The organism is Variovorax sp. Varisp41 (genome assembly GCF_047325085.1).
Taxonomy (GTDB): Bacteria; Pseudomonadota; Gammaproteobacteria; order Burkholderiales; family Burkholderiaceae_C; genus Variovorax.
In genome coordinates this window covers 1,392,584-1,829,313 of sequence record NZ_CP168540.1, presented here as the reverse complement: position 1 = coordinate 1,829,313, position 436,730 = coordinate 1,392,584, and the positions used below count along the sequence as shown (strand labels likewise).

The 436,730-nt window shown below is 69.5% G+C and carries 425 protein-coding genes, 5 tRNA genes, 1 other RNA gene, 2 pseudogenes and 1 riboswitch (2 of these 434 running past the window's edge); of the genes and pseudogenes, 243 read left to right on the top strand and 190 right to left on the bottom strand.

What is annotated here, in order from left to right; translation table 11 throughout:
• The 8 genes from hscA to ACEN9J_RS08550 all read left to right on the top strand — a co-directional run.
• A protein-coding gene (hscA, locus tag ACEN9J_RS08585) for a Fe-S protein assembly chaperone HscA (protein ID WP_413763817.1) crosses the window boundary here: on the top strand, window positions 1-190 show its 3' end. The gene continues 1,670 nt to the left of window position 1, outside the view; only the last 190 of its 1,860 coding nucleotides appear in the window; its start codon lies off the left edge, out of view; it ends in the stop codon at window positions 188-190.
• 38 nt (window positions 191-228) lie between these two features.
• Window positions 229-567: an ISC system 2Fe-2S type ferredoxin gene (fdx, locus tag ACEN9J_RS08580; protein ID WP_057593657.1), complete on the top strand. Its 339-nt coding sequence runs from the start codon at window positions 229-231 to the stop codon at window positions 565-567.
• Window positions 567-1,274: a DNA polymerase III subunit epsilon gene (gene dnaQ / locus ACEN9J_RS08575; RefSeq protein WP_057593658.1), complete on the top strand. Its 708-nt coding sequence runs from the start codon at window positions 567-569 to the stop codon at window positions 1,272-1,274. Before fdx ends, dnaQ begins: the two co-directional genes overlap by 1 nt.
• 85 nt (window positions 1,275-1,359) lie before the next feature.
• Window positions 1,360-1,434: transfer RNA gene (locus ACEN9J_RS08570), tRNA-Val, on the top strand.
• Window positions 1,435-1,595: 161 nt separating this feature from the next.
• Window positions 1,596-1,724: a hypothetical protein gene (locus ACEN9J_RS08565; protein WP_057593659.1), complete on the top strand. Its 129-nt coding sequence runs from the start codon at window positions 1,596-1,598 to the stop codon at window positions 1,722-1,724.
• A gap of 34 nt (window positions 1,725-1,758) precedes the next feature.
• Window positions 1,759-2,865, top strand: a complete 1,107-nt coding sequence (locus tag ACEN9J_RS08560) for an NAD(P)/FAD-dependent oxidoreductase (protein WP_413763816.1) — start codon at window positions 1,759-1,761, stop codon at window positions 2,863-2,865.
• A 148-nt stretch (window positions 2,866-3,013) separates the two neighbouring features.
• Window positions 3,014-3,310, top strand: coding sequence for a glycine zipper domain-containing protein (locus ACEN9J_RS08555; RefSeq protein WP_057593661.1), 297 nt, complete (start codon window positions 3,014-3,016; stop codon window positions 3,308-3,310).
• A gap of 27 nt (window positions 3,311-3,337) precedes the next feature.
• Window positions 3,338-4,051 (top strand): phage holin family protein, encoded by a 714-nt coding sequence (locus ACEN9J_RS08550; RefSeq protein ID WP_413763815.1) that lies wholly within the window; start codon window positions 3,338-3,340, stop codon window positions 4,049-4,051.
• Window positions 4,052-4,096: 45 nt separating this feature from the next.
• On the opposite strand, the gene ACEN9J_RS08545 is transcribed toward ACEN9J_RS08550, so the two are convergent.
• Window positions 4,097-5,185 (bottom strand): quinone-dependent dihydroorotate dehydrogenase, encoded by a 1,089-nt coding sequence (locus tag ACEN9J_RS08545; protein ID WP_413763814.1) that lies wholly within the window; start codon window positions 5,183-5,185, stop codon window positions 4,097-4,099.
• Window positions 5,186-5,228: 43 nt separating this feature from the next.
• Here ACEN9J_RS08545 and rpiA point away from each other — a divergent pair, with 43 nt between their 5' ends.
• Window positions 5,229-5,945 carry a ribose-5-phosphate isomerase RpiA gene (gene rpiA, locus ACEN9J_RS08540; RefSeq protein ID WP_413763813.1) on the top strand — a complete coding sequence of 239 codons (717 nt, stop codon included), beginning with the start codon at window positions 5,229-5,231 and terminating at the stop codon, window positions 5,943-5,945.
• On the opposite strand, the gene ACEN9J_RS08535 is transcribed toward rpiA, so the two are convergent.
• The 5 genes from ACEN9J_RS08535 to ACEN9J_RS08515 form a co-directional block, all read right to left on the bottom strand.
• Window positions 5,946-6,596, bottom strand: coding sequence for a glutaredoxin family protein (locus ACEN9J_RS08535; protein ID WP_413763812.1), 651 nt, complete (start codon window positions 6,594-6,596; stop codon window positions 5,946-5,948). It lies immediately after the preceding gene.
• 30 nt (window positions 6,597-6,626) lie between these two features.
• Window positions 6,627-8,684, bottom strand: a complete 2,058-nt coding sequence (locus ACEN9J_RS08530; RefSeq protein WP_413763811.1) for a M3 family metallopeptidase — start codon at window positions 8,682-8,684, stop codon at window positions 6,627-6,629.
• Between the two features lie 5 nt (window positions 8,685-8,689).
• Complete coding sequence (gene folD, locus ACEN9J_RS08525) at window positions 8,690-9,541, bottom strand: bifunctional methylenetetrahydrofolate dehydrogenase/methenyltetrahydrofolate cyclohydrolase FolD (protein WP_261210933.1); 852 nt, start codon at window positions 9,539-9,541, stop codon at window positions 8,690-8,692.
• Between the two features lie 80 nt (window positions 9,542-9,621).
• Window positions 9,622-10,254: a response regulator transcription factor gene (locus ACEN9J_RS08520; protein ID WP_057593667.1), complete on the bottom strand. Its 633-nt coding sequence runs from the start codon at window positions 10,252-10,254 to the stop codon at window positions 9,622-9,624.
• The gene (locus tag ACEN9J_RS08515) at window positions 10,251-12,791 is read right to left on the bottom strand and encodes a PAS domain S-box protein (RefSeq protein ID WP_413763810.1); all 2,541 of its coding nucleotides are present in this window, start codon (window positions 12,789-12,791) and stop codon (window positions 10,251-10,253) included. Before ACEN9J_RS08515 ends, ACEN9J_RS08520 begins: the two co-directional genes overlap by 4 nt.
• A 215-nt stretch (window positions 12,792-13,006) precedes the next feature.
• Here ACEN9J_RS08515 and aceE point away from each other — a divergent pair, with 215 nt between their 5' ends.
• Genes aceE through lpdA (ACEN9J_RS08495) form a run of 4 tightly spaced genes read left to right on the top strand, consistent with a single transcriptional unit; the run spans window position 13,007 to window position 19,946 of the window.
• Entirely contained in the window at window positions 13,007-15,733 is a 2,727-nt protein-coding gene (gene aceE / locus ACEN9J_RS08510; RefSeq protein ID WP_057593669.1) for a pyruvate dehydrogenase (acetyl-transferring), homodimeric type, read from the top strand.
• A 49-nt stretch (window positions 15,734-15,782) separates the two neighbouring features.
• Window positions 15,783-17,474 (top strand): dihydrolipoyllysine-residue acetyltransferase, encoded by a 1,692-nt coding sequence (aceF, locus tag ACEN9J_RS08505; protein WP_413763809.1) that lies wholly within the window; start codon window positions 15,783-15,785, stop codon window positions 17,472-17,474.
• A 55-nt stretch (window positions 17,475-17,529) separates the two neighbouring features.
• The gene (locus tag ACEN9J_RS08500; protein WP_296738649.1) at window positions 17,530-18,123 is read left to right on the top strand and encodes an MFS transporter; all 594 of its coding nucleotides are present in this window, start codon (window positions 17,530-17,532) and stop codon (window positions 18,121-18,123) included.
• Window positions 18,120-19,946: a dihydrolipoyl dehydrogenase gene (lpdA, locus tag ACEN9J_RS08495; RefSeq protein ID WP_413763808.1), complete on the top strand. Its 1,827-nt coding sequence runs from the start codon at window positions 18,120-18,122 to the stop codon at window positions 19,944-19,946. The genes ACEN9J_RS08500 and lpdA (ACEN9J_RS08495) overlap by 4 nt, the downstream gene beginning before the upstream one ends.
• A gap of 106 nt (window positions 19,947-20,052) precedes the next feature.
• Here the strand turns inward: lpdA (ACEN9J_RS08495) and ACEN9J_RS08490 are convergent, their stop codons facing one another.
• On the bottom strand, window positions 20,053-20,634 hold the full coding sequence (locus tag ACEN9J_RS08490) for a C40 family peptidase (RefSeq protein ID WP_057597282.1): 582 nt from the start codon (window positions 20,632-20,634) through the stop codon (window positions 20,053-20,055).
• Between the two features lie 282 nt (window positions 20,635-20,916).
• Between ACEN9J_RS08490 and ACEN9J_RS08485 the strand changes: the two genes are divergently transcribed.
• Entirely contained in the window at window positions 20,917-21,996 is a 1,080-nt protein-coding gene (locus ACEN9J_RS08485) for a PQQ-dependent sugar dehydrogenase (protein ID WP_413763807.1), read from the top strand.
• 3 nt (window positions 21,997-21,999) lie between these two features.
• Here ACEN9J_RS08485 and ACEN9J_RS08480 read toward each other — a convergent pair whose 3' ends face one another.
• On the bottom strand, window positions 22,000-22,791 hold the full coding sequence (locus ACEN9J_RS08480) for an alpha/beta fold hydrolase (protein WP_413763806.1): 792 nt from the start codon (window positions 22,789-22,791) through the stop codon (window positions 22,000-22,002).
• 10 nt (window positions 22,792-22,801) lie between these two features.
• Window positions 22,802-24,439: a 4-hydroxyphenylacetate 3-hydroxylase family protein gene (locus ACEN9J_RS08475; protein WP_413763805.1), complete on the bottom strand. Its 1,638-nt coding sequence runs from the start codon at window positions 24,437-24,439 to the stop codon at window positions 22,802-22,804.
• 132 nt (window positions 24,440-24,571) lie between these two features.
• Here ACEN9J_RS08475 and ACEN9J_RS08470 point away from each other — a divergent pair, with 132 nt between their 5' ends.
• Window positions 24,572-25,195, top strand: coding sequence for a TetR/AcrR family transcriptional regulator (locus tag ACEN9J_RS08470; RefSeq protein WP_261210927.1), 624 nt, complete (start codon window positions 24,572-24,574; stop codon window positions 25,193-25,195).
• 78 nt (window positions 25,196-25,273) lie between these two features.
• Window positions 25,274-25,876: an isochorismatase family protein gene (locus tag ACEN9J_RS08465; protein WP_093342637.1), complete on the top strand. Its 603-nt coding sequence runs from the start codon at window positions 25,274-25,276 to the stop codon at window positions 25,874-25,876.
• A 12-nt stretch (window positions 25,877-25,888) separates the two neighbouring features.
• Here ACEN9J_RS08465 and ACEN9J_RS08460 read toward each other — a convergent pair whose 3' ends face one another.
• Both ACEN9J_RS08460 and ACEN9J_RS08455 read right to left on the bottom strand, forming a co-directional pair.
• On the bottom strand, window positions 25,889-27,274 hold the full coding sequence (locus tag ACEN9J_RS08460; RefSeq protein ID WP_216087358.1) for an FAD-dependent oxidoreductase: 1,386 nt from the start codon (window positions 27,272-27,274) through the stop codon (window positions 25,889-25,891).
• A 43-nt stretch (window positions 27,275-27,317) separates the two neighbouring features.
• Window positions 27,318-28,295, bottom strand: a complete 978-nt coding sequence (locus ACEN9J_RS08455) for a Bug family tripartite tricarboxylate transporter substrate binding protein (protein ID WP_261210926.1) — start codon at window positions 28,293-28,295, stop codon at window positions 27,318-27,320.
• Window positions 28,296-28,426: 131 nt separating this feature from the next.
• Between ACEN9J_RS08455 and ACEN9J_RS08450 the strand changes: the two genes are divergently transcribed.
• From ACEN9J_RS08450 to ACEN9J_RS08420, 7 genes are all read left to right on the top strand, one after another.
• Complete coding sequence (locus tag ACEN9J_RS08450; RefSeq protein ID WP_057597274.1) at window positions 28,427-29,200, top strand: GntR family transcriptional regulator; 774 nt, start codon at window positions 28,427-28,429, stop codon at window positions 29,198-29,200.
• A 44-nt stretch (window positions 29,201-29,244) separates the two neighbouring features.
• On the top strand, window positions 29,245-31,224 hold the full coding sequence (locus tag ACEN9J_RS08445; RefSeq protein ID WP_413763804.1) for a propionate--CoA ligase: 1,980 nt from the start codon (window positions 29,245-29,247) through the stop codon (window positions 31,222-31,224).
• Window positions 31,225-31,404: 180 nt separating this feature from the next.
• Window positions 31,405-34,281, top strand: coding sequence for a 2-oxoglutarate dehydrogenase E1 component (locus ACEN9J_RS08440; protein WP_057597272.1), 2,877 nt, complete (start codon window positions 31,405-31,407; stop codon window positions 34,279-34,281).
• A gap of 138 nt (window positions 34,282-34,419) precedes the next feature.
• Window positions 34,420-35,688 carry a 2-oxoglutarate dehydrogenase complex dihydrolipoyllysine-residue succinyltransferase gene (odhB, locus tag ACEN9J_RS08435; protein WP_413763803.1) on the top strand — a complete coding sequence of 423 codons (1,269 nt, stop codon included), beginning with the start codon at window positions 34,420-34,422 and terminating at the stop codon, window positions 35,686-35,688.
• Between the two features lie 16 nt (window positions 35,689-35,704).
• Complete coding sequence (gene lpdA / locus ACEN9J_RS08430) at window positions 35,705-37,135, top strand: dihydrolipoyl dehydrogenase (RefSeq protein ID WP_057597456.1); 1,431 nt, start codon at window positions 35,705-35,707, stop codon at window positions 37,133-37,135.
• A 73-nt stretch (window positions 37,136-37,208) separates the two neighbouring features.
• Window positions 37,209-38,306 (top strand): cell division protein ZapE, encoded by a 1,098-nt coding sequence (zapE, locus tag ACEN9J_RS08425; protein WP_057597455.1) that lies wholly within the window; start codon window positions 37,209-37,211, stop codon window positions 38,304-38,306.
• Entirely contained in the window at window positions 38,303-38,968 is a 666-nt protein-coding gene (locus ACEN9J_RS08420) for a hypothetical protein (protein WP_413763802.1), read from the top strand. The genes zapE and ACEN9J_RS08420 overlap by 4 nt, the downstream gene beginning before the upstream one ends.
• Before the next feature lie 31 nt (window positions 38,969-38,999).
• Here ACEN9J_RS08420 and ACEN9J_RS08415 read toward each other — a convergent pair whose 3' ends face one another.
• Entirely contained in the window at window positions 39,000-39,767 is a 768-nt protein-coding gene (locus ACEN9J_RS08415) for a PP2C family protein-serine/threonine phosphatase (RefSeq protein WP_413763801.1), read from the bottom strand.
• A 114-nt stretch (window positions 39,768-39,881) separates the two neighbouring features.
• Here ACEN9J_RS08415 and ACEN9J_RS08410 point away from each other — a divergent pair, with 114 nt between their 5' ends.
• Window positions 39,882-40,085: a YdcH family protein gene (locus ACEN9J_RS08410; protein WP_057597458.1), complete on the top strand. Its 204-nt coding sequence runs from the start codon at window positions 39,882-39,884 to the stop codon at window positions 40,083-40,085.
• The gene (locus ACEN9J_RS08405; protein ID WP_261210919.1) at window positions 40,082-42,244 is read left to right on the top strand and encodes an ATP-dependent DNA helicase; all 2,163 of its coding nucleotides are present in this window, start codon (window positions 40,082-40,084) and stop codon (window positions 42,242-42,244) included. The genes ACEN9J_RS08410 and ACEN9J_RS08405 overlap by 4 nt, the downstream gene beginning before the upstream one ends.
• A gap of 80 nt (window positions 42,245-42,324) precedes the next feature.
• Here the strand turns inward: ACEN9J_RS08405 and ACEN9J_RS08400 are convergent, their stop codons facing one another.
• Window positions 42,325-43,128, bottom strand: coding sequence for an outer membrane protein assembly factor BamD (locus ACEN9J_RS08400; protein ID WP_057597452.1), 804 nt, complete (start codon window positions 43,126-43,128; stop codon window positions 42,325-42,327).
• Window positions 43,129-43,142: 14 nt separating this feature from the next.
• On the opposite strand from ACEN9J_RS08400, the gene ACEN9J_RS08395 reads away from it, so the two are divergent.
• From ACEN9J_RS08395 to ACEN9J_RS08300, 20 genes are all read left to right on the top strand, one after another.
• Window positions 43,143-44,168, top strand: coding sequence for an RluA family pseudouridine synthase (locus ACEN9J_RS08395; protein ID WP_413763800.1), 1,026 nt, complete (start codon window positions 43,143-43,145; stop codon window positions 44,166-44,168).
• A 136-nt stretch (window positions 44,169-44,304) separates the two neighbouring features.
• Window positions 44,305-45,198, top strand: coding sequence for an SMC-Scp complex subunit ScpB (scpB, locus tag ACEN9J_RS08390; protein ID WP_413763799.1), 894 nt, complete (start codon window positions 44,305-44,307; stop codon window positions 45,196-45,198).
• Window positions 45,195-47,036 (top strand): pseudouridine synthase, encoded by a 1,842-nt coding sequence (locus ACEN9J_RS08385; RefSeq protein WP_413763798.1) that lies wholly within the window; start codon window positions 45,195-45,197, stop codon window positions 47,034-47,036. The genes scpB and ACEN9J_RS08385 overlap by 4 nt, the downstream gene beginning before the upstream one ends.
• A 158-nt stretch (window positions 47,037-47,194) precedes the next feature.
• Window positions 47,195-47,620: a nucleoside-diphosphate kinase gene (ndk, locus tag ACEN9J_RS08380; RefSeq protein WP_019653122.1), complete on the top strand. Its 426-nt coding sequence runs from the start codon at window positions 47,195-47,197 to the stop codon at window positions 47,618-47,620.
• A 21-nt stretch (window positions 47,621-47,641) separates the two neighbouring features.
• The gene (rlmN, locus tag ACEN9J_RS08375; protein WP_057594713.1) at window positions 47,642-48,817 is read left to right on the top strand and encodes a 23S rRNA (adenine(2503)-C(2))-methyltransferase RlmN; all 1,176 of its coding nucleotides are present in this window, start codon (window positions 47,642-47,644) and stop codon (window positions 48,815-48,817) included.
• A 4-nt stretch (window positions 48,818-48,821) separates the two neighbouring features.
• On the top strand, window positions 48,822-49,673 hold the full coding sequence (pilW, locus tag ACEN9J_RS08370) for a type IV pilus biogenesis/stability protein PilW (protein WP_261210916.1): 852 nt from the start codon (window positions 48,822-48,824) through the stop codon (window positions 49,671-49,673).
• A complete protein-coding gene (locus ACEN9J_RS08365; protein WP_413763797.1) occupies window positions 49,666-50,616 on the top strand; it encodes a helix-turn-helix domain-containing protein in 951 nt (316 codons plus the stop codon). The genes pilW and ACEN9J_RS08365 overlap by 8 nt, the downstream gene beginning before the upstream one ends.
• Window positions 50,617-50,630: 14 nt before the next feature.
• Window positions 50,631-51,887 carry a flavodoxin-dependent (E)-4-hydroxy-3-methylbut-2-enyl-diphosphate synthase gene (ispG, locus tag ACEN9J_RS08360; protein ID WP_413764554.1) on the top strand — a complete coding sequence of 419 codons (1,257 nt, stop codon included), beginning with the start codon at window positions 50,631-50,633 and terminating at the stop codon, window positions 51,885-51,887.
• A 13-nt stretch (window positions 51,888-51,900) separates the two neighbouring features.
• Window positions 51,901-53,238: a histidine--tRNA ligase gene (hisS, locus tag ACEN9J_RS08355; protein WP_413763796.1), complete on the top strand. Its 1,338-nt coding sequence runs from the start codon at window positions 51,901-51,903 to the stop codon at window positions 53,236-53,238.
• A gap of 89 nt (window positions 53,239-53,327) precedes the next feature.
• Window positions 53,328-54,020: a YfgM family protein gene (locus ACEN9J_RS08350; RefSeq protein ID WP_413763795.1), complete on the top strand. Its 693-nt coding sequence runs from the start codon at window positions 53,328-53,330 to the stop codon at window positions 54,018-54,020.
• A gap of 12 nt (window positions 54,021-54,032) precedes the next feature.
• On the top strand, window positions 54,033-55,175 hold the full coding sequence (gene bamB / locus ACEN9J_RS08345) for an outer membrane protein assembly factor BamB (RefSeq protein ID WP_057594718.1): 1,143 nt from the start codon (window positions 54,033-54,035) through the stop codon (window positions 55,173-55,175).
• Window positions 55,176-55,225: 50 nt separating this feature from the next.
• A complete protein-coding gene (gene der, locus ACEN9J_RS08340; protein ID WP_413763794.1) occupies window positions 55,226-56,572 on the top strand; it encodes a ribosome biogenesis GTPase Der in 1,347 nt (448 codons plus the stop codon).
• A 161-nt stretch (window positions 56,573-56,733) separates the two neighbouring features.
• The gene (gene hfq, locus ACEN9J_RS08335) at window positions 56,734-56,979 is read left to right on the top strand and encodes an RNA chaperone Hfq (RefSeq protein ID WP_056582504.1); all 246 of its coding nucleotides are present in this window, start codon (window positions 56,734-56,736) and stop codon (window positions 56,977-56,979) included.
• A 58-nt stretch (window positions 56,980-57,037) separates the two neighbouring features.
• Window positions 57,038-58,207, top strand: coding sequence for a GTPase HflX (gene hflX / locus ACEN9J_RS08330; protein ID WP_057594720.1), 1,170 nt, complete (start codon window positions 57,038-57,040; stop codon window positions 58,205-58,207).
• Window positions 58,208-58,281: 74 nt separating this feature from the next.
• Entirely contained in the window at window positions 58,282-59,646 is a 1,365-nt protein-coding gene (gene hflK / locus ACEN9J_RS08325; protein WP_057594721.1) for an FtsH protease activity modulator HflK, read from the top strand.
• A 20-nt stretch (window positions 59,647-59,666) separates the two neighbouring features.
• The gene (gene hflC, locus ACEN9J_RS08320) at window positions 59,667-60,560 is read left to right on the top strand and encodes a protease modulator HflC (RefSeq protein ID WP_057594754.1); all 894 of its coding nucleotides are present in this window, start codon (window positions 59,667-59,669) and stop codon (window positions 60,558-60,560) included.
• 28 nt (window positions 60,561-60,588) lie between these two features.
• A complete protein-coding gene (locus ACEN9J_RS08315) occupies window positions 60,589-60,777 on the top strand; it encodes a DUF2065 domain-containing protein (protein WP_057594722.1) in 189 nt (62 codons plus the stop codon).
• Between the two features lie 118 nt (window positions 60,778-60,895).
• Window positions 60,896-62,056 (top strand): ATP phosphoribosyltransferase regulatory subunit, encoded by a 1,161-nt coding sequence (locus ACEN9J_RS08310; protein WP_261210910.1) that lies wholly within the window; start codon window positions 60,896-60,898, stop codon window positions 62,054-62,056.
• Between the two features lie 21 nt (window positions 62,057-62,077).
• Window positions 62,078-63,409: an adenylosuccinate synthase gene (locus tag ACEN9J_RS08305; protein ID WP_057594724.1), complete on the top strand. Its 1,332-nt coding sequence runs from the start codon at window positions 62,078-62,080 to the stop codon at window positions 63,407-63,409.
• 90 nt (window positions 63,410-63,499) lie between these two features.
• Entirely contained in the window at window positions 63,500-64,024 is a 525-nt protein-coding gene (locus ACEN9J_RS08300) for a phosphoribosyltransferase (protein WP_057594725.1), read from the top strand.
• A 70-nt stretch (window positions 64,025-64,094) separates the two neighbouring features.
• Here the strand turns inward: ACEN9J_RS08300 and ACEN9J_RS08295 are convergent, their stop codons facing one another.
• The 4 genes from ACEN9J_RS08295 to ACEN9J_RS08280 form a co-directional block, all read right to left on the bottom strand.
• On the bottom strand, window positions 64,095-64,553 hold the full coding sequence (locus ACEN9J_RS08295; RefSeq protein WP_093342601.1) for a VOC family protein: 459 nt from the start codon (window positions 64,551-64,553) through the stop codon (window positions 64,095-64,097).
• Between the two features lie 61 nt (window positions 64,554-64,614).
• Complete coding sequence (locus ACEN9J_RS08290; RefSeq protein ID WP_413763793.1) at window positions 64,615-65,502, bottom strand: helix-turn-helix domain-containing protein; 888 nt, start codon at window positions 65,500-65,502, stop codon at window positions 64,615-64,617.
• 1 nt (window position 65,503) lies between these two features.
• Entirely contained in the window at window positions 65,504-67,825 is a 2,322-nt protein-coding gene (locus tag ACEN9J_RS08285) for a VIT domain-containing protein (RefSeq protein WP_413763792.1), read from the bottom strand.
• A gap of 22 nt (window positions 67,826-67,847) precedes the next feature.
• Window positions 67,848-68,309 carry a MerR family transcriptional regulator gene (locus ACEN9J_RS08280; RefSeq protein WP_413763791.1) on the bottom strand — a complete coding sequence of 154 codons (462 nt, stop codon included), beginning with the start codon at window positions 68,307-68,309 and terminating at the stop codon, window positions 67,848-67,850.
• 80 nt (window positions 68,310-68,389) lie between these two features.
• Here ACEN9J_RS08280 and ACEN9J_RS08275 point away from each other — a divergent pair, with 80 nt between their 5' ends.
• Both ACEN9J_RS08275 and ACEN9J_RS08270 read left to right on the top strand, forming a co-directional pair.
• The gene (locus ACEN9J_RS08275; RefSeq protein ID WP_413763790.1) at window positions 68,390-69,586 is read left to right on the top strand and encodes a PLP-dependent transferase; all 1,197 of its coding nucleotides are present in this window, start codon (window positions 68,390-68,392) and stop codon (window positions 69,584-69,586) included.
• Between the two features lie 85 nt (window positions 69,587-69,671).
• Window positions 69,672-69,875 carry a hypothetical protein gene (locus tag ACEN9J_RS08270; RefSeq protein ID WP_057594731.1) on the top strand — a complete coding sequence of 68 codons (204 nt, stop codon included), beginning with the start codon at window positions 69,672-69,674 and terminating at the stop codon, window positions 69,873-69,875.
• Window positions 69,876-69,981: 106 nt separating this feature from the next.
• Here ACEN9J_RS08270 and ACEN9J_RS08265 read toward each other — a convergent pair whose 3' ends face one another.
• Window positions 69,982-70,569, bottom strand: a complete 588-nt coding sequence (locus tag ACEN9J_RS08265) for an arylesterase (protein ID WP_172705552.1) — start codon at window positions 70,567-70,569, stop codon at window positions 69,982-69,984.
• An 81-nt stretch (window positions 70,570-70,650) separates the two neighbouring features.
• On the opposite strand from ACEN9J_RS08265, the gene ACEN9J_RS08260 reads away from it, so the two are divergent.
• From ACEN9J_RS08260 to rlmB, 4 genes are read left to right on the top strand one after another with little or no spacing between them, the layout of a single operon-like run.
• A complete protein-coding gene (locus ACEN9J_RS08260; RefSeq protein ID WP_057594733.1) occupies window positions 70,651-71,361 on the top strand; it encodes an ABC transporter ATP-binding protein in 711 nt (236 codons plus the stop codon).
• A gap of 40 nt (window positions 71,362-71,401) precedes the next feature.
• The gene (locus tag ACEN9J_RS08255) at window positions 71,402-71,875 is read left to right on the top strand and encodes a ribosomal protein L7/L12 (protein WP_261210903.1); all 474 of its coding nucleotides are present in this window, start codon (window positions 71,402-71,404) and stop codon (window positions 71,873-71,875) included.
• Between the two features lie 5 nt (window positions 71,876-71,880).
• Window positions 71,881-72,864 carry a hypothetical protein gene (locus ACEN9J_RS08250; protein ID WP_413763789.1) on the top strand — a complete coding sequence of 328 codons (984 nt, stop codon included), beginning with the start codon at window positions 71,881-71,883 and terminating at the stop codon, window positions 72,862-72,864.
• A gap of 46 nt (window positions 72,865-72,910) precedes the next feature.
• Window positions 72,911-73,657, top strand: coding sequence for a 23S rRNA (guanosine(2251)-2'-O)-methyltransferase RlmB (gene rlmB / locus ACEN9J_RS08245; RefSeq protein ID WP_093342589.1), 747 nt, complete (start codon window positions 72,911-72,913; stop codon window positions 73,655-73,657).
• Window positions 73,658-73,673: 16 nt separating this feature from the next.
• On the opposite strand, the gene ACEN9J_RS08240 is transcribed toward rlmB, so the two are convergent.
• Together ACEN9J_RS08240 and ACEN9J_RS08235 are read right to left on the bottom strand one after the other, a co-directional pair.
• On the bottom strand, window positions 73,674-73,847 hold the full coding sequence (locus ACEN9J_RS08240) for a hypothetical protein (RefSeq protein ID WP_057594737.1): 174 nt from the start codon (window positions 73,845-73,847) through the stop codon (window positions 73,674-73,676).
• A gap of 92 nt (window positions 73,848-73,939) precedes the next feature.
• Window positions 73,940-74,548, bottom strand: a complete 609-nt coding sequence (locus ACEN9J_RS08235) for a helix-turn-helix domain-containing protein (RefSeq protein ID WP_413763788.1) — start codon at window positions 74,546-74,548, stop codon at window positions 73,940-73,942.
• 54 nt (window positions 74,549-74,602) lie between these two features.
• On the opposite strand from ACEN9J_RS08235, the gene ACEN9J_RS08230 reads away from it, so the two are divergent.
• Complete coding sequence (locus ACEN9J_RS08230) at window positions 74,603-75,124, top strand: GNAT family N-acetyltransferase (protein WP_057594739.1); 522 nt, start codon at window positions 74,603-74,605, stop codon at window positions 75,122-75,124.
• A gap of 3 nt (window positions 75,125-75,127) precedes the next feature.
• Here the strand turns inward: ACEN9J_RS08230 and ACEN9J_RS08225 are convergent, their stop codons facing one another.
• The 4 genes from ACEN9J_RS08225 to ACEN9J_RS08210 form a co-directional block, all read right to left on the bottom strand.
• On the bottom strand, window positions 75,128-75,604 hold the full coding sequence (locus tag ACEN9J_RS08225) for a DUF3237 domain-containing protein (protein ID WP_296725432.1): 477 nt from the start codon (window positions 75,602-75,604) through the stop codon (window positions 75,128-75,130).
• Window positions 75,605-75,607: 3 nt separating this feature from the next.
• Window positions 75,608-76,582: an aldo/keto reductase gene (locus tag ACEN9J_RS08220; protein ID WP_057594741.1), complete on the bottom strand. Its 975-nt coding sequence runs from the start codon at window positions 76,580-76,582 to the stop codon at window positions 75,608-75,610.
• A 42-nt stretch (window positions 76,583-76,624) separates the two neighbouring features.
• A complete protein-coding gene (locus tag ACEN9J_RS08215) occupies window positions 76,625-77,224 on the bottom strand; it encodes a chromate transporter (protein ID WP_057594742.1) in 600 nt (199 codons plus the stop codon).
• A gap of 61 nt (window positions 77,225-77,285) precedes the next feature.
• Entirely contained in the window at window positions 77,286-77,852 is a 567-nt protein-coding gene (locus ACEN9J_RS08210; RefSeq protein WP_057594743.1) for a chromate transporter, read from the bottom strand.
• 87 nt (window positions 77,853-77,939) lie between these two features.
• On the opposite strand from ACEN9J_RS08210, the gene ACEN9J_RS08205 reads away from it, so the two are divergent.
• Window positions 77,940-78,860, top strand: a complete 921-nt coding sequence (locus ACEN9J_RS08205; protein WP_057594744.1) for a YihY/virulence factor BrkB family protein — start codon at window positions 77,940-77,942, stop codon at window positions 78,858-78,860.
• A 6-nt stretch (window positions 78,861-78,866) separates the two neighbouring features.
• Here ACEN9J_RS08205 and ACEN9J_RS08200 read toward each other — a convergent pair whose 3' ends face one another.
• On the bottom strand, window positions 78,867-79,448 hold the full coding sequence (locus ACEN9J_RS08200; RefSeq protein WP_057594745.1) for a DUF924 family protein: 582 nt from the start codon (window positions 79,446-79,448) through the stop codon (window positions 78,867-78,869).
• A gap of 141 nt (window positions 79,449-79,589) precedes the next feature.
• Between ACEN9J_RS08200 and ACEN9J_RS08195 the strand changes: the two genes are divergently transcribed.
• The 4 genes from ACEN9J_RS08195 (at window position 79,590) to ACEN9J_RS08180 (ending at window position 83,048) form a co-directional block, all read left to right on the top strand.
• Window positions 79,590-80,039, top strand: a complete 450-nt coding sequence (locus ACEN9J_RS08195) for a CHRD domain-containing protein (RefSeq protein ID WP_057594746.1) — start codon at window positions 79,590-79,592, stop codon at window positions 80,037-80,039.
• A gap of 211 nt (window positions 80,040-80,250) precedes the next feature.
• Window positions 80,251-81,381, top strand: a complete 1,131-nt coding sequence (locus tag ACEN9J_RS08190; protein ID WP_057594747.1) for a patatin-like phospholipase family protein — start codon at window positions 80,251-80,253, stop codon at window positions 81,379-81,381.
• Window positions 81,382-81,471: 90 nt separating this feature from the next.
• Window positions 81,472-82,251, top strand: coding sequence for an acetoacetate decarboxylase (locus ACEN9J_RS08185; RefSeq protein WP_413763787.1), 780 nt, complete (start codon window positions 81,472-81,474; stop codon window positions 82,249-82,251).
• Window positions 82,252-82,265: 14 nt separating this feature from the next.
• A complete protein-coding gene (locus ACEN9J_RS08180) occupies window positions 82,266-83,048 on the top strand; it encodes a 3-hydroxybutyrate dehydrogenase (RefSeq protein ID WP_261210897.1) in 783 nt (260 codons plus the stop codon).
• 12 nt (window positions 83,049-83,060) lie between these two features.
• On the opposite strand, the gene ACEN9J_RS08175 is transcribed toward ACEN9J_RS08180, so the two are convergent.
• The gene (locus tag ACEN9J_RS08175; protein ID WP_413763786.1) at window positions 83,061-84,005 is read right to left on the bottom strand and encodes a GNAT family N-acetyltransferase; all 945 of its coding nucleotides are present in this window, start codon (window positions 84,003-84,005) and stop codon (window positions 83,061-83,063) included.
• Window positions 84,006-84,224: 219 nt separating this feature from the next.
• Between ACEN9J_RS08175 and ACEN9J_RS08170 the strand changes: the two genes are divergently transcribed.
• From ACEN9J_RS08170 to ACEN9J_RS08160, 3 genes are all read left to right on the top strand, one after another.
• Window positions 84,225-86,639, top strand: a complete 2,415-nt coding sequence (locus ACEN9J_RS08170) for a YgiQ family radical SAM protein (protein WP_413763785.1) — start codon at window positions 84,225-84,227, stop codon at window positions 86,637-86,639.
• Between the two features lie 40 nt (window positions 86,640-86,679).
• Window positions 86,680-87,459 (top strand): AraC family transcriptional regulator, encoded by a 780-nt coding sequence (locus tag ACEN9J_RS08165; RefSeq protein ID WP_314733640.1) that lies wholly within the window; start codon window positions 86,680-86,682, stop codon window positions 87,457-87,459.
• A 63-nt stretch (window positions 87,460-87,522) separates the two neighbouring features.
• The gene (locus ACEN9J_RS08160) at window positions 87,523-88,440 is read left to right on the top strand and encodes a DMT family transporter (protein ID WP_413763784.1); all 918 of its coding nucleotides are present in this window, start codon (window positions 87,523-87,525) and stop codon (window positions 88,438-88,440) included.
• On the opposite strand, the gene ACEN9J_RS08155 is transcribed toward ACEN9J_RS08160, so the two are convergent.
• Window positions 88,394-88,774 (bottom strand): tautomerase family protein, encoded by a 381-nt coding sequence (locus ACEN9J_RS08155; protein WP_261210894.1) that lies wholly within the window; start codon window positions 88,772-88,774, stop codon window positions 88,394-88,396. The genes ACEN9J_RS08160 and ACEN9J_RS08155 overlap by 47 nt on opposite strands.
• A 127-nt stretch (window positions 88,775-88,901) precedes the next feature.
• Here ACEN9J_RS08155 and ACEN9J_RS08150 point away from each other — a divergent pair, with 127 nt between their 5' ends.
• Window positions 88,902-89,852 (top strand): hypothetical protein, encoded by a 951-nt coding sequence (locus ACEN9J_RS08150; RefSeq protein ID WP_413763783.1) that lies wholly within the window; start codon window positions 88,902-88,904, stop codon window positions 89,850-89,852.
• Here ACEN9J_RS08150 and ACEN9J_RS08145 read toward each other — a convergent pair.
• Complete coding sequence (locus ACEN9J_RS08145) at window positions 89,812-90,816, bottom strand: LysR family transcriptional regulator (RefSeq protein WP_413763782.1); 1,005 nt, start codon at window positions 90,814-90,816, stop codon at window positions 89,812-89,814. The two genes, ACEN9J_RS08150 and ACEN9J_RS08145, sit on opposite strands and share 41 nt — an antisense overlap.
• A gap of 140 nt (window positions 90,817-90,956) precedes the next feature.
• Between ACEN9J_RS08145 and ACEN9J_RS08140 the strand changes: the two genes are divergently transcribed.
• Window positions 90,957-91,952: a Bug family tripartite tricarboxylate transporter substrate binding protein gene (locus tag ACEN9J_RS08140; protein WP_057594284.1), complete on the top strand. Its 996-nt coding sequence runs from the start codon at window positions 90,957-90,959 to the stop codon at window positions 91,950-91,952.
• Between the two features lie 21 nt (window positions 91,953-91,973).
• Here ACEN9J_RS08140 and ACEN9J_RS08135 read toward each other — a convergent pair whose 3' ends face one another.
• Window positions 91,974-92,852: a CoA transferase gene (locus ACEN9J_RS08135; protein ID WP_413763781.1), complete on the bottom strand. Its 879-nt coding sequence runs from the start codon at window positions 92,850-92,852 to the stop codon at window positions 91,974-91,976.
• 112 nt (window positions 92,853-92,964) lie between these two features.
• Between ACEN9J_RS08135 and ACEN9J_RS08130 the strand changes: the two genes are divergently transcribed.
• Complete coding sequence (locus ACEN9J_RS08130; RefSeq protein WP_093342557.1) at window positions 92,965-93,867, top strand: SDR family oxidoreductase; 903 nt, start codon at window positions 92,965-92,967, stop codon at window positions 93,865-93,867.
• Between the two features lie 9 nt (window positions 93,868-93,876).
• Here ACEN9J_RS08130 and ACEN9J_RS08125 read toward each other — a convergent pair whose 3' ends face one another.
• Window positions 93,877-94,335, bottom strand: coding sequence for an Lrp/AsnC family transcriptional regulator (locus ACEN9J_RS08125; RefSeq protein WP_261210888.1), 459 nt, complete (start codon window positions 94,333-94,335; stop codon window positions 93,877-93,879).
• 129 nt (window positions 94,336-94,464) lie between these two features.
• Between ACEN9J_RS08125 and ACEN9J_RS08120 the strand changes: the two genes are divergently transcribed.
• Entirely contained in the window at window positions 94,465-95,073 is a 609-nt protein-coding gene (locus tag ACEN9J_RS08120) for a glutathione S-transferase (RefSeq protein ID WP_261210887.1), read from the top strand.
• Here the strand turns inward: ACEN9J_RS08120 and ACEN9J_RS08115 are convergent, their stop codons facing one another.
• Both ACEN9J_RS08115 and ACEN9J_RS08110 read right to left on the bottom strand, forming a co-directional pair.
• Complete coding sequence (locus ACEN9J_RS08115) at window positions 95,074-95,463, bottom strand: DUF488 domain-containing protein (RefSeq protein WP_057594271.1); 390 nt, start codon at window positions 95,461-95,463, stop codon at window positions 95,074-95,076.
• 12 nt (window positions 95,464-95,475) lie between these two features.
• The gene (locus ACEN9J_RS08110; protein WP_413763780.1) at window positions 95,476-97,338 is read right to left on the bottom strand and encodes a PhoX family protein; all 1,863 of its coding nucleotides are present in this window, start codon (window positions 97,336-97,338) and stop codon (window positions 95,476-95,478) included.
• 96 nt (window positions 97,339-97,434) lie between these two features.
• Between ACEN9J_RS08110 and ACEN9J_RS08105 the strand changes: the two are divergent.
• Together ACEN9J_RS08105 and ACEN9J_RS08100 are read left to right on the top strand one after the other, a co-directional pair.
• Window positions 97,435-98,262: pseudogene (locus tag ACEN9J_RS08105) on the top strand (crotonase/enoyl-CoA hydratase family protein).
• Window positions 98,263-98,638: 376 nt separating this feature from the next.
• Entirely contained in the window at window positions 98,639-98,953 is a 315-nt protein-coding gene (locus ACEN9J_RS08100) for a hypothetical protein (RefSeq protein ID WP_057594268.1), read from the top strand.
• A gap of 22 nt (window positions 98,954-98,975) precedes the next feature.
• On the opposite strand, the gene ACEN9J_RS08095 is transcribed toward ACEN9J_RS08100, so the two are convergent.
• Window positions 98,976-100,127: a DSD1 family PLP-dependent enzyme gene (locus tag ACEN9J_RS08095; RefSeq protein ID WP_413763779.1), complete on the bottom strand. Its 1,152-nt coding sequence runs from the start codon at window positions 100,125-100,127 to the stop codon at window positions 98,976-98,978.
• Between the two features lie 135 nt (window positions 100,128-100,262).
• Here ACEN9J_RS08095 and ACEN9J_RS08090 point away from each other — a divergent pair, with 135 nt between their 5' ends.
• Window positions 100,263-101,126 (top strand): LysR family transcriptional regulator, encoded by an 864-nt coding sequence (locus ACEN9J_RS08090; protein WP_413763778.1) that lies wholly within the window; start codon window positions 100,263-100,265, stop codon window positions 101,124-101,126.
• Window positions 101,127-101,228: 102 nt separating this feature from the next.
• Here ACEN9J_RS08090 and ACEN9J_RS08085 read toward each other — a convergent pair whose 3' ends face one another.
• Together ACEN9J_RS08085 and ACEN9J_RS08080 are read right to left on the bottom strand one after the other, a co-directional pair.
• Window positions 101,229-101,795, bottom strand: a complete 567-nt coding sequence (locus ACEN9J_RS08085) for a DUF4865 family protein (protein ID WP_413763777.1) — start codon at window positions 101,793-101,795, stop codon at window positions 101,229-101,231.
• 124 nt (window positions 101,796-101,919) lie between these two features.
• Entirely contained in the window at window positions 101,920-102,624 is a 705-nt protein-coding gene (locus ACEN9J_RS08080) for a GntR family transcriptional regulator (RefSeq protein ID WP_413763776.1), read from the bottom strand.
• A 128-nt stretch (window positions 102,625-102,752) separates the two neighbouring features.
• Between ACEN9J_RS08080 and ACEN9J_RS08075 the strand changes: the two genes are divergently transcribed.
• Together ACEN9J_RS08075 and ACEN9J_RS08070 are read left to right on the top strand one after the other, a co-directional pair.
• Window positions 102,753-103,763 (top strand): VOC family protein, encoded by a 1,011-nt coding sequence (locus tag ACEN9J_RS08075; protein WP_413763775.1) that lies wholly within the window; start codon window positions 102,753-102,755, stop codon window positions 103,761-103,763.
• A gap of 47 nt (window positions 103,764-103,810) precedes the next feature.
• Window positions 103,811-104,665 (top strand): fumarylacetoacetate hydrolase family protein, encoded by an 855-nt coding sequence (locus tag ACEN9J_RS08070; protein WP_057594263.1) that lies wholly within the window; start codon window positions 103,811-103,813, stop codon window positions 104,663-104,665.
• 17 nt (window positions 104,666-104,682) lie between these two features.
• Here the strand turns inward: ACEN9J_RS08070 and ACEN9J_RS08065 are convergent, their stop codons facing one another.
• The 9 genes from ACEN9J_RS08065 to ACEN9J_RS08025 all read right to left on the bottom strand — a co-directional run bounded on the left by ACEN9J_RS08065 (window position 104,683) and on the right by ACEN9J_RS08025 (window position 113,851).
• Entirely contained in the window at window positions 104,683-105,408 is a 726-nt protein-coding gene (locus tag ACEN9J_RS08065) for an ABC transporter ATP-binding protein (protein ID WP_412179651.1), read from the bottom strand.
• Entirely contained in the window at window positions 105,405-106,163 is a 759-nt protein-coding gene (locus ACEN9J_RS08060) for an ABC transporter ATP-binding protein (protein WP_413763774.1), read from the bottom strand. Before ACEN9J_RS08060 ends, ACEN9J_RS08065 begins: the two co-directional genes overlap by 4 nt.
• Complete coding sequence (locus ACEN9J_RS08055) at window positions 106,160-107,176, bottom strand: branched-chain amino acid ABC transporter permease (protein WP_093342540.1); 1,017 nt, start codon at window positions 107,174-107,176, stop codon at window positions 106,160-106,162. The genes ACEN9J_RS08060 and ACEN9J_RS08055 overlap by 4 nt, the downstream gene beginning before the upstream one ends.
• Before the next feature lie 34 nt (window positions 107,177-107,210).
• Window positions 107,211-108,083, bottom strand: coding sequence for a branched-chain amino acid ABC transporter permease (locus ACEN9J_RS08050; protein WP_413763773.1), 873 nt, complete (start codon window positions 108,081-108,083; stop codon window positions 107,211-107,213).
• A 10-nt stretch (window positions 108,084-108,093) separates the two neighbouring features.
• On the bottom strand, window positions 108,094-109,338 hold the full coding sequence (locus tag ACEN9J_RS08045; protein WP_413763772.1) for an ABC transporter substrate-binding protein: 1,245 nt from the start codon (window positions 109,336-109,338) through the stop codon (window positions 108,094-108,096).
• A gap of 74 nt (window positions 109,339-109,412) precedes the next feature.
• On the bottom strand, window positions 109,413-111,800 hold the full coding sequence (locus tag ACEN9J_RS08040; RefSeq protein WP_413763771.1) for a xanthine dehydrogenase family protein molybdopterin-binding subunit: 2,388 nt from the start codon (window positions 111,798-111,800) through the stop codon (window positions 109,413-109,415).
• Window positions 111,797-112,333, bottom strand: coding sequence for a (2Fe-2S)-binding protein (locus ACEN9J_RS08035; RefSeq protein WP_413763770.1), 537 nt, complete (start codon window positions 112,331-112,333; stop codon window positions 111,797-111,799). The genes ACEN9J_RS08040 and ACEN9J_RS08035 overlap by 4 nt, the downstream gene beginning before the upstream one ends.
• Complete coding sequence (locus ACEN9J_RS08030; protein ID WP_261210873.1) at window positions 112,333-113,202, bottom strand: FAD binding domain-containing protein; 870 nt, start codon at window positions 113,200-113,202, stop codon at window positions 112,333-112,335. The genes ACEN9J_RS08035 and ACEN9J_RS08030 overlap by 1 nt, the downstream gene beginning before the upstream one ends.
• A gap of 16 nt (window positions 113,203-113,218) precedes the next feature.
• Window positions 113,219-113,851 (bottom strand): CoxG family protein, encoded by a 633-nt coding sequence (locus ACEN9J_RS08025; RefSeq protein WP_413763769.1) that lies wholly within the window; start codon window positions 113,849-113,851, stop codon window positions 113,219-113,221.
• Between the two features lie 147 nt (window positions 113,852-113,998).
• Between ACEN9J_RS08025 and ACEN9J_RS08020 the strand changes: the two genes are divergently transcribed.
• The 6 genes from ACEN9J_RS08020 to ACEN9J_RS07995 all read left to right on the top strand — a co-directional run bounded on the left by ACEN9J_RS08020 (window position 113,999) and on the right by ACEN9J_RS07995 (window position 120,099).
• Window positions 113,999-114,676 carry a TetR/AcrR family transcriptional regulator gene (locus ACEN9J_RS08020; RefSeq protein WP_413763768.1) on the top strand — a complete coding sequence of 226 codons (678 nt, stop codon included), beginning with the start codon at window positions 113,999-114,001 and terminating at the stop codon, window positions 114,674-114,676.
• A 120-nt stretch (window positions 114,677-114,796) separates the two neighbouring features.
• Window positions 114,797-115,747, top strand: a complete 951-nt coding sequence (locus tag ACEN9J_RS08015; protein WP_413763767.1) for a sulfurtransferase — start codon at window positions 114,797-114,799, stop codon at window positions 115,745-115,747.
• A 106-nt stretch (window positions 115,748-115,853) separates the two neighbouring features.
• On the top strand, window positions 115,854-117,035 hold the full coding sequence (locus tag ACEN9J_RS08010; RefSeq protein WP_413763766.1) for a YeeE/YedE family protein: 1,182 nt from the start codon (window positions 115,854-115,856) through the stop codon (window positions 117,033-117,035).
• A 111-nt stretch (window positions 117,036-117,146) separates the two neighbouring features.
• Complete coding sequence (locus tag ACEN9J_RS08005) at window positions 117,147-118,778, top strand: FAD-dependent oxidoreductase (protein ID WP_413763765.1); 1,632 nt, start codon at window positions 117,147-117,149, stop codon at window positions 118,776-118,778.
• Window positions 118,775-119,104 carry a 4Fe-4S binding protein gene (locus ACEN9J_RS08000; RefSeq protein WP_057594253.1) on the top strand — a complete coding sequence of 110 codons (330 nt, stop codon included), beginning with the start codon at window positions 118,775-118,777 and terminating at the stop codon, window positions 119,102-119,104. The genes ACEN9J_RS08005 and ACEN9J_RS08000 overlap by 4 nt, the downstream gene beginning before the upstream one ends.
• The gene (locus ACEN9J_RS07995; RefSeq protein WP_296734345.1) at window positions 119,104-120,099 is read left to right on the top strand and encodes an ABC transporter substrate-binding protein; all 996 of its coding nucleotides are present in this window, start codon (window positions 119,104-119,106) and stop codon (window positions 120,097-120,099) included. Before ACEN9J_RS08000 ends, ACEN9J_RS07995 begins: the two co-directional genes overlap by 1 nt.
• 101 nt (window positions 120,100-120,200) lie before the next feature.
• On the opposite strand, the gene ACEN9J_RS07990 is transcribed toward ACEN9J_RS07995, so the two are convergent.
• From ACEN9J_RS07990 to ACEN9J_RS07970, 5 genes are all read right to left on the bottom strand, one after another.
• Entirely contained in the window at window positions 120,201-121,019 is an 819-nt protein-coding gene (locus tag ACEN9J_RS07990) for a transporter substrate-binding domain-containing protein (protein WP_413763764.1), read from the bottom strand.
• Window positions 121,020-121,217: 198 nt separating this feature from the next.
• Window positions 121,218-122,051, bottom strand: coding sequence for an ABC transporter permease (locus ACEN9J_RS07985; RefSeq protein WP_395347766.1), 834 nt, complete (start codon window positions 122,049-122,051; stop codon window positions 121,218-121,220).
• A complete protein-coding gene (locus ACEN9J_RS07980) occupies window positions 122,048-122,860 on the bottom strand; it encodes an ABC transporter ATP-binding protein (protein WP_057594250.1) in 813 nt (270 codons plus the stop codon). The genes ACEN9J_RS07985 and ACEN9J_RS07980 overlap by 4 nt, the downstream gene beginning before the upstream one ends.
• Window positions 122,861-122,871: 11 nt before the next feature.
• Entirely contained in the window at window positions 122,872-123,987 is a 1,116-nt protein-coding gene (locus tag ACEN9J_RS07975) for an ABC transporter substrate-binding protein (RefSeq protein WP_413763763.1), read from the bottom strand.
• 135 nt (window positions 123,988-124,122) lie between these two features.
• A complete protein-coding gene (locus ACEN9J_RS07970) occupies window positions 124,123-124,566 on the bottom strand; it encodes a hypothetical protein (protein WP_261210864.1) in 444 nt (147 codons plus the stop codon).
• Window positions 124,567-124,694: 128 nt separating this feature from the next.
• Between ACEN9J_RS07970 and ACEN9J_RS07965 the strand changes: the two genes are divergently transcribed.
• Window positions 124,695-125,414, top strand: coding sequence for a nitroreductase family protein (locus ACEN9J_RS07965; protein WP_413763762.1), 720 nt, complete (start codon window positions 124,695-124,697; stop codon window positions 125,412-125,414).
• Between the two features lie 10 nt (window positions 125,415-125,424).
• Here the strand turns inward: ACEN9J_RS07965 and ACEN9J_RS07960 are convergent, their stop codons facing one another.
• Genes ACEN9J_RS07960 through ACEN9J_RS07950 form a run of 3 tightly spaced genes read right to left on the bottom strand, consistent with a single transcriptional unit; the run spans window position 125,425 to window position 128,569 of the window.
• Window positions 125,425-126,588 (bottom strand): acetyl-CoA C-acyltransferase, encoded by a 1,164-nt coding sequence (locus ACEN9J_RS07960; protein ID WP_413764553.1) that lies wholly within the window; start codon window positions 126,586-126,588, stop codon window positions 125,425-125,427.
• On the bottom strand, window positions 126,585-127,991 hold the full coding sequence (locus ACEN9J_RS07955; protein WP_413763761.1) for an AMP-binding protein: 1,407 nt from the start codon (window positions 127,989-127,991) through the stop codon (window positions 126,585-126,587). The genes ACEN9J_RS07960 and ACEN9J_RS07955 overlap by 4 nt, the downstream gene beginning before the upstream one ends.
• On the bottom strand, window positions 127,991-128,569 hold the full coding sequence (locus ACEN9J_RS07950) for a biotin transporter BioY (RefSeq protein WP_057594244.1): 579 nt from the start codon (window positions 128,567-128,569) through the stop codon (window positions 127,991-127,993). The genes ACEN9J_RS07955 and ACEN9J_RS07950 overlap by 1 nt, the downstream gene beginning before the upstream one ends.
• A gap of 203 nt (window positions 128,570-128,772) precedes the next feature.
• Between ACEN9J_RS07950 and ACEN9J_RS07945 the strand changes: the two genes are divergently transcribed.
• Window positions 128,773-129,060, top strand: coding sequence for a hypothetical protein (locus ACEN9J_RS07945; RefSeq protein ID WP_413763760.1), 288 nt, complete (start codon window positions 128,773-128,775; stop codon window positions 129,058-129,060).
• 34 nt (window positions 129,061-129,094) lie between these two features.
• Here ACEN9J_RS07945 and ACEN9J_RS07940 read toward each other — a convergent pair whose 3' ends face one another.
• Window positions 129,095-129,364 carry a hypothetical protein gene (locus ACEN9J_RS07940; RefSeq protein ID WP_057594242.1) on the bottom strand — a complete coding sequence of 90 codons (270 nt, stop codon included), beginning with the start codon at window positions 129,362-129,364 and terminating at the stop codon, window positions 129,095-129,097.
• Window positions 129,365-129,587: 223 nt separating this feature from the next.
• On the opposite strand from ACEN9J_RS07940, the gene glgX reads away from it, so the two are divergent.
• The 5 genes from glgX (at window position 129,588) to ACEN9J_RS07915 (ending at window position 136,090) form a co-directional block, all read left to right on the top strand.
• Window positions 129,588-131,717: a glycogen debranching protein GlgX gene (gene glgX / locus ACEN9J_RS07935; RefSeq protein WP_413763759.1), complete on the top strand. Its 2,130-nt coding sequence runs from the start codon at window positions 129,588-129,590 to the stop codon at window positions 131,715-131,717.
• 208 nt (window positions 131,718-131,925) lie between these two features.
• A complete protein-coding gene (locus ACEN9J_RS07930; RefSeq protein WP_413763758.1) occupies window positions 131,926-133,425 on the top strand; it encodes a DUF4331 domain-containing protein in 1,500 nt (499 codons plus the stop codon).
• A gap of 13 nt (window positions 133,426-133,438) precedes the next feature.
• Window positions 133,439-133,723: a hypothetical protein gene (locus ACEN9J_RS07925; protein ID WP_057598174.1), complete on the top strand. Its 285-nt coding sequence runs from the start codon at window positions 133,439-133,441 to the stop codon at window positions 133,721-133,723.
• Window positions 133,720-134,907, top strand: a complete 1,188-nt coding sequence (locus ACEN9J_RS07920) for a tetratricopeptide repeat protein (RefSeq protein ID WP_413763757.1) — start codon at window positions 133,720-133,722, stop codon at window positions 134,905-134,907. Before ACEN9J_RS07925 ends, ACEN9J_RS07920 begins: the two co-directional genes overlap by 4 nt.
• Window positions 134,894-136,090 carry a HupE/UreJ family protein gene (locus ACEN9J_RS07915; protein ID WP_413763756.1) on the top strand — a complete coding sequence of 399 codons (1,197 nt, stop codon included), beginning with the start codon at window positions 134,894-134,896 and terminating at the stop codon, window positions 136,088-136,090. The genes ACEN9J_RS07920 and ACEN9J_RS07915 overlap by 14 nt, the downstream gene beginning before the upstream one ends.
• A gap of 114 nt (window positions 136,091-136,204) precedes the next feature.
• On the opposite strand, the gene ACEN9J_RS07910 is transcribed toward ACEN9J_RS07915, so the two are convergent.
• The 3 genes from ACEN9J_RS07910 to ACEN9J_RS07900 all read right to left on the bottom strand — a co-directional run bounded on the left by ACEN9J_RS07910 (window position 136,205) and on the right by ACEN9J_RS07900 (window position 139,573).
• Window positions 136,205-136,762, bottom strand: coding sequence for a fasciclin domain-containing protein (locus tag ACEN9J_RS07910; RefSeq protein ID WP_413763755.1), 558 nt, complete (start codon window positions 136,760-136,762; stop codon window positions 136,205-136,207).
• Window positions 136,763-136,873: 111 nt separating this feature from the next.
• Entirely contained in the window at window positions 136,874-138,961 is a 2,088-nt protein-coding gene (locus ACEN9J_RS07905; RefSeq protein WP_413763754.1) for a TonB-dependent receptor, read from the bottom strand.
• A 99-nt stretch (window positions 138,962-139,060) separates the two neighbouring features.
• A complete protein-coding gene (locus ACEN9J_RS07900) occupies window positions 139,061-139,573 on the bottom strand; it encodes a hypothetical protein (protein WP_413763753.1) in 513 nt (170 codons plus the stop codon).
• A 355-nt stretch (window positions 139,574-139,928) separates the two neighbouring features.
• Between ACEN9J_RS07900 and ACEN9J_RS07895 the strand changes: the two genes are divergently transcribed.
• Window positions 139,929-140,360: an ankyrin repeat domain-containing protein gene (locus ACEN9J_RS07895; protein WP_413763752.1), complete on the top strand. Its 432-nt coding sequence runs from the start codon at window positions 139,929-139,931 to the stop codon at window positions 140,358-140,360.
• Between the two features lie 71 nt (window positions 140,361-140,431).
• Here the strand turns inward: ACEN9J_RS07895 and ACEN9J_RS07890 are convergent.
• The 5 genes from ACEN9J_RS07890 to ACEN9J_RS07870 form a co-directional block, all read right to left on the bottom strand.
• Window positions 140,432-140,508, bottom strand: a tRNA-Arg gene (locus ACEN9J_RS07890).
• A 49-nt stretch (window positions 140,509-140,557) separates the two neighbouring features.
• Window positions 140,558-140,634 (bottom strand) — tRNA-Pro (locus ACEN9J_RS07885).
• 36 nt (window positions 140,635-140,670) lie between these two features.
• Window positions 140,671-141,378 (bottom strand): glutathione binding-like protein, encoded by a 708-nt coding sequence (locus tag ACEN9J_RS07880; protein WP_057594237.1) that lies wholly within the window; start codon window positions 141,376-141,378, stop codon window positions 140,671-140,673.
• A 116-nt stretch (window positions 141,379-141,494) separates the two neighbouring features.
• Complete coding sequence (locus ACEN9J_RS07875; RefSeq protein WP_057594236.1) at window positions 141,495-141,758, bottom strand: UBP-type zinc finger domain-containing protein; 264 nt, start codon at window positions 141,756-141,758, stop codon at window positions 141,495-141,497.
• 39 nt (window positions 141,759-141,797) lie between these two features.
• Window positions 141,798-143,489, bottom strand: a complete 1,692-nt coding sequence (locus tag ACEN9J_RS07870) for an FAD-dependent oxidoreductase (RefSeq protein ID WP_057594235.1) — start codon at window positions 143,487-143,489, stop codon at window positions 141,798-141,800.
• Window positions 143,490-143,653: 164 nt separating this feature from the next.
• Here ACEN9J_RS07870 and ACEN9J_RS07865 point away from each other — a divergent pair, with 164 nt between their 5' ends.
• From ACEN9J_RS07865 to ACEN9J_RS07855, 3 genes are read left to right on the top strand one after another with little or no spacing between them, the layout of a single operon-like run.
• On the top strand, window positions 143,654-144,547 hold the full coding sequence (locus tag ACEN9J_RS07865; RefSeq protein ID WP_413763751.1) for a GNAT family N-acetyltransferase: 894 nt from the start codon (window positions 143,654-143,656) through the stop codon (window positions 144,545-144,547).
• Window positions 144,544-146,874: a polyphosphate kinase 1 gene (gene ppk1, locus ACEN9J_RS07860; RefSeq protein WP_413763750.1), complete on the top strand. Its 2,331-nt coding sequence runs from the start codon at window positions 144,544-144,546 to the stop codon at window positions 146,872-146,874. Before ACEN9J_RS07865 ends, ppk1 begins: the two co-directional genes overlap by 4 nt.
• A gap of 25 nt (window positions 146,875-146,899) precedes the next feature.
• Entirely contained in the window at window positions 146,900-147,361 is a 462-nt protein-coding gene (locus ACEN9J_RS07855; protein WP_057594239.1) for a SixA phosphatase family protein, read from the top strand.
• A 21-nt stretch (window positions 147,362-147,382) separates the two neighbouring features.
• On the opposite strand, the gene ACEN9J_RS07850 is transcribed toward ACEN9J_RS07855, so the two are convergent.
• Window positions 147,383-147,775, bottom strand: coding sequence for a nuclear transport factor 2 family protein (locus ACEN9J_RS07850; RefSeq protein ID WP_057594232.1), 393 nt, complete (start codon window positions 147,773-147,775; stop codon window positions 147,383-147,385).
• Between the two features lie 122 nt (window positions 147,776-147,897).
• Between ACEN9J_RS07850 and ACEN9J_RS07845 the strand changes: the two genes are divergently transcribed.
• A complete protein-coding gene (locus ACEN9J_RS07845; RefSeq protein ID WP_413763749.1) occupies window positions 147,898-148,833 on the top strand; it encodes a LysR family transcriptional regulator in 936 nt (311 codons plus the stop codon).
• Here ACEN9J_RS07845 and ACEN9J_RS07840 read toward each other — a convergent pair.
• Entirely contained in the window at window positions 148,799-150,319 is a 1,521-nt protein-coding gene (locus ACEN9J_RS07840) for a Ppx/GppA phosphatase family protein (RefSeq protein WP_261213901.1), read from the bottom strand. The genes ACEN9J_RS07845 and ACEN9J_RS07840 overlap by 35 nt on opposite strands.
• Before the next feature lie 251 nt (window positions 150,320-150,570).
• Between ACEN9J_RS07840 and pstS the strand changes: the two genes are divergently transcribed.
• Genes pstS through phoR form a run of 7 tightly spaced genes read left to right on the top strand, consistent with a single transcriptional unit; the run spans window position 150,571 to window position 157,297 of the window.
• On the top strand, window positions 150,571-151,605 hold the full coding sequence (pstS, locus tag ACEN9J_RS07835) for a phosphate ABC transporter substrate-binding protein PstS (protein WP_413763748.1): 1,035 nt from the start codon (window positions 150,571-150,573) through the stop codon (window positions 151,603-151,605).
• A gap of 41 nt (window positions 151,606-151,646) precedes the next feature.
• A complete protein-coding gene (pstC, locus tag ACEN9J_RS07830) occupies window positions 151,647-152,726 on the top strand; it encodes a phosphate ABC transporter permease subunit PstC (RefSeq protein WP_172705571.1) in 1,080 nt (359 codons plus the stop codon).
• Window positions 152,723-153,607 (top strand): phosphate ABC transporter permease PstA, encoded by an 885-nt coding sequence (pstA, locus tag ACEN9J_RS07825; RefSeq protein WP_082321777.1) that lies wholly within the window; start codon window positions 152,723-152,725, stop codon window positions 153,605-153,607. The genes pstC and pstA overlap by 4 nt, the downstream gene beginning before the upstream one ends.
• 53 nt (window positions 153,608-153,660) lie before the next feature.
• The gene (pstB, locus tag ACEN9J_RS07820; RefSeq protein WP_057594227.1) at window positions 153,661-154,446 is read left to right on the top strand and encodes a phosphate ABC transporter ATP-binding protein PstB; all 786 of its coding nucleotides are present in this window, start codon (window positions 153,661-153,663) and stop codon (window positions 154,444-154,446) included.
• 30 nt (window positions 154,447-154,476) lie between these two features.
• Entirely contained in the window at window positions 154,477-155,178 is a 702-nt protein-coding gene (phoU, locus tag ACEN9J_RS07815; protein ID WP_057594226.1) for a phosphate signaling complex protein PhoU, read from the top strand.
• A gap of 38 nt (window positions 155,179-155,216) precedes the next feature.
• Entirely contained in the window at window positions 155,217-155,909 is a 693-nt protein-coding gene (gene phoB, locus ACEN9J_RS07810) for a phosphate regulon transcriptional regulator PhoB (RefSeq protein WP_057594225.1), read from the top strand.
• A gap of 44 nt (window positions 155,910-155,953) precedes the next feature.
• Window positions 155,954-157,297: a phosphate regulon sensor histidine kinase PhoR gene (gene phoR, locus ACEN9J_RS07805; RefSeq protein WP_261213897.1), complete on the top strand. Its 1,344-nt coding sequence runs from the start codon at window positions 155,954-155,956 to the stop codon at window positions 157,295-157,297.
• A 30-nt stretch (window positions 157,298-157,327) separates the two neighbouring features.
• Here phoR and ACEN9J_RS07800 read toward each other — a convergent pair whose 3' ends face one another.
• From ACEN9J_RS07800 to ACEN9J_RS07790, 3 genes are all read right to left on the bottom strand, one after another.
• Window positions 157,328-158,674, bottom strand: a complete 1,347-nt coding sequence (locus ACEN9J_RS07800) for an MATE family efflux transporter (RefSeq protein WP_057594223.1) — start codon at window positions 158,672-158,674, stop codon at window positions 157,328-157,330.
• Window positions 158,671-160,434 carry a hypothetical protein gene (locus ACEN9J_RS07795; protein WP_057594222.1) on the bottom strand — a complete coding sequence of 588 codons (1,764 nt, stop codon included), beginning with the start codon at window positions 160,432-160,434 and terminating at the stop codon, window positions 158,671-158,673. Before ACEN9J_RS07795 ends, ACEN9J_RS07800 begins: the two co-directional genes overlap by 4 nt.
• 93 nt (window positions 160,435-160,527) lie before the next feature.
• Window positions 160,528-160,800, bottom strand: a complete 273-nt coding sequence (locus ACEN9J_RS07790) for a type B 50S ribosomal protein L31 (RefSeq protein WP_057594221.1) — start codon at window positions 160,798-160,800, stop codon at window positions 160,528-160,530.
• Between the two features lie 137 nt (window positions 160,801-160,937).
• On the opposite strand from ACEN9J_RS07790, the gene ACEN9J_RS07785 reads away from it, so the two are divergent.
• Window positions 160,938-162,005, top strand: coding sequence for an oxidoreductase (locus tag ACEN9J_RS07785; protein WP_413763747.1), 1,068 nt, complete (start codon window positions 160,938-160,940; stop codon window positions 162,003-162,005).
• A gap of 66 nt (window positions 162,006-162,071) precedes the next feature.
• Here ACEN9J_RS07785 and rho read toward each other — a convergent pair whose 3' ends face one another.
• Together rho and trxA are read right to left on the bottom strand one after the other, a co-directional pair.
• Entirely contained in the window at window positions 162,072-163,337 is a 1,266-nt protein-coding gene (gene rho, locus ACEN9J_RS07780) for a transcription termination factor Rho (RefSeq protein ID WP_057594219.1), read from the bottom strand.
• Between the two features lie 188 nt (window positions 163,338-163,525).
• Window positions 163,526-163,858, bottom strand: coding sequence for a thioredoxin TrxA (trxA, locus tag ACEN9J_RS07775; RefSeq protein ID WP_057594218.1), 333 nt, complete (start codon window positions 163,856-163,858; stop codon window positions 163,526-163,528).
• A gap of 157 nt (window positions 163,859-164,015) precedes the next feature.
• Here trxA and ACEN9J_RS07770 point away from each other — a divergent pair, with 157 nt between their 5' ends.
• From ACEN9J_RS07770 to ACEN9J_RS07750, 5 genes are all read left to right on the top strand, one after another.
• A complete protein-coding gene (locus ACEN9J_RS07770) occupies window positions 164,016-166,601 on the top strand; it encodes a PD-(D/E)XK nuclease family protein (RefSeq protein WP_413763746.1) in 2,586 nt (861 codons plus the stop codon).
• Window positions 166,598-169,861, top strand: coding sequence for a UvrD-helicase domain-containing protein (locus ACEN9J_RS07765; protein WP_413763745.1), 3,264 nt, complete (start codon window positions 166,598-166,600; stop codon window positions 169,859-169,861). Before ACEN9J_RS07770 ends, ACEN9J_RS07765 begins: the two co-directional genes overlap by 4 nt.
• Window positions 169,858-171,099 carry a TIGR03862 family flavoprotein gene (locus ACEN9J_RS07760; protein ID WP_413763744.1) on the top strand — a complete coding sequence of 414 codons (1,242 nt, stop codon included), beginning with the start codon at window positions 169,858-169,860 and terminating at the stop codon, window positions 171,097-171,099. The genes ACEN9J_RS07765 and ACEN9J_RS07760 overlap by 4 nt, the downstream gene beginning before the upstream one ends.
• 410 nt (window positions 171,100-171,509) lie before the next feature.
• The gene (locus ACEN9J_RS07755; protein ID WP_413763743.1) at window positions 171,510-171,764 is read left to right on the top strand and encodes a hypothetical protein; all 255 of its coding nucleotides are present in this window, start codon (window positions 171,510-171,512) and stop codon (window positions 171,762-171,764) included.
• Window positions 171,765-171,821: 57 nt separating this feature from the next.
• Complete coding sequence (locus ACEN9J_RS07750; RefSeq protein WP_413763742.1) at window positions 171,822-172,145, top strand: MarR family winged helix-turn-helix transcriptional regulator; 324 nt, start codon at window positions 171,822-171,824, stop codon at window positions 172,143-172,145.
• Window positions 172,146-172,237: 92 nt separating this feature from the next.
• On the opposite strand, the gene ACEN9J_RS07745 is transcribed toward ACEN9J_RS07750, so the two are convergent.
• The 3 genes from ACEN9J_RS07745 to ACEN9J_RS07735 form a co-directional block, all read right to left on the bottom strand.
• Window positions 172,238-173,281, bottom strand: coding sequence for a DUF4917 family protein (locus tag ACEN9J_RS07745; protein ID WP_413763741.1), 1,044 nt, complete (start codon window positions 173,279-173,281; stop codon window positions 172,238-172,240).
• 409 nt (window positions 173,282-173,690) lie between these two features.
• Window positions 173,691-173,927 carry a hypothetical protein gene (locus ACEN9J_RS07740; RefSeq protein WP_413763740.1) on the bottom strand — a complete coding sequence of 79 codons (237 nt, stop codon included), beginning with the start codon at window positions 173,925-173,927 and terminating at the stop codon, window positions 173,691-173,693.
• Window positions 173,924-174,805, bottom strand: a complete 882-nt coding sequence (locus ACEN9J_RS07735; RefSeq protein WP_413763739.1) for a competence protein CoiA family protein — start codon at window positions 174,803-174,805, stop codon at window positions 173,924-173,926. Before ACEN9J_RS07735 ends, ACEN9J_RS07740 begins: the two co-directional genes overlap by 4 nt.
• A 184-nt stretch (window positions 174,806-174,989) precedes the next feature.
• On the opposite strand from ACEN9J_RS07735, the gene ACEN9J_RS07730 reads away from it, so the two are divergent.
• Window positions 174,990-175,604 (top strand): recombinase family protein, encoded by a 615-nt coding sequence (locus ACEN9J_RS07730; RefSeq protein ID WP_413763738.1) that lies wholly within the window; start codon window positions 174,990-174,992, stop codon window positions 175,602-175,604.
• A gap of 36 nt (window positions 175,605-175,640) precedes the next feature.
• Window positions 175,641-175,928 carry a hypothetical protein gene (locus tag ACEN9J_RS07725; protein WP_413763737.1) on the top strand — a complete coding sequence of 96 codons (288 nt, stop codon included), beginning with the start codon at window positions 175,641-175,643 and terminating at the stop codon, window positions 175,926-175,928.
• On the opposite strand, the gene ACEN9J_RS07720 is transcribed toward ACEN9J_RS07725, so the two are convergent.
• Complete coding sequence (locus ACEN9J_RS07720; RefSeq protein ID WP_413763736.1) at window positions 175,925-176,872, bottom strand: helix-turn-helix domain-containing protein; 948 nt, start codon at window positions 176,870-176,872, stop codon at window positions 175,925-175,927. The genes ACEN9J_RS07725 and ACEN9J_RS07720 overlap by 4 nt on opposite strands.
• Window positions 176,873-178,030: 1,158 nt before the next feature.
• Window positions 178,031-178,612 carry a hypothetical protein gene (locus tag ACEN9J_RS07715; RefSeq protein ID WP_413763735.1) on the bottom strand — a complete coding sequence of 194 codons (582 nt, stop codon included), beginning with the start codon at window positions 178,610-178,612 and terminating at the stop codon, window positions 178,031-178,033.
• Between the two features lie 212 nt (window positions 178,613-178,824).
• On the opposite strand from ACEN9J_RS07715, the gene ACEN9J_RS07710 reads away from it, so the two are divergent.
• Together ACEN9J_RS07710 and ACEN9J_RS07705 are read left to right on the top strand one after the other, a co-directional pair.
• Window positions 178,825-179,352, top strand: coding sequence for a hypothetical protein (locus ACEN9J_RS07710; protein ID WP_413763734.1), 528 nt, complete (start codon window positions 178,825-178,827; stop codon window positions 179,350-179,352).
• A 9-nt stretch (window positions 179,353-179,361) separates the two neighbouring features.
• Entirely contained in the window at window positions 179,362-179,904 is a 543-nt protein-coding gene (locus ACEN9J_RS07705; protein ID WP_413763733.1) for a hypothetical protein, read from the top strand.
• Between the two features lie 166 nt (window positions 179,905-180,070).
• Here ACEN9J_RS07705 and ACEN9J_RS07700 read toward each other — a convergent pair whose 3' ends face one another.
• The 5 genes from ACEN9J_RS07700 to ffs all read right to left on the bottom strand — a co-directional run bounded on the left by ACEN9J_RS07700 (window position 180,071) and on the right by ffs (window position 184,093).
• Window positions 180,071-181,105, bottom strand: coding sequence for a reverse transcriptase family protein (locus ACEN9J_RS07700; RefSeq protein WP_413763732.1), 1,035 nt, complete (start codon window positions 181,103-181,105; stop codon window positions 180,071-180,073).
• Window positions 181,068-181,376, bottom strand: a complete 309-nt coding sequence (locus tag ACEN9J_RS07695) for a helix-turn-helix domain-containing protein (protein ID WP_413763731.1) — start codon at window positions 181,374-181,376, stop codon at window positions 181,068-181,070. Before ACEN9J_RS07695 ends, ACEN9J_RS07700 begins: the two co-directional genes overlap by 38 nt.
• Window positions 181,377-181,427: 51 nt before the next feature.
• A complete protein-coding gene (locus tag ACEN9J_RS07690; protein WP_413763730.1) occupies window positions 181,428-181,661 on the bottom strand; it encodes a hypothetical protein in 234 nt (77 codons plus the stop codon).
• 519 nt (window positions 181,662-182,180) lie between these two features.
• Complete coding sequence (locus ACEN9J_RS07685) at window positions 182,181-183,881, bottom strand: DUF6538 domain-containing protein (protein ID WP_413763729.1); 1,701 nt, start codon at window positions 183,879-183,881, stop codon at window positions 182,181-182,183.
• Between the two features lie 115 nt (window positions 183,882-183,996).
• Window positions 183,997-184,093, bottom strand: an RNA gene (gene ffs / locus ACEN9J_RS07680) — signal recognition particle sRNA small type.
• Window positions 184,094-184,211: 118 nt separating this feature from the next.
• On the opposite strand from ffs, the gene dnaX reads away from it, so the two are divergent.
• From dnaX to ACEN9J_RS07645, 7 genes are all read left to right on the top strand, one after another.
• Window positions 184,212-186,071, top strand: coding sequence for a DNA polymerase III subunit gamma/tau (gene dnaX / locus ACEN9J_RS07675; protein WP_413763728.1), 1,860 nt, complete (start codon window positions 184,212-184,214; stop codon window positions 186,069-186,071).
• A 124-nt stretch (window positions 186,072-186,195) separates the two neighbouring features.
• A complete protein-coding gene (locus ACEN9J_RS07670; RefSeq protein ID WP_007836669.1) occupies window positions 186,196-186,528 on the top strand; it encodes a YbaB/EbfC family nucleoid-associated protein in 333 nt (110 codons plus the stop codon).
• A gap of 24 nt (window positions 186,529-186,552) precedes the next feature.
• Complete coding sequence (recR, locus tag ACEN9J_RS07665) at window positions 186,553-187,143, top strand: recombination mediator RecR (protein WP_057594213.1); 591 nt, start codon at window positions 186,553-186,555, stop codon at window positions 187,141-187,143.
• 49 nt (window positions 187,144-187,192) lie between these two features.
• Entirely contained in the window at window positions 187,193-187,585 is a 393-nt protein-coding gene (locus tag ACEN9J_RS07660) for an MAPEG family protein (RefSeq protein WP_261213881.1), read from the top strand.
• Between the two features lie 160 nt (window positions 187,586-187,745).
• Window positions 187,746-188,780 (top strand): ABC transporter substrate-binding protein, encoded by a 1,035-nt coding sequence (locus ACEN9J_RS07655; protein ID WP_057594211.1) that lies wholly within the window; start codon window positions 187,746-187,748, stop codon window positions 188,778-188,780.
• Window positions 188,781-188,854: 74 nt separating this feature from the next.
• Window positions 188,855-189,670 (top strand): ABC transporter ATP-binding protein, encoded by an 816-nt coding sequence (locus ACEN9J_RS07650; protein WP_057594210.1) that lies wholly within the window; start codon window positions 188,855-188,857, stop codon window positions 189,668-189,670.
• Window positions 189,667-190,506 carry an ABC transporter permease gene (locus ACEN9J_RS07645; protein WP_413763727.1) on the top strand — a complete coding sequence of 280 codons (840 nt, stop codon included), beginning with the start codon at window positions 189,667-189,669 and terminating at the stop codon, window positions 190,504-190,506. Before ACEN9J_RS07650 ends, ACEN9J_RS07645 begins: the two co-directional genes overlap by 4 nt.
• A gap of 34 nt (window positions 190,507-190,540) precedes the next feature.
• Here ACEN9J_RS07645 and ACEN9J_RS07640 read toward each other — a convergent pair whose 3' ends face one another.
• The 3 genes and pseudogenes from ACEN9J_RS07640 to gloB form a co-directional block, all read right to left on the bottom strand.
• Complete coding sequence (locus tag ACEN9J_RS07640; RefSeq protein ID WP_057594208.1) at window positions 190,541-192,307, bottom strand: monovalent cation:proton antiporter-2 (CPA2) family protein; 1,767 nt, start codon at window positions 192,305-192,307, stop codon at window positions 190,541-190,543.
• An 82-nt stretch (window positions 192,308-192,389) separates the two neighbouring features.
• Window positions 192,390-193,975 (bottom strand): annotated as a pseudogene (locus ACEN9J_RS07635) (transglycosylase SLT domain-containing protein).
• Complete coding sequence (gene gloB, locus ACEN9J_RS07630; protein ID WP_093341338.1) at window positions 193,972-194,751, bottom strand: hydroxyacylglutathione hydrolase; 780 nt, start codon at window positions 194,749-194,751, stop codon at window positions 193,972-193,974. Before gloB ends, ACEN9J_RS07635 begins: the two are co-directional and overlap by 4 nt.
• Here gloB and ACEN9J_RS07625 point away from each other — a divergent pair.
• The 12 genes from ACEN9J_RS07625 (at window position 194,750) to ACEN9J_RS07570 (ending at window position 206,269) form a co-directional block, all read left to right on the top strand.
• Window positions 194,750-195,535, top strand: coding sequence for a class I SAM-dependent methyltransferase (locus tag ACEN9J_RS07625; protein WP_261213878.1), 786 nt, complete (start codon window positions 194,750-194,752; stop codon window positions 195,533-195,535). The genes gloB and ACEN9J_RS07625 overlap by 2 nt on opposite strands.
• Window positions 195,536-195,574: 39 nt before the next feature.
• The gene (rnhA, locus tag ACEN9J_RS07620) at window positions 195,575-196,024 is read left to right on the top strand and encodes a ribonuclease HI (protein ID WP_057594204.1); all 450 of its coding nucleotides are present in this window, start codon (window positions 195,575-195,577) and stop codon (window positions 196,022-196,024) included.
• 158 nt (window positions 196,025-196,182) lie between these two features.
• Window positions 196,183-197,118, top strand: coding sequence for a helix-turn-helix domain-containing protein (locus tag ACEN9J_RS07615; protein ID WP_413763726.1), 936 nt, complete (start codon window positions 196,183-196,185; stop codon window positions 197,116-197,118).
• 124 nt (window positions 197,119-197,242) lie between these two features.
• A complete protein-coding gene (locus tag ACEN9J_RS07610; protein WP_093341346.1) occupies window positions 197,243-197,482 on the top strand; it encodes a hypothetical protein in 240 nt (79 codons plus the stop codon).
• A gap of 61 nt (window positions 197,483-197,543) precedes the next feature.
• The gene (locus tag ACEN9J_RS07605) at window positions 197,544-198,956 is read left to right on the top strand and encodes an amidase (protein WP_413763725.1); all 1,413 of its coding nucleotides are present in this window, start codon (window positions 197,544-197,546) and stop codon (window positions 198,954-198,956) included.
• Between the two features lie 150 nt (window positions 198,957-199,106).
• Complete coding sequence (locus ACEN9J_RS07600) at window positions 199,107-200,507, top strand: amidase (RefSeq protein ID WP_413763724.1); 1,401 nt, start codon at window positions 199,107-199,109, stop codon at window positions 200,505-200,507.
• A gap of 65 nt (window positions 200,508-200,572) precedes the next feature.
• Complete coding sequence (locus ACEN9J_RS07595; RefSeq protein ID WP_057592525.1) at window positions 200,573-201,796, top strand: urea ABC transporter substrate-binding protein; 1,224 nt, start codon at window positions 200,573-200,575, stop codon at window positions 201,794-201,796.
• Window positions 201,797-201,834: 38 nt separating this feature from the next.
• The gene (locus ACEN9J_RS07590; RefSeq protein WP_057592524.1) at window positions 201,835-202,701 is read left to right on the top strand and encodes an ABC transporter permease subunit; all 867 of its coding nucleotides are present in this window, start codon (window positions 201,835-201,837) and stop codon (window positions 202,699-202,701) included.
• Window positions 202,702-202,734: 33 nt separating this feature from the next.
• Window positions 202,735-203,829 (top strand): branched-chain amino acid ABC transporter permease, encoded by a 1,095-nt coding sequence (locus ACEN9J_RS07585; protein WP_413763723.1) that lies wholly within the window; start codon window positions 202,735-202,737, stop codon window positions 203,827-203,829.
• On the top strand, window positions 203,826-204,554 hold the full coding sequence (locus ACEN9J_RS07580) for an ABC transporter ATP-binding protein (RefSeq protein WP_413763722.1): 729 nt from the start codon (window positions 203,826-203,828) through the stop codon (window positions 204,552-204,554). Before ACEN9J_RS07585 ends, ACEN9J_RS07580 begins: the two co-directional genes overlap by 4 nt.
• Entirely contained in the window at window positions 204,541-205,254 is a 714-nt protein-coding gene (locus tag ACEN9J_RS07575) for an ABC transporter ATP-binding protein (RefSeq protein WP_413763721.1), read from the top strand. The genes ACEN9J_RS07580 and ACEN9J_RS07575 overlap by 14 nt, the downstream gene beginning before the upstream one ends.
• 25 nt (window positions 205,255-205,279) lie before the next feature.
• Window positions 205,280-206,269 carry an acetamidase/formamidase family protein gene (locus ACEN9J_RS07570; RefSeq protein WP_057592521.1) on the top strand — a complete coding sequence of 330 codons (990 nt, stop codon included), beginning with the start codon at window positions 205,280-205,282 and terminating at the stop codon, window positions 206,267-206,269.
• Window positions 206,270-206,275: 6 nt separating this feature from the next.
• Here ACEN9J_RS07570 and ACEN9J_RS07565 read toward each other — a convergent pair whose 3' ends face one another.
• Window positions 206,276-207,259, bottom strand: a complete 984-nt coding sequence (locus tag ACEN9J_RS07565; protein WP_296726006.1) for a LysR family transcriptional regulator — start codon at window positions 207,257-207,259, stop codon at window positions 206,276-206,278.
• Window positions 207,260-207,355: 96 nt separating this feature from the next.
• Here ACEN9J_RS07565 and ACEN9J_RS07560 point away from each other — a divergent pair, with 96 nt between their 5' ends.
• From ACEN9J_RS07560 to ACEN9J_RS07550, 3 genes are read left to right on the top strand one after another with little or no spacing between them, the layout of a single operon-like run.
• Window positions 207,356-208,567 (top strand): CaiB/BaiF CoA transferase family protein, encoded by a 1,212-nt coding sequence (locus tag ACEN9J_RS07560; RefSeq protein WP_413763720.1) that lies wholly within the window; start codon window positions 207,356-207,358, stop codon window positions 208,565-208,567.
• Window positions 208,568-208,592: 25 nt separating this feature from the next.
• Window positions 208,593-209,846, top strand: a complete 1,254-nt coding sequence (locus ACEN9J_RS07555) for a DUF1254 domain-containing protein (RefSeq protein WP_413763719.1) — start codon at window positions 208,593-208,595, stop codon at window positions 209,844-209,846.
• Window positions 209,847-209,889: 43 nt separating this feature from the next.
• Window positions 209,890-210,867 carry a Bug family tripartite tricarboxylate transporter substrate binding protein gene (locus ACEN9J_RS07550; protein WP_413763718.1) on the top strand — a complete coding sequence of 326 codons (978 nt, stop codon included), beginning with the start codon at window positions 209,890-209,892 and terminating at the stop codon, window positions 210,865-210,867.
• Window position 210,868: 1 nt separating this feature from the next.
• Here the strand turns inward: ACEN9J_RS07550 and glp are convergent, their stop codons facing one another.
• The 3 genes from glp to ACEN9J_RS07535 all read right to left on the bottom strand — a co-directional run bounded on the left by glp (window position 210,869) and on the right by ACEN9J_RS07535 (window position 214,157).
• The gene (gene glp / locus ACEN9J_RS07545) at window positions 210,869-212,182 is read right to left on the bottom strand and encodes a gephyrin-like molybdotransferase Glp (protein WP_413764552.1); all 1,314 of its coding nucleotides are present in this window, start codon (window positions 212,180-212,182) and stop codon (window positions 210,869-210,871) included.
• Between the two features lie 8 nt (window positions 212,183-212,190).
• On the bottom strand, window positions 212,191-213,336 hold the full coding sequence (gene moaA / locus ACEN9J_RS07540; RefSeq protein WP_057592516.1) for a GTP 3',8-cyclase MoaA: 1,146 nt from the start codon (window positions 213,334-213,336) through the stop codon (window positions 212,191-212,193).
• A 113-nt stretch (window positions 213,337-213,449) separates the two neighbouring features.
• Window positions 213,450-214,157 carry a hypothetical protein gene (locus ACEN9J_RS07535; RefSeq protein ID WP_413763717.1) on the bottom strand — a complete coding sequence of 236 codons (708 nt, stop codon included), beginning with the start codon at window positions 214,155-214,157 and terminating at the stop codon, window positions 213,450-213,452.
• Window positions 214,158-214,343: 186 nt separating this feature from the next.
• Between ACEN9J_RS07535 and ACEN9J_RS07530 the strand changes: the two genes are divergently transcribed.
• Window positions 214,344-214,994: a superoxide dismutase gene (locus ACEN9J_RS07530; RefSeq protein ID WP_413763716.1), complete on the top strand. Its 651-nt coding sequence runs from the start codon at window positions 214,344-214,346 to the stop codon at window positions 214,992-214,994.
• A gap of 38 nt (window positions 214,995-215,032) precedes the next feature.
• On the top strand, window positions 215,033-215,923 hold the full coding sequence (locus tag ACEN9J_RS07525) for a ZIP family metal transporter (protein WP_413764551.1): 891 nt from the start codon (window positions 215,033-215,035) through the stop codon (window positions 215,921-215,923).
• Between the two features lie 74 nt (window positions 215,924-215,997).
• On the opposite strand, the gene ACEN9J_RS07520 is transcribed toward ACEN9J_RS07525, so the two are convergent.
• Together ACEN9J_RS07520 and ACEN9J_RS07515 are read right to left on the bottom strand one after the other, a co-directional pair.
• Window positions 215,998-217,431 (bottom strand): aldehyde dehydrogenase family protein, encoded by a 1,434-nt coding sequence (locus ACEN9J_RS07520; protein ID WP_413763715.1) that lies wholly within the window; start codon window positions 217,429-217,431, stop codon window positions 215,998-216,000.
• A 42-nt stretch (window positions 217,432-217,473) separates the two neighbouring features.
• A complete protein-coding gene (locus tag ACEN9J_RS07515; protein ID WP_261213847.1) occupies window positions 217,474-218,037 on the bottom strand; it encodes a peroxiredoxin in 564 nt (187 codons plus the stop codon).
• A gap of 165 nt (window positions 218,038-218,202) precedes the next feature.
• On the opposite strand from ACEN9J_RS07515, the gene ACEN9J_RS07510 reads away from it, so the two are divergent.
• The 8 genes from ACEN9J_RS07510 (at window position 218,203) to ACEN9J_RS07475 (ending at window position 225,820) form a co-directional block, all read left to right on the top strand.
• Window positions 218,203-219,786, top strand: coding sequence for a phospholipase D family protein (locus ACEN9J_RS07510; protein ID WP_413763714.1), 1,584 nt, complete (start codon window positions 218,203-218,205; stop codon window positions 219,784-219,786).
• A gap of 10 nt (window positions 219,787-219,796) precedes the next feature.
• The gene (locus ACEN9J_RS07505; protein ID WP_296789204.1) at window positions 219,797-220,591 is read left to right on the top strand and encodes a sterol desaturase family protein; all 795 of its coding nucleotides are present in this window, start codon (window positions 219,797-219,799) and stop codon (window positions 220,589-220,591) included.
• Window positions 220,575-221,498: a fatty acid desaturase gene (locus ACEN9J_RS07500; RefSeq protein ID WP_413763713.1), complete on the top strand. Its 924-nt coding sequence runs from the start codon at window positions 220,575-220,577 to the stop codon at window positions 221,496-221,498. The genes ACEN9J_RS07505 and ACEN9J_RS07500 overlap by 17 nt, the downstream gene beginning before the upstream one ends.
• 3 nt (window positions 221,499-221,501) lie before the next feature.
• On the top strand, window positions 221,502-223,418 hold the full coding sequence (locus tag ACEN9J_RS07495; RefSeq protein WP_413763712.1) for an iron-containing redox enzyme family protein: 1,917 nt from the start codon (window positions 221,502-221,504) through the stop codon (window positions 223,416-223,418).
• Window positions 223,405-224,340, top strand: a complete 936-nt coding sequence (locus tag ACEN9J_RS07490; protein ID WP_413763711.1) for a DUF6999 family protein — start codon at window positions 223,405-223,407, stop codon at window positions 224,338-224,340. The genes ACEN9J_RS07495 and ACEN9J_RS07490 overlap by 14 nt, the downstream gene beginning before the upstream one ends.
• Window positions 224,341-224,357: 17 nt before the next feature.
• On the top strand, window positions 224,358-224,729 hold the full coding sequence (locus ACEN9J_RS07485) for a hypothetical protein (RefSeq protein WP_057592506.1): 372 nt from the start codon (window positions 224,358-224,360) through the stop codon (window positions 224,727-224,729).
• Window positions 224,716-224,976: a hypothetical protein gene (locus ACEN9J_RS07480; protein ID WP_057592505.1), complete on the top strand. Its 261-nt coding sequence runs from the start codon at window positions 224,716-224,718 to the stop codon at window positions 224,974-224,976. The genes ACEN9J_RS07485 and ACEN9J_RS07480 overlap by 14 nt, the downstream gene beginning before the upstream one ends.
• 256 nt (window positions 224,977-225,232) lie before the next feature.
• The gene (locus ACEN9J_RS07475; protein WP_413763710.1) at window positions 225,233-225,820 is read left to right on the top strand and encodes a hypothetical protein; all 588 of its coding nucleotides are present in this window, start codon (window positions 225,233-225,235) and stop codon (window positions 225,818-225,820) included.
• Between the two features lie 10 nt (window positions 225,821-225,830).
• On the opposite strand, the gene ACEN9J_RS07470 is transcribed toward ACEN9J_RS07475, so the two are convergent.
• The gene (locus ACEN9J_RS07470; protein WP_057592503.1) at window positions 225,831-226,682 is read right to left on the bottom strand and encodes a metal-dependent hydrolase; all 852 of its coding nucleotides are present in this window, start codon (window positions 226,680-226,682) and stop codon (window positions 225,831-225,833) included.
• A gap of 129 nt (window positions 226,683-226,811) precedes the next feature.
• On the opposite strand from ACEN9J_RS07470, the gene ACEN9J_RS07465 reads away from it, so the two are divergent.
• Window positions 226,812-227,438 carry a TetR/AcrR family transcriptional regulator gene (locus ACEN9J_RS07465; RefSeq protein ID WP_209540631.1) on the top strand — a complete coding sequence of 209 codons (627 nt, stop codon included), beginning with the start codon at window positions 226,812-226,814 and terminating at the stop codon, window positions 227,436-227,438.
• On the opposite strand, the gene ACEN9J_RS07460 is transcribed toward ACEN9J_RS07465, so the two are convergent.
• The 5 genes from ACEN9J_RS07460 to ACEN9J_RS07440 form a co-directional block, all read right to left on the bottom strand.
• Window positions 227,435-228,583 carry an ABC transporter permease gene (locus ACEN9J_RS07460; RefSeq protein WP_413763709.1) on the bottom strand — a complete coding sequence of 383 codons (1,149 nt, stop codon included), beginning with the start codon at window positions 228,581-228,583 and terminating at the stop codon, window positions 227,435-227,437. The genes ACEN9J_RS07465 and ACEN9J_RS07460 overlap by 4 nt on opposite strands.
• Window positions 228,583-229,767, bottom strand: coding sequence for an ABC transporter permease (locus ACEN9J_RS07455; RefSeq protein WP_261213829.1), 1,185 nt, complete (start codon window positions 229,765-229,767; stop codon window positions 228,583-228,585). Before ACEN9J_RS07455 ends, ACEN9J_RS07460 begins: the two co-directional genes overlap by 1 nt.
• Window positions 229,768-229,770: 3 nt before the next feature.
• Window positions 229,771-230,757: an HlyD family secretion protein gene (locus tag ACEN9J_RS07450; RefSeq protein WP_413763708.1), complete on the bottom strand. Its 987-nt coding sequence runs from the start codon at window positions 230,755-230,757 to the stop codon at window positions 229,771-229,773.
• The gene (locus ACEN9J_RS07445; RefSeq protein WP_413763707.1) at window positions 230,758-232,197 is read right to left on the bottom strand and encodes a TolC family protein; all 1,440 of its coding nucleotides are present in this window, start codon (window positions 232,195-232,197) and stop codon (window positions 230,758-230,760) included.
• 173 nt (window positions 232,198-232,370) lie between these two features.
• Entirely contained in the window at window positions 232,371-234,875 is a 2,505-nt protein-coding gene (locus tag ACEN9J_RS07440; protein ID WP_057592531.1) for a sodium-translocating pyrophosphatase, read from the bottom strand.
• Window positions 234,876-235,138: 263 nt separating this feature from the next.
• Here ACEN9J_RS07440 and ppa point away from each other — a divergent pair, with 263 nt between their 5' ends.
• Window positions 235,139-235,666 (top strand): inorganic diphosphatase, encoded by a 528-nt coding sequence (ppa, locus tag ACEN9J_RS07435; protein ID WP_057592497.1) that lies wholly within the window; start codon window positions 235,139-235,141, stop codon window positions 235,664-235,666.
• A gap of 33 nt (window positions 235,667-235,699) precedes the next feature.
• On the opposite strand, the gene ACEN9J_RS07430 is transcribed toward ppa, so the two are convergent.
• From ACEN9J_RS07430 to ACEN9J_RS07420, 3 genes are all read right to left on the bottom strand, one after another.
• Entirely contained in the window at window positions 235,700-236,368 is a 669-nt protein-coding gene (locus tag ACEN9J_RS07430; protein ID WP_413763706.1) for a lysozyme inhibitor LprI family protein, read from the bottom strand.
• Window positions 236,369-236,489: 121 nt separating this feature from the next.
• A complete protein-coding gene (locus tag ACEN9J_RS07425) occupies window positions 236,490-237,242 on the bottom strand; it encodes a hypothetical protein (protein WP_057592495.1) in 753 nt (250 codons plus the stop codon).
• Window positions 237,243-237,327: 85 nt separating this feature from the next.
• Window positions 237,328-238,494, bottom strand: a complete 1,167-nt coding sequence (locus ACEN9J_RS07420) for a GNAT family N-acetyltransferase (protein ID WP_413763705.1) — start codon at window positions 238,492-238,494, stop codon at window positions 237,328-237,330.
• A 19-nt stretch (window positions 238,495-238,513) separates the two neighbouring features.
• On the opposite strand from ACEN9J_RS07420, the gene ACEN9J_RS07415 reads away from it, so the two are divergent.
• Together ACEN9J_RS07415 and ACEN9J_RS07410 are read left to right on the top strand one after the other, a co-directional pair.
• The gene (locus tag ACEN9J_RS07415) at window positions 238,514-240,205 is read left to right on the top strand and encodes an NAD+ synthase (RefSeq protein WP_413763704.1); all 1,692 of its coding nucleotides are present in this window, start codon (window positions 238,514-238,516) and stop codon (window positions 240,203-240,205) included.
• Window positions 240,202-240,540 (top strand): P-II family nitrogen regulator, encoded by a 339-nt coding sequence (locus ACEN9J_RS07410; RefSeq protein ID WP_013540975.1) that lies wholly within the window; start codon window positions 240,202-240,204, stop codon window positions 240,538-240,540. The genes ACEN9J_RS07415 and ACEN9J_RS07410 overlap by 4 nt, the downstream gene beginning before the upstream one ends.
• 44 nt (window positions 240,541-240,584) lie before the next feature.
• Here ACEN9J_RS07410 and ACEN9J_RS07405 read toward each other — a convergent pair whose 3' ends face one another.
• The 6 genes from ACEN9J_RS07405 to ACEN9J_RS07380 all read right to left on the bottom strand — a co-directional run bounded on the left by ACEN9J_RS07405 (window position 240,585) and on the right by ACEN9J_RS07380 (window position 244,201).
• Window positions 240,585-241,175: a TIGR00730 family Rossman fold protein gene (locus ACEN9J_RS07405; RefSeq protein WP_057592492.1), complete on the bottom strand. Its 591-nt coding sequence runs from the start codon at window positions 241,173-241,175 to the stop codon at window positions 240,585-240,587.
• A gap of 31 nt (window positions 241,176-241,206) precedes the next feature.
• Window positions 241,207-241,614 (bottom strand): diacylglycerol kinase, encoded by a 408-nt coding sequence (locus ACEN9J_RS07400; protein ID WP_057592491.1) that lies wholly within the window; start codon window positions 241,612-241,614, stop codon window positions 241,207-241,209.
• The gene (locus ACEN9J_RS07395) at window positions 241,611-242,174 is read right to left on the bottom strand and encodes an RDD family protein (RefSeq protein WP_057592490.1); all 564 of its coding nucleotides are present in this window, start codon (window positions 242,172-242,174) and stop codon (window positions 241,611-241,613) included. The genes ACEN9J_RS07400 and ACEN9J_RS07395 overlap by 4 nt, the downstream gene beginning before the upstream one ends.
• Window positions 242,175-242,186: 12 nt before the next feature.
• Window positions 242,187-243,134 (bottom strand): DUF3106 domain-containing protein, encoded by a 948-nt coding sequence (locus tag ACEN9J_RS07390; RefSeq protein ID WP_413763703.1) that lies wholly within the window; start codon window positions 243,132-243,134, stop codon window positions 242,187-242,189.
• A gap of 75 nt (window positions 243,135-243,209) precedes the next feature.
• Window positions 243,210-243,638, bottom strand: a complete 429-nt coding sequence (locus tag ACEN9J_RS07385; protein WP_413763702.1) for a DUF3619 family protein — start codon at window positions 243,636-243,638, stop codon at window positions 243,210-243,212.
• On the bottom strand, window positions 243,635-244,201 hold the full coding sequence (locus ACEN9J_RS07380; RefSeq protein ID WP_057592487.1) for an RNA polymerase sigma factor: 567 nt from the start codon (window positions 244,199-244,201) through the stop codon (window positions 243,635-243,637). The genes ACEN9J_RS07385 and ACEN9J_RS07380 overlap by 4 nt, the downstream gene beginning before the upstream one ends.
• 296 nt (window positions 244,202-244,497) lie before the next feature.
• Between ACEN9J_RS07380 and ACEN9J_RS07375 the strand changes: the two genes are divergently transcribed.
• From ACEN9J_RS07375 to ACEN9J_RS07345, 7 genes are all read left to right on the top strand, one after another.
• Window positions 244,498-246,282 carry an acetolactate synthase 3 catalytic subunit gene (locus ACEN9J_RS07375; RefSeq protein ID WP_413763701.1) on the top strand — a complete coding sequence of 595 codons (1,785 nt, stop codon included), beginning with the start codon at window positions 244,498-244,500 and terminating at the stop codon, window positions 246,280-246,282.
• 141 nt (window positions 246,283-246,423) lie between these two features.
• Window positions 246,424-246,915, top strand: a complete 492-nt coding sequence (gene ilvN / locus ACEN9J_RS07370) for an acetolactate synthase small subunit (protein WP_012747479.1) — start codon at window positions 246,424-246,426, stop codon at window positions 246,913-246,915.
• Between the two features lie 146 nt (window positions 246,916-247,061).
• Entirely contained in the window at window positions 247,062-248,078 is a 1,017-nt protein-coding gene (gene ilvC, locus ACEN9J_RS07365; protein ID WP_057592485.1) for a ketol-acid reductoisomerase, read from the top strand.
• 181 nt (window positions 248,079-248,259) lie between these two features.
• Complete coding sequence (gene pssA / locus ACEN9J_RS07360) at window positions 248,260-249,084, top strand: CDP-diacylglycerol--serine O-phosphatidyltransferase (protein ID WP_057592484.1); 825 nt, start codon at window positions 248,260-248,262, stop codon at window positions 249,082-249,084.
• Window positions 249,085-249,309: 225 nt separating this feature from the next.
• Entirely contained in the window at window positions 249,310-251,016 is a 1,707-nt protein-coding gene (leuA, locus tag ACEN9J_RS07355) for a 2-isopropylmalate synthase (RefSeq protein WP_413763700.1), read from the top strand.
• Between the two features lie 50 nt (window positions 251,017-251,066).
• The gene (locus ACEN9J_RS07350) at window positions 251,067-252,605 is read left to right on the top strand and encodes a 2-isopropylmalate synthase (protein ID WP_057592482.1); all 1,539 of its coding nucleotides are present in this window, start codon (window positions 251,067-251,069) and stop codon (window positions 252,603-252,605) included.
• A gap of 117 nt (window positions 252,606-252,722) precedes the next feature.
• Entirely contained in the window at window positions 252,723-253,898 is a 1,176-nt protein-coding gene (locus ACEN9J_RS07345; protein WP_413763699.1) for a serine hydrolase, read from the top strand.
• A 97-nt stretch (window positions 253,899-253,995) separates the two neighbouring features.
• On the opposite strand, the gene ACEN9J_RS07340 is transcribed toward ACEN9J_RS07345, so the two are convergent.
• The 3 genes from ACEN9J_RS07340 to aat are packed head-to-tail and all read right to left on the bottom strand — an operon-like array spanning window position 253,996 to window position 256,367.
• The gene (locus ACEN9J_RS07340) at window positions 253,996-254,835 is read right to left on the bottom strand and encodes an IclR family transcriptional regulator (protein WP_057592480.1); all 840 of its coding nucleotides are present in this window, start codon (window positions 254,833-254,835) and stop codon (window positions 253,996-253,998) included.
• 30 nt (window positions 254,836-254,865) lie between these two features.
• Window positions 254,866-255,615 (bottom strand): arginyltransferase, encoded by a 750-nt coding sequence (locus tag ACEN9J_RS07335; RefSeq protein WP_203205672.1) that lies wholly within the window; start codon window positions 255,613-255,615, stop codon window positions 254,866-254,868.
• Complete coding sequence (gene aat, locus ACEN9J_RS07330) at window positions 255,612-256,367, bottom strand: leucyl/phenylalanyl-tRNA--protein transferase (protein WP_057592478.1); 756 nt, start codon at window positions 256,365-256,367, stop codon at window positions 255,612-255,614. Before aat ends, ACEN9J_RS07335 begins: the two co-directional genes overlap by 4 nt.
• A gap of 257 nt (window positions 256,368-256,624) precedes the next feature.
• On the opposite strand from aat, the gene ACEN9J_RS07325 reads away from it, so the two are divergent.
• Genes ACEN9J_RS07325 through ACEN9J_RS07315 form a run of 3 tightly spaced genes read left to right on the top strand, consistent with a single transcriptional unit; the run spans window position 256,625 to window position 260,367 of the window.
• Window positions 256,625-258,934, top strand: coding sequence for a xanthine dehydrogenase family protein molybdopterin-binding subunit (locus ACEN9J_RS07325; protein WP_064262247.1), 2,310 nt, complete (start codon window positions 256,625-256,627; stop codon window positions 258,932-258,934).
• Between the two features lie 37 nt (window positions 258,935-258,971).
• Window positions 258,972-259,889 carry a helix-turn-helix transcriptional regulator gene (locus tag ACEN9J_RS07320; RefSeq protein WP_057592476.1) on the top strand — a complete coding sequence of 306 codons (918 nt, stop codon included), beginning with the start codon at window positions 258,972-258,974 and terminating at the stop codon, window positions 259,887-259,889.
• 49 nt (window positions 259,890-259,938) lie between these two features.
• Window positions 259,939-260,367, top strand: coding sequence for an SRPBCC family protein (locus ACEN9J_RS07315; RefSeq protein WP_057592475.1), 429 nt, complete (start codon window positions 259,939-259,941; stop codon window positions 260,365-260,367).
• Here ACEN9J_RS07315 and pobA read toward each other — a convergent pair.
• Window positions 260,337-261,518, bottom strand: coding sequence for a 4-hydroxybenzoate 3-monooxygenase (gene pobA / locus ACEN9J_RS07310; RefSeq protein ID WP_261213778.1), 1,182 nt, complete (start codon window positions 261,516-261,518; stop codon window positions 260,337-260,339). The genes ACEN9J_RS07315 and pobA overlap by 31 nt on opposite strands.
• 130 nt (window positions 261,519-261,648) lie before the next feature.
• Between pobA and ACEN9J_RS07305 the strand changes: the two genes are divergently transcribed.
• From ACEN9J_RS07305 to ACEN9J_RS07285, 5 genes are all read left to right on the top strand, one after another.
• Window positions 261,649-262,419, top strand: a complete 771-nt coding sequence (locus ACEN9J_RS07305) for an IclR family transcriptional regulator C-terminal domain-containing protein (protein ID WP_057592473.1) — start codon at window positions 261,649-261,651, stop codon at window positions 262,417-262,419.
• A gap of 55 nt (window positions 262,420-262,474) precedes the next feature.
• Window positions 262,475-263,134 (top strand): response regulator, encoded by a 660-nt coding sequence (locus tag ACEN9J_RS07300; protein WP_057592472.1) that lies wholly within the window; start codon window positions 262,475-262,477, stop codon window positions 263,132-263,134.
• 5 nt (window positions 263,135-263,139) lie between these two features.
• The gene (locus ACEN9J_RS07295; protein ID WP_413763698.1) at window positions 263,140-264,489 is read left to right on the top strand and encodes an ATP-binding protein; all 1,350 of its coding nucleotides are present in this window, start codon (window positions 263,140-263,142) and stop codon (window positions 264,487-264,489) included.
• Window positions 264,490-264,589: 100 nt separating this feature from the next.
• Window positions 264,590-266,065, top strand: a complete 1,476-nt coding sequence (locus ACEN9J_RS07290; RefSeq protein ID WP_413763697.1) for a DegQ family serine endoprotease — start codon at window positions 264,590-264,592, stop codon at window positions 266,063-266,065.
• 34 nt (window positions 266,066-266,099) lie between these two features.
• On the top strand, window positions 266,100-266,456 hold the full coding sequence (locus ACEN9J_RS07285) for a hypothetical protein (RefSeq protein ID WP_057592470.1): 357 nt from the start codon (window positions 266,100-266,102) through the stop codon (window positions 266,454-266,456).
• Between the two features lie 15 nt (window positions 266,457-266,471).
• Here the strand turns inward: ACEN9J_RS07285 and ACEN9J_RS07280 are convergent, their stop codons facing one another.
• From ACEN9J_RS07280 to ACEN9J_RS07270, 3 genes are all read right to left on the bottom strand, one after another.
• Entirely contained in the window at window positions 266,472-268,298 is a 1,827-nt protein-coding gene (locus ACEN9J_RS07280) for a sensor histidine kinase (protein ID WP_413763696.1), read from the bottom strand.
• A 64-nt stretch (window positions 268,299-268,362) separates the two neighbouring features.
• Window positions 268,363-269,115 carry a response regulator transcription factor gene (locus ACEN9J_RS07275; RefSeq protein ID WP_057592468.1) on the bottom strand — a complete coding sequence of 251 codons (753 nt, stop codon included), beginning with the start codon at window positions 269,113-269,115 and terminating at the stop codon, window positions 268,363-268,365.
• A gap of 99 nt (window positions 269,116-269,214) precedes the next feature.
• Complete coding sequence (locus tag ACEN9J_RS07270) at window positions 269,215-270,177, bottom strand: helix-turn-helix transcriptional regulator (RefSeq protein WP_413763695.1); 963 nt, start codon at window positions 270,175-270,177, stop codon at window positions 269,215-269,217.
• Between the two features lie 95 nt (window positions 270,178-270,272).
• Here ACEN9J_RS07270 and ACEN9J_RS07265 point away from each other — a divergent pair, with 95 nt between their 5' ends.
• Window positions 270,273-270,677, top strand: a complete 405-nt coding sequence (locus tag ACEN9J_RS07265; protein WP_057592466.1) for a GFA family protein — start codon at window positions 270,273-270,275, stop codon at window positions 270,675-270,677.
• A 62-nt stretch (window positions 270,678-270,739) separates the two neighbouring features.
• Here the strand turns inward: ACEN9J_RS07265 and ACEN9J_RS07260 are convergent, their stop codons facing one another.
• Window positions 270,740-271,630, bottom strand: a complete 891-nt coding sequence (locus tag ACEN9J_RS07260) for a peptidoglycan-binding protein (RefSeq protein ID WP_057592465.1) — start codon at window positions 271,628-271,630, stop codon at window positions 270,740-270,742.
• 565 nt (window positions 271,631-272,195) lie between these two features.
• Between ACEN9J_RS07260 and ACEN9J_RS07255 the strand changes: the two genes are divergently transcribed.
• On the top strand, window positions 272,196-272,429 hold the full coding sequence (locus ACEN9J_RS07255) for a hypothetical protein (protein ID WP_057598089.1): 234 nt from the start codon (window positions 272,196-272,198) through the stop codon (window positions 272,427-272,429).
• A gap of 134 nt (window positions 272,430-272,563) precedes the next feature.
• Here ACEN9J_RS07255 and ACEN9J_RS07250 read toward each other — a convergent pair whose 3' ends face one another.
• The 8 genes from ACEN9J_RS07250 to ACEN9J_RS07215 form a co-directional block, all read right to left on the bottom strand.
• Window positions 272,564-272,788, bottom strand: coding sequence for a hypothetical protein (locus ACEN9J_RS07250; RefSeq protein ID WP_057596660.1), 225 nt, complete (start codon window positions 272,786-272,788; stop codon window positions 272,564-272,566).
• A 58-nt stretch (window positions 272,789-272,846) separates the two neighbouring features.
• Window positions 272,847-273,116 carry a hypothetical protein gene (locus ACEN9J_RS07245; RefSeq protein ID WP_057596661.1) on the bottom strand — a complete coding sequence of 90 codons (270 nt, stop codon included), beginning with the start codon at window positions 273,114-273,116 and terminating at the stop codon, window positions 272,847-272,849.
• Window positions 273,117-273,482: 366 nt separating this feature from the next.
• Window positions 273,483-273,558 (bottom strand) — tRNA-Asn (locus tag ACEN9J_RS07240).
• Between the two features lie 68 nt (window positions 273,559-273,626).
• Entirely contained in the window at window positions 273,627-275,720 is a 2,094-nt protein-coding gene (locus tag ACEN9J_RS07235; RefSeq protein WP_413763694.1) for a TonB-dependent siderophore receptor, read from the bottom strand.
• 59 nt (window positions 275,721-275,779) lie between these two features.
• A complete protein-coding gene (gene thiE / locus ACEN9J_RS07230; RefSeq protein ID WP_413763693.1) occupies window positions 275,780-276,736 on the bottom strand; it encodes a thiamine phosphate synthase in 957 nt (318 codons plus the stop codon).
• 8 nt (window positions 276,737-276,744) lie between these two features.
• Window positions 276,745-277,560: a thiazole synthase gene (locus ACEN9J_RS07225; RefSeq protein WP_413763692.1), complete on the bottom strand. Its 816-nt coding sequence runs from the start codon at window positions 277,558-277,560 to the stop codon at window positions 276,745-276,747.
• A 23-nt stretch (window positions 277,561-277,583) separates the two neighbouring features.
• Window positions 277,584-277,781, bottom strand: coding sequence for a sulfur carrier protein ThiS (thiS, locus tag ACEN9J_RS07220; protein ID WP_057596681.1), 198 nt, complete (start codon window positions 277,779-277,781; stop codon window positions 277,584-277,586).
• 5 nt (window positions 277,782-277,786) lie between these two features.
• The gene (locus ACEN9J_RS07215; protein WP_413763691.1) at window positions 277,787-278,872 is read right to left on the bottom strand and encodes an FAD-dependent oxidoreductase; all 1,086 of its coding nucleotides are present in this window, start codon (window positions 278,870-278,872) and stop codon (window positions 277,787-277,789) included.
• 44 nt (window positions 278,873-278,916) lie between these two features.
• On the opposite strand from ACEN9J_RS07215, the gene thiD reads away from it, so the two are divergent.
• A complete protein-coding gene (gene thiD / locus ACEN9J_RS07210) occupies window positions 278,917-279,771 on the top strand; it encodes a bifunctional hydroxymethylpyrimidine kinase/phosphomethylpyrimidine kinase (protein WP_413763690.1) in 855 nt (284 codons plus the stop codon).
• On the opposite strand, the gene ACEN9J_RS07205 is transcribed toward thiD, so the two are convergent.
• Window positions 279,710-281,050, bottom strand: a complete 1,341-nt coding sequence (locus ACEN9J_RS07205; protein ID WP_413763689.1) for a purine-cytosine permease family protein — start codon at window positions 281,048-281,050, stop codon at window positions 279,710-279,712. The genes thiD and ACEN9J_RS07205 overlap by 62 nt on opposite strands.
• Window positions 281,051-281,126: 76 nt before the next feature.
• Window positions 281,127-281,229: riboswitch (TPP riboswitch) on the bottom strand.
• Window positions 281,230-281,394: 165 nt separating this feature from the next.
• Here ACEN9J_RS07205 and ACEN9J_RS07200 point away from each other — a divergent pair.
• A complete protein-coding gene (locus tag ACEN9J_RS07200) occupies window positions 281,395-283,263 on the top strand; it encodes an adenylate/guanylate cyclase domain-containing protein (RefSeq protein ID WP_413763688.1) in 1,869 nt (622 codons plus the stop codon).
• On the opposite strand, the gene ACEN9J_RS07195 is transcribed toward ACEN9J_RS07200, so the two are convergent.
• From ACEN9J_RS07195 to ACEN9J_RS07185, 3 genes are read right to left on the bottom strand one after another with little or no spacing between them, the layout of a single operon-like run.
• Window positions 283,260-284,234, bottom strand: a complete 975-nt coding sequence (locus ACEN9J_RS07195) for a PDR/VanB family oxidoreductase (protein WP_413763687.1) — start codon at window positions 284,232-284,234, stop codon at window positions 283,260-283,262. The two genes, ACEN9J_RS07200 and ACEN9J_RS07195, sit on opposite strands and share 4 nt — an antisense overlap.
• The gene (locus ACEN9J_RS07190; protein WP_057596668.1) at window positions 284,231-285,457 is read right to left on the bottom strand and encodes an aromatic ring-hydroxylating dioxygenase subunit alpha; all 1,227 of its coding nucleotides are present in this window, start codon (window positions 285,455-285,457) and stop codon (window positions 284,231-284,233) included. Before ACEN9J_RS07190 ends, ACEN9J_RS07195 begins: the two co-directional genes overlap by 4 nt.
• Window positions 285,454-286,455, bottom strand: a complete 1,002-nt coding sequence (locus ACEN9J_RS07185; protein ID WP_413763686.1) for a Bug family tripartite tricarboxylate transporter substrate binding protein — start codon at window positions 286,453-286,455, stop codon at window positions 285,454-285,456. Before ACEN9J_RS07185 ends, ACEN9J_RS07190 begins: the two co-directional genes overlap by 4 nt.
• A gap of 85 nt (window positions 286,456-286,540) precedes the next feature.
• Here ACEN9J_RS07185 and ACEN9J_RS07180 point away from each other — a divergent pair, with 85 nt between their 5' ends.
• On the top strand, window positions 286,541-287,485 hold the full coding sequence (locus ACEN9J_RS07180) for a LysR family transcriptional regulator (protein ID WP_208509285.1): 945 nt from the start codon (window positions 286,541-286,543) through the stop codon (window positions 287,483-287,485).
• Here ACEN9J_RS07180 and ACEN9J_RS07175 read toward each other — a convergent pair.
• Window positions 287,472-288,221 carry a TetR/AcrR family transcriptional regulator gene (locus tag ACEN9J_RS07175; RefSeq protein ID WP_413763685.1) on the bottom strand — a complete coding sequence of 250 codons (750 nt, stop codon included), beginning with the start codon at window positions 288,219-288,221 and terminating at the stop codon, window positions 287,472-287,474. The genes ACEN9J_RS07180 and ACEN9J_RS07175 overlap by 14 nt on opposite strands.
• A gap of 121 nt (window positions 288,222-288,342) precedes the next feature.
• Here ACEN9J_RS07175 and ACEN9J_RS07170 point away from each other — a divergent pair, with 121 nt between their 5' ends.
• Window positions 288,343-289,647, top strand: coding sequence for an aspartate aminotransferase family protein (locus ACEN9J_RS07170; RefSeq protein ID WP_413763684.1), 1,305 nt, complete (start codon window positions 288,343-288,345; stop codon window positions 289,645-289,647).
• Window positions 289,648-289,654: 7 nt separating this feature from the next.
• On the opposite strand, the gene ACEN9J_RS07165 is transcribed toward ACEN9J_RS07170, so the two are convergent.
• The 16 genes from ACEN9J_RS07165 to ACEN9J_RS07090 form a co-directional block, all read right to left on the bottom strand.
• A complete protein-coding gene (locus ACEN9J_RS07165; protein ID WP_413763683.1) occupies window positions 289,655-290,725 on the bottom strand; it encodes an NAD(P)/FAD-dependent oxidoreductase in 1,071 nt (356 codons plus the stop codon).
• The gene (gene fdxA / locus ACEN9J_RS07160; protein WP_203205793.1) at window positions 290,683-291,012 is read right to left on the bottom strand and encodes a ferredoxin FdxA; all 330 of its coding nucleotides are present in this window, start codon (window positions 291,010-291,012) and stop codon (window positions 290,683-290,685) included. Before fdxA ends, ACEN9J_RS07165 begins: the two co-directional genes overlap by 43 nt.
• 42 nt (window positions 291,013-291,054) lie before the next feature.
• Entirely contained in the window at window positions 291,055-292,395 is a 1,341-nt protein-coding gene (locus ACEN9J_RS07155; protein ID WP_413763682.1) for a sulfate adenylyltransferase subunit 1, read from the bottom strand.
• Window positions 292,395-293,336, bottom strand: a complete 942-nt coding sequence (gene cysD / locus ACEN9J_RS07150; protein ID WP_057596676.1) for a sulfate adenylyltransferase subunit CysD — start codon at window positions 293,334-293,336, stop codon at window positions 292,395-292,397. Before cysD ends, ACEN9J_RS07155 begins: the two co-directional genes overlap by 1 nt.
• A gap of 40 nt (window positions 293,337-293,376) precedes the next feature.
• Window positions 293,377-293,997, bottom strand: coding sequence for a phosphoadenosine phosphosulfate reductase family protein (locus ACEN9J_RS07145; protein ID WP_057596677.1), 621 nt, complete (start codon window positions 293,995-293,997; stop codon window positions 293,377-293,379).
• Window positions 293,998-294,024: 27 nt separating this feature from the next.
• A complete protein-coding gene (locus tag ACEN9J_RS07140) occupies window positions 294,025-294,420 on the bottom strand; it encodes a DUF934 domain-containing protein (protein ID WP_057596678.1) in 396 nt (131 codons plus the stop codon).
• The gene (locus ACEN9J_RS07135) at window positions 294,417-296,195 is read right to left on the bottom strand and encodes a nitrite/sulfite reductase (protein ID WP_413763681.1); all 1,779 of its coding nucleotides are present in this window, start codon (window positions 296,193-296,195) and stop codon (window positions 294,417-294,419) included. Before ACEN9J_RS07135 ends, ACEN9J_RS07140 begins: the two co-directional genes overlap by 4 nt.
• 861 nt (window positions 296,196-297,056) lie before the next feature.
• Window positions 297,057-297,878: a M55 family metallopeptidase gene (locus ACEN9J_RS07130; RefSeq protein ID WP_413763680.1), complete on the bottom strand. Its 822-nt coding sequence runs from the start codon at window positions 297,876-297,878 to the stop codon at window positions 297,057-297,059.
• A 21-nt stretch (window positions 297,879-297,899) separates the two neighbouring features.
• A complete protein-coding gene (locus ACEN9J_RS07125; protein WP_413763679.1) occupies window positions 297,900-298,949 on the bottom strand; it encodes a P1 family peptidase in 1,050 nt (349 codons plus the stop codon).
• The gene (gene gsiD / locus ACEN9J_RS07120; protein ID WP_057591103.1) at window positions 298,946-299,875 is read right to left on the bottom strand and encodes a glutathione ABC transporter permease GsiD; all 930 of its coding nucleotides are present in this window, start codon (window positions 299,873-299,875) and stop codon (window positions 298,946-298,948) included. The genes ACEN9J_RS07125 and gsiD overlap by 4 nt, the downstream gene beginning before the upstream one ends.
• Before the next feature lie 10 nt (window positions 299,876-299,885).
• The gene (gene gsiC / locus ACEN9J_RS07115; protein WP_057591102.1) at window positions 299,886-300,806 is read right to left on the bottom strand and encodes a glutathione ABC transporter permease GsiC; all 921 of its coding nucleotides are present in this window, start codon (window positions 300,804-300,806) and stop codon (window positions 299,886-299,888) included.
• A gap of 80 nt (window positions 300,807-300,886) precedes the next feature.
• On the bottom strand, window positions 300,887-302,440 hold the full coding sequence (gene gsiB, locus ACEN9J_RS07110; RefSeq protein ID WP_057591101.1) for a glutathione ABC transporter substrate-binding protein GsiB: 1,554 nt from the start codon (window positions 302,438-302,440) through the stop codon (window positions 300,887-300,889).
• A gap of 91 nt (window positions 302,441-302,531) precedes the next feature.
• A complete protein-coding gene (locus ACEN9J_RS07105) occupies window positions 302,532-304,424 on the bottom strand; it encodes a dipeptide ABC transporter ATP-binding protein (protein ID WP_261205957.1) in 1,893 nt (630 codons plus the stop codon).
• A gap of 26 nt (window positions 304,425-304,450) precedes the next feature.
• Window positions 304,451-305,440, bottom strand: coding sequence for an isoaspartyl peptidase/L-asparaginase family protein (locus ACEN9J_RS07100; protein ID WP_057591099.1), 990 nt, complete (start codon window positions 305,438-305,440; stop codon window positions 304,451-304,453).
• Window positions 305,437-306,390: a MurR/RpiR family transcriptional regulator gene (locus ACEN9J_RS07095; protein ID WP_413763678.1), complete on the bottom strand. Its 954-nt coding sequence runs from the start codon at window positions 306,388-306,390 to the stop codon at window positions 305,437-305,439. Before ACEN9J_RS07095 ends, ACEN9J_RS07100 begins: the two co-directional genes overlap by 4 nt.
• Before the next feature lie 229 nt (window positions 306,391-306,619).
• Window positions 306,620-307,558 carry a LysR family transcriptional regulator gene (locus ACEN9J_RS07090; RefSeq protein WP_413763677.1) on the bottom strand — a complete coding sequence of 313 codons (939 nt, stop codon included), beginning with the start codon at window positions 307,556-307,558 and terminating at the stop codon, window positions 306,620-306,622.
• A 116-nt stretch (window positions 307,559-307,674) separates the two neighbouring features.
• Here ACEN9J_RS07090 and ACEN9J_RS07085 point away from each other — a divergent pair, with 116 nt between their 5' ends.
• From ACEN9J_RS07085 to ACEN9J_RS07060, 6 genes are all read left to right on the top strand, one after another.
• Window positions 307,675-308,763, top strand: coding sequence for a tartrate dehydrogenase (locus tag ACEN9J_RS07085; protein WP_413763676.1), 1,089 nt, complete (start codon window positions 307,675-307,677; stop codon window positions 308,761-308,763).
• Between the two features lie 74 nt (window positions 308,764-308,837).
• Window positions 308,838-309,827: a tripartite tricarboxylate transporter substrate binding protein gene (locus tag ACEN9J_RS07080; RefSeq protein WP_413763675.1), complete on the top strand. Its 990-nt coding sequence runs from the start codon at window positions 308,838-308,840 to the stop codon at window positions 309,825-309,827.
• A 510-nt stretch (window positions 309,828-310,337) separates the two neighbouring features.
• Window positions 310,338-311,021, top strand: coding sequence for a DNA-binding response regulator (locus tag ACEN9J_RS07075; protein ID WP_057591094.1), 684 nt, complete (start codon window positions 310,338-310,340; stop codon window positions 311,019-311,021).
• Between the two features lie 48 nt (window positions 311,022-311,069).
• Window positions 311,070-312,842 (top strand): hybrid sensor histidine kinase/response regulator, encoded by a 1,773-nt coding sequence (locus tag ACEN9J_RS07070; RefSeq protein WP_057591187.1) that lies wholly within the window; start codon window positions 311,070-311,072, stop codon window positions 312,840-312,842.
• Between the two features lie 110 nt (window positions 312,843-312,952).
• Window positions 312,953-314,317, top strand: coding sequence for a hypothetical protein (locus ACEN9J_RS07065; RefSeq protein ID WP_413763674.1), 1,365 nt, complete (start codon window positions 312,953-312,955; stop codon window positions 314,315-314,317).
• Window positions 314,318-314,524: 207 nt separating this feature from the next.
• On the top strand, window positions 314,525-315,553 hold the full coding sequence (locus ACEN9J_RS07060; protein ID WP_057591092.1) for an OmpA family protein: 1,029 nt from the start codon (window positions 314,525-314,527) through the stop codon (window positions 315,551-315,553).
• Window positions 315,554-315,573: 20 nt separating this feature from the next.
• Here ACEN9J_RS07060 and ACEN9J_RS07055 read toward each other — a convergent pair whose 3' ends face one another.
• The 3 genes from ACEN9J_RS07055 to ACEN9J_RS07045 form a co-directional block, all read right to left on the bottom strand.
• Complete coding sequence (locus tag ACEN9J_RS07055) at window positions 315,574-315,720, bottom strand: hypothetical protein (protein WP_172705714.1); 147 nt, start codon at window positions 315,718-315,720, stop codon at window positions 315,574-315,576.
• Window positions 315,721-315,790: 70 nt separating this feature from the next.
• Window positions 315,791-317,020: a diaminopropionate ammonia-lyase gene (locus ACEN9J_RS07050; RefSeq protein ID WP_413763673.1), complete on the bottom strand. Its 1,230-nt coding sequence runs from the start codon at window positions 317,018-317,020 to the stop codon at window positions 315,791-315,793.
• A 28-nt stretch (window positions 317,021-317,048) separates the two neighbouring features.
• Window positions 317,049-318,242, bottom strand: coding sequence for a M20 aminoacylase family protein (locus tag ACEN9J_RS07045; protein ID WP_413763672.1), 1,194 nt, complete (start codon window positions 318,240-318,242; stop codon window positions 317,049-317,051).
• A gap of 98 nt (window positions 318,243-318,340) precedes the next feature.
• On the opposite strand from ACEN9J_RS07045, the gene ACEN9J_RS07040 reads away from it, so the two are divergent.
• The 3 genes from ACEN9J_RS07040 (at window position 318,341) to ACEN9J_RS07030 (ending at window position 320,974) form a co-directional block, all read left to right on the top strand.
• The gene (locus tag ACEN9J_RS07040; RefSeq protein ID WP_057591089.1) at window positions 318,341-318,832 is read left to right on the top strand and encodes an Lrp/AsnC family transcriptional regulator; all 492 of its coding nucleotides are present in this window, start codon (window positions 318,341-318,343) and stop codon (window positions 318,830-318,832) included.
• A gap of 101 nt (window positions 318,833-318,933) precedes the next feature.
• Entirely contained in the window at window positions 318,934-319,806 is an 873-nt protein-coding gene (locus ACEN9J_RS07035) for an alpha/beta hydrolase (RefSeq protein WP_413763671.1), read from the top strand.
• 139 nt (window positions 319,807-319,945) lie between these two features.
• Complete coding sequence (locus ACEN9J_RS07030) at window positions 319,946-320,974, top strand: aldo/keto reductase (protein ID WP_057596714.1); 1,029 nt, start codon at window positions 319,946-319,948, stop codon at window positions 320,972-320,974.
• A 6-nt stretch (window positions 320,975-320,980) separates the two neighbouring features.
• Here ACEN9J_RS07030 and ACEN9J_RS07025 read toward each other — a convergent pair whose 3' ends face one another.
• Window positions 320,981-321,880: a LysR substrate-binding domain-containing protein gene (locus ACEN9J_RS07025; protein ID WP_057596715.1), complete on the bottom strand. Its 900-nt coding sequence runs from the start codon at window positions 321,878-321,880 to the stop codon at window positions 320,981-320,983.
• Between the two features lie 206 nt (window positions 321,881-322,086).
• Between ACEN9J_RS07025 and ACEN9J_RS07020 the strand changes: the two genes are divergently transcribed.
• From ACEN9J_RS07020 to ACEN9J_RS07000, 5 genes are read left to right on the top strand one after another with little or no spacing between them, the layout of a single operon-like run.
• Entirely contained in the window at window positions 322,087-323,250 is a 1,164-nt protein-coding gene (locus ACEN9J_RS07020; protein WP_261205946.1) for a branched-chain amino acid ABC transporter substrate-binding protein, read from the top strand.
• A gap of 10 nt (window positions 323,251-323,260) precedes the next feature.
• A complete protein-coding gene (locus ACEN9J_RS07015; protein ID WP_261205945.1) occupies window positions 323,261-324,160 on the top strand; it encodes a delta(1)-pyrroline-2-carboxylate reductase family protein in 900 nt (299 codons plus the stop codon).
• 28 nt (window positions 324,161-324,188) lie between these two features.
• Window positions 324,189-325,361: an NAD(P)/FAD-dependent oxidoreductase gene (locus tag ACEN9J_RS07010; protein WP_413763670.1), complete on the top strand. Its 1,173-nt coding sequence runs from the start codon at window positions 324,189-324,191 to the stop codon at window positions 325,359-325,361.
• A 46-nt stretch (window positions 325,362-325,407) separates the two neighbouring features.
• Window positions 325,408-326,433, top strand: a complete 1,026-nt coding sequence (locus tag ACEN9J_RS07005) for a class I fructose-bisphosphate aldolase (RefSeq protein ID WP_413763669.1) — start codon at window positions 325,408-325,410, stop codon at window positions 326,431-326,433.
• Window positions 326,434-326,480: 47 nt separating this feature from the next.
• Window positions 326,481-327,776 carry an acetyl-CoA hydrolase/transferase family protein gene (locus ACEN9J_RS07000; RefSeq protein WP_413763668.1) on the top strand — a complete coding sequence of 432 codons (1,296 nt, stop codon included), beginning with the start codon at window positions 326,481-326,483 and terminating at the stop codon, window positions 327,774-327,776.
• 7 nt (window positions 327,777-327,783) lie between these two features.
• Here ACEN9J_RS07000 and ACEN9J_RS06995 read toward each other — a convergent pair whose 3' ends face one another.
• On the bottom strand, window positions 327,784-328,680 hold the full coding sequence (locus ACEN9J_RS06995; protein WP_413763667.1) for a ribokinase: 897 nt from the start codon (window positions 328,678-328,680) through the stop codon (window positions 327,784-327,786).
• 236 nt (window positions 328,681-328,916) lie between these two features.
• On the opposite strand from ACEN9J_RS06995, the gene ACEN9J_RS06990 reads away from it, so the two are divergent.
• Genes ACEN9J_RS06990 through ACEN9J_RS06960 form a run of 7 tightly spaced genes read left to right on the top strand, consistent with a single transcriptional unit; the run spans window position 328,917 to window position 336,403 of the window.
• The gene (locus ACEN9J_RS06990) at window positions 328,917-329,858 is read left to right on the top strand and encodes an ABC transporter substrate-binding protein (RefSeq protein ID WP_413763666.1); all 942 of its coding nucleotides are present in this window, start codon (window positions 328,917-328,919) and stop codon (window positions 329,856-329,858) included.
• A gap of 35 nt (window positions 329,859-329,893) precedes the next feature.
• Window positions 329,894-331,384, top strand: a complete 1,491-nt coding sequence (locus tag ACEN9J_RS06985) for a sugar ABC transporter ATP-binding protein (RefSeq protein ID WP_413764550.1) — start codon at window positions 329,894-329,896, stop codon at window positions 331,382-331,384.
• Window positions 331,381-332,118 (top strand): HAD family hydrolase, encoded by a 738-nt coding sequence (locus tag ACEN9J_RS06980; RefSeq protein ID WP_057596722.1) that lies wholly within the window; start codon window positions 331,381-331,383, stop codon window positions 332,116-332,118. Before ACEN9J_RS06985 ends, ACEN9J_RS06980 begins: the two co-directional genes overlap by 4 nt.
• A gap of 37 nt (window positions 332,119-332,155) precedes the next feature.
• Window positions 332,156-333,187 carry an ABC transporter permease subunit gene (locus ACEN9J_RS06975; RefSeq protein ID WP_057596723.1) on the top strand — a complete coding sequence of 344 codons (1,032 nt, stop codon included), beginning with the start codon at window positions 332,156-332,158 and terminating at the stop codon, window positions 333,185-333,187.
• Window positions 333,188-333,192: 5 nt separating this feature from the next.
• On the top strand, window positions 333,193-334,851 hold the full coding sequence (locus tag ACEN9J_RS06970) for a ribulokinase (protein ID WP_413763665.1): 1,659 nt from the start codon (window positions 333,193-333,195) through the stop codon (window positions 334,849-334,851).
• Complete coding sequence (araD, locus tag ACEN9J_RS06965; RefSeq protein ID WP_057596725.1) at window positions 334,838-335,536, top strand: L-ribulose-5-phosphate 4-epimerase AraD; 699 nt, start codon at window positions 334,838-334,840, stop codon at window positions 335,534-335,536. Before ACEN9J_RS06970 ends, araD begins: the two co-directional genes overlap by 14 nt.
• 15 nt (window positions 335,537-335,551) lie before the next feature.
• Entirely contained in the window at window positions 335,552-336,403 is an 852-nt protein-coding gene (locus ACEN9J_RS06960; RefSeq protein WP_412179600.1) for a DeoR/GlpR family DNA-binding transcription regulator, read from the top strand.
• A gap of 10 nt (window positions 336,404-336,413) precedes the next feature.
• Here the strand turns inward: ACEN9J_RS06960 and msrA are convergent, their stop codons facing one another.
• From msrA to ACEN9J_RS06940, 4 genes are all read right to left on the bottom strand, one after another.
• The gene (msrA, locus tag ACEN9J_RS06955; RefSeq protein ID WP_057596726.1) at window positions 336,414-337,118 is read right to left on the bottom strand and encodes a peptide-methionine (S)-S-oxide reductase MsrA; all 705 of its coding nucleotides are present in this window, start codon (window positions 337,116-337,118) and stop codon (window positions 336,414-336,416) included.
• Between the two features lie 121 nt (window positions 337,119-337,239).
• Window positions 337,240-337,494: a pentapeptide MXKDX repeat protein gene (locus ACEN9J_RS06950; RefSeq protein WP_261205940.1), complete on the bottom strand. Its 255-nt coding sequence runs from the start codon at window positions 337,492-337,494 to the stop codon at window positions 337,240-337,242.
• 108 nt (window positions 337,495-337,602) lie between these two features.
• Window positions 337,603-338,394 carry a molybdopterin-dependent oxidoreductase gene (locus ACEN9J_RS06945; protein ID WP_057596728.1) on the bottom strand — a complete coding sequence of 264 codons (792 nt, stop codon included), beginning with the start codon at window positions 338,392-338,394 and terminating at the stop codon, window positions 337,603-337,605.
• A 31-nt stretch (window positions 338,395-338,425) separates the two neighbouring features.
• Entirely contained in the window at window positions 338,426-339,058 is a 633-nt protein-coding gene (locus ACEN9J_RS06940) for a cytochrome b/b6 domain-containing protein (protein ID WP_057596729.1), read from the bottom strand.
• A gap of 97 nt (window positions 339,059-339,155) precedes the next feature.
• Here ACEN9J_RS06940 and ACEN9J_RS06935 point away from each other — a divergent pair, with 97 nt between their 5' ends.
• From ACEN9J_RS06935 to ACEN9J_RS06920, 4 genes are all read left to right on the top strand, one after another.
• Window positions 339,156-339,881: a response regulator transcription factor gene (locus ACEN9J_RS06935; RefSeq protein ID WP_057596730.1), complete on the top strand. Its 726-nt coding sequence runs from the start codon at window positions 339,156-339,158 to the stop codon at window positions 339,879-339,881.
• Entirely contained in the window at window positions 339,878-341,371 is a 1,494-nt protein-coding gene (locus tag ACEN9J_RS06930; protein ID WP_082321634.1) for a sensor histidine kinase, read from the top strand. Before ACEN9J_RS06935 ends, ACEN9J_RS06930 begins: the two co-directional genes overlap by 4 nt.
• 116 nt (window positions 341,372-341,487) lie before the next feature.
• Window positions 341,488-342,411: a crotonase/enoyl-CoA hydratase family protein gene (locus ACEN9J_RS06925; RefSeq protein WP_413763664.1), complete on the top strand. Its 924-nt coding sequence runs from the start codon at window positions 341,488-341,490 to the stop codon at window positions 342,409-342,411.
• Between the two features lie 138 nt (window positions 342,412-342,549).
• Window positions 342,550-343,758 (top strand): glycerophosphodiester phosphodiesterase, encoded by a 1,209-nt coding sequence (locus ACEN9J_RS06920; protein ID WP_413763663.1) that lies wholly within the window; start codon window positions 342,550-342,552, stop codon window positions 343,756-343,758.
• A 45-nt stretch (window positions 343,759-343,803) separates the two neighbouring features.
• Here the strand turns inward: ACEN9J_RS06920 and ACEN9J_RS06915 are convergent, their stop codons facing one another.
• Both ACEN9J_RS06915 and ACEN9J_RS06910 read right to left on the bottom strand, forming a co-directional pair.
• Entirely contained in the window at window positions 343,804-345,306 is a 1,503-nt protein-coding gene (locus ACEN9J_RS06915) for an alpha/beta hydrolase family protein (RefSeq protein ID WP_413763662.1), read from the bottom strand.
• Window positions 345,307-345,487: 181 nt separating this feature from the next.
• Entirely contained in the window at window positions 345,488-346,390 is a 903-nt protein-coding gene (locus ACEN9J_RS06910; protein ID WP_057593395.1) for a transglutaminase family protein, read from the bottom strand.
• A 101-nt stretch (window positions 346,391-346,491) separates the two neighbouring features.
• On the opposite strand from ACEN9J_RS06910, the gene ACEN9J_RS06905 reads away from it, so the two are divergent.
• Entirely contained in the window at window positions 346,492-346,821 is a 330-nt protein-coding gene (locus ACEN9J_RS06905) for an antibiotic biosynthesis monooxygenase family protein (protein ID WP_261205935.1), read from the top strand.
• Between the two features lie 6 nt (window positions 346,822-346,827).
• Here the strand turns inward: ACEN9J_RS06905 and mnmC are convergent, their stop codons facing one another.
• Window positions 346,828-348,690: an FAD-dependent 5-carboxymethylaminomethyl-2-thiouridine(34) oxidoreductase MnmC gene (gene mnmC, locus ACEN9J_RS06900; RefSeq protein ID WP_413763661.1), complete on the bottom strand. Its 1,863-nt coding sequence runs from the start codon at window positions 348,688-348,690 to the stop codon at window positions 346,828-346,830.
• 19 nt (window positions 348,691-348,709) lie between these two features.
• On the bottom strand, window positions 348,710-348,982 hold the full coding sequence (locus tag ACEN9J_RS06895) for an oxidative damage protection protein (RefSeq protein WP_093341520.1): 273 nt from the start codon (window positions 348,980-348,982) through the stop codon (window positions 348,710-348,712).
• A 144-nt stretch (window positions 348,983-349,126) separates the two neighbouring features.
• Here ACEN9J_RS06895 and ACEN9J_RS06890 point away from each other — a divergent pair, with 144 nt between their 5' ends.
• From ACEN9J_RS06890 to ACEN9J_RS06840, 11 genes are all read left to right on the top strand, one after another.
• Complete coding sequence (locus tag ACEN9J_RS06890) at window positions 349,127-350,170, top strand: sulfate ABC transporter substrate-binding protein (RefSeq protein WP_057593402.1); 1,044 nt, start codon at window positions 349,127-349,129, stop codon at window positions 350,168-350,170.
• A gap of 106 nt (window positions 350,171-350,276) precedes the next feature.
• Window positions 350,277-350,861, top strand: coding sequence for an NADPH-dependent FMN reductase (ssuE, locus tag ACEN9J_RS06885; RefSeq protein ID WP_057593391.1), 585 nt, complete (start codon window positions 350,277-350,279; stop codon window positions 350,859-350,861).
• Window positions 350,862-350,990: 129 nt separating this feature from the next.
• Entirely contained in the window at window positions 350,991-352,028 is a 1,038-nt protein-coding gene (locus ACEN9J_RS06880; RefSeq protein ID WP_261205931.1) for a sulfonate ABC transporter substrate-binding protein, read from the top strand.
• A gap of 38 nt (window positions 352,029-352,066) precedes the next feature.
• A complete protein-coding gene (locus ACEN9J_RS06875; RefSeq protein ID WP_413763660.1) occupies window positions 352,067-353,023 on the top strand; it encodes a sulfonate ABC transporter substrate-binding protein in 957 nt (318 codons plus the stop codon).
• A complete protein-coding gene (ssuD, locus tag ACEN9J_RS06870; protein ID WP_093341529.1) occupies window positions 353,023-354,192 on the top strand; it encodes an FMNH2-dependent alkanesulfonate monooxygenase in 1,170 nt (389 codons plus the stop codon). Before ACEN9J_RS06875 ends, ssuD begins: the two co-directional genes overlap by 1 nt.
• Window positions 354,193-354,202: 10 nt before the next feature.
• Window positions 354,203-355,051 carry an aliphatic sulfonate ABC transporter permease SsuC gene (gene ssuC, locus ACEN9J_RS06865; RefSeq protein ID WP_057593388.1) on the top strand — a complete coding sequence of 283 codons (849 nt, stop codon included), beginning with the start codon at window positions 354,203-354,205 and terminating at the stop codon, window positions 355,049-355,051.
• 10 nt (window positions 355,052-355,061) lie between these two features.
• Window positions 355,062-356,048, top strand: a complete 987-nt coding sequence (locus ACEN9J_RS06860) for an aliphatic sulfonate ABC transporter substrate-binding protein (protein ID WP_413763659.1) — start codon at window positions 355,062-355,064, stop codon at window positions 356,046-356,048.
• A gap of 1 nt (window position 356,049) precedes the next feature.
• The gene (locus ACEN9J_RS06855; RefSeq protein ID WP_057593386.1) at window positions 356,050-356,895 is read left to right on the top strand and encodes an ATP-binding cassette domain-containing protein; all 846 of its coding nucleotides are present in this window, start codon (window positions 356,050-356,052) and stop codon (window positions 356,893-356,895) included.
• A gap of 31 nt (window positions 356,896-356,926) precedes the next feature.
• Window positions 356,927-358,216: an O-acetylhomoserine aminocarboxypropyltransferase/cysteine synthase family protein gene (locus ACEN9J_RS06850; RefSeq protein WP_057593385.1), complete on the top strand. Its 1,290-nt coding sequence runs from the start codon at window positions 356,927-356,929 to the stop codon at window positions 358,214-358,216.
• Window positions 358,217-358,236: 20 nt separating this feature from the next.
• Window positions 358,237-358,833 carry a malonic semialdehyde reductase gene (locus ACEN9J_RS06845; RefSeq protein ID WP_413763658.1) on the top strand — a complete coding sequence of 199 codons (597 nt, stop codon included), beginning with the start codon at window positions 358,237-358,239 and terminating at the stop codon, window positions 358,831-358,833.
• A gap of 51 nt (window positions 358,834-358,884) precedes the next feature.
• The gene (locus tag ACEN9J_RS06840; RefSeq protein WP_042579699.1) at window positions 358,885-359,100 is read left to right on the top strand and encodes a TOBE domain-containing protein; all 216 of its coding nucleotides are present in this window, start codon (window positions 358,885-358,887) and stop codon (window positions 359,098-359,100) included.
• A gap of 66 nt (window positions 359,101-359,166) precedes the next feature.
• Here ACEN9J_RS06840 and ACEN9J_RS06835 read toward each other — a convergent pair whose 3' ends face one another.
• Both ACEN9J_RS06835 and ACEN9J_RS06830 read right to left on the bottom strand, forming a co-directional pair.
• On the bottom strand, window positions 359,167-359,514 hold the full coding sequence (locus tag ACEN9J_RS06835) for a hypothetical protein (RefSeq protein WP_057593383.1): 348 nt from the start codon (window positions 359,512-359,514) through the stop codon (window positions 359,167-359,169).
• Window positions 359,515-359,540: 26 nt separating this feature from the next.
• Window positions 359,541-360,128 carry a hypothetical protein gene (locus ACEN9J_RS06830; protein ID WP_413763657.1) on the bottom strand — a complete coding sequence of 196 codons (588 nt, stop codon included), beginning with the start codon at window positions 360,126-360,128 and terminating at the stop codon, window positions 359,541-359,543.
• Window positions 360,129-360,347: 219 nt separating this feature from the next.
• Between ACEN9J_RS06830 and ACEN9J_RS06825 the strand changes: the two genes are divergently transcribed.
• The 5 genes from ACEN9J_RS06825 to ACEN9J_RS06805 all read left to right on the top strand — a co-directional run bounded on the left by ACEN9J_RS06825 (window position 360,348) and on the right by ACEN9J_RS06805 (window position 365,034).
• Window positions 360,348-360,827 carry a rhodanese-like domain-containing protein gene (locus ACEN9J_RS06825; protein ID WP_413763656.1) on the top strand — a complete coding sequence of 160 codons (480 nt, stop codon included), beginning with the start codon at window positions 360,348-360,350 and terminating at the stop codon, window positions 360,825-360,827.
• 32 nt (window positions 360,828-360,859) lie between these two features.
• On the top strand, window positions 360,860-361,771 hold the full coding sequence (epsC, locus tag ACEN9J_RS06820; protein ID WP_261205920.1) for a serine O-acetyltransferase EpsC: 912 nt from the start codon (window positions 360,860-360,862) through the stop codon (window positions 361,769-361,771).
• A 7-nt stretch (window positions 361,772-361,778) separates the two neighbouring features.
• Entirely contained in the window at window positions 361,779-362,048 is a 270-nt protein-coding gene (locus ACEN9J_RS06815) for a helix-turn-helix domain-containing protein (RefSeq protein WP_057593379.1), read from the top strand.
• Between the two features lie 133 nt (window positions 362,049-362,181).
• Window positions 362,182-363,114, top strand: coding sequence for a family 2A encapsulin nanocompartment shell protein (locus ACEN9J_RS06810; RefSeq protein WP_057593378.1), 933 nt, complete (start codon window positions 362,182-362,184; stop codon window positions 363,112-363,114).
• A 63-nt stretch (window positions 363,115-363,177) separates the two neighbouring features.
• The gene (locus tag ACEN9J_RS06805; RefSeq protein WP_413764549.1) at window positions 363,178-365,034 is read left to right on the top strand and encodes a family 2A encapsulin nanocompartment cargo protein cysteine desulfurase; all 1,857 of its coding nucleotides are present in this window, start codon (window positions 363,178-363,180) and stop codon (window positions 365,032-365,034) included.
• Here ACEN9J_RS06805 and ACEN9J_RS06800 read toward each other — a convergent pair.
• Both ACEN9J_RS06800 and ACEN9J_RS06795 read right to left on the bottom strand, forming a co-directional pair.
• The gene (locus tag ACEN9J_RS06800; protein ID WP_413763655.1) at window positions 365,031-366,026 is read right to left on the bottom strand and encodes an alpha/beta hydrolase family protein; all 996 of its coding nucleotides are present in this window, start codon (window positions 366,024-366,026) and stop codon (window positions 365,031-365,033) included. The genes ACEN9J_RS06805 and ACEN9J_RS06800 overlap by 4 nt on opposite strands.
• Window positions 366,023-366,901 (bottom strand): AraC family transcriptional regulator, encoded by an 879-nt coding sequence (locus ACEN9J_RS06795; protein ID WP_413763654.1) that lies wholly within the window; start codon window positions 366,899-366,901, stop codon window positions 366,023-366,025. Before ACEN9J_RS06795 ends, ACEN9J_RS06800 begins: the two co-directional genes overlap by 4 nt.
• 107 nt (window positions 366,902-367,008) lie before the next feature.
• On the opposite strand from ACEN9J_RS06795, the gene ACEN9J_RS06790 reads away from it, so the two are divergent.
• The gene (locus ACEN9J_RS06790) at window positions 367,009-368,367 is read left to right on the top strand and encodes an NAD(P)/FAD-dependent oxidoreductase (RefSeq protein ID WP_057593375.1); all 1,359 of its coding nucleotides are present in this window, start codon (window positions 367,009-367,011) and stop codon (window positions 368,365-368,367) included.
• 157 nt (window positions 368,368-368,524) lie between these two features.
• Here ACEN9J_RS06790 and ACEN9J_RS06785 read toward each other — a convergent pair whose 3' ends face one another.
• The 3 genes from ACEN9J_RS06785 to ACEN9J_RS06775 form a co-directional block, all read right to left on the bottom strand.
• Window positions 368,525-369,463, bottom strand: a complete 939-nt coding sequence (locus ACEN9J_RS06785) for a ketopantoate reductase family protein (protein WP_413763653.1) — start codon at window positions 369,461-369,463, stop codon at window positions 368,525-368,527.
• Window positions 369,464-369,528: 65 nt separating this feature from the next.
• Window positions 369,529-370,743 (bottom strand): N-methyl-L-tryptophan oxidase, encoded by a 1,215-nt coding sequence (gene solA, locus ACEN9J_RS06780; protein ID WP_413763652.1) that lies wholly within the window; start codon window positions 370,741-370,743, stop codon window positions 369,529-369,531.
• Window positions 370,744-370,756: 13 nt separating this feature from the next.
• Window positions 370,757-371,722, bottom strand: a complete 966-nt coding sequence (locus tag ACEN9J_RS06775) for an aliphatic sulfonate ABC transporter substrate-binding protein (RefSeq protein WP_413763651.1) — start codon at window positions 371,720-371,722, stop codon at window positions 370,757-370,759.
• 205 nt (window positions 371,723-371,927) lie between these two features.
• Here ACEN9J_RS06775 and ACEN9J_RS06770 point away from each other — a divergent pair, with 205 nt between their 5' ends.
• Window positions 371,928-372,485, top strand: coding sequence for an NADPH-dependent FMN reductase (locus ACEN9J_RS06770; RefSeq protein WP_057593371.1), 558 nt, complete (start codon window positions 371,928-371,930; stop codon window positions 372,483-372,485).
• 22 nt (window positions 372,486-372,507) lie between these two features.
• On the opposite strand, the gene ACEN9J_RS06765 is transcribed toward ACEN9J_RS06770, so the two are convergent.
• The 4 genes from ACEN9J_RS06765 to ACEN9J_RS06750 all read right to left on the bottom strand — a co-directional run bounded on the left by ACEN9J_RS06765 (window position 372,508) and on the right by ACEN9J_RS06750 (window position 376,428).
• On the bottom strand, window positions 372,508-373,482 hold the full coding sequence (locus ACEN9J_RS06765) for a hypothetical protein (RefSeq protein ID WP_413763650.1): 975 nt from the start codon (window positions 373,480-373,482) through the stop codon (window positions 372,508-372,510).
• A gap of 22 nt (window positions 373,483-373,504) precedes the next feature.
• Complete coding sequence (locus ACEN9J_RS06760) at window positions 373,505-374,242, bottom strand: hypothetical protein (RefSeq protein WP_057593369.1); 738 nt, start codon at window positions 374,240-374,242, stop codon at window positions 373,505-373,507.
• Complete coding sequence (locus ACEN9J_RS06755; RefSeq protein WP_413763649.1) at window positions 374,239-375,648, bottom strand: hypothetical protein; 1,410 nt, start codon at window positions 375,646-375,648, stop codon at window positions 374,239-374,241. The genes ACEN9J_RS06760 and ACEN9J_RS06755 overlap by 4 nt, the downstream gene beginning before the upstream one ends.
• 132 nt (window positions 375,649-375,780) lie before the next feature.
• On the bottom strand, window positions 375,781-376,428 hold the full coding sequence (locus ACEN9J_RS06750; RefSeq protein WP_057593400.1) for an FMN-dependent NADH-azoreductase: 648 nt from the start codon (window positions 376,426-376,428) through the stop codon (window positions 375,781-375,783).
• A gap of 135 nt (window positions 376,429-376,563) precedes the next feature.
• Here ACEN9J_RS06750 and ACEN9J_RS06745 point away from each other — a divergent pair, with 135 nt between their 5' ends.
• The 11 genes from ACEN9J_RS06745 (at window position 376,564) to ACEN9J_RS06695 (ending at window position 388,029) form a co-directional block, all read left to right on the top strand.
• Window positions 376,564-377,478 (top strand): LysR family transcriptional regulator, encoded by a 915-nt coding sequence (locus tag ACEN9J_RS06745; protein WP_413763648.1) that lies wholly within the window; start codon window positions 376,564-376,566, stop codon window positions 377,476-377,478.
• Window positions 377,479-377,606: 128 nt separating this feature from the next.
• Window positions 377,607-378,248, top strand: coding sequence for a peroxiredoxin (locus tag ACEN9J_RS06740; RefSeq protein ID WP_296787691.1), 642 nt, complete (start codon window positions 377,607-377,609; stop codon window positions 378,246-378,248).
• Window positions 378,249-378,282: 34 nt separating this feature from the next.
• Complete coding sequence (locus ACEN9J_RS06735) at window positions 378,283-378,858, top strand: RBBP9/YdeN family alpha/beta hydrolase (RefSeq protein ID WP_057593365.1); 576 nt, start codon at window positions 378,283-378,285, stop codon at window positions 378,856-378,858.
• Window positions 378,855-379,871: a sulfate ABC transporter substrate-binding protein gene (locus tag ACEN9J_RS06730; protein WP_057593364.1), complete on the top strand. Its 1,017-nt coding sequence runs from the start codon at window positions 378,855-378,857 to the stop codon at window positions 379,869-379,871. Before ACEN9J_RS06735 ends, ACEN9J_RS06730 begins: the two co-directional genes overlap by 4 nt.
• Entirely contained in the window at window positions 379,872-380,759 is an 888-nt protein-coding gene (cysT, locus tag ACEN9J_RS06725) for a sulfate ABC transporter permease subunit CysT (RefSeq protein ID WP_413763647.1), read from the top strand. It abuts the gene before it with no gap.
• A gap of 1 nt (window position 380,760) precedes the next feature.
• Window positions 380,761-381,654 (top strand): sulfate ABC transporter permease subunit CysW, encoded by an 894-nt coding sequence (gene cysW, locus ACEN9J_RS06720; RefSeq protein ID WP_413763646.1) that lies wholly within the window; start codon window positions 380,761-380,763, stop codon window positions 381,652-381,654.
• Between the two features lie 14 nt (window positions 381,655-381,668).
• Window positions 381,669-382,769, top strand: coding sequence for a sulfate/molybdate ABC transporter ATP-binding protein (locus ACEN9J_RS06715; RefSeq protein WP_057593361.1), 1,101 nt, complete (start codon window positions 381,669-381,671; stop codon window positions 382,767-382,769).
• Window positions 382,766-383,269 carry a disulfide bond formation protein B gene (locus ACEN9J_RS06710; RefSeq protein ID WP_261205909.1) on the top strand — a complete coding sequence of 168 codons (504 nt, stop codon included), beginning with the start codon at window positions 382,766-382,768 and terminating at the stop codon, window positions 383,267-383,269. The genes ACEN9J_RS06715 and ACEN9J_RS06710 overlap by 4 nt, the downstream gene beginning before the upstream one ends.
• A gap of 233 nt (window positions 383,270-383,502) precedes the next feature.
• Window positions 383,503-384,669, top strand: coding sequence for a macrolide transporter subunit MacA (macA, locus tag ACEN9J_RS06705; protein ID WP_413763645.1), 1,167 nt, complete (start codon window positions 383,503-383,505; stop codon window positions 384,667-384,669).
• Window positions 384,666-386,651, top strand: a complete 1,986-nt coding sequence (gene macB / locus ACEN9J_RS06700; protein WP_413763644.1) for a macrolide ABC transporter ATP-binding protein/permease MacB — start codon at window positions 384,666-384,668, stop codon at window positions 386,649-386,651. Before macA ends, macB begins: the two co-directional genes overlap by 4 nt.
• Complete coding sequence (locus tag ACEN9J_RS06695; RefSeq protein WP_413763643.1) at window positions 386,644-388,029, top strand: efflux transporter outer membrane subunit; 1,386 nt, start codon at window positions 386,644-386,646, stop codon at window positions 388,027-388,029. The genes macB and ACEN9J_RS06695 overlap by 8 nt, the downstream gene beginning before the upstream one ends.
• Before the next feature lie 4 nt (window positions 388,030-388,033).
• On the opposite strand, the gene ACEN9J_RS06690 is transcribed toward ACEN9J_RS06695, so the two are convergent.
• From ACEN9J_RS06690 to ACEN9J_RS06680, 3 genes are read right to left on the bottom strand one after another with little or no spacing between them, the layout of a single operon-like run.
• On the bottom strand, window positions 388,034-388,810 hold the full coding sequence (locus tag ACEN9J_RS06690) for a glycosyltransferase family 2 protein (RefSeq protein WP_057593356.1): 777 nt from the start codon (window positions 388,808-388,810) through the stop codon (window positions 388,034-388,036).
• Window positions 388,777-389,580, bottom strand: coding sequence for a lysophospholipid acyltransferase family protein (locus ACEN9J_RS06685; RefSeq protein WP_261205903.1), 804 nt, complete (start codon window positions 389,578-389,580; stop codon window positions 388,777-388,779). Before ACEN9J_RS06685 ends, ACEN9J_RS06690 begins: the two co-directional genes overlap by 34 nt.
• A 30-nt stretch (window positions 389,581-389,610) precedes the next feature.
• Window positions 389,611-390,651, bottom strand: a complete 1,041-nt coding sequence (locus tag ACEN9J_RS06680; protein ID WP_413763642.1) for a Rid family hydrolase — start codon at window positions 390,649-390,651, stop codon at window positions 389,611-389,613.
• A 235-nt stretch (window positions 390,652-390,886) separates the two neighbouring features.
• On the opposite strand from ACEN9J_RS06680, the gene ACEN9J_RS06675 reads away from it, so the two are divergent.
• The 8 genes from ACEN9J_RS06675 (at window position 390,887) to rng (ending at window position 397,921) form a co-directional block, all read left to right on the top strand.
• Window positions 390,887-391,612, top strand: a complete 726-nt coding sequence (locus ACEN9J_RS06675; protein WP_057593353.1) for a YebC/PmpR family DNA-binding transcriptional regulator — start codon at window positions 390,887-390,889, stop codon at window positions 391,610-391,612.
• Between the two features lie 57 nt (window positions 391,613-391,669).
• Complete coding sequence (gene purD, locus ACEN9J_RS06670) at window positions 391,670-392,971, top strand: phosphoribosylamine--glycine ligase (protein ID WP_057593352.1); 1,302 nt, start codon at window positions 391,670-391,672, stop codon at window positions 392,969-392,971.
• Window positions 392,971-393,897, top strand: a complete 927-nt coding sequence (hemF, locus tag ACEN9J_RS06665) for an oxygen-dependent coproporphyrinogen oxidase (protein ID WP_413763641.1) — start codon at window positions 392,971-392,973, stop codon at window positions 393,895-393,897. The genes purD and hemF overlap by 1 nt, the downstream gene beginning before the upstream one ends.
• Complete coding sequence (gene nadD, locus ACEN9J_RS06660) at window positions 393,894-394,520, top strand: nicotinate (nicotinamide) nucleotide adenylyltransferase (RefSeq protein ID WP_057593350.1); 627 nt, start codon at window positions 393,894-393,896, stop codon at window positions 394,518-394,520. The genes hemF and nadD overlap by 4 nt, the downstream gene beginning before the upstream one ends.
• A complete protein-coding gene (rsfS, locus tag ACEN9J_RS06655) occupies window positions 394,520-395,221 on the top strand; it encodes a ribosome silencing factor (RefSeq protein WP_057593348.1) in 702 nt (233 codons plus the stop codon). The genes nadD and rsfS overlap by 1 nt, the downstream gene beginning before the upstream one ends.
• Window positions 395,218-395,685: a 23S rRNA (pseudouridine(1915)-N(3))-methyltransferase RlmH gene (gene rlmH / locus ACEN9J_RS06650; protein WP_057593347.1), complete on the top strand. Its 468-nt coding sequence runs from the start codon at window positions 395,218-395,220 to the stop codon at window positions 395,683-395,685. The genes rsfS and rlmH overlap by 4 nt, the downstream gene beginning before the upstream one ends.
• A gap of 72 nt (window positions 395,686-395,757) precedes the next feature.
• A complete protein-coding gene (locus ACEN9J_RS06645; RefSeq protein ID WP_057593345.1) occupies window positions 395,758-396,369 on the top strand; it encodes a Maf family protein in 612 nt (203 codons plus the stop codon).
• Window positions 396,370-396,394: 25 nt separating this feature from the next.
• Entirely contained in the window at window positions 396,395-397,921 is a 1,527-nt protein-coding gene (rng, locus tag ACEN9J_RS06640; RefSeq protein WP_261205894.1) for a ribonuclease G, read from the top strand.
• Window positions 397,922-397,940: 19 nt separating this feature from the next.
• On the opposite strand, the gene ACEN9J_RS06635 is transcribed toward rng, so the two are convergent.
• The 3 genes from ACEN9J_RS06635 to ACEN9J_RS06625 form a co-directional block, all read right to left on the bottom strand.
• A complete protein-coding gene (locus tag ACEN9J_RS06635) occupies window positions 397,941-399,275 on the bottom strand; it encodes an MFS transporter (RefSeq protein WP_413763640.1) in 1,335 nt (444 codons plus the stop codon).
• 91 nt (window positions 399,276-399,366) lie between these two features.
• On the bottom strand, window positions 399,367-400,299 hold the full coding sequence (locus ACEN9J_RS06630; protein ID WP_057593339.1) for a 3-keto-5-aminohexanoate cleavage protein: 933 nt from the start codon (window positions 400,297-400,299) through the stop codon (window positions 399,367-399,369).
• 43 nt (window positions 400,300-400,342) lie between these two features.
• Window positions 400,343-401,125 (bottom strand): SDR family oxidoreductase, encoded by a 783-nt coding sequence (locus ACEN9J_RS06625; protein ID WP_057593337.1) that lies wholly within the window; start codon window positions 401,123-401,125, stop codon window positions 400,343-400,345.
• Window positions 401,126-401,226: 101 nt separating this feature from the next.
• Between ACEN9J_RS06625 and ACEN9J_RS06620 the strand changes: the two genes are divergently transcribed.
• Window positions 401,227-401,970 carry a GntR family transcriptional regulator gene (locus ACEN9J_RS06620; protein WP_082322118.1) on the top strand — a complete coding sequence of 248 codons (744 nt, stop codon included), beginning with the start codon at window positions 401,227-401,229 and terminating at the stop codon, window positions 401,968-401,970.
• Here ACEN9J_RS06620 and msbA read toward each other — a convergent pair.
• A complete protein-coding gene (msbA, locus tag ACEN9J_RS06615; protein ID WP_413763639.1) occupies window positions 401,952-403,742 on the bottom strand; it encodes a lipid A export permease/ATP-binding protein MsbA in 1,791 nt (596 codons plus the stop codon). The genes ACEN9J_RS06620 and msbA overlap by 19 nt on opposite strands.
• Before the next feature lie 201 nt (window positions 403,743-403,943).
• On the opposite strand from msbA, the gene tolB reads away from it, so the two are divergent.
• The 5 genes from tolB (at window position 403,944) to ACEN9J_RS06590 (ending at window position 407,636) form a co-directional block, all read left to right on the top strand.
• Window positions 403,944-405,269: a Tol-Pal system beta propeller repeat protein TolB gene (tolB, locus tag ACEN9J_RS06610; protein ID WP_172705446.1), complete on the top strand. Its 1,326-nt coding sequence runs from the start codon at window positions 403,944-403,946 to the stop codon at window positions 405,267-405,269.
• A gap of 24 nt (window positions 405,270-405,293) precedes the next feature.
• On the top strand, window positions 405,294-405,818 hold the full coding sequence (gene pal, locus ACEN9J_RS06605; RefSeq protein ID WP_057597625.1) for a peptidoglycan-associated lipoprotein Pal: 525 nt from the start codon (window positions 405,294-405,296) through the stop codon (window positions 405,816-405,818).
• A complete protein-coding gene (gene ybgF / locus ACEN9J_RS06600) occupies window positions 405,818-406,576 on the top strand; it encodes a tol-pal system protein YbgF (protein WP_057597624.1) in 759 nt (252 codons plus the stop codon). The genes pal and ybgF overlap by 1 nt, the downstream gene beginning before the upstream one ends.
• A gap of 109 nt (window positions 406,577-406,685) precedes the next feature.
• On the top strand, window positions 406,686-407,474 hold the full coding sequence (locus tag ACEN9J_RS06595; RefSeq protein ID WP_413763638.1) for a ThiF family adenylyltransferase: 789 nt from the start codon (window positions 406,686-406,688) through the stop codon (window positions 407,472-407,474).
• 86 nt (window positions 407,475-407,560) lie between these two features.
• Window positions 407,561-407,636: transfer RNA gene (locus ACEN9J_RS06590), tRNA-Lys, on the top strand.
• 276 nt (window positions 407,637-407,912) lie between these two features.
• Here the strand turns inward: ACEN9J_RS06590 and ACEN9J_RS06585 are convergent.
• Both ACEN9J_RS06585 and ACEN9J_RS06580 read right to left on the bottom strand, forming a co-directional pair.
• A complete protein-coding gene (locus ACEN9J_RS06585) occupies window positions 407,913-408,407 on the bottom strand; it encodes a hypothetical protein (RefSeq protein ID WP_413763637.1) in 495 nt (164 codons plus the stop codon).
• A gap of 109 nt (window positions 408,408-408,516) precedes the next feature.
• A complete protein-coding gene (locus ACEN9J_RS06580) occupies window positions 408,517-408,735 on the bottom strand; it encodes a hypothetical protein (RefSeq protein ID WP_057595334.1) in 219 nt (72 codons plus the stop codon).
• A 223-nt stretch (window positions 408,736-408,958) separates the two neighbouring features.
• Here ACEN9J_RS06580 and ACEN9J_RS06575 point away from each other — a divergent pair, with 223 nt between their 5' ends.
• A complete protein-coding gene (locus ACEN9J_RS06575) occupies window positions 408,959-409,399 on the top strand; it encodes a hypothetical protein (protein WP_057595335.1) in 441 nt (146 codons plus the stop codon).
• 22 nt (window positions 409,400-409,421) lie between these two features.
• Here ACEN9J_RS06575 and ACEN9J_RS06570 read toward each other — a convergent pair whose 3' ends face one another.
• Window positions 409,422-409,643, bottom strand: a complete 222-nt coding sequence (locus tag ACEN9J_RS06570; protein WP_057595336.1) for a hypothetical protein — start codon at window positions 409,641-409,643, stop codon at window positions 409,422-409,424.
• 107 nt (window positions 409,644-409,750) lie between these two features.
• A complete protein-coding gene (locus tag ACEN9J_RS06565) occupies window positions 409,751-410,677 on the bottom strand; it encodes a hypothetical protein (protein WP_413763636.1) in 927 nt (308 codons plus the stop codon).
• 184 nt (window positions 410,678-410,861) lie between these two features.
• Here ACEN9J_RS06565 and ACEN9J_RS06560 point away from each other — a divergent pair, with 184 nt between their 5' ends.
• Window positions 410,862-411,860 carry an AraC family transcriptional regulator gene (locus ACEN9J_RS06560; RefSeq protein WP_413763635.1) on the top strand — a complete coding sequence of 333 codons (999 nt, stop codon included), beginning with the start codon at window positions 410,862-410,864 and terminating at the stop codon, window positions 411,858-411,860.
• 9 nt (window positions 411,861-411,869) lie between these two features.
• On the opposite strand, the gene ACEN9J_RS06555 is transcribed toward ACEN9J_RS06560, so the two are convergent.
• Window positions 411,870-413,078: an ABC transporter substrate-binding protein gene (locus tag ACEN9J_RS06555; protein ID WP_413763634.1), complete on the bottom strand. Its 1,209-nt coding sequence runs from the start codon at window positions 413,076-413,078 to the stop codon at window positions 411,870-411,872.
• A gap of 221 nt (window positions 413,079-413,299) precedes the next feature.
• Here ACEN9J_RS06555 and ACEN9J_RS06550 point away from each other — a divergent pair, with 221 nt between their 5' ends.
• Genes ACEN9J_RS06550 through ACEN9J_RS06525 form a run of 6 tightly spaced genes read left to right on the top strand, consistent with a single transcriptional unit; the run spans window position 413,300 to window position 418,739 of the window.
• Window positions 413,300-414,562, top strand: coding sequence for a dienelactone hydrolase family protein (locus tag ACEN9J_RS06550; protein WP_296734575.1), 1,263 nt, complete (start codon window positions 413,300-413,302; stop codon window positions 414,560-414,562).
• Window positions 414,559-415,524: a PDR/VanB family oxidoreductase gene (locus ACEN9J_RS06545; protein ID WP_413763633.1), complete on the top strand. Its 966-nt coding sequence runs from the start codon at window positions 414,559-414,561 to the stop codon at window positions 415,522-415,524. The genes ACEN9J_RS06550 and ACEN9J_RS06545 overlap by 4 nt, the downstream gene beginning before the upstream one ends.
• 25 nt (window positions 415,525-415,549) lie before the next feature.
• Window positions 415,550-416,854, top strand: coding sequence for an aromatic ring-hydroxylating dioxygenase subunit alpha (locus ACEN9J_RS06540; RefSeq protein WP_057595340.1), 1,305 nt, complete (start codon window positions 415,550-415,552; stop codon window positions 416,852-416,854).
• Window positions 416,851-417,345 carry an aromatic-ring-hydroxylating dioxygenase subunit beta gene (locus ACEN9J_RS06535; protein WP_057595341.1) on the top strand — a complete coding sequence of 165 codons (495 nt, stop codon included), beginning with the start codon at window positions 416,851-416,853 and terminating at the stop codon, window positions 417,343-417,345. The genes ACEN9J_RS06540 and ACEN9J_RS06535 overlap by 4 nt, the downstream gene beginning before the upstream one ends.
• Complete coding sequence (locus ACEN9J_RS06530; RefSeq protein ID WP_057595342.1) at window positions 417,342-417,929, top strand: cysteine hydrolase family protein; 588 nt, start codon at window positions 417,342-417,344, stop codon at window positions 417,927-417,929. The genes ACEN9J_RS06535 and ACEN9J_RS06530 overlap by 4 nt, the downstream gene beginning before the upstream one ends.
• A gap of 18 nt (window positions 417,930-417,947) precedes the next feature.
• Window positions 417,948-418,739, top strand: a complete 792-nt coding sequence (locus tag ACEN9J_RS06525) for an SDR family oxidoreductase (RefSeq protein WP_057595343.1) — start codon at window positions 417,948-417,950, stop codon at window positions 418,737-418,739.
• On the opposite strand, the gene ACEN9J_RS06520 is transcribed toward ACEN9J_RS06525, so the two are convergent.
• The 13 genes from ACEN9J_RS06520 to flgB form a co-directional block, all read right to left on the bottom strand.
• Window positions 418,736-419,602, bottom strand: coding sequence for an EAL domain-containing protein (locus ACEN9J_RS06520; protein ID WP_261205880.1), 867 nt, complete (start codon window positions 419,600-419,602; stop codon window positions 418,736-418,738). The two genes, ACEN9J_RS06525 and ACEN9J_RS06520, sit on opposite strands and share 4 nt — an antisense overlap.
• 193 nt (window positions 419,603-419,795) lie before the next feature.
• A complete protein-coding gene (locus ACEN9J_RS06515; RefSeq protein ID WP_413763632.1) occupies window positions 419,796-421,028 on the bottom strand; it encodes an HDOD domain-containing protein in 1,233 nt (410 codons plus the stop codon).
• A gap of 44 nt (window positions 421,029-421,072) precedes the next feature.
• Window positions 421,073-422,275 carry a flagellar hook-associated protein FlgL gene (flgL, locus tag ACEN9J_RS06510; RefSeq protein WP_057595345.1) on the bottom strand — a complete coding sequence of 401 codons (1,203 nt, stop codon included), beginning with the start codon at window positions 422,273-422,275 and terminating at the stop codon, window positions 421,073-421,075.
• A 20-nt stretch (window positions 422,276-422,295) separates the two neighbouring features.
• Window positions 422,296-424,179 carry a flagellar hook-associated protein FlgK gene (gene flgK, locus ACEN9J_RS06505; RefSeq protein WP_057595346.1) on the bottom strand — a complete coding sequence of 628 codons (1,884 nt, stop codon included), beginning with the start codon at window positions 424,177-424,179 and terminating at the stop codon, window positions 422,296-422,298.
• 34 nt (window positions 424,180-424,213) lie between these two features.
• A complete protein-coding gene (gene flgJ / locus ACEN9J_RS06500; RefSeq protein ID WP_413764548.1) occupies window positions 424,214-425,068 on the bottom strand; it encodes a flagellar assembly peptidoglycan hydrolase FlgJ in 855 nt (284 codons plus the stop codon).
• 5 nt (window positions 425,069-425,073) lie between these two features.
• The gene (locus ACEN9J_RS06495) at window positions 425,074-426,225 is read right to left on the bottom strand and encodes a flagellar basal body P-ring protein FlgI (RefSeq protein WP_413763631.1); all 1,152 of its coding nucleotides are present in this window, start codon (window positions 426,223-426,225) and stop codon (window positions 425,074-425,076) included.
• A 14-nt stretch (window positions 426,226-426,239) separates the two neighbouring features.
• The gene (locus ACEN9J_RS06490) at window positions 426,240-426,863 is read right to left on the bottom strand and encodes a flagellar basal body L-ring protein FlgH (protein WP_413763630.1); all 624 of its coding nucleotides are present in this window, start codon (window positions 426,861-426,863) and stop codon (window positions 426,240-426,242) included.
• Between the two features lie 143 nt (window positions 426,864-427,006).
• Complete coding sequence (flgG, locus tag ACEN9J_RS06485) at window positions 427,007-427,789, bottom strand: flagellar basal-body rod protein FlgG (RefSeq protein ID WP_057595348.1); 783 nt, start codon at window positions 427,787-427,789, stop codon at window positions 427,007-427,009.
• A 28-nt stretch (window positions 427,790-427,817) separates the two neighbouring features.
• A complete protein-coding gene (flgF, locus tag ACEN9J_RS06480; protein WP_413763629.1) occupies window positions 427,818-428,558 on the bottom strand; it encodes a flagellar basal-body rod protein FlgF in 741 nt (246 codons plus the stop codon).
• A gap of 25 nt (window positions 428,559-428,583) precedes the next feature.
• A complete protein-coding gene (gene flgE / locus ACEN9J_RS06475) occupies window positions 428,584-429,801 on the bottom strand; it encodes a flagellar hook protein FlgE (RefSeq protein WP_057595350.1) in 1,218 nt (405 codons plus the stop codon).
• A gap of 37 nt (window positions 429,802-429,838) precedes the next feature.
• Complete coding sequence (locus tag ACEN9J_RS06470) at window positions 429,839-430,516, bottom strand: flagellar hook assembly protein FlgD (RefSeq protein ID WP_057595351.1); 678 nt, start codon at window positions 430,514-430,516, stop codon at window positions 429,839-429,841.
• Between the two features lie 40 nt (window positions 430,517-430,556).
• On the bottom strand, window positions 430,557-430,961 hold the full coding sequence (gene flgC / locus ACEN9J_RS06465; RefSeq protein WP_057595352.1) for a flagellar basal body rod protein FlgC: 405 nt from the start codon (window positions 430,959-430,961) through the stop codon (window positions 430,557-430,559).
• A 3-nt stretch (window positions 430,962-430,964) separates the two neighbouring features.
• Entirely contained in the window at window positions 430,965-431,387 is a 423-nt protein-coding gene (gene flgB / locus ACEN9J_RS06460) for a flagellar basal body rod protein FlgB (RefSeq protein ID WP_413763628.1), read from the bottom strand.
• 213 nt (window positions 431,388-431,600) lie between these two features.
• Here flgB and flgA point away from each other — a divergent pair, with 213 nt between their 5' ends.
• The 3 genes from flgA to ACEN9J_RS06445 all read left to right on the top strand — a co-directional run bounded on the left by flgA (window position 431,601) and on the right by ACEN9J_RS06445 (window position 433,132).
• Window positions 431,601-432,341 carry a flagellar basal body P-ring formation chaperone FlgA gene (flgA, locus tag ACEN9J_RS06455; protein ID WP_413763627.1) on the top strand — a complete coding sequence of 247 codons (741 nt, stop codon included), beginning with the start codon at window positions 431,601-431,603 and terminating at the stop codon, window positions 432,339-432,341.
• Between the two features lie 97 nt (window positions 432,342-432,438).
• On the top strand, window positions 432,439-432,747 hold the full coding sequence (gene flgM / locus ACEN9J_RS06450; RefSeq protein ID WP_057595355.1) for a flagellar biosynthesis anti-sigma factor FlgM: 309 nt from the start codon (window positions 432,439-432,441) through the stop codon (window positions 432,745-432,747).
• A gap of 4 nt (window positions 432,748-432,751) precedes the next feature.
• Window positions 432,752-433,132 carry a hypothetical protein gene (locus tag ACEN9J_RS06445; RefSeq protein WP_413763626.1) on the top strand — a complete coding sequence of 127 codons (381 nt, stop codon included), beginning with the start codon at window positions 432,752-432,754 and terminating at the stop codon, window positions 433,130-433,132.
• Window positions 433,133-433,141: 9 nt separating this feature from the next.
• Here ACEN9J_RS06445 and ACEN9J_RS06440 read toward each other — a convergent pair whose 3' ends face one another.
• Entirely contained in the window at window positions 433,142-434,065 is a 924-nt protein-coding gene (locus ACEN9J_RS06440; protein WP_413763625.1) for an SdiA-regulated domain-containing protein, read from the bottom strand.
• A gap of 18 nt (window positions 434,066-434,083) precedes the next feature.
• Entirely contained in the window at window positions 434,084-435,004 is a 921-nt protein-coding gene (locus tag ACEN9J_RS06435; RefSeq protein WP_057595358.1) for a LysR family transcriptional regulator, read from the bottom strand.
• A gap of 65 nt (window positions 435,005-435,069) precedes the next feature.
• On the opposite strand from ACEN9J_RS06435, the gene pdxA reads away from it, so the two are divergent.
• Together pdxA and ACEN9J_RS06425 are read left to right on the top strand one after the other, a co-directional pair.
• Window positions 435,070-436,110, top strand: coding sequence for a 4-hydroxythreonine-4-phosphate dehydrogenase PdxA (pdxA, locus tag ACEN9J_RS06430; protein ID WP_413763624.1), 1,041 nt, complete (start codon window positions 435,070-435,072; stop codon window positions 436,108-436,110).
• Window positions 436,107-436,730, top strand: the 5' portion of a protein-coding gene (locus ACEN9J_RS06425; RefSeq protein WP_413763623.1) for a 4-hydroxythreonine-4-phosphate dehydrogenase. The gene runs 48 nt beyond the window's last position; only the first 624 of its 672 coding nucleotides appear in the window; its start codon is at window positions 436,107-436,109; its stop codon lies beyond the right edge, outside the window. Before pdxA ends, ACEN9J_RS06425 begins: the two co-directional genes overlap by 4 nt.

Here is a 436,730-nt window from a genome sequence, read left to right as displayed (position 1 = left end):
CGACGCACAGGAGCGCACGGCCATCGATGCATCGATGAGCGCGCTGCGCCTGAGTGCCCAGGGCAACGACGCGGCCGCGATAGAGGCCGCCACCAAGGCGCTGGCCGAGATCACCGAGCCCTTCGCCGCGCAGCGCATGAATGCCGGCATCGCCCGCGCGCTCTCGGGGCGCAAGGTCGAATCCCTCTAAGACAAGAACACCGCAAAGAACGACAACGCAGGCGCTGCATGCCCACGATCAAGATCTATCCGCATCCCGAATACTGCCCGCAAGGCGCCGAGATCACCGCGCCCGCGGGCACCTCGATCTGCGAGGCCCTGCTCGACAACGACATCAACATCGAGCACGCCTGCGAGATGAGTTGCGCCTGCACCACCTGCCACGTGATCGTGCGCGCGGGCGGCGGCTCGCTCAACGAGGCGGAGGAGGGCGAGGAAGACCTGCTCGACCGCGCCTGGGGCCTGGAGCCACAGTCGCGCCTGAGTTGCCAGGCGATCCTGGCGCAGGAGAATGTGACGATCGAGATTCCGAAATACTCGATCAACCACGCGAAGGAAAACCACTGATGAGTCGTCTGATCGTTCTCGATACGGAAACCACCGGGCTGTCGGCCGAGAACGGCGACCGCGTCATCGAGCTGGGCTGCGTGGAGCTGTTCAACCGCAAGCTCACCGGCAACGACCTGCACATCTACTTCAATCCCGAGCGCGAGAGCCACGAGGACGCGCTCAAGGTGCACGGCCTGACGACCGACTTCCTGCGCGACAAGCCGAAGTTCGCCACGCTGGCCAACGACATCGTCGAGTACCTGCGCGGCGCCGAGCTGATCATCCACAACGCGGCCTTCGACGTGGGCTTCCTCAACAAGGAGTTCGAGCGCGCCGGCCTGCCGCCGCTCAAGACCTTCGTGAGCGAGGTGACCGACACGCTGGCCATGGCCAAGCAGGTGTACCCGGGCAAGCGCAACTCGCTCGACGCGCTGTGCGACCGCTTCGGCGTCGACCGTTCGAACCGGACCTTCCACGGCGCCAAGCTCGACGCCCAGCTGCTGGCCGACGTCTACATCAACCTCACGCGCGGCCAGGACGCGCTGCTGATCGACGTGGCCACCACCGAGCCCGAAGTGGGCACCACGGTGATCGCCATCGACCTCAGCCGCATCGAGCTGCCGGTGCTGGTGGCGACCGAGCATGAACTCGCCGAGCACGACGCCGTGTTGTCCCAACTCGACAAATCGAGCAACGGTCGCACACTCTTTCGCCAAAACGCTTGAAAAGCTGTGGCATAATCTAAGGCTTCGCAGAACGCGATTCATCCAGGCGCTGAAGCCCATCGAAGAGATCGGGCAGAGGCGTCAGGGGCGGTTAGCTCAGGGGTAGAGCACAGCATTCACACTGCTGGGGTCGGAGGTTCGAAACCTCCACCGCCCACCAATTTCCCGGTTCCATTTTTTCTTCTCCGTCGGAGCTTTGGCCCGATGGCATCGCCGTTTGCGTGTCGGTGCGCGCCGACGTCAGGTGCCGTCGCGTGCTGCTGGCTGTGCGGGGCTTCGCGCCTAGAACCGAGGCACGACTTCAACCCAGGAGAAAAGATCATGGCGACCGCACCCGATCTTCCGACGCCGATCACGCCCACGCCGGGCCTGCCCGTGGAGCCCGACGAGGGGCCGGGCACGGCGCCCGACGAGCCCACCGATCCCGAGCCGCCGCCGACCGCGACCTGATCTCCCGACGCGCGGCGCGCGCTAAGCTCGCCGCATGGACGATCTCGATTGCGCCGTCATCGGCGGTGGTGTGGTGGGTGTGGCCGTGGCGCGCGCACTCGCGCTGGCGGGCCGCGAAGTGATGGTGCTCGAGGCCGAAGGCGCCATCGGTACCGGCACGAGTTCGCGCAACAGCGAAGTCATTCATGCGGGGATCTACTACCCGCAAGCTTCGTTGAAGGCGAGGCTCTGTGTCGAAGGCAAGCAATTGCTCTATGCGTATGCCGAGGCGCGCGGCGTGCCGCACCGGCGCTGCGGCAAGCTGATCGTCGCGACCTCGACCGAACAGGTGGCGCAGCTCGAGGCGATCCGGCTCAAGGCCGCGGCCAACGGCGTCGACGACCTCGAAACGATCTCGGCGGCGCAGGCCGTCGCGCTCGAACCGCAACTGCGCTGCATGGCCGCGCTGGTCTCGCCGAGCACCGGCATCGTCGACAGCCATGCGCTGATGCTGAGCCTGCTCGGCGATCTCGAGAACGCGGGCGGCATGCTGGCGTTGAAGTCGGCCGTGAAGCGCGCGGACCTGGAGGAGGGCGGCATCGTGCTGACCGCGCAAGACGGCACGCGGCTGCGCTGCCGCAGCGTGGTCAACGCGGCCGGTCTGGGTGCGCCCGATCTGGCGCGCCACTTCGGAGGACTCGCCACCGAGACCGTTCCCACCGCCTATTTCGCGAAGGGCAACTACTTCACCCTGTCGGGCCGCGCGCCCTTCGGCCGGCTGGTCTATCCGGTGCCCGAGCCCGGCGGTCTCGGCGTGCACCTGACGATCGACCTCGGCGGGCAGGCCAAGTTCGGACCCGATGTGCAATGGGTGAGCTCGCCCGACGACCTGGTGGTGGACCCGGCGCGCGGCGACGCCTTCTATGCCGAGGTGCGCAAGTACTGGCCCGCGCTGCCCGATGGCGCGCTGATCCCGGGCTACGCGGGCATGCGACCGAAGATCTCGGGACCCGGCGATCCCGCGGCCGACTTCCGCATCGACGGACCGCGCGCGCATGGCGTGCGAGGCCTCGTCAACCTGTTCGGCATCGAGTCGCCGGGGCTCACGAGCAGCCTCGCGATCGGCCGACACGTGGCGGACCTGCTCGCGGCCGAGGACTGAATTCCGCGCCGATCGCGAACGATCTCTTGCAGAACTCTTTGTGGATGCAGTCCTGTGCGGGCGATGTAGCCTGTAACATGACAGCACGCCATTTGTAGGCGTGAAGCCGCCGGCGCGGTGCCGGTGTCATCACGGAGGAAGGTTTCCAATGAGTGCATCCAAGAATCTCGAGGCGGCAGCCGAGGACATCGCGAGCGACGTGCGTGGCGTGCTCGCCAGCAAGGACCTGGATTCGGTTCCCCACATCAAGGCGCTGCGCCAGCGCATCGACACCAAGCTCGCGATCGCCCGCGAACTCGCCGCCGAGAAGAGCCGCCTCGCCGCCAAGAAGGCCCGCGAAGCCGCCTCGGCCACCAACGCCTATGCCCACGACGAACCCTGGCAGATCGCCGCTGGCGCGCTGGCCGTCGGTGTGCTGGTGGGCCTGCTGCTTGGTCGCCGCTGATCGAACCATGACAGCGGAGGGCCGCCGATGAGGTTGCTCTCTCTTCTCGGACTGGACCGGCGCCTGCGCCGGCTGCGCATTGCCGCGGCCGAGGGCGCGATGGCCGCCGAGGACCGTGTGCAGCTGCTGCGCATGGCCTGGGAGGAGGAGAAGCAGCGGCTCAAGCTGGTGCTGGTCCTCGCGATCGCGCTGCTGGGCCTGACGACGATCGCCGTCGCGCTGCTGTCCGTGGCCGTCGTGGTCCATTTCTGGGACACGCCGCAGCGCACCACCGCCGCCTGGTCGGTGGCCGCGCTCTGGATCGTGCTGTGGCTCGCGGCCGCCTGGGGCCTGTGGACCCAGCTGCGCGGTGCCTCGAACAGCTTCACGCCGACCCGCGAGGAACTGGCGCGCGACTGGACCTGGGTACAGGAGCGCTTCGGACTGGGCGACGAGCCCGGCGAAGAGGACGAGCCGGCGCCACGCCGTCCGTCCACGCGCGAGGAACTGATCGAGCGCATCGAGCGCCAGCGCCTGCGCATCGCGACCTTGCAGGGTGGCGGTACCGCCGCCGCGCAGGGCGAGGAGCGGTCGGCTCCCCCGCCGCCCGACGAAACCCCGACCGCCACGGCGCTGCGCATCGCGCGCGAGCATCCGGTGGCCACGGGTGTCGCCGTGGCTGCGGCGCTGGTGGTGGTGCGCCCGAAGCGCCTGCTGCGCTGGGCGACCTTCGTTGCGCCGATCCTCTGGCGCATGCGCTGACGAAACGGCCGGCGGGTCGCACCCACCCGCCTTCCGATTGAAAACTCAGGCGCTGCCGCGGTCCCGCTGCAGCGCCTGTGCCGTTTCATGGACCAGCGCCGGGCCGCGGTAGATCAGGCCGGTGTAGATCTGCACCACGTCCGCGCCCGCCGCGATCTTGGCCCTGGCATCGGCCGCGCCGAGGATGCCGCCCACGCCGACGATCGGGAAGTCCTTGCCCAGTGCGGCGCGCAACTGGGCGATCACGCGGTTGCTCGATTCGCGCACCGGCGCACCCGACAGGCCGCCGGCTTCCTTCGCATGCGGCAGCCCCTCGACCGCGTCGCGCGCCAGCGTGGTGTTGGTGGCGATCACGCCATCCATGCCGTGGCGGCGCAGCGTGGCGGCGATCACCGCCACCTGCGCCTCGTCGAGGTCGGGCGCGATCTTCACGAACAGCGGCACGCGGCGCGGTGCGCCGCCAATGGGCCGGCGCGCCAGCGTCTCGCGCCGCTCGGCCACGGCGCCGAGCAGCGCGTCGAGCGCCTCGTCGCTCTGCAGGCTGCGCAGGTTGGCGGTGTTGGGGCTCGAGATGTTGATCGTCACGTAGTCGGCATGCGGGTACACGCCGTCGAGGCAGGCGATGTAGTCGTCCATCGCGCGCTCGATCGGCGTGGCGGCGTTCTTGCCGATGTTCAGGCCCAGCAGCATCGGCGCCTTCGCGCGGGCCGCGTTGCGGCGAAAGCGTGCCTTCTGCACGTTGGCCAGGAAGGCGTCGAGTCCGTCGTTGTTGAAGCCGAGCCGGTTGATCAGCGCCTGGCGTTCGGGCAGGCGGAAGATGCGCGGGCGCGGATTGCCGGGCTGGCCCTTGGGCGTGACGGTGCCGACCTCGACGAAGCCGAAGCCCATGGCGGCGAAGGCGTCGATGCAGCGCGCGTTCTTGTCGAGGCCGGCGGCGAGGCCGACGCGGTTCGGGAACCGCAGGCCGGCCAGGGTGACGGGATCGTCGACGCGCGGCGCCGAGTAGGCGCAGGCCAGCGGCGTGTTCTGCGTGCGCGAGAGCCCGTCGAGCGTCAGTTCATGGGCGTGCTCCGGGTCGAAACCGAACAGGAAGGGGCGGGCCAGGCCGTAGAGCGAGGAGGGCAGCAGGGACATCGTCGGATAATTCGGGGCTTCAATGAGCCCAGGATTCTCCGCGATGACCGCACCCCTTCCTTCTTCTTCCGCCGCAGCCGCCCCCATCTCCCAGGACGAACTCAAGGCCCAGGTGGGCCGCGCCGCCCTGGCCTACGTGGTGAAGGGCGAGATCGTGGGCGTGGGCACCGGCTCGACGGTCAACAAGTTCATCGACGCGCTGGCCACGATCAAGGACCAGATCCGTGGCGCCGTCTCGAGCTCGATCGCCTCCACCGAGCGCCTGCGGGCACTGGGCATCCAGGTGTTCGACAGCAACGAGGTCGAGGAGCTGGGCGTCTACATCGACGGCGCCGACGAGATCGACGCGCGGGGTTTCATGGTGAAGGGCGGCGGTGCCGCGCTCACGCGCGAGAAAATCATCGCGGCCCAGTCGCGCCGCTTCGTCTGCATCGCCGATGCCTCGAAGCTGGTCGACACGCTCGGTGCCTTTCCGCTGCCGGTCGAGGTGATCCCGATGGCGGCGCGCCGCGTGATGCGGCAGTTCGCGGCGCTGGGCGGCCAGGCCCAGGTGCGCGAGAAGGACGGCCTGCCGCTGGTGACCGACAACGGCCAGCACATCGTCGACGTGACGGGGCTGAAGATCGCCGATCCGCTGGCCTTCGAATCCGAGGTGAGCCAGTGGCCCGGCGTGGTCACCGTCGGCGTGTTCGCGCACCAGAAGGCGCATGTGTGCCTGCTCGGCACGCCCGAGGGCGTGCGCACGCTGGACTTCGCCTGATCAGAACTTGATGCCGGCCGGGTTCTCCGGCGTCGGCCCGCTCGGCGGTGCCGCGGGCAGCGGTTGCTCCTCGGGCGCCGCGCGCGGGGCGGCGGGTGCGGGCGCCGGCGCGCGCGTGACCTGGGCGACCATCGGCTGCGCCGGCGGATTGCGATAGCCGCTGGGCAGGCCGTTGCTCCTGGGATAGCCGGCCGCGTCGAGGTATTGCGTCCACTGCGTGTCGGAAAAGCCGGGCAGTTGCTGCGTGCCGATGGTCAGCAGCGGCAGCGAGGTCTGGCCACTGAGCTTCTGCAGCGCTTCCACCTCCTGGTTGCTGTTCACCGTGCGTTCCTGGAACGGGATGCCGCGCGTCGTGAGCAGCGTGCGCGCCATCGCGCAGGGCGCGCATTCGTCGCCGCTGTAGAGCGTCACCGGATAGCGCTGCGCGATCTGGCGCAGCTCGTAGGGCAGGCCCGCGTTGGCGCCCGTGGCGGGCGCCGGCTGCGCATTGGCGGCGGGTTCGGTGCTGGCGGTGGGCGCGCGGTCCGAGAAGGTGACCCGGCCGTTCTTGTCGACCTGCCGGTAGACCGGTTGCGCCACCGCGCTCGCGGTGGCGAGCAGGAGGACGAAACCGGTCAGGCGACTTGGTGAGAATTTGTAAATCGGGCGCATGGCCCGAGTATCTCAAGCTTCAGCGCCGCATCAAGCCGGCTGCGGCTCGGCCATGCCCTGGTGTCGCAGCAGCGCATCAAGCTGGGGTTCGCGGCCGCGGAAGGCCTTGAACGACTCCATCGCGCTGCGGCTGCCGCCGGCCTCGAGGATGGCCTGGCGGTACTTGCGGCCGGTCTCGATGCTCGGTTCGCCGTTGGCGCCCACGGTTTCCTCGAAGGCCGCGTAGGCATCGGCGCTCAGCACCTCGGCCCACTTGTAGCTGTAGTAGCCGGCCGCATAGCCGCCCGAGAAGATGTGGCTGAAGGTGTTCGGCGTGCGGCTGAAGGGCGGCGAGGGCATCACGGCCACCTCGGCGCGCACCTGGGCCAGCAGCGCGAGCACGTCGCCGGGCTTCGCGGCCGCGGCGTGGTACTCGGTGTGCAGCAGCATGTCGAACAGCGAGAACTCGATCTGGCGCAGCGTCTGCAGGCCGCTCTGGAAGTTCTTGGCCGCGGTCATCTTGTCGAACAGCGCGCGCGGCAGCGGCGCGCCGGTGTCGACGTGGGCCGTCATGTGGCTCAGCACATCCCATTCCCAGCAGAAGTTCTCCATGAACTGGCTCGGCAGCTCGACCGCGTCCCATTCGACGCCGCTGATGCCCGAGACGTCGCGCTCGTTCACCTGCGTGAGCATGTGGTGCAGTCCGTGGCCGAACTCGTGGAACAGGGTGGTCACGTCGTCGTGCGTGAGCAGCGGCGGCTTGCCGCCCACGCCCTCGGCGAAATTGCAGACCAGTTGCGCGACCGGGGTCTGCAGCCGGCCGTCGTCGGGCCGCAGCCAGCGCGCGCGCACGTCGTCCATCCAGGCGCCGCCGCGCTTGGCGGCACGCGCGGAGGGGTCGAGGTAGAACTGGCCGACCTTCTGGCCGGCACGCTCGATGCGATAGAACTCGACGCTCGGATGCCAGGTCGGCGCGCTGTCGCGGCGGATCGAGACCTCGAACAGCGTCTCGACGATCTTGAACAGGCCCGCCATCACCTTGGGCGCCGGGAAGTACTGCTTGACCTCCTGTTCGCTGAAGGCGTAGCGCGCTTCCTTGAGCTTCTCGCCGACGTAGCTCCAGTCCCAGGGCTGCGGATCGGCCAGGCCCAGTTGCGTGGACGCGAAGGCGCGCAGGTCGGCGAGGTCGCGCTCGCCGTAGGGGCGGGCCTTGGCCGCGAGGTCGCGCAGGAACTTCACCACCTGCTCGGGCGACTCGGCCATCTTCGGCACCACCGAGAGCTCGCCGAAGTTGCGGTAGCCCAGCAGCTTCGCCTCTTCCTCGCGCAGCGCGAGGATCTCGCCGATCAGCGCCGTGTTGTCGAAGGCCGGGTCGCCGAGTTCGCTGGCGCGCGTGACGTAGGCGCGGTAGAGCGTCTCGCGCAGCGCGCTGCTCCTGGCGAACTGCATCACCGGCAGGTAGCAGGGCATCTTGAGCGTGAGCTTGTAGCCGTCCTTGGCCTCGGCTTCGGCCGCGGCGCGCGCGGCATTGATCACGTCTTCCGGCACGCCCTCGAGTTCGCCGAACTGTGCGTAGTAGGCGAAGGCATCGGTCGCGTCGAGCGCGTTCTCGCTGAACTTCTGGCTCAGTTCCGCCTGGCGTTCCTGGATCTCGGCGAAGCGCTGCTTGGCCTCGCCCTGCAGTTCGGCGCCGCCGAGCACGAAGTTGCGCACCGCGTTGCGATGCGCCTGGCGCTGCTCGGCATCGAGCGTGGCGACGTCGATCGCCTTGTACTTCGCGTACAGGCGCTCGTCGGAGCCCAGGCGGGTCCAGAACGCGGTCACGCGCGGCATCGCCTCGTTGTAGGCGGCGCGCAGCTCGGGCGTGTCGGCCACGGCGTTGAGATGGCCGACCGCGCTCCAGGCACGGCTGAAGCGTTCCGAGGCCACGTCGAGCACCTTGGAGATCGCGCTCCAGCTGGCGGGGAAGTCGGGGGCCGTCACCGTCTGCAGCGCGGTCTCGGCATCGGCGAGCAGCACGTCGACCGCGGGGGCGACGTGTTCGGGCCGGATACGGTCGAACAGCGGGAGGTCGGTGAAGTCGAGGAGGGGGTTGTTCGAGGTGGCCATGGTGTTCACTTGGCGGCGCGTTCGGCCGCTTCAAGGGTGTTGGCGAGCAGCATGGCGCGCGTCATCGGGCCGACGCCGCCGGGCACCGGGGTGATCCAGCCGGCGACTTCCTTCACGCCGTCGAAGTCGACGTCGCCCGCGAGCTTGCCGTCGGCCTTGCGGTTCATGCCGACGTCGATGACCACCGCGCCGGGCTTGACCATGTCGGCCGTGAGGAGGTTCAGCTTGCCCACGGCCGCGACGATCACGTCGGCCTGGCGCGTGATGGCGCCCAGGTCCTGCGTGGCGCTGTGGCAGATGGTCACGGTGGCGCTCTTGGCCAGCAGCATCATGGCCATCGGCTTGCCGACGATGTTGCTGCGGCCGATCACCACCGCATGCTTGCCGCGCAGGTCGTAGCCGATGGATTCGAGCATCTTCATGCAGCCGAAGGGCGTGCAGGGCCAGAAGCCCGGCGCGCCGGTCATCAGTGCGCCGGCGCTGGCGACGTGGAAGCCGTCGACGTCCTTCGCGGGCGAGATGGTCTCGATGACCTTCTGGCTGTTCATGTGCTTGGGCAGCGGCAGCTGCACCAGGATGCCGTGCACCGCCGGGTCGTCGTTGAGCACGCGGATGCGCGCGAGCAGGTCGGCCTCGCTCAGGTCGGCCGGGTAGGTCTCGAGCGTGGCCGAGAGACCGGTCTGCGTGCTGTCGTTGACCTTGTGCTTGGTATAGACCTGGCTGGCCGGGTCCTCGCCCACGAGGATGATGGAAAGGGCCGGGTTCACGCCGCGGGCCTTGAGCGCCGCGGTGCGGCCGGCGACTTCGGCGCGGATGGTTTTGGCGAGGGCGTTGCCGTCGATCAGTTGGGCGGTCATCGGTTTCGATTTTCCAAGTAAAAACGCCCGCTTGCGCAGGCGTGGGGGTCATGCATCGCTATCGAACAGATAGCCGGCGTCTAGGCCTTGGCAGCGGGCGCCGCCTGTCCGAGCGCGATCTTCAGCAGATCGGCCACGGTGTTGGCGTTGAGCTTCTCCATGATGTTGGCGCGATGCGCCTCGACGGTCTTGATGCTGATGCCGAGGTCGTCGGCGATCTGCTTGTTGAGGCGGCCGGCGACGATGCGCTCGAGCACCTGCGCCTCGCGGCCCGTGAGCTTGGACAGCAGCGCGTCGCGGCTGGCCGACTGCTGGTGCTGCGTGAAGGCGCCGCGCGCGTGTTCGAGCATGCGCTCGACCAGCGCGACGAGTTCCTCGTCGTTGAAGGGCTTCTGGATGAAATCCATCGCGCCCTTCTTCATGCTGTCGACGGCCATCGGCACGTCGCCGTGGCCGGTGATCACCACGATCGGCAGCGGCGAGCGGCGCTCGATCAACCGGTCCTGCAACTCCAGGCCCGTCATGCCACCCATGCGGATGTCGACGATCAGGCAGGCCACCTCGCGGGGGTCGTAGCGGGAGAGGAAGGACTCGGCGGAATCGAAGCAGCGGACCCGGTAGTCCTTGCCTTCGAGCAGCCACTGGAGCGAATCGCGTACGGCTTCGTCGTCATCGACGACATACACAGTGCCCTTTTTCGGAATCAAACTCATGCAGGTACCTTTACCTCGTCACTTGCTAGGGAACTGATAGCGTCCAACACCGGAATCCAGAAGGAAAAACGGCATCCGATCACATCCGGGCCATTGTAGATGTTCTCCGCCTGCATCCGGCCGCGGTGCGACTCGACGATGGTGCGGCACAGGTTCAGGCCGATGCCCATGCCCTCGGGCTTGGTCGAGAAGAAGGCCTCGTAGAGCCGGTCCATGACCTCCGGCGCGAGGCCCTTGCCGGTGTCCTGCACCGAGAACTCGATCGCGTTGTGGCCCTCGATCACCTTCGGCAGCACGCGCAGCTCGACGCTGCGCCGCGCCAGCGGGCGCTCGGCGAGGTCGATCGATTCGGCCGCGTTCTTCAGCAGGTTGACCATCACCTGCTCGATTAGGATCGGATCGACGCGCACCATCGGCAGCCGCGCCGCCACGTAGTGGTTGAGCCGCACGTTGCGCCGGCGCAGCTCGATGCCGGCCAGCTCGACCGCTTCGCTGACCATGGTCGCCACGTCGGCCGGCGTGCGGTTGGGTTCGCTGCGCTTCACGAAGGAGCGGATGCGCTGGATGATCTGGCCCGCGCGCTGGGCCTGCTTCGAGGTCTTCTCGAGCGCGGCCAGCAGCGCATCGTTGTCGATCGACTGGCTCTTGATGCGCGACATCATCCCGTTGCAGTAGTTGCTGATCGCGGTCAGAGGCTGGTTGAGCTCGTGCGCCACGCTCGAGGCCATCTCGCCCATGGTGATCAGCCGGCTCGCCGATTGCGCGCGGTCGGCCTGCGCGGCCGCCTGTTCCTCGGCATCGCGGCGCGGCGTGATGTCGGTGGCGATCACCAGCTGCGCCAGGCGGCCGTCGACCCAGGTCAGGTAGCGCGAGCGCACCTCGAGCCACTTGCCGAGCTCGGGCACGAAGATCTCGTTGTTGGCCGCCTGCGCGGCGGTCAGCGTGTCGATCGGCAGGCCGGCGTAGGGGTCGACGTCGTCCAGGCCCTCGTCGTGCGCGTTCGAGGCCGGCACGCCGGCCTGCGCCACCATGCCCAGGTGGCCGACGGTGTCGGAGCCGAACCACAGGCGGTAGAGCTTGTTGGCGAACAGCAGCTCCTCGCTGCCGATCGGCGCCACCGACACCGCGGCATCGAGCGCCTCGAGCACGGTGGTGAAGCGCTCGTACGAGGCCGACAGCTGCTCGCGGATGCGTGTGGGCTCGGTGATGTCGGTCATCGAGGTCATCCAGCCGGTCTGGTGGCCGCGCGCGTCGATCAGCGGCGAGACGTACAGCCGCGCGTCGAACACGCTGCCGTTCTTGCGCTTCACGCGCACCTGGAAGCCGCCGGGCAAGGCACGGCCGTGCAGCTCCTCCTCGAGCCGCTCGTTCATGATCTCGCGATCGGACTCGAGCCAGTAGGGGAAGGGCGGCGTCTGGCCGACCAGCTCTTCCTCGGCCCAGCCGGTCATCGCGCAGAAGGCGGCGTTGACGTAGGTGATGCGGCCCTGCAGGTCGAGCACCCGCATGCCGGTCAGCATCGAGTTCTCCATCGCGCGGCGGAAGTTGGTCTCGGCCACCAGCCGCTGCTGCGCCTGCAGCCTGCGGCGCGTGTGGCGCCAGGTGCCGATCAGCATCCAGCTGGTGAGCACGCTGAGCGCGCAGACCAGCCAGAACAGCCCGTTGCCGACCACGCCCTGCGAGGTGCGGTAGGCCTGGGCGCGCAGCACCAGCGCATTGCCCACGGGCGAGACCGGTACCTCGTATTCGTTGGTGCGCTCGCTCCAGGGCAGCAGGCGCGCGCCGGTCTCGCGCAGGTTGGCGGTGTTGCCCGCGATCACCTTGCCCTTGGCGTCGAGCAGCGACACCGCGTAGCGCGCCTGCACCTCGGAAGGCATGCCGTAGCGCAGCAGGCCATCGACCGAGAACTCGCCGAGCACCACGCCCGCGAAGAGGCCCTGGTCGAACAGCGGGATGTGCAGCTGCAGCATGGCGGGCGGATCGCCGCCGGCCGCGGGCTGGGAGAACACCGGCTGGCGCAGCTCGCGCGCCAGCGCGTAGTTGCTCTCGATGTCGCCGGGGCGCAGCACGTCGCCGATCAGGTGCTGCTGCGCCGGATGCACGCTGGGCGCGGCATAGCCGGCCTTGAAGCGGCGGCGGTCGTCGATCCAGGTGATGGTCTGCAGCTCGGGGAACTGGCTCACCAGCGATTCGGCGCGACTGGTGAACTCGATCGGGTCGATCTCGCGGTTGGAGGCATCGCGCGCGATGCGCATCAACTGCTCCTGGCGCTCCAGCAACCGCAGCCGCATGCGCTGCTGGGCGTACTCGACGTCGCGGCGCACCGACTCCTGCTCGCGCTCGATCTCCTCGGTGCGCAGGTACCAGAAGGCGGTGACGATCGCCGCGAGGAACAGCAGCACGGCGGCCATCGGGGCCAGCATCGCGACGGCGTCCTGCAGCACCGGGGTCTGGCGGCGCCACCCGGGGCGCCACCACGACAGCGGCGAGGCGTTGACGGCACTGCGGGCCACGGCCAGCGGGGAGGAAAAAGGCATCGCGAGAGTTTATTAGGTGACGGAGTTTCCTAGGCGCGGGTTATCGACGGTGGCACTGATCCCGGCGCGGTCTGCGGCCGCTCCGGATTCGTGAAAATGTCACATTAAGAAATCTATACGCACTATTTGAAATCGCAGTATTTCTGTGCGACACTCCGCGCGCTCACACGCAGAGCGCCTAAATTACGCCCACAGCCCCAAAAGGAGAGACAAGCATGTCGGCAAATCCCGAGAAGCAATTCGGCCCGGCCGCGAACGACGCGGATTCCCAGGAAACGCGCGAGTGGATGGACGCCTTGTCCGCCGTGATCCAGAGCGAGGGCCCCGAGCGTGCGCACTTCCTGCTCGAGCAACTCCTCGAACATGCCCGCCAGAACACGGTCGACATGCCGTTCTCGGCCAACACGGGCTACGTCAACACCATCGAGCCGTCGCAGGAAGCCCGCAGCCCCGGCAACCTCGAGATCGAACAGCGCCTGCGTGCCTACATGCGCTGGAACGCGATGGCGATGGTGGTCAAGGCCAACCGCCACCACCCGCCCGAAGGCGGCGACCTCGGCGGCCACATCGGCTCCTTCGCTTCGCTGGCCAGCATGTTCGGCGCCGGCTTCAACCACTTCTGGCACGCCGAGAGCGAGAACCACGGCGGCGACCTGCTCTACATCCAGGGCCACGTCTCGCCCGGCATCTACGCGCGCGCCTACCTCGAAGGCCGCCTGACCGAGGAGCAGCTGCTCAACTTCCGCCAGGAAGTCGACGGCAAGGGCCTGTCGAGCTACCCGCATCCCAAGCTGATGCCCGAGTTCTGGCAGTTCCCCACGGTGTCGATGGGCCTGGGCCCGCTGATGGCGATCTACCAGGCGCGCTTCCTCAAGTACCTGCATGCCCGCGGCATCGCCAACACCGAGAACCGCAAGGTCTGGGTGTTCTGCGGCGACGGCGAGATGGACGAGGTCGAGTCGCTGGGCGCCATCGGCCTGGCGGCGCGCGAGAACCTCGACAACCTGATCTTCGTCATCAACTGCAACCTGCAGCGCCTCGACGGCCCGGTGCGCGGCAACGGCAAGATCATCCAGGAGCTCGAGGGCGAGTTCCGCGGCGCCAACTGGAACGTGGTCAAGCTGATCTGGGGCAAGGGCTGGGACGCGCTGCTCGAGAAGGACCATGACGGCGCGCTGCGCAAGATCATGATGGAGTGCAACGACGGCGACTACCAGTCGTTCAAGGCCAACGACGGTGCCTACGTGCGCAAGAACTTCTTCGGCCGCGACCCGCGCACCTTGAAGATGGTCGAGCACATGAGCGACGACGAGGTCTGGAACCTGCAGCGCGGCGGCCACGATTCGCAGAAGGTCTACGCGGCCTTCCACGCGGCCCAGAACCACCAGGGCCAGCCCACCGTGCTGCTCGTCAAGACCGTCAAGGGCTTCGGCATGGGCAAGATCGGCGAGGGCAAGAACACGGTCCACCAGACCAAGAAGCTCAACGACGACGACATCCGCGCCTTCCGCGACCGCTTCAACATCCCGATCCCCGACAGCCAGATCGCCGAGCTGCCGTTCTACAAGCCGGCCGACGACACGCCGGAAATGAAGTACCTGCACGAGCGCCGCAAGGCCCTGGGCGGCTACCTGCCGCACCGCCGCGTCAAGGCCGAGGAGAGCTTCACCGTGCCCGCGCTCGAGACCTTCAAGGCGGTGCTCGAGCCCACGGCCGAGGGCCGCGAGATCTCTACCACGCAGGCCTACGTGCGCTTCCTCACGCAGTTGCTGCGCGACCAGGCCCTGGGCCCGCGCGTGGTGCCGATCCTGGTCGACGAGGCGCGCACCTTCGGCATGGAAGGCCTGTTCCGACAGGTCGGCATCTACAACCCGCACGGTCAGCAGTACACCCCGGTCGACAAGGACCAGGTCATGTACTACAAGGAAGACAAGGCCGGCCAGATCCTGCAAGAGGGCATCAACGAGGCCGGCGGCATGTCGAGCTGGATCGCGGCGGCCACGTCGTACAGCACGAACAACCGCATCATGGTGCCGTTCTACGTGTACTACTCGATGTTCGGCTTCCAGCGCATCGGCGACCTGGCCTGGGCGGCCGGCGACATGCAGGCGCGCGGCTTCCTGCTCGGCGGCACCTCGGGACGCACCACGCTGAACGGCGAAGGCCTGCAGCACGAGGACGGCCACAGCCACATCCTGGCCAACACCATCCCGAACTGCGTGAGCTACGACCCGACCTTCGCGCACGAAGTCGGCGTGATCCTGCACCATGGCCTCAAGCGCATGGTCGAGAAGCAGGACAACGTCTACTACTACCTCACGCTGCTCAACGAGAACTACCCGATGCCCGGCCTGCAGCCCGGCACCGAGGAACAGATCATCAAGGGCATGTACCTGTGCAAGCAGGCGCCGACGGTCAAGGCGGCCAAGGGCAAGGAAGCCCCCACCGTGCAGCTGCTGGGCTCCGGCACCATCCTGCGCGAGAGCTTCGCGGCGCAGGAACTGCTCGAGAAGGACTGGGGCGTGAGCGCCGGCGTCTGGAGCTGCCCGAGCTTCAACGAGCTGACCCGCGACGGCCAGGACGCCGACCGCTGGAACCTGCTGCACCCGACCGAGGAAGCGCGCGTGCCCTTCGTGGCGCAGCAGCTCGGCGGCAGCACCGGCCCGGTGGTCGCCTCGACCGACTACATGAAGGCCTACGCCGAGCAGATCCGTCCCTTCGTCCCCAAGGGCCGCAACTACAAGGTGCTGGGCACCGACGGCTTCGGCCGCAGCGACTTCCGCAACAAGCTGCGCGAGCACTTCGAGGTCAACCGCCACTACATCGTGGTGGCCGCGCTCAAGGCCCTGGCCGAGGACGGCGTGCTGCCGGCCGCCAAGGTGGCCGAGGCGATCAAGAAGTACGGCATCAATGCCGACAAGGTGAACCCGCTCTACGCGTAATCACGATTCCCCACAACCAAGACGCGCCTTCCGGCGGGAGACAAACGATATGGCAGCAGTGGAAGTCAAGGTACCCGACATCGGCGATTTCGATGAAGTCGCTGTGATCGAGGTGCTGGTGAAAGTGGGCGACACGGTCAAGCCCGAGCAGTCGCTCATCACCGTGGAGTCGGACAAGGCCTCGATGGAGATTCCGTCGTCGTCCGCCGGCGTGGTCAAGGAACTCAAGGTCGAGATCGGCAGCAAGGTGAAGGAAGGTTCGGTGGTGCTGGTGCTCGAGGCCGAAGGGGCCGGCCAGGCCGCCGCGCCAGCGCCCGCGGCCAGTGCTCCGGCACCCGCGGCCAGCGCGCCGGCACCGGCCGCTGCGGCACCCGCACCCGCTGCGGCGGCTGCACCGACCGCCGCCGCCGGCCCGGTCGACGTGAAGGTGCCCGACATCGGCGACTTCAAGGACGTCGCGGTCATCGAGGTGCTGGTCAAGCCTGGCGACACCATCAAGGTCGAGCAGTCGCTGATCACGGTCGAATCGGACAAGGCCTCGATGGAGATCCCGTCGTCGGCCGCCGGCACGCTCAAGGAACTCAAGGTCAAGGTCGGCGACGTCGTCAACATCGGCGACCTGATCGCGGTGATCGAAGGCGCCGCCCCCGCTGCGGGCGCCGCGCCCGCACCGGCGCCGGCTCCCGCGGCTGCGGCCGCTGCTGCGCCCGCCACGGCTTCGGCCTCCGCGCCCGCACCGGCTCCGGCTGCTCCCGCGCCGGCCGCCGCCGCGCCGCACGATCCCACCAGGAGCCCGTCGGCCGGCCTGCCGCACGCCTCGCCCTCGGTGCGCAAGTTCGCGCGCGAACTCGGCGTGCCGCTCGAGGAGGTCAAGGGTTCCGGTCCCAAGGGCCGCATCACGCAGGAAGACGTCCAGGGCTTCACCAAGGCCGTGATGAGCGGCCAGGCCACCACCAAGGCTTCGGCCGCGGCCAAGCCCGCGGCCGGTGGCGGTGCCGACGGCGCCGCGCTGGGCCTGCTGCCCTGGCCGAAGGTCGACTTCACGAAGTTCGGTACGGTCGAGCGCAAGGACCTGTCGCGCATCAAGAAGATCAGCGGCGCGAACCTGCACCGCAACTGGGTGATGATCCCGCACGTCACGAACAACGACGATGCCGACATCACCGAGCTCGAAGCCTTCCGCGTCGCCACCAACAAGGAGAACGAGAAGTCGGGCGTGAAGGTCACGATGCTGGCTTTCGTGATCAAGGCGGTGGTCTCGGCGCTCAAGAAGTTCCCCGAGTTCAACACCAGCCTCGACGGCGACACGCTGGTCTACAAGCAGTACTTCCACATCGGCTTCGCGGCCGACACGCCCAACGGCCTCGTGGTGCCGGTGCTGCGCGATGCCGACAAGAAGGGCATCCTGCAGATCAGCCAGGAGATGGGCGAGCTCGCCAAGAAGGCGCGCGACGGCAAGCTCGGCGCGGCCGACATGCAGGGCGGCTGCTTCTCGATCAGCTCGCTCGGCGGCATCGGCGGGACGCACTTCACGCCGATCATCAACGCGCCCGAAGTGGCCATCCTCGGCCTCTCGAAGAGCGCGATGAAGCCGGTGTGGGACGGCAAGCAGTTCGTGCCGCGCCTGACGCTGCCGCTGTCGCTGTCCTATGACCACCGCGTGATCGACGGTGCCTCGGCGGCGCGTTTCAACGCCTACCTGGGCCAGGTGCTCGCCGACTTCCGCCGCGTGCTGCTATGAGTGCCGAGGCTGCTTCGGCGGCCGCTGCGCCCCTGGCGAACCGGCGCGAGGCCCCATGACCACGGTCGTGGCCGTCCGCAAGAACGGCCAGGTCGCCATGGCGGCCGACGCGCTCGTGACCTTCGGGGACACGCGGCTCACGCACCGGCAGGAGGCGAACCAGAAGATCTTCTCGATCGAGGACGCCGCCGGCCACAGCCTGTTCGCGATGGCCGGCGCCGCGGCGCACTTCCTGGTGCTGCAGCATGCGCTGGCCGCGCAGCCGCGCGAGTCGCTGCTGTTCGGCAGCAAGCACGAGGTGTTCCGCACCTTCACGATGCTGCATCCGGTGCTCAAGAGCTCGTTCTTCATGGAGACCAAGGAAGACGACCACGAGCCCTACGAGTCGAGCCAGTTCACGATGCTGCTGGCCAACGCGAGCGGGATCTACGGCATCTACAGCTACCGCGAGGTGTTCGAGTTCAAGCAGTTCTGGAGCATCGGCTCGGGACGCAGCTTCGCGCTCGGCGCCATGCACGCGGCGTACGACCAGAAGTCGCGCTCGGCGCGCGACGTGGCGGAGGCGGGGATCGCCGCCGCCTGCGAATTCGATCGCAATTCGGCCGGACCGGTCGACTCTCTCACACTCAAACTGAAAGTGTCCAAATGAGCGAACAACAAATCAAGGTGCCCGACATCGGCGACTTCGACGAAGTGGCGGTGATCGAGGTGCTGGTGAAGGTGGGCGACACGGTGAAGGCCGAGCAATCGCTGATCACGGTCGAATCGGACAAGGCCTCGATGGAGATTCCGTCGTCCGCGGCCGGCGTGGTGAAGTCGCTGGCGGTGAAGGTGGGCGACAAGGTCAAGGAAGGCTCGGTGGTGTTGACGCTGGAGGCGGATGCCGCCGCCGCGCCCGCGCCCGCGCCGGCCGCAGCGGCCCCGGCGCCCGCCGCCGCGGCGCCCGCGCCCAAGGCTGCGGCGCCCGCACCGGCCCCGGTCGCGGCACCCGCGGCCTCGAACTACGGCGGCAAGGTCGACGTCGAGTGCGACGTCATCGTGCTCGGCGCCGGCCCCGGCGGCTACTCGGCCGCCTTCCGCGCCGCCGACCTTGGCCTGAAGGTCGTGCTGATCGAGCGCTACGCCACCCTCGGCGGCGTCTGCCTCAACGTCGGCTGCATCCCCTCGAAGGCGCTGCTGCACGTGGCCTCGGTGATGGACGAGGTCAAGCACTTCGCCGACCTCGGCGTGAGCTTCGCCGCGCCCACGGTCGACCGCGCCAAGCTGCTGGGCCACAAGAACAAGGTGGTGGGCAAGCTCACGAGCGGCCTCACCGCCATGGCCAAGATGCGCAAGGTCACGGTGCTGCGCGGCGTGGGCAACTTCGTCGACCCGCATCACATCGAGGTCGAGGAGACCTCGGGCACGGGCTGGGACACCACCGGCAGCAAGCAGACCGTGAAGTTCCGCAGCGCCATCATCGCCGCCGGCTCGCAGGCCGTGAGCCTGCCCTTCATGCCGAAGGACCCGCGCGTGGTCGACTCCACCGGCGCGCTCGAGCTCGGCACCGATCCCAAGCGCATGCTGATCCTGGGCGGCGGCATCATCGGCCTCGAGATGGGCACGGTGTATTCCACGCTCGGCGCGCGCCTCGACGTGGTCGAGATGCTCGACGGCCTGATGCAGGGCGCCGACCGCGACCTGGTGAAGGTCTGGCAGAAGATGAACGCGCCGCGCTTCGACAACCTCATGCTCAAGACCAAGACGGTCGGCGCCGAGGCCACGAAGGAGGGCATCAAGGTCACCTTCGAGGGCGAGAACGCGCCCAAGGAACCGCAGGTCTACGACCTGGTGCTGCAGGCCGTGGGCCGCAGCCCCAACGGCAAGAAGATCGGCGCCGAGAAGGCCGGCGTGGCCGTCGGCGAACGCGGCTTCATCCCCGTCGACATCCAGATGCGCACCAACGTGCCGCACATCTTCGCCATCGGCGACATCGTCGGCCAGCCGATGCTGGCCCACAAGGCGGTGCACGAGGCGCACGTGGCGGCCGAGGTGATCGCGGGCGAGCTCAAGGGCGACAAGGAACTGGCGAGCGCGGCCTTCAATGCCCGCGTGATCCCGAGCGTGGCCTACACCGACCCCGAGGTGGCGTGGGTGGGCCTGACCGAGGACCAGGCCAAGGCCGAAGGCATCAAGGTCAAGAAGGGCCACTTCCCGTGGACCGCCTCGGGCCGCGCGATCGCCAACGGCCGCGACGAGGGCTTCACCAAGCTGCTGTTCGACGCCGAGACGCACCGCATCCTCGGCGGCGGCATCGTCGGCACCCATGCCGGCGACATGATCGGCGAGATCGCGCTGGCCATCGAGATGGGCGCCGACGAGATCGACATCGGCAAGACCATCCATCCGCATCCCACGCTGGGCGAGAGCATCGGCATGGCGGCGGAAGTGGCGCACGGCACCTGCACCGACCTGCCGCCGCAAAAGCGCTGAGGGGTCGGGGGCCGCCTCGCGGCCTTCGCCCAAAACAAAAAAATCCCGCGGCTGCGGGATTTTTTTCGTCCCGGCCCCAGTGCGAAGTGGGCCGAAGGAGGGGGATTCAGTCGCCGGTGCGGGCCGACGCCGCGGCGGCGCGGATCTCGTCGTTCGATCCGCCGCCGAGCACGCGGCGGGCGCCGTCGAAGCGGCGGCTCCAGTAGCTGCCGTTCATGTCTTCCACGCGCACCTGGGCGCCCGAGCGCGGCGAGTGGATGAACTTGCCCTCGCCGACGTAGATGCCGACATGGCTGAAGGCGCGGCGCATGGTGTTGAAGAACACGAGGTCGCCGGGCTTGAGTTCGCTGCGGTCGATCTTCTCGGTGGCGGCGGCCTGTTCTTCCGCGCGGCGCGGCAGCATGTGGCCGACCGTCTGGTTGTACATGGCGCGCACGAAGCCGCTGCAATCGAAGCCGGTGTCTTCCGAATTACCGCCGCGGCGGTACGGAACACCGAGGAAACCGATGGCGGTCATCACGAGATCGGAGGTGCGCTCGGTGACGGTCTGGCGGACTTGCCTCAGTTGCCCCACCAGGCCTTTTTCGGCCAGGAGTTGGCCGACTTCGTCGGTCCGGTCCGATGGTTGGGGAGCTGCATGGGCAGCGACGGCAATCAGGAGGGACGCGGGTAGGACGAAAAAACGCATGGCGCGTAGGATATTGATGACGGCTGGCACTGTCAATTTGATCTGAATTAGAGATTGTGCCGCCAACCCGTTGATTTATTTGAAATTTTTGAATCATCGGACAACTAAAATGTAACGGTCGACCCGTGATGCCGGATAAACAGTTCGACCTCCAAGACCCTTCGAAGTCGACAACTGTCTTCATGTGGGTTTGAAAAACCGCCAAGATCATTCGTTTTGCGGGGAAAACACATGAAATCGCTCTCCAGGCCCTCTCGCCGCGTCCTCGGCCGTGTTTTCGTCATGTCGGGTTTGATCTTTGGCGCGGCCGCCATGGCACAGGGTCGATCTGAGACCGTGGCTTCGGGGCTCGAAAGTCCCTGGGGCGTGGGCTTCCTGCCGGGCGACCGTTTCGTGGTCACCGAGAAGCCCGGGCGCATCCGCATCGTGGCCAAGGACGGCAAGCTGGGCGCGCCGCTGGCCGGCCTGCCGGCCATCGCGGCCGGCGGGCAGGGCGGCCTGCTCGACGTGCTCGTCGACGCGGACTTCCGCAGCAACCGCACGCTGTACTTCTGCTTCTCGGAGCCCGATGCCGGCGGCAGCGCCAACAGCACCGCGCTCGCGCGGGCGCGGCTGTCATCCGACGACACCCGGCTCGAGAACCTGCAGATCATCTTCAGCCAGAAGCCCAAGGTCGCGAGCCGCGCGCACTTCGGCTGCCGCATCGTCGACCGCGGCGACGGCACGCTCTACCTCACGCTGGGCGACCGCTTCAGCCGCAAGGAAGATGCGCAGCGGCTCGACAACCACCTCGGCAAGATCGTGCGCATCCGCAAGGACGGCAGCGTGCCCGACGACAACCCCTACGCCGGCCGGCCGGGCCCGCTGCCCGAGATCTGGAGCTACGGCCACCGCAACGGGCAGGGCGCCACGCTCGGTCCCGACGGCCGCCTGTGGATGACCGAGCACGGCCCGCAGGGCGGCGACGAGATCAACATCGCGCAGGCCGGCCGCAACTACGGCTGGCCCGTGATCACCTACGGCGAGAACTACGGCGGCGGCAAGATCGGCGACGGCATCACGGCCAAGGAAGGCATGGAGCAGCCGCTGCACTATTGGGTGCCCTCGATCGCGACCTCGGGCATGGCCTTCCTGACCAGTGACCGCTATGGCGCCGCATGGAAGGGCAACCTCTTCGTCGGCTCGCTGAAGTTCGGCTACCTCGACCGCATCGAGCTCAAGGACGGCAAGGTGGTGGCCGAGCACAAGCTGCTCGAGGACGGGCGCGCGCGCATCCGCGACGTGAAGCAGGGGCCCGACGGGCTGCTCTACGTGCTGACCGACGAGTCGAACGGCAAGCTGCTGCGGCTGCGGCCGAACTGAGCGTCAGCCGGGGCAGCCGGGCAGCGACAGCGTCGGCAGCATCCGCTGCCACAGGCGCCGCCATTCGGGCCAGTCGTGGCCGCCCTCGGTGGTGAAGACGCGTTCGGCCGGCAGCGCACCGGCCAGCAGCCGGTGACTGAAGGCGAAGCGGTCGTCGAGGCCGTAGCCCAGGTAGAGCGGCGGCCGCGCGCCCGCCGTCTGCGTGTAGCCCGCGTAGCCGCGCAGCCATTGCCAGAGCTGGGTTTCGTTCGGCGTGCGCGGGGTGGCGGCGCCGCTGTCGAGCGGCCCGTTCCACTTCGCGAGTCCGCCCGCGTTGGCGATGTCGGTGCTCAGCGTGCGTTCGCCCAGGTAGGGCGCGATCGCCACCACGCCGGCCAGTTCGCCCGGATGCGTCTGCGCGTAGAGCAGGCCGCCGAAGCCGCCGAGCGAGATGCCGACGATCCAGATCTGGCGGTAGCCCTGGCGCCGCGCGGGGGCGATCACGTCGGCATCCAGCCGCTGCAGCACGGTCCTGTCGTTGTAGTAGCCGAGGTGCGCGTCGACCAGCATCGTGTCGACCGCGAGCCGGTTCTCGCGCACCGCCTCGACGAAGCCTTCGCGCTCGAACTCGTCGGGCGTCGAATAGGCGCCCGGCAGCATCACGAGCAGGGTGTCGGCCTGGCGCGTGCAGCGCTGGGTTTCGAGCACGGTCGCCAGCGGCACCGTGCTCTTGCGCACGCCGCCGCAGCCGGCCACCAGCAGCACGGCACCGATGCCGAGAGCCGCGAGGCAGAGCCGCTTCGTCAGGACTTTCATCCCGCCGAGTCTAGGCCTGGGCGCGGTGAGGCTTGGGCAGTTCGACCATCACCGGCTGCCCGGGCGTGGTACAGCCCGTGTCGCAGCACTTGCCGGGCTGGCGGTTGCGCGTGATCGCGCGCTGCGGATCGTGCGGCGCGGCCGCAGGCGAGCCGTCGGCGGCGATGCCGCGCTCGAGCAGCCGCTCGACCAGCTCCACCTTCGAGCCCACCGGGTAGTGGCGCCAGATCTCCTGCTTCATCGCGGCGGGCGAACCGCCGCCGTGCAGGCTGATCACGCTGTACCAGCCGCCCTGGTAGCCGGCCGTCAGGTCCTCGATGAAGCGGGCCGCCTCGATGCGCTGTTCGTAGGGCACGGCCGGATTGGCGCGCAGCACGTCCGACAGCCGCGCCGCGGTCTCGGGGTTGTGGTCCTCGTCGGGGCCGGGCAGGGTGACGATCAGGCCGCCGCTCACGGTGTGGGCGATGCGGTGCATGTCGTAGACCTTGGTCGCGAGCAGCAGCTTGCCGATGTTGCTGAACACCGGGTCGGGCATGAAGACCGGGCAGTGCTCGTCGGCCTTGCCGTAGACGCTGGCCGCCACGCCGCAGGCGAAGAAGCCCTCGGTGATGCTGATGAGCTCGACCATCTGCTCGCGCAGGTGGCTCTCCTTGCCCGGGTCGAAGCCGTTGGCCTCGCACATCAGCGCGCCGGCGCCGATCAGCAGGTCGCCGAAGCCCGCGCGCGCGCCGATGCAGCTGTGGCGGTGGTGGGTGGCGTAGCTGTAGGTGAGGTGGCCCGAGTGTTCCCAGCTGCCGTCGGAGCCGTCGTAGAACACGCGCTCCCACGGCACCAGCACGCGGTCGAAGATGCACACGCCGGTGCTCTGGCCGTACTTGCGGCTGAACAGGGCGTCGCCATGCTCGAGCTTCTCGCCGGGCCGGCCGGCCGGTCGCGCCACGATCGTCAGGCCCGGCGCGTCGAGCGGCACCGCGCAGCAGACGGCGAAGTCGGCGTCCTCGCGGCCCATGTTGCGGCAGGGCATGACCAGCAGCTCGTGCACGTAGGGCGCGCCGGTCACGATGGCCTTGGTGCCCGAGATCACGATGCCGCGCGCGTTGCGTTCCACCACGTGCACGTAGCTGTCGACGTTGGCCTGCTCGTGCGGCCGGCGGCTGCGGTCGCCCTTGGCGTCGGTCATGGCCACGCCCAGGGTCAGGTCCTGGTCCTGGACGCGGTGCAGGTACTCGAGGAAGCGTGCCGTGTGCTCGCCGCCGCCGCGCGCGTCGTCGATGCGCGCCGACACCTGGGCGATCGCGTTGAGCGCGTCGTGCGTGAGGTAGCGCTGCGCGCAGCCGGTTTCCTGGCACACCAGCCGCACCGCCTCGAGCTTGTTGAGCAGGTCGCCGGCGCTGGTGTTGAGGTGCGAAAGCCGGTTCGCGCGCTTGCCGCTGGTGTGCTGCACCGCGGTCATCAGCGGTTCGTACTGCGCCTTCAGCGCATGGTCGTAGGTCAGCGCGATGGCGTTGATGCCGGGGCGGAACGCGGGCTCGTCGGCCACGCTCTCGACGCGCCGGCCATCGACGTAGACGACGGGCTTGTAGCGGCGCAGCGATTCGCGGTAGTCGGCGCCGGACATCAGCGCGGCCGAGGGGAGCGGGGCGTTCATCGTGGGTGTCTCCGGTGGTTGTCGTGCGGGCCGGATCGGGCCGGCTCCCGCTAAATTTAAACATTGTTCAAAAAATTGATCAACCGTTAAGAAAAATGAGCAACGCTTAAAAGAAGGGCTACAGTCCAGCCCATGCAGGCCAAGCTCCAACGACGACAGACCCTGAGCGATGCGCGCCGCGCGCTGGTGCTCGACGCGGCGCGGGCCGTGTTCTCCGAGGCCGGCATCGAGGGCGCGAGCATCCGCGAGATCGCGCGCCGCGCCGGCTACACGCCCGGTGCCATCTATTCGTACTTCGAGAGCAAGGAGGCGATCTACGCCGCGCTGCTCGACGAATCGCTGCTGCGCCTGCGCACCGCGGTGGGGGAGGCCGAGGCCTTCGCGGAGCGGCCCGCGCTGACATTGGCGTCCAAGGCGCGGGCCTGGTTCGGCTTCTACGCGGCCCATCCGCGCGAGCTCGACCTCGGCTTCTACCTGGTGCACGGCATGCGGCCGCGCGGCCTGACCAGCGAGCTCGACCATGCGCTCAACGACCGGCTGAAGGAGGCGCTCGACCCCTGCGAGGAAGCGCTGCGCGCCATGGGCCTCGATGCCGCCGAGGCGCTGCGCGAGAACACCGCCCTGTTCGCGCACGGCGTGGGCCTGCTGCTGATGCGGCACACCGGGCGCATCCGCATGTTCGGGCAGTCGGCCGATGCGCTGTTCGAGGCCTACATCGGGCAGCTCGTGGCCCGCGTGCGGCCGGCGGTGGCCTGAGCCGACGTTTTCGGTGTTAGTTTCCAGGGTCCAGGACGCACGGCGTCCTCGCAACCCTCAGAAGAAAGAACCTCGCCCATGCTGCTCGACGCATCCCAATCCCAACTCGTGCTGGTCGACTATCAGGCGCGACTGATGCCGGCGATCTTCGAGTCGGAGGCGGTCGCGCAGAACGCGGTCCGCCTCGGCAAGATGGCCCGGCTGTTCGATGTGCCCGTCTTCGGCACCGAGCACAACCCGTCCAAGCTCGGCGAGAACCTGCCCGACATCCGCGCGCTGTGCCGCCGCACGCTGCCGAAGATGCACTTCAGCGGCGTCGAGGAGGGGCTGGGCGAATGGCTGCGCGTGCCGGCGAAGGCGCCGCAGGGCAATGCGCGCAGCCTGCCCAAGCACCTGCAGAAGCCGGCCGCGGCCGCCGAGGAGCGCAACACCATCGTCATCGCCGGCTGCGAAGCCCATGTCTGCCTGCTGCAGACCGCGCTCGACCTGCTGGAGGACGAGTTCGAGGTCTGGGTCGTCACCGATGCCTGCGGTTCGCGCACCGAGCGCAACCGCGACGCCGCCTTCGACCGCCTGGCCGGCGCGGGCGCCGAACTGGTGACGACGGAGATGGTCGGCTTCGAATGGCTGCGCACGGCCGAGCACCCGGCCTTTCCGGAGCTGCTCGCGCTGGTGCGCTGAGCGCGCCGGGCGTCAGTCCTGCCGCACCTCGCTCGCGAGCAGCGGCATGCCGAGTTCGCGCAGGGCCTGCTGGATCTGCGCCACCGGTGCCTGGCGCACCGTCATTCCTGTCTCCACCGCGATCGCGGCGGCCACGCCCGCGGCCTGGCCGGTCGCCATGCAGGCCGGCATGTTGCGCGAGCGCGCATGGGCCTCGTGGTTGGCCGAGATGCAGCGGCCCGCGACCAGCAGCTGCTCGATCCGCTTCGGCAGCAGGCAGCGGTAGGGGATCTCGTAGGGCGGCATGCTCTGGAAATCGACGTCGCCGCCCTTGGGGTCGTGGATGTCGAGCGCCGAAGTGTCGGCGGCGATGCTGTCCTCGAAACGGGTCTCGCCGCGCGAGTCGGGGCCGGTCAGCGTGTATTCGCCCTCGATGTGGCGCGTTTCGCGCACGCCCAGGATCGGCGAGACCTGCCCGAGCCGCGCCTGCTCGAAGCCCGGCACGCGCTCGCGCAGGAAACGGCACACGCCCTCGATCTGGCGATAGCACTCGAGGATCGCGCCCGTGAACTGCGCCGGCGAGAACACGTCGACGCCGAGCACGCGCGTGGCATTCACGTACATCTGGCCGTCGGCCGTCTTCAGCGTGATGTTGTCGCGCTGCAGCTTCACGCCGGTTTCGTCCTGGAAGCGCCGCAGCATGCCGTTGAAGCCGGTCAGCCACAGGCCGTAGGCCAGCCCTTCACGGTCGCGCGGGATGGCGCGCGCGGGCACGTCCTCGCAGTCGCGGGCCCAGTCGGCCAGGCGCTCGAGGTCGACGTTCTTCATGATGAAGTACATCGACACCGGCTGCATGCGGGCCTCGGCTTCGCCCGAACCCATCACGAATGGGGCGCCGGCCTTGGCCGCCATGTCGGCATCGGCCGAGCAATCGATCAGCACCTGGGCAGCGATGAACTGGCGCCCGGCCTTGCTCTCGATGAACACGCCCTTGACCGTGCCGTCCTCCACCCGCGGCGCGGAGACGAAGGTCTCGAACAGGATCTGCACGCCGGCCTCCACGCACAGGCGCGTGAGCAGCATCTTCATGACCTCGGGATCGGTCGGCGAGGCGATGCGCACGCCGCCGGTCTTGGTGGTGGCCATGTAGTCCTCGCCGGCGCCGCCGGCCGAGCGCGCGAGGTTCCAGATCTCGAGCGGGATGCCGCCGATCAGCGAGCCCGAGGGCTTGGTGTTCAGGCCCAGCGTGAGGATGCCGCCGAGCGAGCCGAAACGCTCGATCAGCACGACCTTGCGGCCGCGCCGCGCGGCGGCGATGGCCGCGACCGGGCCCGTGGTGCCGCCGCCGACGATGACGATGTCGGCCTCCATCAGCACGGGAGTCTGGCGGGCGGGTTCTTGGATGGTGCTCTGTGTCACTGCGTTGCTTTCCTGGGGTGGGTGGGAATGGAGGGGAGGGCGGTCAATCGAGCTTGGCGCCCGATTCCTTGATGGCCTTGGACCACTTCGCGATCTCGCTGCGGTTCCAGGCCGCGAACTGCTCGGGCGTGTTGCCGACCACGATCGCGCCGGTGGCCGCCAGCTGCTTCTGCAGCTCGGGCAGGCGCAGCACCGCGACCATGTCGTTGTAGATCTTGTCGGCCACCGGCTTGGGCGTGCCCGCCGGCACCAGGGCGCCGATCCAGGACACGGCCTCGAAGCCCGGCAGGCCGGATTCGGCGGCGGTCGGCACCTCGGGCAGTGCGTCGACCCGCTTCAGGCTGGTCACCGCCAGCGGCTTGAGCCGGTTCGACTTCACATGCGGCATGACGGCGACGATGTTGTCGAACATCAGCCCGATCTGCCCGCTGAACATGTCGTTGTAGGCCGCGGGCGTGCCCTTGTAGGCCACGTGCAGCAGGTCGGTGCGGGTTTCCGCCTTGAACATCTCGCCGGCCAGGTGGTTCGAGGTGCCCACGCCGCCCGAGCCGAAGTTGAGCTTGCCGGGATTGGCGCGCGCGTACTCGACCAGCTCCTTGACGTTGTTGGCCGGCACCGAGGGGTTGGCCACCAGCACCAGCGGCGTGATGGTGACCAGCGTCAGCGGCTGGAAGTCCTTGAGGTAGTCGTAGTTGAGCTTGGTGTAGAGGGTGGTGCTGATCGCGTTGGCGACGGTACCGAAGAAGATCGTGTAGCCGTCGGCCGGCGCGCGCGCGGCGAGTTCGCTGCCGAGGTTGCCGCCCGCGCCGGGCTTGTTGTCGATGACCACCGGCTGGCCCCATTTCTCCGACAGCTTCTGCCCCACGGCGCGCGCCACCACGTCGGTGGCGCTGGCGGCCGGGAAGCCGAACAGGATGCGGACCGGCTTGGTCGGCCACGGGGTGTCGGCGAAGGCCGGGCTGCCGGCCAGGCCGGCGAGGGCGGCGGCCACGGTGGCCGCGAGCAGGCTTCTCTTGCGCATGGTTTGTCTCCTGGGCTTTGGATCCACGGGGCGGTCTTGCTTGCGCCCCTGTTCATTCAGAGCTTCAATGCTATGGTGCTATATAGCACTTGTCAACTTCGGAGGCGGGTAGCATCGCGTCCCATCACCTCATGAACGAACTCGACAGCCCAGCTTCCGACGATCCCCTGGGTGCCTACACGCACCCGGGCGCCTCGGGCCTGGCCAAGTACGCGCAGTTGCGCGAAACCCTGGTGACCGCCATCCGCAGCGGCTACTGGCGTCCTGGCAGCCAGCTGCCGGCCGAACGCGAACTGGCGCGGCGCACCCGCTACAGCCTCGGTACGGTGCAGCGCGCGCTGCGCGAGCTGGCCGACGACGGCATCGTGGTGCGTACCCATGGCAGCGGCACCTATGTGGCCGAGGGGCGCGGTGCCATCGATGCGCCGCTGCACCTGCGCTTCCTCGGCGACGAGGGCGGCGCGGCCAGCTTCCTGCCGCTCTACCCCAAGGTGCTGTCCCGCGCACGGGTGCCCGAGCGCGGTCCCTGGTCCGACTGGCTGCGGCTCGGCGGCGAGGACGTGGTGCGCATCTCGCGGCGCATCAGCGTCAACCACGAGTTCAACGTGTTCAATCGGCTCTACTTCAGCGCGGCGGCGTTTCCCGGCATCGCCTCGGCGCCGCTGCCCAGCCTCGACGGCGCCAACCTCAAGCAACTGCTCGGCACCGAGGGCCACATGCCGGTGACGGAAATGCGCCAGCGCGTGTCGTTCGTGGTCTTCGGCGACGAGGCGAGCGGCGTGCTCGAGGTGCCGCCCGGCACGCGCGGCATGCTGCTCGAGAGCGCGGCCATGGCGGGGCGCCAGCCGCTGTACTTCTTCGAGTCGTTCATTCCGCCGAACGAGCGCCGGCTCGACGTTTCCTGAGCGCGCGGCAGGCCTGCGTCAGTTCCGCGCAAGCGCGCCTGCCGATGATCTTCGAGGACGGGCCGAGGCGCGCGCCCGCAGAAATACAAGCACGAGAGACAGGAGACAGCATGCCGAACTACGAAGAATTCCACCGCCGGTCGATCGACGCGCCCGAGGCCTTCTGGGCCGAGCAGGCCCGGCTCATCGACTGGCAGAGCCCGCCGCAGCAGATCCTCGACGCGAGCCAGCCGCCGTTCGCGCGCTGGTTCGTCGGCGGCAGCACCAACCTGTGCCACAACGCCGTCGACCGCCACCTGGCCGAGCGCGGCGACCAGCCGGCGCTGATCTTCGTCTCGACCGAGACCGGCACCGAGAAGAGCTACAGCTTCCGCGAGCTGCATGCCGAGGTGCAGCGCACCGCCGCCAGCCTGATCGACCTGGGCGTGGGCCGCGGCGACCGCGTGCTGATCTACATGCCGATGATTCCCGAGGCCGCGTTCGCGATGCTGGCCTGCGCGCGCATCGGCGCCATCCACTGCGTGGTGTTCGGCGGTTTCGCGAGCGGCTCGCTGGCCACGCGCATCGAGGACGCCGAACCCAAGGTGGTGGTGAGCGCCGATGCCGGTTCGCGCGGCGGCAAGGTGATCGCGTACAAGCCGCTGCTCGACGAGGCGATCCGCCTGTCGAGCCACAAGCCCGATGCGGTGCTGCTGACCGACCGCGGCCTGGCCCCCATGGCGCTGGTCGCGGGGCGCGACCACCTGGCGAGCGAGCTGCGGCAAAAGCACCTCGACGCGCAGGTGCCCTGCGCCTGGCTCGAGTCGACCGAGATCAGCTACACCATCTACACCAGCGGCACCACCGGCAAGCCCAAGGGCGTGCAGCGCGACGTGGGCGGCTACGCGGTGGCGCTGGCCGCGAGCATGAAGCACATCTTCGACGGCCGGCCCGGCGAGACCTACTTCTCCACCAGCGACATCGGCTGGGTCGTAGGCCACAGCTACATCGTCTACGGCCCGCTGATCGCCGGCATGGCGACGGTGATGTACGAGGGCCTGCCCACGCAGGGGCTCGACGGCCAGCCCGACGGCGGCATCTGGTGGCGTCTCGTCGAGAAGTACAAGGTGACGGTGATGTTCAGCGCGCCGACCGCGGTGCGCGTGCTCAAGAAGCAGGACCCTGCGTTGCTCAAGAAATACGATCTTTCCACGCTGCGCGCGCTGTTCCTGGCCGGCGAGCCGCTCGACGAGCCCACCGGCCGCTGGATCGCCGAGGGCCTGGGCGTGCCGATCATCGACAACTACTGGCAGACCGAATCGGGCTGGCCGATCATCACCATCGCCAACGGCGTGGAGAAGAAACCCAGCAAGTTCGGCAGCCCCGGCGTGCCGATGTACGGCTACAAGGTGAAGATCCTGCACGAGTCGACCGGCGAGGAACTGACCGCGCCGAACGAGAAGGGCGTGGTCGTGGTCGAGGGGCCGACGCCGCCGGGCTTCATGCAGACCGTGTGGAGGGACGACGCGCGCTTCGTCAACACCTACTGGAAGAGCGTGCCCGGCAAGATGGTCTATTCGACCTTCGACTGGGGCATCCGCGACGAGGACGGCTATTTCTACATCCTCGGGCGCACCGACGACGTGATCAACGTGGCCGGCCACCGGCTCGGCACGCGCGAGATCGAGGAAAGCATCTCGGGCCACGCGGGCGTGGCCGAGGTCGCGGTGGTGGGCGTGGCCGACGCGCTCAAGGGCCAGGTCGCGATGGCCTTCGTGGTGCCCAAGGACGGGCGGGCCGCGAGCGACGAGGCGCTGGCGCTGAAGCTCGAGGGCGAGATCATGAAGACCGTGGCCGACCAGCTCGGCGCGCTGGCCCGGCCGGCGCGGGTGCGTTTCGTGGGCGGGCTGCCCAAGACCCGCAGCGGCAAATTGCTGCGCCGCGCCATCCAGGCGGTCTGCGAGGGCCGCGATCCGGGCGACCTGACGACCATCGACGACCCCGCCACGCTGCAGCAGATCAAACTGTTACTTAAGCCAGCCTGAGTTCCCCGCCTGGGGGGTTGTGCATCCGCTTTCAACCGTCATATGGTTGGCGTGGCACAATCGCCCGGTACTCAGGCCCTTCCCCAGCCACAGTCGCATCCGCCAATCGGTTCAGCCGTGTCGCGGAAGGTTTCTTAAACCAGCTCGTGCTTCCCACAGGGAAGCGAAGGTCAGCGCAATATGAGCGATTCATCGACTCCATCGGTGTATGCCGCCTACCAAGGCAACACCTATCTCTTCGGCGGCAACGCGCCCTATGTCGAGGAGATGTACGAAAACTACCTCGCCAACCCCGGCAGCGTGCCCGACAACTGGCGCACCTACTTCGACGCGCTGCAGCACGTCCCCGCCGCCGACGGCACCAACACCCGCGACGTTCCGCACCAGCCGGTCATCAACGCTTTTGCCGAACTGGCGAAGCAGGGCACGACCAAGGTCGTGCAGGCCAGCGGCGCCGACTCCGAACTCGGCCGCAAGCGCACCGCCGTCCAGCAGCTGATCGCGGCCTACCGCAACGTCGGCGCCCGCTGGGCCGACCTCGATCCGCTCAAGCGCGCCGAGCGTCCCGCCATTCCCGAACTCGAGCCCTCGTTCTACGGCTTCACCGACGCCGACCTCGAGACGGTGTTCAACACCAGCAACACCTTCTTCGGCAAGGACACCATGTCCTTGCGCGACCTGCTCAACGCACTGCGCGAAACGTACTGCGGCACCATGGGTGCCGAGTACATGTACACCACCGACCAGAACCACAAGCGCTGGTGGCAGCAGCGGCTCGAGAGCGCCCGCACCAATCCCAAGCTCAGCGCCGAGCAGAAGAAGCACGTGCTCAACCGCCTGACCGCGGCCGAGGGCCTCGAGCGCTTCCTGCACACCAAGTACGTCGGCCAGAAGCGCTTCTCGCTCGAAGGCGGCGAAAGCTTCATCGTCTCGATGGACGAGCTGATTAACCAGGCCGGCGCCAAGGGCGTGCAGGAAATCGTGATCGGCATGGCCCACCGCGGCCGCCTCAACGTGCTGGTCAACTCGCTCGGCAAGATGCCGGCCGACCTGTTCGCCGAGTTCGACCACACCGCGCCCGAAGACCTGCCCAGCGGCGACGTCAAGTACCACCAGGGCTTCAGCTCGGACGTGACCACCCCCGGCGGCCCGGTCCACCTGAGCCTCGCGTTCAACCCCTCGCACCTCGAGATCGTGAATCCCGTGGTCGAAGGCTCGGTGCGCGCGCGCATGGACCGCCGCGCCGACCCGCAGGGCAAGCAGGTGCTGCCTGTGCTGGTGCACGGCGACGCGGCCTTCGCGGGCCAGGGCGTCGTGATGGAAACGCTGGCGCTGGCCGAGACCCGTGGCTACTTCACGGGCGGCACGGTGCACATCGTCATCAACAACCAGATCGGCTTCACCACCAGCGACCCGCGCGACAGCCGCTCGACGCTGTACTGCTCGGACATCGTCAAGATGATCGAGGCGCCGGTGCTGCACGTGAACGGCGACGATCCCGAGGCCGTGGTGCTGGCCACCCAGATCGCGCTGGACTTCCGCATGGAATTCCAGAAGGACGTGGTCGTGGACATCATCTGCTTCCGCAAGCTGGGCCACAACGAGCAGGACACCCCCTCGCTGACCCAGCCGCTGATGTACAAGAAGATCGCCCAGCATCCCGGCACGCGCAAGCTGTACGCCGACAAGCTGGCCGCGCAGGGCCTGGGCGACACGCTCGGCGACGACATGGTCAAGGCGCAGCGCGCCGCCTTCGACGAAGGCAAGAACACCGTCGACCCGGTGCTGACCAACTTCAAGAGCAAGTACGCCGTCGACTGGAGCCCGTACCTCAACAAGAAGTGGACCGACGCCGGCGACACCGCGATCCCCACCTCCGAGTGGAAGCGCCTGGCCGAGAAGATCACCACCGTGCCGCAAGGCTTCACGGTGCATCCGCTGGTCAAGAAGGTGCTCGACGACCGCGCCGCCATGGGCCGCGGCGACGTCAACGTCGACTGGGGCATGGGCGAGCACATGGCCTTCGCCTCGCTGGTGGCCAGCGGCTACCCGGTGCGCCTGTCGGGCGAGGACTCGGGCCGCGGCACGTTCACGCACCGCCACGCCGTGCTGCACGACCAGAACCGCGAGAAGTTCGACGAAGGCACCTACACGCCGCTGTCGAACGTGGCCGACAACCAGGCCCCGTTCGTCGTGATCGACTCGATCCTGTCGGAAGAGGCGGTGCTCGCGTTCGAATACGGCTACGCCTCGAACGATCCGAACACGCTGGTGATCTGGGAAGCCCAGTTCGGCGACTTCGTGAACGGCGCGCAGGTCGTGATCGACCAGTTCATCGCCTCGGGCGAAGTCAAGTGGGGCCGCGTCAACGGCCTCACGATGATGCTGCCGCACGGCTACGAAGGCCAGGGCCCCGAGCACAGCTCGGCGCGCCTCGAGCGCTTCATGCAGCTGAGCGCCGACACCAACATGCAGGTGGTGCAGCCGACCACGGCCAGCCAGATCTTCCACGTGCTGCGTCGCCAGATGGTGCGCAACCTGCGCAAGCCGCTGATCATCCTCACGCCCAAGTCGCTGCTGCGCAACAAGGACGCGACCTCGCCGCTGGCCGAGTTCACCAAGGGCAGCTTCCAGACCATCATTCCGGAAAGCAAGCCACTCAAGGCCGAAAAGGTCAAGCGTCTGATCGCCTGCTCGGGCAAGGTCTACTACGACCTGGCCAAGAAGCGCGAGGAGAAGGGCGACGAGGACGTGGCGATCATCCGCGTCGAGCAGCTCTATCCGTTCCCGCACAAGGCCTTCGCGGCCGAGATCAAGAAGTACCCGAACCTCGTCGACGTGGTGTGGTGCCAGGACGAACCGCAGAACCAGGGCGCCTGGTTCTTCGTGCAGCACTACATCCACGAGAACATGCAGGAAGGCCAGAAGCTCGGCTACGCCGGCCGCGCGGCCTCGGCCTCGCCGGCCGTCGGCTACTCGCACCTGCACCAGGAACAGCAGAAGGCACTGGTCGATGCCGCCTTCGCCAAGCTCAAGGGCTTCGTGCTGACCAAGTAATAGAACGATCTTTTTTCAACACGAACGACCCGCTCGGGCGCACGCGGCTTTGCCCCGGCGCCCGATCCCCCACGAGGGGCGGGCCGGGCGAAACCCGGCCCCAGGGGCACACACAAATCAAAGCGGAGCAAACTCCAAATGTCTATCGTCGAAGTCAAAGTCCCTCAGCTGTCCGAATCGGTGGCCGAAGCCACCATGCTCACCTGGAAGAAGAAGGCCGGCGAAGCCGTCGCCGTCGATGAAATCCTGATCGAGATCGAAACCGACAAGGTCGTGCTCGAAGTGCCGGCGCCCGCCGCCGGCGTGCTGGCCGAGATCGTGCAAGGCGACGGCGCCACCGTCGTGGCCGACCAGCTGATCGCGAAGATCGACACCGAAGGCAAGGCCAGCGCCGCGGCCCCGGTCGCCGCGCCCGCCGCCGCCGCCCCGGCACCCGCCGCCGCGCCCGCGGCCGCTGCCGCCGCCACCGGCGGTGCCAAGTCCGACGTCGCCATGCCCGCGGCCGCCAAGCTGCTGGCCGACAACAACCTCAAGACCAGCGACGTCGCCGGCACCGGCAAGGACGGCCGCGTGACCAAGGGCGACGTGCTCGGCGCCGTGGCCTCGGGTGCCACCGCCAAGGCCGCGCCCGCCGCGATCCCCGCGCCGGCCGCCAAGCCCGCGCTGCCGCAGGTCGCCGCGCCCACCAGCGCGCCGGACCTGGGCGAGCGCCCCGAGCAGCGCGTGCCGATGAGCCGCCTGCGCGCGCGTATCGCCGAGCGCCTGTTGCAGTCGCAGTCGACCAACGCCATCCTCACGACCTTCAACGAGGTCAACATGGCGCCCGTCATGGACCTGCGCAAGCGCTTCCAGGACACCTTCACCAAGGAACACGGCGTCAAGCTCGGCTTCATGAGCTTCTTCGTCAAGGCCGCGGTGCATGCACTCAAGAAGTACCCGGTGCTCAACGCCTCGGTCGACGGCAACGACATCCTGTACCACGGCTACTTCGACATCGGCATCGCCGTCGGTTCGCCGCGCGGCCTGGTGGTGCCGATCCTGCGCAATGCCGACCAGATGAGCTTCGCCGACATCGAGAAGAAGATCGCCGAGTACGGCAAGAAGGCCCAGGAAGGCAAGCTCGGCATCGAGGAGATGACCGGCGGTACCTTCTCGATCTCGAACGGCGGCACCTTCGGCTCGATGCTCTCGACCCCGATCATCAACCCGCCCCAGTCCGCGATCCTCGGCGTGCACGCCACCAAGGACCGCGCCGTGGTCGAGAACGGCCAGATCGTCATCCGCCCGATGAACTACCTGGCGATGAGCTACGACCACCGCATCATCGACGGCCGCGAAGCCGTGCTGGGCCTGGTCGCCATGAAGGAAGCGCTGGAAGACCCGTCGCGCCTCCTGTTCGACATCTGATCGGAGGCACGAACAGATGGCCAACAAACAATTCGACGTCATCGTCATCGGCGGCGGCCCCGGCGGCTACATCGCCGCCATCCGCGCGGCGCAGCTCGGCTTCAACGTCGCCTGCATCGACGAGTGGAAGAACGGCAAGGGCGGCCCGGCACCGGGCGGCACCTGCACCAACGTCGGCTGCATTCCCTCGAAGGCACTGCTGCAGTCGTCGGAGCACTATGAGCAGGCGAACCACCACTTCGCCGACCACGGCATCAAGGTCGAGGGCCTGGGCATCGACCTCGCCAAGATGCTGGCCCGCAAGGACCAGGTCGTGAAGCAGAACAACGACGGCATCCTGTACCTGTTCAAGAAGAACAAGATCAGCTTCTTCCACGGCCGTGGTTCGTTCGAGAAGTCCGGCGACGCCGGCTACGACATCAAGGTGGCCGGCGCCGCCGAGGAAACCATCACCGGCAAGCACATCATCGTCGCCACCGGCTCCAATGCCCGTGCGCTGCCGGGCGCGGCCTTCGACGAGGAGAACATCCTCTCGAACGACGGCGCCCTGCGCATCGGCGCGGTGCCGAAGAAGCTGGGCCTGATCGGCTCGGGCGTCATCGGCCTCGAGATGGGCTCGGTGTGGCGCCGCCTCGGTGCGGAAGTCACGGTGCTCGAGGCGCTGCCGACCTTCCTCGGCGCGGTCGACGAGCAGATCGCCAAGGAAGCCAAGAAGGCCTTCGACAAGCAGGGCCTGAAGATCGAGCTCGGCGTGAAGGTCGGCGAGATCAAGTCGGGCAAGAACGGCGTGAGCGTGGCCTGGACCAACGCCAAGGGCGAAGCCCAGACGCTCGAGGTCGACAAGCTGATCGTCTCGATCGGCCGCGTGCCCAACACCATCGGCCTGAACGCCGAGGCGGTGGGCCTGAAGCTCGACGAGCGCGGCGCCATCGCCGTGGACGACGACTGCAAGACCAGCCTGCCGAACGTGTGGGCGATCGGCGACGTGGTGCGCGGCCCGATGCTCGCGCACAAGGCGGAAGAAGAGGGCGTTGCCGTGGCCGAGCGCATTGCCGGCCAGCACGGACATGTCAACTTCAACACCGTGCCGTGGGTGATCTACACCAGCCCCGAGATCGCGTGGGTCGGCCAGACCGAGCAACAGCTCAAGGCCTCGGGCCGCGCCTACAAGGCCGGCACCTTCCCGTTCCTGGCCAACGGCCGCGCGCGCGCGCTCGGCGACACGACCGGCATGGTCAAGTTCCTGGCCGACGCGGCCACGGACGAGATCCTGGGCGTGCACATCGTCGGCCCGCAGGCCAGCGAATTGATCTCCGAAGCCGTGGTGGCGATGGAGTTCAAGGCCAGCGCCGAGGACATCGCGCGCATCTGCCACGCGCACCCCTCGCTGTCGGAAGCCACCAAGGAAGCCGCGCTCGCGGTCGACAAGCGCACGCTGAACTTCTGATCCAGCGGCGAGCACGCCGCGGGCGGCCCTTCGCGGGCCCCCCGCGGCCATTCAACCCTTGAGCACCCCTCCCTTGAGCGTCAAACAGGCTTACGAAGCGGAACTCGCGGCGCGCGGGTTCAAGAGCGATCCCGCGCAGATGCGGGCCGTCGAGGCGCTCGACCGCTGCGCCACGGAATGGGCGGCCTACAAGTCGCAGCGTTCCAACGCGCTGAAGAAGCTCATCAACCGGCCCGAGCTGCCGCGCGGCGTCTACATGTACGGTGGGGTGGGGCGCGGGAAGAGCTTCCTGATGGACCTCTTCTTCAATGCCGTGCCGCTGCGGCGCAAGACGCGCCTGCACTTCCACGAATTCATGCGCGAGGTGCACCGCGAGCTGCGCGAGCTGCAGGGCACCGTCAACCCGCTCGACGAGCTGGGCCTGCGCATCTCGAAGCGCTACAAGCTGATCTGCTTCGACGAGTTCCACGTCGCCGACATCACCGACGCGATGATCCTGCATCGCCTGCTGGTGGCGCTGTTCGAGAACGGCGTGGGCTTCGTCACCACTTCCAATTTCAAGCCCGACGACCTCTATCCCGGCGGGCTGCATCGCGACCGCATCCTGCCCGCCATCGAGCTGCTGAACCAGAAGCTCGAGGTGCTCAGCGTGGACAACGGCACCGACTACCGGCGCCGCACCATGGAGCAGCTGCGTATGTATCTCACGCCGAACGACGGCGAGACCGAGAAGGAGATGCGCAAGGCCTTCGAGAAGCTGGCCGAGACCGCCGACGAGAACCCCGTGCTGCACATCGAGTCGCGCGAGATCCGCGCGCGGCGCAAGGCCGGCGGCGTCGTCTGGTTCGACTTCAAGACGCTGTGCGGCGGGCCACGCTCGCAGAACGACTATCTCGAGATCGCGAGCCAGTTCCACACCGTGCTGCTGTCCGACGTGCCGCACATGCCGGTGCGCATGGCCTCGGAGGCGCGCCGCTTCACCTGGCTGGTCGACGTGCTGTACGACCGCCGCGTCAAGCTCATCATGTCGGCCGAGGTGCCGGCCGAGGCGTTGTACACCGAGGGGCCGCTGGCGCACGAGTTTCCGCGCACGGTCTCGCGGCTCAACGAGATGCAGTCGGCCGAATTCCTCGCGCTGGAACGCCGCATCGTCGACACTCGCCTCACATGAAGAAAACCCTCGTCCTTGCCCTGTGGATGCTGCTGGCCGGCCTGCCCGCCTGGGCCCAGTCCAACGCCGCCGCCGGCGCCGCCGACCTCGAGGCCGAGCGCAGCCGCCTGGCCTCCGAGCGCGCCGCCATCGAGGCGCGCTACCAGGGCGAACGCAAGGCCTGCTACGCCAAGTTCGCGGTCGAGGACTGCCTGCGCGACAGCCGCGCGCGCCGTCGTACCGAGACCGACCACATCAAGCGCCAGGAATCCTCGATCAACGACATCGAGCGCCAGCGCCGCGGCGCCGCCGAGCTGCGCAAGCTCGACGAGAAGAAGGCCACCGAGCGCCCGCAGGACTCCGCGCAGCAGCGCGAGCAGGCGATGAAGAACCAGCGCGAGCGCGAACAGCGTGCGGCCGACCATGCGCAGGGCCGCGCCGCGACGGCCGCCGAGGCGCCCGAGCGCCAGCGCCAGTTCGACCAGAAGCAGAGCAACCAGGCGGCCGAGCAGGCCAAGGCCGCGCAGCGCCGGGCCGAGGCGCCCGAACAGGTCCAGCGCTACGAGGAAAAGCAGCGCAAAGCCGAGGAGCACCGCGCCAGCCGCGAGAGGCAGAACGCCAGCCGCACCAAGCCGCGTGGCGCGCCGCTGCCGCCGGCCGAACCGGCCGCGCCGAAGCCCTGAGCGCCGCGCGGCGGCCCGCGGGCCGCGGATCTCAGGCCGCCGGCAACGGCTCGAGCTTGAGCACCGCGATCGAGATGTTGTCGCCGGTGCCATGCGCGCGGCGACGCGCCTCGCCCACCAGGATCTCGACCGCATCGCGCGGCGGCTGCGCATGCAGCACGCTCGCGAGCTCCTCGGGGGTGAAGTAGTGCCACAGGCCGTCGCTGCAGGCCATCAGCAGGTCGCCGGGCTGCATCCTCGGCACCTGGTCGGGCGCGATCGGCGGTGGTGTCGAGCGCATGCCCAGGCAGCCGAGCAGGATGTTGCCCTGCGGATGCACGTTGGCCTCGGCCTCGGTGATCTCGCCGCGGTCGATCAGCGTCTGCACGTACGAATGATCGCGCGTGCGCTTGATCAGCCGGCCGTCGTGGAAATGGTAGATGCGCGAATCGCCCGCATGGATCCAGGCGCAATCGCCGTTCGGGTTCATGAGGAAGGCCGCCAGCGTGCTGTGCGGTTCCTGCTCGCTCGACACGGCTGTGAGCTTGATCACCGTGTGCGCGTCCTCGAGCAGCTGGCGCAGCAGCGCCTCGGCTTGGTCGCGCGCGGGGTTGTAGCGCGCGAACAGCTGGCGCGCCGTCATCAGCACCTGGTCGGAGGCCTTGCGCCCGCCGCTGCGTCCGCCCATGCCGTCGGCCACCACGGCGAGCACGCAGCCCGGCGTGCGCGGATGCGCGATCAGCATCACCTGGTCCTGCTGGTAGGGGCGGTCGCCCTTGTGCAGGCCGGTGGCGGCAACGAGTCGAAAGCCTTGGGTCATGAGCGCGAATGCGCCGATGCAGCGCCGCCTGTCTTCTCTGGAGTTCGTGTCACGACGTATTATCGAATGAACACGAGCCCGGGCCGCGCAGAAGATGCGCTCGCTCCTCCCACGTTGGATTCCAATCTCCACTCCCTTTCCCGCCAGCTGATCGAGCTGCGCATCGAGCATGCGGATCTCGATGCGTCCATCGACGGCCTGAGCGAGGTCGTGCCGCAGGACGAGCTGCTGCTGCGCCGCCTCAAGAAGCGCCGCCTCGCGCTGCGCGACCAGATCGTGCGGCTCGAGAACGCGATCGATCCGAAGGAGCCGGCATGAGTGCTGTGGGCCTGGAAGACACGCTCGCATCGAAGGTGCTCGAAGCTTTCTCCGAGGGCGGCGTGCTGTCGCGCGCGGCCGAGCAGTTCCGCGAACGCTCGGGCCAGACCGAGATGGCGATGGCCGTGGCACGCACCATCGAGCAGGGCGGCATGCTGGTGGTCGAGGCCGGCACCGGCGTCGGCAAGACCTTCTCGTACCTGGTGCCCGCGCTGCTGAGCGGCGAGCGCGTGCTGCTCTCGACCGCCACCAAGGCGCTGCAGGACCAGCTGTTCGGCCGCGACCTGCCGCGGCTGGTGGAGGCGCTGGGCCTGCCGGTGCGCACCGCGCTGCTTAAGGGCCGCGGCAGCTACCTCTGCCTGCACCGCCTCGACATGGCGCGCCACGATGCCTCGCTGCCCGAGCGCGGCAGCCTGCGCACGCTGGCGAAGATCGAGCAATGGTCCAAGGCCACGCGCACCGGCGACCTGGCCGAACTGCCGGGGCTCGACGAGCGCTCGCCGCTGATCCCGCTGGTGAGTTCCACGCGCGAGAACTGCCTGGGCGCGCAGTGCCCGCAGTTCAAGCCCTGCCACGTCAACCTCGCGCGGCGCGAGGCGCTGGCGGCCGACGTGGTGGTCATCAACCATCACCTGTTCTTCGCCGACCTCGCGGTGCGCGAGACCGGCATGGCCGAGCTGCTGCCGAGCGTCAGCGTGGTGGTTTTCGACGAGGCGCACCAGCTCAACGAGACCGGCGTGCAGTTCCTTGGCACCAACCTCGGCACCGGGCAGGCACTCGACTTCGCGCGCGACGTGCTCGCGGCCGGCCTCACGCATGCGCGCGGCCTGGTCGACTGGCAAGGCATCGTGGCCGGGCTCGAGCGCGCGGCGCGCGAGCTGCGGCTGGCGGTGGGCAAGCAGTGGCCGGGCGCGAAGCTGCGCTGGGCCGGGCCTTCGCCCGAGGGCATCGGCGAGCACGAATGGCAGGGCGCGCTCGACACGCTGCAGATCGCCTTCGAGGAAGCGGCCGAAGGGCTCGACACCGTGAGCGAGCTGTCGCCCGATTTCGTGCGGCTGCTCGAGCGCGCGCGCGAACTCGCGAAGCGCGCCGCCAAGTTCGCGCGCGCCTGCGCGCCGGAGTCGGTGCGCTGGGTCGACGTGGGCACGCAGCTGCGGCTGGTGGAGTCGCCGCTCGATATCGCGGAGGCGATGCGCACGCGCGTGCTCAAGATCGCCAAGCCGCGCGACGACGAGGCGCCGGCGCCCGGCGCTCGCGAGGCCGTTGACGACTACGAGGCCTGGCTCGATGCGCAGGGCGGCGGCGATGACGATGACGAGGAGCCGTCGCGCGCGCACGAGCCCGAACCAGCAGCCGCCGAGCGCCGTCGCCGCGCCTGGGTCTTCACCTCCGCCACGCTGGGCGACGATCCCACGCTGCGCTGGTTCACCGAACCTTGCGGCCTCGAGGACGCGGAGGTGCTGCGCGTGCGCAGTCCCTTCGACTACGCCGCGCAGGCCGCGCTCTACGTGCCGCGCGCCTTCCCCAAGCCCAACGAGCCCTCGCACAGCCTGCGCGTGGCGCAACTGGCCGCGCGCGGCGCCGGCGCGCTCGGCGGCCGCACGCTGGTGCTGACCACCACGCTGCGCGCGCTGCGCACCGTGGGCGACGAGATCCGCCAGCAGATCGAGCGCCTGGGCATCGAGCGGCGGCCCGAGGTGCTGGTGCAGGGCGAACTGCCCAAGCGGGTGCTGATGGACCGCTTCCGCGAGGGCGACACGATGGGCCGCCCCGGCTGCGTGCTGGTGGCCTCGGCCTCGTTCTGGGAGGGTTTCGACGCCCCCGGCGATGCCTTGCAGCTGGTGGTGATCGACAAGCTGCCGTTCCCGCCGCCCAACGATCCGCTGGTCGAGGCGCGCTCGCAGCGGCTCGAGGCGCAGGGCCGCAGCTCGTTTGGCGACTACTCGCTGCCCGAGGCCGCGGTGGCGCTCAAGCAGGGGGCGGGGCGGTTGATCCGGCGCGAGACCGACAGCGGCGTGCTGGTGATCTGCGACACGCGCCTGGTCGCGATGGGCTATGGCCGGCGCCTGCTCGGTGCGCTGCCGCCGATGCGGCGGCTCGAGACCGAGGCCGATCTCGACGCGGCGATCGCGGACCTGAGCGTGCCGGTGCAGGACTGACGCGCGCGCAATGAAAAAGCCCGAGGGCTCGCGCCATCGGGCTTGGATGCGGGGTCAGCCGAGATGGCTGGCCGTTGCGATCACCACATCTTCCACCAGGGATCGTCCTTGGTCTTGAAGCCCTGGGTCAGGTAGGTGCTCTGCGGGTAGTTGGAGGTCAGCACGCGCTGCGCGTCGTCGCGCAGGTCGTTCATGCCGAGCGCGTCGTACGAGCGCACGATGATGTAGAGCGCTTCCTCGACGGCGGGCACTTCACGGTAGTCGGCGATCGCGCTCTGGGCGCGGTTGATGGCCGCCAGGTAGGCGCCCCGCGAGTAGTAGTAGCGCGCCACGTGAACCTCGTACTGGGCGAGCGAGTTCACGATGTAGTTCATGCGCTGGCGCGCATCGGGCGTGTAGCGCGACTCGGGGAAGCGGGTGACCAGCTCCTTGAACGATTCGAACGATTCCTTGGCCGCCTTCTGGTCGCGCTCCGACAGGTCCTGGCGCGTGAGGAACGCGAACATGCCGAGGTCGTCGTTGAAGTTGATCACGCCCTTGAGGTACAGCGCGTAGTCGAGCGCGGGGCTGGCGGGGTGCAGTTTCAGGAAGCGGTCGATGGTGGAGACCGCGGCGGCCTTGTCGCCGCCCTTGTACTGGGCGTAGGCCTTCTCGAGCTGCGCCTGCTGCGCCAGCGGCGTGCCGGCGGCGCGGCCCTCGAGCTTCTCGTACAGCGGCACGGCCTTGTCGTAGGCGCCGGAACCGGCTTCGTCCTTGGCTTCCGCGTAGATCCGGTTGGGGCTCCAGGTCGCGGTCTTGTCGTCCTTGGTGCTCGAACAGCCGGCGAGCAGCGCGAGGGCGCTGAGCGCCATCCAGGCTGGGACCGATAATTTGGCGCGAATCATCACATGCGGCTTTCGTGAAACAGTTGCCCTCAATTATATCGACCGACCCCCGCGACAACTCCCCGGAGGCGGCCGAGCTCGACGAGGGCGCCGATCCGTCCGAAGCCAGCGAGTGGCGGGATTTCGTCGTCGACCCCGCGCAGCACGGACTGCGGCTGGATCGCGCGCTGGCCGCGTTGGTTCCCGAGTTCTCGCGCAGCTACCTGCAGCAGCTCATCGAGGCCGGCGCCGTCGAGCTGCAGGGCCGCGCCGCCACCAAGGCCTCGGCGGCCGTGCGGGCCGGGCAGGCGGGGCGCATCGAACTGCGCCCCACGCCGCAGAGCCAGGCCTTCCGGCCCGAGCCGATGGAGATCGTCACCGTCTACGAGGACGAGCACCTGCGCGTGATCGACAAGCCGGCCGGCCTGGTCGTGCATCCCGCCCCGGGCCACTGGAGCGGCACGCTGCTCAACGGCCTGCTCGCGCTCGATCCCAAGGCGCTGCTGCTGCCGCGCGCGGGCATCGTGCACCGCCTCGACCGCGACACCAGCGGGCTGATGATGGTCGCGCGCACCCGCGCCGCCATGGACGCGCTGGTGGCGCTGATCGCCGCGCGCGAGGTCAAGCGCCAGTACCTGGCGCTGGGCCACAAGCCCTGGACCGGCCCGGCCGCGCGCCTGGTCGACGCGGCCATCGGCCGCGACCCGCGCAACCGGCTGCGCATGGCGGTGGTCGACCTGCAGCAGCACGCCGGCAAGACCGCCCGCACCCTGATCGAGCGCCTGGACAGCGAGGAGCGCGGCTGCGTGGTGCGCTGCACCCTCGAGACCGGCCGCACGCACCAGATCCGCGTGCACATGGCGTCGATCGGCCATCCGCTGGTGGGCGACACGCTCTATGGCGGCACGCCCGCCGCGGGCCTCGCGCGGCAGGCGCTGCACGCGTTCCGGCTGGCCTTCGTCCATCCGGTCACGCAGGCCCCGATCGCGCTGCATTCGCCCGTGCCGGCCGATCTCGCCGAGGCCTTGCGGGCCTGGGGGCTGGACTACAATCGCGCCTGACGGCCTCCAGGGCCGCCGCGCCGGCCGCTTGGTGCCGGCCCCGCGTTGCACTCGCCGCGTGCCGGCAACGCCTCCTTCCATCCTTCTGAACAAAAAAAGCGTCCCCCAAGACGCCTTTTCCCGGACAACGCGAACCATGAATACGGCGGATGCCAAGCGCATTCTCGAAACCGCCTTGATCTGTTCGAGCCAGCCGCTGCCGGTGCGCGAATTGCGCGTGCTGTTCGACGACGAACTGGGCGTGGACACGATCAAGTCGCTGCTCCTCGAGCTGCAGGAAGACTGGACGCAACGCGGCCTCGAGCTGGTCAGCGTGGGCAGTGGCTGGCGCTTCCAGAGCCGGCCCGAGATGCGCGACCACCTCGACCGCCTGCACCCCGAGAAACCGCCGCGCTACACCCGCGCGGCGCTCGAGACCCTGGCCATCATTGCCTACCGCCAGCCGGTCACGCGCGGCGACATGGAAGACATCCGCGGCGTCACCATCAACTCGCTGATCCTCAAGCAGCTCGAAGACCGCAACTGGGTCGAGGTGATCGGCCACCGCGAGACGGTGGGCCGCCCGGCGCTGTACGCGACCACGCGCCAGTTCCTCGACGACCTTGGCCTGGCCTCGCTGGACCAGCTCCCGGTGATCGAGACGCCGGCGCAGCAGGCTGCGCTGGTCGACTCGCTCGAGCGCGCGGGCGGCGGCGACCAGCCGGCGCTGCCGATCGACGAGCCGGCCGCCGAGGACGCCGCGGTTGCCGTGGCGGTGGAAGAGGCGCAGACTGTGCCCACCACCCCGGCAGAAGAACAACAGCCCGAAGTCCGGCAGGCGGTCGCGGACGAAGCGTCGCCCGGCATGGCTCCCGAGCCGGGCGATGCCGTCCCCCTCGACGAACGAGGCGAGGACGCCGAACCGCCAGCCCCCACGGAAGCCCAGGCTCCCGCCGATACCGAACCCACCGAAGAACCCCGCATCGATCCCGACGCTCCGCCGCCGGACGCGACCGATCCTGACGCAGTCCTCCCCGGAAAGACCTCATGAGCTCATCCGATCCCGACGAAGCGGCGATCCTGCCGATCGACCCCTTGTCCAATGAAAACACGCCGGAAACGACCGGCCAGTCCGCGGGTGATGCTGCGAAAACCGTAGCGACGGCGGAGGAGGGCGCGGCACCGAAGCGGCGTCCGCGGCGCAAGAAGGAGGCCGTGGAGGCCACCGAGGCGCCGGCCGTGGCCGAGCCTGAAGCGCCCGTGGCGGCCGCCGAGAGCGCCGAGGAGCCGCCCAAGCCCGCCAAGCCGAAGCGTCCGCGCAAGCCGAAGGCCGTGGCCGTGGCCGTGGCCGAGGCGCCCGCGGCCGAATCCGAGCCGCCCGCGCTCGAAGCGGCACCCGAGCCCGTCGTGGCGCCCGAGCCGGAACCCGAGCCCGCGCCTGCCGAACCGGCGCGTGCCCAGTCGCGCGACGAGGAAGACTCGGACGACCGCTCCGACGACGACGAAGACGAGGAAGACCCCGACGACGAGGAGGACGACCTCGATCGCGCCCGCCGCGCCGCCGAGCGCGAGCAGCGCAACGCGCCGCCGCCCGAGCCGATCCGCTTCGCCGACGTGATCTCGGGCCAGTTCGACGCCGACGAGGACAGCCCCGAGGTGCCGCCGCTCAAGCGCGTGCTGCTGCCCGAGGCCGATTCGCCCAAGCTGCACAAAGTGCTCGCGCAGGCCGGGCTCGGCTCGCGCCTGGAGATGGAGCAACTGATCCTGCAGGGCCGCATCTCGGTCAACAACGAACCGGCCCACATCGGCCAGCGCATCCAGTACGGCGACCAGGTCAAGATCAACGGCAAGCCGATCCGCTACCGGATCGCGCCGCCGCCGCCGCGCGTGATCGCCTATCACAAGCCCGTGGGCGAGGTCGTCACGCACGACGACCCGCAGAACCGCCCGACCGTGTTCCGCAAGCTGCCGCGCCTGCACCAGGGCAAGTGGCAGTCGGTCGGCCGGCTCGACCTGAACACCGAAGGCCTGCTGCTGTTCAGCAGCTCGGGCGACCTGGCCAACCAGCTGATGCATCCGCGCTTCGGCCTGGAGCGCGAGTACGCGGTGCGCGTGCTCGGCGCGCTCAGCGCCGAGGAACGCCAGAAGCTGCTCGACGGCGTGCGCCTCGACGACGGCATGGCGCAGTTCGGCACCATCGAGGACGGCGGCGGCGAAGGCTCCAACTGCTGGTACCGCGTCACCATCTCCGAAGGCCGCAACCGCGAGGTGCGCCGGCTGTTCGAGTCGGTGGGCCATGCGGTCAGCCGGCTGATCCGCATCCGCTACGGCGCGATGGTGCTGCCGCGCGGCCTCAAGCGCGGCGCCTGGATGGAGCTCGACGAGCGCGACATCCGCGCGCTGTTCCAGGCCTCGGGCGGCGCGCCCGCGCGGCCGGGCCCGCAGCAGCAACGCGGCCAGGGCCAGGACGGCGGCGGTGGTCGCAACGGGCGCAACAAGAAGCGCCGCGGCGGCCGCAACGGTGGCGGTGCCCAGGCGCGCGACGACGGTCCGATCCCGAGCCCGATGGGCGAGGCGCGAGCGCCGCGCGGCCCGCGCAACAACCGCGGCCCGGGCGGCGGCAACGGCGGTCCGCCGCAGCAACAGCAGGGCCGGCGCAACAACAACGGCGGCAACCGCAACCGGCAGGGCGGCGACGACCGTCCGCCGAGCGGCGCCAACCAGCCCGATCCGATGAAGACCTCGCTCGGCTACATCGGCGCCGACAGCTTCACGCGGCAGCGCAAGGAACAACGCCAGGGCGGTTCCGGCCGCCGGGGCGGCGGCGGGGGCGGCGGCGGTGGTTTCGGCGGGCAGGGCGGCGGCGGTGGCCGGCGCCGCGGACGCTGAACAAAAACAGCCGCGCCCGCGCGGCCTTTCGCGGGGTTTTCACCAAGGTGGTGAATCCCGCCGGTTAAAATCGCGGGCTTTGTCGGGATACGGCGCAACAATATCGTTGCAGTTGTGACAAAAAACTTCAGAATCAAGCAAGCTCAGAAAGCACTTCCATGGCTATCGAACGTACCCTCTCCATCATCAAGCCCGACGCCGTCGCCAAGAACGTCATCGGCAAGATCGTTTCCCGCTTCGAGGCCGCCGGCCTGAAGATCGTGGCCGCCAAGCTGGTCCACCTCTCGCGCAACGAAGCCGAGCAGTTCTACGCCGTGCACAAGGAGCGTCCCTTCTTCAAGGACCTGGTCGAGTTCATGATCTCGGGCCCGGTGTTCGTGCAAGTGCTCGAAGGCGAGAACGCGATCGCCAAGAACCGTGACCTGATGGGCGCCACCGACCCGAAGAAGGCCGCAGCCGGCACCATCCGCGCCGACTTCGCCGACAGCATCGACGCCAACGCCGTGCACGGTTCGGACGCTCCCGAAACCGCCGCCAACGAAGTGGCGTTCTTCTTCGCCGGCCTCAACGTCTACGCACGCTGAAGCCGTATCTCGACCGAATCCATGACCACGGCCAACCTGCTCGATTTCGATCTCGAGGGGTTGGCTGCGTTCTGCGAAAAACTCGGCGAGAAGAAATTCCGCGCCACGCAGCTGTTCCGCTGGATCCACCAGCGTGGCGCCAGCGACTTCTCCCAGATGACCGATCTGGCCAAGTCGCTGCGCGAGAAGCTCGCGACGACCGCGCGCGTCGAGGCGCTGCCGGTCATCACCCAGCACGAATCCAAGGACGGCACGATCAAGTGGCTGTTCGACGTCGGTGACGGCAATGCCGTCGAAGCCGTCTTCATTCCCGAGGACGACCGCGGCACGCTGTGCGTGTCGTCCCAGGCCGGCTGCGCGGTCGGCTGCCGCTTCTGCTCGACCGGCCACCAGGGCTTCAGCCGCAACCTGAGCACGGGCGAGATCGTCGCCCAGCTGTGGTTCGCCGAGCACTTCCTGCGCAAGCACCTGAAGCGCGACGAGCGCGTCATCTCCAACGTGGTGATGATGGGCATGGGCGAGCCGCTGCAGAACTATTCGGCGCTGGTGCCCGCGCTGCGCACCATGCTCGACGACAACGGCTACGGCCTCTCGCGCCGCCGCGTCACGGTCTCGACCTCGGGTGTGGTGCCGATGATCGACCGCCTGGGCGCCGACTGCCCGGTGGCGCTCGCCGTCTCGCTGCACGCGCCCAACGATCCGCTGCGCGACGACCTGGTGCCGCTGAACCGCAAGTACCCGATCGCCGAGCTGCTCGAGGCCTGCAAGCGCTACCTCGCGCACGCGCCGCGCGACTTCATCACCTTCGAGTACTGCATGCTCGACGGCGTCAACGACCAGCCCGAACATGCGCGCCAGCTCATCGAGCTGGTGCGCACGCACGGCGTGTCGTGCAAGTTCAACCTGATCCCGTTCAACCCGTTCCCGGCCTCGGGCCTGCTGCGCTCGCCGCAGCCGCGCGTGCTGGCCTTCGCGAAGATGCTGAGCGAAGCCGGCCTGGTGACCACGGTGCGCAAGACGCGCGGCGACGACATCGACGCCGCCTGCGGCCAACTGGCCGGCGACGTCAAGGACCGCACCCGCGCGGCCGAGCGCATGGCGCAGCGCCGCCTGGCGTCGTCCGCCTCGGGAACGGAGCGAACGGTCGTGTTGCATCCGGTCCGCAAGACCGCCTCCACCGCCTCCCAGGAGCATTGAACCGATGAGCATGGCTTTTCCGACGGCGAGCGCCGGGCTGCAACGCGTGCTGGCCGCCAGTGTCGCGGGCATCGCGGCGCTGCTGCTCTCGGGGTGCGTGAACACCCGCACCACGACCACCAGCCTCGATTCGGCCAGTTCGCCCTCGGGCGCCCAGCTCGTCACCGAGTCGGACGAGTCGAATGCGCGCCGTCGCGCCCGCCTGCGCATGGAGCTCGCGGCCGGCTATTTCGAGCATGGCCAGAACACCGTGGCGCTCGACGAGATCAAGCAGGCGCTCAACGCCGATCCCAACTACGCCGATGCCTTCGCGCTGCGCGGGCTGGTCTACATGCGCATGGAAGACGCCGGCCTGGCCGAGGACAGCTTCCGCCGCGCGCTGGCGCTCAATCCACGCGACGGCAACACGCGCCACAACTACGGCTGGCTGCTGTGCCAGCAGAACCGCTACCGCGACGCGGCCCAGCAATTCACCGAGGCGCTGGCCACGCCGGCCTATGCCGAACGCGCCAAGACGCTGATGACGCAGGGCCTGTGCGAGATGCGCGCGGGCCAGCCCGTCGAGGCCGAGCGCTCGCTGCAGGCGGCCTACGAGATCGATGCCGGCAATCCGGTGGTCGGCTTCAACCTCGCCTCGCTGCTCGCGAAGCGCGGGGAATGGTCGCGCGCGCAGTTCTACGTGCGCCGCGTCAACAACGGTCCCTCGGCCAACGCCGAAACCCTGTGGCTGGGGATCAAGATCGAGCGCAGTCTCAACAACCGCGAGGCGGTCGCGCAGCTGGGCGGGCAGCTGCAGCGCCGCTTCCCGCAGTCGCGCGAAGCTTCGGCGTTCGAGCGCGGGAATTTCAATGACTGAACGGGTTTCCGAATTCGGCACTTCCGCGGTGGTCCCGCTCGAGGAAGCCGACAACAGCGACAAGTCCGCCGGCACCATGCTGCGCGAGGCACGCGAGGCGCACGGCCTGCACATCGAGATGGTCGCGGCCGCGCTCAAGGTGCCGGCGCAGAAGCTGCTGGCGCTCGAGGCCGACGACATCGCCGCCTTGCCCGATCCGGTGTTCGCGCGCGCGCTGGCCAGCAGCGTCTGCCGCGCGCTGCGCGTCGATCCGGCGCCGGTGCTCGCCAAGCTGCCGGGTGCGCCCAAGGCCGCGGTGGCGATGGCCGACCGCAATTTGAAGACCCACATCGTCTCGGGCACCTCGCGCTGGGGCAGCGGCCGTTCGGCCGGGCTGCCGTCGCGCGCGCTGCTGACCGTGGTCGCGTTGCTGCTGGTCGGCGCGGCCGCGATCTTCTGGCTGCCGCAGTCGGTGTTCGACCGCATCGGTGCCACGGTGTCGCGCATCACGGCGCGCGGCGCGGCCGAAATCGGCCCCAACGCCGGAGAGCCTCCCGCGGCCAGCGGCGGCACGCCGGGCGTCGCGACCGAGAACGTGCCGGTTCCGGCCGCGGCGGTCGGCGCCGTCCCGCCCGCGGTCGTGCCGGCTCCCGCGGCGCCGGTCGCGGCAGCGCCCGCGGCCACGCCGCCGGCGGCGGCCGCATCCGCCGCCGCGGCGAGCGGCCAGGCGCTGGTCTTCGTGGCACGCGAGGAATGCTGGATCACCGTGACCGACGCGGCGGGCAAGCAGTTGCTGCGGCGCAGCCTGCTGGCCGGCGAGACGGTCGGGCTGTCGGGGGCGCTGCCGCTCTCGGTGGTGGTCGGGCGCGCGTCGAGCGTCGACGTGCAGGTGCTCGGCAAGCCCTTCGATCTCAAACCCTTCACGCGCAACGGCGGCGTTGCGCGCTTCGAGGTGAAATCGTGAGCGAACCCCAGCCGATCGAATCCGCGGCGCCCAAGGCGCGCCGCTCGCGCCAGGCCCGCGTGGTCTGGGGGCCGCGCGTGGTCACGGTCGGCGGCGATGCGCCGGTGCGCGTGCAGTCGATGACCAACACCGACACCGTCGACGCGATCGGCACCGCGATCCAGGTCAAGGAGCTGGCCCAGGCCGGCTCCGAAATGGTCCGCATCACGGTCAACACGCCCGAGGCGGCGGCGCAGGTGCCCTACATCCGCGAGCAGCTCGACCGCATGGGCATCGACGTGCCGCTGGTCGGCGACTTCCACTACAACGGCCACCGGCTGCTGACCGAGTACCCGGCCTGCGCCGAGGCGCTGAGCAAGTACCGCATCAACCCCGGCAACGTGGGCAAGGGCGACAAGAAGGACCGGCAGTTCGGCCAGATGATCGACGCGGCCATGCGCTGGAACAAGCCGGTGCGTATCGGCGTGAACTGGGGCAGCCTCGATCAGGAGCTGCTGGCCAGCCTGATGGACGCCAACAGCCAGCGCGCGCAGCCCTGGGACGCCAGGCAGGTCATGTACGAGGCGCTGATCACCTCGGCCATCGAATCCGCCAGGCTGGCCGAATCCATGGGCATGGCCGGCGAGCAGATCATCCTGTCGTGCAAGGTCAGCGGCGTGCAGGACCTGATCTCGGTCTACCGCGAGCTCGCGCGGCGCTGCGACTATCCGCTGCACCTGGGCCTGACCGAGGCCGGCATGGGCACCAAGGGCACGGTGGCCTCGGCCACCGCGCTGTCGATCCTGCTGCAGGAAGGCATCGGCGACACCATCCGCGTGTCGCTCACGCCGCAGCCGGGCGAGTCGCGCACGCAGGAGGTGGTGATCGCCTCCGAGATCCTGCAGTCGCTGGGCCTGCGCATCTTCGTGCCGAGCGTCACCGCCTGCCCGGGATGCGGGCGCACCACCAGCACCACCTTCCAGGAACTGGCCAAGCAGATCGACGACTACCTGCGCCTGCAGATGCCGGTCTGGCGCAAGAAATACCCGGGCGTCGAGACGATGAAGGTGGCCGTGATGGGCTGCATCGTCAACGGCCCCGGCGAGAGCAAGCACGCGGACATCGGCATCAGCCTGCCCGGCACCGGCGAGGCGCCCGCCGCGCCGGTCTTCATCGACGGCGAAAAGGCCCTCACGCTGCGCGGCGACAATATCGCCAACGAGTTCCACCAGCTCGTCGAAACCTACATCGAAAAGCGCTTCGGCCAGCCCCAGGCTGCCGACGTCGCCTGACCACTCCTCTCCCATGGCTGACAAGATCAATGCCGTCAAAGGCATGAACGACATATTGCCGGCGAGCGTGCCGCGCACCGACCGCCTGCCCGACTCGGCCCTGTGGTCGTGGTTCGAGCAGACGGTGCGCTCGCTGCTCGCGCGCTACGGCTACCAGTACATCGTCACGCCGGTGGTCGAGCCCACGGCGCTGTTCGTGCGCGGCCTCGGCGAGGTGACCGACATCGTCGAGAAGGAGATGTACTCCTTCACCGACTCGATGAACGGCGACAGGCTCACGCTGCGCCCCGAGGCCACGGCCGGCATCGTGCGCGCCATGGTCGAGCACAACGCGCTCTACAACGGCCCGTTGCGGCTGTGGACCCTGGGCCCGATGTTCCGCCACGAGCGGCCGCAGAAGGGCCGCTACCGCCAGTTCCATCAGCTCGACGTCGAGGCGCTGGGCTTCGCGGGGCCGGACGTGGATGCCGAGCTGATCCTCATGGTGCGCGCGCTGTGGCGCGAGCTCGGGCTGCTCGAGGGCCAGCACGTGCGGCTCGAACTCAACAGCCTGGGCCAGCCGGCCGAGCGCCAGGCGCATCGCGAGGCGCTGATCCGCCACTTCGAGGCGCATGCCGAGCTGCTCGACGCCGATGCGCAGCGCCGCCTGCACAGCAATCCGCTGCGCATCCTCGACACCAAGAATCCCGCCATGCAGGCGATGGTCGAGGCCGCGCCGCAGCTGATGGACTTCCTCGGCGAGGAGTCGCGCGCGCACTTCGCAGCGGTGCGCGCGGTGCTCGATGCCGCGGGCCTGGCCTACCGCGTCAACCCGCGCCTGGTGCGCGGCATGGACTACTACAACCTCACCGTGTTCGAGTGGGTCACCGACCAGCTCGGCTCGCAGGGCACGGTGTGCGGCGGCGGCCGCTACGACGGCCTCATCGGCCAGATGGGCGGCAAGCCCGCGCCGGCCGTGGGTTTCGGCCTGGGCATCGAGCGGCTGCTGCTGCTGATCCAGGAACTCGGCCTGCCGGTGCCGGGCAGCGCGCCCGCGGCCTATGCCATCGTGCCCGCGGCCGCGGCACTGCCGCAGGCGATGGTGGTGCTCGAGCAGTTGCGCGCGGCCGGCGTGGCCGTGGTGCAGCACGCGGGCGGCGGCGGCATGAAGGCGCAGTTCAAGAAGGCCGATGCGAGCGGCGCGCGTTATGCGCTGATCTTCGGCGAGGACGAACTGGCGCGCGGCGAAGTCACCGTGAAATCCTTGCGCGACGGCAGCGGTTCGCAGGTGGCCCGCCCGCTCGCGGACGTGGCCGGCTGGGCCGCCACCCTACAATCGCCGGCTCCCGGGGAATCATCGGACCGTACTTGAGTCTTTCAGCCTCACGGAGGCGGATCATGAAAACACACGGGCGCACCCGGCGCACCGCGGCCTCGAGTCCTTCCAACCACTGACAGCGCATGGCAACCCATCTCGATCTCGAAGAACAGGAACAGCTCGACCAGCTCAAGCATTTCTGGAACACCTACGGCACCCTGATCACCTGGGTCGTGCTGCTCGTCGCCGGTGCCTTCGTGGCCTGGAACGGCTGGCAGTACTTCCAGCGCAGCAAGGCGGCCCAGGCGGCGGCGCTGTACGACGAGGTCGAGCGCAGCGCCCAGTCGGGCGACGCCGCGCGCATCGAGCGCGTGTTCAACGACATGAAGGAACGCTTCGCTGGCACCGCCTATGCGCAGCAGGCCGGCCTGCTGGCTGCCAAGACGCTCTACGACAAGGGCAATGCCGAAGCCACGCGCGCCCCGCACGGCAGGGTGGCCGACAAGGCCACCGACCCCGGCTACCAGGCCATCGCCAAGCTGCGCCTCGCGGCCGAACTGCTCGACGCGAAGTCCTACGACGACGCGCTCAAGCAGCTCTCGGGCAACGTGCCGAAGGAATTCGAGCCGCTGGTGGCCGACCGCAAGGGCGACATCTACCTGGCCCAGGGCAAGCGCGACGAGGCGCAGGCCGAGTACCGCAAGGCCTGGACCGGCCTCGGCGCCGCCTCCGAATACCGCCGGCTGGTCGAATTCAAGCTCAATGCGGTCGGCGTCGACCCCAGGAGCCTGGCGCCCGCCATCACCGTCACCCCCGCAGTTCCTGCCAAATCCTGATCGCCCGCCATCATGAATTTCATGCGTTTCATGCCTGAATCGACCGCCGTGCGCGCGGGGTCCGCTCTTGTCCTGGTCGCGGTCCTGGCCGCCTGCTCGGGCACTTCCAAGCCGAAGCCGGCCGAACTGCCGACCAATGCCTCGCTGATCGGCGTGCGCCAGGCCTGGAGCGTGAAGATCCCGGCGGTCAAGTTCCCGCTCACCACCGACATCAGCGGCGACATCGTGACCGTGGCCGCGGCCGACGGCACCGTGGTCGGCATCGACGCCCGCGCGGGCCGCGAGACCTGGCGCGCCAGCGTCGGCGCGCCGCTGGCGGCGGGCGTGGGCAGCGACGGTTCGATCACCGCCGTGGTCACCACCGGCAACGAGCTGGTCGCGCTGCAGGGCGGCAAGGTGATCTGGAAGCAGCGCCTCACGGCCCAGGCCTTCACCGCGCCGCTGGTGGCCGGTCGCCGCGTCTTCGTGCAGACCGCCGACCGCAACCTCAGTGCCTGGGACGGCGAGAGCGGCCGTCGCCTCTGGTCGCAGCAGCGCACCGGCGAGAACCTCGTGCTCAAGAAGCCGGGCGTGCTGCTGGCCGTCGGCGACACCTTGGTGGCCGGCATCGGCGGCCGCCTGGCGGGCATCAATCCGGCCAACGGCACCTCGCGCTGGGAATCGCCGATCGCGGCCCCGCGCGGCACCAACGACGTCGAGCGCCTGGTCGACCTGACCGGCAGCGTGAGCCGCGTGGGCGACACCGTCTGCGCGCGCGCCTACTACGCCAGCGTCGGCTGCGTCGACACGCTGCGCGGCGCGCTGGTCTGGAGCAAGCCGGCGTCGGGCGCCGAAGGCCTGGGCGGCGACGACGGTTTCGTCTACGGCACCGAGGCCGACGGCAGCGTCACCGCCTGGCGCCGCGCCGACGGCGAACGCGCCTGGCAGACCACCACCTTCAAGAACCGCACGCTGACCGCGCCGCTGGCCGTGGGCCGCTCGCTGGTCATCGGCGAGAGCACCGGCCTGCTGCTGTTCGTCTCGCGCGAGAACGGCGGCCTGCTGAACCGTACCACGCCCGATGGCTCGGCCATCGCGGCCACGCCCGTGGTCGTGGGCAACACGGTGGTCGTCGTCACGGCCAACGGCGGTGTCTTCGGCTACCGTCCCGACTGATCTTTGCTGCAGGGCATGGCCATGAATTGCGAATCCGCGAAGGAGCGGCCATGAAACCCGTCATGGCCCTGGTGGGCCGTCCCAACGTCGGCAAGTCCACGCTGTTCAACCGGCTGACCCAGTCGCGCGACGCCATCGTGGCGGACTTCGCCGGGCTGACGCGCGACCGCCACTACGGCAACGGCCGGCTGGGCAAGCACGAATTCATCGTCATCGACACCGGCGGCTTCGAACCCGACGCGGGCAGCGGCATCTTCAAGGAGATGGCCAAGCAGACGCGCCAGGCCGTGGCCGAGGCCGACGTCGTGGTGTTCGTGGTCGATGCCCGCGAGGGGCTGTCGGCGCAGGACCACGACATCGCCAACGAGCTGCGCCGGCTGGGCAAGCCCTGCATCCTGGTGGCCAACAAGTCCGAGGGCATGCGCGACGGCGCCAAGCTGGTCGACTTCTACGAGTTGGGCCTGGGCGAGGTGCACGGCGTTTCGGCCGCGCACGGGCAGGGCATCCGCAGCCTGGTCGAGCTGGCGCTCGAATCGCTGAACCTGCCCGAACCCGAGGACGACGAGGGTGGCGAAGACGACGTCAACAAGCCGATCAAGCTCGCGGTGGCGGGGCGGCCGAACGTCGGCAAGTCCACGCTGATCAACACCTGGCTCGGCGAGGAGCGGCTGGTCGCCTTCGACATGCCCGGCACCACGCGCGACGCGATCTCGGTGCCCTTCGAGCGCAACGGCCAGCGCTTCGAGCTGATCGACACCGCCGGCTTGCGCCGCAAGGGCAGGGTGTTCGAGGCGATCGAGAAGTTCTCGGTGGTCAAGACGCTGCAGGCCATCGAGTCGGCCAATGTCGTGCTGCTGCTGCTCGACGCCACCCAGGGCGTGACCGACCAGGACGCCCACATCGCGGGCTACATCCTCGAGAGCGGCCGCGCGGTGGTGATCGCCATCAACAAGTGGGACGCGGTCGACAGCTACCAGCGCGAGCAGATCCAGCGCCAGATCGAGACCCGGCTGGTGTTCCTCAAGTTCGCGGCGCTGCATTTCATCTCGGCCATCAAGCGCCAGGGGCTGGGACCGCTGTGGCAGGCCATTGCGCAGGCCCACAAGTCGGCCACGCGCAAGATGTCGACGCCGGTGCTGACCCGGCTCTTGCTCGAGGCGGTGCAATTCCAGACGCCCAAGCGCACCGGCATGTTCCGGCCCAAGCTGCGCTATGCGCACCAGGGCGGCATGAATCCGCCGCTGATCGTGATCCACGGCAATTCGCTCGAGCACGTGACCGATGCCTACAAGCGCTTTCTAGAAGGGCGCTTCCGCAAGGAATTCGACTTGGTGGGAACGCCATTGCGGATCGAATTCAAGAGCTCCCACAATCCTTACGCCGACAAGGACGAGTGAGCCTTGGGCGCCGTTGGCGGCCGTTGAGCGGGCGTCGCGGCGGAAGTTCCGTCTTTTGAGAACCGTTATTTTTCAAAGGCTTTTGGCGCGGAATGCTGCAGCGCGGGAGGCCTGTGTTAAGGTCCCTTTTCCAACAACTACTCTTGAACACGGAGAATATCGTGAGCAATAAAGGGCAACTTCTACAAGACCCGTTTCTGAACACACTGCGTCGCGAGCATGTGCCGGTTTCCATTTATTTGGTGAACGGTATCAAGCTGCAGGGTCAGATCGAGTCTTTCGACCAGTACGTCGTGCTGCTTCGCAACACGGTGACACAGATGGTCTACAAGCACGCCATTTCCACCATCGTGCCGGGTCGTGCCGTCAACTTCTCGGCCAACGAGAACGACGACGCCGCAGCCTGATCGGCGCGGAGCGCGGCGGTGTCAAACCCGCCGCGCTTTTCCCCTTTTCTGATACCGCTTGTCTGAACTGAATTCCCGCCAGGAAGGCGCCGTCGTTCTCGTCGGCGTCGACTTCGGGCTGCCCCATTTCGACAGCGAACTCGAAGAACTCGGCCTGCTCGCGCAAACCGCGGGCCTCTCGCCCGTGGCGCGCCTCGTGTGCAAGCGCAAGGTGCCCGACGCGGCGCTTTTCGTCGGCAGCGGCAAGGCCGACGAGATCAAGGAGCTCGCCGCGATGCATCGCGCGAGCGAGGTCATCTTCGACCAGTCGCTGAGCCCGGCCCAGCAGCGCAACCTCGAGCGCCAGCTCGACGTCGCGGTGTACGACCGGACCTTCCTCATCCTCGAGATCTTCGCGCAGCGCGCGCGCTCGCACGAAGGCAAGCTGCAGGTCGAGCTCGCCCGCCTGCAGTACCTGAGCACGCGCCTCGTGCGCCGCTGGTCCCACCTGGAGCGCCAGACCGGCGGTGCCGGCGTGCGCGGCGGCCCGGGCGAGAAGCAGATCGAGCTCGACCGGCGGATGATCGCCGAGTCGATCAAGCGCACGCGCGAGCGCCTGGCCAAGGTGCAGAAGCAGCGCGGCACGCAACGCCGCCAGCGCGAGCGCCGCGAGACCTTCAACATCTCGCTGGTGGGCTACACCAACGCGGGCAAGTCCTCGCTGTTCAATGCGCTCGTGAAGGCCCGCGCCTACGCGGCCGACCAGCTGTTCGCCACGCTCGACACCACCACGCGCAACCTCTACCTGGGCGATGCGCGCCGGCAGGTGTCGATCTCCGACACCGTGGGCTTCATCCGCGACCTGCCGCACGGCCTGGTCGACGCCTTCAAGGCGACCTTGCAGGAAGCGGTCGATGCCGACCTGCTGCTGCACGTGGTCGATGCCTCCAACCCGCACCATCCCGAGCAGATGGCCGAGGTGCAGACGGTGCTGCGCGAGATCGGCGCCGATGCCGTGCCTCAATTGCTGGTCTTCAACAAGCTCGATGCCCTTGAAAGCACGCAACGTCCGCTGCATCTGCAGGACGACATGGACATCGACGGCGTGCAGGTTCCGCGCATCTTCCTGAGCGCCCGCAGCGGCGAGGGCCTGCCCCTGCTGCGCGCGGAGCTGGCCCGCCTCTCGGGCTCGATCGCCGATACCATGACCCCTGAGGGTGACGCTGAATTGCACGGCGCCACCCATTGATTGGGCACAATCCCGCCACTGACAAGAGAACGACGCGAATGAATGCAAAGCCAGTGTGGAAAGGGTTCTTGGGCATGTTCAACCTGAACGATGGCCGATGGGGGCGGGGCGACGATTCGTCCTCCTCGAACGGCGATCGCCCTTCGGGCAACAGGCCGCCCGACGCCGATCCCCCGGGTGCCCCGACGCCCCCGCCTTCGGGTAACAACGGCAACAACAACCGCCCGCGCGGCCAAGGCCCCAACCAGGGACCGCCCGACCTCGACGAACTCTGGCGCGATCTCAACCGCAAGCTCGGCGGCTTCTTCGGCGGTGGCCGAGGCAACAACAACCGTCCCAGCGGCGGCAACGGTGGCGGCAATGGCTACAAACCCGACATGAAGAACGCCGGCTTCGGCATCGGCCTGGTGGCCATCGTCGCCGTGCTGATCTGGCTCGGCACCGGCTTCTTCATCGTGAACGAAGGCCAGCAGGCCGTCATCACCCAGTTCGGACGCTACAAGACCACCGTGGGCGCGGGCTTCAACTGGCGCCTGCCGTACCCGATCCAGCGCCACGAGACCGTGGTCGTCACGCAGATCCGCTCGACCGACGTGGGCCGCGACGCCATCGTGCGCTCCACCGGCTTGCGCGAGTCGGCGATGCTGACCGAGGACGAGAACATCGTCGAGATCAAGTTCGCCGTGCAGTACCGCCTGAGCGATGCGCGCGCCTGGCTCTACGAGAGCAAGACGCCCGCCGACACGGTGGTGCAGGTGGCCGAGACCGCCGTGCGCGAAGTCGTCGGCAAGATGAAGATGGACGCGGCCCTCGCCGAGGAACGCGACCAGATCGCGCCGCGCGTGCGCCAGCTGATGCAGAACATCCTCGACCGCTACCAGGTGGGCGTGGAAGTGGTCGGCATCAACCTGCAGCAGGGCGGCGTGCGTCCGCCCGAGCAGGTGCAGGCCGCCTTCGACGACGTGCTCAAGGCCGGGCAGGAACGCGAGCGCGCCAAGAATGAGGCGCAGGCCTATGCCAACAACGTGGTGCCGCTGGCCACGGGTACCGCCTCGCGTCTCAAGGAAGAGTCCGAAGCCTACAAGGCACGCATCGTGGCGCAGGCCCAGGGTGATGCCGGCCGCTTCGCCTCGGTGCTGACCGAGTACCAGAAGGCGCCGCAGGTCACGCGCGACCGCATGTACACCGACGCCATGCAGCAGATCTACGCCAGCACGACCAAGGTGCTGGTCGACAGCAAGCAGGGCTCCAACCTGCTGTACCTGCCGCTCGACAAGCTGATCCAGCAGACCGGCAACGGCAACCAGGCCACGCCGGTCGATGCCGCCAGCCCGAGCGTCGCCGGCACCGCGCCGGTGCAGTCCTCGGTGATCCCGGTCGCGCCGACCAACGACATGCGTGCCCGCGACGGCCGCTCGCGTGACCGCGACGTGCGTTGAACCAGGAAGGCAACAAGAACATGAACAGAATCGGATTCATCGCCTCGTCGATCCTCGTGCTGCTGGTGCTGCTGAGCTCGACCCTCTTCGTGGTCGACCAGCGCCAGTTCGGCGTGGTCTACGCCCTGGGCCAGATCAAGCAGGTCATCACCGAGCCCGGCCTCAACTTCAAGCTGCCGCCGCCGTTCCAGAACGTGTCGTACATCGACAAGCGGTTGCTCACGCTGTCGAGCCTCGACACCGAGCCCATGCTCACGGCCGAGAAGCAGCGCGTGGTGATCGACTGGTACGTGCGCTGGCGCATCACCGACCCGCAGGCCTACATCCGCAACGTCGGCCTCGACGAGAACGCCGGTGCCATGCAGCTCAACCGCGTGGTGCGCAACGCGTTCCAGGAAAACATCAACAAGCGCACCGTGCGCGACCTGATCTCGGTGCGCCGCGAGGCCCTGATGGCCGACGTGCAGCGCGAGGTGCTGGCCGTCGTGAAGGGTGCCAAGCCCTGGGGCGTGGACGTGGTGGACGTGCGCATCACGCGCGTGGATTACGTGGAAGCGATCACCGAATCGGTCTACCGCCGCATGGAAGCCGAGCGCAAGCGCGTGGCCAACGAACTGCGCTCCACCGGCACGGCCGAAGGCGAGAAGATCCGCGCCGACGCCGACCGCCAGCGCGAGGTGATCGTCGCCAATGCCTACCGCGACGCGCAGAAGATCAAGGGTGAGGGCGATGCCCAGGCCGCCTCGGTCTACAGCGAGTCCTTCGGCCGCGATCCGCAGTTCGCGCAGTTTTACCGCAGCCTCGAGGCCTACAAGCAGAGCTTCAACAAGAAGAGCGACGTGATGGTGGTCGACCCCTCGTCGGACTTCTTCCGCGCGATGCAGGGTTCGGGCGCCGGCGCGCCGCGCCGTTGACGTCTCCGTTCGCAGCGGCTTCGGGGACGTGAGTTCCGACACCTTCTGGAGCGCGCTGGCGCTGGTGCTGGTGATCGAGGGCATCCTGCCCTTCGTGTCGCCCGGCGGCTGGCGTCGCGGCTTCGGCCAGCTGATGCAGCTGCGCGATGGGCAACTGCGCTTCTTCGGCCTGTGCAGCATCGTGCTCGGGCTGTGCCTGCTCTGGCTGCTGGCCTGAGGCCGGCAGCGCTTCTTTCCGACCCTTTCGCCCGCTTCGTCGACGGCCCCGAGCGGGCGCCGCCGGGGCGCTTTTCGGCTGCCGGTAGAATTCCGGTTTAACCACGCCCCCGATCCCCATGTCCGCCTGGGTCCTCCCGGATCACATTGCCGATGTGCTGCCCTCCGAGGCGCGCCACATCGAAGAACTTCGCCGCCAGTTGCTCGACACCGCCCGCAGCTACGGCTACGAGCTGGTGATGCCGCCGCTGCTCGAGCACCTGGAATCGCTGCTGTCGGGTACCGGCGAGGCGCTCGACCTGCAGACCTTCAAGCTGGTCGACCAGCTCTCGGGCCGCTCGATGGGCCTGCGGGCCGACACCACGCCCCAGGTCGCGCGCATCGATGCCCACCTGCTCAACCGCGACGGCGTGGCACGGCTGTGCTACTGCGGACCGGTGCTCCACACCCGTCCCGACCGCCCGCACGCCACGCGCGAGCCGCTGCAGTTCGGCGCCGAGATCTATGGCCATGCCGGCCTCGAGGCCGACACCGAAATCCTGCTGCTCGCGCTCGACTGCCTCGACGCGGCCGGCCTGCGCGAGGGCGTGATCGTCGACCTCGCCGATGCCCGCATCGTGCGCGCGCTGTTCGCCGGCGTGCCGGTCGACGCGGCCGTGCTGGCGCGCGTGCATGCGGCGCTGGCCGCCAAGGATGCGAGCGAGCTGCGCGCGCTGACGCGCGATTTCCCCGCGGCCGCGCGCGAAGGCCTGCTGGCGCTGATCCAGCTCTATGGCGACGCCGCCGTGCTCGACGAGGCCGCCCGGGCGCTGCAGGGCACGCCCGCGGTGCACGCGGCGCTGTCCGACCTCAAGCTGCTGGCCGCCGGCCTCGACGGCGTGGCGGGCCGCAAGATCAGCTTCGACCTGGCCGACCTGCGCGGCTATGCCTACTACAGCGGCATGCGCTTCGGCATCTACGTGCCGGGCGCGGCCGATTCGCTGGTGCGCGGCGGCCGCTACGACGAGGTCGGGGCCGTGTTCGGCCGCAACCGTCCGGCGGTCGGCTTCAGCCTCGACGTGCGCGAGCTGGTCGGCGTGCTGCCGAAGCGTCCGTTGCGCGCGGCGATCCGCGCGCCCTGGAGCGACGAAACCGGCCTGCGCCAGGCCATCGCCGGGCTGCGCAAGGCCGGCGAAACCGTGGTGTGCGTGCTGCCGGGCCATGGCAGCGAAATCGATGAGTTCCACTGCGACCGCGAGCTCGTCGAGCAGTCCGGCCAGTGGCAAGTCCGAACGATCTGAATTTTTAGCAATGGAACGAGCATGAGCGTAACCACCGGAAGAAACGTGGTCGTCGTCGGTACCCAATGGGGCGACGAGGGCAAAGGCAAGCTGGTCGACTGGCTGACCGAGAGCGCCCAGGGCGTGGTCCGCTTCCAGGGCGGCCACAACGCGGGCCACACGCTCGTGATCAACGGCGTGAAGACCGCGCTGCACCTGATCCCCAGCGGCATCATGCGTCCCGGCGTGAAGTGCTACATCGGCAACGGCGTGGTGCTGTCGGCGGCCAAGCTGTTCGAGGAGATCGAAGGGCTCGAGAAGGCCGGCGTGGAAGTGCGTTCGCGCCTGCGCATCAGCGAGGCCTGCCCGCTGATCCTGCCGTTCCACTCGGCGCTGGACATCGCGCGTGAGGCCTACCGCGAAAAGGGCGGCGTCGAGAAGATCGGCACCACCGGCCGCGGCATCGGCCCGGCCTACGAGGACAAGATCGCGCGCCGCGCGCTGCGCGTGCAGGACCTCAAGCACCCCGAGCGCTTCGCGGCCAAGCTGCGCGTGCTGCTCGACCTGCACAACCACGTGCTGGTCGAGGTGCTGGGCGCCACCGCGATCGACTTCGACACCGTGTTCGACGAGGCCATGCGGCATGCCGCGCTGCTCAAGCCGATGATGGCCGACGTCTCGCGCGAACTGAACGACGCCCACCGCGACGGCGCCAACCTGCTGTTCGAAGGCGCGCAGGGCACGCTGCTCGACGTCGACCACGGCACCTACCCCTACGTCACCTCGAGCAACTGCGTGGCCGGCAACGCCGCCGCCGGCTCGGGCGTGGGCCCGGGCATGCTGCACTACATCCTTGGCATCACCAAGGCCTACTGCACGCGCGTGGGCGGCGGTCCGTTCCCGACCGAGCTCGACTGGGCCACGCCCGGCACCCCCGGCTATCACATGAGCACCGTGGGCGCCGAGAAGGGCGTGACCACGGGCCGCAGCCGCCGCTGCGGCTGGTTCGATGCCGCGCTGCTCAAGCGCTCGGCGCAGGTCAACGGCCTGTCGGGCCTGTGCATCACCAAGCTCGACGTGCTCGATGGCCTCGAGAAGCTCGAGCTGTGCACCGGCTACGAGCTCGATGGCGAGACCACCGACATCCTGCCGATGGGCGCCGACGAGATCGAGCGCTGCACCCCGATCTACGAAACCCTCGAAGGCTGGAGCGAAAGCACGGTCGGCGTGACGCAGTACGACAAGCTGCCGGTCAACGCGCGCCTCTACCTGCAGCGCATCGAGCAGGTCACCGGCGTGCCGATCCACATGGTGTCGACCAGCCCCGACCGCGATCACACGATCATGATGCGCCACCCCTATCTGGCCGACTGATCCCCCGGTTCGACAACAACCCCAAAAAAGAAGCCCCCTGCGCCCGCTGACCCGGGCGACATCCGCTATTCATCCAGGAGCCCATCCCCCATGTTGACCGAAGACGGCAAGCACCTCTACGTGAGCTACGACGAGTACCACAACCTGATCGAGAAGCTCGCGATCAAGGTGCACCAGTCGGGTTGGGAGTTCGACACCATCCTGTGCCTCGCCCGTGGCGGCATGCGCCCGGGCGACGTGCTGTCGCGCATCTTCGACAAGCCGCTGGCGATCATGTCGACCAGCTCCTACCGGGCCGATGCCGGCACCATCCAGGGCCACCTCGACATCGCGCGCTACATCACCACGCCCAAGGGCGAGATCGCCGGCAAGGTGCTGCTGGTCGACGACCTGGCCGACTCGGGCCACACGCTGCATGCGGTGATCAACATGCTGCGCAACAACTACGCGCCGATCACCGAGCTGCGCAGCGCGGTGCTGTGGACCAAGGCGCTCTCGACCTTCACGCCCGACTACTCGGTGGAGTTCCTGCAGACCAATCCGTGGATCCACCAGCCTTTCGAAGGCTACGACTCGCTGCGGCCCGAGAAGCTGATCGAGAAGTGGTCGGTCTGAGGCCCGTCTCCAGACGCGTCCACTCGACCTCGACGCCCCGGCTTGCCGGGGCGTTTTTCATGGCGCGGCCTCAGCAGGCGCCGCTGCCGTTCTCGAACATCGCCGTGTAGCGCCGCTGCATCTCCTCGGGCGACAGCTTCTCGATGCTGTGGCCCACGTTCCAGCGGTGGCCGAAGGGATCGCGGAACACGCCCGAGCGCTCGCCGTAGAAGCGGTCCTCGGTCGGCATCTCGAGCGTGGCGCCGGCCGCCACCGCGCGCGCGACCACCGCGTCGGCATCGTCCACGTGCAGGTGCAGGGTGACCGCGCTGCCGCCCAGCGTCTTCGCGCTCGGGATGCCGTACTCGGGGTACTCGTCCGAGATCATCAGGATCGCGCCGTTGTGGAAGTCGAGCTCGACGTGGCCGATGCGGCCGCTGGGCTCGACCAGCCGGAAGATCTCCTTGACCTGGAACACCTCGCAGTAGAAGTCGACCGCGGCCTTGGCATCGTGGACGCAGATGTAGGGGAAGAGCTCGTGGATCGCCATGGGGTGCCTCTCGTCGTGGTTCGTGGAAGAAATCGCGTGTCGGCGCGGATTCTGGAAGGCTTCAGCGCGGCCGTCTTGAACGAATTTGACCGGGGGCGGCGTTCGCGGGTACCGCCACGTGGCGCGGCGACGTGGCGCCCGTGCGCCGCCAGGCCTGCGGCGCCATGCCCGCGAGCGCCGAGAACTCGCGGCTCAGGTGCGCCTGGTCGGCATAGCCGGCTTCGACCGCGATCTCGGCCCAGGGCCGCGCCGGATCGGCCGCCAGCGCCAGCGCGCGGTCGAAGCGCATCACGCGCGCGTACTCCTTGGGCGTGAGCCCGATGGCGCCGCGGAACAGCGCGATGAAGCGCCGGTGGCTGTAGCCGCTGTCGGCCACCAGCGCGCCGATGGCCGGGTTCTCGCCCGCGAGCGGCCCGAGCGCCGCCGCGATCGCCGGATGCAGCCCGCGCAGGCCGGCGCGCAGCGCGAGCGCCAGCCGCGCCGACAGCATTGCTTCGAACAACGCGAGTTGGCGCGCCAGGTCGGCCTCGGCATGCAGCCGCTCGAGCGCATCCGCCACCTCGTGCACGCCCCAGAGCGCGTCGAGCGGCGTGTGCTGGCCCGACAACGCGTCCTCGGGCGCGCCCAGCAGCGCGCGCGCCGCGCCGGGCTGCAGCTGGGCGCCGACCGAGCGCGTGGCCACCGAGACGTCGCGCAGGTAGAAGCTGCTGCGCGCGCCGCCGACGATGGCATGGCCGCAGGTGTGGCCCTCGGTGTCGGCCGCGTGGTCGAACAGCCTGAGCGGCGGCCCCGAGAGCCGGAACACCAGGTGCATGCCGCCCGTGGGCAGCACATGCTCGCGCGCGCCGGGGCGTTCGACCCCAGTGCCCTCGGCGCCGGGCGCCCAGGCCCAGACCTGCCGCACGAAGAGCCGCAGGTGCGGCACGGGCGCGCGCGTCAGTTGCCGCATCTCAGGCCTGGGCTTCCGCGTGCAGCGCGTAGACCGGGTCGGGCCAACGCTGGGGCGTCATGCCGGCGAGTTGCGCCGCCAGCTGCTCGACGAAGCGCATGTCGACGTCGGGAGGCACGCTGGCCGGCCCGCGGCCGAAGGCCTCGCGCAGGCGGCGCACCGCGTTGGCGGTGCCACGCAGCACGCCCTCGGGTTGGCCGGACTGCTCGAAGACCAGCACGTTGGCCAGCAGGTGGAGGAACGAGGCCACCACGGTCGCCTCCGTGCGCTGCCTGCCGTCCAGCGCCGCCATCACCAGTTCGAGCCAGTCGACCACCTCCTGCGGAATGCCTTGGGCCGCCAGCGCGGCATAGCTGGTCGGCCAGGCGCTGGCCGGTGTCTTGCGCAGCCAGGCGCCGAGCGCGCGCGGCGTGCCCGCCGGGGCCATCGCCGCAGCCTCGGCCGCGGAGTTCGCCTGCATCTTCATCAGGCGCCCGGGCGCGCCGCCGGCGGCCGCCGCTACCGGCAGGCCGCGCGTGCGCAGCAGCATCGGCGCCGACGCCGGTGCGGCGAGCATGGCGTCGAACTGCACGGAGCCGGTGCCGCCCCAGCCGGCCGGCACCATCTGCGCCACCTTGCGCAACTCGGGCATGTCGGTCGCGCGCTCGCCCTCGGCGCGTTCGACCACGAGCAGGTAGTTGGTGAGGTCTGTCACGAGCTGGTAGGCCACGGCGAGGCGGCGGGCTTGCGCCACGTCCTCCGTGCCGAGTTCGGCCACGCGTGCGTGCGCGGCGATCCGGCCGAGCGCGTCGATCGGTTCGGCCACGGCATTCACGCGCGCGCTGCCGATCGCTTCCTCGGCCGCGTCTCCCTGCGCGCGCACGCCGAGCAGCCGCACCTCGCCCTCGGGCGGCGCGTCGAACAGCGCGAACACGTTCACCGTGTCGGCGCCGAAGGCCGAGCGCGGCAGGGCGGAGGTCCACCGTGGTTGCACGCCGCCCGGCCATTCGACGCGCAGCGCATCGAGCCGCGGCGAACGCAGGCGCGCGAACATGCGCAACACGGCCGGCTCGACCGCCTCGCCGGGCGCGACGAAATCGCAGGCCCCGCCCGTGGCCTCGGCCAGGCGCCGCAGGTGGCTCTCGGCCGGGCTGCTGCCGATGCCGACCACGAACACGCGGTGCCCCGAGGCACGGGCCGATTCGACCGTCGCGTCGATGGCGCTGATCTCGCCGTCGGTGACCACCAGCACGTCGCTCGACGCGCCCGCGCCCAGCGCGAAGGTGGAGGCCAGCGCGCTTTCCATCTCGGTGCCGCCCAGGTCGGCCTGCAGTGCGCCGATCCAGCGCTGCGCGGCCAGGCGCGTGACCTCGGTGAGCTGCCACAGGCCGCGCGAACGGTGCTCGACCGTGGTGCCGAAGCGCGAGAGCGAGAAGCGGTCGCCCGCGCCCATCCGCGAGACGATCGATTGCAGCGCGCGCCGCGCGGCATCGATGCTGTCGCCGGCCATCGAGCCCGAGCAGTCGACCAGCAGCTGCACGTCGGTGGTGGCCGGGCCGCGCGCCGGCACCCGCGGGCAGAAGCTCGCGAGCGCGACGATGCCGCCGGGCGCGACATCGTCGGGCGCCGCCACGGCCACCGAGGCGTGCGCGAGCTGGTCGACCACCAGCACGAAGTCGCGGTCGCGCGCGCCGCGGCGCGCCAGCGACACCTGCAGCAGGCCGCTCTCCGGCCGCATCGCCACGCCCACCGGATGGCTGGGCGAGGCCACGCGCGCCTGTGCCAGTTCGCCATGCAGGCGCAGTTCGATGTCGAAGGGGTGGGCCGCCACCGCGCTGTGCTCGGGCGCCTGGTGCGGCCGCAGCCCGCCGTCGGCGATCGGGTCGCCATAGCGCGGCGCGATCACCGTCGGGATCAGCAGGCGCAGGCCCTGCTGCTCGAAGGCCAGGGTCTGCGCATAGCGCAGGGTGACCACGCAGGTCTCCTGCGCCGCGAGGTTGCCGAGGTTCAGCGTGTAGCTGCGGTCGTGGTTCTTCTCCAGCATGATGGCCGCGTGGCCCTCGGCCAGCGCGCCTTCGTAGGCCGCCTCGGCCTCGGTCTTCTCGACCACCGTGCCGCACAGACGCCGCTCGCCGAGCTGGACGTCGACGCTCAGCAGCACCGCGCCCCACGGCAGCGGAAAGCCGTAGACCACCTCGACGTTCGAAGTGCCCGGATTGCGGAAGCGCTGCTCGACCGTCATCTCGAGCAGCACGCCGCGCAGGTCGCCGCTGGCCTTCACGCCTTCGAGCAGCATGCTGTCGCCATTCGCGGTCGTCATGCGTGCATGTTCCTGATAGCTCATGGGATGTCCCTTTCCTGTGTCTTCAGTTCTTCTTCGGAACGTCGGCGGCGGGGCCGTCGACGGGGGAGGGGGCGCAAGCCGCCGCGAAGGCCGCCATCACGCCCTGGATGAAACCGCGCACCTGCTCCGGCGACAGCCCGGCCCGGCCGGGCTCGATCACCACCTCGACGCCGTCGGCCACCGTCAGGTGGCTGCGCACCTCCACCGAGCCGGCCACGCGCGGGCGCGCCGGCACCGGCGCCTCCCGGCCCTGCAGCAGCTCGCGGATGCGCTCGAGCGAGACGCCGGCCGCCGTCCACTTCTTGATGAGCAGCAACTGTTCGAGGTGCCGCGCGCCATAGCGCGCCGCCCGCGTCTCGCCCTCGGGCCGGTCGACGATGCCGATCTGCACGTAGTAGCGCACCGTGCGCGGCGGCAGGTCGGCCAGCACGCACAGGTCCGCGAGCGCATAGGAAGCCGCCGGGGAGGGTGGGTTCGATTTCATACACTTAATTTAAACACAAGAACTGTTTTTAAAAAAGCACACGAAAGCTCGGCCCATGGGGGCGCGCTAGCATCGACCGCATGAGCAAGCCTTCCACGACCCTGATACAACACCCCTACGTGCCGCCCGCCACCTTCGACGCGCCCCAGCCCGGCGTCTACAAGGCCTCGACGGTGTTCTTCGCCGACGTGGCCGCGATGCGCGCGCGCGACTGGAAGACCAAGGCCGGCTACACCTACGGCCTGCACGGCACGCCCACCACCTTCACGCTCGAGGAGCGCCTGGCCACCCTCGAGGGCGGCACCGAATGCCTGCTGGTGCCCAGCGGCCTGGCGGCGATCTCGCTCGTCGCCTTCGCCTTCCTCAAGACCGGCGACGAGGTGCTGATCCCCGACAACGCCTACGGCCCCAACAAGGCGCTGGCCACCGGCGAGCTCGCGAACTTCGGCATCGGGTACCGCCTGTACGACGCGATGAACCCCGAGGACCTCGCGGCGAAGATCTCGCCGCGCACGAAGCTGGTGTGGCTCGAGGCCGCGGGCTCGGTGACGATGGAATTCCCGGACCTGCCCGCGCTCGCGGCCGCCTGCCGCGCGCGCGGCGTGCTCAGCGCGCTCGACAACACCTGGGGCGCGGGCCTGGCCTTCGCGCCCTTCGACTTCAACGGCAGCGGGCAGGGCGTCGACATCTCGGTGCACGCGCTCACCAAGTACCCGAGCGGCGGCGGCGACGTGCTCATGGGCAGCGTGGTCACGCGCGACGAGCGGCTGCACCGCGCGCTCAAGCTCACCCACATGCGCATCGGCTTCGGGGTCGGTGTGGGCGATGTTGAGACGCTGCTGCGCTCGCTGCCGAGCATCGGGCTGCGCTATGCGGCGCACGACCGCGCGGCGCGCGAACTCGCGCGCTGGCTCACCGACCGCGACGAGGTCGCGCAGGTGCTGCATCCGGCGATCGAGAGCTCGCCCGGCCACCGCCACTGGCGCGCGCTGTGCGGCGAGGCCGACCTCGCGGCGGGCCTGTTCTCGATCGTCTTCGACGAGCGCTACGGCACCGAGCAGGTCGACCGCTTCTGCGACAGCCTCGAACTGTTCCGCCTCGGCTATTCGTGGGGCGGCCCGATCAGCCTGGTGGTGCCCTACGACATCGGCCTGATGCGCGACCCGGACGTGGCGCCCTGGCCCTACAAGGGCACGCTGGTGCGCTTCTCGATCGGCCTGGAGGACGTGGACGACCTGCGCGCCGACCTGCAGCAGGCACTCGCGCGCATGGCCTGAGCGGGCCTTGCCGGAGGCGCGCCGGATATCGCTTACAGTACCCCGACGCGCAGTCGTCCGACTGCTTCGCCTGAAGGAGAGATCAGTGGCAACACCGAATTACGGTTACGAGAAGCGGCAGAAAGAGCTGGCTCGCAAGAAGAAGAAGGAAGAAAAGCTCCGCGAAAAGGCGAACCGCAAGCTTTCCCCGAGCAGCGACGGCCTCGCGCCGGGCGATCCGGAAGACGACGTGGCCTCGCTCGAACGCGATCCGCCGACCGTTCCCGAACTGCCGACCAAGAACGGTTGAACGCTGCACCGTCCGGATTCTTTCCGTTCTGAATGACGAAGCCGCTGGGGGCCTGTCGGTCCCGCAGCGGCTTTTTGTTGGCGCGCGATCGGTGAAGAGGGCGGTCCTACTTCGCGGCGAGCAGCTTGCGCAGTTCGGGCCAGACGTTGTCGAGCAGTTGCGGCTGCGCCGCCGCGGTCGGATGGATGCGATCGGCCTGGAACAGCGACATCGCATTCGGCGCATCGGCCACGCCCTTGAGCAGGAAGGGCACCAGCGCCGACCTGGTGGTGGACGCCACCTTGGCGAACACCGCCTCGAAGCGCCGCGTGTAGTCGCCGCCGTAGTTGGGCGGCACCTGGATGCCCACGATCAGCACCTTGGCGCCCGCGGCCTGCGCGGACTGCGTGATCTGCAGCAGGTTCGCCTCGGTGTCCGTGAGCGGCAGGCCGCGCAGCGCGTCGTTGGCGCCGAGCTCGAGCACCACGTGGCTGGGCTTGTGCTGCGCCAGCAGCGCCGCGAAGCGCGCGCGCCCGCCCGAGCTGGTGTCGCCGCTGATGCTGGCGTTGACCACGGTGGCGTCGATCTTCTGCTGCGCCAGGCGCTTCTCGAGCAGCGGCACCCAGCCTTCGCCGCGCTTCAGGCCGTACTCGGCGCTCAGCGAATCGCCGAGCACCAGGATCACCGGCTTGCGCGCGGCGGCGCCCTGCGCCATCGCCCCACGCCATGGCCCGGAACTGCCGAGCGCGGCAGTGGTCAAGATAAAGTCACGTCGATTCAAAACCAAAGCCTTTCCATGTCCCAACCCCCGTCCAATGCGATTGTCGCCGTCGAGCATGTGTTCAAGTCCGTCACCGACTCGACCGGTACCCTGGACATTCTGCAGGACATCGATTTCACCCTCGGGGCACGGGAAACCGCGGCCATCGTGGGGGCCTCGGGGTCGGGCAAGAGCACCTTGCTGTCGATCGTCGCCGGGCTCGACACGCCCACGCGCGGCACGGTGAAGCTGGCCGGCGACGACATCTTCGCCATCGACGAGGACGAACGCGCCGCGCTGCGCGCGCAGCGCGTGGGCTTCGTGTTCCAGAGCTTCCAGCTGCTGGGCAACCTCAGCGCCCTCGAGAACGTGATGCTGCCGCTGGAGCTGGCCAACCGCAAGGATGCCCGCAAGGCCGCGACCGAGATGCTGGGCCGCGTCGGCCTGGGCCAGCGGCTCAACCACTATCCCAAGGTGCTGTCGGGCGGCGAGCAGCAGCGCGTGGCGCTGGCGCGGGCCTTCGTGGTGCAGCCGGCCTTGCTGCTGGCCGACGAGCCCACGGGCAGCCTCGACTTCGCCACCGGCGAGCAGGTGATGCGGCTGATGTTCGACCTCAACCGCGAGCTCGGCACCACCCTCGTGCTGGTGACGCACGACCGCGGCATCGCGGCGCAGTGCGAGCGCCGCATCATGATCGAGGCCGGGCGCGTGGTCCTCAACGAGAGGACGGCCGACACGACGGCCTGAGGGCTTCGGGTACAACCGGGCCTGCAGGAGGAGATTCCAGATGCAGGACGAGCTACCCCCCGATGCCCGACTCGCGCTGCAGCGCGGCAACCTGATCGAGGCCATCAAGATCGTGCGCGACCGCACCGGCCTCGGCCTCAAGGAGTCCAAGGAACTGGTCGAGCGGCATGCCAACGCGGTGGAGGACGAACCCGCGCCCGAGACCGACGAATGGAACCGGCTCTTGAGCGGCGGCGCGCAGGGCCTGCCGGCCGAAGCGGTCGCCGCGCTCGCGCGGGGCCGCAAGGTCGAGGCGGTGAAGATCGTGCGCGAGGCCACCGGCCTCGGCCTGGCCGAATCGCTGAAGCGGGTCGACGAGCACCTGCATGGCCAGCGCGGCCAGTCCGCGCCGCACGGTGCCTTCGACCCGATGGCCGAGCCCGGTCGCGTGCCTTCGGGCGGCGGCGTCAGGTTGCTGGCGATCGTGCTGATGATCGCCTTGGTGGCCACGGCATTCTTCTTCATGAGCGCCTGAGCCCGATGATCGTTCCACAGTTCTGGGCCGAAGGCCGCATCCAGCAACGCATCGACGGCCGCCAGCTCACGGTGCGCCGTTTCGGCTGGTCCGACGACAGTCCCGTGGCCGCGCAGGCCCATGCCGACCAGCGCACGCGCGAGGCCTTCGAGCGCATCGCCGCCGGCGAGACGCTCGTGCGCCGCGAGCGCAAGGTGGCCTACAACGGCGTCGACGGCATGCCGATCCGCGAGGAGATCGTCGAGCGCCACGGCGAGGACATCGTCACGCGCAACGGCTATGGCGCGCGCTGCCTCAATACGCCCGACGTGCTGTTCGTCGACGTGGACTTCGACGACCCGCGGCATGCCAGCGGCCGCGGGCTCACCGTCATCGGCGCGGCCCTCATCGGCGCGGTGGTCGCGGGCTATGCCAGCAAGTCGTGGGTGCTGGCCGTGGTGGCGGCCGTCCTCGTGGCGGCCTTCGGCTTCTGGCGCGTGCGCCTCGAAGGGCTGCGGCTGACCGAACCCGAGGCCGATCCGCTCGCGGCCGTGCGTGCGCGCATCGAGCGCTTCGTCCACCAGCATCCCGACTGGCACCTGCGCCTGTACCGCACCCCCGCGGGCCTGCGCGCGCTCGCCATGCACGACGTCTTCGCGCCGTCCGATGCCGCGGTCGCCGACGTGTTCCAGACCCTGGGCGCCGACAAGGTCTATGCGCGCATGTGCCGCAACCAGAACTGCTTTCGCGCGCGCGTGAGCGCCAAGCCCTGGCGCATCGGCATCGGCGATCCGATGCGGCCGCGCCCCGGTGTCTGGCCGGTGGCGCCCGAGCGGCTCGCGCAACGCGAGGCCTGGGTGGCGCGCTACGAGCAGATGGCCGACCGCTTCGCGGCCTGCGAGTACCTCGAGAGCGTGGGCGACGCGCAGCGCGTGCATCCGCGCGCGCTCGCGGTGCAGCAGCTGCACGACGGGCTGGCGCAGGCGCGCGCCGGCCTGCCGCTGGCCTGAAGCCGGGCTAAGGCGGGCGGGGGCGGCCTCCCTCGATAATCGCCGCATGTCTTCTCCCAAAGTGATCTTCGGCTTCCATGCCGTGGGCGTGCGCATCAAGACCGCCCCCAAGTCCGTGCTCGAGGTGCTGTTCGACGCCAGCCGGCGCGATGCGCGCATGAAACAGTTCATGGCGCGGGCCCAGGATGCCGGCGTGCGGCTGGTCGAGGCCGACGGCGCGCGGCTCGCCAAGCTCAGCGGTAGCCACGGCCACCAGGGCGTGGTGGCGCGCGTGGAGCCTGCCGCTCAGATCCATTCGCTCGACGAACTGCTCGAAGGCCTGGAGGAGGCCGGTACCGTGCCGCTCTTGCTGGTGCTCGACGGCGTGACCGATCCGCACAACCTCGGCGCCTGCCTGCGCGTGGCCGACGGCGCCGGCGCCCATGCGGTGATCGCGCCCAAGGACCATGCGGCCGGCATCAACGCCACCGTGGCCAAGGTGGCCAGCGGCGCGGCCGAGACGGTGCCTTATTTCATGGTGACCAACCTCGCGCGCACGCTCAACGAACTCAAGGAGCGCAGCATCTGGTGCGTGGGCACCAGCGACGACGCACCCGGCACCATCTACCAGAGCGACTTCAAGCGCCCGCTGGCGCTGGTGCTCGGTGCCGAAGGCGAGGGCATGCGCCAGCTCACGCGCAAGACCTGCGACGAGCTGGTCAGCATCCCGATGGCGGGCGCGGTCGAGAGCCTCAACGTCTCGGTCGCCAGCGGCGTGTGCCTCTACGAGGCGATGCGCCAGCGCGGCGCCTGAGCGCCGCGCCGCGGCCTCACTGCGACGGATCCTTGCCGCGGGTTCGGCCCACCGCGCTGAAGATGCCGATGCCCAGCAGGATCAGCGAACCGATGCCGATGTAGAGCGTGGGCACGCCGGCCACCGAGGCGCCCCAGATCAGGCCGGCCATGAAGATCAGAAAACCGATCATGTAGAGCGCGAACGACATGCGTGTTCCTCCGAAGCTGTGATGTCTCGCAGTATCTGGAGCGCGCCTGCCGCCCGCACCGGCCGGTGCCGCCAGCGGCTGTGGGAGCGGGCCTACTGGGGGCGCAGGTCCTGGTCGGCCGCCAGCAGGTAGCGGCAGCCGCCATCGCCGAGCGCCTGGAACACCAGCGCCCGGTCGACCCCGAAGTCCAGGCAGTCGCCCGGTGCGAGCCGGAAGCGCTCCTCGCCGTAGTCGACCTGCAACTCGCCTTCGAGCAACCACAGGCATTGCCGGTACGGCTTGCCGCTCCAGCGCGGATAGGCGACCCGCGCCGCGCGCGGCAGCTCGACCTCGACCAGCTCGATGCCGCCGGCCGCGCCGCGCTCGAGCACCTGCCGCCGCAGGTAGCCCGCGCCGGGGTCGCGCCACACCGCCTGCGCGGCGCGGGGGCGCAGCCGCTGCGTCTCGCGGCCCTCGTCCTGCGTCAGCAGCTGCGCCAGCGGCACGCCCAGCCCCGCCGCCAGCCGGCCCAGCAGCACGGCCGTGGGGCTGCTCTGCGCGCGCTCGACCTTGGAGATCATGGCCTTGCTCACGCCCGAGCGCTCGGCCAGTTCCGACAGGCTCAGGCCCTGGGTCTGACGCAGCGCCAGCAGCCGGTGGGCGATCAGCGCGTCGATGGGTTCGGCGGCTTCCGGAATCGGAGGGGATGCATCGTTTCTCATAAGAGACTATTATTCTCCTATAGTAAACAACCGCGCAATCTGCGAAGGACTCCCATGCGCCTGATCCCCTGCACCGAGGAAGCCCACGCCGGCACCATCCTCGCGATCCTCAACGACGCCATCGTCACCTCGACCGCGCTCTACGACTACAAACCGCGCACGCCCGAACAGATGGCCGGCTGGTTCGCCACCAAGCGCGCCAACGGCTTCCCGGTGATCGGCGCGGTGGACGACGACGGCCGGCTCATGGGTTTCGCGAGCTACGGCAGCTTCCGCGCCTTCCCCGCCTACAAGTACACGGTCGAGCACTCGGTATACGTCGATGCCGCCGACCGCGGCAAGGGCCTGGGCCGCACCCTGCTCGAGGCGATCGTGGCCGAGGCGCAGGCGCGCGAGGTGCACGTGCTGGTCGGCGCGATCGACGCCCAGAACGCCGGCAGCATCGCGCTGCACGAGCGCCTGGGCTTCGAGCACGCGGGCACGGTGCGGCAGGCGGGCTTCAAGTTCGGCCGCTGGCTCGACGTGGCCTTCTACCAGCGCATCCTGGCCACGCCCGCCGAGCCGGTCGACGGCTGAGCGCTAGTTCACGGCCCAGAAGCGCATCACGACCTCGGCCGGCCGGCGCACGCCGGCGCCGAGGAACAGCCGCTCGGCGATCCAGGCCAGCGCGGGCGAGGCGGTCTCGAAATGCGGCGTGCAGCGGAAATACACCTGCGCCGGATCGACCGGCTCGCCGCGCAGCAGCCGCGCCATGGTCTCGCGCGAGGCGCTGCGGATCGCGTGGTTCTGCACGTAGACGAGGTCGCCCGCATCGGTCTCGAGGCCGTAGCGCGCATCGAGCACCGAGAGGGTCTCTCCCACGATCAGCTGGAAGTCGCTGCCGCCCGGCAGCACGCGCGCGGTCCAGCCATGGCCCTGCGCCTGGCCGCCGGTGATCGGCACCACGCGGCGCAGGCCGCCCGGCCCCTGGCCCAGCACCTGGGGTGCGCCGACCTCCACGCGCAGGTCGGCGAAGTGTTCGAGCGAAGGCGCCGCGATGGCGTCGAAGTCGCTCATGGCTCAGGCCGCCGCCTTGCCTTCTTCCTCGCTCGCGCGGTCGAGCATCGCGATCGTGCCCGCGTCGAGCTTGAGCTGGGTGGCGGTCACCAGTTCGTCGAGCTGGGCGATCGAGGTCGCGCTCGCGATCGGCGCCGTCACCGAGGGCCGCGCGATCTGCCAGGCGATCGCGACCTGGCCCGGTTTCGCGTTGTACTGCTGGGCCACCTTGTCGAGCGCCTCGAGGATGCGCAGCCCGCGCGGGTTGAGGTACTTCTTGGTGGTGCTGGCGCCGCGTGCGCTCTTGGCCGCGTCGGCCTCGGTGCGGTACTTGCCGGTGAGGAAGCCGGCGGCCAGCGCATAGAAGTTGATCACGCCGACCTCGCGCTTCAGGCACAGCGGCTCGAGATCGTCCTCGAACACGGCGCGGTCGTAGAGGTTGTACAGCGGCTGCAGGCTCTCGTAGCGCGCGATGCCCAGGCGCTCGGAGACGTCGAGCGCCTCGGCCAGCCGCGGCGCGGTGAAGTTCGAGGCGCCGATGGCGCGCACCTTGCCGGCCTTCACGAGGTCGTCGAAGGCACCCAGCGTGTCCTCGAGCGGCGTGTTGGCGTCGTCGTCGTGCGACTGGTAGAGGTCGATGTAGTCGGTCTGCAGGCGCTTGAGCGAGGCCTCGACCGCCTCGCGGATGTAGGCCGGCGAGAGCCCGACCTTGCCTTCGCCCATCGACTTGCCGAGCTTGGTGGCCAGCACCACGCGGCTGCGCTTGCCGCTCTGCTTGAGCCACTTGCCGATGATGGTCTCGGACTCGCCGCCGCTGTGGCCCGGCACCCAGTACGAGTAGACGTCGGCGGTGTCGACGAAGTTGAAGCCGGCATCGAGCCAGGCATCGAGCAGCTTGAACGAGGCGGCCTCGTCGACGGTCCAGCCGAACACGTTGCCGCCGAAGGCGAGCGGGGACACCTGGAGGCCGGAGCGGCCGAGGGGGCGAAGTTGCGACATGGGAAAGCTCCTGAGGAAAGAGGGAGGAGGAAGGGGCGAAGGTCAGACGAAACCGATGGCGCCGAGCACCGCGCCGGCGCCCAGCAGCCACAGCAGATGGATGCGCGTGCGCCAGACGACGAGCGCGGCCACGCCGGTCAGGAGCCACAGGTGCCAGGCCGGCGCATCGCCCACGTGGTTGCCGGCGGCCAGCACCCAGCCGGTGGCGATCAAGAGGCCCACCACCACGGGTGCCATGCCCTGCTTGAAGGCGCGCACGCCGCGGCGGGTGCGGTTGCGGTGGCCCCAGCGGGTGGCGAAGTAGGTGAGGGTGGTGCTCGGCAGCATGATGCCGACCATGGTCACGGCCAGCCCGAACAGGCCGAGCAGCCAGGCCGAGGGCCCGGCGCCGATGCCGCCGCCCGCGTTGAGGCCGACGTTCCAGCCCATGAGGCCGACGAACAGCACGTTGGGCCCGGGCGCGGCCTGCGCGATGGCGACCGAGGAGGTGAACTGCGCATCGGTGAGCCAGCCGTGCTGGGCCACCAGGTAACGGTGCATGTCGGGCACGGTGGTGATGGCGCCGCTGATCGAGAGCATCGACAGCAGCATGTACTGGCCGAACAGCGCCAGCCAGTCGTGCCAGTGCATGACGATGTTCATTGAAGTACCTCCGTGCTTCGCACTGCGGTGCGAGCTTGCCTGGGGCGGCCCGGCGCGGCGCTCATGGCTCGATCCTCTTCCAGGTCCAGCCGCAGGCCACGCCACCGAGCACCAGCAGCACCCAGCCCAGCGGGACGCGCGCCCAGGCGATGGCGCCGAACACCAGCGCCACGAACACCAGGCAGGTGGCGAAGCCCAGCGGGTGCTTGCGCAACTGCGGGATCAGCTTGATGCCGGTGGCCGCGATCAGCCCACCCGACACCGCGCCCATGCCGCGCAGCGCGCCCGCGACCTGCGGGTTGCCCGCGTAGTGCGCGTAGAGCACCGCGAGCGCGAGGATCACGAACAGCGGCACCGTGAGCATGCCGGCCACCGCGGCCACGGCGCCGCGCAGCCCGAAGTAGCGGTCGCCGATCATCAGCGCGAGGTTGATCACGTTGGGCCCCGGCATCACCTGGGCCACGGCCCAGTCCTCGAGGAACTGCTCGGGCGTGAGCCACTTCTTCTTCTCGACCATCTCGCGCTGCACGATCGCCAGCACGCCGCCGAAGCCCTGCAGCGCCAGCAGGGTGAAGGACACGAAGAGGTCGCGCGGCGACTGGGGATGCGCGGGGGGAGACGGTTGCATGGCGCAGCGATTATCGTAGGCGGACGGCAAGATGCCGGGCGTCGCACCGACAGGACGGCGCCACCACCGACAGGAGACTCCAACGCCATGCACCTTCGCGCCCTTTTCGATCTCTGCCGCCGCGCCGTCGCTTCCTGGTCCAACGACTACGCCCCGAGCATGGGCGCCGCGCTCGCCTACTACACCGTGTTCTCGATCGCGCCGCTGCTTCTGATCGTGATCGCCGTCGCCGGGCTGGTGTTCGGGCAGGAGGCCGCGCGCGGCGAGATCCTCGCGCAGCTCTCGGGCCTGATGGGCGAGCAGGGCGCGGCCGCGGTGCAGAGCATGCTGCAGGCGGTCAACAAGCCGCGCGAGGGCATCGTCGCCACCCTGATCGGCATCGCGCTGCTGGTGGTCGGCGCCACCACCGTGTTCGGCGAGCTGCAGGACGCGCTCGACCGCATCTGGCGCGCCCCCGCGCGTGCCAAGAGCAGCGGCATCTTCAACCTGCTGCGTGTGCGATTGCTGTCCTTCAGCATGGTGATGGGCATCGGCTTCCTGCTGATGGTGTCGCTGGTGGCGAGTGCCGCGCTGGCCGCGCTCGGCAAGTGGTGGTCGCCGATGTTCGGCGCCTGGGAGACGCTGGCCCAGTGGGTCAACTTCGGCTTCAGCTTCGCAATGGTCACCGTGATCTTCGCGATGATCTACAAGATCATGCCGCGCGCGAAGGTGCAGTGGCGCGACGTGTGGGTGGGCGCGGCGGTGACGGCGCTGCTGTTCACCGTCGGCAAGCACCTGATCGGCCTGTACATCGGCAAGAGCAGCGTGGCCTCGGGCTACGGCGCCGCGGGTTCGCTGGTGGTGGTGCTGGTGTGGGTCTACTACTCGGCGCAGATCTTCCTGCTGGGCGCCGAGTTCACCTGGGTCTATGCGCGCAGCTACGGCTCGCTCAAGCATTCCGACGTCGGCATCGGCAAGGGCAAGGACGACCACGTGCCGGCGCGCACGCGCTCGGGCGGCGATCTCTGAACGCGCTCAGCCCTTGAAGCCGCCCTCGGCGAGAAACTTCTCTTCCTCGGGCGTGCTCGCTCGGCCCAGCATCCGGTTGCGGTGCGGGAAGCGGCCGAAGCGCGCCACGATGTCCCGGTGCAGCACCGCGAAGCGCAGGGTGTTGGCATCGAGCGCGCCGCAGTGCACGACCGAGCGCTCCTGCTCGGCCAGCACCTCGGAGTGCATGAAGGGCATGTAGAAGAAAGGCCGCAGCACCTCTTCGAGCTGGCGATCGAAGCCGGCCTCGACCGCATGGTGCGCGACGGCCAGCGCCTTGCCGTCGGTGGCCAGCATGTGGGCGTTGTCGCGCCAGGCGTTGCGCGGCAGCTGGTCGAGCAGCACCAGCAGCGCGAGCGTGCCTTCGGCATCGTTCATCCAGTCGTCGAGCTCGCCGCGCGCGGCGGCGTGGTGGGCTTCGACGAAGCGGCCGGCGAACGCGGCATCGAAGGCTTCGTCCTTGGCGAACCAGCGCTTGGGGCCGGCCTCGCGCCAGAACTGCACCACATCGTGCGCCGAGGGCAGGGTGGAAGACGAAGAAGATTCAGAAGATTCGGAGGCGGAAATCATCGCGGCATTGTCTTCTTTCAATCGGCTTTCAATGCCAGGGCTGGCGCCGCGTGCACGGCGAATTCGGGGTGGTGGCCGACAAGGGATCGCGCAGGGCCTGCCTATGCTGGTCCGCATCCATTCACGACCAGGAGACTTTCCATGAACCGATACGGCACCCTCTTGCGCGCCGCCCTCGTCGCCGGCGCGGCCAGCGCGGCACTGGCCGGCTGCGGCATGATGTCCAAGGCCAATGTCGCGAGCTTCAGCGGCGCGATGAACGCCGCCAGCGAGGTGCCGCCGAACATGACGCGCGGCAGCGGCATGGCCGAGGCCTGGCTCAACCGCGACACCAACGTCCTCAAGTACAAGATCACCTACACCGGCCTCAGCGGACCGGCCACCGCGGCCCATTTCCACGGCCCCGCCGCCGCCGGCGCCAATGCCGGCGTGGTGCTGCCGTTCTCGAACGCGGCCAGCCCGATCGAGGGCGAGGCCACGCTCACGCCCGCGCAGGCGGCCGACCTCAGCGCGGGCAAGTGGTACGCCAACGTCCACACGGCGGCCAACCCGGGCGGCGAGATCCGCGGCCAATTGCTGCCGAAGATGTGACGCAGGTCCGCCGAACGGGGTTCGAGTGCCCCCTGGTCAGTCGGGGGTCACGGGGCTGATGTCAAATGACTTCATGACGACGTCCCCGAAGAAGCCCCGATCCTCCCCTGTCTCTCCTTCTCCCCGTTCCCCGTCTCCCCCCGCCCGCCGCAAGAGCCAGGCCGTTTCCGCGGCCCGCAAGCTCGAGGCCTTCGCCGCGCGGCGCGAGGACATGCGCGCCGCGGGCAAGGCCCTGGTGCTGCAGGGCGGCGGCGCGCTCGGTGCCTACCAGGCCGGCGTCTACGCGGCGCTCAGCGAGACCGAGCTGCAGCCGCGCTGGATCGCGGGCGTGTCGATCGGCGCGATCAACGCCGCGCTGATCGCGGGCAACGCGCCCGAGCACCGCGTCGACCGGCTGCGCGAGTTCTGGCACCTGGTGTCCTCGGGCCCGTCGCAGCGCCTGCCGTCCTGGCTCGGCGACCGCGCCACGCAGAACCAGTGGAGCGCGACCATGGCCTCGCTGGTGGGCATTCCCGGCTTCTTCGAGCCGCGCTATTCGCCGGCCTTCCTGCTCGGCGGCGCGGCGCCGCTCCTGAGCTACTACGACACCTCGCCGCTGAAGGCCACGCTCGAGCGCCTGGTCGACTTCGACCGCATCAACCACTGCGAGGCGCGCTTCAGCGTGGGCGCGGTCAACGTGCGCACCGGCAACTCGGTGTACTTCGACAACACGCGCCAGCGCATCGGCCCCGAGCACATCATGGCCAGCGGCGCGCTGCCGCCGGGCTTCGCGCCGGTGCACATCGACGGCGACGACTACTGGGACGGCGGCATCGTCTCGAACACGCCGCTGCAGTACGTGCTCGACCTGCATCCGCGCAGCGAGCCGCTGGTGGTGCTGCAGGTCGACCTGTTCAATGCGCGCGGCGAGATGCCGCACACGCTGTCGGGCGTGATGGAGCGGCAGAAGGACATCACCTATTCGAGCCGCACCCGCATGAACACCGACGCGCTGGCGGCCAACATGAACCTGCAGCAGGCGATCGCCGACCTGATCGAGAAGCTGCCGCCGCACCTGCGCCGCGACCCCGCGGTCGAGGCGGTGCAGGCCGAGCTCACGCACCACCCGATCGACATCTTCCATCTGATCTACCGCGACAAGCCCTACGAGCTCGAGTCGAAGGACTACGAGTTCTCGCGCGCGGCGGTCGAGGAGCACTGGGAGTCGGGCGCGCGCGACATGCGCCGCGTGCTCGCGCATCCCGAGACGCTGCGCAGCGACGCCGCGGTCAACGGCGTCACCACCTTCGACCTCGGCGAGGGCGGCAGCGGCCGCGTGAAGCGGCCCGGCCTGTCACGCTGACGAGAAGAACCGCCCTCACGATTCAGCCCCGGCTAAGAAACCGGCACGAGACTGGTTGCCGGTTTTCAAACGCTTCAAAGGAGGAATGTCGTGAACATTGAAGACGTGCGGCGCCAGGCTTTCGCCATGCCGCTCACCAGCCCCGCCTTTCCGCCCGGACCGTACCGCTTCATGCGGCGCGAGTTCATGGTGATCACCTACCGCACCGACCTCGACGCCTTGCGCGCCGTGGTGCCCGAGCCGCTCGAGGTGGTCGAGCCGCTGGTCAAGTACGAGTTCATCCGCATGCCCGACTCCACCGGCTTCGGCGACTACACCGAGTCGGGCCAGGTCATCCCGGTGCAGCTGCGCACCGCGCGCGGCCTGGAGCAGGGCGCCTACGTGCATGCGATGTACCTGAACGACCATCCGCCGATCGCGGGCGGGCGCGAGCTCTGGGGCTTCCCGAAGAAGCTGGCCTCGCCGCAGTTCGACTACGAGACCGACACCATCGTCGGCACCCTCGACTACGGCAAGCTGCGCGTGGCCAAGGCCACCATGGGCTTCAAGCACCGCGCGCTCGAGCCCGGCCCGATCCTTGCAGGCATCGCGCAGCCCAACTTCCTGCTCAAGATCATTCCGCACGTGGATGGCACGGCGCGCATCTGCGAGCTGGTGCGCTACCACATGGTCGACGTCACGCTGCACGGTGCCTGGACCGGCCCGGCCTCGCTCGAGCTGCATCCGCATGCGCTCGCGCCGGTGGCCGAGCTGCCGGTGCGCAAGGTCGAATCGGCCGTGCACTACATCGCCGACATGACGCTCGCGCTCGGCACGGTCGAGCACGACTACCTCGCTGCTTCCTCTTCTTCGTCTTCTTCGCAACCCTAACCCAAGGAACCACCATGCAACTCAAGGACAAGGTCGCCTACATCACCGGCTCGGCCAGCGGCATCGGCAAGGAGATCGCGATCCTCTTCGCGCAGGAAGGCGCGAAGATCGTCATCGCCGACCTCAACAAGGAAGCGGCCGACGCCACCGCGGCCGAGCTCAAGGCCACGGGCGCGCAGGCCATCGGCGTGGCGGTCGACGTGACCAGCGAGGCGCAGGTCGATGCCTCGGTCGAGGAGGCCGCCAAGGCTTTCGGCGGCATCGACATCCTGGTGAGCAACGCCGGCATCCAGATCGTGCATCCGGTCGAGGAGTTCAGCTTCGCCGACTGGAAGAAGATGCTCGCGATCCACCTCGACGGCGCCTTCCTCACGACCAAGGCCTGCCTCAAGCACATGTACGCGCAGGGCCGCGGCGGCAGCGTGATCTACATGGGCTCGGTGCACTCGAAGGAAGCCTCGCTGCTCAAGGCCCCCTACGTGACGGCCAAGCACGGCCTGATCGGCCTCGCGAAGACGGTGGCCAAGGAAGGCGCCAAGCACGGCGTGCGCGCCAACGTGATCTGCCCGGGCTTCGTGCGCACGCCGCTGGTCGAGAAGCAGATCCCCGAGCAGGCCAAGACGCTGGGCATCAGCGAGCAGGAAGTCATCAAGAACGTGATGCTCAAGGAAACGGTGGATGGCGAATTCACCACCACCGACGACGTGGCGCGCGTGGCGCTGCTGTTCGCGGCCTTCCCGACCAACGCGCTCACCGGCCAGTCGCTGGTGGTGAGCCACGGCTGGTACATGCAGTGAGCGCGATCGCCGCTAGAGCTTGAGCGACCAGGTCTCGCCGACCAGTTGCTGTCCGAAGCCCTCGTAGGCTTCGGACTTCTCGAGTTCGAAGCCGCGCTTCGCATAGATCGCACGCGCGGCCGTGAGGCAGCTGTTGGTCCACAGCACCATCTTGCGGTAGCCCCTGGCGCGCGCGAAGGCGATGCATTCGTCGGTGAGTCGGCCGCCCAGGCCGAGGCCGCGCGCGGCGGGCGTGAGCAGCAAGAGCCGAAGCTGCGCGGTGGTGGCCGACTTTCGCACCACGAAGATCGCGCCCACGCGCTCGCCGTCGAGCTCGGCGATCCAGCCCTTGTCCCATTCGGGCTGGAACTTGCGGAGGTACTGCGCCACGATCTCCGCGACCAGCGCCTCGAACTCGCTGTTCCAGCCGTATTCGCGCGCATAGAGCTCGCCGTGCTGCTGCGCCACCCAGCCCATGTCGCCAGGCCTGGGGTCGCGCAGCACCACCGTGCGCGTGGGCGCGCGCGGTGCCGCGGGGTCGAGCAGGCGCTCGATCCGTCCCATGGCCTCGACCACCTGTTCGCGCTCGCGCGGCGGCAGTGGCGCGAGCAGGGCGGCGGCTTCCTCGCGCGACTTCTGCTGCAGCGGCGCGAAGGCGGCATGGCCGGCCTCGGTGAGGGTCAGCAGGCTCTGGCGCGCGTCGCGCGGGCTCGGCGAACGCACGATCCAGCCCTCGGTCTCGAAGCGTTTGAGGATGCGGCTCAGGTAGCCGCCGTCCAGGCCCAGTTCGCGCGCGAGATCGGTCGCGACCAGCGCGTCGCGGTGCGCGAGTTCGTAGAGCACGCGCACCTCGGTCAGCGGCAGCGCGCCGCCGAGGTAGGGCTCGAGCACGCCGGCCTGACGTGTGAAGAAGCGGTTGAAACGGCGCACGGCCTTGACGGCCTCGACGGGAACAGCGGGGGATTCGGTGGTCGACATGGGCGCGACTATGCGCCAATTGATTGACAAAAGCAAGTAATTGGATGACTAGGGCTTTCAATGAGAGAGAGCCCAGCCTGGGCCGATGCCCCTAATCGAGGCCCCGGCCCATCGCTTTCACGGGACAGGAAGGGTGGAAAACCCTAAAATCGCGGGTTACCCATCGCAGCCGCATCTCTCGTTTGTCTTCGAGGCCGCCTGCCGCACCACCCCCATTTGATGAACGCCCCCGTCGACGTCTCCTTTTTCGCGCGCGCCGCCAAGCCGCTGACCAGCTACCGCAAGTACTGGGCAGCCCGCTTCGGCACGGCGAAGTTCCTGCCGACCACGCGCCAGGAGATGGAGGCGCTCGGCTGGGACAGCTGCGACGTGGTGATCGTCACCGGCGACGCCTATGTCGACCATCCGAGCTTCGGCATGTCGGTGATCGGCCGCATGCTCGAGGCGCAGGGCTTCCGCGTGGGCATCATCGCCCAGCCCGACTGGCAGAGCGCCGAGCCCTTCAAGGCGCTCGGCAAGCCGAACCTGTTCTTCGGCGTGACCGCCGGCAACATGGATTCGATGATCAACCGCTACACCGCGGACCGCAAGATCCGCAGCGACGACGCCTACACGCCCGGCGACGTCGGCGGTTCGCGGCCCGACCGCGCGGCCATCGTCTACTCGCAGCGCTGCAAGGAAGCCTGGAACGACGTGCCGATCGTGCTCGGCGGCATCGAGGGCAGCCTGCGCCGCATCGCCCACTACGACTACTGGCAGGACAAGGTCCGCCGCTCGATCGTGGTCGATTCGAAGTGCGACCTGCTGCTGTACGGCAACGCCGAGCGCGCCATCGTCGAGATCGCCCACCGCCTCGCGGCGCGCGAGCCGGTGCACCAGATCGACGACGTGCGCGGCACCGCCTACGTGCGCCGCGAAACGCCCGAGGGCTGGTTCGAGATCGACTCCACCAGCGTGGACGAGCCGGGCCGCGTCGAGGCGCACGTCAATCCCTACCTGATGGTCTCGGACCAGGCCAAGGCCAACGGCGCGAGCTGCGCGCGCGAGGACGAGGCCGAGGCCGTCGCGAAGGCGGCCGAGGTCGCCGGTTCGCCGGCCGTGGCCTCCGCGGCGGTCAACCCCGCCATCAAGCCGCTGCAGTTCGTGCCCAATCCCGCGCTGCAGGGCCGCGGCAAGACCAAGGTGCCGCCGCGCGACCGCTCGGTGATCCGCCTGCCCTCGTACGAGCAGGTGCGCGCCGATCCGGTGCTCTATGCCCACGCCAACCGCGTGCTGCATCTCGAGACCAACCCCGGCAATGCGCGCGCGCTGGTGCAGGCGCATGGCGAGGGCACGACCGCGCGCGACGTCTGGATCAACCCGCCGCCGATCCCGCTGACCACGGCCGAGATGGACCACGTGTTCGACCTGCCGTATGCGCGCAGCCCGCATCCGCGCTATGCCGACGAGAACGGCAGCCACGACGGCGCGACCAAGATCCCGGCCTGGGAGATGATCCGCTTCAGCGTGAACATCATGCGCGGCTGCTTCGGCGGCTGCACCTTCTGCTCGATCACCGAGCACGAGGGCCGGATCATCCAGAGCCGCTCGGAAGACTCGATCATCAAGGAGGTCGAGGCCATCCGCGACAGCGTGAAGGGCTTCACCGGCACCATCTCCGACCTCGGCGGCCCCACGGCCAACATGTACCGCATCGGCTGCAAGTCGCCCGAGATCGAGGCCGCCTGCCGCAAGCCGAGCTGCGTGTACCCGGGCATCTGCCAGAACCTCAACACCAACCACGATCCGCTGATCAAGATCTACCGCCGCGCGCGCGCGCTGCGCGGCATCAAGAAGATCCTGATCGGCTCGGGCCTGCGCTACGACCTCGCCGTGCAGTCGCCCGAATACGTGAAGGAACTGGTGCAGCACCACGTGGGCGGCTACCTGAAGATCGCGCCCGAGCACACCGAGCAGGGCCCGCTCAGCAAGATGATGAAGCCCGGCATCGGCAGCTACGACAAGTTCAAGCAGATGTTCGAGAAGTACTCGGCCGAGGCGGGCAAGAAGCAGTACCTGATCCCGTACTTCATCGCCGCGCATCCGGGCACCAGCGACGAGGACATGATGAACCTCGCGATCTGGCTCAAGAGGAACGGCTTCCGCGCCGACCAGGTGCAGACCTTCTACCCGAGCCCGATGGCCACGGCCACGACCATGTACCACAGCAACCGCAACCCGCTGCGCAAGATCACGCGCGAGAGCGAGACGGTGGACATCGTGCGCGGCGAGAAGCGGCGCCGGCTGCACAAGGCTTTCCTGCGCTACCACGACGCCAACAACTGGCCGCTGCTCCGCGAGGCGCTCAAGGCCATGGGCCGCGCCGACCTGATCGGCAACGGCAAGCATCACCTGATCCCGACCTGGCAGCCGCTGACCGACGGCGGCTACACCAGCGCGCGCCGCAAGAATTCGACCAGCGCACCCGCGACCAAGACCGCCAAGGCCGCGCCGGCCGTGAAGCTGCCGATGGTCAAGCCCTCGAAGGGCCGCATCCTCACACAGCACACCGGGCTGCCGCCGCGCGACACCGGTTCGGGCCGCCCCTCGGCCAAGCCCGCCGGCGCCAAGCCCTCGGCGCGCAAGGTGCGCTGAAGCGGCGGGCGATCCCGCTGCGGCGATCGCCCCGGCCGCCATGGCACAGCAACGCATCCTCCTGGCCACCGACCCGCGCTGGCGCGTGGAGCGCGTGCGTTCGCACGCAACCGCGCCGCAATGGAGTCCCGTCTACACCGCGCCCTCGGGCCGGCTCGTGCTGCCCTTCGATGCCGCCGCGATGGAGTTCCGCGGCGACGACGGCCCCGGTGCCTGGATCGATGCGCTGACGGCCCTGCGCGTCGCGCCCGCGCAGCGCTACCAGTTGCGCCCCCAGGCGCGCGAGCCGCGCTGCAGCGTGGTCGTGAGCGCCACCGACGGCGTGGCCGATGCGCCCTGGACCGGCGACGCGGCCCAGCGCCTGTTGTCGCCACGCGCCCTGTACCGGCTGCGCCTGCACTGGCGCCGCCTCGAAGCGGGGCTCGATGCCGTCGATGCCACGCCGCAATTGATAGCCGATGCTCTCGCGGCCGGTGGTCTCGCGCACAGCGAGGGCACCGTGGGCCGAGCGCGGCGCTGCCTGGCGGCGGAGGCGGCGGAAGGCCGCACGTTGTCGCTGCACGAGCTGGCGGAAGCCGCCAGCAGTTCGCCGTTCCATCTGGCGCGCAGCTTTCGCCGCCGCACCGGCCTGAGCCCGCACCAGTACCGGCTGCACCTGCGGCTGGCCGCCGCGCTCGCGCAGCTCGATGCCGGCGAGCGCGACCTCGCGGGCCTGGCGCACGCGCTCGGCTTCTGCAGCCAGAGCCACCTCGGCGCGCTGTTCCTGCGCGAGGTCGGCGTGACGCCCGGCGAGGCGCGCCGCGCGCTTCACGCCGCGTAAGTCCGCACGCAGCTGCGCAGGATCCTGATAGCGCCGCCAGGCGCGCACGGCCAGACTGGCCGCATGAACCGATCCCTTCCCTGGACAGGCGTGCTCGCCGCGCTCGCCACCGCGCTGATCGGCAGCGGCTGGCAGATCGTCTCGCGCCATGGCGTCACCACCTCGCTCGGCCCGCTGGAGCTCGCGGTGCTGCGTTATGCGATTCCCGCGCTGGTGCTGCTGCCGGTGGCGTGGGCCTCGCGTGCGGTGCTGCGCGCGCTGCCGGCGCGGCAGGGCCTGCTGCTGGTGCTCGGCGGCGGCCTGCCGTTCGGGCTGGTGGCGATGGCCGGCGCGCAGTGGGCGCCGGCCGCCCACATGGGCGTGTTCGTGGCCGGCAGCGTGCCGCTGTTCACCGCGCTCGGCGGCTGGTGGCTCGACGGCGAGCGGCCCGCGCGCTCGCGCTGCCTCGGGCTGGCGCTGATGGCCGCGGGGCTCGCGGTGTCCGGCCTCGGCGGCTTGGCCGCGGCCGCCTCGGCATGGCGCGGCGACCTGCTGTTCCTGCTCGCCGCGCTGCTGTGGGCGGGCTACACCCTGGCGCTGCGCCGCAGCGGCCTCACGGCCTGGCAGGGCGCGGCCGCGGTCAACCTCGGCTCGACGGTGCTGCTGCTGCCGCTGCTGTGCTTCGCGGGCGCGCCGAAGCTGCTGAGCGCGCCCCTGCGCGACGTGGCGCTGCAGGCCGTGGGACAGGGACTGTTCGCGGGCCTGCTCGGGCTTGCGCTCTACGGCGTGGCCGTCGCGCGGCTGGGCGCGGCGCGCGCCTCGCTGTCGGGCGCGCTGGTGCCGCTGATGACCGCCGTGGGCGCGGCCTGGCTGCTGCGCGAGCCGCTCACGGCCTCGACCTGGATCGCGCTCGCGCTGGTGCTGCCGGGCGTGGCATTGGCCGGCGGCGCCTGGGCTACGCGTACTGCATCTCTCCGTTCCCGAACGACCAGTTCTCCTTGACCACCTCGACCAGGCTGATGAACACGTCCTCGCGCCGGATGCCGAGCTGCTCGTGCAGCCCGTCGGCCACGCGCCGGTAGAAGGCCTTCTTCATCTCGATGCTGCGGCCCTGGTTCAGCGTGATCTGGATCAGCACGAAGCCCGCCGAATACTCGATGCCCAGGTAGCTGCGCGGATGCACGAGCTGCCCCGGCGGATGGCGCGCGATGACCTGGAACTTGTCGTCCTCGGGAACGTTGATGGTCTCGGTCATCACCTGGTAGATGAGATCGCCGATGGCCGGGCCTAGCGTCTCGGGAGCGGTGTCGGGGAGGTCGATGCGGACGAGGGGCATGGTGTCTTCCTTGGCGAGCGGGAGGCGCTCGGCGCGATTGTGGGCGCGTCCGTGCCGGCGTGCAGGAAGCAGGGCGCGGGAAGCGCCCGAGCACGCGAAAGGCCGCGCCGTTGTATGGTGTGGCCCGATGAGCATTTCGTTCTACCGGTCGGGCCCCGGCATGTTCTCGCCAGCGCGGCGCCTGGGGCGTGCCTGTGGCGCCGTCCTGTGCGGCTGGCTGCTGGCGAGCGGCCTGCAAGCCACCGCCGCTCCCACCGCCAGCGAAGCGGCGGCCGGCGAAGCGCCCGCGCAGGCTCTGCGTGCCCAGCACCGGCAGCTCAAGGACAAGCTCGAACGCAGCAGCTTCGGCCGTCCGATACAGCTCGACTCGATCGAGACGCCCGGCGGGCTGCAGGGCGACGTCTATGCGGTGGTCGAGCATCCGCTGTCGGAGGTCGGCAGCGCGCTCAAGGGCTCGGCCAACTGGTGCGAGCTGATGCTGCTGCACGTCAACAACCGGCGCTGCCGCGTCAGCGGCGCGCCGGGCCGCGAGACGCTCACGCTCTACGTGGTGCGGCGCTACGACAAGCCGGTCGACCAGGCCTTCGAGCTGCCCTTCGCCTACCGCGTGGCGAGCGCGACGCCCGAGCACCTGATGATCGACCTGTCGGCCGCCAGCGGCCCCTTCGGCACCAGCAACTACCACGTCACGCTGGAGGCGGTGGCGCTCGACGAGCGCAAGAGCTTCCTGCACTTCAGCTACAGCTACGACCACAGCCTGATGGTGAAGCTCGCCACCCAGGCCTACCTCGCGACCTTCGGGCGCGACAAGGTCGGCTTCACCGTGGTGGGGCAGGCGGCCGACGGCAAGCCCGAGTACATCCGCGGCATGCGCGGGCTGGTGGAGCGCAATGCGATGCGCTATTTCCTCACGCTCGACGCCTACCTCGCGGCCGATGCCAAGGGCCAGTCCGAGCAGCGCCAGCGCCACTGGTTCGCGGCCGCCGAGCAGTTCCCGCGCCAGCTGCACGAGATCGACCTCGACACCTACCTCGCGCTCAAGCGCGAGGATCGGCAGCGCGAGGGACTGGGCCGCTGAGCGCCGCCGTGCCGGCCCTGGCCGGCGGTAGCCGCAGGTGCCGCGTGGCGCCGGCCGTGCGCATCACGGCCGACAGCAGCGAGCGGAACCACAGGTGGCCCGGCGCGCGCTGGTGGCGCGCATGCCAGAGCTGGTAGAAGCGCATCGGCGGGAAATCGAGCGGCGCCGGCACGATCGCCAGCGGCAGCAGGGCGGCGTAGTGTTGCGCGAAGTGCCGGCTGGTGGTGAAGATCAGGTCGGTGCCGGGCAGGAGCTGCGGCGCCATCGAGAAGTAGGGCACCGTCACGGTCGGCGTGCGCGCCAGGCGCAGCGTGGCCAGGTGGCTCTCGACCACGCCGCGCTGCAGGGTGCTGTAGAGCTGCGGCACCACGTGGGCGCCGTGCAGGTAGTCGCTCAACGCGAGGCCCTGCGCGCCCGGGTGGTCGCGGTCGACCAGGCAGACGATCTCGTCCTCCATCAGCAAGGTGGTGTGCAGGTGCTCGGGCGGCTGCGGCCAGTTGCCCACCACCACGTCGAGCGAGCCGTCGGCCAGCGCGGCCTCGACGTCGAACTCGGGCCCGAGCGGATGCATGAACAGGCGCGCGCCCGGCGCGGTGCCGCGCAGGTACTGCACCACCGCGGCCATCAGCGGCGGCGCCAGGTAGTCGGGCGTGCCGAGGTGGAAGGTCAGCCGCGTGGTCGCGGGATCGAAGCTGTCGGCCGGCGCGAGCAGGGCGTCGATCTCGCCAAGCACCACGCGCACCGAGGCCTCGAGCCGCAGCGCGCGCTCGGTCGGCACCATGCGCTGCTTGTCCTTCACCAGCAGCGGGTCGCCGAAGATCTCGCGCAGCCGCTTGAGCGCGGTGCTCACGGCCGGCTGCGACTGGTTGAGCCGCGTGGCGGCGCGCGAGACGCTGCGCTCGGCCAGCAGAACGGCGAAGACGCGCAGCAGGTAGGTGTCGAAAGGATCGTTGGCGCGGGACATGGAGGAAGGGCGCTGCACAGCTTTGGTGCCGAGCCATCGCGCGGGCCCGGCGCTTTGCTATGCCGCGCATAACGCGCTAGCGATTGGCGTGCCATGGGCCGCTTCCTAGAGTGCGGGCATTGCTCTTGCTGGACCGCGCCATGACCTCCACCGCCCACCTTTCCCCTGTTCGTCCCACGCGCCGCGGCGCGCTGCAGCTGCTGGCGGCCGGCGCCGCCGCGCTCGCGCTGCCGGCCTTCGCGCAGTGGCCCGACCGGCCGATCAGGATCGTCGTGACCTTCCCGCCCGGCGGCTCCAGCGACATCCTGGCGCGCGTGATGGGCGAGCAGCTCGCGCGCCGGCTCGGCCAGGCGGTGGTGATCGACAACAAGCCCGGCGCGGGCGGCACCATCGGCGGCGCCCAGGTCGCGGCCGCGGCGCCCGACGGCTACACGCTGATGCTCGCCAACACCACGCCGATCGCGCTCGGGCCCTTCACGCTCGACAAGCAGCCCTACGACCCGGTCGCGGCCTTCAGCCACATCGCCGCGCTGGGCTCGGCGCCGCTGGTGGTGATGGCCAGCAAGGGCTCGGGCATCGCGAGCTTCGCCGACCTGGAAGCCCGCGCGCGCAAGGACGGTCGGCTCGATTTCGGCTCGGGCGGCCCGGGCTCGATCGGCCATATCCACGGCGAGCTGATCCGCCGCGTGACCGGGCTGCACCTGGAGCATGTGCCCTATCGCGGCGGCGCGCCGATGACCACCGACCTGATCGCCAACACCATCCCCGTGGGGATCGACGTGATCACCGCCTACGTGCCGTACTTCAAGAGCGGCCAGCTGGTGCCGCTGGCGGTCACGGGCAGCGCGCGCTCGCCGCTGATGCCCGAGGTGCCGGCCATCGCCGAAGTCGGGCAGCCCAGGCTGGTGCTCGAGAACTTCTTCGGCCTCAGCGGCCCCGCGAAGCTGCCGCCCGAGGTGGTGGCGCGCCTCCACGCCGCCTGCAACGAGGTGCTGGCGATGGCCGAGGTTCAGAAGAAGCTGATCGAGCTGGGCATCGTCGCCAAGCCCGAGACGACGGCCCGCTTCGAGGGCATCGTGAAGGAGCAGGTGGCGGTGCTCGGGCCGACGGTGAAGGCGGCGGGCATCAAGCTCTGAGGTCCGCCGGCCCGGCGGGCCTCAGTCCGCCAGCGTGAGCAGCGGCACGTCGCGCTCGCGCGCCATCGCCTCGAGTTCGGCGCGGCTGCGCAGCGCGATCCAGGCCGCCACGCCCTCGTGCGTGGCCGGCGCCATCATGTCGCGCGAGGCCAGGCCCGCGGCCTCGCACAGCCGGGCGGCGAAATGCGGCTCGAGCGCGGCCACCGCCACGCGGCCATCGGCGCAGGGATAGACGCGGTAGCCCGCATGCGCGCCGCCGACCGCGCCTTGCGGCTGCGTCAGGCCCCAGGTGCGCGGCAGCGCGAGCCAGTCGGCCGAGACATTGAGCGCGACCTCGAGGTACACGCCCCCGGCCGTGGCGCCGCGCGCGCGCAGCAGCAGCGCCTTGAGCACCGCCTCGCTCGCGAGCAGCGCGCCGCCCATGTCGGCGAACAGCGTGGCCGGCAGCGCGGTGCCGGTGACCAGGCCGCTCTCGGCGAGGTAGGTCAGGTCGTGGCCCGGCTCCTCGGCGCGTTCGCCGTGGGCGCCGACGATCGCCACCTGCGACAGCGCCGGATGGCGCGCCTGCAGCGCGTTCCAGTCCAGGCCGAGCTTGGCCAGCGCCGAGGGACGGAACGAGGTCAGCAGCACGTCGGTGCACGCGAGCGCCTCGTGCAGCGCGCGCTGGCCGGCCTCGCTCTTGAGGTCGGCCGCCTCGATGGCGATGCCCTCGTGCAGCGCGGCATAGGCCGCCTCGTTGTAGAGCGCCATCGGGTCGCCCGCGGGCGGCTCGAGCTTCAGGCAATCGGCGCCCATGCGGCGGCAGCGCAGCAGCGCGGCCGGGCCGGGCAGGTTGAGCGCGAGGCTCAGGATGCGCACGCCGGCGAGCGGCTGCGAGGAGGCGTCGATGGAGTCGGGCATGGCTGCATTCTCGCCCCCGCCCCGCGTCGCGGGCGCGACGCGGCCCCCGATGCGCGCGCCGCCCGCCGCGCGTAGCATGGCCGCCGTCAGGCAAACCTCCAGGAGACGACGCATGTTCCAACCTTCCCTCATGAGCGGCCAGCGCATCCTCGTGACCGGCGGCGGCACCGGGCTCGGCCGCGCGATGGCCGAGCGCTTCCTCGGCCTGGGCGCCGACATCGCGATCTGCGGCCGGCGCCAGTCGGTCTGCGAGGAGACCGCGGCCGAGTGGCGCCAGCAGTTTCCCGAGCGGCGCATCGACACCTTCGGCGTCGACATCCGCGTCGCCCAGAGCGTGGACGAGATGGTCGAGAGCCTCTGGCAGAGCGGCGGCCTCACCGGCCTGGTGAACAACGCGGCCGGCAACTTCGTCTCGCCGACCGAGAGTCTCTCGCCGCGCGCCTTCGACGCGATCGCGAACATCGTCTTCCACGGCAGCTTCTACGTCACGCAGGCCGTGGGCAAGCGCTGGGTGGCCGAGGCCAAGTCGGGCCAGTGGAAGGCCGGCGATGCCTTCCGCAGCGTGATGAGCATCATCGTGACCTGGGTCGACAACGGCAGCCCCTACGTGGTGCCCTCGGCGATGAGCAAGGCCGGCATCGAGGTGATGACCAAGTCGCTCGCGGTGGAGTGGGCGCGCTATGGCGTGCGGCTCAATGCCGTGGGCCCGGGCGAGATCCCGACCGAGGGCATGAGCAAGCGCCTGAACCCCGGCGAGGAGCCGGGCGCGCGCACCATCGCGATGAGCCCGATGGCGCGCACCGGCCGCATGAGCGAGCTGCAGAACATCGCGGCCTTCCTGATGTCGCCGGGCCAGTGCGACTGGCTCACGGGCCAGAGCATCATGATGGACGGCGCCAACGCGCTGGCCAATGGCGGCAACTTCTACGAGCTGCGCCAGTGGAGCGACGGCGACTGGCTGGCCGCGCGCGAGCGCATCGAGGCGCAGAACCAGAAGGACAAGACGCAGCGCTGAGCCTGCGCGCTACTTCCTCGGCGGCTTCGCCGCGTGCACGGTGACGTGCTTGTTCACGGGGCTCGACAGCACCAGCGAGGTGGTGACCGCGCCGTCGACCGCGAGCGCGTCCACCACGCGCTCGAGTTCGGCCGGCTCGGCGATCGCGCAGCGCACGATGAAGCAGTCCTCGCCGGTCACGCGGTCGGCGCTCAGCACCTCGGGCATCTGCTCGAACAGCTTGAGGTAGCGCGCGATGCCCGCATGCGTGGTGTCGATGCGGATGATGGCCTGCAGCCCCACGCCGAGCGCGCGCAGGTTGACGCGCGCGCCGTAGCCCTCGATCACGCCCGCGTCCTCGAGCTTGCGCACGCGCTCGCTCATGGCCGGCTGCGACAGGCCGATGCGCTTGCCCAGCGCCGCGAGGCTCTGGCGCGCGTCGGCCTGCAGGGCCTCGAGGATCAGGCGGTCTTTCTTGTCGATGTCCATGCGATGAGAAGAGGGTTCGCCGATGGTCCATCGGCCGGGAGCGCCGATTTTCGATGAATGCCCGTGGCCCGCGCGCGCAGGCTCCGCTAAGGTCGTGGCTTCGTTCAAGACAAGAAGGAGGAACCCTCGATGCAACTCGTCGGCATGCTCGACTCGCCCTACGTGCGCCGCACCGCCGTCTCGCTGCGGCTGCTGGGCATTCCCTTCGAACACCGCTCGCTCTCGGTGTTCAGCACCTTCGAGCAGTTCCGCGCGATCAACCCGGTGGTCAAGGCGCCGACGCTGGTGCTCGACGACGGCGCGGTGCTGATGGATTCGACCCTGATCGTCGAGTACGCCGAGTTCCTCGCCGGCCGCAGCCTGTGGCCGGCCGAGGCGGCGGCGCGGCTGCGCGCGCTGCGCCTCACGGGGCTCGCGCTCGCGGCCTGCGAGAAGACGGTGCAGATCGTCTACGAGCGCAACCTCCGGCCGGCCGAGAAGCTGCATCAGCCCTGGGTGGACCGGGTGCTGGGGCAATTGCTGGCGGCCTATGACGAACTCGAGCGCGAGGTGGCGGTGGCGCCGTGGACCGCCGAAGAAGCGGCGCTGACGCAGGACGCCGTCTCGGCGGCCGTGGCCTGGTCGTTCACGCAGCTGATGCTGCCCGAGCTGGTGGCACCCGCGCGTTGCCCGGCACTGGCGGCCCATGCCGCGCGCGCCGAGGCCCTGCCGGTGTTCGCGGCGCTGCCGCAGCTCTGATCAGGCCGCGATGTCGGCGCCGCGCTCGGCCAGCAGGCCGCGCAGCAGCGAGCGGTGGCAGCGCGACTCGTCCTCGCAGTAGCAGCCCACGGCCAGCGCGGTCCGGTGCGAGAGCGCCGCGAGCAGGTCGAGGCTGCGGCTCGCGTCGGCCTCGGCCATCTCGGCCTTGTACTTGCGCATGAAGGCCGTCCACTCGGCCGGCGTCTGCGCGGCCTGGCCCAGCTTCATGGTCTCGGTCGAAGGCGCGAGGTTCGGGTACCAGACGTCGTACCAGTCCTGCGACGCGAATTCGCTCTTGGGCACGCCACGCGGCGGGCGCCGCACGGTGCCCACGCGCAGGCCTTCGCCGGGGCTGCGCGGCGTGCCGAGTCGAACGATGCGGATGCTCATGGGAGGTCTCCTCTAGGTACCGACGATGCCGCCGTCGCGCCGCCGGATCGCCAGCGTGGCCGAGCGCGGCCGCGCGCTGCCCGGCGCGGTGCCGTCGGGCCAGGCGCTGTTGTGCGTGGCGCTGCCGTCGTCGCGCGACTCGCCCGGATGCTGGACGTTGACGAACAGCGCGCGGCGGTCGGGTGCGACCACGCAGCCCGTGATCTCGCAGCCGCTGGGCCCGGTCAGGAAGCGCTTGATGCGGCCCGTGGCCGGGTCGGCCACCAGCATCTGGTTGTTGCCCAGGGCGGTGTAGGGCGGCTTGCCGATCAGCTGGCCGCTCATGTCGGTCTGGATCCACAGCAGGCCGCCGCTGTCGAAGTGCAGGCCGTCGGGGCTGCCGAACAGGTCGGCATCGGCGCTCGGGTAGCGCGCGCCGCTGCCGGGCTGCGCGGTGTCGCCCGCGAGCACGAAATGCTCCCAGGCGAAGCCCGCGCTCGCCGCGTCGCCGTCGTCCTCGCGCCAGCGCAGGATGCCGCCGAACAGGTTGTCTGCGCGCGGGTTCGCGGCATCGGGGCCGGGCTTGCCGAGGTCGCCGCGCTGGCTGTTGTTGGTGAGCGTGACGTAGACCTCGCCGCCGGGGCTGATCGCGATCCACTCGGGGCGGTCCATCTTCGTGCCGCCCACCACGTCGGCCGCGAGCCGCGCATGGACCAGCACCTCGGCCTGGTCGGCGAAGCCGGCCGCGGCATCGAGCCCGAGGCGGCCGTGCACGAGCTCGATCCAGCGGCCGCGGCCGTCGGCGTCGAAGCGCGCGACGTACAGCGTGCCCTCGTCGAGCAGCCGCGCGTTGGCCGCCGCGCGCGAGCCCTCGCCGGCGGGCGCGATGCGGTCGGTGCTCAGGTACTTGTAGATGTATTCGAAGCGCGCGTCGTCGCCCATGTAGACCGCCACGCGGCCGTCCCTGGTCACGGTGCAGGTCGCGCTCTCCTGGCGCTTGCGGCCCAGCGCGGTGCGCTTGACGGGCTTCGCGGCGGGATCGAAGGGATCGATCTCGACCACCCAGCCGAAGCGGTGCGGCTCGTTGGGATGGCGGCTCAGGTCGAAGCGCTCGTCGAAGCGCCAGTACTCGACCCATTGCGAGCCCGCCACCGTGCCGTAGCGGCGCTGCGCGGGCGTGGCGTCCTTGGCCGCCTCCTTCGGGCCGCCGAAGTAGCCGTGGAAGTTCTCCTCGCAGGTGAGGTAGGTGCCCCAGGGCGTGACGCCCATCGCGCAGTTGGCGAAGGTGCCGAGCACCTCGGTGCCGGCGGGATCGAGCGCGGTGCGCAGGCGCGGCGAACCCGCGGCCGGGCCGGCGATGCGCATCGGCGTGTTGCCGTGCACGCGGCGGGCATAGGGCGAGGGCAGCACCTGGCGCCAGCCGCCCTCGGGCGTGCGCGCGATCTCGATCACCGACACGCCCATCGCATGCAGCGACTTGCGCACCTTCTGCGCATTCCATTCCTTCGTGCCGTCGGCGTGCAGCAACTGCTCGTCGGTGTACTCGTGGTTCATCACGAGCAGCGCGCGCCCGGGCGTGGCGAGCGGAAAGAAATGCATGCCGTCGTGGTGCATGCCGGCCTGCAGCGCCTGGTCGGCCGCGCTGTTGCCGCCGTCGGGCGCGAAGGCGGGCATCGGCTGACCCGCGATGCCGGTGGGCGTGCCCCAGGGGTAGAGCAGCTGCCATTCGTACTCGGGGGGCACCACGACCGCGTCGCGCAGCGAGGCCGGCACGGCCGTGAAGCCCAGTGCTTCGCCGGACAGCGTGGGCTTGGTGGCCCCGGCAGGATGCTGGGCCAGCAGCGCCACCACGGCGGCGGTGCCCGATTGCAGGAAGCGGCGGCGGTCGAGGGACATGAAAGGCGGTGCGGGTGTTGGGTCGGCGACAGCCGCCATCATCGCCGAGCACCGCGGCGCGCGATACTTTGCCAACGACCCCAGGAGACACACCGCATGACCGAACGCATCGAAACGATCCGCCACCCCGACGGCGTGGTGGAACTGCAGCTGGACCGCGCCGACAAGATGAACGCGCTCGACCCCGCGATGTTCGATGCGCTGATCGCCGCCGGCGAATCGCTGCGCGCCGACGCCACGGTGCGCGCGGTGGTGATCGCCGGGCGCGGCAAGGCCTTCTGCGCGGGCCTGGACATGGCTTCGTTCCAGCGCATGGAGCAGGGCACGGCCGGCGAGGTGCTGGGCCAGTCGGCCGGCGGCGCCGGGCTGGTGGCGCGCACGCACGGCCTCGCGAATGCCGCGCAGCAGGTCGCGATGGTGTGACGCGAGGTGCCGGTGCCGGTGATTGCCGCGGTGCATGGCGTGGCCTTCGGCGGCGGCCTGCAGGTGGCGCTGGGCGCGGACATCCGCATCGTCGCGCCCGACACCAGGCTGTCGGTGATGGAGATCAAGTGGGGCCTGGTGCCCGACATGGGCGGCATGGTGCTGATGCGCGAATTGGCGCGCAGCGACGTGGTGCGCGAGCTCACCTACACCGGCCGCGTGTTCTCGGGCGAGGAGGCGCTGCAGCTGGGCTTCGCCACGCGCCTTTCGGCCGATCCGCTGGCCGAGGCGCTCGCGATGGCGCACGAGATCGCGCTCAAGAGCCCCGACGCGATCCGCGCCGGCAAGCGGCTGCTCAATGCCTCGCTGGCGCACAGCGCGGCCGAACTCTTGATCGCCGAGTCGGTGGAGCAGCAGGCGCTGATCGGCAGCCCGAACCAGGTCGAGGCCGTGCGCGCCAACATCGAGCGGCGCGCGCCGCGTTTCGCCTCGCCCGGCTGAGCGAGCGCAACGACCGCGATACCCCCCAGGGAACATTCACCGGCACCGCCGCGCGAGGCGGGTGGCCCTTGCACGCGACGCGCCCGGTGCCCGCGGCGTGCGGCGCGCGCCTGCGCGTTCGCCGGCCGGGCCGGTGCCTCATGACCGTCGAGTGTGATCTTTTTGGCTCAAACAATTAACAAATTGATGCCGATCTGACACAAAGATTTACGATCATGTAAAATGTAAGTATTCGTTTTGGTGCAATGAGGCTCTTTGGGTCTCATTGTGTGCACTAGGTCACGACCCGATGCTCTGTACACGCCAGTCGCGGGAAATCCTTCGTATCACTGTCATCAATTACTAAAAGAACCTTGCCAAGCGGCAGCGACCCTGCATGTCGACGACCACGTTTTTCTGCAATCTCAACGTCCCCATCCTCGTGGGCGAGGATCGCTACAAGTACGTCCCGATCGTCGGCGTGTTCCGCACGATCGCGATGGACGACGTCGACGCCTGGGTGATGCATGCCGACGGCCGTCCGCGCAGCGACCGCGAACTGGCGGCGGAGGTGCTGGTCGAGATCCGCAAGCCGCTGGGCGCCACCGGCCGCACCGCGCCGCATGCCTTCGAGGTGGCGGACATCCTGCAGCTCGACCGCGCGGCGGCGATCGTGGTGTCGACCTACCTCGCCGCGCTGCCGCGCGTCTGAGCGGCCTTCTTCCTTCTCTTCGTCAGCGCTTCCCGCGCGCATCCACCGGCCAGATGGCGACCAGCGTGTCGTCCTCGACCACGTGGTAGACGTCGTGCAGGTTCACGGTCGGGTCGCAGTGCGGCGTCACGAACTCGACGCGCGCGCCCAGCGCCGGGCGCTCGTCGGGCGGCACCAGCAGCTTGCCGTGCTCGTCGCCGAAGAAGGCATAGCGGCTGCCCGTGCCGGCGCCGCGCGCCACCAGCGGCACGCCGCTGTCGGTGGCGAAGCACTTGGTGCCGCCGTCCACCGTGACCCAGTCGGCCGCCTGCGTGCTGACCACCGCGGCCTGCACGAACAGCGAGACCTCGAAGGCCTGCGCCGGCGCATTGCCGGCCAGCACCTGCGCGTACTCGGCATCCATGAACACGTACGAGCCGGCCTGCAGCTCGGTGAAGCCGTCGCCCTGCGCATCGAGGTCGTGGGTGCCGGTGCCGGCCCCGGTCACGATCTCGAAGCGCAGGCCCTGGCGCTCGGCCGCGGCCACGATCTGCGCCACCGTCCGGCGCAGGCCCGCGGCCGAGGCGCTGCGATGTTCGCGCTCCACGATGTGCTGCAGGTTGCCCGCATAGGCCTGCAGTCCGCGCAGCCGCAGCCGCGGCTCGGCCGCGATCGCCGCGGCCAGCGCCAGCACCTGGGCTTCGGTGGCCGCGCCGGTGCGGTTGTAGCCCGCGCCGTAGTCGACCAGCACGTCGAGCGGATGGGGCAGGGCGGCGGCGGCGCGCGCGAGCTCGGCGGCATTGCGCGGATCGTCGATCACCACCATCAGCCCGCCGGGGCCGGCCTGGCGCGCGAGCTTGAGCACGCGCGCGATCTTGCTCGGCGTGACCGCGGGCGAGGTCAGCAGCACGCCCGGGATGCCGCTCGCGACCATCACCTCGGCCTCGCCCACCGTCACGCAGCTCACGCCGATGGCGCCGGCCGCGACCTGCATGCGCGCGATCGCCACCGACTTGTGCGTCTTCACGTGCGGCCGCAGGCCCACGCCGCGCGAGCGCGCGAAGGCGGCCATGCGCTCGATGTTGCGCGTCATCGCGCTCAGGTCGATCAGCAGCGCCGGGGTGTCGAGCTGCTGGCGGCCGCCGGGCACGCCGATCAGCGGCGCATTGACGGGGGAGTGGGTTTCGAGGGACACGGGATGTCTCTTTCTGTGGAGGGTCGATGTGCCGCGCCGGAACACGCGGGCGAATGCCTTGTGAAATGATCGCATCGAAATGAGCGCGCCTTCCATCGTCCCCACCGATCCCCCAGCCTTCGACGGGCGAGCGCCATGAAGGCGCTCGACATCGAGGCCGTGCAGGCCTTCGTGCTGGTGGCCGACCTGCGCAGCTTCACGCGCGCGGCCGAGGCGCTCGACGGCACCCAGTCGGCCGTGAGCCTGCGCATCAAGCGGCTCGAGGACGGCCTGGGCCGCCGGCTGCTCGAACGCACGCCGCGCCGCGTGCGGCTGTCGGCCGAGGGCGATGCCTTCCTGCCCTTCGCGCGCAACCTGCTGGCCGCGCACAGCGGCGCGCTCGATGCCTTCGCGGCGCCGCGCCGCAGGCTGGTGGTGGGCCTGAGCCACCACATCGTCGGCGCCGAGCTGCCGCTGCTGCTGCGCCGCGTGAAGCAGGCCGAGCCCGACGTGGTGATGGAGGTGCGCATCTCCACCTCGCGCGAACTGCTCGAGGCCTTCGACCGCGGCACGCTCGATGCCGTGCTGGTGCTGCGCCACGACAGCCGCCGGCTCGACGGCGAGGTGCTGTTCGAGGAGCCCTTCGGCTGGATGGCCGCGCCCGACTTCGTGCACCGCTCGGGCGAGCCGCTGCCGCTGGCGACGCAGGCCGAGCCCTGCAGCGTGCGGCAGATGGCCGTCACGGCGCTGGCGCAGGGCGGCGTGCCCTGGTCCGAGGTGTTCGTGGGGGGCGGCATCCTCACGGTGGGCGCGGCCGTCTCGGCCGGACTCGCGGTGGCCGCGCTCGGCCGCCGCGTGGCGCCGGCCGGCACGATCGAGGTCGGCCCGGTGCTGGGCCTGCCGCCGCTGCCCGCGCGCGACGTGGTGCTGCATGCGGGCGTGTCCGATGCGCCGGCGCGGCGCGCCCTGAAGTCGCTGTCGGACGCGATGCGCGCGACGGCTGGCGGCCTCATGCGCTGAGCGCGCGCAGGGCGATGGCCGCCACGGCGGTGGCCATCGCCAGCACGGCGGCGCTAGAGAGCACGGCCAGCAGATGGCCTGCGAGCAGGTCGAAGGCGGTGGTCATGGCAGCGTCTCCAGGCCCGGCTTCGCGAGGTGCAGCACTTCGTAGATCGCGTCGCCATCGCCCGCTTCGGGCGCATCGGGCGCATCCGTCAGCAGCGTGAAGCGCACGATCCGCCAGGCGGCGAGGTCGAGCGCGCTCCAGGTCGCGACCACGCCTGCCTCTGGCTCGCGGGCCTGCGCGGCGAACACCGCCGCGCGATCGGCATCGGCATCGAGCGCGCGCTCGCTGCGCCGCAGCCAGGCCGCGCGTTCGGTGCGCGCCGCGCCGGCGCGCGCATCGAGCGGCAGCCAGCTCTCCACGCGCGGCCGGCCGAAGCTGTCGATCACGTTCTGGAAGCGCTCGCCCATCAGGAACGAAGCCGCGGCCGCCGGCTCGCGCCACAGGTAGACCGAGGCGTAGAGGTGGCCGACCGCACGGTGCCGGCCGCGCTCCTGCGCGACGAAGGCCTTGAACACCAGGCCCTCGGTGTGGTCCCACAGCGGGCCGCGCTGCGCCGCGCGGCGGCGGATGGCTTCCATGTCGTGGCCGGCCGGCAGCCGGTGCGAGTACTGCATCGCGAACATCGTGTCGCTCCTTGCATGCTTTGTTGAAGATGCAGCGAGCTTGCGATGCCGGGCGGGCCGGTTGAAGGGGCCGCGCGATATAGCTGTGATGTGGCGGCGCAATCGTCGCGTCGTTGCCGCGCAGCTAGGCGCGGCGCTTCGCCGCCTTCGGTGCCTGCGCGCGCAGGCCCTCGACCAGCAGGCGCCCCGTGGTCTGCAGATGCTCCGTGATCAGCGCCTGCGCGGCCTGCACGTCCTTGCCGAGCACCGCGTCGACCAGCGCCTGGTGCTCGCCGCGCACGTCGCGCCGGTCGCCGCCCAGCGGCGCCGACAGCTGCCGGTAGCGCTCGCTCTGCTGGTAGAGCATCAGGTGCATGCGCAGCAGCCAGCCGTTGGGGCAGCCGCTCACCAGCGCATGGTGGAACTCGGCATGGGCGGCGGTCCAGTCCTCGCTGAGCAGGGTCTGCGGCAGCTCGTGCTGCAGCTCGGCCAGCCGCGACAGCCGGTGGTGGGCCGACACCACGCGGCCTTCCCATTCGAGGCCGCCATGGCGGATCGCCTCGGCCAGGCAGAGCTTCTCGATCTCGATGCGCGCCTGCACCAGGTCCTCGAGTTCGGGCTCGGAGATCGGGCTGACCCGGAAACCACGCGCGGGCTCCGACACCACCAGCGACTCGGCCTCGAGCATCGCCAGACCCTCGCGCACCGCGCCCGCGCTCACGTCGAGCTCCTCGGCCAGCGCGGCGATGTTGAGCTTGGCGTCGGGCAGCAGGCGGCCGCCGACGATCGCGGCGCGCAGGTGGGTGAACACCAGCCGGGTCTGGCTCATGCCCTTGGTCTTCTCGTTCATCGCGTCCTTTCGCGCCGTGGTGTTGGCCCGGATCATACTTGGCAGGCTTTTAAATCTATGATTCAATAAATAATATATTATTTGAACGAAAAACCACGGATCCACCCGTCCACCGGAGACAAGCCGCCATGACCGCTTCCTCGCTTCGCACCGTCAAGAACCCGCCGCGCGCCGCGCTGCAGGCCGTGCATTCGCTCGACCGCTTCGTGTTCACCGTGCCCGACCTCGCCGAGGCCGAGCGCTTCTATGCCGCCTTCGGCCTTGATCCGCGCCGCGATGGCGGCCGGCTCGACCTCCACACCGTCGGCCATCCGCAGGTCTGGGGTTCGCTCCACGAAGCGCCGGGCCAGCCCAAGAAGCTGCAGTACCTGCGCTTCGGCTGCTTCGCGGAGGACTTCGACGCCATCGCCGCGCGCGCGCGGCAGCTGGGCCTGCCGCGCTGCGAGGCCCATCCGCTGAGCGCGGGGCAGGGCGGCGAGGCCGGTCTCTGGCTGCTGCATCCCGATGGCTTCCCGGTGCAGGTCGTGGTGGCCGCCAAGAGCTCGCCCGAGGCCGCGGGCGAACGGGTGCTCGCGCCGCGTCCGCCGCCGGGCGTGGGCGCGTCGCTCAACCGCGCGCGCATCCCGAAGGTGCACCCGCGCCGGCTCTCGCACGTGCTGCTGTTCAGCGCCAAGGTGCCCGAGGCGGTGCGCTTCTTCGAGGAGGCGCTGGGCCTGCGCGTCTCCGATCGTTCGGGCGACCTGATCGTCTTCATGCACGGCGTGCACGGCAGCGACCATCACCTGGTCGCGATGGCCAAGTCGGGCGGGCCCGGCCTGCATCACCTGAGCTGGGACGTGGCCGACATCGACGAGGTCGGCCGCGGCATGGAGCAGATGCTGGCCGCCGGCCATGTGCGCGGCTGGGGCGTGGGGCGCCACGTGCTGGGCTCGAACTATTTCCACTACGTGCGCGATCCCTGGGGCAGCTACTCCGAGTATTCGTACGACATCGACTTCGTGCCCGGCGACTTCGACTGGCCCGCCGCCGACCATCCGCCCGAAGACTCCTTCTATGCCTGGGGCCCGCGCGTGCCCGAGGACTTCGTCACCAACTTCGAGATCGAGCCCGCGCCGCCGGCCGCCGATCCCGCCGCCTGATCCCTTCGCGTTTCTCTTCCTCTTTCACCCACCACAAGGAACTCCCAATGCGCCTCCTGGCCTTTCAAAGCAGCGGCAAGCCCGCCCTCGGTCTTCGCCTCGGCGACGAAGTCGTGAACCTCAGCGCCGAAGGCCTGCCCGCCACGCTCGACGAGCTGCTGCGCGCCGGCCCCGAGGGCCTGGCCGCCGCGCGCCGCGCCGGCGAGAGCGCGCGCAGCCGGCTGCCGCTGGCCGGCCTCGACTGGCTGCCGCCCGTGCAGTCGCCCGCCAAGGCGATCGCGGTCGGCCTCAACTACATCGACCATGCGGCCGAGAGCAAGTTCGACCCGCCGACCTACCCGGTGCTGTTCCACCGCTTCGCCTCCTCGTGGGTGGGCCACGGCAAGGCGCTCGAGCGCCCGCACGTCTCGACCCAGTTCGACTACGAGGGCGAGCTGGTCATCGTGATCGGCAAGGCCGGCCGCTACATCGCCAAGGACCAGGCGCTCGACCACGTGGCCGGCTACTCGGTGTTCAACGACGGCTCGATCCGCGACTACCAGTTCAAGTCGGCGCAATGGATGATGGGCAAGAACTTCGACCGCTCGGGCTCGTTCGGCCCCGAGTTCGTGACCGCCGACGAGCTGCCCGCGGGCGCCGCCGGCCTGAAGCTGCAGACCCGGCTCAACGGCCAGGTGCTGCAGGACGCCAACACGCGCGACATGATCTTCGACGTGGCGACGCTGGTGTCGGTGTGCTCCGAGCCCTTCGCGCTGCAGCCCGGCGACATCATCATCGCGGGCACGCCCTCGGGCGTGGGCCTGGCGCGCAAGCCGCAGGTCTTCATGAAGGCCGGCGACGTCTGCGAGGTCGAGATCGAGGGCGTGGGCCTGCTGTCGAACCCGGTGGTCGACGGCGCCTGAGCCGAAGCCCGGGCGCGCTACACCGAGCAGTAGCGCTCCTGGATCTCGCGGTCGGCCAGCAGTTCGGCCGCGCCCGCGTGGTGCGCGATGCAGCCCTGGTCGACGATGTAGGCGCGGTCCGCGATCGACAGCGCCAGCTCGACGTTCTGCTCCACCAGCAGCAGCGTCTTGCCGGCGCGCTTCCAGGCCGCGAACAGCGCGAACATTTCGTCCACCAGCACCGGCATGATCCCTTCGCTGGGCTCGTCGAGCATCACCAGCTTGGGGTGCGCCACCATCGCGCGCGCGATCGCCAGCATCTGCTGCTCGCCGCCCGACATCGTGACCGCCACCTGCGCGAGCCGCTCCTTGAGGCGCGGAAAGGTCTGCGCCACCTCGTCGATCAGCTCCTGCTCGCGCGCGCGCCGGCCCGAGGCCAGGATGCCCAGGCGCAGGTTCTCGAGCACCGTGAGCCCGGGCACGATGCGGCGTTCCTCGAACACGTAGGCCAGCCCCTGGTGGAAGCGCCGGTGCGGCGGCAGGCCCAGCAGCGACACGCCGTCGAACAGCACGCTGCCGCGCGTGCGGCCCATCAGGCCCATGATGCTGCGCATGATCGTGGTCTTGCCCGCGCCGTTGCGCCCGATCAGGCAGACGATCTCGCCCGCGTGCACCTCGAGGTCGATGCCCTGCAGGATGTGGCTGCGGCCGTACCAGGCCTCGAGCTTGTGCACCGCGAGCAGCGGCGGTTGCGTTGGGGTCATCGGTGTTGCCCTCCGTGGCCGAGGTAGACGCGCTGCACGTCCTCGTTGGCGCGGATCTCCGCGGGACTGCCCTGGGCCAGCAGGCGGCCCTGGTGCAGCACCACGATGCGGTCGCTCACGCCCATGATCAGTTTCATCTTGTGCTCCACCAGCGCCACCGTGCGTTCGGCCACCAGCGCGAGGATCAGGTCCATCACCGAGCGCGTTTCCTCGGGGCTCATGCCGGCCGTGGGCTCGTCGAGCAGCAGCAGCTTGGGGTCGCTCGCCAGCGCCACCGCGATCTCGAGCGCGCGCTGCTCGCCGTGCGAGAGCCGCTCGGCGCGAAAGCCGCGCTTGTCCTGCAGCTGCACCCGCTCGAGCAGCCGCTCGGCCTTCTCGATCCAGTCGCGGCGCGCGGCGCGCGGGCGCCACCAGTCGAAGCCGCTGTCGAGCGCCTGCACCGCCACGCGCACGTTCTCCAGCACCGTGAGGTCGGGGAACAGGTTGGTCACCTGGAACGACTTGGCGATGCCCAGGTGCGCGAAGCGGTGCTGGGCCAGTCCGGTGATGTCGCGGCCGTCGAAGCGGATCTCGCCCGCGCTCGGCGCGAAGGCGCCCGAGACCATGTTGAAGAAGGTCGACTTGCCCGCGCCGTTGGGACCGATGATCGCGGTGAGCTGCCCGCGCGGGAAGCTCACGCCGATGTCTTCGTTGGCGGTGAACTGGCCGAAGCGCTTGGTGAGGCCGCGCGTCTCGAGGATGGCTTCGGCGCTCATCGTTCCATCCTCGCGAGCAGCGTGCCCCAGATGCCCTTCGGGAAGAACAGCACCAGCGCGATGAAGATCACCCCGACGATCAGCTGCCAGCGCTCGGTCACGGCCGTCAGCGCATGCTCCATCGCGAGGAACACGCCTGCGCCCACGAAGGGCCCGAAGAAGGTGCCCATGCCGCCGAGCAGCGTGACCATCATCACCTGGCCCGAGGTGTGGTACGACAGGGTGTCGATGCCCACGGTGGCGAGGTTGATCGCCGTCAGCGCGCCGGCCAGCCCGCAGAACAGGCCCGAGATCACGAACGACAGCAGCTTGGCGCGCTCCACGTCGAAGCCCGAGGCGCGGGCGCGCTGCTCGTTCTCGCGCACCGCCTCGAGCACCGCGCCGAACGGCGACTGCAGGATGCGCGACAGCAGCCACACGGCCAGCGCCACGAAGCAGAGCATGAAGTAGTAGCGGTTCAGCGGCTGCAGCAGGTCGACCTGCCAGCCGCCGAGGCGCAGCGTGGGCACGTTCACGCCGCGCAGGCCGTTGTCGCCGCCGGTCAGCGAGGTCGCGTGGAAGGCCGCGAAGTACACGCACTGCGCGAGCGACAGCGTGACCATCGCGAAGTAGATGCCGCGCGTGCGGATCGCGAGCGCGCCGATGGCCAGCGCCACCAGCCCGCCGAGCGCGATGCCCGCCGCCACGGCCAGCGGCCAGGGCAGGCCGTGGCTGGCGATCAGGATGCCGCAGGCGTAGGCGCCGCTGCCGTAGAAGGCCGCGTGGCCGAACGACAGCTTGCCGGTGTAGCCGAAGGTCAGGTTGTAGCCCGCGGCGAACAGGCCGAACAGCAGGATGTTGATCGCCATCGCGTGGAAGGGCACGACCAGCGGGAACAGCGCGAGCACCGCGATGCTCAGCGGCACGCGGTGGCGCGTGGCCGCCTCGCGCAGCCGTCGCGCGCCCGGGGCCGCGGCGGCTTCGGCGCGCGGCGCGCGCAGCGGGGGCGGGGAGGAGGAAGTGGTGGTGGACATGGTCTGGAAAGCGTTGGAAGCGAAGGGCGCGCCTTCAGTCGCGCGCGCCGAACAGCCCGTTGGGCCGCAGGATCAGCACCGCGGCCATCAGCGCGAAGATGGCGAGTTCGGCGAGCTCGGGCTGGAACAGCGTGGTCATCGCCACCACCACGCCTACCAGCAGGCCGGCCACGATGGCGCCGACCAGCGAACCCATGCCGCCGATCACGGTGACCACGAAGGCCTCGATCAGCACCGAGCCGCCCATCTCGGGATTCACCCCGCGCAGCGGCGCCGCCAGCAGCCCGGCCAGGCCCGCGAGCGCGGTGCCGAGGCCGAAGATCAGGAGCCACACGCGGCCCACGTCGATGCCCAGCACCTTGAGCACCAGCGGGTCGCGCGCGCCGGCGCGGATCACCAGGCCCAGGCGCGTCTTCTCGATGAACAGCCACAGCGCCAGCAGCAGTGCCGCGCACAGGCCGAGCAGGAACAGCCGGTAGAGCGGGAACACGCCGAAGCCCAGGTCGACCGCGCCGCGCAGCGCCTCGGGCGTGGCGAAGGCCTCGCCCTGCACGCCCCAGACCATGCGCACGCCGTCGACCAGCACGTAGGCCAGCCCGAAGGTCAGCAGCAGCGGGTAGTCGACGCCGCGGCCGTACAGCGGCCGGATCAGCCAGCGCTCGGCCACCAGCCCCAGCAGGCCGACCGCGAGCGGCACCAGCAGCAGGCACCACCAGAAGCTGCCGGTGAGGCCGTAGGCGTAGACCGCCACGTAGGCGCCCAGCATGTAGAAGGCGCCGTGCGCGAAGTTGACCACGCCCAGCAGCCCGAAGATGAGCGACAGGCCGACGGCCACCAGCACGTAGATGGCACCGAGCGCCAGGCCCACGAAGAGCTGCTGGAGCAGCAGGGAGATGGAGAGTTCCACGGCGAGGCTCTCAGGCGTGGCCCAGCTCGGCGCAGCTGCGCATGCGCGCCTCGTCGGGGGCCTCGGTGGCGACGATGCGGAAGATGTCGTCCTTGCCCTTGGCCTGCGCGGCGGGCTTCGATTCCACGATCAGCACCGACTGCACCGACTGGTGGTCGCAGGCGCGGTAGTAGGTCGGCCCCTTGTAGGCGTCGCTCTTGAGGGCCTGCAGCGCCTCGGCCACGCGGTCGCTGTCGGTGCTTCCGGCCTGCTTCGCCGCGGCCAGCAGGTTGCGCACGCCCGCATAGCCCAGGCCCGCGTAGTCGGTCGGCGCGGTGCCGCCGTTGGCCGCGCGGAACGCCGTGTTGAAGGCGCGCGCCGAGGGCGTGCTTTCCTCCATGCCCCAGTAGTAGCCGGTGCCGCCGATGATGTCGGCATACACCTCGTGGCCGTCGACCATGCGGCCCGAGTGCATCAGGAGCGGCGCGATGATCTTCGACTTCTGCTTGACGCCGAAGTCGCCGGCCTGGCGGAAGGCGATCGACTGGTCGCGGCCGAAGTTGCAGACCACCAGCACGTCGGGCTTGAGCGCGAGGATGCGCGGGAAGTAGCTCGAGAAGTCGGTCTGGCCCAGCGGATGGCGGATGTCGGCCAGCACCTCGATGCCGAAGGCCTTGCCGGCCGCGAGGAAGCCGCGCGACATCTCGTGGCCGTAGGCGTAGTCGGCCGTGAGGAACACCACGCGCTTGCCCATCTTCGGGAAGGCGTAGCGCGCCACCGCGCCCGCGGTCATGTGCGGGTTCAGGCACTCGTGGAAGGTGTACTTGCTGAAGTCCTTGGCCTCGTTGATCGAGTCGGACTGGCTCACCGAGTTGTAGATGATCTTGCGCTGCTTCGTCGCGTTGTTGACCGACAGCTGCACCGCTGCCGACACCGAGCCCACGATGAAGTGCGCGCGGTCCTTCTCGATCAGCTCGACCGTGCGCGTGACGGCCTCCTGCGGGTTGAGCTTGTCGTCGCGCACCAGCAGTTCGGCGCGCCGGCCGCCGGCCGCGTTGAACTCCTTGATCGCGAGCTCGGCGCCTTGCTGCACGGCGCGCGCCTCGGCCGCGAAGGGCCCGGTCAGCGGGATCGGCAGGCCGACGCGCAACGGTTCGTTCTGCGCCAGCGCGCGCAGCGGCAGCGCGGCACCCGAGGCCAGCAGGGCGCCGCCGGCGGCCTGCAGCACGGTGCGCCGGCGCAGCGAGGGGGAGGGAAGGTCGAGGGGCGAGGTCATGGCGTGTCTCCTTGTCGTTCGGGTCAATGCAAGCGATGAAGGCGCGGGCCCGGGTGCGCCCGCGCGGCCGGGGATCAGATGCGTCCGAGGGCGCGCAGCACTTTCTCGGGGGTCACGGGCTGTTCCGACACGTGGGCGCCGAAGGGCCGCAGTGCGTCGTTGATCGCGTTGAGCACGGCGGCCGGCGCACCCGCCGTGCCGGCCTCGCCCGCGCCCTTGGCGCCGAGCTGCGAGGTGCGCGTGGGCGTCTCGATGTGGGCCACCTCGATGTCGGGCATCTCGAAGGCCATCGGCACCAGGTAGTCGGCCATGCTGCCGTTGCGCATCAGGCCGTGGTCGTCGTAGAGGCATTCCTCGTAGAGCACGCCGCCGATGCCCTGCACCACGGCGCCGCGGATCTGTTCGTCGACCAGCATCGGGTTGAGCACGCGCCCGCAGTCCTCCACCACCCAGTGGCGCAGCAGCCGCACGAAGCCGGTGTCGACGTCGACCTCGACGTAAGAGGCCTGCACGCCGTTGGTGAAGACGAAGGGATAGTCGCGCTGCGCATAGTGGCGCGTGACCACCAGCTCGGGCTGGAAGCCCGCGGGCAGCAGGTCGGGGCGGAAGTGCGCGAGCCGGCCGAGCTCGGCCAGGTCGGACAGCGTGTCGCCGGTGGCCAGGCAGCGCACCTCGCCGTGCGCGATCGTCAGGCCCTCGGCCGGCCGCTTCAGGTGCGCGGCTGCCAGCGCCAGGATGTGGCCGCGCAGGTCGCGGCTCGCGAGCAGCACGGCCTCGCCGCCGATGCCCGCGCCGCGCGAGGCCCAGGTGCCGCCGCCGTAGGGCGTGGCCGCGGTGTCGCCGGTCAGCACGCGCACCGAGGCCATCGGCAGGCCCAGCGTGTCGGCCACGATCTGCGCGAAGATGGTCTCGGTGCCCTGGCCCTGTTCGCCCACGCCGGTGGCGCAGTGCACCACGCCGGTGGGGTCGAGCCGCACGGTCGCGCCATCCTGCGCCGCGATGCGCGCGCCGCCCACGCCGTAGAAGGCCGGGCCGGGATTGGTCAGCTCGATCAGCGCCGCCAGGCCGATGCCGCGGTGCACGCCGCGCTCGCGCAGCGAGGCCTGCTCGCGGCGCAGCGCGCCGTAGTCCATCAGCGTCTCGATGCGGTCCAGGCAGGCCTGGTGCGACAGCCCCTCGAGCAGGATGCCCGAGGCACCCTGGCGCGGATAGCTGCCGTCCTCCATCACGTTGCGGCGGCGCAGTTCGAGCGGGTCGATGCCCAGCTTCGCCGCGGCGAGATCGACCAGCCCCTCGGTCACGGTGCAGGCGATCGGATGGCCGACGCCGCGGTACTGGCTGGTCTGCACCTTGTTGAGGAAGGCGACATCGAGCGTGGCCTTGTAGTGCGCGTGCTTGTAGGGGCCGCCCGTGATGTTGATGACCTGGTTGCCCTCGATCGCGCTGGTGCGCGGGAACATCGAGAACGGGCCGATGCCCGTGAGGTCGTCGATCTGGAAGGCCAGCATGCGGCCGTCGCGCGCCAGCGCGAGCCGCGCCTTCACGCGGTGCTCGCGCGCATGCACGTCGGTGACGAAGGACTCGAGCCGGTCGGCGACGAACTTGACGGGCCGCCCCAGCAGCACCGACAGCGCCACCGTCGCGAAGTCGTCGGCATAGGCATGCACCTTGATGCCGAAGGAACCGCCGACGTCGCGGCAGACCACGCGCACGTCGGCCTCCTGCAGGCCGAGCTGGCGCGCATAGAGGTCGGCCATCATGTGCGGCGCCTGGTGCGAGTGGTGCACCACGAGGCGCCGGCCGGTGGGCGTGAAGTCGGCCAGCACGGCGCGCGGTTCCAGCGTCACGCCGGTGTGGCGGCCGAAGCGGAACTCGTCCTCGACCACCACGTCGGCACCCTCGAACACCGCCTCCACGCCGCCGGTGTCGATCTCGCGGTGGAAGCACAGGTTGCTGCCGAGCTCGGGATGGATCACCGGCGTGGCGGCATCGAGCGCCGTGTCCATGTGCACCGCGGCGGGCAGCGGCTCCCATTCGACCTGGACCGCGTCGAGCGCGTCCTCGGCCAGCGCCCGGGTGCGGCCGAGGATGGCGAGCACCGCCTCGCCCTGCCAGCTGGCGCGCTCGATCGCCAGCGCATGCTGCGGCGGCGAGCGCATGCCCGCCAGGTGCTTGAGCGTGCCGACCCAGGGCGCGCAGACCGCCGCGAGCTGGCGGCCGTCGACGATGGCCGCGATGCCCGGCATGCGGCGCGCCGCCTCGGCATCGATGCGCACGATGCGCGCATGCGCATGCGGGCTGCGCAGGTAGACCACGTGCAGCATGCGCGGCAGCTCGAGGTCGTCGACGTAGTTCGCGCGGCCCTGCGTGAGCCGCTGCATGTTGGGCCGCTCGACCGACTGGCCGATGTAGCGCTGCGCCTCGATCTCGCGCACCGGCGCGGGGAGGGTGAGGTCGTTCATGCCGCGCTCCCCGCGGCGCCGGTACAGCCGCCGCAACGCGCCTGCCGTTCCTGCCCGGCCAGCGCGATCGCGTCGACGATCGCGTGGTAGCCCGTGCAGCGGCAGTAGTTGCCCGAGATCTGCTCGCGGATCGTGTCGCGGCCCGGGCAGGGCGTGCGTTCGAGCAGCGCATGCGCGGTCAGCAGCATGCCCGAGGTGCAGGCGCCGCATTGCGCGGCATTGCGCGCCGAGAAGCTGCGCTGCAGGTCGGCGAGCGTGCCGGCGTCGGACAGGCCCTCGATGGTCTCGATGCGCCGGCCGTCGGCCTGCACCGCGAGCACCAGGCAGCCGCGCGCGATCTCGCCGTCGATCAGCACCGTGCAGGCGCCGCACACGCCGTGCTCGCAGCCCACGCGCGTGCCCTTGAGGCCGAGCTCGTCGCGCAGCCAGTCGACCAGGTGCTGGCGCGGCTCCACGCGGCAGGCGTGCACCTCGCCGTTGACCTCGATGCGCACCGCGAGCTGGAGGTCGTGGGTGTCGGTGGTGGTGTCCATCACTGGGCGGTCTCCGGTTGCAGCACGCGCTCGACCGCGCGCCGCAGCAGCACGCCGGCCAGGTGGCGCTTGGCCGCGGCGCTGCTGTGCAGGTCGGCATCGGGCTGCATGTCCTCGTCGAGGCTCAGCACGGCCGCCTCGAGCGTGCTTTCGTCGGCCTGGGTGCCGGCCAGCCGGGTCTCGGCGCCGAGCGCGCGCATTGGCGTGTTGCCCATGCCGAAGAAGGCGATGCGCAGGTCGGACAGCCGGCCCTCGTGCACGTCGGCGGCCAGCGCGATGCCCACGATGGCGTAGTCGCCATGGCGCCGCGCGAGTTCGGCGAAGGCGAAGCGGCGCGCCGGGCCCGGCAGCGGGAACTCGAGCGCCACCAGCACCTCGTGCGCGCGCAGGTCGGTCTGGTAGAGGTCGACGAAGAAGTCGCCGGCCATCACGCGGCGCTCGCGCTGGCCGTCGCTCACGATCAGCTCGGCATCGGCCGCGAGCGCGCAGGCCGGCCACTCGGCCGCGGGATCGGCGAAGGCGATCGAGCCGCCGAGCGTGCCGCGGTTGCGGATCGCCGCGTGCGCCACGTGCGGCGCGGCCTGCGACAGCAGCGGCAGCCGCTGCGCGATCAGTTCCGAGCATTCGATGTCGACGTGCCGCACCAGCGCGCCGATGCGCAGGAAGTCGCCGCGCAGTTCGATGCCGCGCAGCTCGGGCAGGGCGGCGATGTCGATCAGCAGTTGCGGCTTCGACAGCCGCATGTTGAGCGTGGCCAGCAGGGTCTGGCCGCCGGCCAGCACGCGGGCCGCGTCGCCGTGCTCGCGCAGCAGGGCCGAGGTCTGGGCCAGGCTCTGCGCGCGCAGGTAGGAGAAGGCGGGGGCTTTCATCGCGGGCTTTCCTGGCTCAGAACGCGCGGCTCGCGAGCCAGCCGATGCCGCTGCCGATCGCGAGCCACAGCAGGCGCTGCAGTTCGCCGGACCAGGGGCCGAAGCCGGCCGATGCAGTGGTGGCGCGCACGGGTGCCGCCAACGTGGGGGCCGGTTCGCGCCGTGCCTCGGGCCTGTCCGCCGCGGCTTCGAGCACCTGCGCCGCGGGCTTCGGCGCGAGCTGCTCATTGAGCGCGAGAAAGAACTCGTCGGCCATCTTGCGTGCCGAGGCATTCACGAGCCGGCCGCCGATCTGCCCCAGCTTGCCGCCGACGGCCGCCTCGACCGTGTAGGTCAGCCGCGTGCCGTTGCCCTCGGTGGCGAGCGTGACGCGCGATTCGCCCTTGGCCATGCCGGCCGCTCCGCCGCTGCCCTCGAAGGCGATGCGGCAGCTCTGCGGTTCGACCACGTCGAGCCGGCGGATGCGGCCGCTGAAATGCGCGCGCACCGGGCCGATCTTGGCGAGCAGCCGCGCCTCCATCTCGTTCTCGCCGAGCCGGCGGATCTCCTCGCAGCCGGGCACGCAGCGCGCCAGCAGCTCGGGATCGTCGAGGGCACGCCAGACCGTCTCGCGGCCCGCGGGAATCCACTGTTCGCCTTGCAGTTCCATCCGTCGTCTCTTTCCTCGGTGGCGCACCGGGAGCCGGTGCCGTTCGCATGGGCCGGAGTATTTAACGATTGGTCAATAAGATCATTGGTACTTACCATGAGGTAAATTGCGACCCTCCAACGACAACACCGACGACAACAGCCGTTCATGAAAGACGCATCCGAAGACCCGAAGAACGTGGCCGTCAAACCCGCGCGCCAGCGGCTCTCGACCGAGGACCGCGAGCGCCAGATCCTCGACGGCGCGATCGCCTTCTTCTCGGAGCGCGGCCTCGACGGCCAGACGCGCGAGCTGGCGCAGCAGATCGGCATCACGCATCCGCTGCTCTATCACTACTTCCCGAACAAGCGCGCGCTGATCGAGCGCGTGTACGAGGAGGTCTACCTCGAGCGCTGGCAGCAGGAGTGGGAGGAGTGGCTGTCCGACCGCTCCACGCCGCTCGAGGCGCGGCTGGTGCGCTTCTACGGCGCCTATGCGCGCGCGATCCTCACCAAGGAGTGGGTGCGCATCCTGGTGTTCTCGGGGCTGTCCGACGGCTACGTGCCGGGGCAGTACATGGAACTGCTCAAGGAGCGGCTGTTCCCGCACATCTGGCGCGAGATGCGCCACGAGCTCGGCCTCACGGGGCGCGCCAAGCCCACCGAGCGCGAGCGCGAGCTGATGTGGGGCATCCACGGCGGGATCTTCTACATCGGCGTGCGGCGCTGGATCTACGCCGAGGCCATGCCCGAGGACCTCGACGCGGTGCTGGCCGACCGCGTGCGCGCCTTCATGCTGGTGGCGCCCGAGGTGTTCGGCCGCAAGGGCGCGAAGCCCTCGGCCTGATCGCGCCGAAGCGGGTGCCGCTTTCAGATGCATTGGTCATAGCCATATCGCAAACGCTTCGTTGGTGAGCGCGCGGCGACTCCCTACAGTGCGGCCTGCACTTTTCACAAGGAGTTACGCATGTCGATCCTGAGCCGCTGGTGGCGAGCCGCCTCCCTTGCCACGCTGACCTTCATCGCGAGCGCCCCCGTGGCCGTCGCCCAATCCACGGCCGAAGCCGGCGAGGCGCTGGTGTCGACCGAGTGGCTCGAGAAGAACCTCAGGAACGCCAGGGTGCGCGTGATCGAGGTCAGCGTGAACCCCGGCCTCTACGAGCGCGGCCACATCCCCGGCGCGGTCAACTTCTCGTGGCACAACGACCTCAACGACCGCGTGCGCCGCGACATCGTGAGCCAGGCCCAGTTCGAGAAGCTGCTGTCGGCCGCGGGCGTCGACAAGGACACCACCGTCGTGCTGTACGGCGACAACAACAACTGGTTCGCGGCCTGGGGCGCCTGGGTGTTTGAGCAGTACGGCCTGAGCAACGTCAAGCTGCTCGACGGCGGCCGCAAGAAGTGGGAGGCCGAGAACCGCACGCTCGAGAACCGCACCCCCGAGTACGCCGCCACCGCCTTCAAGGCGAGCCGGCCCGACCCGGCGCTGCGCGCGCGCCTCGTCGACGTGGTGGCGGTGGCCGACGGCAAGTCGGACACGCGCCTGGTCGACATCCGATCGGCCGACGAATACAGCGGCAAGATCTTCGCGCCGCCGGGCGCGGCCGAACTCGCAGTGCGCGCGGGCCACATCCCCGGCGCGGCCAACGTGCCCTGGGGCCGCGCGGTCAACGAGGACGGCACCTTCAAGTCGCCGGCCGAGCTGAAGGCGCTGTACGCCGCCGCGGGCATCGACGGCAGCAAGCCGGTCATCACCTACTGCCGCATCGGCGAGCGCTCGAGCCACACCTGGTTCGCGCTGCACCGCATCCTCGGCTACAAGAACGTGCGCAACTACGACGGCTCGTGGACCGAGTACGGCAACGCCGTCGGCGTGCCGGTGAACAACCCGAGCGGCACCGTCTGGGCGTCGAAGTGAATCGAGGAGAGAAGAAGAACGAGGAGGGGGTGTGAGTCACCAGGAGTTGGGTAGCCGTCCGCCGGAAGCGCGGACGGCATTGGGCGAGCCTTCGGGCTCGTTTTTTTTGGATGGCACGGGCGCGGCGCGCTGGCCCGCGCTGGCCACGGCGTCGGTCGTGCTGGTGCTGCTCGCGGCCGGCGTGCACCTGCTCGGCGAGCGCAGCGGCGGCCGCGCGCTGGCCTTCGCGCTGGGCATTGGCGCGGTGCTCGGCATCGTGCTGCAGCGCTCGCGCTTCTGCTTCTATTGCCATGCGCGCGACTACTTCGAGCGCGGCGACGCGCGCGGCCTGCTCGCGATCGTCGCGGCGCTCGCGGTGGGCACGCTCGGCATGCACGTGGTGATGAGCGGCTGGCTGCCGGTGCCGCAGCCGGGCCGGCTGCCGCCCGATGCCCACATCGGCCCGGTGAGCTGGGCACTGGTGCTCGCGGGCCTGGCCTTCGGCGCGGGCATGGTGGTGTCGGGCTCGTGCATCAGCGCGCACTGGTACCGGCTCGGCGAGGGCTCGCCCACCGCTCCCTTCGCACTCGCGGGCGCGGCGCTGGGCTTCGTGCTCGGCTTCAACACCTGGAACCCGCTCTACAGCGCGACCATCGCCACCGCGCCCGTGCCCTGGCTGCCGCATCACCTCGGCTATGCGGGCTCGGCCGTACTGCAGCTCGCGGTGCTCGCGCTCGCGAGCGCGCTGCTGTGGCGACGCCTGCCGCCCGCGCAGAACGCCGCGGTGCCCGCGAGCTTCGGCGCCGCGCTGCGCGCGCTGCTGCACGGGCGCTGGCCCTACGTCTGGGGCGGCCTCGCGGTCGGCGCCATCGCCGTGATCGTGGTGCTGCGGCTGCGGCCGCTGGGCGTGACGGCCGCGCTCGGCAGCGCGGCGCGCGGGGCCGGCGATGGGCTTGGCCTGCTGCCGCAGCGGCTCGAGGGCCTCGACGGCTTCGCGGGCTGCGTCACGGCCGTGGCGCAGAGCCTGTGGCAGACGCCGAACGCGCTGCTGGTCGGCGGCCTCGTCGCCGGCGCCTTCGCGGCCGCGCTCGCGAGCGGGCAGTTCCGGCCCGCGTGGCCGCGGCCGGCGCAGGTCGCGCGCGGGCTCGGCGGCGGCCTGCTGCTCGGCTGGGGCGCGATGACCGGCCTGGGCTGCACCGTCGGCAACCTGCTGTCGGGCACCATGGCCGGCGCGCTCTCGGGCTGGGTCTTCGGCGCGGCCGTGCTGCTCGCGGTCTGGGCCGGCCTCAAGCTGCGCTGGGGCAACTGAGTGGCATTCCAGGGCCGCGCATATCGAAGCACGCATTCCTTCTTTGTGCCGCGCCCGCGCCGTTGATACGGTCGGTCCTCTTTTCTTTCTTTGCAGCAGAGGACACGCGACATGGGCGCCAGGGATTTCGAGCGGCAGCTTCTTTCGGGCGCCGATGGCGGCACGCGCCACGAGGCCGACGTGCTGGTGATCGGCGGCGGCCCGGCCGGCGCCTGGGCCGCGGTGAGCGCGGCCGCGCGCGGCGCGCGCGTGCTGCTGGCCGACAAGGGCTTCTGCGGCACCTCGGGCGCCACCGCGCCTTCGGGCACTGGCCTGTGGCACGTGCCGGCCGAAGGCACGGCGCGCGAGGAGGCCAAGGCCAGCCGCTTCGCGATGGGCGGCCAGCTGGCCGAGCACGCCTGGATGGACCGCGTGCTCGAGCAGACCTGGACCAACGTCGAGACGCTCAAGGAATGGGGCTATCCGTTTCCGGTCGACGACCAGGGCGCGCTGCGCTGCACCTCGCTGCAGGGCCCCGAATACATGCGGCTGATGCGCAAGCGCGTGAAGGCCGCGGGCGCGCGCATCCTCGACCACAGCCCGGTGCTCGAGCTGCTGGTCGACGAGCACGGCACCGTCTGCGGCGCCACCGGGGTGAACCGGCAGAGCGGCGAAAGCTGGGTGGCGCGCGCCGGCGCGGTGGTCATCGCCACCGGCGGCTGCGCCTTCCTGAGCCGCGCGCTGGGCTGCAACGTGCTGACCGGCGACGGCCAATTGATGGCGGCCGAGGTCGGCGCGGCCCTGTCGGGCATGGAGTTCTCCAATGCCTACGGGCTCGGCCCGGCGTTCTCGTCGGTCACCAAGTCGCTGTTCTACAACTGGGCCACCTTCTACACGGCCGACGGCGTGGCGATCGAGGGCGCGGGCTCGTCCAAGGGCCGCGGCGTGATCGCGCAGACGCTGCAGGCGCAGCCCGTCTATGCCTGCCTCGATCGCGCCGACGCGCAGATCCGCGCCTGGATGCGCACCGCGCAGCCGAACTTCTTCGTCTCCTTCGACCGCCAGGGCATCGACCCCTTCACGCAGCACTTCCCGGTCACCCTGCGGCTCGAGGGCACGGTGCGCGGCACCGGCGGCCTGCACCTGATCGACGACAGTTGCGCCACCACCGTGGCCGGCCTCTATGCCGCGGGCGACGCGGCCACGCGCGAACTGATCTGCGGCGGCTTCACCGGCGGCGGCAGCCACAACGCGGCATGGGCGCTGTCCTCGGGTTTCTGGGCCGGTGCCGGCGCGGCCGATTTCGGGCGCGATGCGCGCGCGCGCTCGCAACGCACGGCCCTGCGCGCCGGCGGCGTCGCGCTGGCCACGCGCGGCGCGCAGGCCTGGGACAGCCAGGCCGTGGTGCGCGCGGTGCAGGCCGAGGTCTTTCCCTACGAACGCAACTGGTTCCGCGAAGGCGACGCGCTGCGCGATTCGCTCGCGCGGCTCGACGCCCTGTGGGAGCGCCTGCGCCAGGGCGCGCCCGCGGCCAGCGCGGCCGACGCGGTGCGCGCGCGCGAAGCGGCCGCCATGCTGGCCACCTCGCGCTGGATGTACCGCAGCGCGCTGCAGCGCACCGAGACGCGCGGCATGCACCGCCGGCGCGAGCATTCGGCCATCGACCCGAGCCAGCGCCATCGCCTGCTGAGCGGCGGGCTCGACGAGGTCTGGGTGCGGCGCCATGCCGTGCAACGGCGCGCCGAGGAAGAGGTGGCCGCATGATCGAGCTCATCAGCGCCGAACGCTGCACCGCCTGCAACATCTGCGTGAGCGCCTGCCCGACCAACGTGTTCGAGGCCGTGCCCGGCGGCCTGCCGCGCATCGCGCGCCAGGATGATTGCCAGACCTGCTTCATGTGCGAGCTCTACTGCCCCGAGGATGCGCTCTACGTCGCGCCGATCGCCGACCGCGGCGCCACCGCCGAGGAGCGCGACGTGGCCGCCCAGGCGCTGATGGGCAGCTACCGCCGCGACATCGGCTGGGGGCGCGGCCGCCAGTCGACGGCCTCGGCCGACGCCAGCTTCGAACTGCTGCGGCGCGCGCACTGATGGCGGCGCCCGTCGATACCGGCCGCCGACGGCTGCTGCGCGGCGCCGTCGCCGCAACCGCGGCCACGCTGCCGCTGTTCTCGATCGCCCAGGGCGCACCCGGCGCGGGCGTGCTGCGCCTGGGCTACATCGGTCCGGGCAGGAAGCCCGCGGCCGCCACCGGCTGGGCGCTGCGCCAGGGCCTGTTGCAGCGCGAGCTCGCGCCGCTGGGCTTCAAGGAGGTGGTCACGCGCAACTTCCCGAACGGACCCGACCTCAACGAAGCCTTCATCTCGGGCGTGCTCGACGTCGGCATCTACGGTGACACGCCCGCCGTGGTCGCGCGCTCGCGCGGGCTCGATGCGCGGCTGATCGGCTTCGACACCGTGGGCATGAACGTCTGGCTGCTCACGCCGCGCGACGGCGTGCGCAGCGTGCGCGAGCTCGAGGGCCAGGCCATCGGCGTGGCGCGCGGTTCCTACATGCACCGCTACGTGCTGGGCCTGCTCAAGGAGCATGGCCTGCAGAAGTCGGTGAAGGTGATCCACATGTTCCCGCGCGACGGCGAGGCCGCGCTCGACCAGCGCTCGATCGCCGCCTTCGCGGCCCAGATCGACGTCGGCCCGCTGCTCGCATCGCGCGGCTACCCGGTGATCGACGAGGCCGACCGCCATCCCACCCTGCGCGGCACCTCGGTGATCGTCGCCTCGTCGAAGCTGCTCGCCACCGCGCCCGGCCTGCCGGCCGCCTGGACCCGCGCGCGCCGCGCGGCCATTGCCGAGATGCGCGCCGACAGTGCGGCCTACTACGCCTTCCATGCCGAGGTCAGCGGCTTCCCGCTCGAGGCGGTCAAGGCCTCGCATCCGCTGAGCCAGTATCCCGAGGCGGCCTATCCGGCCGAGGGGCTGGGGCTGATCGAGGAGGTGAAGAAGTTCCTGCTGGCGGAGAAGCTGGTGACGCAGGACTTTGCGTTGGCGCAGTGGCAGTGGGCGTCGCGTGAGGGCATAGAAGGCTGAACGCTCCAAACCGTTCGGGCTGAGCCTGTCGAAGCCTCGCGCGGCGCTTCGACAAGCTCAGCGAGAACGGTTTTTGAGCGGATGCGTGTTGGCTGCCGTCCTCACGAATGGCAAACCAACCCATCCTTCAACAAGGTGATCTCGAACTGCAGATTCCCCGCACGCGCCCCCCGCGCCTGCGCCAGCGTGCCATCGGCGCGCCAGCGCCGCAGCGCGGCCGCGATGTAGTCGCGCGACGCCGTGTCGCCCGCCGCGAGCCGCACGGCCGCGTCGGCCGGCGCGCGCAGGTCCCGCGCCACCGGCTTGTAGAAGCGCCATTCCTCGTTGCCCATCAGCCGCTCTAGCACCTGCGCGTCTTCGGCCAGCGCCGCGCATTCGCCGGCCATGAAGGCCGAGGCCGCATGCACGGCCGAGGGATAGCTGCGCGGCTGCGCGCCATAGCGCAGCGCCACCGCGCCGGCATAGCCCGAGCCTTCGCCGACGCAGACCGAGGCGCCGCGCAGCGCCTTTTCGTCCTGCACCCGGCCGCGGCGCAGCGCGACCACCTGGGCGCGGCCGGTGTCGTAGCTGCCGGGCGCGGCGTCGATGCCGGCGCCGCCTGCATCGTCGCGTGCGTCCCGTGTGGGCACACCGGCCACCAGCAGGTCGACACGGCCATCGCGCAGCGCCTCGTCGCGCTCGTTGGGCGCGAGGCCGACCAGCACGGCCTTCACGCCGAGCGAGGCCGCGAGCTCGCGTGCCAGCGTGGCATCGAAGGCATCGGGTTCGGGCGGCGTGGGCGAGCCGGGCGGGGCGGGGCGCGGATAGCGCCGCACGCCGACGACCAGTTCGCCGCGCGCGATCGCGCGCGCGAGCACCGGGCCCTTGGCAGTTGATTCAGCGGCGTGGCCAGCGCGGGCACGGCCAGCGGCGGCAGCCATGCGAGCCAGGTCGCGGGGCCCGACAGGCCACGCTCGCGCGGCGCGTTGTCGGCATTCGGCCAGGCACCGCCGGCGGCGGCCAGCGCGGCGACCACCGCGAGCACCGGCCCGGCCGCGACCAGGCTGGGCCAGCGGCCGATGCCGTCGAGCAGGCCGGCCACGGCCGAGGAGGCAGAGGAAGAAGAGGGACGCGGGCTCTCACTCATCGAGGCTCAACCCGCGCCGCCAGCGCAGCAGCCGGCGCTCGAGCAGCGCCAGCAGGTAGTTCAGCAGCAGCCCGAGCACCGCCAGCAGCAGGATGCCGGCGTACATGGTCGGGATCTGGAAGGTCTCCTGCGAATTGAGCGTGAGGAAACCCAGCCCCGAGTGCGCGCCGATCATCTCGGCAGCCACCAGCGCCGTGATGCTGTAGGCGCCCGCGAGCCGCACGCCCGTGAAGATCGAGGGCAGCGAGGCCGGCAGCACCACCTTGAAGAAGACGAAGCGGCGCGAGGCGCCCATCGACAGCGCGGAGTTCACGAGCAGCCGGTCGACCTGCTTCACGCCGCTCACGGTGCTCAGCAGCACGGGCCAGAACGAGGCCCAGAAGATGATCGCCACCTTCGACAGCTCGCCGATGCCGAGGAACAGGATGAAGACCGGGAACAGCGCGAAGGCCGAGGTCTGGCGGAACAGCTGCAGCACCGGGTCGACGATGGCCGCGAGCCGGCGGAAGCCGCCGACCAGCAGGCCCAGCAGCACGCCCGCGCCGCTCGCGAGCACGAGGCCCCAGAGCGAGCGCTGCAGGCTCGCGGCCACGTGCTTCCAGAGCTGGCCGTTGTCGAGCAGCTGGCCGATGCTCGCGAGCACGGCCGAGGGCGGGCTCAGGTAGGCGTCGCTCACGATGCCCAGGCGCGGCAGCGCTTCCCACAGCGCGAGGAACAGCACGATGCCGGCGGCGCGTTCGGCGAAGCGGCCCGCGAACCGGGCGAAGCGCGCCAGCGTGCGGCGCGGTGCGGGCGCGGCAGGCGCGCCTTCGAGCACGGCGCTCACGAGACCACTCCTTCGAGAGAACGCGGCTTCAGCCCGACCTGCACCTCGTCCTTCAGCACCTCCCAGGCACGCTGGCGCAGCGCCGCGAACTCGCTCGAATGGCGCAGTTCGGCCGAGCGCGGCCGCGCGAGCGGGATGTCGATGATCGCCTTGATGCGGCCGGGCCGCTGCGTCATCACGGCCACGCGGTCGGACAGGTAGACAGCCTCCTCGAGGCTGTGCGTGATGAAGACGATGGTCTTGCGGTACTGCTCCCAGATGCGCAGCAGCTCGCCCTGAAGGATCTCGCGCGTCTGCGCATCGAGCGCGGCGAAGGGCTCGTCCATCAGCAGCACGTCGGGTCGGTAGGCCAGCGAGCGCGCGATCGCCACGCGCTGCTTCATGCCGCCCGAGATCTCGTGCGGATAGCGTTCGCCGAAGCCGTGCAGGCCCACGAGCTCGAGGTACTCCTGCGCGGTGCGGCGGCGCGCGGCCTTGCCGATGCCGCGGATCTCGAGGCCCACCGCGATGTTGTCGAGCACCGTGAGCCACGGGAATAGCGCATAGCCCTGGAACACCACGCCCTGGTTGCGGTGCACGCCCGCGACCGGCTGGCCGTCGATGGCGATGCGCCCGCCGGTGCGCTCGGTGAGCCCGGCCAGGATGCCGAGGAAAGTCGACTTGCCGCAGCCCGAGGGGCCGAGCACAGAGAGGAACTCGCCCTCGCGCACGTCGAGATCGAAGCCCTCGAGCACGCGCACGCGCTCGCTCGCGCCGCGCGCCGCGTAGTCCATGCGCACGTCGCGCGCCGAGATCTTGATGCCGCTCATGCGCGCGCCGCTCAGGTTTTCGCCGCGGCGGGCTGCGAGGGCGCCTGCGCGTAGGGGTTGAACTCGTTGGTGTAGACGTCCTTCACCGCCACCTTGCCGGCCGGGATCTTGCCCTCTGACTGCAGGATGTCGACGTAGTACTCGATCGGCGGCTCGGTCACCACCAGGTCCTCGACGTAGGCGTAGCGGTCCACGTTCTGCAGGTCCATGTTGATGCGCTTGGCGACCAGCTTGCGCGCCTCCTCGGGATTCGCATTGACCCAGTTGCCGGCCTTGGCCAGCGCCGTCACCACGTCACGCACCGCCTCGGGATGCTCGCGGATGAAGCGGCCGTGCGCGCTGTAGGGCGCCATGCCGCCGAGGCCGCCGTCGAGGTCGAAGTCGCTCCACAGCCGCACCAGCGCGTCGGCATGGTCGGCGCGGCCCGAGAAGGGCGCGTGGATGATCGCGAGGTCGGTGTTGCGCGTGACCAGCGTCTGCTCGGCCTGCTCGTCGGGCACCACCACGAAGTTGATCCTGTTCACGTCCACGCCATGCTGGCGCAGGTACTTCTTGGTCACGAACTCGGCGCAGGCGCCGAAGCTGTTGAAGCCGATGGTCTTGCCCTCGAGGTCCTTGGGCTTGAGGATGCCCGAGTCCTTGCGAACGAAGTACTTCATGTGCGGCGCTTCCTGCAGCGTCTTGCCGCCGGCCGCCACCACCTTGAGGTCGGCGCCCGAGGCGATGGCCGAGATCACCAGCGGCACCATGCGGCTGCCGAAATCGATCTCGCCGGTGCCCACGAGCGGAATGATCTGCGGCGCCGCGATCTTGCCCACGTACTGCGGCCGCGTGTTCGTGCCCTCGAAGTAGCCGAGCTGGTCGGCCAGGTAGATCAGGTCGAACGAGGGGTTGTCGGGGTACTTGAACGCGACCTTGTCGCCGGTCTTCCTGACGATGGCCGGCGCGTCGGCCGAAGCGGATTTCGCCTCGTCGCGCGAGCAGCCCACGAGCGCGGCCGCGCCGAGCCCGCCGAGGCTGCCCACCGTGCCCAGCGAGACGAGGGTTTGCAGCAGGCCGCGGCGCGAGGGCGCGCGCAGTGCGTTGGTGGTGGATTCGCGGGAGGGGGAGAGCTTCTCGATGGACATGGCGACCGGCAGCGGAACTGCCTCTGAACAGGGATGGCCGATGCTAGGAAGCGGCCGGTGCCGGACCAACGAAGAAATCCATGCATGGATATGCAGGGAGTGGGGAAGCCCCTTTTCGCCTCCGGGCTCGATCGATCAGCCGGCCTCGCGCGGCGGCCGTTGCGCGCGGGCACTGGCGAGCCTCGTCCTCGCCAGTGCCAGGTGAGCGATCAGGAAAGGGAGGGGCATCAGGTAGAGGCTCCAGTTGCTCCTGATCGCCTGCTGCAGCGGCGTGAGTTCGATCAGGTGCGGGTAGGCGGCCGCCCGTGCGATGGAGATCGCGTAGTAGGCACAGCAGACATACACCCTGGTGGCTGCGAACAGTCCGTTCAAGACGACGATGTAGATGCTGGATAGCCTTCTGTCACCAGCCACCAGACCGAACGCGAAGCTGTATGCCGCCACTTGAAGGAGCGAAATGCCAAGGATGAGGGGCCACCAGCCGCGCGCGTCCACGCTGAAGTGACAGGCGATGGCTGTTTCGACGATGGCGCCGATCGAAAGGATGGCCAGCGGCAGAGCGACGTTGCGATATCTCATGGTGGGGCGGTTGTACCGGCTGGCGTGCTCGCACCGCGGATCGCGCTGTTGAAGTATCGATTTCCAGCACCGAGGGTCGCAGCGACGGCTCGAACCGAGGTGCCCTGGATTGCTTGCGAAAATGCGGCATGCACAGCCTTCTCGCTGCCGACCCGGCAGCCGTTTCTTCCGCCCCCGACCCCCTCGCACTCCAGACGCTGCTCGAGCAACGCGGCTCGACCCGTGGCTTCACCGACCGGCCCTTGCCCGAGGGCTGTCTCGAGCAGCTCCTGATCCAGGCACGCCGCGCGCCCAGCGGCGCCAACTTGCAGCCCGGCGAGTTCATCTCACTCGAAGGCGAGGCCCGCGCGCGGCTGAGCGCGGCACTGGTGGGCGCATTCCGCAACGGCGAGCAGGAAGCCGAGGACTACAGCTACTTCCCGCGCCCGATGCCCCACAGCCTGCGTCGGCGCCAGGTCGCGGCGGCACAGGCGCTCTATGGCGCGCTGGGCGCGGCACGCGAGGACCGGGCCGCGCGCGATGCGCAGTTCGAGCGCAACTTCCGTTTCTTCGATGCGCCGGTGGCGCTGCTGGTGCTGATCGATGCGCGCATGGGCAGCGGTTGCTACATGGACCTGGGCATGTGCCTGTTCGGTCTGATGATGGCCGCGAGCGCGCAGGGCATCGGCAGTTGCGCCATCGGCGCGATCGCGTCCTATCCGGGCCTGGTGCGTTCGACGCTGGGGCTGGGCGATGAGCACCACATCGTGTGCGGCCTGGCGCTGGGCTATGCCGATCCGCGGGCGCCCGAGAACGCCGTGCGGACCGCGCGGCGGCCGCTCGACGACTTCTTCCGCGTGATGCGCTAGCGGCTGGAGCCTAGAGCCGCTGCACCAGCCCCGCCGCGCCCAGGCCACCCGCGCCGGCAATCGCCGCGAGGCCGCGCGCGCCCGACGGGGCATCGTGCGCCATGTCGGCGAGCAGGCGCACCAGGCTGACCGCGCCCGAGGCGCCGATCGGATGCCCGCGACCCAGCCCGCCGCCGCCGCGGTTCAGGCGCGAGGGCTGCAAGCCCAAGGCCTGGATGAAAGACAGCGCCTGCACGGCGAAGGCTTCGTGCAGCTCCGCGCCCCACAGCGCGCCCGCATCGAGGCCGGCACGGCGCAGCAGCGCTTCGGCGGCGGTGGAGGCGCCGAGCATCGGCATCTCCGGTGCCACGCCGATCGAGGTGCCGCCCAGCCAATGGAAGCGCGGCGCGATCTTCAACGCGGTCGCGGCCTGCGGCGTGGCGAGCAGCACGAAGGCGGCGCCGTCGGCGCGCGGGGCGATCGCGAGGCGGCTGACAGCCATCTCTAGCGCAACGACCGGGTCGGACAGCGTGTCGGCGACGGCCTCGATCGGCATGCGGGCCATGCGCGAGGCCGTGAGTTCGCGCGCATAGCTGTCGTGCGTGGCATCGCCGATGGGCACGATCTCCTGCGACATGCGTTCGCGCCATGCGAGCGCCTTCGCATGGCTTTCTGCGGCGAAAGCATCCTGCCGCGCGCGACCGATCGAATGCAGCGCGGCATGGCGCGCGGCGGCGAGCAGCAGGTCGGGATCGCGCGCCGGGTCGGGCGCGAAGGCGGGGCGGTCGTAGGGCACGGGTGCCTCGCCGGCATCGCGCGGGCGATGCTGGCGGATGGGAGCGCTGCTCCAGGCCTCGACGCCGCCGGCGATCGCGATGGCGGCATTGCCGCTGGCCAGCAGGCCGGCGGCCAGGGTCAGGGCATCGAGGCCGGCGCAGCACTGGGTATCGACCGACAGCGCGGCGACGTGGTCCGGCAGGCCGGCCGCCAGCGCGACCATGCGCGCGGGATTGCCGCCCGCGCCGAGCGCGTTGCCGGCGACGACCGCATCGACCGCTTGCGCGGGAACGCCGGCGCGCGCCAGCAAGGCCTGCAGCACCGGCGCGCCGATCTCGTGCGCCGCCAGCGCGCCGAGTGCACCGCCGACCGGCACCACCGCGCTGCGGGCCCAGCCGAGGATCACGGGCGGATTCACAGCCGTTCCCACGGCGCCGCCGATGTGTCGGCCAGTCGCCGCGCAAGGGCCGCGTGATCCGTCTTGCCGCTCGGCGTGCGAGGCCAGGCGTCGACGCGGTAGAAGCGCCGGGGCAGCTTGAAGGGCTCGAGCCGGTCACGGCACCAGGCCTGCAGTTCCTCGCGCGAGAGCGGTGCCGACAGCGCCAGCAGGGCCACGGCCTCCATGCCGCGCAGCGGATGCGGCAACCCCTGGATCGACGCGGCCGCGATGGCCGGATGCCCGGCCAGCACGTTCTCGACTTCCTCGGGGAACAGGTTCTTGCCCTGCACGAGCAGCATGCGCTGCTGTCGGCCGACCAGGTGCAGGAAACCGTCCTCGTCCACATGGCCCATGTCGCGCACCGAGAGCCAGTCGCCGTCGCGCAGCACGGCGGTGCCGTCTTCCTCGGCCGTCAGCGTCACGTAGTCGCTGAACACCATCGGGCTGCGCACGTAGATCAGTCCGGGCAAGGGCGGCTCGATCCTGAGTTCGACGTTGGCGAAGGGCCGGCCGACCACGTCGTCGGGCAGGGCCTCGTCGCTGTCGGCCCAGGCGATGAACGAGGTTTCCGAGGCGCCATAGAACTCGACGATGCGTGCCTCGGGAAACAGCGCGCGCAGCGCGGCGGTGCGCGCGCGCGGCCAGGGGGCGCCGCTGATCATCACGAGGCGCGTGCCGGTCACGGGCGGCATGCCATGGCGCTGCGCATGCTCGAGCATCAGCAGCAGCTGGCTGGGCACCGCGACCAGGCTGCCCGCGAGGCCGCGCCGCAGCGTGTCGAGCGCGGCGGCGGCCGAGAACTGGCGCTGCAGGCGCATGCCCGCGCCGGTCCACAGGCCCAGCAGCGCGCCGAACAGGAACAGCGAATGCGAGAGCCGGCCCGGTACCAGCACGGTGGTGCCGGTGGCGGGGCCGAAGCTCCGGACGCAGATCTCGAAGCTGTGGGTCCACGATCCGTGCGTGCGGCGGAAGCCCTTGGGCACGCCGGTGCTGCCCGAGGTGAAGCCGATGTAGAAGGGGGTGTTCGCGTGCGCTTCCTCGATGCTGGAGGCCGCGCCCAGGTGCCGCGCCATGCGCGCCTGCACCTTGTCCCGCACGGCCTCGGGCCAGTCGGGATCGCCGACGGCCGCGGTGCGGTTGCTCGCGAGGATCGCGAGGAAGCTCGCGAGCTGGTCGGCCGGCGATGCGCTCGCGCTGGCCCAGGCGACCGTCGGCGTGGCCGCGGCGTCGAGCGCGGCGGCTTGCGTCGCGACGCGGGCCGCGAGCGCGGCGAAACTCAGTCGCGTGTGGCCGTCGTCGAGCGCGAGGGCATCGGGCGTGTGCCGCGCCCACCAGGCGAGCGGCGCGTGGACGGTCCGGAAATCGGGCGCCGGACCGGTCATCAGTCGCGATCGAGCCGCCAGCTCGGCAGGCCGCGTGCCACGGTCTGCACCACCAGCGCGCAGACCACGCATTTGACGAGGTCGCCCGGTACGAAGACCAGGCTCGCGAGCGCTGCCTTCTGCAGCGGCAGGTGAGCCACCAGCGACAGGCCCGCGATGCCGAACAGGTAGACCACGACGATGCCGCCGATGAATGAGGCGGCCAGCGCCGCGGCGAACAGGGCGCGTCCGCGCGCGGCGGCGAAGCGCCGCATGACCCAGCCGCACACGAAGGCGCCGAACAGCCAGCCCACGAGGAAGCCGGCGGAAGGCGTCACGAACGCGCCCGGACCGCCCCGGCCGCCGGACAGCAGCGGCAGGCCGAGCGCCACGCCCACGAGCAGCAGCGCCACCGCGAGAAAACCGCGGCGCGGGCCGAGCAGGCAGCCGGCGAGCATCACGCCGAGCGTCTGCAGCGTGATCGGCACGCCCAGGGCCAGGTCGATGCGCGGAACGGCGCCCAGGGCGGCGATCAGCGCGGCGAAGAGCGCGACGTAGGACAGCGTGCGGGAGGAGGTGATCGGGGTGGAGGTGGACATGGAAATGGGATGTCGGGGAAGGTCGCGCCACGGGCCGTGGCCCTGGCTTCCTTGCGTGCCGGACGGGCCGCGGGTGGCAAGGCCTTCACTGCCTGCACGGGGGCGGGCAGGAGGCGCCCGAGAGCGTAACACCGTCGCCGCCAGGCCCGCGCTGGTACCCTGTCCGTCCGACTTCAGACTCAGGCGCGAGGAGGCGCCGCCCCATGAAACAACAGATCTCGCGGCTCTCGCCGCATCAGAACGGCAAGGTGTTCGGCGTCATGATGGCGGTCACCTCGCTGGTGTTCATCGTGCCCTTCGCGCTGCTGTTCGCGCTGGTCCAGCCGGCCGGCAAGAGCGGGCCGTCGATCCTGGTCCTGTTGCTCGCGCCGGTGATGTACCTGGTCTTCGCCTACTGCGCGGTGGCCATCGGCTGCCTGATCTACAACTTCCTGCAGAAGTTCGTCGGCGGCATCGAGTTCGAGACCTCGACCGACCTCAACGCGCGATAACGGCTCGGGCGGCCCCGGCAGCCGAACGCGGGCGTCAGGCCTTGTCGGCCTCCGACTTCTTGTCGATCGCCGCCTGCAGCTCCCTGGCATAGGCCAGGAGCTGGTCGCGCATCGCATCGGCGCCCTGCAGCAGCGCGTCCGACGTGGGCTGGCCCAGCAGGATGCCCGCCTGCTGGTTGCCGAAGCGCTCCATCCGGTCGAACAGCAGCCTGGGATTCGGGTGCGAGGACATCAGGGCCAGGCAGAAGCTCTTGAGCGCGGCCACTTGTCCCTGGAGGTAGTCGAGGCGTTCTTTGTCGGTCATGGGAGAGGCGTGCGGTTGCAAAGGAGCCGTGGTGGACTCGGGCGGGGACCCCGGGGTTCCGGGTCCGGCGACGGGCCGCATTATGAGCCGCCGGCCGGCATGGCCGGATGACGGGCGCGCCGCCTACGCGAGGCCGCGCCAACTGCTGCCGCACGCGGGAGCGGGGCACACGGAGACTTTGCCGTCCCTCCCCGCAACCCCCAGCCCGATCACCCACACGCCCATGGCCGACACCCCTCACGTTCCGACCCCCCTGACGGTGCTCGAAGGCACCGCGCACCCGCTCGGCGCCAGCTTCAACGGCGACGGCGTCAACTTCGCCGTGTTCTCGGCGCATGCCACGCGGGTCGACGTCTGCATCTTCGACGAGGCCGGCACCACGCAGGTCGGCTGCGTCACCCTGCCCGAGTACACCGACGAGATCTGGCACGGCTTCGTGCCCGGCCTGCAACCCGGCGCGCGCTACGGCCTGCGCGTGCACGGTCCCTACGAGCCCGAGAAGGGCCATCGCTTCAACCACCACAAGCTGCTGCTCGACCCCTATGCCAAGGCCTACATGGGGACGCTGAAGTGGGGCCCCGAGCTGTTCGGCTATACCGTGGGCCATGCCGACGGCGACCTGAGCTTCGACGAGCGCGACAGCGCGCCGCTGGTGCCCAAGTGCGTGGTGGTCGATTCGCGCTTCGAGTGGACGCAGACCGATGCGCTGCGCGTGCCCTGGCCCGAGACCGTGTTCTACGAAACCCATGTGCGCGGCTTCACGATGCAGCATCCGCAGGTGCCCGAGCAGTTCCGCGGCACCTTCGCGGGCATGGCGCGCGACGAGGTGCTGGCGCCGATCCGCGCGCTCGGCGTGACCAGCGTGGAACTGCTGCCGGTGCAGATGTTCCTGAACCAGTCCTCGCTGCTCGAGAAGGGCCTGACCAACTTCTGGGGTTACGACACCATCGGCTTCTTCGCGCTCGATCCGCGCTACATGGACGGGCCGCAGATCGACGAGTTCAAGCACATGGTCGACCGCTTCCATGCGCACGGCCTCGAGGTGATCCTCGACGTGGTCTACAACCACACGCCCGAGGGCAACGAGCTCGGCCCCACGATCTCGTTCAAGGGCATCGACAACGCGAGCTACTACCGGCTGCTGCCCGACACGCCGCGCTACTACATCAACGACACCGGCACCGGCAACACCGTGAACCTCAGCCATCCGCGCGTGCTGCAGATGGTGACCGACAGCCTGCGCTACTGGGTGACCGAGATGCGCGTGGACGGCTTCCGCTTCGACCTCGCGACCATCCTCGCGCGCGAGCCGCATGGCTTCGACGAGGGCGGCGGCTTCCTCAAGAGCTGCCGGCAGGACCCGGTGCTCTCTAGCGTGAAGCTGATCGCCGAGCCCTGGGACATCGGCCCCGGCGGCTACCAGGTCGGCGGCTTCCCGCCCGGCTGGGCCGAGTGGAACGACCAGTTCCGCGACACCGTGCGCGCCTGGTGGAAGGGCGAGGAGGGCACCGCGGGCAAGCTCGCGCAATGCCTCACCGCGAGCGGCGAACGCTTCAACCACCGCGGCCGGCGGCCCTGGGCCAGCGTCAACTTCATCAGCGCGCACGACGGCTTCACGCTGGCCGACACCGTGAGCTACAACGACAAGCACAACGAGGCCAACGGCGAGGACAACCGCGACGGCCACTCGGACAACCGCTCGTGGAACTGCGGCGTCGAGGGCCCCACCGACGACGAGGCCGTGCTCGCGCTGCGCGCGCGCCAGCAACGCAACCTGCTGGCCACGCTGCTGCTGTCGCAAGGCACGCCGATGCTGCTGGCCGGCGACGAGTTCGGCCGCACGCAGCAGGGCAACAACAATGCCTACTGCCAGGACAACGAGATCTCGTGGGTGGACTGGGCCGCGGCCGGCGGCGAAGCGGGGCGCGCACTGAGCGACTTCTCGGCTCGCCTGCTCGCGTTGCGAAAGGAATTCCCGGTGCTGCGGCGCAACCGCTTCCTGGCCGGCGCGTGGTTCGAGGACATCGGCGCCAAGGATTCGACCTGGTTCACGCCGGCCGGCGAGGAGATGCAGCCCTCGCACTGGGACGACCCGCAGACGCGTTCGTTCGCGCTGCTGCTCGACGGCCGCGCGCCGGTGTCGGCGATTCCGGTCGCGGCGCACGACGCGAGCGTGCTGCTGGTGTTCAACGCCTGGCACGAGGCCGTGCCCTTCACGCTGCCGGCCGCACCGGCCGGTGCGTGGACCCTGGTGCTCGACAGCGCCGACCCGGCACTGGGCGTGGGCGATGACGCGGCACGGAGCGACTATCTGGCGACGGGGCGCTCGGTGCTCGTGTTCACGAGCCGCTGAGTTCGTGACGTTTCGGTGACGGAAGGAAGGACCGCGCGCGCCCTCGCGGGCACGCGCGCGTAGCACTTCCGCGGCCGCGCTGCGCGGTGAAAACCCTCGGTAAAAAAAGCACATCCGGTTGAACCTTCGGTTCGTACTCATCCAGAGCCGACGTTTTCGTCGGACGAGTCGTGCCCGCACATCCACCATTTACACCGAGGTGACGCCGATGAGATTCTCCCTACCCCCCGCAAGGGCCTGTGTCTTCGTGCTCAGTGCCGTGACCGCCGTGGGTGCCATCGCATCCAGCCACCGAGAGGCGCCGTCGATCGCGGGCATGCCCAAGCTCGATGCCACCGACTTCTACATGTTCCGCAGCTACGAAGCCGGTCGCCAGGACTTCGTGACGCTGATCGCCAACTACCAGCCCGACCAGAGCCCGTACGGCGGCCCGAACTACTTCACCATGGACCCGAACGGCCTGTACGAGATCCACCTCGACACCGACGGCAACGCGGTCGAGGACATCACCTTCCAGTTCAGGTTCAAGAACACGCTGCGCGACATCCAATTGCCGATCGCGGGCAAGCAGGTGTCGATCCCGCTGGTGCAGGCCGGCGGCATCAGCGGGCCGAACCAGGCCACCAGCAACCTGCGCGAGATCTACACGCTGAACATCGTGCGCGGCGACCGCCGCAAGGGCAAGGTCGAGGCCGTGACCAAGGCCGGCGGCGGCACCGAGTTCGACAAGCCCACCGACAACATCGGCGACAAGACCTTCGGCGGCCCGACCGGCTACGCCAGCTATGCCAACCAGCACCTCTACACGGTCAACATCCCGGGCTGCGCCACGCAGGGCCGCGTGTTCGTCGGCCAGCGCAAGGACCCGTTCAGCGTGGCCCTGGGCCAGGTGTTCGACCTGATCAACCTCAATCCGGTGGGCTCGAGCTCGGCCAACCCCGACGCGCTGGCCGGCAAGAACGTGACGACGATGGCGCTCGAGGTGCCGATCTCGTGCATCACCACGGCCGGCCAGCCGATCGTGGGCGGCTGGACCACGGCCAGCGTGCGACAGGGCCGCCTGATCGCCAGCCCGCCCAAGAGCGGCCACGGCACCACCGCGATCAACGGCGGTGCCTGGGCGCAGGTTTCGCGACTGGGCATGCCGCTGGTCAACGAGGTGGTGATCGGCCTGAAGGACAAGGACCGCTTCAACAGCTCCAAGCCGCAGGACGACGCGCAGTTCGCCGACTACGTGACCAACCCGACCCTGCCGGCGCTGGTGCAGACGCTGTTCCAGGCGCCCGCGCCCACGAACTTCCCGCGCACCGACCTGGTCGCGGCCTTCCTCACGGGCGTCGAGGGCCTGAACAAGCCGGCCAACGTCAAGGCCTCGGAGATGCTGCGGCTGAACACCTCGATCGTGCCCACGATCAAGGCGAACCAGAGCAACCTCGGCGTGCTCGGCAACGACCTCGCGGGCTTCCCGAACGGACGCCGGCCGGGCGACGACGTGGTCGATGCCGAACTGCGCGTGGCGATGGGCGTGCTGTGCGTGGCCACCGGTGCCAACGACACCTTCAAGGTCGGCTGCAAGCCGGCCGACGCGCCCGCGGGTAGTGCCCCCCTGACCGACGGCGCCGCGCAGAGCCCCACGGAGTTCCCCGATGCCTTCCCGTACCTGAACACGCCGCTGCCGGGCTCGACCTCGGCCTCGGCCGCGCGCTGAGGAGGATGCCGGCATGAACCGCAACATCCCTCGCATCGCCGGCCTGCTGCTGGTGGCTGCCTTCCTCGCCGGCTGCGGCGGGGGCGGCGGCGGTGGCGCCGTGTTCTATCCGTTCCCGCCGGTGAGCGGCAACAACCCGCCCGAGAACCCGCCGCCGCAGGCCGACGCGTACGACAGCTTCATCGCTTACGTGCAGTCGCTGGTCGCCTCGGTGCTCGACACGGCGGAGCCGGCCAACGTGGCCGCCTTCGACCCGGCGCCGACGTCGGAGACCAAGGACCCCGTCGCCACGCAATGAGGCTGGCGCAGCGGTCCGCGGCGGCGCTGCTCCTGTCGCTGGCCGCGGCCGGCGCCGCGCGCGCGGCGCCCCGGGTGCCGGCCAGCGATGACGAGGTGGTCGAGAAGCTGCCCGCGATCGCCGGCTGGCTCGATGCGCAGCGCAAGCTGCGCCGCGAACTCGCGCAGCGGCCCGGCGACGAGGCCACCGCGATCGAGGCCGCGACCACCTACCTCGACCTCGCGCGCTCGCAGGGCGATGCGCGCTACGCCGGCCAGGCCGCGGCCGCGCTGCAGGCCTGGGACACCACGCCCATCGCCCAGACACCGCCCGCGGTGCTGGTGATGCGCGCCACCGTGGCCCAGTTCCTGCACGATTTCGACGGCGCCGAATCCCTGTTGAAGGCCGCGCTGGCACGCCGGCCCGCCGATCCCCAGGGCTGGATCACGCTGGCGACCGTGCTGCGCGTGCGCGGACGCTACAACGAGTCCGATGCCGCCTGCCGCGCGCTCGGCCGCGTCGGGCCGGCGCTCTATGGCGTGGCCTGCCTGGCCGAGAACGCGGGCCTGCGCGGCAACCATGCTGCCGCGCGCGACGCATTGCGAGGCCTGCTGGCCGACCCCGCGCTGGCGGGTGCGCCGCGGGCCGGAACGCGGCAGTGGCTGTGGACCTCGATCGCCGAGATCGAGGAGCTCGCGGGCCGGCCCGCCGAGGCGGATGCCGCGTACCGCAAGGCGCTCGCGGCCGAGCGTTCCGGCTATCTGCTGCTGGCGTACAGCGACTTCCTGCAGCGCGCGGGTCGCGTTGGCGAGATCCCGTCGCTGCTCGCGAAGGAGGCGCGCAGCGATGCGGTGCTGCTGCGGCTGGCCATCGCGCGCATGCATCCAAACGCGCGACCCGCGCCGCGCGCGGTGGTCCCCGAGGCCGAGGAACTGCGCGAGCGCTTCGAGGCCGCGGCACTGCGTCCCGGCACCACCGCGCAGCATGCGCGCGAGGAAGCGATGTTCGCGCTCGACGTGCAGGGCGATGCGAAGCGCGCCGTCGAGCTGGCCCGCCTCAATCTGCGCCTGCAGCGCGAGCCCATCGACCTGCTGGTGTTCGCGCGTGCGGCCTCGGCCGCCGGCGATGCGGCAGCGCGCGAGGAGGCGAGGGCGCTGATGCGCGAGATCGGACTGAAGGACGCACGTGTCGATGCCATTCCCTGAACGACGCCGCATCGGGCTGGCCACCGCCTGGCTGTTCGTGCTGGCACTGTTCCTAGCGCTCGCGCCGGGCGCCGCGCGCGCTCACAAGGCCAGCGACGCCTACCTGCAGATCCAGCGCGATGCCGAGGGGCTCGACCTGCGCTGGGACATCGCGCTGCGCGATCTCGACGCGACGCTCGAGCTCGACCGCGATGGCGACCGCCAGCTGCGCTGGGGCGAGGTGCGTTCGCGCCTCGACGACATTCGCACTTATGCGCTCGCGCGGCTTCAGCTGCAGCAGGGCCGCTGCGCACTGGCCGAGACGCGGCCGCCCGCGGTCGAGGACCGCGTCGACGGTGCCTACCTCGTGCTGCAACTGCATGCGCGATGCGATACGGGGCCCACGCTCGAGATCGACTACCGGCTGTTTCGCGAGATCGATCCGACGCATCGCGGTTTGCTGCGGCTCGCTTCGGACGGCGGTGCCTCGCCCGCGGTGCACTCGCTCGATCCCGCGGCCGGCAGCGTGGCGCTGCCATGGCCGGGCGCAGCAGCCGGGCCTTCATCGTCCGCAGCGAACGCCGAGAGCGAAAGCCCCGGCTTCTTCCGCGATGGCATCCATCACATCCTGATCGGCTACGACCACATCCTGTTCCTGCTGTGCCTGCTGCTGCCCGCGGTGCTGCACCGGCGCGGCGACGGTGGCTGGACGCCCGTGAGGCATTGGCGCGACGCCATCTGGCCGATGCTCGGCATCGTCACCATGTTCACCATCGCGCACTCGATCACGCTGGCACTGGCCGGGCTGAAGATCGTGAGCCTCTCGCCGCGCATCGTCGAACCGGGCATCGCGATCACGATCATCCTCGCGGCCGTGGACAACCTGCGCCCGCTGCTGCGCGGCAGGCGCAAGCTCTTCAGCTTCCTGTTCGGCCTGATCCATGGCTTCGGCTTCGCCGGTGCGCTCGGCGAACTCGACCTGCCGCTGCGCGGCTTCGTGCTCGCGCTGCTGCAGTTCAACCTCGGCGTCGAAGCGGGCCAACTCATGGTGGTGGCCGTGGCACTGGTCGTGCTGCTGTCGCTGCGCGGCTGGCGCGGCTATGCGCCGGTGGTGCTGCGCGGTGGCTCGGCCGTGGCCGTGGGGGTGGCGGCCATCTGGTTCTGCGAGCGCGTGTTCGACGTGAAGATCCTGCCGTTCGCTTGAGCGGGAGGCGGCGGCGCTGCCGCACGGCGTAAAAGAAAAAAGCCCCGATCGATGTCGGGGCTCCGGAGCGCTTCGAACAGTCCGCGCAGTTCGCGCGGGCGGGTGCGCGATCGGTTACTTGGGCAGCAGAACCTTGTCGACGACATGGATCACGCCGTTCGACTGGTACACGTCGGCGATCGTCACGGTCGCGGTGCCACCCTTCTCATCGGTGATCGTGACCTTGCCGCCGCTGGACTTGGCCGTGAGGCTGCCGCCGGCTGCCGTCTTGAGATTGGCCGAGCCCTTGCCGTCCGCGATCAGCTTGGTCAGCGCGGCCGCATCGATCTTTCCGGGCACGACGTGGTAGGTCAGGATGCCTGCCAGCGTCGTCTTGTTCTCGGGCTTCAGCAGCGTATCGACGGTGCCGGCGGGCAGGGCGGCGAAGGCTGCGTTCGTCGGCGCGAACACGGTGAACGGGCCCGGTCCCTTCAGCGTCTCGACCAGGCCCGCTGCCTTGACCGCGGCCACGAGCGTGGTGTGGTCCTTCGAATTCACTGCGTTGTCGATGATGTCCTTGGTGGCATACATCGGTGCACCGCCGACGGTGACCTGCGCGAGCGCGGCGAACGAGCCCAAGCTCAGCGAGATGGCCAAGGCGACCGTGGCCATGCGATTGATTCTGTTCTTCATGCGTGTACTCCTGGTGAGGATGCCGGCGCGAATTGCGCATCGACTGCTGCAACTACGGGCCGGGCAACGATGCAGATTCAATCGCGACGCAGAGCGCGAGGATTCTTTCGTTCAGAAGGTCCAGCGCGCGCTGACCCGCGCGCTGCGCGGTTCCATCGGATGGATGTGGCGCCCGTCGATGCCATCGCCGCAGGCGCCGCGTGCTACCTCGCCCGCGCTGCACGAGGCGTAGAAGTATTCGATGTCGTTGCCCTTGCGGCCCGCGAGGTTGAACACGTCCAGGCCCAGTGTGAGCTGCTTGTTGACCGCATAGCGCGCGCCGAAGTTCAGCAGCGTGGTGGCGCGCGAGCGCACCGTGTTCAGCGTGTCCAGCGCGCGCGGGCCCATGTAGCGCAGGCGAAGCGAGGCCGTCAGCGGACCCTCGGTGTAGATGACGCCGGCCGCGAACACGCGCTCCACCGCGTTGTCGATGTAGTTGCCTTCGCCCTCGGGCGCCAGGCCCCGGAAGCGCGCGCGCGAGATCGCCGCATCGGCCTCGAAGCGCCAGCGCGAACCGAGCTTCCAGCGCAGCGTGGCCTCGATGCCGCGGCGGCTGCTGGCGCGGCCGGGCTCGGTGGTGCCGGCGTCGCCGACATAGACCAGCTCGGAGTCGAGCCGCAGCTGCCACAGCGCCGTGGTGAGGCTGAAGTCCTCGCTGGGCTGGAAGCGCCAGCCGATCTCGGCACCGCGCCCCTTCACGAGCGCGGGCACGCGGTCTGCGGGCAGGCCGCTCGTCGGATCGACGTTGATCGTCGCGCCGCGCACGTCGTTGCTGTGGAAGCCCGTGCCCACGTTGAGGTAGAGCTCATGGGTGGGTGTCACGGTGAAGGCCAGGCCGGCCTTCGGGCTCACGAGCGAATCATGGCCGCGTCCGCTGTTGATCGGGCCATAGAGCGGCTCGCGCCCCTGCACGTCGTAGCGCAGCAGGTCGCCGCGCAGGCCCACGTAGCCGCGCCAGCGCTCGCTGAAGTTCACGAGCTGCTGGGCATGCATGGAGAACAGGTCCTGCTGCACCTTGTCGTTGCGCACCGTCGAAATCCGCTCGCGCGCCGCTGTGTTGTACAGGCCCACCTCGCCGATGCGGTCACCGCGCCAACTGCCTCCGAAGCTCAGGACGCCATCCAGCCCCCCGATCGAGTTAGGCCTGCTGTGCGTGCCTTGCAATCCGAAGACCCGACGACGATCGGTCTGCTCGAACTGGTCGCCCTGCTCGGGGTTGTTGAGAAAGTAGGTGAAGTCCGAGAACAGGTCGAAGCGGTAGTCGATGACATAGCCACTCAGTTGCGTCTGCCCCTCGGGGCTGTTGTCGAACCACTTGCCCGACAGGCTGAGGCGCCGCGTCTTGCCGCCGTCGGTGGTGTTGAGGGAACCGAAGCGAGAGAGCTCGCCGCTGTCGACCAGCCGCTCGGGGATCTGGTCGGTGGAGTTCCAGCGGCTCTGGTAGGCCATGGCGGTGATGCTGAGGCCGCGCACCGGCGAGCCCTGCGAATAGCGCAGCACGGCATTGGCCTTGCGCAGGCGCTCGGGTGTGTCCCAGGGCCCGTTGTTGCCCTCGAGCTCGATCGCACCGAGCCAGGTCTGGTCCTGCACGGTGCGCGAGCCGGCCGCGAGCAGGCGGCGGAAGTTGTTGGCGCCCAGCGTGACTTCGGAAAAGGGCGCATCGAGCGCGCTCACGTAGTCGAGCGAGGCCGTGCCCGCGAGCGCGAAGTCGCCGCCATCGGCGAAGTAGGGCCCCTTGCGGTAGCGCACGCCCGAGACCAGGTCGGGGATCAGGAAGTTGAGGTCCGCGAAGCCCTGGCCGTGGCCGTGCGAGGGCATGTTGACGGGCATGCCGTCGACGGTGATCGCGAAGTCGGTGCCATGGTCGAGGTTGAAGCCGCGCAGGAAGTACTGGTTGGCCTTGCCGTCGCCCGAGTGCTGGGTGGCGACCACGCCGGGCACGGCCTCGACGATGTCGCCGGGGCGCAGCTTGGGGCGGGCCTGGAACGAGGCTTTCTCCACCGCGCCTTCGCTCGCGCTGTCGGCCGTGCCGATGGCCGCATCGCGCGGGCCGCTGACCTCGATCGGAGGCAGGTGGACGGGTTGGGCACAGGCCGCGGCGCTGCCGAGCAGGGCGCCGAACATCCAGGGTTGGCGCGCGAGGCGGATCGAAGCTTTCATGGGTCTCCCGCGTCTTCGATGTCCGCGCGGAGCGGGAATGCTCGTTGCCATGACGCGCCACTGATACGCGCGCAAGCGCGCTTCGGATTCGGAGCGACCTCAGGGCTTCCGGGGCTGCAGCAAGCCCGAGTAGCACTCGGGATTCTTCTCGTTGCCTTGCGTGCAGTCGGAGTGCCGGTACAAGGCCTCGATCTCGATCACCGGCACCGGCTTGCCCAGGAACATCCGTTGCCCGGCCACGCGGCCGTCGAAGCTCACCAGCGTGTATAGGGCCACGAGGTTGCGGTCGTAGTCCCCCGCACCGCAGGCGATGAACTGCTGTTCGTCGCGGGGCCACTGCAGCACGTTCTGTGCATCGAAGGTGGCGTGCAGCAGGGTGAAGCACTGGCGAGCGCCTTCCTGTGCTTCGATGGCGTTGATGCCGCCGCTCCAGTGGATGCGTTTGCCTTGGGCTTGGGGTGTCAGGGCTTGGGCAGGGGAGAGGGTGATGGGTTGGGGTTTCGTTGTGCCCACAGTTTGATCGGCTTGACGATCGGAAGGCGTGCTGCAGGCGCTCACGAGGGCCGCGGCACAGAGCAGGGCAGCGGCGTGTCGGTTTCGGTGGAGGGGCATCGCTTCATCGTAGCGTGGCCACATGCTTCAACCCGGGAGGTGAGATGGCGCTGGATCATGCGGCGCAACCCGAGGTACCGGCTTTCGGTACCTGTCGAGCAAGCTGGCGTTCGTTGCTGGTGTCATTCATAGACTGGACGCTCTTCATTGCCAGGGGCGCAGAGTGATTCCTTCGATATCGGCCAATGCGTGCCCCTCGGTGCGTAGAGCGCGCAGACCGTGGCCGTTCATCGTTGCGCTCCTCATCTTTACGATTGCAGCGGCGTGTACCGCTCTGGATTCGTACGCTCAAGGACCAGGGGGCGCCGCAGGCCGGCCGCGACTGATCGATCTCCATTTCGATCGCCCAGGCACAGTGACCAACCCGGAAACCGTCGATGCTTTCCTCGAAAGAATGCGCCAAGCCATCGACGCGGGCGCCGACATCGAAGCCGAGGACGAGTATGGAAACACGCCGCTGCTGAACGTTGTCAGTTGGGCTGGATGGTCAGGGAGCGACTGGGGTGCCAATCGGATCGTGGCACTTCTGCTCGAGCGCGGTGCGGACCCGAGGCGGGCCCACAGGCTTTTATACGGAATGACCCCGCTTCATATCACTGCGTTCTCGCTCTGGCCGAATATCGAGCTGATCGAGATGCTGTGCGCAGCGGGCGCCGATTCGAAAACGCCCGTGGCGAGCGATGGCTTCGGGACGCCCTATGAAATGAGCTTTCGCATGGATCATCCCCTGCAGCCAGGGCCTCGCGCCTCGGTCCAGTCGGCATTGGAACGTTGCGGAAAGCGGTAGCTTTTCGAGGCGGCCGTCAGGGCGCTGCGCTCGGAGAGGGAGTTCCTGCAAGAAGAAAGCAGGCTTGAGATTGGCCTGCCCGGAGGGGATCGAACCCCCGACAACCTGCTTAGAAGGCAGGTGCTCTATCCAACTGAGCTACGGGCAGATTCCAGGCGGAACAGAAAGCAAAGAAGGAAAGCAAGAAAGAAGATTCTTGGTCGGGGCGAAAGGATTCGAACCTTCGACCCTCTGGTCCCAAACCAGATGCGCTACCAGGCTGCGCTACACCCCGACAAGCCTTCTATTCTAGCCCGAATATGAGGCGGTCTCAGCGCTTCTCGTACTGGGTCTTGCCGAAAAGCATTTCGCGCGCCTTGTCGTCGGTGATGGGCTTGCGCAGGTCGGCCAGCACCTTCACGCCGCGCTGCACGGCGGGACGTTCGGCGATGCCGTCGAACCAGTCCTTCAGGCGCGGGTAGTCCTCGAGGGTGATGCCCTGGTTCTGCCAGCTGCGCAGCCACGGGAAGATGGCGATGTCGGCGATGCTGTAGTCCGGGCCGGCGATGAAGCGGTGCGTCGACAGCTGCTTGTCGATCACGCCGTAGAGGCGCTTGGCCTCGTTGGTGTAGCGGTCGATGGCATAGGCGATCTTCTCGGGCGCGTAGAGACGGAAGTGATGCGCCTGGCCGAGCATGGGGCCGACGCCGCCCATCTGGAACATCAGCCACTGCAGCACGTCGTAGCGCGCGCGGTCGCCCTGGGGCAGGAATTGGCCGGTCTTGCCGGCCAGGTAGACGAGGATGGCGCCCGATTCGAACAGCGAGATGGGCGCGCCGTCCGGACCGTCGGGGTCGGTGATGGCGGGGATCTTGTTGTTGGGACTGATCCGCAGGAAGTCGGGCGCGAACTGGTCGCCCTTGCCGATGTCGATGGGGTGCGCGCGGTAGGGCAGGCCGCACTCCTCGAGCATGATGTGGATCTTGTGGCCGTTGGGCGTGGGCCAGGAATAGACCTCGATGGTCTTCGGTTCGGGCATGTTGTCGAGTCTCCGGTCTGGATGGGGGCGGCGAAGAGGGGCTCCTCGACGCGGCAGCCAGCATATACAGGCGGCCGCGCGGGCGTGCGCCGCACGGCCAATGACCGGCGCGCGCCTCAGCCCACCTGCCGCTCGTGCGCGTTGCACCACATCCAGTCCTCGCCGGGCTCGAGCGACTGGATCACCGCATGGCCCTCGGCCTGCGAATGGCGCGTGGCATGCCGGTTCTTCGACGAATCGCAGCAGCCGACATGGCCGCAGTGCACGCACAGGCGCAGATGGACCCAGCTGTCGCCGGTCTGGAGGCATTCCTCGCAGCCGCGCAGGGTGTGGGGCGCGGCGATCTCCGCGGGGACGTGTTCGCAGGGCTTGATGCGCATGCGCGGGTTCTCCTGGATGAATGGGTGAGGGATTTGAACTCAGGCCACGGCCGAGTTCGAGGCGAGGTGCTGGTGGATCAGCGCGACCACCGCCGCGCCTTCGCCGATTGCACCGCCCACGCGCTTGACCGAGCCCGAGCGCACGTCGCCGACCGCGAAGACGCCGGGCACGCTGGTCTCGAGCGCGGTGGCCGGGCGCGCGGGAAAGCCGGCGCTGGCGTCGGGCCCGGTCTGCACGAAGCCGTGCTTGTCGACCGCGACGCCGCAGCCCGCGAGCCAGTCGGTCTCGGGCTCGGCGCCGACGAACAGGAAGATGTTGCGCGCCGGGCAGTCGTGCTCGGCGCCGGTGCTGTGGCAGCGCCAGGTGGCGCCGGTGAGACCCTCGTCGGGGTCGCCGTGCAGCCGCACGAGTTCGGTGTGCGGCTGCAGCGAGATGTTGGGCGTGGCCTCGATGCGGTCGATCAGGTAGCGCGACATGCTGGCCGCGAGCGAGGGGCCGCGCACCAGCACGTTGACCTTGGCCGCGTGGTGCGAGAGGAACACGGCCGCCTGGCCGGCCGAGTTGCCGCCGCCGACCAGCGCGACCTCCTGCTGCGCGCAGAGCTTGGCCTCGATGGCCGAGGCCCAGTACCAGATGCCGCGGCCCTCGAATTCGTGCAGCCGCGGCACGCCGGGGCGGCGGTAGCGCGCGCCGCTGGCGACGACCACTGTGCGCGCCGAAATGCGGCGGCCGTCGGCCAGCGCGATCGCGAGGCTGCCGTCGGGGTTGGTGCGCGCGCAGTCGAGCGAGGCCACCTTGGCCGGAATCAGCATCTCGACGCCGAACTTCTGCGCCTGCACGAACGCCCGGCCGGCCAGCGCCTGGCCCGAGATGCCGGTGGGAAAACCCAGGTAGTTCTCGATGCGCGCGCTGGCGCCGGCCTGGCCGCCGAAGGCGCGGCAATCGAGCACGATCACGCGCAGCCCCTCGGAGGCGGCGTAGACGGCGGTCGCGAGGCCGGCCGGGCCGGCGCCGACCACGGCCACGTCGTAGAGCTCGTCGTGCGCGGCGGCATCGACCATGCCCAGGCACAGCGCCAGCGCGTCCTCGGCCGGGTTCACCAGCACCGAGCCGTTGGGGCACACGGCCAGCAGCTGGTGGCCGCCGTACTGCGCCAGCAGCGCGGCGGCGTCGGGGTCCTGGTCGGCGTCGACCAGGTGATAGGGATGGCCGTTGCGGCGCAGGAAGTTCTCGAGCCGCGCCATGTCGGGCGACTGCGGCTGGCCGATCAGTACCGGGCCGGCGGCGCCCGATTCGATCAGCGCCACCCGCCGCAGGATCAGCGCGCGGGTGATGCGCTCGCCGAGGTCGGCCTCGGCCACCAGCAGGGCGCGCAGTTGCGCGGGCGGCAGCACCAGCGCCTCGACGTCCTCCTCGGCATGGCCGTCGACCAGGGCGGGGCGGCCGCTGAGCTGGCCGACCTCGGCCAGGAATTCGCCCGGCCCTTGCCGCACGATCGGCACCACGTGGCCCAGGCCATCGCGCTGGGTGACCGAGACCACGCCCTTGAGCAGCACGAACATGCCGGCACCGACCTCGCCGGCGGTGAACAGCCGGCTGCCGCGCGCGAAGTGCTGCACGCTGCCGAAACGCGCGATGCGCGCGATCTCGCTGTCGTTGAGCACCGGAAAGGTCTGCAACTGGCGGTTACCGCCGGCGGGGGCGGTGCTGGAAATATCTGCGGTGGCCATCGGTCCAGAGTCTCCGGTGGGGATTGCCGAGCGTCGGCGGTCGGGGCATTAGACGCCAAAGAAGCGCTTCCAACGGCCCGTCACATCGTCATGCAATTGCCACGGCCATGACACGCGCTTTTCACCACGGGTGCCGAGACTCGCCCAGCAGAAAGGGTTTCCACATGAAAGAACTGCCCAACCCGACATTTCCGCTGTCGCAGCTCGGGCTCCGCGCAGCCCTCTGGCCCACGCCCGGTGTCGTCGGTACCGCCGCCACCGCCGCGACGCCCAAGGCCCCCGCTGCCGTCAGCCCCGCGGTCGTCGTCCCGGCCCCCGTCATCGAGGCCAAGCAGGGCATCACCGTGGGTTGGGCCCGTCACCAGGACGACGTGCGCGCCGCCCAGCGCCTGCGCTATGAAGTGTTCGTCGGCGAGATGGGCGCCCGCATCTCCACCTCGCTGCCCGGCCACGACGTGGACCTGTTCGACGATTTCTGCGAGCACCTGCTGGTGCGCGACGAACTGACGCAGCAGGTGATCGGCACCTACCGCGTGCTGACGCCGGCCCAGGCGCGCCGCGTGGGCAGCACCTACAGCGACACCGAATTCGACCTGACCCGCCTGCGCGACCTGCGCGAGCGCATGGTCGAGCTGGGCCGCAGCTGCGTGCACCCCGAGCACCGCCAGGGCGGCGTGATCCTGGCGCTGTGGGGCGCGCTGGCCGGCTTCATGCATCGCAACAAGCTCGACACCATGATCGGCTGCGCCAGCATCCCGATGTCGCACAACGGCGTGACCTGCGGCGATGCGGCGGCCAGCATCTGGCGCCAGCTCTCGGCCAGCCACATGGCACCGATCCAGTACCAGGTGCAGCCGCGGCTCGCGCTGCCGGTCGAGCGCCTCGACGGCAGCCTCGACGTGGAACCGCCTGCGCTGATCAAGGGCTACCTGCGCCTGGGCGCCAAGGTGCTCGGCGCGCCGGCCTGGGATCCGGACTTCAACACCGCCGACCTGCCGATGCTGATGCGCATCGACGACCTGCCGGCGCGCTACCGCAAGCATTTCCTGGGCGCATGAAACCAGCGGTCGTCCGACCCGCGAACGGGTCGTCCGTCCTGCCGCCGGACGGGGAGGCGCAGTCGAAAGTAGGCATGTCGACGGCGTCACGGGAAAGTCATGCAAATGTCACAAACCCGCATGACACTGTCACATTTTCTTTATCGAGCACGGCCGTGGTGCCGCTTGTTCCAGAATCCGTGTCCATGCCTTCCGATCCGGCCGATTCGCTGCCTTCCGTGGCCGAGACGCCGAAATTCACCTTGCTTGACCGCGACCACAGCATCCTGTCGTTCAACGAACGGGTGCTCGACTGGGCGCACCGCCCCGAGGTGCCGCTGATCGAGCGGTTGCGCTACCTGTGCATCGTCTCGTCGAACCTCGACGAGTTCTTCGAGGTCCGCGCCGCGCCGCACCTGATCGCGGGCAGTGCCGACGACCACAAGGGCACCTACACGGTCGAGTCCTTCCGTCGGCTGGCCGAGGCGGTCCACACGCTGGTGGCGCGCCAGTACGCGCTCTACAACGACGAGCTGATGCCGACCTTCGGCACGCACGGCATCCACATCATTTCGCACGGCGAGCGCAACCCCGCGCAGCGCAAGTGGGTGGCCGAGTATTTCGAGCGCGAGGTACGCCCGCTGCTGCTGCCCGTGGGGCTCGACCCCTCGCATCCGTTCCCGCAGGTCGCGAACAAGTCGCTCAATTTCATCGTGCGCCTCGGCGGCAAGGACGCCTTCGGGCGCGAGAACCCGATCCAGATCGTGAAGGTGCCGCGCGTGCTGCCGCGGCTGATCAAGATGCCGGCCAAGGTGTCGGACGGCAAGACGCTGTTCGTCGCCTTGTCGAGCGTGGTGCGCGCGCACCTGTCCTCGATGTTCACGGGGCGCGAGGTCGGCGACTTCTCGCAGTTCCGCGTCACGCGCCATTCCGACCTCGCGGTGGACGAGGAGGACGTGAAGAACCTGCGCACCGCGCTGCGCCAGGGCCTGCAGCACCGGCACTTCGGCCAGGCGGTGCGCCTGGAGGTGTCGGCCAGCTGCGCCGAGTCGCTCGCGAGCTTCCTGCTCGAGCAGTTCAACCTGCCGCCCGAGGCGCTGTACCGCGTGCACGGCCCGGTCAACCTCGCGCGCTTCACGCAGCTGGCCGACCTGCTCGACGAGCCGAAGCTGCGCTTCAAGCCCTACCAGGCCTCCTACCCGATCACGCTGTCGCCCGCGCAGTCCTTCTTCGAGCGGCTGCAGCGCGGCGACGTGCTGATCCACCAGCCCTTCGAGAGCTTCGAGGGCGTGCTGGCCTTCCTGCGCGAGGCGGTGCACGACCCGCAGGTGCTGGCGATCAAGCAGACCATCTACCGCACCGGCGCCGACTCCGAGCTGATGGAGCTGCTGCGCGAGGCGGTGCGCCGCGGCAAGGAAGTCACCGTGGTGGTGGAGCTCAAGGCGCGCTTCGACGAAGAGGCCAACATCAACTGGGCCGAGATGCTCGAGTCGATCGGCGCCCAGGTGGTGTACGGCGTGGTGGGCCTGAAGACCCACGCCAAGATGCTGCTGGTGACGCGCCGCGAGGGCAAGCAGATGCGCCGCTACGGCCACCTGTCGACCGGCAACTACAACCCGCGCACCGCGCGCCTGTACACCGACATCAGCCACCTCACGGCCGATCCGCTGCTGACCGCCGACATGGAAGCGGTGTTCGTGCACCTCGCGAGCCAGAGCAAGCTGCCCAAGCTCAACCGCGTGTGGCTCGCGCCCTTCGACCTGCACAGCAACATCCGCGCGCAGATCGCCACGCTGGCCGCGGCGGCGGAGCGCGGCGAGCCCACGCGCATCGTCGCCAAGATGAATGCGCTGACCGACGAGGAACTGGTCGCGGCGCTGGTGAACGCGGGGCAGAAGGGCGTGAAGATCGACCTGATCGTGCGCGGTGCCTGCACGCTGCCGGCCCAGGTGCCGGGGCTGACCGACAACATCCGCGTGCGCTCGGTGATCGGCCGCTTCCTCGAGCATTCGCGGGTGTTCTATTTCCGCCATGGCGAGGACGAGTCGCTCTACCTCTCGAGCGCCGACTGGATGAACCGCAACATGATGCGGCGCATCGAGCTCGCCTGGCCCGTGACCGACCCCGTGCTGCGCCAGCGCCTCATCGACGAGTGCCTGGTCGCCTACCTGCACGACGGCCGCGATGCCTGGGACCTCGGCGCCGATGGCGTCTACACCCGCATCGACCACGACACGCACCCGGGCGAAGCCGGTGCGTCGCGTGCGATCGAGGCGCACGGCGCGCAGGCCGCCCTGATGAACCGCTACGCAGCGCGAGGGCCCCGTGACGTCGCATCCGGCGAATGAAGCCGAAGTTCGAAAGACGATGACCATGGACCTGATCTTCTGGCGCCATGCGGAAGCCGATGACTGGACCGAGGGCTGCGACGACATGCAGCGCTCGCTCACCGCGCGCGGCGAGAAGCAGGCCAAGCGCATGGCCAGCTGGCTCGACCGCCAGCTGCCCGACGGCACGCGCATCATCAGCAGCCCCGCGCGGCGCTGCGAGCAGACCGCGCTGGCGCTCGGGCGCAAGTACAAGCTGCGCAGCGAACTGGCACCCGACACCACCGCCGATGCGCTGCTGGCCTCCGCCGGCTGGCCCAACGGCAAGTCGGTGGTGCTGATGATCGGCCACCAGCCTTCGCTGGGGCAGGCGATCTCGCTGCTGCTGGGCCTGAAGCAGGACAGCTGCCCGGTGCGCAAGGGCGCGCTGTGGTGGATCCGCACGCGCGAGCGCGATGGCGACGTGCAGACCGTCGTGGTGACGGTGCAGTCGCCCGAACTGCTCTGAACCTGTTCGAGGCCGCGCCGCTCAGGCCGGCTGCAGCTCGAAGTGGAAGACCTTCGAGATGATCTGCCAGCGCCCGTCCACCCGCACCAGGGTCAGCAGGTCGGTGAAGTGCTTCGGCGCGATCGCGCATTCGACGCGTGCGAAGGCGGTCACCGGCCCCGCGAACTCGATCGCCACGATGCGGCCGGTGCGCGGCTCGCCCTTGCTGGCGGGCGAGGGGCGCTTGTCGACGATCGGGAAGTAGCTGGCCATGTCCAGCGTGTAGAGCGGGCCTTCGGTCGCGGTGGCATAGAGCGCCGCGGGGTGGAAGACCTCGCGCAGGATCGCGGTGTCGCTGCGGTGCAGGCCCTCGAAGTAGCGGCCGAGCAGCTCGACGATGGCGTCGTAGGGGGCGGGGGCGTGATCGGTGTTCATGACAGCTTCCTCTCTCTTCGTGCGATGTGGATGACAACGGTCACGATGCTATTGATGCAGCGGATGCGCGTAAATGGGCGATGATTCACTTCATTGATTACACCGAGGAATAGGTGGTCACCATGGCCCTGCGCTTCGACAACGTGATGCTGGGCAGCATCGAGCTGCTGTGCCTGACGGCCGAGCATGAAGGCTTCACCGCCGCGGCCAACGCGGCCGGCGTGACGCCCGCGGCGGTGAGCCGCTCGATCGCGCGGCTCGAGGCGCGGCTGGGCGTGCAGCTGTTCTCGCGCACCACGCGGCAGGTGCGGCTGACCGATGCCGGGCGCGATTACGTGGCGCAGTGCCGCCAGGCGCTGGCGCAGCTCTCGGAGGCCGAGCGCGAGCTCGCGGGCCAGCAGCGCGTGCCCGCGGGCACGGTGCGCATCAGCCTGCCGACCTCGTACGGCCATTGCCGCGTGCTGCCGCTGCTGCCCGCGTTCCGCGCGCTGTACCCCGAGGTGTCGCTCGACATCCAGCTGAGCAACCGCAACGTCGACTTCGCCGCGGGCGGCTTCGACCTCGCGGTGCGTGGCCGCACGCCACCCGACTCGGGGCTGGTCGCGCGCCGGCTCGAGGACGCCGCGCTGGTGGTGGTGGCCGCGCCGTCCTACCTGGCGTCGCGGCCGGCGCCGCGCGCGCTGGCCGACCTGGCGGCGCACGAGTGCATCCAGTTCACGCTGCCGAGCACGGGGCAGCCGGTGCCCTGGCTGTTGCACGGCGAGGGCGGCGTTTTCGAACATGCGACGCAGGGCGGCATCCGCTATTCGGAAGACATCCTCGGCGGCGTGACCCTGGCGCGCGCGGGCGCGGGCCTCTTGCAGACCTATCGCTTCATCGTCGAGGAAGACCTGGCGCGCGGCGCGCTGGTCGAGCTGTTGCCGGACTTCGCGGGCGCGTCGCGCCCGTTCTCGCTGATCCATCCCGCGCACCGCCACATGCCGCGGCGGGTCCGGGTGTTCATCGACTTCCTGCTCGAGCGGCTCAGCAGCCCGCCAGGTCCACGCGCCAGGTACTGATCTTCTGCCAGGCCAGCACCTCCTCGCGCAGCAAGTGGGCCGATTGCGGGAAGGCCTCGGCCCAGTCGGGCGCGCAGGCGATCGAGAAGGTGCGGGTGCCGAGGGTCGACAGGTGCAGCGCATCGGGCGCGGGATCGCGGCGCGCGTGGCACAGGATCAGCGCCAGCCGCAGCGCCAGCAGCTGCGTCACGAAGGTCTCGTCGTCGAGCGAGCCCTCGAGCTTGCGCAGCTTGCCGCGCTGGCCCAGCACCAGCTGGGCGAGGGTGTGCAGCTCGTTGACCGCGAAGCCGGGGGCGTCGGTGTTGTCGAGGATGTAGGCGCCATGCTTGTGATAGTCGCTGTGCGAGACCAGCGCGCCGATCTCGTGCAGTTGCGCGGCCCAGCCGAGCTTGCGCAGCGCACGGCCGGCGCGGCTGGTGGTGCTGCCGCCGCGCGCGGCCGGCGCCAGCTGCACGAACAGGGCGGCGGCGGTGTCGCCCACGCGCCGGGCCTGGGCCGGGTCGACCGCGAAGCGGTTGGCGAGCCGCGCGACCGTGGTGGTGCGCATGTCGGCCACGCTCTCGTCGCGTTCCAGCAGTTCGTAGAGCACGCCGTGGCGCAGGGCGCCCTGCGCCACCTTCATCTCCTCGATGCCCAGCAGGTCGAACACCGCGCGCAGCACGCTGAGGCCGCCGCCGATGACCGCCTTGCGGTCCTCGCGCATGCCCTCGATGCGCAGCTTGTCGGCGCCGCCGGCCTTGAGCAGCCGGTCGAGCAGCCAGTCCAGGCCCTCGCGCTTGACCACCCCGGGCTCTCCGCCGGCCGCGGCCAGCACGTCGCCGACCGCGCCGATCGTGCCCGAGGCGCCATAGGCCACGTCCCACTGGTCGCGCGTGTAGCTGCCGAGCGCGTCGTCGAGCACCGCCTTGGCCGCGACCTCGGCGGCGCGGAAGGCGGCGGCGGTGAACTGGCCCTCGGGGAAGTGCTTCATCGACCAGGCGACGCTGCCGACGCGGTACGACTCCATCAGCTCGGCCTCGAGGGCGCGGCCGATGATCATTTCGGTGGAGCGCCCGCCGATGTCGATCACGAGCCGGCGTTCGCGGTCCGAGGCGTCGTTGTGGGGCAGCATGTGCGCCACGCCCTGGTAGATCAGGCGGGCTTCCTCGCGCCCCGGGATCACGTCGATGCCGAAACCCAGGATGGTGCGCGCGCGCAGCAGGAATTCCTCGCGGTTGCGCGCCTCGCGCAGCGTCTGGGTGGCGACGGCCCGCACCTGCGAACGCTTGAAGCCGGCCAGCCGCTCGCCGAAGCGGGCGAGGGCGTCCCAGCCGCGCTGCATGGCTTCGGGCGTGAGGTTGCGCGCGCTGTCCAGGCCGTTGCCCTGGCGCACGGTCTCTTTCAGGTATTCGGTGCGGTGGATCTGACCGTGATCGACTTGACCGATTTCGAGCCGGAAGCTGTTGGAGCCTAGATCGACCGCTGCGAGGCGGGTGCCATTTTGCATGTTGGAGTAGAGAAGGCGGGGGCCTGGTTCGAAGGTCCTGGAAGAGTAACGCCACCTTCCCGACCGACGCCGCAGCGAGGGCTAGAGGCTAGATCGGGTGCATGACGGTTGTGTGACAGCGTCACAGAGCCGGAGGGCTCCACGACGCCATTTTCCCTCGACAGGAGGGTGTCACATCGATGTCACACAAGCTTTCTAGAGTCCGTCGCAAGCCCGAAAGGGGACTACTTCTTACTTCTAAAGGAAGCTTCATGCAAACGACGTTCAAATTTGCAACCGCCGGCCTCGTCGCCGCGGTTTTCGCTCTCCCCGCGTTCGCCCAGGACGTGACCGGTGCCGGTGCCAGCTTCCCGGCCCCGCTGTATGCCAAGTGGGCTTCGGACTTCAACAAGGCCACCGGCGTCAAGATCAACTACCAGTCGGTCGGTTCGGGTGCCGGCCTGAAGCAGATCGAAGCCAAGACCGTCGACTTCGGCGCGTCGGACGCTCCCCTGAAGGACGACGAACTCCAGGCCAAGGGCCTGATGCAGTTCCCCACCGTCATCGGCGGCGTGATCCCGGTCGTGAACATCCAGGGCATCAAGCCCGGCGAACTCAAGCTCAGCGGCCAGGTGCTGGGCGACATCTACCTCGGCAAGATCACGAAGTGGAACGACCCCGCGATCAAGGCCCTGAACGGTTCGCTGAACCTGCCCGACGCTGCCATCGCCCCGGTTCGCCGCGCCGACGGTTCGGGCACCAGCTTCCTGTTCACCAACTACCTGTCGAAGGTCAACGCCGAGTGGAAGAGCAAGGTCGGCGAAGGCACGGCCGTGAACTGGCCCACCGGCGCGGGCGGCAAGGGCAATGAAGGCGTCGCCGCCTTCGTGGGCCGCCTGCCGAACTCGATCGGCTACGTGGAGTACGCGTACGTCAAGCAGAACAAGATGACCTACGCCCAGATGCAGAACGCCGCTGGCAACTTCGTCTCGCCCGACGACACCGCCTTCAAGGCCGCCGCCGCCGGTGCCGACTGGAACAAGAGCTTCTATCAAGTGCTGACGAACCAGTCGGACAAGGGTGCATGGCCGATCACCGGCGCCACCTTCATCCTGCTGCACAAGACGCAGGACAAGCCGGCCAATGCCACCACCGTGCTGAAGTTCTTCGACTGGGCCTACAAGAGCGGCGACAAGACGGCCGACGAACTGGACTACGTGCCGATGCCCGACGCCGTGAAGGCCACGATCGCCAAGGCCTGGGGTGAAGTCAAGGACGCATCGGGCAAGCCCGTCGCCTTCAAGTAAGCCTTCTTCTCCCTGATCAGAAAAAGAAAACACGGCGCGCCATGAGCAGCAATCCGCTCGATGGCGCGCCGCTTTCGTCATTGCCGGAGCGACCTGTGTCATCCACTTTCCCCGCCGCTGCCACCACGCTCGACCTTTCCGCCGAGCAGGGCCGTACCACCGCACCGCCGCCGATGAAGGCGTCGCGCTCCGGCCCCATGGTCGATCGCCTGTTCGGCTGGGCCGCCAAGGGCGCCGCGCTGCTGACGCTCGCGATGCTGATCGGCATCCTGCTGTCGCTGATCGCCGGCGCCTGGCCCGCCATCACCAAGTACGGCCTCGGCTTCCTCACGAGCAGCGTGTGGGACCCGGTCCAGAACGAATACGGCGGCCTCGTGATGATCTACGGCACGCTGGCCACCTCGGCCATCGCCCTGGTGATCGCGGTGCCCGTGAGCTTCGGCATCGCGCTCTTCCTCACCGAACTTTCGCCCGGCTGGCTCAAGCGCCCGCTGGGTACCGCCATCGAACTGCTGGCCGCCGTGCCCTCGATCGTCTACGGCATGTGGGGCCTGCTGGTGTTCGGCCCGATCCTGTCGACCTGGGTCCAGCAACCGCTGCAGAAGCTGCTGGCCGGCGTGCCCTACCTCGGCGCCCTGGTGTCCGGCCCCCCCGTGGGCATCGGCATTCTGTCGGCCGGCATCATCCTCGCGATCATGATCATCCCGTTCATCGCCTCGGTGATGCGCGACGTGTTCGAGGTCACGCCTCCGCTGCTCAAGGAATCGGCCTACGGCCTCGGTTCCACCACCTGGGAGGTCGTCTCCAAGGTCGTGCTGCCCTACACCAAGGCCGGCGTCGTCGGCGGCATCATGCTCGGCCTGGGCCGCGCGCTCGGCGAGACCATGGCCGTCACCTTCGTGATCGGCAACATGAACCAGCTGAACTCGCTCTCGGTGTTCGAGGCGGCCAACAGCATCACCTCGGCGCTCGCCAACGAGTTCGCCGAAGCCGGCGCCGGCCTGCACCAGGCCGCGCTGATGTACCTGGGCCTCGTGCTGTTCTTCATCACCTTCGTCGTGCTGTCGCTGTCGAAGCTGCTGCTGGCGCAAATGAAGAAGAGCGAAGGAAAGAAGTCGTGAGCACAAGCCAATCCCTCATCAACGCCAAGACCCTGGCCGAAACCCGCCAGGCCCGGTTCGCCTCGCGCAACCGCGTCAACAAGATCGCCCTCACGCTGTCGCTCGCCGCGATGGTGTTCGGCGTGTTCTGGCTCGTCTGGATCCTCTGGGAAACCCTGCGCCTCGGTATCGGCGGCCTGTCGGTCGCGGCCTTCACCGAGATGACCCCGCCGCCGAACGAAGCGGGCGGCATCCTGAACGCCATCTTCGGCTCCTTCGTGATGGTGCTGCTGGCGACCTTCGTCGGCACGCCGATCGGCATCATGGCCGGCATCTACCTGGCCGAATACAACCCGAAGGGCATGCTGTCCTCGGTCACGCGCTTCGTCAACGACATCCTGCTGTCGGCGCCGTCGATCGTGATCGGCCTGTTCGTCTACGCGGTGGTCGTGGCCTACTTCAAGCAGTTCTCGGGCCTGGCCGGCGCGCTGTCGCTCGCGCTGATCGTGATCCCGGTCGTGATCCGCACCACCGAGAACATGCTGCAGCTGGTGCCGCCGGGACTGCGCGAAGCCGCCTACGCCCTCGGCACGCCGAAGTGGAAGGTGATCCTGAGCATCACGCTGCGCGCCGCGCGCGCCGGCGTCGTGACCGGCGTGCTGCTGGCCGTGGCCCGCATCGCCGGCGAGACCGCGCCGCTGCTGTTCACCGCGCTCAACAACCAGTTCTGGACCGCCGACGTGACCCAGCCGATGGCCAGCCTGCCGGTGACCATCTTCAAGTTCGCGATGAGCCCGTACGAGAACTGGCAGCAGCTGGCCTGGGCCGGCGTGTTCCTGATCACCATCGCGGTGCTCGCCCTCAACATCCTGGCGCGGGTCCTGACGCGCACCAAGCACTGAAGCCGGGACGGCTTCCACCGCAACCCGCACAGAACGAACAAGAGAAACGCAACATGGCACCCATCACCGCTCCCACCGTCGCATCGCCCGCGAAGATCTCGGTCAAGAACCTGAACTTCTACTACGGCAAGTTCCACGCGCTCAAGGGCATCAACCTCGAGATCCCCGAGAACAAGGTCACGGCCTTCATCGGCCCCTCGGGCTGCGGCAAGTCGACGCTGCTGCGCACCTTCAACCGCATGTTCGAGCTCTATCCCGAGCAGCGCGCCGAGGGCGCCATCGAGCTCGACGGCGAGAACCTGCTGACCAGCAAGCAGGACGTGGCGCTGATCCGCGCCAAGGTCGGCATGGTGTTCCAGAAGCCGACGCCTTTCCCGATGTCGATCTACGACAACATCGCCTTCGGCGTGAAGCTGTTCGAGAACCTCTCGGCCAGCGAGATGGACGACCGCGTCGAATGGGCGTTGAAGAAGGCGGCCCTGTGGACCGAGGTGCGCGACAAGCTGCAGCAAAGCGGCTCGGGCCTCTCCGGCGGCCAGCAGCAGCGCCTGTGCATCGCGCGCGGCATCGCGATCAAGCCCGAAGTGCTGCTGCTCGACGAACCCTGCTCGGCCCTGGACCCGATCTCGACCGCCAAGATCGAGGAACTGATCGCCGAGCTGAAGAACGAATACACGGTGGTCATCGTGACCCACAACATGCAGCAGGCCGCGCGTTGCAGCGACTACACCGCCTACATGTACCTGGGCGACCTGATCGAGTTCGGCGCCACCGAGCAGATGTTCTTCAAGCCGCAGCGCAAGGAGACCGAGGACTACATCACCGGCCGCTTCGGCTGATGCAACAACGGATGCAAAGAGGACGACACCATGACTGAAAAACACCTCTCCAGCCAGTTCGACAGCGAACTCAACGGCGTCTCGTCGCGCGTGATGGAACTCGGCGGCATGGTCGAGTCGCAGATCCACCAGGCGATCTATGCGCTGCTGCAGTTCGATTCGGACGCGGCCGACCGCGTGATGGAAACCGAGCACCGCGTGAACGCGATGGAGATCGAGATCGACCGCGAGCTGTCGTCGATCATCGCGCGCCGCCAGCCGACCGCGCGCGACCTGCGCCTGCTGATCGCGATCTCCAAGACCACCGCCAACCTCGAGCGCGTGGGCGACGAGGCCAACAAGATCGCGCGCATGGTCAAGTCGATCATCGAGAGCGGCGCCTCGCGCGTGCTGCCGACCACCGAGCTGCGCATCGCGGCCGACCTGGCCTCGAACCTGCTGCGCACCGCGCTCGACGCCTTCGCGCGCCTCGATACCGCCGCGGCGCTGTCGATCCTCAAGGACGACGACCTGATCGACAAGGAGTTCGACGGCTTCGTGCGCAAGCTGGTCACCTACATGATGGAAGACCCGCGCACCATCTCCGCCAGCCTCGACCTGCTGTTCCTGGCCAAGGCCATCGAGCGTATCGGCGACCACGCCAAGAACATCGCCGAGTTCATCATCTACATCGTCAAGGGTGCCGATGTGCGGCACACTTCGATGCAGGAAATCGAGTCGGCGCTGCAGTAACGACACCAGTACGACTGCGGCAAGACTCCCAAGAAAGCATGAAAAAACCCCGAGTCCTGATCGTCGAAGACGAGTCCTCGATCGCCGAGCTGATCGCCGTCAACCTCCGCCACAACGGCTTCGAGCCGATCTGGTCGGAGGATGGCGCGGCGGCCCAGCGCGAGATCGATGCCTTCCTGCCGGACCTGATCCTGCTCGACTGGATGCTGCCGGGCCAGAGCGGCCTGCAGCTCGCGCGCCAATGGCGCAAGGACCCCCGTACCAAGGCCGTCCCGATCCTGATGCTGACCGCGCGCGGCGACGAGCCCGACAAGGTGGCCGGCCTCGACGCGGGCGCCGACGACTACATCACCAAGCCTTTCTCCACCCAGGAAATGCTCGCGCGCATCCGCGCCGTGCTGCGCCGCCGCGCGCCCGAGGTGGTGACCGAGCGCGTCGAGATCGGCGAGCTGGCCCTCGACACCGCCACCCACCGCGTGACCTGGCAGGGCAATGCGCTGAAGGTCGGCCCGACCGAGTTCAAGCTGCTGGCCTACCTGATGCAGCACGCCGAGCGCGTCCACAGCCGGGCCCAGCTGCTCGACAAGGTGTGGGGCGACCACGTCTACATCGAGGAGCGCACGGTCGACGTGCACGTCAAGCGCCTGCGCGAATCGCTGGGCGCGGCCTCGCCGATGGTCGAGACGGTGCGCGGTGCCGGCTACCGCCTGACGGCCCAAGCCACCGTTTGACCGCCGTGAGCGTCTCCGCCCGCGGGCGCGGATAATCGCCCGCCATGCCGTTTCGCATCGCTACCTTTTTAATAGCGTCTCTCCTAGGCGGAGTGGGCGTTACAGCCTTTTTCGGCTGGAAGCTCGGCTGGCTCGGCGCCTGGGTCGGCGCGGTGGTCTGGCTGGGCTTCGATGCCTGGCGCGCCAAGCGGCTGCTGCTGATCCTGCGCAACGACGCGGTGGGCTTGCCCAGCCGCGGCGTCGGCATGTGGGGCGAGCTGGCCGAACGCATCCGCAAGCTGCTGCGCGACCGCGAGCAGCAGATCCGCCAGGCCGACGACCGGCTGCAGGAATTCCTCGCCGCGATCCAGGCCTCGCCCAACGGCGTGGTGCTGCTCGACGAGCAGGGCCGCATCGAGTGGTGCAACCAGACCGCGGCGGCGCAGTTCGGCATCGATGCCGAGCGCGACCTGCTGCAGCACCTGGCCAACCTCGTGCGCGATCCGGCCTTCGTGGCCTACCTGGCATCGTGGAACTACAGCCGCGACGTCGTCATCGACGGCCATGGCCTGGGCACGCAGCGCAGCCACCCGGTGCGGCTGTCGGTGCAGGTGCATCCCTACGCGGGCAACCGCCGCATGCTGCTCACGCGCGACATCACCGCGCTCGAGCAGGCCGAGGCGATGCGGCGCGACTTCGTGGCCAACGTCTCGCACGAGATCCGCACGCCGCTCACGGTGCTCGCGGGCTTCGTCGAGACGCTGCAGAACCTGCCGCTCGACGCCGACGAGCGCGCGCGCTACCTCGGCCTGATGGGCCAGCAGTCGCACCGCATGGAGACGCTGGTCAACGACCTGCTGACCCTGTCGCGCCTCGAGGGCAGCGCCGCCCCCGGCGGCACGCAGTGGACGCGCATCCGCGCCTTGCTCGCGCAGTGCGAGGACGAAGGCCGCGGCCTGTCGGGGCGGCTCTCGCCGCAGCTGGGCCACAAGCTGTCGTTCGCCATCGATGCCGATTCCGAGGTGTCGGGCGCGGCCACCGAGCTGCAGAGCGCGATGTCGAACCTGCTGAGCAACGCGATCCGCTACACGCCCGGTGGCGGCGAGGTGGCGGTGAGCTGGCGGCTGTTGCCCGACGGTCGCGGCGAGTACGCGGTGAAGGACACCGGCCCGGGCATCGCGGCCGAGCACATCCCGCGCCTGACCGAGCGCTTCTACCGTATCGACCGCAGCCGTTCGCGCGAGACCGGCGGCACCGGGCTCGGGCTGGCGATCGTCAAGCACATCGCCCAGCGCCATGGCGCCGAGCTGCGCATCGAGAGCACGGTGGGCAAGGGCTCGCGCTTCGCGCTGGTGTTCCCGGCCACGCGCGTGCGCGAGGCGCGGGTGATGGCGCGGCAGCCGGCCTGAACGGCCGCGGCGCTTTCGCAGTTCAGCCGATCAGCCGCGCACGCGGTGCGCCATGGTCCAGCGCAGCAGCGCGCCGAACAGCAGGGCCGTGACCGTCAGCGCGGCGGCGCCCATGATCCAGAACGCCAGCGGCGACTGCATGGCCGGCCAGGGGCCGAGCCCGCGGTAGGCCAGCAGGTAGCTGCCGCCCAGGCCCACGGCCCACAGCAGCGTGCAGTAGATCGCCAGCGGCGCGAGCGTGACCCGGTAGCAGCGCAGCACGAACACGCACAGGGTCTGCAGCGCGTCGGCGAAGTGGTAGAGCGCGACCACCAGCAGCAGCGCGCCCGCGAGCGCGATCACGGCCGGCTTGTCCGAATACACGGCCGCGAGCTGGAAGCGCAGCCCTCCCATGGCGAGCGCGAACAGCAGCGCGCACAGCACCGTCAGCTCGAAGCCGGTGCGGCAGGCGCGCCGCGCCAGCGCCGGATCGCCGGCGCCGAGCCAGAAGCTCACGCGCGCGCTGGTCGCGATCGCGAGCGACAGCGGCACCATGTAGGCCACGGCCAGCAGGTTGGCGGCGATCTGGTGCGCCGCGGCCGCGGTGGTGCCCAGGCGCGCGATGAACAGCGCCATCAGCGTGAACGAAGTGACCTCCACCAGCACCGCGAGGCCGGCCGGCACGCCCAGGCGAGCGAACTGGCCGATCTGCGCCCAGTCGGGCTTCTCGATCGGCTGCCAGAGCCGGTAGCCGCGGTAGAACGGGCTGGCGCGCAGCAGCCACACGGCGCAGCCCAGCATCGCCCAGTTGACGGCCAGCGTGGCCCAGCCGCAGCCGACCAGGCCCATCGCCGGCAGCCCCGCGCCGCCGAAGGTGAACCAGACCGACAGCGGCAGCTTGATCGCCAGCGAGGCGAGCTGCAGCCAGGTCACGAGCTGTGGCTTGCCCAGGCCCTGGCTCAGGGTGCTGAACAGGCGGAACAGCAGCGCGGGCGCGAGCCCGAAGGCCAGCACCGCGAGGTAGGCCTCGACTTCGCCGCGCATCGCGGGCGGCACTTGCGTCCATTGCAGCGCCGGCCCCGGCAGCAGCAGCAGCGCCATGCCCACCACGATCGCCAGCCCCGCGAGGTAGAGCGACTGCCGCACCGAGCGGCCCACCTCGGCGCCGCGGCCGCCGCCGTGCAGCTCCGCCCAGACCGGCAGCAGGGCCTGCAGCACGCCCATGAGCGAGACGTAGACGCTGACGAAGATGGCGGCGCCGACCGAGAGGGCCGCCAGCGCGTCCTCGGAATAGCGGCCGGCCACGATGGTGTCGGTCACGCCGAAGGCCATCACGGCGAGCTGGCCGACCAGCACCGTGCCCGCGTGGCGGGCGATAAGACCGCGTTCGCCCCTCACCGCGGCGCGATCTTCTCGTACAGCAGCAGGTCGTCGGAGGGACTGCTGGGGCGGCGCAGGGTCCCCGCGAAGCGCCATTGGTCGAGCGAGATGATGGTGTGCAGCCGCTCGATGGTCTCGGGGCCCACCAGCAGCCACGGGCAGTCGGTGCCCAGCAGCAGCGGCTGCAGGTCGAAGCGGCCGTGGTACTGCAGCGCCGCGATGTGGGCACGGCTCAACGCGAGCTCTGCCACGCACTTGGGATGGCCCACGCGCTCGGTCACGGCGCGCACCTGCGGCGCATAGCTGCGCGCGTAGTCGATCGGCGGCAGCCACAGCGTCATCAGCAGCATCCAGCACAGCGCGGTGCCGCCGGCCGGCAGCACCAGCGTCTTCCAGAGCGCCGCGCGGTGGCGCCCGGTGCGCCAGCGCACCAGCCAGCACCAGGCGATGGTGGCGGCAAGCGCGAGCACGAAGGCGATGGGCGAGAACTCGGGCACGAAACCCGGCACCAGCCGTGCCACGCTGGCCGCGGGCTTGGGCGGGTAGCCGGTCTGCATCGCGATCCAGTAGATCCAGCCCAGCAGCGCGAGGCCGCTGAAGAAGAGCAGGGTGAACCAGTCGACCAGCGCCGCCACGCTGCGCCGGAAGGTCGGCAGCGCGAAGGCCGCGAGCGTGGCCATCGCGGGCAGCGCCAGCATCAGCGAGCGGTCGGAGTAGTCGGTGGTCCAGGTGGCGGCCAGCGGCACCAGCGCGAACCAGAACGGCAGCGCCACGTGGCGCGCCGCGAGTTGCCGGCGCCAGCGCCACAGCGTCCACAGCGCGAGCGGCCAGGCCGGCCAGGTGAACCACAGCAGCAGCCGGGCCTGGCTGCGGATGTCGCCCATGATCGAGGTGCCTGGATGAGCGCCGGGCAGGTCGATCTTCCATTGCAGCAGGCCGAGGCCGATCGCGAGCGCAGCGGCCAGCAGCGTCACGCCGGCCATGGTGAGCAGCGCGCCGCGCGTGTAGCCCGGGCCTTCGTCCTCGCCCATGCCCGACCAGCCGGTGCTCGCGGGCTCGGCGGCGCGGCGCATGCGGCGGCGCTCGTAGGCGATGAACAGCACGCTGCCCGTGGCCAGCGCCAGGCCGACGGTGGGGCCACCGCTGAGCGTCATGCCCAGCGTGCCGACCACCAGTGCGATGACCGGCCCGGCGCGCCGGTAGGGCAGGGCCGCCACGCCGTAGAACAGGTGCGAGGCGAAGTAGAGCTGCGCCAGCGCGGGCGTGGTTTCATGGCCGAGCTGGGCCAGGCCCAGGCAGGCGATCAGCGCGAGCAGGGCGCCGTCGGCCATGGCGCGCGCGTAGTCGGTCGGCCGCGCCTCGCCGCCGAAGGCGAAGGCCACGGGCTGGGCACGCGCGGTGCGGGCCAGGTAGTAGACCGCGTACCAGGTCGCGGTGAAGGTGCCCCAGAGCAGCAGCGCGAACACGATGCGTACCGCGAAGTCGGGATGCAGCCAGGCGGGTGCGATCTTGATCGCCAGCGCGCCGATCCAGTACGGCACCAGCGCGGGCGTTTCGGGCGCGATGCCCAGCAGGCGAGGATCGAACCAGCGCGCCAGGCCCTCGGTGCTGCGCGCCAGCTCGGCCATGTAGCCGAAGGCCGTGATGTCGGCGCTCTTCCAGGGTCCCCGGCCGACCAGCCCCGGCAGCAGGTAGGCGGCGCACAGCAGCAGCAGCGCGATGCGCGGCAGCCGGCGCACGGCATTCTGGGCAACGATCGCGGGCGTGGGCTGGTTCAAAGGGCGATGGGCGACGGCGGGTGGGGGAAACAAAAAGGGCAGCGCGGTAAACCGGGCTGCCCTCGACGCCAGGCCTGAGCCTGGGTGCGTGCCTTACTTGGAGGCAGCGGCGCCGGTCGTCTTGCCGAAGCGGTTGCGGAACTTCTCGACGCGACCGCCCATGTTGTCGACCGACTTCTGGGTGCCGGTGTAGAACGGGTGCGATTCGCTGGTGGTGTCCAGCTTGAACAGGGGCAGCTCGCGGCCGTCGTCCGCCTTGGCGGTTTCCTTCGTGTTCACGCAGGAACGGGTCACGAACTTGAAGCCGTTCGACATGTCGACGAACAGGACATCGCGGTAATTCGGGTGGATGCCTTCTTTTGCCATGGTGTTTCCTTGGGGGGTCGATGCGAGAGCCACTGGCGGGCAGGACGCCGGCCGCACTTTTCGCGAAGCCGCCGATTATCGCATACTGGGCCGATGGCGGCCAGTTCGGCCCGTCCCCCTGCGAAACCAGCCCTCCCATGACCTCCCCAACCCTGCGCGCCGGCCTAGTCGGCTACGGCTTTGCCGGCCAGACCTTCCATGCCCCCGTGCTGTCGGCCGTGCCCGGCCTCGAACTGGCGGCCGTGGCCAGTTCCCAGCCGCACAAGGTGCATGTCGACTGGCCCGGCGTGGCCGTGGTGCCAGACACGGCGGCGCTGGTCGCGCGGCAGGACATCGACCTCGTCGTAGTGGCCACGCCGAACGCCCAGCACCATCCCGTCGCGAAGGCGGCGCTGCTGGCCGGCAAGCACGTGGTGGTCGACAAGCCCTTCACGCTCGACGCCGCCGAGGCGCGCGAACTCCAGGCGTTGTCCGAGCGCAACAAACTGGTGCTCGCGGTCTACCAGAACCGTCGTTTCGACGCCGATTTCCTGACCCTGAAAGAACTGCTGGCCAGCGGCGAGCTGGGCCGCCCGGTCTATGTCGAATCGCATTTCGACCGCTACCGGCCCGAGGTGCGCGAGCGCTGGCGCGAGCAGAAGGTGCCGGGCGCGGGCATCTGGGTCGACCTGGGCGCGCACCTGGTCGACCAGGCGGTACAGCTGTTCGGCATGCCCGACACCCTGCAGCTCGACACCGCCGTGCTGCGCGATGGCGCCCAGGTCGAGGACTACTTCCATGCGGTGCTGCGCTACGAGTCGGGGCCGCATGCGCCGCTGCGTGTGGTGCTGCACTCGACCACGCTCGCGGCCCATGCCGCGCCGCGCTATCTCGTGCACGGCACGCGCGGCAGCTACGTCAAGCACGGCGTCGATCCGCAGGAGGACGCGCTGCGCGCCGGCCAGCGGCCGCCGAGGACGGGGTGGGGCGTCGATCCGCTCGATGGCGAGCTCGTGCTGCCTGCTGCCGACGGCACGGTGGCGAAGCGCGCCTGGCCCACGCGCGCGGGCGACTACGTCGCGTACTACGCGGCCGTGCGCGACGCGATCCTCGGCCAGGGGCCGAATCCGGTGCCGCCCGAGCAGGCGGTGGCGCTGATGGAACTGCTCGATCTCGGCCGGCACAGCGCCGAGGAAGGCCGCGCGCTGCCCGTCGCGCGCCCATGAAAAAAGCGCGCTGCATCGCAAGATGCAGCGCGCTTTTTGGGAGGCGAGCTTCGGTCGAAGACCGGCTCAACCCCCGCGACGCATCATGTCGAAGAACTCGACATTGGTCTTCGTCGCCTTCATGTTCTTGAGCATCAGCTCCATCGACTCGATCTCGTCCATGTTGTACATGAGCTGACGCAGGATGCGGGTCTTCTGCAGGATCTCGGGCGCGAGCAGCAGCTCCTCGCGGCGCGTGCCGCTGCGGTTGAGCTGGATCGAGGGGAACACGCGCTTCTCGTAGAGGCGGCGGTCGAGGTGGATTTCGGAGTTGCCGGTGCCCTTGAACTCTTCGAAGATCACTTCGTCCATGCGGCTGCCGGTGTCGATTAGCGCGGTGCCGATGATGGTCAGCGAGCCGCCTTCCTCGACGTTGCGAGCGGCACCCAGGAAGCGCTTGGGACGCTGCAGTGCGTTGGCGTCGACACCGCCGGTCAGCACCTTGCCCGACGAAGGCACGACGTTGTTGTAGGCGCGTGCGAGACGCGTGATCGAGTCGAGCAGGATCACCACGTCCTTCTTGAGCTCGACCAGGCGCTTCGCGCGCTCGATCACCATCTCGGCCACGTGCACGTGGCGCGCGGCGGGCTCGTCGAAGGTGGAGGCGATGACCTCGCCCTTCACCGTGCGCTGCATTTCGGTCACTTCTTCGGGGCGCTCGTCGACGAGCAGCACCATCATGTGGACCTCGGGGTAGTTGGCGCTGATCGCGTGCGCGATGTGCTGCATCATCACCGTCTTGCCGCTCTTGGGCGGTGCCACGAGCAGGGCGCGCTGGCCCTTGCCGATGGGCGCGATGATGTCGATCACGCGGCCGGTGATGTTCTCTTCGCCCTTGATGCCGTCGCGCTCGAGGCGCATCTGTTCCTTGGGGAACAGCGGCGTCAGGTTCTCGAACATCACCTTGTGCTTGTTCTGCTCGGGCGGTCCGCCGTTGACGGCGTCGAGCTTGGTCAGCGCGAAGTACCGTTCGCCGTCCTTCGGAATGCGCACCTCGCCCTCGATCATGTCGCCGGTGTGCAGGTTGAAGCGGCGCACCTGGCTTGGGCTGATGTAGATGTCGTCGGTGCTGGCGGTGAAGCTGGTGTCCGGGCTGCGCAGGAAGCCGAAGCCGTCGGGCAGGATTTCGAGCACACCGTCGGCGAAGACCTGTTCGCCGGCCTTCGCGCGCTTCTTGATGATCGCGAACATCAGCTCCTGCTTGCGCATGCGGCCGACGTTTTCGATCTCAAGCGCTTCGGCCTGCTTGAGGACTTCAGACACGTGGAGTGCCTTGAGTTCGTTTAAGTGCATGGAACGACCCCTTGCGGGGGCAATCGAGGGGAAACGGAGAACAGGGGGGTGGTTCGATGTGAGGCGAGAACTGCCTCACTGACCGGGGAACTCGAACCGGCTACCTGAAAGGGCCGGCGATCTGCTGGTGATTATGACAGGAAAAACGCGCCGGCCAACGCGTTGCGCGCTGGCCGGTTTGAAAGCACTCAGGCGAGTTGCTGGTCGATGAAGGCGGTGAGCTGGGCCTTGCTCATGGCGCCGACCTTGGTGGCGGCGAGCTGGCCGTCCTTGAACAGCATCAGCGTGGGGATGCCGCGGATGCCGAACTTGGCGGGGATGTCGCGGTTCTCGTCGACGTTGAGCTTGGCGATCTGCAGCTTGCCTTCGTAGGCGCTCGACACTTCGTCGAGGATCGGGGCGATCATCTTGCAGGGGCCGCACCATTCGGCCCAGTAGTCGACCAGCACGGGCTGGCTGGACTTGAGCACGTCGGCTTCGAAGGAGGAATCGGAGATGTGTTTGATCAGCTCGCTGGCCATGATGGAGTCCTTGTGCGCGGGGAGTTTCGGTGCAGCTACAGTGCGGGTCATTGTGACAGAAACCAAGGGGTGACGTGGCATGCACGAAGGCTATGGCGCCGATAGCCAGAGCCCTCGTCGCGACCCGGCCCCGCTACGAAATCCCCCGCGACAGAACATGAACGAAGGCCATCCCGTCCAGGCCCTGTGGTGCGACCCTGCCGATGGTGTGGTCGCGCGCATCGTGCGCGTGCTCGCCGAACGCCAGGCCCATGCGGCGCGCACGATGGTGCTGGTGCCCTATGCGCAGCTCATGGGCGTGGCGCAGGCCATGTGGGCGCGCAGCGGCTCGCCGGGCTTCGTGCCGCGCTTCGAGACCACGCGCAACTGGGCGCGCAGCGCGGGTGGCTTCGTTCCTTCGGGCTACGACATCGCCTTCGACATGGCGCGCGACCTCGTGACCGCGCAGGGCCTGCTCTCGCAGACCGGCTTCGGCGCCGAACGCTTCGCGCTCGCGGGCCGCGTGGTCGAGCTGGCCTACCAGCTCGCGCCGCTCGCGGCCGCGGTCGCGCCCGAAGAACGCGGCAGCGCCTGGGCCGAGCGCGCCGCCAGCGTGGCCGATGCGGGCAGCGAATCGGAGTGGTTCCGCATCGAGAGCGCGCTGATCCGCATCGCGGTCGCCTGGGCCGCGAACGCGAGCTATGCCACCGACGTGCTGCTGCGCGAGCCCGCGCGCGCGCAGATCGACGTGCTGATCGTGCTCGAGGGCTTCCAGACCGATCCCTTGACGCAGACCCTGTGCGGCCTGTGGGGCGAGCGCGCCGTGCGCCTGTCGCTGGTGCCCGCCATCGCGCCGCGCGGACAGTCCGCGGCCCATGTCGCGATCGATCCCGAGGACGAGGCCGAACTCGCCGCGGCCTGCGCGCTGCGCCACCTGGCCGAGGGCCGCAGCCCGGTCGCGCTGGTCGCTACCGACCGCGCGCTCACGCGCCGCATCGGCGCGCGGCTCAAGGGGCAGGGCGTCACGGCGCAGGACGAGACCGGCTGGAAGCTCTCGACCACGCGCGCGGCCGCCATGCTGATGAGCGCGCTGCGCGCCTGCGCGCACGACGCCGGCAGCGACCAGGTGCTCGACTGGCTCAAGAGCGGCAACGACGGCGATGCGCTCGCGGTGCAGGGACTCGAGTCGAGATTGCGGCGCGAAGGCGTGCGCGACTGGTCGGCCTGGTGCGCGCAGGCCGCGCGCAGCGAGAAGCCGCAGGACGTCGCGCTGATGCCCTTCACGAACGAGATCGAGGCCCGCCGCGCGCCGATGGCGCGTGCGCGCCCGCTCGCCGAATGGCTGGTCGCATTGCGCGCGCTGCTCGAGGCGGCCGGCCAATGGGAGCCGCTCGAGGCCGACCTCGCGGGCGGCAAGGTGATCTCGGCACTGTGGCTCGATGCCGGCGCGCATGGCGACGACGAGGCTTTCCCGGGCGGGCGCCACACGCTGTCCGAATTCACGGCCTGGGTGCGCGACGTGCTCGAGGACGCGAGCTTCGTGCCGCCCGTCAATGGCGAGATACCGCAGGTGATCGTGCTGCCCTTGCACCAGCTGCTGGGCCGGGCCTTCGGCGCGATCGTGATCCCGGGCTGTGACGACCGCCGCCTGCCCGCGTCGCCCGAGCCGCCCGGCAACTGGAGCGCCGCGCAGCGGCTCGAGCTCGGCCTGCCTTCGCGCGAGGCGCTCGAGGCGGCGCAGCGCGCGGCCTGGAACGCGGCCCTGTGCAATCCCTGGTGCGAACTGCTGTGGCGCGGTGCCGATGCCAGCGGCGAGCCCGTGCGGCCCAGCCCGCTGGTGCAGGGCCTCGAGCTCGACCATGCGCTCGCCTTCACCGACGATCCGCGCACGCGGCGCGATGTGCCCGTGCGTCCCACCCTCTATCCAACGCCCTCGGGCGCGCTGCTGCCGCTGCGCAACGTGTCGACCAGCGTCTACGAGGACCTGCGCCGCTGTCCCTACCGCTTCTTCGCGCTGCGCCAGCTCGGCCTGCGCAGCGCCGACGAGCTCGATGCCGAGGTCGACAAGCGCGACTTCGGCAACTGGCTGCATGCGGTGCTCGGCCATTTCCACGAGACGCTGCGGCAGACGCCCACGCGCGACGCCGGCGAGCGCCTGCGCTTCATCGAGGACGCGGCCGTGCGCGCCACGCGCGAGTACGGCCTGTCGGACGCCGAGTTCCTGCCCTTCGCCGCGGCCTGGCCCGCGGTGCGCGACGGCTACCTCGACTGGCTCGCGGGCCACGAGGCCGCGGGCGCGGTCTTCGTCGAGTCCGAACCCTGGAAGGAACAGCCGCTGGGCGCGCTGCAACTGGTGGGCCGGCTCGACCGCATCGACCGCATGCCCGACGGCCAGCCCTTCGTGATCGACTACAAGACCGAGTCCTCGGCCGTGACCAAGGAGCGCGTGAAGGAGCCGACCGAGGACACGCAGCTCGCGTTCTATGCCGCGCTGGTGGCCGACGACACGCTGCGCGCGGCCTACGTCAACGTGGGCGAGAAGTCCTCGGGCACGCAGACGGTGGAGCAGCCGGTGGTGGTGCAGGCGCGCGATGCGCTGGTGGCCGGCATCCTCGACGACTTCCGGCGCATCGCCGAAGGCACGCCGCTGCCGCCGCTGGGCGAGGGCACGGTGTGCGAGCACTGCACCGCGCGCGGCCTGTGCCGCAAGGATTTCTGGAGCGACGACGCCGGCGCCGCCGTGCTGCAGGGGAGCACGCCATGAACGGTGCCGCCTACGAACACAACGGCCAGCGCGTGCCGCGCGAGGCCTTCTACACCGTCGCCTGCGATCCGCGGCGCTCGGTGGCGGTCGAGGCCTGCGCGGGCGCGGGCAAGACCTGGATGCTGGTGTCGCGCATCGTGCGCGCGCTGCTCGACGACGGCGCCAACGCCTGCCAGCCGCACGAGATCCTCGCCATCACCTTCACCAAGAAGGCCGCCGGCGAGATGCGCGAGCGGCTCGACCAGTGGCTCGAGGCCTTCGCCGAGCGCGAGCCCGAGGAACTGGTCAAGGAACTCGTGATGCGCGGCATGCCGCCGGCCGAGGCGCTGGCCGCCGCGCCGCGCCTGAAAGGCCTGTACCGGCACCTGCTCGAGGGCGGCCGGCCGGTGCAGTTCCGCACCTTCCACGCCTGGTTCGCGGGCCTGCTGCGCAATGCGCCGCTGGCGGTGCTGCGCGAGCTCGGCCTGCCGTCGAACTACGAGCTGCTCGAGGACGATGCCGAGGCGCGCTCGCGCACCTGGCGCCCCTTCTTCGAGGCCGTGACCGCCGACCCCGATGCGCTGGCCGACTACTACGCGGTGGTCGCCACCTACGGGCGCTCGCAGACCGCCAAGGCGCTCGGCGAGGCGCTCACGCGGCGCGTGGAGTTCTCGCTCGCCGAACCGGCCGAGGCGGTGCGGCATTTCGCCGACCTGCACCCGGCGCTGGCCGGCTTCGACACGCCGACCGACGCGCTGCGCGGCGAGGCCGTGCGCCGGCGCTGGCTCGACCGTGCCGCCGCGCTCGGCCGCGAGACCAACAAGACGCCGCAGAAGGCGGCCGAGGCCGTCATCGACATCTTCGGCACCGGCGAGCCGGCCGAGTCCGCGTTGCCCTCGGCGCTCGCGCTGCTGCGCAAGAGCTTCTTCGTCGCGACCGAGGACCGGCTCAACAAGAACCTGCAGAAGTACCCGGCCGCGCAGGAGGCCGAGGCCGAGCTGCAACTGCTGTGCGCCGCGCAGGCCCAGCATGCGGCCTGGCTCTACCAGCAGCGCATGACGCGGCTCACGCGCCTGCTCATCGATGCCTTCGCGGGCGTCAAGCGCGCCCATGGCTGGGTCGACATGAACGACGTCGAGCAGGCGGCGCAACTGCTGCTGGGCCAGTCGGCGCTCTCGGGCTGGGTGCAGGAGCGGCTCGATGCGCGCATCGCGCACCTCCTGATCGACGAGTTCCAGGACACCAATCCGCTGCAGTGGCAGGCGCTCTATGGCTGGCTCAGCGCCTACGTGGGCGCGGGCAGCAGCGCGCCGCGCGTGTTCGTCGTGGGCGACCCGAAGCAGAGCATCTACCGCTTTCGCCGCGCCGAGCCGCAGGTGTTCATCGCCGCGAAGAAGTTCGTGCGCGAGGGCCTGGGCGGCGAGCTGCTCAACTGCGACCACACGCACCGCAATGCGCGCGCCGTCGTGGGGCTGGTCAACCAGGCCATGCTGGCCGCGCAGGAGGCCGGCGAGTTCGACGGCTTCCGTGCCCACACCACCGAGCGCAGCGACGAGGGCGCGCTGCTGAAGCTGCCGGCCAGCGAGCGCGATGCCGCCGAGGCCGCGGCCGATGCGGCGCCGGCCGACGACGGCATGCTGCACTGGCGCGACAGCCTGGTCACGCCGCGCGTGCTGCCCGAGGAGCAGTTGCTGCAGAAGGAGTGCGAGCAGGCCGCGCGCTGGATCGCGCAACTGATCGCCGACGGCACGCCGCCGCGCCAGATCATGGTGCTGTCGCGCCGCCGCAGCCGGCTCGCCGCGATGCAGGAGGCGCTGCGCCAGCGCCACATCCCGGTGCAGCAGCCCGAGAAGAACGAGCTGCACGACGCGCCCGAGGTGCAGGACATGGTGGCGCTGATCGATGCGCTGGTCTCGCCCGCGCACGATCTCTCGCTGGCGCGCGCGCTCAAGTCGCCGCTGTTCGGCATCGGCGACGACGACCTGGTGCAACTGGCGCTGCGCCAGCGCGCGCTGCCGGGCTGGAGCTGGTTCCGGTTGCTGCAGACCGGCGAGGACCTGCCGGCCGTGCTGGCCGAGGCCGCGCCGCGTCTCAAGCGCTGGCAGCGCTGGTTGGCCACGCTGCCGCCGCACGACGCACTCGACGCGGTCTTCCACGACGGCGACGTGCTCGCGAAGTTCGGCGCGGCCGTGCCCGCCGCGCTGCGCCAGGGCGCGCTGGCCAATCTGCGCGGCCTCCTGGCCGCGTCGCTCGACATCGACGGCGCGCGTTTCGTCACGCCCTATGCGCTGGTGCGCGCGCTGCGCGCCGGCGGCGTGCGCGCCCCGTCGGTGGCCGCGCCCGAGGCGGTGCAGTTGCTGACGGTGCACGGCGCCAAGGGCCTCGAGGCCGACACCGTGCTGATGCTCGACTGCGACGCGCCGCCGCCGCGCGCCCAGACCATGGGCGTGCTGGTCGAGTGGAAGGGCGGCGACCGCGTGCCGACGCGCTTCGTCTTCCTCGCGAGCGAGAAGACGCCGCCGGCCTGCGCGGCATCGCTGCTGCTCGACGAGCAGCGCGCGCGCCACCGCGAGGAACTCAACGGCCTCTATGTCGCGACCACCCGCGCCCGTGCGCGGCTGGTGCTGTCGTCGGTGCGCCCCGCGCGCGCCAACGAGGGCAGCTGGTGGGCGCGGCTGGCCGAGGCCTGCGAGACCGTAGCTGCCGACGAGCCGCTGGTGGCCCCGCTGGCGGCGCAGGCGCAGGCCGTGTTCGCGATCCACGAGCTGCCGGTGTTTGCTTCCGCGACGCCGCCGGTGCCCGTCGCGCGCAAGGAAAAGGCGGCCACCCTCGATGCGCGCGCCGCGGCTTTCGGCCAGGCGATGCACCGGCTGCTCGAATGGTCGGTGCCCGGCGAGCCCTTGGCCGCGGCCCATGTGCGCGCGGCGGCGCAGGAGTTCCTGCTCGACGCGCAGCAGGCGCGCGGCGCCGCGGCGCTGGCCGCGCGCATCCGCGCCGGCGCGGGCGCCTGGGCCTGGGACCTCGAGGCCATCGACTGGCACGGCAACGAGGTCACGCTGGTGCACGAAGGCGACACGCTGCGCATCGACCGGCTGGTGCGCGAGCGCGCCAGCGGCACCTGGTGGATCCTCGACTACAAATCGGCCGCAAGGCCCGAGCGCGATGCCGCGCTCATCGCACAGATGCGGCGCTACCGCGCGGCCGTGCAGCAGGCCCATCCCGGTGCCACGGTACGCGCCGCGTTCCTGACCGGGCAGGGCGAACTGGTGAACCTCGAATGACTTCTTCTCCCACCGTCGCCGTGATCGGCGGCGGCCCCGCCGGCCTGATGGCGGCGGAAATCCTCTCCGCGGCCGGTGCGAAGGTGCACCTCTACGACGCCATGCCCTCGGTGGGGCGCAAGTTCCTGCTCGCGGGGCGCGGCGGGCTCAACCTCACGCACTCCGAGCCCTTCGAGGCCTTCGTGGGCCGCTTCGGCGAACGCCGCGCCGAGCTCGAGCCGATGCTCGCGGCCTTCGGTCCCGCGCAACTGCGCGAATGGGCCGCGGGCCTGGGCATCGAGACCTTCGTCGGCAGCTCGGGCCGCGTGTTCCCCACCGACATGAAGGCCGCGCCGCTGCTGCGCGCCTGGCTGCACCGGCTGCGCGAGGCCGGCGTGCAGTTCCACATGCGGCACCGCTGGACCGGCGATGCCGCGGTCTCGCCCGGCGTGCTGCGCTTCGACACGCCCGCGGGCGAGGTCGAGGCCTCGGCCGATGCGGTGGTGCTCGCGCTCGGCGGCGCGAGCTGGGCGCGGCTCGGTTCCGATGGTGCCTGGGCGCCGCGGCTGCAGGCGCAGGGCGTGGCGGTGGCCGCTTTGCAGCCCGCCAACTGCGGTTTCGACAGCAGCGGCTGGAGCGCGCATTTCTCGGAGCGCTTCGCGGGCCAGCCCTTCAAGTCGGTGGCCGTGTCGTTCACCGACAGCCGCGGCCGTCATTTCGCGCGCAAGGGCGAGTTCGTCGCCACGGCGGGCGGCATCGAGGGCAGCCTCGTCTATGCCGTCTCGGCCCTGCTGCGCGACGAGATCGCCGCCAACGGCAGCGCCACGCTGCTGCTCGACCTGCTGCCCGACCGCAGCGCCGAGCAGGTGCTGGCCGCGGTCAGGCATCCGCGCGGCGCGCGTTCGCTCGGCAGCCACCTCAAGAGCCGGCTCGGCCTCGAAGGCATCAAGGCCGGCGTGCTTTACGAGGTGCTGAGCCGCGAGGCGATGCACGATCCGCTGCAGCTCGCGCAGGCGATCAAGGCCGTGCCGTTGCGGCTGCTGGCCGCGCGCCCGATCGACGAGGCGATCAGCACCGCGGGCGGCGTGCGCTTCGAGGCGCTCGATGCGCAGCTGATGGCCAGCGCGCTGCCCGGCGTGTTCGTGGCGGGGGAGATGCTCGACTGGGAGGCGCCGACCGGCGGCTACCTGCTCACGGCCTCGATGGCCAGCGGCGTCGCGGCCGCGCGTGGCGTGCTCGCGCGGCTGGGACTGTCGTGAGGCTTTGGATTTTTTGGCGCGGCTCCCGTTCCGGGGTGGAACGAGAGCGCTGAAGAAGTTGACGAGCCTTACCGCCGCCCTCGAATCCCATATGGTCAATGAAATCAATGACTTACAGGGCCTGAGCTACGGCTAGGTTCTACAGTTTGGTTGCACAGCCGCGACCATCGTAGCAGGGCGGCCAAAGGAGCGGGGAGGGAGGCGGTTTCGGTGTCGAGATGATCTCGGAAGCGAGACCATTTGCAGCGTATCGAGGGCGAGGACAGTGCTGTTTCTCGCTTCAAAATCAACTCTATCACAGCGCTTTTCTAGGCGTGATTCCGCGTATATCGGCGGGCTGTTTTCCTGGCGATCATTCGGCCGCTCACGGCATCTTGACGTGTTCCCGAAACCTCCTCTGAAAGCACTTCATGGCATTTGACTCGCAGCCCGAAAACTTCATTCTCAAAGCCGACCTCAACCCCCATGGAGCCGTTCTGCTGGCGGGCGCCGTGCGTGCCTTTCAGCACGACGACCGCGAATGGTGGAGCGCGTTGCTCATTCCATGTGAGGAGACCTTTCGAGTCGTGGAGTCCTGCGGTGGCCCGGACGGAGAAGCCTGTGAGTCCGGTGAGGTGACATGTTGGTTTCTGCTGCTTGTGCGTGAGGAGCAGAGGCACGGTTGAGGCGTGGAAGGCACGCCCAAGGCCTCGGCACCTTCGGCCACCATTGGCGCCACTCCCGTGAATTTCGACATCGGCCTGATGAGCTACGAGCGCGTGACCGCCGAGATGAGCAAGGCGGCACCGGGAATTACTTCCGAGCAAGTCCAGACTTTCATTGCGGTCGCGCGTGGTGTCCGATGCTCGCAGATTGAAATCAGCAAGATCACAGGGTTCTCTCGACAGGCTACTTCACGGCATGTTGCCAAGCTGGTGAGCGTCGGCCTGTTGGTTCAGCACAGAGACCCAGAGAATCGCAGGCGTCGGGTAGTCCGCCTCACAGCGCTTGGGCGGCTTGTTCCGGCATCTCTTCGCTACCCCTCCAAAACTTTCAACGCTCCATGAGCGAGGCTGCGAAGTTCGCCTGAGTAGCCCTGGAGGCTCCGGAGTTACGCAGAACCCGGGAGGGGCATCCTGGCGATTTGTGAGTACGAGTTCTAGTGCCAAGGGTTTGCGGATTTCACATCAAAGGTATAAACCTTCGCGTGAAATTTGTGTTCAATGCTCTGAATATAGTCCACGTCAGCATCGGAGAAGGTGCCAATGTAAATGCTCCAAAGCTTTGGAGGTGCATTACTGCCCGCATGAGCCGCTCTATTTAGCGCATCAATTATGTGTTCATCATATTTGCCAAATCCGAATCCAAATGAGACTATCGATCCATCTGCCTCGCAGAGTTTGTCGTAGCAATTGGATAGATAGCGATTGTGGCGAATCAATGAGAGTTTTTCTTGACCATTTCCGGCTGTTACGAATATCGGGTACTCTCCCTTGTCCAATCTCGCGCCCACATTCTCTAGCAAGTAGCCTTCCTCTGAATATCTTTCTTTAATTATTTCTGCGCCAGCATCAAATAAAGGAAGTGCGCCATGCAAAAAATGAATATTTTGTCTTGCTCTGTTCGGCCCCCAGCGTAGTTCGGACCAGTCTTGCGCCTCTTCTCCGCGAGCTGCCTCTGCAGGATTCAGCAGTTCCTTACCAAACCCGTCAACTGCATTGGGGAAGTTTTGTCTCATCAAGACCCAGTAGAGAAGTAGGTCATAGTTGGTGCTGAATATGTGACCCTCCGTATCGAGGAACTGATGTAAAAATGCCGCACAGTTAATCATTTTGTCTTCAGGAATCTTGAAGACATGCTCTGGGTGAAGGGATTTAATTGCGTCTAAAAGGCTATTTTTTAGCTTTTGATGCGCATCAGTCACCTTTTTTTGGAGGTCTTTTTCTGCATCAAGTACCGCGAGTAGGGAGGAGAAGGTACTTAGTTGCTCCATGATTAATTCGAAGTTCTTTGTTTTCATGACTTCGAATAGCTTTGTTAAAGTAGGGTCATTGATCTTGACCACAAAATCAGCGAGGGCATTGTAAGAGAAAATCGATGGATCATAAGCCATGCTAAATCCATTGCCGATTAAAAGATGCATTTTTCTTTTCTTCTTTTTCAATGCGAAAACGACATCTGAGAAATTGGAAAAATGATCCATAAGTGGCTTTTTGATATTGAAGTTTCCCCATTTAATACGTCAATGGGTGATTGAAGAAAACATATCCTTACATGGAATCGATGGGCTGTCCATCAACAGAATCAAGTAATTTCGGACCTAGTCCCTGAAGCTCGTTCATGGCGTAGGTGTTCTAGGCTGTACTTGACGCACCTGCAGGGACATAAGCAGGAAAGCGTATATGGCGATGTGGTCAGCCTAAAGAGTCAGGCAGCGTCAGGCGCTACTGCGGCAGTCGCTCGGATTAGGGGCTCGTGGCGGGGCTGATGCGGCGCTTGAAGTCCTCGGTTTGCTTTTGCCGCAAAAATGCGAAAGCTCCCTCGAAGAAATCCGGGGGGCTCGCTTCCCCCCGTGGCCCCCTCTCGCGGCCCGGCCTGGACACCCCGATGCGTCATTCCCGGTTGCTGCTGCGCACCTCTGCCATCACTGCGCCTGCGATGGCGATGTGATACGCATCCTCTTGGTCACAGGGCTCACCCATCACCTCGGGGAAGACGGCAGGGATGGCGGCCCATATGGTGGCCTCATCGGCTGCGTGAAGGTGCGCCAAGCGGGTTGCTATTGCCGCAATCCTGGGGTTGGTGCCGTTGGGTGGGCCTTGAGTATCTTCAGTCATCAGGATGTTCACCACCAGACAGGTAGGGCGTCTCGCCAGATGCGGCAAGCAGGGATTTCCTTGCGTCCATTTTCGGGGGTGAATGAGCCTCTGTTCTCTCCTAGAAAGTCACGGTGCAAGCTGATATCTGCGCCATAGATCGGAGTCTTAATGATCTTGTACGGCAATGAGAAGCCTCCCGCCGATTGCTCCGCGCCGTCTTCAATCCATTCTCGATACTCGATATGACGACTTGCAGGGCCGTAGTGAACCGGGGTTACGGTGAGTCCTCTCCCTGCCCACCAGTAGTAAGTTCGCCCGAAGAAAATGCTGTGCAGATAGCGCTCATACAACCTCGGGCGGAAAGGAAAATCGCCGAGTGGCTCGTGTAGGGGCACGATCCAGACCAGTGCGATGCCCCGCTTTGCATAGTCCGTCGTGCGTTGAACGATGCGGGGAATGGTCAAGGCGCTCACTTGAACTTCGATTGCAACTCTCGTTGTCCCGACCCGCCCGCTGATATCTGGCACTAGGGCCTTGATCCCGTGCGCTTTGTTTTCCGGGATGAGTCGTTCTACAGCCCACTTACCTTCAGGGAAATGCGCTTGCATCAACTCGCATATCTCTGACGTGCATGCGTCATGAAGCTTCTTCTCCTTTGGACCAAGGACCGGGCTGAGCCGCGCCCGGTGCGCAAAGTGGTCCATCTTCTGAGCGCACTTGCGTAGAACAGCATCCGAGAAGCAGGTCGGACAGTAGAACGGGCCATTCGCTTTGTAGGCCGACCTTGCGTCCCATTTCTCATGCGTGTAGAGGTTCTTGGCAATGCCGCGAAAGAGGCCATAGCAGCCTACTTCTTCGGCGTCTCGCTGGCGCTCATCTGAGTCGCTATGTTCGTCGTCCAGTGCCATGCGCCATTTATAGCCATTCATTCCTATGTCGTAGAACTAAATGTTGGGCGCTGACATTTGCGCCGTCTGTCCAAAATCGACCGGATACGGACACCCCTGGACTGGGTGTTCAAAAAATAGATTGACGACATTTTGGGCATGCGCGATGATTCGGACATCCTTTCCGTACATCAAGAGGTCCCTCATGTCCCGCGTGTTTGCATATTGCCGCGTCTCCACTGCTGACCAGACCACCGAGAACCAAGTCAAGGAGATTGCTGCGGCAGGCTTCAGTGTGACCCCTCAGCGCACCATCACGGAAACCGTGTCGGGTTCCGTAGCGGCCTCCGAGCGGGCCGGCTTTGGGATGCTCCTCAACAAGCTGGAGGCGGGAGATGTTCTTGTGGTCACCAAGCTCGACCGCCTCGGGCGCAACGCGATGGATGTTCGGGCGACCGTCGAGGGCCTCGCGGGGATGGGCGTGCGGGTGCATTGCTTGGCTCTCGGGGGAGTGGACCTTGCGAGCCCTGCGGGGAAGATGACGATGGGCGTTGTTGCTGCTGTCGCGGAGTTCGAGCGGGACCTTCTTATCGAGCGGACTCAGGCGGGATTGGCTCGGGCGAAGGCTGAGGGTAGACAGTTGGGTCGTCCAATGTCCTTGCGTCCGGTGCAAATTGCGGAGATTCAGGATCGACTTGCAAGCGGGAAATTCTCCGTGGCGGGCTTGGCCGCAGGCTACGCGACAAGTAGGCAGACGATCATGCGTATCAGGGATGCGATGACGCCAGACTTAGGAACACACACACGTCCTTCGGAATGAACCCCCTGCGGGGCTTCTCATTAGAGAATCGATGGCATGGAACCTTCCCTCGACATCCGTAAGCTTCGTCCTGGCCTGTACACCTACCGCCTGACCGTGGGCGGCGAGCCGCTGGCCGAACCAACTGAGGCCCATTCGACCATCTCCGAGTGTCTTCAGGATGCCGCGCAGGAAATCGGAGACGGCTTTCCCTCGGTGCGGGTTAGCTACGGCGCGACGGGCTTGGGAAGTTTCCCGGTGGGGCTCCTCGCGGGTGATCCGGAGGGGCTCGCGGATGAACTCATGGAGCGTGTGTCGGCGCTGATTGACGCGCACAGGGGCTAGAACCTGCACCACTCGTCAAACGACACCTCTCCTTGTATCGGCTGTGCGTTGTTCAGGTATAGCGTCCAAGCTATCGGGCGCTCCAAGCGCCTGAGTTCTGCAAAGATATCGGGATCGACCTCCACACAGAATTCTGGGAAGCGGCCCCCTGAGGGATCGTAGTCCTGGCGTTGGCCGGGATGCAGGAGGAAACGCGTTCCATCAGGGAACGGATCGCCAAAGGAGACGCGGACGATCTCCGCGCCTCCTGGGTCTCTGGCCCGTGTGACCATATGCGAATACAGGCCGTGCATGTGCATCATGCCAACGCCACCGAAGCGCGAGTCGCGAAAGGCTCTCGACGGCACATCTACGTTCAGCCACCATTTTTCAAGACTCACGTTCCCAACGTTAGCGATTGAAACTCTAAGGAGGTATCGATGCAGGTCTTGCAGTTGTTGGACGGCCTGAGTTTGAACGTCAATTTCGGCGACAGGTCGCGTACCACGCGCCATTAAATCGCGAATACGAAAGTCCTGAATGGGTGCGGTGGATACGCCCGCTCGTTGGTAATACCTCAGGTCGCCCAGATTCTGATGCGCCGTACCGGCCGCCCGCACATCGATCACGATTACTCGTCCACCCTCAACCGCTATCTCTTCTATGTCGAAATCATGGAAGCGGGGACTGGTGTTGTCGCGAATCGTTGTACTAAGCCAATCCTTGTCCAGAGAGTTATCTACCACGGGGGCAAGGCCCGTTGCCACCGGGATGCCGTCAACTCTCTCCTCTGTAATCCCGTAGAGCAGCTTGCCTCCATCGGCATTTGCGAGGCCTGTGACATCTTTTATCAACTCGGTCCGTCTATCGTTTTGCCGTCCCAGTGCTTCACCACGCTTGAAGTCCATGTAGAGCGATTCTTGAGCACGGCTATCGATGAGGTGTTGAACGTCCCTGGCATTCATGGTCGTGTCCTTCTTCTACAGCAGCATACAACGACTAGCGTGAGTCGTCTGTCGTGATAGAGGGGATGCAAATTTCAGTTCTTCTTGACCAAGTATGGGATAGGTCACCCGACCCAGTCTTGCCGCGAGGTACTGATGGGGTCGTGATTTCCCCCCCGATTAGGGGTGGCCGCCTGCGATTGGGTACGGCCGGCACCAACCCAACGCATCAACCAACAGCTATCTCTATTCACATGCAGAATTTCACCATCGCGCACAACCGCCATCAGATGTATCTCGCACAGGCGGTGAATTGAGCCGCACGCACGGCCACGCAGTGAACGGCCACATGTCGCCCACATACCTCTCGTGGGTCCACATGAAAGACCGTTGCACTAATCCGAACTTCAATCAGTACCACCGCTACGGTGGTCGCGGCATTACTTTTGATCCGCGATGGGCGGCCTTCGAGAACTTCCTAGCCGACATGGGGGAGCGTCTCCCCGGAACTTCGCTGGATCGCAAAGACAACAGCGGGCCCTACTGCAAGGCCAACTGCAGATGGGCGACGCGGGAGCAACAAGCGAACAACCGCAGCAGCAGTCGAAATGTGACTATCCAAGGCGAGACCCGCACGGTGACGCAATGGACGCGCCACTTCGGCATCAGTGCGGGCACCGTAAAGGATCGTCAGGCACGCGGGTGGCCCATCGGGAAAGCGCTAAAGACGCCCAAGCAGCCTAGGGGGAGGCCACGCCAAAACGATTACCCCCCCGACTAGGAGACTGGAGTCATATTCGCAACGGGCCCGGCGCCGACTGGCTGGCCGGTGCTGGCATCCGAGCGCATCTGCAGGTCCCCTTTGGGGGCCGCTGCGAGACCATCGAAGGGGGCGATGGCATCGTGATGCGTGAGGGGGTAGGGGGAGCACCTAAAGGTGTCTAGAAGCTTTCCTTCACGATTTCTGAAGGTGCATCCTAATGAGGATGATCAGAAGAAGAAAAAACTTAGAGATTCAACCTGAAGGTGAGCCAGTTGATGACCTATAGCGGGGCCTTCGGCGTAAGGCCAACTGTGGTCATTCGGTCAGCGCCTTACCAAGAGGTTCTTTCATGCTCTTATCTGCACAGTCTCTTTTTGCATTATGGGATGTGCGTGAGAGTATCTGTCCACCGCTTTCTATCTCGCGCCGTGTTTCCCCAATGCGGGTTTCAGTGCCATCCAAAGACCATCTTCCACTGCTTGCACGAGAGAGTCTGTCTTGTCCGTAAAGGTGATGTATGAGATCGCGAGTTCCAGGTCCAAGGCTTTCGCCCAGCGGCCCATATGCATTGCATAGGTTCTCCCTGATTTGTCGTCTAGATGCTGTGCAATTCGTGCTCGGAGCTTTTTGGAACGCCCTACGTAGATTACGGAGGGCTTCTTGTGCGTATCGATGCGGCGGCAAAATGCGACCTTGTTGTCGGGGTCAGTGTTCCCATCGCGTGCGGTACTGAAAGCGCTGCGGAGGATGGAAAATTTCTGCGCAGTAGGGGCGGTCAATCCGATGACGTATACGTGATCGGTGTTGATGTCCTCTTTTCTGTTCCCGGTTGGTAGTGCGTTCAGTAACGTGCGCTCGGCGGCTCCGCCAAGATTTTGGAGCCGCAACGTGAGTACGGCGGACGGGGGTGGGCATTTCAGCTTCCGCAGGTCTCCTTGCGTGTCTTGGAGAACCGTGCACGCGTTTTTCATGGCGTTCCCAAACACCGTTTTAATCATTTCTTTTCCTCATTTGATTTTGCTCTCTGAGTGCCTTGCGTACTCGGCTTGAACTCTACCCCGACATTTCTTCCCTTGTGGCAGCTACCAGCCCCAGCAATGGTTCTTTAGGTTGCCGATAGTCCACCCTCCGAATTCATTTCCCCGAGCCCCCACGCCCTAACCGGTGTCGGGGCTTTTTCTTTGTCTCTTCACTTCACATGAGCTTGTATATGGCACAACAGCCCCCGCGTGTGATCCGCGCCTTTTCCCTTCCGGTCCCCCAGTTCGACCAACTCAAGACTTTCCAGAGGGCACTCCAGCTTGCCGAGGACCGCGAGGTCGGGGAGGCCGCCTGCGAAGGCGATGCCCATTGGATCGACAACAGCAAAGCACTCGCCAACCTCATTCAGGAACATGGCTTGATGTCGATAGCTGCGGACCTCGCGGGTATGCGTTCAGGTGCGTTTGCTACTGCGCTGCATCTACGCGACCTCATTCCAGCCCGTGACAAGGGGGCACAGCTACCGGATGACGCTGCAGCCCATCTTGAGGCGTACCGCGTCGCTTGCGGACATGATCGCGCCATTGACGCACTCGCGGAAATTGTTCGCACGCACGCGGTCCTTGCGGAAATGGGCGCTCGCGAAGGCAGCTCGCTTTCCGTCATCGCCAAGAATGCAGAAGTAGCCAATGAGTGGCACAAGCGAGGCGTTCGAGGGGCGCCGATAGTCCCCGAGAACAGCGCGACGGCGCACTAAGGGGCGACCATGTGCGACATCATTACGCCCACGGTGCTTCTTGTTGCCTCAATGGCCGCATCAGCAGGCACTGCGATCTACAGCCAGAAGCAGAACGCCAAGGCCGTCAATCGTTCCAACGAAACCCAGCGCATCGCAACCCATGCAGCGGCCATCGAGAACTACTCGCAGGCCAACCGTCAGGGTATCGAGGACCGCGAGAACGCCTCGGTCGAAGGAACCGAGATTGCCCGCGAGCGGGCCGCCCGATTGGGCTCCGCTCGGGTCTCTGCGGGTGCAGCCGGCATCGGCGGCGCTTCGGTGGACGCTCTACTCCTCGACCTCTCCGGCAAGGGCCTCGCAGCGGGCACCACCAGCGAGATGAACTACGCCCGTCAACAGGCCGCTCGGCAGGACCAAGTGGACAACATCGGGATCAACCAGCGGTCCCAGCTCAGTCGCCTCCAAGACGTGAAGGGGCCGGGCTTCGCTGAATACCTCGGTGCCGGCCTGAAGGTGGCGAACACCTATGCATCCACGCAGATTCAATCGCAACAGAGGATCGGGAAATGAGCCGCCTTCAAGTCAATGACAACTTCGGTAGGCAGCCACTCCAGAGCCAAGCCCGCCCGGTCACCGCCCCGAAGTAACCCTTCCGCGTCCCCCTCAAAGCCCCCGCAGGTTCACGCCTCGGGGGCTTTTTTTTCATCGAGAGCGCACGGGTCAGAACGCGTTGTCCTTACTCCCAAGGCGGGCGGATTGCCTCAATAGCTTCAGATGTCGCACTCTCTACCGGGGGAGCCAGATCGACAATTTGTGGCTGAATCTCGATTGGCAACTGAGCGCGAACAGCCTTTACCCGGCTCTTCAAGTGTGATGCGGATGTGACGTGAAATCGCCCTAGTTGCCCCACTTTGTGCGCGGCTTTGTCGGCCATCGCGAGCAACGTCGTGGCGTCTGCACCGGCCTCATGAGCAAGCTCAAGCTGCCTTACCTGGGCTCGAACTTGCGACCGCTTCTTAGGGCTGAGAGAGGGTTTGCGGTTGACGATCAGTTTCGTAGCAATCATCGGTTCGCTTGCGGAGAAAACCTCGTGCTTTCCCCTCCCGGCCTTCAACCCATGTCGCGCGAGCATCCCGTAGACCTGCGCAATGATCCAAGTCTGAGTTTCCTTGCTTAGGTGTTGAGCCGAAGACGCTGCCATGTCGTCCACATACCTGGAATAGGTGATGCCTCGATCAGCGAGCTTGGCGTGAAGCAGCGGCTCGTGCCTCCACATCGCAAGATTGGCAATGTAGGAACTGGTGATCGCGCCTTGGGGCAGGGCACCGTCTTTCGTTGTCAGTGCCGTCAGCAATTGGGCCACTTCGGGCGAAAAGCGAAAGAAGCCGAGCCACACGTCAGCAACGAGGTCCGCCTTGACCGACGGAAAAAACTTCTTCACGTCCTCGCAGATCAGTATCTGCTTGTTTGTATGCAGTCTCGCGTTGGTCACATAGTCCCGCCCTTTCAGACTGCCCTGAAGGTAGTCGGGGAAGTACACGTTGGAAAAAATGACCTCCTTGATACGCCTGTGAGCTACCTTCAATTGACCTATGGCGTCAAAAGTCTGACGCGTTGACCCCGGTTCGGGCTTTACCGTGCGATAGCGCCGATTTGCATCTACTGCGAGCGCGAGAAGTTCCTGCTCTGAAAAGCCCAAGGCTTTGGCTAAAGCGCGGACACTCTTGATCGGACTACAACGATAGCTCGGCTTGTTCAGGGATAGGGCCATTCAGCAGCTCCAGGGCGGTGATCGCTAGTTGTCCTGCAAGGTCGCGATTCAACTGCCCCAACTCGCCATCCTCCGCGCCGAGAAAGAAAAGAATTTCAATCGGCATTACCAATGCAGCCGCAATGCGGCGCAGCGTGGACAACGGCGGGTCACGGCGCCCGCGTTCCAACAATGAAAGGTAAGACACCGAGATGCCCGCCCGCTTGGCGAGTGCCGCTTGTGAGAGCTTCCGCGTTGACCTCGCGAGCTGGATGGCCTGTCCGATGTTCATGACTACGTCCGAATGAAGTCCAAGAATGGGCTTGGGGTGCCCATGACGGCCTCACAGCCAGTTACGCAGGTTTGTCGCAATGCTGACAACCGCCGCAACCGCCTGGAGGGCACGAAGCTTTAGCGCTGCCGCTTCAGTCGTGCTCTGTGGGTGGTCTCGAAGCCGTTCCAGCAACGCGATTGCACCGTCCAGTTCCTTCAATGCACCAATGTCGAGTTGGCTACTGCAAACATCGCGGGTCTTCTTCAGACCGTTGATGACGTTCGTCAAAGTTTGTGCGTCCATTCGGACCTCCTTACAGGACACCATGCCCTGCTTCCCCGTTTCAAGGTAGCGCCGTAAAGGAGCCAACTCGACACCAACCAAGCCCACCACAGATGCCACGCTGCAGAATCGCCTTCCCCCTCTGAGAACGAAGCCATTCAGACTTCGCCTCGCGGGCGTCGAGGTCTTCCTGCTGGCCTCAGTTGGTCTTAGCCAACCGTGCCGCGTTACAAGCCACGTTACTGTCCACGTAGCGACCTCGTTGAGGAGGTCCCGATCACTGAGCCTTACCTTGCGGGTTGAGGAATCACAAAACTTATCGAACCGCAGCAGCGCGATCACGCGCCGCCATGGAAGCTATTGTACGTACTATTCGACTGAAAATTTATCTGTCAGTACGTGGTCGTTGTAACCACGTGTTGAAGAAGGTTAGGGCGGCCACGAAGTGAAGCGATCGCGCGTCTCGCAAGCGCCACTGCGTGGCTCGATTTAGGGACAACCGCGAGCGCGGGTAGTTTTGCTACTTCGTGCGTTCGCGGCTCACTTGACGAGCGCCAAAACTGGAGCCTTGAGGGCCGGGTACTGGATGGCTTCGACGGCCTCCCGAACTTCCTGCATCGTCCTGTGGTCGTACACCGTGGTCCCGATGCTTCCCACTGTCTTGTGTCCGGTTACCTTGTCCATCGTGCCCTCGCTGTGGCCCGCTTTGCGCATCAGTGGACGCACCGTGTGCCGGAAGCAATGGAAGTCGGGGCGGGTGCCGGTTAGGCCCAAGGCATTGCGATGCTCCTTGAACCAGCGCCCGAAGTAGTCGCTCGGCTTCCCTTCACGCAAGGGAAGGGCGGGCCATAGAGAGTCGCTGCGGGAATCCTTGACGGTTTGCACATACCGGAGAAATCCGAGTCGCACCAACTCGCTATGAATGGGCACGCTGCGGTGTCCCGCGTCACTCTTGATGCTCTGGCCTTCGCCTTCGTTGGTCAGCACAAGGACATCAATGCCCTCGACCTTCTGAACATCGACCGTGCGAAGCTGGCAGAGTTCTCCGAGGCGGGTTCCTGTGAAGAGGCCCAGGAGAGGAATCCAATAGGCTGCCTCGCGACCTGCGTAGCGGGCATCGGGCAGGGCGTAGGCGGTGTGCAGTGGCGCCGAGAACAGCGCGGTCAGTTCGGCATTCGTCCACGGTCTACGCTTGTTCGTCGTGGTGGTCTTGATGTCCAGGCCGCGCCACGGCTGCTTGGGTATCCACTCAAGAGTTTCGTAAGCGAACTTCAAGAGGGACTTGATGTTCGTCAAACGGTCGCGCGCGGTCTTTGTCGTGTTGCAGGTCTCGCGCAACCAGGTTCGGTATGTGTCGCCGATCTCTCGTGTGATGTCGATAAGAGCGAGGCCTTTGTGCTGACCCTCGAACTGCTTCAGGGCCCGCTCATAGACTGCGAGGGAGTCAGTGGAGCGGGCTTTGTCGCCTGACACTTTCCACTTGTCGTAGACATCGCGCAGGGTTCGGGCTTTGGCCTTGGCTGCGGCCGCGATGGTCTGTGAGGTTTGTGGCAATACCGGCGTTTCAATGGCCTCGCCGGCATCTCTCTGGGCGGCTTCTTGTCGTGCTTTGCGATACGCCAGGAGGCATACGGCTAGAGCCTCCTGAGCGCCTTCTCCGTTGGGATCGAATGCGATCCCGAGTTTGAGAGCCTCAAAGCGCACCAGGGGAAGGACGGCGGCACGCCTGCGCTTTGCCAGATCGGCCCCCGCGCGGGCATCAAGGAGAGCGTTCAACCCCGCCAAGGTTTCGGCGTCGTCGTCGCTGAGGCCCGCCCCTGGTGAGGTGTCGCGCAGCGGAGGGCTGAAGGGCGTCGGGCCGCCGATGCAAAGCGCGGTACGCCACCGGTGTTCGGCGGCCTTTACCGCATCGGTGAATGGGGCAAGTGTTGTGGCGTCATCGCGTAAGGCGTCGTCCTGTCGGAGCACCCTAGCGCGGACCCTAAGGGCCAGCTCTTGGGCCAGCTCTGGCGTGATGACCGAAAGCGGTAGGGGCTTCAGTTCGCGGCGCTTTGCTGCGAATTCAGCCAGCCATTCGGCTCGCTTCATGGTGCCCCGCGTGGTGGCCTCTCGGCGGTCGCTGGTGCCTAGAGCGAGGTTCACCACTCGCCTACCGTAGACCTCGCGAAGGTCGGGTGGGATAACGATGTTGAGGTACCACCGCGATCCCCGCGCATTGAGCCCCGTGAGGGTGCTTGCCATGTCTTTCTCCAAGGTCATGGCTGTGCGAGGTTCTACAGGAAGGTTCTACAGACCGAGGCTCGAAACCCCTTGTCAGCGCGTAAGTTCTTGAGAACTCACGGCTTTCTCGATGTTAGTTGACGAGCCTTACCCCTGGCACTGACTACGCAGTTAGGGCTGCTTGGTTCCCCACCTGACCCGGTTGGCCACTTCACCATGCAGGGAGGCCCGTCAGGGTCGATTCTAACCTCGCTCGCGTTGCCCCCTTCGCCGGGGCGGTGAATCGATCGATGAGAAACATCGAAGAGGCGGATGCCGAAGGCCCCCTTCGCGGCTTTTAGAATGGGCGCAATGTCCTATATCGTGCTCGCCCGCAAGTTCCGTCCGAAAACCTTCGCTGAGATGGTCGGTCAGGGGCACGTGGTGCAGGCGCTCGAGAACGCGCTCACCACCCAGCGCCTGCACCACGCCTACCTGTTCACCGGCACGCGCGGCGTGGGCAAGACCACCGTCTCGCGCATCCTGGCCAAGTCGCTCAACTGCCAGGGCCCGGACGGGCAGGGCGGCATCACCGCCACGCCCTGCGGCGTGTGCCAGGCCTGCCGCGACATCGACGCCGGCCGCTTCGTCGACTACACCGAGCTCGACGCGGCCTCGAACCGCGGCGTCGATGAAGTGCAGTCGCTGCTCGAGCAGGCGGTCTACAAGCCGGTACAGGGCCGCTTCAAGGTCTTCATGATCGACGAAGTGCACATGCTGACCAACACCGCGTTCAACGCGATGCTGAAGACGCTCGAGGAGCCGCCCGAGTACCTCAAGTTCGTGCTGGCCACCACCGATCCGCAGAAGGTGCCGGTCACGGTGCTGTCGCGCTGCCTGCAGTTCAACCTGCGCCCGATGGCGCCCGAGACGGTGCTCGAGCACCTGACCTCGGTGCTGCAGACCGAGCAGGTGCCGGCCGAGCCGCAGGCGCTGCGCCTGCTCGCGCGCGCGGCGCGCGGCTCGATGCGCGACGCGCTCTCGCTGACCGACCAGGCGATCGCCTTCGGCAACGGCGAGCTGGTCGAGGCCGGCGTGCGCCAGATGCTCGGCAGCGTCGACCGCGGCCATGTGTTCCGCCTGATCGAGGCGCTCGCGCAGGGCGACGGCAAGACCGTGGTCGAGACCTCCGAGGCGCTGCGCATCGACGGCATGTCGGCTGCTTCCACGCTCGAGGAAATGACGGCGGTGCTGCAGGCCATGGCGGTGCTGCAGGCCGTGCCTTCGCGCGCCGAGGCCGCCACGTCCAGCACCGACCCCGACGCGGCCGACACCGCGCGGCTCGCGCTGCTGATGCCGGCCGACGAGACCCAACTGCTCTACAGCCTGTGCCTGCACGGCCGCGGCGAGCTCGGCCTCGCGCCCGACGAATACGCCGCGCTCACGATGGTGCTGCTGCGGCTGCTGGCGTTCAAGCCTGCGCAGAACGCGGCCGGCTCGGCCTCCGCGGAAAAAAAAACTCTGAATAACGCCCCGGCGGCGGCGCCGGCACCCGTTGCCGCCCCCGTGCAGCCGCCGCGGCCGATCCCGGTGCGCAGCATGTCGGCCGAAGTGCCGCGTCCGGCGCCCGCTGCCGCACCTGCGCAACCGTCGATCGCCGCCCCCGCGGGCCATCGTCTGCCGGTCGTCGACCAGCCCGTGCGCCGCCCCGAGGCGCGTCCGCCCGAGGACGTGCCCGAACCCGATCCCGCCCCGGTGGTCGCCGTGCCGATGCGCGTGCAGCCGCCGCCCGGCGCGCGCGACACGCCGCGCGACGGTGCCCAGGCACCCGCCGCGCCGATCCCGCCGAGCGAGGAGGGCGACTTCTGGTTCGCCACCGTCACGCAGCTGATCGCGGCCGAGAGCATCGCCGCGCTCACGCGCGAACTCGCTCTGCAGTCGCAGCTGGTGGCGCGCGACACCGACCAGTGGCTGCTGCGCATCGAGCGCGAGTCGCTCAACCAGCCCTCGAGCCGCGAGAAGCTGATCGCCGCGCTGGCCGCGATCGGCCACGAGGTCAAGCTCGCGATCGAGGTCGGCGGCGTGGTCGACAGCCCGGCACGCCGCAACAAGGCCGCCGCCGACGAGCGCCAGCGCATCGCCGAGGAAGCGATCCGCAGCGATCCCGAGATCCAGGCCCTGATGCGCGACTTCGACGCGAGGATCGTCCCGGGCTCGCTCAAACCGGCCTGAGCGCGGCGGGCCACGCGCAGCGGCGACAATCGGCCGTGGCCCTTGCGGCGGCGAGGCTTCGCCGCCAACTGCGCTTCCATCTCTTATCCTTTCCCATCCACCCAACCGATCCACAGGACCAACGATGTTCAACAAAGGACAACTGGCCGGCCTCATGAAGCAGGCGCAGGCAATGCAGGACAACCTCAAGAAGGCCCAGGAAGAACTGGCCCACATCGAGGTCGAGGGCGAATCGGGCGCCGGCCTCGTGAAGGTCGTGATGACCTGCAAGCACGACGTCAAGCGCATCACCATCGACCCGAGCCTGCTGGCCGACGACAAGGACATGCTCGAGGACCTCGTGGCCGCTGCCTTCAACGCCGCCGTGCGCAAGGCCGAGGAGACCAGCGAGCAGAAGATGGGCAAGCTGACCGCCGGCATGCCGGGCCTGCCCCCGGGCATGAAGCTGCCGTTCTGATGCCGCCGCGCCACCAAGGCTGACGTGTCCGACGCCGGTTCCCTCGACGCGCTCGTCGATGCGCTGCGCCGCCTGCCGGGCGTGGGCGTCAAGTCGGCCTCGCGCATGGCCTTCCACCTGCTGCAGCACGACCGCGAGGGCGCGCAGCTGCTCGCGCGCGCCCTGCAGCAGGCGGCGGGGCAGGTGCGCCATTGCGAGCGCTGCAACACCTTCACCGAGATGCCGGTGTGCAACGTCTGCCTCGACGTGCGGCGCGACCCGACCAAGCTCTGCGTGGTCGAGACGCCGGCCGACCAGGCCGCGCTCGAGCGCACCAACGCCTTTCGCGGCTACTACTTCGTGCTGATGGGCAAGCTCAGCCCGCTCGACGGCATCGGTCCCAAGGACCTGGGCCTGCAGAAGCTGTTCGAGCGCGCGCTCGATGGCACGGTGGCCGAGGTGATCCTCGCGACCAACTTCACGGCCGAGGGCGAAGCCACGGCGCATGTCATCGGCGATGCGCTGCGCCAGCGCGGCCTCACCGTCACGCGGCTCGCGCGCGGCGTGCCCGCGGGCAGCGAGCTCGAGTACGTGGACCTCGGCACCATCGCGCACGCGCTGGTCGACCGGCGCTGATCCCGCGGCGGCCACCGCCGCCGCGCATCCAAGAGATTCCGGAGACACCATGACCCTGTCGCTGCTCACCGTCGCCTACTGGTGCGTCTTCATCGCCTGCGGCCTGCCGTACCTCGCGGCCTGGATCGCCAAGGCCGGCGCCTTCCGGCCCAGCGACAACGCGCAGCCGCGCGACTGGGCCGCCAGGCAGGCGGGCTGGCGCGCGCGCGCCAACGCCGCGCAGGCCAACAGCTTCGAGGGGCTGCCCTTCTTCATCGGCGCGGTGATCATCGCGCACCAGCTCGGCGCCGCGCAGCTGTGGATCGACCGCCTCGCGATCGCCTACGTGCTGCTGCGCGTGGCCTATCTCGCGCTCTACATCCAGGGCATTCCGGCGCTGCGCAGCGCGGTCTGGGCAGCCGCCTTCCTGGTCAATATCGCGATCCTGTTCCTCGCGAAATAGCGCGGCTGAGAGCGGCCTTTTTCACTCTGTGAGTGGCCTTCATGCTTACGTGAAAACCCGCACGGGATGACCCCGATGCAGCGACCCTGCGCGCGCCCCTAAGCTCGATTCAGTTTCGACGAATTCCAGAGCCACCAGACGCCGCCGCAGGCCACGTTCCATGCTTCACCGCCGCACCCTCATCTCCGCCTCGGCCATCGCCGCCGCCACCATCGCGTTGCCGCGGGTGTTCGCGCAGCCGAAGCTGGAGAAAACCAAGATCTCGATCGCGGTCGGCGGCAAGGCGGCGTTCTACTACCTGCCGCTCACCATCTCCGAGCAGCTCGGCTACTTCAAGGCCGAGGGGCTCGACGTCGAGATCTCCGACTTCGCGGGCGGCGCGCGCGCGCTGCAGGCGGTGGTCGGCGGCTCGGCCGACGTGTGCTCGGGTGCCTACGAGCACACCATCAACCTGCAGGCCAAGAACCAGTTCTTCCAGGCCTTCGTGCTGCAGGGCCGCGCGCCTCAGATCGCGATGGGCGTATCGACCAAGAACATGTCGAGCTATGCCGGCATCGCCGACCTCAAGGGCAAGAAGATCGGCGTCTCGGCGCCGGGCTCGTCGACCAACATGGTGGCCAACCTCGTGCTCTCGCGCGGCGGCCTCAAGGCCAGCGACGTGAGCTACATCGGCGTGGGCGTCGCCGCCGGCGCGCTCACCGCGCTGCGCTCGGGCCAGATCGACGCCATCAGCAACACCGACCCCGTGATGACCATGCTCGAGCAGAAGGGCGACGTGAAGATCATCAGCGACACCCGCACGCTCAAGGGCACGCAACAGGTGTTCGGCGGGCCGATGCCGGCCGCCTGCCTCTATGCGCCGGTCGATTTCGTGCAGAAGAACCCCAACACCTGCCAGGCGCTGGCCAACGCGATCGTGCACGGCCTCAAGTGGCTGCAGACCGCGGGCCCGGGCGACATCATCAAGACCGTGCCCGAGACCTACCTGCTCGGCGACCGCGCGCTCTACCTCGCCTCGTTCGACAAGGTGCGCGAATCGATCGCGCCCGACGGCATCGTGCCGTCCGAGGGGCCCAAGACCGCGCTGGCCGCGATCGCGAGCTTCGATACTTCCGTCAAGGCCGACAAGATCGACCTCGCGAAAACCTACACCAACGATTTCGCACGGCGAGCGAAGGACAGGTTCAAGGCCTGACCTCGATGTCCCGCGACCCGGCTTCGGCCGGGTTTTTTCTGGGGGACGCGCATCGCCAGCCATCCAGTTCCGCCATGTCCGACCACGCACTCGAACTCCTCTCGATCAGCTGCATCTTCCATTCGAAGGACGACCCCGGCCAGCGTTACACCGCGGTGGCCGACACCACCTTGCGCGTGCGCGCCGGCGAGTTCGTGTCGGTGGTCGGTCCCACGGGCTGCGGCAAGTCGACCCTGCTCAACATCGGCGCGGGGCTGCTGCAGCCCTCGTCCGGCACGGTCAAGGTGTTCGGCCAGCCGCTTTCGGGCATCAACGCGCGCGCGGGCTACATGTTCCAGACCGAGGCGCTGATGCCCTGGCGCAGCGCCATCGACAACGTGATGGTCGGGCTGCAGTACCGCGGCGTGCCTGATGCCGAAGCGCGCCGCGAGGCCGAGGCCTGGCTCGCGCGCGTGGGCCTCGCGGGCTTCGGCGACCGCTATCCGCACCAGCTCTCGGGCGGCATGCGCAAGCGCGTGGCGCTGGCGCAGACGCTGGTGCTCGACCCCGACATCATCCTGATGGACGAGCCCTTCAGCGCGCTCGACATCCAGACCCGGCAATTGATGGAGAACGAGGTGCTCGATCTGTGGAGCGCGAAGAAGAAGGCCGTGCTGTTCATCACCCATGACCTCGACGAAGCGATCGCGATGAGCGACCGCGTGGTGGTGCTCTCGGCCGGACCGGCCACCCATCCGATCGGCGAGTTCGAGATCGACCTGCCGCGCCCGCGCGACGTGGCCGAGGTGCGCACCCAGCCGCGCTTCGTCGAGCTGCACACCCAGATCTGGGAGGTGCTGCGCGACGAGGTGCTCAAGGGCTACGCGCAGCAACTGAAGAAGGCCGCATGATGTCGCGCCTGGCCCTCAACGAACGCAACGCGCGCTTCTGGCAGCTGGTGCTGCTGGTCGTGATCCTCGTGGGCTGGCACCTGGCCTCGCGCAACCAGCAGGTGGCCTTCTTCCTCGGCGAGCCGATCCAGGTGGCCGGGCGCATCTGGAGCTGGTTCCTGCCCTTCGAGGTGCCGGCGAACCCGCTGTTTCCCGACGGGCTCAAGGGCAATGCCGACATCTACCTGCACCTGGGCACCACGCTGCTCGAGACCGTGCTGGCCTTCGGCATCGGCACCGTGATGGGCCTGAGCTGCGGGCTGTGGCTCGCGCTCGCGCCCACCGCGAGCCTGATCCTCGATCCCTACATCAAGGCCGCCAACTCGATGCCGCGCGTGATCCTCGCGCCGATCTTCGCGCTGTGGTTCGGCCTCGGCATCTGGAGCAAGGTGGCGCTGGCCGTCACGCTGGTGTTCTTCATCGTGTTCTTCAACGTCTACCAGGGCGTGCGCGAGGTGAGCCCGGTGGTGCTCGCCAATGCACGCATGCTGGGCGCCAACCAGCGCCAGCTGCTGCGCACCGTCTACCTGCCGAGCGCCACCAGCTGGGTGTTCTCGAGCCTGCACACCTCGGTGGGCCTGGCCTTCGTGGGCGCGGTGGTGGGCGAGTACCTGGGCTCGGCGCGCGGCGTCGGCTACCTGATCCTGCAGGCCGAGGGCACCTTCGACGTCAATACCGTGTTCGCGGGCATCGTGGTGTTGACGGCCTTCGCGCTCGCGCTCGATGCGCTGGTGGGCCTGATCGAGAAGCGGCTCATGAAGTGGCAGCCGCGCAGCGGCGAGACCGAGAAGCTCTGAACCGCGCGCGGCCCGAGAACGAGCTCGGGCGCGCTCAGGCGTTCTTGCCGTGCGCCTCGGTGTTGACCTGCACCAGCGCGCGGCCCGCGAAGATGCCGCCGGCCATCTCGAGCACCACGCGCTCCGCGTCGCGCCGCCGCAGCTCGTCGATCACCTCGTCGGCCTCGGTGTCGGAGGCGCCGAGCGCCAGCACGCCCTGGCGGCCGAAGGCCATCGCCGATTCGAAGGTCTCGCGGATCTGGAAGTCGACGTTGAGCTTGCCGATCTCGAGCATATGCTCGCGGTCGTAGGCGCGCACCAGCAGCTGCGCATGCGGGAACTCGGCCTTGAGCAGCTCGACGATGCGCGTGGTGGCGGCCTTGTCGTTGACGCAGACCATGATCACGCGCGCGCCGTGGGCGCCCGCGGCATGCAGCACGTCGGCGCGCGAGCCGTCGCCGTAGTAGACCTTGAAGCCGAACAGGGCGGCATCGCGGATCACCTGGGTGTCGGTGTCGATGATCGCGATCGAGGCACCGCGCGCCAGCGCGCCCTGCACCGCGATCTGTCCGAAGCGGCCGAAGCCGATCACCAGCACGTTGCCGACCAGGTCCTCGGCCTTGTCGATGCCGTCCATGGACTCGGCCGCGGCCGGCGCGAAGCGGCGGTGCGCGAGCACCACCAGCGGCGTGAGCGCCATCGAGAGCACCACCACCGCCGTCATGTTGGCGTTGACCACCGGGCTGATCACGCCCGCCGCGAGCGCGGAGGAGAACAGCACGAAGGCGAACTCGCCGCCCTGGGCCATCAGCACCGCGCGGTCGAGTGCGTCGGCGCGCGAGCTCTTCGCGAGCCGCGCCACCGCGTAGATGCACAGCGACTTCACCACCATCATCGACAGCACGCCGGCCAGGATCAGCTGCCAGTTGCGCGCCACCACCGCGAGGTCGAGCGACATGCCCACGCCGATGAAGAACAGCCCGAGCAGAAGGCCGCGGAAGGGCTCGATGTCGGCCTCGAGCTGGTGGCGGAAGGTGGATTCGGACAGCAGCACGCCCGCGATGAAGGCGCCCATGGCCATCGAAAGGCCACCGAGTTGCATCAAGAGCGCCGCGCCCAGCACCACCAGCAGCGCGGCCGCGGTCATGACCTCGCGCGCCTTCGAGTTGGCGAGCACGCGGAACAGCGGGTTGAGCAGCCAGATGCCGGCCGCCACCAGCGCCGCGAGCGCGGCCAGCGCGATGCCCACGCCGATCCAGCGCGAGCCGGCCTCGACCGCGTGCTGCGTGGCGTCGGGCGGCGCGATGAAGGCCACGATGGCCAAGAGCGGCACGATCAGCAGGTCCTCGAACAGCAGCACGGCGACGATCTTCTGGCCGCGCGGCGCCGCGATGTCGCCGCGTTCGCCGAGCAGCTGCATCACGATGGCGGTGGAGGTCAGCACGAAGCCCATCGCGCAGACGAAGGACACGGCGAGCGGGAAGCCGAAGGCCATGCCCACGCCGGTCAGCAGGAAGCCGCAGACCACCACCTGCAGGCTGCCGAGGCCGAAGATGTCGCGCCGCATGCTCCACAGGTGCGAGGGCCGCATCTCGAGGCCGATCACGAACAGGAACATCACGACGCCGAGTTCGGCCGTGTGCAGGATGGTCTGGGGATCGGTGAACAGGCCGAAGCCGAACGGGCCGATGGCCAGCCCCGCGGCCAGGTAGCCGAGCACCGAGCCGAGCCCGATGCGCTTGAACAGCGGCACCGCGACCACCGCGGCCCCCAACAGCGTCACGACCTTGACGAGATCGCCCGCGCTTCCTTCCACTGCCATGGCATGGCCCTCCTGATTTATTCGTTCGTGGCCGGCGCCGCGAAAGGCGATGCACCGGCCCTGCCGCCGCCCGGGCGCTACTTCAGCGCTTCTTCTTCGAGGGCGTGCCGCCGCGCTTCTCGCGCACCACCTGCTTGCTCGAGGCGCTGGCCGGCACCTTGCTCACGTTGCTGCCGCGCTTGACCTGCGCGACCGGCCGTCCGCGCGGACCGGCACCGCTGCCGACGCGCGCGGCCGGGGCGGCGCGCACCGGCAGGTAGACCACCACGCTGATGCCGCGCTTGAAGGCATGGTTGGGCTTGACGTCGTTCCACTCGGCGACGCTCGCGGGCTTGAGGTTGTAGCGGCGCGCGATGCTCGCCACGTTGTCGCTGCGGCCGGCCTTGACGGTGGTACGGCGCGTGACGATCTCGGGCTGGAAGCTCAGGTGGCCGCTGTCGGCCACCACCGCCGCCACGTCCTCCTTGACGCGCGCGCCGCGCGGCACGATCAACGTGGAGCCGGCCCTGATCAGCATGCGCGGCGGCACGTTGTTGAGCGCGCGCAGGTCCGACTCGCTCATGCCGGCGCGCTGGGCGGCGTCGGCCACCGTCATGGTGTTGGGCACGACCCAGGCGGTCCAGCTCGCGTACTGGCCCTGCGTGTAGGCGTCGAAGTTGCGCTGGAACACGGCGGCGTTGTCCCAGGGCAGCAGGATCTCGGAGGTGCCCGCGGCGATCAGCACCGGCTTGTGGGCCGCCGGGTTGAGCGCGCGGAAGTCCTCGATGCGCACGTCGGCGAGCTTGGCGGCCAGTTCCACGTCGAGGTCGCGCGTGAGCGGCACGGTCTGGAAGTAGGGGTGGTTGGCGATCACCGGCAGCTCGGCGTTGAAGGCCTGCGGGTTGGCCACGATGTTCTTCACCGCCTGCAGCTTGGGCACGTACATGCGGGTCTCGGCCGGCATCGTGAGGTCGCTGTAGGTGGTGGGCAGGCCCAGGCGCTGGTTCTTGGCGATAGCGCGGCTCACGCTGCCTTCGCCCCAGTTGTAGGCGGCCAGCGCGAGCTGCCAGTCGCCGAACATGTTGTAGAGCTTCTGCAGGTAGTCGAGCGCGGCGCGCGTGGAGGCCACCACGTCGCGGCGGTCGTCGCGGAAGATGTTCTGCTTGAGGTCGAAGTCGGTGCCGGTGGCCGGCATGAACTGCCACATGCCGGCGGCGCGCGCGCTCGACACGGCCTGCGGGTTGAAGGCGCTCTCGATGTAGGGCAGCAGCGCCAGCTCGGTGGGCATGTTGCGCCGCTCGAGCTCCTCGACGATGTGGAAGATGTACTTGTTCGAGCGCTCGGTCATGCGCTGGATGTAGTCGGGCCGGCTCGCATACCACTGCTCGCGGTCGCGCACGAGGTCGTTGTCGAGGTCGGGCATCTTGAAGCCGCGGCGGATGCGGTCCCACATGTCGGCCGGCGGGGCCAGCGTGACCACGCTCTGCGAGCGCGCCTCGCTGCTGGCGATGGGGGCGAGCTGGCCGCTCGGGTAGATGGGCGCGGCGCGGCTGGCGGCGAGGGAGCCGGTGCCGCCGGCGGTGGGGGAGAGGAGGGGGAGGAGGAAGACGAGGAAGAGGGGGTGCCGGTGCCCGCGCAGCCGGCGAGCAACAGGATGCCTGCGAGGCAGGCGGCAGCGGTGAGTTTCATCGGAAGTCGTTTTTCCATTGGCGCAGCGCGGCGAACACGTCGGCTTCGCCCGCGTCGGGGGACAGCTCGGCGTGCGCGCGCACCGCTCGAAGGACAGTGGCTTCGCGGCTGCGAAGAAAGGGGTTGATCCGGCGTTCGAGGGCCAGCTGCGACGGCAGCGTGGGCTCGCCCTGGGCGCGCAGGCTTTCGCAATGCGCCCGGTACTGAGTCAGGTCGGTGTTGCCGGGTTCCACCGCCTGGGCGAAGCGCAGGTTAGAAAGTGTGTACTCGTGGGCGCAGCAGACGCGGGTGTCGCCGGGCAGCGCGGCGAGCGCGTCGAGCGAGGCCAGCATCTGCGCGGGCGTGCCCTCGAACAGGCGCCCGCACCCGCCCGAGAACAGGGTGTCGCCGCAGAACAGCAGCGGCGCGCGGCCCTCGGCCGCGGGCAGGAAGTAGGCGATGTGGCCGGCCGTGTGGCCCGGCACGTCGATCACCTCGAAGCGCAGGCCCAGCGCGTCGGCATGGTCGCCCTGCACCAGCGGTGCGTAGGGCTCGGGGATGCGCTCGTGCCTCGGACCCCACACCGCGGCGCCGGTGGCGGCGCGCAGCTCGGCCACGCCGCCCGTGTGATCGGCGTGATGGTGCGTGACTAGAATCGCGGCCAGTTGCAGCTTGCCGCTTGCCAGTGCGTCGAGCACCGGCCGGGCATCGCCCGGGTCCACCACGATCGCGTTGGACCCGTCCTGCAGCATCCAGATGTAGTTGTCGGCGAAGGCGGGCAGCGGAACGAGGGTCATGAGCGGTCAAATTATAGGTTTGCAGGAGTGGTTCGCGACCCCCCCCGGACGCTACCTTCTCGCCTGGGAACAAGCCCAGTTCGACCAGGCCGTGGCCGACGTTTTCGGCTACCACGCGCTGCAGCTCGGGGCGGCCCAGGTCGAGGGCCTGCGCGCCAACCGCATGCCGCACCGCTGGCTGGCGCTCGACGACCCAGCGCACCTGGCGCAGGCGCCGCAGGCCGTGCTGCTGGCCGATTTCGCGGCGCTGCCGTTCGCGGCCAACAGCCTGGACCTGGTGGTGCTGCCGCATGCGCTCGAGCTCAGCCCCGACCCGCACGCCACCCTGCGCGAGGTCGAGCGGGTGCTGGTGCCCGAAGGCCGGGTGGTGATCTGCGGGCTCAACCCGACCAGCCTCTGGGGCATGCGGCAGCGCCGCGCGCACCTGTACCGGCGCCTGGGCTTCGGCGAACTCTTCCTGCCCGAGGGCGGCGAGTTCATCGGCTACTGGCGCATGCGCGACTGGCTGCGCCTGTTGAGCTTCGAGGTCGAGTCGGGGCGCTTCGGCGTCTACCGGCCGGCCGCGCGCAGCGAGGCCTGGCTCGAGCGCAGCCGCTGGATGGACGTGGCCGGCGAGCGCTGGTGGCCGATCTTCGGCGCGGCCTACTTCCTGGTGGCGGTCAAGCGCGTGCGCGGCATGCGCCTCTTGAGCCCCGAGTGGCGCCGCGCCAGCGCCCGCGCCACGGCGCCGGTGCCGATCGCGGGCAAGGTGCACCGGCAGGGACGCCGCGCCGACCGCGAATGACGTGAATATCGACAGTGAAGAAATGAAGGAACAGAGAGCTTGAACGAAGTCGTGATCTACACCGATGGTGCCTGCAAGGGCAATCCCGGCCCCGGGGGCTGGGGCGCCTGGCTCAAGTCGGGCCCCACCGAGAAGGAGCTGTTCGGCGGCGAGTTGAACACCACCAACAACCGCATGGAGCTCACGGCCGTGATCGAAGGCCTGGCCGCGCTCAAGCGGCCCTGCAAGGTCACGCTCTACCTCGACAGCCAGTACGTGCGCCAGGGCATCACCGAGTGGATCCGCGGCTGGAAGGCCAAGGGCTGGCTCACCTCGACCAAGCAGCCGGTGAAGAACGTCGAGCTCTGGCAGCGGCTGGACAAGCTGGTGCAGGAGGGCGGCCACGCCATCGAGTGGCGCTGGGTCAAGGGCCATTCGGGCGACCCGGGCAACGAGCGCGCCGACATGCTGGCTAACAAGGGCGTGGACAAGGCGCTCGGCCGCGGCTGAACGGGCGGCTGAGCGCGCGGCGACTACGGGTCAGCCCTCAGGGCGAAGCGCGCCTCGCGCGCTAGAGTGCCCGGGGCAGGCCTCGGGCAAGGGCATGGATGTTGCTTGAGGCGTTGCGACGGCCATCGAGAGATGGTTTCCAACCCTTCGCTCGCAGCATGCACCTCGACTACTCCACCGACACGGTCGACGACGGCCAGCGCTTCGAATACTGGAGCGACGTGGTGTGCCAGCACCTGATCCCGGCCAAGAGCGTGGTGCCCGACCGCGAGCATTTCAACGCGCGCTTCCGGCTGCGCTCGCTCGGCAAGCTCGCGCTGGCCGAGATGTCCTCGCCGCGCCATGTCTGGGAGCGCGATGCCCAGCACCTGCGCAGCGGTCCCAACGAGGACTTCATGCTGAGCCTGATGGTGTCGGGCCACGGCGTGCTCTCGCAGTCGGGGCGGGAAGTGGTGCAGCGCAACGGCGACATCGTGCTCTACGACGCCGCGCGGCCCTTCAGCTTCGACCTCGCGCCCGAGTCCACGCTGCTGGTTCGCATTCCGCGCCGGCAACTGCTGTGCCGTTTTCCCGAGGCCCACAACCTCACGGCGATGCACCTGGCCGAGGGCCATCCCACGGCGCGGCTGCTCGGCCACATGATCCGCGAGGCGGCGAGCCTCGAGCTCTCGGGCAGCGAGGCCATGGAGGCCAGCCTCGCGGGTTCGATGCTCGACATGCTCTCGGCCGTGCTGCAGGTGCAGAGCGACGGCGCCGAGGCCGCGCTGTCCTCGCATGCCCAGCTCTACCAGCGCACGCGCGAGTACATCGCCGCGCACCTCGACGACTGCGAGCTCGACGTGGAGCAGATCGCCGCGGCGCAGCACGTGTCGGCGCGCACGCTGGCGCGCGTGTTCGCCGAATACGGCAGCACGCCGATCCAGCACCTGTGGAAGCAGCGGCTCGAGGCCAGCCACGCGGCGCTCAGCGAAGGCCGGGTGCGGCAGGTCACGCAGGCCGCGTTCCAGTACGGCTTCAGCGACCTCTCGCATTTCTGCCGCGTGTTCAAGAAGGCCTACGGCGTGACGCCGCAGACCCTGCTGCGCCGCCACTGAGCGCGGCACTCCGTGGCTGGCGGTTCCAGCCCATCGCGATGGCAGGCGCAGCCAAGCCGCGAACCGCGTCGTTGCCTATCGTGAAGCCAGCCCCCAGACGGGCGCTTCACGCAAGGAAACGACGATGCCTTCCCCCTCATCCGCCCCCTCCGATGCCCCGCCGGCGATCGACACCGCCGCGCTGGCGCGCTGCGCCGGCCTCGACCTGAGCCCCGAGCGGCTGGCCGCGGTCGATGCCGTGCTGCAGGCCTGGATTCCCGCCGCCAATGCGCTCAGCGCGCAGATGAGCGATCCCGCGCGGCAGGCGCTGATGCCGGTCACGGCCTTCACGCATGCGCACGAGCTGCCGGAGGAGGGCGCATGAGCGCCGCGCCGGGCCGCCCCAAGCAAGCTCGCACCGCAGTGCGAAGCACGGAGGTACTTCGATGAACGACATCGCGAACCTGGGCTTGGCCGAAGCCGCGCGCCTGGTGCGCGCGCGCAAGGTCTCGCCGGTGGAACTGGTCGAGGCCTCGCTCGCGCGCATCCGCGCCCACGACGACGTGCTCAGGTCCTTCATCACCGTGTTCGAGGAACAGGCGCTGCAGGTCGCGCGCGCGGCCGAGATGCTGTCGGCAGCGGGCCACGAGCTCGGCCCGCTGCATGGCGTGCCGCTCGCGCTCAAGGACAACGTCGCGCTGCGCGGCAGCCGCACCACGGCCGGCAGCAAGCTGCTGGCCGACTGGGTGCCCGAGGCCGACGCCACTGTCGCCACGCGGTTGCGCCAGGCCGGCGCAGTCTTCATCGGCAAGACCAACATGCACGAGTTCGCCTGGGGCGGCACCTCGGCCAACCCGCACTACGGCGCGGTGCGCAACCCCTGGGACACCGATCGCTTCCCGGCCGGCTCCAGCGGCGGTTCGGCCGTGGCGGTGGCCGCGCGCCTGTGCTTCGGCGCCATCGGCACCGACACCGGCGGCTCGATCCGGCTGCCCTCGGCCATCAACGGCATCGTCGGGCTGCGGCCCACCTACGGCCGGGTCAGCAACCACGGCGTGATCCCGCTGGCCTGGAGCATGGACACGGTGGGCCCGATGGCCCGCAGCGTGGAGGACTGTGCGCTGATGTTCGGCGCCATCGCGGGCTTCGATCCGAAGGACGCGGCCAGCGCGCCGCGCGCGGTGGACGACTACCTGCAGGACCTCGAGGGCGGCTGCCGCCACCTGCGCATCGGCATCGTGCCGGGCTACTTCTTCGAGCATCTGCAGGCACCGGTGCACGACGCCGTGCAGGCCGCGATCGCGGCCTTCGTCGAACTCGGCGCGCAGGTGGTCGAGGTCGACATCGGCCACATCCACGGCAACATCTCGGCCCAGCTCACCATCGAGTCGGCCGAGCCCAGCACCTACCACCAGCGCAGCCTGCGCGAGCGGCCCGGCGACTACGGCGACGACGTGCGCACCCTGCTCGAGGCCGGCGAGATGCTGCTGGCCACCCACTACCTGCAGGCGCAGCGCTACCGCGCGCTGTTGCGCGCCGAGTTCCTCGAGGCCTTCCGCCGGGTCGACGTGTTCGTCTGTCCCTCGCTGCCCTTCGCGGCCACGCGCATCGGCGAAACCAGCGTGGAGATCGAGCCGGGCCGGCCCGAGGACATGCTGTCCGCGATCATGCAGTTCACCGGCGTGGCCAGCCTCACGGGCCTGCCCTCGCTCAACGTGCCCTGCGGCTTCGATCCCGACGGCCTGCCGATCGGCATGCAGCTGATCGGCCGGCCCTTCGCCGAGGCCGCGCTGCTGCGCGCGGGCCATGCGTTCCAGCAGGCCACCGATTTCCACCGCCGCGCGCCCGCGCTGGCCTGAAAGCGCCAACCCACCCACGACTGGCCGCGCCAGCACATCGCGATGGCGCTGCGAGCCAAGCCGCGAAGGCGGCGCTTCTATACCTTCGATGTCGGCGTCTTCCTACAGGCCGACCCCTTTTCCATCCCCAACGAACGGAGCCTCCACACCATGCCGAACACCGATCTGCACTACCTCGAACTGCTCGAAGTCGGCCGCCTGATCCAGTCGAAGGAACTCTCGAGCGTCGAGGTCACGCAGGCCCAGCTCGATCGCATCGGGCAGGTCGACGGCGGCCTGCGCAGCTATGTGCGCGTGATGGCCGATTCGGCGCTGGCCGAGGCCAAACGCGCCGACGCCGAGATCGCGCGCGGCGAATCGCGCGGCCCGCTGCACGGCGTGCCGGTGGCGGTGAAGGACCTGTGCTGGACCGCGGGCGTGCCCACGGCCGCCGGCATGACGCTCTACCAGGACTTCGTGCCCGAGGTCGACGGCACCGTGGTGCGCAAGCTGCGCGAGGCCGGTGCGCCGATCCTCGGCAAGCTGCAGCTCACCGAGAGCGCCTATGCCGACCACCATCCGAGCGTGTCGCCGCCGGTCAATCCTTGGAACGCGGCGCACTGGCCGGGCGTGTCCTCCAGCGGCTCGGGCGTGGCCACCGCGGCGGGCCTGTGCTACGGCTCGCTGGGCACCGACACGGGAGGATCGATCCGCTTTCCCTCGGCTGCCAATGGCCTCACCGGCCTGAAGCCGACCTGGGGCCGCGTGAGCCGCCACGGCGCCTTCGAGCTCGCCGCCACGCTCGACCACATCGGCCCGATGACGCGCAGCGCCGCCGATGCGGGCGCGATGCTCGGCGCCATCGCGGGCGCCGACGCGAACGATCCCACCGCCAGCCTGCTGCCGGTGCCCGACTACCTGGCCGACATCGGCAAGGGCCTGGCCGGCCTGCGCGTGGGCATCGACCTGCGCTGGGCCACCGAGGGCGTGGACGCGCCGACGCGCGAGGTCTTCGATGCCGCCGTCGCCGCGGTGAAGACGCTGGGCGGCGAACTGCGCGAGGTGCGCTTTCCCGATCCGGCGCAGGCGCTGGCCGACTGGTTCCCGCTGTGCGGCATCGAGGCCGCGGTGGTGCACGAGAAGACCTATCCGGCGCGCAAGGAGATGTACGGCCCGGCCGTGGCCGGCCTGATCGAGCTGGGGCTGGCGCAAAGCGGCACCGACTACCAGAAGATCGTGCTGCACCGCCACGACTTCAGCGGCCGCGTGCGCGCGATGTTCGAGGACATCGACCTGCTCTTGATCCCGGCCACCGGCATCGCTTCGCCGACCATGGAGCGCATGGCGCAGATGGGCGTCGACGCCGAGCTGATGGCCGCGATGCTGCGCTACACCTGCCCGTTCGACATGACCGGCAGCCCCACGATCACGCTGCCCGGCGGCTTCACGCCCGCGGGCATGCCGGTGGCCTTCCAGTTCGTGTCGCGCCACTTCGACGAGGCGCTGCTGGTGCGCGCCGGCGCGGCCTTCCAGCAGCTCACCGACTGGCACCGCCGCCATCCCGCGCTGTGAGCGCCGCGGGCTTCCCATTCCTTCGTTCTCCCTCGTTCTTTTTCTCTTCCCTCGAAAGCACCACCATGACACTACGCAATGCGCTTCTCTCCCTGGGCTGCACGCTGGCGCTGGCCACCTCGGCGATGGCCGCCGATCCGCTGAAGATCGGCCTGATGGAAGACGTCTCGGGCGACCTCGCCGTGCTCGGCAAGCCCAAGCTCAACGGCTCGCTGCTGGCCGTGGAGGAGATCAACAAGGCCGGCGGCATCATGGGCCGGCAGATCGAGCTGATCCACCTCGATCCTCAGGGCGACAACGCGCGTTACCAGGAGTTCACGCGGCGCCTGCTGAGCAAGGACAAGGTCGACCTGCTGATCGGCGGCATCACCTCGGCCTCGCGCGAGGCGGTGCGCCCGATCGTCGACCGCACGCAGACGCCGTACTTCTATACCAACCAGTACGAAGGCGGCGTGTGCGACGCCAACATGATCAGCATGGGCGCGGTGCCCGAGCAGCAGTTCTCCACGCTGATCCCCTACATGGTCCAGACCTTCGGCAAGAAGGTCTACGTGGTGGCGGCCGACTACAACTTCGGCCAGATCTCCGCCGAGTGGAACCGCACCATCCTCAAGGACCTGGGCGGCACCGTGGTGGGCGAGGAGTTCATCCCGCTGGGCGTGTCGCAGTTCGCGCAGACGATCCAGAACATCCAGAAGGCCAAGCCCGACTGGCTGCTGATGCTCAACGTGGGTGCGGCGCAGGACTCCTTCTTCGAGCAGGCCGCGGCCGCCAAGCTGAACCTGCCGATGGGCTCGTCGGTGAAGGTGATGCTGGGCTTCGAGCACAAGCGCTTCGCGCCGCCCGCGCTCAACCGCATGCATGCCACGGCCAACTGGTTCGAGGAGATCGACACGCCCGCGGCCACCGAGTTCAAGAAGCGCTGGCATGCCAAGTTCCCGAACGAGCCCTACATCAACGACATGGGCTACAACGCCTACAACGCGCTCTACATGTACAAGACGCTGGTCGAGAAGGCCAAGTCGACCAAGCTGGCCGACCTGCGCAAGGTGATCGCCGCCGGCGACGCCTGCATCGAGGCCGCCGAGGGCAAGGTCTGCATCGATCCCAAGAGCCAGCACGTGTCGCACCAGATGCGGCTGATCTCGGTCGACGACAAGCATGCGGTGAAGGTGCTCAAGGACTACGGGACCATCCAGCCCTACTGGCTCGGCCAGATCGGCTGCGACCTGACGAAGAAGAACGACCGCAAGCAGTACACGCCCTCGGACCTGCCGAAGAAGTCCTGAGCGCGTTTGCAGCAGCCAGCCACTGACCGGGAGCCGCGGTGTTCGCCGAAATCTTCTCCTTCCTCTACCAGTTCGCCGACGTGTTCGCGTTCCTCATCCTCTCGGCGGCCGGCCTGGCCGTGGTGTTCGGGATGATGGGCGTGATCAACATGGCGCACGGCGAGTTCATCATGTGCGGCGCCTACGTCACCGTGGGCCTGGTGCACGGCGGGCTGCCGCTGCCGCTCGCGCAGCTGTGCGGCACGCTCGCGGCCGGCCTGATCGGCATGGCCGTGGAGTGGAGCCTGGTGCGCAAGCTCTACAAGCGGCCGCTCGACTCGCTGCTCGCCACCTTCGGCCTGAGCCTGATCGTCACGCAGGGCATGCTGCTGGTGTTCGGCTCCACGCTCGCGGGCGTGGGCACGCCCGAAGGCAGCTTCAGCGTGGGCGGCTACAGCTTCTCGGTCTACCGGCTGGTGCTGTTCGCGGCCGCGGTGGCGGTGCTCGGCGGCATCTACCTGGTCTTCATGCGCACCCGCTTCGGCGTGCATGCGCGCGCCACCATGCAGAACGCCTCGATCGCGCAGGCCACCGGCGTGCGCGTGGGCCGCGTGTACGCGCTGAGCTTCGGCATCGGCGCCGGTCTCGCGGGGCTGTGCGGCGCGCTCTATGCGCCGACCATGACCCTGATCCCGACCATGGGCGCGGCCTTCCTGGTCGAGAGCTTCGTCACGGTGGTGGTGGGCGGCGCCAACGTGCTGCTGGGCACCGCGCCGGCCGGCATCCTGCTCGCGGTCATCCGCACCGGCCTCAACGGCTGGGGCGGCCAGATCGTGGGCCAGATCGGAATGCTGCTGGCGGTGATCGTGGTGATCCGCATCCTGCCCGAAGGGGTGTCGGGCTGGCTGGCCCGGCGCACCCGCTGAACGGCGTCTTCCCCTGCACGGAGTCCTTCTCGCATGTTCCAACTCATCAACGGGCCGCAGACGCTGGGTGCCAGCCGCGTCTTCTGGCTTCCCTTCCTCGCCGTGCTGGTCCTGGTGCTCGCGTACCCGGCCGTCGCCGATTCCTACGACGTCGGCAACATGGCGTACCTGCTGACCTGGACCTTCATGGCCATGGGCCTGTGCCTGGTCTGGGGCTACGGCGGCATGCTGTCCTTCGGCCAGACCTTCTTCTTCGGCGTGGCCGGCTACGGCTACGGCGTGCTGGCCACCAACCTGGGCGGCGAGTCGGGCACCACCTTCCTCGCGCTGGCGCTGGCCCTCGGCCTGGCCGCGCTGGCGGCGGCGGTGCTCGGCTACTTCATGATCTGGGGCCGCGTGGGCGGCGTGTTCTTCGGCATCGTCACCTTGTCGGCCACGCTGGTGCTGGCCTTCTTCCTCGGCCAGACGGCCGGGCCCGAATGGCACATCGGCAACGCGCGGCTCAACGGCTTCAACGGCATGAAGGACATGGCGCCGCTGAACATCCCGTGGTTCGGCGGCGAGCCGCTGTTCTTCGAGGGCGTGGCGCTGTACTACCTGGTGGTGGCGCTGATCCTCGTGGTCTACCTGGGCCTGCGCATCCTGCTGAACTCGCGCTTCGGCAACGTGGTGGTGGCGGTGCGCGAGGACCCGCAGCGCGCCGAGCTGCTCGGCTACGACGTGCGCAAGTACCAGCTCGCCACCTTCGTGATCGGCTCCGCGCTGGCGGGCCTGAGCGGCGTGCTCTACACCTCCTGGGGCCAGTTCATCACGCCCGCGAGCATCGGCCTGCCGGCCGCGGCGATGCCGATCGTCTGGGTCGCGTTCTCGGGCCGTGGCGACATCACGGCCACGCTGGTCGGTTCGTTCCTGGTGCTCTGGGCCTTCCAGGCGCTGACGGTCTACAGCCAGCAGGCGGCGCTGCTGCTGATGGGCGCGATGCTGCTGTGCACCGTGATGGTGGCGCCGCAGGGCTTCGTGATCGGCGTGGCGAACGCGGTGCGGCGGCTGTTCGCGCGGCGCGGTGCACCCAAGGCCGCGGCGCCGTCGAAGCTGCCCGAAGCCACGACCGCGGAGGTGCGCGCATGACCGAGGTCTTGTTGCAGACCCACGGCCTGTCGAAGCGCTTCGGCGGCCATGCGGCCGTGTCGGAGGTCGACCTCTCGGTGCGCCGCGGCGAGATCCATTGCCTGATCGGGCCCAACGGCGCGGGCAAGAGCACGCTGTTCAAGCTGATCGTCGGCACCCACGAGGCCAGCGAGGGCCGCATCGAGTTCCAGGGCCGCGAGGTGACGGACGAGCGGCCCTATCAGCGCGTGCAGCAGGGCATGAGCATCAAGATGCAGGCGCCCAGCGTGTTCCGCGAGCTGCCAGTGCGGCAGAACATCCACATCGCGCTGCAGCACCATGCGCGGCTGGCCGAGCTGCGGCGCGAGGAGGACCGGCTGCTCGAGCTGCTGGACCTCGCGGCCGATGCCGACAAGCCCGCGGGCGAGCTGGCGCACGGCCAGCAGCAGTGGCTGGAGATCGGCATGGCGCTGGCGCTCAAGCCGGTGCTGCTGCTGATGGACGAGCCCACGGCCGGGCTGTCGCCCGAGGAGACCTTCAAGACCGGCGAGCTGATCCAGAAGCTCAATGCCGAGGGCATGACGGTGCTGGTGGTCGAGCACGACATGGCCTTCATCCGCCAGATCGCGCAGCGCGTGACCGTGCTGCACTTCGGCAAGGTGTTCGCCGAGGGCTCGATCGCCGAGGTGATCGCCGATCCGCGCGTGGCCGAGATCTACCTGGGGAAGACGCATGAACACCACTGAGACCGTGCTCGAGATCCGCGGCCTGCAGGCCGGCTATGGCGCCACGCCGATCCTCCAGGGCGTCGACCTGGCGGTGGGCAAGGGCGAGATCGTGGCGCTGATCGGGCGCAACGGCGTGGGCAAGACCACCACCATGCGCTGCCTGATGGGCCTGTTGCGCACGCGCGGCGGCGGCGTCCGCTTCCTGGGGCGCGACATCGAGACCCTGTCCAGCGATGCGCGCGCGCGGCTGGGCATCGGCTATGTGCCGCAGGGGCGCGAGGTGTTCCCGCGCATGACGGTGGCCGAGAACCTGATGGTGGGCGAACTGATCGGCGGCCCGCGCGGCAAGAAGCAGCCCGAGCTGGTCTACCAGTACTTCCCGCGCCTGGCCGAGCGCCGCGACCAGCTCGCCGGCACCATGTCGGGCGGCGAGCAGCAGCAGCTCGCCATCGGCCGCGCGCTGGTGGGCAACCCGGCGCTGATGCTGCTCGACGAACCCTCGGAGGGCATCCAGCCCTCGATCGTGCAGCTGATCTGCGACGTGCTGCGCGCGATCCGCCGCGACCTCGGCACCACCATCCTGTTCGTCGAGCAGAACCTCGACACCATCCTCGACGTGGGCGAGCGCGCCTACGTGATGGAGAAGGGCCGCATCGTCGGGCGCATCGAGCCCGGCGCCATGAACGCGCAGGCGGTGCGCGAGCACCTCTCGCTGTGAAGCAACCCACAAGGAGACCCATTCCATGAGCTGGCTCGAACGATCGATCATGCAGACGCGCGGCGAGGGCCGTGCGCGCAGCGTGGCCACCCACGAACTCACCGAGGCGAAGCAGGGCACCTACCACTTCACCATCGGTCCCTACACCCAGCCCGTGCTGACGGTGAAGCCCGGCGACCGCATCGTGGTCGAGACGCGCGATGCCTTCGACGGCAAGGTCAGGACCGAGCAGGACCTGCCCTCGAAGGTGCTGACCATGCCCTTCGTCAATCCGCAGAACGGCCCGATCATGGTCGAGGGCGCCGAGCCCGGCGACGCGATCGCGGTGCACATCGAATCGATGGCGCCGCGCGGTCCGAATCCGCGCGGCACCTGCTGCATGATCCCGGACTTCGGCGCGCTGAGCGGCACCGCCTTCACCGCGCTGCTGAACCAGCCGCTGCCCGAGACCGTGCGCAAGATCGACGTGGACGAGGAGGGCGTGTACTGGAGCAAGCGCGTCACGCTGCCGTACCGCCCGCACATCGGCACCCTGAGCTGCTCGCCCGAGCTCGATTCCATCAACAGCCTCACGCCCGACCAGCACGGCGGCAACATGGACCTGCCCGACATGGGCCCGGGCAGCATCACCTACCTGCCGGTGCGCACGCCGGGCGGGCGGCTGTTCATCGGCGACGCCCATGCCTGCCAGGGCGACGGCGAGGTCTGCGGCACCGCGGTCGAGTACCCGAGCCTCACGACCATCCGCGTCGACCTGATCAAGGGCTGGAAGCTCGAGTGGCCGCGGCTGGAGACCGAGGCCATGATCATGGCCATCGGCAGCGCGCGCCCGCTCGAGGACGCCACCCGCATCGCCTACAAGGAACTGGTGCTGTGGATGGAGGCCGAGTACGGCTACGACCGCTGGGACGCCTACATGATGCTGAGCCAGTGCGGCAAGGTGCGGCTGGGCAACTTCGTGGATCCGAAGTACACGGTGGGGGCGGGGATCTCGAAGGAGTATCTGGCGCCCTGAGTCCCCTCAGGCCGCGGGCCTGGCGCGCCGCCTCGGCGCCATCGTCGCGGCCGCGCGCCGCACCGCCTCGGCGAACTCGGCCAGGATCGGCGGGCGCTCCATGCCGTCGCGGCGGAAGAACAGCCCGAAGGACGGCAGGCTCACCTTCGGCGCGATGGCGAGCCGGCGCACGCCGCCGCGCGCGATCTCGTCGATCGCATGCTCCAGCCGCACCGCGCACAGCAGCGACGGATCGCGCCGCAGCACCGCGCCGACCGTCACCGACGACAGGGCCTCGACGACCGGCATCGGCGGCGTCGCGCCATCGTTGAGGAAGGCCGTCATGAAGGCCTGCCGCACCAGCGTCTCGCGCGGCGGCAGCACCCAGGAAGACTGGGCCAGGTCGGCCCAGCGCAGCTTGCGCCGGGCGCCGTCGTCGTTGCCGGGGTGAGCGGTGGATGCGAGCACGCAGAGTTCGTCCTCGAGCAACACCACGGGCTCGAGCCGCGGCGCGATGTCGCTCGCGGACAGCTCGGGCGTGATGGCGCCGAAGACGCAGTCGAGCTCGCCCTCGAGCAGCCGCTCGATCAGTTCGTGGACGCGGCCCTCGCGCAGCAGCACGGCGGCGCCCGGCAGCCGCCGGCGCAGCTCGGCGATGGCGGCCGGAATGGTGGCGGTGACGGAGGGCGCGCCGACCCGCAGCACCGCCGCGGCGCCGCCCTGCAGCGCGTCGACGTCCTCGGTGGCACGCGAGAGTTCGTTGAGCACCGCCCGCGCGCGGAACACCGCGCTCGCGCCCAGCGCGTTGGCGTGAATGCCCTGGTGGCTGCGCTCGAACAGCCGCGCGCCGAAGCAGCCCTCGATCTCGCCGAGCATCTTGCTGATCGCGGGCTGGCTCAGGTGCAGCCGCGCCGCCGCGCCGCGCATGGTGGCGGTCTCGGAGAGCGCGGCGAGCAGTTCGAGGTGCCTCAGGCGAAGCTTGCGCACGAGATGGTGGGTCTTGGCGTCCATGGGCGGTCCCGGTGTCGGAGGCGATAGCTGATCGTGATCGCTCCCTCACGATTATCGAATTTTCAAGAATAGGGGAAGGGGATAAGGTCCGGGCCGATGAATACCGAGACAACGACAGAGACAACCGGTCCGGCGGCACCGCTTTCGGGCGTACGCGTGATCGACATGGGGCAGTACATCGCCGGCCCGGGCGCGGCGATGGTGCTGGCCGAGTTGGGCGCCGAGGTGGTGAAGATCGAGCCGATCGCGGGCGACCAGGCGCGCCACATCGGGCGCTACGGCGAGTCGATGATCCGGGCCTACAGCCGCGGCAAGCGCTCGATCGCGCTCGACCTCAAGAGCGAGGCCGGGTGCGCGGTCGCGTGGCGGCTGATCGAGGGCAGCGACGTGCTGATCCAGAACCTGCGCCCGGGGGCGGTGGAAGCCCTGGGCTTCGGGCCGGAGCCGGTGCGCGAGCGCTTCCCGAAGCTGATCTACCTCTCGATCTCGGGCTTCGGCAACCGCGGGCCCTCGAGCGCGCGTCCCGGCTACGACGTGGCCGCGCAGGCCGAGAGCGGGCTGATGTCGGTGACGGGCGAGCCGGACCGGCTGCCGCAGAAGGTGGGCGTGCCGGTCATCGACGCGGCCGCGGGGCACCTGGGCGCGCAGGCGGTGCTGGCGGCGCTCTATGGGCGCACGCGCACCGGCCGGGGCGAGACGCTGCGCACCTCGCTGCTCGAGGTGGCGCTGCACCTGCAGGCCACCACCTGGTGCGACTACCTGGGCGGCGCGCCCGAGCCGACGCGCATCGGCGACGGCCAGCCGAACAACGCGCCGGCCGCGGAGGTGGTGCCCACGCGCGACGGACACATCGTGCTGTCGGCCTATGCGGACGAGCACTGGGCGCGCTTCTGCCGCGTCGTGGGGCGCGAGGCGCTCGCGGACGATCCGCGCTTTCGCAGCAACGCCCTGCGCGTGCGGCATCGCACCGAACTGCGCGCGGTGCTGCGCGAATGCCTGTCCGCGTTCACGAGCGAGGAGTGCGTGGCGCTGCTGAGCCGCAACCAGATCGTCGTCGGCGCGGTGCGCAGCTACCGGCAGGTGCTCGACAGCGAGGACGTGCAGGCCAGCGGCATGCTGGTCGACGCGGTCGCGGCCGACGGCAGCCGCTACCCCTCGCTGGCGCTGCCCTACAGCCTGGGCGAGGCGCCGCGCGCCCGGCCGCGCGCCGCGTCCGCCTGCGGCGCCGACACCGACGAGGTGCTGGGCGCGCTGGGCTTCGGCGCGCAGGAAATCGCCGAGCTGCGCCGCGACGGCGCCGTGGCCTGAGCGCCGGATGAGAGAGGAAAACGCCATGGACACGTTCACGCAAGAAGGCGAAGCCGCCGTCGTCCAGACGCTGCCGCTGTTCGAGATGATGCGCATGCGCGCCGCGACCACCGCGCGCCGCCATCCGCGGCTGGGCTTCGCCGCGACGGAGCCCGGCACCGGGATGCGCTGGGTCAACCAGTTCACCCACACGCACCGCCGCCTGGGGCCGGAGGACCGGGAGGTGGTGAGCCCGAACAACGACACCGTCTACAGCAACGCCTGGCTCGATCTTTCCGAGGGACCGGTGGTCATCGAGTCGCCCGACATGGGCGAGCGCTACTGGACGCTGGGGCTGCTCGATGCCTGGACCAACCCCTTCGCCTACGTGGGGCGGCGCACCACCGGCAACCGGGCGCAGCGCACGCTTGTCCATGGGCCGGGCTGGCACGGCACCGTGCCCGCGGGCATCACGCACACGATCCGCGCGGCCGGCGAGGACGTCTGGCTGATCGGCCGCATCCTCGTGGAGGACGACGGCGCCGATGCCGAGCGCGTGCGCGCGCTGCAGGCGGGCTTGCGGCTCGTGCGACTCGATGGCACCGACGCGGCGATGCGCGTGGACACCGTGCTCGACGGCCGCGACACGCGCATTCCCGCGCCCGACCTGTATCGCCAGGTCGTGGACGCCGCGCTGCGGCGCAATCCCGTGCCCGAGGGCGAGCGGCTCGCATGGCCGCCCGCGGCCGGTGCGCTCGAGGCCGCGCTGCCGGCCGTCTACGAAGGCCTGCGCAACGCCGGCCAGCCGCACGACCTGGGCGGCGGCTGGGCCATCCCGGTCATGGTGCGCACGCACTGGGGCGACGATCTGCTGACGCGCTCCCGCATCGCGCGCAACTTCATCGGTGCGCTCGGCATCGACGAGGCGATGTACCCGACGGCGGAGGTCGACGCGCGGGGCGAGCCGCTCGACGGATCGCGGCGCTACGAGCTGCGCTTCGCGACGGGCCGGGCCCCGAAGGTGGGCGCCTTCTGGTCGCTCACGATGTACCGGCGCAGCGACTGCCTGTTCGTGGCCAACCCGATCGCGCGCTACTCGATCGGCGACCGCACGCCAGGCCTGCGCCACGAGGCCGACGGCAGCCTCGCGATCCGGCTGCAGGCCGACGATCCGGGGCCGGGCGCGAACTGGCTGCCGGCGCCGCGCGACGAGCGCTTCTATGTCGTGCTGCGGCTCTACCAGCCGCATGCCGACCACCTGGCGCTGCGCTTCGACTATCCGCCGATCCGGCAGGCCTGAGACTCGACGAACGAACACACTTAAAAAAATGGAGACGACACGCATGACGACCTTGAATCGCCGCCACCTTCTCGCCGTGGCCGCCGGCCTGGCGCTGCCCTGGAGCGCGCCGGCTTCCGCGCAGGCCTGGCCCGCGCGGCCGATCCGCATGATCTCGCCCTACGGCGCGGGCGGCTCCAACGACATCCTCACGCGCGTGCTCGGCGACTTCCTCGGACGCCGGCTGGGCCAGGGCATCGTGGTCGAGAACAAGGCGGGCGCGGGCACGCGCATCGCCAACGACTTCGTGGCCAAGGCGCCGCCCGACGGCTACACGCTGCTGCATGCGGCCGCGCCGATCGCCATCGGCGAGGCGCTGTACAAGGACCTGCCGTACGACGTGCACAGGAGCTTCGCCGCCATCGCCAGCACCGCGATCGCCCCGCTGTTCCTGGTGGTCAATGCCCAGGCGCCATATCGCACGCTGGCGGAATTCGTGAAGCATGCGAAGGCGCAGCCCGGTGGCGCCACCTTCGGCTCGCCGGGCGCGGGCTCCGCGCCGCACCTGACGGCCGAGCTGCTGCTGCGCGCCGCGGGCGCCAAGGGCGTGGTGGTGCAGTACCGCGGCGACGCACCGGCCTACACCGAGCTGCTGGCCGGGCGCATCGACGCCACGCTGACCGCCATCTCGACCGCGGTGCCGCACATCCAGGCCGGCAAGCTGCGGGTGCTGGGCGTGGCCAACGAGGAGCGTTCGCCGCTGTACCCCGATGCGCCCACGCTGCGCGAACAGGGCCTGCCCTCGGTCGTGGGCTACGGCTGGTACGGCATGCTGGCGCCCGCGGGCACGCCGGCGGCGGTGGTCGAGCGGCTCAATGCCGAGATCAACGCCGCCGTGGCCGACGCGGACGTGCGCCGCAAGGCCGAGGCCGCGGGACTGCAACTGCGTGGCGGCAGCGCCGCCGAGTTCAGCGCGTTCATCGGCAGCGAGACGCGCAAGTGGGCCCAGATCATCAAGGCCGCGAACATCACGGCCGAGTGAGCTAGACCACGCCGTCGAACATCATCACGTCGACCTCGTCGCCCGCCGCCACCGGGCCCTGGTCGTGGTGCAGCACCACGAGCCCGTTGGCCTCGACCATCGAACTGAGCACGCCCGAGCCCTGGTTGCCCGCCACCCGCACCTCGGGCAGCGCGCCGGGCACCGACTGCACGAAGCCGCGCTGGTACTCGGTGCGGCCCGGCTTCTTGCGGATCGGCCCGAGGCTGCGCGCGCGCAGCAGCGGCGGGTGCGCGGCGGCCGCGGCATGGCAGCCCATCATGCGCAGCAGCGCGGGCCGCACGAAGGCGAGGAAGGTGACCATCACGGCCACGGGATTGCCGGGCAGGCCGAACAGCACGGCCGCTTCGTGGCCCTGGGGCTCGCGCGGGATCAGGCCCACGGCCATCGGCCGGCCCGGGCGCATCGCGACGCGCCAGAAGGCGATGTCGCCGAGCTGCTGCATCACGTCGCGCGTGTGGTCGGCCGCGCCGGCGCTGACGCCGCCGCTGGTGACGATGGCATCGGCCTCGCGCGCCGCGCGCTGCACGGCCGCCGCCAGCGAGGCGGGATCGTCGCGCACCAGGCCGAGATCGATCACCTCGCAGCCCAGCCGCTCGAGCAGGGCGGTGACGGTGTAGCGGTTGCTGTCGTAGACGGCGCCCTCGCGCGGCGCGTCGCCGACCTCGAGGATCTCGTCGCCGGTCGACAGGCAGGCCACGCGCAGCCGCCGCAGCACCGGCACGCCGGTCAGGCCCAGGCTCGCGACCATGCCGAGCGCGGCCGGCGACAGCCGCTGGCCGCGCCGCAGCGCGGGCTGGCCCTGCATCAGGTCCTCGCCCGTGAGGCGGCGGTTGTCGCCGCGGCGCACCACGCGCGCGGGGAAGCTCAGGCGATCGTCCTCGACGCGGCAGAACTCCTGCGGGATCACGGTGTCGAGCCCGGCGGGCATGACGGCACCGGTCATGATGCGCACCGCGTCGCCCGCGGCCAGCGCGCCGCGCCAGGTGGCACCGGCCAGCGCGGTACCGACGATGCGCAGTGAGACCGAGGCATCGCTGGGCGCGTCGTCGCGCAGCAGCGCGCCGTCGAAGGCGAAGCCGTCCATGGCGGAGTTGTCGTGCGGCGGCACGCTGACGGGCGAGACGATGTCCTCGGCCAGCACCCGGCCGAGCGCCTGGCGCAGGCCGAGCTGCTCGCGCTGCGCGACGACGGCGCCCTCGACCAGCCGCTCGATGAAGCTGCGCACGCCGTCGACGCCGAGGTCCTGGGGGTCGTGGCAGGCGAGGCCGGCGGCGATGTCGGCGATGCGGCCCATCGATGCGCTCATCCGCCGATGTAGCTCATCTCGACGCGGCGCTGCGCCTGGGCGCCGCCGTCGTCGGGGCCGCGCAGCGCGCGCAATTCCGAGTAGCGGTCGGCGCGGCCCTGCCAGACATGGCCGATGGCTGAGGCGATCTCCTCGTCGCTGGCGCCGCCGCGCAGCAGCGGGCGCAGGTCGTGGCCGGCGCTCGCGAACAGGCACAGGTAGAGCTTGCCCTCGGTCGACAGCCGCGCGCGGCTGCAGTCGCGGCAGAAGGCCTGCGTGACGCTGCTGATGACGCCGATCTCGCCGCGGCCGTCGGCATAGGCCCAGCGCTGGGCGGTCTCGCCGGCCACGCTGGCCTCGAGCGGGCGCAGCGGGAATTCGGCGCCGATGCGCGCGACGACCTCGGCCGAGGGCAGCACCTCGTCCATGCGCCAGCCGTTGGTGGCGCCGACGTCCATGTACTCGATGAAGCGCAGCACGACCCGGCCGTCGAGCCGGTCGCGGAAGTGGCGCGCCATCGGCAGGATCTCCTGCTCGTTGGTGCCGCGCTTGACCACCATGTTGACCTTGATCGGGCCCAGGCCCGCGGCATGCGCGGCCTCGATGCCGGCCAGCACGTCGGCGACGGGAAAGTCGACGTCGTTCATGTGGCGGAACACGGCGTCGTCGAGGCTGTCGAGGCTGACGGTCACGCGCTGCAGGCCGGCGGCCTTGAGCGCGGCGGCCTTGCGCTTGAGCAGCGAGCCGTTGGTGGTGAGGGTGAGCTCGAGCGGTTCGCCCGCGGGCGTGCGCAGCGCGGCCAGTTGCTCGATCAGGCCCTCGATGTTCTTGCGCAGCAGCGGCTCGCCGCCGGTCAGCCGGATCTTGCGCACGCCGTGCGCGGCGAACTGGCGCGCCAGCCGCGTGATCTCCTCGAAGCTCAGCAGCGCGCTGTGCGGCAGGTACTGGTAGTCCTTGTCGAACACGTCCTTCGGCATGCAGTAGCTGCAGCGGAAGTTGCAGCGGTCGGTCACGCTGATGCGCAGGTCGGTCAGCGGCCGGCCCAGGCGGTCGTGCAGCGCGCCGGTGGCGGGCAGCGCGATCCCGGGCACGGCGAGGGCCGCGCGCTGGCGGCCGATCTCGGCGATCGGGATGACGGTGCTGTGGCTGCTGCGGTTGTTCATGGGGCGGAAGCTCCGATTTTGCGCCATGGGCCAAGGGCCCGTGCCGCGCAGGCTACTGGATCGCGCCGCCGCGGACCTTGCCCGCGGTCAAGCTTCGGCGATTCGGGGCCGGTTCAGCCGCGGCAGAGCTTGAGGTTGGTGCGGGTGGCGCGCACCACGGGCAGGTAGATCTCGGCGTCGGCCGGCGGGTACTCCTCCTGGATCTTCTCGTCGCTCTTGCCCGCGCTCTCGGCCAGCGGCGCCAGGGTCTGCAGGCAGGCGGTGCGGTCGCCGAGCTTGTACTGGGTCAGCGCGAGGTCGTTGCGCATCCAGCCCTTGCTGATCCAGTCCAGGGTCTTGTCGCATTCGGTGAGCACCGGTGCCAGCGTGGTGAGGGCGGCGGCGTAGTCGCGCGCGTCGTAGCGGCGCTTGAAGCCCTGGCGCGAGGTGGCCACGGCGCGGTCGGTGCAGGCCGGGGCCGGCCGCGTGTAGGTGCCCTCGAAGGTGGCGCGGGCGCCGCAGTTGTCGCGGCACTGGTCGGCGCCGTTGGTGCCGACCTTGACGGTGCCGCCGTCGACGCTGAAGTTCACCACGCAGCTCGAGTCGTCGAGCTTCGCCGTGCCGCGCGCCAGCGTGCCGTCGAGTGCGCAGGTGTGGGCGTTGGCGCCGATGGTGGTGATGTCGAAGTGGCCGTTGGGCTTGATGCGCAGCGCGCCGTTGCCGCCCTGGTAGATGTATTCGCCGGGCGGCGGCGAGGCGAACTCGGCGCGGGCGAGGCCGGCGGCGGCGAGCGCGAGCACGGGGAGGAGGCGGACGAAGGGCAGGGAGCGAGGAGCGTTCATCGGGAGTTCTTTGCGCAGGCGGCGACGGCCCGGCCAGTGTATCGGCCGCGCCCCGCCTGGCGGGTTCTCGCCATTTCCATGCAGCCTGTCTGGACATAGACAATGCGAACAATTATCATTTGTGAGCCTGAGTACGTAGCGAATGGACGACGCAAAGGGCTTCTTTCAACCAGGAGCTTTGTCATCGTGCCCTACGTTCTTCCCGCCTTGCCCTATGCCTTCGACGCGCTCGAGCCCCATATCGACGCGCAGACGATGGAAATCCACCACGGCAAGCACCACCAGACCTACGTCAACAACCTCAATGCCGCGCTGAAGGACACGCCGCACGAAGGCCAGCCGGTCGAGGCGCTGATCGCCGGCGTCGAGCAACTGCCCGAGGCCCTGCGCGCGCCGGTGCGCAACAACGGCGGCGGCCACGCCAACCACGGCCTGTTCTGGACCGTGATGGCGCCCGTGGGCCAGGGCGGCGGCGGTGCACCCGAAAGCGAGCTCGCCAAGGCCATCGATGCCGACCTCGGCGGCTTCGAGGCCTTCAAGGAAGCCTTCACCAAGGCCGCGCTCACGCGCTTCGGCAGCGGCTGGGCCTGGCTCACGGTCACGCCCGCCGGCAAGCTGGCGGTGGAGAGCAGCGGCAACCAGGACAGCCCGCTGATGCGCGGCATCGGCTCGGGCAACGTGCCGATCCTCGGGCTCGACGTGTGGGAGCACGCCTACTACCTCAAGTACCAGAACCGCCGCCCCGAATACATCGCGGCCTTCTACAACGTCGTGAACTGGGCCGAGGTGGCCCGTCGCCATGCCGCGGCGCTGCGCTGCGGAAATTCCGGCGCATGAACCCCGACAGCTCCGAGCAACCGGCAGCGGCTCCCGCCATGCGCGGCCCGCGTCCCGCCCGCAGCGCGCGCGAATGGCTCGGGCTGGCGATCGTGGCGGCCGGCGCGGTCGTCGTCGTGGCGCACTTCTGGCGTTTCGTGACCGCCGACCCGGTGGTCTGGAACGCGTTCCTCGGCGGCTCGGTGGCGGCCTTCGCCACGGCGCTGGGCACCACGCCGGTGATCTTCTCTCAGCGCCTGCCCGACCGCGTGCAGGACACGCTGTTCGGCTTCGGCGCCGGCGTGATGCTCGCGGCCTGCGCCTTCTCGCTGATCATTCCGGGCCTCGCGGCGGCCAAGTCGATCGGCGTCTTCGGCGGCGGCGACTGGGCCGCCGGCGGCGTGATCGGCGGCGCGATCCTGCTCGGCGGCATCGCGCTGATGGTGATGGACCGCGTGCTGCCGCACGAGCATTTCATCAAGGGTCGCGAAGGGCAGGCGGCGCGCCAGATCCGGCGCACCTGGCTGTTCGTGTTCGCGATCGCGCTGCACAACGTGCCCGAGGGGCTGGCGATCGGCGTCGGCTACGCGGCCAACAACGGCCTGCGGGCCGACGCGCTGGCCACCGGCATCGCGATCCAGGACGTGCCCGAGGGCCTGGTGGTGGCGGTGGCGCTGCTGGCCGCGGGCTACAGCCGCACTTTCGCCGTGCTGATCGGCATGGCCTCGGGCCTGGTCGAGCCGTTGGGTGCGGTGCTCGGCGCGGCCGTGGTCGGCCATTCGGCGATGCTGCTGCCCTGGGGCCTGGGCTTCGCGGCGGGCGCGATGCTGTTCGTGATCAGCCACGAGATCATTCCGGAATCGCACCGCAAGGGGCACGAGGCCTTCGCCACCGGCGGGCTGATGGTCGGCTTCGTGCTGATGATGCTGCTCGACACGGCGCTGGGCTGAGCCGCTTCGGCGCGCAAGAAAAAAACGCGGCGGGCCTGGCGGTCCGCCGCGTTTTTTTCTGAAGGGAGGCGATCTCAGCCGTGCTTCACCGCCACCGTCTTCAGCGTGGTGAAGCCGTACAGCGCCTCGAAACCCTTCTCGCGGCCGTAGCCCGAGGACTTGACGCCGCCGAAGGGCAGCTCGACGCCGCCGCCGGCGCCGTAGTTGTTGATGAACACCTGGCCGCTGCGCACGCGCCTGGCCATGCGGAACTGGCGCGCGCCGTTCTCGGTCCAGATGCCGGCGACCAGGCCGAACTGGGTGGCGTTGGCGAGCGCCACCGCTTCGTCTTCATCGGCGAAGGCCATGGCGGCGAGCACCGGTCCGAACACTTCCTCCTGCGCGAGGCGGTGGGTCACCGGCACGTCGCGCAGCAGCGTGGGCGCCTGGTAGAAGCCGGTCTCGGGCGCTTCGTCGACCACGATGCCCTGGGCCACCATCGGGATGCCGGCCACCTGCGCGTCGCTCAGAAAGTCCCACACGCGCTGCTGCTGGGTCTGGCGAATCAGCGGGCCGACGTCGAGGTCCATCGCGGCCGGGCCCACGCGCAGTGCCTCGAAGGCATGGCCCAGGCGTTCGAGCAGCGGTTCGTAGATGGCCCGCTCGACCAGCACGCGCGAGCCGGCCGAGCAGGTCTGGCCGGCGTTCTGCACGATGGCGTTGATCAGCACCGGGATCGCGGCGTCGAGGTTGGCGTCGGCGAAGATGATCTGCGGGCTCTTGCCGCCGAGCTCGAGCGTGACCGGGCAATGCCGCTCGGCCGCCACCTGCTGGATCAAGGTGCCGATCTTCGGGCTGCCGGTGAAGCTGATGTGGTCGATGCCCTCGTGGCGCGCGAGCGCGTCGCCCACCTCGTGGCCGTAGCCCGTGACGATGTTGAGCGCGCCGGCCGGGAAGCCGACCTCGGCCGCGAGCTGGGCCACGCGGATCAGCGACAGGCAGGCGTCCTCGGCCGGCTTGACCACGCAGACGTTGCCGGCCGCGAGCGCGCCGCCCACGCTGCGCCCGAAGATCTGCATCGGGTAGTTCCACGGGATCACGTGACCGGTCACGCCGTGCGGCTCGCGCCAGGTGAAGACGCTGTAGCCGTCCTGGTAGGGGATGGTCTCGCCGTGCAGCTTGTCGCAGGCACCGGCATAGAACTCGAAGTAGCGCACCAGCGCGAGCGCATCGGCGCGCGCCTGCTTCACGGGCTTGCCGCAGTCGCGTTGCTCGATGGCCGCGAGCTCGTCGACGTGTTCGGCGATCTTCTGCGAGAGCTTGAACAGCAGCCGGCCGCGGTCGGCCGCGCTGACCTTGTGCCACACGCCCTCGAAGCAGTCGCGCGCGGCGCGCACCGCGCTGTCGATGTCGGCGGCATTGCTGCGCTGGATTTCGTCGTAGGGCTGGCCGTCGGAAGGGTCGATGACGGGGAGGGTGCGGCCGGAGGCCGAGGGAACGTCGGCGTTGGCGATGAAGTTGAGCTGCATGGGCCGGGATTCTGCGCGAAGCGGCGAAACCCCGCGCGGCGGTCAGCGCCCGGCCGCGGCCCTGGGCAGTGCCTTCACCGCATCGAGCATGCGCTCGACATGCTTGTCGGGATTGAGGTTCTGGTAGTAGGAGGCGACCTTGCCGTCGGGCGCGATCACGTACGACAGCCGGTTGGCGAAGTCGGGCCGGGTCTGCATCACCGCGTCGAAGGACTGGATCACGCTCTTCGACTCGTCGGAGGCGACCGGAAAGCGGCTCTGGCAGGACTTGACCGAGAACTTCGACAGCGTGTCGATGTCGTCGGCCGAGACGCCGATCACCGTCGCGCCCAGGGCCGCGAACTGGTCGATGGCCTCGGCGAAGGCATGGGCCTCGATCGAGCACTCGTTCGAGTCGGCGGCCGGAAAGAAGTACAGCACCACCGGGCCCTTGGCGAGCGCATCGGCCAGCGAGTAGCGGAAGGTCTTGCCGCCGAGCGCGGCGGTGGCGGTGAAGCGGGGCGCGGGGTCGCCGATGTCGAGCGCGGCGTGGGCGGGTGCGCAGAGTGCCGCCGCGGCCAGGGTGAGGGTTCCGAATGCCGCGCGCGAGAAGGTCGGAAGTTGCATGGCGGTGTGCTCCGGTCGCTGTGGGGGCGGATTCTAGGACGATGCCGCCGCTGAAACCGGCGCGGCGTGCGCGCCGTACCCACTGCAGGGGCCGCGCTCGAAAAGAGGGAAGATGCGGCCCCGGGAGCGCGCTCATCGCGCCGATGGTGGGGAAGGACGGAAGAAATGACGAATGCCTGGATCCGGCGCGCGCTGCGCCTCGTGTACGCCCTCGGCGTGGCCGCGACGCTCGCCGCCTGCGGTGCATTGCCGCCCGCGCGCGAACGGCCCGCCGAGCATGCCGCCGCCTTCGATCCCTCGACCCGGCTGGCGAAGATCGCCGAGGCCTCGACGCCGCCCGGCGAGCACTCGGGCTTCCGGCTGATGCCGCTGGGCGTGTATTCGCTCGACGCGCGCATCCAGCTCGCGCAGCGGGCCCAGCGTTCGCTCGTGGTGCAGTACTACCAGCTCGAGAACGACGCCACCGGCCGGCTGCTGCTGCGTTCGCTGCGCGAGGCGGCCGCGCGCGGCGTGCAGGTGCGCCTGCTGGTCGACGACCTCTACACCATGAAGAGCCAGCAACTGCTGCTGGCGTTGGCCGCCGTGCCCAACGTGCAGGTGCGGCTGTTCAACCCTTTCTGCTGCGGGCGCGGCGGCGGGCTGCTGTCGCGCTTCGCGGCTTCGCCGCTGGAGATCGCGCGGCTCAACCACCGCATGCACAACAAGCTGTTCATCGCCGACGGCGCGATGGCCGTGGTGGGCGGGCGCAACATCGCCGACGAGTACTTCGTGCTCAGCGAGGCGCAGAACTTCATCGACATGGATGCGCTGGTGGTCGGCAAGGTGGTGCCGCAGCTCGAATCGATCTTCGACACCTACTGGAACAGCCGGCAGGTCTGGCCGGTGGCCGACATTGTGACGGGCGAGGGCGGCCGTGCGCCGGGTGCCGCCGATTTCGACGCCTGGATCGGCATGGCCGCGCCGCCGCCGAAGATCGTGCTGCCGCCGGTCGACATCCTCGGCTACGGGCCGATCGCCGAGGAACTGGACGCGGGCCGCATGGGCCTGTTGTGGGGCGAGGCGCGGGCCATCGCCGATCCACCGACCAAGCCGACCACCATGACCGCCGAGGAGGCCATCGCCACCAGCGTGACGATGAAGGTCTGGACCCTGATGCTCGACGCGCAGAGCGAGGTCGACCTGACCTCGCCCTACCTGGTGCCGGGCGAGCGCGGCATGGCGGCCTTCGAGGAGCTCACGAAGCGCAAGGTCAAGCTCACGCTGCTGACCAACTCGCTGGCCGCCAACGACGAACCGCTGGTGCACACCGGCTACGTGCGCTACCGCGAGCGGCTGCTGCGCAGCGGTGCCGACGTCTACGAGCTGAGCCCCAAGCGCACCAGCGCGGGCGAGCGCTTCGGCATGTTCGGCAAGTCGCTGGGCCGGCTGCATGCCAAGACCGCGGCCATCGACAAGCGCCGCATCTTCATCGGCTCGATGAACCTCGACCCGCGCTCGGCCAGCCAGAACACCGAGATGGGCGTGGTGGCCGACAGCCCGCAGCTCGCGCGCGAGATGCTGCGCGTGATCAACATCAGCAAGCTGCAGAACTCCTACCGGCTGCGGCTGGCCAAGGGCACGGGCACCCTGGAATGGCTCACGACCGACGGCGAGAAGGAGCTGATCCTGACCGCCGAGCCCGAGTCGGATTTCTTCCAGCGCTTCTACAACATGCTGATCGCCCCGATCGTGCCCGAGATGCTGCTGTAGCCTCGGGGGGATGGCGCAGACCTTCACGTCCCTTTCCGCCCCGCAGGTGATGCTGTGGGGGCTGCTGTTCTTCGGCGGCATCTACCTCGGCTTCGGCGCGCTCAATGCCCTGCTGACCCGGCGCGTGCTGCCGGCGCTGGGCATCGGCCGGGTGCTCGACCCGCGGCCGCTGCAGCCCGGGCAACTGCGGCGCGAGCTCACGCAGTCGGGCATCTCCGTGCTGATCTTCGGGCTCGGCATGGTGTTTCCCTGGGGCCTGCTGCAGCTGGGCTGGGCGCGGCTCGATCCCGATGCGGGCTGGCGCCAGGTCGTGGCCGAGATCGTGGTGCTCGCGCTGTGGAACGACGTGCATTTCTGGCTCAACCACCGGCTGCTGCACACGCGCTGGCTGCGGCGCTTCCACGGGCCGCACCACCGTTCCTTCGTGACCACGCCCTGGGCCACCTACAGCTTCCATCCGCTGGAGGCCGCGATGCTCGGCAACGTGATCCTGCTGCCGATGGTGCTGCACGACTTCAGCTTCTGGTCGCTGGCCTCGGTGCCGGTATTCAGCCTGTTCTTCAACAGCGTCGGGCATTCGAACTACGACTTCTTCCCGCGCGTGTCGTACAGCCACTGGTTCGCGGCCAGCCGCCGCCATCACCTGCACCACGCCTGCCACAACGGCAACTACGGCTTCCAGTTCACCTTCATGGACCGGCTGTTCGGCACCCGCATCGCGGCCGACGCGGCCGAGCCGCTGTTCCGGGGCTTTCGCGACAGGCAGCGCGGCCGTGCGGCCACGCACGATGGCAGGCCGGCCTGAGATGCCGCGGCTGCGTCACTGGCGCGACTGGCAGAGCCTGTTCTATCTGGCGGCCTTGCCGGCGCTCGCCGCCTGGCAATGGGTGCACGGCTTCAGCCTCTGGCTCTATGCGCCGATGCTGTTCCTCACGCTCGGCGTCGGCGTGATCCACCACAACCACGTGCACCTGCGCATGTGGCGCGGCCGGCGCATGAACCGGTTGACCGACTTCTGGATCACGCTGCTGCAGGGCCATCCGACCTTCGTGTTCTGGCCCGCGCATGTGGCGAACCACCACCGCCATCGCCATGGCCCGAAGGACGTGGCGCGCACCTACCGCTTCGACGGCGACACCAACCACCTGCGCGGCTACCTGCTGCATCCGTTCCAGGCGGTGTGGGTGCTGTTCCCGCTGTTCATGGCGTGGCTGGGGCGGCTGTATCGCCATCGGCGCGGGGCCTGGCGCTACTGCATGGCGCAGTACGCGCTGTGGCTCGCGAGCTGGGCCGCGCTGTTCGCGCTCGACTGGCGCAAGGCGCTGGTGTTCGTGATCCTGCCGCAACTGCACGGCCTGCATTGGTTGCTGGCCACCAACTACCTGCAGCACGCGCATGCCGACGGGCGCCGGCCCGCACGGGGCGCGCGCGGCGATACCCCGGGTACTCCGCTGAACTACGCGCGCAATTTCGAGGGCTGGGTCAATCCGCTGCTGTTCAACATCGGGCTCCACACGGCGCACCACGAGAACCCGCATGCCCATTGGTCCGAGCTCACGCATCTGCATCGCACGCATTACCGCGCGCGCGTCGATCCGTCGCTCAACGAGGGCGGGCTGGTGCCGTACATGGCGCGCGTGTTCGTGCTCGGCGCGCTCTGGCCGCGATGGCGCAGCCGACCGCTGATGCCGGGCGATTCCTTCACTTCCTGACACATGCCAGTTCCCTTCCAACGCGTCTACCTCGAAAGCGCCGGCTACTTCATGCCGGGCGACCCCGTGCCCAACGAGCGCATGGACGACTTCATCGCGCCGCTCAACCGGATGTCCGAGCGCATCAAGCGCCGCATCCTGGCCGAGAACGGCATCCGCACGCGCCACTACGCGATCGATGCCGAAGGCGCGACGCGCCACACCAACGCGCAGATGGCGGCCGGCGCGATCCGCGACTGCCTGCGCCGCGGCGGCGCCGAGCTGTCGCGCGTGTCGCTCTTGGCCAGCGGCTCGTCGGGCGGCGACACGCTGATGCCCGGCTTCGCCAACATGATCCAGGGCGAGCTCGCCGCGGCGCCGATGGAGACGCTCGCGGTGCACGGCATCTGCGCGGCCGGCGTGTCGGCGATCCAGGCCGCGGCGCAGGGCATCGAGCTGGGCGCGCACCGTTCGGCGCTCGCGGTGGCCAGCGAGATGCCCTCGCGGCTGTTCAAGCGCTCGCGTTTCGCGGCGCGCGGCTACGAGACCGACTTCGACTCGCACTTCCTGCGCTGGATGCTGTCGGACGGCGCCGGGGCGCTGCTGCTGTCCGATGGCGCGCCCGCGCTGGCCGGCTCGCCGGGCCTGCGGCTGCGCCTGAAGTGGGTGCACCAGCGCTCGTTCTCGGGCGACTACCCGGTCTGCATGCAGCTGGGCCTGACCGAGGACCGCGCGCGCGGCCACCTCGACTTCGCCTCCTGGTCCGAGGCCGAGGCGGCCGGCGCGCTGTCGCTGCGCCAGGACATCCGGCTGCTGCCGCACCTGTTCGACATCGGCATCCACGAGTACGCGGGGCTGGTGCGCGACGGCTGGGTCGATCCGAAGCGCGTCGACCATTTCCTGTGCCACTACTCGTCGGAGAAGTTCATCCCGGTGGTCGAGGACCTGATGGCCAAGGCCGAGCTGTCGATCCCGCGCGAGCGCTGGTGGAGCAACCTCGCGTGGCGCGGCAACACCGGGGCGGCGTCGATCCTGGTGATGCTGGCCGAGTTCCTCCACACCCGCGCGCTGAAGCCCGGCGAGCAGGTCTTCTGCTACGTGCCGGAGTCGGGGCGCTTCATGGCGGCCTACATGCTGTTCGAGGTGGAAGCGGTGGAGGCGCCGCCCGTGACGGTGGCGCCGCGCGCCGCTGCAGCCACGGCCGACGACGAGCTCGTGATCGCGCCGCCGCACGACCCGGCCGCCGCGCCCGAGGGCCTGGGCGCGCTGCTGACCGAGCTGGCCGCGATCTGGCACGACTACCGCTCGCGTGTCTGGCGCACGCCGCTCGTGCGGCAGATCCGCGAGCGCCGCTTCGCCGTGCCCGACTACCTGAACTGGATGGAGCAGTGGGTGCCGCAGGTGCGCGAAGGCAGCCTCTGGATGCGCGAGGGCGCGGCCTCGCTGAGCGAGCCGTACCAGGCGCTGTCGTCGTTGATCGGCGTGCACGCGGGCGAGGAGCAGAACGACTTCCAGATCCTGTTCAGCGACTACCGCAAGGCCGGCGGCACGGTCGAGCGCATCGAGGACCTGCGCCGCAACCCGGGCGGCGAGGCGCTCAACGCCTACCTGCATGCACTGGCCGCCACGCGCGACCCGATCGGCCTGCTGGGCGCGATCTACATCATCGAGGGCACGGGCCAGCGCATCGTGCCGGCGCTGCTGCCGCTGCTCAAGGCCAGCCTGCGGCTGCCGCCCGATGCCTTCCGCTTCCTCGAATACCACGGCCACAACGACGAGAACCACCTGAACCGCTGGCTGCTCGCGGTCGAGATGGTGATGGCCGTCGAGGGCCAGGCGCGCGCCGCGCGCCAGATCGCCGACACGGCGCGCCATACGGCCGCCCTCTACCTGATGCAGTTCCAGCACATCACCGAGCGGATTTCCCATGCGAACGCCTGAATTCCTGGCCCGCGGGCACGACGAGCGCGACCCCAGCCCCTGGCTGGCGCTCTACCTCGACCAGAGCACGCCGCTGCCCGACGAGGTCAAGGCGGCCTGGCTCGCCGATTCGAGCTCGGGCTCGCGGCAGTACCTGCTGCCATTCCTGCGGCCGATCGCGCGCGCCACCATCATCCTGATCCAGGTGGTGAAGGTGTTCGTCCCGCGCAACTGGTCGCACTCGCGGCTGCTGCACCGCATCCTGGCCTGGGGGTTGCGGCATTTCGTGTCGCCCGAGGCCAACTGGCTGATCCTGCGGCACTTCCACCTGGGCTCGCAGGTGCTGGCCTTCATCGGGCGCAATTCGCCGGCGCCGGTCGCCACTTCGCCGCTGGAGCCGCCGGACATCGAGGCGCTGAAGGACGACATGTTCCTCAAGCACGACCTCAACCTGTTCAATTTCGTGATCCGGCTGAACCAGGCGCTGCGCGACCGCGGGCTGGCGCTGGGCAAGGCGGAGGCGCCCGATTTCTCGATGATCCGGGAGCCCGCGCTGCGCCTGGAGGACATGCCGCACGGGCGGCTCAACTTCCTGGACCTGCAGAGCGCCATCGAGCTGTTCACGCCGCTCTATCAGCTGATGTTGACCGACAACGACTTCTGGCGCGCCGCCAACTCGCTGCAACTGGATGAAACCATCGGCATCTATGCCGCCACCATCCTCGCGGCGCCCGAGCACCTGATCCTGGTCAACAACAAGCACCCGCTGGTGCCGCTGTCGACCCTGCGGGCCGGGCACCGGCTGGTGATCCATGGCCTCTCGACCGAAATGCTGCACAGCCTGCTGCAGCGCATGAAGGCCGCAAGGCACGGCGAAGGCGGCGAATCCGGCTTCGTCCCGGCCGGGGAAGAGGCTTCGGCCGACACCCCGCCACTTGCATAGGGGTATGCTGTCCCCAGATGCAGACCATGAACACGACCCACACTCCGTCCCCCAAGACCGATCTGTCGGTGACCCATGTGCTGGCCCAGTTGCTCGAGCGGCTGGATCACAGCAAGGTGCCCGTCGGTGCCGAGCAGTACCGCTCGGTGGTCGCGCACCTGGTGCACGAGTTCGAAGACGTCGAATCGGGCGCCGACCTCAGTCGCCTGCTCGACGCCTATCCGGCCGCCGCCGAGGTGTACGAGAACCTCAATTACCAGCACGCCGGCCTGTGCCGCTCCGCGCTCGACGCCTCGCTGGCGGCCGAGACCCGCGCCAGGGAAGCGATTGCGCGCGCCATGCGCCGCCCCGAACCGAAGAAGAAGGAAGAAACCGATGGCCAAGGCTGAGGTGAAGACTGCCGTCCTGGAAGACGGCCTGCGCTACAAGTCGAAGACGCCGGGGTCCCCGTTCCGCGCCTCCGCGTCGTTCAGCGGCGCCACCATGTCGTGCTTCATGTGCGGCAAGCACCGCGTGCGCTCGCAACTGCGCACCCGCCAGGTGCTCGGCAAGTCCCAGACCGTCTGCGCGCCGTCGTGCAAGGCGCTCGACGAGGCGCTGGAAGCCGCCGCGGCCGCGCCTTCGTCGCCCGAATGACGCAACGCCCGCAAGGGCGTTATTCGGCGCGTCTCGTCTAGCACGGCGGGGCGACGCCTTGGCGACATGCCCGTGCGGGCATCGCGTCGTGCGACTTCCATGATGGCCGCAATAGTTATACAGTTAGAAACAATTGATGCATGTAATTGCATTGGTAAAAAAGTTCTAATTTCAGGCCGACATCAGATGATTTGCAGCAAGGCAATGGGTGCTTTTGGCGTAGTGCGGCCGTCCGCGCGCGCAAAAGGAAGCTGCCGTGGCTAAACCGCGTCACGTCGTCATGCAGGTGGTCAAGCGGTCCTCGGGCAGCGCGTCGCACCATGTGGAATTCGTGATGGACGACAACTTCGCCGAACGCCTGCGGCAGTTGCGTTCGCTGGTGCCGCCGCTGGGCAGCCTCAACAAGCAGCGCGACCTGGTCATCGACAAGGTGCGGGTGCGGCTGCCCAACGCCATCTGGCGCTCGGGCCATGGCACCGACAGCAGCGTGGACGGTTCCTGCATCGTGATCGCGGCCGAGGGCTCGTTCAACTGCGGCGGCAAGGACCGCCTGACGCGCGAGAAACTGGTGACCTACAACTTCTCGATCGCGCGCCTGGTCGAGCTGCACGGCGAGCGCCCCGAGGGCGAGACCTTCTACATCCGCGACGGCACCTTCGCCAACGACGAGCCGGCCGAGTCGCCGGCCGGCCGCTGGGTGGCCTCGATGCATGAGCTCGAGGCCGTGATGCGCGTGCCCGATGCGCCCTCGGACTTCGACACCCTGCACGAGGTGCCGCTGCGCGTCGATCCGCAGCAACAGGCGAGTGGCACGGTGCCGCAGCACCGCACCACCTTTTTCTGAAGCGCCGTGCTCAGGCCGCGGCGGCTTCCGGCTGCGCCGCGACAGCGCCGACCGGCACGTAGGCCGCGCGGTTGTCCACGAGCCAGCGCTCCGACAGGCTGCTGTCCTGCTGGGTGGGATGGAAATCGGCGCGCAGGTAGCGGCGCCACATCGCGTAGTTGCCGCGCAGCAGCCCGTCGCGCGCGAGCAGGATGCGCGCGGCGCTCTTCCAGGTCGACCACTTCCACAGCTGCTTCTCGTGCCGCAGGTTGGCCAGCGTCTGGTGCATCAGGTCGCCGAGGAACATCAGCGTGACGCGGCGGAACCAGCGCGTGCGCCATTCGTCGGAGCCGCCCGCGGCTCGGTAGACGTCGAAGGCCACGCTCTTGTGCTCGAGCTCCTCGGCGCTGTGCCACAGCCACATCGTGCGCAGCCGCGGCTCGGCGCCGTCGAGGATCTGCGGATGCGCGAGCAGCCACTCGGCGAACATGGCGGTGAAGTGCTCGGTGGCGGCCGTCACCGCGAGCGCATGGCGGGGGTCGGCGCCTTCCATCAGCGACAGCCGCTTGCTCGCGCGCTCGGTCCAGCGGTCGACCAGGCCCTGCTTCTCGAGGTGGGCGTTGAACAGCGAATGGATGCGCCGATGCGTCGCTTCCTGGCCGATGAAGCCGCGCACCTCGGCGCGGTACTGGTCCTGGGTCTCGGGCGGCAGGGTGGCGACGGCGTCGCGCACGGCGTCGATGAAGAACTGCTCGCCGAAGGGAAAACTCATCGACAGGGCGTTGAAGAAGGCGGTGGAGAATGCATCGCCGCCGCACCAGTCGCGGGCAAACGGGGCCTGGAGATCGATCAGAAGGCGGCGGACGACGAGTTCGGTGCTCATGAAGACAATCCTCGTGAATCGGAATGGTGGTGGCAAGGGGTGTGGTACAGATGCGTACCGCAATGCCTGCATGGTGCCTCCGGATGCTTGGTACTGTCAAGTACCAGTGCATAGGAAAATGTTCCGTTCATGAGTGCCGTCACCGACAACACCTCCCAGACTCCGGTCGAATCGCGCAACGAGCACTACCACCGGCTGCTCGAGGGCATGGCCCGCGCGGTGGCCGCCAAGGGCTACGCCGACACCACCATCGCCGACATCGTGCGCGAGGCCGCGGTGTCGCGCCGCACCTTCTACGAGCACTTCGCGACCAAGACCGAATGCCTGATCGCGCTCTACGAGGCGGCCAGCCACCTGGCGCTGCAGGCGGTCAGCGAGGCTTTCGACCCGGTGCAGCCCTGGCATGCCCAGGTGGAGCGCGCGATCACGGCCTATTTCGACTATCTGGCGCAGGACCCGGTGCTGCTGCGCACGCTGTTCGTCGAGATCCTGGGCCTGGGCATGCCTGGGCTGGTGGCGCGGCGCCGGGTCAACGACGAGATCGCGAACTTCATCCAGGCCGCGATCAACAGCAGCGGCACGACCGGCCCGGGCCCGCAGGCGCACCTGACGAGCGAGATGGCGATGACGGTGGTCGGCGGCATCAACGAGCTGGTGCTGCAGGCCATCGAGCAGGAGCGCGCGGGCGACCTGCGCGAGCTGGTCGCGCCGGCCACGCGGCTGGTGCGCGCGGTGGCGGCGGAAAGCCAGCGCTAGGCTGCGGCCCTGCGCCGCGGCGTCGCCGCGAGCCACAGCGTCAGCAGGCCGGCCAGCAGCAGGGCCAGCAGCACGCCCAGGTGCGGCAGCACGTCGTGCAGCGGCGCACCCATCTGGTTGAGCCGCAGCGAGGCCTGGATGCCGGCCGTGCTCGGGAACAGCCAGCGCAGGGCCTGCAGCGGCGCGGGCAGGGCCTCGACCGGCCACGAGAAGCCCGACAGAAAGGCCATCGGCAGGGCCGTGAACAGCAGCACTTGCAGCGCCCGTTCGCGGTCGCGGAACCAGCAGCCCAGCAGCAGGCCCAGCGTGCAGATCGCGGGCACGTAGAACGCCAGCAGCACCAGCGCGCCGAAGGGGTTGCCGCCGCGCGGGTAGTCCTGCAGGAAGAACACCCAGCCGAAATAGAAGATGCCGCTGAGCACGCCGAAGCCCGACAGCGCCGCCAGCCGGCCCATCCAGCCGCTCATCGAGGCGCGCAGCCGCCGCGCCTCGGCCCAGGTGCCGGCCAGCATGGCGGTGCCCATCAGCAGCGTCTGCTGCAGGATCAGGAGCGCCACCGCCGGCACCACGTAGCTGCCATAGCCCTCGGTGGGGTTGAACAGCGCCACCAGTTGCGTGACCAGCGGGCTGCGGCTGCGCGCGGCCTGCACGGCGCTCTGGCCGCCGGCCTGCAGCTTGCGGATCTCGACACCGGCCGAGACTGTGCCCACCGCCTCCGAGAAGCCGTAAAGCACCGCCTTGTTGAGCAGCGCATAGGCGCCGTTGCCCTCGATGCTCACCACCGCCGGCAGTCCGCGCAGCACGCTGCGCTTGAGGTCGGCCGGCAGCAATGCATAGCCCTCGATCTCGCCGCGCCACAGGGCCTGCTGCGCCTCGCGCACATCGGCCGTGACCAGGCGCACGTCCAGCCGCGGATTGGCCATCGCGAAGCGCGCGATCTGGCGCGACAGACCGGTGTGGTCCTGGTCGACCACCGCCACCGGTACCCGGGTCACGGCCTGCGTGCCATAGGGCCAGGGGTAGAAGAAGCCGTAGATGATCGGCGCCAGCAGCATGATCAGCAGCACGCCCTTGTCGCGCAGCACGGCCAGCGCGGTGTCGCTCCAGGCGGCGCCGAAGCGGGCGAGGGCGCGGTGGTGGTCCATCAGCGGCCGCCCCACGAATCGGGCGCGCGCGCCGCGCGGCCCAGCGCGGTGGCCGTCGCGGCCAGCAGCACGGCGGTGCCGACCACCATCCACAGCGGCGTCGCGGCCGAATAGGCCAGCGGCGCGCCCATCTGCAGCTGCTCCATCTGCACGCGGACGTAGTGGGTGTAGGGCAGCAGCGCGGCCCACAGCTGCGCCAGCGCGGGCATGGCCACCAGCGGGAAACCCACGCCGCCGAACGCGAAGGCCGGCGCGGTGATGAAGCCGGTGGCCGACAGCGCGGTGCGCAGCGAGCGCGTGAGCGCCGCGACGAAGCCGCCGAGCGCGATCGACAGCGCGAGGAACACCACCAGCGCGAACAGCGTCCAGCCGAGCGAGCCCACCGGATGCCAGCCACGCCCGGTCGTGATCCACAGCATGGCGGTGATGCCGACCAGCGACAGGCTCGCGAACGGCAGCGCGAGCTTGCCCGCGAGTGCGGCCAGCGCCTCGTGCCAGCGCGGCGCGGCGCCGAGCCAGCCGCCGATGCTGCGGTCGCGCAGCTCGCGGCCCACGGCCCAGGCGCCGGCGGTCATCGCGAGGATGTGCAGCAGCGCCGGGATCAGCGCGGCGCCGAGGAACTGCTCGTAGTCGCCCGAGGTGTTGAAGAGCGCGACGGTGCCGGCCTTCAGCGGCTCCATGGTCGCGCGCGCGGCGATCATCGATTCGCCGCGCTTGTTGCGCACCGCGAGCTCGACCCCGCCCGAGACCGTGGCGACCACCGTGCGCACGTCGCGCTGGATCAGGCTCGAATGCGTGCCAAGCTGGGCGTTGTGCAGCAGCACGACCTGGCCTGCTCGGCCCTGCTTGACCTCGCGGTTGAGATCGCGCGGCAGCTGCACCGCGGCATCGACCGCGCCGCTGGTGAGCGCGCGCGCCATCGCGCCTTCGTCGTCGAAGCGCTGCACCACGCGCAGGCCCGGCGTGGCATCGAGGAAGCGCACGATCTGGCGCGACAGCGCCGAGCGGTCCTGGTCGAGCACGCCGATCGGCAAGCGCTCGGGCAGGCCGGCCGAGAAGATCCACCAGATCAGGAGTACCGCGAGCAGCGGCACCCAGGTGATCATTGCGAGGTCCCAGGGCCGCGCGCGCAGCAGCGCGAACTCGCGCCGTGCGCTGGCGGTGGAGAAGCCGCGAAGGCTCATGTGCTAGTCGACCAGCACGCTCATGCCGGGCCGCGCGCCCTCGATCGGCTGCAGCGGCCGCGCGCGGACCTCGAAGGTGCGCACGTCGAAGCCGGCGCCGGCGCGGGTGGCGCGCCAGGTCGCGAAGTCGGGCAGTACGCCGCTGTAGTAGACCTTGAAGCGCGCCGTGCGCCGGTCCTCGGCCAGCGCGGGCAGGCGGGCCTCGAATTCGCTACCCATCGCGAAGCGCGGCAGCCGGTCCTCGCGCACGTTGAGCACCACCCACTGGTCGGCCAGGTCGACCACCGTGACCACGGCCACGCCCTGCGGCGAGAGCTCGCCGACCTTGGCCAGCACCTTGGCCACCTCGCCGGCGACCGGGCTGCGCAGCTCGGTCTCGGCCTTGGCGGCTTCCGCTTCCGCGACCACGCCGGCGACCTGGCGCGCCTGCGCGCTGGCCGCGGCCTGGTCCTCGGGACGCGCGCCGGCGCGCGCCATGTCGTATTGCGCCCTGGCGGCGATCGCCGCGTCGCGCGAGGCCTTCCAGTTGGCCTCGGCCTCGTCGCGCTTCTGGGCGCCCACCCGGCCTGCGCGCGCGAGGCCGTCGACGCGACGGAACGAGGTCTGCGCGAGCTGGGCCGCGGTCTCGGCGCGCTGCCATTGCATGCGCGCCATCTCGATCTCCTGCGGCCGTGCACCGTTCTGTGCCTTCTGGGCCACGGCCTGCGCGGCCTGCTCGGCGGCGGTGGCCTGCGCGAGCTTGGCGCGCACCTCGGGGCTGTCCATGCGCACCAGCACCGCGCCGGCCTGGATGCGGTCGCCTTCCTTCACCAGCACCTCGGCCACGCGCGCCGTCACCTTGCCGGCCACGTCGGTCTCGCGGGCCTCCATCTGGCCCTGGAACACCTCGGGCGCGGGCCGCGAGGCGCGCCAGAAGCCCCAGGCCAGCAGCGCCAGCACGAGCAGCGCGGCCAGGATCGCGATCAGTTTGCGGGTCTTGGCACTCATCATTCAGTTCACCTTCACGTCGGCACGCGCGATGTAGTCGGAAAAGCGGTCGGACAAGCCCGCGCTCTCGAGCAGCTGGGCCAGCGCCTGCACGTACTCGTTGGCGGCCTGCGCGCGCTCGGTCAGCACCTTGGCCTGGTTGGTCTCGGCGTCGATCAGGTCGAGCGTGGTGCTGGTGCCTTCGCGCAGGCCCGAGGTGCGCAGCTTCAGCACCTCGCGCGCCAGCTCCACCGAGGCCTGCATCTCGAGGTACTGGCGGCGCGCGTTGTCGAGCGCACGCCAGTTGCGTTCCACCAGCAGCGAGATGTCGCTGCGCGCCTGCGCGCCGGTGCGTTCGGCCTGCTCGACCTGCTTTTGCGACGCGGCCGAGAGCGCATCGCGGTCGACCGAGTCGTACAGGGTCCAGCGCACACCCAGGCCCGCGACCCAGTCGGCATTGCCGCTCTTGAGCTGGCGCGTGCCGAAGGCGATCACCTGCGGGCGGCGCAGCGCTTCCTCGCCCTCGTGCAATTGCTCGGCCTGCGACTTCTTGGCCGCGACCTTCTCGAGGCCCGGGTGGCGGTTGAGCGCCGAATCGATGAACCAGCCCAGAGGCTCGACCGGCGCGCTGATCACGAACAGCGGCGTCTGCGGCGCCACGCGGCCCTCGGCGCGCACCGTGCGCGCCAGTGCCACGGCCGCGAGCGCGGCGTCGTTCTCGGCCTTGCGCGCGTTGCGGCGCGCCTCCTCGTAGGCCGCGCCGGCCTGCAGCCGTTCGACGCGCGAGATCACGCCGGCCGCGAGCATCTTCTGCGCCGCCGCGTCGTGCTGCGCGATGGTGCGCTCGGCCTGCGCGCGCAACTGCGCCGCGCGCTGCGCGAGCTGGGCGCCGAAGTAGCGCTGCACCAGCAGCGTGTCGACCTCGTGGCTCGCCTGTTCGGCATCGGCCTCGGCCTCGCGCGTCTGCGCCGACACGAAGCCGCGCACCGCGTCGGTGGCGCCGCCCAGGTAGATCGGCCAGACCGCCGACACCGAGGCGTTGGAGCCGGTGTCGTGCCGGTTCAGGGTGTAGCTGTTGGGCAGTTGCGGTATCGGCACGCGCGCGATGAAGCTCTGGATCGAGGGCGGCAGCGCCTGCCCGATCTGGCCGAGCTTCTGGTTGAGCGGATCGAGGTCGAGGTTCAGGTTGGCGTTGTACGCATAGGCCAGGCCCGACACGCTGACCACCGGGCCGCCCAGCCGCTTGAGGCCATCGCTCTGCAGCTGCTTGGCCTCGACCGCCGCGCGCGCGGCGGCCAGCTTGTCGGAGCGGTCGAGCATGCGGGCGCGCGCGGCGTCGAAGCTCAGGGAGGTGACGTCGTCGGCTGGCGAAGGCGCCTGTGCGAAGGCCGTGCCGCCGGTGGCCGCGAGCAGCAGCGGCGCCAGGGCCTGGAGGAGGGCGTTGCGAAGGTGAAGGTGTGTCATCGGATTCGAAATGCCTGGCGCGCAAGCGTAGCGGGCCGGCGCGGCCCGGTCACGCGAAACGTGGCGCGCGCACCTCGCTTCGATGGGGTGCGTTTTCCGGCGCGCAAGAAAAACGGGGCGACGCCGATGCAGCGTCGCCCCGTGCGGAATGGCGTTTCAGTCGGGCGCGAGCCTCAGGACTTCACCTTCACCTCGACGCGCCGCGCCTCGCCCGCGGGGCCGTCGGCCTGGGTCTGCTCGGGCTTGGCGAGTTCGATCTTGTCCTCGGGCGCGCCCGCGGCCTTGAGCGCATCGCCGACCGCCATCGCGCGCTGCTTGGCGAGCTCGGCGTTCTTCGCGGCGTCGCCGGTGGCGTCGTGGTAGCCGCTCACCAGCACCGTGTTGCCGCTCTGCACCGCCTTGATCACGTCGGCCAGTGCCTCCCTGGCATTGGGCGCGACCTCGGCGCTGCCGGTGGCGAAGTAGAACTTGACCACGCCGTTCTCGACCTTGACCGCGGCGGCTTCGGCCGCGGTCACCGCGCCCGAGGCCACGGCACCGGCCGGTGTGCTGACCGCGGCCGGTGCCATGGCGGCGACCGGTGCCGGGGGCGGCACGGCGGCCGTCGCATCGCCGGCATGGAACTTCACCACCAGCGGCACGATGAGCAGGGCCACGATGTTGATGATCTTGATCAGCGGGTTCACGGCCGGGCCGGCCGTGTCCTTGTAGGGGTCGCCCACGGTGTCGCCGGTGACGGCGGCCTTGTGCGTGTCGCTGCCCTTGCCGCCGAAGTGGCCGTCCTCGATGTACTTCTTGGCGTTGTCCCAGGCACCGCCGCCGGTGCACATGGAGATGGCGACGAACAGGCCCGTGACGATGGTGCCCATCAACAGGCCGCCGAGTGCCTTCGGACCGAGCAGCAGGCCGACCACGATCGGCACCAGCACCGGCAGCAGCGAGGGGATCATCATCTCCTTGATGGCCGCGCCGGTCAGCATGCCCACGGCCTTGCCGTACTCGGGCTTGGCGGTGCCTTCCATGATGCCGGGGATGTCGCGGAACTGCCGGCGCACTTCCTCGACCACCGAGCCCGCCGCGCGGCCCACGGCCTCCATCGCCATGGCGCCGAACAGGTAGGGGATCAGGCCGCCGATGAACAGGCCGACGATCACCATCGGGTCGCTGAGGTTGAAGCTGATGTTCAGGCCGAAGCTCTCGAGCTTGTGCGTGTAGTCGGCGAACAGCACCAGCGCCGCGAGGCCGGCCGAACCGATGGCATAGCCCTTGGTCACGGCCTTGGTGGTGTTGCCCACAGCGTCCAGCGGGTCGGTGATGTCGCGCACGCTCGCGGGCAACTCGCTCATCTCGGCGATGCCGCCGGCGTTGTCGGTGATCGGACCGTAGGCGTCCAGCGCCACCACGATGCCGGCCATGCTGAGCATGGAGGTCGCGGCCACCGCGATGCCGAACAGGCCGGCCAGCGCGTACGAGGCCAGGATGGCGATGCACACGAAGATCACCGGCCAGGCCGTCGAGCGCATCGACACGCCGAGGCCCGCGATGATGTTGGTGCCGTGGCCCGTGGTCGAGGCCTGCGCGATGTGCTGCACCGGCTTGTATTGTGTGCCCGTGTAGTACTCGGTGATCCACACCAGCGCCGCCGTCAGCGCCAGGCCCACGAAGCAGGCGCCGAACAGCTTGAGCTGGCTGCCGCCGGCGCCGAGCGCGTTGTCGGGGATGAGCCAGCTGGTGACGAACCAGAAAGCGATCAGCGACAGGATGCCCGCCACCGCCAGGCCCTTGTAGAGCGCCGGCATCACGTTGGTCATGCCCGGCGAGGCCTTGACGAAGAAGCAGCCGATGATCGACGCGACGATCGACACGCCGCCCAGCGCCAGCGGATAGAGCACCGCGTTGACCGGCGCCGCCGTGACCATCAGCGCGCCGAGCACCATGGTCGCGATCAGCGTCACCGCGTAGGTCTCGAACAGGTCGGCCGCCATGCCGGCGCAGTCGCCGACGTTGTCGCCCACGTTGTCGGCGATCACCGCGGGGTTGCGCGGATCGTCCTCGGGGATGCCGGCCTCGACCTTGCCCACCAGGTCGGCGCCGACGTCGGCGCCCTTGGTGAAGATGCCGCCACCGAGGCGCGCGAAGATCGAGATCAGCGAGGAGCCGAAGGCGAAGCCGATCAGCGGATTGAGCAGCGCCGCCAGCGCATGGTTGCCGCTCGGCAGGCCCCTGGAGGCCAGGAACCAGTAGAAGATCGAGACGCCCAGCAGGCCCAGCCCGACCACCAGCATGCCGGTGATGGCGCCGCCGCGGAAGGCCACGTCGAGCGCCGGCCCGATGCCTTGGGTGGCGGCCTGCGCGGTGCGCACGTTGGCGCGCACCGAGACGTTCATGCCGATGAAGCCGCAGGCGCCCGAGAGCACCGCGCCGACCACGAAGCCGACCGCGGTCGTGAGGTCGAGGAAGAGGGCGATCAGGATCGCGAGCACCACGCCCACGATGGCGATGGTGCGGTACTGCTTGGCCAGGTAGGCCGCCGCACCCTGCTGGATCGCCGCCGCGATCTCCTGCATGCGCGCGTTGCCCGCGTCCTTGGCGAGGATCCAACTTCGGGCCCAGATGCCGTAGGCCACGGCCACGAGGCCGCAGACGATGGCGAGGATGAGGGGGGTGTTGCCATTCATGCGTTGCTTCTCCATTCGTTCGTTGTGACGTGGAGACGGAAAGCGCGAGGATCCGTTGCGTGCAACGCGCGGGAGTCGAGATTTCCGCCGCGTTGCTTCCTCGAAGCTCGCTGCATCCCGGGGAGCCGGGGTGCGGAGCCGATTGGCCAACGGCTGCAATTTACAGGCAAAAACGAAATCGCGTGCGACGGGTCCATGACACGGAAAGTAAACTTCGGGTTTGTCCGCATCCCTCTCATACTTTTCAACTACTCGATAACGACATGGCCTTCGACAAAGTTTCCCCCGGCAAGAACGTTCCCGACGACTTCAACGTCGTGATCGAAATCCCGATGAACGCCGACCCGATCAAGTACGAGGTCGACAAGGAATCGGGCGCGATCTTCGTCGACCGCTTCATGACCACGGCCATGTACTACCCGGCCAACTACGGCTACGTGCCGCAGACGCTGTCGGGCGACGGCGACCCGGTCGACGTGCTGGTGATCGCGCCGTACCCGCTGCTGCCGGGCGTGGTCGTGCCCTGCCGCCCGCTGGGCATCCTGATGATGGAAGACGAAGCCGGCGTGGACGGCAAGGTGCTGGCCGTGCCCACCGACAAGGTGCTGCCGATCTACAGCCACTGGAAATCGGTGGACGACGTGAACCCGATGCGCCTGAAGGCCATCAGCCACTTCTTCGAGCACTACAAGGACCTCGAGGCCGGCAAGTGGGTCAAGGTGCTGGGCTGGGAAGGCATCGACGCCGCCCGCAAGGAAATCCTCGACGGCATCGCCGCGTACAAGAAGTGATGCGATAGGCGCGTGTCGGTCGCTCCGGGGCAGTCACTCCTGCTCGAACGGCGACCGGCGCGCATCGCGCACGAAGGTGCCGGCCGTCGACGGGCTCGCGCATTCCGCGGCGCCCGCGGGCGTGTCGGTCACCACGATGCGGTCGGTGCCGAATTGCAGGGTGCGGGTGCAACGCCCGCCGAACGGCACCACCAGCCGCTGCCGCTCGTCGAGCCGGCCACGGCCTTGCAGCAGCATGTTGCCGCGCGCATCGGGGCAGATGTAGAGCTCGATGTCGAGCCCGCCGTCGTCCGATGGCGTCACGTCCAGGAAGCGCCCGTCTTTCGGACAGCGGCCCTCCACGTAGCGGCCGGTCCGGTGCAGCAGCGGCTCCACCAGGTAGCGGATGCGCCGCTCGTAGTCCTCCCGCAGGCATTTCACGTCGGCCTTGCAGTGCCGGTTGCGCACCGCGAGCCAGTCGCGCTGGTCGCGCTTCAGATAGGCGGCCCATTGGCCGGCATCGGGTGTCGCAAGCTGCTTGCGATAGAGCTCGGCCATGCTCTCGTCCTGCAGCGAGAGCGCGGGCGTGGCGCAGATGGTCTTCTCGGTGGGATTCGAGGCCTTGGCGCAGTCGAAGCTGGCGGCATGGGCCGGGACGCAGGCGAGGGCCGCGAGGCCCAGGGCCATCGCCCATGGGAAGAAGGGGCGGATCGATGCGGACATGCGGTGCTCTCCTGCGCGCCGGGCTTGCGCGATGGCCGCATGCTCGTTCCCGCGCCGGCCGCTGTCGATCTGCCGAACGGCAGGGCCGGCTATGCCCTTGGTCGGAGCCTCGGGCTCGACCTCAGCCGCGGGCCGCGTCGCCGGCCAGCCGCATCCATTCGCGGTTGACCGAGCGGGCGTGCGAGTTCCAGTGGCGCGCGGCCTGCTGGAGCTCGTCCCACTGGCGCTGCGCGGCGGCGCCGTCGCCCTGCTGCGCGAGCCAGGCCACGTAGCGCGCCCGCGCCTCGACGGTGTTGTAGAGGCTCAGTGTCGATTCGAAAGCCTGGCGCGCCTCGTCGTTGCGGCCCTCGGCGGCCAGGGCGCGGGCCACCAGCAGCGCGACCTCGTCCTTGCGGTAGTCGTCGCGGGTCGAGCGCAGGCTTTGCAGTGCCTGCATCGCTTCGCCACCCGCGCCGGGACCGCCCGCGGCCAGCAGCGCGCTCGCGAGGCCGAACTGAAGTTCGGGATCGGAGGCCAGCGGGCCCTTGAGCGCATCGCGGTAATGCCCGACCGCCTCGCCGGCCTGGCCGCGGTCGAGCGCGGCCTTGGCGAGGCGCAGCTTGTTCTGCGCCGTGGGCGCGAGGTCGTAGGCCTGCTCGGCCGCGCGGTATTCGCGCTCGGGATCGATGAAGCCGATGGCCGCGCTCGCGACCTTGCCCGCGGTGCGCTGCATGCGCGAGGCGGGCAGGTACTCGACCACGAAGTAGACGATGCTGCCCAGCAGCGGAAAGCTGAACAGGATCAAGAGCCAGTACATCTGCTTGCCGTGGCGCATCGCGTGCACCGCGAAGAACAGCGCGATCAGGATGTGCAGACCCAGGCCGACGAATGGCATGACTTTTTCCCCTTGTTGTTGGCGATCTGCCGGGGTTTATAGCAGCCGTGTTTGGCCGTGGCCTGACGCGGGCCCGCCGTCGCTTTCAGGCGGCCTTGAACGGGCTGCGCTCGCCGAGGTGGTCCATGTAGTTCTCGATGCCTTCGCCCTCGCGCTCGAGGAAGCGCTCGACCGCGTCGGCGAAGGCCGGATGCGCGAGCCAGTGGGCGCTGGTGGTCTTCACGGGCATCAGGGCGCGCGCCATCTTGTGCTCGCCCTGCGCACCGCCCTCGAAGCGCTGCACGCCGTGCGCGATGCACCAGGCCAGCGGCTGGTAGTAGCAGGCCTCGAAGTGCAGGCAGTCGACGCGCTCGACCGCGCCCCAGTAGCGACCGTAGGCCACGAGCGGCCGGCCGGTGCCATCGTCGGTGGCCAGCGCGATCAGGCTGGCGGCGATCGGCTTGCCCTCCCGCTCGGCGACGAACAGCAGCCAGGCCTCGGGCAGCGTGTCGGCCATGCGATGGAAGAAGTCGCGCGTGAGGTAGGGCGGGTTGCCGTGCTCGCGGTAGGTGCGCGCGTAGCAGCGGTAGAAGAAGTCCCAGTCGGCGCGCGTGATGTCGGTCCCGCGCGACCAGCGGAAGCTCACGCCGGCATCGGCGACCTTGCGGCGTTCCTGGCGGATCTTCTTGCGCTTGTCGTGCGAGAGGCTCGCGAGGAAGGCCTCGAAGTCCGCGTAGCCGGGCGCCGGGTTCTGCCAATGGAACTGCACCGTGTGCCGCAGCATCAGCCCGGCCTCGGTACAGGCCTCGATGTCGGCCTCGGCACCGAACAGCAGGTGCAGCGACGAGAGCTCGCTCTCCTTGCACCAGGCCACCAGCGCCTGGGCCAGCAGCGCGCGGCCGGCCGCGTCGCGCGCGAGCAGGCGCGCGCCGGGCACGGGCGTGAACGGCACCGCGACCGTCGCCTTCGGGTAGTAGGCCAGGCCGTGCTGCTGGTAGGCGTTGGCCCAGGCCCAGTCGAACACGTACTCGCCATAGGAATGGTCCTTGACGTAGACCGGGCAGGCGGCCTCGAGTGTGTCGCCGCGCCAGAGGGTGAAGAACTGGGCCGTCCATCCGCTCTCGGGCGTGGCGCTGCCGCTCTCGTGCAGCGCGGCCAGGTACTCGTGGCGCATGAAGGGCGAGGGTTCGGCCTGCGCGGCGAGCAGCGCGTTCCAGGCCTGCGGGCTCACGTCCGACGGCGACGCGACAACCCGAATGACATAATCGTTCAAGCCTGTTTCTTCCTTCCGTATGACGCTCAAGCTCGCCATCGCGCAACTCAATTTCGTGGTGGGCGATCTCCCCGGCAATGCCCGAAAAATCGTGGCGGCCGCGCGCGAGGCCCATGCCCAGGGCGCTCGCCTTCTGCTGACGCCCGAACTCTCGATCGCCGGCTACGCGGCCGAGGACCTGTTCCTGCGGCCGGCCTTCACCGAAGCTTGCGATGATGCCGTGAAAGGCATCGCCGCCGCTCTGGCCGACCTCAAAGACATGGTCGTGGTGGTGGGGCATCCGAGCGGCGGCAGCCTGCGCGGGCGCTCCGTGTCGGTGCAGTTGCGCCACAACGCGGCCAGCGTGCTCAAGGAAGGCCGCATCCTCCAGACCTACGCCAAGCGCGAGCTGCCCAACTACCAGGTGTTCGACGAGCGCCGCTATTTCGCGCCGGGGCAGGGCACCTGCGTGTTCGAGGCCGGCGGCGTGTCGGTCGGGCTGCTGATCTGCGAGGACGCCTGGTTCGACGCGCCGGCCGAGCTGGCGCGCGCCGCCGGCGCCGAGGTGCTGGCCGTCATCAATGCCTCGCCCTACCACGTGGGCAAGGAGGGCGAGCGCGTGGCGCGCATGGCCGATCGCGCGCGCGCCGTGGGGCTGCCGCTGGTCTATGCCCACCTCGTGGGCGGGCAGGACGAGGTGGTGTTCGACGGCGCCTCGTTCGCGCTGCAGGCCGATGGCGCGCTCGCCATGCAGGCGCCGGGCTTCGAGGAGAAGCTGGTGCTGGCCGAGCTCGAGCGTGCACCGTCGCAGGGCGTGCGCTTCCTGTCCGAGCCCATCGCCGCGCCGCGCGACGCCGAGGCCCAGCTCTGGGATGCGCTGGTGCTCGGCGTGCGCGACTACGTCGGCAAGAACGGCTTTCCGGGCGCGATCCTCGGGCTGTCGGGCGGCATCGACTCGGCGCTGGTGCTCGCGATCGCGGTCGATGCGCTCGGCAAGGACAAGGTGCGCGCGGTGATGATGCCCTCACCCTATACGGCCGACATCAGCTGGATCGATGCGCGCGACATGGCGGGGCGCCTGGGCGTGCGCTACGACGAGATCTCGATCCGCCACACCTTCGAGTCGTTCAAGGCGGCGCTGGCCCCCGAGTTCGCGGGTCGGCCCGAGGACACGGCCGAAGAGAACATCCAGGCCCGCATCCGCGGCACGCTGCTGATGGGGTTGTCGAACAAGTTCGGCTCGATCGTTCTCACCACGGGCAACAAGAGCGAGATGGCCACCGGCTACTGCACGCTCTACGGCGACATGGCGGGCGGCTTCGCGGTCATCAAGGACCTGTTGAAGACGACCGTGTTCGCGCTCGCGCGCTGGCGCAATGCCCACGATCCCTATGGCACCGGCACCGAGCCGATCCCCGAGCGCATCATCACGCGGCCCCCGAGCGCCGAGCTGCGGCCCGACCAGACCGACCAGGACAGCCTGCCGCCCTACGACATCCTCGACGCGATCCTGGCACGCTACATGCAGGATGACGAGGGCATCGACGAGATTATTGCCGCGGGCTACGACCGCGCGGTGGTCGAGCGGGTGGCAAGGCTCATCAAGATCAACGAATACAAGCGGCGCCAGGCGCCGGTAGGCATCCGGGTGACGCACCGCAGTTTTGGCAAGGATTGGCGTTACCCTATCACCAGCAAATTCAACGAAACCGCCGGAGCACGCAAACCATGAAGCAGATCACCGCCATCGTCAAACCCTTCAAGCTCGAGGACGTACGCGAGGCCCTGGCCGAAGTGGGCGTTACCGGACTCACCGTGACCGAGGTCAAGGGCTTCGGCCGCCAGAAGGGCCACACCGAGCTGTACCGCGGCGCCGAGTATGTGGTCGACTTCCTGCCGAAGATGAAGGTCGAGGTGGTCGTCAACGAGGGCGACGTCGAGCGCTGCATCGAGGCCATCGTGAACTCGGCGCGCACCGGCAAGATCGGCGACGGCAAGATCTTCGTGACCGCCGTCGAGCGCATCGTGCGCATCCGCACCGGCGAAGAGAACGAGAACGCGGTCTGAGCTGAACCGCAGGGGCCGGCGCTCGCCGGCCTTTCACAAGAGGTTCAGAGGTTCTCGGCCAGCCGGTCGTCGCGCGGATGGCGCGGCACCTCGGCACGCAGCGCCGCGAGCAGCGGCTCGGCCTCGGTGCCGGTGCGCACCAGGCTCATCTGCCAGTCGCCCATCAGGCCGTCGCGCACGCTCTGGGCAAGGAATTCCAGCAGCTTGTCGTAGTAGCCCGCGCTGTTGAGGATGCCGACCGGCTTGTCGTGGTAGCCGAGCTGGCGCCAGGTCCAGATCTCGAACAGCTCCTCGAAGGTGCCGATGCCGCCGGCCATGGCCAGGAAGGCGTCGGCGCGCTCGCCCATCATCGCCTTGCGCTCGTGCATGGTGTCGACCACGTGCAGCTCGTCGCACAGCGGGTTGGCCAGTTCCTTGTCGACCAGCGCCTTGGGGATGATGCCGACCACGCGTCCGCCCGCGGCGCGCGTGGCCTCGGCCACTGTGCCCATCAGGCCGGTGCGGCCGCCGCCATAGACCAGCTGGCCACGCTGCTGGCCGATCCAGCGGCCTACCGCCGTGGCGGCTTCGGTGAACTCGGGACGCTCGCCGGGGCGCGAGCCGCAATACACGCAGATCGAAAATTCAGGGGTCATCCCCCGATCATGCCTCGCGCGGCGGGCCCGCTCATGACACGAAGCGCGTCCACAAGGCGGCGGCCCAGATGCAGGTGCACAGCGACAGCGACAGCAGCACCGCGGCGCTGCCCATGTCCTTGGCGCGCTTGGAGAGGTCGTGCCATTCGGGGCCGATGCGGTCGATGGCCGCTTCCACGGCCGTGTTGAGCAGTTCGACGATCATCACCAGCACCGCGCTGCCCGCGAGCAGGGCGATCTCGACCCAGCTGCGGCCGAGCCAGAAGGCGGCGGGGATCATGACCATCGACAGGATGGCCTCCTGCCGGAAGGCCGGCTCGCCCCAGCCGGCGCGCAGGCCGTGCAGCGAGATCAGCGTGGCGTGCCAGACGCGATCGAAGCCCTTGCGGGCCTTCTGCGGATTGACGGCGGGATCGGGAAGTTCGGGCAGGGCGCTCATCGGCGGCTCATGGGCTTGGAGGTGACGAGCCGGGTGCCGGCCCAGGCGTCGTGCCAGAACTGGCGTTGCGGATGGAAGCGCGCCAGCAGCGCCCAGATGGCCACCCAGCCGAAGACGAGCACCGTGACTTCGGGGCCCGACAGTTTGAAGGGTGCGATGGCGGCGAGCGGCGGCAGGAACCAGATCCAGCTCAGCAGGTAGCGCGCGAGCGCACGGCGCTGAGTGACAGGGTGGCCGTGCGCGTCGACGATGCGGATGTTCCAGGTCTTCATCGCCAGCGTCTGGCCCTTGGCCCAGAACCAGACGAAGTAGACGCCGAACACGATGAAGAGGAAGGCCTGGAGCAGGTGGCGCCGCTCGTCCATGGCGTCGCGCATCTGGCCCAGCGTGCTGAAGAGCCAGCCCGAGACGAACACCACGGCGAACAGCAGCATGCCTTCGTAGAGCCAGCAGGCCATGCGGCGCCAGAGTCCCGGGGCTTGTGCGATGGAAAGGGACGCGTCAGATGCGGCAGGGGCAGGCGAATCCGACTCCGAAATTTCGGAAGGGCTGGAAACCATCGAGACCTTGGGTCAGGGGGCGGGCGATTGATCGACCGCGCGCCCCGCGGAAGTGGAAGACGGTGTGGAGGATACCGAAGTCGACGGACCGGACGGTGAAGTGTACGGAGACGGCACCTGGGCTTCGGCCGGCACCGGCTGAGGCGTATAGGTGGCAGGGGGCGCGACGGAAGGCGCTGCGGGTGCGGTGGTGGCCGTCGCGGTTGCGGCGGTACCGGGCACGGTCGCCGGCGGATTCGCGACGACGGCTGCCGCCGGCACGATGGCTGGGGTTGCGGGCACCGTGGGTGGCGCGAGCTGGATGCGGGGCGTGTGCTGGCCGGCCGAAGTGACGGCCGGAACGGCGACGAGCTTCTGCGAGGACACCGGCCGCACCGGGATGGCCGCGCCCTTGGGCTTGGCCGGCGCGCGTTCGGCGAGCTTGCGCTTTTCCTCTTCGCTCAGCGCCTGGTACTGCTCCCACTTGGCCTTGCGTTCGTCGGCCGGCACGCGCTTGACCTCGGCGAAATTCAGCCGGGCCTGGACGCGTTGCTGGTTGCTGAGCGCGGCCCATTCGATCATGCGGCTGCGCAGCGTGATCTGGTCCTCGGCCGGCAGCGAGGCGTAGTTGCGCGACAGCGCGAGCCACTTGCGCTTCTGGCCGACGTTGAGCGTGTTCCAGTGCGGAGCCAGCGGTTGCAGCGCTTGCTGCTGCTCGGCGGTGAGCTCGGCCCACAGCGGCTTGGTGAGCTGCGCGGGCTTGGCGGCGGCGGACGCGGCCATGGTGCCGGTGGTCGTTGCCTTGGGCGTATCGGCGCGGACCGCTTCCGAGCGCACGGGCGTGGTCTGCGCGACCGCGATCGTCAATCCCAGCGCCGCGGCGGCCACGATGCCGCCCCCGACGAGGCGAGCCGCCACGCCTTGCGACCACGAGCGCGAGGAGCGGGGCGAAATCGCGGGGGGCTGGGTGCGGCGTGGCATTCGGGTGATCGGTGGGAGGGAGGCGTGGGGGAGGAACAGGAGGAGCCAGGACGGAAGCGGCAAGGCCGCTTGCCGTCAATCGGAGGCGCCGTCGGACTTGAGGAACTGCGCGAAGCCCGGGTCGGTGTAGGCGGCTGGCGGCAGGTCGCCGGTGAGCAGTGCGGAATCGACCTCGGCCAACTCGCTGGCGCGGTCCTCGTCCTGCATCACGCTGATGGTGATCAGGCCGGCCACCAGTGCCACGAGCGGCACCACGGTGCCGATTCGGGTCCACCAGCCCCAGCCACCGCCGCCCAGGACGGCGGTGCTGCCCGACTGCACCACCGCGGGCGCCGCACGCAGCTGCGGTGCCTGCTTGCGCTGGGCCACGGCTTGCGCACGCGCCACGCGCAGGCGTTCGCCGATGTCGTGCGGCAACGCTTGGTTGCCCGCCGACAGGCGCGCGGCCACGCGTTGACCGAACTCGTTTTCGGCGATGGAAGAAAGAGGAACCTTAGTATTCATAGCGAAATTCCCTTGGCTTTGAGCGCCTTGCTCAGAGCGTGGACGGCGCGCGAGCAATGGGTTTTGACGCTGCCCTCGGAGCAGCCCATGGCGGCGGCCGTCTCAGCGACGTCCATTTCTTCCCAGTAACGCATCAGGAAAGCCTCGCGTTGACGGCCCGGCAATGCCGCGATCTGTTCTTCGATCTCATGCAGGACCTGTGCCCGGCGCGTGGTGTCCTCGGCGCTCTCGGTCTCTCTGGAGTCGGTCTCGGAGGCGAAGTTCTCGAGCAGGTCGAAATCGCCGTCGTCGTCGATGGCCTCGAAGTCGCTGAGGTTCGAGAACAGCGCGCGGCGGGTCTTCTGGCGGCGGAACCAGTCGAGCGTGCAATTCGAAAGAATGCGCTGGAACAGCATCGGCAGCTCGGCGACGGGCTTGTCGCCGTAGTGCTGGGCCAGCTTCATCATGCTGTCCTGCACGATGTCGAGCGCCGCTTCCTCGTCTCGCACGTGATAGACCGACCGCTTGAAAGCGCGTCGTTCGACGCTTTTCAGGAAATCGGAGAGTTCTTGTTCGGTGGCCAAGCGTCAGAGGGGCGCCGGGCGCCGCGTGGGAATGGATGTCGGGCGGGAATGCCTCGTTGTTGGCCGCGAATTATGCCCGCCGCTCCTGACGAATCGTGTTGCGGGGCGATACGGGCTCGGCGGAAGGCCGCGTCGGTGTCATAATCGCGGTCGCAAGTCAAAAGGCAAACGGGTCACGGTCCGGCGGAACAATCAGTCCGCCCATGGCTTTGGCCTCAAGTCCTGGCGCGGCCCCACAAGGGTTGGCAAGGGGCACCCAAGGTTTTTCGTTCCCGAAAAAACTCCAAAGGTTGATCATGGAAATCTCGAAGGCGGAACTCGCTTCCGCAGCAGCCGCGTCCTCCGGCGCCGGCAATCACTCGCAAGAACTCATGGGCGCCGAAGTGCTGGTCAAGGCACTGCAGGCCGAAGGCGTCCAGTACGTCTGGGGCTACCCCGGCGGCGCGGTTCTCTACATCTACGACGCGTTCTACAAGCAGGACACCATCCAGCACGTGCTGGTGCGCCACGAGCAGGCGGCGGTCCACGCGGCCGACGGCTATGCGCGCGCCACCGGCGAGGTGGGGGTGGCGCTGGTCACCTCGGGCCCGGGCCTGACGAATGCGGTCACGGGCATCGCCACGGCCTACATGGACTCGATCCCGATGGTGATCATCTCGGGCCAGGTCCCCACGGCGGCGATCGGCCTGGATGCCTTCCAGGAATGCGACACGGTCGGCATCACGCGCCCGATCGTCAAGCACAACTTCCTCGTCAAGGATCCGAAGGACCTGGCGATGACGATGAAGAAGGCCTTCCACATCGCACGCAGCGGCCGTCCGGGCCCGGTGGTAGTGGACGTGCCCAAGGATGTCTCGTTCAAGAAGGTGGCCTACACCGGCTATCCGGAGAAGGTCGAGATGCGCTCGTACAACCCGGTGCGCAAGGGCCACGGCGGCCAGATCCGCAAGGCGCTGCAGCTGCTGCTGAACGCCAAGCGTCCCTACATCTACACCGGCGGCGGCGTGCTGCTGGGCAATGCCACCAACGAACTGCGCACGCTGGTCGACATGCTCGGCTACCCGGTCACCAACACGCTGATGGGCCTGGGCGCCTATCCGGCGAGCGACCGCAAGTTCCTCGGCATGCTGGGCATGCACGGCACCATCGAGGCCAACAACGCGATGCAGAACTGCGACGTGCTGCTGGCCGTGGGCGCGCGCTTCGACGACCGCGTGATCGGCAACCCGAAGCACTTCGCGCAGAACGAACGCAAGATCATCCACGTCGACATCGACCCCTCGAGCATCTCCAAGCGCGTGAAGGTCGACATCCCGATCGTGGGCGACGTGAAGGACGTGCTCACCGAGCTGATCTCGATGATCCGCGAGAGCACGACCAAGCCCGACGCCGGCGCGCTCGCCAACTGGTGGAAGACCATCGAGGGCTGGCGCGATCGCGACTGCCTCAAGTACGACCGGGGCAACAAGGACGTGATCAAGCCGCAGTTCGTCGTCGAGACGCTGTGGAACATGACCAAGGACACGGACACCTACATCACGTCCGACGTCGGCCAGCACCAGATGTGGGCCGCGCAGTACTACCGTTTCGACGAGCCGCGCCGCTGGATCAACTCGGGCGGCCTGGGCACCATGGGCGTGGGCATCCCCTACGCCATGGGCATCAAGCTCGCGAAGCCCGATGCGGAAGTGTTCACCATCACGGGCGAAGGCTCGGTGCAGATGTGCATCCAGGAACTGTCGACCTGCCTGCAGTACAACACGCCGATCAAGATCTGCTCGCTGAACAACCGCTACCTCGGCATGGTGCGCCAGTGGCAGGAGATCGAGTACTCCGGCCGCTACAGCCACAGCTACATGGATGCGCTGCCCAACTTCGTGAAGCTCGCCGAGGCCTATGGCCACGTCGGCATGCTGATCGAGCGTCCGCAGGACGTGGAGCCCGCGCTGCGCGAGGCACGCAAGCTCAAGGATCGCACCGTGTTCATGGATTTCCGCACCGACCCCACCGAGAACGTGTTCCCGATGGTCAAGGCCGGAATGGGCATCACCGAGATGCTGCTGGGCTCCGAGGATCTCTGATCCGCGGCCCGTTTTCGACCGTTCGTTTCTCAACCTTTCACTGACGAATCTATTGCCCGCCGAGCCCGCGCATTACCGTGCGCGGGGGAGGGCGGCGAAAGCGAAAGCTTCCGCGCTGGCGAAAAGAGGAGTCACGCACACATGAAACACATCATTGCCGTTCTGCTGGAAAACGAGCCTGGCGCTCTTTCCCGCGTGGTGGGCCTGTTCTCGGCCCGTGGCTACAACATCGAATCGCTGACCGTCGCGCCCACCGAGGATGCGAGTCTGTCGCGCATGACCATCGTCACCGCCGGTTCGGACGACGTGATCGAGCAGATCACCAAGCACCTGAACCGCCTGATCGAGGTGGTCAAGGTGGTCGACCTGACCGAGGGCGCCTACACCGAGCGCGAGCTCATGATGGTGAAGGTGCGCGCGGTGGGCAAGGAGCGCGAGGAGATGATGCGCATGGCCGAGATCTTCCGCGGCCGCATCATCGACGTCACCGACAAGAGCTACACCATCGAGCTCACCGGCGACCATGGCAAGAACGACGCCTTCCTCGAGGCGATCGATCGCAGCGCCATCCTCGAGACCGTGCGCACCGGCGCCAGCGGCATCGGCCGCGGCGAACGCATCCTGCGGGTCTGACCCGATGAAAACGGAGCTCGGTCGCCGTCCGTTCGGGCCGAGCTTGTCGAAGCCTCCGCGCGAGCGGGGACTGCATTGAGCCCTTCGACAGGCTCAGGACGAACGGCACAACACACTGCAACTCGCATATCTATCTGGAGAACATCATGAAGGTTTATTACGACAAGGACGCGGACCTGAGCCTGATCAAGGGCAAGACGGTGGCCATCATCGGCTACGGCTCGCAAGGCCACGCGCACGCGCAGAACCTCAACGACAGCGGCGTCAAGGTCGTGGTCGGCCTGCGCAAGGGTGGCGCTTCGTGGGACAAGGTCGGCAAGGCCGGCCTCCAGGTCGCCGAAGTGGCCGATGCCGTGAAATCCGCCGACGTCGTCATGATCCTGCTGCCCGACGAGCAGATCGCCAACGTCTACAAGAACGACGTCGCGCCGAACATCAAGGAAGGCGCTTCGTTGGTCTTCGCGCATGGCTTCAACGTGCACTACGGCTTCGTGCAGCCGCGCGCCGACCTCGACGTGTGGATGGTCGCTCCCAAGGCCCCGGGCCACACCGTGCGCAGCACCTACACGCAAGGCGGCGGCGTGCCCCACCTCGTGGCCGTGCACCAGGACAAGACCGGCAAGGCGCGTGACCTCGCGCTGAGCTACGCCACCGCCAACGGCGGCGGCAAGGCCGGCATCATCGAGACCAACTTCCGCGAAGAAACCGAGACCGACCTGTTCGGCGAACAAGCGGTGCTGTGCGGCGGTACGGTGGAACTGATCAAGGCTGGTTTCGAGACGCTGGTGGAAGCCGGCTACGCGCCCGAAATGGCGTACTTCGAATGCCTGCACGAACTGAAGCTGATCGTCGACCTGATCTATGAAGGCGGCATCGCCAACATGAACTACTCGATCTCGAACAACGCCGAATACGGCGAGTACGTCACCGGCCCGCGCATCGTGACCGACGAGACCAAGAAGGTCATGAAGCAAGTGCTGCGCGACATCCAGACCGGCGAATACGCCAAGAGCTTCGTGCTCGAAGCCGCCGCTGGCCAGCCCGCGCTGATCAGCCGCCGTCGCCTGAATGCGGAGCATCAGATCGAAGTCGTCGGCGAGAAGCTGCGCGCGATGATGCCCTGGATCAAGAAGAACAAGCTGGTCGACCAGACCCGCAACTGATCTCCAGGCGAGCAGGGCGCTCCGGCGCCCGATCCTCCAGGGCCACCCTCGCGGTGGCCCTTTTGCTTGGAGGGCCGGGCGTGGCCCTGAACTACACTCCCTGGGATGCGATCCAGCGACCGAATTGCTATCGAAGAGATAGCTGAACCGACAATGCCCATGAGGGACGGAGACCAATCCAATGCATGACGACACCGTCCCCGACGAGGTCCAGCCGCGCAAGCGGCGAAAGGGCATCTACGTCCTGCCGAACCTGTTCACGCTGGCCGCGCTGTTCGGCGGCTTCTATTCGGTCGTGATGGCGATGAATGCGCGCTTCGACCTCGCCGCGCTGGGCGTCTTCGCGGCCATGGTGCTCGACAGCCTCGACGGCCGCGTGGCGCGCATGACCAACACGCAGAGTGCGTTCGGCGAGCAGATGGACTCGCTGTCCGACATGGTCTCGTTCGGCGCGGCGCCCGCGCTGATCGCCTACGAATGGTCGCTCAAGGGCCTGGGCCGCTGGGGCTGGATCGCGGCCTTCGTCTACTGCGCCTGCGCGGCGCTGCGGCTCGCGCGCTTCAACGTCAACACCGGCGTGGTCGACAAGCGCTGGTTCCAGGGCCTGCCGTCGCCCGCGGCGGCTGCGCTGGTGGCCGGCTTCATCTGGCTCATGACCGAATGGGGCAAGCGCGGCGGCGAGGTGCTGTACCTCTCGTGGACCCAGATCACCTGGATCACCTTCGCCTTCACGCTCTACGCGGGCCTCACCATGGTGACCAACGCGCCGTTCTACAGCTTCAAGGACGTGCAGATGAAGAAGAGCGTGCCTTTCGCCGTGATCGTGCTGATCGCGCTCGGCATCGCGGTCATCAACATCCATCCGCCGACGGTGCTGTTCGGCCTGTTCGTGGTCTACGGCCTGAGCGGCTACGTGGTCTATGCATGGCGCAAAGCCAAGGGGCAGCAGACCAGCGTGATCAGCACCTCGACCGAGGAACCCGACGAGCGCGGATTGCACAACTGAGACAGGCATTGCTGCACCGTCTTCACAAAGCCGCGAAGGCTGTGCTAAATTCGCAACCCTCATGACGAAGATGATTTCGCTGCAGGCCCTACTAGCTCTCCCTCACGGGCGGAGACGGTAGCGCACGCGCAAATCCATCACCACGGCCCGTTCGCACCAGCAACGGGCCGTTTTGTTTTTTGGGGTTGCTGGTTGATTACCAACCATCACAGCAGAGAAATCGACATGTTGAAGCAACCTCAAGCCAAATACCGTGCCTTCGCGCCCATCGGTCTCAAGGACCGCACCTGGCCCGACGCCGTGCTGACCAAGGCGCCGATCTGGCTGTCGACCGATCTGCGTGACGGCAACCAGGCCCTGGTCGAGCCGATGGACATCACGCGCAAGATGCGCATGTTCGAGACCCTGGTCGCCATCGGCTTCAAGGAGATCGAGGTTGGCTTTCCCTCCGCGTCGCAGGTCGAGTTCGATTTCGTGCGCAAGCTCATCGAGGAAGACCGCATTCCCGACGACGTGACGATCCAGGTGCTGACGCAGGCGCGCGACCACCTGATCGCTCGCACCTTCGAGGCCCTGCAGGGCGCCCCGCGCGCCATCGTCCATCTCTACAACGCCGTGGCGCCCGTGATGCGCCGCGTGGTGCTCGGCATGGACGAGGACGGCATCGTCGAGCTCGCCGCCTCGCATGCGCGCATGTTCAACGAGATGGCCGCGAAACAGCCGAGCACGCGCTGGACCTTCCAGTACTCGCCCGAGATGTTCTCGGGCACCGACCTCGCGTTCTCCAAGCGCGTGGTCGATGCGGTCACCGCGGTCTGGGCGCCGACGCCCGAGCGCAAGTGCATCGTCAACCTGCCCTCGACGGTCGAGCACTCCACGCCGAACATCTTCGCCGACATGATCGAGTGGATGCACCGCAACCTCGCGCGCCGCGATGCGATCGTGCTCTCGGTGCATCCGCACAACGACCGCGGCACCGGCACCGCCGCCGGCGAGTTCGCGTTGATGGCCGGCGCCGACCGCATCGAAGGCTGCCTGTTCGGCAACGGCGAGCGCACCGGCAACCTCGACCTCGTCAACGTGGCACTGAACCTCTACACGCAGGGCGTCTCGCCAGAGCTCGACTTCTCGAACATCGACGAGATCCGCGCCACGGTCGAGCACTGCAACCAGATTCCCGTGCACCCGCGCCATCCCTACGTGGGCGACCTGGTCTACACCTCGTTCTCGGGCTCGCACCAGGATGCGATCAAGAAGGCCTTCTCGGCGCGCAAGGACGGCGACATCTGGGACATGCCCTACCTCCCGATCGATCCGAAGGACGTCGGCCGCAGCTACGAGGCCGTGATCCGCGTCAACAGCCAGTCGGGCAAGGGCGGCATCGCCTACCTGCTCGAGAGCGAGTACGGCATCGAGATGCCGCGCCGCCTGCAGATGGAGTTCAGCCAGACGGTGCAGCGCGTGATGGACGTCGCGGGCAAGGAGCTCACGGCCGCGGACCTGTGGCAGCTGTTCGTGCGCGAGTACGGCATCGAGTCGGTACAGGCGCTCCAGCACCGTGTGCTGCAGGAGGAGGGCAAGGGCGGCGCCAACGCCTCGGTGCTTCTGCGCGGCGACCTGGCCTGGAACGGCGAGACCGTGGCCATCGAAGGCCGCGGCAACGGCCCGATCGATGCCTTCACGCACGCGCTGAGCGCCGCGACCGGCCATGCGGTGCGTGTCATCGACTACCACCAGCATGCGATCGGCGCCGGTGCCGATGCCAAGGCCGTGGCCTACCTGGAGCTGCGCGTGGACGAATCGCGCACGCTGTTCGGCGTGGGCATCGACGAGGACACCATCGCCGCGTCGCTGAAGGCGATCGTCTCGGGCGTGGAGCGCGCCAGGGGCAATGGCGCGCACAGCGCACAATCGGAGACCGCGACCGTCTGAACCCCATCCCGCCCGATGCGCCAGGTGGCCAGAAACGAAGGAGAACCACGATGACCGACCAACTCATAATTTTCGACACCACCTTGCGCGACGGCGAGCAGTCGCCCGGCGCCTCGATGACGCGCGACGAGAAGATGCGCATCGCCAAGCAGCTCGAGCGGCTGCGGGTCGACGTCATCGAGGCCGGCTTCCCGGCCAGCTCGAATGGCGACTTCGAGGCAGTGAAGGCGATCGCCAACGCGATCAAGGATTCGACGGTGTGCGGCCTCTCGCGCGCCAACGACCGCGACATCGCGCGCGCCGCCGAAGCGCTCAAGGGCGCGGCGCGCGGCCGCATCCACACCTTCATCGCGACCTCGCCGCTGCACATGGAGAAGAAGCTGCGCATGTCGCCCGACGAGGTGCACGAGCAGGCCCGGCTCGCCGTGCGCTTCGCGCGCAACCAGGTGGCCGACGTGGAGTTCAGCCCCGAGGACGGCTACCGCAGCGATCCCGACTTCCTGTGCCGCGTGCTCGAGACCGTGATCGCCGAGGGCGCGACCACCATCAACGTGCCCGACACCGTGGGCTATGCGATCCCCGAGCTCTACGGCAACTTCATCAAGACGCTGCGCGAGCGCATTCCCAACAGCGACAAGGCGATCTGGTCGGTGCATTGCCACAACGACCTCGGCATGGCGGTGGCGAACTCGCTGGCCGGCGTGAAGATCGGCGGCGCGCGTCAGGTCGAATGCACCATCAACGGCCTCGGCGAGCGCGCGGGCAACTGCTCGCTCGAGGAGATCGTGATGGCCGTGAAGACCCGCAAGGACTACTTCGGCCTCGCGCTGAACATCGACACCCAGCACATCGTGGCCGCGAGCCGCATGGTCAGCCAGACCACCGGCTTCGTGGTGCAGCCCAACAAGGCCGTGGTGGGCGCCAATGCCTTCGCGCATGCCTCGGGCATCCACCAGGACGGCGTGCTCAAGGCGCGCGACACCTACGAGATCATGCGGGCCGAGGACGTGGGCTGGAGCGCCAACAAGATCGTGCTGGGCAAGCTCAGCGGCCGCAACGCCTTCAAGCAGCGGCTGCAGGAACTCGGCGTGACCATGGAGAGCGAGGGCGAGATCAACGCCGCCTTCCTGCGCTTCAAGGAGCTGGCCGACCGCAAGTCCGAAATTTTCGACGAGGACATCCTCGCGCTTGTCAGCGCGGAGGAGGGTGCGAACGTTGGCGAACAGTTTGCTTTCGTTTCTCTCGCTCAGCACAGCGAAACCGGCGAACGCCCCCAGGCGAAGGTCGTCTTCACCGTCCATGGCAAGGAAGTCACGGGCGAGTCGGACGGCAATGGCCCGGTCGACGCTTCCCTCAAGGCCATCGAATCGCACGTCAAGAGCGGCGCCGAGATGGTTCTTTACTCGGTCAATGCCATCAGTGGCTCGACGGAAAGCCAGGGAGAAGTTACAGTCCGGTTACAAAACGCGGGGCGGGTGGTCAACGGCGTCGGGGCGGATCCCGACATCGTTGTGGCGTCGGCAAAGGCTTATTTGAGTGCGCTCAACAAGTTACAGAGCCAAGCTGAGAGAGTGGCGGCACAAGGTTAGGTTTTCGGGCGATCCTTGGTATTCGAATGAAGAAAAGGATGCAAGTAGCTGATATTGCGTGCCTTTTTTGATTTCGATACACTGCGGTCCTCATTCCTGCCGCTGGAGATTTTGTACATGCCCGAAGCCCGTCTCCACCGCGTTTCAAGCCTTCGCACCCTCGCCGTCGCGTTCTGCGTGACGGCTTTTTTGTTGTCCGGCGCCCATGCCGCCAAGAAAGAAAAGGCCGCCCCCGCCAAGACGGCGGCTGTCTCGAAGAAAGCCCGCGGCGCCGCGCCGGTCGAGGTGAAGCGCAATGCCGCGTCGTCCAAGGTTGCCAAGCGTGGCGGCCGTGAAGACAAGGCCGACAAGGTGGTCCGCGGTGGCCGCAACGTGGTGGCCACCCTGCAGAAGAAGAACGGCAAGACCGTGGTGGCCGTGCAGCGCCGCTCGGTGGTCCGTGTCGAGGCGCCGCCGCGCCAGTCCTTCGGCCAGATGGCCGGCCTGCATACCACCGACGACGCGCTCGAGCTCAAGTCGAGCGTCGCGCTGGTGGTCGACCAGGACACGCACGAGGTGCTGTTCAGCAAGAACGACCACGCCGTGCTGCCGATCGCCTCGCTCACCAAGCTCATGACCGGCCTGCTGATCAGCGAGGCCAAGCTGCCGAACGAAGAGCTCATCACCATCACCCAGGACGACGTCGACACCGAGAAGCGCAGCAGCTCGCGCCTGACGGTCGGCACCACGCTCACGCGCGGCGAACTGCTGCACCTGGCGCTGATGTCGAGCGAGAACCGCGCCGCCCACGCGCTGGGCCGCACCTATCCCGGTGGCCTGAGCACCTTCGTGAGCATCATGAACGCCAAGGCGCGCATGCTCGGCATGAAGGACACGCGCTACGTCGAGCCCACCGGCCTGTCGAGCCGCAACCAGTCGAGCGCGCAGGACCTGGCGCTGCTGGTGAACGCCGCCTACGCCGACGCCACCGTGCGTTCGCTGTCCACCTCGCCCGAGTACCAGGTCGAGGTCGGCCGCCGCACCTTGCAGTTCAACACCACCAACCGCCTCGTGAAGAGCCCCGACTGGGACATCGGCGTGCAGAAGACCGGCTACATCTCCGAAGCCGGCCAGTGCCTGGTGATGCAGGCCCGGGTCGCGGGCCGCAAGCTGATCATGGTGTTCCTCGATTCGGCCGGCAAGTTCAGCCGCATCGCCGACGCCGAGCGCGTGCGCCGCTGGGTCGAGGCCACGCATGCGGTTCCGGGTTCGCCGGCCGCCTCGCGCGCCGTGGCGTACCAGATCGCGGGCTGAGCGGGCCCGCCCAAAGACGAAAGCCGGCGGTTGCCGGCTTTTTTCATGGGGGGCGCGAGGAGAGCGGTCAAAGCCCCTGGAAGGCGCCAGGCGCCTCTCAGGCGCCCTCGGTGGAGGCCGACCCCGGCGCGGCCGCTACGGCCCCGCCAGCGGGCGCCACGCCCTGCTTGAAGCCCAGTGCCTCCGAGATCTCGTTCGCGGTCGCCTGCAGTTTCGGCAGCCAGCCTTCGTCGAGCCGGTCGGCCGGTGCCGAGATCGACAGCCCCGCGACCAGCTTGCCCTGGTCGTCGTAGATGCCGGCGGCCATGCAGCGCACGCCGAGTTCGAGCTCCTCGTTGTCGCGCGCGATGCCGTACTGGCGCGCCTTCGACAGCTCGCGCTCGAGCGCCGGCAACTGCGTGATGCTGTTGCGCGTGTGGCCGGCCAGTCCGGTGCGGGTGGCGTAGCTGCGCACCCGCTGCGGATCGTCAGCGGCCAGGAACAGCTTGCCGGTGGAGGTCAGGTGCAGCGCGGCGCGGCCGCCGATGGCGCGCACCACCTGCATCCCCGAGCGCTCGCTGTAGGAGCGCTCGATGTACACGATCTCGTCGCCCTGGCGCATGCTGAGGTTGACCGGCTGCTGCGTGAGCTTGTGCAGCTCGCGCATCGGGCCCAGCGCGGCGTCGCGCACGTTGAGCCGCCCCTTGACCAGGTTGCCGAGCTCCAGCAGGCGCATGCCGAGTCGGTAGCTGCCGGCCTCGGGACGGTCGACGAAGCGGCCGACCGCGAGGTCGTTGAGGATGCGGTGGGTGGTGGAGGGATGAAGCCCCGTCTTTTCGCTGATTTCCTTCAGGGAAATGGCTTCTTCGCGCGAGGCCAGCACGTCGATCAGCGCGAACATGCGTTCGATGACCTGGATGACGGGGGTGGCCGGAATGTCTGAATGGTTTTTTCTCATGGCGCTGTGCGGTGAAGACCGGGCGCCATTTTATCTTGTGAAATCGCTGGCGCGCTGCCAGCGGCCGTCGATCAGCAATTCGTGGGGCGCGAAGCGCGCCTTGTAGTTCATCTTCGGGCTGTGTTCGATCCAGTAGCCCAGGTAGACGTGGGGCAGGCCGAGCTTGCGCGCCTGCTCGATCTGCCAGAGCACGCTGTAGGTGCCGTAGGCCATGCCGTCCTCGGGCTCGTAGAAGGTGTAGACGGCCGAGATGCCGTCGTTGAGCACGTCGAGGATCGACACCATCTTGAGCGCGCCCGCGCTGCCATCGGGCAGGGTCTCGCGGAACTCGACCAGCCGCGAGTTCACGCGGCTTTGAAGCAGGAACTGGGTGTACTGGTCGATGCTGTCGTGGTCCATGCCGCCGCCCGCGTGGCGGCCGTTCTGGTAGCGCAGGTAGAGCTGGTAGTGCTCGGGCACGAAGCACAGCTTGAGCACGCGGGCCTGCAGGTCGGCGTGCTGCTTGACCGCCCGGCGCTGGCTGCGCGAGGCCTTGAAGGCATTGGCCAGCACCCGCAGCGGCACGCAGGCGCGGCAGCCGTCGCAGTACGGGCGGTAGGTGAACATGCCGCTGCGCCGGAAGCCGCTGAGCACCAGGTCCGAGTACGCGTCGTTGTGGATCAGGTGGCTGGGAGTGGCCACCTGCGAGCGGGCCTGGCGGTCCGGCAGGTAGCTGCAGGGATAGGGCGCGGTCGCGTAGAACTGCAGCGTGTGGAGCGGGAGATCCTTGAGGTGCGTCACGTCGGGTGAGAGGGTCGCGCGGACAGGAGTTCGGACCAGTATACGGGCTCGAAACGCCACGCGGGGCCCGTCGCTTCCCGGGCCCGGGCCACGTGCTCGACGAAGCGCGCGCGCGGCATTTCGTGCGCGCCCAGGCTCGCGAGGTGGGCCGTGTTCTGCTGGCAGTCGATCATCCGCACGCCGAAGCGCCGGCACAGGCACACCAGCGCCGCCAGCGCGATCTTCGAGGCATCGGGGCGGCGCGTGAACATCGATTCGCCGAACACGGCGCCGCCGATCGCCACGCAGTAGAGCCCGCCCGCGAGCTCGCCGTCGATCCAGGTCTCGACGCTGTGGGCGTGTCCGGCCCGGTGCAATTCGGTATAGGCGGCGACCATGTCGGGCACGATCCAGGTGCCCGACTGGCCCGGGCGGGCCGAGCCGGAGCAGGCCCGGATGACGGCCGCGAAGTCGTGGTCGATGCGGATCTCGCAGCCCGGCGCCTGCGCGAAGCGCGCCAGCGTCTTGCGCAGCGAGCGGTGGAGCCGGAAGTCGGCCACCTGCAGCACCATGCGCGGATCGGGGCTCCACCACAGGATCGGCTGGTCCTCGCTGAACCAGGGGAAGACGCAGCGGCCGTAGGCGCGCAAGAGAGTATCGACATCGAGCGAGCCGCCGGCGGCCAGCAGGCCGGGCACGGGATCGGCGATTCCCCACGCTGTCGAGGGGTCGGGCAGGGCATCGCCGGGTTCGAGCCAGGGCAGTTGTCGCATGGCCGTAGGTATACACGGCTTGCGCGGCGCATCTTCGTATCGGGGCGAAAAACCGGGCCAACCCGCCGCCGCGTCCCCCTGGTGGCGCCCCTTTCTGGTGCCCTCGCAATGCACTCGTCCAAAGGCGCACACGTTTGCCCAAGCTCACATATAGTGCGGAGCTTCCTTCGAAGAAGCACCCCATGACGGTCCCAGCGCGCCAGCGTTGTGCGCGGGCCCGGTACAAGAGGACCACGTTGACCACAGACCCCAACCCCATGCGTTTCGGCAGCGGCCAGGCCGTGCGCCGGCTCGAAGACCAGAGTCTTCTCTCAGGTGCCGGCCGCTACACGGACGACGTGTCCCTGCCGAACCAGTCCCACCTGGTCTTCCTGCGCTCCCCGTACCCCCACGCGCGCCTCGTCTCGGTCGACACCTCGGCCGCGCTCGCGCTGCCGGGGGTGCTCGCCGTGATCACCGGCGCCGATCTGGCCGCGGCCGGCGTCAAGCCGATGCCCGGCGCCGCCGGCTTCAAGCGTGCCGATGGGGGCGACAGCGCCAGCCCCGCGCGCCATGCCATCGCGCACGAACGCGTGCGCTTCGTCGGCGAGGCCGTGGCCGTGGTGGTGGCCGACACCGTGCAGCAGGCGCGCGACGCGGCCGAAGCCGTGATGGTCGAGTACGAGGAGCTGCCGATGGTGGTCGACCTCGCGGCCGCCACCGCCGAAGGCGCGCCCCAGCTGTGCGAAGCGGCGAGCGGCAACGTCGCGGCCGAGATGCGCCACGGCAGCAGCGAGGCCGCCACGGCCGCCTTTGCCAAGGCCGCCCACGTGGTGGCGCTCGACGTGGTCAACCAGCGCGTGGTGGCACTGACCATCGAGCCGCGCTCGGTGCTCGCGGCGCCCGATGCCGACACCGGCCGTCTCACGATCCGCATGAGCACCCAGATGCCCTCGGGCGTGCGCGATTCGATCTGCGCCGCCATCGGCCTGGCCAAGGACAAGGTCCGCGTGGTGGTCGGCGACGTCGGCGGCGGCTTCGGCATGAAGACCGGGGCCTACCCCGAGGACATCGCTGTGGCCTTCGCGGCGCTGCAGGTGAAGCGCCCCGTGAAGTGGGTGGCCGACCGCAGCGAGGAATTCCTCTCGAGCGCCCATGGCCGCGACATCGAGGCCAAGGCCGAGCTCGCGCTCGATGCCAAGGGACGCATCCTCGCCCTGCGCATCAAGACGCTGGCCAACGTCGGCGCCTATGCCACCGGCACCGGCGTCGCGATCCAGCTGCTGATCGGCCCCTGGGTGCAGACCAGCGTCTACGACATCCAGACCATCGACTTCCACTTCAAGGCGGTGCTCACCAACACCGCGCCCACCGGCGCCTACCGCGGCGCCGGCCGGCCCGAGGCGATCTTCACCATCGAGCGGCTGATGGACGAGGCCGCGCGCCAGACCGGCATCGACCGCATCGAGCTGCGCCGGCGCAACTTCATCCGCCCCGAGCAGATGCCGTACAAGAACCCGATGGCGCAGACCTACGACACCGGCAAGTTCGAGTCGGTGATGGACCAGGCGCTGGGCCTGGCCGACTGGAACGGCTTCGAGGCCCGCGCGGCCGAATCGGCGCGCAACGGCCGCCATCGCGGCCTGGGCATCGCCACCTTCCTCGAGTGGACCGGCGGCAACGTGTTCGAGGAACGCGTCACCGTCTCGGTGCAGGCCGACGGCGTGATCGAGGTGTTCTCGGCCGTCAATGCCATGGGGCAGGGCATCGCCACCTCGCTGGCCCAGCTCGCGGTCGACGCCTTCGGCGTGCCGATCGAGAAGGTGCGCGTGGTGCTCGGCGACACCGACCGCGGCGACGGCTTCGGCAGCGCGGGTTCGCGTTCGCTGTTCACCGGCGGCTCGGCGGTGCGCATCGGCGCCGAACGCACCATCGATAAGGCGCGCGAACTCGCGGCCCAGGAATTCGAGGTGGCGATCGACGACGTGACCTACAGCCGCGGCGCCTTCGCCGTGATCGGCACCGACCTCGAGCTCGACCTGTTCACGCTCGCGGGCAAGCAGCCCGAGCGCGAGATCTTCGTCGACTCCACCAGCACCGTGGCCGGCCCGACCTGGCCCAACGGCTGCCACATCTGCGAGATCGAGATCGATCCGCCCACCGGCGAGATCAGCGTGGTGGCCTACAGCTCGGTCAACGACGTGGGCCGCGTGGTCAACCCGATGATCGTGCGCGGCCAGCTCGAGGGCGGCGCCGTGCAGGGCATCGGCCAGGCACTCTACGAGCAGGTGGTGTACGACCACGAGACCGGCCAGCCCGTCACCGGCAGTCTGATGGACTACGCCGCGCCGCGCGCCGACATCGTCAGCACCATGTTCCACATGGAGATGGACGAGTCGACGCCCTGCAAGAACAACCCGCTGGGCGTCAAGGGCGTGGGCGAGCTGGGCACCATCGGTGCCACGCCGGCCATCGTCAATGCCGTGGCCGACGCCTTCGCGCGCAACGGCCATGCCGCCCGCGCGCCGCGCCTGCACATGCCGCTGAGCCCCTCGCGCGTGTGGCAGGCGATGCAGACGGTCGACTGAGGGCCCGCCGCACGGCCGGTACTGCGGGAGAACCACCATGCTCGTGGTCACCGAACTGCAGACCGAGCCGATCCGGGTCTCGAGCTACCGCTGCGACGCGGGCCCCGATGCCCCGCCTTTCGCCGAGATGCACGAGGGCCATTCGGTCTCGTACGTGCGCAAGGGCAGCTTCGGCTGTCGCACGCGCGGCCATGCCTACGAGCTCGTGGCCGGCTCGGTGCTCATCGGCGCGCCGGGCGACGAGTACGTCTGCACCCACGACCACCATGTCTGCGGCGACGAGTGCCTGGCCTTCCACCTCTCGCCGGGCTTCGTCGAGCTGATCGGCGGCGGGCGCGGCACCTGGCAGGCCGGCGGCCTGCCGCCGCTGCCCGGGCTGATGGTGCTCGGCGAACTCGCGCAGGCCGCGGTCGAGGGCCGCAGCGACCTCGGCCTCGACGAGGTCGGCATGCAGTTCGCCCATCGCTTCGTCGACCTCGTGGAAGGGCGCGATGCGCCGCGGCCCGGAGCGGCCCCCGCGCGCGACCGGCGCCGCGCCGTCGATGCCGCGATGTGGATCGCCGAGGGTTCGCACGAGGACATCGGCCTCGAGCAGGCCGCGGCCGAGGCCGGGCTCAGCGCCTTCCATTTCCTGCGGCTGTTCTCCCAGGTGCTGGGCGTGACGCCGCACCAGTACCTGGTGCGCTCGCGGCTGCGCCACGCGGCACGCCTGCTCGCCGACGGCGATCGGCCGGTGACCGAGATCGCGCTCGACGTGGGCTTTGCCGACCTCAGCAATTTCGTGCGCACCTTCCGGCGCGCCGCCGGTGTCTCGCCGGGCGACTTCCGCCGTGCCGCGCGCGGCGACCGCAAGATTCTCCAAGACCGCCTCGCGGCCTTGCTCGACGATGAGCGTCTGATCCATTCATCGACCAGGAAGCCATCGCCATGCACCACGCCATCGAACTCGAACTGACAGTCCCGGCCCGCGCGGGCCGCCATCCCTGAGCGCGAAGGAGCCCGCCATGGCCACCATCCACCGGGAATTCGAACTCGCCGCGAGCGCGGCGCAGGTCTGGGACGCGCTGCGCGACTTCCGTGCCGTGCACGAGCGGCTCGCGCCGGGCTTCCTCACGGCCTGCCGCATCGACGAGGAGGGCGCGCGCGTCCTCGACTTCTCCAACGGCAGCGTGGCGCGCGAGCTGCCGGTGTCGATCGACGAGTCGCTGCGCCGCATCGCCTACACCGTCACGGGCAGCCGCATGCGGCATCACCATGCGTCGGCGCAGGTGTTCGACGCGGGCGAAGGGCGCTCGCGCTTCGTCTGGATCACCGACGTGCTGCCCGACGAACTCGCGCCCCACATCGCAGGCATGATGGACGAGGGCGCGGCCGCGATGAAGAAGAAGCTCGAGGCCGAGGCTCAGAAGTCCTCGAGCGGCAGCCCGACGTAGTTCTCGGCCAGCGAGGTCGAGGCCGCGTGCGAATGCACGAGGTAGTCGAGCTCGGCCTCCTGGATCTTCTGGCCGAAGGCGCCCGTCTCGGGGAAGCGGTGCATCAACGAGGTGAACCACCACGAGAAGCGCTCGGCCTTCCAGACCCTGCGCAGGCACAGGTCGGAATAGCGGTCGAGCGCCGAGGCCGAGCGCTCGCGGTAGAAGATCTCGAAGGCGCGCGACAGGTAGCCCACGTCGGCGGTCGCGAGGTTCAGCCCCTTGGCGCCGGTCGGCGGCACGATGTGCGCCGCGTCGCCGGCCAGGAACAGCGAACCGAAGCGCATCGGCTCGGCCACGAAGCTGCGCAGCGGCGCGATGCTCTTCTCGAGCGAGGGGCCGGTCACCAGCCGCTCGCGCGCTTCCGGGTCGAGGCGCGCGCGCAGCTCGTTCCAGAAGGCCTCGTCGCTCCAGTTCTCCACCCGTTCCTCGGTCGGCACCTGCACGTAGTAGCGGCTGCGCGTGGCGCTGCGCATGCTGCACAGCGCGAAGCCGCGCTCGGTGTTGGCGTAGATCAGCTCGTGCGACACCGGCGGCACGTCGGCCAGTACCCCGAGCCAGCCGAAGGGGTAGACCTTCTCGTAGGTCTGGATCGCATCGGCCGGCACGCTCGCGCGGCTCACGCCGTGGTAGCCGTCGCAGCCGGCGATGAAGTCGCACTCGATCTCGTGCGTCTGGCCGTCCTTCTCGTAGCGCACGCGCGGCGAGCGTGAATCGAAGTCGTGCAGGCTCACGTTGGCCGCGCTGTAGACGGTGGCCAGGCCCTCGGCCGCGCGCGCTTCCATCAGGTCGCGCGTCACCTCGGTCTGGCCGTACACCGTGACCTGCTTGCCGCCCGTGAGGCCGTGCATGTCGATGCGGTGGCGCGCGCCCTTGAACAGCAGCTCGATGCCCCCGTGCGGCAGGCCCTCGGCCTTGGCGCGGGCGTCGACGCCGGCACGCTCCAGCAGGTCCATCGTGACCTGCTCGAGCACGCCCGCGCGGATGCGCCCGAGCACGTAGTCGCCGCTCTGGCGTTCGACGATGACGTTGTCGATGCCGGCCTTGAACAGAAGCTGGCCGAGCAGAAGGCCGGCCGGGCCGGCGCCGATGATCGCTACCTGGGTGCGCATGTCGTTGTCTCCGAGAAGTTCCGCGAAGCGTAGGGCGCGCGCGCCGCCCTGGCATGCCGGGCGATGCGGCTGTGTGCGATCATGCGAATGGCTGCGCGATGATCGCGCAACTTCCCGCTTCGCCTCACTCATGACCATCGCCAGAGCCGACTTCATCGAGGGCATCGCCAAGGGAATGGCGGTGCTCGAAAGTTTCGACACCGAGCGCCAGCGCCTCAACGCCACCCTGGCGGCCGAACGCGCCGGCCTCACGCGCGCCGCGGCGCGCCGGCACCTGCTGACCCTGGCGCACCTGGGCTATCTCGAGACCGACGGCAGCTACTTCTGGATGGCGCCCAAGGTGCTGCGCTTCTCGGGCAGCTACCTGGCCTCGTCACGCCTGCCGCGCGCGCTGCAGCCCACGCTGAACCGGCTCGCGGCGCAGACCGGCGAATCCTTCTCGGCCGTGGTGCTCGACGGCGAGGAGGTGGTGATCGTGGCGCGCAGCGGCAGCTACGGCACGCCCACGCGCGTGCTGGCCTATGGCCTGCACCTGGGCGCGCGGCTGCCGGCCCATGCCACCTCCACCGGCCGCGTGCTGCTGGCCGCGCTGCCGCCGGCCGAGTTCACGCGCTGGCTCACGGGCCGCCACCTGGCGCGACTCACGCCGCAGACCACCACCCAGGCGCGCGCGCTGCGCCAGCTGGTGACGCGCGCGCGCAAGGAAGACCATTGCTTCGCGAGCGAGGAGCACGAGCTCGGCGTGCAGGCGCTGGCCGTGCCGTTGCGCGACATGCAGGGCCACACGGTGGCCGCGCTCAACGTGGTGCTGTCGGGCGCGCGCTACCAGGAGGAGGCCGTGCGGCGCGACATGCTGCCGCTGCTGTTCGAGGCCGCGCGCGAGGTGCGCGCGCTGCTTTGAACTTCGCCCGATCCGGCTGCCTCGAACCTCGAAACCAGAACTCCAGGAACCCGCCATGCGACTGCTGCTCCTCGAAGACGACGTGATGATCGGCGAAGCCGTGCTCGACCTGCTGCGGGCCGAGCAGTACGCGGTCGACTGGGTCAAGGACGGCGACAGCGCCGAGTCGGCGCTGCGCACCCAGGACTACGACCTGGTGCTGCTCGACCTCGGCGTGCCGCGCCGCGACGGCCTGGAGGTGCTGCGCAACCTGCGCGCGCGCAAGCAGCGCATGCCGGTGCTGATCGCCACCGCGCGCGATTCGATCCAGCAGCGCATCGAGGGCCTGGATGCCGGCGCCGACGACTACGTGCTCAAGCCCTACGACCTCGACGAGCTGCTGGCGCGCATCCGTGCGCTGCTGCGCCGCGCGGCCGGGCGCGCCGAGCCGGTCTACGAACACATGGGCGTGAGCATCAATCCCGCCACCCGCGAGGTCAGCGTGGCCGGCCAGCCCGTGGTGCTGTCGGCGCGCGAATGGGCCGTGCTCGAGCCGCTGCTGGCACGGCCCGGCATGGTGCTCTCGCGCGCGCAGCTCGAGGAGAAGCTCTACAGCTGGAAGGACGAGATCAGCAGCAACGCGGTCGAGGTCTACGTGCACGGCCTGCGCAAGAAGCTCGGCGCGGAGCTGATCCGCAACGTGCGCGGCGTCGGCTACATGGTGCCGAAGGCGTGAGCGGCATGAGCAGTTCGATGGACCTGGTCGCGCGGATGACCGGCTCGCTGCGCGCGCGCCTGCTTTGGTTCCTGCTCGCGGCCATCGTGCTGGCGGCCGGCGCGCAGGCGCTGGTGGCCTACCGCACCGTGCTCAAGGAGGCCGACGAGATCTTCGACTACCACATGCAGCAGATGGCGCTCTCGTTGCGCGCAGGCCTGCCGCCCAGCGCGGCGGTGGGCGGCCTCGGCGGCGCCGAGCAGAACTTCGATTTCGTGGTGCAGGTCTGGACCGCCGACGGCGTGCGCATCTTCGAGTCGGCCGACCAGGCCGCGCTGCCGCAGCTCGCGGTACTGGGCTTCGCCGACGTGCGCGCGCGCGGCACCACCTACCGCGTGTTCTCGATGCAGACGCGCGGGCTGGTGATCCAGGTGGCGCAGGACATGGCGGCGCGCCAGCACATGGCCGGCACCCTGGCGCTGCGCACTGTCGCGCCGGTGGCGCTGATGGCGCCGCTGCTGATGCTGGTCGTGTGGTGGGTGGTGAGCCGCTCGCTCGCGCCGGTGGCGCGCGTGCGCACCCAGGTGGCCTCGCGCCAGGCCGACGATCTCTCGCCCGTGAGCGAGGAGAAGCTGCCCGACGAGGTACGGCCGCTGGTGCAGGAGCTCAACCTGCTGTTCGACCGCGTGCGGCAGGCCTTCGAGGCGCAGAAGCACTTCGTGGCCGACGCGGCGCACGAGCTGCGTTCGCCGCTGGCCGCACTCAAGCTGCAGGTGCAGGGCCTGCAGCGCGCCAGCGACGACGGCGCGCGCGAGCTCGCCATCGGCCGATTGGTGGCGGGCATCGACCGCGCGACGCGGCTGGTCGAGCAGATGCTCGCGCTCGCGCGCCACGAGGCCAGCATGGCTGCGGGCGCGCCGCCCGAGCCGGTGGCGCTCGCGGAGGTGGCGCGGCTGGCCGTGTCGGATGCCGTGGCCGCGGCCCAGGCGCGGCGCATCGACATCGGCATCGCGCGCGCCGACGAGGGCGCCACGGTGAAGGGTCAGTCCGAGGCGCTGCGCATGTTGCTGCGCAACCTGCTCGAGAACGCCGTGAAGTACACGCCCGAGGAAGGCCGCGTCGACATCGCGATCGCGCGCCTGGACGACGCGGTCGAGCTCAGCGTCGACGACAGCGGCCCGGGCCTGCCGCCCACCGAGCGCGAGCGCGTGCTCGACCGCTTCTACCGCTCGGGCGAGCCGCAGGCGCCGGGCAGCGGACTCGGTCTCTCGATCGTCAAGTCGATCGCCGAGCTGCATGGCGCGAGCGTGGCGCTCGATGCCTCGCCGAGCCTGGGCGGGCTGCGGGTGGTGGTGCGCTTTCCGACGCGGGCCTGAGGGGTCGTCGCCGGAATTTCCCTTTAAGCGGCGCTTAAGTCAGCGCAACGACATTCCTTCCATCGCATCAGCGTCACGACGCAATGAAAGGAACCGATCCATGAACACCCGACTGACTTCGCCCCGTGCCCTGGTCCTGGCCCTGGCCACCGCGGGCGTGATCGGCGCCGTCGGCGCCGGCGCCTACACCAGCGCGCGCGCCGTGGGCACGCCCACCAACGCCACCGCGACCGCACCGGCCGCCATGGTCACGCTGCCCGACTTCTCGACCATCACCGCGCGCGACGGCGCGGCCGTGGTCAACATCAGCGTCACCGGCACCATGAAGGCCTCGGACGACGAGCAGGCCGCGCAGATCCAGGGCATCGATCCCGATGACCCGATGTTCCAGTTCTTCCGCCGCTTCCAGGGGCAGATGAACCCGCGCGGCCAGCAGCAGCGCGACGTGCCGGTGCGCGCCCAGGGCTCGGGCTTCATCGTCGACGCCAACGGCATCATCCTGACGAACGCCCACGTGGTGAAGGACGCGAAGGAAGTCACCGTCAAGCTCACCGACCGCCGCGAGTACCGCGCCAAGGTGCTCGGCGCCGATGCCAAGACCGACATCGCGGTGCTCAAGATCGACGCCAAGAACCTGCCGGTGCTCGCGCTGGGCAACACCAAGGACCTGAAGGTCGGCGAATGGGTGCTGGCCATCGGCTCGCCCTTCGGCTTCGAGAACACCGTGACGGCCGGCGTGGTCAGCGCCAAGGGCCGCACGCTGCCCGACGACAGCTACGTGCCCTTCATCCAGACCGACGTGGCCGTGAACCCCGGCAACTCGGGCGGCCCGCTGCTCAACACGCGCGGCGAGGTGGTCGGCATCAACTCGCAGATCTACAGCCGCAGCGGCGGCTACCAGGGCGTGTCGTTCTCGATCCCGATCGACGTGGCGGTGCAGGTCAAGGACCAGATCGTCGCCACCGGCAAGGCCGTGCACGGCCGCCTCGGCGTGGCGGTGCAGGAGGTGAACCAGGCCTTCGCCGATTCCTTCAAGCTCGACAAGCCCGAGGGCGCGCTGGTCTCGAACATCGAGAAGGGCGGCCCCGGCGACAAGGCGGGCCTGAAGGCCGGCGACGTGATCCGCAAGGTCGGCGACCAGCCCATCGTGTCCTCGGGCGACCTGCCCGCGGTGATCGGCCAGCAGGCGCCCGGCACCAAGGTCACGCTCGAGGTGTGGCGCCAGGGCGAACGCCAGGAGCTGACGGCGAAGCTCGGCGATGCCAGCGACAAGCCGGCCCAGGTCGCGAAGGCCGACAAGGCCACCGGCCAGGGCAAGCTGGGCCTGGCGCTGCGGCCGCTGCAGCCCGACGAGAAGCGCGAGGCCTCGGTGGAGACCGGCCTGCTGATCGAGGACGCGGCCGGCCCGTCGGCGATGGCCGGCGTGCAGGCCGGCGACGTGCTGCTGGCGATCAACGGCACGCCCGCCAAGACCGTGGAGCAGGTGCGCGAGGTGGTCGCGAAGGCCGACAAGTCGGTGGCGCTGCTGATCCAGCGCGGCGACGACAAGATCTTCGTGCCGGTGCGCATCGGCTGACAGCCCCGGGCCGGACCCCGACGCGCGACGACCGATGAAGCCGCCGCACCGACGGTCTTCGGCCCCGCAGGCCGAGCACCTCGACCCTGCCGACAGCGCCGCCAACGGGCTGTCGGCCCACATCCTGCCGACCTCAGCCACCATGATCGGCGTGTGCATGACCGTGATGTCCATCGGGCACCTCGGTCCGCGCGACGATCTGCGGCTGGTGATCGATCGGCTGCTCGCGGTCGACGCGCTGGTCTTCCTGGCCAGCGCGTTGCTGTCGTTCATCTCGATGCGCATGCGGCGCTCGGGCGCGCGGCTCGAGGCCTGGGGCGAGGTGGTGTTCATCGCGGGCCTGGCGCTGCTGGCGCTCGGTGCCGTGGCGCTGACCTTCGCGCTGCGCTGAACCCGGTGGCCGCGTTCAGTGCCGCGGGCAGTCGAGCGCGCCCGGCCACTCGAGCGTGATGCGCGTGCCGCCGGCGGCGTTCTCCCGCGCCTCTGCCGGCTCCATCACCAGCCGCGCGCCGATGCTCAGCGCGCGCGCCCGCATGTTCGCGAGGCCATGCCCCATGGCCTTCGGCGCGGCGTCCGCGGGCCGCGGGCCGATGCCGTCGTCCGTCAGCACGATGCGCACGCGCGGGGGCTGCGCCTCGGCCTGCCAGCGCGCATGCAGCACGATGCGCGTCGCGCGCGCATGCTTGAGCACGTTGGTGAAGGCCTCGAGCAGGATGCGCTGCAGCTGCAGCGCGGCCTGGGCCGAGAACGGCGCCACCGGCGGTATCACGCCCACGTCCCATTCGAGCGCGATGCCGGCCGCGTCCAGCCGCGGCTGCAGCCGGTAGCGCAGGGTGGCGAGCACGGTCGCGAGGTCGTCGTGCGTGGGCTGCAGCGAGTCGACCGCCATGCGCATCTCGTCGAGCGCGAGCTTCACGTGCTCCTCGACCACGGCGCGGTCGGGCGCGGGCTGGGTCACGACGTTGAGCAGGCCCACGAGCTGCGAGCCGACGCCGTCGTGGATCTCGCGCATGATGCGCTGGCGCTCGAGCAGCACGGCCTGTTCCTGCTGCTGCAGCCGCAGCGCGTCGAAGGCCACGCGCAGCTGTCCCTCGCGCTCGGCCACCCGCTCGGCCAGGGTGGCGTTGAGCGCGCCGTAGTCGGCCACGGTGCGGCTGTAGCGGTCGACCACCAGGCCCGCGAGGATCAGCACGAAGAAGAACATCGCGCGCGGCGTCTGCGAGGTGTCGGAGCCGCCGAAGAAGCCCATGCGCATCAGCAGCAGGTCGTACATGCCCGCGAGGATGGCGAGCACGCCTGCCAGCAGCAGCACCATGGCGATCGGCCGGCGCTCCACCCAGGCGCTGCGCGCCACCACCGGCAGGCAGGCCACGCCGGTGAGGTTCAGCAGCACCAGCCCGGCGGTCCACAGCGCCGGCCAGGCCAGCGCGAAGGCCGCGATGGCGCTCGCCATCGCGATACCCATAGCCGCGTAGAGCGCGCGCACCAGCCCCACCGAACCGCGCTGCAGCGCCAGCAGCACGAAGCGCGTGATGAGCCCGATGTGCAGCGCATAGCAGACCGCGACCACCACGCCCCAGAGCGGCCAGGGCAGGTTCATGTCGGGCCGCACCCGGTCGATGTTGTGCGGCAGGCCCGAGAGCGCGGCGAGCGCGAAGCAGCCATAGAGCGCATGGCGCTGGCGCAGCCAGAGCGCGCCCGACAGGCAGCCCATCAGCGCGAGGACGGCCGCGTTGACGATCACCGAGGTGTGGCGCCAGCGCTGGTAGCCGCGGTAGCGCGGCAGCAGCTCGCGCTCGGTGCCGTACTGCAGCGTGGCCAGTGCCGCGCCGCGCTGGCGTTGCACGGTGGTGCGGATCACCAGTTCCTGCGCGGCGCCGGTGCGCTGCAGCGACGCGGCCACCGGCACGAAGGGCGTGCCCTTGGTGTCGTAGGACGGATCGCCGAGCGTGCCGAAGCCCGCGAGCGGCGTGCCGTTGAACTCGATTGCGACCTGGTTGCCCACGCCCGCGAACAGCAGCGCGGCCGGTTCGCTCGCGGGCGCCGCCGCGGCGGGAAGGGCGATGCGGTAGGTGGCCCTGCCGCCGCGGCCCGGAAAGGCATGGTCCCAGCGGAACGGCAACTGCACTTGGCGTTCCTCGGCGGGCAGGCCGTCGGGTTCGAGGCGGGCCTCGGCGCTGGTGACGGTGTAGGGCGTGGCGGTGCTGCTGGCGATGGCCGGGCCTGCGATCAACAGCAGCGCGGCGACCAGGGCGAACAGGAAGCGCAGATCGGAAGAAGAGGCGGCGGCAGGCTGCTCAGGGCAGCCAGCCCAGGTTGCGCGCCTCGAACACGGCTTCGGACTTGTTGTGGACATCCAGCTTGCCGTAGATATTGCGGATATGGGTTTGAACGGTCGAAGCCGAGACTCCCATCCGCGCGCCGACTTCGGCATAGGTGAAACCACGGGAGACGAGGTCCAGCACCTCCGATTCGCGCGGCGACAGCCGCACCGGCGGCGTGCGAGGGAGTGCCGAGGATGCCATGGCCGAGCCGATCGTGTCCTGGGCCAGCCCGACCAGCGCGGCGGCGCCGGCAGGCACGGGGGCGTCGGTGCGGGCCTGCCAGCGGCGCAGCAGCTGCCGCGCGATCACCGGCGACATCGGCGAGCCGCCCGCGCGCAGGTGGCGGATGTGGGCCGCGAGGTCGCGCTCGGTGCCGTCCTTGAGCAGGTAGCCGCTGGCGCCGGCCTCGAAGGCGCGCAGCATGTTGGCTTCGTCGCCGAAGATCGACAGCACCATCACCGCGCAGGCGGGCTGCATGCCGCGGCAGCGGTCGATGACCTGCAGCCCCGGGATGTCGGGCAGGCCCAGGTCGACCAGCAGCACGTCGACCGGGTTGTCCTCGAGCCAGGCCAGCAGCTCGGTCGCGGTCGAGGCGCAATGGGCCAGGGTCAGCGAGGGGTCGGCATCGATCACGCGGGCGAGGCGCTCGCGCATGCCGGTGTCGTCCTCGACCAGCGCGACCTGCGTGGTCGAGAGAAGGGGAGCGGCTGCGGTGTCGATGGCCATGGCGCGGGGCTGCGGTCCTCGGGTGGGCGGACCCGCAGCGTAGGGGCCGGCGCGCGCCGTGCCCATCCTATATACGTGGGAGGGGCGCGGGCCGCGCGTTCAGGCGGCCGACATGCGCGCCAGCCGCGACGCCACGCGCTGCAGGTGCGCGCCGAGCTCGGGCGGCGACTCGACCTCGAAGTCGTGTCCCAGGCAGCCGAGCCAGACCGCCAGCGCATCGAGCGAATTGGCCGCGGTCTGGATGCGCGTGCGGTCGGGCGCCACGGCCTCGGGCACGCCGCCGACCCACGACAACTGGCCGTCGAGCGCGGCCACGGGCGCATGCACCAGCACGCGCGCATGGTGCAGGTAGGGCGAGATCTGCAGCGCGTGCTGCATGTAGGCCGCGATGTCGCCGTGCGGCAGCCGCCGCGGCGTGAAGCGCGCGCCGGTGGGCTCGGGATCGACGATGCGGTCGAGCCGGAAGGTGCGCCAGTCCTCGCGGTCCGTGTCCCAGGCCAGCAGGTACCAGCGCTGGCCGGTCTGTACCACGCGGTGCGGCTCCACGCGGCGGCTGCTGACGACCTCGTGGTGGTCGCGGTAGCCGAAGCGCAGCAGCGCGCGGTTGGCGCAGGCCTCGGCGAACAGCGACACCGCCTTGAGCCGGATGTCCGAGCGCTTCTGCAGCACCGGCACCACGGTGGCGCGCAGCTTGTCGAGCCGGCGGCGCAGCCGCGGCGGCATCAGCTGCTCGAGCTTGGCCAGCGCGCGCATCGAGGCGTTCTCGATGTCGTTGCCGCCGTCGCTGGAGGCCGGGCCCACGCCCAGGCCGACCGCGACCGCGATCGCTTCCTCGTCCTCGAGCAGGAGCGGCGGCAGGCTGTTGCCCGCGCCCAGCCGGTAGCCGCCGGCGACGCCCGAGGTGGAATCGACCGTGTAGCCGAGGCTGCGCAGCCGGTCGACGTCGCGGCGCAGGGTGCGCTCGGTGATCTCGAGGCGGCGCGCGAGCTCGGCGCCGGTCCAGGCGCGCTGGGCCTGGAACAGCGACAACAGGCGGATGAGGCGGGCGGAGGCGGAGAGCATGGAAGCGATGATGCCTGCGATCGAGGACAGGATCTGTCCGCAATGGACCTTAGTCTTCGGGCCTTCCAACACCTCAGACCCCAGGAGAAAAGCCCATGCTCAAGACCTACAACGGCAGCTGCCACTGCGGCAAGGTTCGCTTCCAGGCCGACATCGATCTCGCGGCCGGCACCGGCCGTTGCAACTGCTCGATCTGTGCCAAGGCGCGCAACTGGGGGGCGATCGTGCGGCCCGAGGCCTTCCGGATGGTCAGTGGCGAGGAGGAGCTGTCGAGCTACCAGTTCGGCTCGTACAGCACGCACCACCTGTTCTGCCGCCATTGCGGCGTGCGGCCCTTCGGCCGCGGCGACGTGGCCGAGGTCGGTGGCAAGTACGTCAGCATCAATGTCAGCTGCCTCGACGACGCCACGCCCGACGAACTGGTGGCCGCGCCCGTGATGTACATGGACGGGCGCAACAACAACTGGTTCAACCCGCCGGCCGAGACGCGGCATCTCTGAAAGACGGGCGATAAAAAGCCCCGCGGCCTGGCGGCGGCGGGGCTGCTCGTCTCTCGCCGCGCTTACTTGCGGCGACGCGCCGGCTGCTCGGCCGGCACATAGGTCTGCGACGGTGCCGCGCCGCCATCCACGCCGAGGCGGCCACCGCCACCCAGGCCCTGGCCGCGCACGGTCTGCGCCTTGTAGTTGCGCAGCGAACGGACCATCTGGTTGAAGGCGTCCATGAAGGCCGCCGCGATCACCTTGCCTTGCGGGGTGCGCGTGTAGCCGCCGATGCCACCGGCCGCGCGGCCGCCGGCGAGGTCGGCGAAGCCGCCGAAGTCGGTCTTCGAGGCGCTGCCTTCCGCCGCCGCGACCTGCACGCCCGAGCGGTTGTCGATCAGGGTCAGCAGCGCCGAGGCTTCCTTGGTCTGCAGGTTCGCGCCCAGGTTCGCGATCGCACGGCCACGGCCACCGCCGACCAGTCCGCCGAGCGCGCCGCCGAGGCCGCCCGCGTCGCTGTTGCTGAACACGATCTCGGGCGACAGGCCGTAGTCCGACGCGACCATCTGGCCGCGGCCGAAGTTGCTGCCGCCACGCATCTCGCCCGACTGCTGCAGCGCGCGCTCGCGCGTCATCGCGTTCATGCCGGCCGCGCCGCGCTCGACCACCACGAAGCAGTTCGATTGCTGCACCAGCAGGCGCAGCAGGTTGGCGGTGGGCGGCAGCTTGTATTCGCCGGTCAGCACCGTGTACCAGCCGGCATTCACGTTCTCGATCAGCGAGACGGTGCCCAGCGGCGAGTCGCAGCGCTCGAGCGCGCTGCTTTCGCCCGAGGTGGCGGCGCCGGCCGCGCTGCCCGTGGCGACGGTCTTGGCCGATTGGCTGCCCATCTGCATGTCCATGGTCTGGCAACCCGAGAGGGCCAGCAGGCCGGCCAGTGCGCTTGCGAGAGAAAGTTTGGAAAAAGCCATGTCCCGATCTATCAAGTGAAACAACACGGCGCCCGCGCGGCAGGCGCCCCTATCGAACAGCCGAAGGTGGGACCGCGTGGCCAATACGAGCTCCCGATTCGATACCGCGTCGCAAGCGACCGCGCGACGATACGGACCGGTCACCCGGTACGCCAGTGTCGAAAGTCATGTGCGCATGCGCGTCGTCCGCGGTGCGGAGTCCGGCATGGCCTGGGATGGAAAACGGCTCCTCGACCTCGGCTCGAACGGGGGCTCTTGGAAGGTGGCCCATCTTCGAAACGCGCCGCCTGGTGCGCTGCGCGAACGGCAAGGCCCGGGGGCTTGCGCGACGCGCCGGCCGGCGTAGCGAGGCGCGATTATCCATCCGGAAATCTTCAGAAAAGATGAGCGCGACGACGGTGTTCTCACCAAGCGCTTCGAGTGAAAACCTTCATCTTATTTTTGACGCCCAGTTAACATTTCATCGTTGGCGGAGGGTTGTGGCGCGTGATGGATCTCACGCGGCCCGCAGTCGGCTGGCGTTGTTTTGCTTTTTTTCCTCACTTCCAGAATCAGGAGTTTTCAGATGGCAACCACCAAGAAGAACGTCGTTGGAGAAGCGGCAGCCGAACTCACGCGCCAGCAGGTGCAGCAGGCCCTGGCGATCGCGGGCGCGGCGGAATTCAGCGGCTCGACCGACCCGGCCTTCGTCGGCTCCGTGCTCGTGGCGCTGGCCATCAACACCAGCTCGGTCAGCGCGACCATCGACAACGCGAAGACCCGCCGCGATGCGACTGGCGGCGGCGTGACGGCGCACTGATCGAACGGCCGGAAAACGAAAGGCCGGCAAGCGCGATGCCTGCCGGCCTGGGTGGATCGGGTGTGGACGCGAGCCCGATGACGCCTGGTCTTCGCGATGCCGCGGTTCAGCGCGCGGCCCGCCTCATCGCATCGTCATTCGCAGCGAAACAGCACGCCGCTCTCGGCCGGTGCCTTGCCGAGCCAGCGCGGGCTCTGGCTCTTGTTGTCGCAGTAGATCTGTGCCTGCGTGTAGGTGGTGGCGCGCAGAACGCCTTCGCGGAACTGCATCACTTCGTTCGGGGGCGTCGAGCAGCCGGCGATGGCCAGCGCGCAGGGGATCGACAGGAGGGCCAGGAGGGACGGTGCATGCCAGTTCATCGCACGATTCTCCGACATTCCCGTGTCTTCCAAGGCATGCACCCGTGCGCCGAACGCCTCATCCCTGGTTGGCCGCGGCGGCCGCGCCCGGGTACAGGTACCTGAAGTAAGGGCCCGAGCTGCCGAACAACCGTGCCGCGAGCTGCACCGGATCCTCGGCGCTGTGCTTCTCGTAGAGCACCGGTCCCCAGATGATGAAGCCGTCGATGCTGAGCGTGGCGGGCGCGGGCTCGATCGCCTTCCAGGCATGGGCGAATTTCGAGATCCAGGCGAGGGCGTCGGTCAGCGCGTAGTTGGGCACGACCACCGGTTGTTCGATGCGGGGCATGGCGGTACTCCTGGGTTGAGAGAACTGTACAAATATACAGTAAACTACGGCCCATGGCAGGCGCGCGGCGCACCACTTTCCATTCTCCTTGACGGGTTGCCCGTCCCTTTGATGCTTGACTGCAAGAAGGCTTGAGCCCGGTCCGATGCCGGGCTTTTTTTTGTCCGCGCGATTCGTCGATCGCGTCGTCTTCGCGCTGCATGCGGGCGATGAAGAAAGAGCGGATGCGATGCGTGCGATCGGCCATCGATCGTGTTCCCGCATTCGTTCTTCGGCACGCGTTTGCAGGTCGATGCGCGAGCACAAAGGAAAATGCCCCGCTACCTTGTGAGTAGCGGGGCATCCAGTAGCCTTGCGGCTTGTTTTTGGCTCCTCGACCTGGGCTCGAACCAGGGACCTACGGATTAACAGTCCGGCGCTCTACCGACTGAGCTATCGAGGAACAAGCCTCAGATTATAGCGTCGTTTTTGAGGGTCTGGCAAACCGACGCAACTTTTCGCTAAAAAAGTTCAGAGCGCGATGCTCACGCCCAGTCGCAGCGTGCGCGGCGCGCCCGGGAACAGGTAGACGTGGCTGAACTGGTAGGGCGATTCCTTCCAGTAGCGGCGATCGAAGACGTTGTCGACGGCCAGCGACCAACTGGTGTTCACGCCGTTGAGCCTGGTGTCGTAGCGCAGCACCGCATCGAGGCGCGTCCACGACGGCAGTCGGATCGAACCATCGGGCAGCACGTTGCGCCGGCCTTCGTACGACAGCTGTCCCGCGATCTCGAGGCCCGCCACCGCGGGCACGCGGTAGGCGACCTGCGCGCGCAGCACCTGCTTGGGCACGTTGGTCGGCGACTGTCCGTTGAGCGCGGGATCGGCCGTGCTGCCGCGGCGCTTCGCGTCGATGACCGACACGCTGCCGCCGAGGCGCCACGGTCCCTGGTTCCATTGCGCACCGGCCTCGAGTCCGCGATGCACGGCGCGGCCGTCGTTGCGCACGGTGCACGATTCGCCGCAGGCATCGAGGTTGGTCAGCGGCCGCGAGATGTCGAACCACGCGAGCTGCCAGTTGAAGGCCTCGTTGCCGCCCTTGAGGCCCAGCTCCCATTGGCGCGAGGCGAGCGCCGCGAGCGCCTGCCCCGCATTGCCGTAGAGGTCGGGGCGGTTCGGCACCACCTGCGACTCCACGCCCTTGCCCCAGCTCGCATAGGCCAGCAGCTCGGGCCGCAGCACGTAGCTCACGGCCACCCACGGCGTGGTCACGTCCTGCTTGTAGCCGGTCGGGTTCGAGCCGTCGTTGCCGATGCTGCTGCGGTCGAGCCGCGTGTGGCGCACGCCGACCCAGGTGGTGAAGCGCTCGTTCCAGCGGATCGCGTCCTGCAGGGTGAGCTCGGTCGAGCGCTCGTCGCGGTTGGTCTGCGGCGTGGTGGCGTCGGGCGCCGGCGGCACGAAGGAGGTCGCCCAGATGTTGCCGGTGCCCGCGTAGTTGTAGGCCTGGTTCTGGAAGCGGTTGCGCACGCGGCTTTGCAGCAGGCCGATGCCGAGCTCGTGCCGCACGCTACCCGTCATCACGTTGCCCTTGAGGTTGAGGCTGCCCGCGGTCTGCGTGCGGTGCTCGTTCTCGCTGCGGAAATCGTAGACGTCGAAGGTGCCGTCGCTGCAGTAGCGGTCGTAGTTGCCCTCGGCGCCGCAACCGAAGGCATAGGCCAGGCGGTCGTCGGTGCGCAGCCGTTGCCGGCCGAGCTGCGCGCTCCAGCGCCAGTCGGCGTCGATGGCCTGGCTGAAGCGCAGCGTGCCGGTCAGCGCATCGAATTCCGAAGGCTGCGACCAGGGCTGGTTGTTGAGGTTGATGCGCGGATCGACCGGCGCCGGCAACCGGGCACCCAGCAGGCTGTAGCCATTCTGGCTCGGCTGCGTCTTGCGGCTCTTCTCGATCTCGAACTCGAGCACCGAGTCGCGCGTGATGCGCCAGTCGGCCGCGAGCGAGAACAGGTTGCGGTTGCCGTCGAGGTCGTGCACCAGCGGCTTGAGGTTCTCGGCCGCGACGTTGATCCGGTAGCCGAACTCGCGCTGCGCGCCGAAGCGCCCGCCGAGGTCGACAGCGCCGAGCAGGCTGCCGCGGCTGGTGGTCTCGATGCGCACCGCGCGCAGGTCGTGCTCGGTCGGCCGCTTGACCACGTAGTTGACGAGCCCGCCCGGCGCACTGGTGCCGGCCTGGATGCCGCTGGTGCCGCGCAGGATCTCGACGCGCTCCTTGTTGTCGAGCGGGATCGAGGTCTCGGCGCTGATCGGCAGGCCCTCGCGCCGGTAGTTGAAGCGGTTGTCGAGCACGAAGCCGCGCACCGTGAGGTAGTCCCAGTAGCCGGCCGAGTTGTAGGCATCGGTCACCGAGGCATCGAACTGCGTGAGGTCCGCGAGGCGGCGCGCACCGCTCGCGCGCAGCTGGTTGCTGTCGATCACGGTGGCCGACAGCGGCAGCTCGCGCAGTGGCACGTCGCCGAAGCCGCTGATCTCGGCCGGCGGCGCGAGCGTGGAGGGGTTCACGGTCACGGCCGGCAGCGCGGTGGTGTCCTGTGCCTGGGCGAAGGCACCGTGAGCAGCGAGCAGCGCGGCCATCGCGCAGGCGACGGGGGTGCGGGAAAGAAGAAGAGAAGGATGCGTCATTCGGTCGGTGTTCAGGGCTTCGCAGCCGATGCGGTGCGGTGGGCGTCGATCGCTGCCATCCATTGCGCGGCCGTGCCCTCGGGGTCCTCGGCGGCGACCAGCGCGCGTACCACGGCGACGGAGCCGACGCCGGTGGCGAGCACCTCGGGCAGGCGCAGCGCGTCGATGCCGCCGATGCCCACCTGCGGATAGCCGCGCAGCAGGCGCGCGTAGGCCGCGAGACGCGCCACGCCTTGCGGCGCGGTCGCCATCTTCTTGAGCGTGGTCGGGTAGACCGCACCCATCGCGATGTAGCTGGGGCCGACCGCGTCGGCGCGCACCATCTCGGCATAGCCGTGCGTGCTGACGCCCAGGCGCAGGCCGGCGGCGCGGATCCGTTGCAGCTCCTCGGGCGCGAGCGCATCGAGGTCTTCCTGGCCCAGGTGCACGCCGTAGGCGCGCGCCTCGATCGCCACGCGCCAGTGGTCGTTGATGAACAGCAGCGCGTCGGTACCTTGCACGGCCGCCACGGCCGCGTGAACTTCGCGCGCCACGGCCGCCGCGTCCTCGGACTTGAAGCGCAGCTGCACCGTCGGCACGCCCGCGCGCGCCATGCGGCCGACCCAGGCGGCATCGGGCAGCACGGCATAGAGGCCGAGCTGCTCGGGGCAGGGCGCGAAGGCGTTGTCGCGCGCCGCCGGCGGAAATTCGCGCAGGCCGAAATCGGCGGGCGCGTCGGGCCAGCGCTGCGCATCGAAGCCGCCGAGGCGCTCGCTCTGCGCGCGCCACGCGCGTGCGATGCATTCGGCGTCGATGTCGATGAAGCCGAGCGCGCCGCAGGCCTGTCGCGCGCCACGGTAGATGGCGTCGTCGGCGCTGTAGGCGATCGCGGTCGCGGGGGCCGAGGTGGCGGCACCGAAGCGCAGGCCATGCGCCGCGACGATCTCCTGCGCGACGCGCGCGCGGTCCGGTCGTTGTTCGTGGTTCATGCTGCCGCTCATCCCGCGTGATGCCAGAACGGCGTGCCCAGCACCGGCGTGCTCGCCTGCGCCGCATCCTGCGCGGCCATGGCGCCGGCGCGGCGCGCGGCCCGGCCCGCTTGCACCGCATCGGCGAAGGCGCCGGCCATCGCGACTGGGTCCTGCGCGAGCGCGACGGCGGTGTTCAGCAGCACGCCATCGAAGCCCCACTCCATCACCTGGCAGGCATGCGAGGGCAGGCCCAGTCCGGCGTCGACCAGCATCGGCACCTCGAGCCGGTCGCGCAGCACCTGCAGCGCATAGGGGTTGACCGGCCCGCGGCCGGTGCCGATCGGCGCGGCCCACGGCATCACGGCCTGGCAGCCGATGTCGACCAGCCGCTGGCACAGCACCAGGTCCTCGGTGCAGTAGGGCAGCACCTTGAAGCCGTCGCGGATCAGCTGCGAGGCGGCATCGACCAGGTTCAGCGTGTCGGGCTGCAGCGTGTAGTCGTCGCCGATCAGCTCGAGCTTGATCCACGGCGTGTCGAACAGCTCGCGCGCCATCTGCGCGGTGGCGACCACTTCCTGCACGCTGTGGCAGCCCGCGGTGTTGGGCAGCACCGGCACCTCGAGCCGGCGCAGCAGTTCCCAGAAGCCGTTGCCGAGCTCGCTGTTGCCCGAGCCCTGGTTGGTGGTCTGGCGCCGCAGCGAGGCCGTGAGCATCGCGGGCTTCGCGCGCTTCACGGCGGCCTCGAGCAGGTCGGGCGAGGGGTAGCGCGCGGTGCCCAGCAGCAGGCGGCTGTGGAAGGTCTCGCCGTAGAGCACCAGCGGATCGTTCGGGGTCGTGGTCATCGGTCTTGTCTCCATCAATGCGTTCAGCCGCCCGTCACCGGGCGGATCACCTCGACGCGGTCGTCGGGCCGCAGCGCGCGCGCGGCATAGGCCGAGCGCGGCACGAACTCGCGGTTCACGGCCACCGCGAAGGGCGGCGTGGCATTCAGCGCGGCGAGTGCGTCGGTCAGCGTGGCGTGCTCGGGCAGCGCGAAGGGCTTGTCGTTGATCAGGATGTTCATCGTCGTCATGGAGTCTCCAGGCCGAAGCCTTGCGCCAGCGGCGAGCGGCCCTGCGCGAGCCACTCCATCGCGGCATCGAGCAGCGCGGGCGCGATCATGAAACCGTGGCGGTACAGGCCGTTGATCTGCAGCACGCGCGGCCGCGGCTGGCGCAGCGCGGGCAGGTTGTCGGGCAGAGTGGGGCGGCACTGCGTCGCGATCTCGACGATGCGCGCCTCGGCGAAGCCGCTGTGCACTGCGTAGGCGGCACTGAGCAGCTCGAGCGTGGAGCGCACGCTCGCGGGCGACATGTCGTCCGATTCGATCTCGGTCGCGCCGATCACGAACAGGCCTTCGGGCTTGGGCGCGATGTAGAGCGGATAGCGCGGATGCACGAGCCGCGTGGGCCGCGCCAGCGTCACGTCGGGCGCATGCACGCGGATCACCTCGCCGCGCACGCCGCGCAGCGCGTTCCATTGCGGCCGGGCACCGAGGCCGCGGCAGTCGATCAGCCAGTCGGGCTGGCCCGGCGAACCGGGCGCGAAGTCCTCGGGCGCGCGCGGCGATTGCCAGTGCAGCGTGACCTTGTCGTCGGCCTGCAGCGTCGCGAGCAGCGCTGCCAGCAGCGCGCGATTGTCGAGCTGGCCTTCGCCGGGCAGGAACAGGCCGCTGGCGAAACGCCGGCCCAGCGAGGGCTCGAGCGCCTCGATGCCCGCGCCATCGAGCGTGCGCATCGGCGCCAGCTCGGGCACCTGCGTGCCGGTGTGGGCCAGCACGCGCGCGAGCCGCGCGGCCTCGTTCGCATCCTGCCGGTGCCACAGCACCAGCGTGCCTTCGCGCTGGAAGAAAACAGGCCGCGCCAGCGGCGCGAGCAGCTCGGGCCAGCGCGACAGCGCGTGGTGGCCCATGCGCACCAGCGGCACCGGCGCCACCGCCGACTCGGCCAGCGGCGCGAGCATGGCCGCGGCCACGCGCGCCGCCGCGCCTTCGGCCTCGGCGCCGCCCGCTTCGTAAAGGTCGACGCGGCAGCCGGCCCGCGCGAGCGTCACGGCCATCAGCCGGCCCATGAGGCCCGCACCGAGGATCGCCACCGATCGGAAGGGCAGGTTCATCGCCATGCTCCTTGCGCCTTCGAATCGCGTCGATAATTTTCGGCATGACCCAAGGACCCACCCAGCGCTATGCGCGCGTGCTCTCGATCGCCGGCTCCGACAGCGGCGGCGGCGCCGGCATCCAGGCCGATCTCAAGACCTTCGCGGCCCTCGGCTGCTACGGCATGACGGCCATCACGGCGCTCACCGCGCAGAACACGCTCGGCGTCACGGGCATCCACGGCGTGCCGCCGGCCTTCCTCAAGGCGCAGATCCAGGCCGTGGTCGAGGACATCGGCGTCGATGCGGTCAAGCTCGGCATGCTGCATGCGCCCGAGGTGGTCGAGGTCGTGGCATGGGCCATCGACCACTACCGCCTGCCGAACGTGGTGCTCGACCCCGTGATGGTCGCCACCAGCGGCGACCGCCTGATCGCGGCCGAGACGGTGCAGGTGCTGGTGCGCGAACTGTTCCCGCGCGCCGCGGTGATCACGCCCAACCTCGACGAGGCGGCCCTGCTGATCGGCCATGCGATCGACGGCATCGGCGCGCTCGACGGCGCGGCCGACGAGCTGCTGGGGCTCGGCGCGCGCGCCGTGCTGCTCAAGGGCGGCCACCTGCCGGGCAGCGAGGTGGTCGACGTGCTGCTGCAATCCAGTGGCGAGCGCACGCGCCTGGCCTCGCGCCGCATCGAGAGCCGCAACCTGCACGGCACCGGCTGCACGCTGTCGTCGGCCATCGCCGCGCACCTGGCACTGGGCGCGGCGCTGCCCGAGGCGGTCGAGCGCGCGCGCGCCTACATCCTCGGCGCGATGGCGGCCGCTGTCGACGTGCAGGTCGGCGCCGGTCATGGCCCGCTCAACCACGGCTTTGCGCCAGTGCCGACGCAGCGCCTGCCGCTGCGGGCTTCGGCCGGCTGAGCCAGGCCAGCACGAAGGTCAGCGCCAGCGTCGGCAGCGCCGAGCCGAACTGCGGCGCCCATTTCGCGAGCGCGTGGTAGGCCGCGATGCCCGCGATCCAGATCAGCGCCGCCGCCAGGTCGACCTTGGGGCGCGCGCCGGCCGGCGCCACCGCGCGGCCGCCGCCCAGCCGCCCAAGGATCACGCCGTAGAGCGGCACGAACACCGAGCTCAGCAGCAACAGGAAGGGCTCGAGCGTGTGCATCGGCAGCACCAGCGCGAGCGCGATGCACAGCGCGGCCAGCAGCAGGCCCCAGCGCTTCACGCTCCAGCGCGGCAGCAGGCTGTGGGTGGAGACCGAGCCCGAATAGACGTCGCCATAGGCGTTGTCGAGCTCGTCGATCAGGATCAGCCCCAGCGCCACCAGCCCGCCCTGTGCCAGCAGCAGTGCCGTGACCAGGCTGGTGCCGGGCTCGGCCACGCTCACCACCATCACGCCCAGCGCATAGCACCAGATGTTGGCCAGCGCATAGCCGATCCAGGTACCGCTGAAGGCGCTGCCCAGCCCGCCGGCGCTGCGCTTGCCGTGTCGCGCATAGTCGGCCACCAGCGGCAGCCACGACACCGGCATCGCGATCACGAGGTCGAGAGCGCCGAACATGCCCATGCTGCCGTCGCCCGGGCGCGACCAGAAGGCATCGAAGCCCTTGGCATGCAACTGGGTTGCGAACTGCCAGCTGAGCCACAGCAGCGACAGCACCACCAGCGGCAGCCCGAAGCGGCTCACGAAGCGCCGCACCAGTTTCACCATCGAGCCCGCGAGCAGCGCCAGCAGCACCGCGCCCCACAGCAGCGTGGCCGCCACACCGCCCCAGGCGCTGCCCAGCCACGGCCCGGCCACCGACTGGCCGATGGCCTGCGTGCCCTCGCGCATGATCACCAGCTCGAAGGTGGTCCAGCCCACCAGCTGCACGATGTTGAGCAGCACCGGCAGCCGCGCGAAGGCGCTGCCGTAGGTGGCATGCATCAGGCCCGCGCTGGCGAGGCCGCTCTCGCAGCCCAGGCGCGCGGTCCAGGCCAACAGCGCGGCGCCGAGGCAGGAACCCAGCGCGATCGCGATCGCCGCGTCGCGCGTGCCCACCGCCGGCACCAGGTAGGCGCCGATCTGCATCACCAGCAGGCCCACGCCCAGGCTGAACCAGAGCGAGGCATGGTCGTGCCAGCCGAAGACGCGCTGCGACGCCGGCAGCGGCGTCAGCGCCTCGTTGGCGAGAGGATTCGATGTGTCGTCGTGTGCCATCCGTTTTGCTCCGGGCAAAAGGTTTGGCAGGTGGGCGAGGCTCCAGCGGCGCGGCTGGCACGCGAGAGAACGTGACAGGCCGCCGGACCAGCTTCCCTGCGCGAGGATTACCTCAATCAGGTTCAAAGGGACTTTCTCAGCCGGGTCGGCAAGCCGACCCAACACCCCTAGCGAAGCGCCATTTTAGTCCTGCCGGGCCGTGGGGGCTATGCGCGCGGCCGAAGACAATCCGCGCCACAACAAATGCAGGCGCATCCGAACGCGCCGAAAGGGAATGCATGACAGAAGCAACGCCGCCCCCGGGCTCCACGGATCCCGCCGCCAAAGCCTCGGCCGCCACGCGCATGAGGCGCTTCCGGGTCGACGTCGGCACCATCGTCTGCGCCGTCGCGCTGGTCCAGTCGCTGCTGCTGGTGGCGCTCGGCTACTGGGGCGCGCAGCGGCTGGTGTCGCGCGTCGGCGAGTCGGCGCACAAGGTGAGCCATGACCGCGTCGAGGACAACGTGCTGGCCTTCCTCGCCAAGACCCAGGCGGTGGTGCATGCCGTCGGCGATTCGCCGAGCCTGCATCCGCTGGGCGAGGACGGCGAGCGCAGTGCCGAGATGCTGTGGACCCTGCTCGAGGAAGCGACCGAACTCGACAGCCTCGGCGTGGCCAGCGACGACGGCCATCTGCTGATGGCCGAGCGCTACCCGGTGTCGGCGATCCGCCAGGTGGTGCGCGATCCGGCCTTCAGCACCGAGACCTGGGCATACAAGCGCTCGGTCGACATCGAGGGCGGCGATCCGCGCCAGCGCTTCGCGACCACGCGCATCGAATCCTTCCGCAGCGACCACGACGCCACCGAGCGCGCCTGGTACCGCGAGGCGCTGGCCCGCAAGGCGCCGGTGTGGACGCCGCCGTTCCGTTTCGACGACGGCGAGGAGCTCGGCGTGAGCTACGCCCAGCCGGCCGAGCGGCTCGACGGGGAAGGGCGGCACCTGCAGTCGCTGGTGGTGGTCGGCCACCTGTCGCTGGGCCACCTGTCGACGCTGGTGCGCCAGTTCGGCAGCCGCGGCCCGGGCCAGAGCGTGCTGCTGAGCGACGACCACCATGTGCTGGCGCGCAGCGACCATCCCGATCCGGTGCGCGAACTGCGCCTGCCCGAGGGCGGCGTGCTCGGCGCGGTGCATGCGTACATGCTGACGCACGGCATCTCGGAGAACGTCGAGGACGAGAGCTTCGTGGTCACCCACGCGGGCGAGCGCTACCGGGTCGAGTCCTCGCGCATCGGCCCCACGGGCTGGGAACTGATCAGCTGGGAGCCCGAGTCCGAGCTGCTCGCCGGCCTCGAGCGCCTGGTGCGCTGGGGCCTGCTGCTGACCCTGGCCTTCCTGGCCTTCGCGCTCTTCATCTCGCTGCGGCTGTCGAAGCTGGTGACCGCGCCGATCGAGAACCTGTCGCAGACCGCGCGCCGCATCGGCCGGCTCGAGCTCGACGACCTGCCGCAGCAGCCCAGCCGGGTGCTCGAGATCCAGCACCTGAACCAGGCGCTCGACGACTCCGCGCGCAGCCTGCGGGCCTTCAGCAAGTTCGTGCCGGTGCACCTGATCCGCCAGCTCGTGGCCGAGGGCCATGCGCTGGCGCCCGGCGGCTCGCCGCGCCGCATCACGGCGATGTTCACCGACGTCGAGGGCTTCACGAGCATCGCCGAGTCGATGCCGGCCGACCTGCTGGTGCGCCAGCTCACCGAGTACTTCAACCTCGCGCAGCGCGTGTTCGCGCGCCATGGCGGCGTGGTCGACAAGTACATGGGCGACGGCATCATGGTGCTGTGGGGCGCGCCGCTCGAGCTGCCCGATGCGGAGTACCGCGCCTGCCTCGCGGCGCTCGAGCTGCATGCCGAGATGGCCGAGCTCAATCGCCGCTGGCAGGCCGAGGGGCTGCAGCCCTTCCGCACGCGCATCGGCATGCACACCGGCACCGTGATCGCCGGCGTGCTCGGCTCGAGCGACCGGCTCTCCTACACCGCGCTCGGCGACGTGATCAACGCCGCGAGCCGCATCGAGGGCAGCAACAAGGAGTTGGGCACGCGCACGCTGATGTCCGACGCCACCCATGCGGGGCTCGCGGGGCGGCTGCCCACGCGCCGCATCGAGGAGCAGGTGGCGCTGCGCGGCCGGCAGACGCGCATGGTGCTCCACGAACTGCTCGAGGAGAAAGAGGCACCCTAGAGATCGAGCACCAGCCGCGGCGAGCGCGCGCGCGAGCAGCAGGGCAGGAACTGGTCGTTGGCCGCCTGCTCGGCGGGCGTGAGAAACAGGTCGTGGTGCGCGACCTCGCCCTCGAGCACGCGCGTGAGGCAGGTGCCGCAGACGCCCTGGGCGCAGGACACCGGGATCTCGATGCCCTCGGCCGCGAGCGCATCCACCACGCTGAGCGCGGCCGGCACGCGCACCACGCGGCCGTTGCTGCGCAGCTGCACCTCGAAGCTGCCGGCCTCTTCGACGGGCGGCAGCGTGCCCGCGAAGCATTCGAAATGCACGCGCGCCTCGGGCCAGCCGCGCGCGCGGGCCGTGGCGCGCACCGCTTCGATGAATCCGTTCGGCCCGCAGACGTAGAGCTGGCGCCCAGGCGCCGGTTCGCCGATGGTGGCGGCCAGGTCGATGCGCTGCGCGGGCGGGCCGTCGTCGTCGTGGAAGAACACCCGGTCGGCGAAGGCCGCCGCCCGCAGCCGCTCGCGGTAGGCCGCGCGTGCCGCGCTGCGGTTGCAGCAGTGCAGCGCGAAGTCACGGCCGAGCGCCGCGAGCCGGTGCGCCATCGCGAGCAGCGGCGTGATGCCGATGCCGCCGGCCAGCAGCAGGCTGTGATCGGCCCCTTCATCGAGCGCGAACAGATTGCGCGGCGTACCGACCTGCAGCAGCGTGCCCTCGGCCACCGCCTCGTGCAGCGCGCGCGAGCCGCCGCGCGAAGCTTCCTCGCGCAGCACGCCGATCTCGTAGTGGCCGGGCGCCCGCGCGGGCGGGTTGCACAGCGAGTAGGGCCGCACCAGGCCGCCGGGCAGCAGCACCTCGATGTGCGCGCCGGCCTCGAAGGGCGGCAGCGCGCCGCCGCCGGCCGCCTCGAGCCGGAAGCCCGCGATGCCCTCGGCCTCGATCGTCTTGCGCGCGACGCGCACCGCGATGCGTTCGACGGCCGCGCTCATTCGCCCTGCAGGAAGTTGCCGGCCTCGAAGCGCACCGGCGGCGCGTCGGCGTCGAAGCTCACGCCGGCCGGGTCGCGGCCCTCGCGCAGCGCGTCGAGCTGGCGCTGCAGCAGCCGGCGCAGCATCACGATGCCGCGGTCGGAACTCGCCAGGTGCTCCTCCGAATGCGCGGTGATCGCGCCCTGGCTCACCTGTGCTTCGTAGTCGCCGGGAAAGCGGCGGTGCTCCTCCTCGCTGAGCTCCTCCCACAGCTTGCCGTTGAGGCGCGAGCGCACGCGCGCGAGATCGCCGGGCTGCTTCACCCGGCCCACGGTGTAGATACGGAAGCTGTGGTCGTCGATCGGCAGCACCCAGCCGATCGACTCGACCCGGCCATAGGCCGCCACGCGCGGGTTCGGCACCACGCGCAGGGTCGGCAGCACCGGTCCGGCCACGCGGCGGAACACGCGGCCGTCCTCGAGCCGGCGGATCGAGGTGATCATCACGCCGGTCTCGGTGCTCTCGAAGTTCACCTCGGGCATCTGGCCCATCAGCGCCACGAACTGGGTGCCGCTGAAGCTGCCGTGCAGCACCGGCACGTGGAAGGGGTCGGCCACGTTCTCGTAATGCTGCAGCCAGTTGCAGGGAATGATCCGCGGCCCGCCGCCGCCGATGCTGTTGTCGTCGGCCTCGAGCGTCTCGCCCTCGTCGAGCACCTCCAGGCAGTCGTAGCGCGGCAGCACCGGCTTCTTCTCGGCCGGGCCGAGGTAGGCCCAGACCAGACCGTAGCGCTCCTCGACCGGGTACCAGGGCTGGCGCACGCGGCCGCGGGTGCGCGCGCCGTTCTCGGGCTCGCAGGGCTGGTCGACGCAGTGGCCCTGCACGTCGAACATCCAGCCGTGGTAGCAGCAGCGGATGCCGCCTTCCTCCACGCGGCCGTAGTAGAGCGAGGCGCCGCGATGGGCGCAGCGCCAGTGCACCAGGCCGGGCCGGCCGGTCTTGTCGCGGAACAGGATCAGGTCCTCGCCGAGCACGCGCACCTGGCGCGGCGTGTCGCTGGCATCGGCGGCCAGCCCGATCGGATGCCAGTAGCGCCGCAGCAGCTCGCCCATCGGCGTGCCGGCGCCGACCTCGGTCAGCTCGGCCTTGTGGCTCGGCGGCTTGCGGCCGTAGGCGGTGCCGGTGTCGAAGGCGACCGGCTGCCATTCGGCCGTGGAAGAGGAGGAGGGAAGGACGGTGCTCATTCGGGGGTGACTCCTGCGGCCTTGATCAGGTCCGCGACACGGGGGAAATCGGCTTTCTGGCCGGCGCGGAACTCGGCCGGCGTGCTGCCCAGCGGCTCGAAGCCGTAGCCGGCCAGCCGCTCCTGCACGTCGGGCTGGTGCGTGACCGCCTGCAGCGCGGCGACCCATTCGTCGAGCACCGGCTGCGGCGTCTTCGCGGGCGCGTAGACGCCGATCCAGCTGTCGAGGTCGAAGCCCGCGAAGCCCTGCTCGGCGAAGGTCGGCACCTCGGGCATCGAGCGCACGCGGCGCCTTCCGGTGATGCCCAGCACCTTGATGCGGCCGGCCTGGGCCAGCCCGCGCGCGGTGGCCGGGTTGGCCCAGGCCACGCCCAGCGCCTCGCCGAACAGGTCGTTGTGCGCGGCCGCCTCGGCCTTGTAGGGCACGTGGATCAGGTCGATGCCGGCCTGGCGCGCGAGCAGCTCGCCGAACAGGTGGGCGTTCGAGCCGTTGCCCCAGGTGCCGTAGCTGATGCCGCGGTGCGCCTTGGCGTAGGCGACGAACTCGCGCACGTTCGAGAACGGCGCCGAGGCGCGCGCGATCAGCATCGGCCCGCCGGTCGCGAGCTGCGACAGCGGCTCGAAGTCCTTCACCGGGTCGTAGGGCAGGCGCGGCTGCAGCACCACGTTGTTGATGTGCGTGAGCGGCAGCGTCAGCAGCACCGTGTAGCCGTCGGGCGCCGCCTTGGCGACCGCGTCGGCGGCGATGGTGCCGCTGGCGCCGGGCCGGGGCTCGACGATCACCGGCTGGTTCCAGCGCGCCTTGAGCTTCTCGGCGTAGATGCGCGCGATCGAGTCCATCGGCCCGCCGCCCGAGCCGAAGGGGATGATGCGCACCACGCGGGTCGGGAAGTTGGGCGGACTCGCCTGCGCGAAGGCCGGGCCGGCGGCGCCGGCCATGACGGCGCCGAGAAGGCCGAGCGCGCGTCGGCGCGTCGGCTGGGGTCGCAACGGATTCATCGTGTCTCCAGGTCGTGCTGTACTTGTGGACCCGACGATAAGTACCGCCCGTGCCCCGGGCAATTCGAAGCTTTGGATATGAGATATGGCCCGACGTGATATCCGCAGCCTGGACGTCGGCATGCTGCGGACCTTCGATGCGCTGATGCGCGAGCGCAGCGTGTCGCGCGCGGCGACGCGCCTGTTCCTGAGCCAGCCCGCGGTGAGCGCTTCGCTCAACCGGCTGCGCGAGACCTTCGACGACCCGCTGTTCACGCGCACCGCGCACGGCGTGCAGCCCACCGCGCGCGCCACGGCGCTCGCGGGCCAGGTCGAGCGTGTGCTGGCCGACCTGTCGGCCATGCTCGAGCCCGACGACCGCTTCCAGCCCGAGCATTCGCAGCGCATCTTCCGCATCTCGGGCGGCGACTACGCGAGCCACCTGCTGCTGCCGCGGCTGGCCAACGAGCTCGTGGCCTGCGGTTCGCGCGTGCGGCTGTACTGGGAGACCAGCTCCTTCCTCACGCTGACCGAGCGGCTGCGCAAGGGCGATTTCGATGTCGCCGTGCTGCCGCGGCTGCAGCCGCCGAGCGACTGCGAATCGGCGCTGCTCTACGAGGACCGCTACGTGGTCGCGGTGCGCCGCGGCCATCCGACCCTGGGCGAGGCCGCCTCGCTCGACGACTTCTGCGCCGCGCCGCACGTGTTCCTGGGCTACGGCAGCTCGGCGCTCGACGACCTGATCGACCAGGTGCTCGCGCGCCAGGGCCGCCAGCGCAGCATGAGCGTGGCCATGACCAGCTTCGGCCAGATCGTCGACCTGCTGGCGCAGACCGACCACGTGGCGGTGATGCCGCTGCGCGTGGCCGCGCGCTTCGACGCGCTGCTCGCGGTGCATCCGCTGCCCTTCGAGCTGCAGGGCTACCGTTCGGTCGTGTGCTGGAACCGGCGCTCGAATTCCGACGCCGGCGTGCTGTGGCTCAAGGACGCGCTGCTGCGCATCGGGCGCGAGGCCGATGCGGTGCCGATGCCCGTGCCTACGTCGGCCTGACGCGCCGCGCGAAGGCCTCGAGGCCGTCGATGGTCATCTGGACGTGGCGCTCGAAGCTGCTGTCCAGCGGCACCGTGCTGCCGTTGTCCCAGCGCACGATGAAGGCGCGGTTGGCCAGGAGCGGCAGGTTGCGCGAGAGCACCGGGTGGTCGAGCGGGCGGATGGTGTGGACGCGCTCGCGCAGCTCCTCGGCCCAGGTCTGCGTGTTGTCCGAGGGCAGCGGCGAGAACTCCATCGTGAGGAAGCCCAGCATCGCCGCGATCGTGCAGTTGTAGGCCTCGCGCAGCGGCTCGCCCTCGAAGCCGGCCTCGGTCAGCGCCGTGAGCACGCCCTCGACCAGCGCGGTCGGCAGGCTGCCGTTGGACACCAGCTGCGCGCCCAGCAGCTGCGCGACGTTGGGATGGCGCCGCACGGCCGCGCGGCAGCGGCGGAACAGTTCGGCGATCCAGGCCTGCCAGCCCGGCTGCACGGCATCGGCGGGCGGCGCCACGTCGGCCATGACCGTGGCCGCGACCTCGGCCAGCAGCGCCTCGCGCGAGCTCACGTGCCAGTGCACCGTGGCTGGGTAGACGCCGAGCCGTGCCGCGACCTCGCGCAGGCTGAAGGCGCCGAGGCCGGCCTCGTCGATCAGCGCCAGCGCGACCTCGGCGATCCGGCCCTTGGTCAGCGCGGCGCCGCCCGCGGGTCGGCCGGCGGTGCGGGGCGGGGGAGCGGCTTTCTTGCGCGCGGTGGTCATCGGGTGGGTGCCATTGTTCGGTCGATGAATTGATTGTATAAACATCGAAAAATTGAGCATCGATCAATTAATGCTCGGCCAAGCGCCAATTCCAGCCCTTCAACCCTTTCCAGGAGCCGCCATGACCCTTGCCCCCATCGACCATGCCCTGGCCGAGGCGCACCGCCGCTTCACCGAGGCCAACCCCGCCAGCCGGCGCCAGTTCGAGGCCAATGCCGAGTCCATGCCCGGCGGCAACACGCGCTCGGTGCTGTTCTACGCGCCGTTCCCGCTGACCATCGCGCGCGGCGAGGGGGCGGCGCTATGGGATGCCGACGGCCACCGCTATGCCGACTTCATCGCCGAGTACACGGCCGGCGTCTACGGCCACTCGGCCCCGGAGATCCGCGAGGCGGTGATCGAGGCGATGCAGGGCGGCGTCAACCTCACGGGCCACAACCTGCTCGAGGGCCGGCTGGCGCGGACCATCCGCGAGCGCTTCCCGCAGGTCGAGCGACTGCGCTTCACCAACTCGGGCACCGAGGCCAACCTGATGGCGCTCACGGCCGCGCTGCACTTCACGGGGCGGCGCCGCATCGTGGTGTTCTCGGGCGGCTATCACGGCGGCGTGCTGGGCTTCGGCGACCAGCCCTTGCCCACCACCGTGCCCTTCGATTTCCTGGTGCTGCCCTACAACGACGCCGAGACGGCGCGCGCGCGCATCGCCGAGCAGGCCTCGCAGATCGCGGCCGTGCTGGTCGAGCCGATGCAGGGCGCGGCCGGCTGCATCCCGGGGCAGCCCGATTTCCTGCGGGCACTGCGCGAGGCGGCCACGGCGGCCGGCGCGCTGCTGATCTTCGACGAGGTCATGACCTCGCGCCTGGGCCCGCGCGGGCTCGCCAACGAGCTGGGCATCCGCGCCGACCTCACGACCCTGGGCAAGTACATCGGCGGCGGCATGTCCTTCGGCGCCTTCGGCGGCCGCGCCGACGTGATGGCGCAGTTCGACCCACGCACCGGGGCGCTCGCGCACTCGGGCACCTTCAACAACAACGTGATGACCATGGCGGCCGGCCAGGCGGGCCTCACCCGGCTGTTCACGCCCGAGGCGGCCGGCGCGCTGGCCGAGCGCGGCGAGGCGATGCGCGCGCGGCTCAACGCGCTGGGCGCGAAGGAGGGCGTGGCGCTGCAGTTCACGGGCGTGGGCTCGCTGATGAACGCGCATTTTTTGCAGGGCGAGGTGCGGCGCGTGGCCGACCTCGCGGCGGTCGATGGGCGACTGCGCCAGCTGCTGTTCTTCCACCTGCTGAACGCGGGCATCTACACCTCGCCGCGCGGCTTCGTGGTGCTGTCGCTGCCGCTGGGCGACGCCGACATCGAGCGCTACGTGGCCGCCATCGGCGGCTTCATCGCCGAGTACCGCGCGCTGCTGCCCGCCCTGGGCTGAGCGCGGCTCAGGCCTTGCCGGCCACGCCCAGCAGCTCGTGCAGCCGGGTGCTGGTGGTCGTGTACTGCAGCGGGATCGCCTTGCCGGGGAACACCAGGGCCGCGGCGCCCCAGGCGGCCAGCGTGGCCTCGTGGAAGCCGCAGACGATCAGCTTCTTCTTGCCCGGGTAGGTGTTGATGTCGCCGACCGCGAACACGCCCGCTTCGCGCGTCTGGTACTTCTCGGTGTCGACCGGCACCTGCTTGCGTTCGAGCTCGAAGCCCCAGTCGGCGATCGGCCCGAGGCGCGGCGAGATGCCGAGGCAGGCGACCAGCGCATCGAGCGGCAGCTCGACCGTGCTGGCATCGGGCGTGGCGATGCGCAGCACGTGGCCGTCGAAGCCGCTGGGCTGGCCGACCCGGAAGCCCAGCCGGCCCTCGGCCACCAGCGCGCGCATCGCGGCCACCGTGGCCTCGTCGGCCTGGAAGCCGTCGCGCCGATGCACCAGCGTGACCTGCCTGGCGATGGCGGTCAGCGCGATCGCGGTTTCGAGCGCCGTGTCGTCGCCGCCATTGACCACCACGGCCTGACCGGCGAAGCGCTCGAGCGAGTCGGGGTGATAGAACAGCGACTCGCCCTCGAAGCGGCCGATGTCTTCCAGCGCGATGCGCTTGGGCACGAAGGCGCCGACGCCGGCCGCGATGAACACCGTCTTCGCGAGGAAGCTTCGGCCAGCCGAGGTGCCCAGCAGCAGCCGCTGGTCGGCCTGGCGCTCGAGCGTGGCGACCTGCTCGCCGAAATGGAAGACCGGCTTGAACGGCGCCACCTGCGCCAGCAGCGACTGCGCGAGATCGCGCCCGCTGGTCACCGGGGTGCCGGGAATGTCGTAGATCGGCTTGTGGCCGTACAGCGCCACGCACTGGCCGCCCGCGGCGGGCAGCGCATCGACGATGTGGCAGGAGATCTCGAGCAGGCCGAGCTGGAAGGCCTGGAACAGCCCCACCGGGCCGGCGCCGATGATCAGGGCGTCGGTCTCGATGGGGGCGGGGGACTGGCTCAGCGCACCAGCTCCGAGATCTTGCCGGCCTTGTCCTTCCACTCGTCGGCGTCGGGCAGGGCGGGCTTGCGCTTGGTGATGCTCTTCCAGCCGTCGGCCTGGGCCAGCTCGGCATTGAGCTTGATGAAGGCGATCTGGTCGGCCGGCAGGTCTTCCTCGGCGAAGATCGCGTTGGCCGGGCACTCGGGGATGCAGACCGCGCAGTCGATGCATTCGTCCGGGTCGATCACCAGCATGTTGGGACCTTCGCGGAAGCAGTCGACGGGGCAAACGTCCACGCAGTCGGTGTATTTGCAACGGATGCAGGCTTCGGAGACGACGTGGGTCATTTGGCGTTGTATGCGTTCTGTGGTCGGGAAAAACCCTTGATTTTAGGCCTTTGCGGCACTCGGCTGCACGAGCACGGCGGCGGAAGTGCGATGCGAGGCCGTATCGACCAGCACCAGCGAGCCCAGCGTGCGCGAGCGCGTGAACGGCAGCACCGCCAGCGGCTGCTGCAGCGCGAGCACCACGTCGCCGATGGCATTGGCCTCGAGCTGGGTCGCGGGCTCGGATTCGAGCGTCGTGATGTTGACCCGGTCGACGATGCGCGCGACCTTGGCCTTGACCCAGCGATGCCCCTGCAGCGCCCAGTAGACGCGGCCCGCGACCAGCGGCTCGTCGTCGAGCCAGGCCACGGTGGCGGTGATCTCGCGCACCGGCTCGAAGGCCTCGGGCGCCAGCAGCCAGTCGCCGCGCGACACGTCGACCTCGCGGTCGAGCACGATGCCGGCGCTGTGGCCCGCATGCACGGTCTTGGGCTGGCGCGCGTGGCTCAGCACCTGGGCCACGGTGGCGGTCTGGTTGCTCGGCAGCACGGTCACGCGCTGGCCCGGCTCGACATGGCCCGAGGCCACGCGGCCCCAGAACACGCGGCGGCCCTGCGAGGTATCGGCCGAGGACGAGAACTTCTCGACCCACTGCACCGGGAAGGCGAAGGGCACCGATTCGTCCTGCGCCGTCACCGGCAGCTGTTCGAGCAGCTCGAGCAGGCTCGGGCCCTCGTAGCCGACCCAGTCGGCATGGCGCGTGGCCACGTTCCAGCCCTTGAGCGCCGAGATCGGCACGATCGCGGCCACCTGCACGCCCGCGGCTTCGGCGAAGGCGTCGAGCGCGGCCGAGATGCGCTCGAAGGCCAGGCCGGCATCGGCGATGGCGTCGAGCTTGTTGACCGCGAACACGATCGACTGCACGCGCAGCAGGTGCGTCAGCAGCGTGTGGCGGCGCGTCTGCGGCAGCAGCTCGCGCTTGACGACCGTGCCGTCCTCCACCTCGGCAGCCCAGGCCAGCTTGGTGGCATCGACCAGCACCACGGCGGCGTCGGCGGCCGAGGCGGCCGTCACCATGTTGCGCGTGTACTGCTCGTGGCCCGGCGCGTCGCCGATGATGAACTTGCGCCTGGCGGTCGAGAAGTAGCGATAGGCCACGTCGATCGTGATGCCCTGTTCGCGCTCGGCCGACAGGCCGTCGGTCAGCAGCGCGAGGTCGGTCTCGCCGCCGCGCTGCACGCCAGCGAGCTGGTCCTGCAGCACGGTCTTGCTGTCGACCAGCAGGCGGCCGATCAGCGTGCTCTTGCCGTCGTCGACCGAGCCGCAGGTGATGAAGCGCAGCGCGGTGCCGGTGTCGCCCTGGACATCGGCGGTGACAGGGATTGCAGTGGTCGTCGCGCTCATCAGAAGTAACCGTCTTTCTTGCGTTTTTCCATCGAAGCTTCGGAGGTCATGTCGTCCATCCGGGTGGCGCCGCGTTCGCTGACATCGACCGACAGCGTCTCGAGCACCACGTCGCCCGCGTCGGCCGCGAGGCTCTCGACCGGGCAGGTGGTCGTGATGTCGCCCACGGTGCGGAAGCGCACGTCGCGCACCTGCACGGTTTCGCCGTCGCGCGGCGGGGTCAGTTCGGTCACCGGCACCAGCAGGCCGCGGCGCTCGACCACCTCGCGCTTGTGCGTGTAGTAGATCGAGGGCAGGCCGACGTGCTCGCGCTCGATGTACTGCCAGACGTCGAGTTCGGTCCAGTTCGAGATCGGGAACACGCGGAAGTGCTCGCCCGGTGCCAGGCGGGTGTTGAACAGGGTCCAGAGCTCGGGGCGCTGGTCCTTGGGCTGCCATTGGCCGAAGCTGTCGCGGTGCGAGAAGATGCGCTCCTTGGCGCGGGCCTTCTCCTCGTCGCGGCGCGCGCCGCCGATCAGCGCGTCGAAGCGGAATTCCTCGATCGCCTCGAGCAGCGTCACCGACTGGTGCGCATTGCGCGATTCGCCCGGGTGCGCGAGGCGCACCGTGCCGCGCTTCATCGAATCCTCGACGCTGCGCACGATCAGCTCGGCGCCCAGTTCCTTGGCGCGCCGGTCGCGGTAGTCGGTCACTTCGGGGAAGTTGTGGCCGGTGTCGATCATCAGCAGCGGATAGGGCAGGCGGCCGACGCCGAAAGCCTTCTCGGCGCACTTCAGCAGCACCAGCGAATCCTTGCCGCCCGAGAACAGCAGCGCGGGGCGCTCGAAGGCCGCGGCCACTTCGCGCAGGATGAAGATGGTTTCTTCTTCCAGCGCATCGAGGTGCGTGTTGGACAGGTGCGCCGGCGGCAGCAGCAGTTCGGATTCGGTACGGGCGTTCATCGGGTGGGGCGCTGGAGGTTCAGTGTCGTGGAGCGTGCGTTCAATGCGAGAGGTGCAGGCCGCATTCGCGGTTGTCCTCGCCCTTGGTCGGGTCCACGTAGTCGAAGTTGTTCGGCAGGCCGTGCGCCTCGCAGTAGGCGTAGAGGTCCTTGGACGACCAGTGCAAGAGCGGCGCGACCTTGATCAGCCCGTCGGGGTTGATGCTGACCGGCTCCATCTGCGCGCGCACGGCCGTGTCGGTGGCGCGCAGCGCGGTGAACCAGACCTTGGGCGCCGTCTCGCGCAGGGCGCGCGCGAAGGGCTCGAGCTTCACTTCCTCGGTGAAGGCGGCGTGGCGCGGATCGTCGAGCGCCGGCGTCGGGCCGTCGACCGCCTCGCGGTGCGCGCGCGAGCGGCGCGGCAGGTAGATGTGCAGGTCCAGGCCCAGCTGCTTCGTCACCTCGTCGGCGAAGCGGTAGGTGGCCTCGGTGTTGTAGCCGTTGTCCATCCAGATCACCGGCACGTCGCGCTTGGCGCGCGTCACCATGTGCAGGATCACGGCCTCGAAGGGCCGGAAATTGGTGGTGACGATCGCGTTCTGGCCCAGGCCGATGGCCCAGTCCACCAGGCCTTCGGCGTTGCGGCCGAGTTCGGTGTTGATGCGTGCGAGGTCGATGCTCATGGATGAATCAAGCTTTGCTGGGAGTACTCAGTTGCCGGCCGCGAAGTGCGGCGCGGTCTGCACCGCGTCGCCCTGGTAGAAGGCCGAGAAGCGGTCGAACTGGCGCTGCGCGTCGGAGGCGTCCACGCCTTCCTTGAGCACGGCGCTCGAGAAACCGGTGCGTTCCATCTGCACCAGCTGGTCGATCAGCACGTCGCCGGTGGCGCGGATGTCGCCCTTGAAGCCCAGGCGGCGGCGCAGCAGGAAGGCCTGGCTGTAGGCGCGGCCGTCGGTGAACTTCGGGAAGTGCAGGTCGATGCGTTCGATGTCCGACAGGCAGACCTCGATCGCGAGCGGATCGGCGTCGTTCGCCAGTTGCAGCACCTTCGGGTCGCCGTCGTCCACGTGTTCCTCGGCCGCCAGGATGTTGAGCGTCTTGTTCATGCTGCTTCCTCCACCTTGAAACGCGCACCGTTGGCCGCGGCCTTGAACGGGTCGGGTCCGACGCGGCGCAGCGTGTCGATGAAGTTCTCGCCGTTCTCGCGGGTGTCGCGGTAGGTCGTGAGCACGGCCTCGATCACGCCCGGCACTTCGGCCGCCGAGAACGAGGGGCCGACCACCTTGCCGGCCTGCGGCGTGCCGCTGAGGGCCGAGCCGTCGGAGCCGCCGAGGGTGACCTGGTACCACTCCTTGCCGTCCTTGTCGACGCCCAGGATGCCGATGTGGCCGCTGTGGTGGTGGCCGCAGGAGTTGATGCAGCCGCTGATGTGCAGGTCGATCTCGCCGATGTCGTCGAGTTCGTCGAGGTCCTGGTAGCGCTCGGTGATCGCCTCGGCGATCGGGATCGAGCGCGCATTGGCCAGCGCGCAGAAGTCGCCGCCGGGGCAGGCGATCATGTCGGTCAGCAGGTGCACGTTGGCGCTCGCGAAGCCGGCCGCGCGGGCGGCGAGCCACAGCGCATGCAGGTCTTCGGCGTGCACCCAGGGCAGCACCACGTTCTGGTCGTGCGTCACGCGGGCTTCGCCGGCCGAGAAGCGGTCGGCCAGTTGCGCGAGCGTGTCGAGCTGGTCGGCCGAGGCATCGCCGGGCGCCTGCTTCAGGCGCTTGAACGACAGCGTGACCGCGCGCAGGGCCGGGTTCTTGTGCGGCGCCACGTTGCGTGCGAGCCAGCGAGCGAACTGCACGTCGTCGGCGGCATGGGCGCGCAGCTCGGCGTCGGTCTTCTCGGCGCTCTGCAGCACGCGGGTGGCCAGTTCCGGCGGCACGAAGGAGGCGGCCACGCGGTCGAACTCTTCCTGCGTGATGGTGTGCGGCGCGCCGTCGTGCTCGAGGATCTGCTTGTACTCGGCATCGACGTCGTCGATGTAGCGCTGGCCTTCGGCTTTCACCAGAATCTTGATGCGCGCCTTGTAGATGTTGTCGCGGCGGCCGTAGCGGTTGTAGACCCGGATCACGGCCTCGAGGTAGTTCATGATCTGCTGCCACGGCAGGAACTCGCGCAGCACCGTGCCCACGATCGGCGTGCGGCCCATGCCGCCGCCCACCTGCACGCGGAAGCCGATCTCGCCGGCCTCGTTCTTCACCAGCTTCAGGCCCACGTCGTGCCAGCCCGTGGCCGCGCGGTCCTCGTCGGCGCCCGTGATCGCGATCTTGAACTTGCGCGGCAGGAACGCGAACTCGGGATGCAGCGTGCTCCACTGGCGCATGATTTCGGCGTAGGGGCGCGGATCGGCCACCTCGTCGATCGCGATGCCGGCGCGTTCGTCGCTCGTGATGTTGCGGATGCAGTTGCCGCTGGTCTGGATGCCGTGCATGTCGACCGAGGCGAGCAGGTCCATCACGTCGGCCGACTTGGCGAGCGGAATCCAGTTGAACTGGACGTTCTGGCGGGTCGAGAAGTGGGCGTAGTGGGTGGGCAGCTTCTGGCTGCCGAGCTGGCCCTGGGTCTCGATGGCCTTCTTGTAGACCTCGGCCTCGGGCTCGTCGTACTCGCGGGCGATCTTCGCGAGCACGCGCAGCTGGCGGCTCGAGAGTTCGCCGTAGGGCACGGCCACGCGCAGCATCGGGGCGTAGCGCTGCACGTACCAGCCGTTCTGCAGGCGCAGGGGACGGAACTCGTCTTCGTGGAGGCGGCCCTTTTGCCAGCGCTCGAGCTGGTCGCGGAATTGGGCGGCTCGTTGATGAACGAACTGGCGGTCGAAGTCTGTGTATTGGTACATCGTGCGTGAGTCTTGTCTTGAAGTGCGGTGCGTCCAGCGCGCCAGCAAGAAGCCGGGATTCTGAAAGCGTGCCTTATGGAACCAAACTATTTTTTGGTTCGCGCCTTATGCGGATAAGCTTATTCGCCAGTGTTCATGCGGGTTTGCGGGCGGTTGGATGCTTATTCTGGATAAAGGCGGGTGCGGGGTGCAGGGTGGATTTTAGGAATGTGGGGAGTTGGTTTCAGGGGGCGGGGTTCTTTGGGGGCGTTCTGCTCTTGCAGAGGCAGGAGCCGGGATTTCGCCCCGGCGGGCGACCTACTTTCTTTTGCTTCGCCAAAATAATTTAGGCAAATAAAAGGCGACCCCACTGTCTGCGACCCGCAGCGAAGCTGCGGGCAACCTGCGGTGCTCGCGTTTCGCGGGGTCTCGCAGAACTCGCTTCGCTCAAACAGCTGCGAGCCCTGATCCGCGAAACGCTGCGCTCCTCGGCGCAGCCAGAGGGGGTGGGTCGGGCCATCGCTGCGCTCGGCCACAAAGGTCCAACGGCCCGTCGCTTCGCTCGGCCAATGAAAGATCCAGGGCCTACGCACGCGCACTCCCCACACAAGGACGCGCCATGGCGCGTTGACCCTCATCCCCTCTGGCTGTGCCGAGGAGCGCAGGAGAAAGCGGGATAAGGGCCGCAGTTGTTTGAGCGAAGCGAGTTCTGCGGACCCCCGCTTTCTCCGAGCACCGCAGGTTGCCCGTAGCGAAGCGGAGGGACACAGACAGTGGGGTCGCCTTCTTTTGCTTACTTTTCTTGGCGAGACAAGAAAAGTAAGTCGCCCGCCGGGGCGAGACCCGGCCAACGACCTAAGCAGAGAAAAAGAAAGTCAGATCTCAGCGCAACATGGAAGACATCGCAGAGCAGCAGTTCAACATCCGAACCGCACTCTCGACATCAGCAGCCACAAACCGAAGGGTTACCCCATCGACCCGCTCAAACCCCGGCCACTGGCAAAACAGATCCGCCAGCGCCGCAGTCTGCGTCCTCAGCGTCACGGTCTGCGGCCCTTCGAGCACCAGCGGAAGAACCTTGGCCCGCGAAGACAGCGCGACTCGAACCCCCGCCCGAATCGCCTCACGCGACTTCTCAGGCGACAAAGAAACGCCACTGGTATTCCCCGTAGCCCTCTTCGTCTCCACGAACACAGCCTGAGGAAACAAGCCACGGTTCTCGGCAATGAACACATCGTCCCCACTGCCCATCACCACCGGCACCCCATATTCCCCCGCCAGCGCCCCATAAAGCCCGGCCTCGCCCAGTTCCTGCCCGCCGAGCGAGATGCCCGCAAACGCAAAGCTGTTGATCGTGTGCGCCAGGATCCCGCGCCCCTGCGCCCGCGAGTGGTAGCCGACCATGCAGACCGCTTCGACCCCGTCTTCCTCCACCCCCGCCACCATGCTCAGATAGCGCGGCTTCCCCTGAACCACGCGAGCCCGAGGATCGAGCACATCGGGCGGCATGTTGCGAAACCCTCCGTGCGAGTCGTTCACCAGCACCTCGTCCGCCCCCGCATCGAAGGCCCCCGCGATCGCCGCATTGGCTTCGTGCGCCATCAGCAGCCGGGCGCGCTCGTACTCGGGATTGCCTTGCCGCGTCTGCTCGGGGTGATAGACACCCGCCACGCCTTCGATATCGGTGGAGATCAGCACTTTCATGGGGGCACCCAGCAAGAAAAATCAAGAAAAGAGAGAAGGGGACAGCAGCTCGCCCAACGCTGCGCGGTGATTGCCATCGCGCCCGGTCACCGGCTCGGCCCGCCACAGCGCATGCAGGATCGCCTGCTCGGTCCCATCGGCCGCCGCCTGGAACAGCCCGTCGAGCTGCGTCTCGTGCAGCATCGCCACGGCCGGCATCGCGCGTTCGGCGCGGTCGGGCACGGTGTAGGCAGTCGAGAAGGCCAGCACGATGTCGCCGCTGCCATGCCCGAAGACCGAGCCGGTACGCGCCAGCCCGGCCCCCGCGCGCAGCGCGAGCCGGCGCAGCTGGCGCGCATCGAGCGGCGCGTCGGTCGCGACCACGACGATGATCGAGCCCTTCTCGGGCTCTGGCGCCACGGCCCGTTCGGCCACGAGCGCGGCAAGGCGCTCGCCCACCGCATGCCCCGCCAGCCGCAGCTCGGGCTGCCGCCCATAGTTCGCGAGCACCAGCGTGCCCACCGTGTGCGAAGCCTCGCCCACCGGCACGAGGCGCGAAGCACTGCCGATGCCGCCCTTGAGCTGGAAGCTCGACATGCCGCGCCCCGCGCCCACCGAACCCTGCGCGAAATCCACGCCCGCATCGGCCAATGCCAGGACGTAGTCCGCCTCGCCCACGGCCAACCGCTGGATGTCGTTGAGAAAACCGTCGTTGCACTCGAACACCAGCGGATTCACCGTCGGCAGCGAGCGCCCGGTCTCGGGGTTGTTCGCGATGCAGTCGCGGATCTGCGCGCCGGCCACGGTGCCGACCGAGAAGGTGTTGGTCAGCGCGATCGGGGTCTCGAGCACGCCGAGCTCCTCGAGCTGCACGAGCCCGATGCTCTTGCCGAAGCCGTTGAGCACCACGGCGGCCGCCGGCACCTTGTCGCGGAACGGGTCGCCGGCATGCGGGCGGATCACGGTCACGCCGGTCTGCACCGGGCCCTCGGCGAGCGTGCGGTGGCCCACGGTCACGCCGGCGACGTCGCTGATCGCGTCGCGCGGACCCGGGCGCAGGTCGCCGATGCGGGGCAGGGCGCTCGCGCTCATTGCCGGTCGATCTTCGGATCGAGCGCGTCGCGCAGGGCGTCGCCCAGCAGGTTGAAGGCCAGCACGGTGAAGAAGATCGCGAGGCTGGGGAACAGCGCCACGTGGGGCGAGGTCACCATGTCGGCGCGCGCCTCGCTGAGCATCGCGCCCCATTCGGGCGTGGGCGGCTGAGCGCCCATGCCGAGGAAGGACAGGCTGGCCGCGGTGATGATCGAGGTGCCCACGCGCATGGAGAAATACACCACGATCGAGGAGATGGTGCCGGGCAGGATGTGGCGCACGACGATGGTCCAGTCCGAGGCGCCGATGCTGCGCTCGGCCTCGATGTAGGTCTGCTGCTTGAGCACCAGCGTGTTGCCGCGCACCAGCCGCGCGAAGGCCGGCACGCTGAACACCGACACCGCCACCACCACGTTGGTCATGCTGCTGCCGAGGATCGCGACCACGCCCAGCGCCAGCAGGATGCCGGGGAAGGCGAACAGCACGTCCGAGATGCGCATCACGATGCGGTCCCACCAGCCTTCGTAGTAGCCCGCGAGCAGGCCGAAGGCGGTGCCCACGATGCCGCCGAGCAGCACCGAGACGAAGCCCGCCATCAGCGAGATGCGCGCGCCCGCGAGGATGCGGCTGAAGATGTCGCGGCCCAGCGGGTCGACGCCGAACCAGTGCGTGGCCGAGGGCCCGCTGTTGAGCATGTCGTAGTCGAAGTAGTTCTCGGGATCGAAGGGCACGATCCACGGCGCGAACACGGCGACGAACACCAGCAGCAGCACGAACAGGGCGGCGACGATGCCCACGGGCTGCTTCTTGAAGCGGCGCCAGCATTCGCCCCAGGGGGTGCGGACCTTGCCCGCGGTCTGGACCGCGGCCACGGGCATGGCGGCGGGAAGGGTGGATTCGGCAGGCACGCCGGTGGCTTGGGTCATGGCGGCGGCCTCACTTGTAGCGGATGGTCGGGTTGATGAAGCCGTACAGCACATCGACCACGAGATTGATCAGAATGAACTCGAGCGAGAACAGCAGCACCAGCGTCTGGATCACCGGGTAGTCGCGCATCTGCACCGCGTCGACCAGCAGGCGGCCGAGGCCGGGCCAGTTGAACACCGCCTCGACCAGGATCGAGCCGCCGAGCAGGAAGCCGAACTGCAGGCCCATCATCGTGACCACCGGGATCAGCGCATTGCGCAGGCAGTGCTTGATGATCACGCTGCGCTCGCGCACGCCCTTGGCGCGCGCGGTGCGCACGAAGTCCTCCTGGATCACCTCGACGAACGAGGCGCGCGTGAAGCGCGCCATCACGGCCGCCACGGCCGCGCCCAGCGTGATCGAGGGCAGGATGTAGTGCTTCCAGGTGGCCGCGCCCACGGTGGGCAGCCAGCCGAGCTGCACCGAGAAGATCTGCATCAGCAGCATGCCGAGCGCGAAGGCCGGGAAGGAGATGCCCGATACCGCCAGCGTCATGCCGATGCGGTCGGGCCATTGGTTGCGGTACACGGCCGACACGATGCCGATGCCCATGCCGAAGATCACGGCCCACACCATGCTGGTGACGGTCAGCATCACCGTCGGGAAGAAGCGCTCGGCGATCTCCATCGACACCGGCCGCCGCGTGCGGATCGAGGTGCCGAAGTCGCCCTGCAGCATGTGGGTGAAGAAGTTCGCGAACTGCTGCGGCAGCGGCTTGTCGAGTCCGAGCTCCGCGCGGACCATGGCCACGGTCTGCTCGTCGGCCTCCTGGCCGGCGGCAAGGCGCGCCGGGTCGCCGGGCAGCATGTGGACGAACAGGAACACCAGCACCGCCACGATGAGCAGCGTGGGGATCAGGCCCAACAGTCGTTTGAGGAAGTAGTTCAGCATGGGGAGCAGGGGCCGCGAACGGCCGGCGGCGGGGTGCCGCCGGCCATCGCGCGGTCAGTCAGGAAACGGGAAACCCGCGATCAGTTCGCCACCGACATCGCGTCGATGTTGATGTTGGCGTCGGGCATCACGAACACGCCCGTCAGGCGCTTCGAATGCGCCGACAGGTTCTGCTCCGTCACCAGCGGCAGGCGCGGCAGGTCCTTGCGGATCTGCTCCTGCGCGGTCTTGTAGAGCGCGGCCTTCTCGGCCTCGTCCACCGACACCAGCGCCTTGGCCAGCGCGTTGTCGACCACCTCGCTCTTGTAGAACGACATGTTGTTGAGCTTCGGCGCCCACGATTCGGAGGCGAACAGCGGGCGCAGGCCCCAGTCGGCCTCGCCGGTCGACGAGGACCAGCCGGTGTAGTACAGGCGAACCTTGGCGGTCTTGGGATCGGGCCAGGCATCGACCTGCTCGGTGCGCTGGCCCACTTCGAGCGCCTGCACCTGCAGCTTGATGCCGACCTGCGCGAGCTGCTGCTGCACGAACTGGATGGTCTTCTGGCTGGTCGTGTTGTTGTAGGCGCTCCACAGCACCGACTCGAAGCCGTTCGGGTAGCCGGCCTCGGCCAGCAGTTCCTTGGCCTTCTTCACGTCGTAGGGCACGGGCGCCATCTTCTCGGCGTACTTCACGCCCTGGGGCATCACGCCCTGCGCGGGAATCGCATAGCCGCCGAAGGCCACCTTGGCCAGCGCTTCCTTGTTGATGGCGTAGCCGATGGCCTCGCGCACCTTCTGGTTGTCGTAGGGCTTCTGCAGCATGTTGAAGGCCAGGAAGCGCGTGATGATCGAGGGCGAGGCCACGACCTCGAGCTTGTCGCTCTTCTTGAGCAGCTCGGCCTGCTCGTAGGGGATCGGGAAGGCGAAGTCGGCCTCGCCGGTCTGCATCATCGCGGCGCGCGTGTTGTTCTCGAGCACCGGCTTCCATTGCACGGTGTCGACCTTCGGGAAGCCCTTCTTCCAGTAGCCGTCGAACTTCTTGGCCTTGACCGCCTCGGTCTGCTTCCATTCGACGAATTCGAAGGGGCCGGTGCCCACGGGGTGGAAGGCGATGTCCTTGTTGCCCCACTTCTTGAGCGCGGTCGGCGAGATCATCGCGGCCGAGGCATGGGCCAGCGAGTTGATGAAGGGGCCGAAGGGCTCCTTCAGCGTGATGCGCACGGTGGTCGGGTTCAGCGCCTCGACCTTGCCCACGCGGTTGAACTGGTTGTAGCGCAGCAGCTTGTTGTCCTGGTTCAGCACGCGCTCGAGCGTGAACTTCACGGCCTCGGCGTTGAAGTCGGTGCCGTCGTGGAACTTGACGCCGCTGCGCAGCTTGATGGTGTAGACCAGGCCGTCCTTCGAGACCTCGTAGCCCTCGGCCAGCACGTTCTGCACCTTCAGGTCCTTGTCGAACTGGAACAAGCCTTCATAGAAGGTCTTGGTCACGGCCGTCGTGATGGTGGTGTTGGTGTTGTACGGGTCCAGCGTCTCGGGCTGATAGCCGATGGCCAGCACCACGTCTTTGGCGGCCAGGGCCGAGCCCGAGGCGGCGAGCGCGGCCAGGCCCAGCAGCGCGGATGCCCATCGCAGGGAGGAAGAGGATGGCTTCATGGGAAGAACTCCAGTCGATTCGTGAAAGAGAGGGAGGAACAAAAAAGCAGGGGGCCCTGCGACGGAAAAACGAAAGAGAAACTCGAAGGCGTCAGAAGGCGCCGCCGATGGCATGCCGCGCCACGAAATGGCCCGGTGCCACCTGCACCAGCGGCGGCACCTCGGGCTCGTCGCCCACGGCGCGGATCGGGCTCGGGATCTCGCCCTCGAGCAGCGCGCGCTGCTTGTGGCGGCGCGAGGGATCGGCCACCGGCACCGCCGCCATCAGCTTGCGCGTGTAGGCGTGCTGCGGCGCCTCGAACACCGCGCGGCGCGGGCCGATCTCCACGATCTGCCCGAGGTACATCACGGCCACGCGGTGGCTGATGCGCTCCACCACCGCCATGTCGTGCGAGATGAACAGGAAGGCCACGCCGAGCTCGCGCTGCAGGTCGAGCATCAGGTTGACGATCTGGGCCTGGATCGAAACGTCGAGCGCCGACACCGATTCGTCGGCCACCACCACCTTGGGGTTCAGTGCCAGGGCGCGCGCGATCGCGATGCGCTGGCGCTGGCCGCCCGAGAACTCGTGCGGATAGCGCTGCGCCGCCTCGGGCGGCAGGCCCACCTTCTGCAGCAGCCAGTCGACGCGCTGCTGCGCCTCGGCGCCCTTGGCGATGCCGTGGATCAGCAGCGGCTCCATGATCGAGAAGCCCACCGTCACGCGCGGATCGAGCGAGGCGAAGGGGTCCTGGAAGATGAACTGGATGTTGCGGCGCAGCGCCTGCAGCTCGCGCGTGGGCAGCTCGCGGATGTTCTGGCCGCCGAACTCGATCGCGCCGCTCTGGCTCTCGACCAGGCGCAGCAGCGAGCGGCCGGTGGTCGACTTGCCGCAGCCCGATTCGCCGACCAGCGCCAGCGTCTCGCCGGGGTAGAGGTCGAAGCTGATCTTCTCGACCGCATGCACGCGCCGCTTCACGCGGCCGAAGACGCCGCTGCGCACGTCGAAGCGCGTGACCAGCTCGCGCACGCGCAGGATCGGGCCAGCCTCGGCGCGCACCGTGTCGTGCGGCTCGCTGTGGGTGCCGGGCTCGGCCTGCGCGCCGGTCTCGGTGCGCAGCAGCTCGAACTTGGCCGGCAGCTCGGTGCCCTGCATGGCGCCGAGCTTGGGCACGGCCGACAGCAGCGCGCGGGTGTAGGGGTGTTGCGGCGCGCCGAACACGGTGTCCGACGGGCCCGCCTCGACCTTGTCGCCGCGGTACATCACGAGCACGCGGTCGGCGATCTCGGCCACCACGCCCATGTCGTGCGTGATGAACAGCACGCCCATGCGCATCTCCTGCTGCAGCTCGCGGATCAGCTGGAGGATCTGGGCCTGGATCGTCACGTCGAGCGCGGTGGTCGGCTCATCGGCGATCAGCAGTTGCGGCTTGCACGACAGCGCCATCGCGATCATCACGCGCTGGCGCATGCCGCCCGAGAGCTGGTGCGGGAAGCGGTCGAGCACGTTGCGCGCCTCGGGGATGCGCACCAGCTCGAGCATGCGCAGCGCCTCGGCGCGCGCGGCCGCGTTGCTCTTGCCCTGGTGGATGCGGATGGCCTCGGCGATCTGGTCGCCCGCGGTGAACACCGGGTTCAGCGAGGTCATAGGCTCCTGGAAGATCATCGCGATGTCGGCGCCGCGGATGCCGCGCATCGTGTGGTCGCGCGCCTGGGCCAGGTCGAGCACCTCGCCGTTGCGGCGGCGGAACGCCATGCGGCCCTCGAGGATGCGGCCGCCGCCGTGCTCCACCAGGCGCATCAGCGCGAGCGAGGTCACGGACTTGCCCGAGCCCGATTCGCCCACCACCGCGAGCGTCTCGCCATGGTCGACGTGGAAGGACAGCTTCTTCACGGCATCGACCGTGCGCTCCGAGGTGGTGAAGCGAACGCTGAGATCGTCGACCGCGAGCACGCGGCCTTCCGGAAGGTTGGGCAGAGGGGGGAGGGAGGTCGCAGCGGACATGGCGGTCGAAAAGGGAAGCTGTGGCGTCAGGCGAAGATCGCCGTCTTCGGGGTCTCGCGGCCGCGCGCATGGGCGCGGTACATGCCTTCGGTGTTGAAGGGCAGCGCGAGGTTGCCGTGGCGGTCGACGGCGATCAGGCCGCCGGTGCCGCCGATGGCCGAGAGCGACTTCATCACCACCGTGTAGGCGGCGGCTTCGAGCGTGGCGCCGGCGTAGGCCATGCGCGCGCAGAGGTCGTGCGCGGCGGCGATGCGGATGAACATCTCGCCGCTGCCGGTGCACGAGACCGCGGCGGTGGCGTCGTCGGCATAGGTGCCGGCGCCGATCAGCGGCGAATCGCCGACGCGGCCCACGCGCTTGTTGGTCATGCCGCCGGTGGAGGTGGCGGCGGCCAGGTGGCCGTGCATGTCGAGTGCGACCGCGCCGACGGTGCCGAACTTGCGGTCCTCGTCGAGCGGGGCATGGGTCATGGCCGCGCCCTCGTGGTCGACCACCACGCGGCCGGTGTCGCGCACGCGGTGCAGCTGCTGGCGGCGCGCCTCGGTCGAGAAGTACGAGGGCTCGACCATCTCGAGCCCGCGCTCGCGCGCGAAGGCCTCGGCCCCGGCGCCGGCGAGCAGCACGTGCGCGCCGTCCTCGAGCACCGCGCGCGCCAGACGCACCGGACGGCGCACATGGCACACGCCCGCGACCGCGCCGGCGGCGAGCGTGGCGCCATCCATCACCGCGGCGTCGAGCTCGTGGGTTTCGTCATGGGTGAAGACCGCGCCGTGGCCGGCGTTGAACAGCGGGCAGTCCTCGAGCAGCTCGACCGCGAGGCAGGTGGCGTCGAGCGCCGAGGCGCCCTGCAGCAGCGCGGCCTGGGCGGTGGCCACGATGTGGCGCAGCGCCTCGTGGTAGGCCGCGGCCTGTTCGGGCGTGGTGGTGCCCGCGCTGATGGTGCCGGCGCCGCCATGGATGGCGATCACGGGCACGCGCGGGGTGGAAGCGTTGTCGTTCTGGGTGGGGCTGTTCATCGGGAGGTCTTTTTCTTCGGGGTGCTGTCTGCGGGCGGCGTGGCCTGCGGGTTCGCGCCGTTCGCGCGTGGCCCGTTGCCCCCGTGCAGCCACGGCCGCACCGCCTGCAGGATGCGGCCCGCCGACTGCACCGCGCCCGGCGCGCGCAGCGCCACGGCGCTGGTCAGCGCCTCGATCAGCGCGAGCACGCTGGTCTCGCAGTTGGGGCGGTAGCTGGTCTCGGTCTGGCAATAGAGCGCCACGTCGGCCAGCGGCGCCAGCGGCGAGCTCGGCCGGTCGGTCAGCGCGAGCACCGCGCAGCCCTGGCCGCGCGCGATCTGCGCCAGCGCGATGGTGTCGGTGAGGTAGCGCGGGAAGGTCACGCCGATGAACACGTCCTGCGGCCCCGCATGCATCAGCGTGCGCGCGGCATGGGTCACACCGCTCACGCCCGAGAGCAGGCGCACGTCGCTGCAGCTGCTGTCCAGCCCGTGCTGCAGCAGGCCCGCGAGCCAGGCGCTGGCGCCGAAGCCGCCGATGTAGATCGAGCGTGCCTTGCCGATGCGTTCCACCGCCGCCTCGCAGGCCGCGTAGTCGAGCGACTGGCGCGTGGCGTCGATGTTGCGGCGGCTCTCCTCGAGCGCCGCGGCGAACACCTCCGACACCGTGGTCGGCCGCTCGAGGTTGCCGCGCAGCCGCTCGACCGGCGCCACCAGCGGCTCGAAGCCGCGCACCAGCTCGGCCCGGAAGGCCGGGTAGCCGTCGAAGTCGAGCGCGCGCGCGAAGCGGTTGGCCGTGGCCACCGACACGCCGGCCGCCGTGGCCAGTTCGTCGATCGGCAGCGTGGCCACCTGCAGCGGATGCTCGAGCACGTAGTCGGCCACCTGCCGGTGCGAGCGGGACAGCCGCGGCAGGGCCTGCGCGATGCGCTGGGCCACGGTGGTGCCTGGAGGGTCGACGTTGGTGCTCATGGGGTTCGGAAGGGCGCCGGAACGGTGCAAATTTGAAAATTGATTTACAAATATAAGTCAGTTAAGAAAATTTTCTGTCATTTTCGGCCGAGTTTGCAAGTTGCGGGCCAGTGCCGTGGGGAGATCGGGGCGGGTGAGGGCGGGCGCCGCGCGGGTGCTTTCCCCTCTGGGCGAGGGCGCGTGCGGGCACGGCCGCGAGCGCGGCCTCGGGGATTTCCCTAGGGTCGCGTCAGAACGCGGTCTTCGAGGCCGCCGAAGCCTGCTGCTCGAGCGATTGCGCGAGGAAGTCGACGAAGGCCCGCACCCGCGCCGCGAGCTGGTGGCGCTGCGGGTACACCGCGTAGATGTCGGCATCGGGCGTGTGGAAGGGGCGCAGCACCTGCACCAGCCGGCCGCTGCGCAGGTAGCGCGCGATGTCCCATTCGGCGCGCATCAGGATGCCGTGACCCTCGAGCGCCCAGTTGACCGCGATCTCGCCGTCGTTGGTGGTCAGCGTGCCGCGCGTCTTCACGGCCTGCGTGCTCGCGCTCGCGCCGCGCCCGCTCGACAGCCGCCACAGGCCGTAGGCCTCCTCGCCCTGGCGGATGCCGATGCAGTTGTGGCGCGTGAGGTCGTTCGGAACCTTGGGCGTGCCGTGCTTCGCGAGGTAGGCCGGCGCCGCGCACAGCAGCCGCCGGTTGGCCGCGATGCGCCGCGCGATCACGCGCGCCTCGGGCGGCGCGCCGAAGCGCACGCAGACGTCGAACGAATCCTCGGTCAGCGGCGGCGGGTTCACCGACAGCTGCAGCTGCACCTCGACCTCGGGATGCCGGCGCACGAACTTCGAGATCAGCGGCGCCACGTGGCTGCGCCCGAAGCCCAGCGTGGCGTTGACGCGCAACAGGCCCTTCGGCACCGCCTTCGACACGCCGAGCTGCTCGCCCAGGCTCTCGATGTCGGCCAGGATGCGCCGCGCCTGCGCGAGGTAGAGCTCGCCCTCGGGCGTGAGCCCCATGCGCCGCGTGGTGCGGTTGACCAGGCTCACGCCGAGCCGCGATTCCATTTGCGCAAGGTGCTTGCTCACCGCGGCCGTCGTGATGCCGAGTTCGCGCGCCGCCGCGCTGAGGCTGCCGGCGCGTGCGAGCGCCGAGAAGAAGCCGAGGTCGGCCGGTTGGATCTCGTGGGCCATCGCGTTTTTCGCTGTTGACTTGAAGTTAACGATGGATTGACTTTAGGGGCGATCCGATCGCACGTCGAGTTCCTACAGTCGAAGCCGTTCCAACACTCCAGCGACGCAGCTACACCATGAAGACCTACAGGATTGCAACCATTCCCGGCGACGGCATCGGCAAGGAGGTGGTGCCGGCCGGGCGCGAGGTGCTCGAGGCACTGGCCGCCGGCGGCGAGCGCTTCGGCTTCGAGTTCGAGGACTTCGGCTGGGGCGGCGACTACTTCCGCGCCCACGGCGAGATGATGCCGGCCGACGGCCTCGACGCGCTGCGCGGCAAGGACGCGATCCTGTTCGGCTCGGCCGGCGATCCGCACATCCCCGACCACGTCACCCTGTGGGGCCTGCGCCTGAAGATCTGCCAGGGCTTCGACCAGTACGCCAACGTGCGGCCCACGCGCATCCTGCCCGGCATCGACGGCCCGCTCAAGCGCTGCGGCCCCGGCGACCTCGACTGGGTCATCGTGCGCGAGAACTCCGAGGGCGAGTACGCCGGTGTCGGCGGCCGCGTGCACCAGGGCCATGCGATCGAGGCCGCCACCGACGTCTCGATGATGACCCGCACCGGCGTCGAGCGCATCATGCGCTTCGCCTTCTCGCTGGCCCGCTCGCGGCCGCGCCGCCAGCTCACCGTGATCACCAAGAGCAATGCCCAGCGCCATGCGATGGTGATGTGGGACGAGATCGCCGTGCAGGTGGCCAGGGAGTTCCCCGACGTGCGATGGGACAAGGAACTGGTCGACGCCGCCACCGCGCGCATGGTCAACCGGCCGGCCTCGCTCGACACCATCGTCGCCACCAACCTGCATGCCGACATCCTCAGCGACCTGGCCGCCGCGCTCGCGGGCAGCCTCGGCATCGCGCCCACCGGCAACATCGATCCCGAGCGCCGCTTCCCCTCGATGTTCGAGCCCATCCACGGCTCGGCCTTCGACATCATGGGCCAGGGCCTGGCCAACCCGGTCGGCACCTTCTGGTCGGTCGTGATGATGCTCGAGCACCTCGGCGAGCCCGAAGCCGCCGCGCGCCTGATGCGCGCCATCGAGCAGGTCACGGCCGACGCCTCGCTGCACACGCGCGACCTCGGCGGCAGCGCCACCACCGCCGACGTGACCCGCGCCGTCTGCGCGCTGCTGGCCCCGCTGCCCGAGCGCCAGGCCGCCTGAGTTTTCCGCCCCCGGAGCCGGAGAGGGCGTGCGCGCACGGCCGGCCATTGCCACGACAACAAAGGAGACAACCCGTGACCCAGCCCATCGTCCGCCGCCGCGCGGCGCTGACCGCGTTCGCCGCCGCCTTCATCCTCGGTCTGGCCGCCTCGACCGCGGCCGCGCAGGCCTGGCCGGCCAAGCCCGTCAACCTCGTCGTTCCCTTTCCGCCGGGCGGCAGCTCCGACGTGCTGGCGCGCTCGTTGAGCGACAAGCTCTCGCAGAGCCTGGGCCAGCCCGTGGTGGTCGAGAGCCGTCCCGGCGCCGGCGCCACGCTCGGCGCCGACTACGTGGCCAAGGCGCGGCCCGACGGCTACACCCTGCTGATGGGCGCCGTGCACCACACCATCGCCACCAGCGTCTACCGCAAGCTGCCCTACGACTTCGAGAAGAGCTTCGCGCCCATCACCACCGTCGCGCTGGTGCCCAACGTGATGGTCGTCAACGCCAAATCGTCCGCGCGCGATGCGCAGGCGCTGATCGCTCAGGCCAAGGCCGCGCCGGCCAAGCTTTCGTACGGTTCGAACGGCAACGGCACCGTGCAGCACCTGATCGGCACCCAGCTCTCTGCCCTGTCGGGCATCGAGCTGCTGCACGTGCCCTACAAGGGCAGCGCGCCGCTCACCACCGACCTGCTCGGCGGCCAGGTCGACATGTCCTTCGACACCCTGACGCCCGTGCTGCAGCACATCCGCGCCGGCAAGCTGCGCGCACTGGCCGTGACCACCGCCAAGCGCTCGAGCAGCCTGCCCGAGGTGCCGACCCTGGCCGAGTCGGGCCTGAAGGATTTCGACCAGGGCACCTGGTTCGGCATCCTCGCGCCGGCGGGCACGCCGAAGGAGATCGTGGAGCGGCTCAACGCCGAGATGGTGAAGATCATCCAGTCGCCGGAGTTCAGGAAGCGCATGGAGGAGATCGGGGCGGAGCCGGTGGGGGATACGCCGGCGCAGATGGCGGCGCGGATTCGCAGCGACACCGCGAAGTATGCGAGGCTGGTGAAGGAGGCGAGGGTGGCGATCGATTGAAGCTTGCGAAAGCTTCGACGTCGGACCCCGGCAGCCGCTTCGCTCGCCTGAGCGTGGCCCGTGTGATGGAAGGGCCGATCCCGAATCTAAGTGGCGCCATCATTGCGAATCGGTTCGAGCATGCTGCCATCGATGATGGCCTTGTCGATTGCGAGAGAGCCCGAGAGAAAGCCGAGAAGAGATCTACCTGGGCGGCGAGCTGGTCATGACCCATTGTCTTCGCGCCCTCGGATTTTCTCGAGACTAGAGACGCCATGTCCAGAAGGCCTATGTCTTACCGCATATGCCTTGCGATTCGTGCCGCGGTCGAGCGAAAAAATGAGGCGCATGTTCGGCTCGCGCATTCCCTTTCTGGACACGAGGAAGATGGCCTCTCCATAGGGAAACATCGCGCAACGAAGCGAAGCCCAGACCCGCGCGCCGATCGCACCGATTGCCCGCCGCGGCACCTCGTCCGAATGACTTTGGTCATTTCGGCTTCGCTTTCATCGGCACTAAGATGCCCGCACCATGGCCCATGCCACACCACTGCCGCCGCATGCCGCGCCATTGCGCGGCGAGGCGGGCGCTGCCATACCGGTGCGGGGCATCCTGGTGGTCGACGACCATGAGCTGGTGCGCCTCGGCCTGCGTGCGCTGCTGCTGGCGGAGACCGGCAGCGTGCCGGTGTACGAGGCACGTTGCCTGGCCGACGCATTGCACCTGTACACGCTGCACGTGTCGTCGCATCACCTGGTGCTGCTCGATCTCGATCTGCCCGATTCGCAAGGACTGGACACGCTGGTGCGCTTCAAGCGCGCCTTTCCCTCGTCGCCCGTGATCGTGCTCTCGGGCAAGGACAGCCATGCGCTGATGCAGGGCGCGATGGCGCTCGGGGCCCAGGCCTTCCTGCCCAAGACCGGTCACCTCGGCGAGGTGCTGCGCTACGTGAGGGACAACGACCTGGTCGGTCTTCCGGCGCGGCCGTCGGCCGTGCCCGTCGATGCCCAGGCGCCGCCGGCCAGGGACGGGTTCCAGCCGCAGCTCAATGCGCGCCAGGTCGAGATCCTCGACTGGCTGCTGGCCGGCAAGTCGAACAAGGAGATCGCGCAGCTGGCGCACCTCACCGAGGGCACGGTCAAGAACCATGTGTCGACGCTGCTGCTGCTGTTCGGCATGCGCTCGCGGGCCCAGCTCATCAGCAGCCTGCGGTGAGTCTTCCGCGCCGGGCCGCCTTCGATGCGAGATGCCCGCATGCCGGCGATGAATGACGCGCATCCGCCCGAGCTGGCGCGGCGCGTGCTGCGCGAACAGGTGGCCGCGGTCCACGCCAATGCGCCGGCCGCCTATCTCGCGGACCTCCTCACGGCGCAGTCGCTGGGCATCGGCCTGTTCGTGGCCACGTGGCGCTGGCAGGTGCTGCTGTGGATGGCGCTGCACCTGGCATTGACGCTGCGGCGCGCCTACCGGCGCTACCGCCGCAGTCCCGACGCGGCCGAGCATCCCGAGTACTGGGCGCGCTTCAATGCACGCAACGTGCTGCTGCGTTCCTGCGTCTGGGGCCTGGCGCCCTGGCTGTGCGTGCCGCCGGGACGCAACCTCGGGCTCTGGGTCATGGTCATCGTCATGATGATGGGCGGCTGCGCCGGCGGCGCGCTGTCGCTGGCCGTGCTCAAGCGCAACATCCCGCGCTTCATCGTGCCCAGCATGGCGAGCCTGACGCTGGCGCTGGCCTGGCGCGGCGACACCGTGCATCTGTTCCTGGCCACCGGCTGCCTGCTGTACATGTGCGTGATGATCACCTTCGCGCTGCAGCACCATCGGCTGCTGACGGCCTCGCTGACCATGCGCTTCGAGAAGGAGGCGCTGGCCGAGCAGCTGAGCCGGCAGATCGCCGCGACTCAGCGCGCGAGCGAGGAGAAGACGCGCTTTCTCGCGGCGGCGAGCCACGACCTGCGCCAGCCGCTTCATGCCATCGCGCTGTTCGGCGCCGTGATCGAGAAGAAGCTCCAGGGCAGCGAGGAGTGGGACCATGCGGTGCGGCTGATGGACGCGGTCGGAACGCTCGGCGATTCGCTCGACACCCTGCTGGACATCTCGCGGCTCGATGCGGGCGAGGTGGCGCCGCGGATCCGGCCCGTGGAGCTCAACCCGCTGTTCCTCGCGCTCAACAACGTGTTCGCGGCGCAGGCGGCCGGCAGGGAGCTGCAGCTGCGCCTGCGTGCCACGCCCTGCTGGGTCTTGAGCGATCCGCAGCTGCTGCAGCGGCTGCTCTCCAATCTCGTGGACAACGCGCTGAAGTACACGCCGCGCGGTGGCGTGGTGGTGGCCGCGCGCGCACGCGGGCCGCTGGTGTGGATCGACGTGTGCGACACCGGCATCGGCATCGCGCCCGAGCACCTCGGCCGCATCTTCGACGAGTTCTACCAGGTCGACAATCCGGGGCGCGATCGCGCGCGCGGCCTGGGCATCGGCCTGTCGATCGTGCAGCGGCTCTCGCGCCTGCTGGCGCACCCGCTGCAGGTGCGCTCTCATCCGCGGCGCGGCAGCCGCTTCCGCATCGTGCTGGCGGCGGTGTCGGGTTCGGGCGTGGTGCCATCCATCGCGCGGCCCGACGCGGTGCTGCCGTTGCCGCGCCGCGTGCTCGTCGTCGACGACGAGGCACCGATCCGCCAGGCCGTCACCGGCCTGCTGCAGGCTCATCGCCTGGCCGTCGACGCGGTGGCCGACGAAGCCGGGGCCGAGGCCGTGCTGGTGCAGGCCGCGCAGGGCGGCAACCCGGTCGAGGTGCTGCTGTGCGACGTGCGGCTGGCCGATGGCGCCGACGGGCTGGCGGTGGCGCAGCGGCTGCGCGCGCGCTTCGGCCCCGGCTTGCAGGTGCTGCTGATCACCGGGGAGACCGCGCCGCAGCGGCAGCAGCAGATGCACGATGCCGGCCTGCAGGTGCTGCTCAAGCCGGTGGCCGCCGACCGGCTGCTGCAGGCCCTCGCATCGTTGGCGCGGCACGACAGGACGCACGCCGGCATGCACGGCTGAGCCTCTTTTTATTGCTGCAAGTCGATGACCTTCGACACTGGATTGCAGGCATTGCCGTCCCTACCGTGGAGGCCTTCTCATCCACTCGCTTGAAAGAAGGAAGGCCCCTCATGCATACCCGTCCTGCCATTTGCCCCGCGGCGCGAACCCCTGTCGCGCTGTTGATCGTGAGCCTCGTGCTGGCCGCCTGCGGCGGTGGCGGTGGAGGCGGCTTCGCCGGCTTCCCGGTCGCTCCCGCGCCCGCGCCGGCCGCGCAGACGCCTCCGCCTCCGCCGCCGCCCGCGCCGGCCGAAACCGCACCCTCGATCACGACGCAGCCCTCGAACGCCACCGTGGGCCAGGGCGTGCCCGCCACCTTGAAGGTGCAGGCCGCGCGCGCCACGGCCTACCAGTGGCAGCGCAGCGTCGATGGCGGTGCGCGCTGGACCGATGTCGCCGGCGCCACCGGCGACAGCTTCACCACGGCCGCGAGCCAATTGGCCGACAGCGGCCAGCAACTGCGCGTGCGCGTGAGCGGCGCCGGTGGCAACGTGACCAGCCGTGCCGCTACGCTGACGGTCAAGGCCTGGGTCGCCAACGTGCTGGCGACCACGGGCGTGAGCTACAGCAGTCCCTATCAGCTCGCGCTGGATGCGAGCGGCGCGAAGCTCTACGTGGCCATGGGCGGCAACGGTTCCGTCTACAGGATCGACACCGCGAGCGGCAGCGGTGCCGAGGTGACGCCGGGCGCGACCCTGACTACACCGTCCGGCCTGGCCCTTGCGGCCGATGGCACGCTCTACGTGAGCGACCAGCACCGCATCAGCAAGATCGCCGCCAATGCAACGACCGCCAGCACCTGGGTCGGCGGCGCCACGAGCGGCTATGCCGACAGCCCGGCCACCGTCATGTTCCACAACCCCACCGGCCTCGCGCTCGACAGCGGCGGCAACCTGTTCGTGGCGGACACCGAGAACAAGCGCGTGCGCAAGGTCGCGGCCGACGGCACCACGAGCACGCTCGCGGGAGACGGCACGCAGGCCTATCTCGACGGCGTGGGCACGGCCGCCCAGTTGGCCCGCCCGCAGGGCCTGGCGATCAGCCGCGACGGCAAGACGCTCTACGACACCGACACCGACAGTCCCTGCCTGCGCAAGATCGACATCGCCACCGCCACGGTGAGCACGCTGCTGGGCGATTGCGCCAACGGCAACGCGGGCGCCGGGGTCGTCGACGGCACGGCCGCCACGCCGGCCAAGCTCGGCTATTCCTACGGCGTGGCGGTCGATGCGCACGACAACGTGTTCCTCACCCATGCCTGGGATGGCGTGGTGCGCGTGGTCACGCCCGCGGGCGAGATCGGCACGCTGCGCGACGGCGCCGGCGCGGCGATCACGTTCAACTTTCCGATCGGCGTGGCGGTGGCCGGCGATGGGTCCGTCTACGTGGGAGCGACCAACGGCAACCAGATCTTCAAGCTCACGCTGGCACCCTGAGTGCATCCGCTCCATGCGCCGATGGTTCGAAACGGGGCTTCGGGTTGCATGGGGCGTGGTGGTTCGAAGCGATGGCGCCGGGACGATGAGAAATGACGCGCCGATCTCCTCGCATCGACGTCCCGGCCCGCGGCCATAGGCCATACGGCCGTGCAGCCAAATCGTCGGAGTTCCCGACAATGGCGCCGTCATTTCACGGAGTCATCGATGCGTCCGCGTTCCGTCCTCGCCTTCCTTCGGCTGCTGGCCGCGCCGGCATTCGCCGGGCTGCTGTTCCTCTCGACGCTCGCATCCGGGCAGGACCTTCCGGGCGCCAAGGACAACCCGCTGCTCAAGCGCTTCGCGGGCTCGACCATCGTCGGCTACGACTTCAAGCGCTTCGACGAATACCTGGTGCCGACGGGGACCTACAAGGGCTACGACACCACCTCGCGCAAGCGCAGCTGGGTCAGTTCCGTGCCGGTCGAAGGCGCTTTGACCCGCCTCTGGTACGAGTCGGCGGGCGACACCTCCACGGCCGAGCTGATCCGCAACTACCAGAACGAAGTGCAGGCCGCCGGTGGCGTCACGCTCTACGACTCGGGGCGCGACGAGAACTTCAAGAGCCGCTCCTGCTTCCTCTGCCCCTACAGCTGGAACGAGATCAAGACCAGCCGCAGCACCTACACCTTCTCGACCGCCGAGGTCGGGACCGCTCGCCTGGCCAGCTTCAAGATTCCGCGGCCGCAAGGCGATCTCTACGTGGTCGTCGAGGCCGTGCAATGGGCCAAGGACAGCAAGGACTACAAGGCGGTCAAGGGTGCCTACGCGGCGGTCGACATCATCGAGGTCGGGGCGATGAAGCAGAACATGGTGACCGTGAGCGCGGGCGACATGTCGAAGGCCATTGCAGCCACCGGGCGCGTGGCGCTCTACGGCATCCTGTTCGACACCGCCAAGGCCGACATCAAGCCCGAATCCAAGCCCGCGCTGGACGAGATCGCCAAGCTGCTCAAGGCCGAGCCCGCGCTCAAGCTGCGTGTGGTCGGGCACACGGACAACCAGGGCACGCTCGAGAGCAACATCGCGCTGTCGAAGCGGCGCGCGGAGGCGGTCAACGCGGCGCTCGTCGGTCAGTACGCGATCGCGGCCAACCGGCTCGGCGCCTACGGCGTGGCGGATCTCGCGCCGGTCGCCAGCAACGCGGCCGAGGACGGCCGCGCGAAGAACCGGCGCGTGGAGCTGGTGCCGCAGTAGGCGCGGCGCCGGTGGCCGCGTCACTCCTTGCGATCGAGGGCCAGCGACAGCGCGATTCCCAGCGCGAGACCGATGCCGATCCCCAGGCCGATCTCGTCGAGCAAGGCACCGATGCCCACGCCGGCCGCGAGCCCGGCGCCCACGCCGAATCCCTGCTTGGTTTTCATCGCTCCAGTCTAGGTGCGTGGGCCGTGCGCAGGTTCTACAGCTTGTAAGAACTGTGCATGGGCCGGCCGCCTACCGCCGGGTCTCCTGGTTCAGCCATTCGCGCTGCGCCGCCAGCACCTCGTTCGCGGAGCGGCCCAGCAACTGCGCATAGACCGAAGGCGCGGTCGCCCCCTCGGTGCTGATCAGGAGCACGCGCGACGAGGTATCGAGCCCGGCCTGCGCCTTCGCCGTCCCGGACCGCGCGAGCTGAAGCAATGCCGCCGCGCCCGCCGCGCCCGATTCCCCGCTCACCACCGGCAGGTCGCGCGCCGAGCCCTCGGCCAGCCGCCGCATCGCACCGACCGCTTCTTCATCCTCCAGCGTGAGGAAGAGATCGACCGAAGGCTCGAGAAAGCGCCAGGCCAGGGTCGAGGTCTCGCCGCAGGCCAAGCCGGCCATCACCGAATCGACGCTGCCGGTGGCCACTGTCGGCCGGCCCTCGATGGCGCTGCGCGTGAGGCAATCGGCCTGGCGCGGTTCGGCGACGATGAGCGCCGGGCGACGTTCGCCGAAGCGTTCCCAGAGGTAGCTCGCCACGCCGGCCGCGAGGCCGCCGACGCCGCCTTGCAGGACGACGTGGCTGAAGGGGCAGGCGCCGTCGGACTCGGCGGCGAGCTGTTCGAGCGCCTCGTCGACCATCGTGCCGTAGCCCTGCATCACGTCGCGCGGCACGTCCTCGTAGCCGGGGTAGGCGGTATCGGACACGACCTGCCAGCCATGCCGTTCGGCGAGCTGCGCGGCATGCGCGACCGAGGCGTCGTAGTTGCCCTCGATGCGCACGATCTCGGCGCCGAAGTCGGCAATGGCGCGCTCGCGCTCGGTGCTCACGTGCCGGTGCAGCACGATCACGCAGCGCACGCCCACGCTGCGCGCCGCGGCGGCGAGCGCGCGGCCGTGGTTGCCGTCGGTGGCACTGATGACGACGAGTTCCTTCAAGGCATTCGCGTGTTCGCCGCTCAGCACCGCCTCGGCGTTCCAGTCCGGATGGCGCCGCAGCACCAGCCGCACCAGCGCGGCCGGCGCGCCGAGCGCCTTGAAGCTGCCGAGTGGCGAGCGCAGCGACTCGTCCTTGAGGAACACCTCGGCGACGCCGCAGGCCTGCGCGAGATCGGGCAGGCGGTGTAGCGGCGTGGGCTCGGGCGCGAGCAGCGACCAGCGCGAGAGCCACGCGCGCGTGGCGCGTGCCTCGTCGATGCTGAGGATGCGGTGCAGCGCCTCGGGGTAGGGCGCGCGCACGGCGCGGGCATTGCGGACCAGCATGTCGAGCTTTCGAAGGAAGGGAGAGGGGTCAGCGCGGCAGCCGCATGCGCACCAGCTCGGCGAAGTAGCGCGCGCCGATCTCGAGCACCTCGTCGTTGAAGTCGTAGCCCGCGTTGTGCAGCGGCGTGCCGCCGGGCTGCCCGTCGACGCCGTTGCCGAGGAACACGAAGGCGCCGGGCACCACGCGCAGGAAGGCGCCGAAGTCCTCCGAGGCCATCATCGGTACGGTGTTCGCGTCCACGCGAGCGGCGCCGAGCACCGCGGTCGCGGCGGCCACGGCGTGCGGAACGCATTCGGGCCAGTTCACCGTGGGCTCGAACTCGTGCGTGTACGAGAACGCGCACTCGGCGCCGTGCAGCCGGCAGATGCCTTCGCTGATCTCGCGCATGCGCCGCTCCAGCGTGGCCTGCACGGCGGGGTCGTAGCTGCGGGTATCGCCCTTGATGACCACGTTGGAGGGAATCGCGTTGCGGATGCCGTCGGTGATGAACTCGGTGCACGACACCACGGCCTGCGCGCCCGGGTCGAGGCTGCGCGAGACGATGGTCTGCAGCGCGAGCACGATCTCGGCGCCGATCACGATCGGGTCGATGCCCATGTGCGGCCGCGCCGCATGGGTGCCGCGGCCGCGCACGTGGATCGTGAAGTTGTCTTCGCTGGCCATGATGCCGCCCGCGCAGGTGGCGATGGTGCCGGCCGCGAGGCCCGGCATGTTGTGCAGGCCGTAGATCTCGTCGACCGGGAAGCGTTCGAACAGGCCGTCGGCCATCATCGCCTTGGCGCCGCGGCCATGCTCCTCGGCGGGCTGGAAGACGAAGCGCACGGTGCCGTCGAAGTCCTGGCGCTCGCGCAGCAGCCGCGCCGCGCCGAGCACGATCGACATGTGGCCGTCGTGGCCGCAGGCGTGCATCTTGCCCGGCGTGGCCGAGGCATGGGCACGCCCCGGCGCCGACTCGGCGATGTCGAGCGCATCCATCTCGGCGCGGATGCCGATCGTGCCGGGGCCTTCGCCCACGCGCAGGTTCGCCACCAGCCCGGTGCCGCCGATGCCCTCGTGCACCTCGAGGCCCAGCGCGCGCAGCGTGCGCGCGACGAAGGCCGAGGTGCGGTGCTCGGCGAAGCCGGTCTCGGGAATGGTGTGGAGGTAGCGGCGCCACCCCGAGAGCTCGGCATCGAGCTGCGCGGCGGCGGTCGGAGCGGGGGCGGGGAGGGCGGAGGTCATGGGCAACAATGCTATGCCGCCGACCCCTGAATCTGCGCGCATTGAAGGGGGCGGCGACGCAATTCCATTCCACCCGCCGCGCCCCGTCGACCACGCCCATGCCCACGCCCCTCGATGCCTACGACCTCAAGCTGCTGGCGCTGGTGCAGCAGGACGCGCGCCTGCCGCAGGGCGAACTCGGCCGGCAGGTGCACCTGTCGGCCGCGGCGGTCAACCGGCGCCTGAAGCGCATGGCCGACGAGGGCGTGATCGAGCGCCATGCGGCGATCGTCAATCCCGACGCGGTGGGCTGCGAGCTCACCGTGATCGTCGAGGTCGAGGTGGAGAGCGAGCGCGCCGATCTGCTCGATGCGATGAAGCGCGGCTTCCAGGCCTGCCCGCAGGTGCAGCAGTGCTACTACGTGGCGGGCGAATGCGACTTCGTGCTGATCTTCGCGGTGCGCGGCATGGCCGAGTACACGCGGCTCACGCGCGAACTGTTCTTCGAGAACAGCAACGTGAAGCGCTTCAAGACGCTGGTGGCCATGAGCCGGGTGAAGGTGGGGCTGACGGTGCCGGTGGACGAGGCCTCGCAGGGCACCGGCGCATGAGCCCGCGCCGGAGTCGGTCCGACCGGTGCGGTTGACGCTGGCCGATCCCTGACGCAGCATCCCGCCTGGCACGACGTGTGCCGGGGAAGAAGAGGAACCGCATGAGACAAGAAGGATGGTGCCGCGCGCTCGCGGCCGTGGGCGCTTGCGCGCTCGTCGTGACGATGGCGGCGTGCGGAGGAGGCGGGGGTGGCGGTGGTGGCGGCGGGCTTCCGCTGCTGCCCTCGAGCCCGGCGCCGGAGCCACCCGCCTCGCCGCCGCCGGCGGCCACCGGCCGCGTGGTCAGCGAGACGGTCAACGCGAAGAAGTACGGCGCGGAATATCGCATCGAGGTCTTTCTTCCGGCCGCCTACGACGCGGGCACCGAATCGCTGCCCACCATCTATGCGCTCGACGGCGACGCCACCAACGGCCTGCCCGAGACACGCTTCACGAACCTGAAGAACGTGCTGCTCAAGCGCGGCACCAAGGCCATCCTGGTCGGCATCGGCGGTACCGCGCGGCGCCAGCAGGACTACAACTTCCCGGGCGCCGACGGTTACCACGCCTTCCTCGCGACGGAGCTGGTTCCCTACCTCGAGTCGAAGTACCGCATGGATCCGAAGCGCCGCATGCTCACGGGCCTGTCGACCAGCGGCAACCTCGCCGCGACCGCGTTGTTCCTCGAGGCGCCGGACGCGCTGGTGTTCTCGTACTTCCTGTCCTTCGAGGCCGCCTTCTGGCAGCAGAAGGACCTCAACTTCGAACTCGAGCAGAAGATGTTCACCGCGCTGGCCGGCAGGTCGCTGCCGGTGACGATGGTGCTGGCGCGCTGCGAGAGCGGCTGCAACGGGCCGGGCGTGAGGGAGATGTACGACCGGCTCGCGGGCCGCAACTACAAGGACTTCAAGCTGATCGCGACGCTGTTCGACGCGACCCACGTCGGCACGGACGTGCTGGCATTCGATGACGCGATGGCGAAGCTGCTGCCCTAGGCGGCTGCGCTCCGTGCGCCATGCACGGATTCCAAAGCCCGACTGCCGGCGGGGTTCTGCGCCCTCGGCCAACAATGGCGCCGATCCGCGGGCCAGTCGGCCCGCACCACCATGGCCCGCGGGCCGAAGGAGCAGCATCTTGGAATACCGTCATCTGGGCCGATCGGGCCTCAAGGTCCCCGTCCTGAGCTTCGGCACCGGCACCTTCGGGGGCAAGGGCGAATTCTTCCAGGCCTGGGGCAGCACCGACGTGGCCGAGGCCCGCAAGCTGATCGACATCTGCCTCGACGCGGGCGTCAACATGTTCGACAGCGCCGACATCTACTCGGGCGGCGCGGCCGAGTCGGTGCTCGGCGAGGCGATCAAGGGCCGGCCGCGCGACAAGCTGCTGATCTCGACCAAGGCCACCTTCCGCAGCGGCGAGGGCGCCAACGAGGTCGGCTCCTCGCGCTACCACCTGGTCGCCGCGGTCGACGCGGCCCTGAAGCGCCTGGGCACCGACTACATCGACCTGTTCCAGCTGCACGGCTTCGATGCCGCCACGCCGGTGGAAGAGACGCTCTCGACGCTCGACGACCTGGTGCGCGCCGGCAAGCTGCGCTACGTGGGCGCCTCCAACTTCTCGGGCTGGCACCTGATGAAGTCGCTGGGCGTGGCCGAGCGCTACGGCTATCCGCGCTACGTGGCGCACCAGGCCTACTACTCGCTGGTGGGCCGCGACTACGAATGGGAGCTGATGCCGCTGGCGCAGGACCAGGGCGTGGGCGCGGTGGTGTGGAGCCCGCTGGGCTGGGGCCGGCTCACCGGCAAGATCCGCCGCGGCCAGCCGCTGCCGGCCAACAGTCGCCTGCACGTCACGGCCGACATGGGCCCGCCGGTGCCCGACGAGCTGCTCTACCGCGTCGTCGATGCGCTCGAGAAGATCGCCGGCGAGACCGGCAAGACGGTGCCGCAGGTGGCGCTGAACTGGCTGCTGCAGCGCCCGACGGTGTCGAGCGTGGTGATCGGCGCGCGCGACGAGCAGCAGCTGCGCCAGAACCTCGGCGCGGTGGGCTGGAACCTCACGAAGGAGCAGGTGGCCGAGCTCGACGCGGCGAGCACGACGACGCTGGCCTATCCGTACTGGCACCAGCGCGGCTTCGCGGAGCGCAATCCGGCGCCGGTCTGATCGGGCTCAGCCCTTCTCGGGCGTCAGGCTCAGCACCCAGCGCTTGAAATGCTCGAGCGCCCCCGAGGCCGGCCGGCCCTCGGGATAGGCGAAGTAGTAGCCCTGGCTCACGTCGAGGCTGCGGTCGATCGGGATCACGAGCTCGCCGGTGCGCAGCTCGTGCTGGATCAAGAGGCGCGGCGCCAGGCCCACGCCCATGCCGGCCGCGGTGGCGGCCGTCACCATGGTGAAGAGCTCGTAGCGCGGCCCGCGCGAGGCATGCACCGTGTAGTCCCAGCCCTGCTGCGCATACCAGTCACGCCAGGCATGGGCGCGCGTGCTCAGGTGCACGTGGCGGCAGCGCGCGAACGCGGCCTCGTCCCAGGGGCCGTTGGCATCGCGGAAGGCCGGGCTGCACACCGGCACCATCTCGCCCTCGGAGAAGATGCGCCCGCCGCGCGTGTCGGGCCAGAACTGGTCGCCGAAGTAGATCGCGGCGTCGTAGGCGTTCTCCTGGAACGAGAAGGGCTGCGAGCGCGCCGACAGGTTGACCGTGATGTTGGGATGCAGCCGGCTGAAATCGGGCAGGCGCGGAATCAGCCACTGGGTCGCGAAGGTGGGCACCACCGCCACCTCGAGCACGAAGCCCATGTCGTGGCCGGCGGCGATCTCCAGCGTGTCGCGCCGGATCTGGTCGAGGTGGCGGCGGATGCGCGCCGCGTACTCGCGGCCCACGTCGGTCAGCGTGAGCCGGCGCCGCACGCGCGAGAACAGCGCCACGCCGAGCCGCTGCTCGAGCATCGCCACCTGGCGGCCGACCGCGCTCTGCGTGAGCGCCAGTTCGCTCGCGGCGCGCGTGAAGCTGCCCAGCCGCGCCGAGGCCTCGAAGGCCTGCAGCGCGCCGAGGTTGGGTATGTCTTTTCTCATCTCGCCTGCTTGTCCTGGTGGGCCGATTCTGGCGCGGCCCGCTTTCCGTCAACCAAAGCATTCATCGCGTCGCCGATCCGGCGGTCTTCCTTCCGGGATCGCACAACGTCGTGCGCATTGAGCGTTTGTTGCGCCCGCCAGCGCGACTCTATTCTGCGTTCGGGCCTCCAGCGCGGCCCGCACGCACAAACACAAGGAGACTTTCGATGACCGCTTCGCGCGTATCGCCACGGCGCCATGCAGCCGCCTCGGCCTGCCTGCTGACCGGCGTCCTGGCCGGCGCCCTGGCGCTGCCGGCCTGGGCCCAGTCCGAGCAGACGGTGCTGATCGGCCATGCCGGCCCGCTCACGGGCGGCGCCGCCCACTGGGGCAAGGACAACGACAACGGCGCGCGGCTCGCGGTGGAGGATCTCAACAGGCAGAACCTGCTGATCGGCGGCAGGAAGATCAAGTTCGTGCTGCAGTCCGAGGACGACCAGGCCGATCCCAAGCAGGCGATGGTGGTCGCCAACAAGCTGGCCGACATGGGCGTGAAGGGCATCCTCGGCCACTTCAATTCGGGCGCCGCGATTCCCGCCTCGGCCGTCTACAGCCGCGCCGGCCTGCCCGACGTGTCGACCGCCACCAACCCGAGCTTCACGAAGCAGGGCTACGACAACGTGTTCCGCATCCTCGCGAGCGACGACGACGTGGGCATGGCGATCGCGAACTACACGGTGAAGGAGCTCAAGGCCACGAAGATCGCCGTGATCGACGACCGCACCGCCTACGGGCAGGGCGCGGCCGAGGTGTTCGCGCGCGGCGTCAAGGCGCTGGGCGGCACCATCGTCGCGCAGGAGTACGGCAGCGACAAGGCGACCGACTTCATGGCGATCCTCACCAGCATCAAGGCGAAGCAGCCCGAGGTCGTGTTCTACGGCGGCATGGACGCGCAAGGCGGGCTGATCGCGCGCCAGATGAAGCAGCTCGGCATCACGGCCAAGCTGCTGGGCACCGACGGGCTGTGCACCAACGAGGTCGCCAGGATCAGCGGCGGCGCGGTCGACGGGCTGCTCTACTGCACGCGCGGCGGCAAGGAGGTCGAGAAGACCACCAGGGGCGCCGAGTTCGAGCAGCGCTACAAGGCGCGCTTCGGCGTCGACGTGCTGACCTACGCGCCCTATCTCTACGACGCGATGATGGCGCTGGCCGCCGGCATGCGCGAGGCCAACTCGGTCGAGCCCGCGGCCTACCTGCCGGCGATGCGCAAGGTGAAGTTCGACGGCGTGACCGGCGCCATCGCCTTCGATGCCAAGGGCAACCTGCAGAAGCCCGACTTCACCGTCTTCACCTACAAGGACGGCAAGCGCGTGCGCGTCGCCGGTTCTTGAGGCGGCCCCGGTGCGCACGCTCGATGCGGCCGAGACGGCCGCGGCCTTGCCCTGGGGACCGCTGGTCGAGGCCATGCTGCGGATGTTCGAGCGCGAACGCCGCGATGAGGCACGGGCCGCGCCGCGCACCGCGGTGCCGCTTGCGGCCGGCGGCACGATGCTGCTGATGCCCGCGGCCGACGCCGAGTTCGCCGCGCTCAAGACGGTGACCGTGCATGCGGGCAATGCGGCGCGCGGCCTGCCGGTGGTGCAGGGCGAGGTGGTGCTGCTCGATGCGGCCACCGGCACGCGGCTGCTCGCGCTCGACGGCAATGTGCTGACCGCGCGGCGCACGGCGGCCCTGTCGCTGGCCGGCGCGATGCGCGCGGGGCGCACGGGGGCGGAACACGTGCTGTTGATCGGCGCGGGCGTGCAGGCGCGCGCGCATGCCGAGGCGCTGGCCGAACTGTGGGGTGTGCGCCGGCTCGCGATCCATGCGCGCACCGCGGCCCATGCCGAGGACCTCGCGCGGCACATGCGTTCGCTGGGCGTCGAGGCGCAGGCGATCGCCGATCCGGACGCCGTCGCGCGCGAGGCCGACCTCGTCGTCGCCGCGACCAATGCGCTCGACCCCGTGGTGCCGCCGGACCTGCGCCCCGATGCCTGCGTGATCGCGATCGGCGCCTACCGCGCCGACATGGCCGAGGTGCCCACCGCGCTGGTGCGCCGCGGCAGCGTGTTTGTGGATACGCTGGAGGGCGCGCGCCGCGAGGCCGGCGACCTGATCCGCGCCGACGTCGATTGGCGCGCCGTGCAGGACTTCGCGCATGCGGTGCCCGCGGCGGCCCGTGCGCCGGTGCTGGTCAAGACCGTGGGCCATGCGCTGTGGGATCTGGCGGCGGCGCGGCTGGCGCATGACGAAGGAAGGTGACGATGACGAGCGGAGCGAAAGGCATTGCATGCGGCGTGTGGTGATCATCGGCGGCGGGGCCATCGGCTCGGCCATCGCCTATTTCCTGAGTCGCGATCCAGCGCAGGAGCCCTTCGAGGTCACGGTGGTCGAGCGCGACTTCTCGTACAGCCAGGCTTCGTCGGCGCTGTCGGCCAGCTCGATCCGCCAGCAGTTCTCGACCGCCATCAACATCGAGATGTCGCGCTACGGCATCGACTTCTTCCGCGGCCTGGGCCAGACGCTGCGCGTGGGCGACGAGGTGCCCGACATCGGCCTGGTCGAGCCCGGCTACCTGTACCTGGCCTCGGCGGCGGGCGAGGGCGTGCTGCGCGAGAACCATGCGTTGCAGAAGGCCCATGCGGTCGACGTGGCGCTGCTCGCGCCCGCGGAACTGAAAGCGCGCTTTCCGTGGCTCGGCGTGGAAGGCGTCGCGCTGGGATCGCTGGGCCTGTCGGGCGAGGGCTGGTACGACGGCTACAGCCTGCTGCAGGCCTTCCGCAGGAAGGCCGTGTCGCAGGGCGTGCGCTACGTGCAGGCGCAGGCGACCGGGCTGCAGTGCGAAGGGCGCCTCGTGCGCGGCGTCGTGCTCGCCGACGGCCAGGCCCTGCCGGCCGACGTGGTCGTGAATGCCGCGGGCGCCTGGGCCGCGACGGTGGCGCGCTGGGCCGGCATCGAGCTGCCGGTGCGCGGCCGCCGGCGCAGCGTGTTCAGCTTCTCGTGCCCCGAGGCCTTGCCCGGCTGCCCGCTGCTGATCGACACCTCGGGCATCTGGCTGCGCCCCGAAGGCCGCCAGTTCATCTGCGGCTTCGCGCCGCCCGAAGACCAGGACCCCGACGACGCACCGCTCGAGGTCGAGTACGAGGCCTTCGACAGCTTCATCTGGCCCGCGCTGGCCGAACGCGTGCCGGCCTTCGAGGCCATCCGCATGACCGGCGCCTGGGCCGGCTACTACGAGATGAACCTGTTCGACCACAACGCCATCCTCGGCCTGCACCCCGACTGCGACAACCTCTACTTCGCCAACGGCTTCTCGGGCCATGGCCTGCAGCAATGCCCGGCGGCGGGGCGCGGCGTGGCCGAGCTGATCCGCTTCGGCGGCTACCGCAGCCTCGACCTGTCGGCCGTGGGCTTCGAGCGCATCCTGCGCAACATGCCGCTCTTGGAGCGCAACGTCATCTAGGGGCAAACCTCGCGGGCGTAGGATGGCCCCCGAAAGGTGTCCCGACATGACCGCCAAGACATTGACCGACACGGCCGCCGCGCTGCTGGCTGCCGACAAGGGCCTGCTCGCGATGGACGAGAGCAACGCCACCTGCAACAAGCGCTTCGCCGCGCTCGGCATCCCGCAGACCGAGGCGGCGCGGCGCGACTGGCGCGAGCTGATCGTCACGGCGCCGGGGCTGTCCGACAGCATCGGCGGCGCGATCCTGTTCGACGAGACGCTGCGCCAGACCACCCACGCCGGCGTGCCCTTCGCGCAGGCCCTGGCCGCCGCGGGCATCGTGCCGGGCATCAAGGTCGATACCGGCGCCAAGCCGCTCGCGGGCCATCCGGGCGAGACCGTGACCGAGGGCCTCGACGGCCTGCGCGAACGGCTGGCCGAGTACGCGGGCCTGGGCGCGCGCTTCGCCAAGTGGCGCGGCGTGATCGCGATCGGCGCGGGTCTGCCCAGCCGCGCCTGCATCCGCGTCAACGCCCACGCGCTCGCGCGCTATGCGGCGCTGTGCCAGGAAGCAGGCCTGGTGCCGATCGTTGAACCCGAGGTGCTGATGGACGGCGACCATTCGCTCGCGCGCTGCGCCGAGGTCACGGAAGAAGTGCTGCACCGCACCTTCGCCGAGCTGCGCGCGCAGGGCGTGCTGCTCGAGGGCATGCTGCTCAAGCCGAACATGGTGCTGCCGGCGCAGAACGCCGCCGTGCAGGACGACGTGGCCGCGGTGGCCGATGCCACGGTGCATTGCCTGCTGCGCAGCGTGCCCGCGGCGGTGCCGGGCGTGGCCTTCCTCTCGGGCGGGCAGTCGGCGCAGCTCGCCTCGGCGCGGCTCAATGCGATGAATGCCCGCTTCGGCGCGGGGCTACCGTGGGCGCTGAGCTTCTCGTTCTCGCGCGCGGTGCAGCAGCCCGCGCTCGAGCTCTGGAAGGGCGACCCGGCCCGCGTGTCCGAGGCGCAGAAGGCCTTGGTGTTCCGCGCGCGCTGCAACCGGGCCGCGCGGCGCGGCACCTACGATGCGCGCAACGACGCGCCGCTGTAGGCCGCCCCTCATTTCCCATCCCTTCAGAAAAAGAGACGAGACGCTTCATGGACTTCCAGGACCAGTACCGCCGCAAGCGCGCGAGCGCTGCCGATGCCGTGCGCCAGGTGCGCAACGGCGACATGATCATCGTGCCCACCGGCGTGGGCGAGCCGCCCGCGCTGCTCGAGGCGCTGTCGGAACAGCGGCGCGATTTCCGCGACGTCAAGGTCGCGCAGATCCTCGCGATGCGCAAGTACGCCTACATCGATCCCGAGACGGTGGAGCATGTGCGCCACATCGCGCTGTTCTTCGGCGGCGCCACGCGCGCGGGCGGGCAGGAGGGCTGGATCGATTTCCTGCCCAACTACTTCTCGGAGATCCCGGCGCAGATCGAGCGCGGCCAGATTCCGGCCGACGTGGTCTTCAGCATGGCCTCGCCGATGGACGCGCACGGCTACTTCGCGCTGAGCCTGGGCGCGGACTACACGATGGCCGCCGTGGCCAAGGCGCGCGCGGTGGTGCTCGAGGTCAACCCGAACGTGCCTTTCGCGCATGGCGCCTGCCATGTGCACGTGTCGCAGGTGGCGGCGCTGGTCGAGAGCGAGGCGCCGGTGCTCGAGGTGGGGCTGCCCAAGATCGGTCCGGTGCAGCAGGCGATCGGCAAGTACGTGGCCGAGCGCATCGACGACGGCTCGACCTTGCAGATCGGCTATGGCGGCATTCCCGACGCGGTGGTGATGCAGCTCACGGCCAAGCGCGACCTCGGCATCCACACCGAGATGATCGGCGACGGCATCCTCACGCTGGTGGAGAGCGGCGCCGTGACCAACCGGCGCAAGAACCACCTGCCCGGCAAGTCGATCGCGACCTTCGCGCTCGGTTCGAGCAAGCTCTACCGCTTCATGGACCGCAACCCGGCGCTCGAGATGCATCCGGTGAACTTCACCAACGACCCGGCGCTCGCGGGCCTCAACGACAACCTGGTCGCGATCAACGCCACCATGCAGATCGACCTGCTGGGCCAGTGCGGCTCCGAGAGCCTGGGCCATGCGCCGTACTCGGGCACGGGCGGGCAGTCGGACTTCGTGCGCGCGGCCAACCGTTCGCGCGGCGGCAAGGCCTTCATCGTGCTGCCCTCGACCGCCAAGGGCGACACCATCTCGCGCATCGTGCCCTCGCTGTCTCCCGGCACGCACGTGAGCACGAGCAAGAACGACATCGACTACGTGGTGACCGAGCATGGCGTGGCGCAACTGCGCGGCAAGTCGGCCAGGCAGCGCGCGCGCGAGCTGATCGCGATCGCGCATCCGGACTTCCGCGCGGAACTCGAAGAGCAGGCACAGCGGCTGAGGCTGCTGTGAGCTCGTTCTAGGCGCCCGCGCGCTCCAGAAAGTCCTGCAGCTCGCGCTGCGTGGGCAGCGTGCTCTGCGAGCCGAAGCCGCGCACCGCGAGCGCCGCCACCGCGCAGGCCAGCCGCATCGCGCGCGGGATGCCGAGCGCCCAGTGCACCGCCAGCGCCGCGGCGAAGGCATCGCCGGCGCCGGTGGTGTCGATCACCGGCACGCGGAAGGCCGGCTGCTCGTGCAGCGTGCCCTGGGCATCGACGTGCGCCGCGCCTTCGCCGCCGCGCGTCACGACGATGCGGCCCGGCCATCTCGCCAGCAGCGCGCGCCAGTCGGACTCGCCGTCGCCGAAGCCCGCCATCAGCTCGTGCTCGTTGGCGAGGAACAGGTGCACCCGCCGCGCCAGTTCGGGCGGGATCGCGCCCGCGGGGGAGGGCGTCAGCAGGAAGGGCTTGCCGTGGCGGTGGGCGAGCTCGGCCGCCTCGAGCGCGGCCGCCAGCGGAATGCCCAGCTCGGCCAGCACCAGGTCGCTGCGCGCGAACAGCGGTTCGGCCGCGCGCACGTGCGCGGCACTGAGCCGGTGGTTGGCGCCCGGCACCACGGCGATGGCGCTCTCGCCCTGGCAGGCGAACACCGCCGCGGCGCCGGTGGGGGCGTCGGCCGTGGTGGCCACGTGGTCGGTGCGCACGCCCTCGGCACGCAGGCGGCCCAGCAGCTCGCGGCCTTCCGCGTCGTCGCCGGTGCAGCCGACCAGCCAGGCCTCGGCGCCCAGGCGCGTGGCCGCCACGGCCTGATCGGCGCCCTTGCCGCCGGACGCGCGGCGAAAGCTCTGCCCGCCCAGCGTCTCGCCGGTGCGCGGCAGGCAGGGTGCTTCGAACACGTAGTCCATGTTGATGCCGCCCACCACCAGCAAGCGAGTCATGGCTTGTCTTTTCCCCTTTGGCTGCGCCCCGCGGGGTCGCGAAGGCGCGGCAAGTATGCAGCATCAAATACGCACATAAACGGACATATATCGAGGGATTTCCCTGAGAATAATTTCGATATTGTTCGATTTGAAATGTTCGAATGAACAATAGAATTCGTTCGTTCTATCGAACAACCGAACGCCTGCCGGCTTCCGGCGCGCACCTTCCAGAGCATTCGAAAGGAGACAGGTCCATGAAGAAGTCGATCACCCGCTGCGTCGCAGCCGCCGTCCTCGCGCTGTGCGCGGGCCATGCATTCGCGCAGGACAAGCCGCTCAAGTCCATCGGCATCACGCTGGGCGACATGGCCAATCCGTTCTTCGTCGCGATCGGCCGCAGCGCCGAAGCCGAGGCCAGGAAGATCAATCCGGCGGTGAAGGTGACCACGGTCTCGAGCAAGTACGACCTCAACACGCAGGTCGACCAGATCGACAACTTCATCGCGAACAAGGTCGACGTGATCGTGCTGGGCGCGGCCGACTCGAAGGGGATCGCGCCGGCCGTGCGCAAGGCCCGCGCGGCGGGCGTGATCGTGGTGGCGGTGGACGTGACGGCCGAGGGCGCGGATGCCACCGTGATGTCCGACAACACGATGGCGGGCGCCGAGTCGTGCAAGTTCCTGGCCGAACGCATCGGCGGCAAGGGCAACTTCGTGATCGTCAACGGCCCGCCGGTGTCGTCGATCATGGACCGCGTGAAGGGCTGCAAGGAGACGCTGGCCAAGTACCCCGGCATCAAGCTGGTGTCGGACAACCAGGACGCCAAGGGCAGCCGCGACGGCGGGCTGGCGGCCATGGCCAACATCCTGACGGCGCAGCCGAAGATCGATGCGGTGTTCGGCATCAACGACCCGACGGCGATCGGCGCCGAGCTCGCGATCCGCCAGGCGCGCCGCACCGACATCAAGGTCACGGGCGGCGTCGACGGCTCGCCCGACGGCGAGGCCGCGCTCAAGGCCAAGGACTCGCTGTTCGTCGTCACGCCGGCGCAGGACCCGAACGAGATGGCCGCCGAGAGCGTGCGCGTGGCCTACGGCCTGCTCAACGGCCGCAAGCCCGCCAAGACCCTGAACCTGATGGCGACGCCGCTGACCACGCGCGACAACATCGCCGGCTACAAGGGCTGGGTGCGTTGAGCACGCAGGCCGCCATGGACGGGTTCGTGCTGGAGATGTCCGGGATCCACAAGCGCTTCGGCGCGACCCGGGCGCTGCACGACATGCGGCTGCAGGTGCGCCCCGGCGAGATCCACGCGCTGATGGGCGAGAACGGCGCGGGCAAGAGCACGCTGATGAAGATCCTCTCGGGCGTCTACCAGCCCGATGCCGGGCAGATCCGCGTGGCCGGCCAGCCGGTGGCCATCCGCAGTCCGGCCCATGGCCAGCGCGCGGGCATCAACCTGATCTACCAGGAGCTCGCCATCGCGCGGCACCTCACGGTGGCCGAGAACGTGTTCATGGGCAACGAGCCGCGCGCGGCGCTCTGGCTGGTCGACCGCGCGCGCATGCTGCGCGAGACCGAGCGCGTGCTGCAGCTGCTGGGCGCGCAGTTCGGCGCCGACTGGCCGGCCGGCCGGCTGTCGATCGCCGAGCAGCAGCAGGTCGAGATCGCGCGGGCGCTGGTCCACAAGGGCCGCATCCTGATCATGGACGAGCCGACCGCCGCGCTGTCGGACCGCGAGACGGCGCACCTGTTCCGCGTCATGCGGCGGCTGCGCGACGACGGCATCGCGATCATCTACATCAGCCACCGGATGGCCGAGGTCACGGCGCTGGCCGACCGCGTGACGGTGCTGCGCGACGGCTGCCACGTGGCCGACCTGGCGCGCGACCAGATCGACGAGCAGCGCATCGTGCAGATGATGGTCGGGCGCACGCTGACCGACTTCTACCAGCACCGCGGCCGGCGCCCGCCCGGGCGCGTGATGCTGGAGCTGCGCGACCTCAGCGGGCCGCGCAACCGGCCGAGCAGCCTGCGCGTGCATGCGGGCGAGGTGCTGGGCCTGGCCGGGTTGGTCGGGGCCGGGCGCTCCGAGCTGGCGCGGCTGGTGGTGGGCGCCGACGCGCGCACCGGTGGCACGATCCTGGTCGACGGCCAGCCGGTCGACGTGCGCCGTCCGCTCGACGCCATCCGCCTCGGCCTGGGCTACGTGCCCGAGGACCGCAAGGGGCAGGGCCTGTTCCTGCAGCTCAGCGCGCTGACCAACGTGGCGATCAACGTGCTGCCGCGGCATGCGGTCGCGGGCGTGCTGAACCACGGCGCGCTCGACCGCCTGACGCGCCGGGCCATCGCGCGGCTCAACGTGAAGATCGCGGGGCCGCAGGGCATCGTGGGAGCGCTGTCGGGCGGCAACCAGCAGAAGCTGCTGCTGGCGCGCTGGCTCGAGATCCAGCCGCGCGTGCTGATCCTCGACGAGCCCACGCGCGGCGTCGACGTCGGCGCCAAGAGCGAGATCTACCGGATCATCGGCGAGCTGTCCGAGGCCGGCGTCGCCGTGGTCGTGATCTCGAGCGAGCTGCCCGAGATCGTCGGCGTGTGTGACCGCGTGCTCGTGATGCGCGAAGGCGCCATCGCGGGCGAACTCGCGGGCGATCGCATCACCCAGGAAAACATCATCCAACTCGCAGTCAACGCTCCCGAGCCGGAGCGGCACATCGCATGAACGCCTCGACCGCAATCCACCCTTCCTCCTCTTCTTCGCCGCTCCAGGCCGTGGTCTTCGACATGGACGGCGTGCTGATCGACACCGAGATCGTCTGGCAGCGCGTGCGCGAGGACTTCGCGCAGAGCATCGGCGCGCGCTGGACCACCGAGGACCAGGAGTCGACCATGGGCACCAACACCGCGGCCTGGTCGCGCATCATGGTCGAGCGCCTGCAACTGCGCGAGCGCAACGGCATGGACGAGGCCGCGATCGCGCGCGAGATCGTGGGCCGCATGCTGGCGCAGTACCGGCGCCACCTGCCGCTGCGCGCCGGTGCCGTGGAGGCGGTGCGCATGGCCGCGCGCTCGCACGCGGTGGCGCTGGCCACGGGCTCGCCGGCCGAGCTCGCGCACCACGTGCTGCAGGCCAGCGGCCTGGCGCCGCTGATGCAGGCCGTGGTCTGCGGCGACGACGTCGAGCACGGCAAGCCCGCGCCCGACATCTACCTGCTCGCGCTGTCGCGCCTGGGCATCGCGCCGCAGGCCGCGGTCGGCATCGAGGACAGCGCCAACGGCCTGCGCTCGCTCAAGGCCGCCGGCATGGCCGCGATCGCCGCGCCCGGGCCCGACTACCCGCTGTCGGCCGAGGCGCTCGCGCTGGCCGACCTGCGCATCGACACCATGGAAGCGCTGACGCCCGGGCTGCTGCAGCAGGCCCATGCCAACGCCAACGCCACGCGCGCGCCGCGCTGATCCGCGCCGCACACCCCCACACCACCGAGCCCTCGCCATGTCCAAGACACTCGTTTCCCCGGCGCTCCCGCCGGCATCCCCCCCGGGCGGCACGCCGGCGCGCGCCAGCCGCGCGACCGGCATCCTCCAGCGCCTGGGCATGCTGCCCGCGTTGCTGATCCTCTACCTCGTGTTCTGGGGCCTCACCGTCTACCTGTCGGGCGACGGCGGCTCGAACTTTGCGACCACCGCGAACACGATGAACATCCTGCGCCAGGTCTCGATCAACCTGGTGCTCGCGGCCGGCATGACCTTCGTGATCCTGACCGCGGGCATCGACCTGTCGGTGGGCTCGATGCTGGCCGTGTCCGCGGTGCTGGGCATGCTCACCTCGCTTACTTCGCACGCGGCGCTGTCGCTGCCGGTGTTCCTCGCTGCGGGCCTGCTGATGGGGCTGCTCAACGGCACCACGGTGGCGCTGCTGAAGATCAATCCCTTCATCGTGACGCTGGGCACCATGACCGCGCTGCGCGGCGCCGCCTACCTGTTCGCCGACGGCACCACGGTGCTCAACAGCGAGATCCCTAGCTTCGGCTGGATCGGCAACGAGGACTTCCTGGGCCTGCCCTGGCTGGTGTGGATCGCCGCCGGCGTGACGCTGCTGTCGTGGGTCATCCTGCGCAAGACCATCCTCGGCCTGCACATCTACGCGGTGGGCGGCAACCCCGAGGCGGCGCGCCTCACGGGCATCGGCGTGGGCGGCGTGCTGCTGTTCGTCTATGCCATCAGCGGCCTGTTCTCGGGCCTGGCCGGCGCCATGTCGGCGAGCCGGCTGTTCGGCGCCAACGGCAACTGGGGCACCGGCTACGAGCTCGACGCGATCGCGGCGGTGGTGCTCGGCGGCACCAGCCTGATGGGCGGCGTGGGCTCGATCGGCGGCACCATCATCGGCGCGCTGATCATCGGCGTGATCAACAACGGCCTGACCATCCTCGGCGTCTCTTCGTTCTGGCAGTACGTGGCCAAGGGCGCGGTGATCCTGCTCGCGGTGATCATCGACAGATGGCGGCAGAAGCAATCGCAGCACTGAGCGCCATGACCTCCATCACTCCTGTCATCGGCGTCGACTTCGGCTCCGATTCCTGCCGCTGCGTGATCGCCGACGCCTTCACCGGCGAGGAACTCGCGAGCGCGGTGGCGGCCTTTCCGCGCTGGGCCGCCGGCCAGTACTGCGATCCGGTGCGGCGCATCTTCCGCCAGCATCCGCTGGACCATCTCGAGGCGCTGACCCAGGCGGCGCGCGGCGCGCTGTCGCAGGTGGCGCCCACGGTGCGCGCCGGCGTACGCGGCCTGTCGATCGCGACCACCGGCTCCACCTCGGCGCCGGTCGACGCGGACGGCCGCCCGCTGGCGCTGCAGCCGGCCTTCGCCGACAACCCGAACGCGATGTTCCTGATGTGGAAGGACCACAGCGCCACGCTCGAGGCCGAGCAGATCACCGCCACCGCGCGCGGCTGGGGCGGCGTCGACTACACGGCGCACATCGGCGGCGTGTACTCGGCCGAGTGGTACTGGGCCAACCTGCTGTGGGTGTTCCGGCACGACGCGCGGGTGCGCCAGGCCGCCGCGAGCTGGGTCGAGCATTGCGACTGGCTGCCGGCCGAACTCACCGGCACCACCGCGCCCGCGCAGCTGCGCCGCAGCCGCTGCGCCGCCGGCCACAAGGCGATGTGGAACGAGCGCCATGGCGGCCTGCCGTCGCAGGCCTTCCTGAGCCGGCTCGATCCGCTGCTCGACGGCATCCGCGAGCGGCTCTACGAGCGCACCTGGACCGCCGAGACGCCGATCGGCACGCTCACGCCCGCCTGGGCCGACCGGCTGGGCCTGCCCGGCGACGTGACGGTCGGCGTGGGCGCCTTCGATGCCCACATGGGCGCCGTCGGTGCCGGCATCCGCCATCACACGCTGGTCAAGATCATGGGCACCTCGACCTGCGACATCGTGCTGGCGCCGACCGAGGAACTCGGGGACCGCGTGGTCGAGGGCATCTGCGGCCAGGTCGACGGCTCGGTGATGGCCGGGGCCATCGGCCTGGAAGCCGGGCAGTCGGCCGTGGGCGATGCCTTCGCATGGTTCGCGCGCGTGCTCGAGTGGCCGCTGCAGGACGGCGAAGCGCGCGAGGCGCTGCGCGCCGAACTGCTGCCGCGGCTCGAGCGCGCCGCCGCGCTGGAGCCGCCGGGCGCGCACGGCGTGGCCGCGCTCGACTGGCTCAACGGGCGCCGCACGCCCTATGCCGACCAGACGCTGCACGGTGCGCTGTTCGGGCTGTCGCTGGGCAGCTCGGCGCCGCAGCTCTACCGCGCGCTGGTCGAGGCCACGGCCTTCGGCGCAAAGGCGATCGTCGACCGCTTCACCGAGTCGGGCGTGCGCATCGACGAGGTGCTCGCGATCGGCGGCGTGGCGCGCAAGTCGGCGCTGCTGATGCAGATCCAGGCCGATGTGTTCGACCAGCGCATCCGCGTGGCGAAGTCGGAGCAGGCGGTGGCGCTGGGCGCCGCCATGTGCGCGGCGGTCGCATGCGGCCTGCATGCCGACATTCCCGCCGCGCAGCGGGCCATGGCCTGCGGCTTCGACCTGGTCTACGAGCCGCGGCCCGCGGAGGCCGCGGCCTATCGTTTACTATTCCGGCGCTATCGCGAGATGGGCGCCTTGGTGCAAGGGATGAAGGAGAAGGTGGGCCATGACGCTGCATAGAGAACTCAAGCGCGAGGCCTACGAGGCCAACCTGGAAATCCCGAAGCAGGCGCTGGCGCTGTACACCTTCGGCAACGTGAGCGCCTTCGATGCCCGCCAGGGCGTCTTCGCGATCAAGCCCAGCGGCATGCCCTACGACCGGATGACGGCCGACGACATGGTGGTGGTCGATCTCGAGTCGCGCGTGGTCGAAGGCAGCCTGCGGCCCTCGAGCGATACGAAGACCCATGCGGTGCTCTACCGCGCCTTCGAAGGCATCGGCGGCGTCTGCCACACGCACTCGGTGCATGCGGTCGCCTGGGCCCAGGCGCGGCGCCCGATCCCCATCTACGGCACCACGCATGCGGACCACCTCACGGTGGCGGTGCCGGTCACCGAGGTCATCAGCGACGAGGCCGTGGCGCGCGACTACGAGGAGGAGACCGGCCTGCAGATCGTGCGGCGGATGCAGGGCATCTCGCCGCAGGAGGTCGAGATGATCGTGGTGTCGTGCCACGGGCCCTTCACCTGGGGCAAGAGCGCGATGAAATCCGTGTACAACGCACGCGTGCTCGAGGAACTGGCGCAGATGGCCTATCTCACGCAATCGATCGACCCCCAGGCGCGCGAGCTGCCGAGCGCCGTGATCCGCAAGCACTACGAACGCAAGCATGGCGCCGGCGCCTACTATGGGCAGGCCCGATAGACACACGAACCCGCGATGACCCGAAACGCTTCCCGTCCCACGCCCCAGGCCTTCGAGCCGCCGTCCGATCCGTCGCGGCAGGAGGCCCTGCAGGCGACGACGGCGGAGCACCGGCACATGCTGATCCTCAAGGTGCTGGCGCAGGAGGGCGCCTGCCGGGTCAGCGACATGGCGCGCCGCTTCACGCTGTCGGAGATGACGCTGCGGCGCGACCTGCAGGAGATGCACGACGCCGGCCTGCTCAAGCGGGTGCACGGCGGTGCGCTGCCGATCGGGCGCGACACCGAGTTCGGCGTGCGCATCCAGGAAGGCTCGTCGCAGAAGCAGCAGATCGGCACGGCGGCGGCCGGGCTGATCCAGGACGGCTGGTCGATCTACCTCGACGCCGGCACCACCTCGATGGAGGTGGCACGCGCGATCCAGCAGGGCCTGAAGAACGTGAAGCGGCTCGCGATCGTCACCAACGGCATCAACATCGCCGCCGAGCTGGTGGGCCGCACGCCCTACGACATCTACGCGATCGGCGGCGAGATCTACGCCGCCGGCGTGAGCGCGGTGGGCCCGATGACGCTGGCCCAGGTCGCGAACTTCCATTTCGACCTGTTCTTCATGGGCGCGCGCGGGGTCGATGCCGAGGTGGGCTGGACCAACACCAACCACCTCGAAACGCAAGTCAAGCACGCGGTGATGGAGCGCAGCCGGCAGGTGTGCGCGATCGTGGACAGCAACAAGTGGGGTCAGCGCGCGCTGGTCTCGGTGGTGCCCTTCGGCGCGGTGACGCACTGGGTCAGCGACGCGCGGCTGCCGCAGGCGGCGCGCGATGCGGCGTCGGCCCAGGGGGTGGAACTGGTGATCGCGGGCGGCTGACCGAGGGCTCTCAACCGGCCTTCGCGGCCGCACTCACCAGCGCCGGCGCCGACCGATAGCTCTCGGGAAAGAGCTTCTTCAGATCGTCGATCTTGGGCCAGTCGTTGACGACGATGTAGCCGTGGTCCGGGTGCTTGGTGAGGAAGTCCTGGTGGTAGTCCTCGGCGGCGTAGAAGGGCTTGCCCGTCTCGATGGTGGTGGCCAGCGGCTTGCCGAAGGTCTTGGCCTGGTTCAGCTGCGCGATGTAGGCCTTCGCGATGCGTGCCTGCTCCGCGTTCTCGGCGAACACGGTGGAGCGGTACTGGGTGCCGGTGTCGGGGCCCTGGCGATTGAGTTCGGTCGGGTCGTGCGCGACCGAGAAATAGATCTGCAGCAGCTTGCCGTAGCTGATCTGCTTGGGGTCGTAGGTGATGCGCACCGATTCGGCATGGCCGGTGCGGCCCGAGCCGACCTCGTCGTACCTGGCGGTCTTGGCATCGCCGCCCGCATAGCCCGAGACGGCATTGCTCACGCCCTGCACGCGCTGGAACACGCCCTGCACGCCCCAGAAGCAGCCGCCCGCGAAGACGGCGGTTTCGGTCTTCGCGGCGGGTGGCGCCACGAGGTCGGCGGTGGGGGCGGGCACGCGGCGCGCGGGCTCGGCGGCGGAAGGCACGGCGTGCCAGATGGTGGCGGCGGCGACGATGGCGGCCGCCGAAAGTGCGAAGGTCTTCATGGAGTGCCTCGAGGGTGGGGGTGGCGGCGTCGACCGCGCAACCATGCCGTGCCGCGCGGCTTTCGTCAATGCGCAGCGAGGGTGGCCCGGCGGCGGTCGCGCCGGGGCCGCCCGTCGCGCCTTACTTCTTCATCTCGTCCTTGCCCATGGCGTCCTTCTTCATGGCGTCCTTGGCCATGCCGTCCTTCGCCATGTGGTCCTTCTTCATCGCGTCCTTGGACATGCCATCCTTGGCCATGGCGTCCTTCTTCATGCCGTCCTTGGCCATGGCATCCTTCGACATCGCATCCTTGGCCATCTCGTCGGCCGCGAAGGCGGTGGAGGCGGCACCGAAGGCCAGGCAGGTGGCGAGCAGGGTGGCGGTGAGCTTGTTCATATCGGTTCTCCTGAGTGAGTGGATTTCGTCTTCATCAAAAAATGGCGCGGTCCGCAAGGAACTCGGCCTCTCGCTTTCATCGGCAACCAGGTCGTCGCGGGCGACGGCTCAGCTCCCTCCGAACCAGTTGTAGCCCTGGTCTTCCCAGTAGCCACCTGAATAGGTATTGCTGACGAACAGCGCCTGGATGTGCTTGGGGTTCTTGTAGCCAAGCTTGGTCGGCATCCGCAGCTTCATCGGAAAGCCGTACTTCGGCGGCAGCACCTCGCCGTCGTAGGTCAGCGCCAGCAGGGTCTGCGGATGCAGCGCGGTGGCCATGTCGATGCTGGTGTAGTAGTCGTCGGCGCACTTGAAGCCGACGTAGCGCGCGGTGGTGTCGGCACCGACGTGGCGCAGAAAATCGGCGAAGCGCACGCCGCCCCAGCGGCCGATGGCGCTCCAGCCCTCGACGCAGATATGGCGCGTGATCTGCTCGTGCTGCGGCATGGCGCGCAGCTCGGGCAGTGTCCAGCGGCGCTTGTCGGCGACCAGTCCTGTGACCTCGAGGCGGTAGCTTTCCCCGTCGACCTCGCGGACCTCGTCCTCGCCGTAGTAGGCATTGAACGGAAAGGGCCGCGTGATCATCGAGGCGGGATAGGTCTCGGCGAGTTGCGTGGGGCTGAAGATCAGGCCCTGCACCCGGTCGTTGAAGCGCGAGATCTTCGAGAGCGCGGCCTCGACGTGGCTGTCGTCGCTGATGCTGCAGCCTGTGAGCAGCGACAGGCCACCCAGGGTCAGCGAGCGTTGCAGGAAGGCACGGCGTGCGGGGTGCTCGACCTTCTTCGCGATCAGTTGGCGGGCTTCTTTCACCACTGCCTCGCTGTCGACGGCGGTCATCCTTGGGGCTTTGAAGATTCTCATGTCTGGCTTTGGTTGTGAAGAGCCACGAAATTCATTGGGATCCCCGAGGCAAACGCCCAAGCACCATCGCAAGCAAGGTGCGAGGAACCAGCGCCACCATGACCAGATGCAGCGCGACGAAGGCAACAAGCGAAGCCATGCCGAAGAAGTGAATGCGCCGCGCGAACTCGTAGCCACCCAGCAGATCGCGCAACACAGCAAACTGCACCGACTTCCAGAGCACCAGCCCCGACAGCACGATCAACACGATGTCGAGCATCACGAACAGGTAGGCCAGCCGCTGCACGTTGTTGTAGCGGCGCGGATCGGCATGCGAGAGCCGGCCCTTGAGTGCCGACAGCGCGTCGTGCCACACGCCGGCGGGCGTGACCGGAAAGAACTTGGCGGCCAGCCGTCCGCTCGCGATGTTGAGCGCCAGGTAGACGAAGCCGTTGAACACCAGCAGCCACATCGCCGCGAAGTGCCACTGCAAAGCGCCGCCGAGCCAGCCGCCGAGCGTGGCCCCGGACGGGAAGGTGAAGGGGAAGAAGGGCGCCGCGTTGTAGATGCGCCAGCCGCTCGTCACGAGCACCAGCACCGCCAGCGCATTGAGCCAGTGCGTGATGCGCATCCACAGCGGGTGGATGGGACGGGTGTCCGGGGCGGCGAGGGCGGTGCTGTTCATGGAGCGAATTCTTGGCCGCACCCCCTGGCCGATTCATCACGCAAAGTTCAAAGAATCGTGATAACTCGGGAATCCGTATCGCGGGACAATCGGCGCCATGGACACCCCCAAACGCGTGCTGCTGGTCGAAGACGACGCCCACATCGCCGAATTGCTGCGCATGCACCTGCGCGACGAAGGCTATGCGGTGGTGCATGCGGCCGATGGGCACGCGGGGCTGCGCGAACTGGAGCGCGGCCAGTGGGACGCGCTGGTGCTCGACCTCATGCTGCCCGGCATCGACGGGCTCGAGATCTGCCGCCGCGCACGCGCCATGGCACGTTACACCCCGATCATCATCATCAGCGCGCGCTCGAGCGAGGTGCACCGCATCCTCGGCCTCGAGCTCGGCGCCGACGACTACCTGGCCAAGCCCTTCTCGGTGCTCGAGCTGGTGGCGCGCGTGAAGGCGCTGATCCGCCGCACCGATGCGCTGGCGCGCAATGCGCGGCTGGAGTCGGGCAGCCTCGCGCTCGGCAACCTCGAGATCGAGCCGCTCGCGCGCGAGGTGCGCGTGGACGGCAAGGCCATCGAGCTCACGCCGCGCGAGTTCGACCTGTTGTACTTCTTCGCGCGCCATCCCGGCAAGGTGTTCTCGCGGCTCGACCTGCTCAACCAGGTCTGGGGCTACCAGCATGACGGCTACGAGCACACCGTCAACACCCACATCAACCGGTTGCGCACCAAGGTCGAGGCTGATCCGGCCGCACCGCGTCGCATCCTCACCGTCTGGGGCCGCGGCTACAAGCTCGCGGCCGACGGCCAGGAGGAGGCCGGGTCATGATGGGCTGGGCCACCCTCTCGCGCCGGCTGTCGCTGGTGTTCGCGCTGCTGCTGCTGGTGTGCTGCGGCGCCTCGGCCTGGCTGCAGCTGCGCGCGAACGGACGCCATGAGCAGGAGGTGGTGCAGCGGCTGTCGAGCGGGTTGGCCGCGCACATCGCCCAGAACGCCGAACTGATGCGCCCGGGCGGCCTCGACCCCGAGGCGGTGAAGCGGCTGTTCGACCAGTTGATGGCCGTGAACCCGAGCGTGGAGCTCTACGTGCTCGCGCCCGACGGCCGCATCGCGGCGCAGGCCGCGCCGCCGGGCCATCTCAAGCGCGACCGCGTCGACCTCGCGCCGGTGCGCCGCCTGCTCGCGGGCGAACCGATGCCGATCCTCGGTGAGGACCCGCGCAACCTGCAGGCGGCCAAGGTCTTCAGCGCCGCGCCGCTGCGCATGAACGGCCGCGAGGCGGGCTATGTCTACGTGGTGCTGCAGGGCGAGGACCACGATGCGCTGGCGGCCAACGTGGCGGCCGACAACGTGCTGCGCACCACCCTGTGGTCGATGGCGCTGGTGGCGCTGCTCGGGCTGGTGGCGGGAACGGCCGCGTCCTGGCTCATCACGCGGCCCCTGCGCGAACTCACGGCCGCGGTGCGGCGCTTCGAGACCGAGGGCATCGACGCGCTCGAGGGCCAGGCGCCCACGCTCGAGCGCATCGCGCGCGGCGGCGGCGAGATCGCCTTGCTCGCGCAGGCCTTCGCCCAGATGACGCGGCGCATCGCCGAGCAGTGGCGCGAGCTCACCCTGCAGGACCAGCAGCGGCGCGAGCTGTTCGCCAACGTCTCGCACGACCTGCGCACGCCGCTGACCTCGCTGCACGGCTACCTCGAGACCCTGCGCCTGAAGGCCGGCACGCTCGACGAGGAGGAGCGCCGGCGCTACCTCGACATCGCGCTCGACCAGAGCCGCAAGGTGGGGCGGCTCGCGCAGGAGCTGTTCGAGCTGGCGCGGCTCGAGTACGGCGTGGTCAAGCCCGAGAAGGAGCGCTTCGCGCTGGCCGACCTGGTGCAGGACGTGTTCCAGAAGTTCGAGCTCGCGGCCGAGTCGCGGCAGCAGAGGCTGCGTCCCGACATCGCGCCGGGCCTGCCGGTGGTGTCGGCCGACCTCGGGATGATCGAGCGCGTGCTGACCAACCTGCTCGACAACGCGATCCGCCACACGCCGGCCGGCGGCGAGATCGTGGTGCAGCTGCGGGCGGCCACGGGCGACGAGGGCGCGGGCGTGACGGTGCAGGTCAGCGACACCGGGCCCGGCATTCCGCGCGAGCTGCAGCCCAGCCTGTTCACGCGCCCGGCCTTCACCGGCAGCGTGCGCAGCGATGGCTCGGGCGGCGGCGGGCTGGGGCTGGTGTTCGTGCAGCGCATCCTGCAGCTGCATGGCAGCGACATCCGGCTGGTGCCGCAGGCGGGTCGCGGCGCGGTGTTCCGCTTCCGGCTCTCGGGCGCCTGAGCATCGGGCGCATCGGTGCAAGCGCCGGTTGCGCGCGCGGCGGCCGATGCTACAAGCGGATGCGGGATGCAGGCACGTCGACCTGCACCCGACGATCCACCCAGGAGACACCGCCCATGCCCGACTTCCGCACCGTCGTCATCGACCAGGATCCGCAGCATCCGCGCATCGCGCGCCTCGTGCTCAACCGCCCCGAGAAGCTCAACGCCATCGCCGAGACCACGCCCACCGATATCCGCCATGCGGTGGAGTGGGCCCAGGCCGAGGACGAGGTGCACGTGATCGTGGTCGAGGGCGCGGGCCGCGCCTTCTGCGCCGGCTACGACCTCGGCGACTATGCCGAGGGCCACGGGCGCGAGGGGCAGGGCGAGCATCCGTGCCGGCAGGAGAAGACGCCCTGGGACCCGATGCTCGACTACGCCGCGATGAAGCGCAACACCGACGACTTCATGGCACTGTGGCGCTGCACCAAGCCGACCATCGCCAAGGTGCATGGCTACGCGGTGGCCGGCGGCAGCGACATCGCGCTGTGCTGCGACCTGCTGGCCATGGCCGACGACGCGCGCATCGGCTACATGCCCACGCGCGTGTGGGGCTGCCCGACCACGGCCATGTGGACCTACCGGCTAGGCGCGCTGCGCGCCAAGCAGCTGATGTTCACCGGCGACACCATCGACGGCGCGCAGGCGGCCGAATGGGGCCTGGCCAACTTCGCGGTGCCGGCCGAAGAACTCGACGCCGCCACGCTGAAGCTGGCGCTGCGCATCGCGGGCGTGCCGCGCTCGCACCTGATGATGCACAAGCTGGTGGTCAACCAGGTCTGGCATTCGATGGGCCTGGAGCAGAGCCAGATGTTCGCCACCGTGTTCGACGGCATCACGCGCCACAACCCCGAGGGCATGTGGTTTCGCCGCCAGGCCGAGGCCGAGGGCTTCAAGAGCGCGGTGCAGTGGCGCGACAGCGGGCGCGACATCCCCGAAGGCGACGAGGCGAGGGCGCTGATCGCCGCGCTCGAGGCGAAGCTGGCCGCGCGCTCCTGAGCGAGGCGCGGGGGCCGTGCATGTCACGGCGCGGACACACGGCCTCGCAATGATCCGACGCCCGCCAAGAACCCATAACAACGCGCGGCGGGTGGCGACGAATCCGTACCAGCCACACAGCGAGAGAGAGGGTCTCCCATGCAGTCATTTCCCCTGGCCAGGATCGCCCTGGCGGTCGGCGCCTGCGCGCTCATGAGCGCTTGCGGTGGAGGAGGCGGCGGCGGCGCCGTCTTCCCGATCCTGCCGCCCGCACCGGCCCCCGCGCCGCCGGCACCGCCGCCGCCGCCCGCGCCGGCCCCCGTGCCCGCCGCGCTCGTGATCGGGCACCGCGGCGAACCCGCCAAGCGCCCCGAGCACACGCTGGCCTCGTACCAGCAGGCCATCGACGACGGCGCCGACTTCATCGAACCCGACCTCGTGCCGACCAAGGACGGCGAGCTGGTGGCGCGCCACGAGAACGCGATCGCCATCGTCGACGCCAACGGCAACGTGCTCGAGGCCACCACCAACGTGGTCGACGTGCCGAAGTTCGCGAGCCGCAAGACCACCAAGACCATCGACGGCCGCGCTGTCACCGGCTGGTTCACCGAGGACTTCACGCTGGCCGAGCTCAAGGAGCTGCGCGCGCGCGAGCGCATTCCCGCGCAGCGCCCGGCCAACGTGTCGTTCAACGACCAGTTCCAGGTGCCCACGCTCGACGAGGTGATCGAGCTCGCGAAAGCGCAGTCGCAGGCCAAGGGCCGCACCATCGGCATCTATCCCGAGACCAAGCACCCGACCTACTTCCGCTCGATCGGCCTGCCGCTCGAGAACAAGCTGCTCGATACCCTGCAGAAGCACGGCCTGAACAAGGCCGATGCGCCGGTGTTCGTGCAGTCCTTCGAGACCGGCAACCTCAAGGACGTGCGCCTGCGCAGCACGGTGAGGATCGTGCAGCTGATCGGCGGCTCGGGCGCGCCCTACGACCTCGTGGCACTGGGCGACAAGCGCACCTATGCCGATCTCGTGAAACCCGAGGGCCTGGCCGAGATCGCGACCTATGCGCAGGGCATCGGTCCCGACAAGTCGCGCGTGATCCCGGTGGTGGCCGGCAAGCTGGGCACGCCCACCACGCTGGTGAAGGATGCGCACGACAAAAAGCTGTTCGTCCACATCTACACGGTCCGGCCCGAGAACGCCTTCCTGCCCGACAGCCTCAAGAAGGAGCCGAAGGCCGACGGCACCGTGCATGGCGACACGGCGGCGGAGATCACCGCTTTCCTCGATGCCGGGATCGACGGGCTGTTCGTCGACAGCGCCGCGACCGCGGTGCCGGTGGTGAAGGCCTACAGCGCGCAGAAGCGCTGAAGGCGGGCGGGAACCGCCGCGCGGGCGGTTCCCGTTCGATGCACGTCAGCAGGGACGCGCGGCGGCGGCGCCGGGTCGCGTCAGCTGGCTGGTGCCGCTTTCGTCCACCGTGCCCAGCGGCCGCGTGAAGGTGCAGCCGTACTTCGGATCGGCCACCGTCGCCGCGGTCACCACGTCGTCGCCCGCGGGCTTCACGCCGTCGCGCTCCCACTTGATCATCGCGTCGAAGGCCTCGACCTGCTCGGCCAGCGTGAAGTCGCAGTGCGAGATGCCGCGCACCGCGCGCTGCACCAGCCAGCTGGCGTTGCCCTTGGCCGCGACGCGCTTGTTGTAGATCTGCTCCATGCTGAAGGGCACGTAGAGATCGCCGAGCGTGTGCAGGCTCACCACCGGGATCTTGAACTCGCCGTTGGCCTTGGGGATCCAGCGCAGGCCGTCGCGGCGCAGCCGGTTGGCATCGGCCACGGCGGTGAGCTTGATGACCGAGGCATTGAGCGCGGTCGAGCCCGCGGTGTCGCCCTCGATGGTGTAGGTGAAGCGGTTGGTGTCGAGCGTGTTCTTGTTGAGGATGCCGTTGACCGTGCCGTCGCTGCCGAACACGCCCCACACCGCGGCGAAGGAGCCGCCGGCGGTGAAGCCGAGGTCGAACATCGGACGCTTGCCGCCCGTGAGGTTCTCGACCACGGAGGCGAACTTCAGGCCGGTGGCCGTGGGCGTGCCCGGGAAGCTGGTGTAGAGCGTGCCGGTCACCTGCGCGGAGATGTCCGACCAGTTCACCGTCGGGTACTTCGGCAGCCCCGCCAGCGCCTGCGCCGTGACCTGCGCGCCCGCGAAGTAGTCGAACAGCTCGGTGTCGCCGACCACGCCGCACATCGGCACCGCGCCGTTGTAGCGCACCTTGTGGTTGGCCGTGGCATAGGCCTCGTCCTCGATCGCCGCGGCCGTGATGTGGCCGCCCATCGAGTGGCCGGTGATGTAGATCTTCGAGGGCGCGGCGAGCTCGCGGCCGTTGGCCTTGGCGATCTTGTTGAACTCCAGCGCCAGCGCGTTGGTGTCCTCCACGCCCACGCGCACGTCGTAGAAGTTCTTGCTGTAGCTCGAGGCGGCCCAGGCATAGCCGTTCTGGATCAGGTAGCGGCGGATCGAGGGATTGCTGACCGCGAGCACGTTGCCTTCGCCGGCATAGCCGTGCGCGTACATCACGAGCTTGCCGTTCCAGTTGGACGGCACCTCCACGCGGTAGGCCGCGCCGCCGAGCACGCCGGCCCAGCGGCTGGTGGTGGCGTTGTCGACCGTGTCGCCGGCCGCGGCCGCGAGCGCTGCGAAGGTGGTGGCCGTGGGGTCGGCCGGTGCGAACGAATTGCGGTCGTCCTGCGCGCGGCGCTCCTCGGGCGGGGGTGCGGGCGGCGGAGGCGGCGGGGCCGGCGGCGCGGGGGCGGGCGCGGGCGGCAGGATCGGGAACACCCCGCCACCGCCGCCTCCACCGCCGCAGGAAGCGGCGGCGATGCTGGCGGCGATGACGATGAGCTTGAGGCGCGCGGAATGCATGGTTCGTTGTCTCCGTTTTTCGAGGGGCGAGGAATGCCGGCCGCCACGGTCGCGGCGTGTGTCCAGGAGGGCTGGCACGACCGTGCTTTTCCGCGGACCGGCGGCGCAGCGTAGAGGCGCCGCCCCTGTGGAAGGTGGGGGCTTTCCCGTAGCCGCTATCGCCTGCGCGACAGCGGGGCCCTCAGTTGCGCCGGCGCGTGACCGTCACCGTGGCCTCGAGGCCCTCGTAGGCCTCGGCCGGGCCGTACCAGCTGCCCGCGATCGGCGCGCCCTGGGCCGGGTCGCGCGTCACGCCGACGCGGATCAGCTGGCCGCTGCCCATGAGGTTGTTGGTCGGGTCGAACGCGACCCAGCCCGCGCCCGGCAGCCAGGCCTGCAGCCAGGCGTGCGTGGTGCCGGCGCCGGTCATGGCCTCGCCCTTGGCCTGCACCGTGCTGTCGAGCGCGGCGTCGTAGATGTAGCCCGAGACGAAGCGCGTGGCGATGCCCAGGCGGCGCACCGCCTCCATCATCAGCAGCGCGTAGTCGCGGCAGCTGCCGCTGCCCAGCGCCAGCGTTTCCAGCGGCGTCTGCGTGCCTTCCTCGTCGCGCGCCAGGTACTCGAGGCTCTGGCCGATGTGGGCGTTCATGCGCGTGAGCACCTCGCGCGTGCTGTTGGGCTCGTCGGTGTGCAGGAACTGGTGGGCCCAGCGGATCAGCGTGCCGTCGGGGTCGTCGTGGTGCGGGCGCAGGTAGTGCTCGAGGTCGAGCCGGTCCTGCACCGAGTAGGCGAAGGGCAGGAACTCCGCGGCCGGATCGATCGCGAGCTGGTCCTGCGCGGCCGCGGGCACGGTCTCGATGGTGAACGAGCAGACGATGCGCAGCTCGGTGGCCTCGCCCATCGGCTGCACCAGCGCCACGGAATTGGAATGCGGGTCCTGGATCAGCCGCGTGTGGGCCGCCGGGCTCACCTGCAGGTCGGTGGCCAGCACGCGCAGGTCGTGGCTGTCGCGTGGACGGAACATCACGCGATGCAGCCCGAAGCTGACCGGCTCGTTGTAGCGGTAGATCGTGGTGTGGCGGATGTCGTACTGGGTGCTGGGCATGCGCGCATTGTCTTGCGTTCGGACGCCGCGAACACGCCGGACTGCCGCATAATCCGCGCCCCCTCGGCCTTCGTGGCCGCACCGTTCGCCCATGGAGGACCATGTACGCATCGACTTTCATCTTCGCCACCCGCCAGTTCGACGACGCCTTCCACCGGCTCGACCAGGCGATCGCCGAAGCCGCCCGCGCGCTGCCCGGCTACCTGGGCGAGGAGAGCTGGGAGAACAGCGCCAGCGGGCTGGTGTCGAACGTCTACTACTGGCGCTCGCTCGAGGCGCTGCAGGCGCTGATGACGCATCCCTCGCACCTGCAGGCCAAGGCGGCGCAGGCGAACTGGCTCGATGGCTACCGGGTGGTGATCTCGGAGGTGGTGCGCAGCTACGGGGATGGGCGCATCGACCATCTGCTGCCGGCGCTGGACGCCGTGTAGCGGCCCTCAGGCCCGCGCGGTGCGCCGCGTATCGAGCGCCTTGGCCAGCGCCGCCGGCAGCGGCAACGGCTCGCCATGCCACTGCGCGGCCAGCAGTTCGGCGCACAGCGCGGCGAAGCTGAGCCCGCGCGAGCCGAGCGCCGTGCAGGCCCACAGGCCCTTGTCCTCGGGCGCATCGCCGAGCGGCCCGACCAGCGGCCGGCGGTCGCCCGAGGCGCAGCGCACGCCGACCCAGGCCTGGGCCTCGCCGCGCGAGAAGGCCTGGTCGATCTGTTCGGCGCTGGCCGGATGCAGCCGGGCGGCGCGTTCGCGCACGGCCTCGGCATCGCTGTCGCGCGGCGCCAGGTCATGGCTGTCGCGGTCGAAGGTGGCGCCGGCCAGCCACAGCGGCGCGCCGCCATCGGGTTCGGGCACGCCGGCGATCAGGTGGCCGTCGCCATTCACGGGCGCGGCGGGCAGCGCGGCCGCGTCGCTGCGGCCCCAGGCCACCTGGCCGCGCACCGGCTGCAGCGGCAGGCGCGGCGCCAGCAGGCCCGAGCCATGGCCCATCGCGACCACCACGCGGTCCGCCTCGGCCAGCACGGCACCGTCCTCGGCCAGCAGCCGCCAGCCACCGGTGGCCGGATCGCGTTGCAGTCGCTCGACGCGGCAGCCAGCGCGCAACGCGATGCCGGGCTCGCGCAGCCAGGCTTCGACCAGCGCGCGCGGCCGCACCCAGGCGGCGCGCGCATGCCACAGCGCGGGCGCGTCGTGCGGCAGGCCCGCGGCCGCGAGCTGCGCGGCGCTCGCGGGCCAGGATTCGTTGGGCCCGTCGGCCTGCCAGCCCGCGGGCACGCGTACATCGCCATCGGGCCGGCGCTCCAGCGTGCCGGTGCCGCGCCAGTCGCGGCCTTCTTCGAGGCGCTGCGCCAGTTCGTTCCAGGTGGCGCGGATGCCGGCGCGCGTGAGCCGCGAGAGCAGGGCGTCGTCGGGCGACACATGCGGCGCGAGCAGCCCCACGGGCAGGCCCGAGGCGCCTTCGGCCGGGCGCGCGGCGGCGTCGAGCACCTCGACCCGCCAGCCGCGCCGCGCGAGGCTGGCCGCCACGGCCGCGCCCGCGAGGCCGGCACCGATCACGGCGCAGCGGCCCGGCGTTGCGACGGTCTCGGGCAGCGGCTCGCGCCGGCGCACGGTCCAGGCCGGCGCGAAGCGCGCGCCCAGGCAGTCGCGCTTGGGCGGCAGGCCCGGGCGGCGTTCGAGCTGGAAGCCGTTCTGCGCCAGCGCATCGCGCACGGCGCGCGCATAGGTCCAGGTGCCGAGCAGGGTGCCCTGGCGCGCGAAGCGCGCGAGCGCCTTCAGCGTCTCGGGCGACCACATCTCGGGATTGCGCTGCGGGCTGAAGCCGTCGAGGTACAGGCTGTCGGCCTCGAAGCGCTGGGCGCGCAGCATGGGCTGCACCTCGCCCACGCAGAGCGTGAGCAGCACCCGGCCATCGTCGAAGGCCAGGCGGTGGAAGCCCGGCAGCAGGCCGTGCCAGCGCGCGGCCAGCTCGCGCGCGAGCGGCGCGAGTTCCTCATAGGCGCCGGCGGCGCGCAGCAGGCTGTCGGCCGCGACCGGCCAGGCCTCGATCGAGACGAAGTGGAGCAGCCGCGGGCGTGCCGGATCGGCGCGCCACGCGGCCCAGGTCGCGAGGAAGTTGAGACCCAGCCCGAAGCCGGTTTCGAGAATCCGCCACCGCGGCTGGCCGGCCCAGGCGGCCGGCAGGCCACAGCCGCCGAGGAAGACGTGGCGCGACTGCGCGAGCGCGCCGGCCTCCGTGTGATAGATGTCGCCGAAGCGCTCGCTGTGCGGTGTGCCGTCCGCGCGCCAGGCGACCGGTTCGGCCGTCACTGCGGGTAGTTGCGCGGCCTCAGGCCGACGGCGGGACGTAGCCCTGGGCGACGTCGGCGCCCTCGCCGAAGAAGTGCTTCTCCATCTGGCGTGCCAAGTACTGGCGGGCGCGCTGGTCGGCGAGGTTCAGGCGGTTCTCGTTCACCAGCATGGTCTGCTGCTTGAGCCAGGCGGCCCAGGCTTCCTTGCTGACGCTCTCCCAGATGCGCTTGCCGAGTTCGCCGGGGTAGGGCGGGAAGTCGAGGCCTTCGGCTTCCTTGCCGAGCTTGATGCACTGAATCATGCGTGCCATGTCGATTGCCTTTGGGTGGGGGAGCGCGAAAAAGCTGCTCTTAGTTGATTTAGCTATTTAGAACTGAAAACTTGGTCGTTCCAGTTCCTATATGTCGTATTGAGAATACGCAGCTTCATTGATATGCCATTCGAAGACAACACCATGAGCCTCCGCCGCGACTTTATCAAGCTTTCCCTCGGTGCCGGCGTGGCCGGCGCCATGGCCCTGTCGGCACTGCCGGCGTTCGCCCAGGGCAGCGCCGCCGGTCCGGTGACGCTGCTGAACGTCTCCTACGACCCCACGCGCGAGCTGTACGTGGACTACAACCAGGCCTTCGCCAAGTACTGGAAGGGCAAGACCGGCCAGGACGTGACGATCAAGCAGTCGCACGGCGGCTCGGGCAAGCAGGCCCGCTCGATCATCGACGGCATCGACGCCGACGTGGCCACGCTGGCACTCGGCGGCGACGTCGACGCGCTGGTCACCCACGGCGGCCTGCTCAAGGCCGACTGGCAGAAGCGCCTGCCGCACAACTCGGCGCCCTACACCTCGACCATCGTGTTCCTGGTGAAGAAGGGCAATCCCAAGGGCCTGAAGGACTGGGACGACCTGGTCAAGCCCGGCGTGCAGGTGATCACCCCCAACCCCAAGACCTCGGGCGGCGCGCGCTGGAACTACCTCGCGGCCTGGGAATTCGCCAAGCGCAAGTACGGCGGCGATGCCAAGGCCAAGGAATACATCGGCAACCTGTTCAAGAACGTGCCCGTGCTCGACACCGGCGCGCGCGGCTCGACCATCACCTTCGTCCAGCGCGGCGTGGGCGACGTGCTGCTGGCCTGGGAGAACGAAGCCTTCCTGGCGTTGAAGGAATTCGGCCCCGAGAAGTTCGAGATCGTGGTGCCGTCGATCTCCATCCTGGCCGAGCCCACCGTGGCGGTGGTCGACAAGGTGGTCGACAAGAAGGGCACGCGCGCCGTGGCCGAGGAATACCTGAAGTACCTGTATTCCGACGAAGGCCAGGACATCGCGGGCCGCAACTTCTACCGCCCGACCTCGGACAAGGCGAAGGCCAAGTACGAGAAGCAGTTCCCCAAGCTGACGCTGGTGACCATCGACCAGGCCTTCGGCGGCTGGGCCAAGGCCGACAAGGACCACTTCGCCGACGGCGCCTCGTTCGACCAGATCTACACCGCCAAGCAGAAGTAAGCGCGGCAGTCGCCCCGCTGCGACCGACCCCGATGGCGCCCGCTGCGGCGGATGCCAGGGACCGGTTCGCTTCGACCCTTCCGATACCGCCACCCGAAAGCCTTCCGTGTCCGTTCTCCTGATTGCCGGCAGCCCCTCGGCGCCCTCGCGCTCCACCGCCTTGCTCGACGCGGTGGCCGAGCGCCTGGCGCGGCGCCATGCGCAGATCGATCGGCTCGCGATCCGCGACCTGCCGGCGCAGGCGCTGCTGCTGGCGGACTGGAACCATCCGGCCATCGTGCAGGCCATCGCCCAGGTGACGCGGGCCCGCGCCATCGTGGTGGCCACGCCGGTCTACAAGGCCGCCTACAGCGGCGTGCTCAAGGTCTTCCTCGACCTGCTGGCGCAGAACGCGCTCAAGGGCAAGACGGTGCTGCCGCTGGCCACCGGCGGCAGCCCGCACCACATGCTCGCGCTCGACTACGCGCTGCGGCCCGTGCTGCAGTCGCTGTCGGCGCGCCACATCCTGCCGGGCGTCTACGCGAGCGATTCGCAGATCGCGCTGACGCCCGAGAACGCCTACCAGGTGCACAACGACCTGGCGGAGCGGCTCAACGAGGCCGTCGAGGTGCTGGCCACCGAGGGGCTGAAGCTGCCGGCGACACACGGCTTCGAGCCGGTGCCGTTCTCGCGCGTGCGATGTAGCGTCTGAAGCCGGCCGGCGCACGGCCCGGCCGCCACCACCGCTTCATCCCATTCCCGACCCTTCCGAACGCGGCGCTGTGCGCCGCGCGGGGATGGCTTCGCCTCCAGTTTCGATTCAGTCCAAGGACCACCCCGCATGAACCCCGTTGCCACCGAAGACTCCGTGCTCGACGTGCCGCCGCGCTCGCTCTGGCGCGCATTGCGCGACCTCGCCGTCAGCATCGTCGTGGTCGCCGCGATCGCACTGATCGTGAGCTTCCTGTCCGCCACTTCCGCGCATGCGCAGGGCAAGGCCGGCGCCGCCAGGGAGCTGCGCATCGGCTACCAGAAGTCGGCCAGCCTGTTCGTGCTGCAGAAGGCGCAGGGCTCGCTCGAGAAGCGCCTCGCGCCGCTGGGCGTGGGCGTGAAGTGGGTCGAGTTTCCGGCCGGCCCGCAGCTGCTCGAGGGCCTGAACGTCGGCGCCGTCGACGTCGGCTACGTGGGCGAGGCACCGCCGATCTTCGCGCAGGCCGCGGGCGCCAAGTTCGTCTACTTCGGCTACGACCCGGCCGCGCCGCGCGCCGAGGCGATCCTGGTCACCAGGGATTCGCCGATCCAGTCGGTGGCCGACCTCAAGGGCCGGAAGGTCGCACTCAACAAGGGCAGCAACGTGCACTACCTGCTCGTGAAGCAGCTCGAGAAGAACGGCCTGAAGTTCAGCGACATCCAGCCCGTGTACCTGGCACCGGCCGACGGCCGCGCCGCCTTCGAGAGCAAGAACGTCGACGCCTGGGTGATCTGGGATCCGTTCCAGGCCGCGGCCGAGAAGGCCACCGGCGCGCGCGTGCTCGCCGACGGCACGCCGGGCGTGGTCAGCAACTACCAGTACTACCTGGGCGAGCGCGGCTTCGTGAAGAACAACCCGAAGGTGATCGAGGCCCTGTTCGAGGACTCGGTGGCCCAGGGCATCTGGCTCAAGAAGAACCTGCGCCAGGCGGCCGAGCTGATCGCGCCGCTGCAGGGCCTGCCGGTCGACGTGGTCGAGCTCGCGCTGCGCCGCTACGAGTTCAACGTGAAGCCGATCACGCCCGAGGTCGCCGCCGACCAGCAGCGCATCGCCGACACCTTCCACGCGCTCAAGCTGATTCCGAAGCCGATCAAGGTCAGCGACGCCGTCGTCGCGGCCCAGCCCTGAGCACCGGTCCCCTTCATCTTTCGCAAGCCACACCAGCCATGACCACCATCTCCCTCCCGCGCCGCCGCCTGCTGCAGGGCGCCGCCGCCGCCATCGCGCTGCCCTCCGCCTTCGGTGCGCTGGCGCAGGCGCCCGCGCGCCAGTTCCGCATCGGCAACCAGAAGGGCCTGCTCAACATCCTCAAGGGCCGCGGCACGCTCGAGAAGCGCCTCGCGCCGCTGGGCGTGAGCCTCAAGTGGACCGAGTTCACGGCCGGCCCGGTGCAGCTCGAGGCGCTGAACGTCGGCTCGATCGACTTCGGCGACGTGGGCGAGGCCCCGCCGATCTTCGCGCAGGCCGCCGGCGCGCCGCTGGCCTACGTGGGCGCCACGGTGCCGCGTCCGCAGTCGGAAGCGGTGCTGGTGCCCAAGGGCTCGGCCATCAAGACGGTGGCCGAACTCAAGGGCAAGAAGATCGCGCTCAACAAGGGCTCGAACGTCCATTACTTCATCGTCAAGCTGTTCGAGAAGCACGGCCTCTCGTATGCCGACCTGAACCTGGTCTACCTGCCGCCGGCCGATGCGCGCGCGGCCTTCGAGAAGGGCTCGATCGACGCCTGGGTGATCTGGGACCCGTTCCTGGCCGCGGCCGAGAAGACGCTCGAGGCACGCGTGCTGGCCGACGCCACCGGCGTGGTGGGCAACCGCGCCTACTACTTCTCCTCGCTCGACTACGCCGCGAAGAACGCCGACGTGGTGGCGATCGCGATCGAGGAACTCAACAAGGTCGACGCCTGGGGCTCGGCCAACCGCGGCGAACTCGCGACCGAACTGGCCGCGCTGTGGGGCCTGCCCAAGCCGGTGGCCGACCTCACGGTGGCGCGCACCGCCTACGGCACCACGCCGATCACCAAGGCCATCCTTGGCGAGCAACAGAAGATCGCCGACACCTTCTTCGAACTCAAGCTGATCCCGAAGAAGATCAACGTGCTCGAAGCCGCCACGGGGATCGCGTGATGCAGATCTTCTGGTTCCTGCCCACGCACGGCGACAGCCGCTACCTCGGCACCAGCGAAGGCGCGCGCCCGGTCGACCTCGACTACCTGCAGCAGATCGCGGGCGCGGCCGACCACCTCGGCTACGAGGGCGTGCTGATCCCGACCGGCCGCTCGTGCGAGGACCCGTGGGTGATCGCCTCGAGCCTGATCGGCGCGACGAAGAAGCTCAAGTTCCTGGTCGCGGTGCGGCCCGGCCTGCATCAGCCGAGCCTGGCCGCGCGCATGGCCGCGACCTTCGACCGGCTCTCGAACGGACGCCTGCTGGTGAACCTCGTGACCGGCGGCGACCAGGCCGAGCTCGAGGGCGACGGCGTCTACCTCGACCATGCCGCGCGCTACGAGCAGTCGGCCGAGTTCATCCGCATCTGGCGCGAGATCCTCGCGCGCAGCCACGACGGCCAGGCCTTCGACTACGAAGGCAAGCACCTGAGCGTGAAGGGCGCCAAGCTGCTCTATCCGCCGGTGCAGAAGCCGCATCCGCCGGTGTGGTTCGGCGGCTCGTCGGCCGCGGCCCATGAGCTCGCGGCCGAGCAGGTCGATGCCTATCTCACGTGGGGCGAACCGCCGGCCGAGGTGGCGAAGAAGCTCGCCGACGTGCGCGCGCGCGCCGAGCGCCAGGGCCGCCAGGTGCAGTTCGGCATCCGCCTGCACGTGATCGTGCGCGAGACCGAGGAAGCGGCCTGGAAAGCGGCCGAGGACCTGATCAGCCGCGTCGACGACGAGACCGTGATCCGCGCCCAGGCCGCCTTCGCGCGCATGGACTCCGAAGGTCAGCGCCGCATGGCCGCACTGCATGCGGGCGGCGCCAGGCGCACGCGCGCCGAACTCGAGATCGCACCCAACCTCTGGGCCGGCGTGGGGCTGGTGCGCGGCGGTGCCGGCACGGCGCTGGTCGGCGACGCGAAGACCGTGGCCGCGCGCATCGAGGAATACGCCGCGCTCGGGCTCGACCGCTTCATCCTCTCGGGCTACCCGCACCTCGAGGAGGCCTACCGCTTCGCCGAGCTGGTGTTCCCGCTGCTCTCGCGCAAGGCCAAGGCCCGGCTGGCCGGTGGCTCGCTGAGCGGGCCCTTCGGCGAGGTCGTCGCCAACCTCGACGCGCCTTCGCGCCTCGTCTCGCAAAGCTGAAGGACACGCCATGACGGAACAGGTTCAGGAACTGCCGGCGGTCGCGCCGGCCGAGGGCGCGGGCTCCGCGCTGCGGGGCTTCGGCCTCAATGTCGCCAGGCGACTGGTGCCGTGGCTGGTGCCCGTGGGGCTGATCGTGGTGTGGCAGATCGCGTCGTCGCTGGGCTGGCTCAGCACCCGCGTGCTGCCGGCGCCGGTCGACGTGGTGAAGGCCGCGTGGAACCTCACGGTGTCGGGCGAGCTGTGGACGCACGTGAAGGTCAGCGCGGGCCGCGCGCTCGCGGGGCTGGCCATCGGCGGCGGCGCCGGGCTGGCGCTGGGCCTGCTCACGGGCTCGGTGAAGTTCTTCGAGACGCTGCTCGACTCCACCATCCAGATGGTGCGCAACATCCCGGCGCTGGCGCTGATCCCGCTGGTGATCCTGTGGTTCGGCATCGACGAGTCGGCCAAGCTGTTCCTGATCTCGGTGTCGGTGTTCTTCCCGATCTACCTCAACACCTTCCACGGCATCCGCAACGTCGACCCGCAGCTGATCGAGATGGGCCGCACCTACGGCCTCACGCGCTGGCAGCTCTACCGCGAGGTGATCCTGCCGGGCGCGCTGTCCTCGATCCTGGTCGGCCTGCGCTTCTCGCTGGGCCTGATGTGGGTGATCCTGATCGTGGCCGAGACCATCTCGGCGCAGGCCGGCATCGGCTACCTGACGATGAACGCACGCGAGTTCCTGCAGACCGACATCGTGCTGGTGGGCATCCTGCTGTACGCGCTGCTCGGCAAGCTGGCCGACCTGTTCGCGCGCGGCCTCGAGCAATGGTGGCTGCGCTGGCATCCGGGCTACCAGAAGAAGACGACGAAGTGAGGGCAGGGCAATGACGCACACGACCATCTCCCGCCGCCAGGCGATCGCGACGCTCGGCGCTGCCGGCGTGCTCGGCCTGGCGGGCACGCCCGCCGCCTTCGCGCAGGGCACGGCCGCGCGGCCCGCCGCCGTGCGCCTGGGCTACCAGAAGTCTTCGACGCTGATCGCCGTGCTCAAGGCGCAGGGCGTGCTCGAGAAGCAGCTCGCGCCGCTCAACGCTACCCTGAGTTGGCACGAGTTCACCAGCGGCCTGCCACTGCTCGAGGCGCTGAACCTCGACAACCTCGACATCAGCGCCGACGTGGCCGACACCGTGCCGGTGTTCGCGCAGGCGGCCGGTGCCGAGCTGACCTTCATCGCGCAGGAAGCGCCGTCGCCCGCGGCGCAGGCGATCCTGGTGCGCGAGGACTCGCCGCTCAGGACCGTGGCCGATCTCAAGGGCAGGAAGGTCGGCTTCGCCAAGGCGGCCGGCGCGCACTACCTGCTGATCGCCGCGCTCGACAAGGCCGGCCTCTCGTTCAAGGACATCGAGCCCGCCTACCTGACGCCGGCCGACGGCCGCGCCGCGTTCGAGAAGGGTGCGATCGACGCCTGGGTGGTGTGGGACCCGTTCCTCGCCGCCGCGCAGCGCCAGTCGAAGGTGCGCGTGCTGGCCGACGGCGCGGGCATCGCGTCCTACCAGCGCTACTACCTCGCGAGCACCAAGTTCGCGAAGGCGCGGCCCGACGTGCTGCGCGTGGTCTATGCCGAGCTCGAGAAGACCGGCAGGTGGGTCAAGCAGAACCCCAGGGAGGCGGCTGCGCTGCTGTCGCCCGTGTGGGGCCTCGACGCCGCCACCATCGAGCAGGCCAACGGCCGCCGCAGCTACGCGGTGCGGCCGGTGGTGCCCGAGGTGCTCGGCGAGCAGCAGCGCATCGCCGATGCCTTCCTGGCCGAGAAGCTGCTGCCCAAGAAAATCAATGCGCTCGACGTGGCGCTGTTCAAGCCTGGAGCCTGAGATGAGTGCCGTCCTCGACCGACCGCAGAACGACGCGCCGCTGGCGATCCCCGGCGGCGTGCGCCTGGAAGTGCGCGGCCTGCACAAGCGCTATGGCGAACGCGAGGTGCTGCGCAACACGCAGCTCGCGATCGAGCCGGGCCAGTTCATCGCCATCGTGGGCCGCAGCGGCTGCGGCAAGAGCACGCTGCTGCGCCTGATCGCCGGCCTCGAGGACGCCTCGTCCGGCGCGCTCTACACCGACGGCAAGCCGGTCAGCGGCCTGCACGACGACACCCGGATCATGTTCCAGGAGGCGCGCCTGCTGCCCTGGCGCCGCGTGCTCGACAACGTGACGCTGGGCCTGTCGAAGGACGCCAGGGCGCGCGGCAAGGAAGTGCTGGCGCAGGTCGGCCTGGCCGACCGCGAGAACGAGTGGCCGGCACGCCTGTCGGGCGGCCAGCGCCAGCGCGTGGCCCTGGCGCGCGCGCTGGTGCACCACCCGCGGCTCTTGCTGCTCGACGAGCCGCTGGGCGCGCTCGACGCGCTCACGCGCATCGAGATGCACCGGCTGATCGAGAACCTGTGGCAGCGCCACCGCTTCACCGCGCTCCTGGTCACGCACGACGTGCAGGAAGCGGTGGCGCTGGCCGACCGCGTGATCCTGATCGAAGACGGGCGCATCGCGCTCGACGAGAACATCGCCCTGGCGCGTCCGCGCTCGCAGGGCGACCCGGCCTTCGCGGCCATCGAAAAACGCATCCTCGACAGGGTGCTGCAAAAGCCCGGGGCAACCGAAGAGGCTGAAAGCGGCGCCGAAGCAAGCTGGCTCGGCAAGCCCGCGCACGAACTGCGCTGGGCGATCTGAGCGTTCCTTCCTCCCATCTGAAAGGCTTCGCATGTCGCAACACTGGAAATTCGAGACCCTGTCGGTGCACGCCGGCTATTCGCCCGACCCGACCACGCGCGCCGTGGCGCCGCCGATCTACCAGACGGTGGCCTACGCCTTCGACAGCGCGCAGCACGGCGCCGACCTGTTCGACCTCAAGGTGCCGGGCAACATCTACACCCGCATCAACAACCCGACGCAGGACGTGCTCGAGCAGCGCATCGCCGCGCTCGAGGGCGGCATCGCCGCGCTGGCGCTGGCCTCGGGCCAGGCGGCCGTGACCTACGCGATCCAGACCATCGCGGAAGCCGGCGACAACATCATCAGCAGCACGGCGCTCTACGGCGGCACCTACAACCTGTTCGCCCACACGCTGCCGCAGTTCGGCATCACCACGCGCTTCGCCGACCACCGCGATCCGAAGAGCTTCGAGAAGCTGTTCGACGAGAAGACCAAGGCGGTGTTCGTCGAGTCGCTCGGCAACCCGGCCGGCAACGTGACCGACATCGCGGCCATCGCCGAGATCGCGCACCACCATGGCGTGCCGCTGATCGTCGACAACACAGTGCCCTCGCCGTACCTGAGCCGGCCGATCGAGCATGGCGCCGACATCGTGGTGCACTCGCTGACCAAGTACCTCGGCGGCCACGGCACCAGCATCGGCGGCGCGATCGTCGATTCGGGCAAGTTCCCGTGGGCGCAGCACAAGCAGCGCTTCAAGCGCCTCAACGAACCCGACGTGAGCTACCACGGCGTGGTCTACACCGACGCGCTCGGCCCGGCCGCCTACATCGGCCGCGCGCGCGTGGTGCCGCTGCGCAACACCGGCGCCGCGATCTCGCCGTTCAACGCCTTCCTGATCCTGCAGGGCATCGAGACGCTGTCGCTGCGCGTGGAGCGCATCAGCGACAACGCGCTGGCCGTGGCACGGCACCTCAAGGCGAACAAGTCGGTGAAGTGGGTCAACTACGCGGCACTCGAGGACCATCCCGACCATGCGCTGGCGCGGAAGTACCTGGGCGGCAAGGCCAGCGGCGTGCTGACCTTCGGCATCGAGGGCGGCCGCGAGGCGGGCGCGAAGTTCCTCGACGCGCTGAAGCTGTTCACGCGCCTCGTCAACATCGGCGACGTGCGCTCGCTCGCCACTCATCCGGCCTCGACCACGCACCGCCAGCTCTCGCCCGAGGAACTCGCGCGCGCCGGCGTGAGCGAGGAGACCGTGCGCCTGTCGGTCGGCATCGAGCACATCGACGACCTGCGCGCCGACCTCGACCAGGCGCTGGCCGCGGCCGCTGCCTGAAGCCGCGCGAAAGCAGAACCATGACAACACTGCAATCCATTCCGGACGCCGCGCTCGACCAGCTGTTCCGCAAGGCGCGCACCGTGCATGCCTTCAAGCCGGTGCCCGTGAGCGACGAGACCATCCGCCAGCTCTACGAGCTGCTGAAGTGGGGCCCGACGGCCTACAACGCCCAGCCCGCGCGCTACGTGTTCGTGCGCAGCGAGGAGGCCAAGGCCAGGCTCAAGCCCGCGCTGTCGTCGGGCAACACCGCGCAGACGCTGGCCGCGGGCGTGACCGTGATCGTGGCGCACGACACGCGCTTCTACGACCACCTGCCGGTGCTGTTCCCGGCCTACGACGCCAAGCCCTTCTTCGAGAAGAGCGCCGAGGCGGCGCAGGCCACGGCGTTGCGCAACAGCAGCCTGCAGGGCGCCTACCTGATCCTCGCGGCGCGCGCGCTCGGCCTCGATGCCGGGCCGCAGTCGGGCTTCAACGCCGAGCTGGTCGACAAGGCCTTCTTCCCCGACGGGCGCTGGCGCGCCAACTTCCTCGTCAACCTCGGCGTGGCCGACCACGCCGGCACCTTCGAGCGCGGGCCGCGGCTCGCGTTCGACGACGTGGCCGAGATCGCCTGAGCGCCACGTCCTTCCTTCACCGACCCATCCATTCAACCAAAGGGAACCATCATGTCCATCCAGGCCATCAACGTGCGCAACCAGTTCAAGGGCAAGGTCCGCGAGATCATCCGCGGCGACGTCGTCTCCGAAGTCGATGTAGAGACCGCCTGGGGCATCGTGACCTCGGTCATCACCACGCGCTCGATCGACGAGCTGCAGCTCAAGGTCGGCTCCGACGTCGTCGCGCTGGTGAAGTCCACGGAAGTGTCGATCGCCAAGCTCTGAATCCCCTGGAGTGCGCGTGGCGCATTCCCTCTCGGCCCGGCGCCAGCGATGGCGCCGGGCTTTTTTTCAGTACTTGATCGTGATGCCGGCCTTCACGCCGTTGTTCTGCTTGCCGTCGGACTCGACGCCGGCCGAGAACGAGGTGTTGCCGCCGGTGCTGCCGCCCACCGAGTAGATCGGGCGCGAGCCCGAGGTGTCCATGCCGCCATAGGCCGTGGCGCCGCTCGGGCGCTGCACGCCGATGGTCGCGCCGAGGGTGTCGGCCGATTTCTCGGTGGGCGCGATCTTGGGCGCCACGTAGAGGATGGTGCCGTCGTCGGTCTTCACCGGGAGCTTGGGTTCGTCGGCCCAGGCGAGGGCGGCGGCGGTGCAGCCGGCGGCCAGGGCGAGGGTGGTCGAGAGGAATCTGCGCATGCGTCGGGGGAGGAGGTCGTCGGGGTTCAGGAGGTGGTCCTGCTGGCGCGCCAGGGCAGGCCCGTCAGGATATCGAAGGCGTGCTCGGTCTCGCCGATCCGGATCACGAAGACGTAATCGTTTGTCAGCCCCTGCTGGCGCGCGCCGAGCACCTTGTAACCGGCGCGTCCCGAGGGCACCTCGTAGGTGGGCCCGAACTCGGCGCCCAGCGCGATCAGCTCGCGCGTGGTCCAGGTCTTCAGCAACCGGCCGCCGAGGTAGAAGCCGAACGCGGCCTGCGGGTCCGCGGACGAAGGCTCCAGCTCCCGGTCGAGCCGCATCAGCGCGACCTGGCCGGCGATGGGGCTCCATGCCAGCAGCAGGCGGCCCGGGTTGAACCAGGGATAGCGGTCGACGGCTTCGTCGCCGTTCCTGCGGACCCGGTAGACCGTGGTCATGCCGGCGTCGCCCGTGTCGGAGTCGGGTATGCATCGGGCATAGAAGACACCATCGGGGCCGGCCACGACGTAGGCGATGTTCGATATCGCGCGCGCGGCGAACGCGCCGCCGGGCAGCCCGGCGATGCCCGACAGCAGGGCCAGCGGGGCCAGTGGCCAGAGGGATCTGCGTTGCATGAAGGCACTCCCGAAGCGGTGGGGCGGCGACTCTAGCGCGGGTCGCGCGCGGTGGCTTCAGCTTTCCTTCAGCACCCCCGAATGAGGCTTAGAACGCTCGGTTGTTAGGAACCGACTTTTCAGTCGTTTGAGGATCGCGGGCCCGCTCCTACAGTGATGGTCATCGCCACCAGCGGCGCATGCATCCACACAGCAACGCACACCAGGAGCCCGCACACCATGTCCGTGGAAGTTGAAGACCTCGTCCTGCCCGAAGCGCTCGAGAAGGCGCGCGCCCATGCCGCCGAAGCCGGCTGGCCCCATGCCGGCGGCGTGACGCCGCCCGTGGCCTGGCAACTGGTGCAGCAAGGCAAGGCGGTACTGGTCGACGTGCGCTCGGGCGAGGAACGCAAGTTCGTCGGCCACGTGCCCGAGAGCCTGCACGTGGCCTGGGCCACCGGCACCGCGCTCACGCGCAATCCGCGCTTCGTGCGCGAACTCGAGGCCAGGCTCGCGAAGGACGGCGGCAAGGATGCCGTGGTGCTGCTGCTGTGCCGCAGCGGCAAGCGCTCGGCGCTCGCGGCCGAGGCCGCCGCCAAGGCCGGCTTCTCGCAGGTCTACAACGTGCTCGAGGGCTTCGAGGGCGAGATCGACGCGCAGCAGCATCGCGGCGGCGCCGACGGCTGGCGCTTCCATGGCCTGCCGTGGGTGCAGGACTGATTTCTCCCCACGCACGGAAGGAAGAACGGCCCATGGCCCATTTCGAAGTCGCGGAGATCGTTGCCGCGCTGCATGCGGTGCGCAACGAATGGCGCGACCTGCAGCGTCGCTCGCGCGAACCCGGCGCGCGCGAGTTCCCCTCGCGCGACGCACTGGCCCATATCGTGGAATCGCTCAAGGGCGCGCTGTTTCCGATGCGGCTCGGCCCGCACGACCTGCGCCACGAGAGCGAGGATTTCTATGTCGGTCATACGCTCGACGCCGCCTTGCAGGCGCTGCTGTCGCAGGCGCGGCTGGAGCTGCATTTCAACGCGCGCCATGCACCGCGCAGCGCCAGCGAGATCGACGAGGCCGCCACCGCGGCGGTGCGCAGCTTCGCGAACCGCCTGCCCGAGCTGCGCCGGTTGCTCGACAGCGACGTGCTCGCGGCCTATCAGGGCGACCCGGCCGCGCGCAGCGTCGACGAGGTGCTGCTGTGCTATCCGGGCGTGCTCGCGATGATCCATCACCGGCTCGCGCACGAGCTCTACAGCCTCGACCTGCCGCTGCTGGCGCGCATCGTGGCCGAACTCGCGCACGGGCAGACCGGCATCGACATCCATCCGGGCGCGCGCATCGATGCCGGCTTCTTCATCGACCACGGCACCGGTGTCGTGATCGGCGAGACCGCAGTCATCGGCAAGCGCGTGCGGCTCTACCAGGCCGTGACGCTGGGCGCCAAGCGCTTTCCGACCGACACCGAGGGCAACCTGCAGAAGGGCCTGCCGCGCCATCCGGTGGTGGAGGACGACGTCGTGATCTACGCCGGCGCCACCATCCTCGGGCGCGTCACGCTCGGCAAGGGGGCCGTCATCGGCGGCAATGTCTGGATCACCGACGACGTGCCGCCGGGCGCGAGCGTCACGCAGGCCAGCCTGCAGAAGAACAACGCACCGAGGGGGTGAACACACCATGAATGCATTCGTCGAAGATTTCGGGGTGGCCGTGCGGCAGTTGCGCGAGGCCCATGGCTGGTCGCAGGAGCAGCTCGCGGAGCGCTCGGACCTCAACCGCTCCTACGTGGGCGAGGTGGAGCGCGGCCGCGTCATCCCCTCGATCGTCACCGCGCACAAGCTCGCCACCGCGCTCGAGATCAACATCGTGCATCTGCTGTCGCGCTGCGAGCAGCTCGGCCAGTCGCGCCTGGCACGCCGGATCAACTTGGCGGCTATAGCCTGTTGAGGGGAAACCCTTGGCGCCGGGACACTCCCGCCGTCAGTCGCGTTCGTCCCTTTTCTTCATTCCCACGGCCTTTCGGAGTCGCCGGCACCGCTCGCGGTGACCCGGTGGGCCTGATCACATCGGAGTTTTCTTCATGACCGCAACCGTCGGTGGAACCACCGCGCTCGGCGACAACGCCGCCAGGCAGCTGGCCAATGCCACCAAGACCGTTCCCCAGCTCGAGACCATCAGCCCGCGCTGGCTCACGCACCTGCTGCAATGGGTGCCGGTGGAGGCGGGCATCTACCGCGTCAACAAGGTCAGGAACCCCGAGGCCATCAAGGTCACCTGCACCTCGCGCGAGGAAGAGAACCAGCTGCCGCGCACCTTCGTCGACTACGAGGAGAACCCGCGCGAGCACTACCTCAATGCCGTGAGCACCGTGCTCGACGTGCATACCCGCATCTCCGACCTCTACAGCAGCCCGCACGACCAGATCAAGGAACAGCTGCGCCTGACGATCGAGACGATCAAGGAGAACCAGGAGAGCGAGCTCATCAACAACCCCGACTACGGCCTGCTGGCCCAGGTCAGCGAAGAGCAGCGCATCTTCCCGCTGACCGGCGCGCCCACGCCCGACGACCTCGACGAGCTGCTGACCAAGGTCTGGAAGGAGCCGGCCTTCTTCCTGACACACCCGCTGGCGATCGCCGCCTTCGGCCGCGAAGCCACGCGCCGCGGCACGCCGCCGCCGACCGTGAGCCTGTTCGGCTCGCAGTTCATCACCTGGCGCGGCATTCCGCTGATCCCGTCGAACAAGGTGCCGGTGGCCGACGGCAAGAGCAAGATCCTGCTGCTGCGCGTGGGCGACAAGCGCCAGGGCGTGGTCGGCCTGTTCCAGCCGGGCCTCGCGGGCGAACAGAGCCCGGGCCTGTCGGTGCGCTTCATGGGCATCAACAACCATGCGATCGCGTCGTACCTGATCTCGCTGTACTGCTCGCTCGCGGTGCTGACCACCGATGCGCTGGCGGTGCTCGACGACGTCGAGATCGGCAAGTACCACGACTATCCCGACACCTACAAGTAAGCCGCGGTGAACACTCCCACGACTCCGGGCGAGGCGCCGTTCGATCCGGCGATCCTCGCGCGCATGGCGAGCGCGATGTTCGCGGCGCTGCCGGGCACGCCGCCGGCTTCGCTGCCGGGCGCGCAGTTCCCCGCCAACATCGCGCCGCCGGGTTCGCCGCTCGTGAGCCCGGCCGGCTTCGGGCCCGGCGTGCCGGGCACGCCGATCCCGCAGGGGCAGGTGCCGGGCACCAACCTGCTGCCGGCCTCGCCCACGCAACTGCCTTCGCTCGCGAACCGCGCGCCCGCGCTGCTGCCGCATGCGGTGGCCGGCAACGGCGTGCCCGATACGGTGCTGTCGGTGGCGCCGGCCTTCGAGCCGCGCTCGGGCGGCCACGTGCTCGGCGTGCCGCCGGTGCAGCCTTCGCAGGCCGCATCGAGCGCCGCCTCGCCGTACTACTTCCTCGGCGGCAGCCATGGCCAGCCGGCCGGTGCCGGCGGCTTCGCGGTGCACGATCCCTTCGCCGACCTCGCGGCGCTGGCCGTGTCGCGCGAGCCCGCCGCGCCACCGTCGGTACCGCCCGTGCCCGTCCACGGCCGTGACGCGCAGTTCTACTTCGTCGACGCGGTGCGGCTGCCCAGCGGCTTCGTCACGCCGGCCAAGGCCGATCCGCGCGGACCCGAGGCGGTGCCGCTGGCCGGCAGCGGCCAGCATCCGCCGTTCGACGTCAACGCCGTGCGGCGCGACTTCCCGATCCTGCAGGAGCGCGTGAACGGCAGGCAGCTCGTGTGGTTCGACAACGCGGCCACCACGCACAAGCCGCAGTCGGTGATCGACCGCATCGCCTACTTCTACGCGCACGAGAACTCGAACATCCACCGCGCGGCGCACGAGCTGGCCGCGCGCGCCACCGACGCCTACGAAGGCGCGCGGGAGCGCGTGCGCAAGTTCATCAACGCGCCCGAGGTCGAGGAAGTGATCTTCGTGCGCGGCACCACCGAGGCCATCAACCTGGTGGCCAGGAGCTGGGGCGGCCAGCACGTGGGCGAGGGCGACGAGATCGTCGTCTCGAACCTCGAGCACCACGCCAACATCGTGCCGTGGCAGCAGCTCGCCGCCGCCAAGGGCGCGAAGCTGCGCGTGATCCCGGTCGACGACTCGGGCCAGGTGCTGCTCGACGAGTACCGCAAGCTGCTCAACGACCGTACGAAGATCGTCGCCGTCACGCAGGTCTCGAACGCGCTGGGCACCGTGGTGCCGGTGAAGGAGGTCGTCGAGCTGGCGCACCGCGTGGGCGCGAAGGCGCTGGTCGACGGCGCGCAGTCGGTCTCGCACATGCGCGTGGACGTGCAGGACATCGGCGCCGACTTCTTCGTGTTCTCGGGCCACAAGGTGTTCGGGCCCACCGGCATCGGCGTGGTGTGGGGCAAGCGCGAGGTGCTCGAGGACATGCCGCCGTGGCAGGGCGGCGGCAACATGATCGCCGACGTGACCTTCGAGAAGACCGTGTTCCAGCCGATCCCGAATAAGTTCGAGGCCGGCACTGGCAACATCGCCGACGCGGTGGGCCTGGGCGCGGCGATCGATTACGTCGACAAGGTCGGCATCGAGAACATCGCGCGCTACGAGCACGACCTGCTGGTCTACGGCATGGCGCAGCTCGGCGCGATTCCAGGCGTGCGGCTGATCGGCACCGCGGCGGACAAGGCCAGCGTGATGTCCTTCGTGCTCGATGGCTACAGCACCGAGGAGGTGGGCCAGGCGCTCAACGAGGAAGGCATCGCGGTGCGCACCGGCCACCATTGCGCGCAGCCGATCCTGCGCCGCTTCGGCGTCGAGACCACGGTGCGGCCCTCGCTGGCCTTCTACAACACCTTCGACGAGATCGACCGGCTCGTGGCGGTGGTGCGGCGGCTCGCGGGCCGGCGGCGCTCAGGCTAGTTCGACGACCCGAGGTGCAGCCTGAAGAAGGCCAGCACCTCGGCGTTGAAGGCCGCATGGAAGGCCGCGCGGTCGAAGCCCGGGCCGTCGCGGCAGATCTCCGGATTGGCCGCGAGCTGCGCGGCGGAGCAGGGCGCGAGAAAGCCGAAATGGCCGGCCTTGTCGGCCACGCGCCAGTCCGGGGCCGTCGGCAGGTTGCGCCGCACGGCCGCCACGTTGTCGGGCGTGACGCCATCGCCGCCATAAGCCGAGGCCCAGAGCTGCACCGGCACCTTCACCTGTTTCAGGCCCTCGGCATCGAACAGCGTGCTGAGCGGATCGGCGATCACCGCGGCCTGGATGCGTTCGTCGTGCGCCAGCGGTGCCGCGAGCAATGCGCGAAAGCGCTGCCGCATGGCCGTGCATTCCGGGCCCTGCGGCGCCGCGCTGCAGGGCGAGCCGGGCAGCGGCGGCAGCTTCTCGAAATCGGGCCGCGCGCCGATCAGCACCAGGCCCGTGTAGCCGCCGCGCGAGAAGCCGTAGAAGCCGACCTTGCCGGCCGCGAGCTTCGCATGCGAGGGCCAGCGCGCGAGCATGTGGTCGACCAGGCGGCGGATGTCGGTGGTGCGCGTCGCGAGCGCCACGATGCTGTCCTCGGGGCCGCCGCGGATGCGGAAGTTGTCGTCCGAGTGGTTGATCGCGGCGACGACGAAGCCCGCGTTCGCGAGGGCCTCGGCCGTGTCGTGGTGGCCGAGGAAGGAGCCGCCGTAGCCGTGCGACAACACCACCAGCGGCAGCCGGTCGCCCGCGAGCGGGCAGTCGCGCACGCCGGGCAGCGTGGCGCGCTCGAGCTGGACCTGGCCGTCGGGCGCGGCGCAAGGCGTCCATACCGCGCCGCGCAGCGCCGGGCCATCGGCATCGGCCGGTATCTCGAGGGGGCTGAAGCCCGCGGCCTGGGTGCAGGCCGCTCCCAGGCCCAGCGCGAGGGGAAGCAGGAAGCGAAGGAGGTTCATGGCGGCAGTGAAGGCCGGGATCGGCCGGCGGGACGGATCGGAATCAGCAGGTCGGTGCGCAACGCTGCCGGCGCGACCTGGCGCGGCGAGTTCAGGTAGTGCTCGAGCGTGGGCCGGTCGTCGGGCTCGTAGCCGCTGCCGGGCAGCCAGCGTGCGTAGAGCGCGTAGACGGCGGCGTTGATGCGCGTGTAGGGCCCGGCGAGCGTGTGCACCGCGTAGAGGCCGCCCGGCATGTCGAAGGCCTCGATCTCCGCGTCGCCGGCCGGCCAGGGATCGGGCGAGGCCGCCGCCACGTAGTAGCGGAAATCCGGCCGCGCATCGGGATTGCCGCAGGAGATGCCGAACCAGCCCGACACGCGGCGCGAACCCAGCCGGGCGCGCAGCCGCCGGTGCGTGTGCGGGATGGTGGAGGCCGGCCCGTGGTGGCGCAGCGCCTGCACCGGCTGCGCCGGGCGCTCGACGATCCGCACGGCGGGCGGCGTCTCGTCGCTCCGGTTCCGTGCCACGGGCATCGCATCGAGCACCACCGCGTGCATCTGCTGCTGGAATTCGCGCGGCGATTGCCCGGTGAACTGGCCGAAGGCACGCGTGAAGGCCTGCGGGCTCTCGTAGCCCACGGCCAGCGCCACGTCCGTGATGCTCTGGCCGCCGCGCGCCAGCAGCCGCGTGGCCATGGCGAGGCGCACGCGCCGCACCGTGGCGGCCACGGTCTCGCCCGCGATGCTCTGGTAGATGCGGTGGAAGTGGAAGGGCGAGAAATGCGCGAGCGCCGCCAGGTCCTCGAGCCGGTGGTCCGCCATCGGGTCGGCCACGATGGCCGCGACGGCGCGCGCCACGCGTTCGCGGTAGTCGTGTTCGGCGCGGGGTGCGGTCATGCCCCGCAGTGTGCCGCCGGGCGGCGGCCGCCGCTTAGCCGACTTTGCGGAGTCAGCGACGCACAGGCTATGCTTTGCGGTCGTCGACAACGCAGCCCGCCCCTCGCATGTCCCAGTCTCCCGCCCCCGCTTCCGCCTCCCCGGCCACCGATGAATCCTGCGACGTGCTCGTCGTGGGTGGCGGTCCGGCCGGCTCCACCATCGCCGCGCTGCTGGCCCGGCAGGGCCGCAAGGTGGTGCTGCTCGAGAAGGAGCACCATCCGCGCTTCCACATCGGCGAATCGCTGCTGCCCGGCAACGTCGAGCTGTTCGAGAAGCTCGGGGTGCGCGACCAGGTCGAGAAGATCGGCATGCCGAAGTTCGGCATCGAGTTCGTCTCGCCTGATCACGAGCACCGCAGCTACGTCGATTTCGCCGAGGGCTGGGACAAGTCGCTCGACTCGGCCTGGCAGGTGCGCCGCTCCGACCTCGACGAGATCCTGTTCCGCAACGCGGCGGCGCGCGGCGCCGAGGCGCTCGAGGGCTGCAAGGTGCGCGACGTGCGCTTCGACGCCGATGGCGCCACGGTGCGCGCGCAGATGGACGACGGCGAGCGCCGCAGCTGGCGCGCGCGCTTCGTGGTCGACGCCACCGGCCGCGACACCCTGCTGGCCAACCAGTTCCGCTGCAAGCAGAAGAACCCCGAGCACAACAGCACCGCGCTGTTCGGCCATTTCCGCAACGCGAAGCGGCTCGAGGGCCGCAAGGAAGGCAACATCAGCATCTGCTGGTTCCCGCACGGCTGGTTCTGGTTCATTCCGCTGGCCGACGGCACCACCAGCGTGGGCGCGGTCTGCTGGCCCTACTACCTGAAGTCGCGCGACAAGCCGCTCAAGGACTTCTTCTACGACACCATCGCGCTGTGCCCGGTGCTGGTCGAGCGACTGAAGGACGCCGAGCTGGTCGACGACGCGGTGCATGCCACGGGCAACTTCTCGTATTCGAGCACCCACGCCACCGGCGACCGCTACCTGATGCTCGGCGACGCCTTCACCTTCATCGACCCGATGTTCTCCTCGGGCGTCTACCTCGCGATGCACAGCGCCTTCGACGGCGCCGAGGCCGTGGCCAAGGCGCTCGACCGCCCGATGGAGTACGCGGGCGCGCGCGCCGACTTCGAAGCCATGATGCGCAAGGGCCCGCGCGAGTACTCGTGGTTCATCTACCGCGTGACCAACCCGACCATCCGCGAGATGTTCATGTACCCGGGCAACCCCTTCCGCGTGAAGGAGGGCCTGATGTCGCTGCTGGCCGGCGACATCTACCGCGGCACGCCGTTCTGGGGCGCGCTGCGGATGTTCAAGCTGCTGTACTACTTCATCTCGGCGATGCACCCGCGCCGCACCTGGGCCGGCTGGAAGCGGCACCGCGACAACATCCGGGACATGGGGATGTTGAAGGGGGAGACGATTCTCAAGTCGGATTGACGGGGCGCGCGCGCTCGCCTTTGCCATTCAGCGGGGCGGCCCCGTGAATAGCAAGGTGAATAGATAAATCGCGCGACTTCACGCGGGTTTTCGCTGGGGAAACCCGGGAAGCTGAATGGATTCGTGAATAGATACTCGGCGCGCGCCGGCCAAAGGCTCAGTTCGCCGCCTGCGCGCGGGCGCGCTGCACCTCGTAGGCCTTGAGGTGCACATAGGCCACGCGCAGCACCGAGGGCACGGCGGGTGCCGGCTGCGGTGCGCGGCTCAGCAGGTCGCCGAGGATGTGGTCGGCCTCGACGGCACCGCCGCGCGCGAGGTCCTTGTACATCGAGGCGGTGATCGGCGAGCCGGCCGCGGTCATGAAGGCGTGGCCGCGCTCGACGGCGCCGGGGCGCACCCTGAAGCCGTTGTGCGCGGCGATGGCGGCGCATTCGTCGAACAGGGCCAGCGCCACGTCCTGGCCGCCCGCGGCGACCACGTCGCCGATGGAGCCGCGCATCAGGCTCGTGAGGCCGGCGATCGAGGCGATGAAGACCCACTTCTCCCACATGTCCTGCAGCACGTTGTCGCTGGCCTTGGCTTCGAAGCCGGCGCCCTCGAACTGCTGCTGGATCGCCTGGATGCGCGGCGGGATGCCGCCGGCGCGGTCGCCGTAGGTGAGGCCGTGCGAGTCGTTGAGGTGCAGCACCCGGCCCTCGTCGTCGAGCGTGGCCGAGATCAGGCACAGGCCGCCGAGCACGCGCGCCTCGCCGAAACGCTCGACCAGGGCGTCGATGTGCTGCATGCCGTTGAGCAGCGGCAGGATCACCGTCTCGGGGCCGACGGCGGGCGCGAACGAGTCCATGGTCGATGCCAGGTCGTAGGCCTTGCTGCCGACCACGACCACGTCGTAGGGGCCGCCGATGCTCTCGGCCGACACGTGGGGCGGCGAGGGAATGTGCAGGTTGCCCTGCGGGCTCTGGATCACGAGGCCGGTGGCCGCGATCTGCGCCGCGCGCCGCGCGCGCAGCAGGAAAGTGACGTCGCGTCCCGCCGCCAGCAGGCGGCCACCGAAATAACCACCGAGTGCGCCGGCACCCACCACCAGAAATCTCATCGCGCTTGCTCCTGAATCAGACGAAGAACCGGCGGCGATGATGCCGAAGATCGTGCGAGGCTGCTCTACGCTCCTGGCTTCTCCAGCAGGCGCTGGCGGGCAAAGGGCGAGAGGTCGAGCGTGCTCGCGCGCCCCAGCACATGATCGGCGATGGCGTCGCCGAGCCCGGCCGAGTGCTTGAAGCCATGGCCCGAGCAGGCCGAGACCACCAGCACGCCGGGCAGGCCGTCGAGCGCGTCGATGACGAAGCGGCGGTCGGGCGTCACGGTGTACATGCAGGCGCGGGCCTTGAGCGCGCGGCCCTCGATCTGCGGGAAGCGCCCGGCCACGCGCTCGCGGAACATCGCGGCGCTTTCCTCGGGCCGCACGCTGCGGTCGATGGCGTCGGGCGTGGTGGCCTCCACGTACTGCTCGGTCGCGACCTTGAGCGCGGGCTGCGCGGGGTCGGAGGAGGGAAAGCCGTACATGTAGTCCTCGGGCCCGTCGCCGAACATCCAGATGAAGACCGGGAAGCGGCCGGGCGCGAAGTCGGCGGCGGCCGCGCCGGTGTCGAACCAGTGCATGACCTGGCGGTGCACCGAGAAGTCGCGCTGCCAGTCGGCGCGCGCCTGCCGGCCCAGGAACTCGGGCAGCCAGGCACCGGCCGCGACCACGACGCGCCCGGCCTCGAAGCTCGCTGTTTGGGTGCGCACGCGCACGGTGTCGCCGTTGCCCACGGGCTCGACGGCCAGCACCTTCTCTCCGGTGCGCACCTGCGCGCCCGAGGCGCGCGCCACCGCGAGCTGGGCCTCGATCGCCGCCTCGGGCCGCACGAAGCCGGCCTCGCGCTCGTGATAGCCGATCTCGTCGCCCTGCAGCTGGAACTGCGGGAAGCGCGCGCGGATGCCGGCCGCGTCGAGCACCTCGTGCGCGATGCCGAAACGCTCGGCGCAGGCGATGGTGCGGCGCACGAAGTCGGGCTTGCCGTGGTGCTCGGCCACCCGGCCCTGCGGCGCCAGCACCAGGCCGCCGGTGGTGGTCATCAACGACTTGCCGGTGCGCGCCTCGAGCTCGCGCCAGATGGCGTGCGAGCGCTGCACGAAGGGCACGCACTCGTCGCCTTCGCCGATCGCGAGCCGCGTGATGCGCGAATCGCCATGCGAGGAGCCGAGCTCGTGCGGCGGCGCGAACTGGTCGATGCCGAGCACGCGCGCGCCGCGTTGCGAGAGCTGGTGGAGCGTGGCGGCGCCGAGGGCGCCGAGGCCGATGACGATGACGTCGTGGTAGGAGCTGGAAGTCAAGAGGGCAGCGGTGTCAGACGAGGTTCAGGTCCAGGAAGGCGTCCTTCACCTCGATCGGTTTGGGAATGAGCTTGAGCTGCGCGAACACGTCGGCCAGCCCCTGCTGTTCGCGGGCGATGGCCGGCGTGAGCGCGACCACGCCATATTGACGCCGTTCGGTCGCGAGCGCCAGCACCTTGGGCTCGACCTTGAGCTGCGGCGCCAGGGTGGCCACCACCTCGGCGGGATGGGCCTGGGCCCAGTCGTTGGTCTTGCGCAGCTCGGCGAACACGGTGCGCAGCAGCTCGGCATTGGCGCGCGCGAACCCGGGCTGCGCGAAGTGGTAGGTGCGGTTGCCGCTGAGGCCGGTGCCGTCGAACAGCAGGCGCGATTCGGTGGCCTGCTGCGCGCCGGCCAGGAACGGGTCCCACAGGCCGATGGCCGCCACGCTGCCCGACTGGTAGGCCGCCACGGTGTCGGAGGCGGTGACGATGTAGACCGGCTCGATGTCCTCGTAGCGCAGGCCGGCGGCCTCGAGCGCACGGATCAGCACGTACTGCGTGTTGTAGCCGCGGCCCGTGACCACCTTCTGGCCCTTGAGATCGCGCACGGAGCGGATCGGCGAATCGCGCGGCACCAGGAAGCCGACGCCGCCGGGGTAGGGGCTCTCGGCCGCGAGGTAGACGAGGCCCTTGCCGCTGGTCTGCTGGAACACGCCGATGCCGTCGGAGGCATGGCCGAAGTCGATGGCACCGGCGGCCAGCGCTTCCGACAGCTGCGCACCGCCGAGGAACTCGGCCCATTCCACCTTCACGCCCGCGGGCGCGAGCGCCTGTTCGAGCCGGCCCGTGCCCTTGAGGATGTTGAGCGTGTTGAACTTCTGGTAGCCGATGCGCAGCGTCTTGGCGCGGGTCTGGGCGAACAGCGGCGTGGCGGCCGCGATGGCGACGGCGGCCGCGCCGGTACGCAGCATGGCGCGGCGCGAGAGGAGGGAGGTCATGGGTGAATGGCGAGAGCTGAAAGGGCGGCGACTCTACGGCCGGCGAGCGCGGCGCGCGACGAAGCTTTTCGCATTTGCTCATGCGCCGGCCGGTGCGGTCCCCGCGCCATGGGCTTTTTGATAAAAGGTCTTGAACGCTTCGCATAATCGCCAGCGTCATTCGACACTCCGTCACTACGACTCTCTCATTCAAGGAGCTTCATCCATGGCCCAGACCCGGATCGCCGTCATCGTCGGCAGCCTGCGCAAGGACTCGTTCAACCAGAAACTGGCACTCGCGCTGGCCAAGCTGGCGCCCGAGGACTTCACCTTCGAGCACGTGCGCATCGACGACCTGCCGCTGTACAACCAGGACGACGACGGCAACCAGGCGGCGTCGGTCAAGCGCCTGAAGACCGAGATCGCGGCGGCCGACGGCCTGCTGTTCGTCACGCCCGAATACAACCGCTCGGTGCCTGGCGTGCTGAAGAACGCGATCGATCATGCCTCGCGCCCCTACGGCCAGAGCGCCTGGGCCGGCAAGCCGGCCGGCGTGGTCGGCATCTCGGTCGGCGCCATCGGCACCGCGCTGGCGCAGCAGCACCTGCGCAACGTGCTGGCCTACCTCGACGTGCCCACGCTCGGCGCGCCCGAGGTGTTCCTGCAGACCAAGGACGACCTGTTCGACGACAAGGGCCACATCGGCAACGAAGGCTCGAAGAAGTTCCTGCAGGGCTGGATGGACAAGTACGTGGGCTGGATCAAGAGCCACAAGGCGGCCTGAGCACGGCCGGCCGGCTGGCTCCTCAATAGAGGATCACCAGCACGGTCTCGCCGCCGAAGGCCTCGTCGCGGGCCACGGCGGCCGTGACCGGCTTGCTGACCGCCTTGCCGTCCTTGGTCCGGGGCGGCAGCGTCGCGTTCAACTGCACATAGCGCACCTGCGCCGGCTCGGTGGCGAACTCGGCCACCGCGCGCAGCGAGGTGGCGCCGGGCGGCGGCGCCACCGCCTGCATCTGCTGGTTCACGCGCTGCGAGAGTTCCTGCAGCGCCTTGAGGTCGCCGCGCGCCGCCGCGGCCTGCAGCTCCTGCTTGATCGAATCCATCGACTTCATCGCCGCCTCCTGCTGCTTGCGGCCGGGTACCTGCGAGCCGTCGAAGCTCTTCTGGCCCTTGGCCACCAGCTGCAGCACCTGCTCGGGCGACAGCCGCGTGGTGAAGACCGCGCGGCCCTCGCGCGCGTCGCTCGCGAACGGGCGCCAGCGCAGCGTGGCCGCGTCCTTCGCGCCGACCGCACCGGCCAGGCCCAGCCGCGTGGCGTCGGGTTGCTCGTCGGGCACCAGCGCGCCGAAGCCGTTGCGCTGGCCGGCGCGCATCCACGGTGCCAGGCCCTTGCGGAAGCGGTCGTCCTGCACCTCGAGCATCTGGCGCGCGATCGCGCGCACGCCTGGCGAGGTGTGGTCGAGCGCGGCCAGCACCGCCTCGCGGTCCTCGGGCGAGCCGATCTTGGCCAGCCGGCGCAGGCCCAGCTCGGCCAGCATCGGGAAGCGGGCGCGCGCGGCGCTGCGCAGCACCTCGCGGTCGATCTCGCCGCGCGACTGCAGCACCTGCAGTTCGCCGTAGAGCGCCAGTTCGAGTTCGGCGCGCAGGCCGGGGCAGGCGGCGTTCCAGCGGCCGTCGACGCACTGGGCCTCGAAGCGCGGCAGCACCTGCTCGGGTGGGATCTCGGTGCGCGGGCCGCCGATCAGCAGCGCGGCGCTCAGCAACAGGGCTTCGTTCATGGCGATGACTCCGGATGTGGGCTCATTGGGTGGCGCGGCGCATCGCGCTGCCCTTGGCCTTGACGTTCTTCGTCAGGGTGACGATCTCCTCGGGCGTCGGCACCACCATGCTGTTGTCAGGCTTGCGCACGTTGGTCGAACCGGCCCACTGGCACTTGCGCGCCAGCGCCGCGATGGCGTCGCGCAGCACGCGCACGCCGGCGTCGTAGGCCTGGGCGTCGCTCTGCACGAACCATTCGACCGACTCGACCGACTTGTCGCCGGCCTTGTAGGCCGCCGTGCAGGCCTTGATGTGCGTGTTCTCATGCTCGATGGTGAATTCGGCCAGCGGCTTGCACAGCTTCTGCCGGATCTGCTGCTCGGTCACCGGCCGTGTGGCCGGCGACTGGCCCGGGCGCGGAACGTACTCCACGAGCTGGCAACTGCCGCCGCTGATCACCGTGCCGAAGGAGGGCGCCGCGGCCCCGGCCGCGCCGGCGTCGCCGGCCGGCGGCGCGAGCACGCCGTACAGGTTGCCCTGCATCGCCGTGGTGAGCGCGTTGGTGGCCTGTGTCTGCATCGCCTCGATGCTCAGCGGGTAGTAGGCCTGGGCGATCCAGCTCTGGAATTTGGCGCGCAGGAACTCCTGCTCGAGCATTTCGCGGTACAGCCGCGGCAGGTCCTGGCAGCGGTCGCAGTCGGGCGCGGCCTGGGCGGCGGCGCAGCCGAGCGCGAGCGCCAGCGCGGCCAGCGCGCGCGAGGGGCGTGGAAGCAGCTTCACGGTGGGGAGCTCCTGGAGGGAAGGGAGGGTGACGGCGCTTCGTCGCTGGCCGCCAGCGAGATCGCGAGCGCCAGTGCCTGGGTGCGCGGCGCGTCGGCATCGAGGGCCAGGGCGGTTTCGACACTGCGACGCGCCTCGGCATCGCGGCCCGCGGCGGATTCGGCCAGCGCGCGGTTGTGCCAGGCGCGCAGCGACAGCGGCGCGCGTTCGGTGGCCTCGCGCCAGAGCGCGGGCGGGTCGGCCCAGGTGGCGGCGCGCCAGGCGCAGGTGGCCGTGAGCACGGCCAGCAGGACCAGGCCCGGTACTGCGCGGCCGGGCCGGCGCAGCCAGGCCGCGAGCACGGCGCCCAGCGCCAGTGCGGGACCGATCCAGGCGGGGTACAGCGGCTTTTCCACGATCCAGTCGAGCCGCGCGATCAGCGTGTGCGTCGGCGCGAGCATGGCCAGCGGCCACAGCAGCGCCAAAGTCGCGAGCGGCCAGCGCCGGCGCAGCGCGAGCGCGGCGAACAGCAGGCCCGTGAGCGCCAGCGCGCCCGGCAGCATCGCATTCACCCCGGGCGCCGGATGCTCGACCGACAGCGCCCACGGCCGCAGCCACAGCGCGAGCGACAGCGGCAGCGCGGCGGCATGCCGGGCCAGGGCCTCGAAGGGATCGGCCAGCGCGAGCGAGTAGCCGGCCAGCTCGCGCAGCCGGGGGCCGAAGGTCCAGAGCAGCGCGGCGCCGGCGAGCGCGGCGAACGCGGGCCAGGCCACGCGCTGCGCGATGCGGCCGGCCGTGGAGCCGGGCCGGGTCGCTTCCCAGAGCGTCAGCAGCAGCGGATAGACCAGTGCCACTTCCTTGGCCGACACCGCGAGCGCGAAGGCGACGAGCGACAGCGCCTCGAAGACGGCGCGGCGCGCGCGGGCCAGGCCCTCGCGCCAGGCATGTTCATGGGCCAGCAGCGCCAGCACCAGCCCCAGCGTCATCAGTCCGGTCGAGCGCCCGCTCGCGAAGCTCACCACCGCCGCGTGCGCGGGCTGCAGCGCGAACAGCGCGGCGGCCAGGAAGGCTGCCAGCGGATCGGCCAGCCGGCCGAGGGCCAGCCGCCACACGGCCAGCACGGTGGCCGCGTGCAGCGCGAGGTTGGTGGCCAGGAAGCCGGTGCCCTCGAAGCCCCACAACGCATGGTCGGCGACGTAGCTCAGCCGCAGCAGCGGCCGGAAGCCGTTGGCCAGCCGCTCGCGCAGGGCCTCGCCGCCGGCCGTGGCCGGGTCGAGCACGATGTTGGGCAGGTCGTCGTACTGGAAGCCGCCGGCCAGCCCGGCGGCCCAGGCGGCGAGGCACAGCGCCAGCAGCGCGACCGCCGCCATGGGCTCGGTCGCGGGAAGAAGAGGGATGCGGGAAGCCGGAAGGCGGGCTGCGGGCATCCGGCGATTCTGTCGAGCGCGCCGCGCGCCAGCCATTGGCCGAAGCGCCTATGTCAGCCGTGATGTCGCCCACAAAAAAGCCGGCGCTTCGGCCGGCTCGTCGTTGGGTGCGCCGCGAACGGCGCGCCGCCATCAGGCCGCGAGGGCCGCGACGCTCTGGTTCGCGGCTTCGGCGGTCGCCGTGCCGATGTCGCCGCGGGCCGAGGCCAGCGCGGCGTTCTTGACCGCGTCGCCCATGCCGAGGCCCTCGGCGCGCACGAAGCGCACGTCGGTGATGCCGAAGAAGCCGAAGATCACCTTCAGGTAGCTCTCCTGGTGCTCGGTGGCCTGGCCGCCTTCGGTGGTCGAGTAGATGCCGCCGCGGCTCGAGGCCACGATCACGGTCTTGCCGCCGGCGAGACCGACCGGGCCCTTGTCGGTGTACTTGAAGGTGCGGCCGGCCTGCGCGAGGCGGTCGATCCAGGCCTTGAGCTGGCTCGGAATGGTGAAGTTGTAGAGCGGGGCGCCCACGACCACCACGTCGGCGGCGAGGAACTGGCTCACCAGCTTCTCGGACAGCGCGTTCTCGCGCTGCTGGGCCTCGGTCGGCTGGGCCTGCACGCCGGTCTTGATGCCGAGCGCGTCGGCGCTGAAGTGGGAGGGGGTGTCGACCGCGAGGTCGAGGTACTCGACCGTGGTGTCGGGATGGGCGGCGCGCCAGGCGGCCACGGTTTCGGCCGTCAGCAGGCGCGAGGTGGAGTTGCCGCTGAGGATGCTGGAGTCGATGTGGAGCAGCTTCATGGTGTTGATCGCTTTCTTTCTTTCGATGTCGGCGCTCAAAAGTGGCCGGCGTGGTCAGAATTCTATTTTTGGTGCGAGTGATTGATAAGTAGGTAAAAATAAGCCAAATCGTTTCAAAAACAGGACAATAAAGCCATGCAGGACCTCAACGACATGGTGTTTTTCGCCGAAGTGGCCGAGCGCGGCGGCTTCGCGGCCGCGAGCCGGGCGCTGGGCATTCCGAAGTCACGGCTGTCGCGGCGCGTGGCCGAGCTCGAGGACCAGCTCGGCGTGCAGCTGATGCAGCGCAGCACGCGGCGGCTGTCGCTCACGCCGGCCGGCGAGATCTACCTGCGCCACGCGGCCTCGGTGCGCGACGCGGCGCGCGCGGCCTCGGAGGCGGTGGCCCAGGTGCAGACCGAGCCCAGCGGCCTGGTGCGGCTCAGCTGCCCGGTCACGATCTCGCACAGCGGGCTGGCGCAGGTGCTGCCGAGCTTCCTCGAGCGCTATCCGGCGGTGCGCATCGACATGCGGGTGATCAACCGGCCGGTCGACCTGATCGAGGAGGGCATCGACATCGCGCTGCGCGTGCGGCCGCAGATCGAGGACAGCGCGACGCTGGTGGCGCGCACCTTCGGCACCAGCCGCGGCGTGCTGGTGGCCACGCCCGAGCTGGTGCGGCGGCTCGGGCCGATCGAGGGGCCGGACGACCTCGCGAAGCTGCCGACCGCGGCGATGTCGGTCAACGGGGAAGGGCGCAGCGAATGGCGGCTCGAGGGGCCCAAGGGCCGGATCCACGTGCATGCCCACACGCCGCGCTACGTGGCCGACGACCTCGCCACCCTGCAATATGCCGCGCTGGCCGGCGTGGGCGCGACCCTGCTGCCCGACTACATGTGCCGCGCCGACCTCAACGAAGGGCGGCTGACCCGGGTGCTGTGCGACTGGGGGCCGGCGCCGGTGGTCGCGCACATGGTGTTTCCGGCGCGGCGCGCGCTGGTGCCGGCGGTGCGGCGGCTGATCGATTTCCTGGTCGAGCACCTGGAACACGGGGCGCACCGCATGTTCTGACGGCGATTTCGGGGCCCTGGATCGCCTCGTTATGCAAAAAACGTCATAACCAAACAATCAGATATTCGTTTGGCATCCTTGGCGGGGTTCGGACAATCCAGGTCTTCCATTCCATCCGAGGAACGACCATGGCAACCCTCCGTCTCGGCGACAGCGCCCCCGATTTCACCCAGGATTCCAGCGAAGGCCCGATCAAATTCCATGAATGGGCCGGCGATTCGTGGGTCGTGTTCTTCTCGCACCCGGCCGACTTCACGCCCGTGTGCACCACCGAACTCGGCAAGACGGCGGCCCTGTCGGGCGAGTTCCAGAAGCGCGGCGTGAAGCCGATCGCGCTGAGCGTCGACCCGGCCGACAAGCACAAGGAATGGATCGGCGACATCAACGACACGCAGAACACCACGGTCAACTTCCCGATCGTGGCCGACGCCGACCGCAAGGTGTCGGACCTCTACGACCTGATCCACCCGAACGCCTCGGCCACGGCCACGGTGCGCAGCGTGTTCATCATCGATCCGAAGAAGGCGATCCGCACCATCATCACCTACCCGGCCTCGACCGGCCGCAACTTCGACGAGATCCTGCGCGTCATCGACTCGCTGCAGCTCACCGACAGCCACAAGGTGGCGACGCCCGTGAACTGGAAGGACGGCGACGACGTGGTCATCATCCCGAGCCTGCAGGACCCGGCCGAGATCGCCCAGCGCTTCCCCAAGGGCTACAAGGCGGTGCGCCCCTACCTGCGCCTGACGCCGCAGCCGAACAAGTAAGCCGGCGGCATCGGCCCAGGCCCGTCACCTTCGCATGCAGACCCGCATCGTCATCGTTCCCGGCTGGCGCGACTCCGGCCCCGGCCACTGGCAGAGCCTGTGGCAGGAGCGCATTCCGGGCGCCGCGCGCGTGCAGCAGGACGACTGGGCCTCGCCGCGGCGCGAGGCCTGGGTGTCGACGCTGGCGCGGCTGGTGCTCGCATCGCCGCAGCCGGTGGTGATCGCGGCGCACAGCCTGGGCTGCATCGCCACGGCGCACCTGCCGGCGGAGGCCGCGGCCCGGATCCAGGGCGCGCTGCTGGTGGCCCCGGCCGACCCGGAGCGCCGCGCCGTGCTGTCGGACTTCGCGCCCGTGCCCTACGCGGCGCTGCCGTACCGCAGCATCGTGGTGGCCAGCAGCAACGACCCCTTCTGCCCGATCCGCCTGGCCGGCGCATACTCGCGCGCCTGGGGCAGCGAGTTCGTTCGCATGCAGAATGCGGGCCACATCAACGTCGACTCGGGACACGGGGAATGGCCGCTCGGCCTGGCCCTGCTCCAGTCGCTGACCGACGAGCCCGCCGCCTGGCCGGCGGGCCGTGATTTTTCAGAAACCTTGGCAACCACATGACTTCCAGAATCAAGACCTTCGCCGCCGTGCTCGCGCTGGCGTCCTCCGCACTCGCCGGCAGCAGCGCCCTGGCCCAGGGCACCGGCCTGCTGAACGCCTCGTACGACGTGGCGCGCGAGTTCTACAAGGACTACAACGCGGCCTTCACGGCGCACTACAAGAAGGCCACCGGCAAGGACGTCAAGATCGACCAGTCGCACGGCGGCTCCAGCGCCCAGGCGCGCGCGGTGGCCGACGGCCTCGATGCCGACGTGGTGACCATGAACACCTCGACCGACATCGACTTCCTGGCCAACGCCGGCGTGGTCGCCAAGGACTGGACCAAGAAATTCCCCGAGAATGCATCGCCGACCACCTCGACCATGCTGTTCCTGGTGCGCAACGGCAATCCCAAGGGCATCAAGGACTGGGACGACCTGGTCAAGCCCGGCATCCAGGTCGTGATCGTCAACCCCAAGACCGGCGGCAACGGCCGCTACGCTTACCTGGCGGCCTGGGGCTACGTCAAGAAGAAGGGCGGCACCGACGCCCAGGCGGCCGAGTTCGTCGGCAAGCTGTTCAAGAACACGCCGGTGCTGGCGCGCGGCGGCCGCGATGCCACCACCGCCTTCCTGCAACGCAACATCGGCGACGCGCTGATCACCTTCGAATCCGAAGTGGTCTCGATCGACCGCGAATTCGGCACCGGCAAGGTCGACTCGGTCTACCCGTCGATCAGCATCGTGGCCGAGAACCCGGTGGCCGTGGTCGAGCGCACCGTCGCCAAGAAGGGCACCGGCGAACTCGCCAAGGCCTACCTCGACTGGCTGTACTCCGAAGAAGCGCAGGAAATCGCCGCCAAGCACGCGCTGCGCCCGCGTTCGCAGACCGTGCTCAAGAAGTACGCCGCGACCTTCAAGCCGCTGCAGCTGTTCACGGTGCAGGAGCTGTTCGGCAGCCTCGGCGAAGCGCAGAAGGTGCACTTCAACGACGGCGGCCAGTTCGACAAGCTCTACACGCCCGGCGCCCGCTAAATGAGCGGAGCGACCTCCTCGGCGCTGTCCTCACCGGCAGCGCCGTTTTCGCGTGCGGTCGGCGGCGGTGGCGCCAAGCGCGTGCTGCCCGGCTTCTCGATGACGCTGGGCTTCGCGGTCTTCTACCTCTGCCTGATCGTGCTGATCCCGCTGTCGGCGCTGGTCTTCAAGACCTTCACGCTGAACTGGGACCAGTTCTGGGTGGCCGTGACCGCGCCGCGCGTGCTGGCCTCGTACCGGCTGACCTTCGGCGCCTCGCTGCTCGCGGCGCTGGTGAACCTGGTGTTCGGGCTGCTCGTGGCCTGGGTGCTGGTGCGCTACAAGTTCCCGGGCAAGCGCATCGTCGATGCGCTGGTCGACCTGCCGTTCGCGCTGCCCACGGCCGTGGCCGGCATCTCGCTGACCGCGCTGCTGGCCGGCAACGGCTGGGTCGGGCAGTACCTCGAGCCGCACGGCATCAAGCTCGCGTTCACGCCCGCGGGCGTGGTGATCGCGCTGATCTTCATCGGGCTGCCCTTCGTGGTGCGCACGGTGCAGCCGGTGCTCGAGGACGCCGAGAAGGAACTCGAGGAAGCCGCCACCTCGCTGGGCGCGACGCGGCTGCAGACCTTCACCAAGGTGATCTTCCCCTCGATCGCGCCGGCGCTGCTCACGGGCTTCGCCATGGCCTTCGCGCGCGCGATCGGCGAGTACGGCTCGGTGATCTTCATCGCCGGCAACATGCCGATGATCTCGGAGATCACGCCGCTGATCATCATCGGCAAGCTCGAGCAGTACGACTACGCGGGCGCCACGGCGGTCGCGCTTGTGATGCTGGTGATCTCGTTCCTGCTGCTCTTGGTCATCAACGGCCTGCAGGCATGGCAGCGTCGCCGCGCGGGAGCTTGAGATGAGCGCACCGTCCAAAGTCATCCGCCGCACCCAGGCCGGCACCACCGAAGCCGGCTGGGTCCGCTGGCTGCTGATCGGCCTCGCGCTGGTCTTCATGTTCCTGTTCCTCGTGCTGCCCCTGGCGGCCGTGGCCACCGAGGCGCTGCGCAAGGGCCTCGACGCCTACCTCGAGGCGCTGAAGGAACCCGATGCCTGGAGCGCGATCCGCCTGACCTTGATCACGGCCGCCATCGCGGTGCCGCTGAACCTGGTGTTCGGCGTGGCCGCGGCCTGGGCCATCGCCAAGTTCGAGTTCCGCGGCAAGGCCTTCCTCACCACGCTGATCGACCTGCCGTTCGCGGTGTCGCCGGTGGTGGCGGGCCTGATCTACGTGCTGGTGTTCGGCGCCCAGGGCTGGTTCGGCCCGTGGCTGGCCGCGCACGACATCAAGATCATCTTCGCCGTGCCCGGCATCGTGCTGGCCACCGTGTTCGTGACCTTCCCGTTCATCGCGCGCGAGCTGATCCCGCTGATGCAGGCGCAGGGCACCGACGAGGAACAGGCCGCGATCGTGCTCGGCGCGAACGGCTGGCAGACCTTCTGGCGCGTGACCCTGCCCAACATCAAGTGGGGCCTGCTGTACGGGGTGATCCTGTGCAATGCGCGCGCCATGGGCGAGTTCGGCGCGGTGTCGGTGGTCTCGGGCCACATCCGCGGCCAGACCAACACCATGCCGCTGCACGTGGAAGTGCTCTACAACGAATACCAGTCGGTGGCCGCCTTCGCGGTGGCCTCGCTGCTGGCGATCCTGGCGCTGGTGACGCTGGTGATCAAGTCGGTGATCGAGTGGCGCCACGAGCGCGAGATGAAGGCGATCGCCGAGTTGCCGCCGGAGCGGCCGACGGCGGCCTAGGAAGAAAGAATTTCATGAGCATCGAAATCCGCAACATCAGCAAGCAGTTCGGCACCTTCCGGGCCTTGAACGACGTCAACCTGAACGTCGAGTCGGGCGAGCTCGTCGCGCTGCTCGGCCCCTCGGGCTGCGGCAAGACCACGCTGCTGCGCATCATCGCCGGGCTGGAAACGGCCGATGCCGGCAGCATCCTGTTCTCGGGCGAGGACACCACCGACGTGCACGTGCGCGAGCGCCAGGTCGGCTTCGTGTTCCAGCACTACGCGCTGTTCCGCCACATGACCGTGTTCGAGAACGTGGCCTTCGGCCTGCGCGTGAAGCCGCGCAAGGAGCGCCCGAGCGAGGCCCAGATCAAGTCCAAGGTGACCGAGCTGCTCAAGCTCGTGCAGCTCGACTGGCTGGCCGACCGCTATCCGCCGCAGCTCTCTGGCGGCCAGCGCCAGCGCATCGCGCTGGCCCGCGCGCTCGCGGTCGAGCCCAAGGTGCTGCTGCTCGACGAGCCCTTCGGCGCGCTCGACGCCAAGGTGCGCAAGGAACTGCGCCGCTGGCTGCGCCGGCTGCACGACGAGCTGCACGTCACCTCGATCTTCGTCACCCACGACCAGGAGGAGGCGCTCGAGGTGGCCGACCGCGTGGTGGTCATCAACAAGGGCCACATCGAGCAGGTCGGCTCGCCGCAGGAGGTCTGGGACCAGCCCGCGAGCCCGTTCGTCTATGGTTTCCTCGGCGACGTGAACCTGTTCCACGGCCGCGCCGACAACGGCTCGGTGCAGCTGGGCGACCTGCGCCTCGATTCGCCCGAGCACAGCGGCGCGCGCGACGCCAAGGCGCTGGCCTACGTTCGTCCGCATGACCTGGATGTGACACGCCACGTGCCGGGCGCGACGAGCGGCATCGTCGCCACGCTGGCGCGCGCGATCGTCGTCGGTCCGATCGCGCGGCTGGAACTTGAACCCGTCGACACGAATCCAGACAATCCGGGCTCCGGAACCATCATCGAGGCGCAACTCCCTGCGCAACAGTTCCGTGACCTGGGCTTGAAGGAGGGCGACACCGTGGTCGCCACGCCGCGCAAGGCCAGGGTGTTCGTAGAAGAGGATTGGGTGTCTCCTTGATCGATTGGTACTTCGGCGCGCCGCGCCGCGCTTACGGCCTGATCTGCCTGGCCTGTGTGCTCATGCTGGCCTTCGGGCTCTACCTGCAGCACGTGGTGGGGCTCGAGCCCTGTCCCATGTGCATCGTCCAGCGTTATGCGCTGGTGCTGGTGGCGCTGTTCACCGGACTGGCCGGGGCCTTCCGCGGCCGCGCGCTGCAACTCGGCGGCGGCTTCCTGGCGCTGCTGGCCGCCATCGGCGGTGCCTACACGGCCGCCTCGCAGAGCTGGCTGCAGTGGTATCCGCCCGAGGTGGTGTCGTGCGGGCGCGACCTCTACGGCATGATCGAGACCTTCCCGCTCAAGCGGGCGCTGCCGATGATCTTCCGCGGCGGCGGCGACTGCTCGAAGATCGACTGGTCGCTGTTCGGCCTCACGCTGGCGAACTGGTCCTTCATCGCCTTCACGGTGCTGTCGGTCCTGCTGCTGGTGCTGCTGTTGCGCCGGCGTCCGGCGCGCTGAGCGCGGCATTCGCCGCATCGGCCTCCCAAGGCGGACCGCGGGTCCGCCTTTCGTCTTTGTGGCGCCCGTCACGGTGATGTGGGCGGTGAGGGCGGAGTAACCCCGCGGCGGAACTCCGCCTTTAGGAACGCTTCAGACAGCGGGACTAGGATGACCCCACCCCTCATGCATCGCGACCCGGCCGCAGAGCCCGGCGAATGCATCCCCCGCCCGTTCCACTCCCTTCCCGCTGCATGCCCCAGACTCCGCCCCGGCGTTCGCGCAAGCTCCTCTACGGCATCCTGGCCCTCGTCGTGCTCGGCATCGCGGCCGCGATCGTGCTCACGCCGGCCAAGAAACCCGAATACCTGACGGCGACGGTGCAGCGCGCCGACCTCGAGAACGCGGTGCTGGCCACCGGCGTGCTGCAGGCGCTCAAGCAGGTGGAGGTGGGCGCGCAGGTCACGGGCCAGCTCAAGTCGCTCAAGGTGTCGCTGGGCCAGACCGTGAAGAAGGGCGACTGGCTGGCCGAGATCGATCCCGCGATCTCGCAGAACACGCTGGCGCAGGAACAGGCCCGGCTCGACAACCTGCAGGCCCAGAAGGTGGCGAAGGAAGTGCGCGTCAAGCAGGCGGAGCTGGCCTGGGCGCGCCAGCGCGAGATGCTGGCGCAGGACGCCTCGGCGCGGCAGGACATGGAGAGCGCCGACGCCGAACTGCGCGCGCTGCGCGCCGACGCGGTGTCGCTCGACGCGCAGATCCGCCAGCAGCGCCTGGCCGTGTCCTCGGCCCAGACCAACCTCTCGTACACCCGCATCATCGCGCCCATCGACGGCGACGTGATCTCGATCAAGACGCTCGAGGGCCAGACCGTGGTCGCTTCGTTCCAGGTGCCCACGCTGATGACCCTGGCCGACCTGTCGACGATGACGATCAAGGCCCAGGTGTCCGAAGCCGACGTGGTGCGCGTGCGCGCCGGGCTGCCGGTCTACTTCACCATCCTCGGCGACCCCGACAAGCGCTACCACGGCACCCTGCGCGCGGTGCAGCCCTCGCCCGAGAAGATCAACAACGCGGTGTTCTTCAATGCGCTGTTCGACGTGCCGAACCCCGACCGCACCCTGCGCGTGGACATGACGGCCCAGGTCGCGATCATGCTCGGCGAGGCCAAGCAGGCGCTGACCGTGCCGCTGACGGCGCTCGGCAACCGCGACAAGGAGGGCCGCTACGAGGTGCGCGTGCTCAAGGCCGACCACACGCCCGAGACGCGCAAGGTGCGCACCGGCATCACCAACAACTTCCAGGCCCAGGTGCTCGAGGGGCTGAAGGAAGGCGACCAGGTCATCACCGGCGACGCCTCGGCCGTGGAGCCGCGCGAGGGCGAGGCCAACGGCGGCGAACGCCGCGGCAAGGGCCCATGACGCAGCCGCCACGGCAGGCCCTGCTGTCGCTGCGCGGCATCGGGCGCAGCTTCCCCTCGGGCGAGACGCGGGTGCAGGTGCTCGAGGACGTGAACCTCGACATCGGCCACGGCGAGATGCTCGCGATCGTCGGCGCCTCGGGCTCGGGCAAGTCGACGCTGATGAACATCCTGGGCTGCCTCGACCGGCCCAGCAGCGGCAGCTACACGGTCTCGGGCCACGACGTGGGCACGCTCGACAGCGACGCGCTGGCCGAGCTGCGGCGCGAGCACTTCGGCTTCATCTTCCAGCGCTACCACCTGATGCAGCACCTGACGGCCACCGGCAACGTCGAGGTGCCGGCGGTGTACGCGGGCACCGACGGCGCGGCGCGCGAGGCGAGGGCGCGGCAGCTGCTCGCGCGCCTGGGCCTGGACGACCGCGGCGACCACCGGCCGAGCCAGCTCTCGGGCGGCCAGCAGCAGCGCGTGAGCATCGCGCGCGCGCTGATGAACGGCGGCGAGGTGATCCTGGCCGACGAGCCCACGGGCGCGCTCGACAGCCGCAGCGGCCAGGAGGTGATCGCGATCCTGCGCGAGCTGCATGCGCAGGGCCACACCATCATCATCGTGACCCACGACATGCAGGTGGCGAGCTGCACCGAGCGCATCATCGAGATCGCCGACGGCCGCATCGTGGGCGACCGGCCCAACGTGCCGACCGTGCCCGCGCCCGAAGCCACCGGCGCCGGCGAGGCACCGCAGCCCGTGACCCGGCCCGCCACGGGCGGCCGGCTGAGCACCGGCTGGTCGCGTTTCGCCGAGGCCTTCCGCATGGCCTGGCGCTCGATGATGTCGCACCGCATGCGCACCGCGCTCACCATGCTGGGCATCGTGATCGGCATCACCTCGGTGGTCTCGATCGTGGCGATCGGGGAGGGCGCCAAGCGCTTCGTGCTGTCCGACATCCGCGCCATCGGCACCAACACGCTCGACATCTACCCGGGCCGCGACTTCGGCGACGACAAGGCGCAGAGCATCCGCACGCTGGTGCCGGCCGACCTGCAGGCGATCGCGGCGCAGCCCTTCGTCCACAGCGTGACGCCGGCCACCATGCGCAGCCTGCGGCTGCGCTACCGCAGCATCGACATCAACGGCAACGTCAACGGCGTCAGCGACAACTACTTCGCCGTGCGCGACGTGCAGATGGCCAGTGGCATCGCCTTCAACGCCAACGACGTGCGGCACCAGTCGCAGGTGGTGGTGATCGACCAGAACACGCGCCGCAAGCTGTTCCCCGAGGGCGTGGATCCGCTCGGCAAGATCATCCTGGTCGGCAGCCTGCCGTGCACCGTGATCGGCGTGGCGCAGGAGAAGAAGAGCATGTTCGGCGAGAACAAGCAGCTCAACATCTGGCTGCCCTACAGCACGGCGGCGAGCCGGCTGTTCGGCCAGCAGCACTTCGACGGCATCACGGTGCGCATCCGCGACGAGCAGCCGACCAAGGCGGCCGAGGACGGCATCGTGAAGCTCCTGACCCTGCGCCACGGCGGCAAGGACTTCTTCACCTTCAACATGGACAGCATCGTGAAGACGGCCGAGCGCACCAGCCAGTCGCTGACCCTGCTGCTGTCGCTGATCGCGGTGATCTCGCTGGTGGTGGGCGGCATCGGCGTGATGAACATCATGCTGGTGTCGGTGACCGAGCGCACGCGCGAGATCGGCATCCGCATGGCTGTGGGCGCGCGCCAGAGCGACGTGCTGCAGCAGTTCCTGACCGAGGCCGTGCTGGTGTGCCTGGTCGGCGGGCTGATCGGCGTGCTGCTGTCCTATGGCATCAGCTTCCTGTTCTCCCTGTTCGTGAAGCAATGGCAGATGATCTTCTCGCTCGGTGCCGTGCTGTCGGCCTTCTTCTGCGCTTCGCTGATCGGCGTGCTGTTCGGCTACCTGCCGGCGCGCAACGCGGCGCGGCTCGATCCCATCGAGGCACTGGCCCGTGAGTAGCGCGCGCCTGCTCCCCCTGGCCCTGGCGGCCGCGCTGCTCGCGGCCGGCTGCACCGCGTTCCAGCCCGAGCGCCGGCCCGAGAAACCGCTCGCGCTGCCCTCGGCCTGGCAGCAGCCGCAGCCGGGTACGGCCAGCGCGGCGGCGGTGTTCCCCGCGAAGTGGTGGTCGGCCTTCGGCGATCCGCGGCTCGACGCGCTGGTCGACCAGGCGCTGCGGGTCAACAACGACCTCGCGGCCGCCGGCATCCGGGTGCAGCGCGCGCAGCTGCAGGCCGGCCTGGCCGACACCAACCTCACGCCCGGCGTGGTCGGCCAGGCTGCCACCAGCCGCGGCTACGACCTCAAGCGCGGCGGCGTCGCGGGCTCGAGCTCGAGTTCGCTCGTGACGCTGAGCTACGAGCTCGACCTCTGGGGCCGGCTCGCGGCGGTGCGCAGCGCGGCCGACTGGGAACTGAAGGCGACCCAGTCCGACCGGCAGGCCGCGGCGCTGGCGCTGGTCGCCACCACCGCCAATCTCTACTGGCAGACCGGCTACCTGAACCAGCGCATCGCGCTGAGCGAGGCCGGCATGGAGGACGCGCGGCGCATCGTGGCGCTGGTGCGCGCGCGCTACGAGGCCGGCGCTGTGTCTGGCCTCGATGTGGCGCAGGCCGGCCAGAACCTCGCGAGCCAGGAGGCGGCGCACACGCAGCTGCTGCAGCAGCGCGTGGAAACGCGCAACGCGCTCGCGATCCTGTTCGATCGTCCGCCCGAGGTGGCGGCCGAGGAGCCCGCGAGCCTGCCCGACGTGGCGCTGCCCGCCATCGAAGCGGGCCTGCCCGCCAGCCTGCTGGGCCGGCGTCCCGACCTGCGCGCGGCCGAGCAGCGGCTGCGCGGCGCGCTCGCCAATGTCGACGCGACGCGCACCGGCTTCTATCCGGCGCTGAGCCTCACGGGCTCGCTCGGCACTTCGAGCACGGCACTGGGCGAGCTGCTGCGCAATCCGGTCGCGACGCTGGGCGCGGGGCTGGCGCTGCCGTTCCTGCAATGGAACACGGCGCGGCTGACGGTGGCGGTGTCGCAGAGCCAGTACGAGGAAGCGGTGGTGGGCTTCCGCCAGGCGCTGTACACGTCGCTGTCGGAAGTGGAGAACGCGTTGTCGTCGCGCACGCAACTGCGCGACGAGAGCGCGAAGCTGGCGGTGGCGCTGGAGCTGGCGCAGCGCGCCGAGCGGCTGTCGGAGGTGCGCTACCGCGCGGGCGCGACCGCGCTGCAGCCGGTGCTCGATGCGAAGGACCGGCGGCGCGCGGCCGAGGTGTCGCTGGCGCAGAACCGGGTCAACCAGCTCAACGCGACCATGACGCTCTACAAGGCGCTCGGTGGCGGGCCGCTGGAGTGATTCGTCAGGGCTGGAACGGCGGCGCGCCGCGCAGCTTGCGCCACAGCAGGCCCGGCAGCCGCAGCACGAACTCGACCATCAGCCGCGTGTGCATCCAGGTCAGCAGCACGTTGTCGCGCCCGTAGCGGAAGTGCGAGACCCCGCCTTCCTCGGCCGTCAGGTACTTGACCGGCGCGTCGATGTTCACCGGCTTCACGCCGCGCCAGGCCAGCCGCACCACGGCCTCGGTGTCGAAGTCGAAGCGGCGCATCCAGGGCTGGCGCTGCATCACCGCGATCAGGTCCTGCACCGGGTAGACGCGAAAGCCGTAGAGCGAATCGCCGACGCCGGCGAACAGCGTCTCGAGCTGGGTCCAGCCGTTGGAGACGCGGCGCCCGCGCACGCGCAGCAGCGGCGCGCTGGCATCGAACACCGGGCGGCCCAGCACCATGGTCTCGGGCCGAGCCAGCGAGGCCTGCATGAAGGCCGGGATCAGCGGGGCCGGGTGCTGGCCGTCGGAATCCATGGTGAGCGCGTGCGTGAAGCCCGCGTCGCGCGCCGCGCGCAGCCCGTGCAGCACCGCCGCGCCCTTGCCCTGGTTCTCGGGCAGCAGCCACACGCGCAGGCCGGGGCGGTCGGCCGCCATCCGCTGCAGCCGCTCGCCGGTGCCGTCGTCGCTGCCGTCGACCACCACCCATACCGGGCTCCATTGCGCGAGCGCCGCCTCGACGGTGGAGAACAGGCGCTCGCCCGTGTTGTAGCTCGGGATCAGGACAAGGTGGGTGCGCGAGGCGTCTGGCATTCGGGAGAGTCGGCGTCGGCGGCGCGCCGTTCGAGCTGGTGGCGGAAATATTGTTCGAGGTCCGATTGCAACACGTCGCTGTCCTGCGTCGGCGCGAAGCGCTGGCCCAGGCGCAGCTTGAACACGATCGGCAGCGGCGGCACGCGCCAGATCGGCCAGCCCTTGCCGAGGTAGGGCGAGTCGGTGTCGATGAACACGGTCTGGATCGGTGCCTGCGCGAGCTTGGCGATCAGCGTGACGCCGGGGCGGAACGGATTGAGCGGCGGCGTGACGGTGCGCGTGCCCTCGGGAAAGATCACCAGCTGGCCGCCTTCGCGCAGGTCGGCCACCGCCAGCCGTACCATGGTGCGCGCCGATTCGTTGCTGATGTAGCGTGCCAGCCGCGCGCCCGCGCCCAGGAAGATGTTGTGCAGCAGCTCGGCCTTCATGATGCAGGCGCTGCGCGGCAGCCGCGCCACCAGCAGCAGCGCGTCGAGCATGGTCGGGTGGTTGGCCACGAAGATCACGCCGGGCTCGTCGCGCAGCGCGTCGAGGCAGCTCGCGTCGATGCGCATCATGCCGGTGACCGAGGCCAGGCCCCAGAAGGCGCGGTAGGCGAAGGCGATGGTGGCGCGGCCCAGCGCGCGCGCCGGCTTCACCGGCATCACCGGGTAGATCAGCATCGCGAAGGCGTTCCAGACCAGCGAGATCAGGCCGAGGAACAGCAGCAGCGCATAGAGCATCAGCGCAAGCGGGACGGCCGTGAGAATGCGCAGCACGCGGAGGATCATCGGGAAAGGGTGGGGGCTGCCGTTCGAGCGTCAGTCCCGCCGCCGCCCGGGGGCGGTGGCATGGGCTTCGATCTCGACCAGCAGGTCGCCGCGGCAGATGTCGGCCTCGAGGTATACCGCGCCGCGCACCATCGGCGCGTCGGACCCGAGCGCGTCTTCGAGCACGCCGCGCACGGCTTCGAGGTCGCGCGGGTGGCGCACGTAGACCACGCTGTCGAGCGCGGACACGGAGAAGCGCGCCGATCCCTGCGCGTTGGCGGCATTCACCACGGCCTCGAGGTTGCGCAGCGTCTCGCGGGTCTGCTCGCGCACGTCGCCGCGGTGCACGGTCTCGTGGCCGACGATGCTCGCGGTGCCCGAGATGAACAGCGCGCAGCGGTCGTCGCCGATGTCGGCCAGCGCCGCGCGCGAGAAGGTGGGCGCGCGCGGCCCGTAGGTCGAGGGATAGCGGTAGGCCGAGACCTGGCGCGGGTTCTCGATCGGCAGCGGTGCGCGGCGCCCGGCCAGGAAGCGGACCGACAGCGCGCCGCGGTGGATGCCCAGCGCGCAGGCGGCCGGAGCGCCCTCGAAGGCGGCGCGGCCGGCCTCGAGGAAGGCGTCCTGCCGGCCCAGGTTGAACTGGCGGTAGCGTTCGAGCCCGCCGCCGTCGCCGTTGATCTGCGGCAGGTAGTTCCAGATCCGCAGCGGATGGGCGATGCCGCTCTGGTCGAGCGTGGCGAACAGGTCGCGGTAGGCCCGGTGCGCCAGTTCGGCCAGGCCCTGCTTCTCGACGCTTTCGTCGAGATCGATCGCGCCGAGCAGCCAGTGCTCGTCGGCGCGCCAGCGCACGAGGCCGGTGCGGCCGGTCCGCACGGCCGGCCCTGTGGCATGCCAGACGTCGGCGACGGCGCCGCGTGCCGACAGCACGCTGGCGTCGACCGGCGGCATCCAGTCGATGCGCTCGGGCGTGCCGTAGCCGATGGCGGCGAAGGGTGCCGGCCCGTTGGCGGCCAGCGCGAGGCTGTCCCTGAAGGACAGGCGCTCCACGCGCAGGGAGGAGGAAGAAGAGGGTGTTTCGCCCTGGAAGCGCACGATCAGGAAGCCTTTGCGAGGGGATCGGGGCCTGCCTGCGGGCGGTCCGCCCCGGTCGCGTGGCGGGTGGGCGGCAGCGTCGGATGTCCCGACCCGGCGAAAGGCAATGGCGTCATCGAGGGATTATCACCAAAAGGGTTGACCGGTCCGCCCGGCCGCGGCGCCGGTCCGTTGTGCGCGCCGGACAGTAAACTCGCAACCTGCTTCGAAAACACAGGACAGCGAGAGAAAAGCCATGGCCGGACACAGCAAATGGGCAAACATTCAGCACCGGAAGGGCCGGCAGGACGAAAAAAGAGGAAAGCTCTGGACCCGCGCCATCCGTGAAATCATGGTGGCGGCCCGGGCCGGCGGCGGCGACCTGAGCGCCAACCCCCGCCTGCGGCTGGCGGTCGAAAAGGCCAAGGCGGTCAATCTGCCGGCCGACACCGTCAAGCGCAACATCGACAAGGCCACGGGCAATCTCGAAGGCGTCAATTACGAAGAGATTCGTTACGAAGGGTACGGCATCGGCGGCGCGGCGATCATCGTCGACACCATGACCGACAACCGCGTGCGCACCGTGGCCGAAGTGCGCCACGCCTTCGCCAAGCACGGCGGCAACATGGGCACCGAGGGCTCGGTGGCCTTCCAGTTCAAGCATTGCGGCCAGTTCGTCTTCGCCCCGGGCACGGATGAAGACAAGGTGATGGAAGTGGCGCTCGAGGCCGGCGCGGAAGACGTCGTGACCGACGACGACGGCGCCATCGAGGTGATCACCGCGCCCGGCGACTTCGAGGCGGTGAAGAACGCGCTCGAGGCGGCGGGCCTCAAGCCCGAGGTGGCCGAGGTCACGATGCGGGCCGAGAACACCGTCGACGTGACCGGCGAGGACGCCGCGAAGATGCAGAAGCTGCTCGACGTGCTCGAGGACCTCGACGACGTGCAGGAGGTCTATCACAACGCCTCGCTGTCCGAATGAGGGCCGGCACCCGGCAACGGCAATGATGGAAAGAACACAGCGTATGAAGGCCCGAGAATGAAGGTACTGGTGATTGGGGGAGGGGGCCGCGAGCACGCCCTGGCATGGCGGCTGGCGCAGGCCGTGCGGGTCAGCCGCATCTACGTGGCGCCCGGCAACGGCGGAACGGTCACCGACCCGCGCTACGACAGCATCGACATCACCGAGCCCGCCGCGCTGCGCGAGTGGGCGCTCAAGGAAAAGATCGCGCTGACGGTGGTCGGCCCCGAGGCCCCGCTGGCCGCGGGCGTGGTCGACGAATTCCGCGCGCACGGGTTGCGCATCTTCGGCCCGACCAAGGCCGCCGCCCAGCTCGAGAGCTCGAAGGCCTTCTCCAAGGCCTTCATGAAGCGCCACAAGATCCCGACGGCCGAGTACGAGGCCTTCACCGACGCCGCCGCGGCCCATGCCTACATCGACGCCAAGGGCGCGCCGATCGTGGTCAAGGCCGACGGCCTGGCCGCCGGCAAGGGCGTGGTCGTGGCCATGACCGCGCAGGAAGCGCACGACGCGGTCGACTTCATGCTGGTCGACAACAAGTTCGGCGTGTCGCACAACGAGGGCGGCGCCCGCGTCGTGATCGAGGAGTTTCTGCAGGGCGAGGAAGCCAGCTTCATCGTGCTGTGCGACGGCAAGAACGTGACCGCGCTGGCCACCAGCCAGGACCACAAGCGCCTGCTCGACAACGACGAGGGCCCCAACACCGGCGGCATGGGCGCCTACTCGCCCGCGCCCGTGGTCACGGCCGAGGTGCATGCGCGCGCCATGCGCGAGATCATCCTGCCGACCATCCGCGGCATGGAGAAGGACGGCATCCCCTACACCGGCTTCCTCTACGCCGGCCTGATGATCGATGCGCAGGGCCATCCCAAGACGCTCGAGTTCAACTGCCGCATGGGCGACCCCGAGACCCAGCCGATCATGATGCGGCTGAAGTCCGACCTGTTCGAGGTGTTCTGGCACGCCACCGACGGCACGCTCGACCAGGTCGAGCTGCAGTGGGACCGCCGCGTCGCGCTCGGCGTGGTGATGGCCGCGCACGGCTACCCGCTCTCGCCGCGCAAGGGCGACCGCATCGACGGCATTCCCGCCGAGGCGCCCGATGCCGTGGTGTTCCATGCCGGCACCACCGTGAAGGACGGCGAACTCCAGACCAGCGGCGGCCGCGTGCTCTGCGTGACCGTGCTGGCCGACAGCGTCAAGCTCGCGCAGCAGCGCGCCTACGAGGTGGCGGCGCGGGTGCGCTTCGACGGTGCCCAGTACCGCCGCGACATCGGTTTCCGCGCCGTGCAGGCGCGCGGCCACGGCACCAACGGTTGATGCAGCGGCCACCCTCCGATCCCCAGGCGGTCGGCGACTATCTGCGCGGGCTGCAGCAATCCATCGTCGCCGCGATCGAGGCGGCCGATGGCGGCACCGCGGTGCGCGATGCCTGGCACAAGGCGCCCGACGAGCCGCTGCAGGGCAGCGGGCTCACTTGCATCCTCGAGGGCGGCGAGCTGTTCGAGCGCGCGGGCTGCGGCTTCTCGCAGGTCCGCGGCCCCAAGCTGCCGCCTTCGGCCACGCAGAACCGGCCCGAGCTGGCCGGCGCGCCCTTCGAGGCCATGGGCGTGTCGCTGGTGTTCCACCCGCGCAACCCCTACGTGCCGATCGTCCACATGAACGTGCGCATGCTGGCCGCGCTGCCGGCCGGCGGCGAGCCGGTCTGCTGGTTCGGCGGCGGCATGGACCTCACGCCCTGCTATGGCTTCGAGGAAGACGCGGTGCACTTCCACACCATCTGCCGCGATGCGCTCGCGCCCTTCGGCGAGGACAAGTACCCGCGCTTCAAGACCTGGTGCGACGAGTATTTCTTCCTCAAGCACCGCAACGAGCAGCGCGGCATCGGCGGCATCTTCTTCGACGACTTCGCCGAGGGCGGGGCCGACAACGGCTTCGCGCTGATCCGTTCGGTGGGCGATGCCTTCCTGCCGGCCTACCTGCCGCTGGTGGAGCGCCGCCGCGGCATGGCCTGGGGCGAGCGCGAGCGCGCGTTCCAGCTCTACCGGCGCGGCCGCTACGTCGAATTCAATCTCGTGTGGGACCGCGGCACGCACTTCGGGCTGCAGTCGGGCGGCCGCACCGAATCGATCCTGCTGTCGATGCCGCCGCAGGCGAGCTGGGCCTATCGCCGCGAGCCCGAGCCGGGGTCGCCCGAGGCGGCGCTCTACAGCGACTTCATCGTGCGTCGCGCGTGGCTGCCGTGAACGCTTCGAGGAACGCGCCGCGCATCGGCGTGTTCGGCGGCGCCTTCGATCCGCCGCACAACGCCCACGTGGCGCTCGCGCGGGCGGCGCTCGAGCAACTGGGCCTCGCCGCGCTCTACGTGTTCCCGACCGGGCATGCCTGGCACAAGGTGCGCGAACTCACGCCGGCGAAAGACCGCCTCGCGATGGCGCAGCTGGCGTTCGGCGACATCCCGGGCATGGTCGTCGATTCGCGCGAGATGCTGCGCGACGGCCCCACCTACACCATCGACACCCTGCGCGAACTGCAGCAGGCGCGGCCCGATGCCGAGCTGGTGCTGGTCATGGGCGCCGACCAGGCGCGAGCCCTGCCGAGCTGGCACGGCTGGCAGGATATACTCGCGGTCGCTACTATTTCTGTAGCGTATCGCGCACTATCGACGGCCGACACCGCCCGTTTTGATCCGAATACACTGCCCGGCCTCCCCGCCGGCGCGCGTTTCGAGGCGCTAGAACTGCCTGCCATGGACATCAGCGCCACCGACATCCGGCGGCGTGCGTCGCTGGGCGAGGAGATTTCCTCGCTGGTTCCGCCCACGGTTGCACGCTATATTGACCAACACTTCCTCTATCGCCCTGCCTGATGACCACTGAAGCCGCCGCCAAGAAAGACACCCAGAAACTCCAGCGAGCCATCATCGATGGGCTCGAAGACGTCAAGGCGCAGGACATCCAGGTTTTCGACACCGAGCATCTCTCGCCGCTGTTCGAGCGCGTGATCGTGGCCTCGGGCACCTCGAACCGCCAGACCAAGGCGCTGGCCGCGAGCGTGCGCGACGCGGTGCGCGATGCCGGCTTCGGCAAGCCGCGCGTGGAAGGCGAGGAAAACGGCGAGTGGATCATCGTGGACTGCGGACAGGCCGTGGCGCACATCATGCAGCCGGCGATCCGCCAGTACTACCACCTCGAGGAAATCTGGGGCGACAAGCCCGTGCGCCTGAAGCTCGGCGCGAGCAAGCCCGCGCGTGCTTCCGAGGACAAGAAGGAAACCAAGCCCGCGGCCGCCAAGGCCCCGACCTCGCTGCGCCGCGCGAGCGCCGCCAAGACCGCGATCCGTGCCGCCGAGCGCGAGGCCAAGGAAGCCAAGGCCGCGCCGAAAAAGGCGGCCGGCAAGACCGCCGCCAAGACCGCCGCCAAGACCGCCGCGAAAAAGGCACCGGCCAAGAAGGCGCCCGTGGTGGTGGTCGGCAAGCCGGTGGCCAAGAAGGCCGCCGCCAAGAAGACCGTTGCCAAGCCCGCGGCGAAGAAGGCGCCCGCGCGCAAGACCGCTTCGCGCAGCGCATGAAGCTGCTGGTGGTCGCAGTCGGGCAGCGCATGCCCGACTGGGCACAGACTGCCTGGGACGACTACGCCAAGCGTTTCCCGCCCGAACTCAAGCTCGAACTGCGCGCGGTCAAGACCGAGCCGCGCGGTTCCAAGTCGCTCGAGACCCTCTACGCCGCCGAACGAGAACGCATCGAGGCCGCCATCGCGCGCGGCATGCGCATCGTGGTGCTCGACGAGCGCGGCACCGCGCTGACCACCAAGGCCCTGGCCGCCCGGCTGCAGAGCTGGCAGGGCGAGGGCGACGACGTCGCGTTGGTGATCGGCGGTCCCGACGGGCTCGACCCGGCCTTCAAGGCCGCGGCCCACGAGCGCATCCGCCTGTCCGACCTGACGCTGCCGCATGCGATGGCGCGCGTGCTGCTGGTGGAGCAGCTCTACCGCGCATGGTCGGTCAACGCGGGCCATCCCTACCACCGCGAATGAGCGGCGCGCGAGGGCCTCGCCACGTCCTCGCATCGACTCCGTCCTTTCTTCCGCACCCCAGGAACGACCGCCGTGCCGACCACCCCGACCTTCCTCTATCTCGCCTCGCAGAGCCCGCGCCGCGCCCAGTTGCTCGGCCAGCTCGGCGTGCGCCATGAACTGCTGCTGGCTGCCGACGACGAGGACGCCGAGGCGCTCGAGACCGTGCTGCCCGGCGAATCGCCGACCGCCTACGTGCAGCGCGTGACCGCGCTCAAGCTCGATGCCGCCGTGGCGCGCCTGCGCCGCCGCGGCCTGGCCGACGCGCCCGTGCTGTGCGCCGACACCACCGTGGCGCTGGGCCGCGCCATCCTCGGCAAGCCCGAGGACGCGCGCGATGCCGAGCGCATGCTCGCGCTGCTGTCGGGCGCCACGCACCGCGTGCTGACGGCCGTGGCCCTGCAGCAGGGCCGGCGCCGGCAGGCCGCGCTGAGCGTGTCGCGCGTGCGCTTCGCGCCCATGAGCCGCGCGCAGATCCGCCGCTACGTCGAAGGCGGCGAGCCGCTGGGCAAGGCCGGCGCCTATGGCATCCAGGGCGCGGCGGCTGCCTTCGTCGAGCACATCAGCGGCTCCTATTCGGGCATCATGGGCCTCCCCATGTTCGAGACCGCGCAACTGCTGCGGCGCGCCGGTTTCCCCATTTGAGACAACCGAGACAACCGAGAACTCCATGCAAGACATCCTGATCAACTGGTCCCCGCAGGAGACCCGCGTGGCGGTGGTCGAGCACGGCGCGGTGCAGGAGCTGCACGTCGAGCGCACGCTCGAGCGCGGACTGGTCGGCAACATCTACCTGGGCAAGGTCTCGCGCGTGCTGCCGGGCATGCAGTCGGCCTTCATCGACATCGGCCTGGAGCGCACCGCCTTCCTGCACGTGGCCGACATCGTGGCGCCCTTCACGCCGGGCTCGCGGCCGAGCGCCGCGCCGGCCGAACGCGACCACCGCAACGGCGGCGCCATGGTGCCGATCGAGAAGCAGGTGTTCGAGGGCCAGTCGCTGCTGGTGCAGGTCATCAAGGACCCGATCGGCACCAAGGGCGCGCGGCTGTCGACACAGATCAGCATCGCGGGCCGGCTGCTCGTGTTCCTGCCGCAGGACAACCACATCGGCGTGTCGCAGAAGATCCCGGCCGACCTGCGCGATGCGCTGCGTTCGCGCATGCTCGCGCTGATCGAGGCCGCCGCGGCGGCCGACAGCGGCGGCGTGGTGCCCGAGAACACCGGCGGCTTCATCCTGCGCACCAACGGCGAGGACTCCACCGACGCCGAGCTCGCCGACGACATCGCCTACCTGCGCAAGACCTGGTCGCGCATCCGCGAGGCCTCGACGCGGCTGCCGCCGATGTCGCTGCTGCACCAGGACCTGAGCCTGCTGCAGCGCGTGCTGCGCGACCTCACCACCGAGGACACGCAGACCATCCGCATCGACTCGCGCGAGCAGTTCGAGCTGCTGCTGAAGTTCGGCCTGGAGTTCATGCCCAAGGCGTCCGGCAAGCTGCAGCACTACCGTGGCGAGCGGCCGATCTTCGACCTCTATTCGGTCGACGAGGAGATCGCGCGCGCGCTGGGTCGCCGGGTCGATCTCAAGTCGGGCGGCTACCTCGTGGTCGACCAGACCGAGGCGCTGACCACCATCGACGTGAACACCGGCGGCTTCGTCGGCGCGCGCAACTTCGACGACACCATCTTCAAGACCAACCTCGAGGCGGCGCAGGCCATCGCGCGCCAGCTGCGGCTGCGCAACCTGGGCGGGATCATCATCGTCGACTTCATCGACATGGCGCGCGACGACCACCGCGAGCAGGTGCTCGGCGAGTTCCGCAAGCAGCTCGCGCGCGACCGCGTGAAGACCACGGCCGGCGGCTTCTCGCAGCTCGGCCTGGTCGAGATGACGCGCAAGCGCACGCGCGAATCGCTGGCCCACATGCTGTGCGAGCCCTGCGTGGCCTGCGGCGGCCAGGGCATCGTGAAGACCGCGCGCAGCGTGGCCTACGACGTGATGCGCGAGATCCTGCGCGAGGCGCGGCAGTTCACGCCGCGCGAGTTCCGCATCGTCTCGTCGCCGCAGGTGATCGAGCTGTTCCTCGACGAGGAGAGCCAGCACCTGGCCGGGCTCAGCGACTTCATCGGCAAGCCGATCTCGCTGCAGTCCGAGCCGGCGATCGGGCAGGGGCAGTACGACATCGTGCTGCTCTGAGCCCGTAGTCCGTAGTCCTTCAACGCCGCGATTCGCGGCCCTGGCGCATCCCGATGCTGGCGAGCGCCGCCAGCACCAGCAGCACGGCCATCGCGAGCAGGCCGTTGGTCGTGCTGCCCGTGCTCTGCTCGATCCATCCCATCACCGAGGGCCCGATGAAGCCGCCCAGCAGGCCGCAGGTGTTGACCAGCGCCAGCCCGCCCGCGAGCGCCACGCCGGCCAGGCGCGAGGAGGCGAACAGGAAGATCACCGACTGCACCACGAAGAACATCGAGCCCGTGAGGCAGAAGCCCGCGAGCGCGACGGCCGGGCTCGCGAAGGCCGCGATGCACAGCCCCACGGCCATGGCGGCCAGCCCGATCAGCAGCAGCAGACGGCCGCGCCGAGGCGTGACCGCGAGCCGCGGCAGCGCGATCGCGCCGACCGCGGCGGCAACCCAGGGCAGCGAGTTGAGCGCGCCGATCTGCAGCGGCGTGAGCTTGCCGTAGGTGCCGATGATGCTCGGCAGGAAGAAGATCACCGTGTAGATGCTGATCTGGTGGCAGAAGTAGACGAAGATCGCGAGCCAGATCTGCTTGTCGACCAGGCAGGCGCGCAACGATTCGCCGACCTGGCCATGGGCCGCGTCCTCGGCGCGTTCTGCGGCGAGGCCTTGCTCGATGGCGCGCGCCTGCGCCGGCGTGAGCCAGCTGGCATCGGCAGGCCCGTCGGGCAGCTTGCGCCAGACCACGAAGGCCAGCGCCACGGCCGGCAGGCCCTCGATCACGAACATCCATTGCCAGCCGTGCCAGCCCAGCAGGCCGTCCATCTGCAGCAGCGCGCCGCCGACCGGGCCGCTGAGGATGTTGGCGATGCATACGCCGAGCAGGAAATAGCCGGTGGCGCGCGCCCGGTCCTTGCGGCCGAACCAGTAGTTCAGATAGAGCATCACGCCCGGGAACAGGCCGGCCTCGGCCGCGCCGAGCAGCACGCGCATCACGTAGAACGAGGTCTCGCCGCTGACGAAGGCCATGCCGGCAGAGAGCAGGCCCCAGGTGATCATGATGCGCGCGATCCACCAGCGCGCGCCCACGCGGTGCATCACCAGGTTGCTCGGCACCTCGAGCAGTGCGTAGCTCAGGAAGAACAGGCCCGCGCCCAGGCCGTAGGCCGCGGCCGAGATGCCGATGTCGACCGCCATGTGGCTCTTGGCGAGCGCGATGTTCGTGCGGTCGATGAAGCTGATCACGTAGGCCAGCACCAGCAGCGGCATCAGCTTGCGGAAGATCAGCGCATTGAGCGAGGCCTGCTCGTCGGTGGTGGCCGTGTCGGCCGCGGGCCCGAGGCGGGCGCCGGGGATGGAGGTGTGTGCCATCGGTGTCTCTCTCTGAAGTCTTGTTCTGGTGAAGGAATGCAGCGGCGCGCCGCGCGAGCGACGGCGCTGCGGGCGATGGGGATGCGAGGGGCTAGAAGTCGACCTTGGCCGCGCCCTTGAGGCCGAGGATCTCGCGCGCCTCGTCGGGTGTCGCGATGTCGATGTTCAGCGCCTCGAGCACGGCGCGGATGCGCAGCACCTGCTCGGCACTCGAGGCGGCGAGCCGGCCCGGGCCGATCCACAGCGAGTCCTCGAGGCCGACGCGCACGTGCGACCCCATGGCCGCGCCGATGGTGGCCAGCGGCAGCTGGTTGCGGCCGGTGCCGAGGATCGACCACTGGAAGCGGTCGCCGAACAGGCGCGCCGCGGTGCGGTGCATGTGCATCAGGTCCTCGGGGTCGGCGCCGATGCCGCCGAGGATGCCGAACACCGTCTGTACGAACACCGGCGCGCGCACCAGGCCGCGGTCCATGAAGTGGCGCAGGTTGTTGAGGTGGCTGACGTCGTAGCACTCGAACTCGAAGCGCGTGCCGTTGGCCTCGCCCAGGCGCAGGATGTTCTCGATGTCGGCGAAGGTGTTCTTGAAGATCAGGTTGCGGCTGTTCTCGAGGTGCTCGCGTTCCCACTCGTGCTCGAAGGACTTGAAACGCTCGAGCATGGGGAACAGGCCGAAGTTCATCGAGCCCATGTTGAGCGAGGCCAGCTCGGGCTTGAAGGTGGTGGCCGGGCGCATGCGTTCCTCGACGCTCATGTGCGGGCTGCCTCCGGTGGTGATGTTGATCACGGCATCGGTGGCGGCCTTGATCCTCGAGAGGAAGGGGCGGAACAGGTCCGGGTCCTGCGAGGGGCGGCCGTCCTTCGGGTCGCGCGCATGCAGGTGCAGGATCGCGGCGCCGGCGCGCGCCGCCTCGATCGAGGCGGCGGCGATCTCGTCGGCCGTCACCGGCAGGTGCGGCGACATGCTCGGCGTGTGGATCGCGCCGGTGGGGGCGCAGGTGATGATGGCTTTGGTGCGGGTGGCCATGGTCGGGATTCGGGTGAGGTCGGAAAGAGAAGAAGAGGGCGGGTCAGCTCAGCGCCTGGGTGTGGCCGTCGACCACGAGCTCCTGGCCGGTGACGCTGGCGGCCAGGTCGCTGGCGGCGAACAGCACCATGTTCGCGATGTCGCCGGCCGTCACCATGCGGTTGAGCGCGGACTGCGAGGTGTAGATGCGCGTGACCTCCTCGATGGGCTTGCCGAGCGCCTGGGCCTTGGCGGCGATCACGGCGCGGATGCGCGGACCGTCGACCGCGCCCGGCAGGATCGCGTTGACGCGGATGCCGTCGGGGCCGAGTTCGAGCGCGAGCGTCTTGGTGAAGCCGATCACGGCCCATTTCGAGGCCGCGTAGGGCGAGCGGCCCGGCATGCCGAGGTGGCCGGCGGCCGAGGACAGGTTGACGATCGAGGGATGGCGGCCCTGGCGCAGCCGCGGCACCGCGAGCCGGGCGCAGAGGAACTGGCCCGTGATGTTGACGGCCAGCGTGCGGTTCCAGTCGTCGAGCGAGAGGGTTTCGACGCCACCGGTCGGGCCGGCCACGCCGGCGTTGTTGACCAGCACGTCGAGGCCGCCGAGTTCGCGGTCCGCGGCGTCGAAGAGGCGCGCCACCTGTTCTTCGTTCGAGACATCGGCGAGGCAGCTGCCGACCTCGGGCAGCTCGGTCGACAGCCGGTCCAGGCTCTCGGACTGCACGTCGCAGACGAAGACACGGGCGCCGGCCGCGGCGAAGGCGCGCACGATGTCGAGTCCGATGCCGCTGGCGCCGGCGGTGACGAGCACGCGCTGGCCGGCGAGGGAATTGCCGTTCCACATTTCTGAATCGCTCCTTGGGGTGTGACAGGGAATGGTTGGCATCGTAGATCTGTGATCACAGATATCGAATGGGGTATACCCTGAAACGTATACTTAGCCGCATGGAGCTCTCCGATCTCGTCACCCCGCTCAAGCGCCAGACGCTCAGCGCCAACGTCTACGACCAGTTGCGCGATCTCGTGATGAGCGGGCAGATGATGCCGGGCGAGCAGATCTCGCTGCGCAGCGCCGCCGCGGCGCTGGGCGTGAGCGTGATGCCGGTGCGCGAGGCGATGCAGCGGCTGGTGGCCGAGCAGGCGCTCGAGCTGACGCCCAGCCGCACCCTGCGCGTGCCGCGCATGACGGCCGCGCAGTTCAAGGAGATCACGGTGATCCGCACCAACCTCGAGGGGCTGGCGACCGAGGCGGCGGCCGCGGCGGTCGGCACCGTGGCGCTGCGCGAGATCGCCGAGTGCCACGATGCCTTCGTCGCCGAAATGAAGGCGGCGAGTCCCGATGGCTCGAGGCTGGTCACCTTCAACAAGGAATTCCACTTCGCGGTCTATGCCGCGGCCGACATGCCGATGCTGCTGCAGATGATCGAGGCGCTGTGGCTGCGCATCGGGCCGATCCTCAACTACGACCTGCGCGCCGGTTCGCGCCGCGTGGGCGAGAAGGTGGCGGTGGCGCACCATGCGGCGCTGCTCGCGGCGTTGAAGCGGCGCGACGGCGCCAAGGCCCGGGCCGCGCTCGAGGGCGACATCCGCAGCGCGGCCGAGTTCATCCTCTCGGCCGGCGTGCTGGTGGCGGAGGGCGCTTCAAGGCCGCCGTCGCCCGGCGGTCGGGATCAGAGCGTCGGGTCCTGACCCGCGGCGGCGCTGCGCACCGCGTTCGTCTGCAGCCGCGCATAGAGGCCGTCGAGCGCCATCAGCTGCGCGTGCGACCCCTGTTCGGCCACGCGGCCCTGTTCCATCACGATGATGCGGTCGGCATGCTGGATGGTCGACAGGCGGTGCGCCACGATCAGCGTGGTGCGGTTCTGCATCAGGCGCTGCAGGGCGTCCTGCACCAGCCGCTCGGATTCGGTGTCGAGGGCCGAGGTGGCCTCGTCGAGCAGCAGCACCGGCGCATCCTTGTAGAGCGCGCGCGCGATCGCGAGGCGCTGGCGCTGGCCGCCCGAGAGCTGGGTGGCGTTGTGGCCCAGCACGGTGTCGATGCCGTTGGGCAGGCCCTCGACGTGGCTGCTGAGGTTGGCGGCCGCGATGCAGGCCAGCACGCGGTCGCGGTCGATCTCGGCATCGGCGCCCAGCGCCACGTTGGCCGCGAGGGTGTCGTTCAGCATCACCACGTCCTGGCTCACCATGGCGAACTGCGAGCGCAGGCTCTTGAGCTCCCATTCCGAGATGTCGTGGCCGTCGAGCAGCACCTGGCCGCCGCTGGGCAGCACGAAGCGCGGCAGCAGGTTCATCAGCGTGGTCTTGCCCGAGCCCGAGGGGCCGACGAAGGCCACGTTCTGGCCCGGCTCGATCACGAGGCTCACGCCGTCGAGGGCGGGGCGCTCGTCGTCGCCGCGGTAGTTCACGCGCGTGTCGCGGAACTCGATGCGACCCTGCGCATGCGCCATGCCGAAGCTGCCCTGCGGCTCGGTCGGCACCTCGTCGACCAGCGCCAGGCCGCGCTCGAGCGCCGCCAGGCCGCGCGTGATCGGGCCGGCCACTTCGGCGAGGCGCCGGATCGGCGCGATCAGCATCAGCATCGCCGTGATGTAGGCGACGAAACCGCCGACCGTGAAGCCCTGCTTGCCACTCTGCCAGAGCGCGATCATCACGACCACCGACAGCGCCAGCGAGGCCATCATCTGCGTGAGCGGGGTGGTCGCGGCCTGGGCGATGGTGGACTTCACGGCCAGCCGGTTGAGCTTCTGGCTCAACTGCTCGAAGCGCCTGGCCTGGGCCGTCTCGGCGCCATGCAGGCGCACCATGCGGTGGGCGAGCACGTTCTCTTCCACCACGTAGGCCAGTTCGTCGGTGGCCTGCTGGCCCTGCTGCGTGAGTTTGTAGAGGCGCTTGGAGAACACCTTCATGATCCAGGAGATGCTCGGCACCAGGAAGGCCACGATCAGCGTGAGCTTCCAGTTCAGGTAGACCAGGTAGCCCAGCAGCGCCACCAGCGTGAAGCCGTCGCGCGACAGCCCCAGCAGCGCCTGCACCAGCAGCATCGCGCCGGTCTGCACTTCATAGACCACGGTGTTCGACAGCGTGCTGGCCGACTGGCGCGCGAACAGCGCGAGCTCGGCGCTCAGCAGCCGGTCGAACAGCACCTTGCGCAGCCGCTGCATGCCTTCGTTGGCGATGCGCGAGAGCGCGTACTGCGAGATGAACTGGGCGATGCCGCGCACCGCGAACAGCAGCAGCACGGCGGCCGGCACGAACCACAGAGGCATTTCGCCGCGCGTGAAGCCGCGGTCGAGCAGCGGCTTGAGGAGGGCCGCCATCAGCGGCTCGGTGATGGCGGCGAGCATCGCGCCGATCAGCCCCAGCGCCCACCATTGGCGCGAACCGCCGAACCAGGTCATGAGCCGCGCCAGCCGGCGCATCAGGGGAGGGCGTGCGGTCTCGCTGCCGGGGGGTGTCTGCATGGCGGCGGATTCTACGGGGCGGGTCGGAACGCCCTTTCGGCTGCCCGGGGCCGGGTGCCAGGGCGCGTTCCTGAAGCATTTTGTGTGTAGGACCCCGCGCCGCATGGAACGTTTTGCCATGGCCCCATCAAAGCAATGTGTACCATGTGGCCCCGTTACAAGGGGAGAAACTTTTTCAACCCGAGATCTCTCCGAAACCGCATGAACAAGCCGTTGCAAGCCCTCTCTCCAACTCCTTCTTCATCGCTTTTGGGTCGCCGCACGGTCATCGCGGCCCTGGCAGCCTCCCCCGTTTTGCCCGCACTCGCCCAGTTCAAGGTCGAGGTGTCGGGCGTGGGGCTGACCCAGTTGCCCATCGCGCTCGTGCCGTTCCGCGGCCAGGATTCCTCGCCGCAGAAGATCTCCGAGATCGTGCAGGCCGACCTCGAGCGCAGCGGCCAGTTCCGCGGCGTCGATGCCTCGGGCCAGGCGCTCGACGAGGGCTCGCGTCCCGATTTCTCCGTCTGGCGCCAGCGCACCGCCGACTCGCTCGTGGTCGGCAGCGTCACGCGCCTGGCCGATGGCCGCTACGACGTGCGCTTCCGTCTCTGGGACGTGGTGCGTGGCCCGAACGGCGGTGACCTCGGTGGCCAGAGCTACATCGTTCCCCAGGGCGACCTGCGGCTCGCCTCGCACCGCATCGCCGACTACGTCTACGAGAAGCTCACGGGCGACAAGGGCATCTTCTCGACCCGCATTGCCTACGTGACCAAGGGCGGCAGCCGCTACTCGCTGTGGGTGGCCGATGCCGACGGCGAGAACGCGCAGGCCGCGCTCGCCAGTCCCGAGCCGATCATCTCGCCGGTCTGGTCGTCCAACGGCCAGCAACTGGCCTACGTGTCGTTCGAATCGCGCAAGCCCGTCGTCTACGTGCACAACGTGGCCAGCGGCCAGCGCCGGCTGGTCGCCAACTTCCGCGGCTCCAACAGCGCGCCGGCCTGGGCGCCCGACGGCAGCACGCTCGCCGTCACGCTGAGCCGCGACGGCGGCTCGCAGCTCTACACCATCCCGGCCAGCGGCGGCGAGCCGCGCCGGCTGACCCAGAGCGCGAGCATCGACACCGAACCGGTCTACTCGGCCGACGGCAGCACCATCTACTTCGTGAGCGACCGCGGCGGCGCACCGCAGATCTACAAGATGGGCGCCAATGGCGGCAACCCGACCCGGGTCACCTTCAGCGGTACCTACAACATTTCTCCTTCCGTCAGCGCCGACGGCCGGTGGTTGGCCTACATCTCCCGCGTGGGCGGGGCGTTCAAACTCCACGTGATGGAGTTGGCCAGCGGCAATGTCACCGCCATCACCGACACCTCGGCGGACGAGAGTCCGAGTTTTGCCCCCAATAGCAAGCTGATCGTCTATGCCACGCAACTGCAAGGTCGCGAGGCCCTCATGACGACCACGCTGGACGGAAAAATAAAGGCACGGCTGGCGGGTCAGGCAGGAGACATCAGGGAACCGGACTGGGGTCCGTTTCAAAAGCAATGATTAGGTTTATCTGAGGAGTTCGAAATGTTGAAACGTACGATTTATTCGCTGGCCATCGTGGCGCTGATCGCAGGCTGCTCGTCGGGCACCAAGCTCAACGAAACGCCCGTGACCGACCGCACCGGTACCGCCGGTGGCGCTGGCAACCAGGGCGCTGCCACGGCCGTGGCACCCGTCACGATCGATCCCAACGCCGGCACCGCCCAAGGTCCGATGGGCGTCGAGCGCATCGTGTATTTCGACTACGACAGCTACACGGTCAAGCCCGAGTTTCAGTCGCTGATCGACGGCCATGCCCGTTTCCTCAAGGCCAACCCGCAGCGTCGCATCTCGATCGAAGGCCACACCGACGAGCGCGGCGGCCGCGAGTACAACCTCGCGCTGGGCCAGAAGCGTTCGGAAGCCGTGCGCCGCGCGCTCACGCTGCTGGGCGTGAACGACAGCCAGATCGAAGCCGTGAGCTTCGGCAAGGAAAAGCCCGCCGTGACCGGCGCGGGTGAAGAAGTCTGGGCGCAGAACCGTCGCGCCGAAATCCGCTACACCCGGTGATGCGGCCCGCCCAACGCGCTCTGTGGCGTGGCGCGGCCCTGGCGGCCGCCCTGTTGTGCGCCTCGGCCGGATCGCAGGCCGCGCTGTTCGAGGATGACGAGGCCCGCAAGGCCATCCTCGATCTGCGCCAGCGCGTGGAGGCCGTGCGCCAGCAGACCGATCAGCGCCTGACCGACGAGAACGGCCAGCTGCGGCGCAGCCTGCTCGACCTGCAGACGCAGATCGAGCAGATGCGTGGCGACCTGGCGCGCATGACCGGCCAGAACGAACAGCTCACGCGTGCCGTGAGCGAGCTGCAGTCCAAGCAGACCACCATCGACGACCGGCTCAAGCAGAACGAGCCGTCGAAGGTCACGGTCGATGGTCGCGAGTTCAATGCCGATCCGCGCGAGAAGGCCGACTTCGAAGCCGCGCTCGGCGTGTTCCGCGCCGGCCAATTCGCGCAGGCCCAGACCGCCTTCGCCGAGTTCGTCAAGCGCTATCCGCAAAGCGGCTACAACGCCTCGGCGCTGTTCTGGCTCGGCAACGCCCAGTACGCCACGCGCAACTACAACGAGGCCATCGCCAACTTCCGTTCGATGCTCTCGCTGGCGCCCGACCATGCCAAGGCCCCCGAGGCCGTGCTGTCGATCGCGAACTGCCAGATCGAGCTCAAGGACACGCGCGCCGCGCGCCGCACGCTGGAAGACCTGACCAAGGCCTATCCGCAGTCGGAAGCCGCGCAGGCCGGCCGCGAGCGTCTCTCGCGACTGCGCTAGTGCCGGCGGAGCCCTCCGCTTGAGCGCTGTTCACGAGCCCGTCTCCACGATCGAACCGGCGACTGCCCCCGAGGCAGCCGCCGGTTTTGTCGCGTCTGGAGACCACGCGATGGCACCCGATTTCGCGCGCCGCTTCGGCGGCCTCGAGCGCCTGTACGGCGTGAGCGGTGCCGCGCGCATCCGCAACGCGCACGTGCTCGTCGTGGGCATTGGCGGCGTCGGTTCGTGGGCCGTCGAGGCGCTGGCGCGCAGCGGGGTGGGGCGCCTCACGCTGATCGATCTCGACCACGTGTCCGAGTCCAACATCAATCGCCAGATCCATGCGCTCGACAGCACCGTCGGACAAGCCAAGGTCGAAGCCATGCGCGAGCGCATCGCGCAGATCAACGCCGAGTGCCGCGTGCTGCCGGTCGACGAGTTCGTCGAGCCCGACAACTGGCCCGCGCTGCTCGAAGCCGCGCAGGCCGCCAACGGTCCCGTGCATGCCGTCATCGACGCCTGCGACCAGGTGAAGGCCAAGCTCGCGATGGCCGCTTGGGCCCGCGGCGTCGCGCGTGGCACCGACTTCATCACCGTCGGTGCGGCGGGCGGCAAGCGGCTCGCGCACAAGGTCGACATCGACGACCTCTCGCAGGTCACGCACGACCCATTGCTCGCGCAGCTGCGGCAACGCCTGCGCAAGTCGCATGGCGCGCCGCGCGAAGGCCGCAAGATCGGCGTCGCCTGTGTGTTCAGCCGCGAGAGCGTGGCCCCGCCCGATGCCTCGTGCGCCATCGAGAGCGGCGATGGTTCGCTCAACTGCCATGGCTATGGGTCGGTGGTCAGCGTGACCGCGACCTTCGGGCAATGCGCGGCGGGGTGGGTGCTCGATCGGATGGCGGTCAATACCACGCTATAATCTTTGGCTTTGCCGCATTTGACAGCGGCGAAGCGTCAAGAAAAAAACAAGAACGAGGAACTCCCTGCCCAGGGAAAACCGAATTCGGGACGTTAGCTCAGTTGGTAGAGCAGCGGACTTTTAATCCGTTGGTCACTGGTTCGAATCCAGTACGTCCTACCAGAACCAGATCCATGGCTAGCCACATGGATCCACCCGCCCCAAGTGAAACAGCCACTTGGGGCATTTTTTTTGCGCGCTCGAGCAACCTCTTGATGTTCGACGGATTCTCCAGAGACCAATCCAGGTCATCGAGCTCGCTGTCATAGCCTCAGCGAGAGGTCTTCAACATGATCTCTTCCGGAGTGTTCGAGCTCGGGAGCCAGGATGCCCTGACCCATCTCGATGAAGAACGATGCCATCCGCGGGCCATCCCTGCGCGGCCCAGGTCGATCCTTCTCAGGCCGGGGTCGAGGTCGCCGCCGCCACCTTGCGCAGGTGATGGGCAATTCGCGTGTAGTAGAGGATGGTGTAGCCGAGCGACGTGGCGAACACGAGCAGGCGATAGACGAAAGCGGGATCGCGAAAGGTGCCGCTCGTCAGCACATGCGGCAGGCCGAAGTACATGAGGGTCGCCACCAGAAGATTGAGGGCGAGGACCTTGAATCCGATCGGAACCGCGATGACGCAATAGCGGCGAACGAAGTCGCGTCCGGACGCCGCACCGTTCGCGAGGAATGCTTCGTGCGTGCCCACGAGGCTGATGGCGAGAGTGAGGCCGGCCTCGAACAGCAAGGTCCAGTGCCTGTAGCCACCGAACCAGAGCGCCGAATAGTTGAGGATCACCCAGAGCAGCGCCGCGGCCAGCATGTACTTCAGGCCATCGGTTTCATCGAGCCTGTCATGGACCAGGTCGTCTCTGAGTTTTCGGGTGTTCCAGATATGCATGCGCATGGGGATGTCGATGGCCGGGATGCATCCGGATGTACACCCATAACCGTGCCGGCCCGCCTTTGTCCGCCGAGTCCGGATGGTCAAGCGGATGAAGCCGGGCGTCGCGGGCCTATCTCTTGCGCGGCCAGAGCAGGTCCTTGCCCGCCGGCGTCAACTGGTAGGAGAACCGCCGCGCGGGCCTCGCCTGAATCTGCAGCGACGGCGTATCGACCAGCGCGATCAGCCCCGCGGTCTGAAGCACTTCGAGTTGATGTCCCTCGACTTCGGGCCACGCCCCGGCGCTGACCCGTGCAAGGCAGGCGGTGACCAGCGTCTTGTTCTCGAGCATCGATGACTCCTTTGGGCTGGCCGCGATTCTGGGCCGGCAGGGGAGTTCGATCTCTCCTCCGTTGGGAGGAGGATCCACGCGCGAAGCGGTGCTGCGCTACCGCGGGGCCGTTGAAAGGGGCTTCGGAAGAGAAGAAGTGCTGGAAGGTGAAGCGCACGACGATCGGGGGTATGGCCGCGCGCTACATTGGTCCTCCTCCGCAAACACAGACCAGGGACGATCCATGACCACCCGACGAAGCCGTCCAACCTGCCTGCTCCTGGCGCTGGCGGCCTGCTGCACGGCCGCATCGGCCGCCACCATGGTCTGCACGCCGGGGCCGGCCGCGGGCAATGCGCCGTTCAACGCGGTGCGCAGGATCGCGATCGACGAGTTCTCGCGCACGGTCAACCTCGACGTGGTGCGCTCGAAGACGCGCGAGACCGAGACCCTGGGCAAGATGCGCGCGGACCTCGTCGGCCTGGACGAGTCGTCGGGCGAGCCGGTCTATGTCTTCAATTCGATTCCGACCTCCGAGGTGGAGACCACCACGCTCTTCAAGCTGTCGAAGGCCGGCGAGTGGCGCCTGACCAGCGCCACGCTGAGCATCGTGGGCAAGGTGCCCATGCTGCGCAGCGTGGATGGCGGCACGGTGTTCAACTGCAAGCGCTCGAGCCTCGGCTGACGAAACGGCGCGTAGGCCGGGCTCAGGGCTGGGTACGTGCCTTGATGAACTGGCCGCCGCGCACCCGCACACGCTCGATGGCCGCCTCCAGCGAAGGCTGCCGCATCACGACGAGGTCGCCCTTGGGAATGCCGCGCCAGGTGATCCGGGCCACGCCCGAATAGCTGCCGCGCATCGTCTCCTTGCAGAAGAAGGAGCCGTTCCAGCCATCCTGGAGGTCGACTGAGATGTGCGCTGATTGCATGGAAGGCAAGCGTAGGCACCAGAGGCCTGCGAAGCCAGGAAATAGTACCTTGGTTCTCGTTTTATTGCTACCGGTCTCCGTGGGTGTCGCCGCCACCGCGGGGCGCTTCAGTTGAAGTCGGTCATGAAGTACCAGATCGGCTCCAGCCTCGCGCCGGGCGCGGGCCGGTGCAGGTAGATGTCGTAGACGATGGTGCGGGGCTGCGGCCCCCGCTTGTAGGCGATGCGCACCACGCCCTCGTCGACGCTGGCCGGGTCGGTGCGCTTGAGCCGCACCAGCTTGCCGTCGCCGCGGATCTCGAGCGCGTGGTGCTCGAGCGGTGCGACGGTGCCGGTGCCCTTGTCGATGAAGCTCACCCATTCGGCATCCCGCTCCCGTGCCTCCGCGGACGAGAGGTAGATGGCGGGGTAGAGCAGCCGCTGGGCCTTGGCCAGCGCGCCAATGAAGGCTTCACCCTTCCTGTTTCCGATGTCGGCGATCAGCCGGCGATAGACCTCGAGCGCTTCGGCTTCGAGCTTCGCATCGGCCGCATCCAGCGGCACGCTGCGCTCCCAGCCGGCCAGGCTGTAGGGCACCTGGGCCTCGAACTGCACGGTCTGGCTGAAGCCCTGCGGGTCGGTGAACAGCGCCTGCATGCCGTCGCGCAGCGGGGGCAACTCATAGAGCGTGGTGTTGCGCGGCGGCTCGGTCTTGCTGCGCACGACCAGTTCCACCTTCAGGTCGTCCGTGTCGGGCAAGCGCTGCTGGCCGGTGGCGGGCAGCAGGCGGATCGTGAGCTTCTGCGGACCACTGCGCAGGATCGCCGGATTGAGCGGCATGCCGATCGTGCCGAAGCGCCTGGTGGGAAGGACCGAGATCGGCAGGTCGTTGACGTACACCCGGAACGCCAGCTTCTCGCTCGACACCCTCAGGTCGTAGAGAGGCTGCTGCGCCTGCTTCCTCGACGTGCCTGGATCGGCGGCGGCCTGCGCCGCGGCCGGCGCAACGGCCCGCAGCAGCGCCGCGAGCATCAGGACGGCGGTGGACTTCCTCATTCGGTGATCTCCCTGGAGGTGGACGGCCGGCCATTATGCGAACGGGGCCCGGCGGGCAGGCTTCTTGCACGGCACCAGGGCCGCCCGCACCCCGGGCAACCGCCATGGCGGCTCGCGCCGATTGCCCGTAGATTGGCGCGCACAACAAGCGTCCGATCCCCCACCTGAAATCGCAGGAGTGTCCGTGGAAGCATGGTCGAGCCAGCAACTCTCGCCGCTGTACGGGCGCGAGGTCTTCCGTTCCCGCGCGGCGGACGAAACCCATGCGCGCATCGCCTGCGAGCTGAAGCCGCACCGCAGCGTCTGGCATCGCGGCGACGTCGATGCGATCTTCTGCCGCGCCGAGCTGAGCGCACTCTCGCTGTGCATCCTGCGCTACGGCTGCGACGTGGACATCGAGCCCGATGCGCTCGGCAACTTCGTGCTGGTGCAGATGCCGCTGCGCGGCCATGCCGACATCCATCACGCGGGCGGCAGCCTGCAGATCCATCCGGGACAGGGCGCGGTGATCTCGGCCCACAAGCCAGTGCGGCTGCGCTGGCATGCCGACTGCGAACAGCTGATGCTCAAGATCGAGTTGAGCCGGCTGCAGGAGGTGGCGCGCCATGCCTTCCCGCTGCGCGGCGCCGATGCGGTGGGCGAGATCGACTTCGAGATGCCGTTCCGGCTCGACGACACGGCGGGCACGCAATGGCGCTGCATGGTGGCGAGCCTCGCCTCGCTGCTGCCGGCGGCGGGCGATGCCGGCTACGACGCGCGCTGGCTCTCGCATTGCGAGGACAACCTGATGCTCTACCTGCTGTGCCACCGGCCGAACTCTGTGCGCGAGCGGCACGACGAGGCACGGCATGGCTCGGAGGCCGCGAGCCTGCGCCAGTTGCGGCGCGCCGAGGAGTTCATGCAGGAGCGGCTCGACACGCCGCTGTCGCTCGAGGAGGTGGCGCGCGCCGCCGGCCTCACGCGGCGCGGGCTGGCGCTGCTGTTCCGGCGCTACCGCGAGCTCTCGCCCGGCGAGGTGCTGCGCAACATGCGGCTCGACGCCGCGCATGCGCAGCTCGCGCGCCACGACGGCGCCAGCGTGACCGAGGTGGCGCTCAACTGCGGCTTCTCGCACCTGAGCCGCTTCGCGGCCTGCTACCGCGAGCGCTTCGGCCACCTGCCGCGCGAGACCGCGCGGCATTGAGGCACGGGATCAGGACGACTTCATCGCGCACTGCGCCGCGGTCGTGTCCTGGTAGTTCGTCAGCACGGTGCCGATCACCTTGTTGGCGATGCGGCCGCTGCCGTCCTTGGCGATCACGCGCAGGTAGTAGTTCTGCACCGGGAAGTTGTTGGCGCCATAGCGGAAGTCGCCGCGCACCGACTTGTAGTTGGCGGCCTTGATCGCCTTCAGCAGCGCGGGCTTGTCGGCCACCTTGCCGCCGACGTCGCGCACCGCCGCGTCCATCGCCATCAGCACGTCGTAGGCCTGGCCCGCGTAGAACGAGGGGTTGCGGCCGTTGTTCTGCTGCCGGAACGCGGCCACGAAGCGCTGGTTGGCCGGATTGTCGAGGTCGAAGGACCAGTGCGCGGTGTTGAACAGCCCGAGCATCGGCTCGCCGACCGCGGGGATCATGTCCTCGTCGGCCGAGAAGGCGGTGGAGATCAGCGCCACGTCCTTCGACAGGCCCGCGCCCACGAACTGCTTGATGAAGGCCACGCCCATCGCGCCCGGCAGGAAGAAGTAGAGCGCATCGGGCTTCGAGGCCCGGATCTGCGCGAGCTCGGCCGAGTAGTCGAGCTGGCCCAGCTTGGTGTAGAGCTCGTCGCCCGTGCCGCCCTTGTAGGTGCGCTTGAAGCCGGTGATGGCGTCCTTGCCGCCGGGGTAGCTGGGCGCGATCAGCGCCACCTTCTTGAAGCCCTTGTCGCCCGCGAACTTGCCGGCCGCCTCGTGGTACGCATCGTTGGGGTACGAGGCGCCGAAGAAATAGGGATTGCAGCGCGCGCCCGAGAGGTCGCTCGGCCCGGTGTTGCTCGACAGGTAGGGCACCTTGGCCGCGAACAGCGGCGGCGCCACCGCCAGCGCCACCGACGAGCCGACCGGCCCGGTGAACAGGTCGATCTTGTCGCGCATCAGCATGCGCTCGACCACCTGGCGCGCGGTCTCGGGGTTGCCCGCGGTGTCGGCCTCGACGAACTCGACCGGCACGCCGCCGAGCTTGCCGCCCAGCTGCTTGATCGCCACCGCGAAGCCGGCCTTCGACTCGGCGCCGCCGACCGCGAAGGGCCCCGACAGGTCCATCGCGAGGCCGACCTTGACGGTCTGCGCATCGGCGTGCGGCGACAGGGCCAGCAGGGTGGAGAAGGCGGCGAGGGCAAGGACCGAGGGGACGGTCGCCATGCGCGGGCGGCTGAGCGGCATCGAGAAACTCCTCTGGCGATGGATACGCCGAACGTGGGTGGGAAGCGGGTGGCCGAAAGAGCACCGGGCAAACGGTCGCAGGCCGCAGTCTGGCAGCGTCGCGCGCCGCGGCTATCCGTTTCGTGCAGCGCGGCGTGCTGCACGAAATGGACAGACAGCTGCCACGCGTCGTCTCCAGAATCGCCGCCATCCCGATCCACCCCTTCGAGAGAGACACCCCGATGAGCCACTACATCGACATCCCGGCCGGCGACGGCGCGCAGAGCTTCCGCGGCTACCTGGCCCTGCCGGCCTCGGGCCGCGGCCCCGGCATCGTGCTGTGCCAGGAGATCTTCGGCATCAACGACTACGTGCGCGAGGTGGCCGACCTCTATGCCGAGGAAGGCTACGTGGTGCTCGCGCCCGACCTGTTCTGGCGCATGGAGCCCGGCGTCGAGCTCGGCTACTCGCCCGAGGACTGGCAGCGCGCCTTCGGCTTCTTCCAGCAGTTCGACATCGAGGCCGGCATCGCCGACGTGACCGCGAGCGTGCAGGCGCTGCGCGCGCACCCGGCCTGCACCGGCAAGGTCGGCGCGCTGGGCTTCTGCCTCGGCGGCAAGCTGGCCTACCTCGCGGCCGCGCATTCGGGCGTGGACGCGGCGGTCGGCTACTACGGTGTCGGCATCGAGGGCGCGCTCGAGCTGGTGCCGAAGATCGCGTGCCCGATCGCGCTGCATTTCGCCGAGCTCGACAAGTTCTGCCCGCCCGAGGCGCGCGCCCAGGTGCTCGAGGCCTTCGCGGGCCGGCCCGGCGCGCAGATGTACGTCTACCCCGGCGTCGACCATGCCTTCGCGCGCACCGGCGGCGACCACTTCGACAAGCCCTCGACATTGATGGCGCACCAGCGTTCCATGGCGCTGTTCAAGGAGGCGATCGGCCCGGTCTACGACCTGTCGGCGCTGTGGGACAAGCACTGCGAGTACGAGTTCGCCACGCGCGACGTGGTCGCCACCATGGGCACCATGGTCGCCGAGCCCTACGTCAACCACATTCCCACCATGACCGGCGGCGTGGGCGCGAAGGAGCTGTCGCGCTTCTACAAGCACCACTTCATTCCCACCACGCCGCCCGATACGCGGCTCACGCCGATCTCGCGCACCGTGGGCGCCACCCAGATCGTCGACGAGATGCTGTTCTGCTTCACCCACACGGTCGAGATCGACTGGATGCTGCCGGGCATCGCGCCCACGGGCCGGCCGGTGGAGATCCCGCTCGTGGCCATCGTCAAGTTCCGCGGCGACAAGCTCTACCACGAGCACATCTACTGGGACCAGGCCAGCGTGCTCGCGCAGATCGGCCTGCTCGATGCAACGGGCCTGCCGGTGGCCGGCGTGGAGACCGCGCGCAAGCTGGTCGACGAGACGCTGCCATCGAACACGCTGATGCCGCGCTGGGCCAAGTCCACCGCGCTGACCATCGCCGACCCGGCGCTGCCGCTCGGATGAACGCCGCGCCTTCCATGCTCGAACTGGTGGTGGCCTCGGCCAGCGCGCTCACGCCGGCCATCAAGGCCTTCGTGCTGCGCAGCGCGAACGGCGAGGCGCTGCCGCCGTTCGAACCCGGCGCGCACCTGGGCGTGCAGGTGATGCAACCCAACGGGCAGGCCGGCCAGCGCGCCTACTCGCTGGCACGACCCCATGGCGCGCCGGACCGCTACGAGATCGCCGTGCTGCACGAGCCCGACGGCGCGGGCGGCTCGGCCTGGATGCATGGCCTGGCCGAGGGCGCGCGCGTGCTCGCGCAGGCGCCGCGCAACGATTTCGCGCTGCGCCGGGGCGAGGCCGCGCCGCTGCTGATCGCGGGCGGCATCGGCATCACGCCGCTCTTGTGCATGGCGCGCGCGCTCGCGGCCGAGGGCCAGGCCTTCGAGTTCCACTACGCCACGCGCAGCCCCGAGGCCACGGCCTATCTCGAGGAGGTGCGCGCGCTCGGCGGCCGCGTGGTGCACGACGGCGGCGATCCCGCGCGTGGCCTCGACCTGCGTGCGCTGCTGGCCGTGCCGGTGCCCGGGCGCCATCTGCATGTCTGCGGTCCGCGCGGCCTGGTGCAGGCGGTGGTCGACACCGCGCGCGCCCAGGGCTGGGCCGACGACCACGTGCACTTCGAGCTGTTCGCGGGCGCGCTCGCGCAGGCCGGCGACGCGGCCTTCGAGGTGCGCACGCTGCGCTCGGGCCATCTGCTGACGGTGCCGCCGGGCCGGAGCCTGCTCGACGTGCTGATCGCCGCGGGGCTCGACCCGCTCTACGATTGCCGCCAGGGCGACTGCGGCGTGTGCGCCGTCGACGTGGTCGAGGGCGTGCCCGACCACCGCGACCACAACCTGAGCCCGCGCGAGAAAGCCGACGGGCGCACCATCTGCACCTGCGTGTCGCGCGCCAGGACGCCGCAGCTGGTGCTCGACCTCTGATCCCACGATTCCAGGAGACCCATTCATGACCATCGACCTGCAGTCCCTCGTGCAGCCCGACCGCGTCCACAAGCGCGTCTACACCGACCCCGCGATCTTCGAGCTCGAGATGGACCGCGTGTTCGGCCAGGCCTGGCTCTACGTCGGCCACGAGAGCCAGGTGCCCAAGCCCGGCGACTACTTCACCACCCGGCTCGGCCGCGAGCCCGTGGTGATGGTGCGCCATACCGACGGCCGGATCCACGTGATGTACAACCGCTGCCCGCACAAGGGCGCCAAGATCGTGCCCGACGGCAGCGGCAGCGCCGGCAAGTTCCTGCGCTGCCTCTACCACGGCTGGACCTTCAAGTGCGACGGCAGCCTGCTGTCGGTGCCGCTGCGCAGCGGCTACGAGGACACGGGGCTCGACCTCAAGGACCCGCAGTACGGCGTGCGCAACGTGGCGCGCGTCGCCACGCACCGCGGCTTCGTGTTCGCGAGCCTGTCGAAGGAAGGACCCGGGCTCGAGGAGTTCCTCGGCGGCGTCGCCACCTCGCTCGACAACTTCTGCGACCGCGCGCCCGAGGGCGAGGTCGAGGTGGCCGGCGGCGTGCAGCGCGTGATCCAGCGCAACAACTGGAAGATCTTCTTCGAGAACCTGCACGACACCATCCATGCGGTGGCCACGCACGAGTCGTCGTGGCGCGCGGCCAAGGAGGAGTTCGAGGCCATGCCGGCCGGCACGCGCAAACCCTTCGAGGTGGTGATCGTCGACGGCAACGGCGAGCCGCTCGAGTTCTGGGAGAAGCTCGAGCTCAAGGGCTACGACAACGGCCACGGGTTCATGGAAGGCATCTTCGTGCCGCCGACCGACCCGGTGAGCCTGGCCTACGTGGCCGCGCTCGAGGCGGCGCAGGGCGCCGAGCGCGCCGACCAGATCCTGCGCGTGAACCGCCACAACACCATCGTCTACCCGAGCTGCTCGCCCCACACCTCGTTCCAGCAGATCCGCGTGATCCGACCGCTGTCGGTCGACCGCACGCTGGTCGAGATCTTCAGCTTCCGGCTCAAGGGCGCGCCCGAGGCCACCTTCCAGCGCACGCTGAAGTACACCAACATCGTCAACTCGCCCTCGTCGAACGTGATGCCCGACGACCTCGAGGCCTACAACCGGGTGCAGGAGGGCCTGGGTTCGGACGGCGGCGACTGGGTCAGCATGCATCGCGCCGTCGGGCGCGACCAGCCGCTGCCCGGCGGGCGCGCCTCCAACGGCAACAGCGAGATGCCGGCGCGCAACATGTTCGGCGCCTGGGCCAAATACATGGGCGTGGACACCGGGAGCGCCGCATGAACTTCCTCGACTGGAACGAACAGCAGGAGATCACGCAGTTCCTGCACCACGAGGCGCGGCTGCTCGACGAGCACCGCTGGGACGAATGGCAGCGCCTGTTCACGCCCGACGGCCTGTACTGGGTGCCGCTGGTGCACGGCCAGGCCGACCACCTCAACCATGCCTCGCTGTTCTGCGAGGACGCGCTGCTGCGCTCGATGCGCGCGCGCCGGCTCGAGCAGGCGCGCGCCTATTCGCAGCAGCCGCCCACGCGCACGGTGCACGTGGTGGGCAATATCGGCATCGAGGCGCGCGAGGAGGGCGCGCTGGGCGGCCTCACCGTGCGCTCCACCTTCGTGCTGCTCGAATGGCGCAAGACCGAGCAGCGCATGTTCGGCGGCAGCGTGCTGCACACGCTGCGCCGCCACGAGGGCGAGCTGCGCATCCATCTCAAGCGCGTCGAGCTGGTCAACTGCGACGCCGCGCACGAAGCGCTGCAGGTGTTCGTGTGAAGGCCGCGCTGCTCGCGATGCACTACCAGAACGACGTGCTGCACGCCGACGGCAAGGTGCGCGTGGGCGTCGCGGCCGACGATCCGGCGCGGCCGCGCCTGATCGCCTCGGCCGGCCGGCTGATCGCGGGGGCGCGCGCCGCCGGCGTGCCGGTGATCTTCGTGCGCATCGCCTTCGCGCCCGGCTACGTCGACTGCCTCGACAACTGCACGCTGTTCCGGCGCGTGGCGCAGAGCGGCGCGGTGCAGGAGGGCAGCTGGGGCGCCGAGTTCTACGACGAACTCGCGCCGCTGCCCGGCGAGGCCGTGGTCACGCACAAGCGCAACAACCCCTTCTGGGCCAGCGGGCTCGAGCAGGCGGTGCGCGCCACCGGCGCCGACCGGCTCTACGTGGCGGGCATCGCGACCAACCACGTGGTCGAGCACGGCGCGCGCCATGCGAGCGACCTGGGCTACGACGTGGCGGTGGTGGCCGATGCCTGCAACACGGCGCAGCCGCACCTGCATGCCGCGAGCCTGGAGAATCTGTCGATGCTCGCGCAGGTGATCGGCGTCGAGGACGCACTCGCCCAGATGGGCCCCTGAACCGATGAAGGACATCTCATGAACATGCAAGGCAAGGTCGCGATCGTCACCGGCGCCGCCGCGATGCTGGGCAGCGCCATCGTGCGCACGCTGGCGCAGGCCGGCGCGCGCGTGGTCGCGGTCGACATCGACGCGGCGCGCGGCCAGGCGCTGGCGGCCGAACTCGGCGCGGCCTGCCGCTTCGCCGCCTGCGACATCGCGAACGACGAGGCGCTCGACGCGCTGGTGGCCGACGCGCTGCGCATCGAGGGCCGCATCGACTGCCTGGTCAACAACGCCGTGGTCTACAACGACGGCGGCATGGGCGCGAAGCGCGCCGAATGGCTGGCCGCGCTCGACGTCAACCTGGTCTCGGGCGCGCTGCTCGTGCACAAGGCCACCGAGGCGCTGGCCGCGCAGGGCGGAGCCATCGTCAACATGGGCAGCGTGGGCGGCAAGTTCGGCACGGCCGACCGCGCGCTCTATCCCGCGGCCAAGGCGGCGATCCTGCAGCTCACGCGCAACCAGGCCGCGACCCTGGCGCCGCGGCGCATCCGCGTGAATTCGGTGTCGCCCGGCTGGACCTGGTCGGACGCGCTCTCGCGCATGGCCGGCGGCGACCGCGCCAAGGCCGACCGCATGGCCGCGCCGCTGCATCCGCTGGGCCGCGCGGGCGACGGCGACGACGTGGCGCAGGTGGTGCTGTTCCTGTGCTCGGACGCGGCACGCTTCGTGACCGGCGCCGACATTCCGGTGGACGGCGGTTTCTCGATGCTGGGCCCGGACCAGGGGCGCTCGGCGCGCGACTGGTTCGCGGCCGGCATGCCCTAGTCGAAACGCTTCTCCCACTCCCAGTTCACGGCCGGCAGCGTCTCGACCACCGGCCGCGCGAACAGGTAGCCCTGGAACAGCCGGATGCCGAGCTCGCGCAGCGCCATCGCCTCTTCCATCACCTCCACGCCCTCGGCCACCACGTGGATGCCGAGCTCGCCGCAGGTCGAGACGAAGCCCTTGACCACGGCACGCCGCACGCCGTCGGTGTGGATGTTGCGGATCAGTTCCATGTCGAGCTTCACGATGTGCGGCTTGAGCGCGACGAAGAGCTCGAAGCCCGCGAAGCCGGCACCGAAGTCGTCGATGGCCGAGGAGAAACCGTGCTGCTGGTGCATCTCGAAGGCCCGCACCAGGTGCGGCAGGTCCTCGACGCGCTCCGACTCGGTCACCTCGAAGATCAGCCGCTCCTTCGGGAAGCCGAAGCGCTCGGCGGTCTCGACCGCGCTCTGGAAGCATTCGCCCTGGCGCCCGGCGTCGTTGGGCATCACGTTGAGGCTCAGCCGCGAAGCCATGCGCAGCCCGGCCGCGAGCTCGATCGCCTTGGCGCGGCAGGCGCGGTCGAACTCGACGCGATGGCGCGCATGCACCAGCCCGAGGATGTGTCCGGCGCCTTCGCCGTGGATGCCGCGCACCAGCGCCTCGTGCGCGTAGACCTCGCCCTTGTCGACGTCGACGATCGGCTGGAAGGCCATGGTGAAGGCCGGGCAGCTCGCGGCGAAGTCGGGCACGGCCGAGGCATCGTTGCTGGCCTGGGTGGCCGGCTGCTGGAGGCGGTTGATGGTCAGCGCGCGCGCGGCGCTGCAGTAGCCCGGCGGGCGGGCGTTGAAATCGCGGGCCAAAGTCGGTGCCAGGCTGGACACGGATGGCCTTCAGACCCGGGGGCCGTGGATGAAAAGTCGTTGCGGGATGCCCGACATGGTGTTCTCCGGTTCCTGGGCGCGGCCCCGCGGGACCGCATGTCCGCTTTTTCGGCGCGGCGGCGGAAGACTTGAGGAGAAAAAAGGGCCGGCGGGCAAAAAAAGCGCGGCTTCCTCCCAATGGAGGAGGGCCGGCCTAGAAGCCGCCCGCGGCGATCATCCGCAGCAGCGCGCGGTTGACTTCCTCGGCATCGACCGCATGGGTGCGGCGCAGGTTGCGCAGCGCGGTCGGGTTGCTCGATTCGAGCGCGGTCGCGAGCTGCAGCGCGGGCGCATAAGGGCCGTTCTGCGCGATGGTCGCGGCCACGATGCGGTCGGTCAGCGGGATGCGGCCGAAGCTGGTGCGCAGCGGCTCGCCCATCACCAGGTCGAGCTGCGAGAACAGGCCGCACAGATAGACCTCGCGCTTGAGGTCGTCCTCGATGCCGGCGTCCATCAGCTGCGCGACCAGGTGGCCGCGCATCGCCATGGAGGTGTTGAGCGGGCGCAGGTTGCCGTCCTCGCTGGCGGTCGGCAACTGCTGCGACAGCCAGGTGCTCAGGCGCTGGAAGCCGATCATCATGAAGCCGTGGCGCAGCGAGGCCACGCGGTTCGGCAGGCCCAGGCCCGGCGAGTTCAGGTAGAGCATGAGCGCGTAGACCAGCGCGGCCTCGCGGCTCACGAGCTGGTCGATGCGCTCGAGCGATTCCTCGGCGTCGATCGCGTTCATCACGCGCACGATGGCGCGCCGCGTCGGCGGCAGCGGCTGGCCGCCGTAGCCGTGCAGCACGTCCTCGCTGGGCCAGCCGGCCACGGCCCACGCGTTCTGCTGGTCGAGCGCATGCTCGGCCAGCGCGCGGCTGGCCACGCCGTCGATCAGCGCATCGGGGCGCACCGGGCTGCTTTCGCCGGGATGCGTCATGCCGCGGTCGAACACCGTGGTGTCGCGCTCCACCTGCGCCAGGCGCAGCGCGTCCATCGCGTCTTCCGGAGCCAGCCGCAGCAGCCGGCGCTCGAACCAGGGCGCGGCCTCGGCGTCGGGGATCTGGGTCGGCACGCCGCTCGCGATCATGCGCACGCCGCGGCGGGCGGCGGCGCGCACCGCGGGGCGCAGGCCGGCGTCCTGCATCCAGCCGAGCGGAATCTCGAGCATCGGCCCGGCCGCCTCGGCGTTGCTCGCGATGTCGCGCAGGAACTCGGGCGTCTGGATCGACAGCAGCAGGGCCGGCGAATCGGCGTTCCAGGTCTCGGCCAGCGTGCGCAGCAGGTGGCGCCCGTCGATGCGTTGGCGGTCCTCGTGGACGAAGAGCTGGACCCCCGCGAGCGCGCGCGGACGGTTCCAGAACGGGCGGTAGCCGAAGGTCAGGCTGCCGAGTACCGATTGAGACATGAAGACGAGAAGGAGAGAAGGAACGAAAGGGCGGTCACGCCACGTCAGCCGATGAAGTTGAACAGCGAGAGTTTCTGGATTTCGGCATAGGAGCCGAGGGCCGCGGAGTAGGCGGTCTGCTGGGTCTTGAAGTCGGACAGCGCCTGGATCGTGTCGAGGTCCTCGGCGCGCGAGCGGTCGGCCTCGAGCTGCAGGCTGCGCGAGGACTGGCGGTCGGAGATGCTGTCGACCTGGTTCAGCAGGTCGCCCGCGCGGCCGCGCGAGGCCGACAGCCGCGCGCTCGCGGCGTCGATCTGCACCAGCGACTGCGCCACGTTCTGCGCCAGCTGGCCGCTGCTGTTGCTGCCGTCCTTCACGCCCGCGATCGCCTGATCGAGCACGCCGAACAGGCTGGTCTTGCCGCTGGGCGCGACGGTCAGTGCATTGCCGTCGGCCGGCACGCCGCTGGCCGTGAGCGAGATCCCGGCGAACTCGATCGCCTGGCCCGCGGTGTAGGGCTGGCCCGACTTGAGCGTGGCCTGCGTGGTGGTGTCGATCACGTCGTAGGTGGTCACGCCGTTGGCGACGTTGAACGCGACGCGGTAGCCGTGGCCGGTCAGCGCCGAGGGGTCGACCACCTTGCCCGCGTCGCTGTAGACGTTGCGCGTGCCGGCTTCCTGGCCCACGGTGAACACGCCGTTGCCGGTGGGCACGTCCATCCAGGTGGCGTAGCCGTCGAGCATCGAGGGGATGGCGGTGTCGCTGGCGGCGCCGGCCTGGCCCGCGATGCCGTCGAAGCGCACGCCGCTGCCGTTGTCGACGAAGGGCGCCGCGGTGCTGCCCAGGCCGCCGAACAGCGACTGGCCGTTGCTGTCCTGCGCATTGGCATAGCCGAGCAGCTGGCCGCGCAGCGTGGTCAGGCGCTGCGCGATGGTGGCGCGGTCGGCCGCCGACAGCGTGGCATTGCCGGCGTTCACCACCAGCGTGCGGAACTCGGCCATGGCCGCGGTCGCGCTGCCCAGGGTCGACTCGGCCGTCGAGACCGCGTTGCGCTGCAGCTCCAGCGCACGCTGGTCGGTGCTGACGCGCGCCATGCGCGTGATGGCGCGCTCGGCCTGCGCGGCGCCGGTCGGATCGTCGCTGGGGCGCAGCACCTTCTTGCTGGCGCTGAGCTGCTCCTGCAGCTTCGAGAGCTGGGACTGGCGCGTGGTGAGCTGGCGCACCGCGTTGTCGTAGGTGGTGGCACTGGCGAGGCGGGTGGCTGTCATGGTTGTTCCTGTCTCCCGGGTCAGTTCATGTTCTGCAGCAGCGAGTCGAAGATGCTCTGCGCGATCTGGATCATCTTGGACGAGGCCTGGTAGGCCTGCTGGTACTGCAGCAGCTTGGCGGCTTCCTCGTCGAGGTTCACGCCGGCCTGGCTGGTGCGGTCGGTCTCGAGCGAGGTGGCGATCGAGCCCGAGATCTCGGCCGCGTACTGCGCGCTCTGCGAGCGCACGCCGACCTGCGCCATCAGCGCGGCATAGCCGTCGGTCATGGGGGCGCCGTCGAACACCGTCTTGTCGCGCAGGGCCAAGAGCGCCTGCGCATTGCCGGCGTTGCTGCCGCCGTAGGCGGTGGTGGCGGCCTGGACGGTGATCGTGTCGCCGGCCTTGGGCGTGCCCGACAGCACGATGGTCCAGCCGTTGTAGCTGATCGGCTGGCCCGCCACGTAGGGCACGCTGGTCGGGTTGCCGGTGCCGTTGCCCGACACGTCGAAGCCGCCCGCGCCGTTGAAGGTCAGCGTGACCGGCTGGCTGAGGTTGGCATTGGCCGAGGTCGCGGCCAGGCTGCCGACCGCCATGCCGCCGGTGTTGCCGGTGCCCACGCGCGCCTCGACCGGGCTGCCCGCGGCCAGCCCGCGCGCCGAGCGCAGCACGGTCGCCATGTCGCCGGCGGCCGAGGCATAGGGCTTGAGCACGAAGCTGTCGCCCTCGGCCGCGCTGCCCGACTTCAGGTCGAGCTTGAGGCCGTCGATCTCGATCGGCATCGGGCCCGTGAAACTGGTGGTCTTGCCGTCCGACAGCCGCTGCACCTCGATGCTGCCGCCCGCGCCGAACTTGAGCTGGTAGCTCGAGGCCGAGAGCGCCGAGGTGTTCGATACCGTGGCGCCGATCACCGCGTTGCCCGTGTTGCTCGCGGCGCCCATGGCATCGGGGATCGCGATCGGCTTGAAGAAGTCGCCGCCGGGGTTGCCGTCGAGGTCCACGCCGAGCCGGTGCTGGGCATTGATCTCGGTGGTCAGCGTGAGCGCCATGCGGCCCAGGCCGTCGCGCGCCTCGGCCAGGTCCGAATTCTGGAAGCGCAGCAGGCCCGCCACCGCGCCGCCGCCGAGCGTGGCCTCGTCGATGGTGGTCGACAAGCCGCTGCGCATCAGCGTCAGCTTGCTCTGGTTGGCGTCGTCGGTGCTCATCGCGACCTGCGCCGCCTTGTTGCCCAGCACCAGCGCCTGGCTGCCCACGAACACGCTGAGCGAGCCGTCGTCGGCCTGCACGGTGGTGGTCTGCACCTGCTGGTTGAGCTCGCGCAGCAGCTGGTCGCGCTGGTCGAGCAGGTCGTTCGGGCTCTGGCCGCCGCCGCTGGCGCGCGCGATCTGCTCGTTGAGCGTGGCCAGCCGCGCGGCCAGGCCGTTGATGCTGCGCACCGCGTCGCCGAGCTGCGAATTCACGCCCTTCTGCAGGTCGTCGAGCCGGGTCTGGGCGTCGCGCATGCGCGCGGCCATCTCGTCGGCGCGGGTGATCACCACGTTGCGCGCCGTCACGTCGGTCGGCGTGCTCGCGATGTCGGAGAAGGCGTTGAGCAGGTCCGACACGGCCGCGCCCAGGCCGGTCTTGCCGCCCTTGAAGATGTCCTCGAGCGAGGACAGGCGTGCCGCCCGCGTCTCGTCCATGGCCTGCACCGACTGCGCGGCCGCGGCCTGGCGCGTGAGGAACTCGTTGTGGGCGCGCTCGATGGTCGTGACCTCGACGCCCTTGCCGATGTAGCCGCTGCCGGTGTATTGGCCCGCGACCTGGCCCATCACGGCGGTCTGGCGCGAGTAGCCGACGGTGCTGGCGTTGGCGATGTTGTGGCCGGTGGTCGACAGCGCGACCTGGTTCGCGAGCAGGGCGCGGGCGCCGACGTTGAGCAGACTCATGGCGGGATCTTTCTCGAGGACTGGCCTGTGCGCTTCAGGTGCGCTGGATCTTCAGCGTGGTGTGGATCGCGCGGCTGAGCTTGGCCGCGTAGGCCGGGTCGGTGGCATAGCCGGCGCGGTGCAGCTCGCTCGCGTAGGCGCTGACCGAGCTCACGCTGGCGCGCGCCTTCTCGTAGCGCGGCGAGTTGCCGATCAGGCGCGCGTAGTCGCGGAACGACTCCTCGTAGGAGTCGTAGGCGCGAAAGCGCGCCGTCACCTTGCGCGGCTCGCCGCCGATGTATTCGGTGGTGGTCACGGCCACGGTGGGGCCGGTCCAGCTGCCGCCGGCCTTGATGCCGAACAGGTTGTGGGAGGGGGTGCCGTCGCGGTGGCGGATCTCGCTGCGGCCCCAGCCGGTCTCGTGGCCGGCCTGGCCGATCATGAAGCTGGCGGGAATGCCGGTCTCGCGCGACACGCGCTCGGCCGCGTCGTCGTGCTGCTCGACGAAGCTGCGCTGGTTGGCGGCCGGCTTGATGCGCGCGGCCTCGGCGCCCAGCGCGATGGTCGGGGCCTTGGCGGCGCCGCTCATCTGCTGCGTGAGCTGGCGCGTGATCGCGTCGGTGAGGCCGCCGGGCAGGCCCGACAGCTGCACCGCGAACTGCTGGTCGAGCAGGTCGGTGCCGAGCTTCTCGCCGTCGCTGTCGAGCAGGCCCGACTTCATGGTGGCCTCGCGCATGCTCTTGATCAGCTCGCGCATGAACAGCGACTCGAACTGCTTGGCCGCCTCGCGCACCGCCTTCGGGTCGTTGCCGTTGGCCGCGAGCTTGAGCGCGTCGAGCGAGCGCGCGTCGGCCGCCAGCCCCTGGCCGGCGGACGGCGAGATGGACATCGCGGACAGCGAGGTCTGCATCGACATCAGATCACCTCGAGTTCCGCGTTGAGCGCGCCCGAGGCCTTGATGGCCTGCAGGATCGCCAGCAGGTCCTGCGGCGTGGCGCCCAGCGAATTGAGGGCGCGCACCACGTCGGCCAGCAGCGGCGCGGCCGGCACCTGGATCATGGTGCCCGGCTCCTGCTTGATCTGGATCGAGGCCTGCTCGGCCACCACGGTGCGCCCGCCCGACAGCGGCGCGGGCTGGCTGATCACCGGCGCCGAGCTGATCGTGACCGACAGGTTGCCGTGCGCGATGGCGCAGGGGCCCAGTGTCACGGCCTGGTTCAGCACGATCGAGCCGGTGCGCGCGTTGATCACCACCTTGGCCGCGGGCGTGCTGGCCTCGAGCGTGAGCTCCTCGAGCTCGGCGATGAAGTTCACGCGCGCATTGGCGTCGGTGGGCGCGCGCACCTGCACCGTGCGCCCGTCCGTGGCGCGCGCGGTGCCGGTGCCGAGCTTGCGGTCGATGGCCTGGGCCACGCGGCGCGCGGTCTGGAAGTCGACCGCGTTGAGGTCGAGGTTCACGCTGTCGCCGTCGAGCAGCGGCGAGGGCACGCTGCGTTCCACCTGGGCGCCGTTGGGCACCCGGCCCGCGCTCAGGTGGTTGATCTGCACCTTGCTGCCCGCGGCCGCGGCGCCGGCGCCGCCGACCACCATGTTGCCTTGCGCGAGCGCGTAGATCTCGCCGTCGGCGCCGCGCAGCGGCGTGGCGACCAGCGTGCCGCCCTTGAGCGACTTGGCATTGCCCATCGAGGAGACGTTGACGTCGAGCTGCTGGCCCGGCTGCGCGAAGGCCGGCAGCTGCGCCGTGACGATCACCGCCGCCACGTTCTTCAATTGCAGCTGCGAGGCGCGGTTGTCGGGCAGCGTGATGCCGAGCTGCTGCAGGTAGTTGGCCACGCTCTGCGTGGTGTAGGGCATCTGCGTGGTCTGGTCGCCGGTGCCGTCGAGGCCGACCACCAGGCCGTAGCCCGTGAGCTGGTTGCTGCGCACGCCCTGCACGGCGGCGACTTCCTTGATGCGCAGCGCATGCGCCTTTTGCGCGGGACCGAGCGCGAGCAGCAGCATGCCGGCCACGCCGAAGGAGAAGGCGGCGAGCCGGCGGCGCAGGCGGTGCTTCGGTGAAAGGGACATGGCGTCGTTCATCCTCAGAACGGCAGCACGCTCATGAAGAAGCGGCCCAGCCAGGGCATGACCTGCGATTCCTGCTGCGCGCCGCGGCCGCGCGACTCGATGCGCACGTTCGCCACCTGCGTCGACAGCACGTTGCTGCCGGCCTGGATCGAGCGCGGATCGATGGTGCCCGAGAAGCGCAGCACGTCCACGTTCTGGTTCACGCCGATCTGCTTCTCGCCGGTCACCACCAGGTGGCCGTTGGGCTGCACGTCGATCACCGTCGCGGTGATCGAGCCCTGGAAGGTGTTGGCGCTCTCGGTGCCGCCCTTGCCCGCGAAGTTGTGGGCCGACTCGGCATTGGCGCCGGCGCGGCCGAAGGAGTTGGCGGCGAAGAAGGGCAGGGCCGAGATGCCGGTGTCGATGCTGCTGGTCTTGCCGATGGTCGAGGTCGACTTCTGGCTCGCGCTCACGTTCTCGACGATCGAGATCGTCACCGTGTCGCCGATCATGCGCGCGCGCCGGTCCTCGAACAGCGGCCGGTAGCTCGCGGTGCGGAACAGGCTGCCCGTGGCCTGGCGCGGCACGGCCGCCATCGGCGAGGCGCTCACGGGCGGCGGCGCGGTCGAGGGCATCTCGACCTGCGGCGTGTTGGCCAAGGTCGAGCAGCCTGCAATGGTTGCAAGGGCAAGCGCAGCGAAGCCTGTTCGGGAAACCCCACGGAACCGGCTTTGCCGGGCCGTTGGGGTTGCCCCCTTGAGGGGGGATTCGGCTACACGAAGTGAGCAAGAAACGGGGGTGGTCACAATTGCCCCAGCTTCTGCAGCATCTGGTCGCTGGTTTGAATGGCCTTCGAGTTCATCTCGTAGGCGCGCTGCGTCTGGATCATCGAGACCAGCTCCTGCACCACGTTCACGTTCGAGGTCTCGAGGAAGCCCTGCATCACCGTGCCCAGGCCGTTGGTGCCCGCGGTGCCGCCGTTGGGCTGGCCCGAGGCGGCGGTTTCGGCATAGAGGTTCTCGCCCAGCGGCTCGAGGCCGGCCGGATTGATGAAGTTGACGATCGCCAGCGAGCCGATGTTCTGCGGCGTGGCATTGCCCGACAGCGTGGCCGAGACCGTGCCGTCGCTCGAGATGCTGACGCTGGTCGCGGTGGCGGGCACCGTGATGCCGTTGGCCACCGGCAGGCCCGAGGAGGTGACCAGCCGGCCCTGCGCGTCGACCTGGAACGAGCCGTCGCGCGTGTAGCCGATGGTGCCGTCGGGCTGCGTGACCTGGAAGAAGCCGTTGCCCTTGATCGCGAGGTCGAACTGGTTGTTGGTCTGCTGCATGCTGCCCTGCGAGAACGAGCGGCTGGTGGCGACCGTGCGCACGCCCAGGCCCAGCTGCAGGCCGGTGGGCAGCTGCGACTGCTCGGTGCTGTTGGCGCCGACCTGGCGCAGGTTCTGGTACATCAGGTCCTCGAACACCGCGTTGGCGCGCTTGTAGCCCGTGGTCGAGACGTTGGCGAGGTTGTGCGAAATCACGTCCAGCTGGGTCTGCTGGGCTTCCATGCCGGTCTTGGAGATCCAGAGCGAATTGATCATGGCGAGGGTCTTTCTCTTGCGATGGGCATCAGCCCTGGACGTTGAGCAGCTGCGCGGCCGACTTGTCGGAGTCCTGCGCGGACTGCAGCAGGCGCAGCTGGCTGTCGAACTGGCGCGCGGCGGCGATCATTCCGACCATGGTCTCGATCGGGTTCACGTTCGAGCCCTCGAGCGCGCCGGTCTCCACGCGCGCGGTGGCGTCCGAGGGCAGCGGCTCCTGCGAGGCGGTGCGGAACAGGCCGTCCTCGCCGCGGCGCAGCGGGTCGTCGGCCGTGGGCGTGGCGAGCTTGAGGCGGCCCAGGGTGGAGGAGGGCTGGTCGCCGGTCTTGGCGCTGACCGTGCCGTCGCTGCCCACCGACAGCGTCGAGCCCGGCGGCACGTCGATCGGCGCGCCGCCGTCGGACAGCAGCGGCAGGCCCGAGCTGGTCATCAGCGTGCCTTCGGGCGAGACCTGGAAGGCGCCGGCGCGGGTGTAGGCCTCGGTGCCGTCGAGGCCCTGCACCGCGAACCAGCTGCGGCCCTGCGCCACCATGTCGAGCGCGCGGCCGGTGCGCTGGATCGCGCCGGGCTTGTCGTCGTGGCCCGAGGTGGCTTCCATCGCGAACACGCGCGTGGTGGCGCCGTCGCCGCGCAGCGGCACCGCGCGGAAGGTCGAGAGCTCGGCGCGAAAGCCCTGGGTCGAGGCGTTCGCCAGGTTGTTGGCGAGCACGCCCTGGCGCTGCGCCGCGGCGCTCGCGCCGCTCATGGCGGTGTAGATCAGGCGGTCCATCGCGCGTCGCTTCCGGTGCGTTCGATCAGCGCAGGTTGATCAGCGTGGACATGACCTGGTCCTGCGTCTTGATGGTCTGCGCGTTGGCCTGGTAGGCGCGCTGCGTGCTCATCATGTTGACCAGTTCGGCCGTGAGGTCGACGTTCGATTCCTCCAGCGCGCCCGAGCGCAACTGGCCGAAGGTGCCTTCGCCGGGCGCGCCGCGCACCGGCTGGCCCGAGGACGCGGTCTCGACCCAGTAGCCCGAGCCGCTGGGCGCCAGGCCCTGGGCGTTGCGGAAGCTCACCAGCGCGACCTGGCCCGCGGCCTGGGTCTGGCCGTTCGAGTAGGTGGCGGTGATGACGCCGGTGTCCTCGATCTTGATGCCGGTGAGCTGGCCAGCGGTGTAGCCGTCCTGCGTGAGGTCGGACACCGCGAAGCGCGCGTTGACCTGGGTCATCCGGCTCAGGTCCAGCGAGGCGGTGAAGGTGCGCGTCGGGTCGTTGGGCGAGGACAGCGTGAGCGGAGGCACCGTCGAGGTGGTGGTGTTCAGGCTGCCGTCGGCGTTGAAGTTGAGCTGGAACGGCGTGGAGGCCGCGGGGTCGCTGCCGTTCACGCTGGTGTAGACGTTCCAGCTGTTGTTGGCGGTCTTCTGGAAGTACAGGCCGACCGGCACCTCGAGGCCCTGCGCGTCGTAGGCGGTCAGCGAGGTGCCGTAGGTACGGATCGGCGTCGGCGGCGTGGCGGTGGAAGCCACCACGGCGCTGGCGTCGAGCGTGATCTCGGCCGCCATCTTGGTGGTCTGCTTGGCGGGGATGGGCGCGCCGGTGGGCAGCTTCAGCGGGATCGCGTCGTAGCTCTGGCGCACGCCGTTGGCGTCGGTGGCATAGCCCATTACCTGCGCGCCGCTGTTGGTGATGATGTTGCCTTCCTTGTCCTGCTTGAAGTTGCCGGCGCGGGTGTAGGCGGTGGTGCCGTCGGGGGCCCTGACCTGGAAGAAGCCGCCGCCGTTGATCGCCACGTCGAGGTCGTTGCCGGTGATCGACAGCGAGCCTTGCGAGAACTGCTGCGAGACATCGGCCACGCCCACGCCCAGGCCCACGTTGGTGCCGCCGATGGCGCCGGCCGAGCTGGCATAGATCTCGGCGAACTCGGCGCGCGAGGACTTCATGCCGGTGGTGCCCGCGTTGGCGATGTTGTGGCCGATCACGTCGAGGCTGCGGCTGGCGGCGTTGAGACCCGAGAGTGCCTGTTGAAAGCTCATGGAGTGGCTCCTGTGTGCTGGATGGAAGGGATGTCTGTCAGAGAACGGCGTGCAGGTTGGCGTAGGGCGTCTTGCCCGCGGTCAGCAGCGTGAGCGAGAGGCCGCCGCTGGCATCGCTGCCCACGGCCACCACCTTGTCGCGCATCAGCGCGACCGCGTCGACCTTGTCGCTGCCGTTGGTGGCGATGACCTTGAACTGCAGCGGCGTGTCGGCCGGGTACGTGGAGGAGTCGAGCGTGAAGCCGTGCTGGCCCGCGTCGAGTTCGCCGAGCGAGACGGTGTCGATGACCTGGCCGCCGGCGGTGGTGACCTGGATCTTCACGCTGGTGGCCTTGGCCGGCAGCTCGATCGCGCCCACCGCGGTCTTGGCCGTGGTGTCGAAGGCCAGCTGGTTGCCCTCGGTCAGCACGCCGCGGCCCACCAGGTTGCCGGCCTGCAGCACCTGCATGGCCGACATCTGGGTGTTCATGTTCTTCATCGTGTCGTTGAGCTGCTGGATGCCCGTGACCGTGTTGATCTGCGCGATCTGCGAGGTCATCTGCGCGTTGTCCATCGGATTCATCGGATCCTGGTTCGCGAGCTGGGCGACCAGCAGCTTGAGGAAGCGGTCCTGCGCCTCGGCGGTGCCGCTGGCGGAGATCGACTTGCTGTCCGCGCTCGAGCTCGGCACGTAGGTGGTGCCGGTGAGGCTGGAGGTGGCGGCGGTGGAGGTCATGCGCGGGCGTCCGGAAGAAGGGTGTGCGGTGGGGTGGCGCTCACTGGCCGATCTGCAGCGTCTTGAGCAGCAGGTTCTTGGCCGTGTTCATCACCTCGACGTTGTTCTGGTAGGAGCGCGAGGCCGAGATCATGTTGACCATCTCCTCCACCGCGTTCACGTTCGAATGGGTCACGTAGCCCTGGGCGTCGGCCATCGGGTTGGCGGGCTCGTGCACCTTGCGCCCGGGCGTCTGGTTCTCGGTCACCGAGTCCACGCGCACGCCGGCGCCGGTCTCGCCGTCGAGCGCCACGGTCTGGAACACCACCTGGCGCGCCTTGTAGGGCTGGCCATCGGGGCCGGCCACCGCGTCGGCATTGGCCAGGTTGCTGGCCACCACGTTCAGGCGCTGCGACTGCGCGCTGACCGCGCTGCCGGAGATGCCGAAGATCGAAAACATCGACATGGCTTATTGCCCCTGGATGGCCGCGAGCAGCGTCTTGCCCTGGCCGTTGATGAAGCGCAGCGTGGCCTCGTAGCGCACCGCGTTGTCGGCGAAGGCCGCGCGCTCGCGGTCGAGGTCGACGCTGTTGCCGTCGAGCGAGGGCTGGGTCTGGACCGCGTAGCCGCCGCTCGCGCCGCTGCCACCGGTTCCGCCGCCCGAAGTCAGCGGGATGTGGCGTGCGTCGGTGCGGCCGTCGCCGGCGGTACCGGCGCGCGGCGTGCCGCCGCCCGTGGCCTCGCGCATCGCGTCGGCGAAGCTGAAGTCGCGCGCCGAGTAGCCGGGCGTGTCGGCGTTGGCGATGTTGCTCGCGATGTCGCGCTGGCGGTCGGCACGCAGCACCAGCGCTTTCGCCTGGAAATCCAGTGAGTTCGTCAGTTTGTCGAGCATGGGCCAGGGTCCTCGCGAAGGGGGTGGGCGTGAGCGCCCGTGCGGAAATTGTGGGAGCCGCGCCGATTTCGGAAGCGCGGATGAAAGGCGGCTTTTTCGGCCTTATCGCGGCTTTGGGGTCGGGGCGCACTGCCTACAGTGCGGGTCGCGGTGCGCCGGGCCGAGGCGCGCGCGTTCCGCATTTCCGTTGCCGCACACCCCCCGGAGGAGCCCATGGCCATCCCCGCATTCCCTCTCGCCGCCGGCGCGCTGCTGCTCGCCGCCTGCACAGCCTTCAGCGCCTTCGCCCAGCAGGCGCCGTCCGAAGGCGCCGAGGCCGGCGAGGCCTTCGCCGCCAGCACGCGCCATTGGCTCGACGATGCCGTGGCCCAGGCCCAGTCGGCCAATCCCGCGCCGCTGCGCATGGAGGTCGCCATCGGCGCGCTCGACAACCGTCTGCGCCTGGCGCCCTGCAGCCGCGTCGAACCCTACATTCCCACCGGCCTGCGCCTGTGGGGCCGCACCCGGCTCGGGCTGCGCTGCGTCGAGGGTGGCGCGCGCTGGAACGTGTTCCTGCCGGTCACCATCAAGGCCTTCGGGCCGGCCTGGGTGCTGCGCGACAACGTGCTGCCCGGCACCGTGCTGAGCGCGGCCGACGCGGTCGAGGCCGAGGCCGACTGGGCCGCCGATCCCTCGCCCGTGATGGCCGACGCCACCCAGTGGGTGGGGCAGGTCGCCTCGCGTTCCCTGCAGGCCGGCCAGCCGCTGCGCCAGTCGATGGTGAAGCCGGCCCAGGCCTTCGCCGCCGGCACCCAGGTGCGCGTGGTGGCCCAGGGCCAGGGCTTCGAGATCGCCACCGAGGCCCAGGCGCTGACGCCGGGCGTGGTCGGCCAGATGGTGCGCATCCGCATGGAGAATGGCCGCATCACCACCGGGGTGGTGCAGGATCCGCGCACCGTGCGCCTCTCGATGTGACCGGCGCGGCGCAAAAAACTTCGAAAAAGTCCTCAAGTCCGTCGAACGGCGGTCGAAATCCTGGGGACGAAGCCCCCGCCCGGGGCCAGGAGCCGCCATGAAGATCAACCCGTTGCAAGATCCCGCCGTCGCGGCCGCCACCGGCGTGGCCGCGGCCGCGAAGACCGGCCGGGGCGCCACGCCCGCGGTGGCCGATGCGGGCGACGCCACCGGCACGCCGGTCAGCGTGTCGGCCTCGGCCCGCACGCTGGAGGCCGCCGCCACGGCCGGCAACGGCATCGACGAGGCGAAGGTGGCCGCGGTGCGCGCCGCCATCGCCGACGGCAGCTTCAAGGTCGATTCCGGCGCCATCGCCGACAAGCTCCTGGCCAACGCCCAGGAATTCCTGAGCCGCGCAAGGAACTGATGCCATGCCCGATACCCGTGCTTCCGCCGAGATGCTGCTGAGCGAGGTCGAGGACCAGCTCGACCGGGTCGATGCCGGCCTGCGCTGCGCCGAACCCTCGGACCTGCTGCAGGCCAGCGGCGAGCTGCGCCGCTGCGCCACCGGTTTCGCGCGCGCCCGCGAGGCCGCGCGGTCGGCCGAGGCGCTCGACGCCGAATTCCGCCGCCGCGTCGAGGCCGTGGCCCAGCGGCTGTCGAACCAGCGCGACAGCGTCGCGCGCCGCACCGTCATCGTCGACCGCAGCCTGGCCTCGCTGCTGGGGCCGCGCCCCGATGCCACCTACACCATGCCCGGCGAGCGCAGGATGTTCGCGGGCCTGCGTTCGGCCCACGTGCCGGCGCACTGATCGCGACGGCTACGAAGGCTTCGGCGCGCGCTCGAAGCGGTAGAACAGGTTGGGTTCCGACAGCAGGTAGAGCCGCCCGTCGGGCCCGACCGCCACGCCCTCGGGCTGCGGCACCTTGCGCTGCAGGCCGCCGAAGCCGCGCCACAGCGGCAGCATGCTGACCGGGCGCCCATCGCTCGCGTACTCCACCACCAGTGCCGACTCGTCGCTCAGCAGCAGCAGTTGGCCGGTCGCATCGTGCAGCGTGACCGAGGACAGGTCGCTCATGAACAGCGAGCCCGCGCGCGAGGACTTCCATTCGCTGATGTCGATGTTGAAGCCGCTCGCGGAGGGCGCGTCGGGATCGAGCCCGGTGATCACCAGCACGCGCATCGGCAGCTTCTCGCGCACCACGTACAGGCGCCTGTGCACGCCGTCCCAGGAGATGCCCTCGAAGCTGCTGTTGTGCAGCCGGTCGATGCCGATGCCCAGGCTCGGTCGGCCGGCCACCGACACACGCTGCGTGTCGCGCCCGATCCGCACCCAGTACATGCGGTGGCTGTCCTCGTCGGAGATCACGTAGCCGTCGCCCTGCACGTAGGTGATGCCCTCCGGATCCTTCACCCCCTCGAGCCCGATCACGCGCAGCAGCCGGCCCTCGGTGTCGAGCTCGGCGATCTGCGGCGGGCGGTTGATGACCGTGAAGAGGGTGCCGGTCTCGGTGTTGAAGGTCAGGCCCGAGGCATTGCGCGTCAGGCCCTGGATCGGCAAGCCCTCGACCGCCACGCGGTAGTCCGGCAGCCACAGCGCATTGTTCGCCCATTGCGCCGCGCCCAGCGTGGTGCTGAGCCAGTAGTAGCCGAGCGTGGGCACCTTGAAGTACCAGCCGAAGGCCACGCCGAATGCGAGCACGATGGCCAGGAACAGGGTCTTGCGGGATCTGGCTCGGGTCATGCGGGCGGAGTCTAGCGTTCAGACCACCGAGAGAAGCCAGTCGAGCAACTGGCGCTGCCGGCCCGCGGCCGGCTTCTGCGGCGACAGCAGGAAATAGCCCGAGCCGTCCGCGACGAAGCCCAGCGGCGCCGCCAGCACGCCGCTTTCGAGGTCGTCGCAAACCAGGTGCCAGGGCCCGATCGCCACGCCGAGCCCGGCGACCGCCGCCTGCAGGCTGAAATAGAAATGCTCGAAGACCTGTTCCCTGCCGCCGGCGCCGGCCGAGGCGCCCCGCAACCGGGTCCACGAGGGCCAGGCCTGCGGCCGTGTGCGCGTGTGCAGGCGCACCGCGTCGCTCCGCAGCGAGGGGCCCGCGCCGGCGGTGTCGAAGAAGGCGTCGACCCGGCCCGGGCTGCACACCGGGCCGATCTTCTCCTCGAACAGCGGCTGCGCGTGCACGCTCGCGGGCCATGCGAAATCGTTGCGCCGGATCGCGAGGTCGATGCCGCCGTCGAAGGAGAACGGCCCGCCACCCGCCACGAGATGCACCGCGGCCTCGGGATGGCGCGCCTGGAAATCGGGCCAGCGCGGGATCAGCCAGCGCATCAGCAAGGTCGGCTCGCACGAGAGCACGAGCGGCGTCTCGCGCGCCGAGTGCCGCAGCTCGCGCGTGGCCTCCTCGATCAGGCCGAAGCCCTCGTCCACCGCGCGCTGCAGCCGGCGCCCGGCCTCGGTGAGAAAGACACCGCGGTTGCGCCGCTCGAACAAGGCCAGGCCCAGGTCGTCCTCGAGCATGCGCACGGCGCGGCTGACCGCGCCATGGGTCAGATGCAGGCTGTCGGCCGCCTGGCTGAAGTTCTGGGTCCGGGCCGCGGCCGCGAAGCAGCGCAGTGCCATCAGCGAGGGCAGGCGCGAGGAATTCTGTTGTGAGCCAGGCTCACCGTTGGTGTCAGCAATCATCGTTTGTCCTGGGGCGGGTCTCTGCATAGATTTGAGCGTCCGGCCCCGCCGTCCACTCGATCCCCATGATGCAGGAACTGTCAGCTGAACTCACCCAGCCCGCGCCGCCCGAGCGGCTCGCGCTGACGATGGGCGATCCCTCGGGCATCGGCCCCGAGATCGTGGCCCGCACCTTGTTGAACGCCGAATGGGCCCGGCGCTGCGTGCTGGTCGGCGATCCGCGCGTGATGCGCCAGGCCTTCGAGGCCCTGGATGCCGGCGCGAGGCTGCGCGTGGCGGCGTCGATAGACGACATGGCGCACTCGCCCGGCACGGTCAACCTGCTGGCCGCGTCGCGGCTCGAGGCGCTGCCGCCCGTGAGCGCCGTGCATGCGGCCAGTGGCCGGGCCGCTTTCGACGCGGTCGAGGCCGCGATCGATCTCGCGCAGGCGGGCCGCGTCGCGGGCATCGTCACCGCGCCGATCCACAAGGAAGCGCTGGCCGCCGCCGGCCTGCGCTATCCGGGCCACACCGAGATCCTGGCCGAGCGCACCGGCTGCAGGGTCGCGATGATGCTGGCCAACGACGAACTGCGCACCGTGCTCGTGACGGCCCATTGCGCGCTGCGCGAGGCCATCGAGCGCGCCGACTTCGCGGCGCAGATGTCGGCGATCCGGCTCGCGCACCGGGGCGCCCGGGCCTTCGGCATCGTGGCGCCGCGCATCGCGGTGGCCGGGCTCAATCCGCATGCGGGCGAGGGCGGTCTGTTCGGCGACGAGGAGCAACGCACCATCGCGCCCGCGATCGCCGCCGCGCGGCGCGAGGGCATCGACGCCAGCGGACCCTGGCCCGGCGACACGGTGTTCATGCAGGCGCGCCAGGGTCGCTTCGACGTGGTGGTGGCGCAGTACCACGACCAGGGGCTGATCCCGGTCAAGTACCTCGGGCTCGACAAGGGCGTGAACATCACGCTCGGCCTGCCTTTCGTTCGCACCAGCCCCGACCACGGCACCGCCTTCGACATCGCGGGGCGCGGCATCGCCGACGCCGCCAGCCTCGAGGCCGCGCTCGACATGGCCGCGCGCCTGGCGGCTGCCCACCGAACCACGAGAAAGACCGGACCATGAGCAGCTTCGAATTCATCTTCATGCTCACGCGCCACGACCGCACCGTGGCCGACGCGGCACGGCACCTGGCGACGGCGCTCGCGGCCGGCGTGCGCCACATCGGCTTCAAGGACATCGGGCTGCCGATGGCCGAGCTCGAGGGCCTGCACAGAAGCATCCGCGACCACGGCGCCTCGAGCTACCTCGAGGTCGTCTCGCTCGACCGCGACAGCGAGATCGCCTCGGTCGAGATGGCGTGCCGGCTCGGCGTCGACCACCTGCTCGGCGGCACGCACGTCGACGACGTGCTGCCGCTGCTCGAGGGCACGGGCACCCGCTACTACCCGTTCGCGGGCCGGGTCTCGGGGCATCCGAGCGTGCTCGGCGGCTCGATCGAGGAGATCGTGGCCAGCGCCCGCGCGATCGCGAGCCGGCCCGGCGTGGCGGGGCTGGACCTGCTGGCCTACCGCGCCGCGCTCGACGTGCCGCGGCTGATGCGCGCGGTGTGCGCGGCCGCGGGCAAGCCGGTGATCGTGGCGGGCTCGATCGACACACCCGAACGCATCGCGGCGATCCGCGCCAGCGGTGCCGCGGGTTTCACGGTGGGCACGGCGGCGCTCGACGGGCGCTTTCCGGCGGCC

What these genes read in the sequence shown, in the direction of transcription:
- ACEN9J_RS08295 (WP_093342601.1), bottom strand. Translation starts at nt 64,553, where the DNA reads ATGGCGATCCACGAGCTCTTCCCCTACATCTGCGTCCACGATGCCAAG.
- ACEN9J_RS07075 (WP_057591094.1), top strand. Translation starts at nt 310,338, where the DNA reads ATGGCCCATGCCACACCACTGCCGCCGCATGCCGCGCCATTGCGCGGC.
- ACEN9J_RS07980 (WP_057594250.1), bottom strand. Translation starts at nt 122,860, where the DNA reads ATGAGCGGCATCAAGATCTCGGCGCGCGACGTGCGCATGGACTACGCG.
- ACEN9J_RS07900 (WP_413763753.1), bottom strand. Translation starts at nt 139,573, where the DNA reads ATGCCCCTCCACCGAAACCGACACGCCGCTGCCCTGCTCTGTGCCGCG.
- ACEN9J_RS07790 (WP_057594221.1), bottom strand. Translation starts at nt 160,800, where the DNA reads ATGGCAAAAGAAGGCATCCACCCGAATTACCGCGATGTCCTGTTCGTC.
- flgA (WP_413763627.1), top strand. Translation starts at nt 431,601, where the DNA reads ATGGCCATCCCCGCATTCCCTCTCGCCGCCGGCGCGCTGCTGCTCGCC.
- ACEN9J_RS08055 (WP_093342540.1), bottom strand. Translation starts at nt 107,176, where the DNA reads ATGTCCACCACCACTTCCTCCTCCCCGCCCCCGCTGCGCGCGCCGCGC.
- ACEN9J_RS07100 (WP_057591099.1), bottom strand. Translation starts at nt 305,440, where the DNA reads ATGAACAGCCCCACCCAGAACGACAACGCTTCCACCCCGCGCGTGCCC.
- ACEN9J_RS07655 (WP_057594211.1), top strand. Translation starts at nt 187,746, where the DNA reads ATGCTTCACCGCCGCACCCTCATCTCCGCCTCGGCCATCGCCGCCGCC.
- ACEN9J_RS08240 (WP_057594737.1), bottom strand. Translation starts at nt 73,847, where the DNA reads ATGTCGTTCGCGCTCTACATGATCGGTTTTCTGATCTTCATGGCCGGC.
- ACEN9J_RS07845 (WP_413763749.1), top strand. Translation starts at nt 147,898, where the DNA reads ATGGCCCTGCGCTTCGACAACGTGATGCTGGGCAGCATCGAGCTGCTG.
- flgF (WP_413763629.1), bottom strand. Translation starts at nt 428,558, where the DNA reads ATGGACCGCCTGATCTACACCGCCATGAGCGGCGCGAGCGCCGCGGCG.
- ACEN9J_RS07685 (WP_413763729.1), bottom strand. Translation starts at nt 183,881, where the DNA reads ATGGCAAGCACCCTCACGGGGCTCAATGCGCGGGGATCGCGGTGGTAC.
- ybgF (WP_057597624.1), top strand. Translation starts at nt 405,818, where the DNA reads ATGCGGCCCGCCCAACGCGCTCTGTGGCGTGGCGCGGCCCTGGCGGCC.
- odhB (WP_413763803.1), top strand. Translation starts at nt 34,420, where the DNA reads ATGTCTATCGTCGAAGTCAAAGTCCCTCAGCTGTCCGAATCGGTGGCC.
- hflC (WP_057594754.1), top strand. Translation starts at nt 59,667, where the DNA reads ATGAACAGAATCGGATTCATCGCCTCGTCGATCCTCGTGCTGCTGGTG.
- ACEN9J_RS06750 (WP_057593400.1), bottom strand. Translation starts at nt 376,428, where the DNA reads ATGAAGCTGCTCCACATCGACTCCAGCATCCTCAGCGGCAACTCCACC.
- ACEN9J_RS07035 (WP_413763671.1), top strand. Translation starts at nt 318,934, where the DNA reads ATGAGACAAGAAGGATGGTGCCGCGCGCTCGCGGCCGTGGGCGCTTGC.
- ACEN9J_RS08490 (WP_057597282.1), bottom strand. Translation starts at nt 20,634, where the DNA reads ATGCGTTTTTTCGTCCTACCCGCGTCCCTCCTGATTGCCGTCGCTGCC.
- ACEN9J_RS08420 (WP_413763802.1), top strand. Translation starts at nt 38,303, where the DNA reads ATGAAGAAAACCCTCGTCCTTGCCCTGTGGATGCTGCTGGCCGGCCTG.
- ACEN9J_RS06905 (WP_261205935.1), top strand. Translation starts at nt 346,492, where the DNA reads ATGTACGCATCGACTTTCATCTTCGCCACCCGCCAGTTCGACGACGCC.
- ssuC (WP_057593388.1), top strand. Translation starts at nt 354,203, where the DNA reads ATGACGGAACAGGTTCAGGAACTGCCGGCGGTCGCGCCGGCCGAGGGC.
- ACEN9J_RS08300 (WP_057594725.1), top strand. Translation starts at nt 63,500, where the DNA reads ATGTTGACCGAAGACGGCAAGCACCTCTACGTGAGCTACGACGAGTAC.
- ACEN9J_RS07910 (WP_413763755.1), bottom strand. Translation starts at nt 136,762, where the DNA reads ATGAAGAACAGAATCAATCGCATGGCCACGGTCGCCTTGGCCATCTCG.
- ACEN9J_RS07300 (WP_057592472.1), top strand. Translation starts at nt 262,475, where the DNA reads ATGCGACTGCTGCTCCTCGAAGACGACGTGATGATCGGCGAAGCCGTG.
- ACEN9J_RS08350 (WP_413763795.1), top strand. Translation starts at nt 53,328, where the DNA reads ATGGCAACCCATCTCGATCTCGAAGAACAGGAACAGCTCGACCAGCTC.
- ACEN9J_RS07175 (WP_413763685.1), bottom strand. Translation starts at nt 288,221, where the DNA reads ATGACCACCGCGCGCAAGAAAGCCGCTCCCCCGCCCCGCACCGCCGGC.
- ACEN9J_RS08445 (WP_413763804.1), top strand. Translation starts at nt 29,245, where the DNA reads ATGATCTTCGAGGACGGGCCGAGGCGCGCGCCCGCAGAAATACAAGCA.
- ACEN9J_RS07405 (WP_057592492.1), bottom strand. Translation starts at nt 241,175, where the DNA reads ATGACCCCTGAATTTTCGATCTGCGTGTATTGCGGCTCGCGCCCCGGC.
- ACEN9J_RS07470 (WP_057592503.1), bottom strand. Translation starts at nt 226,682, where the DNA reads ATGAGCACCGAACTCGTCGTCCGCCGCCTTCTGATCGATCTCCAGGCC.
- thiE (WP_413763693.1), bottom strand. Translation starts at nt 276,736, where the DNA reads ATGAACCACGAACAACGACCGGACCGCGCGCGCGTCGCGCAGGAGATC.
- ACEN9J_RS07315 (WP_057592475.1), top strand. Translation starts at nt 259,939, where the DNA reads ATGGCCACCATCCACCGGGAATTCGAACTCGCCGCGAGCGCGGCGCAG.
- ACEN9J_RS06575 (WP_057595335.1), top strand. Translation starts at nt 408,959, where the DNA reads ATGACCACCCGACGAAGCCGTCCAACCTGCCTGCTCCTGGCGCTGGCG.
- ACEN9J_RS07915 (WP_413763756.1), top strand. Translation starts at nt 134,894, where the DNA reads ATGCCATTCCCTGAACGACGCCGCATCGGGCTGGCCACCGCCTGGCTG.
- cysW (WP_413763646.1), top strand. Translation starts at nt 380,761, where the DNA reads ATGAGCGCACCGTCCAAAGTCATCCGCCGCACCCAGGCCGGCACCACC.
- ACEN9J_RS06920 (WP_413763663.1), top strand. Translation starts at nt 342,550, where the DNA reads ATGCAGTCATTTCCCCTGGCCAGGATCGCCCTGGCGGTCGGCGCCTGC.
- dnaQ (WP_057593658.1), top strand. Translation starts at nt 567, where the DNA reads ATGAGTCGTCTGATCGTTCTCGATACGGAAACCACCGGGCTGTCGGCC.
- fdx (WP_057593657.1), top strand. Translation starts at nt 229, where the DNA reads ATGCCCACGATCAAGATCTATCCGCATCCCGAATACTGCCCGCAAGGC.
- ACEN9J_RS07995 (WP_296734345.1), top strand. Translation starts at nt 119,104, where the DNA reads ATGGCGGCGCCCGTCGATACCGGCCGCCGACGGCTGCTGCGCGGCGCC.
- ACEN9J_RS06800 (WP_413763655.1), bottom strand. Translation starts at nt 366,026, where the DNA reads ATGAACCTCCTTCGCTTCCTGCTTCCCCTCGCGCTGGGCCTGGGAGCG.
- flgJ (WP_413764548.1), bottom strand. Translation starts at nt 425,068, where the DNA reads ATGCAGACCTCGCTGTCCGCGATGTCCATCTCGCCGTCCGCCGGCCAG.
- ACEN9J_RS06790 (WP_057593375.1), top strand. Translation starts at nt 367,009, where the DNA reads ATGTCCCAGTCTCCCGCCCCCGCTTCCGCCTCCCCGGCCACCGATGAA.
- ACEN9J_RS07610 (WP_093341346.1), top strand. Translation starts at nt 197,243, where the DNA reads ATGCCTTCCCCCTCATCCGCCCCCTCCGATGCCCCGCCGGCGATCGAC.
- phoU (WP_057594226.1), top strand. Translation starts at nt 154,477, where the DNA reads ATGACTGAAAAACACCTCTCCAGCCAGTTCGACAGCGAACTCAACGGC.
- ACEN9J_RS07920 (WP_413763757.1), top strand. Translation starts at nt 133,720, where the DNA reads ATGAGGCTGGCGCAGCGGTCCGCGGCGGCGCTGCTCCTGTCGCTGGCC.
- ACEN9J_RS07425 (WP_057592495.1), bottom strand. Translation starts at nt 237,242, where the DNA reads ATGCCATTCGTCGGCCTGGGTCTGCACATCCTGATCGCGCTGTTCTTC.
- ACEN9J_RS06775 (WP_413763651.1), bottom strand. Translation starts at nt 371,722, where the DNA reads ATGACCTCCCTCCTCTCGCGCCGCGCCATGCTGCGTACCGGCGCGGCC.
- ACEN9J_RS07205 (WP_413763689.1), bottom strand. Translation starts at nt 281,050, where the DNA reads ATGGCACACGACGACACATCGAATCCTCTCGCCAACGAGGCGCTGACG.
- ACEN9J_RS08230 (WP_057594739.1), top strand. Translation starts at nt 74,603, where the DNA reads ATGCGCCTGATCCCCTGCACCGAGGAAGCCCACGCCGGCACCATCCTC.
- ACEN9J_RS07975 (WP_413763763.1), bottom strand. Translation starts at nt 123,987, where the DNA reads ATGTCCATCGAGAAGCTCTCCCCCTCCCGCGAATCCACCACCAACGCA.
- ACEN9J_RS06565 (WP_413763636.1), bottom strand. Translation starts at nt 410,677, where the DNA reads ATGAGGAAGTCCACCGCCGTCCTGATGCTCGCGGCGCTGCTGCGGGCC.
- ACEN9J_RS08235 (WP_413763788.1), bottom strand. Translation starts at nt 74,548, where the DNA reads ATGAGAAACGATGCATCCCCTCCGATTCCGGAAGCCGCCGAACCCATC.
- ACEN9J_RS08200 (WP_057594745.1), bottom strand. Translation starts at nt 79,448, where the DNA reads ATGATTTCCGCCTCCGAATCTTCTGAATCTTCTTCGTCTTCCACCCTG.
- ACEN9J_RS08400 (WP_057597452.1), bottom strand. Translation starts at nt 43,128, where the DNA reads ATGATTCGCGCCAAATTATCGGTCCCAGCCTGGATGGCGCTCAGCGCC.
- ACEN9J_RS07605 (WP_413763725.1), top strand. Translation starts at nt 197,544, where the DNA reads ATGAACGACATCGCGAACCTGGGCTTGGCCGAAGCCGCGCGCCTGGTG.
- ACEN9J_RS06730 (WP_057593364.1), top strand. Translation starts at nt 378,855, where the DNA reads ATGACTTCCAGAATCAAGACCTTCGCCGCCGTGCTCGCGCTGGCGTCC.
- ACEN9J_RS07875 (WP_057594236.1), bottom strand. Translation starts at nt 141,758, where the DNA reads ATGCGCATCAAGCCCTGCGAACACGTCCCCGCGGAGATCGCCGCGCCC.
- ACEN9J_RS06585 (WP_413763637.1), bottom strand. Translation starts at nt 408,407, where the DNA reads ATGCGCATGCATATCTGGAACACCCGAAAACTCAGAGACGACCTGGTC.
- ACEN9J_RS06805 (WP_413764549.1), top strand. Translation starts at nt 363,178, where the DNA reads ATGGCGAGCGCGATGTTCGCGGCGCTGCCGGGCACGCCGCCGGCTTCG.
- ACEN9J_RS07125 (WP_413763679.1), bottom strand. Translation starts at nt 298,949, where the DNA reads ATGAGCGCGAGCGCCCTGCCCCGCATCGGCGACCTGCGCCCGGGTCCG.
- ACEN9J_RS07510 (WP_413763714.1), top strand. Translation starts at nt 218,203, where the DNA reads ATGACGAATGCCTGGATCCGGCGCGCGCTGCGCCTCGTGTACGCCCTC.
- ACEN9J_RS07270 (WP_413763695.1), bottom strand. Translation starts at nt 270,177, where the DNA reads ATGCTCTCCGCCTCCGCCCGCCTCATCCGCCTGTTGTCGCTGTTCCAG.
- ACEN9J_RS07525 (WP_413764551.1), top strand. Translation starts at nt 215,033, where the DNA reads ATGCGCGGCCCGCGTCCCGCCCGCAGCGCGCGCGAATGGCTCGGGCTG.
- ACEN9J_RS07855 (WP_057594239.1), top strand. Translation starts at nt 146,900, where the DNA reads ATGGACCTGATCTTCTGGCGCCATGCGGAAGCCGATGACTGGACCGAG.
- ACEN9J_RS07615 (WP_413763726.1), top strand. Translation starts at nt 196,183, where the DNA reads ATGCACCTCGACTACTCCACCGACACGGTCGACGACGGCCAGCGCTTC.
- ACEN9J_RS07485 (WP_057592506.1), top strand. Translation starts at nt 224,358, where the DNA reads ATGCAGACCATGAACACGACCCACACTCCGTCCCCCAAGACCGATCTG.
- ACEN9J_RS07235 (WP_413763694.1), bottom strand. Translation starts at nt 275,720, where the DNA reads ATGGCCGCGCTGCTCGCTGCTCACGGTGCCTTCGCCCAGGCACAGGAC.
- aceE (WP_057593669.1), top strand. Translation starts at nt 13,007, where the DNA reads ATGTCGGCAAATCCCGAGAAGCAATTCGGCCCGGCCGCGAACGACGCG.
- ACEN9J_RS08135 (WP_413763781.1), bottom strand. Translation starts at nt 92,852, where the DNA reads ATGCCCGACTCCATCGACGCCTCCTCGCAGCCGCTCGCCGGCGTGCGC.
- ACEN9J_RS07670 (WP_007836669.1), top strand. Translation starts at nt 186,196, where the DNA reads ATGTTCAACAAAGGACAACTGGCCGGCCTCATGAAGCAGGCGCAGGCA.
- fdxA (WP_203205793.1), bottom strand. Translation starts at nt 291,012, where the DNA reads ATGACCCACGTCGTCTCCGAAGCCTGCATCCGTTGCAAATACACCGAC.
- ACEN9J_RS08310 (WP_261210910.1), top strand. Translation starts at nt 60,896, where the DNA reads ATGTCCGCCTGGGTCCTCCCGGATCACATTGCCGATGTGCTGCCCTCC.
- ACEN9J_RS07095 (WP_413763678.1), bottom strand. Translation starts at nt 306,390, where the DNA reads ATGAGCACCAACGTCGACCCTCCAGGCACCACCGTGGCCCAGCGCATC.
- ACEN9J_RS07005 (WP_413763669.1), top strand. Translation starts at nt 325,408, where the DNA reads ATGACCGCCAAGACATTGACCGACACGGCCGCCGCGCTGCTGGCTGCC.
- ACEN9J_RS08520 (WP_057593667.1), bottom strand. Translation starts at nt 10,254, where the DNA reads ATGAGTTTGATTCCGAAAAAGGGCACTGTGTATGTCGTCGATGACGAC.
- glgX (WP_413763759.1), top strand. Translation starts at nt 129,588, where the DNA reads ATGGCCGACACCCCTCACGTTCCGACCCCCCTGACGGTGCTCGAAGGC.
- ACEN9J_RS08530 (WP_413763811.1), bottom strand. Translation starts at nt 8,684, where the DNA reads ATGGCCACCTCGAACAACCCCCTCCTCGACTTCACCGACCTCCCGCTG.
- ACEN9J_RS07305 (WP_057592473.1), top strand. Translation starts at nt 261,649, where the DNA reads ATGACCATCGCCAGAGCCGACTTCATCGAGGGCATCGCCAAGGGAATG.
- ACEN9J_RS08565 (WP_057593659.1), top strand. Translation starts at nt 1,596, where the DNA reads ATGGCGACCGCACCCGATCTTCCGACGCCGATCACGCCCACGCCGGGC.
- ACEN9J_RS08110 (WP_413763780.1), bottom strand. Translation starts at nt 97,338, where the DNA reads ATGTCCCTCGACCGCCGCCGCTTCCTGCAATCGGGCACCGCCGCCGTG.
- ACEN9J_RS08535 (WP_413763812.1), bottom strand. Translation starts at nt 6,596, where the DNA reads ATGCGCCCGATTTACAAATTCTCACCAAGTCGCCTGACCGGTTTCGTC.
- ACEN9J_RS08150 (WP_413763783.1), top strand. Translation starts at nt 88,902, where the DNA reads ATGAGCATTTCGTTCTACCGGTCGGGCCCCGGCATGTTCTCGCCAGCG.
- ACEN9J_RS08005 (WP_413763765.1), top strand. Translation starts at nt 117,147, where the DNA reads ATGGGCGCCAGGGATTTCGAGCGGCAGCTTCTTTCGGGCGCCGATGGC.
- ACEN9J_RS07575 (WP_413763721.1), top strand. Translation starts at nt 204,541, where the DNA reads ATGAACACCACTGAGACCGTGCTCGAGATCCGCGGCCTGCAGGCCGGC.
- ACEN9J_RS06835 (WP_057593383.1), bottom strand. Translation starts at nt 359,514, where the DNA reads ATGCGCAGATTCCTCTCGACCACCCTCGCCCTGGCCGCCGGCTGCACC.
- ACEN9J_RS06525 (WP_057595343.1), top strand. Translation starts at nt 417,948, where the DNA reads ATGAACATGCAAGGCAAGGTCGCGATCGTCACCGGCGCCGCCGCGATG.
- ACEN9J_RS06925 (WP_413763664.1), top strand. Translation starts at nt 341,488, where the DNA reads ATGCCCGACTTCCGCACCGTCGTCATCGACCAGGATCCGCAGCATCCG.
- ACEN9J_RS07945 (WP_413763760.1), top strand. Translation starts at nt 128,773, where the DNA reads ATGAAACAACAGATCTCGCGGCTCTCGCCGCATCAGAACGGCAAGGTG.
- gsiD (WP_057591103.1), bottom strand. Translation starts at nt 299,875, where the DNA reads ATGACCCAAGCCACCGGCGTGCCTGCCGAATCCACCCTTCCCGCCGCC.
- ssuD (WP_093341529.1), top strand. Translation starts at nt 353,023, where the DNA reads ATGCAGATCTTCTGGTTCCTGCCCACGCACGGCGACAGCCGCTACCTC.
- folD (WP_261210933.1), bottom strand. Translation starts at nt 9,541, where the DNA reads ATGACCGCCCAACTGATCGACGGCAACGCCCTCGCCAAAACCATCCGC.
- ACEN9J_RS08560 (WP_413763816.1), top strand. Translation starts at nt 1,759, where the DNA reads ATGGACGATCTCGATTGCGCCGTCATCGGCGGTGGTGTGGTGGGTGTG.
- ACEN9J_RS06765 (WP_413763650.1), bottom strand. Translation starts at nt 373,482, where the DNA reads ATGAACGAAGCCCTGTTGCTGAGCGCCGCGCTGCTGATCGGCGGCCCG.
- ACEN9J_RS07040 (WP_057591089.1), top strand. Translation starts at nt 318,341, where the DNA reads ATGCCCACGCCCCTCGATGCCTACGACCTCAAGCTGCTGGCGCTGGTG.
- ACEN9J_RS07440 (WP_057592531.1), bottom strand. Translation starts at nt 234,875, where the DNA reads ATGAATGGCAACACCCCCCTCATCCTCGCCATCGTCTGCGGCCTCGTG.
- ACEN9J_RS06630 (WP_057593339.1), bottom strand. Translation starts at nt 400,299, where the DNA reads ATGGCCACCCGCACCAAAGCCATCATCACCTGCGCCCCCACCGGCGCG.
- pdxA (WP_413763624.1), top strand. Translation starts at nt 435,070, where the DNA reads ATGATGCAGGAACTGTCAGCTGAACTCACCCAGCCCGCGCCGCCCGAG.
- ACEN9J_RS07515 (WP_261213847.1), bottom strand. Translation starts at nt 218,037, where the DNA reads ATGCAACTTCCGACCTTCTCGCGCGCGGCATTCGGAACCCTCACCCTG.
- rpiA (WP_413763813.1), top strand. Translation starts at nt 5,229, where the DNA reads ATGACCGCACCCCTTCCTTCTTCTTCCGCCGCAGCCGCCCCCATCTCC.
- ACEN9J_RS07965 (WP_413763762.1), top strand. Translation starts at nt 124,695, where the DNA reads ATGCACAGCCTTCTCGCTGCCGACCCGGCAGCCGTTTCTTCCGCCCCC.
- ACEN9J_RS08260 (WP_057594733.1), top strand. Translation starts at nt 70,651, where the DNA reads ATGTCCCAACCCCCGTCCAATGCGATTGTCGCCGTCGAGCATGTGTTC.
- ACEN9J_RS07250 (WP_057596660.1), bottom strand. Translation starts at nt 272,788, where the DNA reads ATGAACTGGCATGCACCGTCCCTCCTGGCCCTCCTGTCGATCCCCTGC.
- ACEN9J_RS06890 (WP_057593402.1), top strand. Translation starts at nt 349,127, where the DNA reads ATGAGCCTCCGCCGCGACTTTATCAAGCTTTCCCTCGGTGCCGGCGTG.
- ACEN9J_RS07870 (WP_057594235.1), bottom strand. Translation starts at nt 143,489, where the DNA reads ATGGCCACCGCAGATATTTCCAGCACCGCCCCCGCCGGCGGTAACCGC.
- aat (WP_057592478.1), bottom strand. Translation starts at nt 256,367, where the DNA reads ATGCGACAACTGCCCTGGCTCGAACCCGGCGATGCCCTGCCCGACCCC.
- ACEN9J_RS06895 (WP_093341520.1), bottom strand. Translation starts at nt 348,982, where the DNA reads ATGGCACGCATGATTCAGTGCATCAAGCTCGGCAAGGAAGCCGAAGGC.
- ACEN9J_RS07105 (WP_261205957.1), bottom strand. Translation starts at nt 304,424, where the DNA reads ATGTCCGCTGCGACCTCCCTCCCCCCTCTGCCCAACCTTCCGGAAGGC.
- ACEN9J_RS07990 (WP_413763764.1), bottom strand. Translation starts at nt 121,019, where the DNA reads ATGGCTGCCGCCGCTGGCCGTGCCCGCGCTGGCCACGCCGCTGAATCA.
- ACEN9J_RS07195 (WP_413763687.1), bottom strand. Translation starts at nt 284,234, where the DNA reads ATGAGCGCGGCCGTCGAACGCATCGCGGTGCGCGTCGCGCGCAAGACG.
- ACEN9J_RS08555 (WP_057593661.1), top strand. Translation starts at nt 3,014, where the DNA reads ATGAGTGCATCCAAGAATCTCGAGGCGGCAGCCGAGGACATCGCGAGC.
- ACEN9J_RS07385 (WP_413763702.1), bottom strand. Translation starts at nt 243,638, where the DNA reads ATGAATACTAAGGTTCCTCTTTCTTCCATCGCCGAAAACGAGTTCGGT.
- macA (WP_413763645.1), top strand. Translation starts at nt 383,503, where the DNA reads ATGCCCCAGACTCCGCCCCGGCGTTCGCGCAAGCTCCTCTACGGCATC.
- phoB (WP_057594225.1), top strand. Translation starts at nt 155,217, where the DNA reads ATGAAAAAACCCCGAGTCCTGATCGTCGAAGACGAGTCCTCGATCGCC.
- rng (WP_261205894.1), top strand. Translation starts at nt 396,395, where the DNA reads ATGCAAGACATCCTGATCAACTGGTCCCCGCAGGAGACCCGCGTGGCG.
- ACEN9J_RS08220 (WP_057594741.1), bottom strand. Translation starts at nt 76,582, where the DNA reads ATGTCGCAACTTCGCCCCCTCGGCCGCTCCGGCCTCCAGGTGTCCCCG.
- ACEN9J_RS06745 (WP_413763648.1), top strand. Translation starts at nt 376,564, where the DNA reads ATGCAGGACCTCAACGACATGGTGTTTTTCGCCGAAGTGGCCGAGCGC.
- epsC (WP_261205920.1), top strand. Translation starts at nt 360,860, where the DNA reads ATGGCCCATTTCGAAGTCGCGGAGATCGTTGCCGCGCTGCATGCGGTG.
- ACEN9J_RS06435 (WP_057595358.1), bottom strand. Translation starts at nt 435,004, where the DNA reads ATGATTGCTGACACCAACGGTGAGCCTGGCTCACAACAGAATTCCTCG.
- ACEN9J_RS07415 (WP_413763704.1), top strand. Translation starts at nt 238,514, where the DNA reads ATGACGCTCAAGCTCGCCATCGCGCAACTCAATTTCGTGGTGGGCGAT.
- ACEN9J_RS08115 (WP_057594271.1), bottom strand. Translation starts at nt 95,463, where the DNA reads ATGAGCATCCGCATCGTTCGACTCGGCACGCCGCGCAGCCCCGGCGAA.
- ACEN9J_RS06995 (WP_413763667.1), bottom strand. Translation starts at nt 328,680, where the DNA reads ATGACTCGCTTGCTGGTGGTGGGCGGCATCAACATGGACTACGTGTTC.
- lpdA (WP_413763808.1), top strand. Translation starts at nt 18,120, where the DNA reads ATGAGCGAACAACAAATCAAGGTGCCCGACATCGGCGACTTCGACGAA.
- ACEN9J_RS06550 (WP_296734575.1), top strand. Translation starts at nt 413,300, where the DNA reads ATGAGCCACTACATCGACATCCCGGCCGGCGACGGCGCGCAGAGCTTC.
- ACEN9J_RS06715 (WP_057593361.1), top strand. Translation starts at nt 381,669, where the DNA reads ATGAGCATCGAAATCCGCAACATCAGCAAGCAGTTCGGCACCTTCCGG.
- ACEN9J_RS08175 (WP_413763786.1), bottom strand. Translation starts at nt 84,005, where the DNA reads ATGTCGACCACCGAATCCCCCGCTGTTCCCGTCGAGGCCGTCAAGGCC.
- ACEN9J_RS07020 (WP_261205946.1), top strand. Translation starts at nt 322,087, where the DNA reads ATGACCGCTTCGCGCGTATCGCCACGGCGCCATGCAGCCGCCTCGGCC.
- flgB (WP_413763628.1), bottom strand. Translation starts at nt 431,387, where the DNA reads ATGCTCGACAAACTGACGAACTCACTGGATTTCCAGGCGAAAGCGCTG.
- ACEN9J_RS07215 (WP_413763691.1), bottom strand. Translation starts at nt 278,872, where the DNA reads ATGAACCTGCCCTTCCGATCGGTGGCGATCCTCGGTGCGGGCCTCATG.
- ACEN9J_RS08130 (WP_093342557.1), top strand. Translation starts at nt 92,965, where the DNA reads ATGTTCCAACCTTCCCTCATGAGCGGCCAGCGCATCCTCGTGACCGGC.
- ACEN9J_RS08250 (WP_413763789.1), top strand. Translation starts at nt 71,881, where the DNA reads ATGATCGTTCCACAGTTCTGGGCCGAAGGCCGCATCCAGCAACGCATC.
- ACEN9J_RS07200 (WP_413763688.1), top strand. Translation starts at nt 281,395, where the DNA reads ATGAGGCGCTTCCGGGTCGACGTCGGCACCATCGTCTGCGCCGTCGCG.
- ACEN9J_RS06545 (WP_413763633.1), top strand. Translation starts at nt 414,559, where the DNA reads ATGAACGCCGCGCCTTCCATGCTCGAACTGGTGGTGGCCTCGGCCAGC.
- ACEN9J_RS07480 (WP_057592505.1), top strand. Translation starts at nt 224,716, where the DNA reads ATGGCCAAGGCTGAGGTGAAGACTGCCGTCCTGGAAGACGGCCTGCGC.
- ACEN9J_RS07400 (WP_057592491.1), bottom strand. Translation starts at nt 241,614, where the DNA reads ATGAGCGCCCTGCCCGAACTTCCCGATCCCGCCGTCAATCCGCAGAAG.
- ACEN9J_RS06555 (WP_413763634.1), bottom strand. Translation starts at nt 413,078, where the DNA reads ATGCCGCTCAGCCGCCCGCGCATGGCGACCGTCCCCTCGGTCCTTGCC.
- ACEN9J_RS07065 (WP_413763674.1), top strand. Translation starts at nt 312,953, where the DNA reads ATGCATACCCGTCCTGCCATTTGCCCCGCGGCGCGAACCCCTGTCGCG.
- ACEN9J_RS08120 (WP_261210887.1), top strand. Translation starts at nt 94,465, where the DNA reads ATGCAACTCGTCGGCATGCTCGACTCGCCCTACGTGCGCCGCACCGCC.
- ACEN9J_RS06950 (WP_261205940.1), bottom strand. Translation starts at nt 337,494, where the DNA reads ATGAACAAGCTCACCGCCACCCTGCTCGCCACCTGCCTGGCCTTCGGT.
- cysT (WP_413763647.1), top strand. Translation starts at nt 379,872, where the DNA reads ATGAGCGGAGCGACCTCCTCGGCGCTGTCCTCACCGGCAGCGCCGTTT.
- ACEN9J_RS07595 (WP_057592525.1), top strand. Translation starts at nt 200,573, where the DNA reads ATGACACTACGCAATGCGCTTCTCTCCCTGGGCTGCACGCTGGCGCTG.
- ACEN9J_RS07290 (WP_413763697.1), top strand. Translation starts at nt 264,590, where the DNA reads ATGAACACCCGACTGACTTCGCCCCGTGCCCTGGTCCTGGCCCTGGCC.
- ACEN9J_RS08440 (WP_057597272.1), top strand. Translation starts at nt 31,405, where the DNA reads ATGAGCGATTCATCGACTCCATCGGTGTATGCCGCCTACCAAGGCAAC.
- ACEN9J_RS08480 (WP_413763806.1), bottom strand. Translation starts at nt 22,791, where the DNA reads ATGAAAGTCCTGACGAAGCGGCTCTGCCTCGCGGCTCTCGGCATCGGT.
- bamB (WP_057594718.1), top strand. Translation starts at nt 54,033, where the DNA reads ATGAATTTCATGCGTTTCATGCCTGAATCGACCGCCGTGCGCGCGGGG.
- ACEN9J_RS08025 (WP_413763769.1), bottom strand. Translation starts at nt 113,851, where the DNA reads ATGGAACTGCAAGGCGAACAGTGGATTCCCGCGGGCCGCGAGACGGTC.
- ACEN9J_RS08470 (WP_261210927.1), top strand. Translation starts at nt 24,572, where the DNA reads ATGCAGGCCAAGCTCCAACGACGACAGACCCTGAGCGATGCGCGCCGC.
- ACEN9J_RS07045 (WP_413763672.1), bottom strand. Translation starts at nt 318,242, where the DNA reads ATGACCTCCGCCCTCCCCGCCCCCGCTCCGACCGCCGCCGCGCAGCTC.
- ACEN9J_RS08040 (WP_413763771.1), bottom strand. Translation starts at nt 111,800, where the DNA reads ATGAACGACCTCACCCTCCCCGCGCCGGTGCGCGAGATCGAGGCGCAG.
- trxA (WP_057594218.1), bottom strand. Translation starts at nt 163,858, where the DNA reads ATGGCCAGCGAGCTGATCAAACACATCTCCGATTCCTCCTTCGAAGCC.
- der (WP_413763794.1), top strand. Translation starts at nt 55,226, where the DNA reads ATGAAACCCGTCATGGCCCTGGTGGGCCGTCCCAACGTCGGCAAGTCC.
- ACEN9J_RS07625 (WP_261213878.1), top strand. Translation starts at nt 194,750, where the DNA reads ATGAGCGGTCAAATTATAGGTTTGCAGGAGTGGTTCGCGACCCCCCCC.
- pal (WP_057597625.1), top strand. Translation starts at nt 405,294, where the DNA reads ATGTTGAAACGTACGATTTATTCGCTGGCCATCGTGGCGCTGATCGCA.
- ACEN9J_RS06810 (WP_057593378.1), top strand. Translation starts at nt 362,182, where the DNA reads ATGACCGCAACCGTCGGTGGAACCACCGCGCTCGGCGACAACGCCGCC.
- ACEN9J_RS07505 (WP_296789204.1), top strand. Translation starts at nt 219,797, where the DNA reads ATGGCGCAGACCTTCACGTCCCTTTCCGCCCCGCAGGTGATGCTGTGG.
- ACEN9J_RS08305 (WP_057594724.1), top strand. Translation starts at nt 62,078, where the DNA reads ATGAGCGTAACCACCGGAAGAAACGTGGTCGTCGTCGGTACCCAATGG.
- dnaX (WP_413763728.1), top strand. Translation starts at nt 184,212, where the DNA reads ATGTCCTATATCGTGCTCGCCCGCAAGTTCCGTCCGAAAACCTTCGCT.
- ACEN9J_RS08385 (WP_413763798.1), top strand. Translation starts at nt 45,195, where the DNA reads ATGAGCTCATCCGATCCCGACGAAGCGGCGATCCTGCCGATCGACCCC.
- ACEN9J_RS07055 (WP_172705714.1), bottom strand. Translation starts at nt 315,720, where the DNA reads ATGAAAACCAAGCAGGGATTCGGCGTGGGCGCCGGGCTCGCGGCCGGC.
- lpdA (WP_057597456.1), top strand. Translation starts at nt 35,705, where the DNA reads ATGGCCAACAAACAATTCGACGTCATCGTCATCGGCGGCGGCCCCGGC.
- ACEN9J_RS08255 (WP_261210903.1), top strand. Translation starts at nt 71,402, where the DNA reads ATGCAGGACGAGCTACCCCCCGATGCCCGACTCGCGCTGCAGCGCGGC.
- ACEN9J_RS08065 (WP_412179651.1), bottom strand. Translation starts at nt 105,408, where the DNA reads ATGACCCCAACGCAACCGCCGCTGCTCGCGGTGCACAAGCTCGAGGCC.
- ACEN9J_RS06980 (WP_057596722.1), top strand. Translation starts at nt 331,381, where the DNA reads ATGAACGCCTCGACCGCAATCCACCCTTCCTCCTCTTCTTCGCCGCTC.
- ACEN9J_RS08140 (WP_057594284.1), top strand. Translation starts at nt 90,957, where the DNA reads ATGACCTCCACCGCCCACCTTTCCCCTGTTCGTCCCACGCGCCGCGGC.
- ACEN9J_RS07700 (WP_413763732.1), bottom strand. Translation starts at nt 181,105, where the DNA reads ATGGCCCTATCCCTGAACAAGCCGAGCTATCGTTGTAGTCCGATCAAG.
- ACEN9J_RS08070 (WP_057594263.1), top strand. Translation starts at nt 103,811, where the DNA reads ATGCGCCTCCTGGCCTTTCAAAGCAGCGGCAAGCCCGCCCTCGGTCTT.
- ppk1 (WP_413763750.1), top strand. Translation starts at nt 144,544, where the DNA reads ATGAAACCAGCGGTCGTCCGACCCGCGAACGGGTCGTCCGTCCTGCCG.
- ACEN9J_RS07225 (WP_413763692.1), bottom strand. Translation starts at nt 277,560, where the DNA reads ATGACCACGACCCCGAACGATCCGCTGGTGCTCTACGGCGAGACCTTC.
- ACEN9J_RS06845 (WP_413763658.1), top strand. Translation starts at nt 358,237, where the DNA reads ATGACAACACTGCAATCCATTCCGGACGCCGCGCTCGACCAGCTGTTC.
- ACEN9J_RS06755 (WP_413763649.1), bottom strand. Translation starts at nt 375,648, where the DNA reads ATGCCCGCAGCCCGCCTTCCGGCTTCCCGCATCCCTCTTCTTCCCGCG.
- ACEN9J_RS07690 (WP_413763730.1), bottom strand. Translation starts at nt 181,661, where the DNA reads ATGGACGCACAAACTTTGACGAACGTCATCAACGGTCTGAAGAAGACC.
- rlmB (WP_093342589.1), top strand. Translation starts at nt 72,911, where the DNA reads ATGTCTTCTCCCAAAGTGATCTTCGGCTTCCATGCCGTGGGCGTGCGC.
- ACEN9J_RS07905 (WP_413763754.1), bottom strand. Translation starts at nt 138,961, where the DNA reads ATGAAAGCTTCGATCCGCCTCGCGCGCCAACCCTGGATGTTCGGCGCC.
- ACEN9J_RS06685 (WP_261205903.1), bottom strand. Translation starts at nt 389,580, where the DNA reads ATGATCCTCCGCGTGCTGCGCATTCTCACGGCCGTCCCGCTTGCGCTG.
- pstS (WP_413763748.1), top strand. Translation starts at nt 150,571, where the DNA reads ATGCAAACGACGTTCAAATTTGCAACCGCCGGCCTCGTCGCCGCGGTT.
- flgC (WP_057595352.1), bottom strand. Translation starts at nt 430,961, where the DNA reads ATGTCGATGTTTTCGATCTTCGGCATCTCCGGCAGCGCGGTCAGCGCG.
- ACEN9J_RS06625 (WP_057593337.1), bottom strand. Translation starts at nt 401,125, where the DNA reads ATGTGGAACGGCAATTCCCTCGCCGGCCAGCGCGTGCTCGTCACCGCC.
- ACEN9J_RS08280 (WP_413763791.1), bottom strand. Translation starts at nt 68,309, where the DNA reads ATGAAATCGAACCCACCCTCCCCGGCGGCTTCCTATGCGCTCGCGGAC.
- ACEN9J_RS07350 (WP_057592482.1), top strand. Translation starts at nt 251,067, where the DNA reads ATGACCGACCAACTCATAATTTTCGACACCACCTTGCGCGACGGCGAG.
- ACEN9J_RS07600 (WP_413763724.1), top strand. Translation starts at nt 199,107, where the DNA reads ATGCCGAACACCGATCTGCACTACCTCGAACTGCTCGAAGTCGGCCGC.
- rho (WP_057594219.1), bottom strand. Translation starts at nt 163,337, where the DNA reads ATGCACTTAAACGAACTCAAGGCACTCCACGTGTCTGAAGTCCTCAAG.
- pobA (WP_261213778.1), bottom strand. Translation starts at nt 261,518, where the DNA reads ATGCGCACCCAGGTAGCGATCATCGGCGCCGGCCCGGCCGGCCTTCTG.
- ACEN9J_RS06855 (WP_057593386.1), top strand. Translation starts at nt 356,050, where the DNA reads ATGAGTGCCGTCCTCGACCGACCGCAGAACGACGCGCCGCTGGCGATC.
- araD (WP_057596725.1), top strand. Translation starts at nt 334,838, where the DNA reads ATGACGCTGCATAGAGAACTCAAGCGCGAGGCCTACGAGGCCAACCTG.
- ACEN9J_RS06440 (WP_413763625.1), bottom strand. Translation starts at nt 434,065, where the DNA reads ATGACCCGAGCCAGATCCCGCAAGACCCTGTTCCTGGCCATCGTGCTC.
- ACEN9J_RS06960 (WP_412179600.1), top strand. Translation starts at nt 335,552, where the DNA reads ATGACCCGAAACGCTTCCCGTCCCACGCCCCAGGCCTTCGAGCCGCCG.
- rsfS (WP_057593348.1), top strand. Translation starts at nt 394,520, where the DNA reads ATGACCACTGAAGCCGCCGCCAAGAAAGACACCCAGAAACTCCAGCGA.
- ACEN9J_RS06880 (WP_261205931.1), top strand. Translation starts at nt 350,991, where the DNA reads ATGAACCCCGTTGCCACCGAAGACTCCGTGCTCGACGTGCCGCCGCGC.
- ACEN9J_RS07840 (WP_261213901.1), bottom strand. Translation starts at nt 150,319, where the DNA reads ATGCAAAATGGCACCCGCCTCGCAGCGGTCGATCTAGGCTCCAACAGC.
- ACEN9J_RS06970 (WP_413763665.1), top strand. Translation starts at nt 333,193, where the DNA reads ATGACCTCCATCACTCCTGTCATCGGCGTCGACTTCGGCTCCGATTCC.
- ACEN9J_RS06735 (WP_057593365.1), top strand. Translation starts at nt 378,283, where the DNA reads ATGCAGACCCGCATCGTCATCGTTCCCGGCTGGCGCGACTCCGGCCCC.
- ACEN9J_RS06445 (WP_413763626.1), top strand. Translation starts at nt 432,752, where the DNA reads ATGCCCGATACCCGTGCTTCCGCCGAGATGCTGCTGAGCGAGGTCGAG.
- ACEN9J_RS07560 (WP_413763720.1), top strand. Translation starts at nt 207,356, where the DNA reads ATGAATACCGAGACAACGACAGAGACAACCGGTCCGGCGGCACCGCTT.
- ACEN9J_RS07275 (WP_057592468.1), bottom strand. Translation starts at nt 269,115, where the DNA reads ATGGCCATCGACACCGCAGCCGCTCCCCTTCTCTCGACCACGCAGGTC.
- ACEN9J_RS08405 (WP_261210919.1), top strand. Translation starts at nt 40,082, where the DNA reads ATGAGTGCTGTGGGCCTGGAAGACACGCTCGCATCGAAGGTGCTCGAA.
- ACEN9J_RS07375 (WP_413763701.1), top strand. Translation starts at nt 244,498, where the DNA reads ATGGAAATCTCGAAGGCGGAACTCGCTTCCGCAGCAGCCGCGTCCTCC.
- ACEN9J_RS06570 (WP_057595336.1), bottom strand. Translation starts at nt 409,643, where the DNA reads ATGCAATCAGCGCACATCTCAGTCGACCTCCAGGATGGCTGGAACGGC.
- gsiC (WP_057591102.1), bottom strand. Translation starts at nt 300,806, where the DNA reads ATGCTGAACTACTTCCTCAAACGACTGTTGGGCCTGATCCCCACGCTG.
- ACEN9J_RS06910 (WP_057593395.1), bottom strand. Translation starts at nt 346,390, where the DNA reads ATGCCCAGCACCCAGTACGACATCCGCCACACCACGATCTACCGCTAC.
- ACEN9J_RS07445 (WP_413763707.1), bottom strand. Translation starts at nt 232,197, where the DNA reads ATGACACACCTTCACCTTCGCAACGCCCTCCTCCAGGCCCTGGCGCCG.
- ACEN9J_RS08060 (WP_413763774.1), bottom strand. Translation starts at nt 106,163, where the DNA reads ATGAGCGCCGAAGCCATCCTCGAGACGCGCGGCCTCACCAAGCGCTTC.
- rlmH (WP_057593347.1), top strand. Translation starts at nt 395,218, where the DNA reads ATGAAGCTGCTGGTGGTCGCAGTCGGGCAGCGCATGCCCGACTGGGCA.
- ACEN9J_RS07660 (WP_261213881.1), top strand. Translation starts at nt 187,193, where the DNA reads ATGACCCTGTCGCTGCTCACCGTCGCCTACTGGTGCGTCTTCATCGCC.
- leuA (WP_413763700.1), top strand. Translation starts at nt 249,310, where the DNA reads ATGTTGAAGCAACCTCAAGCCAAATACCGTGCCTTCGCGCCCATCGGT.
- ACEN9J_RS07395 (WP_057592490.1), bottom strand. Translation starts at nt 242,174, where the DNA reads ATGGTTTCCAGCCCTTCCGAAATTTCGGAGTCGGATTCGCCTGCCCCT.
- ACEN9J_RS07580 (WP_413763722.1), top strand. Translation starts at nt 203,826, where the DNA reads ATGACCGAGGTCTTGTTGCAGACCCACGGCCTGTCGAAGCGCTTCGGC.
- ACEN9J_RS08545 (WP_413763814.1), bottom strand. Translation starts at nt 5,185, where the DNA reads ATGTCCCTGCTGCCCTCCTCGCTCTACGGCCTGGCCCGCCCCTTCCTG.
- ACEN9J_RS06940 (WP_057596729.1), bottom strand. Translation starts at nt 339,058, where the DNA reads ATGAACAGCACCGCCCTCGCCGCCCCGGACACCCGTCCCATCCACCCG.
- ACEN9J_RS07060 (WP_057591092.1), top strand. Translation starts at nt 314,525, where the DNA reads ATGCGTCCGCGTTCCGTCCTCGCCTTCCTTCGGCTGCTGGCCGCGCCG.
- ACEN9J_RS08515 (WP_413763810.1), bottom strand. Translation starts at nt 12,791, where the DNA reads ATGCCTTTTTCCTCCCCGCTGGCCGTGGCCCGCAGTGCCGTCAACGCC.
- ACEN9J_RS07650 (WP_057594210.1), top strand. Translation starts at nt 188,855, where the DNA reads ATGTCCGACCACGCACTCGAACTCCTCTCGATCAGCTGCATCTTCCAT.
- ACEN9J_RS06850 (WP_057593385.1), top strand. Translation starts at nt 356,927, where the DNA reads ATGTCGCAACACTGGAAATTCGAGACCCTGTCGGTGCACGCCGGCTAT.
- ACEN9J_RS07255 (WP_057598089.1), top strand. Translation starts at nt 272,196, where the DNA reads ATGGCAACCACCAAGAAGAACGTCGTTGGAGAAGCGGCAGCCGAACTC.
- pilW (WP_261210916.1), top strand. Translation starts at nt 48,822, where the DNA reads ATGAGCATGGCTTTTCCGACGGCGAGCGCCGGGCTGCAACGCGTGCTG.
- ACEN9J_RS07535 (WP_413763717.1), bottom strand. Translation starts at nt 214,157, where the DNA reads ATGAACGCTCCTCGCTCCCTGCCCTTCGTCCGCCTCCTCCCCGTGCTC.
- ACEN9J_RS06985 (WP_413764550.1), top strand. Translation starts at nt 329,894, where the DNA reads ATGTCCGGGATCCACAAGCGCTTCGGCGCGACCCGGGCGCTGCACGAC.
- gloB (WP_093341338.1), bottom strand. Translation starts at nt 194,751, where the DNA reads ATGACCCTCGTTCCGCTGCCCGCCTTCGCCGACAACTACATCTGGATG.
- ACEN9J_RS07185 (WP_413763686.1), bottom strand. Translation starts at nt 286,455, where the DNA reads ATGAATCCGTTGCGACCCCAGCCGACGCGCCGACGCGCGCTCGGCCTT.
- ACEN9J_RS06635 (WP_413763640.1), bottom strand. Translation starts at nt 399,275, where the DNA reads ATGGCACACACCTCCATCCCCGGCGCCCGCCTCGGGCCCGCGGCCGAC.
- ACEN9J_RS08020 (WP_413763768.1), top strand. Translation starts at nt 113,999, where the DNA reads ATGAAAGACGCATCCGAAGACCCGAAGAACGTGGCCGTCAAACCCGCG.
- ACEN9J_RS08285 (WP_413763792.1), bottom strand. Translation starts at nt 67,825, where the DNA reads ATGAGCTATCAGGAACATGCACGCATGACGACCGCGAATGGCGACAGC.
- hemF (WP_413763641.1), top strand. Translation starts at nt 392,971, where the DNA reads ATGCAGCGGCCACCCTCCGATCCCCAGGCGGTCGGCGACTATCTGCGC.
- thiS (WP_057596681.1), bottom strand. Translation starts at nt 277,781, where the DNA reads ATGAACATCCTGATCAACGACAAGCCCTTCGCGCTGCCCGAGCACGCC.
- ACEN9J_RS07645 (WP_413763727.1), top strand. Translation starts at nt 189,667, where the DNA reads ATGATGTCGCGCCTGGCCCTCAACGAACGCAACGCGCGCTTCTGGCAG.
- ACEN9J_RS07090 (WP_413763677.1), bottom strand. Translation starts at nt 307,558, where the DNA reads ATGGCCCACGAGATCCAACCGGCCGACCTCGGCTTCTTCTCGGCGCTC.
- ACEN9J_RS08165 (WP_314733640.1), top strand. Translation starts at nt 86,680, where the DNA reads ATGGCACAGCAACGCATCCTCCTGGCCACCGACCCGCGCTGGCGCGTG.
- ACEN9J_RS08145 (WP_413763782.1), bottom strand. Translation starts at nt 90,816, where the DNA reads ATGTCCCGCGCCAACGATCCTTTCGACACCTACCTGCTGCGCGTCTTC.
- ACEN9J_RS07640 (WP_057594208.1), bottom strand. Translation starts at nt 192,307, where the DNA reads ATGGCAGTGGAAGGAAGCGCGGGCGATCTCGTCAAGGTCGTGACGCTG.
- ACEN9J_RS08215 (WP_057594742.1), bottom strand. Translation starts at nt 77,224, where the DNA reads ATGAACATCGTCATGCACTGGCACGACTGGCTGGCGCTGTTCGGCCAG.
- ACEN9J_RS06785 (WP_413763653.1), bottom strand. Translation starts at nt 369,463, where the DNA reads ATGAGATTTCTGGTGGTGGGTGCCGGCGCACTCGGTGGTTATTTCGGT.
- ACEN9J_RS06935 (WP_057596730.1), top strand. Translation starts at nt 339,156, where the DNA reads ATGGACACCCCCAAACGCGTGCTGCTGGTCGAAGACGACGCCCACATC.
- ACEN9J_RS08290 (WP_413763793.1), bottom strand. Translation starts at nt 65,502, where the DNA reads ATGCGGCAACTGACGCGCGCGCCCGTGCCGCACCTGCGGCTCTTCGTG.
- ACEN9J_RS08225 (WP_296725432.1), bottom strand. Translation starts at nt 75,604, where the DNA reads ATGAGCGACTTCGACGCCATCGCGGCGCCTTCGCTCGAACACTTCGCC.
- ACEN9J_RS08085 (WP_413763777.1), bottom strand. Translation starts at nt 101,795, where the DNA reads ATGTTCGCGATGCAGTACTCGCACCGGCTGCCGGCCGGCCACGACATG.
- ACEN9J_RS08100 (WP_057594268.1), top strand. Translation starts at nt 98,639, where the DNA reads ATGTCGACGACCACGTTTTTCTGCAATCTCAACGTCCCCATCCTCGTG.
- ACEN9J_RS08075 (WP_413763775.1), top strand. Translation starts at nt 102,753, where the DNA reads ATGACCGCTTCCTCGCTTCGCACCGTCAAGAACCCGCCGCGCGCCGCG.
- ACEN9J_RS08265 (WP_172705552.1), bottom strand. Translation starts at nt 70,569, where the DNA reads ATGGCGCAGGGCGCCGCCGCGCGCAAGCCGGTGATCCTGGTGCTCGGC.
- ACEN9J_RS07345 (WP_413763699.1), top strand. Translation starts at nt 252,723, where the DNA reads ATGCCCGAAGCCCGTCTCCACCGCGTTTCAAGCCTTCGCACCCTCGCC.
- macB (WP_413763644.1), top strand. Translation starts at nt 384,666, where the DNA reads ATGACGCAGCCGCCACGGCAGGCCCTGCTGTCGCTGCGCGGCATCGGG.
- ACEN9J_RS07265 (WP_057592466.1), top strand. Translation starts at nt 270,273, where the DNA reads ATGCTCAAGACCTACAACGGCAGCTGCCACTGCGGCAAGGTTCGCTTC.
- ACEN9J_RS06825 (WP_413763656.1), top strand. Translation starts at nt 360,348, where the DNA reads ATGTCCGTGGAAGTTGAAGACCTCGTCCTGCCCGAAGCGCTCGAGAAG.
- ACEN9J_RS07785 (WP_413763747.1), top strand. Translation starts at nt 160,938, where the DNA reads ATGACCTCCCCAACCCTGCGCGCCGGCCTAGTCGGCTACGGCTTTGCC.
- ACEN9J_RS07970 (WP_261210864.1), bottom strand. Translation starts at nt 124,566, where the DNA reads ATGAGATATCGCAACGTCGCTCTGCCGCTGGCCATCCTTTCGATCGGC.
- ACEN9J_RS08125 (WP_261210888.1), bottom strand. Translation starts at nt 94,335, where the DNA reads ATGGACATCGACAAGAAAGACCGCCTGATCCTCGAGGCCCTGCAGGCC.
- flgK (WP_057595346.1), bottom strand. Translation starts at nt 424,179, where the DNA reads ATGAGTCTGCTCAACGTCGGCGCCCGCGCCCTGCTCGCGAACCAGGTC.
- ACEN9J_RS07725 (WP_413763737.1), top strand. Translation starts at nt 175,641, where the DNA reads ATGGAACCTTCCCTCGACATCCGTAAGCTTCGTCCTGGCCTGTACACC.
- ACEN9J_RS08500 (WP_296738649.1), top strand. Translation starts at nt 17,530, where the DNA reads ATGACCACGGTCGTGGCCGTCCGCAAGAACGGCCAGGTCGCCATGGCG.
- tolB (WP_172705446.1), top strand. Translation starts at nt 403,944, where the DNA reads ATGAACAAGCCGTTGCAAGCCCTCTCTCCAACTCCTTCTTCATCGCTT.
- ACEN9J_RS07340 (WP_057592480.1), bottom strand. Translation starts at nt 254,835, where the DNA reads ATGAGAAAAAACCATTCAGACATTCCGGCCACCCCCGTCATCCAGGTC.
- ACEN9J_RS08550 (WP_413763815.1), top strand. Translation starts at nt 3,338, where the DNA reads ATGAGGTTGCTCTCTCTTCTCGGACTGGACCGGCGCCTGCGCCGGCTG.
- rlmN (WP_057594713.1), top strand. Translation starts at nt 47,642, where the DNA reads ATGACCACGGCCAACCTGCTCGATTTCGATCTCGAGGGGTTGGCTGCG.
- ACEN9J_RS06840 (WP_042579699.1), top strand. Translation starts at nt 358,885, where the DNA reads ATGTCCATCCAGGCCATCAACGTGCGCAACCAGTTCAAGGGCAAGGTC.
- ACEN9J_RS08000 (WP_057594253.1), top strand. Translation starts at nt 118,775, where the DNA reads ATGATCGAGCTCATCAGCGCCGAACGCTGCACCGCCTGCAACATCTGC.
- ACEN9J_RS07570 (WP_057592521.1), top strand. Translation starts at nt 205,280, where the DNA reads ATGAGCTGGCTCGAACGATCGATCATGCAGACGCGCGGCGAGGGCCGT.
- ACEN9J_RS07925 (WP_057598174.1), top strand. Translation starts at nt 133,439, where the DNA reads ATGAACCGCAACATCCCTCGCATCGCCGGCCTGCTGCTGGTGGCTGCC.
- ACEN9J_RS08365 (WP_413763797.1), top strand. Translation starts at nt 49,666, where the DNA reads ATGACTGAACGGGTTTCCGAATTCGGCACTTCCGCGGTGGTCCCGCTC.
- ACEN9J_RS07745 (WP_413763741.1), bottom strand. Translation starts at nt 173,281, where the DNA reads ATGGATCATTTTTCCAATTTCTCAGATGTCGTTTTCGCATTGAAAAAG.
- ACEN9J_RS07000 (WP_413763668.1), top strand. Translation starts at nt 326,481, where the DNA reads ATGGACTTCCAGGACCAGTACCGCCGCAAGCGCGCGAGCGCTGCCGAT.
- ACEN9J_RS07565 (WP_296726006.1), bottom strand. Translation starts at nt 207,259, where the DNA reads ATGGACGCCAAGACCCACCATCTCGTGCGCAAGCTTCGCCTGAGGCAC.
- ACEN9J_RS07460 (WP_413763709.1), bottom strand. Translation starts at nt 228,583, where the DNA reads ATGGACCACCACCGCGCCCTCGCCCGCTTCGGCGCCGCCTGGAGCGAC.
- ACEN9J_RS08090 (WP_413763778.1), top strand. Translation starts at nt 100,263, where the DNA reads ATGAAGGCGCTCGACATCGAGGCCGTGCAGGCCTTCGTGCTGGTGGCC.
- ACEN9J_RS07865 (WP_413763751.1), top strand. Translation starts at nt 143,654, where the DNA reads ATGAAAGAACTGCCCAACCCGACATTTCCGCTGTCGCAGCTCGGGCTC.
- ACEN9J_RS07735 (WP_413763739.1), bottom strand. Translation starts at nt 174,805, where the DNA reads ATGGCACTGGACGACGAACATAGCGACTCAGATGAGCGCCAGCGAGAC.
- gsiB (WP_057591101.1), bottom strand. Translation starts at nt 302,440, where the DNA reads ATGAAGCCATCCTCTTCCTCCCTGCGATGGGCATCCGCGCTGCTGGGC.
- ACEN9J_RS07070 (WP_057591187.1), top strand. Translation starts at nt 311,070, where the DNA reads ATGAATGACGCGCATCCGCCCGAGCTGGCGCGGCGCGTGCTGCGCGAA.
- ACEN9J_RS07145 (WP_057596677.1), bottom strand. Translation starts at nt 293,997, where the DNA reads ATGAGCATCGACCTCGCACGCATCAACACCGAACTCGGCCGCAACGCC.
- pssA (WP_057592484.1), top strand. Translation starts at nt 248,260, where the DNA reads ATGCATGACGACACCGTCCCCGACGAGGTCCAGCCGCGCAAGCGGCGA.
- moaA (WP_057592516.1), bottom strand. Translation starts at nt 213,336, where the DNA reads ATGAACAACCGCAGCAGCCACAGCACCGTCATCCCGATCGCCGAGATC.
- ACEN9J_RS07455 (WP_261213829.1), bottom strand. Translation starts at nt 229,767, where the DNA reads ATGAGCCTTCGCGGCTTCTCCACCGCCAGCGCACGGCGCGAGTTCGCG.
- ACEN9J_RS06770 (WP_057593371.1), top strand. Translation starts at nt 371,928, where the DNA reads ATGGCCCAGACCCGGATCGCCGTCATCGTCGGCAGCCTGCGCAAGGAC.
- ACEN9J_RS07450 (WP_413763708.1), bottom strand. Translation starts at nt 230,757, where the DNA reads ATGATGAGTGCCAAGACCCGCAAACTGATCGCGATCCTGGCCGCGCTG.
- ACEN9J_RS08205 (WP_057594744.1), top strand. Translation starts at nt 77,940, where the DNA reads ATGCACCTTCGCGCCCTTTTCGATCTCTGCCGCCGCGCCGTCGCTTCC.
- ACEN9J_RS06740 (WP_296787691.1), top strand. Translation starts at nt 377,607, where the DNA reads ATGGCAACCCTCCGTCTCGGCGACAGCGCCCCCGATTTCACCCAGGAT.
- msrA (WP_057596726.1), bottom strand. Translation starts at nt 337,118, where the DNA reads ATGAAGACCTTCGCACTTTCGGCGGCCGCCATCGTCGCCGCCGCCACC.
- ACEN9J_RS07410 (WP_013540975.1), top strand. Translation starts at nt 240,202, where the DNA reads ATGAAGCAGATCACCGCCATCGTCAAACCCTTCAAGCTCGAGGACGTA.
- ACEN9J_RS08450 (WP_057597274.1), top strand. Translation starts at nt 28,427, where the DNA reads ATGAACGAACTCGACAGCCCAGCTTCCGACGATCCCCTGGGTGCCTAC.
- ACEN9J_RS07170 (WP_413763684.1), top strand. Translation starts at nt 288,343, where the DNA reads ATGACCCTTGCCCCCATCGACCATGCCCTGGCCGAGGCGCACCGCCGC.
- flgL (WP_057595345.1), bottom strand. Translation starts at nt 422,275, where the DNA reads ATGACAGCCACCCGCCTCGCCAGTGCCACCACCTACGACAACGCGGTG.
- ACEN9J_RS07025 (WP_057596715.1), bottom strand. Translation starts at nt 321,880, where the DNA reads ATGAGAAAAGACATACCCAACCTCGGCGCGCTGCAGGCCTTCGAGGCC.
- ACEN9J_RS08485 (WP_413763807.1), top strand. Translation starts at nt 20,917, where the DNA reads ATGTCGGGTTTGATCTTTGGCGCGGCCGCCATGGCACAGGGTCGATCT.
- ACEN9J_RS06975 (WP_057596723.1), top strand. Translation starts at nt 332,156, where the DNA reads ATGTCCAAGACACTCGTTTCCCCGGCGCTCCCGCCGGCATCCCCCCCG.
- ACEN9J_RS08195 (WP_057594746.1), top strand. Translation starts at nt 79,590, where the DNA reads ATGAACCGATACGGCACCCTCTTGCGCGCCGCCCTCGTCGCCGGCGCG.
- ACEN9J_RS08015 (WP_413763767.1), top strand. Translation starts at nt 114,797, where the DNA reads ATGTCGATCCTGAGCCGCTGGTGGCGAGCCGCCTCCCTTGCCACGCTG.
- ACEN9J_RS08170 (WP_413763785.1), top strand. Translation starts at nt 84,225, where the DNA reads ATGAACGCCCCCGTCGACGTCTCCTTTTTCGCGCGCGCCGCCAAGCCG.
- ACEN9J_RS06595 (WP_413763638.1), top strand. Translation starts at nt 406,686, where the DNA reads ATGGCACCCGATTTCGCGCGCCGCTTCGGCGGCCTCGAGCGCCTGTAC.
- ACEN9J_RS06830 (WP_413763657.1), bottom strand. Translation starts at nt 360,128, where the DNA reads ATGCAACGCAGATCCCTCTGGCCACTGGCCCCGCTGGCCCTGCTGTCG.
- ACEN9J_RS06515 (WP_413763632.1), bottom strand. Translation starts at nt 421,028, where the DNA reads ATGTCTCAATCGGTACTCGGCAGCCTGACCTTCGGCTACCGCCCGTTC.
- pstB (WP_057594227.1), top strand. Translation starts at nt 153,661, where the DNA reads ATGGCACCCATCACCGCTCCCACCGTCGCATCGCCCGCGAAGATCTCG.
- flgE (WP_057595350.1), bottom strand. Translation starts at nt 429,801, where the DNA reads ATGAGCTTTCAACAGGCACTCTCGGGTCTCAACGCCGCCAGCCGCAGC.
- ACEN9J_RS08155 (WP_261210894.1), bottom strand. Translation starts at nt 88,774, where the DNA reads ATGCCCCTCGTCCGCATCGACCTCCCCGACACCGCTCCCGAGACGCTA.
- hflK (WP_057594721.1), top strand. Translation starts at nt 58,282, where the DNA reads ATGTTCAACCTGAACGATGGCCGATGGGGGCGGGGCGACGATTCGTCC.
- thiD (WP_413763690.1), top strand. Translation starts at nt 278,917, where the DNA reads ATGACCCAAGGACCCACCCAGCGCTATGCGCGCGTGCTCTCGATCGCC.
- flgM (WP_057595355.1), top strand. Translation starts at nt 432,439, where the DNA reads ATGAAGATCAACCCGTTGCAAGATCCCGCCGTCGCGGCCGCCACCGGC.
- flgG (WP_057595348.1), bottom strand. Translation starts at nt 427,789, where the DNA reads ATGATCAATTCGCTCTGGATCTCCAAGACCGGCATGGAAGCCCAGCAG.
- ACEN9J_RS07010 (WP_413763670.1), top strand. Translation starts at nt 324,189, where the DNA reads ATGCGGCGTGTGGTGATCATCGGCGGCGGGGCCATCGGCTCGGCCATC.
- ACEN9J_RS07930 (WP_413763758.1), top strand. Translation starts at nt 131,926, where the DNA reads ATGAGATTCTCCCTACCCCCCGCAAGGGCCTGTGTCTTCGTGCTCAGT.
- hisS (WP_413763796.1), top strand. Translation starts at nt 51,901, where the DNA reads ATGGCTGACAAGATCAATGCCGTCAAAGGCATGAACGACATATTGCCG.
- ACEN9J_RS08465 (WP_093342637.1), top strand. Translation starts at nt 25,274, where the DNA reads ATGCTGCTCGACGCATCCCAATCCCAACTCGTGCTGGTCGACTATCAG.
- ACEN9J_RS07135 (WP_413763681.1), bottom strand. Translation starts at nt 296,195, where the DNA reads ATGTACCAATACACAGACTTCGACCGCCAGTTCGTTCATCAACGAGCC.
- cysD (WP_057596676.1), bottom strand. Translation starts at nt 293,336, where the DNA reads ATGAACGCCCGTACCGAATCCGAACTGCTGCTGCCGCCGGCGCACCTG.
- ACEN9J_RS07720 (WP_413763736.1), bottom strand. Translation starts at nt 176,872, where the DNA reads ATGAATGCCAGGGACGTTCAACACCTCATCGATAGCCGTGCTCAAGAA.
- ACEN9J_RS08190 (WP_057594747.1), top strand. Translation starts at nt 80,251, where the DNA reads ATGCGCGCCGCGGGCAAGGCCCTGGTGCTGCAGGGCGGCGGCGCGCTC.
- glp (WP_413764552.1), bottom strand. Translation starts at nt 212,182, where the DNA reads ATGGGCCGCATCGCCGACATCGCCGCCGGCCTCGCCTGCCACGACCCC.
- ACEN9J_RS06795 (WP_413763654.1), bottom strand. Translation starts at nt 366,901, where the DNA reads ATGACCGCACCCCGCGCCGAACACGACTACCGCGAACGCGTGGCGCGC.
- ACEN9J_RS07770 (WP_413763746.1), top strand. Translation starts at nt 164,016, where the DNA reads ATGAACGAAGGCCATCCCGTCCAGGCCCTGTGGTGCGACCCTGCCGAT.
- ACEN9J_RS08275 (WP_413763790.1), top strand. Translation starts at nt 68,390, where the DNA reads ATGAGCAAGCCTTCCACGACCCTGATACAACACCCCTACGTGCCGCCC.
- phoR (WP_261213897.1), top strand. Translation starts at nt 155,954, where the DNA reads ATGCCGTTTCGCATCGCTACCTTTTTAATAGCGTCTCTCCTAGGCGGA.
- ACEN9J_RS07695 (WP_413763731.1), bottom strand. Translation starts at nt 181,376, where the DNA reads ATGAACATCGGACAGGCCATCCAGCTCGCGAGGTCAACGCGGAAGCTC.
- ACEN9J_RS06875 (WP_413763660.1), top strand. Translation starts at nt 352,067, where the DNA reads ATGACCACCATCTCCCTCCCGCGCCGCCGCCTGCTGCAGGGCGCCGCC.
- ACEN9J_RS06945 (WP_057596728.1), bottom strand. Translation starts at nt 338,394, where the DNA reads ATGAGAATCTTCAAAGCCCCAAGGATGACCGCCGTCGACAGCGAGGCA.
- ACEN9J_RS08455 (WP_261210926.1), bottom strand. Translation starts at nt 28,295, where the DNA reads ATGCGCAAGAGAAGCCTGCTCGCGGCCACCGTGGCCGCCGCCCTCGCC.
- ACEN9J_RS07285 (WP_057592470.1), top strand. Translation starts at nt 266,100, where the DNA reads ATGAAGCCGCCGCACCGACGGTCTTCGGCCCCGCAGGCCGAGCACCTC.
- ACEN9J_RS06470 (WP_057595351.1), bottom strand. Translation starts at nt 430,516, where the DNA reads ATGACCTCCACCGCCGCCACCTCCAGCCTCACCGGCACCACCTACGTG.
- ACEN9J_RS07430 (WP_413763706.1), bottom strand. Translation starts at nt 236,368, where the DNA reads ATGTCCGCATCGATCCGCCCCTTCTTCCCATGGGCGATGGCCCTGGGC.
- ACEN9J_RS08160 (WP_413763784.1), top strand. Translation starts at nt 87,523, where the DNA reads ATGAACCGATCCCTTCCCTGGACAGGCGTGCTCGCCGCGCTCGCCACC.
- ppa (WP_057592497.1), top strand. Translation starts at nt 235,139, where the DNA reads ATGGCCTTCGACAAAGTTTCCCCCGGCAAGAACGTTCCCGACGACTTC.
- ACEN9J_RS08035 (WP_413763770.1), bottom strand. Translation starts at nt 112,333, where the DNA reads ATGGACACCACCACCGACACCCACGACCTCCAGCTCGCGGTGCGCATC.
- ACEN9J_RS08210 (WP_057594743.1), bottom strand. Translation starts at nt 77,852, where the DNA reads ATGCAACCGTCTCCCCCCGCGCATCCCCAGTCGCCGCGCGACCTCTTC.
- ACEN9J_RS07520 (WP_413763715.1), bottom strand. Translation starts at nt 217,431, where the DNA reads ATGCAGCTCAACTTCATCGCCAACGCCGACGTTCCCTCGGCCTCCGGC.
- ACEN9J_RS07765 (WP_413763745.1), top strand. Translation starts at nt 166,598, where the DNA reads ATGAACGGTGCCGCCTACGAACACAACGGCCAGCGCGTGCCGCGCGAG.
- ACEN9J_RS07140 (WP_057596678.1), bottom strand. Translation starts at nt 294,420, where the DNA reads ATGAACAAGACGCTCAACATCCTGGCGGCCGAGGAACACGTGGACGAC.
- ACEN9J_RS06580 (WP_057595334.1), bottom strand. Translation starts at nt 408,735, where the DNA reads ATGCTCGAGAACAAGACGCTGGTCACCGCCTGCCTTGCACGGGTCAGC.
- ACEN9J_RS06535 (WP_057595341.1), top strand. Translation starts at nt 416,851, where the DNA reads ATGAACTTCCTCGACTGGAACGAACAGCAGGAGATCACGCAGTTCCTG.
- ACEN9J_RS07245 (WP_057596661.1), bottom strand. Translation starts at nt 273,116, where the DNA reads ATGCCCCGCATCGAACAACCGGTGGTCGTGCCCAACTACGCGCTGACC.
- ACEN9J_RS07710 (WP_413763734.1), top strand. Translation starts at nt 178,825, where the DNA reads ATGGCACAACAGCCCCCGCGTGTGATCCGCGCCTTTTCCCTTCCGGTC.
- ACEN9J_RS08080 (WP_413763776.1), bottom strand. Translation starts at nt 102,624, where the DNA reads ATGAACGAGAAGACCAAGGGCATGAGCCAGACCCGGCTGGTGTTCACC.
- ACEN9J_RS08475 (WP_413763805.1), bottom strand. Translation starts at nt 24,439, where the DNA reads ATGAACGCCCCGCTCCCCTCGGCCGCGCTGATGTCCGGCGCCGACTAC.
- ACEN9J_RS06675 (WP_057593353.1), top strand. Translation starts at nt 390,887, where the DNA reads ATGGCCGGACACAGCAAATGGGCAAACATTCAGCACCGGAAGGGCCGG.
- pstC (WP_172705571.1), top strand. Translation starts at nt 151,647, where the DNA reads ATGAGCAGCAATCCGCTCGATGGCGCGCCGCTTTCGTCATTGCCGGAG.
- ACEN9J_RS07715 (WP_413763735.1), bottom strand. Translation starts at nt 178,612, where the DNA reads ATGATTAAAACGGTGTTTGGGAACGCCATGAAAAACGCGTGCACGGTT.
- ACEN9J_RS07850 (WP_057594232.1), bottom strand. Translation starts at nt 147,775, where the DNA reads ATGAACACCGATCACGCCCCCGCCCCCTACGACGCCATCGTCGAGCTG.
- ACEN9J_RS07130 (WP_413763680.1), bottom strand. Translation starts at nt 297,878, where the DNA reads ATGAAAGTGCTGATCTCCACCGATATCGAAGGCGTGGCGGGTGTCTAT.
- ACEN9J_RS07755 (WP_413763743.1), top strand. Translation starts at nt 171,510, where the DNA reads ATGGCATTTGACTCGCAGCCCGAAAACTTCATTCTCAAAGCCGACCTC.
- ACEN9J_RS07730 (WP_413763738.1), top strand. Translation starts at nt 174,990, where the DNA reads ATGTCCCGCGTGTTTGCATATTGCCGCGTCTCCACTGCTGACCAGACC.
- ACEN9J_RS07190 (WP_057596668.1), bottom strand. Translation starts at nt 285,457, where the DNA reads ATGAGCACCGTCCTTCCCTCCTCCTCTTCCACGGCCGAATGGCAGCCG.
- ACEN9J_RS06930 (WP_082321634.1), top strand. Translation starts at nt 339,878, where the DNA reads ATGATGGGCTGGGCCACCCTCTCGCGCCGGCTGTCGCTGGTGTTCGCG.
- ACEN9J_RS07555 (WP_413763719.1), top strand. Translation starts at nt 208,593, where the DNA reads ATGGACACGTTCACGCAAGAAGGCGAAGCCGCCGTCGTCCAGACGCTG.
- ACEN9J_RS07880 (WP_057594237.1), bottom strand. Translation starts at nt 141,378, where the DNA reads ATGCCCGAACCGAAGACCATCGAGGTCTATTCCTGGCCCACGCCCAAC.
- ACEN9J_RS06915 (WP_413763662.1), bottom strand. Translation starts at nt 345,306, where the DNA reads ATGCATTCCGCGCGCCTCAAGCTCATCGTCATCGCCGCCAGCATCGCC.
- ACEN9J_RS06690 (WP_057593356.1), bottom strand. Translation starts at nt 388,810, where the DNA reads ATGCCAGACGCCTCGCGCACCCACCTTGTCCTGATCCCGAGCTACAAC.
- ACEN9J_RS06495 (WP_413763631.1), bottom strand. Translation starts at nt 426,225, where the DNA reads ATGTCCCTTTCACCGAAGCACCGCCTGCGCCGCCGGCTCGCCGCCTTC.
- ndk (WP_019653122.1), top strand. Translation starts at nt 47,195, where the DNA reads ATGGCTATCGAACGTACCCTCTCCATCATCAAGCCCGACGCCGTCGCC.
- ACEN9J_RS07320 (WP_057592476.1), top strand. Translation starts at nt 258,972, where the DNA reads ATGCTCGTGGTCACCGAACTGCAGACCGAGCCGATCCGGGTCTCGAGC.
- ACEN9J_RS07940 (WP_057594242.1), bottom strand. Translation starts at nt 129,364, where the DNA reads ATGACCGACAAAGAACGCCTCGACTACCTCCAGGGACAAGTGGCCGCG.
- ACEN9J_RS07050 (WP_413763673.1), bottom strand. Translation starts at nt 317,020, where the DNA reads ATGCTGGTCCGCAATGCCCGCGCCGTGCGCGCGCCCTACCCCGAGGCG.
- ACEN9J_RS07955 (WP_413763761.1), bottom strand. Translation starts at nt 127,991, where the DNA reads ATGACCGGTCCGGCGCCCGATTTCCGGACCGTCCACGCGCCGCTCGCC.
- ACEN9J_RS07550 (WP_413763718.1), top strand. Translation starts at nt 209,890, where the DNA reads ATGACGACCTTGAATCGCCGCCACCTTCTCGCCGTGGCCGCCGGCCTG.
- ACEN9J_RS08045 (WP_413763772.1), bottom strand. Translation starts at nt 109,338, where the DNA reads ATGACCTCGCCCCTCGACCTTCCCTCCCCCTCGCTGCGCCGGCGCACC.
- ACEN9J_RS08415 (WP_413763801.1), bottom strand. Translation starts at nt 39,767, where the DNA reads ATGACCCAAGGCTTTCGACTCGTTGCCGCCACCGGCCTGCACAAGGGC.
- ACEN9J_RS06815 (WP_057593379.1), top strand. Translation starts at nt 361,779, where the DNA reads ATGAATGCATTCGTCGAAGATTTCGGGGTGGCCGTGCGGCAGTTGCGC.
- ACEN9J_RS07500 (WP_413763713.1), top strand. Translation starts at nt 220,575, where the DNA reads ATGGCAGGCCGGCCTGAGATGCCGCGGCTGCGTCACTGGCGCGACTGG.
- ACEN9J_RS07585 (WP_413763723.1), top strand. Translation starts at nt 202,735, where the DNA reads ATGTTCCAACTCATCAACGGGCCGCAGACGCTGGGTGCCAGCCGCGTC.
- ACEN9J_RS06860 (WP_413763659.1), top strand. Translation starts at nt 355,062, where the DNA reads ATGACGCACACGACCATCTCCCGCCGCCAGGCGATCGCGACGCTCGGC.
- ACEN9J_RS06540 (WP_057595340.1), top strand. Translation starts at nt 415,550, where the DNA reads ATGACCATCGACCTGCAGTCCCTCGTGCAGCCCGACCGCGTCCACAAG.
- ACEN9J_RS07155 (WP_413763682.1), bottom strand. Translation starts at nt 292,395, where the DNA reads ATGAGCGCGACGACCACTGCAATCCCTGTCACCGCCGATGTCCAGGGC.
- ACEN9J_RS07495 (WP_413763712.1), top strand. Translation starts at nt 221,502, where the DNA reads ATGCCAGTTCCCTTCCAACGCGTCTACCTCGAAAGCGCCGGCTACTTC.
- aceF (WP_413763809.1), top strand. Translation starts at nt 15,783, where the DNA reads ATGGCAGCAGTGGAAGTCAAGGTACCCGACATCGGCGATTTCGATGAA.
- ACEN9J_RS07295 (WP_413763698.1), top strand. Translation starts at nt 263,140, where the DNA reads ATGAGCAGTTCGATGGACCTGGTCGCGCGGATGACCGGCTCGCTGCGC.
- ACEN9J_RS08180 (WP_261210897.1), top strand. Translation starts at nt 82,266, where the DNA reads ATGCAACTCAAGGACAAGGTCGCCTACATCACCGGCTCGGCCAGCGGC.
- ACEN9J_RS07705 (WP_413763733.1), top strand. Translation starts at nt 179,362, where the DNA reads ATGTGCGACATCATTACGCCCACGGTGCTTCTTGTTGCCTCAATGGCC.
- ACEN9J_RS07085 (WP_413763676.1), top strand. Translation starts at nt 307,675, where the DNA reads ATGAAGACCTACAGGATTGCAACCATTCCCGGCGACGGCATCGGCAAG.
- ACEN9J_RS07180 (WP_208509285.1), top strand. Translation starts at nt 286,541, where the DNA reads ATGGCCCGACGTGATATCCGCAGCCTGGACGTCGGCATGCTGCGGACC.
- ACEN9J_RS06990 (WP_413763666.1), top strand. Translation starts at nt 328,917, where the DNA reads ATGAAGAAGTCGATCACCCGCTGCGTCGCAGCCGCCGTCCTCGCGCTG.
- purD (WP_057593352.1), top strand. Translation starts at nt 391,670, where the DNA reads ATGAAGGTACTGGTGATTGGGGGAGGGGGCCGCGAGCACGCCCTGGCA.
- ACEN9J_RS07390 (WP_413763703.1), bottom strand. Translation starts at nt 243,134, where the DNA reads ATGCCACGCCGCACCCAGCCCCCCGCGATTTCGCCCCGCTCCTCGCGC.
- ilvC (WP_057592485.1), top strand. Translation starts at nt 247,062, where the DNA reads ATGAAGGTTTATTACGACAAGGACGCGGACCTGAGCCTGATCAAGGGC.
- ACEN9J_RS08030 (WP_261210873.1), bottom strand. Translation starts at nt 113,202, where the DNA reads ATGAAAGCCCCCGCCTTCTCCTACCTGCGCGCGCAGAGCCTGGCCCAG.
- ACEN9J_RS07260 (WP_057592465.1), bottom strand. Translation starts at nt 271,630, where the DNA reads ATGGCTTTTTCCAAACTTTCTCTCGCAAGCGCACTGGCCGGCCTGCTG.
- ACEN9J_RS07950 (WP_057594244.1), bottom strand. Translation starts at nt 128,569, where the DNA reads ATGTCCACCTCCACCCCGATCACCTCCTCCCGCACGCTGTCCTACGTC.
- ACEN9J_RS07490 (WP_413763711.1), top strand. Translation starts at nt 223,405, where the DNA reads ATGCGAACGCCTGAATTCCTGGCCCGCGGGCACGACGAGCGCGACCCC.
- ACEN9J_RS06620 (WP_082322118.1), top strand. Translation starts at nt 401,227, where the DNA reads ATGGAGCTCTCCGATCTCGTCACCCCGCTCAAGCGCCAGACGCTCAGC.
- ACEN9J_RS07465 (WP_209540631.1), top strand. Translation starts at nt 226,812, where the DNA reads ATGAGTGCCGTCACCGACAACACCTCCCAGACTCCGGTCGAATCGCGC.
- ACEN9J_RS07760 (WP_413763744.1), top strand. Translation starts at nt 169,858, where the DNA reads ATGACTTCTTCTCCCACCGTCGCCGTGATCGGCGGCGGCCCCGCCGGC.
- ACEN9J_RS07325 (WP_064262247.1), top strand. Translation starts at nt 256,625, where the DNA reads ATGCGTTTCGGCAGCGGCCAGGCCGTGCGCCGGCTCGAAGACCAGAGT.
- msbA (WP_413763639.1), bottom strand. Translation starts at nt 403,742, where the DNA reads ATGCAGACACCCCCCGGCAGCGAGACCGCACGCCCTCCCCTGATGCGC.
- scpB (WP_413763799.1), top strand. Translation starts at nt 44,305, where the DNA reads ATGAATACGGCGGATGCCAAGCGCATTCTCGAAACCGCCTTGATCTGT.
- ilvN (WP_012747479.1), top strand. Translation starts at nt 246,424, where the DNA reads ATGAAACACATCATTGCCGTTCTGCTGGAAAACGAGCCTGGCGCTCTT.